The sequence below is a fragment of the Chitinophaga sp. LS1 genome (assembly GCF_034274695.1).
Lineage (GTDB): Bacteria > Bacteroidota > Bacteroidia > Chitinophagales > Chitinophagaceae > Chitinophaga.
The window spans coordinates 8,152,626-8,613,998 of the sequence record NZ_CP128362.1; the positions used below are offsets into that span (position 1 = coordinate 8,152,626).

A 461,373-nucleotide genomic window follows, 5' to 3' on the forward strand; every position below is an offset into this window, starting at 1 on the left:
ACCTGTTTAAACAGGTCCCTAATTACTTTTCAAATATTTAACCGGACTTGCCCCTGCAATACTGCCAATCTGAATAGCCAGCGTGATACCTGTAGTAATTAAAGACAGTACTGTCGTGACAATAAAAGCTCCAAATGGCATATGTATTCTGTAAGCAAAATTATCTAACCAATTATTTGCCCAGAAAAACACAACAGGATACGCCAATAAATTGGCAATGAGCACTAGCCACAGATACTTTCTGCTAATCATGGTAAGTATTGTTGCAGAAGATGCACCTAATGTTTTCCTGATGCTGAATTCCTTTAGTCGTTGCCTGATCATGAAAGTAGTCAAAGCAAACAATCCGATCAGGGCAAGCATCAGTGAAACTGTAGAAAAAATGTAATAAATATTCTTCAATCGCTCATGTTCTGCATTCAGCTGGTTATATTCATCTTCCAGAAAATCATACCTGAGTGGGTATCCAGGATAATAACGTTCCCATATTCCTTTAACTCCCCCTATCACCATCATTTTTGCACGATCATCTATTTTAATAAGCAGATTGCTTGTACCTGATGAACCGATATGAGTATTAATCATGTAAGCAGATGGACCTACTTTTTGTTCAAATCCATGATACTTAAAGTCGTTAATGACACCTACCACAGTAAGCGGAAACCGCTCTCTTCCTCCGTAAATAGTTTTCCCCAGCATATTCTTCCCCAAAAGATCTGCTGCCGCTTTATTTAATACAACTGCATTTTCTGAGTCAAGTCCGTATTCCTTTGAGAATAATCGTCCCTGCTGTACCTGAACATTCAGTGCATGAAGTGTCTGATAACCAACAGAAATAAGAAACATCTTTTTTATTTGACCTTCATAAGACGTCTCAAATAAAAAATCATCTTCCTGATTGCTCTTTTGAGAACTAACACCTACATATTTAACACCTGGCAGTTGTTCTATTTCACTTATCATACGAGGATTGACCGGAGATTCAATATGCAACAACCCCATTGGACTAAAGCCCAGATCGCTTTTTTGCATATACCTGATCTGCAGCGTCATTACGATCAGAGAAACAATAAAGACGACGGTGATAGAAAACTGAAGTACGATAAGCGTATTGCCAACAAACTGTCGCCTATTCATTGATCCATTTTCATCCCTGAAAGCACCCAGAGGGCTAAAATTCGTAAGAAACAGACATGGATAAACAGCGGACAACATACACGTCATGATGAAAATACCGAGAAGCTGTAATACAAAAACAGGTAGATTAATATTTTGCTTCAGCGAAATCGATATCTGAAAAATGTCATTGATAAAAGGCAATAGCAATACGGAGAGTAAACAACTTAAAAGCAAAGCTGTAAGACATTTAACGGCAACCTCTCCTAATATTTCTAACATCAGATGAATTCTGGATGCGCCTAATATCTTTTTGACACTTATGCTTTTTATACGGTAAAATGACGCGGCAACGGAAAGGTTCGTAAAATTCGTAATAGCCAGCAATAATAATAAAACAGAGAGTCCTATTAGTGGGGCTGCAATATTCATGATCCCTTTACCCTGCAAGGGATGGATATGTATATCTTCTAATGATTGTAACCTAAACCCATCCGGCAATATTTTGTTATGTACAGTCAGGTTATGGTTCCGTCGTGAATCGTATAATATGCCCATTTCCCGGGCATATATACCATATGCAAGTGTTTGCAACCGCTCTGTGTTTGCACCGGGATTTAGCCGCATAAAGATCCTGCAGGGCATCGTTTCTCCCAGATCTGTAGGGGGAATATCCAAATTCCCACTACTGGAATGATATATAGCAGTAAAGTGAAGCAGCGATGGTAACGCTGGCAATTCAATTACCCCCTCTATCTGATATGATATTGATTTGTCCTGGTTCCATCGCTTTAAACTGACAGATCTACCCACTACTTCTTTTGTACCAAACCATTTCTTTGCAAGCGATTCTGAAATTACTATTGTGTTAGGATTTTTTAAAGCCGTCTTTCGGTTACCGGCAATAAACTTATAAGGGAATACATCAAAAAAGGAGCTATCGCAATCAAGCATATCCTTTTCAAGAAATGAATTGTTTTCCGTAGTTATCCCAATCTGTCCTCTTCCCCCTGCAAGGCTAATCATGGTAAGGGCCTTTACATCAGGCATGCCGGATTTGAGGGCAAATCCCATTCTTGAATCACAGTAGTAAGTCCATTCTTCCTTATCATAAGCCTCATCCAATACACCTGCACCATATATGTGTTTTAATTCCGGAGACCAGCGATCATAATTCAGTTCATAGTTCAGGTATAAAGTGATCACAATCAGACTGGTCAGACCTAGAGCCAATCCAATAATACTTATAAAGAATGTAGTATTATAGGTTTTCCTGTTTAAAAGAATACTCACCATAAGTGTGGAATAATATTATAACGCAGCTAAATATTCTTCAAAAAGATTCATTCTACCGGATTTAGGCATAAAGACATCATGCAATTGATTATCTTTTCCCAGCACAAAATAATACGCACTTTCACCCGCTTTCTTATCGATATCTATCTTATTTTTTCCGACAATAAAGATAGGGTATCTAACCGAAAATTCCTGCTTAACCGCATTTACTGATTGAAAATCTGCAAATACCGCTACGTTATACTTTAACTCATGGGCTTTCATTTCTAATACTTTCAGACTCTGCGCAATACAAGTGTTACAGTCAGCTGAATGTATTCTTAAAATGAGAAGTGGTTTTGTTAAGTGAAGATTCCCGATAACACTATCAGCAACAGTAAATTTATTGTACCCTATAATCAGGTTATCATTTAAATAGGATGCTTTTGCTGTAACTTCTGCGATCTGACTTTCTTTCGCTGCAAGCACAAAATTTAATTGTCTGATCTGTTCAGAAGAGTTTTTAAGCCGCATTACAAAAAAAACATCCAGTGCGGACAATATTACGATAACAACAATTCCTAGCTTCATATATCATTGTATTATTGGTTAATTTCAGCAGGTAAATCATAACGCACAACTACTGGTTTGCTTTCATTCCTGTATTTAATCGTATATAACTTGTTTTGCTTTTCATCTACAGCAAAAAAACCCAGATACGACTGATCCAGATAATAAATTTTTTTCAGCTGCCCATCCCATGAAAATATATGTAACTCCATATTTGAATTTTCCTGAAAATAATTAGCATACTCCTTATTCAGGCATAACGCGTATAAATAATTATTACCTCCGTAAGTAGTTATATAATAAGTTTTAGTATCTGCATAAGGCATCATCGCATTTCCAGGCTTAATAACCGGTATCGGTCTTGTTGCCGCATTTTCAAATATAGATGTCTGGATCTTATTACTGTCTGGTATAACAAAGTCTACTCTCTTAAACAATGTCATTGCAGAGGCCATAATACCTTTCTTCATATTAAACGCATTCTGCGCATAGTAGTAATACGCTTCCGCGCTGGCAGGGATATCGACACTATCTACTTTACTGAAATTCTTAATCCAGCTTGTTTTTCTCTTTTTTATATCATAAACAAAAAACCGCCCTTTATAACGTGAGCTGATGCTACTACCATAAATCAGACTATCACGCCATCCCAATAAAGATGCATATCCTGAAATTAAATAAGGTGGAAGCCTTACTGTCCACTCCGGTCTTACAATAGTATCCTCCAGCACTTTTCTAAAATTGAATTTAAGGTATAGGTTTTTTCTATAGTCAGTTAGGTAAAAATAGGTCTCATTATCCTTTACATAATACTGATTGTCATACCTTGGGTTCATAAACTGGTAGCTACTATCGCCCCTCGTACCATATTTGCCCAAAAATTTAAGATCCCTGAGTGCATAAAAATTAAGATATGCATTGCTATGTGGAGTCACTACTACTAAAACAGTATCAATGATACCAATGGAAGAAATTTCTGCACTATCGATCCCGACAACAGGGTACCCTTTTAAGGTATCTATTTTTGCTGTCTCTTCTTTTATAACGATTCTGTCATATTTCATTTTATCACTTTTACAAGCCAGCTGAAACAGAAATATACTTAAGCCTAATAAGAGTTTATTCCGACATGACTTTATCATGGATGATTGTATTATAAAATGAATAAATTGTTTCGTTACTAACCGGATCTCCTATCATGACGACTTTATCATTTTCATCCAATAAAAAAGTTCCCTGAACATATCTGTCAAGATGGCGATTTAATAAGTAATAACCACTCGTATCCAGATATATGTAAAATGCGGGTTTTGTACTATCTATGAATTCCCGGAAATACGTATCCGGCTTCCCCTGGGCTACAAAAATGATTTCTTTGACATCCATTTTTTCTTCTGACAGAAACTTGTTCCATTCATCCATTTTCCGGATGCAGGTTCCACAACTGGTATTGATGAATGAAACAATTTTATACGCTCCCTTATGTCCAGCTACGCCATTGGGCGTATAATACAAGGAGAGCGAATCCCGGGTATTTATCCTATGCCCAACTACATCACTGTAGTCATTCAGATAGGACATCAGTGCTTTCTTCTTTTCAATATCATTATTACAGGCACATACCTGTAATAGTAAGACGCATATAATAAATAAGTTTTTCCACATCTCCTGTTTTTTTATAATGAGCCATCCTTAAATAAGGATGGCTCATGTTCATTACTTTTTACAAGTAGATTGATCTGAATAGGTACCGGCGGTTGTCTCAGTGCATCCATTACATTTTGTAATGGTAGTGGACCCTTCGCTATAAGTACTATAGCAATAGATCTTCCCGCCGCTTGTGTCTCCGCTTGTATCTGTTGAGGTAACAGTACCAGAGGTACCTGTAGAAGTAACCGCCAGAATGCCTAAAACGTTTCCGTTTTTGCTTAAAGCGATGTCATAATTCGCGAATGCATACTGGATGTTAAAACCAACTGCAAATACAAAAGTTGCAATACCAATTGCTTTTACTAATTTCTGTTTTGTCATTGTTTGACTTTTAAGGTTAATAATCGGATTTATTTAAAAAGTGAGCTTTCTCTGTATCCAGTAAGTGCCGCAGTTCAGTTTTCAGCGTGTCTGAATCATGCCATACGAATGTGCGTTGATAAGCATAGATACCTAGTCCGGAAAAATACACGATGATCATTGCGGCGTATAACTTTCTTAGTTTTTTCTTTCCTGAAATTAGTTGGTCAAACAACCAGGCAAGTGAGAAAAAGATGCCTGCGGCGGCTAAATAGGCATAACGGTCTGCGACTAATTCAAATCTTTTCAGGGAAAATAAATTCAGCACAATACCGATGTGTATGAGGAAAAACACAAAACCAGCAAGCAGTATCCGCAGCTGTTTATAATAACGATACAGACAATATCCCATTATGAGTATTATAAATGGATATATCCAGAATCTCAGCGGTAATGGTTCTCCAGGGTTATTGGGGAAGACGTATAAATAGGATAATTTAAACGGCAGCAGGCACTTGGTCAGGTATTCGATCAGCGTATAGGATGCCAGTATTATCCTTTGATAAAAGGGGTAAATTTTTTGACCTTCCATATTCGCTGTCCTACCCTGTGATATTATTGAAAGAATACCAAAAAATATGGATAGCAGAAAGAATGGAATTTTCTCAAGCCAGACACTCCATTTATGCACATTCCGTTGTAAGAAATAGTCAAACAGGATGAGACATACAGGCAAGGTAACAGCCTGTTCCTTTGCACCAAAGGAGATAATAAAAAACAGGATGACCAGAAAATAATACCGATATTTCTCTGTAGTGATGTACGTGATGTAAAAATGCAGGGCTATCAAATAGAATAAAGTATAAACAATAATCTTTGATGCCGCCATCCAGGCCACTGCCTGTACGAGGAACGGATGAATGGCAAATAATAACGCCGTTATAAATGGAATGCGCCAGGCACCGGCCTGCTCCTTATTTCCGGTCAGTAGGATTCTGAGTACAAGAAAGTAGAGTAATAGCACGTTGGAGATGTGTACCAACAAACTGGCAGCATGAAACCAAAATGGATCATATCCAAAAAAGGTATACAACAAAATATAAAAAAACTCATTGACAGGTGCATACTGTCCATGGTAAAATTCAGTCAATACATTCCACAGATTATAATGATTCAATCCCTCTTCAGTATAGGAGTTAATGACGACCCACTGGTCGTCCCATTTATACTGAAAATCATTATCAAAAACCTGCTGGTAGGTGATAAGACAACATGCAATCAAAGAGACAATAACAATTAGATTTATCGTCTTTATTTGGATACGGTCGCCTGAAAATACCTGTGGAATAAATTGACTTTTGACTGAATTATTCATTCGATTCAAAAGTGAAAACATAAACAGTAAATGAAATATTAGGTATGTTTTAATGGTAATTAAGCACAGCACCTCTTCTTACGTGTAGCATTGTCTTTCCTCAATGCATACGCACTTCCTGGTCCATTTTTCCTGAACCGGATATGGGTTAAATATGTCGAAACTAATCTGTTATAGAAGCTAACTTAAGGATCTCACTAAGTGAGATTAATTAACAAACCTGATAGCACGACTCATAGGCACAACTGAAGTAAAAGTAAACTTCTAACTTTGGAAAGGATTGGGTTTAAACTGTTATATAATAATAACTTATAGGTTAAACACAGAAATTGATTGATCTAATGGTATACTTTCCTCGCTGGATCAAATATAAATTACATTTTTGGTAATATCAATATTTTAATAATTTTTATTCTATTTTAACATTACCCGGCTTTTGATCAGCTGATTAATTAATTTAACCTGCCAATTATTTCCTCTATGAAAGACATCTCTTATAAATTAATCACCTTCATTGCCATCTTTGTATATGCTATTGCAACAGTTTTTTCGGAAGGGTATTATCATCCTGATGAGCATTTTCAAATTATAGAATTTGCTGCTTATAAATTGGGCAATATTGAGGATTTTCAGTTACCCTGGGAGTTTAACGAGGCCATCCGTTCTTCATTTATGCCATGGATAGCCTTTTGGGTAATGAAAATTGTAGCTAACCCATATACAGTAATGCTTATCTTAAGATTGTTGACCGCTGCGTTTGCTATATTCGCTATCGATCGTTTTTTTAGGGCCACTGCTAAACTATTACCCGTTCATGTAGTGCCGGTTTATCAGTTATTATCTTACCTCTTATGGTTCCTGCCATTTATTAATGTAAGGTTTAGTGCAGAGACATGGAGTGGGCTGTTATTTTTGTGGGCTGTAAGTTATGTATATGAAGACAAACGCACTGCTGCTATTGTAGGTATTTTGTGTGGGTTTGCTTTTCTTGCACGTTTTCAGACTGGAATTATGTTTGCGGGATTATTTTCGTGGTTGTTTTTTATCGGGAAATGGCCGGTGAAAAAATTATTGATCACTGGTATTGCATTTGTAAGTATACTATTGGCAGGTGTTTGGCTGGATTATCTCTTCTATGATACCTTTACGATTACTGCCATCAATTATTTTAACGTAAATATAGTTCGGGATGTAGCATCACAATTTGGGACCATGAGCTGGTATGCATTTTTAGCTGAAACTATCATTGCATGTATATGGCCTATAGGCATCCTTATTTATATTGCAGTGATAATTGTTGGCTACAGGAAACCAGCTTCATTATTACTATGGTGTATTATTCCCTTATCACTCGTGCATTTTGTTATCATGCATAAGGAAGTACGGTTCTTATTTCCAATAACTAACTTCTTACCCTTCCTCATAGTGACTGCATTTTATTCTCTGCAGCGAATAATAATTAGCCGTATATTGTTTTGGGGTTTATCAGTTATCAATGTCATTGCTTTGATAACGGTTATATTTTACAAGCCGTCGGAAGGAAGAATTGCTATGACGAGATATATTCATACGCATATGGCTCGTTCTGCTAAGGTGTATTTTTTAGAGGGAGATAATCCTTTTCAACCGTATAGTTTTTTGACACAGTCTTTTTATGATATCCCGGAATTACGGTTTACATCATTAGCTTCTTATTCAAAGTTGGAAGATGAGGAGTTTGATAGGGCTGATGGTTTGATTATTCGACATAGGGTAATAAAAGATACTGGGGTGATAAGGCAGATAGAAAGGTTACATTTAAAGGTTGTGAAAGTAGGGAATTATAATTGGATAAGTTCAATTAAAGAGGTATATCTTGGGAAACTATTTAACGATGATGATTATGCATTATTGATGAGAGAGTAAAATTTTAATATTCTCTCTTTCATTTTTTTGTAAGTTCAAATGATAATGGAATGAAAAGGACTTCATACCATATATCACTGGACTTCCTCCCCATATATCAGGATCAGGTTGCGTTATAATTCCAATATCATCATATTTCGATACCGGAATACTTAGCTTAATTAAGCCACTTTTAAATGCTTGTTCCGTTTGCTCTGCGATTAATTCTGGAACTGTAGTTATGCTTGAATCTCCTAAAAATCCCGAATATAGTAATGGATTATTATTAAAGCCACTATATTCACTAATCCCAATTTGCGGCTTAGGATCCAGATTCCATCTTCTTCTAATCCTGGTATCAAATTCCCAAAATTGAGCTGTATTATGCTTTCCCTCTCCGGTTAATTCATCACTTCTCTCCTGCCCATTGAACCCATACCTATAACCTCCTAATGAATATATCAAAGTATAAAGATCGCTTCCGAGATGGCACCCAGAGGAGACCACTTTGATATAATCTTCTAAAATGACACCTCTGAAATTTTAAACATGTTCTAATACTCAAGTCATGTCAACATTGCATAAAAATCGAAAAAAGAATCCCCCCCAGCAATATATGTGCATTTCTCTACAACAGCTTTCCTTTTATTTTCATCATTATAGACATCATCATCCAAATAACATTCCCAAAAAAATTTATTACAAACTAATAATGCCTGTAAAAATGCGGAGCTTTCACGAGCACAATCACATAAAGTGTGAGTAGGTTCGTCATACTCCAGAACCTGAACAGTACCAGTATGCTTATTAATTACTAACAAATCAACTTCTACCCTCCCTATATAATAATAATCTTCATCTTCAGTAATCGTCTTATTAAAAACGATCATTCCTATCTCAACTTTTGATAAATCGTACAAATTTAATAATTCAATTATAATGTCCACTTCTTCTGAAGTTTCTTTAAATTGAACATCCAAATCCAGTAAAGGCTTTATATTTCTTTTTATCTCTTCATCTGATATATTATTCTCAACTAAAATATCAACCGAAGGGATTTGGGATTTTAGTTCTTCCAAAAATTCATTTGCTGTCATTTATTTAACTTTTTATAACATCAATGGTTCAGTAATAAATTAAGCGGCCATTGATCCAATATTGAGGCACTTTGAGTATAGTTATTTTATTGCAATTGAGCTCCAGTCCTAAGTTTCAGCATACTTCCCATCGTTAAAAAAGCTTTTTTATTAGCTTCATAAATCCGTTGGTTTGCGTGTTCCGGATCTGTTTTACGCACATTGGCCTCCCATTCCCGATTACTAGATACTGCTCTACCAATAGTAAATGGATCTACCTCTAACCCATCAACGTCCAGACACAAAATAGGACTATTACTTGCAAATTGATAAGGTGTATACCACGGATAATCATTTGTTAATGGATCCACACTCAAAAACCTCCCCACCCTCGGATCATACACCCTCATCCCATAATCCTGCTCATTCCCCTCTCCTTTCACCTCATTATCATTCTCCTTCCCATTAAAACCATAACGATACTTACTGCTATCAAAACTCCTACCCAGTATTTGTGAACCAAAAGGATAGTAATCTGTAATCGGCAGATAACAATGCAGAGTTTTCGGCAGATATAAATACAGAGTTTTCGGCAACAATGGTACATTATTTTCGGCAGCAATGATACCTAAAAAACGGCAGCAATACTGCAGAGTGAGGTAAATGTATTATTTATTTGTTTGTAAGCTCAAAAATTGTTTTCCTATTTTCCAGTCTGAAGCTTTTTCCTGTTAGATTTATTACTTCACACTGGAATAATAATCTGTCCAGTAAGGCGGTTGCCAGTACCTCATCATTGAGCATAGTAGCCCATTCTGCGGGGTTCTTATTGGTAGTGATGATAAAGGCTGTTTTTTCATAGGTACTGTTGAAAAAATTAAAAAATGAGACAGCATGATTTTTTTCAATAGGAAACGACATCAGGTCATCTATAACGATTAAATGGGCTTTGGATAATCTCTTATATTCAATCTTAGCGGAAGCAGAAAAATCTTTCATTTTGAACATGTTGATAAGTCCCTCCATATCCCTGAAGTAGGCTTTGTATCCCTTTTGCACCGCATCTGCACAAAGACCTGCGGCCAGCATGGATTTACCCGTTCCAGAGGGCCCCGTAAGAAGAATATTATAAACCTGATCAAGCCAGTTAAGCTCTCTAAGCTGATTTAAGCGAGCCTTAGACAATCCGCTATCATTCTTGCACTGGAACAGGTTTAAGTCGCTGGATCGGGGTAATTGTGCTGTTTTAAGACGTTTTTGAGTATCATTATAATCGCGGTGTACCGCTTCGGTTTTTAACAGGTTAACGGTGTATTCCAGATAACCAATACCAGCTGCTTCCGCAGCTGATACCAGTTGATCGATTTGGTTATAAATCCCGCCCAACCTAAACTGGTGGCAATACTGTTTAATTGTTTGTTTCTTTTCCATGATTGATTTTTATTTTGTGTATACATAAAATATGCTTGCGTAAGTCGTCCGGACAGAGATTCAAGATTGTTTGCTAAAAAGATCTATGTAATCTTCGATTGAACTTTTAGCAGGTTCTGCTAAAGCTACAGGGGGTAATTCTCCATTTAATGGATTCATCTGGATAGACTGATAATTAAGGATGGATGTTGCTCTTCTTACTTTCAACTGCTGTTCTACGATAGATTTGAAGTCGTTGGCACTTTGAATATTATTGTTCAAACAATATGTCAATGCTTCGCCAACACTCACTTTGTCCGAAATATCAATAGTGTCCCTGAACAACAGCACCTGGTCTCTTATATAACGTGGTTTCACTTCTCGTATGGTCTCTAAAAATTGTCTACCCCGATTTGCATCGTCTTCCAAAAAACCGCAGACTTCATTAATCAACTTGTCAATCTTAACGGTTTTATCTCTTCTGTGGTCAGTATTTAGTACTTTCTGTCCTTTGCCAACAGCGATCATATGTTTGCATAATATATCCCCCTGTAAGTTGGATATAATCAGGTAAATATGCATATCAACACCCACTACTACGGCAGTTCCTTTTCCTTTAAAAGTACCCAGTGGTAACGAATAAAAATTACTTTTATAAGAGATGGTGTTATCCTTACGGACCATGTAAATTTCAGGACTGGTAGTTTGTATAAACTCTGGTAAAGCGCTCAGGTATGGTTGTTCTTTCAGCCATTCTTCATTAGGAAGTAACTTTGTTGTTCCATGAGGCATATTGTTTCCTGTGCGGTTTAGCCACTGTAAAGCCTCTTCATTTAAATTTTCTATATCGATAAAGCATCTGTTATACAGAAAATTTCTTTTAACGTATTTGACAACGCTTTCAATTTTCCCCTTACTTTCCGGGTCGGATTTTCGACAGAAATGTAGCTCAAAAGGTCTTTCTCTGGTATATGCCCGGAATGCATCTGTAAGAAGGATATCTCCTATGTTTTCATCTGCTATGAAGACCTTATCCTGATCGTAGACTAGTTGTTCCGGGATGCCCTTAAAGAAGGAAAATGCCTGTTCATGGCCCATAATAGCCAATTCAGTCGTGAAAGGCCTACCAATAAACCAGATATATTTATAACGGGATCGGGATAGTTGAATGGCGATAAAATATATCTTTACCCTTTTACCAGTTCCATTGCGGAGATTATATTCTCCAAAGTCAGCCTGGGCCTGCTTCCCATAAGGAGACTCTTCCAACATTTCATATTCTCTAAGCGGTTTGATATAAGGCAGATTATATTTGCGACGTACCCACATTACAAAATCAAACATGGTCCTAATGGCTGTCTTAGGAAACTCAGGGAAGTTCTCTTTGAGCCAGTCATGCATTTGAGCGGATGATGTATCCTGGTATTTCTCCAGCTTTTCCCTAACAAAAGATTCGTAAACAGACAATCCTCTTTGACGTTGTGCTCTTTTCTCTATAAACAGGTTGTATTCTTCCAGGGTCATGGACAGATAAGACTTTACCGTCCGCCAGTTAATACCAATAGTACTGCTAATTTTGGCTATTGAAAAGCCTTGTTCGTGTAGTTCTTTAATACTCTGATACATCATAATTTTCTTTAAATAAGCATTCATCATGACAGGAAACTTAAGTTCCCTGCTAATGTGGCATTCTTCTCCGGGAAGGATGAGAAAACCTCTGCATTATTGCTGCCGAAAATTATGTATCGTTGTTGCCGTTTCTTCGGCAGCATTGCTGCCGAAAACTCTGCAGGCTTATTCGCCGAAAATTGTGTAGTTGTAATTGCCGATTACATAATCCTGAGAAGAAATAATATCCGCCTCAGAATTACTTCTGAAACTTATTCCAATAAATAAATTCTCTTGAGTTTGCTTATGCCTTCAATGATTTGATTTTTAACAATATCAATGTCCACACCATTCATTTCTTTGAAATAATGCGATTTTGCATCAAAATATTCATCGACCATATTTATGAATATGTCATTGGCCAATTCATTATCAATAAATGATTCAATTTCAAGCTCTATATCTTTATCTATAAATGATTCAGGAGAATTAACAAAAAAGCCATAATTCTTATCGTCCTCATTTAAGGCTCTTGTCAGTGCCGGTAAATATATACTATAAAAAAATCTTATATCCATTTTTTTTAAATTTTACCATATTCTAATACTATCTTTATCCAATTCCCATGGCCTATGAAAGCGTAAATTATTTCCTTTACCAACATGATAGTGAGGCACGGGAATTTTATTCCTTTTAATAAAGTTTGAAATTGTTAAAGTTCTGCTAGGCTTTGAAGGATATGACAATGGATGTACGTCAAATCTAGGTTTTGCTCCATAACCAGGACGTGAAGAAATAGAAAATCCATTAATTCCACCTCCTTCTCCACGAAGCCAATTAAAATTCAGTCCATTAGGATTTGCCCAAAACTTAAACCTTCTTAAATATTTAGGGCCTGCTGAATAAGTTCCCGATCAATTATATTTCATTTTAACACCACATGACTATTTATCATTCATAATGTCTTATATATCGGGGTATAAATTGTGCATCGGGTCTATTCAATTCACTATTATGGTCAAATAACTTTCCTTTCCGATGAATCTATCAAAATAACTAAACGGTTCCTTTTCCCTAAAAAAAGAAAAAAGGAACCGTTTAATAGTTTTGTTGACTTTCTGGTCAACCCTTCAGCTATTTGGGCTCCCTAATCTTCTTCAAGGCTTTATCTAATAATTTATAATCATCTGGAGAAATTTTTCCATCAACTACCTTGTCTGTCCATTTTCCGTAAACTTCTTTACAAATTGAAAACCTTCTGGCGTCAAATCAGACGCCATTATTTGGGTATCATCAGTAACCTCCTGATTAGCTACAAGAATTGGATTAATTAACAATCCATTTGCAAACATGTAATCAATAATACTTCGGAAATACTTATAAATTATGGTACTATCAAACTCATAATTTCCAGGCTTCTGAGTGTGCCAACTAGCTTTATCAATTGGAAAATCTTTCATTATTTACGTCTACTAAATTGTGTTACAATATCTTGAACCGGATATAATATACCTTTTTTACCAGGTGCTTTAATACCGCTACACTCAGCAGTCCGTCCTTCTCAGCTCTCATTGATGGTCTGCGCCGTACTCACTCCATCTCATACCGAAAAGAATTATTATACTGTTTGTAGAACATCGGTATCATAAATGGGATTCGTGATCGCAATACCTAATTTACGATTTATTAACTATCAAATATTTAGTAACTGTTTATCATACCAAACATCCTCATATTGTTTATCATCAAATAAAAATCGCCAACCAGGAGGTAGGCCCAAATAATGCAATGCTTGAGGGCATAATTCAACTAAATGACTGATATGCATAGGTTTAAAAAAGTCATTCGCCTCAGAATAATTCACTCCGGCCCCAATATACCAATTTGCAGATCTGCCTGATTCAACAGGATGTCTTAAACCATTGACAGGCATGGAATTCCCTCCCTTAAACGTTTCAATAGCAACTCCAATTAATTTTCCAAGAGGAGAAGCCAAATATGCAGTACCGTATCGATTACATACCATCTTTTGCTTAACTATAATTTCTTCCTCTAATTTACGGAGCTTGCTGTCCATTTTGTATATTTTGTTGATTTCTAATTTCATTATTTACTGTCCTTGTAATTGATCGCAATGTTACACCTTGAGCACTAGAACAAGTGTGGCATTGGGACTGAACTGCATCTAGTGATAGCATGTGCCCTCTATCAATTGAGCCCGTGGTCATATATTCTATAGAAATTGGTTGAATATGATCTGCCACAAATGGTCCCTGGGTGGTTCAACAAGTAACACAACTTGCACCTGGTTGATTTACAGACCTACGTGGTGCTACATTCGTTGCGTTAGCAGCTCTTCTATGGAGTAAACGCTACCTATGATAAAGAGATGCTTAAAAGACTCGATGAACTCGAAGAACTTCCCATGGAAGAAAAACAACGCATCTTCCATTACATGGACCTCACTATTCGAGACTATAAAACTAAAAAAACTATACTCCCCATAAGCAGTAAACCCCAGCCATCGGTTGGGGTTTACTGCTTATGGGGAGTATAATTCACTCTAAACTTTCAAGATGATCATTAAATTCTTCCAACATTCCAAAAGGATAATAATCCTTTGCGCTCAACGCCTCCGCCTTGCAATGATTGATCAGCGCATGCTAACTCATGGCTGTTAACCGGTGCAGTTTATGCTGTGAGTTCCGAACTCTTTAATTTTATTATTTTCTTTTCTTGCTTATTAGCTTTTACCTGCTTTAGAAATCCCTCTCGATTATTTACTATTTTTTGTAGCCCTTGAAGCCAGTTGCCGGGTTTGCCAAATTTCCATTCAAATAAATCTGGCCTCCAATTTTGGAATGATTTATTCACTTCTTCCAAAACCTTTTTTATTGAAACCATATCATTAATATACAGTGCTGCAAAAATTTTTGCTTCCAATAGTTTTGCTTGCTGAACAGGGCTTGATTTTATTAGTATATATGAAAATTGGTTATTAATTGCGTCAAACAAATTTGACAAAGACACATCTCTGTCAAATGAAATTGGTATTTGTTTTATAGCACACTCTACTGCTTCTCGATAAAAGACACTATGCTTGATATATGGAATGTTAAACTGAAGCCCTCGCTTATTTTTTATTTCTTGAAGTATAATAGACTCTTCCAGACATTCTTTTTCGTTGGATTTCCATAAAGGATAGCAAACAAAGTATGGTCTATAATCATCGGCTCTTGGAAGTTTAAAAATCTCTACACCAGTTACAAATGGTCCAATCACCTTATACAATTTATTCTGCGCATATGGCGATAACCCCTGAAATTCTTTGGACCAATCATTTAAAATATCTTTCTTTATGCTATTTGATATTGTCATGGTTTTACTATTTGTGTTGGTAATCCAAAATTCCTTTGATATTTAAGCATTTGTTGTGTCATATTTAGCTGAGCGGGGGGCATTCCTGGATAACCAAACTTCCAGTCATAAATAATTCCATTTGCATTATCAAGAACATCTAAAACGCCTCGATTACCAAGGCCATTATTAAATGGTACTTTAAATTGAAGCCCTCTATCGCCAAAGATGTTTTGATATCTTTCCAAAAGAGCTGTAGCATATTCATGTTTTGCTGTTCCTGCAAATCTTCCGGTACCAACAATCGCAGCTTCTGCTTTAGTCGCCGCCTTTTGGACTAAATCAGCATTTGTAAGTGCATTACTCGCTACCCCCTCCAATACTGGCCTAGCTGTAGCCCGAAGGCCAGACACCATCTTAAGTACAGGTGGCAAAGGTACGAAATAAGATTCCAGTGGGAAATATTCGGCTGTACCAGGGTAAGCATTTCAATGATGAGTTTTTCGCTGCATAAATATACATTTCCTTTACTGTCTACTCCATGAACAGCCCAGTAAGCTGCACCGCGATCATAGGAATCATTTCCAATAACAGAACCTGTTTCAGGATTTCCATTCTCTCTAAAGTACTGATTCCTGTTTTGAGCGGTATACTCATCCCGTTCTTTGTAAGCGTAAGTATAGTTAACGTGTATATTCTTCTTAGACCCTAAACTATAGGCTATACCTCCTGTTTCTTCTGCAAATGCTCTTGCACCTTGTCTGGAACAAATACGTAAAAGGAATGAGCAGAGAGGATTAGAAAAGATTCAAAAGGACTCACCTAACTTGTCAATGCAAATTACAAATTAGGCCGGTTGTTTTAAAAACAACCGACCTAACATATTAATGCATTCAAATGATAACTGGTATTCTATCAACGACTTTTAATAACCGCTCTAACTCAACAATATATTGTTCATTCTTCGTCCTTTCTATCCCTTCCCTATGCAGCATAATTAATTCGGAGTTATTGCTTTTCCCCAGCATTTTTGCTATTATTATTCCGCGAATATGCCTCTCTGGATAAAGCCAACAATGAACTGAACTTTTATCTAAATTGGTATTGAAGATCTCATCTAATGACTGCCAATTAGCAAACCATAATATATTGCTCCTTTAATACGCCAATGGCCTTCTTTTTCTTCGTTTTATCTATTAGCACTTTGCTCACATGGAATACAGCATTGTCTTTTATTCGGTTAACGAACCATACTTTTGGGCTAGTCCATTTGGCAAAATGTTGATATATATTGTATGCTTTGTCAAAAACTATCCAACTGCCAGCTTTCAGCTTCAGATGATACAGGAACTTGCGGTCATGTTCCTTAGCGGGTGTTATCCGCAGGAATTCAGTAACCCCACTAAATGCATCCATCATCGCATGTACCTTTATACCTCCTTTTTTCCTCGAACCATCTAATCTGTTACGGCCGACTCCTTGTAGTATCTCACTAAACAAAGAAATCGTTGTACTGTCAATGATCTTCAGGTTCCTAATACTTAGTCCTTTCAGGCGGCTGTCCGATATAAATGAATGATATTTCTTCAGCAAGCTTGTTTTGCAGGTGTGTATCGTATCATGGCTGCATGGGTTTGGAAAAAAACCTTCAATATATAAGCACTTTTATAACAAAAAGTACGCCATATAATATTGATTAACAGTATTTTAATGATTATTCAGCAGACCCTAATTAAACTCTCAAAACTATTAAACGATCCCTTATTATATTTTAGGGAAAAGGGTCCGGTTAATAGTTTTGTTGACTTTCAGGTGAGCCCTTCAGCTATTTGGGCTCCCTAATCTTTTTCAAGGCTTTATCTAATAATTTATAATCATCCGGAGATTTTTTTCCTTCAACCACCATGTCTATCCATTTTGATTTTCCGTAAACAACCTTTATAAATTCGTAACCTTCTTCCGTCAAATCGGAGGCCATTATTTGGGTATCATCTGTAACCTCCTGATCAGCTGCAAGTATTGGATTATTTAACAATCCATTTGCTGTCAAGTAATCAATAAGACTTCGCAAATATTTATAAATTCTGGTCTTATCAAACTCATAATTTCTAGGCCTCTGAGTGTGCCAACTAGCTTTATCGATTATATAATCTTTCATTATTTACGTCTACTAAATTGTGTTACAATATCTTGAACCGGATATAATATACCTTTTTTACCAGGTGCTTTAATATATGTACCGCCTGCTGCTCTAATCCTTTCTTCTTTTGCCGCCTGAAGAGTTTTATCAGCAGTCAGACTGGTTACTTCCACTAAATTACTCACCTTTTTATCCATCACAACACTAAAATCAATTCTCCTTCCTGTTTCCGTAACAGGATCTTTAACAATTTTTCCATTTGCATCACGCAAATATCGTTCCCTCCAAATTTGTGCATCAGGATTTTGTTCTACCAGGCTATCAAATTCAGCTTCTTCTCTTGCTGTACCATCCACCTTATTTTTTATTGCTGCCGCTAATACAATTGTTGAAGAATTAAGTTTAAGGTTTACCGCATTGACAGCAACAGCCTCTCTGCTACTAGCAAAGGCTCCTCGGGGTGCTGCACCTGTACCACCAGATACACCATGTAATAATGTTGTTATTAGGGTCGCATTATCATAATAACCAGCGTAATCATCATTTATTCCAATACTCTCCGCTGATCTATTCAAAAGGCCAAAACTATAATTGCTAAGATTTCCATTTACAGAACCTGCAATTGTGGACATCGTTGCATTATATGCCACGCCTTGCCTATACCTTCCGGCCTCTGTCCAACCAGTAAGTCTACCTTCCTGTACAAATTGACACGCATCGCAAAATGCGGCTTGCATGTATTCCCACATATTCGTAGGAGCATGATCTGGCAAACTAAGCCAACCAGGCCAATCAGGCCACATTCCAAGCGCATCTATAAAAGTAACTGGGTTATTAGCCCCCAAAATATAAGGAGAATTATTTGGATAGTTCTTGGTTAATGGGTCAATAGACCAAAATTTCCCTACTCGAGAATCATATGCCCGAGCTTCAAAGGCAATCTGATTCCCCTCTCCCTTCACCTCATTATCATTCTCCTTCCCATTAAACCCATACCTATACCCTCCTGCATTATAGCTTCTACCAGGCTGTATCATTCCGAAAGGGTAATAATCCTGCGCAGACACTACATCTGCATTGTAATAATCTATCGTTGTACCATTTCCACTTACCTGTATTTTACGATCCGACACTGTAGCCAGAACATTACCCAAATGGTTCGTTAATTCAAAGAACTTCTTACCCCTCCTAAAAATAATATTTTTCCCCGTACCTAGTCCCGTAATATTCGTTGTTGCCTCAGCTGTCGTATCCTGTACATTGACAGTCATCGTGGCCATGCCCAACCGGCTACTTCCATACAAATGTGCCTCCGTCTGGCTTAAATCTCCACTGTTGATTGCTGTATCCCCATAATTGTAAACACTCAGCACATTTCCACCTGCATCACGTACATACCAGGTTTGAAGGCTATCTACCGTCTTGCTGATCCGATTCTAATCAGAACCTATTAAAATTGAAAAACGCTCCCATGTCAATCTTTTTTTTAGGATTATCCAACTTGCATTTTCATTGCAATTCGTGTGCCTCCGAGTATCCTAAAAAACCGTATTGTTTAGTTGCCTAATTTTGCTTTAATCCGTAGTGATGGATTCTGTTTTTTTCCACTTGTGGGGTAATAGTTTCCTGAGTTGGCCGGTAGTCATCTCGTTGATGTTATGACTAAACACTTCGCGGAGCCACTCATAAGGGTTTACATTATTAAGTTTGCAGGTAACCAGCAGCGAGTATAATAGGCCTGCTCTTTTGGCCGCTTCATGCGAGCCACAGAACAGGTAGTTTTTGCGTCCGATATTATGTAAAGCTTCACATAACCTTGGCAGACACAATTTTATGTTTGCTGGTTCTCATAATGGTGCAGAACATGCTGCAATTATTTATAGCTTGCTGGCCACCTGCAGGTTGCAGGGTATCAATCCTATCCATTGGCTCGATGATGTGCTGCGCAGAATAAATGAGCATCCCAAAGATAAACGAATAGAACTGTTACCTCAATATTGGAAGCCGGCCTGTGCCTGATCAGTAGATTAGTCCGCTTTTATCTTTTTCCCAAAATCATTAATCTTGCAATAGGAAATAACTTCTTAAATCCAATAATTACTATGGATAATATATCAGCACAGGAACAAACAGATATAAAAAAGATTGCTGCCATTAAGGCCGAGATAGAAAACGGCATGAATGATTTTGATTATGCAAATAACATAACTGATGAATTATACCGGTATCAGCCATTTATATTATCGACAATAATGGGGTATAAAATGGATGTTGCCATGGAAGACTTACCAGATCTGATTAACTTATATGTACTGATCTGGATTTTTTACAGAGACAGGAAGAATGTCCGTACGATAAAAATCACAGAGCAACAATATAGTAAGCAGGAATCCAGATTTGTAGCGATGCTGAAAAAGTATGAAACAACGATGTCTGCAGCGGCTAAAAATAAAATGATAGATGATGATCTAAATAGTTTTTCTTCTAAATCTCTGTATGCAATGTTAGTATCGGAGTGCCGGGAGAATAAAATACTGCATAGATTAAATCGTCAGTCAGGAGGTGCCGTATATGCAGGATACATTACCCTTTTAAAATGTTTTGACGAGATTATTGCGAAATAGTGTTAGCAAAGCAAAAATCCTCCTATCAAAATATCATCATTTTGATAGGAGGATTTTTTATAATCAATGACTCCCCTCGTTAGAGGTTTACTATCTTTCTAGAGTATTTCAAATAGTCATAATTTTCTCTCTTATATCTGATATTATTCTCAATATGTAATCCGGTATCTCATCGTGATCATATCTGTCCAATCCTACTAACCCTACCCATTTTAAACAAAGTCTTAAATATTCGATGAAAGATACATTTTTCGCAAATCCTAAGAGATTACTGTCTATTCTTTTCGTATGATGTAATTCTAATCCATAACCAATACCGCCACTTACATTTTCTTTTACGAATTCATCTGGAGAAATAAGTACTTTATACCCCTTTGTATTTTCGTTTATTCTATATTCCCAACGGTCTTGATTTACGTCAAAAAAAACGTAAAGTGGGTATATATAGATAGCATCTAAATAATAAGGGTTATCCCAGTTGCTAAAATTTCCTCTAAAATCAATTGTCCTTATATTCTTATAAAAATAGAGTAAAGAGTATGGTAGATATCCTTCCGGAAATATACCCTCTAAATTAAACAAATCGATTTTTTCTGTATTAGGATCAATGATATAATAATCAGGGTTCAGATCTTCTATATTTTCAAAAATATATCCATTTTCTTCCAATTCATTTCTAATAATTATGAAATTTTCTAATACTCTTTTCATACACTCATCTATTACTAACAAAACATCATCTATATAAGGTTTAGTTAGCGCCAAATCTCCTAGTTCTGCAATTTTTTGCCATACAATGTCTTCCTCCCCTTTTTTCATGTATTGTAAATAAAGTATATTCTCCATTATTCTTTGATTTTAGGTTTACGTTTACTCATTTTGGTATCAGTTGGTGTAGAATTTCTTCTCCTTAATTCTTCACAATTAGCGCAAAAAGGTCTACTCGGATCTATTGACGTTATTGTTAGTCCCCATCGCTTTGCATATTCATATACATTTACTTCTGCATGTTCACGCTCCAAATCCATAATTGGCACCAAAATTTCACCTGGTTTTAAACTCGCTCTTAATTCTTCCATAACACTTTTTTGGTCTATCATAGAAGAATTTATACCAATCAATCTAAAGTGCTTACCATCTAAATTCACAGCGTCTGCTACAGCAATAGTGACAATATTACGTTTTATATAATCAGATACATCCATGTTTTTTAAAATATCTTTAGCCCTATCCTTTGTCGATTGAGCACTAATATCTGACGAAAATAAGAGGTCTTGCGCAGTCCCTAAATTTGTCCATAATCTTGCTCTGGCAGATTGCTTATCCTGTTCAGTTAATTTATTTGGATCATTGGTAATACGCTCATATGGAAGGTTATTCTGTGGTACTTCATTTCCATCCTTACTCCCTGGCCCAGCATAATCTCCATTTGCAGGTTGAAATATATATGTTAATACGTTTGCTGCACCGTTAGCGATCTGAATTACAGTAAAAAGGGTGCTAATATTGAATCGACTAGGCTCAACCGGTGGCTCTTGTATTTCAGTAACAGTTCTGATTCTCCTAATAGTATAACTTTGGGTCGGCTTAATTACAGGAGCCGTTTTCGTCGGTGGATCTCCCAAATTTGGACCAGCACCATCCACATCTATTAGAATTATTGGTGAATTAGCCGCGAAACAATAGCTTGACTGATGGGGGTAGGTATTAAATAACGGATCCACACTCAAAAACCTCCCCACCCTTGGATCATACACCCTCATCCCATAATCCTGCTCATTCCCCTCTCCCTTCACCTCATTATCATTCTCCTTCCCATTAAACCCATACCTATACCCTCCAGCATTATAGCTTCTACCAGGCTGTATCATTCCGAAAGGGTAATAATCCTGCGCAGACACTACATCTGCATTGTAATAATCTATCGTTGTACCATTTCCACTTACCTGTATTTTACGATCCGACAACGTAGCCTGCACATTACCCAAATGGTTCGTTAATTCAAAGAACTTCTTACCCCTCCTAAAAATAATATTTTTCCCCGTACCTAGTCCCGTAATATTCGTTGTTGCCTCAGCTGTCGTATCCTGTACATTGACCGACATCGTGGCCATGCCCAAACGGCTGCTTCCATACAAATGTGCCTCCGTCTGGCTTAAATCTCCACTGTTGATTGCTGTATCACCATAATTATAAACACTCAGCACATTTCCGCCTGCATCTCGTACATACCAGGTTTGAAGGCTATCTACCGTCTTGCTGATCCGATTTCCCCCGCATCATAACTATAAGAAATTACCTTTCCATTATGCTTATATATACGCGCAATCTTACCATACAACGTCCATTTAATACTATCAACTCCGGCCCTGACATCGGAGAGTACATTACCTATACTATCATAAGCATAATTCCCGGCATCCTGATTATCTATATCATTCCCATAATAAGAAGAATCTACAGCATCTGTTACATAGCTCAGCTTATTAGTACCCGGACGATAATTATATACAAGGCTATCCATCGCCAATGGTGAACCTGCAAAAGTGTTATTCCCATGCCGTATATACGTCTGGATATTACCATTCCCATCATAGCTGATCGTTTCTTTAAAATCAGAAAGTGTTGCAAACGAATTGTTCCATGCATTCGTTAAACTGTCAAATCCCTTACAAGCCACCATCCCTTTGAGGCGATTAAGCACATCATATGAATATGTATACTCTAAGGGCTTACCTAGTAATGGAATATTCTGACTAATCGCTGCTATATTCCCATTAAACAACACCTTAATGCCGATCCCCGTAGCAAATGGGGTAACAGCAGAATTAATTGGTGTATAATCCCTCTTACCATAGTAATGAATACCAAATCCATACACATCCTTCGCAACCTGGCTACCACTGGATCCGTCACCTCCCATATCAAAAACTGGTGTAACGGCTGTGCTATTCACCCCTTTCAGCCAACCCTGCAATGTATATGCATAGTCAACACCCTGCACCTGCTGCTGCCCTAATACGGTACGTGAAAGTGGTCCATGCTTATAATATTCATAATAGGCTTCATTCTCCCAATAAATACTATCATGACTGGTCTCCACATTCGTCAACCTGTTCTCCGCATCATAACTATAACGATGATAAAATGCATCCTTCTCTCCTGGCTGATAACCTACCCAATTCACTTTTCCACTTATAAGATCATACTTATACTGAATCTTTTTAAATCGGTTATACAACCGCGACATGGTCCCGCCCTTATAATCCTGCAACAGCGTACCCACATTCCCATGTATGTCATAACTATAGAATGTTGCCGTAGCAAAATTCATCGAATCCTGCGCCCCAGATGTATTAAAATACGAGGACCAGGAAACACGGTTTCTCAGGTTCTCCTGCGTCAAATAGGTACCCGATATCGGGGTATACGCTGTATCATAATCCAAGTACAGCTCATCCGTTGATTTGTGTAGACAACCTAAGAATTGTACTTTTAAGACCCAAGTGCTTTAAAGCCGCGGGAGTACCCAAAGAAAGATATAAACATAAAACTAAAATTGAACTGGCGATAGATATTGTAAAGCACCAGATAGAGATAGGCACCCGCTTTGATTTTTTAGGAGCAGATGGGTTATATGGCAACAGTCATCAGTTCAGGAAAGAAATGGATAATATGGAAGTACTGTTTATGCTGTACATTCATAGTGATCAGCATGTATATTCATGCGCCTCCAACCCTTCATCTTCCAGATAAGCAGGGAGTGAGAGGAGAATGCCAACCAGATATAAGGCTGAAGACAAAGCAGAAGACGTGAAAGATTTATGTCCGGCGAAAGGATCAACAAAGTGGAAGAAGATCCGATGGAGAAAAACGGGTAAGGGTGATTTGGTATGTATGAGATATGTGCAGAAAGTATATCTGTGGGATGGCGAATCAGCCGACTATGAGCAACGATTATTAATCATCAGCGCCACCAAAATGAGCAATGGAAATTCTGGAATACAAATATGCCTTAAGTAATGCAACAGATGGGGAGTTTGAAGTGGAAGAATTAGCACGGATGCAATCGCAGGAATATTATACTAACGCTGATTCCGGGATGCTAAACAAGAAGCAGGGATGAGTGACTACCAGGCCAGAGGCTGGCTGGCGTGGCATCACCATATGGGATTAGTGATGATGGCGCTTCATTTTATACTCAGTGAAAAGATCTTGTTCAGAAATGAGTATCCATTATTAAGTGCTTATGACATAAGAGAGATCATGATACGTGCTTATGCAAAGAAAACTATAATGCACAAAACGTAATGGAACAAATACGTAAAAGGCATGAGCAGAGAGGATTAGAAAAGATTCAAAAGGACTCATCTAACTTGTCAATGCACAAATTAGGCCGGTTGTTTTTAAAACAACCGACCTAACATATTAATGCATTCAAATGATAACTGGTATTCTATCTACAATTTTTAATAATCGCTCAAACTCAACAATATATTGTTCATTCGTGACCCTTTCCATCCCTTTCGTATGCAACCTAATTAATTCGGAGGTATTGCTTTTCCCCAACATTTTTGCAATTATTATTCCACGAATATGCCTCTCTGGATAAAGCCAACAATGAACTGAACTTTTATCTAAATTGGTATTAAAGATCTCATCTAATGACTGCCAATTAGCAAACCGTTCAATGTATGGTAAAGCTACTCCTTCAAAATATTTTAATAAAGCATTAGCAGTTGCATCCGGGTTTAATTCATCGAAGAATATTTTCAACTCATTATTTCTACTCAGATATTCGCCTGTAGGGTTGGCTATTATTTCAGCGATACTATTCCCGATTGTATAGAGACTATTTAGCTCAAGACCTCTGCTGGATATTTCCTCACATACTTTTTCGATCTCAATATTTTGTAAACATACATGTGGCTCTATCCTGATGCCAACGTCACGAGTGCCAGGATTGAGTCCATCATAAGCAATCAATCGATAATAACCTTTAAAATATTTGTCCTGCTGTTTAATAAACCAATGACGTCCAAAAGACTTTTTAAACCCAAAACGAGACATCTCTGGTTCCATTTTTGTCATTATAGCTTTAACTACTTCTTTCTTATTCATAAATAATAATTTAATGACTAATAATATATCCACTCCCGTCTGGATTCCATCTATATTCTGACAAGACCACCTTAGAAGGGTCAACCTTTATATCATTCAATTTTGCTCCTTCTGCAACTTCTCCTGTCATCTTACTCATTTGCTTTTCAAGAAAAAACAATTTTTGTCCATTGCTGAGTACTGAAGTATTGAACTTTGATTCCCCTACCTCCAGCACATTACCAATTGCATCAGTAACCACGGCATCGGCACGCATACCACCACCAAACATCTTAAAATACACCTGTTTGGTTATTGTAACATTCTGACCAGCATATTTAGCCGTTAGTGCCTCAAACATCAAATTTTCCCCCGTCACACCTGCTTGACCCGGGGTTAGTCCGCTGAATGGATTAGCCGTTAATTTAATTAAAGATACTCCTCCTTCGATGGTCATCAATACATTTGCCGTAACCTCAGCTCCGGCCTGCGTATATCTTAACCCATTATAACCAGGCAAATCATGCAAAAGCCCCTTATAGCTTTCCTTGTCATATGGAGTAGCTGTATAACCAGTGGCTCTCTTCCTTATTTCGTCCTCAACGACAGGTGATGCAGATGCATATTTCATTAATGTGACATAATCACGATCTTTCCTGGTTATAAGACCAAATAAACTCGTTTCTGTCAAACCACTCCGGCTATCTGGCCTCCATGGAAAAAACTCAACTGATTTTTCAAAAGTAGATGCCCCCCCTTTAGAATAACGGGTTGGCATTCGTACCTCTAACTCATGTGTATGGTGAAAAAACCTGTCAGGACCATTTTCTTTTACAATGACTACCATTGCAGATGACTTACCAGTCCTCACTCCATTGGCTCCCAGATACGAGGTAGTAAAGTAATGAAAATGAATTTCGTCATTACCATCCGGATCGAGATTATTAACAGGATTGTCTCCGGCAAACTGGTAGGTACTTATCCATGGTTTTACTATAGGGTCAGTAGAACCCCAGATACCAATACGCGGATCATAAACTCTATTTTGATAGCTTAACTCATTCCCCTCTCCCTTCACCTCATTATCATTCTCCTTCCCATTAAACCCATACCTATACCCTCCAGCATTATAGCTTCTACCAGGCTGTATCATTCCGAAAGGGTAATAATCCTGCGCAGACACTACATCTGCATTGTAATAATCTATCGTTGTACCATTTCCACTTACCTGTATTTTACGATCCGACAACGTAGCCTGCACATTACCCAAATGGTTCGTTAATTCAAAGAACTTCTTACCCCTCCTAAAAATAATATTTTTCCCCGTACCTAGTCCCGTAATATTCGTTGTTGCCCCTGCTGTCGTATCCTGTACATTGACCGACATCGTGGCCATGCCCAACCGGCTGCTTCCATACAAATGTGCCTCCGTCTGGCTTAAATCTCCACTGTTGATTGCTGTATCACCATAATTGTAAACACTCAGCACATTTCCGCCTGCATCCCGTACATACCAGGTTTGAAGGCTATCTACCGTCTTGCTGATCCGATTACCCCCGCATCATAACTATAAGAAATTACCTTTCCATTATGCTTATATATACGCGCAATCTTACCATACACAGTCCATTTAATACTATCAACTCCGGCCCTGACATCGGAGAGTACATTACCTATACTATCATAAGCATAATTCCCGGCATCCTGATTATCTATATCATTCCCATAATAAGAAGAATCTACCGCATCTGTTACATAGCTCAGCTTATTAGTACCCGGACGATAATTATATACAAGGCTATCCATCGCCAATGGTGAACCTGCAAAAGTGTTATTCCCATGCCGTACATACGTCTGGATATTACCATTCCCATCATAGCTGATCGTTTCTTTAAAATCAGAAAGTGTTGCAAACGAATTGTTCCATGCATTCGTTAAACTGTCAAATCCCTTACAAGCCACCATCCCTTTGAGGCGATTAAGCACATCATATGAATATGTATACTCTAAGGGCTTACCTAGTAATGGAATATTCTGACTAATCGCTGCTATATTCCCATTAAACAACACCTTTATACCGATTCCCGTAGCAAATGGAGTGACAGCAGAATTAATTGGTGTATAATCCCTCCTACCATAGTAATGAATACCAAATCCATACACATCTTTCGCAACCTGGCTACCACTGGATCCGTCACCTCCCATATCAAAAACTGGTGTAACGGCTGTGCTATTAACACCTTTCAGCCAACCCTGCAATGTATATGCATAGTCAATACCCTGCACCTGCTGCTGCCCTAATACGGTACGTGAAAGTGGTCCATGCTTATAATATTCATAATAGGCTTCATTCTCCCAATAAATACTATCATGACTGGTCTCAACATTCGTCAACCTGTTCTCTGCATCATAACTATAACGATGATAAAATGCATCCTTCTCTCCTGGCTGATAGCCTACCCAATTCACTTTTCCACTTATAAGATCATACTTATAATGAATCTTTTTAAATCGGTTATACAACCGCGACATGGTTCCGCCCTTATAATCCTGCAACAGCGTACCCACATTCCCATGTATGTCATAACTATAGAATGTTGCCGTAGCAAAGTTCATCGAATCCTGCGCCCCAGAGGTATTAAAATACGAGGACCAGGAAACACGGTTTCTCAGGTTCTCCTGCGTCAAATAGGTACCCGATATCGGGGTATACAATGTATCATAAGTAGTTTGGACAATCTGGGTACGAGTCCCTCTGGCAGCACTCATCCACGCAGAAAGACCTGCCTCACTCCGACTGACATCATTCGTCATCGCTGTCGAACTCGTAATCTCCCCCACCTCGCTAATACGTCCTAATCCATCATAGCTGGTATAACTATATGCATTTACACCTATCTGCTTTGCATTCTGAGAAATAACCAACCGTCCTAAGCGGTCATACCAGAAATTAGACACTCCTCCATCCGGCGTCTGCTGTGATATCACCTGGTTCAGCGTATTATACCGATACTCCGTCGCCTGCGTATGCGCAGGCACATAAGTGCTACCTGATGCCCGTGCTGCTGCCAACGCAGCCCGCCAGGAAGCGGCCCGGTTGATCACTACACCTGAAGGTGGTACCGTCCTCACCAGGTTACCCGCCTGATCATAATAGTACAAAGTATAATGATACTCACTTGTGGCATAAGACATCGTAAACAACTCACGTTCTCCCCCAGCGAACGCTGTATCCCTGTATAATTTATCAAAACTGTTCTTTAATGAATCTCGATACGAATTGTATTTTTCATATGCTAACGTATATGCAAAGAAAGCCGTGTCTGAACAATTGGTAATGGAATCATTGACCGTACCAAAGATAGCTGTCGACTTACCACACAACAGATCTCCATCGTAAGAAGTATAACTAACATACTCGCATATATCAGTCGTACTACTACAAGCTCTCTGAATAATACTATTCAGCTGCGCCTTTCTATAAGACCAGCCCATCTGCTCATTTACATATGCAGTAAACTCTTCACAACGACTGGCTGTATAGGTGACATTTATATACGGTGGCTCAACATCATAATCTATAGTCGTACTGTTGTTCCAGAATATAATGGACTTCAGGTCCTTACTCTCTGTATCCTCATCACTTAACCTAAGCCGCATGCCATAATTCGTACCGTTCAGATAGGCACTGAACAAATCTTTCACCAGGTTCGTACACTCCTGATCTGTATAATCACTATTACTATATCCTATTGGGAAAGGACCAATGGTAACCCTGTTCACTTCTGTTACCGCTGGCTGATTTGCCCAGGTAGTACTATCCACTGTCACCGGCCCTAATAAACGTTCAAAATATCCATATAATTCACTGGACGTAGAGTTCCTATGTGCACTGTCAGGATTCGAATTATACAATTCTATCTGCTCAGGCTTAGCAAATAAATTCAACGTCGCGTTAGTGATGCTGGCATCCCTTGCCAATACGCTCAAATTAAATATCGCATTGTCACGAAGGTTATAATAAATACTTGATCCATTCCAGGAGGTAGATCCCACCACAGCAGCCAGAGAATATACGGATGTAGACGCAGGCGTGAATGAGTAAATATGCTTTACCGTTGACAATGGTACCTGCTTTGTCAACGTCAGCGTATCTCCGTCTGCCGCCGGATGCGAGGCCAGGAAATCTACTGCCAGGTTCTTTAACGTGGTACAGGTATCTGATGAACCTGAACTCCGTGCCTCGCTGGATGATGCCTTTGCCAGTGTCACCGATGTACAATTGTCAATAAAGTCCAGGTATTCCCACGCCTCTTTTGCAAAGCCCAGCTTTACATTCATGTAGTTAACAAAGAACCGGTTCTTCTGCTGCTGAATGGTATCCCCTTCTTCCCTGGTGGGTACGGATGTTGGATAAGCACGCAGGAACTGGTTGTAAAAGGTATCGACCACTGCACAGGTAACACAAATCTCACCCGTATTACACTGTAATGCAGGTGGAATGGTAACAGCATTCTCCAGGCTTACACAGGTGTTGCTACTATTGCTACAGGAATTTAATAAGGCTGTGAGATCAGCATCCGTCATACTAATACCACGGGTACGGTTCACATAAGTAGCAAAACTAGTATCTGTATCTGTTGCATGGAGCGTGTATTCTGTATACAGTGAATTCAGTTTCGCACACTGACAACTATCAGGTTTGCTGGTGAGCGTGATATCATAATACGCCGGCTGCGCATCGTAGGCCGCCGGGTACGTAATCATGTATTCATTACACTCATACGGATTGGTAATACTATGGGTTGAATTGTATTCTGCCAGTACTGCTTCGAAACTTGCATAGGCATAAGTGCTGCCATCAGATATTGTACTTGACCCAAATGGATGTGCAGTATCAGAACCTTGCTTACATACCTCTACCAGTTTTGGGATGATCACCCCATACAAATCCGCTGAATCATACTTACAGCTTGCCAGGTTTTTCACCCACTCCGCTATATAACTCCGGCAGTTCTGTGCATAAGACGTATCCATCGCTACCCGGACAGCGTCTTCAGCTGCCTGTATACCCGCTGCCGTAGTTGCACTGGCGTAAGACGGCGCACTGGAACTCAGCGCACTGGCTGCTGTATTGAAGATAGGCTGGTAGCCGGAATCTATCAACTGGGAAGCCGTTACTGTACAGGACGATTTATCAATGATGGAATCAAGTATATGATGCTTGGCATTGATGTACATCTCCCTGAAATTGCGCCATTGCATATCCAGGTCCGCTGTACAATTAGTACTGGCAGTATAAGCAGATTTTATTGTGCTATATGAATCATAACAGGAATTGGTTGAATCCACGCATTTCACCATCCCTGCCGCTATGGTATACATCGTGTACCCCGTTTTCTTATAATTGGTCCCTATCTGGTAGCGCAACTGTGTAACAAGCGTGGTATTTGTATAAATTGGATCCTGCTTGTCCTGATGCAGGTTAAACGTGTTAACAGTACCGTCAGCCAACCCCACAGGGTTCATATACCCTTTTGCATTAGCTGAATCATAGGTATCTACTTTTCTGGCTACCTCATCCCAGTCATAACTATCCTTATATATTAAATAAGTGAGGTATTTACAATACTCCGGATGGAATTTCAGCAATGCATCTGCCCATGAAGTTTTGAATTTATTGGCGAATTGCTCCGGTGAAAGGTCCTGAGGAATTACCCATGCCCCAGTCAGCTCATCATACACAGTATCCCGCTTGCCATTCTCATCCAGGTAGATGACAGAATCCCGCTGGTAAGGAGGCAGTACCGTTTCATCCTTATTATAGAAGATGGAAAATATTGCCAGCGAATCATCAGCTACTGCATACTGACCTGAAGGTGGCGTCACGTCTGCCAACATCTGCGTCAATACATCTGTGGCAGGAGATACACTGTCACATAGTGCATTACAGGCATCTACCGCCTCTTCATAGGCGATATAAGCCGCATCTCTGTAGGAAGCAGAATCAGTTGCGGAAATGCTACCTAATGTCATATACTCCGTCCGGAAGGTATCCCAGCTACCAATATTGGCAAAGCAGGCCTGGCAGTCAGGTATACACTCTGTACTACTTTGTACAGTCGCTTCATCACTGATATAACCCGCAAGGGTTTTGCAAAGATTCTTTTGCAGGAAGATGCTGTCCTTGTAATACCCCAGCGCCGCGGTGTTAATACTGAGTGTCTTAGTTATTTCATAGGTACCACGGGGAAGATGTATGGTAAATGAATCAGCGATTTGCTGTGCAGTCGCATTCGCTACAGGATCTGACCCTGTTGTGTAATTATGTAATTCCTTTACGTATGCAGCACCACCCAGCCGTTGATTATTCGCATCGTCTGTGATCGTAATGGTTACATCATACCATATATTGTATTTTACGGAATCATTATTACAATCAGGAATGGTCAGGGTGGGGGTATTTAGCTTGTAGCGGAAAGTATAATCAGCTTCAATGGGTACCAGCTGACTCTTTGTGGTCTGCAGCGAGAGATCCTTCAATACATTGCTGGTCTTACCAGACAAGGTATCGACATAAGTCAGTGAAGTAATGCCTGATAATGCTGAAAGACCGGCACTGTCCGCCCCTCCTGCCAATGCTGTGGCAATGGTACGCCCATGCATATCGACATACGTTACTGACAACTGGCCATTGGCATCCTGTACCGCGTTTTTAAAGTAATGTGATTTATCACCTACATCTGTACCAAACAGGAGATCTAATTCATTCTGTCCGGGCGCACCATAGTAATACCGGGTCTCATGGTTGCTCCCCAATTTATATACCGGACCCACCCCACTCTTTCTGCTTATTCTGCCTGTATTATCAGGTGTATATTCCGTTTGCACAAAGGCATACCCACCACCCACAGGCAGGTACTTGTTCATGCCTTCATTCTTCAGCGGATTATTGGCAGAGTAATACTGATTCGTACCAGTTAATACAGACATACTATCTGCTCCACCCGTCAGGTAATCTTCGGCTGTAGATAAAGAATCGTACATATTCTTATCATACTCCACCCCTCCTGCCGCTGTATTAAATTTCTGAAAATACCTGATGGCCGTATTTAATGTGGGCGAAGGCAAGATAGCTATGGCGGGTCGTCCCTGGTAATCGTACATTGTTTCTGCCACCAGTGCCGTATTGGTACTGTTATCTTTCGTGACAGTCTGCCGGCCCCGCATACTACCATCAAAGTATTGTACCACTACTTTTCGCTTACCATCTTCGGCATATTGGATGGAAGACTGCCAGTTGAGCGAACGCTCATGCCCCCTGTAATAAAACTTTCCTAAACCAGTCAAATAGTTAGAGCTCCACAGGGTTTCCATACGCACATAATTATCCCGCTCCTGTACGGACCTGACACGATAAAACAAATATCCCGGTTCATCGTACATGAGCGGTATATTATAGGTAGTACCTGTAACGGTTACGCGGGTGGCATTATTCGTAAACAAAGACTCCGTATCAAGCGGAGTACCATAACGGTACAATGCAGTAGAATCGATGTATGTCCATTCAAGATCGTAATCATCTGCTCCCTGTACGGCAGACCAGGTTACCGTCAGCTCATCGCTGGTATCTGACAATGCGGCACTGTTATCACTTACACTATCCACGGCATCCGTACAGGCTATTTTATACACCGGGTGTACATCCAGTTCATTTTCCAGCAACAGTGCCGGTAGAATATCCTTACTGGCCGTGGAGGTGATACTAACCACCCTGATAGTGACCTTATGTGCATTGTTGAATGCAAAGCTGCTCCTGCTGGTATATGACGCGCTTGTCTTATTATAATCAAGCGTAAGCGTCTGGGTAAGTGAATCCTCTGTCAGATCAGCCTTGGTGTAAATTATCCGCACATCCACAGCTGCTGTAAATTCTGAAGGAAGGTACAGGGTGGAATATTCATTAATCCTGAGGGTAACAATATTCCTTACACTATAAGGTGTATCCAGTTTTGGTTGTATTTCTTTATCAAAGTATCCTTCATCCTTTACACTCACGTTGGCACCTACCACTATCTGGCCTGAGCTGCCATCCAATACTTCTTTAATAACGGTTACTGTCTGTGCCTGTCCTTTCATGGACATCGCCATTAACAGGAACAGCATACACCATATGCCTTGATATTGCTGCAATAGTTTTTGCATGGGGTTATTGTTTTAACAGGGCGCTCCTGCTTTCGGTGATCGTTTTAATACCTCGTTCCGTTTCCTTTTTAGTACGGATCAGGGTGCCATCATCATCGTATTCATATAGTGTGGCATAGTTATTTTCGTCAAGTTGTGCCATGAGCCTAAGGCTAACAGGGTCATAGACAAAAGACTGCATGTTGGCATTGTAAGGATGAATACGCAGATCATCCAGATATACAACCATACTATTCAATGACTGGAGGTTGACTGACAACTGGGTAGTACCCGCAGGCAGGGTAACCACCTGTTCGTATCGTTGCCAGCCTTCTATGATGGCACCTGAAAGTGTAGCGATCACCGTGGTGGAATCACTGCTGCCTTTTACTACTATACTGAGACGATTATTGGCATAGGTGTTACCGGCGCATTGCATCCCTTCTTTTATCCAGCAGCTCACTACGATCTGCTTACCTTCGATGGGTGAGAATACAGGGATCAACGCATCCTGGGTAGCTTTGACACTTTTGAGCACAGGTGTGGTAGTTGTACAAAGATTCGTACCTGTATTAAAGGTCAGACCTAAGGATGCAGTGTCAGCAGCAACCACTGTCGCACTGATACTGATCACTGAATCAGCAGGTACCTGCAAACTATATTTGCCGGTATGATGCTGACTGGTTGTCATCAAGGTTTTATACCCTGAGAAATCCAGGTTCCTGCCAGCACTACACACCTCATCACAGGCAGGTACGCCATAGAAGTAATCTTCAAATCCTTCATAGGTTGCTTCCCGATAACGCGCATTCTGCGTGGCGGCAATGATCATGGCATCCTGATAACCATACAACCCTGCATTGTACCTGCCAAGGGGATCCTTATTTTCCAGTTCCAACCCTTTACGATTGAACAAGGTTGTCTGACTATTCCATACCCAACGGGTAGTATCCTTTTGTGCCACCCACTTTTTATTACTGACTTTCCAGAAAGGAGCAAATGCTGCAACAGTACCTCCGGAGCGAAGATTCACCTGTGTGCCGGTCTGGGTTTCAGCACGGCTACCATAATAAACATAACTCTTCAACGCCCGCCAGTTGCCCGCCAGTCCATATGTATATGCATTTACACTTGTATCAGTAACAGCGCTGTAACACAGACTGGATGCCACTGTGGTGCAGGTATAACAGCTATCTACAGACAAATTAGCCACAGATGTACTGCTGGTTTTAGTATGATAAGTCACCACATCACCTGTGCCTGAACACGCATCACTGACAAGATTAGCAAACGTAACTGAGCTGGATGATCTGATATTGATCGTACAGTCTCCGATACGTGCTACGTATTTGGTACTGGTGGCATCAGCAGAAGTGGCGTAGAAATAATTATTGATATTCTTATACAGAATTGCACATTGTATATAAGACACGTCATAGCCTGCATTCCGGGCATCAGCCATGAGAGATGCCAGGATAATATGATCTGTCTCTTTTGTAAACAGACGACCGGATGCGATCACATAATCGAACAATGGTTTCAGGCACTCACAGGTACAGGATTGTCCGTACGCGTTGCTGCCAATCAGCATTATTACTATAAGGATATATTTTTTCATGTGTTATATTCAGACAGTTTAGGAAATAATGATTACTACCAGATTTCGATGGTTAACGGCGGCCCACTGATGTGATAGGTCGTTGCGGTAGTAAATGTTTGTGTATCTCCCCCATTGATAGATATATGATAAGTATAAGATGTTGTTTGCGGATTGAATGTAATATTCCACATAGCAGATGATATTGTCGTATATATACTATCCACCATTGCAAAGAGCTGTACCGTATTTGAGAATCCGGCATCTGTTGCATAGGTTACCTCTACCGGTGACGGGCTATACCCATCTTTGGCTTTTACGATCAGGTGTGTAGCATCCAGACAGGTGCCTGAATTATTAGCCTGTGTTTGTAATGAGGAGGTATCGACTGCAGCAGCCGCTTTGTTGTTGGCATCGGCTACAGATACATAAGAATAATACAAGCCTGCTGCTATGGTGACAGATACGGAGGAGCCTACATAACCCGAGTCACAATCATTCTTAGACACACTTACACTAAATGAAGTATTATATTTCCTTTTATTTCTTGACAGCAAAACATTGATCGGTGTACTGGATTGAAAAGTCTGATAGGTATCATCGCTCAGCTCATACTCTGTAGAATCCGCGGAATATGCATAACAGGTTTCCATGGCCGCCATCCTGACGGTATAGGAGCCCTCCGGAATCGCCTTACAGACAGGGAATTGAGTCACCTGTTCTCCGCCACCTACCTGGTAACTCACGCCCGTTTCGTTATTGATCGCAATCACTTCAAAGGATGGGAGGTCTTCAGAATCATCTTTCTTATATGCTGTCAGGTTACAGGTTTCTACGCAGGTACTATTCATTGCCGCGTATATTGGCCCGATGGAATCCAGTGCAGCCTGCGCGAGTGCATTGGCGGCAGCCTGACTCACTGTTGATGAATACTGATCTCTTGGTATACTATAATAAACAGGATCTGCGGAGCCACTTGTACATTCTATGGTGTAATAGCCCCCTATGCTATCATTGCCATATACATGCAGACCACAACCGCTATTATAGTCAGCATAAGTTTGCTGTATACAACTGGTCACTGAATCTACCTTCTTTACATCTGTCACTTTCCAAAACTGGCTATATTCTGTAGCACTGGCTGCTAATACGCGTGAATTTTCATCAATCACCAATGATGTACCACTTGAAATAGGGTTTTCCAACATAGCGACCTCCCCTGCTGATACCGATAAGTTTCTTCTGCCAGACCTTGTCACCTTCATCGTTACCTCTGTGCCAGTGAAAGGAGCTCCATCTTTATCTACAAAATAAATAGCAGGATCTCCTCCGCTAATGGCATTGGCATCAACTGCATATAATCTGCTCAATGCAGGCCAGGTAGCAATTTCAGGTTCACAATCCGTACCACCCGTCTTCTGCCTGGTATAAACCAGTATTTCATCACCTGCAGAGAAATAGCTAACCACCATAGCTGAGTCCAATCCTGATATTATCTTCCCCTCCTTAATAGTTACATTATCTGCTGTAGCCCCGATATTCTTATAGGCCCCACTCATCCCATCATAAATCCAGCCTGCCGGTAAAGAGAAATTGTATATCGGGTCATTAAATTCATTCTGGGTACTGGTCAGTACTACGGAGCCAGACTCCCCATCATACAACATATTCCGTGTCACGACCCTGCTGCCTTTATCAATGGCCACAACACTATCCAATAGTCCATGACGATTGACTACTTTCATGGTACCTGCTACCCTGAAGATGACTTCTTCACGTTGTGCGATATTCAACAGACTCGGAATGATTGCCCAGAAAGTACCCGCCAAAAATCCATCACTATTAATATTCAGATTGAATGACTGTGTTACAGAACGTTGTTCTCTCATACTCATCATTAGCTCCACATCCTTACCTACTGTGGCGGCTGTATCGATCACACCTTCTGCACTGATCACCTTTACCGTATTGTTCAGGTGCTTAAACGTAGCTGTTGCATCATCCGTGTGGTAATGATAATGAGTAGAGGTGATTGCATTCGTTGAATCCGCTTCTCCAAATACTGACTGTGATTTAATCTTCCCATTCATATCATTCAACTCTACTTTAAATCCCTGGCTAACCGCCATGTAATGACGGGCATTGATGCGTAGCAAATTGGCCAGTGTGGGTTTAAACCTTTTCTTATTATCACCCAGCGGGGTCATGTCTGTAATAGTGGGAAAATCATAGCTGGTATAGAAACAGGTTTCTGAATAGCCATTAGCAGAGCGTTTCAGCTTTGTATTGATGGATCGTACCTTGACCCTGCTATATCCCACTGAGGGACCAGGGAAAAAGGTTTCGCCCAATGGTCTTTCTACATAACCCGAACTGACAGGCGCCAAAACAGCTGACTGCTGTTTATACTGAATAGGTAATCGCCATGGATTTTCTTCACCCCCAATGGTAGGTTCCCAGATGGCCACCCCACTACTAATCGTTAAGCTATCTTTAGTGGTCGTATAGGTATATTCCTGGCCATATACAGCTTGTTTCTGGCTGGTCATTGCATCCCAGTTATCATAGATACTGATCCGTTTTACACGAAGTCCACCTCCATATTTCTTATAATAAGGATTGGCCAGTCGTACAAAAGAGCGGGTAGTATCAAAGGTTTTTGCCCAACCTTTAATCCGGGCGCTTTTATCAAAACCCGTGATCATTTCGGTCAGGTTAGTGACCTGCGATAAGAGCATTTTTGCACCATCCAGAGGAGTGAGATCATCACTCGTCTCTGATCCGGGGTATGCTTTGGAAGAAAGGTTCAGGCGCAGGAACTGCATCGCTGCTTTTGCTAACGGACTATACCCCCCGCTGCTGACTTCGCCGGAGCTATTGATAGCCTGTAGTTTGAACCAGATGCTATTACCATCGTTAAAGGTTCCATAGTTGCCCGGATCAAGTGTGGCATAACAGTTTACATACTCACCCCCACTCCCGAATTTATCCGTTGGCATCTTTACAAACATTTTGAAAAACAGCGTATCCATGCCTTCGAGATAACGGGTATATACCTCTTCATCAGTTATGGCCTTTGGTACATTTACACCCACATACAGATGTTCATTACTGGTACTACTACTACTGTAAAGGTTTGTTGTCAGGTTTGCCTGGGAAGGAATACCTGTGTATACACCTGCCACATGAAACATCTGTGCTGCACGCCTGTTCTGTACATAGGCATAATCATCACTTTCATAATCTACTTTCATGGTGGCTCCGGATGGGAGTTTTATCCGATCCAGTGTCCAGGCGGCCATATTCTGAGCTGCCAGTGTACTATCCTGTAATGCGTATGGATATTCAGCATTATTCAGACTACCCGGGTTTTGTGCGGCATCTTTATAATTACCCCATCTGTCATAGTTCTTAGTGGCATATGTAGGATTGTTGCTATTATAGCCAAACACATATGCATTCTTATCTGCACGTTGATTACCATTGTAGGTGAACCAAACCTTTTCAAGTGTCAGTTTGCCTTTTGTTGGCTCACTTGCATTCACACCTTTACATAAAGAGTAACTATATTGAAAGTGAACTGTTTTTATTGCCAATGCTTTTGTACCATAACTCAGGAAATCTGATTTGGAGTACACCTTGATAGAGTCCAGTTTCTTGTGCTGGCCTATTGCCTGCAGGTTTCCATCCTCATCCATGCCCGGCATGTCTTCCCTGTTGCTCACCCAGAAGGTAGCTATCATATTTTTTGACTCTATGGAGTTGAGGTACCACAATTCTTTCTCACCATATACATAACTTCCTTTATCATCCCTGTTGTCGGTCAATAAATAGGGGTTATAGGTCGCCTTATTTGAATAAGGAGTACGCCATCTTTCCGGGTTGTTCTTATCTGCCACCTTCGAATAATTGAACTTGATGGCATCGCCCCTGTCATCGGGTGTAATGCCATCTCCGGTGAGATCTACATAATCCGGGCTCAGGATACCTGTAAGCAGGAAGGAATGAGGATATGCGGGCGTTTCTTCTTTACTGAGGTAGTTATCAATACCATTTCTGTTAGCAGTGGTATTGTCTTTTCCTGGAATGTAACCAACCAGCCCTTCAGCGATACTACCACTATCTGTATTCACAGAAAAAGAAACATCTTTTTGCAAAAAATTATATACTGGGATACCGTATATGTAACGGCGCCCATCAGCATTCAGTACATCGATCTCAGAGAAGTGATTGCTCTTCCTGAAAGTATTGACACGCTTTTCTCTTGCGATAGCACCATCCTCAATTTGGAAAGTATCTTTTGCAGGTGTGAGATATAGATTTGGTTTAGGAACAAACTGATTGGGTAATCCGGCATATTTCCATTGTAATTTCGCTACACCGCGCTCGTCTTTCTGGTAATACTCCATTTTGATAGTATACGTCTCACCAGCTACCAGGTTAAGTACAGCAGAATCCGCCTTACTATCAGGATGATCTGTCCACCTTTGAAACACGAGAGAATCATTTATGTATAACCTGATACCATCATCACTGCGTGTAGAAACAACATATCTACCGGTCACGTCTGTCTTTAATCTCCCGGTCCAGCGCACAGAAAAATTATGCCTGATCGTAGATATGCCTTCAGGCTTATTTACATTGATCTCTGTAAGGTTAGCAAAGTTCACCACAGTATCTGTTCTGCTAAAAAGGAAAGATTTAAAATTGCGTCCACTGTAGTAATCACCTCTTAAGCCCTGCATGCTATCTGTGAGGTCAGAAGGATAAGTAACATCGCAACTTTGCAGTGGGAAAGTATTTACCGCATAGTTGTCTATATATTGTGAAAGTCCTGCAGTCGTTGCTTCTTCAGCGGTGAGATAAGAAATGACCTGTGTACGTTTATCACGTTTCATTCTACCCGCCGTTTCACTGGTCACGGTTACAAAACTATCTTTTGAAAAAGCTTTGTATCTGTCCAGGATATTGAGGGCGTACATTCGTGCACTACTGCTACTAAGGTGTTGCAGACGGGTAGTGACTACTTCATCACCTCCAAGAGCATCATACCAATCTTTATCATTCACGGTTGTTTCTCCCGGGTTACGGAAATAAGCTGCTTCATATAAACCCGTTGAACTTTTAAAAGGAACTTCCAATGCCATATAGTTACGGGCTGTCCATGGATTTACTTCAGTGCTGGCACGTACCAGGTTGAAATCACCACCCCAATGGAAGGATTGCCCAAAACCCAGGTCCACATTTCCACTGGTAGAACCATCTTTGGTTTTCATTTGGTGATCATACACATAACCGATATCTCCCCTGTATGCACGGAACATACCACCTGTTCCTTCACCTGTAATAGAAAATACATCATAGGTATAAGCAGGAATACCAATAGTAGGTATAGCAGGCTTTTCCCTGTAGGGCATTTCCTTTTCTATATTATAATCCAGCAGGGAAGCGGGCTTTTCATTTGCATCCTGGTAATTGAGGTAACCAAATGCGGGCAGAGAGAGCGAAGTATCTTCATCTGCTATATATTGTTTGGAATGGCTATATTCCCCCTTTATAAATGGATGGTATGCAATAGTCGTAGTACCTATCTTCGCAGAAAAACTATAAGCAGAACCTGTATATGGCATCGTGATCGTAGGCATGTAAGCAGGTTTGGCAAATGAAATGCTGGTTCCGAATACACCCGATGATGAAGGGTTTCTATAGTTAGCATCTACTTTACTTTTCTGCATAACCTGGTATAAACGGGTACCTACTGATAGCTGCAGGTCTTTCAAACCAGCGCGCGTATTGTAGGAAGCTGAGACAGATGCCGAGGTGGATGCTGATTTTGACTCTAAATCACCATCCTTCGCGCTGACACTTTCAAAAAGGGAAACCCCGGCAGTGAGACCATCAGTGGAACTATTTGTCAATGACAACCCTCCTGATAACCCGGGGAACGTTTTGGAACCAGCATTCAACCCGGCGGAGAGGGAAGATTCAATACCATATCCCTTATAGTTATTATGTGTGAAACCTAGACCAAATGAAATGGTACCAATGGAACTATCACTTGACTGCGTCGTCTCTGAGGGTTTACCAAAGAGTTCATAACCTACCTCCAGGTTCACTCCCCATGTTTGTGTAGGCTTAATATATTGGACTTTACGAATACTATCTTTGCCATCAAAATCGTCAGGGATACCTCTCAGGTTACGTGTGATCGTACCTGGATTAATATTCCATCCAAGTCCTACCCAGCTGGGTTCCTGATCCATGGAGATACCGCTATTGTAACCAAGGGCAATCGGATATCCGCCTACATCCAGCAGGGGGATTGAATAAGAGAAATCTCCGGAGAACAGGTCGACCATATTGTCGCTGCTCACAGAGGTGAAGGCCTGCATTTCAGGTTGACCCGGTCCGCCTATCCTGGCAGTAGCAGTCGTCGACACATTATTGGTAACAGGCAGGAGGCCATTATTGGTACCTGGAGGGAGGGCCTTATAAGTACCAGGCGTAACAGCCTTATAAATAGCCGGCACTTTATGAATTGAGGGGTTGACAACCACTCCATTTATTCCTTTCATCGGAAAGCTTTTTGCAGCAGCCAATGAATAAGCAGGAATGACTGTTTGAATGTATAGTAGGGCCAGCATCGTAATGGCAAATGCCTTCTTCCCCTTTGCAGCTAAATCCAGTATCATATTTATTTAGATTTATTGCAGGCCTGGTGAGCCAACAAAAATGGTATAATCTTCATAGGCAGATGCTACTTTGAATTCGGCACCTGCTTTAAAAAAATAATTACGCTCATCGAACAGTCGCAGGTTCTTTTTCAATTCCCTGTAACCAGTAAAGGTGGCTTTTACAAAAGCATATTCCTCATATTTATCCGGCACATCTCCCTGTGATTGTTCATCCATCAATAAGGATGTGCGGATAATATATTCCATGGAAATCAGCCTTTGTGCAGCGGTATCCAGAGTGATATTAAGCTGCTTGCAGGTCCCCCCGGAGGGAAAACTGATAAGCACCTTCACCTGACTTTTATTCCTGCTAAATGAGCAGGTATTATTGTGAGCACTGTCCAGAAATGACAGCATCTGTTGCATGGGGTTCGTACCTACTTCACCTGGTGTACTGCTGGCGAGATACATCACCTTATCTTCTTTGAAGAGGACGATATTGTACTTGCTATTGTGGATGGTTTCTGTGCTATCCAATATACTGTGGTAGTTAGTCCCATCTATTTCAACAGTACCCCGCATACTATCCAGCAAGGTTGCTGGTGTATGTTCATTCGCATAGGTATACAGTATATAATAGCTTGTGGGAACTGTAATAATCCTGTCCTGCACCTGTCGTACCAACTGCATGACTTTGGCAATCGCAGCAGTATCCTGTGCACATACGGGGCAGGAACAGATAGCCATTATTATCAATAGAATTATTCGTCTCATTTCTTTACTTTTTTTGATAATAGAATTTCATCTGCCATTTTTCACGACGTCTATTTTGCAGCCGGAACAGGTATGATTGTCCACTGGAAATATTTTTATCACTACCAAAATCAACTTCTAACAGGTTCATACCTGGCTTAACGGAGAGCGTACCTGTTTTTACAATCTTCTGGGAAGCATTGAGGGAAACAATTTCATAAATAACGATGCTATCATTTGCATCATTTGTGTAACCACATTGAAATGCACCCGAACAGTTAATGGCAGAACCATCTATTTCCTTTTTCAATTGCACATATGCATATTTCACAGCCGCTACAGTATCAGTAGTAACAGGTTTGATTTTAAATGTCCAGACATCTGTTTGTGCAGAGAAAGTATTTCCATTGTTTGCCGTCACCGTCCAGGCATATGTTTTAGAAGTATCCAGTGTTACTGCTGATACCGGATAGTTCAGGAACAAATCTTTATAGTACACACTCCGGTATACAGGGATATTTGCTTGTATGGCTTCAGCAGCAGATTGTCCTGTGTGTAGTTCAACGATGGTAAATGTATAATTCAGGTCACTATAGATGGTGATAGGGGTCGGAGGCAACCAGGTAAACTGTGGCAGGTTGCCTTCCACGACACTTTCATCTGCAGGACTATTTAATAATGGTGGACTTACCGGCTCTACCGTGAAGGGTAAACAATCTTCTGCCAGCAGAGTATTCACTTCGCCTGATTCCTGGAATAAACTGTAACAGGCAATATAATTCCCGGCAGTGAGCAGACCATTTGCATTCCTATCTGCCGCAACAGAAAGATATTCATAGGTTACAGGAGAGACATCGCCTGCCTGTAGCTGTTTTGCCCCTTTATTCAGCAAAATGGAACGGGATACTCCTGTTAATACCGGTTGATTCGTTTCTGCATCTGTGATACGTAATTCAACAAACACATTCATGGAAGAAGATGCCGATACCAACAGGATATTCCATAACTGCGCTTTTTGTAGTACGCCTGTCGGGGGTAACTGCACCGTCATACTGACCTGTGCATTGGTTTGAATGGATAGCCATAATAATGCTATAATGATGTAGTTTTTCATTTAAAAGGTTTTTGTATAGGTGAGCCTTCCTGTATTATTTGAAACCAGCTTCTTTTCTGTGCCGGGAATGAATCCTTTGTCTGCCATCATTTCCAGTTGTCCCAGGTAGGGAATCATCACCCTGAAATTGCCTGTATATCCTACTTTACTGAGGTCATACACAGATTGATAACTATACTTCAATCCTCCTCCTATTTCCAGCCATTTAAATGCTTTGAACTGTACACTGCCATTTGCACCGTATAGATCGTATTCCCCATTCATGGCAGCAGAACCGGTGCTTTGTACAGTAAAGCGCCCGAGGAACATCGTATGGTTGAGAAGTATGCTATTTGTATTGTAATAGACATAACTACTGTCATCCATCTTATTATAAAACCTGGTATATGAGAGCAGGGTATTCATCATGATTCTTTTTATTTTGTAGAAGTGGCTGACAGTGCCTACCATGGTATAGAAGGTATTCTCGATATAGGAACCGTCGCTCAGCTTTGTGAGCTGAGAGCTGGGGTAATAACCCAGGCTGAATACAGGGAAATGTTTAATACTCAATGTAGCCTGGATAGTTTTGTAAATAGTGTTACTCTGATAGTTAGCCTGTTGGTAAGAGGTGTTATAATCATTACGACGCACGGATGCAGTGATCATCAACTTCTTTTTAAAGAAAGGCTGATCCACACGTACAGACCAGGCGATTTGTTTAGCGCCTGTGGTATATAAACTAAAAGACTGGAAACCGGCCCCCAATACCTTGTATACACCTGTCAGTTTTGTGTGGGTTTTAGTGATCAAACCATTGGCAGATAATGAATACGCCAGGTTGCGATGTTCACTAAACCTCAGCATGCTTCTGACCTTGGTATCATCGTCAGTGATCTGGTAATAAGGCAGCGACGATTTAGCCACTTCCCCCGTCACGTAAACGTTCTTACTGATCTGCCAACGGCTTTCTACAGCCATCCCCATTATATTATAATCAGGCGTGGTACTGTCAGTACCGGTACGCTGATTATAGAGTTGTTTCTTTCCTCTGAAAAAAGAAACATAAAGGTGATTACCTTCTTTCATTCCATAGCCACCTCTGATCATAGTAAGGTATTGACCAGGCGAGCCATTGTATACCACATAATTCCGGAAACGGTAGTCAATCGTACCTGCTGCAAATGCCACGTAATATCTGGGGTTATACTCAACCTGTATACCCTGGATACTGATGGATTTGGCGGTGAGTTCAGAATAATCAGCAAGGGCACGACCTATTGAAAGCTTACGAATAGCCAGCAATGTTTTATAGCCTTTGGGCAGAACGGAATCCGGAAGATTCATACTATTTAGTTGTGCGGAGAGTTCCGCATTATTCCGGCTAGCTGATATCTTTTGCACCATATCACCTTTTAAATTCCCTACCTGTAACTGATGCGCATGATAACTACTATCCATTTGCTGCCATCTTTTTTGCAGACTGTCAAGCTGTTGTTGCCTGGCAGTATATTGCGATTCAATACTGGTATCGGAGAGTAGTCTATTACTACAAGGCTCTCTGATACCAGCCTTGTAGCGTAAATTAATACTGGGTATAGATGGGATAACAGGAATTCCTGACAAAGAATCATTGTGTTTACCATATAATTCTTTTTCCTTTGCTTCCACCAGTCGTTGTAAAACAGCCGGAGAAGATAACCAGCTTTTCAACTGGCTGAGTTCTTTTTCCTTTGCATCCAGCAGGGCTTTCTCATCCATTAATTCCTTTAATTGTTTGATACGGGATACATCCCAGCTCTTTAATTTTTGAATTAACAGGTTACGAAAGTCGCGGTTGGTATATTGTATACTAAATCCTGTGATGTTACGGAACAGTGATGAGTTACCTTGTGTAGTAGAAAAGGTGACATGAACAGGATATTGATCGCGGATTGTAAGATCCATCCATGTAGACAAGGTATGCTGATACACATCTTTCTGCTGATATGGCGTATCAATTTTCCCCTGGTAGTAATAATCATACATCACATTGCCATGTACTACCAGGAAAGGTTTGTGGGGTGGTTGATGCCATACTCCAGTATCATAAAGTTTGTCGGGGAATACGGGGATCATGCGTATATTATTCCCTGTATCCGCTGCAAGCAGATAAGAGACTTGTCCTGATGATTGTCGTATGCCGCGGGGAAAAACAACAATAGTGCCTTTACCGGGAGCGCCGGGAAGGGTGGTACTGCGTTGCAACTGTGCATAAGTATTCATGCCCCTCATCATGAGGAGAATTAATATAAAACAATGATTCTTCAACCTGTATTAAACAGTTGGTAATAAAATAGGTAAAGGCTCAGTATTATGATCTATAATACAGCTCTATCAGGGTTGGTATTGTCCATTAACAAGTAAAGTAAATTAATTACATAAGGAAACGTTTATCTGTTCGCGTTAAAATATAAGGGAAACAAGTAGTTAACGATAGGCTAAATTGGCAAAAACAAAATTAGTCAAATAATGAGTTATACAAAATAAATTAAAATATGGAAATTGCCAATTGAGCGATAAGAATCAGGGGTTCATAGTCATCAGTATTTTACATCATATATTTGGTGGATGGAAGAAGTTTCAGAGGTGTATGCAGATCAAAAAAAAAATTCGGGGAAAATATACCTATGTGCAAAAATCTGTTGGACCATAATCTATGACATTTAGCATTAAAAAGAACTTCTGACATCCACCTATATTTTTATTGTAATAACGACCCGGTTCCCTCACTTCCGCAGTAAATGAATATTCTTCGATTACACACTCAGTCAAAATTAGAAAGAATGATGAGTTGCCAGCCTTCAATTTTGGCTATTCAATCTTTCCGGCAGGAAGCAGACATGATTGAAGTATCAGCTTATCCAAACCCGGTAAGTGACGTATTGTATTTTGATCTAAAACATAAAATGGGTAATTATACTGATAAAGTTGTCCGGGCTGCTACGCTTACGAATTTGGAGGGACAATTGCTATATCAGAAATTATTTACCAAAGGAGATGAATATCGTATTAATATTCCAGTAGCACTGAGGGGCATGTTTATTTTGAAATTAACAGACAACGATGGTGAAATACATACAAAGAAAATACTGATCAATAAAGAACTATAGAATATGGATGCTTAACCCCTTTTTATTGAAATGCCGGTTCCTTTCGGAACCGGCTTTATAGTTACTTAAAGAGCTGTATCGTTGCGCCTATCTCAAAGGCGCCATCTACATAAGTCTTTATCCCTCCCGTCTGCGTTGTATACATTGCCTGTACCGACACCATTTGCCACGCTTTTACACCTATTCCCGCCGTCACACTTTTGGATGAATGATACATCGCCATTATATTCGCCACATTATTCAGGAAACTGACATTCAAACCCGCATCCAGGATATTATCATATCCCTTTACACCTCTATACACCAGTTTTGGTTCAATAGATGTGACCTCATCACTCTCTGGCAGGAACTTATAAGACACCGCCGTAAAGAAGAGGCCACCGCCGTCGGCACCCAGGTTATTACCTGTAAACAGGTTACGTACATTCGGTAATGCCGCTTGTACATTCAGGTGCTTATCCGTATATCCCATTCCAAACTCCGCTTCAAAATAGTTATCCCTGCGATTAAATCCACTAATGGAAGGGTCATTTGAATCACCGTCTACTGCCTTTACATCCAGACGTTGTACATTCCACACAGCAGATAAACCAAAATGCAACTGCTGCTCCTCTAACCCTAATGGGATACGATAGGCATACGTCATCGCAACACGGGTACGATCTATCAATCCAGCTTTATCGCTCATCACCTGTGCACCTACCCCTACCCTGCTATTCACCTGCCAATCGCCGGAGGCAAAGGCTGTGACCGGGGCACCGGGCATACCGCCCAACTGACGACGATAGGCAGCATTGAGACGCATGCCTTGTTCCAGACCAGCCATGGCCGGGTTGGCCAGGTACTGGTTCTGGAAATATTGTGTGCCGGAGGGTTCCAGCAATGATTGAGAATTCCCTAAGGACTGTGCCTTACTTTCATTGGCCATGCATAGACCTCCAAGTAAGAATAAGCATATATACTTTTGTAAGCTCATCACCTAATTGTTAATGGGATCAATGCTGGTCCCTGATGATTGTAATAAAGCCTTTAGCAGGTGTGTTATAACCGTCTGCTTTCAGGATATAATAATAAGTGCCTTCTGCCAGCGGACTACCATTGTAAGTACCATTCCATTCATTGCTGTAATTCTTTTGATGATATACAACACGACCGGTACGGTCATAGATAGTCAGGTCATTGTTTGGATAACGGCTCAGGTCATTAATGATCCATTTATCATTCTTGCCATCGCCATTTGGCGTAAGCAGGTTGATCGCATCTATTTTAAATTCATTCACTACTGTGATCGTCACCGCTCCTTCATTGATACAACCATTATTATCAGTTACGGTCACTGTGTATACAGTGTTCTCTACAGGCTTGATTTGCAGGGTTGCTGTTTGCTGACCGTCTACAACACCGCCGGCATTTGACCATTCATAACTGACACCGCCAGTAGCAGTGAGATTCATGGCTGTTCCTCTGGAGATCACGGTATCCTGATCGGCTGTGATGATGACTGTTGGCAATGCATTTACCTTGATGGCAAATGTGCTGACCAGCGTATCTACACCACCATAGACAGTACCACCATTATCCTTCACTGTTACGGTTACATTGACTGTACCGCTGATGTTTGGTTGCAGGTGGTATATAATCAGACCATTTGCATTTATTGCCAGAGAAGTAAAGAATGGTTGGTCAGCGCTTACGGTGTAGCTCAGGGTTTGTCCGTCTTCTACAGCAGAAGCGCCGGTTGTCTGAACTGTCTGTACAGTTGTGATATCACATACTTCCTGATCAGCAATAACGTCCAGTGTCGGTGCCTGGTTTACCTGACCTACCTGAATGGTAAAGGATCTTTCAGTGTATAAACCATTTGCCAGTGTGGCACGTATGCTGACATTGTAAGTGTTCCTCATAGCATAATCCAGTATGGCGTTGGTCAACAGCTGGTTTCCTGAAATCGAGAAGAATGCATTGTCAGCGCCGCCTGCAACTAAGGTATAAGTATATACAGGATCTGGTTCCGCTGTTACACCAGATAGGTGACCTACGAGTGTTCCCACAGGTGTGTTTTCAACAATGATCTGGTTATCCAGGCTGATGTCTGTAGGCGGTAATGGTACGTATACCACTGTTACGCCTACTGTGGTAGCATTGCTCACATTCATACCATCACTCACTGTTAGGGTCAGGGTGACGGTTGTATTGTTGTTGGCATTCAATGCAGCTTCATCTTTTACAGAGAGTACTCCGGTAGCAGCATTGATGGCAAAGGCACCGGAGGGATCACTGGTAATGGTCCAGTTTTGCAGCGTACCTGTTGTTTCAACAGCGTTGATCGTACCCACGGTGGTGCCTGCAGCACTGTATTCGTCTATACTGAATATCTGACCGGTGGTGATGACAGGAGCAGTAATATCTGATAATACAGAGATGGTATTAGAAGCAGTATTACCATTTGATCCTTTGTTCATTACTACATCTGCAGGCAGGGTCACTGTTACATTACCATCTGCGGATGGCGTGATGGTTAATGTATAAGTGATGTTATCGCTTGTTTGCAGGTTGCTGGCAGTACCGTTGATAACGGTAAAGCCAGCGGTTGTAAGACCTGTTACAGCTTCGCTAAAGGTAGCAGTCGCAGTAAAAGGCGCATTGACGTTTGTAACGGTGGCTGATAATGTCACAGTCGGATGCACTGTATAAACATATACACCTGTCGTACTACCTGCATTATTCAACGTAAGGTCTGCATTGTTAGTAAACACATCCTGAATAGTGCCTGTAAGAGCAGATAATGAAATACCATCCAGATCATTTTCTCCATCCTGAACGGTGTAGGTGAAGCTAAGGATGTTGGTGCCCGTACCACTTGTGTAAGCAGCACTCACTGTTGCACTACCGATCGTAACCGGTAATACCGGGCTTCCCGTCACATTCACTACTGAGCTGAACTGAACGGAGAAATCAAGTGTTTGTGTAGCATGGTAATAACCATTAGCCGGTACACTCACCTGCGTGATTACTGGTGCTATCGTATTTATTAATACACCAGCCGTAGAAGGTGCATTCAAAGTAAGTATACCATCATTACCAGCGGCATCTTTTATACTACCACCGTTTAATACACCTATCGCTATTCCATCCAGATCCTGATCGCCATTTACAACTGTATAAGAGAATGTTAATTCAGAGGTACCTGTACCACTGACATAATCAGCATATACTGTACTGCTACCCATTGTAATAGCAATATGTGGTGTACCTGTTACATTCACCGTTTCCCCGAAGGTGACGATGAAGTTTAATATACTACCTGATTTATAATAGCCATTCGTTGGTACAGTCACATTTGTTACAGCAGGTGCTGTCAGATCTGCAAGTGTAGTCAGGGTGTTTGAGGCAGTATTGCCATTATCTCCCTTATTCACTGCGGCATCAACAGGCAGGCTTACTGTTACATTGCCATCAGAGGATGGTGTGATTGTCAGTGTATAAGTAATATTATCAGTTGTGGTCAACGCACTTGCAGTACCATTCACTACATTAAAGTCAGCAGCAGCCAGACCTGTTACTGCTTCACTAAAAACAGCAGTAACGGTGTATGCTTCTTTTACTAATGATGCTGTGGTTGACAGTGTTACTGTTGGATGTACGGTATAAACATACACCCCGGCAGTGCTACCTGCATTATGAAGAGTAAGATCAGCATTGTTAGTATACAAATCCTGAATGATACCTGTAAGCGCAGATAATGAAATACCATCCAGGTCATTTTCACCATCCTGAACAGTATAGCTGAATGACAAAGTGTTTGTACCTGTTCCGCCAGTGTAAGCAGCATTCACAGTTGTACCACCAATTGTAACCGGCAATACCGGCGTACCTGTTACATCCACCACGAAGTTAAACTGAACGGAGAAATCAAGTGTCTGACCAGCATGATAATAACCATTCGCGGGCACACTCACCTGTGAAATAACTGGTGGGATCGTATTTACTAACACACCAGTCGTAGAAGGCGCTGTGAAAGTCAGTACCGCATCATTATCAAAACCATCTTTAATACTACCACCGCTTAATACCCCTGTTGCAATACCATCCAGATCCTGATCGCCATCTTTCACCAAATATGTGAAGGACAATATGGTAGTACCTGTACCAATAAGATAATCAGCATATACTGTACTGTTACCGATAGTAAAAGCAATATGTGGAGTACCCCTTACATTCACAGCGTCACTAAATCTTACCTGGTAGAGCAATAAGCGACCTGTAGTATAATACCCATCAGCTGGCGCAGTTACCTGCGTAATAACAGGCGCTATCGTATTCACCAGTACATCGGCAGTAGAAGGTGCATTCAATGTAAGTACCGCATCATTACCAGCCGCATCTTTAATACTACCACCACTTAATGCACCTACACCAATACCATCCAGATCCTGATCGCCATCTACAACTGTATAAGAGAATGTCAACTCGTCAGTACCTGTACCACTGATATAATCAGCATATACCGTACTGCTACCCATTGTAATAGCGATATGTGGCATACCTGTTACATTCACCACTTCACTAAATGTCGCTGTGAAGTTTAAAATGCTACCTGATTTATAATATCCATCAGCTGGCGTAATAACATTGTTAACAATAGGGGCCGTAATATCAGCCAACAGGGTAAGCGTATTGGAAACTTTATTGCCATTACTTCCGATATTCACCGCTACATCCGATGGCAAACTAACTGTTACATTGCCATCGGCAGATGGGGTGATCGTAAAGGTGTAAGTAATATTATCTATTGTAGACAAAGCAATTGCTATCCCATTCACTACTGTAATATCAGTAGCTGTCAACCCTGTTACCGCTTCGCTAAAATTAGCTGTTACTGTAAATGTGCCATTCACCAAAGCAGGCGCCAAAGTGGTCAGTACCACTGTAGGACGAATACCATTTACCTTTACACCAGTTGTAGCAGGAATGATAAAAGTAGTATTCAATACATTCCCGGCGGCATCAGTCAGGGAATTCCCATTCACCTGCAGCGGAGATACCGCTTCTATTCCGTCATTATCCAGATCTCCTTCCTGTACGGTATAATTAAATGTCCATTTGTTGGTTCCTGCACCTGATGCATATACAGCCTTCACAGTGGCACTACCAATGGTCAGATTCACATAAGGTACATCTCCTGCATTGTCAGTATTCACCACTTCACTCATATTCAATGCCAGCGTGATCACCTGCCCGATATGATAAGTAGCATCTGCAGAGAATTGTGCAGACTGAATAGTCGGTGCTGTATGGTCTATCGTCCATGAATAAGTAGCCGCCTGCCCTAAATTACCTGCCACATCTGTTGCTCTCACGCTTACTGAATGAGGGCCATCACTCAACCCATTTATCGTATAAGGAGATGTAGCCGGCAGGAAAGGACTTCCATCTATGCTGGCAGAAAACCCAGTTACATCTTCATTTGCCGTAAATGTAAATGTGGATGAATTACTGTTTGTTGGGTTCGGAGGCCCCGTTACAATAGTCACAACCGGAGCAGTCTGATCGAGATTAATAGCAGCACTTGTACCACTTACATTACCGGCAGCATCTTTCACCTGCATGTACACTTTTTGATTACCATCACCTGTTGCCAGCGTATATGATTTAGTCGCTGCAAATGTCTCATAAGCACTCCAATTACTACTATCTGCCGAGAACCGCATTTGCAGGCCAGCATTTGCATCTGTGGCTGTTTCCGACAATGTTACATTCAAAGAATTTGTAACAGCGGCTCCCCCATTAATAGCCAGTGAAATAACCGGCGCTGTCTTATCGATAATCATCACATCTCCGGTAGTAAAAGGTAAATTTGACATAGCAGGGGTAATACCTGTACCATTTACATCCAACCGGATCGTACCATCATCGGTACCTGTATATACAACTACATTATATGTTGTATTGTTTACCTTTGACACTCCTGCTATTGCGGCCCCTGTTACACCCGTAGTTGTCAGGGTAAAAGCATTTGTTCCCGGGGTCGATACATCCGTGCTAAATGTCACCGTAAAGGTAACTGTGGTTGCATTGGTTGGTGAACCCCCATTTTTCGTCACACTTACTACTGTAGGCATACCCAATCTGATCAAGCGCCCATTTCCACTCGTAAAACCATCTGCAGCATACACCACACCATTATTATTGACAGTTAACCCTGTAGGATAAGTAACCCCAGATATCGTCAAAGATGAATCCAGTATAACACCCATTGCTGTAGGATCAGTATATTTTACTACTGCAGCAACACCTTTTCTCACTGCTTCAATTGTGTACAAATTATTGTCAGCATCTGTGGCCAATGCAGAAAATTCCCTGCCCGTAGCCAGCGTAGATACTGCATAAGAGGGATATGTCAGTTTTATAATACCACCAGCCGGTTGTACTGGACTTTCCATGAAGTCTGTAAAATAAATATTCCCCTGTGTGTCTGTTGTCAGCCCCCAGGGATAAGAAGTACCTGCTGAAGGCACCGAAAGACCATCGAAAAGCCGTGTCCCACTATAGGCTTCTAAGCCGTAAGTATACCTCACAATATCAAATTTGGCCGAAGAGCTATTATACTCCATCGCCAACAGGTTGTTAAAAATATCTACTGTAATAGCTGCAAAATATCTTCCGGATTGTACCACTGTTGGTGTATACAAGCCCGCGGACAGTTTGATAATCTGGCCGGTACCTGTCTCAAAAGAATTGAGCACATACACATCGCCAAAGGCGTTAACAGCTATTCCCCATGGCTTATCACCCTGGATAGCTGTACCATGACTCAAGCCTGAATAGATCACAGTACCAGTGCCGGTGCCGCTTGTAAATTTCACTACATCATATAAATTTGTAGCGCTATTCAGCCTGGTGGTATAAATATTATTACTGGCATCTTTGGCAACAGCTGTGTAAGAACCGCCTGTTTCCAGTGTGGAAAGGATATACTGTGCCTTACCCGACAGCCAGACGGTTACAGCAACAATGATCAGGAGTAATACCCTGATACATCGTGTAAATGTATGCTTCATATAAACCTGTTAAATACAGAGAAAAGGGTTCTGCCAGCCAGAGATATTCTCTTGATGAATGATCTGTAAGCTGGCATCGTCATGACGAATTCCCTCGCCCTGGTCAAGAATAATTTTATTTATCTTTTGGGAAGTGGTATTCAGTTTTATAATGTTGGACACAGGCAATCCTAATCCGGTAGAAGGATGGAAACCTTTCTCTCCCCTGGGGCCACGGATCGTGTTCGTGCGTAGTTGTGCTTTTACTTTGTCCCAGTCGCCTTTCTGTGCATAGGGCAACAATTCTTTCCACACCAACCCTGCTTCATAACCCATCAATCCATATATATTTGCAGGCTGTTGTGCTTTGCGCTCAAATGTCTTTACGAACAGTTTATTTTCTTTTCGCTCATCTTCTTTCAGCCAGGTGAGTGCACTGTAGATTTCCAGTTCCAGGTGCCTTACATCATCCAGAATATCTTCGTAGGCCATCGTCTCCACTACTGTCAATGGAATAGTTTTACTGAAGGGGCTTTCTTTCCATGCAGCCAGAAAACGGGTACCCATATTCCCACCAAAAATAGCATGTACATAAGGAGGAGGATTCCGCTCTATTTCCGCAAAAAAACCAGTGAGGTCCATGGCATTGGTATCTGTAGGACTATTGGGTAATACAGTCACCCTCAGCTCCTGTGCACCTGCATTGAATGCCCCCTGTTGAAATGCATTTGTAAGATGATACCCGGCCTCATAAACTGGCATTACCAGATGCCCTGCATTACCAAAACGCTTTTGTGCCCAGCGACCCAGTGCATATTCTGATTGCCATATCTGATGAGATGCATAAAAGATATCCGGACTAATGGTAGCAGGATCAGGAATGAGCTCACCCATGTCAAAGAAGAAACCCAACTTACGCTGTGCTTCAACTACCGGCATGAGTGAGGACAAAGATTTATAACTGATCAACCCTGACAAGACATCGGTCTGATTAAAAAACAATAATTTCTTAGCTGCCTCAGTGGTCGTAGCCGGGCTACCACTTCTGGTGAACTCCGGCATGATCTGTAAAATTCGCTGACGTGCAGGATCCAGTCCCATTCCCAACATCCACCCGGTAATCAGGTGTGCGGAATAAAAGGGATATACACCGCTATACGGCGTCAGAAAACCAATATTCAATTGCTTCATATCAGGAACGGGAAGGGAATATTCCAGCTGTTGCAATACAGTAGTTCACCGCTAAGTAAGGCTGTATAATAGAAAATGGCTGGCTACCTCCCGCAACCATAACTGTAATCGTTCCTGAAACATCACCAGGTACCAGCGTAGCATCAGGGGAAGCAGTAGTATACCCATTCACATTAAATGTGTTTAACCCTGCACCTAAAGTTGGTAATTTAGCAGGCACCACAGTCGAACCAGGTACATTGGTAGTAGCTACACCTGTACTTGCCTTGGGTGCCGCAGTGAGTGTATGAGTGGTTGTATGTGTATGTGCAGGCATCTGATTGGTCGTAAGGGTTATTAATTCTGTTCCTCCCATTTGTCCAATATCATAATTAGAAAGCCCCTGCCCGGTTCCCATACCTACAGGTATTCTGCCACGCAAATCAGGAACAGCAAAAGTACTCATGCCATCACCTCCATAAAATGTGCCGATAAGGGAGAATAATGCCGTGTTCTGGGCAATTGAAATCAAAGCTCCATTACAAGCTAACCATCCGCCATAGGGGGTGAAGTTAAATGCAAAAGCTACGATAAGTGCCATGTAAGGGTCATTCATTGCAAGAAAAAATTATTAAAGTGTATATTAAATAAGATTACAATCAGGAAATGCAAATACCTTTCCTCCCTGCATTGCAGACTGACGACCCAATAAGCCAATCAGGCTATGAGTTGCCGCTGTATAAACAGGCAGTTGACCCTTCGGATTTTTTAAGGTATTTATCAATTCATTCAATGCCATGGCAACCGGAGAGGCAGCATGTTGTTGCAGGTGCAGTTGGTCAGCTTCCCATTGATTATCACCAACCCGCATAGCTTTTGCAAAATCGATCCAAAATACTTCCGTACCATGAATATGGGTGCCTGTTGAATATCCCTTTTCTGTTTGCAGATACACCCGCTGTCCCTGTGTAGTGGTCAGACAGATGAGTGGAATATTTCCATTCTTAATAATAGTCAATCGTTTACCTGTTTTAGGATCCACCTTATTGACAATATAGTCCCGCTGCTGTGTAGTAGCTGCGATCGTTTCAAATCGGTTGTCCTTTCCTAACAAACTTTGTAAAAATAAGGAGGGATATAACGGATATGTATCTACCTGGGGAGGCATTGCATCGTAAGGCGCACCTGCATATATTTTTTCCAGTGTACCGAAACTGATATTGGAAATTGCCTGCAGATCATGCCGGTAACTTTGCTCATCCAGGGTAAAGTAATGACGGCCAGTTTGTTGACTGGTTCTTACTATATCCCTGTGCTCTTCTACCGTTTCGCCCATCACAGGGCCACAGGCCACATGTTTACCCGCCAGCATCGCTGCTTTGGCAATCATATAATGGGTATGTGCAGGGGTGGCAATGATCACCAGGTCCAACTCATCGCTGGCCAGTAACTTTTCCCAGTCAGTGTAGACTACCGGACGATCAGATCCTTTAAATAATTGAAGACTTTCCTGTAAGGAAACATCCTCGGAATCACATATTGCTGTGATATCCAGATCTTTTTGGGGAAGTGCTGCGGTAAGATATTCTCGTCCCCAGATGCCGGTTCCGATAAACCCTGTGCGCAAACCTTTACTAACATTTTTAGAGAACAGAGACGACGGCATAACGGCCAGTACAGGCAATATATAGGCGACGTTTCTGAAAAATTCTCTCCTTCTTTGATTGTACATTTACAATGTATAGGGATGATTATTCAAATCGTTTACTTAATGGCTTTTTATAGGAATGAGGCTAAAAATCGAATTAAATTTTCCAGTTATGGTAGCACAAATGTATATATAAAATATACAAATATTAAAATATTTTTTCCAGCAAGGCAATAAAAAACCGGGACCTGCTCACGCAAATCCCGGTCAAACTTTAGGTATATGTGTCAGGCTCTCTGTTCTTTCACATTCAACACTGCCACAGCAGCTATAATCATAAATACGCCCCCCATTACCAACGCATATATAGGCTGATCGTGAAAACAATACCTGACGATGAGACCACCGAACAAGCCATTCACAATCTGTGGGAATGTGATAAAGAAATTAAAGATACCCATGTATACCCCCGTCTTATGCGGAGGTATCACACCTGATAGGATAGCATAAGGCGTTGATAAAATGCTTCCCCATGCAAAACCAATACCGATCATAGGCAGTACCAGCAAGTCTGGAGATTGTATAAAAAAGATGGAGATCAGTGATACCCCTCCTGCTATCAAAGAGAAGGCATGTGTAACTCTCCTGTTTGTTTTACGCGCTATTGTAGGCAGGATCAGTGAATACACCGCTGATACCGCGCTATAAATACTGAATAAGAAACCTACTTTATTACCCGCATCTGCATAACCTGATGATGATGTATCACCCGGCATTACTTTATAGATATGCTGGGCCACTGCTGGTGTGGTAAACACCCACATAGAGAACAAGGCAAACCATGAACAAAACTGTACCAATCCTAACTGCCGCATTGCCGATGGCATGGCTGCAAAGTCTTTTGCGATTGTTCCCAATCCGGATGACACAGGTGTTTCCTCCGAAGGAGGATTAAACAGTGCAAACTCCTCCGGACTATACTCCCTGCTCATAAAAACAGACCAGAGGATCGTCGCTATTAACACCACCGCACCTATGTAAAAAGAATAAATCACATTGTTTGGCACCACACCCGGTGCCGCTACTTTTGATACACCAGCATACTCCGCCAGCAAATAAGGCAATGAAGAACCCAATACTGCCCCCGCCCCTATCAGGAAGGTTTGTACTGAAAAGCCCATACTCCGCTGCTCATCTGGTAAATTATCGGAAACAAGCGCACGGAAAGGCTCCATGGCAACATTGATACTTGCATCCATCAATGTGAGCATCCCTGCTCCTATCAGCATAGGAGGCAACAGGTAAGCCAGCATCGACGAATTTGGTAACAGTATCAGCGCCAAAGCCGTCAACAACGCACCTACAAGAAAGTAAGGACGACGGCGCCCCAACCTGTTCCACGTACGATCACTATAATGCCCGATAATAGGCTGTACGATCATTCCGGTCACCGGTGCGGCTAACCAGAATAGGGATAAATGTTCTACCTCTGCGCCATAGGTCTGCAGAATACGGGATGCATTTCCATTCTGTAATGCAAAACCAAACTGTATTCCGAAAAACCCCATGCTCATGTTCCAGATCCTTGCCGCAGATAAGCGTGGCTTTGTCATGCCTTTCATGGAATTCTTTTTTTTCTGAAAACGATTTCATTCCTCTTAGTGAATACCCGCTTTCATAAATGTTTTATTTGACAAGGTCCCTGTTGTTCAGTTGTACAACAGATCCCGCCTTTACTACGAATGTATCTTCATATACTTTTACGGCTACATCGCCGCCCTCTTTATTCTCCAGAACAACACGATTTTTGTTGATCTCCACTTTCAGGATATTACTCCTGAAACGAATACTGAAAGCAAATGACTGCCAGCTTTCCGGCAGGAACGGTGTAAACTGCAACTGCCCATCACGTACCCGCATACCTGCAAATCCTTCTACTACACTCATCCAGGTACCCGCCATTGATGTGATATGCAAACCATCTTCTGTATCATTGTTATAATCATCCAGGTCCAGGCGGGAAGTACGCAGGTAAAACTCATACGCCCGCTCTCCATCTCCCAGTTTCGCAGCCAGGATCGCGTGGATACAAGGTGATAATGAACTTTCATGCACCGTACGTGGTTCGTAGAAATCAAAGTTTCTCCGCAGCGTATCCATATCAAACCTGTCTTCCAGGAAATAAAATCCCTGCAATACATCTGCCTGCTTGATAAAACAACTTCTCAATATTCTATCCCAACTCCACTTCTGGTTCAATGGTCTTTGAGATGGATCCAGGTCTTTTACAAGGATCTGCTCTTTATCCAGGTAGCCATCCTGCTGCAGGAAAACACCCCGCTCCGCATCTTCAGGATAGTACATATTATCTATGATATGTTGCCATTGAGCGACTTCAGTACCAGCATCAAATGAAGTCTTCCGGATAATAGCATCAGTTACCTGCGCCAGTGACTCAATCGTATATTGTAAACACCACGTCGCCATTGTACTGGTATACCAGTTATTGTTGATGTTATTCTCATACTCATTGGGCCCCGTTACGCCCAGCATCACATACTGTTTACGTGCCTCACTCCAATTCACTCTTTGTGCCCAGAAACGTGAAATACCTATCAACACTTCCAGACCGTACTCAGCTAAATACGCCACATCACCGGTATAACGGATGTAGTTGAATATCGCAAATGCAATGGCCGCATTTCTATGAATTTCTTCAAAGGTGATCTCCCACTCATTATGACACTCCTCCCCATTCATCGTCACCATCGGATACAATGCTGCACCCTTGTTAAACCCTAATTTACCCGCATTTTCTATCGCTTTATCCAACTGGTTATAGCGATAGACTAACAGGTTTCTTGCTACCTGCTGATCAGCAGTAGCCAGATAAAAAGGAATACAATATGCTTCCGTATCCCAATAAGTGGATCCACCATATTTTTCACCTGTAAAGCCTTTCGGACCTATATTCAAACGGGCGTCTTCACCTGTATAAGTCTGGTTCAGCTGGAAGATATTGAAACGGATACCCTGCTGTGCAGCAGCATCTCCTGTTATCACGATATCGCTCTCCTGCCATTTACCAGCCCATGCATCCAGCTGTTCTTCTTTTAACTTAGCAAACCCTTTGGCCGCTACTTTATCCACTACCTTCTTACATGCTGCCAGTAATTCTTCAGTAGCATGATTCTCTGAAGTCAGGTTAGCTGCATATTTAAATATCACAGTTTCCTGATTCCGTGTTGCTGCCACCGTCACCTTACCGCCTACAAATTTATCTTTATTCACTGCTGTAACTGCTGACGCAAGTTTGCGCCCCTGCTGATATACATGGAATAACATGCCCGTACAAACTTCAAAACCTGTTTTCTTTGTACGTAATGTAAGATAAGCTGTATTGTCATGTATACTACTTTCTACAAAATCCCAGAATCCCTCGTCATAATTCGCATCCTGGTTCCTCACAGCGCCATCTATAAAAGAGGTAATTTCAATCTCCCCATCAAAATTCAACGGCGTAATACTATAACGCAATGCACCTGCCTCATCATCCACAATACTGCAAAAGCGGGTGGCTTTTACCGCCAACTGTTTACCTGATGATAAGGTCGCTGTAAACGTACGCTCTAAATAACCTTCCTTCATATTCAGCACACGACGAAAGTCACTCACTGCTGCATGATGCAGGTCTAAAACCACCCCGTCAATCCTGATCTCTAATCCAATCCAGTTAGCAGCATTCAGTACTTTGGCAAAATATTCAGGGTAACCATTTTTCCACCAACCCACACGTGTCTTGTCAGGATAATAAATCCCTGCTACATAGCTACCCTGTAAAGTTTCGCCTGAATACGTCTCTTCAAAATTACCACGCTGCCCCATACGGCCATTGCCCAAACTGAAGATACTTTCTGAGATTTTGTTGTAACCCGCTATAAATCCTTCTTCGATGATATTCCACTCATCGACCTTTATATACTGCTTCATAATTATAAATCTTTTAAACGCTGAAGACTCATGTCTCCAAGACCACTGACAATCATATCTGCGTTACCAAGCACTTCTACCGAACCAATACCCACTACTTTCATTCCACCTGCCTTCGCTGCCTGTACACCCGCTATTGCATCTTCGAATACCACGCAGTAAGCAGGATCTGCATGCAAACTATTCGCCCCTTTCAGGAACACTTCAGGATCTGGTTTGGAAGCAGTGACTGAGTTACCATCTACCACCACATCAAACAATGCAGTCAACCCCACCCTTTCCAGAATAGTACCCGCATTCTTACTCGCTGAACCCAGCGCCGTTTTTACACCCGCCTTTTGCAGACTTTCCAAAAACGCTCTTGCACCGGGCAATACCTCATCTGGTTGCATATGACGGATCATATCCACATACCATTCATTCTTGCGGGCTGCCTGTGCAGCCTGTTCTTCAGGGGATAGCTGCACACCACCTATTTCCAGTATGATCTCGAGAGAGCGGGTACGGCTCAGGCCTTTGAGTAATTCATTTTGTTCGGCGGTGAAGTCGAACCCCAGCTCATTTGCCAGCCTTTTCCAGGCTTTGTAATGGTATTTGGCGGTATCTACTATCACGCCATCAAGGTCAAAAATACATGCGTCTATTCTATCCATATCATCCATTTATTAGCTGTCTCAGTGAGCCAATTCCAGTACCAGTGTAGTAGTAGCCGGTACATGCAGACTGTCTGAAAGGCTATAGGTTTTATCAGTTACTATATCGTGCGCGCTGGAAAATCCAGTTGTTCTTTCTTTAAATCTGCTCACATCAATGGTGACAGGATCGCTGTTTGGATTCAGTATGATCATCACTGTCTTGTCAGCATTATACCTGAAGTAGGTGTATACATTATTCTGAGGAATGTATTGCATCAGTTTACCGGTTTGTACCACAGGGTTGTTCTTCCTGTAGTTAGCCAGCTTTTGTACATAATCATGCAGTTCATTTTCTTCTTCATTACGACCCGCTGCTGTGAACTTATTCACTTTATCATTCTTCCAGCCACCTTTAAAATCTTCACGCACTAATCCATCCGGTGCACTGAAATTCTTCATACCAATTTCATTACCGTAATACAACTGTGGAATACCTCGGGTAGTCAGCAACCATGCCAGCGCAGCTTTGTACTTACCTTTGTTTTCACCGATCACGGAATAGAAACGGCTCAGGTCATGGTTATCCAGGAATACGACATTGCGCATCGGATCCTGGTATTGATAGTCTGATGCGAGGGTTGTATACAACTTCACGGCACCATCATCCCACGCTGCTTTATCATTCATTGCGCCGGTGATGGCCCAGAGTGAATTGAAATCTGTGAGACCGGGTAATTGTGTATCCAGATGCTGGTTCACAGTTTTACCCTGTGTAAAGTATACCTGGTCTGCTACACCTTTCACCCATACTTCACCAAAGAAGGTAAAGGTTGGATATGCATCTTTGATCGCTTTGCCCCATGCTGCCATAAACTCGCCGTCATTGTAAGGATAAGTATCGAGGCGGAATGCATCCACACCCGCATACTCTATCCACCAGATATGACTTTGTGTAAAATAGTTGCGTACAAAAGGATTAGACTGATCCAGGTCTGGCATATGATTGTCAAACCAGCCATTGGTCATTATATCCTTATCATACTGAGATGCATAAGGATCAAAGTCAGGTTGTGCCCTGAAACTGGAACGGGTGAACTCTGGCCACTGGTGTACCCAGCTCTTCATCGGCATGTCTTTCATGGTCCAGTGCTGGCTACCGATGTGGTTGTGCACGAGGTCCATGACTAACTTCATCCCACGTTTGTGCAGACTATCTGCCAGTGTTTTGTATAATTCATTGGTACCATAGCGGGGATCAGTACGGAATTGTTCTGTAGCAGCGTACCCATGGTAAGATGCCTGTGGCTGATCATTGGTGATCATAGGCGTCATCCACAGTGAGGTAGCGCCCAGCTCCTGCAGGTAACCAAGATGGTTAATAATACCCTGTATATCCCCCCCATGGCGGTAATACATAGAGTCTCTGTTCAGGGTCGTCTCCTGCATACCTTTGATCACATCGTTCGTAGTATCCCCGTTTGCGAAACGATCCGGCATAATCAGATATATCAGATCGCCCGCATTGAGGCCTTGTGCTTTCGTGCCAGTATTCCTGGCTTTCAGCTCGTAACTAAACACCAGATCTTTGCTGCCTTTCTTCAGGAACCTGATCGGGAATGTACCCGGAGCCGTTGAAGGATCAATATTGAGATCAAGAAACAGGTAGTTCGGGTTTTCCACTTTATTCACCTTCAGGAGTGTTACCCCGGGATATTCCAGTTTGACGTCTCTTTCTGCGATCTTATTACCATGTACTATCAGTTGTAAAAAGGGCTGTTGCATTTTCACCCACCAGTTGGCAGGTTCAATACGCTCCAGGCTGGGAATTTGTGCCATTGACGTACTAGCCATCAACAGCAGCATCGTGATCCACCGAATCTGTTTCATGCTATTATTCTAATTATTGAGCTGTGAGAGAATAAGTATAGTTTCCGGGATTACTTAAGTTCATACTGATTGTATAAGTACCCGCTGCATCTACAGTAATAGCGCCTGTTGTACCTGAAGCCAGAGTACCATTGTTGCTGACATCGCTCAGGGTGATGACATCTGCACTGTTGGCTCTGAAGTAGAAAGTACCTGCACTTAATGTAGTCGTCACCGTCCATGCACCTGTGCCAGCGTTAAAAGTCATAGCAGCATCTGCACTACCAAGGGCACTCCCATAGATGCTCCAGGTGGTATTCGTCATCGTGTATGTGAGTTGATTGATATCTACTGTGAGGCGATAATAACCTGCTGCTGATACGGCGATATTACCACCGCTGGATGACAGAGATCCACTGCCACCATCGCCATAGTTCACATCCCAGCTCTTTGCAGTCGTTACTTTAAACTCTGTTGAACCGGTGAGGTACATATAACCTTCGTAGTTACCATCGTTGTTTACAGAAGCCACGCTATCCAGCCCTGCATTGTCAAATGACCAACCTTCATAAGCACCCGGTAAATACAGGTATGTATATACTTTAGGCACATAGTAAGGTGTCACTGTCAGAGAAATACTGTCTGAATACACCTCATCACCTACTGCATCTACAGCTGCTTTCACACGGATCACGAGATCGTGTTGACGGCCGGCTGCCAGTCCCATATTATTAATTACCTGATTCAGGGCAGCTACAGTATAAGCTTTCGTTAATATGCCAGTACCAATGGTCACATCTGTTGCATTTTTAAAACCATTGCCTTTCTCATCTATCTGCAGGTAATAAGTAACGATAGATTTGTAGCCCCAATCCTCAGAGGCTGTCCAGTTATAAGTTACTGCCGCGCTGGCAGCATCTGCTTCCGTAAATACAAATACGGAATCAGTCGCTGTAAAACCGGGCGTAGTACCGCTTTTCACCTGGGTAAAGCTGCCGTCCTTTTTACAGGAGAACAGGGTCAGCATACTAAAGCTGAGGATGTATATATAATTGAAACGGAACTTCATGATGGAAAATGTTTTGATTAGTAACCACTGTTCTGTTTGAGATTAGGATTAGCCACCAGTTCTGTAGCAGGAATCGGATACAGTGTGCGGAAATCTCCTACAGCTGTACCTGCTGCTACACCGCCTTTCCATGGCCACACATAACTGCTGCCTGTGAAGTATCCATAACGGATCAGATCTGTTCTGCGATAACCTTCCCAGTAGAATTCACGACCTCTTTCATCCAGAATGAATTGAAGGTTGAGCTGACCACTGGTAATATCTCCGCTCGCATCGCCATAAGCTCTTTCACGAATCTTGTTTACATAAGTCAGTGCTTCGGCTGTGCTACCACCGGTACCACCTCTTAATACGGCCTCTGCATAGTTCAGGTAAGCTTCCGGTAAACGGAACAACGGAAAGTCTGTATCTACAAATGTTGTGCTGGAACCAGTACCACCAGTAGATGTTTTGTTGCTCCACTTGGTGACCGCATAACCATCGGTGAAAGTGGTCAGGTCTGTGATTTCCAGGTTTTGTCCGCTCGTATAAAACATCGCACGGCTATCAGTCGCACCTGTTACATCAGGGAATAATTTCACCAATGCACTGGTAGTACGTAAACCAGCCCAGGCACTGCTTACACCAAAGTCAGAAGGTGTCATCGTTCCCCCTAATTGCGCGCAGATCAGGTAAGTAGTACCACCATAAGTCTGGGTTCTGGAACCGTCAAAGTTGGAAGTGAGCAGAAACTCTGATTTGGAAGTAGCGTTGTTATCTGCTTTAAACATGTTTGCATAACTGGCCACCAGTGAATAACCGGAGTTGATCACTTTGGTACTATAGGTAATCGCATCGGTGTAACGATCAGTACCTGTATATATCTGTGCATTCAGGTATAATCTGGATAAGAGCATCCATACACAGGCCTTATCTGCACGACCATATTCATTGGCACCTGGATCTGCCAGCAGTGTTTCCAGTTCTTTCAGCTCTGACTCTATATATGTGAACAGTTCTGTGCTGGAAACCTGGTTAGGATAATAGTAAGATACTTCGTTCGTATCGGTAGAGAAAGGTACATTACCAAACATGTCCAATGCATGATAGTAACTCAGTGCACGCAGGAACCTGGCTTCTGCCCTGAATGTTTTTGCTTCTTCTGCATTCGTACCAGTAATACCATTGCTGCTCAGTTTTGCATCAGACGTCTGACGGATAAACTCATTACACTGGGAGATCTGGTAAAAGAGGCGGGCAAACATGGCAGTGATGAAGTTGTCATCAGCTGTCCAGTTCATTTTGTGGAAGTTTTGAATAGTACCATCATTCCATCCCATCACCGCTTCATCAGTAGGTAATTCCTGCATCTGGTAGTAAGCACGGATGTAGTTAGAGGTACCTTCGTCTATACCACTGATATCAGCACTACCGGTTGGTCCGGTTTGCCCTGTAGTAGCCAGACCTGCATATAGCTTGGCCAGGATACTTTTGTAGTTACTAAAATCTGTATATACACTGGCCGTTGTTTCTTCCGTGATTGGATTGCGGTCCAGGTCTTTGGTACATGCTGCCAGTCCCCAGATCATCACGCCGGCAAGTAATGTATTATATATGAATTGCTTGATCATAACGTTCCTGTTTGTTAATTAGAAATCAAGGTTAACGCCCAGGGAATACACTCTTGGACGTGGATAGAACTTATCATCTATACCGCTGAATACTTCCGGATCCTGACCACTGTATTTAGTGATCACGAATACATTCTGTACGTTCGCATTTACACGCACACCTAATTTCTGATGCCAGATACGACCAAAATCATACGCCAGGTTCAGATAATCCATACGTACGAATGACCCGTTTTCTACATAGTAATCAGACCAGTATTGCGGGTTGGCAAAGTCTGTCTTCAACACACTGGAAGACATATTGGCCAGGAAGGAAGCATTCTGGAAAGACTTATAGTTGCCGAAGTTGGAAGCCTGGTTGTTGTAGATGTAGTTGCCAATGTTACTACGCAGACTAAAACCAAGGGTCCACTCTTTGTAATTGAAATTTGAATTGAAGCTCAGGTATAAAGTCGGATTCGGTGATTTGTAACGGTATTTATCTGCCGCTGTAATAGCACCATCACCATTTCTGTCTTCATATAAACCTTCAATCGGTTTGCCATTCTTATCGTAAATCTGTTTGTATACGTAGAAGGAATTGATAGCATAGCCTGTTGAATTGATCTGGATAGTATTACCAGTACCACCGGAGATATCGCCTGTAGCGAAACCTACCGCTGTATCACTCTTCACTTTGGAAAGAGACAGGATCTTGTTGTGATTGTAGGTGATATTGAAACCTGCATTCCAGGAGAAGTCTTTTGTCATGATAGGTGTAGCATTGATAATGAATTCCACACCCCTGTTTTCCAGGCTACCTACGTTAGTGAACAGTGTATTAGTCAGGTTAGTACCTGCAGGAGCTGTTACGGTCGCCAGCAGATCGCTGGTTTTCTTATAGTAGAAATCTACGCTACCGTTGATCCTGTTATTCAGGAAACCATAATCCAGTGCAACGTTGTAAGTCGCAGTTTGCTCCCACTTAATGTTCTGATCGTAACCTGCAGCACGCAGGGTTTGATAATAAGTATCTCCCAGTTGGTAGGAAGAAGCGGCATCACCCCAGGTATAGCGGGATACAGCGGCATAATCCTGCTTGATATCTTCCTGACCGGTTACACCATAACCCAGTCTCAGTTTCAGGTCAGAGAGTACTTTAGAATTCTTCAGGAAAACTTCGTCTTTAATTCTCCATGCCAGTGCTACAGAAGGGAAGTTACCCCAATGCTTAGCGAAGCGGGAAGTACCGTCACGACGCAGGGTAGCAGTCAGCATATACTTCTCATTGAATGTATAATTCAATCGGCCAAAGAAGGAAACAAGTGTATGTTGTGATTTACTATAGTTACCTGCAGCAGTCGTAGTATCTCCGGAACCATCCAGTGTTGCAAACGCTGGTGTGGTGGTGATGAAATCCTGGTAGGAATAACCGGCAGTCGCATTAACAGCGCTCTTAATTGCCTTTAATGCTTTGCTATAGTTCAGGTAAAAATCAAAGAGTTTGTCCTGTTTTTCCTGTTCGTAGTGATGATAGGAACCGCCACTACCATTGTAATAAGACAATGCAGCATAAGCAGGTATATTTGTATTACCGGTACCTTTAGAGTAGTCATAACCCAGGTTCATATTCGCATGCAGGTCAGGCAGGAAATGGAACTTGTAGTCGAACTGTAAGTTGCCGATACTTCTCTTTACAGTAGATGCATCATTCTTCAGTTTAAGCATACCCAGCGGGTTTCTTGTAGCCAGCGCAAACAAATCACCATTTTGCAGCCACTCATAGTAACCACCAAAGTTGTCATTACCAGAATAAACAGGTTTAGTCGGATCAAACGCAACTGCTGCGTTGATAGCTCCCTGATCAGCAAAACGGTTATCGGCAACAGATCCTTTCAGGTTCAGGTTTATCTTCAGGTGATCGTCGAAGAGGCTTGGAGAGAGGTTGACTGCACCGGAAGTTCTTTTCAGGTTGGATGTTTTAAGTATACCATCCTGGAAGAGGTGACCTACAGAAACGCGGTAAGGTAATTTTTTCCAGGAACCGCTGATGCTCAGGTTATTGTCAGAGCTCAGGGCTGACTGGTAAATTTGTTTTTGCCAATCGGTATTATCAGTACCCAGCATGCCGATCTGTGTATCATTGCCGTGTGCTTTCACTATATCAGTAAATTCTGCAGCAGATAATACAGGAGAATAACTGGTCACTTTAGACACCGCATTGTTGGTGCTGAAAGCCAGTTTTAGTTTATCGCCGGCACGACCTTTCTTGGTGGTGATGATCACTACACCATTGGAAGCCCGGGAACCATAGATAGCGGTGGCAGATGCATCTTTCAATACGCTGAAAGATTCGATATCATTGGGGTTCACCATCGCGAGTGCATTGGAAGAACCGCTTACATTACCGTTTTCAACAGGTACGCCATCTATTACAACCAGCGGATCGTTGGTAGCATTCAGAGAAGCACCGCCACGTACGCGGATGGTACTACCACTACCTGGTGCACCACCATTGGAAGTGATCAGTACACCGGGTACTTTACCAGTGATGAGTTGTTCAGGAGAAGACGCAGGGCCTTTGTTAAAATCTTTCGTAGTTACGAGGGCGATAGAGCCGGTAAGGTCGCTTTTCTTTTGCGTACCATAACCGATCACTACGACTTCGTTTAATCCTTTGGTATCAGTTTTCAGTTGGATGTTCAGTTCCGTATTGTCATTGCCTACAGTGATGGCTTTTTCTACGCCTTCGAAACCGGCCATTCTTGCTACCAGTACATAACTACCGGCACTTATACCTTTGATAGTGTAATGGCCTACACTATCAGCAACTGCATTTTTGCTGGTGCCTTTTATAAAAAGGATGGTTCCCGGAACCGGACTATTCGTGTCGTCCGTAACGGATCCGCTGATACTTCCTGATTGGGCATATACGCCTAAGGTAACCAGGATAAAACACAACAGCAGCGCTAACCGGGTAAAGTGTGTTCGTTTCATTTAACGTTTCATTTTAAAGACAAAGAATTGCTGTTACGCTACTGCCATATGCAGTGCGTTTAATGAAAAGACAAGAAAATGGCTGTAGAATTCCTTATTAGAATTCAGTGCTATTCTTCATTGTTGTAATGGGAAGGGATAAATGATAAGTTCAAAAATAGGTCCCAGTCCCCCTGTTGCTTGTCCGTAAGTTCTAAGTTGAAAGCATATTGTATCAGTGTTGAACATTCCCGGGAACGTTCCCGGAACGTGGAATAAAATAGATTTATGACGCTAAAGTATACAATTTTTTGTTTTTCCTAACATTTTGTTTCATTTTTTTTCTTTTGCTTACACTTTTGCCGAGGAATGGCGGGGGATGAGCCTGGAACCCAATACGATATGATTGTTCTGAGGGGGTGTTCCTTCCAGCACTTTGAAAAGCATTTCTGCAGCATGTGTGCCTAAATCGTAGGCTGGCTGTGTGATGGTGGAGAGCCCGGGATTGAGTAGAGAGGCAATTTCCAGACTCGAAAAGCTCACGACTTTCACATCCTTCGGAATATTGATGCCCAGGTCGTTGCAAACGTAATAACTTGAAATAGCGAGACGTTCTACAGCAGTGAAAAGGCCGTCAGGACGTTCGTGCAGTAAGAAATCGGTCAGGATCTGGTAGTTCTTGTCATAATCATTGCTACAATCTACCACCAGTTGTTCCTGAAATGGGATGCCTGCATGCTGCAAAGCGTCTCTGTAACCCTGCATACGAACATTACCAATCGACAGACTCTTATTAATTACAAGGAAAGCGATCTTCTGACAACCTGCTTCTATAAGGTGACTGGTAGCGGAGAAAGCACTTTCATAGTCATCAGTGGTGACTTTCGGTACGTCTACATCATCATATACCCTATCAAAAAAAACCAGCGGAATACGTTTGTTCCCCATATTATTCAAATACCGGTGATCATTGGCTTCGCCGGAGGCTGACATAATGATACCATCCACACGACCATTGTATAATTTCTCGATGAACATGACTTCTTTTTCATAATCATCGTCGGTGAGGTAGATCAGGGTGTAATAATCTTTTTCACGGGCTACACGCTCTATACCGTGGATGGCCTGAGAGAAGAAGTTATTCGCGATTTCCGGTACGATGATGGCGATGGTATTGCTTCGCTTATCCCGCAGATTACTGGCATGGTGATTTGGCTGGTAATTGAATTCCTTTGCTGCAGACAAGATTCTTGCTTTAGTTTCCGGATTGATATCGCTGTTACCTCTAAATGCCCTTGAAACAGTAGATGTGGATAGGTTGAGCTTTTCTGCCAATCGTTTTATATCAACACGCTCCATAAAAGGTGGTTTTTGACCTTAAGGGGCCAAGGTAGAGAAAATAGTGGAATTGGAAAAATGATCAGTATCCCTTCCCTGACCAAAATCATCCCCCCTCCACAGTGAGCAGGTTTTCTTTTTACGATCATATATATATTTATATTTGTCGGTATATTTACCTATAATGCGACGTTGAAAGGGACTATTATTGTTAACACTAACCCGAACTATATATGGCCATCAATTTACAGAAGGGACAAAGAATAAACATCGGATTAAGCAAAATCACTATCGGACCAGGTTGGGACGCGAGATCACAAAGTACAGCCTGTCAGGCGATGCAACGTTGAACGGAATGTGTGCCATGGTTTTTGCTGAAGTATACAGGAAAGATGATAGCTGGAAGTTCAGGGCTCCCGGCGAACCTCATCAAACAGATAGTTTTGTAGAAATCCTGAAAAAATATATGTAACCCATGAGACGATTACCCGTTTATTTATTGATTGATACCTCCGGCTCTATGGGAGGCGAACCTATCGAAGCTGTAAAGAATGGCGTGCAGGTCATGATCAGTTCTCTGCGGCAAAATCCGCAAGCCATCGAAACCGCTTTTCTCAGTGTCATTACATTTGACACGACTGCACAACAACTCATTCCGCTCACTGACCTCGTGTCATTTCAAATGCCTGATATCAAGGCTGCCGGCGTGACTTCACTGGGTGAAGCCTTAAAGTTGCTCAGCCACTGCATCGATACGGAAGTAAAGAAAACTTCTGCCGAAAGCAAAGGTGACTGGAAACCACTCGTCTTCATCATGACAGACGGTATTCCCACAGACGATAACTGGCAGGACGGACTGAACGAATTCAAAAAACGTAAAGTAGGCAACACGATTGCTTGTGCCGCAGGCCATAGTGCAGACCCAAAAATTCTGAAACAGATCACGGAAAATGTAGTGAGCCTGGATACGGTTGATAGCGCGGGTGTGTCTAAGTTCTTTGCATGGGTGACTGCAAGTATTGGCGTCGCTTCTGTAAAACTGGAAGATGGAGGCAAAGAAGTGAGTGGCATAAATGAACTACCCGCTCCCCCTTCTGAACTGAATATTGTAACCTGATAAATATTTCAACAATACATGAGAAGACTACCCGTTTATCTGTTGCTGGATACATCCGGATCTATGAACGGTGAACCCATACAGGCATTGAACAATGCATTAAGTGGTATGATCAATAACCTGCGATCAGATCCATTAGCTATGGAAACACTTTGGATCAGCATTATCACGTTCGATAAAGTTGTAAAGGAAGTATTGCCCCTGACTGATCTGCCTTCGTACAATGTACGGGAGATCACCTGCCCCGAAAGTGGCCCTACACATACAGGACAAGCCCTTGAGTTTGTCTATGAAAAAGTAAAACAGGACCTCCGGAAAGGAACTGATACCCAAAAAGGAGACTGGCGGCCTTTGCTCTTTATATTTACTGATGGCAACCCCAACGATCTGTACCTGTACCAGGAAATGATTCCGCTGGTCAAGTCGCTGAACTTCGCCTCTATAGTAGGTTGCGCTGCAGGAAGGTTATCGAATGATGAATTCCTGAAAGAACTCTGTGATGTAGTGGTGCACCTTGATATTGCTGATAGTACGACTTTGAAAAGTTTCTTTAAATGGGTGTCAGAGACCATTGAGCATGGAAATAAAAGTATGGGTACTACAGATACCATCGACCTGCCACCACCACCGGATGAGATTCATTTTGTCATTTAAATTGATCGTATGAGAAGACTACCCATATTTTTCCTGATTGATGTATCTGAATCAATGGTAGGAGAACCTATTTCACAAGTGGAAGAAGGGATCTCTACTATCATCCAGGCATTAAAAACGGATCCAACTGCGATCGAAACAGTATGGATCTCTATTATCGCATTTGCAGGCAAAGCGAAAACCATCCTTCCTTTGCAGGATATCATCAGTTTCTATCCACCTAAGTATCCCATTGGCAGCGGTACGTCGTTATGTAATGGCCTGCGACACCTGATGAACGAGCTGGATAGTAATATAAAGAAAACTACCGCTACTTCTAAAGGTGACTGGAAACCCATTATATTCTTATTCACTGATGGCGTTCCTACTGACAATACCGATCCTATCATTGCTGAATGGAAACAAAGATGGCAGCGGCGGGTGAACCTCGTAGCAGTATCTTTTGGTAGTGAAGCGAACGCAGGCATCTTAGCACAATTAACAGCGCATGTATTGTTCTTTAAAAACACGAACATCGATTCTTACAAATACTTCTTTAAGTGGGTCACTGCATCTATTACCACCAGTAGTGTGAATATTGAAAATAATGGATCAGGACTGGAACTGGAAAAAACAGACAACGACTGGCTGTCGAAGATCGACATCTCTAAAAGTGCACCTGTCGCACAAATGGTAGATGATAACTATGTAGTTTTATTAGCAAAGTGCCAGCAATCCAGCCGTCATTATCTTATCAAATACAGGAAAAGTATTGGTAATAATATCTGGGGAGGCATGAACCTCGAAACCCGTTCTTATCTACAGGTAGGAGCTTTCCCACTGAAGGATGATTATTTTGAACTATCTGATTCCTCATCAGATAATCATAAGATCAATACTGCCGAATTGGTAGGCGCACCTACCTGCCCTTGTTGCAGTAACCAGTTTGCACTGGCACAGTGTAGTTGTGGAAAGATCCATTGTATTGGATATGAGGAAACGAATACCTGTCCATGGTGTGGCAAGACATCCAGGTATGTGGTGGCAGAAGAGGGTGGAGGATTTGATGTAAACCGTACACGGGGCTAGCTTATGGAACATACGATTAAAAACAGGATTAACGATATTATAGCAGCACATATCAGTATTCCAAATGGGAGTGTGAATAAACCGTATAAGGCAGAAGTGAGTTTTGAAAAATGGAATATGGCAGATATTGTCTATGCTGAATGGAAAGGATTGGAGGAGATTGGATTGGTGTATCACAAAGAGCAGGCAACAATAGCAGGTACGCCGACTGTAAGCGGGGATCATAAAATTCAGCTTCTATTTAGTCTGGAAGGGGCACCTGTAAATGTCAAGGTGTTTAACCTGATTATAAACCCCGATCCGAGGAGCTTATGGAAAGATATACCGGGTGATGTGAATGATCCTTACTGGAAAGAAGATAATGTGATGGCGGCTGCTCAATTAGGCGATAAGCAAATGGTCGTTTCATCCAAAAGAGGTAGATCGCATAAGAATGTCGGTACTTTCAGAGATGATGATTTTGCTTATTATTCTTCTGATAAAAAAGGTTGGTCTGTAGTCGCTGTAGCCGATGGCGCAGGGAGTAGCCTGTTTTCAAGAAAAGGAGCTCAGATTGCCTGTAATGCAACGATTAATTATTTCCAACAATTTTTTGAAGAAAGCAAAGAAAAAGAAATAGAGGAAACTGATCATTCAGCTATTGAATCGCTCACTGTTGTTGCGAAGAAACATATGTACCAGGCAGTGAAGTATGTATATGAACAAATAAAAGCAGAAGCGGAAAAACATTCAGAACTAAATCCCACCTTATTCAATAACAAGAACAAATCAATACTTGAATACTACCATACCACTTTAATCTTTGTAGTGTTTAAAAAGTTTGATTTTGGCTATTTGATCTTATCTTTTGGTATAGGCGATTGCCCTATCATTTTATTACAGGAAGATAAAGTGCAACTATTGAACCAGCTGGATGTAGGAGAATTTGGTGGAGGTACCAGATTTATTACCCAACCAGAAATATTCCATTCAAAAGAGATCCCCATGGGATCCAGGTTCAACGTCACTATAGCACCCGATTTCTCTTATTTATTCTTAATGACCGATGGCATCTACGATCCTAAATTTGAAGTAGAAGCCAACCTGCAAAACCTTGCTCTCTGGAAGAAATTCATGGAAGATTTAAATGGCGATAATGAAGAAAAAGTAATAGTGGATTTTAAACAACCTGCCATTGAAGTTGCTACTCAATTATCAACATGGATGGACTTTTGGAGCACCGGTAATCATGATGACCGAACATTGGCAATAATATATTAGGCTATGACTGTAAAAGTTGTGAATTCGATAATAAATCCCGGAATGACTTATCAATACATCGATAATGGCGAACCGTTAAGAGGTGGAATGAAAGATGTATATTTCAGTCCGGACAGATCGTATGTAGTCGCTATTTACAGAACGGATCCTGATTATAATTCCAAAGAACGGCTTAGAAAGATCGTTACCCAATACTTCGATAGTTTCTTTAATAAGGAAGGAGGTAGCTATTACAAAGAGCTATACAGTTGGCCGGTAGATGTAGTAGAAGTGGATAAAAAAACCGGCATCATCGTACCTTGTTATAATAGCAACTTCTTTTTCAAAAAAGGATATGCTAATAATGATCTCTTAAAAGGAAAGGAAAAAGAAGGTAAATGGTTTGCCAGTGCCCGATTCCGGTCTCCCAGGTCAAAAACAAAACTGGATGATTCAGAATTAGGTGATTGGTTAAGTTATTTTCAGGTAGGTGTCAATATCGCCAGAGGGGTGAAGCGGTTACATGCCGCAGGACTCGCACACTCTGACTTATCTTACAAAAATGTACTGATAGATCCCGTCAGTAAAACAGCGGCCATTATTGATATTGATGGGCTAGTGGTACCTAACCTCTACCCTCCTGATGTACTGGGTACAGCAGACTTTATCGCCCCTGAGGTAATGGCCACTAAAAACCTTGGCAAAAAAGATCCTGACAAAAAACTCCCGAATCGTTTAACTGATCTCCATGCATTAGCGGTATTGATCTACATGTACCTCTTTTACAGGCATCCTTTACGTGGTGGTAATTACTTTGGCCAGATTGAATCAGAGCAGGAAGAAGAGCTGTTGATGGGCGGGAAAGCCCTGTTTATTGAACACCCTACCGACAGCAGTAACCGGAACTTTACACGGGAGTATGGTGATAACATGGCGATCTACTACCCATGGACAGATCTGAATAAAACACCCTATACCATTGCAGGTCCTTACCTGAAAGAATTATTTGATCAGGCATTCATCAAAGGGCTTCATGATCCTGTACAGCGGCCTACTGCCGATGCATGGGAACAGGCTTTGATCAAGACGAATGACCTGAAGTTAAAATGTGCAAATCCTGCCTGCAATCAGAAATGGTTTATCTATAACAACACCAAACAAACCTATTGCCCTTTTTGCGGCACGCAATACAATGCAAGCATACCAGTACTGGACCTGTATTACCAGTTCAAACCTACTGTATGGAAACCTGATAATTTAAGGCTTGTCATTTACCATCATGCAACCTTACATTACTGGCATGTAAACAGGAACATCCTGAGAAATGAACGGTTGGGCAATAACCTGAAAGAAAGAGTGGGGTATTTTTCTTATCACAATGGCCAATGGCTGTTTGTGAATGAAAAACTGACAAGTGCAAGGGATATAACCAGAGGTGCGGATATTGAAATTGGGGCGCCGGTGGTATTGGAAGATGGGATAAAGTTGCTATTGTCGAAGGAGGAAGGAGGCCGGTTAGTCACCATCATCTTCGCAAATAAAACGGAGTAGCTTTGGCAGCTACTCCGTTTTTAATTTCCTGTAAATGACTCCCCCTCTACTTCACATCCGGACAATTCGTTACCGCCTCCGCATACACCTCCGTACCCCCATACTTTTTCTTCAACACATCCAGGTAAGTAGAATGATACGGCCCCTCCCTCTCATATTTATAAATCGTTCCTGACCAATTTTGTCTTTTTATCACATAGGCATTTCTATCTTTATCACACACACTCATCATCAACAACACTTTTGCACATAGCTCTTTCTGACTCCCTCCATACACCAATGCCTTCCGATACATATTCATCGCCGCCTCACACCTGTAATACGCAGCCTGATACCTTCTGTTCAAAGCACTATGCTCATACTCATCCCACCCTATATTATAATAGTACCCGGTATGCTCGCCCTTTCCATAATTCGCCAGCATCCAGCCACGACCACCGTAAGAAAGATTATACAATACATTGCCCATCTTATAATACAACGCCGCATTCTGCGGGAACTGTTTTAAACTATCGCTCAATGCCACAATATCACGCAGTATGCCCCGTTTATCTGCAAAAGGATACGCATCATTCTTCAGCGTCTCACCCGGTACCAGAAAATCTGCACTACCAATATATTTATCCGGCAGATAGCCACTATATGCATAATTGTCTCTCCAGAAATAAGCATCCATCTCCTCCGCTACGCCCAATGCCTCTTTGAATCGTTGCTGCCTTACGAGCAGAGAGAGTTTTACATCCTTGTAAAAATCATCCGGAGACCACACTCCTGGTGAAATGAATTTTTCGAAAGCAGTTTTATGTTTTGCATGCTTAAACTGTATCAGTCGATCAATATCCGCTGGTGTACCATACTGGTCGAAATAAGCAATTTTATGATAACTGATTTGCGTGGTATCATCCTCATAATTAGATCCATAATATCCATTTACCAAAATATTGGCCTTTTCGAATAAAAGCCCTGCTGTAATAGCATCCTTCTGCTTTTGATATTGCTGACTCATCATCAGCAACAACAAAGGCAGTGATCTATCCTCTGCATTCTCATCATAATTATTAGGGTCAGGAAAAGTAGCTCCCAATGCCATCAGTTCTTTCACCTGCTTACTGAGATCTGCCTTTACTGCACTACTACTGATATCAGCCGCATGCATGATCGCTATCAATTGTTCTGTGATCCACTGACGGCGGTAAAAACTATTTTTACGGGGATGAATATCATTCAGATAGTCTATCGCTTTTGCGTACTCACCATCCATATTATACAGGTGCGCAATCGCCAGCGCATACACCACATGGTTACTATCAGACTTTGACAAAATGCTTTCCAGGTAACTCCGCACTGTACGCATGTAAGCCTGATCTTTCAGCAGGTTCTTCTTTGCATAATAATCATAAGTGGTATCCGGCATATCGCTGTTATAAAATCGCTTTACATCATACTCATTCAACTTCACACTTGAATTAAAACCCAATACTGTCGGACTCATAATCCAGTCTTCCAGCTTATTCACCTCCCTTACCACCAGCATCGGCAAATATTGGTATTGAGGCGCCACCCGGTGGAGTGACTGGATAATAGAAAGCCCTCGCCCGGGTTGCTTCAGTCCCTTAATAAACCAGGCCACCGGTATTTTTGGATACTGCTGCAACAAGGTATCCAGATCCTTGCTGGCAAGCGTATTGTAGATATATGTCTTCTTCTCTTCACTCCTTTCAAAAGTTTCACAGAGCAATTTCGTACTCGTTACTTTATCCTGCTTACATAGCGCATAATATAACAATCCCCAATCTGCCACAATCGTTTTATGCCCTTTCAGATAAGTGTCGTATAAACCGGGTAGCGAATCCCAATTTCCCCCTCCGTAATAATTTAGTTTTACCAGCTGAAATGCATACCGCTCCTTCAGAAAAGGATTCGTTGTTTTGGCAAATGCCAACTTTCCCAGCCTGAGCAGCACCTTTGTTTGCTCCTGCCCTCCATTGTCATTGCCCGTTTGCCACGGATCGTATTCGCCAAACTGGTTAAACTCTACCTGTTTTGCAAAAGCCATATAATCCAGCATTGGCTTATTGGCTGGTTGTAGCAAAGCATGTAAAAAAGAATTGTCTTTTATATGATCCCATTTCGCATGCCGGTAGGCATACAAAAATTCATCGGGCTCCATGCCGTACTGTATATTGTAAATATCAGGAATGGTGCCGCCTACCTGTTGCTGCCACTCCCTGCAATTGCGCTGATAATCCTTTTTCTGCGGGTCGCTGTCCTTCAGCACACTCATGTGAATGTTATACCTGAGATCCGATAACCCGGGAGCGCGGGATAACTCCGGTTGAAAAAGCACAAAGCGGTAATCGTCACTGAAATAATCAGGACCACAACTCCATGTACGCATCCAGGGTAAAAACAACAGTAGCAGGATACTAATAATCTGCAAAAGTCTCTTGTATGATGTTTTCATATGCAGCAATTAAAGTGGGGTCCCAGTGATAAAATGTAACATGCCGGTATTCAGGAACTTTTTTCATAGCCAGGTCAATGGCGGATTTCAAGGTGGCGGAGTCAGGGTATTCACGGCGTACCCGGTCTCCTTCTCTATAAAAACGACCATCCAGCACAGTATCCCTGCTAATTATATTATTTGAATTGATCAAACCGGCACCTGCCAGTTCACTCCCGTCATGAATGATCCCTTTAAATTTGCCTCCCCTAAACCAGGCATACCAGCCAAAAACGGGGAAAGATACATCCAGCGGCAATGGGTAATGGGTGCCAGACAGGTAAGAGTTGAGCACTTTTTCATCAAAGACCGAATTGGCAGTCGCCATTTGGTCAATGCGGTCCATATTATAACACATCAGCATCCCCCTGTCGATGGGCGGAATTCCCATTTTACGGTAGTATTTATAAGGATACAGGCGAATGGTAGCCGATAGCTCCCTGTCCTTATTGAGAGCCTTAAAAGTCCTTAGAAAGTGAAAGTATTTATCCTTTGTAGACGGGGCCCAGTCGCAGTCAATCTGCACTTCTTTGTGCAGAGGGGCACGTTTGGCTTTGATTTTAGCCTTCTCCTCCTGCCAGTTCATCCCTTCTTTGTACTCCAAACCGGCGGCCCTCTCCTCGAACTGATCCGTCATGGCATTGACCTTGTCGGTAATTTTCCCGGCCAGCCATTCACAGCTATCGGCTGCCAGCTGTTCAAATGTGCGGTTGGTAATGAAGACCACCGGGCAATAGGACCCTTTGACCAGGAATGCATTATTTGAATAGTGATAACGGGAACCTTTGGGAATAGGCATGTCCAGCGATTCACTCCAATCCACATCGAAATAGTGGATATAGAAATGATCTACATGTAATTGACTGATGAGTGCAGTATCGACGCCAGAGAAAGACTGGTCATCAAATTTCCAGTAATAAAAAGCATGAGAATGCTGTTTGGGATGATGATGACAACCCAGCAAAAAAGGTAACAACAAAATGAGGTAACGCATGAACAGGAATTGCTCTCTAAAGGTAGAATTCCCTTCGATATCAATGGTGGGTATAATTCAAATTCACACAAAATGGTGACTACTTCATCCTGTTAAGGCCATTCATCACCCCGGCAATGTCCTTCATTACCCTCCTTGTCTTATCTGCATTCCCTTCCGACTCCGCAAAGGAGGTCTTCAGCACCAGCAGACTGTCCATTATGCTTGCGGAACAGTTGCCGTACTTACCGAGGATGGTAAATACCTCCTCCAACTGAGGAGCCGCATAGCTATGAATCTTGAATGTATATGGCGGATCAAGAAAGTATAATTTGATCTCCGCCATCCGCACAGTATCCGTATTATTCATTTTCATACTGCAAAGGTACAAATAAAAAAACTGGCAGGGAATGATCCTGCCAGTTTAGTACAATCCATATTGTATGCACAATATGTCTAATTGTGAAAAGATATCTTTACTGTTCAGTTTTTCATAATTATTTCAGTTGTGGAAGGTAAAAAACTCAGTTTGACAGACTAAATCATCGCATAGGCATTATCCTAATATATCTTTTGCCATACGCCAGGGTAATCAATTACATACCCTTCATCGTCTACAATCAACTCCGAAATATACCCGGAGTGCTCATTCTCATACTTGTAAATCCTACTCCCCTTGTTCAGATAGCGCTGTTTCACCCTTTTCACATCTCCATTTTTAATATCTACCCATACAACGCTGATGTTCTGCCCCTCTCCTTTTGTGAGCTGCAGCCTGTTGATAGGCAATGAATTGGTAAAAGGCGTGAAAGAGATATCTACATCTACACAACCATCAAAGGCTTCCAGGTGCTCTCCTTTTTCATTCAACCACTGTTGTAAATCATTCTTATACAACTCAATGGTATAGTTCTGCTCAGACATTACTTCGATGAATACTGTCTGTGCTTCCCAACGTGGATTGAGTGTGAGCGTATATCTCACCAGCCATGGCTTTCCGAAGCCCTCGCCGGTGATATATCCCTTGACGGTAGTCATTTCTTCCTTTTCAATACTGACAAATTCAGTCGTATTGATCGTACTGTTTTTCCAAACTATTATCTTTTGCATCTCTTAATGTAGGCATTTTAATTCTTGAATTCAAATAGCTACGCAAAAAATTAACTCCAATATAATTGCAGGAGAATAGATTATATTTGAACGCAATATATTTCCTATACATATTTATTACTGTATGTTCGAAACTATCATTTGTTTACTCCTGATTATTATCCTGATCATTATCATCAAATTGAAGAGTGACTTACTCGATCAGCTGAGTTCCCTGCATCGCAGGCTGGATAACCTCACACTGCCACAGGGAGAAAGGGACATTACACCACCACCTGCCTACTCGCCGCCGCCGGTTTATACACCGCCACCGGCTTATACACCGCCGCCGCCACCTAAACCGGAACCACCAACACCGCCGCCTGCCAGAGAACCGGCTCCTGTTCCCGTTAAAGAAACGTATATTCCATACCCACCGATGAGCGTAGTGGAAACACCACCGGAGCCTACTCCTACCTTCTGGGAAAAATACCCTGATCTGGAGAAATTCATCGGTGAAAACCTCTTTAACAAAATTGGTATTGGTGTGTTAGTGATCGGTATTGGTTTCTTCCTGAAATACGCGATCGACCAAAACTGGATCAACGAAACCGGCCGTACTTTCATTGGCATTCTATGTGGCGGCATCCTGCTGGGTATCGCACACCGTATGCGCAAAACCTTTGCTGCATTCAGTTCTGTACTGGTAGGCGGAGGGATCGCTGTATTGTATTTCTCTATCACAATTGCGTTTCAGCAATATCATCTCATTAGTCAGACGCTGGCTTTCATCATGATGATATTGATCACTGCATTCGCCGTTTTTCTATCTATCAGTTACAATCGTGTGGAACTGGCCGTATTAGCAATCTTAGGCGGCTTCACCGCGCCTTTCCTCGTAAGTACAGGCAATGGTAATGCAGGTGTATTATTTACTTATATCCTCATTCTGAATACAGGTATGCTGGTGCTGGCTTACTTTAAAAAGTGGCACCTTGTCAATGTCATTTCGTACATCGCGACGGTGTTGTTATTTGGCACCTGGCTCTCTTATAGCATCGGTACTGAAACGCCGGCCAAACCTGTACCTTATATCACGGCACTGGTATTCGCAACCTTGTTCTATATCGTGTTCTTCCTCATGAATGTGGTGAACAATATTCGTTTGCACAGACCATTCAGGGAACCTGAAATCATCCTGCTGCTGAGTAATACATTCCTGTATTATGCCGCAGGTATGGTGATCCTCGCACATATTCACGGTGGCATGTTCCAGGGATTATTCACGGCGATGATCGCTGTATTCAATTTTGTCTTTGCATATGTATTGCATAGAAATAAATACGCAGACCGGCTGTTGATCTACTTCCTCATAGGATTAGTACTTTCTTTCCTGAGTCTTGCTGCGCCTATTCAATTGAAAGGACATTACATCACCTTGTTCTGGGCGGCAGAAAGTGTATTGCTGTTGTACCTCTACCAGCGATCTGCACTCAAACTGATGAAGATTGCATCGCTCATTGTAATGGTACTCACCGCTGGTAGCCTGATCATGGACTGGTTCAATCTATATGGTTATCACATGGTGCTAATGACACCTGTGCTCAACAGGGGCTTTATTACTAATGCAGCTGTTGTAGCCGCATTATTTATCTACAGGAAATTGCTGGCAAAGGAAAAAGATGAAAGCTTCTTCCCAATACTGCCATTGCCGCACATGCAGCTGCTGTTGAACATCGCTTTTGTTGTGCTCATCTATGCGACCATACAAATGGAAGTGTTCTTCCAGTTCCACTTACGCATACCACCTATAGCCGGTATGATGGCACATCTGGTCAACTATATTGCACTGGCCGTATTGCTGTACATTACCAGCAAAGGACATGCGATGTTCAGGTATCTGATCCTCCTATTCACCCTGATATCACTGATCGTGTTTGTGATTGATAATGACACAGCTGTGATGTTCCGGAATGCATGGCTGGCAGGCGCCGGAACGGGTAGTTATTTCGGCACGTATTTCATCATTCCTCCTGTAGTGATAGTGATGCTATTCATGGTCTGGAAATTTATCAAACCTTTGTTCAAAGACAACCAGGTATTCCTGCTACAGATCCTGAATACATTGGTTGTGCTATACATCCTCAGTGCATTGCTGGATCACGTGGTTGTGCTGATCGCTATGCATCCCCGGGCGGATATTGACAGCATTGTGCATAGTAATCAGAAAACCGGGTACAGTATTCTATGGGGCATCTATGCCTTTGTACTGATGTTCCTTGGTTTAAAATGGGCGGACAAAAATGTGCGCATTATCGCGATCGCACTCTTTGGTATCACCATTTGTAAATTATTCCTGGTAGATATCAGTACCCTCTCAGAAGGTGGAAAGATCGCCGCATTTATATCACTGGGCGTATTATTACTGATTATTTCCTTCATGTATCAACGATTGAAAAAAATCATTCTGGATGACAAACAAGAACAAAAAGCTTAATTTTTTATTGATCATATTCCTCCTTTGCAGTGCTTCACTGACTGCACAGGAGATAGCTGCGAAGGAGTTTTCGTGGCAGGCTGTCATTACCAATGTGCCGCGAAATGGATTTTATAATATCCTGCTCGGACCTGGCCTCATCAGCGGAAGCCAGGCACCGGGTTATACAGACTTTCGTATCTATCAGGATAAAAAAACAGAAGTACCCTACCTGCTGAAGAAAGAGGCCATGCACTATGACATTGCCAGTATCAAATCATTTGCTGTCATAGAAAATAAACAGGTAACTAATGGTACCTCTTCCTTCATTTTCAGTAATGCAACCAGCCAGCCAATCAATTATGTAACACTCATGGTCAAAAACTCATGGGTTTCAAAATCTATGAATGTCACCGGCAGCAATGATCTAAAACAATGGTATGGACTGGTACCGGATTTTTTCTTTGATCCGACCAAACCTCAGATCAATCTGCCAAACACGGATTATAAATATATCCGTCTGCTCATCAATGATTCCAGCAGTGCACCCCTGAATATTACAGGTGCAGGACAGTATTATAATGAGCAAAAGTCTACAAGCCCTTTACCGGTTCCTTCTTCCGGGATAAATATCCGCCATGCAAACAAAACGACTATCATCAAACTTGCATTTCCCAAAAAGTATGTGATCGACAACCTCTCTTTCAACATCACAGCGCCTACCCTATACAAGCGGCAGGCATGGGTAGATGGGGAATCTTTCACACTTACTTCCGGCCAATCGAATGAAGTGGTATTGGCGCACGAGGTCAAAACAGATACCCTTGAAATACGCATTGACAACCAGGATAACCCTCCTTTAAAAATTGAGGATGTAAATGCCTGGCAACTACCACGATACATGGCGGCTTACCTGGAACAGGGAAAATCTTATCTGATATTAACAGGCAATGCTAATCTAACCGCTCCCGAATACGATCTCACCTATTTTGCAGATAGTTTGAATAAGGAGCTGCCTCTGATCAGTATACCTAATGAGCAGATGAAAAATATCAATAATCCAAAACCTACCCCAGCAAAAGGGTTCACCCTTTTTACCAGTCAGGTGTGGATCTGGATTGCCATCGTCGGTATTATCGCCCTATTAGGTTTCATGGCTTTGCGTATGTTAAAAGAAATGCAGGAAAAAAAGTAATACGCAAATCCAGTGCGTAGCGCTCCATGTACTTTTATCGTAACTTCGAAGTCATGGGAACACAAATCACCTGTCCTAACTGCAGGCACCAGTTTGTCATGGAGGATGCATTTGCAGCAGATATTGAAAAAGAGATGCGCGGTAAAATGGAAACTGAATGGCGCAAACGTGTGGATGCATTACAAAATGAGAAAAATCAACTGGCTCAAATCCGCCAGCAGGTAGAACAACAAAAGCAATCACAACAGGAGGAGCTCACTAAGTTACTCGAAACTGAAAAGAGTAAACTACAAGCGACCCTGTCTGAGAATATCCGTAAGAGCATATCCGAAACTTACGAAAACCAGTTACAGCTCCTGCAACAGGCCAATACCGAACAGGAAGAAAAACTGAAGGAGGCCAGACGCCAGGAACTGGACTTCCTGCGTAAGGAACAGGACCTGATGGCCAAGGAGCAGGAAATCGAAATCTCTATACAGAAAAAACTGCTGGAAGAGCGTAACCTGCTCACTGAAAAGATCCGCAGGGAAGAAGCTGACCGCAACCAGCTGAAAGACCACGAGTACCAGTTAAAACTGGCTGAAATGGCCAAACAACTGGAAGACCAGCGCAAGCTGGCCGAAGAAATGCGGCGTAAAGCAGAACAGGGTTCTACACAGTTACAAGGTGAAATACAGGAACTGGTGCTGGAAGAACTGTTGAAAGGCGCCTTCCCCTTCGACGAAATCGCTGAAGTGGGCAAAGGCGTAAGAGGCGCCGACTGTATTCAAATGATCCGAAACCAGTTCGGACAGGAATGTGGAAAGATTATTTACGAAAGCAAACGCACCAAAGACTTTGCAAGAGACTGGCTGGAAAAGCTGAAAGCAGATATGCGCAGCCAGGGAGCAGACATCGCTATCCTCGTGACCCAGGCCATGCCGAAAGACATGGAACGGTTTGGTGAAAAAGAAGGCGTATGGATCTGCACCTTTAACGAAGTTAGGGCACTGGCACATGTACTCAGAGAAGGTATTATCAAAGTAGCCGGTGCACTCAAAACACAGGAAAACAGGGGCGATAAGGTACACATGCTATATGGCTACCTGACCAGTGGCGAATTTGCCGAACAATGGAAAGCGATCCGCGAAGGATTTATGGCCATGAAGATCTCTATCCAGAAGGAAAAGGATGCCATGGAAAAGATCTGGAAGGCAAGAGAAAAGCAACTGGAAAAGGTATTACTCAACGCTGCACATATCAAAGGCTCTATCGAAGGTATTGCAGGAACGGATTCAGTAGATCTGAAACTCCTGGAAGATGCCGCCGATGCAATGCTGGATTAACAAAAAAGCGCTTTTACCACCCCGGTAAAAGCGCTTTTTTCTATTCAAATGGTAATTATTCCACAGCTAATATTAAAAATTGTTGCCTCCGTGCTACATTCCTATTCTCACTCATCTACTCACAATTTTTTTCTTTAGAACCGCAAATATTTAGCAATTCCTACCCTATCAATTTATGATAACCATAAGAAAATCAATTACTTAATCTTAAGGATACATGCTCCCCCCTGCTAACCATACATAAGATTCTGCTTTCAAATACGTTATATGTAAAGTGATAAGCCTGTTTGGCATATTTCATGTTGTAACAATTGTAGACATTAATAGAGGGATATAGACAATTTAAAGGTGTAGATATTAATAGAGGGATACAGACAATTTAGAGGGATATAGACAATTTAACTTTCGTAGAAATTCTGATTGTGTAAAAAGGAATTATTTCATTATATTATTTTCTGAACTGGGAATTTTTTTGGACCTTGGTGACTGATTATTATTGAATTAGTGAAACCGTCCTATATTATTATTTCGTAAGTAAAAATACGTTTGCCTGCTGACTAATTTTGTGAGTTCTTCTTGCCGGCGTTCTTTATTTGAAAAATCACCCATTCAGACGAAAAATGAACTTATTCTTATTACGATTGTAATAAGAAGAGAGGTATATGTGTGGGTGATAGGGAAAAATGGATTTTCGCATATTCTATAAAAAACCAAAGTATGAGAGGGCTGCTATTTTTAGCAGCCCTACATTATTTAGGGGAACCCCGCAGAGAAGCTCTCCTGTATATTACCTTCAGCATCTTTATAAATAAAACCCGCTTCCAGCTGCAATTCCGGATGTAGCCGTATAAAAGCGAAAGCTTTTTCTACACCCATTAAAATAAGAGCATTGTCAAAACCATCGGCAGTGATGGCATCTGTTGCCAGCACTGTGACACTGATAATATTATTGTGAATGGCCTGTCCATTTCGGGGATCGATGGTGTGAGCAAACCGTTTACCCCCTGAGTCAAAAAAACGACGGTAATTACCGCTTGTGGTGACTGCCCGGTTTTGTAACGGAATGACCCGCTGGTTTTCACCTTCTATACCGACCGTCCAATATTGCTGATGACTGTTTTTCCCTTTTGCACACAGTTCTCCGCCTACATCTACGAGGTAGTTATGAATGCCTTTGCTATCAAGGAAACGGCCTATTACATCGGTAGTGTAACCCTGGGCAATACCATTGCAATCGAGTGTTATACCAGCTTTGGTGCGGGAAAGTTCGGAACCTGTTATTTTCAGATATTGATATCCTACGTGAGATAAGATAGATCTTAAAGTATCGGGAGATGGAATTTTTCTTTCTGCCGGAGCATGCACACCAAATCCCCATACATCGACCAATGGTTTGACCGTGATGTCAAATGCACCTTTGGTGATCTTACTGATCAAAAGTGCTTTTTTGATGACGGCCTGCATGTGGGTATCCATTTGCACACGCCCCTTTTCATTGAATTGATTGATCAGGGAATGGGGTTTGTACAAAGACAGGGATTGGTCAATATCCGCGAAAATAGCATCGATCTCCCCCTGCAGTGATGTCGTATCTGCTGAGATGTATTTAATGACATAGTAAGTACCCTGTGCTTTTCCTTCCAATACTGTTTGGGAATGCGCCGTCAAAGGAAGTAATAATAACAATAATAATAGCCGCATATCAATGAAAAGCATCCAGTCCGGTGATGTCCATACCTGTAATGAGTAAGTGAATTTCGTGGGTGCCTTCGTAAGTGATCACGCTTTCGAGGTTCATCATGTGACGCATGACAGGGAACTCGCCTGTGATGCCCATACCACCCAGTATCTGCCTTGCATCGCGGGCTATCTGAGTAGCGATGGCGCAGGAGTTGCGCTTAGCCATAGAAATTTGAGCAGGGGTAGCTTTGCCTTCATTTTTTAGTACCCCTAAGCGCCAGTTCATAAGCTGAGCTTTGGTGATTTCAGTGATCATTTCGGCCAGCTTTTTCTGCGTAAGCTGAAAGCCACCGATAGGACGGCCGAATTGCTCCCTTTCTTTGGCATATCGCAGGGCGGTGTCGTAGCAATCCATGGCAGCACCGATTACACCCCAGGCTATACCGTAACGGGCCGAAGACAGACAGCTTAACGGGCCTTTTAGCCCTTGGGCCAATGGGAGTATATTTTCTTTAGGGACCCTGACATTATCAAAAACAAGTTCACCTGTAGCACTGGCACGCAGGCTCCATTTCCCTTTGGTTTCAGGGGTGGTGAATCCGGGCATACCTCTTTCTACAATGATACCTCTTATTATACCTGCTTCATCTTTTGCCCATACTACAGCAATCTGTGCAAAGGGAGCGTTGGATATCCACATTTTTGCACCATTCAGGATCACATGATCGCCGTCTTCTTTGAAGTGGGTGACCATGCCGGAGGGATTAGAGCCAAAGTCTGGTTCTGTAAGACCAAAGCACCCCATCCATTCACCAGAGGCAAGTTTGGGGAGGTATTTTTTCTTCTGTTCCTCACTGCCGAAAGTAAAGATGGGATACATAACAAGGGAGCCTTGTACAGAGGCAGTAGAGCGTACCCCGCTGTCGCCTCTTTCCAGTTCCTGCATCATGAGCCCATAGGCAATGTAGTCCATACCGCCGCCACCATATTCCGTTGGGATAGTGGGACCCAAACAACCGAGTTCGCCCAGTCCCGGGATGATCTGGGAGGGGAAAGTGGCGGTTTGACAGGCTTCTTCTATAATGGGAGACACGTCTTTCTTTACCCATTGCCTGACAGCATCGCGCACCATGATATGTTCGGAGGAGAGAAGGTCATCTATCCGGAAGTAGTCGGGGGATTGAAACAAGTCTTTCAGCATGTGGAACAGGTTAGATAAGGAATCAATTTAAAGAAAAGGGGCGAATAAAAAAACACCGCGCGGAGGCGGTGTTTTTTATTATCGGTTTTAATTGAATAATTAGCAAGGATTATCTTGTGGCTGGCGCAACGTCTAAATATTCCGCCATTTCCAGTTGCAAAGCCTGCGCGGCAATTCTTGCATCCTGGGCAAAATCTTCTCCGTTTCCGGCATATATGATAGAGCGGCTGGCATTCACCAGTAATCCACAATCTTTATTCATCGCTACGGCTGAGATCTCCTGCAAATTTCCGCCCTGCGCACCTACTCCCGGCACCAGGAAGAAATGATCAGGTACCAGCTGACGAATATAGGCCAGTTGGGAGCTCTGGGTGGCACCAATCACGAACATCATATTGTCCGGCGTACCCCAGCTCATTCCTGCTTTCAGCACTTTTTCATACAGCAGCTCATCTCCACTCTGTGTGAGCTGAAAATCTTTGCTGCCTTCATTAGAAGTCAGGCCCAGCATAATGGTCCATTTCTCATTGAAAGAGAGGAAAGGCTGCACACTGTCGCGACCCATATAAGGGGCTACCGTAACGGCATCAAAGTTATATGTTTCAAAGAATGTTTTGGCATACTGTGTAGAGGTATTTCCTATATCTCCACGTTTAGCATCGGCGATGGTAAAATGAGTGGTCGGGATATACTCTACTGTGCGTTGCAGTGTTTCCCATCCACGGATACCCATACATTCGTAAAAGGCTGTATTGATCTTGTAAGACACGCAAAGATCCTTAGTGGCATCGATAATTGCCTTGTTAAAAGCAAATACCGGGTCTGCATGTGAAAGCAAATGACGGGGAATCTTTGTAATGTCTGTGTCTAAGCCAACACAGAGATAAGATTGCCTCTCCTTGATCAGATTCACCAGTTCGTGTCGGTTCATATAAATACTTATTTGGGGCGCAAAGGTAAGTAAAACTTATTCAATGCGGGCGTAATGAGTGATATTATACTATTTTATTATGACTGCATGGCAGTATACTTCCCTATCGATGATGTTAAAGTTCTGGTAAATTTTTTAAAAAATGGAAAAAACCTTTTGAAAAGATATCGGGAGGTGGATTAATTCTCAGGTACGGCTTCGATCGTTGTTCGATCGTTGTTCGATGCTTGTTCGACGCTTGTTCGATGCTTGTTCGACGCTTGTTCGATGCAACTTCATCACTTCTTCGTCACTAAAAGGGCACCTCAATATCCCCTGGATAATGAAGTACCCTTTTAGTGACCTTTTGGTATCGAAGTAACACTGAAGCTATACCGAAGAGCCACCGACCGCTTATCAAGAAGATTTTTGATTTTTTAAATAATGTTCCTACCTTTTCCTTCCACGCTTTATGGAAAGAAATATGAAAAACTCCCCTATCTGGCTCGTATGCCTTTTTTTATTCACTTGTTTGCAATCGAATGCACAAACCCGGTTGCCCACATTAGGTGTTACTACCACTTATAGAAATGACTCCATTTTACACGCCGCCGGATTTGATTATATTGAGGGCAGTGTAGGCAAACTCCTTTCTCCCGACATCCCGGAAGACACCTTCCAGGTATTTCTCAGAGACAAGCAAAAAATGCACTGTCAATTCAATACCTGCAATGGCTTTATTCCTGCCGAAATACCCATCGTAGGACCCAAAGCCGATGAACAAAAGATCCTGACTTATGTAGATAAAGTGATGCAACGGGCCAAAAAAGCAGGAGTATCTACCATCGTACTCGGTAGCGGCAATGCCCGCAAACTGCCCGAAGGCTGGACACCCGAAAAGGAAAACCCTCACTTCGTACGCATCTGCCGGAAAATAGCCGAAACAGCGGCTAAATACAATGTGGTCATTGCCATCGAAAACCTGAACAGTACCGAAACGAATTATATTAATACACTGGCGGAAGCGAATGCCATCGTGATCGCTGTGAACCATCCGAATTTTAAACTCACGGCAGACATTTACCACATGCTGAAGGAAAATGAGCCTGCTGTGAACATCGAAAAAGCGAAAAAGAACCTGGTCCATTGTCACATTGCTGAGAGAGAAAAACGGACCGCACCTGGTGTAGCCGGTGATGAAGTGAGACCTTATATTGCAGCATTGGCAAACATCCGTTTCCAGGGTGGTATTTCCGTCGAAAGCCGCTGGGATCCTATGGATGTACAAGCTGCACCAGCACACAAATATTTACATCAACTCATCCTTGAACTGTATCATTAAAAATTAAATTCCAATGAAATCACGTCGTGAATTCCTGAAACAATCCCTGCTGGCCGGTGCAGGTGTTTCTATTACCGCTATGGGCATGCCAGCCAGTAGTTATGCCCGCATCATGGGGGCCAATGACAGGGTAAATATAGGATTAGTCGGATTTTCCGATCGTGCACGCCAGACACTCCTGCCCTGCTTCTTCAATAACAACAAGGAACTGAATTTTGATATTATCGCCGTATCAGACATCTGGAAACGGCGCAGAGAAGAAGGTCAGGCCTTTATCTCCAAAAAAGCAGGTCATGATATACAGGCATGTGTCAACAATGATGAGCTGTACAAGATCAAAGATCTGGATGCGGTGATCATTGCTACGGCCGACTTCCAGCACGCTTACCACACTATCGAAGCGGTAGGTCAGCGGAAAGATGTGTACTGCGAAAAACCATTTGCAGAAACGATGGACGATGCCCGCAAAGCACTGAAAGCAGTAAAAGACTCCGGCAAAATTTTCCAGGTAGGTACACAGCGTCGTAGCGGGGATAGTTATCACGCAGCAAACCACTTTATCCAGGAAGGTAAATTCGGCCCCATTACCATGGTTGAAATGACCTGGAATGTGAACCAGCCAGGTCGCTGGCGCCGCCCTGAATTAGTAAAGGAAATCAGGGAACAGGATACTGACTGGACCCGTTTCCTGGCAGGCCGTCCGAAAGATAGCTGGGATCCAAGGAAATACCTCGAATATCGCCTGTTCTGGCCTTATTCTTCCGGTATCTTTGGTCAGTGGATGACTCACCAGATCGATACGGTGCATTGGTTTACAAATCTCAAACATCCACGTAGCGCAGTAGCAAATGGTGGTATTTATATGTGGAAAGATGGTCGTAAAAATGCAGATACGATCACGGCTGTTTTTGAATACGGACCAGACAATGATCCAACCTCCGGTTTCCAGGTACAATATAGCTCCCGCTTCTCCAACTCTGCTGGTGGTGTAAAGGAAATGTACTACTCTAATGGCGGTACTATCGATATCGATAAGAACAGGATCTCACCAACCGGTGGTTTGACTGAACATGAAGCAAAGGAAATGGGATTGCATGCGAACCTGCTGCCTGAAATGACATTGAGCAGTAGCGGTAGTGGCGTAGCTACATCTGCTGATATGGGTGGCGATCCACTAACGAATGCACACGTACGTAACTGGATGGAAAGTGTAAGAAAGAGACAGCAGGGAAATGCACCGATCGAAGCGGCTTATTCACATTCTATTGCGCTGATTATGGCAAATGCAGCGTATAGGACCGGGTTGAAGGCTACTTTTGATGAGAACAAACAAGATGTAATAGTAGGTGGCAAGCCTTTTATTATATAATCATGCGAATAATCCGCAAAAAAAGAGGGTGTATCTGAAATTAGATACACCCTCTTTTTTTGCGGATACCTGATGGAGCCAGATTCCACTGTATGCATTTCTCAGGAGTTTCATTTATAAATGATACACCTTCCTTTTTTCAGCGCCTGTGGCCAGCCTTAATGCCAGCCGTTATGATTTCTTTATACAAATACTTCTACAATTCTGGTAGGCGCTACATTCGCATTCCTCATCGCAATGCTTCTTGCCGCCATACTTGCAAAGCCCATAAACGCCAGCTTGGTCGCATCCTCTCCACCCAGCATAGCCGGTACTCCTTCATCTCCACCTTCACGAATACTCTGAACGATCGGGATCTGACCCAGGAATGGAATTTCCAGGTCTTCCGCCAAACGCTTACCGCCATCTTTACCAAATATGTAATATTTGTTATCAGGCAGCTCAGCAGGTGTGAAATAAGACATGTTCTCCACCAGACCAATGATCGGTACATTGATTTGTGGACCATTGAACATAGCAATACCTTTCTTCGCATCAGCCAGTGCCACATCCTGCGGAGTGGTTACTATCACAGCGCCTGTAACTGGTACGGTCTGTACCAGGGTCAGGTGAATATCGCCAGTGCCCGGAGGCATGTCAATTACCAGGTAATCCAGCTCATCCCAGTATACGTCGGTAATGAACTGCTTGAGGGCGCTGCTGGCCATTGGACCACGCCATACTACTGCCTGTTTCTCATCGATCAGTAAACCGATGGACATCAGTTTGATACCATGCTTCTCCAAAGGAACGATCATGCCTTTTCCATCCACATTCACCATCATAGGACGGTGACCACGAACCCCAAACATAATAGGTACTGAAGGTCCGTAAATATCTGCATCCATCAACCCTACTTTGGCACCGCCTTCAGACAGGGCGAGGGCCAGGTTGGCCGCTACAGTAGACTTACCTACGCCTCCCTTGCCGGAAGCTACTACGATGATGTTTTTCACACCAGGCAGCAGGCTCTTTCCATCCTTACGGTTGGAGTTTACGTTGGCAGTCATATTTACATGCACTTCAGCATCTTTGCTGACCAGGTGATGGACAGCATTGATACAGGCATTTCTGATCAGATCTTTCAATGGACAGGCAGGGGTAGTAAGCACAACAGTGAACGTCACTTTATTCCCATCTATCTCAATGTCTTTCACCATGTTAAGCGTTACCAGGTCCTTCCCCAGATCAGGCTCTTCCACATTGCTCAAAGCCTTTAAAATCTGTTCCGTAGTGATCATAAATAGTTGTTAATTTTAATTCGAGGCTGTAAAGTTAACCTAATTGCTAGTTACTTTGTCAGCGCTGTCATAGTTTTTGTCAATTGGTTCCGTTCATCCATCTATATGTACAGGAAAAACATTCCTATGGCTTATGTTTAATTCAAATCATTTATCTTAGAGGCGGCATGCATAAGAAGATTTCCTACATACTGTTTTCGCTTTTGTTTCTACCTTTTCTGCTGAAAGCACAGTTAACGCAGTTCAAAGATAGTATCATACAGATTTCCGGCATTACAATGACGGCAGATAGTTTAAGAGCCGTTCCAGCAGTGAGTATTCTCATAAAAGGACAAAACAGGGGTACCATCTCCAATCCGCAGGGGGTGTTTTCCATCGTGGCTTTTAAAGGTGATACGCTTATCTTTTCTGCAATTGGTTACAAGAGAAAAGAATTTAGAATTCCTACCACTCTGCCAGGTAATGCATATTCCCTGTTGCAGCTCATGGTAGATGATACGACTTACCTGCCGGTAACGATCATTAAACCTTATCCTTCGAGGGAAGAGTTTGAGAAGGCGTTTGTAAGTATGGATGTGCCGGATGACCAGTACGAACTGGCCAGGAAGAATACGGAAGAGGCGAAGATGAGGGCTATTTCAAGGTATGTGCCACCAGATGCGGCCGAGGCGACGAATATGTACTTTAACAGGCAGGCACAGAACCTCTATTATGCAGGACAGTTACCGCCACAGAATATTATGAACCCACTGGCATGGGCGCAGTTTATACAGGCGTGGAAGCGAGGGGATTTCAAAAGTGGGAGTAATAAACAATACGGATACGGATATTAGTATTTAAAAATATTGACAAAACCGGATCAATCGCAAAGTGGTTGATCCGGTTTTGTATTTGGGGGATGGGAGAACGATTGGGGATTGCTGTGATAGATGAATAGGTTTTGTATTTGGGGGATGGGAGAACACAATTTTCAGTTACTCTAGTTAGCCTTCAAAGTTGGAAGCAATTGAATTTTGAAATTTGAAGTTTCAATTTCATATTCACTTAAATTTGATGAAATTCAATTCCATGTTTTCATCAAAAAATATTGCCGTGATCGGCGCCGGCACCATGGGTAATGGCATCGCACACGTTTTCGCCCAAAACAATTTTACAGTTACCCTGATCGACGTATCCGCACCCGCATTAGAACGCGCCTTGCAAACCATCGAAAAAAACCTTGACAGACAGGTAGCAAAAGCAACCATTACAAATGAAATAAAGTCCGGTACTTTAGGCAATATTACCACCACCACAGACCTCGCCACCGGTGTACAAAACGCCGATCTGGTCGTGGAAGCCGCCACTGAAAACACTACCCTGAAACTGAAAATATTTCAGGACCTGGATCAATATGCAAACCCCAATGCTATACTCGCTACCAACACCTCTTCTATTTCCATCACGAAGATCGCTGCTGCTACCAAACGCCCCGGTAAGGTAATCGGCATGCACTTTATGAACCCCGTTCCTGTCATGAAACTGGTGGAAATTATCAATGGCTATGCAACAGAAAAAAGTGTGACAGACACCATCGTTGCTCTCTCTTCTCAGTTAGGCAAAGTACCGTGTGTAGTCAATGACTATCCGGGTTTTATTGCCAATCGCATCTTAATGCCCATGATCAATGAAGCCATCAGTTCATTATACGAAGGGGTAGCAGGTGTTGCAGAAATTGATACCGTGATGAAACTGGGAATGGCACATCCGATGGGGCCATTGCAGTTGGCTGATTTTATCGGACTGGATGTATGTCTTTCTATTTTACGCGTATTGCAGGATGGATTTGGGAATCCAAAATATGCCCCTTGTCCGCTGCTGGTAAATATGGTGACGGCGGGTTATCTGGGGGTGAAAAGTGGAGAAGGATTTTATAAATATGAGAAAGGGAGTAAAGACCTGGTCGTGAGTGATCGCTTTAAATAAATTGGTTCAGGCATCAGTGGCTTTTAGTGTGCCGGCACCGGGAGCGTTTTTTATAAATCATTGTATGTTTCAAATAATCTCCCTACGTTTTAAATAAATCGCTTTATGTTTTAGATAAATTGTAAGTTCAAATGATAAGCGCAACAAATTAATAAAATCACGGGTTGCACTTATTGCTTGAATACAGTAATCACTTTATGTTTTAGATAAATAAAGAAGGCGCTAAGCCTTCTTTATTTCTAACCCATGAATATCTTTTAGCTTCAACATCGCCAACTCCTGCACGGCTTTCGGGATCCCGATATCCATACTGCAAAACAGCTGTAACTCCTGTCCATATACGGTACAGTTCTGTTGCTTCACCACCATCATAATATCGTTCAGAATAGTGTAGTCAAAACTGAGATGATACTTTACCTCTACATTTTTCTGCACCGCAGGAATCACCTGCAGTACCATTGAAGCAGACATCTTATAAGCATTGATCAGACCCGGTGCACCTAATAATGTACCACCAAAGTAGCGGACCACCACCACCAGTGTATCAGTCAATCCCTTGCTGTCTATCTGCCCCAGAATAGGCTTTCCGGCTGTACCAGAAGGTTCACCGTCATCACTGGCGCGAAACTGTAATCCATCTGTACCCAGCCTGTAAGCAAAACAATGATGCGTCGCTTTGGGGTGTTCTTTTTTCACTTCCTGCAGGCATTCTTTCACCTGCTCCACCGACTTCACCGGCCATGCATAGGCCAGGAACTTACTGCCCCTGTCCTTAAATTCAGCCGTTGCTGATTTTTCTATAGTAAAATAAACTTCCATGCTTAGTTGTTAAGGGGTATAATTGATCACCAGCAGGTTGTTCTGCTTCAGATCCGTTTTTATGCGCACGTATTTCCTGATCTTACCTGCGGTGATCTTCATCACAGCTGTATTGGGAGGAATACTCCCCAAATTGTCTGCCAGTAATATCATCCGGTTCTCGCCGGGTTGGAGTGTAACTGATAATTTTTGTCTGCGTTTTAATACGGGGAACCCACTGACTATAAATTTATCATTCAGGCGAATGGAAATGCTGTCACCATCTTCGGCGGCATCATCCCACAATTCCAGTTCTACATCACCGGTGTTCACCGTGATCTGGTCCAGCAGGTTGTTACGCCTTTCCGTCACCCTGTTATCTACTGTGGGTAAGGGTTGCTGCGGCTTAGGTTTCCTGTATACCTGTGCTACCAGGAAGGTAGAATAGTAATTGGATTTGTCATGAAAATCATAAATAGCATCCACACTATCCGTCTTGATCCTGAAGGAACCTGTGTTTGGGGGGAGTCTGCCGAAATTGTCTGCAAAGAATCCCAATATGTTCATACCTGTATCAAGCTTTACCTGGAAGAGGGAGCCCCCGGGACTTACATACTGCTGGTTCAGCAATGTTTTACCATTGTGTGTAAAGGTCACGGTATCTTTGTCATCTACATCTTCGTCCCTGATAAAGACGGGGATGATGGAATCGTACACGGTCACTTTATCATATACGCCGAAATAAATGGTATCGCCTTCGGGATGAATCATGCGGTTGGTATCCGGACTTTTCCAGGGGATGTTATCTTTCTTTTTTAATAAGATTGGTTTCTTCGATAGCAGTTCCCGCAGGTAATCCTTCATCATGCCATAGATTTCATCGTCATGATAAAACCCCTGCATATACAACTCGAAAGAGTTGATCCACATGCGTTCAATAGAAATGCCATTGGGTTTAAAATCCAGTGTACCATTGAGGTACAGCATCCAGGCGCCGATTTTGAATGGCGTTTCAGAGAAGGGGTATTTATTTCTGCCAATGCCGAGTTCGTGGTCGTTCTTTTTACATAACAACACTTCGTAGGAACCGGAAAAGGAGCCGTAATCAATTTTGAGGAGGGCCGGATACAGCATTTTGTTGGAAGGTTCGCTGATCTGCCATTCCATGCTGATAGTTTTGGAGCTGCCAGTGGGGGTGTAATCCATATGCCAGGTACCGGTCCATTTATCACCCTGGCCTACTGCCTGAAGTGAGTAAAGAATGAATATCCATATGCATATAGGTGCCCTGAATTTGTACATGTTATTGTTCCCTGTGGTAAATAAAAATATGATCGCCCAGTAGCGGGGTTTCAGAAGTTAGCTTTGCATGCTTTAACAGCGGTGCCGGAAGTCCTGCTGGCAATGTGATGGATCCTCTGATTATCCTTGCCTCATCCCACAATCCGGCTTCGATAAAGCTATTCAGAGTGGCGGCGCCGCCTTCTACCAGAACACTGAGCACCCGGCGCTCGTGCAGTTCGTGCATCAGCTGTGGGAGGCTGTCGCCGCTGAAGGCGACGGTCTCCTGACTACCATCGTTCAATTGATCAGCTTCAGGTAACCTGTGGTTTTGACTATCTCCGCTGAAAAAGAAAGTTTCCTGACTACCATCGCACAGATGATGAGTATTAGGTACCCTGTGGTGGGGGTCTATCACAATGCGCAAAGGATCATTGCCTGTCCAGAAACGGTTATTGAGCCGGGGATTATCCATTACGGCAGTACGGCTGCCGACCAGAATACCTGCCTCCTCACTCCGCCAGCGGTGTACCAGTCTGTCGGAGTAGTGATTGGAGATACGAACAGGATGTCCGTCTTCAGTACCCATATACCCTGCCTGGCACTGGGCCCATTTTAATATTATATAGGGGCGTTGTTGCTCATAAAATGTAAAAAAGCGGCTGTTCAGTGCCCTGCATTCTGCTTCCAGGATACCTGTCCGCACGGTGACACCTGCATTTTGGAGGATGCTGATCCCTTTTCCGGCTACGGCGCTGAAGGTATCAATACAGCCAATGACCACTTCCCGGATCTTTTCTGTGACGATCAGGTTGGCACAGGGAGGTGTTTTGCCATAGTGAGCACAGGGTTCCAGGCTCACGTACATGGTGGCTGCAGGAATCAGGTGCCGGTTCCCATCTTTTACAGAATTGACACAATTCACCTCGGCATGCGCCTGCCCGTATACCCTGTGGTATCCCTCTCCTATTATCCTGCCTTCGTGCACCAACACCGCTCCCACCATAGGGTTCGGGGCTACATGCCCTGCTCCAAGGGTAGCCAGCTGAATGCAACGGGACATGAAAAATTCATCTGTAAGGCGGTTCATGACAGTATTTGTATCTTTACTTTTGCCTGCAAAAATATCGTTTACGCAGGGAATTTCCCTTTTTTATACCAGAGCTTATGACCATTCAGGCCGCATTTGTACAGATCATCTCCGCGCTAACCCCCATCCATGGCGATCGGGAAGCTGCCAGTATCGCTCATATTTTAATGGAGCATATTACCGGTCTTGGCAGAATGGATAGGATCGTCTATAAAGATAAAGAACTTACTGAGGATCAGGAGGTTCAATTACCTATTGCACTGGAAGCCATGTTGAGAAATGAACCGGTGCAGTATGTGACGGGAACAGCTTGGTTTTATGGGATGGAATTGAAGGTAACACCGGATGTGTTGATACCAAGACCGGAAACGGAGGAATTGGCAGAGTGGATTATTGAGGATGTGCGAAAGGCGGGCACGCAACCAGGAATATTGGATATTGGTACGGGGAGTGGGGCGATACCGCTGGCGATTAAAAAAAATCTGCCTTTGGCTACTGTTAGTGCTATCGATATAAGTTCGGGGGCATTGAAGATCGCGATAGAAAATGCGAATAAACTATCACTGGCAATTAACTTTTCACTGGTGGACGTATTAGATGCCAATGCAACTGCGGCTTTGCCTTCCTATGATATTATTGTAAGTAATCCTCCTTATATCTGTGAACATGAGAGCGCGGGTATGCAGGAGCAGGTGGTGAGCTATGAGCCGAATATTGCACTGTTTGTACCTGATAATGATCCTCTTCGTTTTTATCGCAGAATAGGTCAGTTGGGGCAGGAGAAGTTATCTGCAGGTGGTGGGTTGTATTTTGAGATTAATGAGGCGTATGGGAAGGAAACGGTGAGTTTGCTGGAGGAGCAGGGGTATGTCAATGTGGTATTGAAACAGGATCTCTATGGAAAGGATAGGATGGTGAAGGCAACTAAATTTTAACATTACAGGGTAATAAACACTGGTATGCCAGGTTACTAAATTTTAACATTACAGGCTATTCAACGATGCTATGCCAGGCAACTAAATTTTAACATTACAAATATTAAACCTGGGTAGCAATGTCGGGTCTTTATAGCAGCAGTCTATAACCTGCATGCGAGCTAACTTCTTTATTATTACTTCTCAATTGGCAAAAAGAACGGCTCCGGAACTTAAGTGGTCCGGAGCCGTTTGAATTTCGTATTGGTATAGTCGTTAGCACTATCTGGCAGAGTTGACCTTTGGACTTACAGTCATCAGATCTGGTTGTAAAAGTAGATCGTAAGACTTGTTTTAGTCGTTAGAGCTATCTGGTATTGATTGATGATCATAAGGATTGCCATAGCCGTCAACCCTATTTAGTTTCAGGCGGTTTAGTAGTTGCCAATACAACCTTGGCACCTATTTCGCGCGCAATCTCCATAATAGACACCACATCCTCTACCGGAACTGACTTTTCTGCATTCACCACGATGGTAGGATCTACTTCCTTGGAATCGCGGGCGATAGATGCGGCAAGCATCTGCTTCAGACTTCCAAAAGCTACCTTGTTGGTACCTACAAAGAATTCTCTTTTATCGTTGATGCTGACAACCACAGTCTGTTTAGACTTGGTATTGCTCTTTGCCTTTGGCAAAGTCAGCTTGATTACATTCGGATTAGCCAGCGTGGATACGATCAGGAAGAAGAGCAGCAGAATGAACAAGATGTCATTCAGCGCCCCGCTGTGCATCTCCACGTGATTTTTATTTCTTCTGTTGCGTAAGTTCATAAGCTTGATTATCTGGTTGGCTCCTGTAAAATATCGATAAACTCAGCAGAAGCAGCTTCCATCTTATTGATAGTCTTGTCTATCTGTGCGTTCAGGAAACTGTAGCCGATATAAGCCACCAGACCGATAATCAGACCAGATGCAGAAGTGATCATCTTCACATAGATACCACCGGCAATGGTGCCCAGTGTGATATCGGAAGTGATAGAGATATTGAAGAAGGTCTGAATCATACCAGCGATGGTACCCAGGAATCCGAACATAGGTGCGATACCGGAAATAATGGAGAGAATCACGAGGTTCTTTTCCATTTTATAAATTTCCAGTTTACCTACATTCTCCATGGATTTCTCGATGCTCTCAATAGGCTTACCTATACGCTGTATGCCTTTGTCGATCATACGGGCAATAGGACTGTTGGTGTTCTTTGACAAAGAACGGGCAGCCTGGATGTTGCCATTGGAGATATGATCACGGATCATTGGCATGAAGTTATCTTCCAGTTTACCTGCTTTGGAGATGGTGAGATACCTTTCTACAAAGGAGAAAACAGCGATAACAGAGAGGATCCCGAGAGGGATCATGAGAATACCACCCTTTGCCAGCAGGTCTAATAAGCTGATATGCTGATCGGCAGCGGCGACGGTACTTGCGCCGGCAGCCACTGTATCGGGCTTAGGCGATAATAAGGAATCCTGGAGTAATGTTACTAATCCTAAGAGCATGAATAAAAATTTAACCTTGCAAAAGTATTACATCAAATGCAACAAGCAGGGAAAGATACCAATATTATGTAAACATTTAACGTATATGTCCCTAAAATATTATCCCCATGCATCATAAGTGGATGATGCACTTCCTCTTGCAGCCATTTCTATGCCAGATGTGAATCAGGTGCTTTTTCGTGCACCTGATGTGGTCAGGTGTTTTACTATAGCTGAATTGAGACACCCCTCTTTTCTCCCACACCTGCATCAGCTCTTCTCCTCCCAAACCTGCGCCAAATGCACGATCGTCTGCACCGCCTTTTGCATATCCTGTATGCTCACATATTCATACTTACTGTGCAGCGCCATCTCACCTGTAAAGATATTAGGACATGGCAAACCCATAAAAGAAAGACGGGAACCATCTGTACCCCCACGGATAATCATTTTCAATGGCTCCACTCCTGCCCTGCGAATCGCTTCTTCCGCATAATCAGTGACCTGCGGATGCAGGTTCAGCACCTCTTTCATATTGCGATACTGCTCTGTAACAGTGAGTTTCGCACTGGCAGTCGGATAATTTGGCATCACGGCATCCAGTATATTCTGCAGGAAAGCCGCATGGTCTTTTAGTTTGGCAGTGACGAAGTCACGAAGAATGAAATCAATTTCTGCATGTTCTACGATACCACTCACTCTCACTGGGTGAATAAACCCCTGACGATCTTCGGTGGTTTCAGGAGAAAGGCTGTCTTTGGGCAGTGCGTCTACGATTTCCGAAGCTATCTTGATGGCGCTCACCAATTTATCCTTTGCTGTGCCCGGGTGTACACTCACCCCTTCGATCACAATTTTGGCCGCATCGGCACTGAAGCTCTCGTCTTCCAGTGAACCCAGTTCGCCGCCATCAAGGGTGTAACCAAAACTGGCGCCGAGCTTAGACATATCCAGTTTTTCTACGCCACGACCTACTTCTTCATCTGGTGTGAAGAGGATGCGGATGGTGCCATGTTTGATTTCAGGGTGCGCCATCAGGTAATGAGCGGCATCCATGATTTCGGCTATACCAGCTTTGTCGTCGGCACCCAACAGGGTATTGCCGGCGGCGGTGATGATGTCGTCGCCTATTTTGGAAGCGAGGTATGGATGAAGGGCGGTTTTGATGATGGTATTATCTTCAGGCAGTTCAATGTCGTCGCCATCGTAATGCATGTGGATGATGGGTTTTACACCTGTACCACTACAGTCACTGCTGGTGTCCATGTGAGAGCAGAAGCAGATCACAGGCACCTCTTTGGTAGTGTTAGAAGGAATGGTGGCGAATACATAACCATGTTCATCCATCTCAGTATCGGTGATGCCTATTTCGTGCAGTTCCTGTATGAGCAGGCGACCAAGGTCCTTTTGTTTTTCTGTGGAAGGAAAACTTTTGCTCAGTGGATCGGACTGTGTGTCTATCTGGACATAGCGCAGGAAGCGCTCAGTAACGGTGTATTTGTAATTAGTGAACATAGTGCAAACGTAAGAAATACTAGTAAAAGTAAAATTTACTATTTATTACTGACAATTATTATAAAAACAGCACATATGAATAGTTTTATTTCATTAAACAGAACAATACACCAAATATTACAACTTAAATAGTTCATTTTATCTTTCTTCATAGGTTTGTGTAGAAATTTGTGCTGCGGTATGGAACCGTGTGCAAATCACGGGCTGACGCGCAACTGTAAATGACGTATGCTGTCATGAAGCCAGATACTTGTCGCAGGCAGATATTTTTTCACCTTATTAAATAATGTAAGTATGCAAACGAATGTTCCCGGCTATCCGCGAATTGGTAGCAACAGAGAATTGAAGAAAGCAAACGAAGCGTATTGGGCAGGCAGGATCTCTTTGGAGAAGTTGCAGATGACTGCCAGACAGCTTCGCCGTCAGAATTGGGAAACCCTGCGTGATGCCGGGATTGATCTGATTCCTTCGAATGACTTTTCTTATTATGACCAGGTGCTGGATATGTGTTTGATGACGAATACGATTCCTGCCAGGTTCCTGGCATTGCAGGCTACACAGGTGTCGGCGAGTAGTCCTGAGTTGTATTTTGGTATGGCGCGTGGGTACCAGAAAAATGGGTTTGACCTGACGGCGTTGGAAATGACGAAGTGGTTTGATACGAACTATCATTATCTCGTACCTGAGTTTGATGGTACACAACAATTTGCTTTAACTTATAATAAAGCGCTGGAAGAATTTGAAGAAGCAAAGGCATTGGGGATACATACCAAACCTGTGCTCATTGGGCCTGTGAGCTTTTTGCTGTTGGGTAAGATCAAAGATGAAAAATTGCAGGCAGCTGATTTACTGGATAAATTATTGCCTGTATATATATCCCTGTTACAGTCTTTGGAAAATGCAGGAGCTACCTGGATCCAGATAGATGAACCTACGCTGGTGCTGGATCTGACACCACAGGAGCAATCAATGTTTTCATATGCTTATAGTAAGATTGCAGCCGTCCTTTCATCCGTTAAATTGTTGTTGACTACATATTTTGGTAGCCTGCAGGATAATACTGCGTTGACTTTGAAACTACCGGTAAATGCATTGCATATTGATCTGGTGCGTGCACCGGAACAATTAGAAGTTATTTTGGAGCATGCGCCCAAACACCTGCAACTGTCATTGGGTGTAGTGAATGGAAGGAATATCTGGAAGAATAATTATGAGAATAGTCTGGCATTAATTAAGAGAGCGATTGCCGTATTGGGTGAAGAGAGAGTAATGATTGGTAGTTCCTGTTCATTGCTGCATTCGCCATATGATCTGGATCTGGAAGAGCTGACACCACAATTGAAAAACTGGATGGCGTTTGCAAAGCAGAAGGTGTATGAGTTGGTGGATATCAGGAAAATTCTGGATGGGGAGGATGCGATTAAGGATGGAGATAAAGCGATTCGGACTGGTGAGCATGTGACCCTGGATGGTGATAACGCGATTCGGAATGATAAGCATACAACCCTGGATGGTGATAACGCGATTCGTAATAGTGATCATACGACCCTGGATGGCATTCATGCGATTCTCGCAGCCAATAAAGCTGCTATGCAGGAAAGAGCCACGGCGAACATCATTCACAAACCAGCTGTAAAAGCCCGTCTGGCAGCATTGACAGCAAACGACGCCAATCGTAAAAGTGAGTTTACCATTCGTCAGCAGGCACAGGAAGCAGTGCTAAAATTGCCGTTATTCCCCACTACAACCATTGGTTCATTTCCACAGACAGAAGATATCCGTAAGCTGCGTGCAGATGTAAAGAAAGGAGCGATCACACAGGATGATTATGATATAGCAATTCGTAAAGCGATTGGTGAATCCGTGCATTTACAGGAACGTTTGCAATTGGATGTATTGGTGCATGGAGAGTTTGAGCGGAATGACATGGTGGAATATTTTGGTGAACAACTGGAAGGATTTGTATTTACAAAGAATGGTTGGGTACAAAGTTATGGTTCACGATGTGTAAAACCACCTATCATTTATGGTGATGTATCCCGTCCTGTACCAATGACAGTAGCATGGAGCAGTTATGCACAATCGCTGACAAAACAACCAATGAAAGGTATGCTGACAGGGCCTGTGACGATATTGCAATGGTCATTTGTGAGAGATGATCAACCACGTGCAGAGACCACTTTACAAATTGCACTTGCCATCAGAGATGAGGTAAATGACCTGGAAAAAGCGGGTATCCGGGTGATACAGGTAGATGAACCTGCTATCCGGGAAGGATTACCACTGCGTCGTGCAGATTGGGGAGCGTATTTGGAGTGGGCTGTAAAAGCCTTTAGGGTAGCAGTTTCTGGCGTGGAAGATGCGACGCAGATACATACACACATGTGCTATTCTGAGTTTAATGATATCATTGATAGTATTGCAGCAATGGATGCAGATGTGATTACGATTGAAACATCCAGATCACAAATGGAATTGTTAGAAGTATTTTCCACATTCAGGTATCCTTATGAAATAGGCCCTGGTGTATATGATATTCATTCGCCAAGAGTACCCACTGTAGCGGAAATGACGGCATTACTTGAAAAAGCGGCGCAGCTGCTACCTGCAAGAAATATATGGGTGAATCCTGATTGCGGATTGAAAACAAGAAAGTGGCAAGAGACGGAACAGGCTTTGAGGAATATGGTGAGTGCTGCGCAACAGATGAGGGTCGCTATTAAACAGCCGATTTGATTGAGTTACTTCTTTGATCGGGTTACTTCACTGAGCAGCATTACGGAACAGCTTCGCTGTTCCGTAATGCTGTTATGCGTTTGTCTGGAATGCTTTCGGAGCAAGCATTCCAGACAAACACTATATTTTTCGTACCTTTAAGCTATGGCAGAACATGAAACCGTCAGCTGTCCACGCTGTAACAAAACATTCGAATGCCGGGTCGGCTCTATTCTTCGCTGCCAATGCCAGGAGGTTACGCTTAATGAAGAAGAACGAATCTTCATCGCTACCCAATATTCAGGTTGCCTTTGCGCCGCTTGCATGGAAGAGATGAAAACGAAATACAAAGAGGAACAATTAAAAAGGAACAATTTTTAAAGCGATAAATCAACATTATGGCCTACGAAGCGCAAATAGCCAATTCCGTCACCCGCATTTTCAAAGCGGTGTTTCCAAACACAGTGAACCACTACGATACGTTATTCGGCGGCACCGCCATGCAACTCATGGACGAAGTCGCCTTCATTACCGCCACCCGCTTCAGCAGAATGCGCATGGTAACCGTTTCCAGTGACAAAATTGATTTTAAAAAAGCCATCCCACATGGCACCATTATAGAACTCGTCGGTGAAGTCGTTCATGTAGGCAAAACAAGCCTGAAAGTGGAGGTGAATATTTACGTGGAACAGATGTACACTACACACAGAGAAAAGGCCATATCCGGCTCCTTTACCTTTGTAGCCATCGACGACGAGAAGCGACCTATACAAATCGAAATAATGGAAGAAGAAAACGTATAAAAAGAAAAAGGGTGTTTGCCATAAAGCAAACACCCTTTTGTCTTATATCCTTGATTATACGATCTCTACAAGTTCAATATCAAAGACCAATGGCTCACCAGCCAGCGGATGATTCGCATCCAAAGTGATAAATTCGCTGCTGATAGCAGTTACCTTCACAGGAAACACCTGACCCTGTGGATTGCTCATCTGCAGTTCCATACCTACCTGAGGATTCAGATCTTCCGGAATATTCTGCTTAGGGAAATCCATGATCAATTCGTCGTTTTTAGGGCCATAAGCCTCTTCAACGGGAATATTTAGGGTTTTCTTATCACCTGGTATCATATCCACCACACCACTGTCGAAGCCTTTAATAACCATACCGGCGCCAACCTGAAATTCCAGCGGGTCTCTGCCTTCGGAGGAATCAAATGTAGTTCCGTCGGTCAGACGGCCATGATAATGCACACGCACCGTATCTCCGTTTTTAACTGCTTGCATAAAATAAATTGTTATGTGTTTAGGAATTTTATTACCTGCAAGGTAAGAAAAATGATTAAAGTGCCAAGTGGTTAGGTGCATTCTGTCTGCATTATAGGAAATTAAGCCTGTAAATTTTACTATTTTTGATCCTATGTATAAATTCCTCCTCTCCTTCATTATTTCGGCCTCTTTCCTGCTGCCGGCAAAGGCACAGGTCATTACCGGGGCAGACCGGACAGCAGAGTATCTTCCGCTGCTCAAAGGCAAAAGAGTCGCTCTCCTGGTCAATCAGACAGCCACGATTGGCAATACGCACCTCGTAGATTCATTGTTAAAACTAAAGGTGAATATCATAAAGATCTTCAGCCCCGAACATGGCTTCCGAGGCAAGGCTGACGCCGGCGAAAAAGTAGGCAACAGCAAAGACGCCGCCACCGGTCTCACCATTGTATCGCTCTATGGCAAACATAGAAAAGCTGATGCCAATGATCTGAAAGATGTAGACATCCTCATCTTTGATATTCAGGATGTAGGCACCCGCTTCTATACTTACATCTCTTCTTTACAGGAACTGATGGAATCTGCTGGTGAAAATAATAAACCACTCATTGTTCTGGACCGGCCAAATCCAAATGGTCATTATGTAGATGGCCCTGTTCTGGATACGGCGCTTCGTTCTTTTGTTGGTATGCAACCCATTCCTATCGTACATGGCCTCACTGTGGGTGAATATGCGAAACTACTGAATGGTGAGAAATGGCTGAAGAACGGCGTGCAATGTAAACTCACTGTGATCACCTGCAAAAAGTATGATCACCATACCTACTACGAACTGCCCGTGAAACCCTCTCCCAATCTGCCTAATATGGCAGCTATCTATCTCTATCCAAGTATGTGCCTCTTTGAAGGTACTGCTCTGAGTCTGGGCAGAGGTACGGACCTGCCTTTCCAGGTGTTTGGTAGTCCTGAGTTTCCTAAGAACCTGTACTCATTTACGCCACATAGCACAGAAGGGGCGAAAGAACCTCCGCTGAAGGATGTAACTTGCTATGGTTACAACCTGACGGGTACATCAGCAGAAAGTAGAGCGAAGATGAACAACCAGGTACAACTGAAATGGCTCATTCAGGCTTATCAATTGTTCCCAAATAAGGATAAATTTTTTATCAGTAGTTTCAACAGGTTAGCAGGGAATACTACCTTGCAGCAGCAAATCAAACAAGGATTGAGCGAGGCTGCTATTCGTCAGAGCTGGGAACCGGCTTTGAGTCATTTTAAAACTATCAGGAAGAAATATTTACTATATGCAGAGTGATTCTCTTAGGATCGTATTTATGGGTACACCAGATTTTGCAGTGGCGTCTCTGGATATACTGGTACAGAACGGATTTAATGTGGTGGGAGTGATTACGGCGCCGGATAAGCCGGCGGGCCGTGGATTACAGCTGCAGGAGAGTGCGGTGAAGAAGTATGCGGTGAGTAAAGGATTGCATGTAATGCAGCCGGAGAAGTTGAAGAATCCGGAATTTCTGGAAGAGTTGAGGGGGTTGAAAGCAGACCTGCAGGTGGTGGTAGCGTTTCGGATGCTGCCGGTAGTAGTGTGGGATATGCCGAAATTAGGGACGATCAATGTGCATGGGTCTTTGTTGCCGAATTATAGAGGGGCGGCGCCGATTAACTGGGCGATTATTAATGGGGAGAAGGAGTCGGGCGTGACAACGTTTAAGTTGCAGCATGAGATTGATACGGGAGATGTGATGTTTAGTCAGGCGGTGGCAATAAGAGAGGATGAAACAGCAGGGGAATTGCATGATGCGTTGATGGCGACAGGGGCTGAGTTGTTGCTGAAAACGGTGACGGCTATTGCGAAAGGGGATGTGCATGAGGTGCCGCAGGCCGATATTAAGGCGGAAGATATTAAGCATGCGCCGAAGATATTTAAGGAGGATTGTCAGGTTAAGTGGGAGGCTTCTATTGATCATATTTATAACCTTGTTAGAGGATTGAGTCCTTATCCTACTGCATGGGCGACTTTGCAGGGGAAGAGTGTGAAGATTTTTAAAGCGACGAAAGAGAAGGCGGTTCCTTCAGTAGCTCCCGGTGAGTTTGTGACGGATGGGAAGAGCTATTTAAAAATAGCAGCGAGTGATGGGTATTTGAATCTGGTGGAGATACAACTGGAGGGGAAAAAGCGGATGGATATAGAGGCGTTCTTACGTGGGTTCAGAGCGAATTGATGAGTGAATTAATAGGCAAATTAATAGGCAAAAAAAGGCCTTCATCTTCGATGAAGGCCTTTTTTTGTGAGTCGAAAGGTTTTGCTTTTGCTGTCGCAAAAGCAAAACCTTTCGGTATAAGTTTGCGGTTCTTTGTGCTTTGTTCTTAGTTACTAACAATTAGTTCTTAGTAACTAATTCTTGGTTTCTAGTTCTTGGTTTTTAATTCTCGTAGCTCAATTCACAGTAGAACTTCGGATCATTTGTACCCAATGCTTCCAGCGCTGAATCACTCAATTTAATTATCAAACCAGCATTCTGCTTGATCTGCGGAATCGTCTCCAACACTTTTGCATAAATATACTTACCATTCAGCGGGTTCGTTACTTTAATGATCGTACCGCGCTGCGCTGTATTGTGCAATGCATAATATTTACCTGCAGCTGCATTACTCTTGAACCATCCACCAGGCCCTTTTTCTGTGGTAGCATTTTTACCATTGCCCGTCTGCTGTACATACAATGATTCAAATGTAGAACCTGCGGTAGTCACTGGTTTGGTTGTTTCTGCAGGTGCTGGAGCCGGTGCTGGCGTAGATGGTGCCGGATTAGACTCTACTGGCGGAGCAGGGTTATTATTACTAACCGGAGCTGTTGGTGTAGGTGCCGGTGTGTTATTTACCGAAGCAGGCGTTGGCGCCGGCGTAGATGGTGTCGGAACTGGTGCTGGTGTAGGGTTGTGTGCAACCGCTCCACCACCGCCACCTTTCAGGTAACCGATAATCACGTAGGTATCCTTCTTCAACCCATCGCCAGACATGTTGTTCCAACGACGAATATTATCCAACGGCACCTTGTTATGATTGAGACTCAGGCGATACAATGTCTCGCTGGCTTCTACTTTATGATACAATGGCGCACCACCACTTGCAGCATCCGCCTTTTGCGAGAAGTTTGTACCATTCAGCGGGATCTTGACATTCTGTCCCAGCTGCAGACCTTTATCGGCAGAAATGTTATTCTCCGCAGCTATATCCTTGATAGGCAGACTGAATGTCCTGCCCAGGCTATATAAAGTTTCACCTTTTTTCACTGTGTGCAGTACGTACAGGTCAGGAGTAGTTCCCTGCACCTGGATGATATCCTGTGCATACGCGCCTGCTACTGATAATACAAGTACCGCTAATGTCATGAACGATTTTACCATACTTCGCTGTTTATACCTTTCGGGCAACTAAATTATAAATATTTTATGGTTTGAAACCTATACAGGATTTCAAGCCTGAATTTCTTTCAGAATACGGAGTTCCTTAGGATAATAATTATTGATACGGTTTGGCAATACCTTGGCCCAGCCCAGCGACATTCCTCCATATTGCATTAATGCCCATCCTTTTATAACTACAGCAATGGCAGGATCCTCTTTTCTCAGGTACTTCAATGCCTGTTCACGGGTCAATGCTACTTTTTGCACATCGCCTGCCACCAAAGGACTCATGGACAGCTGGTGATCTGGTATCAGTTCCTTTGCGGCCAACTGACCTGCTTTGACGCCAGCCTTTCGCAAATATAAGTGCTGCTGCAATACGGCGACAGCTGGTTGCAGCATTTCAGGGAATAATAGTACCTCACCCTGATGCGCCATCATAAAGAAGCCGTCACTGTCCTGTAACCACGGGGTTACCTTATCCCTGTCTTTTTTATCGACTGCTGTGAGTGTATGCCGTTGTTTCTTAGCGCTATATTCCTCTCCTGATTTTCTGCGGAAGCAGGTGATGAAGAACCCCTCTCCCTTTACTCTATCAGGATAAAAACGATATCCTTCTGCTGCGGTTTTTACTATGTGCCAGTCAGGTTGTAAAGGCACCGGTATATTTTCCAGCTCAAAATTAGCCTGTAACCAGTCCATGATCTCCTCATCTTCTTCCCTGCTGTAAGAACAGGTGGCATAGATCAGGATCCCCCCTTCTTTCAGCGCCGGCATGGCATCGGCCAGGATCCTTTGCTGTCGCTGACTACACAACATCACATTTTCTTCTGACCACTCATTGATCGCCTCCGGTTCCCTGCGAAACAACCCTGAACCAGAACAAGGCGCATCGACCACCATCACATCGAAGAAACCCGGCAACCGACCAAAATCACGGGGGTCATTGTTTGTAACCACCACATTGGCAGCTCCCCACCTGGAAAGATTGTCTCCCAGCAGTGCCGCCCGGGTTTTGATCACCTCATTGGATACCAACAGGCTCTCCGGACTGATCAAAGACTGCAACAATGTAGACTTACCTCCCGGTGATGCACAAAGGTCCAGCACTTTGAGAGGAGCAGTCAGGTCACATGCCTGCCGTAATACCTGTTCCAGGAACATGGAAGAAGCCTCCTGTACGTAGTAGGCCCCTGCGTGAAAATATGGATCAAATGTAAAAGACGGCCTTTCAGCCAGATAGTACCCGTCAGTCGTCCATGGGACCCGGCTGTACCCATTGGTAGCCAATTCTCCCAGTATTTTTTCTGTCGCGTCCCTATCCTTTATCTTGTTCGGATTAATACGCAGCGAAGTTACCTTTTCTTCCGCCGCATGTACACGCAAAAAAGCTGCCAAATCCATTTCAGGCAGCGAAATCAGACTATCAGTAAATTTTTTTGGAAGATCCAACCCGCTTTTTGCGGCAAAATACTGAAAATAAAGGTATGATCGGCTCAGATAAATTTAAACGGATCGAACGGGGAGATGCTGAAATCACAGAAGATCATCGGCTCAGATAGTTAAACGGATCGAACAGGGAGATGCTAAAATCACAGAAGATCATCGGCTCAGATAGTTAAACGGATCGAACAGGGAGATGCTGAAATCACAGAAGATCATCGGCTCAGATAGTTAAACGGATCGAACAGGGAGATGCTAAAATCACAGAGATCATCGGCTCAGATAGTTAAACGGATCGAACGCACACGCAGCGAACAGACTGAATGCCAACAGTAATACCAATGTTTTCAAGGGCTAATTAAATATAGTTCAGGCCGTAAGTTATATTTTTTTTTGCCTGTGCTATCTCCGCTATTTACACCTGTACTATCCCCGCTATCTACACCTGCACTATCTCCATTATCTACACCTGCGCTATCTCCGCTATCAATTGCTGCATCACGGCTTTCGCATCTCCAAACAGCATCGCTGTCTTTGGCCTGAAAAACAATTCATTCTCTATGCCTGCGTAACCGGGCTTCATACTTCTTTTATTTACAATCACTGTTTTTGCACTTTCTACTTCTAATATCGGCATGCCGTAAATTGGCGAGGCAGGATCACTTTTGGCAGCCGGATTCACTACATCATTGGCGCCTAATACCAGCACCACATCTGTTGTATTGAACCGTGGATTTGCCTGTTCCATTTCCAGTAATTTCTCATAAGGTACATCTGCCTCTGCCAGCAACACATTCATATGTCCCGGCATTCGTCCTGCTACAGGATGAATGGCATATCTTACCTCTACACCTTTTTCTTCCAGCATTACTTCTAATTCATGACAGGCATGCTGCGCCTGTGCTACCGCCAATCCATAGCCAGGTACGATCATTACCTTATGTGCATAAGCTAATACCACAGCGGCATCTGACAAACTAATCTCCCTGTATGCACCCTGTTCTTTATGACTGCTTGTAGTAGTACCTCCACCAAAACTGCCGATCAATACATTCTTCAGGGAACGGTTCATTGCTTTACACATCAGTATCGTCAAAATAGTTCCCGCAGAACCTACTAATATACCGCCTGTCAACATCACCGGATTATCATACAAAAAACCGCCACAAGCCGCTGCCACACCAGTAAATGAATTCAACAATGAAATCACCACAGGCATATCCGCACCTCCTATCGGCAACACAAAAAACACGCCATATAACAGCGATAATAGTAGCACGACCAACATACACCACAACATTGTAACCGGCTGCACTCCTATTACGAATGCAGCTACGGCTACAATTACCACAAGCAATAATAGGTTGAAAATATGCTGGCCTTTGAAGGCAATGTCTTTGATCTTTCCATTTAGTTTTCCCCATGCAATCACTGATCCCGCAAATGATACGCTTCCGATAATTAATCCAGCAAATATGATCAGTAAATGCAGGCTTTCTGTTGCTGCATTTACATGCTCAAATTCTACTACTGATATCAATGCCGCACACGCACCACCCATACCATTGAATATACTTACCATCTCTGGCATTGCCGTCATCTTCACCTTCTTTGCAGACACCAATCCTATTACCCCTCCTATCAATAATCCGCCAGCGATCCACCAGAAATTATGCAGGTGTTCCCCATTACGCGTATATAAAAATATCGTACCCAATATTGCGATCGTCATCCCTCCCGCGGCTATGAGATTGCCTTTGCGGGCAGTAGCGGGATGACTTAACATTTTCAGGCCAACAATAAATGTAACAGAGCCAATCAGGTATATCAATGATAACATGAACTATTTATTTTTCTTTGACTTGAACATTTCCAGCATACGGTCCGTCACCACAAAACCACCGACTACATTCAGCGTGCCTAAGATGACAGCGAGAAAACCTAAGATCAGTGCGAGGTAATTATCTTTCTCCGCCTCTCCCATCACGATGATAGCCCCAATGATCACGACCCCATGAATGGCATTGGCACCACTCATCAGGGGTGTATGTAATACCGACGGTACACGGGAAATAACTTCTATACCCAGAAAAACGGAGAGTATCACCACATAGGTCATCTCCATATGTTGTTCGAAAAACGAAAAAAGGTCCATTATGCTATTATTTTAATACGGCCTGTAGTCTTTCACTGGTCACTGCACCTTCGTGGGTGATACAGGCACCTTTTACGATATCGTCTTGTAGGTTATTGACTAACTGACCGTCTTTGATCAGTAGTTGCAGGAAGTTGAATACGTTCTTAGCATACAGTTTACTGGCATCAGCAGGCATGCTGGCTGCGAGGTTGGAGTCCCCAATTATTGTAATACCATTGTGCCGGATGGTGGCCTGGTCCCTGGTCAGGGCGGTGTTGCCACCTGTACCTGCGGCAAGGTCTACGATCACACTACCGGCACGCATGCTGTTAATCATATCTTCTGATACCAATATCGGTGCGCGTTTTCCGGGTATCTGTGCGGTAGTGATCACGATGTCTGCTTTGGCGATACTGGCAGCGATCAGGGCTTCCTGTTGTTGTTTGTAATCTGCTGTTTGTTCTACTGCGTAACCACCGGCATGCGAGGCATCGGCAGCGCCTTCTACGGAGATGAATTTGGCGCCGAGACTCATCACTTCTTCTCTTACTACCGGTCGGGTATCAAATACTTCGACCACGCCTCCCAGTCTGCGTACAGTGGCAATGGCCTGTAACCCTGCTACGCCGGCGCCCAGTATCAATACTTTGGCAGGTGCGATAGTTCCTGCTGCCGTCATGAACATGGGGAAATAACGGCCATACGAGACGGCTGCTACCAATACCGCTTTGTAACCGGCAATGTTCGCCTGTGAGCTCAGTATATCCATCGATTGTGCACGCGTAGTTCGGGGTATGTTGTCCAGACTGTAAGTAGTGAGAGAATGCGCAGCCCATTGCTGCATTAATTCGTGGTGATGTAATGGTTGATAAACACCGGCTAAGATAGTGCCAGCCCGGAGTAACTGCCAATCTTCCGGCATCTGTATGCTGCATACCAAATCTGATTGTTGCAGGATCTCCTTCCTGGGCCTGACAGCGGCCCCGGCCTGTATATAGGTATCATCGGCATAAAAAGCGGCTGCGCCCGCATCTGGTTCTACCCAAACAGTTACGCCCTGTTTTCCCAGCTGCTTTACTATGTCCGGTACTAAAGAAACCCTTTTTTCTGGTAGCTGTTCTTTTAGAACCCCTATGATCATTCAGTGGAATTTATGTACTGAATGTACGGTTCTTTTTTGCCATAAACAAAAACGCATTTTATAAAAAAAAGAGGGCGTATCCGAAATTAGAACACCCTCTTTTAATTCGGATACCTGATGAAGCCAGATTCCATTTTATGCGTTTCCCAGGAGTTTCATTTATTTATGATACCCCCCTCGAAAGGATGGCCTGCCGCCGGCTTTAAAAAATCCGCGCTACAATAGCTTTCGCCCCTGTTATGATTCCGGGGATAGATACTCCCGTCACATAATTTCCTGCTATTATTATTCCCGGGTATTTTTCTTCAAATGATTTGATCTGTTGTCTGGTAGCTGCAAAGCCTACATTCAATTGCGGAATGGCTTTGTGCCACTCACTGAATTTTTGTAATTCAGGAGGCGTGGTCAATCCCAGCAATGCCATGAATTCTTTTACCACAGTTTGTTGCAATTGTACAGTTCCCATCTGCTCAAACAGAGATTCCTGCTGTGCACCACCTATGAATACTGTAAACAATACCTTTCCCTCCGGTGCCCTTGATGGGAATACCGCTGAATTACAAATAGCTCCCAGGAAATGTTTCTGCTCCGCATGTGGTACCAGGAAACCAAAGCCTTCAGGAATTTTGTCCTTTGCTTCCTGTCCAAAACCAAGGTGCAGTACACCCATATGTGGATAATGGAGATCTTTTAATGTAGCAGACAAGCCTGCATCGAAACCTGCAATCGCACCCGCTGTGGCATAAGATGGCGTGGTAAAGATCACATGCCCCGCATTCAGCATCTGTGTTTGTCCATTTTCCTCATACTGCACGATGTAATCAGTCGCTCCTTTGGTAATACCGGTTACCCTGCACGCCAGTTTTACTTCTGTTTGTAACAGTGATACCAGTCGCTCAGGCAATACCTGGTTACCTCCTTTGAAAGCAATGATCTTACGCCCCCCCATTTCGCCTTTGCTCTTCATCATACCTTTGGTCACACTACCATAGGTTTTTTCCCACTTTGGCAAAATGGGCAGCACTTCCTGTATAGATAATTTATCAGGATTACCTGCATAAATACCAGACAAAACCGGTTCAAATACATACTCCATGATCTCCGTACCAAAACGACGGGTCACAAAAGAAGTAACCGATTCTTCGGTTGTCGTTTTATCTGCTTTGCGGAAACTCTCCGTGAACAATCGCCACTTAGCGCCACCGCTTACATATTTCGAACTGATAATCTTCGCCGGGTTGGGCGAAATACCATGTAACTGTCCGTTCCTTACAAGAAAACGATTCTTACTGGCAGCCGTCGCTTCCATCACTACATCTTTCAATCCGATCTCTTCAAGAAACGACAATGTATCAGGTGTAGCACCAATAGAATTAGGTCCTGCATCCAGCTCATAGCCATCGATATGCAAAGAGCGGATCACGCCTCCGGCCTTATCTCCTGCCTCCAGTATCTGATAAGGGATTCCTTTTTTCTGTAACTCGTAGGCGATGCTTAGCCCGGCTATACCGGCGCCTACAATGATAACAGGTTGTTGTGTATCCATGATTAATTATTGGCTTGCAACGCCCCCATCCACTTCACGATTGCCTGCACCCACAGTGGGTGTATGTTCAAACAGGGGATCATAGTGAAACTATCTCCACCGCTACTGATAAAAGAATGCTTTCCTTCCACCGCTATTTCTTCCAGCGTTTCAAGGCAATCGGATACGAAAGCCGGACAGGCTACCAGCAGGCGTTTTACACCTTGCTTTGGCAACTCTTCCAGTTTTACAGCCGTGTATGGCTTGAGCCATTCTTCCCTTCCCAGTCTGGACTGGAAGGATACACTCCATTTCTCCCGTGGAATTTTCAGTTTTTCTGCTACCAGTTCTGCAGTAATATGTACCTGATGACGATAACAATAATCATGCGCCGGTGAATCTACATGACAACAATCCGCTACCTGCAGGCAATGTTTACCTGTGATATCGCCTTTGTGTATATGCCTTTCCGGTACGCCATGATAACTGAACAGCAGGTGGTCAAAGTCCTTCGTTACGTAAGGACGCATGCTCTCTGCCAGTGCATTGATGTAATCAGGTTCTTTATAATAAGGAGGTACGACCGTGAGTTTGAACGGGTACTTCTTCTTTTTATGTACGCTCTTCGCATGCTCTACCGCCGTTTCATAAGATGACATGGCATAGTGCGGGTACAGCGGCAGTAATACCACTTCTTTCAGGTTGGGATTCTGCTTCAACAGATTTTCGTAGGCCGCTTCCTGAGAGGGATTACCATAACGCATCGCTATCTCTACGGGCATATCCAGGTCGTGGCGTACAGCATTCTGCAATTGCTTTGTCAACACGATCAGGGGAGAGCCTTCCGGCCACCAGATAGACTGATATGCCTCAGCGGACTTCGGCGCGCGCCGGGGTACTATGATACCTTTGATCAGCAATAAACGGAACAGGTAAGGGTAATCGATCACCCTTTTGTCCATCAGAAATTCATTTAAATATCGCTTCACATCAGGTACTGCGGTAGAATCCGGTGACCCCAGGTTCATCAGAATAATTCCTATATCAGATTTAGCTTCCATAGACTCTTTAAAAATTGATGCAAATGTAATAGGTTTGTTGCCCTGAAAATGTCATACAATTGTTGAAATAACTGATTAAGGCCCATCTGACCAGAATTAACACACAAACTGATAAAAATCATTTTTCTGCTAAACCTGATCACCATCAGTGGAAATGACTAACTAATGACAGCCTGATGCCTGATGTTGCATCGTATGAATGTATTTTTGCACCGGAAGCTTATAATAAACAATGCAGGGTAGTCAATCAAAGGATATAGCCCATTATCATATAGTTGGTATCAACTATAAAAAGACAGATGCAGCTATAAGGGGGTCGTTCGCAATTAATCAGGCACAATACGGGCAATTGCTCGAGCAGGCAAAAACTGCGTACCTCGATGATGTGTTCGTACTCTCCACTTGTAACAGAACAGAGATCTATGGCTTTGCTGAAGATCCACAACAACTGGTAGAAATGGTGTGTCGTCAGACTGATGGCGATTGCAACCTTTTCAGCCAGCTCTCCTATGTTAAATCAGGCGAAGAAGCCATCAAGCACCTGTACCAGGTAGGTACCGGTCTCGATTCTCAGATCCTGGGTGACTATGAAATCATCGGTCAGATCCGTAACGCTACAAGATTTGCAAAAACCAACGGATGCCTTGGCGGTTTCCAGGAGCGACTTGTAAATAGTGTACTGCAGGTATCAAAACTGATTAAGAATGAAACCGCCCTCAGTGCCGGTACCGTATCTGTCGCTTTTGCCGCTGTACGTATGCTGGAATATAAGGTGCCGGACATTCTCAATAAAAAGATTTTACTGGTAGGTGTAGGAAAGATAGGGCGTAATACCATTAAGAATATGATGGATTACCTCGGGGTAACCGATGTGACACTGGTGAACAGAACACTCGCTACTGCCGAAGAATTCGCCAGACAACACGGGCTACGCCACGCTCCCTACGAGCACCTGGCAGAAGAGCTGAACAGAGCCGATATTATTCTGGTAGCCTCCAATGCACCGGAACCCAATATCCTCAAACAACACTTTGAAAGTGCAGGTCCTAAATTAATTATCGACCTCTCTATTCCTTTCAATGTGGCACCGGATGTCAGTGAACTCCCACATATTTCTCTGGTAAACGTAGATGAATTGTCTAAGATACAGGACGAAACATTGCAGATGCGCCAGCAGGAAGTGCCAAAAGCACTCTCTATTATAGAAGAGCATATGAACGAGTTCCTCTACTGGTACAAAATGCGTAAGCATGCAGTCGTACTCAAAGCCGTAAAAGATAAGCTACAGGAAATCCATACCAAAGAGATCCGGGAGCAAAAAAACGGCGCACAATATAAACTGGAAGATATGGAAGCTGTCTCGTCGCGTATCATCCAGAAAATGATCAACCTGATGGCTGGAAAGGTGCGCCGGGAAACAGATAAAAGTGATCAGTACATCGCAATGATCAACGATATATTTGAGGCAGGAGTTAAGTAGGATTAATCATAATGAGTAAAGAAATTAAGATCGGCACAAGGGAAAGCCAGCTCGCACTGTGGCAGGCTAATAAAGTTAAAGACCTTCTGGAAGCACAGGGATACTCCACTGTGCTGGTGCCTATAAAAAGCGAAGGCGATATAGACCTCGTCACTCCACTGTATGAGATAGGCGTACAAGGAATATTCACCAAAAGCCTTGATATCGCATTGCTGAACGGACGAATTGATATCGCCGTACATTCTCTCAAAGACGTTCCCACTCAACTGCCTACAGGTATTATACAGGCCGCTGTTCTTGAAAGAGGCCCTGTAAAGGACCTGCTGGTATATAAAACAGATACCGCTTTCCTGGATCAACCGGAATATGTTGCGAATATCGCTACCAGTAGCGTACGTCGTAAAGCACAATGGTTGCGTAAATATCCACAGCATCAGCTCCATAACCTGCGAGGTAATGTGAATACACGCCTGCAGAAACTGGCTGCTGAATACTGGGATGGCGCCATCTTTGCTACTGCTGGCCTGGAAAGAATTGGTGTACGCCCCCCTACTTCTGTAGAGATAGACTGGATGCTGCCGGCACCTGCACAGGGTGCAGTGGTGTCTGTGTGCCGTGAGAATGATGATTACTGCCGCCAGGCACTGGAAGCACTGAATGATCTGTCGACTGCATTGTGCACACGTATTGAACGCGACTTCTTACGTACGCTGATGGGTGGTTGTACCACTCCGATCAGTGCATATGCATCTATTAAAGATGGAGTGGTGGAATTCAATGGTGAGCTGTGTAGTCTGAATGGGGACACGTTGCTGAGTATTGCTGATCGTGCGCCTTTGGAAGAGGCGGCGGTTATTGGGAAGCGTGCTGCTGAAAAAATTCTCACACAAGGTGGGGATAAAATTGTAGCGCAGATAAAAAATGGCAAATAAGTACAACATATTAAGTACAAAAACGCTACCGGCTATTCTTCATGAATTAGCTGAGGAAAATGATGCCCAGCTTCGCATACATGGTTTTGTAGAGATAGCACCCATTTTCATTTCTCCTGAATTTCGGGAAGAAATCAATCAGCTGATACAAACATGCAATGTCACCGTTTTTACCAGCGCAAATGCTGTGTTAAGTATTAAAGGTGTTACTGCTCCCACACAAGTCTGTTGCCTGTCAGGCAACACGCTCGAAACTGTTCAAAAAATATTTCCAAAGGCTACCATCGTTGCCACCGCCGATCATGCAGCGGAACTGGCCCATCAAATGATCGCCACCCGCAATATCCATTCTGCTGTTTTTTTCTGCGGCAACAAACGTCGTGATACACTGCCGGATCTGCTTCAACAACATCAGATCGATCTGAAGGAAGTCGTAGTCTATGAAACGATTCCTGTCCCGGTTCCCATTGAGGGGCATATTGATGGGGTGCTTTTTTTCAGCCCCAGTGGCGTAGAATCCTATTTTCATTATAATCAACTGGCACCAGATACGGTTTGCTTCGCTATCGGGCAGACTACCGGCGATGCGCTGAAAGCATATACCAGTCAGGTAGTCGTGATGAATGAAGAAAAACCATCGGCAAAGAACCTGCTACAACTTGCAATAACTTATTTTAAAAATCATAACTGAGACTAATGAGTGCATTAAAGAATGACCTTTTACTGAGAGCTTTACGCGGAGAAAAAACGGAACGTACACCTGTATGGATGATGCGCCAGGCCGGCCGTTATCTCCCTGATTATATCAAGCTGCGGGAAAAATATTCCTTCTTTGAACGCTGTATGAAACCTGAACTGGCTACAGAAATCACTGTGATGCCTGTACACCAGGTAGGCGTTGATGCTGCCATTATCTTCTCCGACATTCTCGTGGTACCTCAGGCTATGGGCCTCGAAGTACAACTGATCGAAAAAACCGGCCCGGTTTTACCAGATCCGATCAGAACCGTGGAAGACATGAAAAGGATATGCGTTCCCGATGTAAATGATAAACTCGGTTATGTATTCGATGCCCTGCGCATGACCAAACAGGCACTGGATGGTGCTGTTCCTTTGATCGGTTTTGCAGGTGCACCATGGACCCTGCTCTGCTATATGGTACAAGGCCGTGGTTCCAAAACATTTGATGGTGCAAAGCAATTCTGCTATCAGCAACCAGCAGTGGCACATCAGCTGCTGCAAATGATCACAGATACTACCATCATCTATCTGAAAGAACAGGTGAAAGCCGGTGCTGACCTCGTACAGATCTTTGATTCATGGGGTGGTATGCTGAGCCCTGAAGACTTCGAAATTTTCTCTCTTCAATATATGCGCCAGATCGTAGCTGCGCTGAAAGATGTTTGTCCTACCATTCTCTTTGCAAAAGGAGCCTGGTTCGCACTGGAAGAAATGGCTGCAACCGGTGCCCATGGCCTCGGTATTGACTGGTGCATCAAACCTGAACTGGCAAGACAGTTTGCTGGTCCGAACGTAACTTTGCAGGGCAATTTCGATCCTGCCAAATTACTGGCACCTATTCCGGAAATCGAAAAAGCAGTGAAGAACATGCTGAAAAGCTTTGGTGGCCACAGACATATAGCCAACCTGGGACACGGCATTCTGCCAAACGTTCCGGTAGACCATGCAAAAGCATTTGTTGAGACTGTAAAAGCGTACTAATGAGCGTTAAAGAAAAGTTCATTTCCTTTATACATCAGCTGCAGGATGATATCTGTGCAGCATTGGAAAAGATTGATGGGAAAGCGACCTTCCGCGAAGATCGCTGGGAACGCCCTGGTGGCGGTGGTGGTAAAACCCGCGTGATCGTAGATGGTAATGTGTTTGAGAAAGGTGGTGTAAACACTTCGGTCGTAGAAGGAGAATTGCCGGAAGTAATGGCGAAACAGTTTGGTGTAACCGGCGGTCAGTTTATGGCCTGTGGTATCTCGCTGGTAATCCATCCGCTCAATCCTTATGTACCTACTGTACATGCCAACTGGCGCTACTTTGAGCTGTACGATGCACAGGGTAATATAAAAGATAGCTGGTTTGGTGGTGGGGCGGATCTCACGCCTTATTATATGGATGAAGAAGATGGCAAACACTTCCATCGCACATTCAAAAATGCCTGCGATCCTTTTGGCGCAGCATTGTATCCGCTCTATAAAAAACAATGCGATGAATACTTTGTAAACAAACATCGCAATAATGAAACACGCGGCATAGGCGGTATCTTCTACGATTACCTCCGCCCTGATGCCGGCAGAACTGCGGAAGACTTATATCGTTTTTCCAAAGCTACCGGAGAAGCTTTTATTCCCGCTTACCTGCCCATCGTGGAAAAGACAAAAGATTTACCTTACACCACTGCCAATAAAGACTGGCAGGAATACAGGAGAGGTCGTTATGTAGAGTTCAACCTGATCCATGACAGAGGTACTTTATTTGGTCTTAAAACCAATGGCAGAATTGAATCTATCTTAATGAGCTTACCACCCAGGGCCCGCTGGGAGTACGATTATCACCCGGAACCAGGTAGTGCTGAAGCCAGGATGGTGGAATACCTGCAACCCCGTGAATGGGCATAAATTGCTAACTACAAAAACAGAGATAATATGATTCGCCGTAACAGAATTTTGAGAGCTACTCCCGCCATACGTGCTATGGTTGCGGAAACGATTTTAAGGCCGAGCGATTTCATTGCCCCCTTATTCATTGTAGAGGGGAAAAATGTGAAGGAAGAGATCATTTCCATGCCGGGTTATTTCCGGTATTCATTGGATCTGATCGTAGAAGAGGTAAAAGAATTGTGGAGCCTGGGTATTAAGAGTGTGTTGCTGTTCGTAATGGTTCCTGATAACCTGAAAGATAATAAAGGTACAGAAGCAGTAAATCCGGATGGATTGATGCAGCGTAGCATCAAAGCCATCAAGGAAGCAGTTCCTGGAATCGTTGTGATGACGGATGTGGCATTGGATCCTTATTCCATCTATGGTCATGATGGTATCGTAGAGAATGAGCAGATCGTAAACGATGCGACTGTGGAAGTACTGACCCGCATGAGCCTCAGCCATGCACAGGCAGGTGCTGACTTCGTAGCCCCAAGTGATATGATGGACGGCCGTATTCTGGCTATCCGCAACATCCTGGAAGAAAATAATTTTACCAAGGTAGGTATCATGGCATATAGTGCAAAATACGCTTCCTGTTTCTATGGTCCGTTCCGCGATGCACTGGATTCTGCACCAGGTTTTGGTGACAAGAAAACTTACCAGATGGATTATGCAAACTCCACAGAAGCAATCCTGGAAACACTGCAGGATATAGAACAAGGCGCGGATATTGTAATGGTAAAACCAGCATTGGCTTACCTGGATATTATCCGTATTTTGAAAGATAATGTACATGTACCGATCAGCGCTTACCATGTAAGTGGAGAGTACGCCATGATCAAGGCTGCTGCACAAAAAGGATGGCTGGATGAGAACAAGACCATACTGGAAACACTGACCAGCATCAAGCGTGCAGGAGCCAGCCTGATTGCTACTTATTTTGCGAAAGACGCAGCTAAATTATTACAATAAACAGCTTAACTACTACCATGTACGAGCAAAGCAAGAAATTTTTCGAACACGCTAAAAATGTCATTCCCGGTGGTGTAAACTCCCCGGTACGCGCATTCAAAAGTGTAGGCGGTACGCCTATCTTTATGAAGAGTGCTAAGGGAGCTTACCTCTACGATGTAGATGGCAACCGCTATATTGATTATATCAATTCATGGGGACCAATGATCCTGGGTCATGCGTATGAACCAGTGATAAAAGCCATCCAGGAATATGCGGGCTATTCCACTTCTTTCGGTGCGCCGACAGAACTGGAGACTAAGATTGCGGAGCTGATCGTGCGCATGGTACCGAATATTGAAATGGTACGTATGGTGAACTCAGGTACAGAAGCCTGTATGTCAGCCATGCGTGTAGCCAGGGGTTATACAGGCCGCAATAAGTTCATCAAATTCACCGGTAACTACCATGGCCATGCCGATGCATTTCTTGTAAATGCAGGCAGTGGAGTGGCTACTTTAGGTATACAATCTGTGCCTGGAGTTACGCAATCTGTTGCAGAAGATACGTTGACCGTTCCTTACAATAATTTACCGGCTGTGGAAAATTTAGTGAAGGAATATCCTGATCAGATAGCAGCTATTATCGTAGAACCAGTAGCGGGAAACATGGGCTGTATCCTTCCCCAGCAAGGTTTTTTGGATGGCCTTCGTTACATCTGCGACGAGCACAATATACTGCTCATCTTCGACGAGGTAATGACAGGTTTCCGTTTGGCCAGAGGAGGTGCGCAGGAACTGTTCAATATTAAAGCAGATTTGGTTACCTTTGGCAAGATAATTGGCGCAGGGATGCCTGTAGGTGCTTTCGCCGGACGTAAGGAAATCATGGAAAATGTTGCGCCAGCTGGTAAAGTCTATCAGGCTGGAACATTGAGCGGCAATCCTATAGCCATGATAGCTGGTTATACACTGTTGCAGACGTTAAACGACAATCCTGACATTTACCGGCAATTGGCAGAAAAAACAGCATACCTCTCAGGTGGTTTACAATCAGTATTAAATGCGGCTGGCATCGTTCATCAGGTAAATAGCATTGGTTCAATGCTGAGTGTGCATTTCGCAGAATATCCTATTATTGATTTTGACGCAGCCTCTGGCGCAAACAACGAATTATTTAAGCGTTTCTTCCATACTATGCTGGAAAAAGGTATTTACCTGCCTCCTTCCGCATTCGAAAGCTGGTTCGTAAGTAATGCTTTGACAATCGAAGATCTGGACGAAACAATTGCAGCCGCAAAAAGCGCAATTGCGTCCCTGAAATAGTTAACAATTCAAATCCTGTGCAGAGTGGAAAAACGCCCCGGTCAAGTCGGGGCGTTTATTTTTTTATTTACACTTGTGTCAGCGTTTTTTATTTACGCTTGTGAGTGCGTTTCTTTATTTTCACTAGTAAGAGCGCTTTTTATTTACGCTTGTGTGAGAGTAACCACGGTATTAAATCCGGTTCGGCAAAAGCATTGTCCCAGCTATTGTGACCTACACCCGGGTATTCTGAATATTTTACTTCAGCTTTCAATCCTTTCAGTGCTGCATAATAATCCCTTGAACCTTTCACAGGTACGGCAGGATCTGCATCTCCATGGAATATCCAGACAGGCACCGTTTTGAATTTCTTTGCATTTTCCACATTCCCTGCACCGCAGATGGGGAAGCCAGCCGCCCACTTTTGCGGGTAGCGTGCCAGCAGGTCGAATGTACCCATGCCTCCCAGCGATAATCCGCCGATATAGACTTTCTTAGTATCGATCTTGCCTGTTTTATTTAAACTGTCTACCAACTCTCCTACTAATCTGCCGGATGCGGTAGGGGGTGCATCAGCGGGGAACATACGGCCATTATCTGAGCGTTCGAACGGCCCCCAGGTAGAATCGTTGGGAAGTTGCGGGAAGATGACGAAGGCAGGGTATTTATCACGAATGGAGTCTTTTAAAAAAAGTGCACCACCATGTGTGAGTTGGGCAGCATTGTCACGGCCACGTTCACCTGATCCATGCAGGAATACGATAAGGGGGTATTTTTTATGGATATCGTAGTGTAAAGGTGTGAGCATACGGTAGCGAAGGGTATCACCATTGTGAATGTATTCTTCGTAACTGTATGCGCTGTAATCGGGTGTCTGTGCTTTGGCGAAAGATACTATTATGCATAGCAGCAGGGTACAAATTGTTTTCATCATGGAATAAACGTTATGCACCTAAAGTAATAAAAAAGGGGATCGATTGATCCCCTTTTTCTTAATATTTCAATACAAAGTGTTGTTTTATCTTCATATCCGGCAGGAAAAACACCAAACCGATAAAGAACAAATCGATCGTAAAGGTTACCCGTGGATGATCCTGGATCGTTTTCCATGCTTTCTCCATATCCTCCGTCCAGTGAATATCATCGAAGATAAAAATGGAATGATCATGTGCTTTGGCGAGACACTGTTCAAAGTATTCCAGTGTAGGTACAGAGCGATGGTTCCCATCAATGAATACATAGTCTACCTGTGGCAACTCATCCAGCACACCTGCCAGTACATAGTCAAAATTTCCTACCCGCTGGGTGATATTCTGTAATCCCAGTGACTGAAAATTCTTCCCTGCCTTTGCCGCAATATTCGGACAACCTTCTATCGTATAGACTTTCGCATCCGGTGCGGCTGCCTTTGCCATATAAGAAGTAGACAACCCCATAGAAGTACCCAGTTCCAGTAAATACTTTGGCTGGTAATATTGAATGAGTCTGTAAAATAACTGTCCGAACCTAGGCGGCTTGGCCGCATGCTTTGTAATATCTCTCACTGCCCGCTCATTGCCGGCATTCATAAGCGACCCTGCACCCAGATCGGTGACCTGCAGGGTTTCATTACTCTTTAACAGCTCTTTCCGCAGTTGTTCAACTACTTTAAAATCCGCAGGTTGGCTTTTATCCCTCAGTACATCTTCTATCATAGCGTACACAAACGGAGAGTGCACATCATGCCGGTTACCGGCTGTGAAGTAGTAATTCAGGTATTTTTTAGCAAGTTGCCACTGTACATTCATCTGATTAATAAATTTTCGCCCGGATCAGCCCCATTTTATGGAAGCGGTGTTGCAATGATACGCGCAATACCCCTAATCCGTATATACTGCTTCTTTTAAAGTTGATACTGGATGCCTCATCAAAGTACTTGGTAGGGCAGGTTACCTCCCCTATTTCGTATCCTTTCATAAAGATCTGGGACAACATCTCATTATCAAAGATAAAATCGTCATTGTCAGCCATATAGTTGATATCCCTGAGTACGGTCGCTGAAAATGCACGGTAACCGGTGTGGTATTCACTCAGTTTTTCGTTCATGAGCAGGTTCTGAAACAGGGTCAGGAACCGGTTAAAGAAGTACTTATAACCTGGCATTCCACCTTTTAAGGCCCCTTTTCCAAGGATCCTGGAGCCGAGCACTACCGGGTAAACATCATTGGCAATGATCGAGCTCATGGCAATGATCAGCTTGGGAGTGTACTGGTAATCAGGATGTAACATGATTACAATATCCGCGCCTAATTCCAGGGCTTTGTTGTAACAGGATTTCTGGTTTCCGCCATATCCTTTATTATTATCATGGCGGATGATATGTTGGATACCTAATTTTTTTCCAACGGCGACGGTATCATCCTTACTGGCGTCGTCAACCAGTACTACCTCATCAACTATATCAAATGGTATTTCCTGGTAAGTTTTTTCCAGTGTTAATGCAGCGTTGTAGGCAGGTAATACCACCACTATCTTTTTATTGTTCAGCATGAAAGTGGATAATTTGGTCGCAAAGGTAATAAAGTAGTTGAAAGACTGACAATTTCAACTTAGTATAAATTGTTATCTTTGTGCCAAAATGTATTTTGGCACCATATTTTCTTAACGTTTAGGTTGATATAGTTCCAAAATGCTACTAATAGCATGCTAATTCACTTACAGGTCTCAACTGCCGGTTATTGATTTTATAACCTTAGGAGGAGATTGTACCTGACAGTGAACAATTTGCAAATCAAATCAGGCCAATATCATGCATTTTAATTCTATGAGATATCTGACACTACTATTGATCTGTCTTGCCGGCACTCAAATTGCCATGGCTCAGGAACCTAAGCCTCAACAACCAACGGATCCTAACGCTGAGTTAAAAAATGTGGTGATGCCACAAGTTAGGAGCCAGGACACTACCATTCGCAGAATAATGGAAGAATTGCAAAAGATCCAGGCAAGCGATCAATCAAATTCAAGCGCTATACAGGGATTACTGCAGGGCCGGGAAATTGACAACATTACCAAGTACCAGCTGATCAGGAACAACATTGTTTACGCCAGCGAAACCTACTACCTGTTAAACAAAAAAATCATTGACCTTAAGTCACGTACCACTACCAACAATCTCGATGTATTCATCACATCGCTGAACAACCCTGAAAGTAAAGAACTGGGTTTCTCGCTGAGTGATCGTATCGTAGAACTGGTAGAAAAAGTGGTGCTGAAAGGTAAGAAGGACAAAAACGATGACAAGAGCAACAAGATCGTAGAATCGACTAAGTCTATCATCGCTTCTCCTATTTTCCAGAGCTTTACTTCATTGACGCCTCCTTTGGCGATTGCTAACTCTGTGATGAACTTTCTGCACAGTGTGAGTGTCAATAATAAAGAAATCAATCAGCAGACACTGAAAGAGTTTGAAAAAGAACTGAACAAATATGTAGTGTATTATACAGCGTTGAACGATGCGAACAATAAGTTTGAATATGGTCTGAACTTCAACAAAGACCAGCTCAACCTGTTGCACGATAACCTGTATGATCACATCATGTTCACCGCCAGTGCTCTGAAATTTAACCTGCCACAGCGTGGTAACAAGTCTCTGGGTGAAACACTGAACGACTTCTTCTTTGACTTCAAGAAAGAGAAAGTAGTATTGTTCTTTGATGACCTGGAGAATAAGTATACCAAAGGCAAGAAGGTAGATTACGAAGCGCTGCTGCGTGAAAATCCAAATCTGAAAGAGGTGAATAACCAGCTGGAAGACCTGGTATTGCAGACCAAACGCTTTGAGAACCTATACAATGAATACTTTACACTGTTGGATTCTTACTATGGTAAAGTAGCGAATGCGCTGAAGATTGCACAGGATAATGGTCTGGCTGATAAAGCGACTATTGATGCAAAGCAATCTGAGTTCCGTAACCTGAAGGATGAAGCAGTGAAAGAAATTCAGGCTTCCATCAATATCAAGGAACTGTACAACAATACAGATAAGATCAAGTATCGTTACAGAATATTCTAACATTCGCATATTATGATGCTGACACGCTCCCCGGGAATTATTACCAATAATTTTCGGGGAGTTTTTATTACGTTACTTTTGTGTATGACTACAGTTCAACTAGAATATATCGTCGCCGTGGACACCTACCGCAGTTTTGTCGTCGCCGCCGAGAAATGCTTTGTTACGCAACCTACGTTGAGTATGCAGATTCAGAAGCTGGAAGATGAGTTGGGGGTGAAAATATTCGACAGGAGTAAGCTACCGGTAGTACCTACCGAAATAGGAGTGGAAATAGTCGAGCAATCGCGCATCATACTGAAAGAAAACAGCCGGATCAAAGAGATTGTATCCGGGCATAAAAAAGAAGTACAGGGCAATCTGCGCGTAGGTATTATTCCTACATTGGCGCCTTACCTCCTACCCCGTATCCTCACAGGTTTCATGAAGAAATATCCCAAGGTAAAATTAGAGATATGGGAGTATCCGACAGAACAGATCGTACAGCAATTAAAGCTGGAGCAACTGGATTGTGGGTTACTGGCGACGCCGCTGGAGAATCCGAACCTGGAAGAGCAACCGTTGTTTTATGAATCTTTCGTGGTATATGCGGCGAAGACGAATCCTTTGTTTGAGAAGAAGATTGTGCGGCCGGAGGATATTGATGTGAGGGAGGTGTGGTTGTTGAATGAAGGGCATTGTATGCGGAACCAGGTGTTGAATATATGCAGGGATAAGTTTACGATGGGGGAATATAAGAATCTGGAATATAATACGGGTAGTGTAGAGACATTGAAGAGGATGGTGGATCTGAATGCGGGGTATACGATTTTGCCGGAGCTGTCATTGCAGGATCTGTCTGCAAGGCAGATGAATATGGTGAGGTTTTTTAAGTCGCCGGAGCCGGTGAGAGAGATTAGTTTGGTAATGCATCGGTTCTTTGTAAAACAGGCGTTGATTGCTGCGTTTAAGAAGGAGATACTGGCACATGTGCCGGAGAAGATGAAGGCGCAGAAGAATAAGAAGGTGATGGATATAAATGCATAAAAAATCAATTTCTGAGGACTGCTTTCAGCAGTCCTCAGAAATTGAAAAAACAAAAAATGAGGCGTGCTTTCAGCACGCCTCATTTTTTGGATCCAGTCCAAACGCTTTTGCCTCCGGCAAAAGCGTTTGGACTGGGCTTATCTTATTTAATTACTTAACTGGTTTGTAGTACTTCATCGCCTCTGGCATCAGACTTTGCAACTGTGCAATCCTTCGCTCATCACTCGGGTGTGTACTCATCAACTCCATTGGCTTGCTACCACTCGCACTAGCACTCGCCATCCGCTGCCAAAAAGGAATCGCCTCCTGCGGATTATACCCCGCCATGGCCATAAATATCACCCCTAAATGATCTGCTTCCAGCTCATTCTGTCTTGAAAACGCCAGCAACCCTAAATTACCACCTACACCAAAAGACTGTAAGAAGATATTCTGTGCCTGTGGATTCTTATTCAAAGCCACAGAACCTGCGATCTCAATACCCTGAGAAACTAATTGCTGGCTCATACGCTCATTACCATGCCTTGCAATCGCATGCGCAATTTCGTGGCCCATTACACACGCCAGTGAAGTTTCGTTCTGTGTAACCGGCAGCAGGCCAGTATACACCACTACCTTTCCACCTGGCATACACCATGCATTCACCTCTTTATTATCCACCAGGTTGAATTCCCATTTATAACCAGCTACTTCATTCCCCATATTATTCTGGGTCATGTACTGGGTTACAGCTGCACTGATACGTGCACCTACCCGTTTAACCATGTCAGCATCTTTGTTGCCGGCAGTGGTGACAGTTTTGTTTTCTGTCAGAAATGTCTGATACTCTGTCAGCGCCATGGACTGCATGGTGCTTTCAGGAATGAGGTTCAATTGCTTGCGACCAGTGATAGGCACTTTCGCACAGCTCATCATCATTGCTACACTTACTCCAATAAACAGGAATTTTTTTTGCATCTGATACAAATTTGAATTTTAAAGGGGGCGTCCCTCGAATGCTACAGTATAAAAACAGAATTTGATCATGACTATTACTAAGGTCGTAATAACCATGATCAAAGATTATAATAATTTGTGAAAGTGTGCAAGAGATATGCCAGAATGAACAGGATTATTTCCTGTCTCTGTGCCTGAACAAAGGCACTTTGCTTTCGTTACCATTCAGTAAGCGGAAGATGTTCTTCTGATGGGTGAGCACCACCATCAGTGCGACAGCAATTGCAAATATGCGATAGAATGTCTCAGGCTCATTAAAGATGAAAAGTATGAGTATCGGGAATGCAATACTTGCGATGATTGAGCTAAGGGATACATATCTTGTCAGGAACAGGATCAGCAGGAATACCGCTACGCAGCAGATAGCTACCAGTGGCTGAATGGCCAGTACTAATCCAAACAGGGTAGCAATACCTTTACCCCCACGGAAACTTGCCCAGATAGGGAAGATATGTCCTACTACAGCTGCCAGCCCCAGACCTATCTGTAAGTTGACCAACTGAGTCAGGTGCTCAGGATTCTGATAGTAACCTACTAATAATGCCAGACGTACTGCCAATACTCCTTTTACCATATCCACGAGCATCACAAATGAACCGGCTTTTGGACCCAGGACACGGAAGGTATTTGTAGCACCGGCATTGCCGCTACCATATTCCCGGATGTCCATACCAAATACGCCTTTACTCACCCATACTGCGGTAGGTATGGACCCGATCAGATAAGCACAAAAAAGCAACAATAATTCTGTCATACAATAAGTTAGGTTTTGCTAAGATAGTATTTTTCGCTGTTAAAGTCTGTTAAAGTTAAGAAAATATTAAAATTTACATTAACACGAACATTGGATTATCAGCGCTTATTATATAACCATGTTATAACATATAACTTATTTCCTGGCTAATAATTTCATTGCCAGCCAATTATCCTTATCTAGTACAGTTTCCAGGACTAAACCATTTTTTCTGGCGGCTTCTAAAATGGCCGTTTCATCCTCTTTCAGAATACCACTCAGCAATAAAATACCGTTTCTTTCCAGTAAAGAGCGCATATCGGCCATAAATTCCAGTAAAATATTGCGGTTGATGTTCGCCAACACTATATGATAAGTATTCCTGATATTCTTCAGGGTATCTGATTGCCATACCTTGACTGCGAGCGCATTGTTGTTATCAATGTTCTCTTTCGTGTTTTCTACGGACCATGTATCGATATCGATCGCATCAATTACGGCAGCGCCCATTTTGGCAGCAAGGATAGCAAGAATACCGGTACCGGTACCAAAGTCAAATACCTTTTTGCCACGGAAGTCAATGCCCTGCATCAACTTTATCATAGAAGCTGTGGTTGCATGGTGACCTGTGCCAAAAGACATCTTGGGGGTGATAACGATTTCGTGCAGCGGAGCAGGATCAAATGGCTCGTGGAAAGATGCCCGGATACCACAGAAACTGTCAACCTGTACAGGTTGGAAATTACTTTCCCATACGGCGTTCCAGTTTTCCTGTTCTACCCTTTCGCTCGTATACGTTACGCCGTACGTCGTCGTGAGAGCTTTTACTGCTCCTTCATCAAAATTGTTTTCTGGTATATATGCTACCAGTGTAGCACCTTGTTCTTCAAACCCGTCGAACCCTTTTTCAGATAACTCAGCTATAAGAATATCTTTTATTTCATTGGTACAGGTAATGGTAATAGCTGTATGTGTCATGTAGCAAATATATTAAAATCAGCAAATCCTGTATATGATGGTAACACCTTAAAGCCTCATTTTCATGTTATTGTAATGTTAATGGTAAAATATCCCTGTTTACAGCTATATAACACATAATATGTTAATTTTATATTTGCATTATAGTTAATATAAAATTTGCATCCTATGAAGACCTGTTTACTTGCTATCGCTGCCCTCTTTCTTTCCCTCATGACCCAGGCACAAGACGTTGTGAAGTTGTTCCATGATGATACCATGGTGGATTCAATTACTTATACAAACAAAACCACCACAATTGTGATCAACAAAGTGGACCTGGTGAACTATTTTAAGACACTGGACACCATGCTGTTCAACAACTGTTACGATCCGAAGAGTTTCCGTAACATCCAGTTCGCGCACCTGACCAACCTTGATGTAGAAAACCATTTCAAAGCAGCCAAGGCATGGCTGGACGATTCCACCCATACTGAGTACAATTTTAATACTGATAAATTCACATTGTTCTGGACACAGGGCGAAGGCATTCTGTTACCATATATCGAAGATATGATGTCGCAGTTGCTCGTGGATGGCCGTCTGGCTGTAGTGGAGAATGCTACGAAAGTACGTGTACCTCAGTACTCGATTTTCTACGAATATATTGGTGGAGGAGAGTACAAGATCTATAAATTACCGAATGGCAAGATCATCTTCAGGGAAAGTAATTTCTACCTGGAGCAGCTGTCAAAAAGCTAACTAATCCGTATCTGATAAATATTCATGCTTATTGTAAAATGGCGCCTTACCGGGTGCCATTTTTAGTATTCTGAATAAGGAGTGGCATGACACAAAATAATATCCTGGTGAGATACATTATGGGCATAATAAGTATCCCCTATTAACTTCTTCCATTCTGCATCGGCACCAAATGCTTTCCAATGCGCCTCTCTTTCTGCCCTGCTTTCAAAACTCGTCATATACATCAGGTTCGGCATTTTGCTACCACTCAGTACACTGGCATAAAACACTGCATTAAAGCCTAAGCGCTTAAATATGCCCACTTCGTTCCCTTTATTGAACATCTCTACCTTGTTCTGGTATAAGCGCTCTGTAGGCCCCTCATAACTGCGTAATTCATAGATCCTGGCAGTGTCAGGTCCCTTCAATTCAGGAGCAGATAGCTGAGGCATTTCCGGGAAAGCCTCTAACACGATCGTTTCCATTCTGCTATAAACAGGCTGATCCCAGGCCGTTTCTACATAGTCCTTTCCGTTTTGCAGGTATGCAGCATCTTTCAAGGCATTTTCAGGCCATTTCAGCAGCTTTTCCAGATTTGTTGAAGGTATGAGTATATAAAGAGTAGTATCGTTCGTTACAGGCTTAAATACCCCTATCTTACCAAATCCCTGTTTATGTAAAAATGGGATCAGTGCCTGTTGGCAATAGGTGTCCAGTCTGGCCTCCTGCCCTTTATCTTTCAGATGATATACCAGCAAACTATAAAATTCCTTTTTTGGTGGTACAGGATGTGCCTGTGTCATCCAGGGCAGGAGAAAAAAGAACAGGCAAAGCACATTAAAATTGTTTCCGTTTAAGAAATAGCGGGTGTTTCTCAATGCTTGTGGAATCTTCATAATAAAATTCAATCTGTTATGAAATTATAATAGAATATCTGATAATGGGATATAAATGTTAGGAGCGGTCAATGGGGAGGGATAAGCAAAAAAAAAGGTGTACCAGTTTCCTGATACACCTGTTGATTTATTTGAAAAATATAGACTAAACTATTCGTCAAACATTGGTTCCATTGGCTCATCGGCCTGGGAAGAGATTGGAGGGTCCTGTTGTGGACGCTGACCACGATCACCGCCATCGCGGTCACCACGGAAACCACCACGGTCGCCGCCTCTGCTTCCACCGCGGTCACCACCACGATCGCCACCGCGATCATTGCGGAAACCACCACGGTCGCCACCTCTGCCACCACGATCACCGCCATCACGACGATCGCCACGGTCACCTCTATCACCACGCTCCGGACGGTCACCTTCAGGTCTTTCTACATAACCCTCTGGTTTTGGCATCAGGATACGACGGCTCAGTTTGAATTTGCCGGTCTTAGGATCAGTACCTACCAGTTTCACTTTCACTTTCTCACCTTCGGTCAGCACGCCTTCCATATTTTCCAGGCGTTTCCAGGAAACTTCAGAAATATGCAGCAAGCCTTGTTTACCAGGCAGGAATTCAACGAAAGCACCGTAAGGCATTACTGATTTTACAGTAGACTCATACACTTCACCGATCTCTGGCACCGCAACGATACCTTTAATCCATGTGAGTGCTTTTTCCAGGCCTTCTTTCTGTGCAGAGAAGATGCTCACTTCGCCGGTTTCACCAACTTCTTCGATGTTGATGGTGGTACCGGTTTCACGCTGGATCTCCTGAATCACCTTACCACCTGGTCCTATCACAGCACCAATGAATTCGCGGTCGATGATCAGTTTCTCCATACGAGGAGCGTGTGGTTTTGGTTCAGGACGGGCACCTTCGAGGCAACCGTACATTGCATCGATGATGTGCAGACGACCTTTACGAGCCTGTTCCAATGCTTTACGCATTACGTCCATGCTCAGACCGTCTACCTTGATATCCATCTGGATACCACAGATACCGTCGCGGGTACCAGTTACTTTAAAGTCCATATCACCCAGGTGATCTTCATCTCCGAGGATGTCTGTCAGTACAGCCCATTTGCCATCAGAAGCACGGGAGATCAAACCCATTGCCACACCAGATACGTGTTTAGGCAAAGGTACACCCGCATCCATCAGCGCCAGGGAACCAGCACAAACAGTCGCCATTGAAGAAGAACCGTTTGATTCCAGGATATCGGATACTACACGTACTGTGTAAGCATACTCACTACCTGGCATCATCTGCCTCAGGGAACGCATAGCCAGGTTACCATGACCTACTTCACGACGGCCAGGACCACGCATTGGCTTTACTTCACCTGTAGAGAACGGAGGGAAGTTATAATGGAGGATAAATTTAGAATACTTGGAAGTGGCAGCGCTTTCGATCAGCAGCTCATCATCCGGAGTACCGAGGGTAACAGTAGTCAGAGACTGTGTTTCACCACGTGTAAACAGGGCAGAACCGTGAGGAGAAGGCAGGATATCAACTTCCATGTTCAGCGGACGAACCTGATCGAGGCTACGGCCATCGAGACGAACGCTTTCGTCCAGGATCATGTTACGGATTACCTCTTTTTCGAGGTCATGGAAATATCTGCCTACCAGTGCTGCATCTTCATCAGGCAGTTCGCCGAGAGATTCTTTCAGTTCTTCACTGATCTTCTCAAAAGCATCACCACGCTCATGTTTGCCAGAACCGGACTTAGCTACTGCCAGGATAGGGTCTTTAGCAAATGCAATGATCTTCGCTTTCAGTTCCTCATTTTCATAAGGCAGTACGTAATCACGTTTAGCAGTTACGCCAGCCAGGTCACGCAGTTGTTCCTGCGCTTTCACCTGAACACGGATCGCGTCATGAGCGAATTCAATTGCTTTAATAATATCTTCCTCACTACATTCCTTGCTCTCACCTTCCACCATCATGATGTTCTTTTCAGTAGCACCGATGATGAAGTCCATGTCAGCTTTTTCCAGCTGGGAACGGTTTGGATTTATAACTAATTGCCCTTCAATGCGGGCAACTCTTACTTCAGAAATGATTTCCTGTACAGGTACATCAGATACTGCGAGTGCAGCAGATGCAGCCAGACATGCCAGCGCATCAGGAACTACCTCAGTATCGGAAGATACCAGGGTAACCAATACCTGTACATCGCAAAAATAATTATCCGGGAACAAAGGGCGCAGTGCGCGGTCGATCAAACGTGATATTAAAACTTCGTAGTCAGATAATTTCCCTTCTCTCTTGAAGAAAGAACCTGGGATACGACCAGCAGAAGCAAATTTTTCCTGATAATCAACTGTTAGGGGAAAGAATGACTGTCCGGCTTTGGGTGTTTTGTTGGCTACAACAGTAGCTAAGAGGATACAATTTCCCAGACGAACCGTAACAGCACCATCAGCCTGGCGGGCTAACTTACCAGTCTCAAGAGTGACTATGCGGCCATCTCCTATATCGAAATTAACTGATTTAGGTGTCAGATTCATAATAAAGTGAAGATTAAAATGGTATACCTAAAAAAAAGCTATTCCCAACCTTATAAGTTGGGAATAGCGTTATAAAAAAGTTTCAGTTTTATTTTCTGAGACCTAACTTCTCAATCAGTGCGCGGTACCCTGTGAGGTTTGTTTTAGACAGGTAAGAGAGCAAACGCTTTCTCTGACCTACCATTTTCATTAAACCGCGGTGTGTAGAAAAGTCCTTTTTGTTTTCTTTCAGGTGACTGGAAATGCTGTTGATACGCTCAGTCAGCAGTGCAACTTGTGCTTCTACGGAGCCTGTATTTTTCTCGCTTCCACCAAATTCTTTAAAAATATTGGCTTTCTTTTCAACAGTTAAGTAAGACATCTTGTAATAAATAATAAAATGATAAAGGTTATTAGTCGCTATTTTTCCGGGGCAAAGGTAGAATAAAATTATTAATTAACCATCATAAGTAAAAATATTCCCTCCGGAGTAGAGGCTGTCGCCCCCCGGCTAGGAATTTTACACCCGGATTATAAGCTGTTTCTTTTATACAAAGTTGACGGTGGCATGGTCAGACACACGTCCGTTCTCCGTTCTCAGCACTCTTGACGGAAATTTCTGTAATAATATATAGTCATGCGTAGCCATCACCACTGCTGCCCCCTCTTCCCGGCTGATACGGAATAATAACTGCATAATACCGTCGGAAGTTTCTGGATCCAGGTTGCCCGTAGGCTCATCTGCCAGGATCAGCTTAGGTGAGTTCAGCATAGCACGGGCTATATCCACACGCTGCTGCTCTCCCCCACTCAGTTCGTAGGGCATTTTGAAGCCTTTGGTGGTCAGACCCACCTTTTCCAGCACGTCGTCAATCTTTTCTTCCATCCTCTTTTTGTCTTCCCAGCCAATGGCACGCAGCACAAATTTCAGGTTGTCATGCACATTTCTGTCCGTCAGCAGCTGGAAGTCCTGGAATACCACTCCCAGGTTACGGCGCAGGTAAGGTACCTTTTTCCAGTCCATCTTTTTCAGGTCAAATCCTACTACCTGACCGGAACCCTCTTTCAGGGCCAGGTCGCCGTACAGGGTTTTCAGCAGACTGGACTTGCCTGTTCCCGTCTTTCCTATCAGGTATACAAATTCACCCTTGTTCACCGTAATATTTACATCTGACAAGATCAGGGAACTACCCTGATATATATTGACGTTTGATAACTGTATAATCGGTTGTTCTGCGCTCATGTACTTTTGAAAATGGGTTTAGTATAACAAAAATAGCTAAATCCATGCTAGATTGTTAGAACTAATTTATTAGTTTACATTATAAATTAAGCGACATGTCGGGGATAAAAACATTGACCAAAGCAGAAGAACAGATTATGCAGGCCTTGTGGCAGATAGGACCTGCCTTTGTAAAAGACATTATTGAAACCCTTCCTGAGCCAAAACCGCATTATAATACGATCAGTACGCTGGTGAAGATCCTGATTGATAAAGGATTTGTGGATTTTAAGGCGTATGGGAAGTCACATCAGTATTTTCCATTGATTACCAAAGAAGCGTATAGTCAGACTACGCTGCAGCAGATGGCAAAGGGGTACTTTGCAGGTTCTTTTAAAAATATGGTGTCTTTTTTTGTGAAAAAAAACGATCTCAGCATCTTAGAATTAGAATCTCTGCTGGAACAAATCAAAAAAGCTGAAAAGAAATGATGCTTCCGTATATCATTAAGGTATTGATCTGCTCAGGGGTGTTGTACTGTTATTATGCAATAGCATTGAAGAATAGTACCCTGCATACATGGAATAGAGTCTTTTTGCTGGTGGCGCCGGTAATTGCATTAGTGCTGCCACTGATACAGTTTCCTTTTGTGCAGCAGGGGATGATGATGAAGATGCTGGCGGTGAGGGCGTATGCTTCCGGGCCTGTTTCAGCATCAGGCGATTCTTTTAATGTAGAGACCTTATTATATACCTTATATATATTGGTAGGCATTTTTTTGGGGGGCCGTATAGTGCTGAACTGGAGCAAACTACGGCAACTGGCTTTGCAGGGAGAAGTAAAAGAGGATTCGGGGTACAGGATTATACGGCATGCTGCTGTGGAGTCACCCTTTTCTTTCTTTAACCAGATCTTTTTGAATGATCGTTTGGAGGAACCTGTATTGCGACACGAACTGGCGCATGTACAGGGATATCATACCATAGATAAATTGTGGATGGAGGTGGTTTGTGCGGTGTGCTGGTGCAATCCTTTCTTTTATTTAATGAAGAGAGAGCTGGCGATGGTCCATGAGTTCATAGCAGATAAGGCAGCTGCTTCGGATATGCAGGCCGACTATGCAAAGCTGCTGTTGCAAACAGCCTTGCACACATCTTCCCTCGCAGGGGTGAGTACATTTGGACAATCGCCGGTGAAGAGAAGGATCACGATGTTGCTTGCAGATAAGACGAATTACATATTTATAAAGAAGACTTTTATTATCCCTATAGCTATTGTTTTATTGCTGATTATGGGTAGTCAGCGACCCACCATGGCAGTAACCAGCCCTGCTGCCATGGATGAGGTGTTTACTTTTGTGGAGCATCCGCCGGCGTATATGGGTGGTGAGGAGGAGCTGGTGAAGTACCTGTCGCAGCATATTCATTATCCGAAGGAGGCGCAGAAAGCAGGTGTGAAGGGAACGGTGTTTGTGCAGTTTGTAGTGGGAGCGGATGGGATGATACATGATGTAAAGACGGTGGGTAAACAGCATGGGTATGGGTTGGAGGAGGAAAGTATCAGGGTGGTGAAGGCGATGCCGAAGTGGGAACCGGGGTCACAGGAGGGGAAGAAGGTGAGTGTGATGTTTAATTTGCCGATCAGGTATGAGGTAGAAATATGATTCGTACTTCCTAAGCGTAAAAAATAAATATTTTCTTTAGTTTGCCGCCACTATGCGACACATCATACCTGTATTATTTCTGTACCTGAGCACAATTTCTCTCAACACCTTTGCACAATCCCCCGTCACAGATCCGACCGGAACGATCTATTACAAAACAGACGTCCCGCCGGAATTTCCAGGTGGCGAAACGGCATTGGCCGATTTCTTAACCCATAATATTCATTACCCCCGCTCTGCACAGAAAAACAATGTACAGGGTACGGTATTTATCCAATTTGTTGTAGATGAAAATGGTAACATCATCCATCCAATCAGTAAAAGTCCGAATACGGATACCTCATTACAGAGAGAAAGCTTAAGAGTAGTCAGTATCATGCCCCAATGGAAACCGGGTCTGGTAGATGGTAAACAGGTAGCTGTACAGTTCAATCTTCCTATCAGATACCGCCTGGAAGGATCAGGATCCTATTCCAACTTTTCTTATCTTGGGCCCGTTGTTCCTAAAACAGTAACGCCAAAAGATTCTGCACTCAATAAGATCTATTATACTAACCCGGCTAATAAACCTGAATTTCCAGGTGGCGATAATGGGTTAGTGAAGTACCTGAAAAAGAACTTCCAATACCCACAGGAAGCACTGGAATCTGGTATAGAAGGCACTGTCACAGTTCTATTTACTATTAATGGCGAAGGAGGGATTGAAAATGTAAGTACGATAAGTCCTAAGCTGGGTGGACATTTGGAAATGGAGGCTATCAGGCTGGTCAGGTCTATGCCTAAGTGGAAACCTGCGATGGAAAATGGGAAAGGTGTTCCGGCGCAATGTAATATTCCAATTGAATTCAGCCTGAAGGAATACTATTCTAATAAGAGGAAGAAAGTATACCCGATGTTTTAAATAGAAATAGGCTGATCTGTGATCAGCCTATTTCTATTTAAAAGGAAAAATCTCTTTCAATTTAGTGATAAATAAACTCCCCCTTTTCACTCCTCACCGTCACCTGTTTCTTCTCTGCCGCCTCTACCCTTCCTACTATCTTCGCTTCTATATTAAAGCCCTCACTAATCTTAATAATATCCGCTGCTATCGCCTCAGGTACATACAATTCCATTCTATGACCCATATTAAACACCTGATACATCTCCTTCCATCCTGTACCGGATTGCTCCTGTATCAGACTAAATAACGGTGGAATCGGGAACAGGTTATCCTTAATCACATGCACGTTGTCAACAAAGTGCAACACCTTTGTTTGCGCACCACCACTACAGTGTACCAAACCATGAATCTGTGCACGATATCCTTCCAGCACTTTCTTAATCACCGGAGCATACGTACGGGTTGGAGACAATACCAGTTTACCCGCATCAATACTACCAAAACCCGGTACCTCTACCTTATCTGTCAATGCTTTTTTACCACTGAAGATCAGGTCATAAGGAATACCCGGATCATAGCTCTCCGGATATTTCTCCGCTATCGTTTTATTAAATACATCATGACGGGCAGAAGTCAGACCATTGCTGCCCATACCGCCATTGTAAGAAGTTTCGTAAGAAGCCTGACCATAAGAAGCCAGTCCCACAATCACATCACCCGCCTGAATGGTATGATTGGAAATCACATCTGCTCTCTTCATTCTGCAGGTCACGGTAGAATCGACGATGATAGTACGTACCAGATCTCCTACATCCGCAGTTTCACCACCCGTAGAGAAAATGGAGATACCATGCCCTCTCAGTTCTTCCAGGATCTCTTCCGTACCATTGATAATGGCAGCAATCACCTCTCCTGGTATCAGTCCTTTATTACGTCCAATAGTAGAAGACAGGAGGATGTTTTCAGTTGCACCTACGCACAGCAAGTCATCAATATTCATGATGATAGCATCCTGTGCAATACCTCTCCATACAGAAAGATCACCAGTTTCTTTCCAGTAAGTATAAGCCAGAGAAGATTTGGTACCAGCACCATCGGCATGCATGATATTGCAGTAATCTGCCTGTCCACCGAGAATATCGGGTACAATTTTGCAGAACGCTTTTGGAAACAGGCCCTTGTCAATGTTCTTTATCGCATTGTGCACGTCTTCTTTTCCAGCTGAAACACCGCGCTGGGCGTAGATATTCTGATCCACCAGTTAATTTTAATGTGATTAATCAAAGTGCAAAAGTAACGGATTCCCCCTTCCCGCGCAAACCCTTCACTTTCAAAAAGGCCGCAGGAGCAGGAGGAATAATCAAAACAGACGAGAGGAATAATCAAAATGCACCGTCCCCTTTCAATCATTTATATCGAAATGTTGTAATTTGCATAGATATTTATATCGAAGGCGTATTATGCTCATACACAGGGACCTTACCCAATTGCCAGCTTTTAAGCGGGCAGTTATTACCATCGGAACATTTGACGGCGTTCATACCGGACACCGCCACATCATCCGACAATTACAACAGGCTGCCACTGCCTGCGATGGTGAGACAGTGATCGTCACCTTCGATCCTCACCCAAGGGAAGTGCTGCAACCGGGGAGTAATCTTGTCCGACTCCTGACCACTTTAGATGAAAAGATTGCTTTACTGTCGGCACAGGGAATTGATCACCTGGTGATTGTTCCTTTTACACGCGAGTTTTCTGAGCTCTCGGCCCAGGCTTACCTGGAGGATTTTCTGATAGAAAGATTCAAACCTCATACGATTATCATTGGTTACGACCACCGATTCGGGCATAACCGCGAAGGTGGGCTGGAATTGCTGGAAGCGGAGCAGACGCAGTATGGATTTAGTTTGATCGAGATTCCGCAGCAGATTGTGCATGATCTGACAGTAAGTTCTACCAAAATCAGGAAGAGTTTGCAGGAAGGGAATGTGCATCTGGCAAATGAATTGCTTGGTTATCAGTATTTTCTGGAAGGAACGGTGGTGCATGGAGATAAGATGGGGAGAAAATTAGGATATCCGACGGCAAATATTCAATTGCCAGATCAGCGGAAATTGATACCTGCACAGGGGATTTATGCGATCCGGGTACATGTGAAGGAGCAGGAGCAACCATTGAATGGGGTGATGAGTATTGGAACAAGGCCTACTTTTAATGGAAATGATTTGCGCCTGGAGGCACATATATTTGATTTTAAAGGGGATTTATATGAGCAGGTGATTAAGGTGGAGATGGTGAGCTATATCAGGGCGAATCAGAAGTTTGACAATGTGGACGCGCTGATAGCGCAGATGGATAAAGATAGTACAGAGGCGAAAACCTTGTTAGGATAAAAATTACAAAATCAAAAAGCTTTTACCTTCGGTAAAGGCTTTTTGATTTTGGGCCGGGCCTGCGGCTGGCTTAATGCATAAATGCGTCTTAGTTCATTATTTTATACGCCAGTTCTTTCATTAATTCTCCATCCTCTACCCCACTGTCGTTGATACCGATGCTCCTTAAATTATAATGATGTAAAAGCAATATCGCCTTCTCCGTTCCCTCTACCCCGTACTGCCTTGCTGCCGCCATATAATCCTTTACAAAAAACGGATGCACCCCCAACGCCGCTGCAATCTCCTTCTCCCCACCTTTCACACCAAAGAGCTGACTCATCTTACTAAAGAAATTATACAATGCCGGCAATACCATTTGTATAGGCCCTGCCTTCGGATTGGCGGCAAAATATTGGATAATACGTATCACCTTACCCATATCCTTCTGGCCAATAGCATTCTGTAATTCAAATACATTGTATTCCTTACTGATCCCTACATACTTCTCAATATCATTCTCATCAATCTTCTTTTCAGGCGCCAGGTTCACCAGCAGTTTTTCAATCTCATTCGCCATACGGGACAGGTCATTGCCGATATGATCAACCAGCAAAATACCTGCTTTCTGAGAGATGGCCCTGCCCAATCCATTCACATATGCATCTACCCAGGCCGGCAACTGATTATCATACATCTTCTTGGTACTGAGTAGTACCCCTCTGTCTTTTATCAGTTTTGCTATCTTACTGCGCCCATCGATCTTACCCTGTTTATGTGCCACCACAAAAATGGTGGAATCCAGTGGTTTATCAATATACGTCTCCAGTTTCAGAATATCCTTCATAGCCTGGGCCTCTTTCAACACCACTACCTGCCTTTCGGCAAACATAGGGTATCGTCTGCAGGCATTAACCACCGCACTCCAGGAGGTCTCCTTACCATATAATATAGTAAGGTTGAATCCCTTCTCTGATTCATCCAGCAGATGATGCTCCGCATAGTTGGTCACCTGATCGATAAAGAAGTCTTCATCTCCTTCCAGCCAGTATAACGACTTGAACTTCTTTTGTTTCCAGTCTTTTATTATATCCTGATAATCCATTCCCTAAATTATTTAATATATACGACATCCCCATCTTCCATCAGGGGCACTCCCTTGAACCGCATCAGGAGCTGGCCTACTGCTACCACGTCTTTCTGACAATAGGTAACGATCCTTTCCAGTCCATTGGCTTCTTCATAATATACTTTTGCCACCATACTTCCATCGATATCATCTTTGGGCGTCGGTATACCAAGTATCGCTGTTAATAACTTCAGGGAAGTATAGTTTTTAAAGTCGCCAAACCGCCATAACTGCATCGTATCCAACATAGGTACTTCCCAGGGTTTTAGGTTATGCAGTTGTAAAGCAGGTGGCAAAGATAGCTGATGGATCACAGACCGCCTGCAAATAAAAGGAATATCAAATTCTTTGATGTTGTGACCTGCAAACTGGAATTTGGGATTTTTTATATAGAACTTATTTACCAATTCTAAAAAACTGCTTAATAAAACCTTTTCATCGTCATGATAAATTGATTTGATACGCAATTGATAACGACCATTTTCTACGGTAAAAAATCCAACGGAAATACAAACGATTTTTCCAAATTCGGCATAGATCCCCGCCCGGTCAGCGTATAGGTCTTCCCCTTCGGCTGAATCTGGCGCAGTTTTTGCAATTTTGTCAAGCCAAAGCATTTGCATGTTTTCCGGAAGACAATCAAAAGCCTTAACAGCAGGTGTTGTCTCTATGTCAAGCAGCAGTAATTGATCTAATGCGATATTCGGTAACACAGTTGAAAAACAGTTTATAAATTTTTATAATTAAAGTATTTTTAACACTTACATTTGTATAATCAGTTTTAACCATATAACAATTAAAATTAAATAAATAATAACGACTATGACTGAGAACACATTTAACAAACCTGCTTCGGGCTCTCCCGGATCTGAAAAACCAAGAAGCCGTAATGGACTGATATATGGTATTTTAATTGCAGCACTGGCCGGTACCTGGATCTACATGCTGTATGACAAAAATAAATCCAGCGAAATTCAAACGCAACAAACTGCGCAGATTGATTCCATTTCTTCTTCACGGGACGCACTCCAGCAGGAATATAATGCAGCCAACGCACGTCTCGATGACCTGATCTCCCAGAACACCCGCATGGATAGTCTGGTGAAAACAAAAGATAAGGAAATTGCAGACATGAAATCCAGAATCAATAGCATTTTGACCAACAAAAATGCTACCCAGTCTCAGCTGGCTGAAGCTCGTCGTCTGATCGAACAACTGAAAGGCAACATCAGTTCATATCAGGAAACGATCGAAAAACTGGAAGGCGAAAAACTGGTACTCACCGACGAACGTAATACTGCACGTAAGGAAAGAGACTCTGTAGGTTCTATCAAAGATAGCCTGAACAAGAAAGTAAATCTTGGTTCCGTATTACACGCTTCCAACATTCATTTACAGCCGATTATGCTGAAAAAGAATGGTAAAGAAGTAGAAACAAGCAAGGCAAAACGCGCTGATATGATGCGTGTGACCTTTGACCTGGATGAGAACAGAATTGCTCCAACCGGTAACAAAGAACTGTATGTTGCTATCACCGCTCCTGATGGTACACCACTGGCTGTTGAAGCCCTTGGTTCAGGCAGATTCACACTGGACGATGGTACAGAAAAACTGTATACTGCAAAGAAAACTGTAGCCTATACCTTAGGTCAGAAACAGACCGTGGTAATGGACTGGAAACAAAACTCCGATTTCAAACCTGGTGATTACAGTGTTGAAATCTACCATGATGGTTTCAAAATCGGTCAGGGTAAAGTAACACTGAAGAAAGGCGGATTGTTCTAGTAGTTTTCTTCTATATATTATTAAATGGGTCCCGGTGTCTTATGATGCCGGGACTTTTTATTTAAGAAAAAGATAGCACTCCTTTCAAAAGTTAACACAACAGTCATTTGTTAATGATTAGTTATTTGGAAAAAGACATATATAAAATTCTAATTAATTCCCCCATCTTTGCACTAATCTTTTATGGTATAGATGGAAACCCATGCCCAAAAGGTTGCAATTTCATGTGAAAACCGGGGAATGCATAACCTTGCATCACCATGTGTCCCCCCCTATCTTATATTGTATGTTATTGGGATTGAGTTCAACAAACAGTGTTAAAATACAGGAACCGATTATGCAGGAAAACACGAAGCAGGTGTACGTCGTAGACGATGATGAGATCTTTCATTTCATCCTGAAAAAGATGTTGGAACAACAAGCCGACAATCTGGAAATCACCAGCTTCCTCTGCGCAGAAGATGCGCTGGCTCAGTTACAAGACCAGCCGCAGTATATGCTGCCTTCCTTAATCATCCTGGACATGAACATGCAACGTATGAATGGATGGGACTTCATCGAAGCCTATAAAACGATTAAACCAACCCTCAATCAACATATTCCCATCATCATGTGCTCTTCATCTATGGACATGCGGGATATGCAGAAAGTACAACGCACACCGGAACTAATGGCCTACATAACCAAGCCCTTAGACCCCATGAAGATGAAAGTGATCACCGATGTACTTGCCTGAGGACCTGAATCAGATTATGGAATGGACAATACAATAAAAAAACGCCGGCGTTCTGCCGGCGTTTCTCTTTATAATCTGTTGTGATTAAGCTAATTGTACCTTACCACCATACATCTCTTCTCTCATCGCTTTCACTCTGTCGTCAGCCAGGTATTCATCAAAGCTCATCAACCTGTCAATCACACCCTTCGGCGTAATTTCGATGATACGGTTCGCTACAGACTGCATGAACGTATGGTCATGGGTTGTGAACAACACGATACCTTTAAAGTTGATCATGCTTTCGTTGAATGACTGGATACTTTCCAGGTCCAGGTGGTTGGTAGGCTCATCCAGTACGACTACGTTTGGATCCTGCAGCATCATGCGGCTGGTCATACAACGTACTTTTTCACCACCACTCAGTACACTGGTCTTCTTCATGATCTCATCACCACTGAACAGCATCTTACCCAGGAAACCACGCAGGAACGGCTCATCTACATCTGTTACATGCGGTGGCACGAACTGACGCAGCCAGTCCATCAGGTTGATATTGTTATCAGTAAAGAACTGGGCATTGTCATTTGGCAGGTAAGCAGTGGTTACAGTTGTACCCCACTCAAATTTACCACTATCAGCCTTATCCTCACCATTGATGATTTCGAAGAATGTACTCAGCGCTACGTGATCCTTAGACAGGAAAGCGATCTTATCGCCCTTGTTCACTGTAAAGGTAACATCGCCGAACAGTTTGTTGCCTTCTATAGATTTTTCCAGTTTCTCTACATTCAGGATCTGGTTACCTACCTCACGCTGTTGCTTGAAGATGATACCTGGGTACTTACGGTTAGAAGGCTGAATGTCTTCGATAACCAGTTTTTCCAGGGCTTTCTTACGGGAGGTCGCCTGTTTACTCTTGGAAGCGTTGGCACTGAATCGGGCAATGAAGTCCATCAGGTCTTTACGCTTATCTTCCATTTTCTTGTTCTTATCGGCAATCTGGCGGGCCATCAACTGGGAAGACTCGTACCAGAAAGTATAGTTACCGGAGAAGATCTGAATCTTGGCACGGTCTACGTCCGCCACGTGGGTACATACCGCATCCAGGAAGTGACGGTCATGGGATACCACGATCACGATGTTTTCATAATCAGCCAGGAAGTTTTCCAACCAACCGATGGTTTCCACATCAAGGTGGTTGGTAGGCTCATCCAGCAGCAGGATGTCAGGATTACCAAACAGTGCCTGTGCCAGCAGTACACGAACTTTTAAGCTACCACTCAGGTCTTTCAATAGTACCGAATGCACATCTGCGTTTACACCCAGATCGCCCAGCAGGGTACCTGCATCACTCTCGGCAGTATAACCGCCCATTTCACCGTATTCCGCTTCCAGCTCACCTGCACGCATACCATCCTCCTCGGTAAAGTCTTCCTTGGCATAGATCGTATCTCTCTCATGAGCGATCTCCCAAAGTTTCTTGTTACCCATTAAGACGGTATTCAACACAGTCACCTCGTCAAACTCAAAGTGGTTCTGTTTCAATACGGACATGCGTTCACCAGGGGTGATTTCCACAGTTCCTTTGGTGGGATCGATCTCGCCTGAAAGTATTTTCAGGAAAGTAGACTTACCGGCGCCATTTGCACCGATTACACCATAACAGTTGCCTTTGGTAAAGTTGAGGTTAACTTCATCAAACAACACTCTTTTTCCAAAAGAAAGCGATACGTTTTTAACACTGATCATGCTGGCTAAAGAAATTTAAGGCGCAAAGTTACGAAAAAATATACGGTTTCAATATTTTATCGCATTAATCAAAATTTAAGCCCGCAGCAGGTCAACACCCCAAAACAAAGGGCTTTTGACAAGCGCTCCCCCCTTTACCCAGGGTAATTTTTCTTCTCATGCTAATACCTTAATTTTAACCCCTGCATTGATCCACCTTAATTCACTTTCGCCATGACTAAATACGACGAGATCTTCGAGAACAACAGACGTTGGATAGCCTCCAAAACTGCTACCGACAAGGAATTTTTTGAAAAAATGGCAAACGAGCAGAAACCAGAATACCTCTACATAGGCTGTAGCGATAGCCGGGTACCCACCAATGAGATCATGGGGTTGGATGCCGGTGAAGTCTTCGTTCACAGAAACGTAGCCAATCTGGTCAATAATGTTGACCTGAACGTAATGTCAGTCATCAACTACGCCGTTCGCCACCTGCAGGTAAAACACATCATCATATGTGGCCACTACAACTGCGGAGGTGTAAAAGCAGCCATGCAATCAGCCGACCTCGGTCTGCTCAATCCATGGCTCCGCAATATCCGCGACGTATACCGCCTGCACAAAGAGGAGCTGAACAACATTGAAGACGAGCATGCACGTTACAATCGCCTGGTAGAACTGAATGTACAGGAGCAATGTGTGAATGTTATCAAAACCGCCGCCGTACAGCAATCCTACCTTCTGAACAAGTTCCCTACCGTACACGGCTGGGTGTATGACCTGAAAAACGGACAACTGATAGATCTGAAAATTGATTTCGAAAAAGTCCTCCACGAAATTCAGGAAATCTATGACCTGACTGGTACAGGATTGATGAAAAAATAAAGAAATGAAAACTGGGCCAATTGGCGTATTCGACTCCGGCTATGGAGGACTCACGGTGCTCAAAGAAATCATCACCTCCCTGCCACAATACGATTATATCTACCTGGGCGACAACGCCCGTGCCCCCTATGGCAACAGAGGATTTGAAACCATTCATACCTACACACTGGAATGTGTACAGCACCTTTTTGACATGGGCTGTCCTTTGGTAGTGCTGGCCTGTAATACGGCCTCTGCCAAGGCACTCCGCACCATTCAGCAAAAAGACCTGCCGAACATAGCACCGGATCGCAGGGTCTTAGGGGTGATCAGGCCGACTACCGAAATGGTAGGCACACTCACCCAGACCGGCGAAGTAGGAATATTGGCGACAAAAGGTACGGTGAGCTCGGAATCGTATCCTATTGAAATCAAAAAGTTCTTTCCACACGTGAAAGTACATCAGTTGGCTTGTCCGATGTGGGTGCCTTTGATTGAAAATGGGGAGGCGGATAGCGAAGGGGCTGATTATTTTGTGAAGAAATACCTGGATCAGATATTGACGGATGCACCGGATATTGATACGCTGGTGTTGGCGTGTACTCATTATCCGATTTTGACCAGGAAGATAAGGCAGTTTTTGCCCGCGGGGATTACGCTTTTATCACAGGGAAAGATTGTTGCTCATAGCCTGAAAGATTATCTGGTAAGACATCCTGAAATGGAAACGAGATTGAGTAAGAATGGTAGCAGGAGATTCTTTACAACAGATGATCCGGTTATTTTTGAAAAGCTGACAAACATCTTCTTTGGAGAGACAGTTAAGACTGAATTCTTAGAACACAAGAAATAAAATGAATTAAGCCGGCCGCAGGCCATTGCGCGATTCCAATAAAAAAGAAGGTGTATCATTAATAAATGAAACTCCTGAGAAACGCATACAATGGAATCTGGCTCCATCAGGTATCCGAACTAAAAGAGGGTGTATCTAATTTCAGATACACCCTCTTTTTTATTAGTAGGAATTTAAAGTAGTTTAAAATTATTTCCCTTCTAATCCTAACAGAAACGAATACTGCAATGCCACATCTTCCAAAGGCTTAAACCTTCCTGAAGCCCCGCCATGCCCCGCTTCCATATCTGTCTTGAACAACAATAAATGCTTATCCGTTTTCAACGCTCTCAACTTCGCCACCCACTTAGCCGGCTCCCAATACTGCACCTGTGAATCATGCAGCCCTGTCAACACCAGCATATTTGGATAATCCTGCGCTACCACATTATCATAAGGAGAATAAGATTTCATATAATCATAGTACTCCTTATTCTTTGGATTGCCCCACTCATCAAACTCACCCGTGGTCAATGGAATACTCTCATCCAACATAGTCGTAACCACATCTACAAATGGCACCGCCGCTATCACACCATTCCATAACTTAGGCCGCATATTTACAACAGCACCCATCAGCAAACCACCAGCACTACCACCCATCGCATACAAATGCGCACTATCCGTATACTTTTGTGCCACTAAGAATTCTGCACAATCAATAAAGTCATAAAACGTATTCTTCTTCTTAAACAACTTTCCATCTTCATACCACTGTCTGCCCATCTCTTCTCCTCCACGAATATGCGCTATTGCATATGCAAATCCTCTATCTAATAAACTCAGCCTGTTTGAACTAAAACCCGGATCAATGCTGTGACCATAAGAACCATATCCATACAGCAACAAAGGTCGCTTGCCATCCTTTTCAAATCCTTTTTTATACACGATAGAGATCGGCACTTTCACACCATCTCTCGCTGTTGCATACACACGCTCGGTCACATAATTTTTCGGGTCATAACCACCCAATACTTCCTGTCTTTTCTTCAGCTCATTTGTCTTCGCATCCATGTCATAATCATAGGTGGAAGAAGGCGTCGTCATTGAAGTATATACATAGCGCAATGTCTTCGTATCAAACTCAGGATTGATAGACACACTCGCTACATAAGCAGGTTCATCAAAGTGCAGGTAATGTTCCTGATGTGTATGTGTATTGATCACACGCAGTTGTGTGAGACCATTCTTACGCTCACTCAGTACCATATGCTCTTTGAACAACTCCTGACCTTCCAGCAAAACATCTGTACGATGTGGAATCACCTCTTTCCAATCCCTGATACCCGTCTTGTCCAGCGGGCATTCCATCAGTCTGAAATTCTTCGCCTGGTAGTTTGTTCTGATATAAAAATGCTGATCCTGATGGTCTACATCATACAGCAGATCATGCTGACGTGGATAGAATACTTTCGCATCGCCCATTGGTTTGGATGCATCCAGTATCCGGTATTCAGAAGACAATGTACTTTCACTTGCGATGAAGATGTACTGTCCTGATTTACTTCTGTAAGCAATGGTATTAAAGGTCTCATCTTTCTCATGGAACACCTCTTTATCCTTTGCAGCTTCAGTACCTACCACATGTCTGCCGATCCTGTCTGCCCGCAAAGTAACAGGGTCTTTTCCTGTATAGAAAAAGGTCTTGTTATCGCTGGCCCACGCAGCACCACCGGTGGTATTCAGAATAGCATCAGGAAGTATTTCACCTGTTTGCAGGTTTTTGATACGAATGGTATACTGACGGCGGCTCACGGTATCTACACCAAAAGCTAACCATTGCCCGTCAGGACTTACCGCCATACCACCTACCTGGTAATAATCATGCCCTGCTGCCATTTCATTGACATTGAGGGTGATTTCTTCCTTGGCTTCCAGGCTACCTTTTTTACGGCAGTAGATAGGGTATTCTTTTCCTTCTACATAACGGGTGTAATAGTAATACCCTTCTTTCAGATAAGGCACACTGGCATCCGTTTCCATGATCCTGCCACGCATTTCTTCGTACAGCTTCTTACGCAGCTGTGTTGCAGAAGCCATCATGGTATCCAGGTAAGTATTCTCTGCATTCAGATAAGCGAGGACTTTAGGATCATTACGATCATTCATCCAGTAATAGCTATCTATACGGGTATCACCGTTTATAGTAAGCGCTGTATCTTTCTTTTCCGCTACCGGAGCGGCTATCGTTGTCGTTGATTCTGCTGACATAACTTTCTTTTTTTCCTTACAGGCAAACAGGGCCATAGCTAAGATCACGTAATAAGCAGCGGCTATCCTCATAGGTGGTAATAATTGAGACTACTAAAGTACAAAATTAACCCACCTCCACCATCTTCACGGGGTCCCACTTTATAGGTCGTTGCTGAAAATAACTTTCATTTGTCAGCAACGCAGGCCCTGCAGCCCTTAATCCAAAGGTAGCATCTTCTACTACTTTTTTGCCAGTACGAACAGATTCATAAAAATTAGCCAGGTGATCAATGTGGGAATCATAACCGGGAGGTGCATTAAAAACACTTTCTCCTTCCTGTACAGGTTGCTGCCTTTGTGCAGGGGTATATTTTTCATTGTATTCTTTGACATAAGCCTCCTGTGTGGCTTTGGGCCATGTATTATATGTATCCCAGCCACCATACCCCGGTGCCGCAGCCAGTTTATGTTTTTTGATCTTAAAGCTATCCCAGCCCAGTTCCAGTACACCTTCAGTGCCTATTAGTTTTGTGGCTTCACCACCTCCCCCACCATCGGCAAAGTTCACCCTGAGGTTCACCTGGAAACCTGGGTAATCAAAAAGGGCCATCACCACATCAGGTACATCGCGGCCATCATTCCATTGTTTCAGGTTGCCAGTGGCATATACCCGATGAGGACCTGCTACCCCTGTCATGAAATGTAACCCTGAAATAAGGTGTACAAACAGGTCTCCGGGAATACCTGTGCCATAAGCTTTGTAATTGCGCCAGCGGAAAAAGCGAACAGGATCGAAAGGAATTCTGGCGGTATCTTTCAGCCAGGTATCAAAATCTACTGTAGCGGGCGAAGCATCGGGTGGAATAGAATACTGCCAGGCACCCAGCGCATCATGACGATCCATATGTGCCTCGACCATCACCAGTTCGCCGATATCGCCTGCCAGGTAGCGGTTTCTTGCTTCTGCAAGCCCTATGCTACTTACACGCTGACTACCCACCTGGAAGATGGCTTTTGTTTTTGCCTGTGTGGCAATAACGGCATGTCCTTCGGAGATCTGCTGTACCATGGGCTTTTCGCAATACACCGCCTTACCTTTTTCCATAGCAGCAATAGAGATGGTGTCATGCCAGAAGTCAGGGGTCGCAACAATGATCGCATCGATGTCTTTTCTTTCCAGCAGTTCTCTGTAATCACGGGTGGTAAAGATATCTTTACCATATAGCTCTTTTACTTTTGTGAGATGGCCGGTATAGAGGTCGGCTACGCCAGCCAGCTCTATGCCGGGGAGCGTAAGTGAGTCCCGCACATCAGCAAAACCCATGATCCCCATACCGACACAGCCTATCCGTATCTTATCGTTAGGGGAGATGTTGGCTAAGGAGGAAAGAGGGCGTACGCTTAGGAGGGCAGTGGTGCCACCAAGATTGCGCAGGAATGTTCTTCGGGATTGATGAGTCATAACGGAATTTTTTTGGGAACTACAGGAAATTACGAATTATGACTGCAATAAATAAAATAAAATCGGGGTTGCACTTTTGGCGAAGGCAAAAGTGCAACCCCGAAAGCAGTTTTTTGTTGCTGCTATCGCAGCAACAAAAAACCGGAATAACTAAAAACTCAAATTGCTACATAACCTGTAATATCTAAAAAAAAGGATGTACCAATTCGGTACATCCTTTCACATTCAATTACGACGACATTCAATTACTACGATATTCAATTAGCGACGACATTCAATTACGCCAATATTACTTTTCGTAAGTAAAACCAGCACCGATAAACTCCCTGTTCAGACGGGCGATGTTTGTCAGTGAGATCTCTTTCGGACATTCAGCTTCACATGCACCTGTATTTGTACAGCTACCGAAACCTTCTTTATCCATCTGTGCAAGCATGTTCAGGACACGGCTCTTCTTCTCAGGTTGACCCTGTGGCAGTAATGCCAGCTGAGACACCTTAGCAGATACGAACAGCATAGCAGAAGAGTTTTTACAAGCAGCTACACAAGCACCACAACCAATACATGCAGCAGCAGCAAATGCAGCATCTGCATCATCCTTAGGTACCGGAATGTTATTCGCATCCTGTGCATTACCTGTATTTACAGATACGAAACCACCTGCTTCAATGATACGGTCAAATGCAGCACGGTGTACAGTCAGATCTTTTACTACAGGGAAAGCACCAGCTCTCCATGGCTCTACAGTGATGGTATCACCATCCTTGAAAGCGCGCATGTGCAGCTGACATGTGGTAGTACCCTGCCATGGACCATGTGCACGGCCATTGATATGCATGGAACACATACCACAGATACCTTCACGACAATCGTGGTCGAAAGCTACCGGGTCTTTTCCTTCGTTAATGAGACGCTCATTCAGCACATCAAACATTTCAAGGAATGACATTTCAGAAGAAATCTCACTTACCTGATAATTTTCGAAATTACCCTTCGCCTCTGAATTTTTCTGTCTCCACACTTTAAGTGTGAGATTCATGTTATAATGTTCCATATCTGGTTGGACTATTATTGTTGTAAATAATCTGGCCGTAGCCAGACAAGACCTTATTTATAGTTACGCTGAGTAGGTTTACAAACCTCAAATACCAGCTCCTCTTTATGGAGTTCGTATTGGTTAGGACCTTTGTATTCCCATGCAGAAACGTAGGAGAAGTTTTCGTCGTCACGTTTTGCTTCACCACCATCTTCCTGAGATTCTTCACGGAAGTGACCACCACAGGATTCTCTACGATTCAGCGCATCGCGGCACATCAGTTCACCCAGTTCCAGGAAGTCAGCCACACGGCCAGCTTTTTCCAGTTCAGGGTTGAACTCATTTTGCTCACCAGGGATACGAACGTCACTCCAGAATTCTTTCTGCAGCGCGATGATCTCTTCGATAGCTTCTGTCAGGCCCTTTTCGTTACGCGCCATACCGCATTTTTCCCACATGATCTTACCCAGTTTCTTGTGGAAGTAGTCTACGGATTTAGTACCCTTGATACCCATCAGTTGATTGAGGGTATCCTGTACATGCTTCTCAGCTTCGTCAAAAGCAGGATGCGTAGTAGGTATCGCTTTGGTTCTGATATCGTCTGCCAGGTAGTTACCCAGTGTATAAGGTATTACGAAGTAACCATCAGCCAGGCCCTGCATCAGTGCAGAAGCACCCAGACGGTTTGCACCGTGATCGGAGAAGTTAGCTTCACCCAGTGCATACAAACCTGTTACAGAAGTCATCAGTTCGTAGTCAACCCACAGACCACCCATGGTATAGTGTACTGCAGGGTAGATACGCATTGGCACCTCGTAAGGGTTCTCACCGGTGATCTTAGCGTACATATCGAACAGGTTACCATATTTCTCCTGCACAACTTCTTTACCCAGTTTGGTGATCAGGGCAGGAGCTGCATCGTGCATCTGTCTTTTGTTTGCTTCAATCTTACCATAACGCTCGATTGCAGAAGCGTAATCGAGGTATACAGCTTGTTTGGAGCTACCTACACCATAACCGGCGTCACATCTTTCTTTGGCAGCGCGGCTAGCCACGTCACGAGGCACCAGGTTACCAAATGCAGGATATCTTCTTTCCAGGTAATAATCCCTTTCATCTTCAGGGATATCACCTGGCTTACGGTTGTCGTTTTGTTTTTTAGGCACCCAGATACGACCATCGTTACGCAATGATTCAGACATCAGTGTCAGTTTGGACTGATGATCACCGGAAACAGGGATACAGGTCGGGTGGATCTGTGTGTAACAAGGGTTACCGAAGTAAGCACCTTTCTTAGTTGCCTTCCATGCAGCGGTTACGTTAGAACCCATTGCGTTGGTAGACAGGTAGAACACGTTGCCATAACCACCGGTACACAGTAATACCGCATGACCGAAGTGACGCTCCAGCTTACCACTTACGAGGTCACGGGCAATGATACCACGTGCTTTGCCATCGATCGTTACGATCTCCAGCATTTCGTGACGGGTATACATGGTTACGTTACCCAAAGCCACCTGGCGCTGCAGTGCAGAGTAAGCGCCTAACAGCAGCTGCTGGCCGGTTTGACCTGCTGCGTAGAAAGTACGCTGTACCTGAGTACCACCGAATGAACGGTTGCTCAGCATACCACCATACTCACGTGCAAAGGGTACACCCTGTGCCACGCACTGGTCTATAATATTGCCACTCACCTCTGCCAGACGATGCACATTCGCTTCGCGGGCACGGTAGTCGCCACCTTTTACAGTATCGTAAAACAAACGGTAAACAGAGTCACCGTCGTTCTGGTAATTTTTTGCAGCATTGATACCACCCTGTGCAGCAATACTATGTGCACGGCGGGCGCTATCCTGAAAACAGAAAGCTTTTACTTTATATCCTAACTCGCCCAATGACGCAGCAGCTGATGCCCCTGCGAGACCGGTACCCACAATGATCACTTCCATGTTGCGCTTGTTAGCCGGGTTTACCAGCTTACAATGCCCCTTATATTCTTCCCATTTTTGTTCTAATGGTCCGGCAGGAATTTTTGAGTTCAACATATCTCCTTACTTTACTTAATGTTTAAAATAGATAATCACGGGAATAAGCGCGAAACCAATAGGAATCAGTACTCCAAATACCCATACACCTACAAAATTGATCAGGCCATTGTACTTTACATGGTTCAGACCAAAGGTCTGGAAAGCACTCTTAAAACCATGGATCAGGTGGAAAGACAAACCAACCATACCGATAACGTACAGGATCACCAGCCACAGCTGAGTGGTAAACGCTGTGTACACGGTGCTGTACAGGTCAGTCACTTCTTTACCTCCGAAATTTCCTTTAGGTAAATCACCGTAGTGCATAGCCCACCAGAAATCTTTCAGGTGAATGAGCAGGAATACCAGCAGAATACTTCCCATGATCGCCATCTGACGGCTGAACCAGGAAGAAGTCTGATTACCTGGGTTTACTGCATACTTAACCGGACGGGCTTTTCTGTTACTGAAAGTAAGTTGTAATGCAACCCAGAAGTGGATAATTACCGCGACTTTTAAACCCCATGCCACAAGCTGGATCAGTTCGTTGTGGGCCATGAAATCCGCGTAGGTGTTGAAGCCTTCCCCGTTGTCATTGAGCAGCAGCTGAAGATTACCTACAAGATGCACAATAACAAAACTACAAAGGAACAGGCCGGTAGCACCCACTAATAATTTTTTACCGATAGAGGTATTAAAAAACTGTGACCACTTCATAAGTAAAATTAGCTTCCTTAAAAGATGATATGATAATTATTCGAATATATCGCGCAAAGTTAAAGCGGGAAAAATAAAAACCAAATGATATTTCTCATATTTCGCGTGGATCAAAACCTCATTGGTGCTCATATCCAATGAGGTAGGGAAAAGAGTTTTCTCACCCGACACAAGGTCACGTGGAATTTTTGAATTACCCTGATACGATGACTATTCCAACCTGCGCATCATCAGGTTATCGATCTCATTGAAAATATGCTGGGGCTGATAAGGCCGCCATTTCTCAACATCCAGCAGATGTACATAGTTGTCCAGATGTGCTTTCTCAAACTCCTGCCGGGTCTGTACCGGCATATTCATCGCCACTATCCACCCACCGTCGTCTTTTATATCATCCCACCACTCTTCATAATAACAATCATCAGAGGAGTGAAAGTTCATTACATTCTCAGTAATTAATAGAAATTTTCTGATTCCTGTGGCAATCATCACATCTATAATGTCCCTTTTCAGGGTCATTATATCATTTTCAATGGCGTCATTCCACTCTCCCAATAGCTCTATTATGACGTAATTGAACTGATAATCAGCATATAGGACTTTCATATACAGGTTCCTGGAACCGAATTCATCCCACTGAGGGTGAACATAATAATTATATACTGTGTTCGAAAAGGTGAATTCACTGTACTCTCTTCCATAGAAAGGAGAGCTTTCATCCTCCTCGGCACTATATAAATGTCGCCAGTTGTAAAATGGTTCTATCTCGTGCATGGGCTATTTTCCTGAAATTAGTGTTTTCACAAATTTCAGGAAAAAACTGCAATTATTAACGGTAGTCCTCCATTGCTTTTTTCACACTGCCAGCTTTCAACAATAACGCCTTCGCCTGCTCATAATCACTGAGGTTCAACTGTCCCATCAGCATTCTCACCCCTCTATCCACCAGTTTATCATTCGTCAGCTGCATATTTACCATCTTATTATCCTCTACACGTCCCAGTTGTATCATCACCGCCGTCGAAATCATATTCAACACCAGCTTTTGCGCCGTTCCACTCTTCATACGGGTGCTCCCTGTCACAAATTCAGGCCCTACCACCACCTCGATCGGGTAATCTGCCGCTGCTGATAAGGGTGCACCAGCATTACAACAAATACTCCCTGTCACTATTCCCGCCTCCCGGCATTGATTCAATGCACCTATTACATAAGGGGTGGTGCCGCTCGCCGCAATCCCTACCACCACATCTTTTTCGGAAATATTATGTGCTAAAAGATCTTTCCATCCCTGCTGCGTATCATCCTCTGCAAACTCCACTGCCTTGCGTATGGCCGCATCTCCCCCTGCAATCAACCCGATCACCAACCCAAATGGCACTCCAAATGTAGGTGGGCACTCACTCGCATCTACAATACCCAGTCTGCCGCTGGTACCGGCGCCCATATAAAATAACCGGCCACCAGCCAGCATCTTATCGGCAATCACCGTCACCAGGTTCTCTATCTGAGGAAGCGCTTTTTCAACAGCCTGGGGTACAGTTTTATCCTCTTGGTTTATATTACTCAGGATATCCTGCACACTCATCTTCTCCAGATGTCTATAGTGTGAAGGTTGTTCAGTGGTTCTCTGAAAAGACATTTTCGATTGATAGATTTTAAATTTGATGATACTCCAGCAACCCTTCCATAGGGCTCCGTAATATCCTTCCCAGCTGCAGCTCATACAGCTCGCACAACTCCTGCAGAATATCCCTGAAGTTCCAGGCTATGCTACCAGTGAAGTGCAGCGGATGTGTCCAGCTCTCGCTGTATTTATAGATGTGATTGAAAAAAAACTCGTTTAGCCCATCCTCGAGGATGTTCTCTATGATATAGTGCCCTCTGTTCTCTCCCAAAAAACGCGCAAAACCAGCCAGGTAACGGTTAGGCAATGGTTTACGGTATACATTTTCCAGGATTTCATCGTTCGTCGTATTATACATGTAGTCAAAGCGACTCTTCAGTTCCTCGTCAAATGAGTTGTAGAGGTACATCTGCAACAACTTTTTGCCCAGTACGGCACCACTGCCTTCATCGCCCAGTACATAACCCAGTCCTGGATTATTCTTTACAATGGTTGTGCCATCATAAAAACCAGAATTGGAACCTGTACCCAAAATACTGGCTATACCGGGTTCTCTGCCACACAATGCCCTTGCAGCCCCCATCAGGTCATGTTTTACATCAACAGCAGCATGTGGCCATACAGATTGTAGGGCTGTTTGTACGATCTGTACACTCTTTGGCTGTAAACAGCCGGTTCCATAATAAAAGATTTCTGCAATCTCTACATCTGCTGGTAACTGTGGTAACAGCTCCTTTTCAAGGATTTCCCTGATCTGCTGAGCGCTTAAAAAATAAGGGCTGATGCCCTGTGTAGCAAAATGTCCTGTCTCATTGCCCCCCGTTAAACACCAATCCGCCTTGGTGGACCCACTATCTGCGATTAGCTTTATTTTCATGACACGCCCGTTAAGGTTTGAGGTTTAGGTGATGATTATATGTTATTATACTATTTTTGCCCCACAAGTTAAACAAAACAGGATTATATATACTACTGCTGTAAAAATTACCTAAAAATGGCCACAGCGCAGCGGACATTGCCGCAATCTTAATATCGAAGTTATGTCGAACAGGAAATTGAATGTTTTTTTACCATTACTTTTAGCCGTAGTACTGGCATTGGGAATGTATCTGGGCCATAAAATGCCGGGGTCTAACACCGGAGCGCAAACGCTCCTCTTTAGCCGGGTAGACAAGGGACCTTTACAGGAAGTCATGGACCTTCTCAAAGTGAAATATGTTGATACCCTGCAACTGGGCGATCTGCAACAGGAAGCTATCGAAGGCCTCCTCACCCACCTTGACCCCCACTCTATCTATATCCCCCCTTCCAGTGTGGAAGAGGTGAATGAAGATCTGGATGGCAACTTCCAGGGCATCGGTGTGGAATTCAACATTACCGGAGACACTGTTAATGTTATCTCCGTCATCGCCGGTGGTCCTTCAGAGACGGCTGGTGTACAGACCGGCGATAAGATCATCAAGGTAAATGACAGCCTGGTAGCGGGTAATAATATTACCAGCGACAAGATCCGTCAGCTACTGCGGGGCCCGAAAGGTTCCAAAGTAATGGTGACCATGATGCGTAACCATGAGCTGCGTCCTATCCAGATCACCAGGGGCATCATTCCACTGTATAGCGTGGATGCCAGTTATATGGCCACTCCTGAGATCGGGTATATTAAAATAAGTAAGTTCAGCGGCACTACTTTCGATGAATTCATGGCTGCACTGCGCAACCTGCAAAAGCAAAAGATGACGAAGCTGGTGATCGACCTGCGTCAGAATCCAGGTGGCTACCTCGATGCAGCTACCCGTATTGCAGACGAACTGCTGGATGATAATAAACTGATCCTTTATACAAAAGGTAAGAGCTATCCCCGTACAGATTATAAATGTGAGAAACCTGGTTTGTTTGAACATGGTGCACTCGCTATCCTGACGGACGAAGGTTCTGCAAGTGCCAGCGAAATACTGGCAGGTGCTGTACAGGATTGGGATCGCGGTACCATCATCGGCCGTCGTACATTTGGTAAAGGCCTGGTACAGGAACAGTTCGATCTGAGCAACGGTGGTGCACTGCGTCTTACTGTAGCCCGCTACTACACCCCTTCTGGCAGAAGTATTCAGAAGTCGTACGCCAATGGTCGCGAGGCATATGATGAAGATATCCTAAACCGTTTCAATCATGGTGAATTTGTAAACCAGGATAGCATCAAAGTACTGGATACCGTAAAATACAAGACGGCAAATGGAAGAGTGGTATATGGCGGTGGTGGTATTACACCGGACCTCTTCATACCATTTGATACCAGCCGTTTCTCACCGGTGATTTCAAGTATGTATTCCCGTAGTGCCTTCAGTAATTTTGTATATCAATATTACATTGGTCACAAAGATGAGTTCAAACAATATAAAGATGCATCACAGTTTGTAAACCAGTACCAGGTACCGGCCAGCATAATGAGTGCATTCAAGAGTTATGCAGAACGTGATAGTATAAAAGGTTTGAGTGGATTGAAACCGCATGATGAAATTGAAATACAAAACAGGTTGAAAGCAATATTAGCGAGACAGATTTGGAGTTATGAAGGATATTGGGAGTCGCTGAATCAGAATGATGGCATGATGAAGAAAGCAATAGAAGTGCTGAATAAAGAGAAAAACGATTAATTATCGATTTTAAAGCCGGCCGCAGGCCATCTTTTTCCGCCGTTGATAACTGATGTCGTAAGCATCATTTATCAACGGCGGATTTTTTTTAATACAACATGAATATCCTAAAAACAAAAAAGCCTTCCTGCATGCAGGAAGGCAAATTTCTTGTAAAACGTTAGTCTTACTTAGCAACTGAATCTGCAGCTGGAGCAGCAACTGAATCAACAGCTGGAGTAGCAACTGAATCTGCAGCTGGAGCTGTAGCAACTGAATCAACAACTGGAGCTGTAGCAGTAGAATCTGTAGCAGGAGTAGAACCACCGTTACAAGCTACGAAGAACATACCAGCAGCAGCTGCTAAAAAGAATAATTTTTTCATGCTTTGATAATTTTAAGATGGGCAAAGGTATATAGTTATTTTTAATTATAAAACACTTTTGCCCTAATTTTATTAAAAAACGATCGTTATTTCTTCCGGAAGAACAATTTAAGCGGTACCCCCTGGAAATCAAAGTTTGTACGCAATTGATTTTCAAGGTAGTTACGATACGGCAGTTTCACATCCTCCGGCAGGTTGCAGAAAAATGCAAATGCAGGCGTATACGTAGGTAACTGGGTCACATATTTAATTTTAATAGGTACACCCCTTACTACAGGTGGATGGAATGCCTCTATCGCCTTCAGCATCACATCGTTCAGCTTGGAAGTCTGTACTTTACGCTGACGGTTTTCGTACACACGCAGTGCCTCTTCGATTGCTTTGAATATACGTTGCTTCTCTGCTACTGAAGTAAAGATGATAGGCACATCGTTGAATGGCGCCAGTCTTTCTTTCAGCTGCTTTTCGTAATCACGGGCAGTATTGGTCTTTTTATCATCAATCAGATCCCACTTATTCACCAGGATCACAATCGCTTTCCCCTTACGGGCAGCCAGGCTAAAGATGTTCAGATCCTGCGCAGTGATACCCATTACCGCATCCAGTAATAACAGACATACATCCGCTTCATCCATTGCTTTGATCGCACGGATCACTGAATAGAATTCCAGGTCTTCATGTACCTTCGACTTACGGCGTAAACCCGCTGTATCGATCAGTACAAAATCTTTCTGGAACATTTTGTAATGCGTGTGAATCGTATCTCTGGTTGTCCCCGGAATATCGGAAACGATATTACGCTCTTCACCAATCAATGCATTCAGCAGGGAAGACTTACCTACATTCGGCTGACCGATGATGGCAATCTTTGGGATTTCCTTTGCTTCTGCATCTTCATCTCTCACCTCTTCTTCAGGCATCAGTTCTACTACTGCATCGAGTAACTCACCGCTACCACTACCGCTCATAGAAGACATAAAGAATACCTTTTCGAAGCCCAGACTGTAAAACTCAGCAGCTTCCAACATACGATTGTTGTTATCTACTTTGTTCACCACCAGGAGAACAGGTTTGGAAGAGCGGCGCAATAGTTCCGCCATATTATCATCAAGATCGGTAATGCCTGTAGCAGCATCACACATGAAAAGGAGCACGTTTGCTTCTTCCATGGCAATCACTACCTGCTTGCGGATCTCACGTTCAAATACATCATCACTACCGTGTACAAAACCACCGGTATCAATTACGTTAAAAGATCTGCCATTCCAGTCTGCCACTCCATACTGTCTATCTCTCGTTACGCCAGAGACGTCATCCACAATGGCTTTGCGCTGTTCCAGCAAACGGTTGAACAGGGTAGACTTACCCACATTAGGACGACCGACAATTGCTACTGTAAATCCAGCCATAATATTTTAAAAATTACTAAACTTAAAACCTATATGTTCTGTTAGAGAGCCGTCTCTATTCAGAATTAATAACCGTATTCTTTCAGATAAAGATCATTGTCTCTCCACTTACCTCTCACTTTCACAAACAATTCAAGGAACACTTTCTGACCAATAAACTTTTCAATGTCTTCACGCGCCATGGTACCCAGTCTGCGGATGCCCGTTCCTTTATCGCCCAGGATAATTCCTTTCTGTGTATCTCTCGTCACAATAATCTCCGCAGAGATTTTCGTCAGTGTTGTTTTTTCCTGGTACTGTGTCACCACTACTGCTGTGTGATAAGGGATCTCTTCTTCATACAGATGAAAGATCTTTTCCCTGATTATTTCAGCTACGAAAAAGCGGGTAGATTTATCTGTTAATGTATCTTCAGGATAGAAAGGATCACTTTCCGGAAGCATGCTGACAATCTGTTTCAGCAGCGCATCCACACCTTTTTTCTGCAAGGCAGAGATGGTGATGACAGTTGCTTTGCCCCAGTCTTCACATTGCTTCACGATCTCTTCCAGCTTTTCCTTTTCCATCACGTCCATCTTGTTGATCACAAGCAGACATTTTGCTTTCAGTTTCAGCGAATCGAAGAGTTCGAGGTTTTCAGCCACATTGTCTTTCACATCCATCATCAGCAAAGCGACGTCTGCATCTTCAAGTGCTGACTTCACTGCGCCCATCATCTTTTCGTGTAACCGGTAACGCGGGTCTATAATACCCGGGGTATCGGAGAATACAATCTGGTATTCATCAGTAGTCACAATACCAGTTATACGATGTCTGGTAGTTTGAACCTTCGGGGATACAATAGCGAGCTTTTCGCCAATGAGTGCGTTCATGAGGGTACTTTTCCCTGCATTCGCTTTTCCGAAGATATTTACAAACCCTGCTTTATGCATGTAATTTTTTTCCTAAACTTCCTGAAATAAAAAAATCCCGACCTAGCCGGGACTTCGTTTGTAGCGAGGAGGGGATTCGAACCTCTGACCTTCGGGTTATGAGCCCGACGAGCTACCTCTGCTCTACCTCGCAATGAGAGTGCAAAGATAGACAAAGATTAATCCCTGCCAAATATTTTTTAAAAGAAATCCTGCTATCATTTTAACCCGGCCATAGACTCAAGCTATAAGATATACTACTGTCAAGGCTTTCAAGGCAGTACTTTTGAACAAAAAATAATTGAATATTTCTTTTTCTTCATTTACATGAATCAAAAAACTCACTTCTGCTAACGGCAAAAGTGAGTTTTTAAGATTCAGGAAATTGACAATATCAATGAACTGCCGACATCACACCAGGGATAAAGAACAGACCTATAGACGAAAACTATCCCTTTTAAAAAGGAAATTCATTAAAATGGCAAATCATTTCTTACACCTTCATCATCATCATCTTCTTCATTCTCCCTTTCTAATTCTTCCTCACTTCGCTCCTCCTCTACCCCTGCACTTCCAGTTCCCAATACCCCCCTCGCTCCCGGCAGCAACGCCAGTTCCGCTACTCTCATGTTCACACCTGCCAGCACCTCGCCCTGCTTACCCGCATACCCTTTGAACACAGGCCTGCCTTCCACATACACCAGCGTTCCCTTCTTTAAATACGGTCCCAGATTATCCCGCCCCCAGACAGAACAATTAATCCATGTAGTACGCTCCTGTACTACTCCCATTAAATCTTTAAACTGTTCATTTTGTGCTACACTGAATGACAGCACTGATTTCCCGTTGATGACTTTTTTCAAAGCATCATGCCCCAGATGGCCAATGACCGAAAGTCTGATCATGCAATTACAAATTGATGGTTAACATTAAAAAAATAAAACGTGTGAAAACTTTCCAGGGGGGATAATATATATGCAATTCTAATTTAACAATTTTCTTCCATTTAAAAAATTTTTCTCTATACCTTTGTTTCGGAATCCGGTATGTACTATCGTACATTTTTTCAAAACCACCAGCCGGCTTCACCTCGGGGTGCCTTACTATCAGGCTGAGATCAGACCCGTTGAACCTGATCAGGTAATGCTGATTAGGAAAGGTAAGTGAACCAATTCTTCCTTACCCACATATGGCAAGCTGCACGCACATGCGTAGCAGATAACTTAATGCTACCCTCATACCGTAGCTTTTTAAACTGTTGAGTCCATGAGACAATTCTTACTGCTATGGCTGGTTTTCAGCGCAGTCTCGGTACATGCACAAACCGTGCTCACCGGTATAATCACTGACAAAAAAACCGGCCACCCCCTTGAAGGCGTGTCTGTCAGCATCCTTTCTGCCGATAATACCGGCGCCCATTCCAATGCCAATGGGGTTTACCGCATTTTACTCCCTTCACAGGGCACCTTTACTATCAAAGCAACTTACCTGGGCTTTCAACCCCTCACCACTGCTGTGCATACAAACGGAACTAGTACCAATGCCGATCTGCAACTGGAAGAAACCGGCCTCTTCGTACAGCCTGTTGAAATCACCAGCCTCCGCGTAGGCCAGCATGCGCCATTTACTCAATCTACTATCACCGCCGAAGAGATCAAAAAGCAAAACCTGGGACAAGATCTCCCCATCCTGCTCAATCAAATGCCAGGTGTAGTGACCAACTCCGATGCAGGTACTGGCATTGGTTACACCAGCATGCGCGTAAGAGGTACAGACATCACCCGTATCAATGTTACGAACAACGGTATCCCTGTCAATGATGCGGAATCACAGGGCACTTATTTTGTAGATATTCCAGACCTCGCTTCCAGCGTAAGCAGTATTCAGCTGCAACGGGGTGTAGGGACCTCTACCAACGGTGCCGGGGCTTTCGGCGCCTCTCTCAATATCAGCACCAACGATTACCGGGAGAAAGCTTATGGCGAAATCTATAACAGCTTCGGCTCTTTCAATTCATGGAAGAATACAGTAAAAGCAGGTACCGGGCTTATTAACGGCCACTTCACTGTAGATGCCCGCCTGTCAAGAGTCACCTCCGATGGTTATATTGATCGTGCCAGCTCCAATCTCAAAGCTTTTTATACTTCTGCCGCATATATTTCCAAAAACACCGCCATCCGCCTCAACATTTCCTCTGGCACTGAAAAGACTTACCAGGCATGGAACGGCGTACCACAGGATTCCCTGGCTACCCACCGTACCTATAACTCTGCCGGACAAAAATCGGATGGCTCTTATTATAATAACGAAACAGACAATTACCAGATGGACAACTACCAGTTGTTCCTCAACCAGGCCCTCAGCGATAAACTGAACTTCACCGTTGCGGCTCACTATACCAAAGGCAAAGGGTATTACGAGCAGTACAAAGAAGCACAGGCTTACAGTGCTTATGGCCTTACCAACCCTGTTATCAATGATGCGGAAGTGACCAGCACAGACCTCATCCGCCAGCTATGGCTGGACAATGATTTCTATGGTAGCATCTTCTCTGTCAATTACCAGGGCACTAAATTCAGCTGGAGTGTAGGTGGTGGCTGGAACCGTTACGAAGGCAATCACAACGGACAAATTATCTGGGCACAATACGCCATCGACAAGAATTATAAATACTATAACCTGGATGCGATGAAGCGGGATGCAAACATCTACTGGAAAGGTGAATACAAAGTAACCAAAGCCCTCCGTGTATTTGCAGATCTGCAATACCGCGATGTGAAATACAACATTGATGGTTTTGAAGATAATCCTACACTCATTCAGCATAACAAATACAACTTCTTCAATCCAAAAGCAGGTATCACCTATTCTCTCAATGAGCAACAGGATGTATATGCTTCCTTCGCTATTGGAAATAAAGAACCTAACCGCGATGACTTTGAAGCTGCGAAACTACAAACACCCAAAGCTGAAAGTCTGCGTGATGTAGAAGCAGGTTACACCCTGCATACACATGACCTGGTATTGCAGGCGAACGTGTACTACATGAACTACAAAAATCAACTGGTACAAACCGGTAAACTGAATGAAGTAGGTGCTTATACCCGCACTAACATACCTAAGAGCTACCGCGCCGGTATTGAATTACAGGGCACACAGCGACTGGGCAGATATTTCAGCATTGGTTTGAATGCCGCACTCAGTCAGAATAAAGTGAAAAACTTTGTGAGCTATATCGATAACTACGATACAGGTGGTCAGGATACTGTAGTATCCAGCAGCAGTAATATTGCTTTCTCTCCTGCTTTTGTAGGTGGTTATACATTGACTGCAAAACCAATAAAGAACCTTGAAATAGCCTTGATAGGTAAGTATGTAAGCCGTCAGTACCTGGATAACACCGGCGGGAAAGAACGCAGCCTGGATGGTTATTATACGAATGATCTGCGTATCAATTATATCGTACCACAAAAGCTCTTTAAAGAACTGGGAGTACAGTTCATGCTGAATAATATCTGGAACGCTATGTATAGTCCTAATGGTTATACTTATATGTACAGAGAAGGCGGACAGTTATACTCTTCCAACGGGTATTACCCAATGGCCGGAACGAATTTCTTTGCCGGGGTCAATATCGGATTCTAATTTATAAGGGGCACATATTGAAAGAAGTTGTTTCAAAAATAAAGAACCCTCTTCAGCATTACTAAAATGGTTACCTATCTCCATTAGGTACCAGAATTAAGGGAGGCTGTATCTTATGATACGGCCTCTTATTTTTTTTTCGTCGGGAGCCCTAAATGTTAATCTGTATGTCAATTAAGGAACTGATTAAAACAAGATGGACTGTCGAAAGTGACAGGATCACGATTTACCCGTACGGATGGTACGAAGAAGATTGATAGACTGGTAGAAGAGATAAAAAGTATTATGAGATAAAAACATGCATGAAAGAGGAAATTCTCCAACGGGGAATGAAAACCATTTTCAAAGAAAACATTCATGAAAAATGGAATTCACCAACGAAGATGAAACCCATTTTCAATGAAAAAGGGAGTGGAATAATTCCACCCCCTTTAATAAAATAGGTTAGTAAGTCTACTTAGTCAATGCCGCAATCGCTGCATCTACTTTGACAAAGTTAAACCCTTTCAACACATCTTCCATCATTTTATTTATTTCCGCAGTCCCCGGGTTCCCAATACTTCCTTCATGGGTATGTTGCACTGCTTTTTCAGGTGCAAAATTCCCCTTCTCTATATCCAACCCTACCTGCTTGTAAGCTTCTCTGAAAGGCACACCTTCCAGCACCAGCTTATTCACCACTTCCACACTAAACAGGTACTGATACTTTGCATCATCCAGAATATTCTCCTTAATGCGAATATTAGACAACATCAATCCTGTCATCTGAATGCAATCTTTCAGCACCCCAAATGCAGGAAATAAATTTTCCTTCAGCAACTGCAGATCACGGTGATAACCAAGAGGTAAATTGGTGATCATCATCGCAATCTCATTTGGCAACGCCTGCAATTTATTGCAATGAGAACGGATCAGTTCCCACACATCCGGATTCTTTTTATGCGGCATGATACTACTACCAGTCGTCAGCTCATCAGGGAAGGTGATAAAGCCAAAATTCTGGTTCATAAACAACGTCGCATCCATCGCCATCTTTGCCAGCGAAGCCGCAATCCCTGCCAGTGCAAAAGATACGATCTTCTCTGTCTTACCACGCCCCATCTGTGCATACACCACATTGTAATTCAGGTCGTCAAAACCTAACAACTGTGTGGTGAGTGTACGGTTCAGCGGAAAGGAAGAACCATATCCCGCAGCAGAACCCAACGGGTTTTTGTTCACCACTTTGTAAGCGCCCTGCAGCATCGTCAGGTCATCCACCAGACTTTCTGCATACGCACCAAACCAGAGACCAAATGAAGATGGCATAGCAATCTGCAGGTGTGTATACCCCGGCATCAGGCGATCTTTATATTCTTCACTCTTTTGCTGCAACAGGTCGAACAGGCCCTTTACCTCCTTCACTAATATTTGCAACTCCGAACGCAGGAATAATTTCAGGTCTACTAAAACCTGGTCATTCCTGGATCGTCCGCTATGGATCTTTTTACCAACCTCACCCAAACGGCGGGTCAGCAGCAGCTCTACCTGGGAGTGGATATCTTCTACCCCATCTTCCAGTACAAAGTTGCCTTCCTGTATCTCTTTGTAGATCTGTTTTAATTCTTTTTGCAGCACAGCCAATTCGTCTGCTGTAAGCAGGCCAATCGTCTGCAGCATCGTCGTATGTGCCAGTGACCCAAGCACATCGAAAGGCGCGAGAAAAGCATCCATTTCACGATCTTTACCTACCGTGAATTTATCTACTTCAGCAAGGGCTGCTTTGTCTTTTTGCCAGATTTTCATTTCAAATTAGTTTTTAATAATCTCTTCCAACAATGATATATAACTGTCTATTCCCTGTCTCACTTCATCCACAAAAATGAACTCATCAGCGGTATGTGATCTGGCAGAATCGCCAGGTCCCATCTTGATAGAAGTAGATGGAATTAATGCCTGATCAGAAGTGGTTGGTGAACCATAACAGGTCTTTCCTAACCGCACACCTGCCTGTACAAACGGATGGTCCAGCGGAATACCGGAAGGACGCATACGGATAGAACGCGGCTTTATTTCACACTTCACATTTTCCTGTATGATCTCCAGAATTTCTTCCAGGGAATACTGTTCTGTTACACGCACATCCACCACAAAAGATACATCTGCAGGCACCACATTGTGTGCTTTGTTCGATGTATTGATCACGGTAACACTCATCTTCACAGGACCCAGTGTTTCAGATACTTTTGGATATTGATAGGTACGGAACCATTCAATATCCGGCAGTGCCTTATAAAGGGCATTTTCGCCCTCATTTCTCGCCGCATGACCCGCTTTCCCATACACTGTGCAATCCAGTACCATCAGGCCTTTTTCGGCGATGGCCAGTTGGGTTTGTGTAGGTTCCCCTACGATCGCGAATTCAATAGCTGGCAACTGATCGAGAATGCTCTCGATACCGTTGTGACCACTGATCTCTTCTTCGGCAGTAGCAGTGAGAATAATATTGTATTTCAGATCCTGCCGATCGTAGAAATGCAGAAAGGTAGCGATCAGGCTGACCAGACAACCACCTGCATCATTACTACCCAATCCATACAGTTTGCCATCCTCAATATCAGGCGAGAATGGATTACGTGTATATTGCGGGTTTGGCTTTACAGTATCGTGATGGGAATTGAATACGATCACTGGTTTAGCAGGATCGAAGTATTTATTTTGCGCCCAGATGTTATTCAGATGCTGGTTGAAAGGAATGTTCCTCGCTGATAGAAATTCGCCGATCAGTTTAGCAGTATCCTGCTCTTCCCTGCTCAGGGAAGGAGTTGCGATCAGTGATTTTAACAGTTCAACAGCGTCTGCATACAGTTGTTGGTTCCACATAGGTGTTAGCGTATTAAGGTGCCGGCTACTGTGTCAGAGGTATTGCTCAGCACATCGTCTGCATGGCCGATCAGCACTTCATTTACCCCACTCTCAATCGCAGCAAATGCGTTGTTCAGCTTAGGAAGAATACCGTCTGTCAGCACGCCGTCTGCCAGTAGCTCATTATAGATTTGACGGTCGATCAGGTTAATGACGGCATTATCGTCCTGTGCGTCGTGTAGTACTCCTTTCTTTTCGAAACAGTAAATCAGTCTTACGTTATATATTTTCGACATCGCAATCGCCAGCGCACTGGCGATGGTATCTGCATTTGTATTCAGGATCTGCCCTTTGCCATCGTGGGTCAGGGAGGCGAATACCGGTGTCAGGTCAGCTTCCAGCAATGCTTTCAGCGGTGCTGACTGTACCTGGTCGTTATTGATGTCTCCTACAAATCCGTAGTCGATCTCTTTTACGGGTCTTTTTACAGCTGGGATAATGTTAGCGTCTGCACCTGTCATACCGATGGCGTTGCAACCGTTAGCCTGTAATTTTGCTACCAGTTGTTTGTTCACCAAACCACCATATACCATGGTCACTACGTCAATAGTATCCGCATCTGTAATACGGCGGCCATCTACATATTTTGATTCGATACCCAGTTTATCACCTATTCTTGTCGCTATCTTTCCACCACCGTGTATCAGTATTTTCTTACCCTGAATATTAGAAAACTTTTGTAAAAAAGCATCCAGCAATGCAGGGTTGTCGATGACGTTACCGCCGACTTTAATGACAAAAAGATCGATCATATTTTACTTAAAAATTGGGAGGCATCCCTTGCGGGATGCCTTCATATTATTTATTCTTCAAAATCTCACTTAACACAGCCTGCGCAGCCCATACACGGTTGCCGGCTTCTGGTATGACGATCGAATTCGGACCATCCAGTACCTCATCTGCAATCACCACATTTCGTCTTACTGGCAGGCAGTGCATGATCTTCGCATTGTTCGTACCTATCAGTTTCGCGTTGTCCACCATCCAGCTGGGATCTGTGCAGGTGATCTTACCATAGTCTTTGTAAGAAGACCAGTTCTTCACATACACAAAGTCAGCACCTTCCAGTGCCTTATCCTGGTTGTATTCGATCCGCGCATTACCACTGAATTTTGGATCCAGTTCGTACCCTTCAGGATGTGTGATCACGAAATCAACTTCACCCCATGCATTCATCCATTGTGCAAATGAATTGGGTACTGCCTGTGGCAATGCTTTTACATGCGGCGCCCATGTCAATACTACCTTTGGTTTACGTGGCTGCTGCCAGCGCTCTGCAATGGTAATAACGTCGGTGAGGCTCTGCAGCGGGTGCAGGGTCGCACTTTCCAGGCTCACTACAGGTACACCTGCATATTTGATAAACTGGTTAATATACTTCTCAGTGTAATCCGCTTCCTTGTCTTTCAGACCGGGAAAAGTACGGATCGCCATGATGTCAAAGTATTGCCCCATCACTGCTGCCGCTTCTTTCACGTGCTCTGAGGTGCTGCCATTCATAATCGCACCATCATTCATTTCCAGTTGCCAGCCTTCCTTATCGATGTTGAATACAACCGCTTCCATCCCAAGGTTCTTTGCCGCCACCTGCGTACTCAATCGTGTTCGCAGACTTGGGTTTAAGAATATCATACCCAGGGTCTTGTTCTCACCCAGTTTCTTATCTTTAAAAGGCTGTTTTTTGTAGTCCAGAGCGATATCCACTAACCGTGGGACACTTGGCACATCATCTACTGAAATAAATTGTTTCATTTTTTCTGTATGGCGCTGTAATGATGATAGTATAAAAGTTAGTTCAGTTCTTTGCTGAAAGCAGTCAGGAACTCGTTGGCATGTTCCATGGTCAGTGCCAGTGAAGGCAGCAACCTGATCACATTTGGCTTCGCCTCGCCGGTAAAGATCTTATGCTTAAATAACAGTTCTTTTCTCACATGGTTCAGTGACTCCGGCAGTTCGATACCGATCATGAGACCTCTACCCCTTACTTCAGTTACCTGTGGAAATTTTTGCAGTTCGCTGATCAGGTAGTTACCTACTTTCTCTGCATTCGCAATCAGGTTTTCACTCTCCATTGTTTCCAGTACGGCCAGTGCTGCTGCACAAGCCAGGTGGTTACCACCAAATGTAGTACCCAGCATACCGTAAGCTGGTTTGATATGAGGAGCGATGATGATACCACCGATTGGGAAACCATTACCCATACCCTTTGCCATGGTGTAAATATCTGCATTCACACCCGCATGGTCGTGGGAGTAGAATTTACCGCTTCTGCCATAACCACACTGTACGCTGTCTGCGATGAATACTGCATTATACTGATCGCACAGACTTCTGATCTTTTGCAGGAAAGAAGTGCTGGCTACTTTAATACCACCTACACCCTGTATACCTTCGATGATCACAGAGGAGATTTCGTTGGCTTTGAAAGCTGCTTCCAGTGCTGCTTCATCTTCCCATGGCAGGAAAATTACGTTGTCAGTCTGGTTCACAGGCGCTACGATCTTGGGATTGTCTGTCACCGCAACAGCCAGGCTGGTTCTACCGTGGAAGCTGTTTTTGAAAGCAATTACTTTCTTTTTACCATTGTAGAAAGAGGCCAGTTTCAGTGCATTCTCATTTGCTTCTGCGCCAGAGTTCACGAGGAACAGCTGGTAGTCAGGCTTACCGCTCAGTTGGCCCAGTTTTTCAGCCAGTTGCTGCTGAATAGGGATCTTTACAGAGTTGGAATAGAAACCAACTTTGTTCAGTTGTTCGGTGAGCCGCTTTACATAATGAGGATGTGTATGACCGATAGAGATCACTGCGTGACCGCCATACATGTCAAGGTACTGGTTGCCCTGATCGTCCCAAACGTTGGAACCTAAGGCTTTCTCAATAGTAATATTATTGATGGGATATACGTCGAATAAATTCATTGTTAAGAAGGATCTTAAGATTTAAAATACGATTGATTTCAGCTTCAGTCCTGCAGTTTCATCCAGTCCGTACATGATGTTCATATTCTGAATGGCCTGTCCGGAGGCGCCTTTCACCAGGTTGTCTTCGATAGAGTGGATCACGAGTTTGTTGCCCACTTTCTCTAACTGGATCAGGACCTTGTTGGTGTTTACCACCTGTTTCAGGTCAATCTGTTTATCACTCACGTGTGTGAACGGTGCATCTGCATAATAGTCCTTATACAGCTGCTGTGCTTCTTCGAGTGACAGATCGCTGTTCAGGTACGAAGTGATCCAGATTCCTCTTGGAAAGTCACCTCTTACAGGTACAAAATTGATCTCACCTCCGAAAGAAGGTTGCAACAGCTGTAAGCTTCGTCGTATTTCCTTCAGGTGCTGATGGCTCAGCACTTTGTATGTGCTTACATTGTTGGCTCTCCATGTAAAATGGGAAGTTGCCTGCAGACTTTGTCCGGCACCGGTAGACCCAGTGATACCGGTAGTATGTACTTCCTGCAGTTTACCGGCCTTAGCCAGTGGCAATAGGCCAAGTTGTATAGCTGTGGCAAAGCAGCCCGGGTTGGCGATGTTCTTTGCGCTGGCAATTTTTTCTTTGTTCAGCTCTACGAGACCATAAACGAATTCACGGCCTTTGGCTGTTTCACCGAGTCTGAAATCCTGGCTCAGGTCGATGATATTGATGTGTGCAGGGATGTCGTTGTCTTCCACAAATTTCTTTGCTTCGCCATGTCCCAGGCAGAGGAAGATCACATCCACATCATTGCTGAGTTCACCTGTAAAGGTGAGCTCAGTTTCGCCCAGCAGGTCAGCATGCACGGCATACAAAGGATTGCCGGCATTACTGCGACTGTGTACGAATGATATATTTACGTTGGGATGATTGAGTAAAAGACGGATCATTTCACCGCCACCATAACCTGCGCCGCCTACGATCCCTGCATTTATTTTTTTCTCAGTTGCCATTCTTAATTATTTGCCGCCGTTGGCGCTCTCAGTTACCTGATGCCAGATCATAGTCTGGTTACCGAAGATCTTGCTGAAACCTCTTACATCTTCGCCACTCCAGCCATTATTCATCTCACCGTATTTACCGAATTTGCTGCTCATCAGATCGTAAGCAGATTCGATACCAGTTACCTGGAAGCGGTAAGGCTGTAACGTTACAAATACTTCGCCGGTCACATTTTCCTGGCTGTGCTGTAAGAACGCTTCGATGTCGCGCATTACAGGGTCCATGATCTGACCTTCATGCATCCAGTTGCCGTAGAATGCAGCCAGTTGGTCTTTCCAGCTCAGCTGCCATTTTGTAAGCACGTGTTTTTCCAGTGCATGGTGCGCTTTAATAATAATAACAGGCGCGGCAGCTTCAAAGCCTACACGGCCTTTGATACCGATGATGGTATCACCTACGTGAATATCGCGGCCAATGGCAAATGGGCCTGCTATGGTTTGTAAGTATTGGATGGCTTCGGAAGGATGTGCAAAAGTCTTGTCGTTTACACCAGTCAGTTCACCTTTCACAAATTTCAGTTTCACCTGCTCAGTACCTTCTTTGGTAAGTTGTGTAGGCCATGCTTCTTCAGGCAGGAAACCGTTGGAAGTCAGGGTCTCTTTACCACCTACGGATGTACCCCACATCCCTTTGTTGATGGAGTATGCAGCCTTTTCAAAGTTCATTTCCACACCTTTTTCTTTCAGGTAAGAAATTTCTGCTTCACGGCTCAGTTTCATGTCACGGATCGGGGTGATGATTTCAACCCCTGGGATCATGATATTAAAGATCATATCAAAACGAACCTGGTCGTTACCGGCACCGGTACTACCGTGTGCTACAGCATCTGCACCAACTTCTCTCACGTATTCGCCGATAGCGAGTGCCTGGCTCATACGCTCAGCACTTACGCTCAGTGGGTAAGTGTTGTTCTTCAGTACATTTCCGAAGATGAGGTATTTGATTACACTATCATAATAAGAGCGTACTGCATTTACCGTCTTGTGGCTCTTCACACCTAAATTGTAAGCGCGCTTTTCAATTTCCACCAGTTCTTCTTCAGAAAAACCGCCGGTATTCACGATTACAGAATGCACTTCATATCCTTTTTCTTCTGTCAGATATTTAACGCAATAGGAAGTATCGAGTCCTCCGCTAAATCCCAGTACTACTTTTTTCATTTACTTATAGTGATAATGATTGTTGATAATAATATTGTCTATCTATAAAAAATTAAACAGGAAGAATCTTTTCTTGCTCGCAGCAGCAGCGCCGCCGCCGCCGCTTCCTCCCTCTTTTTCTTTACCGCTCTTGAGCAGTACGAATCTTTTATACCGCAGCCAGCGTTCGAACAGTTTGAAGTTGTCAGAGAACTTACGCTTGCGCTGTGAATGCTGGATAGTGCCGTTTGCGGCGACCATCACCTGTGGCTGTATCACTACATTATAATGTTCTGCTGCCGCTGCACGTTTTGCTGCTTCCTCTTTTGCTTTCTCTACAGGATCGTAGAGCATAGCAGTACACAGGCAGTTCTTACGATTCTTGCTGGTCAGCACGTCAAAGTTAACACAACTCCGGCATCCTTTCCAGAACTCTTCGTCGTCAGTCAGTTCAGAGTACGTTACCGGCTCATAGCCCAGCTCGGAATTGATCTTCATCACAGCGAGACCTGTAGTCAGACCAAAGATCTTGGCATCAGGATATTTCTCGCGGGAGAGTTCGAACACTTTATGTTTAATGGCTTTTGCCACACCATGTCCACGGAATGCGGGGTTTACAATCAAACCAGAGTTAGCTACAAACTTCTCATGGCCCCAGGCTTCTACATAGCAAAAACCTACCCATTCACCTTTGTCAGTAACTGCGATCACGGCCTTGCCTTCTTCCATTTTATGCTGTACATATTCTGGAGAACGCTTAGCGATGCCTGTCCCTCTGGCCTTGGCGGAAGCTTCCATCTCGTCGGTAATTGTCTTACCATAATGCTGATCGTCAACGGAGGCTACCCGTACGATAATATTCGGATTTTCCAATCTTGTCAATTGAAAACGTTACAATAAATAAATTGAATCTACTACCCATTTTGAGTGGGGGAAAATACCTTAATGAATTTGTGAGGAGGCATTAAGGTTGCGATAGCGGGCTGGCTAGGCGACACTATCAAATACGAGGTCGTCGGGATAGGTATCTAAAGACATTGAACCCAATGGAGTACTCACCTCCCATTAGGGAAGGGTGAAAAGGAGAAAGGTTATGGGCCGCAAAGTTTTCCAACTTCAGTTCAGCATTAAATTGTTAAAAACTGTCTTTAATTAATCAACCGCAAAGTTATAATATTATTTATTCAATGTGGTCAAAAAATTTTCCGACTTACTGTTAAATTTCCAATGCAAGATTAACAAAAGCCGCGCCAAACAGAGATTTATAGAAAATATATTTTCTCAATCTATATTTCAGCTGATCTACAATGGGTTATGAAAAAGGAGCCCTAAAAAGAGCTCCCTGTGTTCGTAGTTGTGTTAAATTTAATTATTTGCAGCTAGAGGTATAAATCAGCTTTTGGGCGCATTGAACAATTGGACCTCACTCAATACAGGACAGGCTTTGGCTGCTGTGATGGTGATACGGAGGCCCTTCGTCTCCGTGTCTGGTAATAATAATATACGTTTATGACCAATTGTCGTTTCGTTCGCTATTTCTTTAAATTGACCGTGATCCAGCACTTCTACCCTGAAACTCTTTACACGCTGGCCCAGCGCAATGTACTCCTGCAATAATAAACGGTTGAAAGTCAAGGCTTTCTTGAAGTTCAGCGTGATCACCGGCGTCAGTGCGGAGTCGGTACTTGCCCAGTAAGTGCCGGCATCGCCATCCACCAGACTGGCAGGTTTTACCTGGGTTCTGGAGCTGGAAGCTGTTACTTTGGCATGCAGGGCCAGGTTCTTTTTAAATACCACCTCACGCATACGACGGGTCTTCAGTGCCATCGCCCCATTCCTTGCCTGTAAAGGTGTTTGGGCCAAAGCTGATAAACATGTAGTTTTCGAGGTCCTGCCACTCCAGCTGTGCTTTCGTAGGCAGAGGGCCGTAAGGGGCAATCTTCTGCGCGTTTGTAGCAGCCAGACAGGTTAACAGCCCGGCTGTAATCAATAATTTTTTCATCGTATTATATCATGGTTTCCGGAGTTAATACCATTGAGAGGAGGATTTCTACTATTAGTAGAGAAAATAAAGGAAGTCAAAGTTAAAATAGTAGAATTCAACTGTTCCGCCATAAATGAAAAAAATTGCAATTGCAATTCATTTACATTACATTTAACGACCAGCTACACAATACAATACACCATTCAATCATGTTATCGGCAAGAGCAAAACCAAAATGAAACATGAAAAAGCAGCATTTACACCGGAGAACATTTCTCAAAAACACAATGGCCGCCGGAGTCGGCCTTACCTTGCTGGATACTCCTTCCAGGTTATTCGCTAACGTAAAAAAAGAAAAAGTCAGAATGGGCCTCATTGGCGTTGGTGCCAGGGGACAAGGCCACTTAGAGTTATGCTTAAACCGTACAGACGTAGAAGTAGTCGCTATTGCCGATCCTGACACTAACTGGGCAATTCCGGGAGCAAGAAAACTGATTGACAAGATCTACGGCAGTAAAAGGAAAGTAGCAGAGTACACAAACGGACCTGAAGATTTTCACAACTTACTTAAGAGAGATGACATCGATGCAGTGATCATCGCCACTCCATGGGAATGGCATACACCACAGGCAGTAGCTGCTATGAAAGCGGGTAAAACACCTGCAGTAGAAGTATGTGGCGCGACTGATGTTGGAGAATGTTGGCAACTCGTGAATGTGAGCGAAGAAACAGGCGTGCCTGTATTCGCCATGGAAAATGTAAGCTATCGTCGCGATATCATGGCGGTGCTGAACATGGTGAGACAAGGTCTCTTTGGAGAACTGACTCACCTGCAGGGAGGCTACCAACATGATCTGCGGAAAGTAAAGTTCAATGATGGGAAGCAGATTTATGGCGGTGGTGTCGAGTTTGGTGAGAAAGGACTTTCCGAAGCACACTGGCGTACTAATCACAGCGTACATCGTAATGGCGACCTCTATCCTACGCATGGTCTGTGGCCGGTAGCGAATATGATCAATGTGAACAGAGGAAATCGTCTGCTCTCTCTCACATCGGTAGCTACCAAATCACGTGGTCTGCATAAATATATTGTTGACAATAGCAGCGAGAGCCATCCAAATGCAAAGGTGCAATTCAATCTTGGTGATATTGTTACTACTTTGATCCGCACCAGCAATGGAGAAACCATCATGTTGTCTCATGATACGAATTCACCTCGTCCTTATTCACTGAACTTCCGTGTACAGGGTACAAATGGTTTGTGGATGGATGATAAAGCAAGTGTGTATGTGGAAGGCAAGAGCCCTTATGATGAGTGGGAAAAAGCAGGTGAGCCGGAAGATGGAGGCAGCTATATGGGTAAATATGATCACCCGCTGTGGAAGAGATATACCAAGAGTTCTGCAGGTGCAGGACATGGAGGAATGGATTGGTATGTGATTAATAGTTTTGTAGAAAGTATAAAGAGAGGGGCGCCTTATGCACAGGATGTGTATGACCTGGCTACGATGTATGCGATAACGCCATTGAGCGAAGCATCGGTAGCAGAGGGAGGGAGTGTACAGTACATACCTGATTTCACGAGAGGGCAATGGATCAATCGAAAACCGATCTTTGCGCTGGATGATCAGTATTAAAACCGGATGATGAATATTTAAAAAGAATGATCAATATTTAAAAAGAAAGCCGCTCAGTGAGCGGCTTTCTTTTTAAAATATATTTCGTAATTGCATAATGGCTTTACCACTCTTGCATACGCAAGTTTGTCTATTAAATCTCTTGTTTACGCTTTCTTCAATCCAACCTTATGACCACTCAGACCATAATACAAAATATACAAATAGCAAGGCAGCATTACCACATAAGCAATATGCCTGTCAGAACCCTTTGCAATCGCACCATAGATCAATGGCAGGATCGCACCACCACAAATCGCCATCACCATGAAAGCCGCACCGATCTTGGTATATTTACCTGCTTTGTTCATTGCCAGCGGCCAGATACCAGGCCACATAAGTGCATGTGATAAGCTAAGCAGAATGATGCAGATAATAGAAGTCCAGCCATGTGTAGCCAACGCACCTATGGAGAGGATCAGCGCCAGTGATGCACAAATGATCAGACCAGTTTTTTGAGAAATTACTTTTGGAATCAGCACGATACCGGAGAGGTAACCAATCGTCAGCGCAATCAGGCTATAAATACCCAGGTTCGTCGCTACCATCTTTTCCAGGCCGCTATATTCACCATACAATGCCAGTGAGTCGATCGCTAATACTTCCACACCCACATAAGCAAAGATACATACTACACCAAGCAGCAAATGCGGAGGAATACCTTTCTTAACACCCGCTTCGTCAGCAGCAGTATCCTCTTCTTCCGTATTGATTTCAGGCAGCTCTGATTTTCTTACCATGAAAGCAAGTGCCAGCAATACCACCGTCATCACCAGGTAAGGTACAACCACACGCTGTGCCAGCGCCTGCAGTTCTGCTTCTCTTGCAGCACCAGTCAGGGTGTTGATCTTTGCAGACAATTCAGTCGCATCACTGAATAACAACTGTACCAGTACGAAAATGCCGATCATACCCGCTACCTTGTTACAGATACCCATAATACTGATACGCTGTGCCGCTTTTTCAATTGGTCCAAGGATCGTCACATACGGGTTAGAAGCCGCCTGCAGCAGCGTCAGACCAGTACCTTGTGCAAATAATCCTAACAGGAATAATGGAAAACTACGTGCGTAAGCAGCAGGAATAAAGATCAGGGAACCTACAGCCATGATGAGCAGACCGAGAGACATCCCTTTTGTAAAACCGATCTTCTTCAGGATGGCAGATGACGGAATTGCCATCACCAGGTAACTAATGTAGAAGGCAAAGGTGACGAAAAACACCTCGAAGTCTGATATTTCACAGGCCTGCTTCAAAAAAGGGATCAGCACGCTGTTCAACCAGGTCACAAATCCAAAAATGAAAAATAAAGTGCCGATGATCCCCATAGCTTTGCCATAGTTGGCCTGCTGTTGTGGTTGCATAGGTAAAGGCTCTTTAATAGATGTAGCGGAGTTCCCCATACTGCTGTTTTATATATTATTTAAACACTTTGATTGATATTTGCGAACATACTTAACAATTTCCGCATTTCATAATGAACAACGATAGATTGGCTATTGTTAATAGATGAATGCTAAATTTCCACGCTAAAAGGGTTAAAAAGTATGTTAATTCACCCCTTATTTTGGTTTTTGTCAACTATTAAATGAAATAGATAGATATTTTATACCATATTAGCTAAAACGTTTTTGCATCAGAAAAATCGGGATTTTTTTGATAAAATTTTAGGAATTGTCAAAAAATAATTTATACATTTATCGCTGCAAAGATTACAGTAATTTAACACGTTAACACGTTAGCACGTTTATGGTTCAACAAACAAAGCAAAGTACACATCCCTCTTTCTTTGTACTGATACTTGTATTTTTTTTCTGGGGTTTTGTTGCTGCTTCGAACAGCATATTCATCCCCTTCTGTAAGTCACATTTCCACTTGAATCAGCTGGAATCTCAGCTGATTGACTTCTCGTTCTATGGTGCTTACTTTATCGGCTCCCTGCTGCTGTACTTCCTGTCAGCACTCAGAGGCGTTGATATTCTCAACAAGATCGGTTATCAGAAAGGTATCATCTACGGCCTCCTCATTTCTGTCGTAGGTGCTGTGGCGCTCATTGCCGCAGTTAACATTGGTAGCGGTATGGCTAACACCACCTATGCCTTTTATCTCATTCTGGGCGCATTCTTCATCGTTGCCCTCGGATTCTCGTTACAGCAAACCGCTGCAAACCCTTTTGCCTTCCTCCTGGGAGATCCTGCAAAAGGCGCTCACCGCCTGAACCTGGCTGGTGGTATCAATTCACTTGGTACAACCATCGGTCCACTCATCGTGAGTATTTTGCTCTTCGGTACTGCCAAAGGTTCGGCAAGCGCTGATACTGACATCAGTAAGATCAACACTCTTTACATCCTGCTGATTGTTTTGTTCCTCGTTGCAGCAGTTATCTTCTGGTTCTCGAAAATGCCAAAAGAAACTTCGGACGAGCCTTTTGAGCAATCACCTAAAGCAAGTAAAACACTGGCCGCCATCACCGCATTGTTCGTGCTCATCATGGTGGGTCTGGGCCAGGAGAATAAACTGCCATTCTTCGTGATCGGTATCGTGGGTATCCTCGCAGTCCTCTTCTATGCGAAGATCTCTTCGCAGAAAGGTGCAGATCTCACCTTACAGAAAGGTGGAGAAGGCTGGGGTGCTATGAAATACCCACAGCTGGTACTGGGCATGATCGCCATCTTCGTATATGTAGGCGTGGAAGTTACCATCGCCAGCAATATGGGTGGCCTGCTCGAAACCAAAGGCTTCCTCACTGAAAACGGGCTGACCACCGCCGAAATCGATCCTTATGTATCCCTCTTCTGGGGTAGTATGATGATCGGTCGCTGGACAGGCGCCATCTCCGTATTCAATGTGTCTGAAAGAATGCGCAAAATTCTCTGCGTAATCGTGCCATTTTTCGCTTATGGCCTCGTTTTGGGTGCCAACTATCTGAAAGGTACTGACGTAAGCGTATTGTACCCGTATGCAGGCATTCTGGTGATCCAGATCATAGGTTTCTTTGCTGGTCAGGACAAACCTGCACAAACACTTATGATCTTCGCCATACTCGGTATCGCTGCCAATGCAATTGGTCTGATGACTACCGGTTATGTTTCTCTCTTCAGTTTCATCAGCGGCGGTTTATTCTGCTCCGTTATGTGGCCTTGTATCTTCGCACTTTCCATCGCTGGTCTGGGCAAGTACACTGCACAGGGATCTTCTTTCCTGATCCTGATGATCCTCGGCGGTTCACTCATACCTCCTGTACAGGGTGGTCTTGGAGATGATCCAAACATAGGAACGCATTATTCTTATATAATCCCAGTTATATGCTTTGCATATCTGGCATTCTTTGCATTCAGAGTTAAAACTATTTTAAAATCACAGGGAATAGATTATGAGTCAGCAATTAGCGGTGGGCATTGATATTGGAGGAACCAATACTAAGTTTGGCATAGTAGATCGCAGAGGTAATATTCTGTGTGATGGTCGTATGCTAACGAACCAACACGAAGACGTAGACGCTTTCCTGGACGAATTGCACGGACATCTGTCCGTACTGATCGAACAGGTTGGAGGCATGGACAACATCAGAGGAATTGGCGTAGGAGCTCCTAACGGAAACTTTTATACCGGAAATATTGAATACGCTCCAAACCTTCGCTGGAAGGGAGTAGTTCCATTATCGAAATTGCTGGAAGCTAAATTTGGTGTCCCTGCTGTTTTAACAAATGACGCAAATGCAGCTGCACTGGGTGAATTCATGTACGGTGCTGCCAGGAGTATGAGAGACTTTATCGTTATTACCCTGGGTACAGGTGTAGGTAGCGGTATCGTGGCAAATGGTCAGCTGATCTATGGTCACGACGGTTTTGCTGGCGAACTGGGTCACTGTATCGTGATTCCTGGTGGTCGTTTCCACCCCGGAACCAAGGCACATGGCTCACTCGAAGCATACGCTTCTGCTACTGGTGTGACCAATACTGCACTGGAATTCCTGGAAACACGTCCGAATACACAAAGTCTGTTGCGTGAATTCAAAAAAGAAGAAGTAAATTCAAAAGTAATTTATGAAGCTGCCATGAAGGGCGATCCCCTGGCCATGGAAGTGTATGAGTTCACCGGTAAAGTGCTGGGTGAGGCATTAGCGAACTTCGTCATGTTCTCCAGCCCTGAAGCCATCGTACTGTTCGGTGGTCTGACCAAAGCCGGCGATCTGTTAATGAAACCAGTTCGTGAGCATATGGAAAAGAACCTGCTGCCTATCTTCCAGAATAAGGTAAAGCTGGTATTCTCCGAACTGAAAGAAAGCGATGCTGCTATATTAGGTGCGAGCGCACTGGCATGGGAGATGAAAGATTAATACCAACATAAAGCACTTGTAATTTAAACATTATGCAAGATCGCAGACATTTTTTAAAAGCAGCGGCCCTCGGTGCCGCTGCTTTGTCTTTAGACGGAGTAAAGAGTGCACATGCCGCGCCGTTTGTAAAAAAAGACAGAACGACTAAGCCTATCGTATTATCTACGTGGGATTTTGGCCGTGCCGCTAACCTGGCCGCATGGGAGATTTTGAAGAATGGTGGTCGCGCACTGGATGCAGTGGAAGCCGGTGTAAAAATACCGGAAGCTGATCCTAATAACCACACCGTAGGTTTCAGCGGTTACCCTGACCGTGATGGCCGCGTAACACTGGATGCCTGTATCATGGATGAGAAAGGCAATTGTGGCTCCGTAGCTTCCCTGGAGCACATTGTACATGCTATTTCTGTAGCACGTGCCGTGATGGAAAAAACACCGCATGTGATGCTGGTGGGTGATGGTGCCCTGCAATTCGCACTATCACAGGGTTTTAAAAAGGAAAACCTGCTCACACCCGAGTCTGAAAAGGCATGGAAAGAGTGGCTGAAAAAATCCGAGTATAAGCCCCTCATGAACATTGAAAATTCTTCTTACGGCCAGGGTAATAACCCAACTACCTTTAGCCCGCGGATGCTGCCTGGTAACCAGTATAACCACGATACCATCGGGTTAGTGGCGATCGATACAAACGGTGATCTATCCGGTGCATGTACCACCAGTGGTATGGCATACAAACTGCATGGCCGTGTGGGCGACTCCCCTATCATCGGTGCTGGTTTGTATGTAGACAATGAAATCGGCGCGGCGACTTCTACAGGTGTAGGTGAAGAAGTGATCCGCATCGTTGGTAGTCACCTGGTAGTAGAACTCATGCGTCAGGGTTATCCACCTGAAAAGGCTTGTAAAGAAGCCGTAGAGCGAATTGTGAAGAAAGGTCCTGAAAGGTCTAAAGGCCTGCAGGTAGGTTTCCTAGCAGTGAACAAAAAAGGAGAACACGGCGCTTATTGCCTGCAGAAAGGCTTCAACTATGCAGTACTTTCTGAGAAAGAAAATAACGTGCTGATTGACGGCAAAAGCTACTATAAATAAGACATGATTACACTTGAAATATGTGCGGGTTCAGTAGCATCCTGTATCGCGGCGCAGGAAGGTGGGGCAAAACGGATAGAACTGTGTGATAACCTGCTGGAAGGCGGTACTACACCCAGCTATGCCACCATCGCACTGGCACGTGAAAAGGTGAATATTGACCTGTATCCTATTATACGCCCACGTGGTGGTGATTTCCTGTACGATGAACTGGAATTTGCCACTATGCAGAAAGATATTCAGCTCTGTAAAGAACTGGGTTGTAATGGCGTGGTAATAGGTTTGCTCACAGCTGATGGCAAGGTAGATGTACCCCGTACAAAAGCACTGGTAGAACTGGCATGGCCCATGGGCGTGACTTTTCACAGAGCTTTCGATATGACGGAAGATCCTTTGCAGGCACTGGAAGATGTGATCAGTACGGGATGTGAGCGTATACTTACTTCCGGCCAACGGAATACTGCGATTGAAGGCGTAGACCTGCTGAAGACATTGGTCGAAAAAGCAGCGGGGCGTATTGCGATTATGGTGGGTTCCGGGGTGAGAGCGAATAATATTGCTACGCTGATTAAAGAGACGAGGGCTACAGAGTTTCATACATCTGCTAAAAGATATAATGAGAGTAGAATGGTGTACAGAAATCCAAATGTGAGTATGGGAGGTATACCGGGAGTACCGGAATATGGTATCTCTCAGACGCAGGTGGATGAGGTGAAAAAAATATTGGAATTAGCTAAATAATAAAAAAGGCTTTTGCAGTTGCAAAAGCCTTTTTTGTTTGAAATTCCGCCCCAATAATATCTTTTTCTCACATTGTAATACAATTCTTTTAAGCGTACCCGGTACATTTATGATTTTTGTCGTTTCTTCTTAAACAAACACAAAAGTTCTATTAGAATAAAGAGATTTTTTTTAATTTTCGGTCTCGTTTTTAAACCGCATCTAATCCAAATTAACAATCATGACGCTAAATCATCAGGAAATTGAACTGATTGACAGTTTCGAACAAATAGCTGTGGATATATATCCTACCGCTAAAGACGGTTCCAAAGCAGTGGCACAGGAAATAGCAGCATTGATCAAAGCAAGACAGGCCGCTAACCAAAAGGTAGTACTAGGCCTGGCTACCGGCTCTACTCCAAAGTATCTTTATGCTGAACTTGTCCGCCTTCACAAAGAGGAGGGCCTGAGTTTCAAAAACGTGATCACTTTCAATCTGGATGAGTACTATCCAATTGAACCAGATGCTCTGCAGAGCTACAACAGGTTCATGAAGGAACAGCTGTTTAACCACATTGACATTCCTGCAGAAAACACACACGTACCAGATGGTACCATTCCAAAGGAAAAAGTGAAAGAATTCGCAGCTCAATATGAAGCAAAAATTGAAGCTGCCGGTGGTATTGACCTGCAAATTCTCGGTATTGGTACAAATGGCCATATCGGGTTCAATGAACCAGGTTCTGCTATCAACTCTCACACCCGCCTCGTAACCCTGGACAACTCAACCAGAATGGCTAACGCATTCGAGTTTTCTAATATGAGCCTGGTACCCCGTCTCGCTGTAACCATGGGCTTAAGTACCATTTTCAAAGCGAAACGTGTAGTACTGCTGGCATGGGGTTCTCATAAATCAAAAATCGTTCAGCGCTCTGTAGAAGGTCATAGCTCTGACCAGGTGCCAGCTTCCCTGCTGCAACAGCACCCTGACTGCAAATTCGTAATCGATGAGCAGGCAGCAGAAGACCTGACCCGCAACAAAGAACCATGGCTGACAGGTGACTGCGAATGGACGCCAAAACTGCGTCGTAAAGCGGTAACCAACCTCGCCCTGAAGCTGAACAAGCCAATCCTGATGTTGACTGACAGGGATTACAATGAAAACGGCTTAAACGACCTGATCGTACAATACGGTTCTGCATATGAATTGAATATCGAAGAGTTCAACGGTCTCCGTGATACCATCACCGGATGGCCAGGCGGTAAGCCAGGTGCACAATTGCCTAGCCACCCTGAACGCTCCGAGCCACTGAAAAAACGTGTGCTGATCTTCTCTCCACACCCTGATGATGACATCATCTCTATGGGTGGTACCTTCATCCGCCTGCACGAACAGGGTCATGATGTACACGTAGGTTACCAGACTTCCGGTAACATCGCTGTTACTGACGAGTTCGTACTGCGTTACATCGACTTCGCAGTAGGCTTTGAAGATATGTTCGGCATCGACCGTAGCAAGAGCTCCCAGGTACTGGCAGATGCGAAAGCATTCCTCGGTAGCAAGAAGCCTTCTCAGAAGGATACTCCTGAAATCCGTGCTATCAAAGGCCTGATCCGCCGTGGTGAAGCAAAAGCTACCTGCCGTTACGTAGGTATTCCTGAAGAAAATATCCACTACAATAACCTGCCTTTCTACGAAACAGGTCTGATTGAGAAAGCACCTGCCAGCCAGGCTGATATCGATATCACCAAAGAACTGATCCGTAAAATTAAACCACACCAGATCTACTGTGCCGGTGACCTCGCGGATCCACATGGTACACACAAGGTATGTCTGGAAATCATCTTCGCTGCGCTGGATCAGCTGAAACACGAAGAGTGGATGAAAGATTGCTGGGTATGGTTGTATAAAGGCGCATGGCAGGAATGGAAGATCAATGAGATCGAAATGGCTGTACCAATGAGCCCTGACCAGGTAAGACAAAAACGCCTGGGTATCTTTATCCACCAGAGCCAGAAGGACGTAGTGCCATTCCAGGGTACTGACAGCCGTGAGTTCTGGGAAAGAGCGGAAGATCGTAATGCGGACACAGCGAACCTGTATGATCAGTTAGGTTTACAGAAGTATGCAGCGATGGAAGCTTTTGTAAGATATCATTTTATGTAAGTATTTGCTTGTTATACGAAAAGGGTGACTGGTTCTCCAGTCACCCTTTTTTATTGGGGTGGGTGGTCGCATGACATTCCCAATTTAATTTTGCACAATTAAATATCAGAATGAAAATATTCTTTACATTTATAAATCAAAAATTTCAGCCAGATCTTGATTCACCCGAATACTAGTATTCCACGATTGTCATTATCCTAAATTGTTATTTATATGAGACTGGTCCTTGCCAGCAGATCCGCCGCTTTCCTGGCCCTATTCCGTGCCATCGCATCTAACAGATTACCCAGCCAACGGCGTTATCTTTTCCATGACCCGTATGCCAAATATTTTCTGCCACCCGCCCTCCGCATGGTGGCTAACTTTTCTGCTCTCCCTGGCCTCAACTACGTCATCAGCAAAATCCTCGATACCCGTTTCGCCGGCGCCCTCACCTCCTGCCTGGCCCGAACGCGGCTCATAGATGTCATGGTACTCGAAACTATCCATAACTACGGTATCAATCAACTCATTATCTTCGGCGCAGGCTACGATTGCCGCATTCACCGCCTCGATTTCAACCCCAAAGACCAGAAACCCAAAGTACAGTTTGTCGAAATCGATCATCCCTACCTTCAGGATGCCAAAAGAGAGGTACTCGAACACCTGAAAAACAAACCCAAAGAATTTATTGACTATATCCCTGTAGATTTCAGCAATCAACAGCTGGAAACCACCATCCCTCACCACCTGTTCAAAGAACATTACAAGACATTACTGATCTGGGAAGGTGTGACAAATTCACTCACAATTCCAATTGCTGATAAGCTCTTCCAATATTTCAGTAAATTTACAAGCGGCACCAGGATCATATTCATCTACATCGATGAAAAAGTCCTTACCCATACCCAATCTTTCTTAGGCACAGCGATTTCGCCCAAAGAGTTACGCCAGCAACAGGAATTCTGGAATTTTGGAATGGACCCCTCCAAAATGAAACAATTCCTTGCAGGTTATAATATGGAACTGTTGTACGACGTTGATGCTGATACCTACAGGCATACGTCCTTTGGCAAAAGCGCTGACAAAATGAATGGATTGGAATACTATCGGGTAGTAATGGCCGTTGTAAAATAACGTTATGCATATACAAATCTTCATGCACGTGCCCTTTGAAGGCCCGGGATGTATTATTGACTGGATTAACTCCAATACTCACGAAGTTACCTACACACACTGGTACAACCACCCTAACCCACCGGCTGTAACTGATTTTGATTTTTTGATTGTAATGGGAGGGCCTATGGGCATTCATGATGAAAGCGAATATCCGTGGCTGGCAGCAGAAAAAGCTATTATCAGACAAGCGATTCTGGACAATAAACCTGTATTGGGTATCTGCCTGGGAGCACAGCTGATTGCACATGTATTAGGCGCAAAAGTGTATGCCAATGAACAGCGCGAAATCGGTTGGTACCCTGTGCAATTCAGCCCGTATTCTCCGGTCAAAGTTCTGCCGCAGGAAGCAATGGTGTTTCACTGGCATGGGGATACTTTTGATTTGCCAGCAGGCGCCGGTGGGTTTGCGGCTTCCGCAGCGACACCGAATCAGGCATTTGTGTATAAGGAGAAGGTGATAGCGTTGCAGTTTCATTTTGAAGTAACGCAGAAGAGCCTGGAAAGTATGTTGCAGCATGGAGAGGAGGAATTGGTGGCGGCGCCTTATGTGCAGGAGCGATCATTGATACTGGATCTGGCAGAGTTTATTCCGGAAAATAATGAGTTGATGTATGGGGTCCTGGATTATTTGGCGGGAGTTAAGTATTGAATGAATAAATTACCCAAAAGGACATTTTCGTAGATGCCGATTATATTTGAAAGATCGCTGACGGAGTAATTTAGGGAAATGGCGATTGAATCTGAGGGATTTCTTTTCTGTAAGTAGCTATTGAATTAAATGACTATTGCCTGAATAACCTACCACCATTGTTAATTTTGTACCTTTGCAATCATGGAAAAGTACGATATCCTGATTGTTGGTGCTGGTCCTATTGGACTGGCATGTGGACTCGCAGCAGAAAAGGCCGGATTAACCTACCTCATCGTGGAAAAAGGCTGCCTAACCAACTCGCTCTACAACTACCCGCTATACATGACTTTCTTCTCTACTTCTGAGAAGCTGGAAATCGGAGGCATTCCGTGGGTGTCTATCAGTGCAAAGCCAATACGCCCGGAGGCCCTGGAATATTACCGCAGGGTAGCTGTGTCAAATAAACTAAATGTACACCTGTTCGAACAGGTGGAAAGTATCACACCAGGTTATACGATCAAAACTACTAAGGAGACTTATTCAGCAGATAATGTCATTATCGCTACGGGTTTTTATGACATACCGAATTTGCTGCATATTCCGGGGGAAGACCTGCCGAAAGTATCCCACTATTATAAGGATCCTCATTTTTATGCTACGCAGAAGGTATTGGTAGTAGGAGCGAATAACTCCTCTGTGGATGCTGCGCTGGAAACGTATCGTAAAGGGGCGGATGTGACGATGGTGATCAGGGATGGTGAGATTGGGAAACGTGTGAAATACTGGGTAAAACCGGATATAGAGAACCGTATCACCGAAGGGGCTATCAAGGTGTATTATCATTCTAATCTGAAAGCTGTGAGGGAAAGGGAAGTTGATATTCTTACGCCGGAGGGGATGGTGACGATTCAGAATGATTATGTGTTGGCATTGACGGGGTATCAGCCGAATTTCAGTTTTCTGGAAAAAGCAGGGATACAGTTGTCGGATGATGAATGGAGACGTCCGAAATATAATCCGGATACAATGGAGACGAATGTGCCCGGAGTATATCTAGCAGGAGTAGTTTGTGGTGGAATGGATACTGGCGTGTGGTTTATTGAGAATTCAAGGGATCATGCGGATAAGATCATTGCGAATATATTACGCAAAAAATAAGGTCTCGCTTCCCGAGACCTTATTTTTTGCGGGCGGCGATGTTTGCTGCGGCTGGCGCCGTAGCAAACATCGTTGAGTAGTTAATGCCATAGCAAACATCGCCCATTAGCTTAATACCGCAGCAATCACGCCGATTAGTTTCGGTTATATAATATTTACTTCTCTTTCCAGTAATACGCCAAACTTTTCCTCCACACTATCCAACACCTTCTGAGATAAATTATAAATCTCCCCTCCTTTCGCCCCTCCATAATTCACTAACACCAGCGCCTGCTTGGCATGCACACCTGCATCCCCTTCTCTATACCCCTTCCAACCACACTGCTCTATCAACCACCCTGCAGCCAGCTTAAACTGTCCGCCATCTACCGGATACGCCACCACATTTGGAAACGCTCCTTTAATACGCTCGTATACTGCTTCTGAAACGGTCGGGTTCTTAAAGAAACTCCCCGCATTCCCAATCTTAGCCGGATCGGGCAACTTAGAAGACCGGATATTTATCACGGCCTGACTAATCGCCTGTATACTCAGCTCCTGCACCCCCATTTCCTTCAATTCCGTCTCTATCGCCCCGTAACTGGTATTAAAATGAGGCTGCTTACTCAATCTATATGTCACAGACAGTATCGCAAACTGCCCCTTATACTTATGCTTAAACACACTTTCGCGGTACCCAAACGCACAATCTTCTTTAGAGAATGTCACCACCGCCTGCTCTTCCAGGTGCAACGCTTCCAGCGAATAGAAGGTATCCTTGATCTCCACCCCATATGCCCCGATGTTCTGCATCGGACTCGCGCCTACATTACCAGGAATCAAAGACAGGTTCTCTAACCCCGCCCTGTTCTGCTTAATATTCTCCATTACAAACCCATGCCAGCTCTCCCCTGCCCCTGATTTCACATATACATACTGGTCATCTTCCTTCACTACCTCAATCCCCTTCATCTCATTCTTCAATATCACCCCATCAAAATCCTTTGTAAAGAGCACATTACTCCCTCCCCCCAATATCATATGGGGCAACGCTTTGAACTGAGCAGCACTCAACAGTTCCCGCAACTCATCAGCAGAAGAAAAAGCAGCAAAGTACCTGGATTGAGCAGCTATGCCAAACGTATTATAAGGCCGGAGCAAAACATTTTCAGAAATCAGCATATGGTCGTAAATTTATAAACATACATTACTGACAAAGATAACAAAAGCATGTCTCAAACAGCCGTAGTAATAGGAGGTACCGGATTGACGGGTAGTCACCTGGTCACCAGACTCCTGCACGATGATCGCTTCAGCAAGGTAAAAGTGCTGCTGCGTACGCCCAGTCTGAAACTGCGCCCAGGTCTGGAACCCATTATCGTTGACTTCAACGACGAAGAAGGGCTGGCACAGGCACTTACAGGCGATGTCCTGTTTTGCTGTATCGGCACCACCATTCGTCAGGCAGGGAGCCAGGAAAAGTTCAGGGCAGTGGATCACGATATCCCTGTTCGTTGTGCTACCATTGCCCGCAGGCAAGGGATGAAGCAATTCCTGCTCATGTCCAGTATCGGTGCCTCCGCCATCTCACGTAATTTTTATTTGCGTACCAAAGGTGAGACTGAAAATGGGGTGATGGCACTCGCATTTCCCGGTTATCACATTTTCCGTCCTTCTATTTTAGTGGGACTCAGGAGAGATTTCAGGTTAGGTGAATGGTTTGGGTATATCCTTACGGGGTTATTTTATTTCTTCCTTTTGGGAAGATGGAAGAAGTACCGGCCTATCAAAGCCAGCAATGTAGCACTCGCAATGGTTTATGCAGCGGTCAATAAGCCGGATGGCGCGCATATTTATGAGTCAGATAAAATCAGGGAAATGGCGGAAAGGGAGAAAGAAAGAACCTATAAAGCGAATCGATAACACACTCCTGGAATGGTTGAATAGGCAATCACTCAAAAGAGCTTATACATAATCCACATCAGGCACAATAAACACACTCCTGAATTGTTTCTCCGCCAGTAACTTTATAAAATGCTCTCTGAGCAACTGCTTTGTTTGCGCAATTATTTTCGTATCCCGGGGCAGCTTGATCATCATCTCCTGCAAATAATAATTCCTCACCCTGCCTACCAAAGGTGCCGCCGGGCCTACCAGATGTGGGCCTATATGTGGTCTGAGCCAGTTCGCCAATACCAGCGCCGCCTGCTCCACCACCTTCTGATCTTTATGTTTCAATGTCAGCTTCAGCAAACGGAAAAACGGCGGATACCCAAAGTTCTGCCGCTCTGCAATCTCCGATGCATACATCGCCTTATAATCATGTGCCGTTACAAAATGTAAAATAGGATGCTGCGTCCGGTAAGCCTGTATCAACACTTTCCCTTTTCCATGCTTACGTCCTGCACGCCCACTCACCTGCTCCATGAGCTGAAACGCCCTTTCATTCACCCTGAAATCAGGGAAATTCAACAGGTTATCCGCACTCAGTATCCCCACCAGCGTCACATTATCAAAATCCAATCCCTTCACCACCATCTGTGTACCCACGAGAATATCAATCTCCTGATTTTCCAGCAACTGGATCATCTTATTATGACTATCCTTATTCCTCACGGCATCCATATCCATACGGGCAATGCGCGCTTTCGGAAACAATTCCTGCAAATCAGTTTCTATCTTCTCCGTTCCAAAACTCTTTGGTATCAGCGATTGACTACCACAGGCAGCACAGGTATGTACATAAGGATAACGGGTGCCACAATAGTGACAATGTAACAGATCCTGATGTTTGTGATACGTGAGCGACACATCACAATTCTTACATGTCGGAATCCAGCCACAGGTGGTACACATCAGGAAAGGCGCATACCCTCTCCTGTTCTGGAACAGGATCACCTGTTTGCCTTGTGCGATGGTCGCAAAAACCGCCTGTATCAGTTGTGGTGAGAAATTTTCCTGCATCTGCTTCTCCGCCTGCACTTTCTTCACATCCACAATCTCAATCTCCGGCATTTCCAATCCACCAAAACGTTCATTCAGTTCTACTAATCCATACTTGCCCTGCGTAGCATTAAAGTAAGATTCCAGTGAAGGCGTGGCTGAACCTAACAATACTTTAGCCTTAAAGAGACCGGCATAATAAATAGCCGCATCCCGGGCATGATAGCGTGGCGCCGGATCCTGTTGTTTATAGGAAGGGTCATGCTCTTCATCCAGTATGATTAATCCCAGCTCGCGGAAAGGCAACAACAGGCTGGAACGTGCGCCCAGCAAGATACGCAGCTCACCGCTCTTCACCTTATGCCATATTTCTACCCGCTCGTTGTTACTAAAACGGGAGTGATAAATACCAATCTTATTACCAAAATGCTTTTGCAAACGGCGTACAATCTGCGTAGTTAATGCAATCTCCGGCAAAAGGTACAGCACCTGATTGCCGCTGGCAATATATTCTTCAATCAGCTTGATGTACAACTGGGTCTTACCGCTGGAAGTGACACCATGCAATAAGGTGACCGGTTTCTGTTCAAAGCTGTTTCTTACTTCCTGCAGGGCTTTATCCTGGGCAGGACTGAGCGTAAAGTCAATCTGCACATCTACCTTGCCACCACCGGGTACGCGGTCTACCACTCTTTTTTCAATCCACACGATCTCCTTATCGACAAGACCTTTCAGCTGTGCAGCGGAGGCGCCTGATTTTTTGAGCAGTTCACTTTGCAATACACTCCCCTGTGTTTTTATCAGGTGCAGGTAAGCCAGCAACAATTCCATTTGTTTGGGTGCTTTGCCCAAAGTATTGAAAAGGTTGGACAGTTCTTCCTCTGCTTCGTAGCGGGCATGGAGTTGTACGTAGTTTTCCTTCTTCTCTTTATATACTTCTTTCAGCTCTTCGTATACCAGCAGTACTTTCTTTTCGATCAGTTTTTTGATCACAGAATATACTTCTGACTTGTCGAGAATGAGCTGTACTTCTTCAATACGGAGTTCTTTTCGGATGTGCAGTGCTTCTGCAATCATGTACTCATCATCATCCAGGGCGGTGAAATCATCGCCATAGTCATCGTTGAACAACAATACTGTTTCGCTGGAAAGTTTGAGGTGTGCAGGCAGGGCGGCATTGAGCACTTCTCCTTCACTACACATATAGTAAGCCGCCAGCCATTCCCAAAAGGTAAGCTGGGTAGGATACACTACCGGATCTTTGTCCAGTACGTCCAGCAGCAGTTTTGTTTTATAATCAGGTGGTGCGAGTTCGTGAATAGCCTTTACAATACCGGCATACTTCTTTTGCCGGCCTAACTGTACAGCAATGCGGCTGCCCACTTTTACGCTATCCAGCATATGATCGGGCACAGCATAAGTGTAGTTCTTAGGCAGTGCTAATGGAAGTATGACGTCTGCAAATTTCATCGGTAATTTAATAATTCTTTTTCCATGATATCAAACACCTGTTGTTTCAGCACTGGCAAATCGTCCATGGTCATACCTGCTACTTTTACAGGGGGCAGGTAAACGATGCGGCAACGGCCAGGGTTCAGTCGCTGTAATTTAGAACGAGGCATACGATCCTTACAATCCAGGTACAATATGGGTTGCAGGGGTGTTTGTGTCTCGATTGCTATTCGGAAAGCCCCGTTGTGAAATTGAGTGAGGGGCTTATCAGTATCGTTGGTGGTACCTTCCGGGAAGATGAGGATGGATACTCCTTCCCTGATGGTAGCAATGAGTTCGCGCACGCTTCTGGAGCGGGCTTGGGCATCAGAACGGTCTACAGGAACAACAGCATGTTTGTAAATAAAACCGAAGAGCGGAATTTTCTGCATTTCGATTTTGCCCAGGGGGCGAAAAGGGAGGCGCATGACACCTACGGCCAGTGCGGCATCGAGGTAGGTGCTATGATTTACAACATAAATAAATGGCGTTTTATCAGTACGATCGTATTTATAAATTCTTTTAACGATGATGCCCACAGCAGGGAACCAGGTGCGTGACCAGAACCACAGGAAATAATAAATAATATTACCACCTCTGATTCTACCTGAAAAGCTGGCAAGGAAGATAAATGGAAGTATGAGCAACATTATACCGATAAACATAATGGAGGCATATATAGTATACATCCATTGAATTGGTCTTAGCAAAAGCTTCATGATAAATGCCTGTCTGTTTTTAGTCACATGCAAGCCTGAAAATTACATTAATTGTGTAAAGATGGCGAATTTTTATTTTATGATAATTCCTGCGGATGGCCGGTGGAATGCCTCCGTAAAATATACAACCAAATGATAATCAATGGCAATCACATTGCCATTCTTTATCCAGGTCTATACAGGTCACTACTTTGGTTTCGCCGCTGCAGGGAGCGAATACGATCCGAAGGTGTTGACCATCGTCGGAATATCCTTCCAGTGCGTAGGTAGGACAAGGTAAATCGTGTGGATTTGACTTTTCAGTATTGATTTGCCCTGTTTCCAGGATCTCCGCCACTTCCCTTTCGGTGATCTGCCTGCAATCCATGCGGCAAAGGGCGTGTTTGGTGTAAGTAAGGCGTGCATGCCTGTCAAGATTCGATGGGTCATTGACCGGGTTGGGTAATGATCGCTCCACAGTGCCATTATCCTTTACCTGCGGGCGGTGCAATGGACCTCTCCACCATTGTTGCTGCCATGCCAAAACAAGTAGCAGCGCCAACAACAACACTGGAATGTACTTACCTTTTGATCTCATAGTGTCTCACAGATTGCTGAAAGATTGCATCTTGGAGAGGCAAGCTATACATTTTTAACAAAATATCCTTAAAAATTCCCCCTTTTCAACTCTCATAAAAAGGAATTACCTTTGCGGGTTCGGTAGCAGGCCATTCCGGCTCATACCCTTAGTGGACAAAGTAATTGAAACGATGACAACAGCGAAAACAGTAGCTTTCCATACACTCGGCTGTAAGCTGAACTTCTCCGAAACTTCCTCTTTGAGCAGGTTGCTGGAGCAGGATGGCTTTGTGCAAACAGATTTTGAAGGGCAGGCAGATGTGTATGTGATTAATACCTGCTCTGTGACAGACAATGCCGACAAGGAATGCCGTTACCTGGTGCGCCGCATCCAGCGCCGGGCCCCGGAAAGCAGGGTGGTGATCACCGGGTGTTATGCCCAGCTCAAGCCAAAAGAAATTGCTGAGATCGAAGGGGTAGACCTCGTACTTGGTGCTGCTGAAAAGTTCAACCTGGTGGAACACCTGAAGAACCTGACCAAGGGAGACAGTGCAAAAATATGCAGCTGTGATATTGAGCAGGTGAATACTTTCCATGCATCTTATTCTATGAACGACCGTACCCGTACTTTCCTGAAGGTACAGGATGGTTGCGATTATACCTGTACATTCTGTACCATTCCCATGGCAAGGGGCAAGAGTCGTAGTGATTCAATTACCAACGTGATGGAACAGGTGCAGCAGATTGCTGAGAGCGATGTGCGCGAAATTGTACTGACCGGGATCAACCTGGGAGATTTCGGGAAAGGGTTGCAGGGTGGTAAGAAAAGAGAAGAGACATTTTATGAACTGATACAGGAACTGGATAAGGTAGAAGGTATAGATCGTTATCGTATTTCATCTATCGAACCGAACCTCCTGAGTAATGAGATCATTGAGTTCGTAGCGAACAGTCAGCGGTTTATGCCGCACTTCCATATCCCTTTACAGAGTGGTAGTAATGAGGTTCTGGGAGCCATGCGTCGTCGTTATCGCAGGGAACTGTATGCGGAAAAGGTAGGACTGATCAAACAGTTTATGCCGCATTGTAGTATAGGGGTTGACGTGATAGTAGGTTTTCCGGGAGAAACGGATGCACATTTCCAGGAAACGTATGACTTTTTACATGCGCTGGATGTGAGCTATTTACACGTATTTACTTACTCGGAGAGAGCGAATACGGCAGCGCTGGAAATCCAGCCAGTAGTGCCTGTGCACGTGCGGAACGAGCGGAATAAGGTACTGCGTAACCTGAGTCATAAGAAGGCGCAATACTTTGCGGAACAGTATGTGGGTGAGACAAGAAAAGTGTTGTTTGAAAAATTCCACAAAGAGGGTATGATGGAAGGGTATACAGACAATTATATCAAGGTAACAACGCCGGTAAGACAAGAATGGGCGAATAATATTATCGACTGGAAACTCAGATAGACAAAGGGGTTCAGAGGAATGAAGAAAATATTTTTGAAAGATTTCTAAAAAAAAATTTGGCGAAATAAAACAATTTTCTACCTTTGCAATCCTCTCAGACGAGAGGGCAACAAACGAAAAAGGGAGTTTAGCTCAGCTGGTTCAGAGCATCTGCCTTACAAGCAGAGGGTCGATGGTTCGAATCCGTCAACTCCCACCTCTTCAAAAGTTCTTTCACATTACCATTAATTGGGAGTTTAGCTCAGCTGGTTCAGAGCATCTGCCTTACAAGCAGAGGGTCGATGGTTCGAATCCGTCAACTCCCACATTTTTTGAAACGTTCTTCTTAATGGTAATTTAAGTAATGGGAGTTTAGCTCAGCTGGTTCAGAGCATCTGCCTTACAAGCAGAGGGTCGATGGTTCGAATCCGTCAACTCCCACAAAAAGCCTTAGCGATTGCTAAGGCTTTTTTGTTTTAGGGAATGAGGAACTTCTTTGCTGCCACAGGCCAATTAATCGCCCTTTTCTACCGGCGTCACCCTCACCTCCTTCATCTCACTCCCTCTTATCACTTTCAAAAACTGCCACTGCCCGATCTTCTCCTCCGTCATCATTTTAAAAAACTGGTCCGCCGTCTCCACCATCATATCTGCAAATCCCACAATGATATCCCCACTCAACACACCTGCTTTTGCCGCCGGACTATTTCTCTCTACCTGCGTTACAAACAATCCCTGTCGGTTCTTCACTTCATGAATGGCTCTCAACCTCGGCACCAGATCTACCTGCTGCATCGCCACACCGATATACGCACGCTTCACCTTTCCAAAACGGATTAACTGATTTGCGATCGATTTAGCCGTGTTTATACTAATGGCGAAACACAATCCCTGTGCACCATTTATAATCGCTGTATTGACCCCAATTACGGCCCCATCGCCATTTATGAGCGGACCTCCTGAATTACCAGGATTCAATGCGGCATCTGTTTGTATCAATGCATCCATCATCATTCCATCAGCACCTCTCAACGATCGGCCTAATGCACTGATCACACCTGTCGTTACCGTATGCTGAAAGCCTAATGGATTGCCGATGGCAATGGCGAGTTGTCCCACCTTTAATTCATCCGAATCTCCAAAGGGTACTGTCGTCATTACCCCTGCTTCTATCTTCAATACAGCTAAGTCTGTTGCTGCATCCTGCCCTGCAAGATACGCGGGGTAAGTCCTCCCGTCCTGCAACATTACCCTCAGATGGTTGGCGCCTTTTACGACATGACTGTTCGTAAACAGGTATCCATCTGAGGAAAAAATAAACCCGGAACCAGATCCTCCCACGACATCACCGCGTGGGCTGCGTTCCAGGCGTTCTATTTTAACCACCGCCGGACTTACTTTTTCTACGGCGGAAATAATTACCTGGGAATATGTGTCCATGTCAGGAGGACATCAAATATCTTACCCTGAAGAAATAGGGGACAAGGTGACAGGGAGATGAGGGGCTGGGCTGACAATAAGGCTAGCGGGGGTAAATAATGGCTTTAAAACAGGTACAAAGAGTTTGATATCTTTTCAGTTCTGTACTACTATATTTCAACCAGGGTTTTTGAATAGGTATAACAGGGTTTCCATCATCCTCCCCTTCGGTACTACCATATTTTCCACCATGGCTTTTTACTCCCCACAGCTGCTTTTTCCTCTTCCTGCTCCAGCCATATCGCTTTTCCAGTTTCGAGGTATCTATCATCATAAATCTCGCCATCATCCCCTTGTACTTTCCCCTGCAATACATTCGCCATCCGAATCATCTTATGGATCGTCACCTCATTCGGATTCTTTGTTCCAATACATCCCATTCCATAATCAAACCAAACATGATCGTTCGTGTCTTCATACACCTCTGTAAGCCAGCGACAAAATCCCGCAGCTAAATTGTCATCTTCCGGCTGTAGTTCCAATTCCTCATCCAATTCAATATAAGCCAGCCATTCCTCCATTGAGATATTGCTATCCTCCTCCCAGTCAGCATAATTTTTCTTCCTTATAATGTTCAGGTAGTATCCCATATAACTTCGGTATAGATTCGTCACTAATAGGTCACCAAAAGGGCACTTCAATATCCCAGGGATAATGAAGTGCCCTTTTGGTGACCTTAAGATAACCAAGTTATGACGAAGTTGTACTGAATCTTTGCCGAAGAAATACTGAACTTTCCCCCAATTGTACCATACCTTTTTCCCACTCAACCACTCATTATCGCTTCGCCAAAAAGTTTTATCGCTTCGTCAACGACTTTTTTCGCACAGCCTCCCCCTATCCCCTAATATTGCCCAAAACAATTGTATGGCAATAGTCAAAGACAACATCCTCCTTCAGCTCGTCAACGGCAGCCTGGGGGACATTATCACCATCTACGTCCGGAACGGACAAATCATCATGGCAAAGAAAAGAGGGGCATCTACCCTACCTCCTACCTCCAAACAATTATTAGCGCGCCTGAGAATGAAAATTGCCGCAGCACTGGCATTAGAAATGATCAAAGACCCGGATGTAAAAGCAGCCTTCGCTGCCAAAGCCGGCCCGGGACAAAATGCGTTTAATATGGCGGTAAGAGAGGCGTACAAAATGCCCATCGTGCAGGAAACGGAGCTGCCTCCTGCTAAAAAAAATATCCCGCCTCAAAAGAAAAGAGACGGGATAAAAAATCTATTGATTCCTGAACATCTGCTGCATCCGGAGAAATTGCTTTCTGGGAAATTATTTCCTGAAAAGATACTTCCTGGGAAATTGCTGCCAGAGAAAATATTTTCTGAGAAATTGCGCCCTTAGAACTTATTTCTTCCTGAGAAATTGCGTCCTTAGAACTTATTTCCCCCTGGAAATTGCACACTTAGAACTTACTTCTTCCTGAGAAATTGCGTCCTTAGAACTTATTTCCCCCTGGCAATTGCACACTTAGAACTTACTTCTTCCTGAGAAATTGCGTCCTTAGAACTTATTTTCCCCTGGGAAATTGCGCCCTTAGAACTTACTTCTTCCTGAAAATCTTTTTCATGAACCTACCCAGTTTCGAGAGATTGGCTAGCTGTTCCTGGATAGGCCGTAGCGTCAGATCTTCTGGTTGGATACCTGCTTCGATATACTCAATTTCTGTCTGTTCAGGATAGATCAGAATCACATTGTTATGCGTAAAATACTTGCTGATACGGGAAGGCAACCCTTCCAGCGAAGGCCTGTAAGACAACGTACCTTTGCGGGCAGAAACAATAATGATCAGATCATTCTTCGTGGTATCATACGCCAGTGCCGGCAGATCTACCAGGTCATGCCAGAGTTTAAAACCAATATCAACCGTCTGCTTCAGATTTTGGATCAGGTCTTCCAGGAACCGCTGCGTGGCGCCTTCACAATACACCATCAGCTTACCACCTACCTGCTTACTAAGCAAAAACAGTTTTTGCATGTAATGAGCAAAACCTATTTCCAGTTCAGCATTACGTGGCAAAACCAGCATAATACGGCGTGTTGTATTTAGTGGAAAAGAAAAATCGCATACATACAGATTCTCCCATACACTCTGCAACACATTGTCCAGGGTTGTACCGAAGATAGAGCCAAAGAGTCTGTCTGTAGTACTCGTTTTGTCCGTCCAGCCGATGATCACATCTGTAATACCCAGCTCTTTAGAAGCGCGGGCAATACCATCAGATACGTTCAGATCGATGCGCGTCACTACCTGCACTTTGCTTTCAGTAGCGGCAGCGTGTGCGATCACCGCTTCCATCATTCTGTTTGTCTGGGTCATACGGGCTTTTGCCTCTTCATCGTCCTGCACCACTGCCAGAGGGTATACCGGTGTCTTGGCATTGGGATCTTTGATCATCACGGCAAAGTCCAGCATTGCCTCCATCTTTCCTGGATTCGCAATAGGAATGAGCATGCGCTCTGTCACTTCTTCAGCTTCTGGTTGTTTATCCGATTCTATGATAGCCAGTTTACGCCCGGCGCTTTCCGTCACGAAACTACCCACCAGGCAGGTGATCAGAATAAGGATAACTGTACCATTGAGTACATTTTCATTGATAATCCCCATATTGAAACCGATGAGGATGATGGCGATCGTGGCCGCAGCATGTGCACTACTCAAACCAAAAATCACATTCCGCTGTGGTACGCTATATTTAAATACAAGCTGTGTAAAAATCGCCGCCAGGTACTTACTTACCAACGCCATTACTGTGAGTACACCTGCAATCAGCAAGGCTTCCGGCCCTCTGAGCAATACCCGCAGATCTACTAACATCCCCACACTGATCAGGAAAAAAGGTATGAACAATGCGTTCCCGGTAAACTCAATCCTGTTCATCAATGGTGAAGTATGCGGGATGAGCTGGTTCAATGCCAGTCCGGCGAGGAAGGCGCCAATAATACCTTCTACCCCGGCCATCTCAGCCAGGAAGGCAGCCAGGAATACCATGCCCAGTACAAAGATGAAATGGGAAGTCTTGTCGTCTTTGATTTTCTTAAAGAACCACCTGCCTATCATGGGGAAGATCCACAGCACCAGCCCAGCAAATACGGTAAGGCTCACACTGAGTCTGATCCAGAAGTGCTGATTCAGGTTACCTGCAGCAGCCCCGGTAATGATGGCCAGGATCACGAGTACGGCGGTATCCGTAATGATCGTACCTCCGACCGCGACCGTCACCGCTTCATTTCTGGTAATGCCCAACCGGCTTGCCAGGGGGTAGGCCACCAGCGTATGTGTAGAGAACATACTGGAAACCAGCAGTGTAGCCATAAAGTTGAAATGCAGCAGGTAGTGACAGATCACAAACCCTAAAATCAGCGGGATAAAAAACGTAAATGCCCCAAATACAAGGCTCCTATGCTGGTTTTTACGAAACTCCGTCATATCGAGTTCCAGGCCAGCAAGGAACATAATGTATAGTAGTCCGGCCTTGCCGAACAGGTCTATACTTCCCTTCTCAATGATTTTAAATCCGTGATCACCAATGAACATCCCCGCAATGATCAATCCTACGATGCTTGGGATCCTGAACTTACGCAGGATAATTGGCGCCAGGAGGATAATGAACAGTACCAGGGCAAAAATTGGTACCGGATCTTTGAGTGGTAAACTGATATCAATCAATAATTTAGTGCCATTCAATCCTATCATAGTTCCAGTTTTCAATGTTCACAATAATAATGATAATCAGTGAGATTGTCACCCCGGATAAAATGGTGGGAGTTTAATTTAAAATCACGATTGTAAGCTGTATTTTTGTGCAAATTATACATTTTCGGATATGAGCCAGCGTCAGCAAACAGGCACACACACCAAAGAGTGGGAAGATGTGTTGGTAGCAGAGGATGAACAATTTCCATACAGCCTCATCGTGTGGAACGATGAAGTAAATACATTTGACTGGGTCATTCAGTCCCTGATGGAAGTATGCGGCCATTCGCAGGAACAGGCTGAGCAATGTGCTTTGATCATTCATCATAATGGCAAGTATGCTGTGAAGCAGGGTGAGTTTACCGACCTGCGTCCTATGTGCGAAGCGTTGTTGGATAGAGGAATCAGTGCAACTTTAGAAGAAGCTGTTGAAAGATAATGCCTGTCTTTTATCTCACAGATGAGCTAATTTTCCCTCCTGTTAATTTAGCAGATGAAGACGGTCTCCTTGCTTATGGAGGGGATCTATCTGCCGAACGATTATTATTAGCTTACCAGGAAGGGATTTTCCCCTGGTATAATGAACCGCCTATCTTATGGTGGAGTCCGGATCCCCGTTTTGTATTATTTCCTGAAGAGTTGAAGCTCAGCGCCAGTATGAAACAGGTACTGAAGAAGAGTGTGTTTGAGATCACCTTTGATGAAGATTTTGAAGGGGTGATAGCGGGGTGTAAACAATCGCTGCGTAAGGGGCAGGATGGTACGTGGATTACTACGGAGGTGGAGGAAGCGTATGTAACATTGCATAAGATGGGGTATGCGCATTCGGTGGAGTGCTGGCAGGATGGAGAGTTGGTGGGTGGATTTTATGGGGTGATGATAGGGGCGTGTTTTTTTGGGGAGTCGATGTTTGCGAAGGTGAGTAATGCGTCGAAGGCGGCGTTTATAACGTTTGTGCAGAAGGCGAAGGGGATGGGGTTGAGTATCATAGATTGTCAGGTGTATACGGAGCATTTGGCGTCGTTGGGGGCAAGGTTTATTGGAAGGGATGAGTTTTTGGAGATAATACAATCCTGATTGAATATAACACTAACGACTGTTTGAAATTTAATCCCAATAAATACATTCATGAAAGCGGAAATTCACAAACGGAACAAAAACCCATTTTCAATAATACATTCATGAAAAAAGAATTCACCCACACACATGAAACCCATTTCCAATAAACACATTCATGAATGAGGAAATTCACAAACGGAATAAAAACCCATTTCCAATAAAAACCTTCATGAATGAGGAAATTCACCAATGGGGGATGAAAACCATTTTCAGAAAAAACCCTCATGAACCGGGTTCACAAACGACTATGAAAATGGTGGTACCTTCGACAAAAGTACTACCATGGAACAATCACATATCAGTTTTGAACAGGTTGTGAGTCGCGGCTGTGGCCTCGATGTTCACCAGGAGAATGTAGTAGCCACCATCAGAGGAAATGGGTTGGAAGAACAAACCCGCACTTTTAGCACTTTCACAAGTTCACTTAGGGACCTGGTAGCTTGGCTTGAAGAATCCGGCATTACACATGTCGCAATGGAGAGCACGGGGTTTACTGGAAGCCTGTTTTTAATATACTGGAACCTCACTTTGAACTTATTCTGGTCAATGCCCGGCATATTAAATATGTGCCGGGGCATAAGACCGATCGCAATGACAGTGCCTGGATTGCAAAATTATTGCTAAGCGGGCTACTAAAGGGAAGTTTTATTCCACCGCAATACACTCGCGAATTACGGGAATTGTACCGATACAAACGTAAAGTAATAGGACAGCGGTCCAGTGAATATAACCGGTTACAGAACATTTTAGAGACAGCCAATATCAAATTGAGCACTGTAGTCAGTGATGTATTCGGTGTAAGTGGCTGGTCAATGATCACTGCCATTATTGAAGGAGAACAGGATCCTATGATATTGGCCAATTTGGCAAAAGGTAGGCTCAAAATCAAAAAACAAGAGCTTATTCTTGCATTAGAAGGCCATCTTAATGAGCATCACCGTTTTATGCTCAGCCTGTCTAAAACTGTTATTTTACAGCTAAATGACCTACTTGGTCAGGTGGATAACCGTATAGATCAGTACTTAAAAAAATGGGAGGAAGAAGTAAAATTACTTCAGACTATTCCCGGAGTACAAAAACAAACAGCTACCGCCATCTTAGCCGAAATAGGTACAGATATGCATGCGTTCCTAATCAGCATCATTTGGCTAGTTGGTGTGGTTTATGTCCTGGTAATAATGAAAGTGCCGGAAAAAGAAAAGTGAAAGAATCAATCATGGCAACAGATCCCTTAAAACCGCACTCGTGGAAGCAGCATGGGCTGCAGCACATACGAAAGATACTTATCTGAAAAGAAAATATTATACTTTGAGTATACGAAGAGGCAAAAAACGAGCACTTATTGCAATTTCACACAAAATCCTAATTGCCGCTTATTTTATACTCAAAAATAGAGTGCCATATATGGAACCTGATAATCAGGAGTGGCTAAAAAAAGAAAGCAGGCGCAGATAAATAATTATCTCAGACGCCTGCGCGAGCTTGAGGCATTACCCCCATCTCAATAAGATTACTAAGTTACAAAAATCGACCTTTTATTGGTGCTTTTTCAGCCTGTAGAAAAAACTGATTTAAGACTCTAAGTACAAACGATTGTTGCTATAAGCACGAAAAGAAAATTTTAATCCTATAGAGTCATATCAAATTATGGCCTGGACGAACTATTTTCAAAGAAAAAGGGTCGGAAATAAATTCCAACCCTATTATTCCAATCTATTTTAATTCCAAAAACTATTTCTTTTTCGTAAACCCTCCTTCAAACAAACACCTGATCCCTCTATACGCTCCACAACCACCAATCTCCTTTATCGTCAGCTTGCTTGCAGAAAACTGAAACGCTATCCCACATTCCGTATCCTTATCCGTAAACTCTCCTTTATTCGCACCTGCAAAATGCCCCGTACCAGATATCTCTCCTTTACACCCACTCTCCTTCGCAAATGATATAAAGAACAAAAATGACTTCGCATCTTTCCCATCACGAATTGATACTATACTATTCTCACCCGCCGCATAATCACCACTAAATTTATTCTTCTTTGGCAGCGTATCAATCGGATTAAATAACTGACCAGGTGCCGCTTCACCAGTAGAGTTAGTCATGATCAGCGCAGTGCTGCCATTCGCTTCTACTGAATAGAAATTTTCAGTTGTACCCGTATGACCAGGCGTTACTTCTGTCTCTGTCGTAATCTTCACCATCTCCTTACTATCGATAGAGAAGTATTCCTTTTTATTACTCTTACTATTTAACCAAGCTACCTGCACACGACTCAGGTAATGATCCTTCTTATCAAACACACACAGGTATGCAGCTGTCGTATTCTTGTCCTCAGCTTTGATCACAAGATAGTTGATCTGTTTGCCCGTCAGTGATACTAATGGATAATAACTCACCTTGCCGGTTGGGAAGTCAACCTTCGCCAGCGTATCGACCAAAAACCGGCTGATAAGGGCGGTGTCGATAGCAGTGGAATCACCAGTCTTGCTGGTAAGCAGCTCCGGAGTCAGCTTGTAAGGCAGTTTGCTGTCAGCAAATGACTGACGGAATTCTTTAAAAGTTATTGCATCAGCGCCTGATTTTTTACCGCCCGACTTGCAGGAGGCGAAAAGTCCAAGTGCTAATGCTGCTATCAACAGCTTATTCATGCGTATTTGCTTGTTTATTATGGCCGAAAAGTTAAAGAAAAAATTGATATGAACAAAAGCGAAGCGCAAAATTGGGATTTTTTCTCGATTATTTAGGTAAATTTCGGACATCCTTATGTAATATCCGGCACCAGTGGGCGATTTGAGGGAACCAGTTGCATTTCTCCAATATATTATTTAGATTTACCTAAATTTTATTTTTAGCAATATGAATTTGTCGATCTCAGAGGAGAACTATATCAAATCAATCTATAAATTAGAAGAAGGACAGGAACCAGTCAGTACCAATGCGCTGGCCTATGAGCTGGATACCAAACCCGCATCGGTGACCGACATGGCAAAGAAGCTAAAAGAAAAGAAGCTCATTGCATATGAGAAATACCAGGGCATCAACCTGACCAGCGAAGGGAAAAAAGCCGCCCTGCAAATCATACGCCGACACCGCCTCTGGGAATGTTTCCTGGTGGATAAACTCAGTTTCAGCTGGGAAGAAGTACACGAACTGGCCGAAGAACTGGAACATGTTCGCAGCGAAAAACTGACCAACCGCCTCAGCGAATTCCTGGGTAACCCGCAGATTGATCCTCACGGTGACCCCATCCCTGATGCACAAGGCAAAATGGGTAAACCCAGGGTACATACCAGCCTCCATAAATCAAAAGCCAACCGGCTCGAAGTCATGGCAGTATCCGATAAATCGGCCGCCCTGCTGGAATTTCTGAATACTAAAGGCGTGCGGTTAGGGACACAACTGGACGTCATTGAACGATATGAATTTGACAACTCTATTGAGATAAAAATAAAGAACCAACCTGCCTTTACCATCAGTGAACAGGTAGCGAAAAATATCATGGTAAAGCAGATTTAAGCTAATTTTATGAACCATCAGCACACATCCCTTGGCGAAGTACATCAAAGTGTAGACACGACTGCAGACAACCCAAACCGCTGGAAAAAAATGTTTGCCTTCTTTGGACCTGCTTACCTCGTGAGCGTAGGTTATATGGACCCCGGCAACTGGGCCACAGACCTCGCCGGCGGCAGCCAATACGGGTATACCCTCCTATGGGTACTGCTCATGAGTAACCTCATGGCACTACTACTACAATCACTCAGCGCAAGACTAGGCATTGTTCGCGGACGTGACCTCGCTCAGGCAAACAGAGAGACATACCCCCCAGGTGTTAATTTCGTTTTGTATATACTGGCAGAAATCGCCATTGCAGCCACCGACCTGGCAGAAGTGCTGGGCATGGCCATCGGTATCCAGTTACTAACAGGATTACCTTTGCAATGGGGTGTGAGCATTACCGTTTTCGATACCTTTCTATTACTGGTATTGCAGAAATATGGTATCCGGAAAATGGAGGCTTTCATCATCATGTTAGTGGCAATTGTAGGCGTATCATTCCTGGTTGAACTGATTATGGCTAAGCCTGTGATGAGTGAAGTGATCACTGGTTTTGTACCCCGCATTCCCGATAATACGGCGCTCTATATTGCCATCGGTATCATTGGTGCCACCGTGATGCCTCATAATCTATACCTGCACTCTGCATTGGTGCAAACGCGGAAAATAAGGCAGGATGAAGCAGGCATCAGACAAGCATTGAAATTAAATTTTATTGATAGTGCGATTGCATTAAATTTAGCGTTCTTTGTAAATGCAGCAATATTGATCCTGGCTGCTGCGGTGTTCTTTAAATCAGGGAAAACCAGTGTGGCAGAAATACAGGATGCACATAAGTTACTGGAAGGATTGTTAAGCAATAAATGGGCACCGATCCTGTTCGCTGTCGCATTGATTGCAGCAGGACAAAGTTCTACGGTGACCGGCACCTTAGCCGGACAAATTGTGATGGAAGGATACCTGAAACTACGTATCAATCCATGGTTGAGAAGATTACTGACAAGGTTGCTGGCCATTGTACCCGCGCTGTTGGTGATACAGATTGCAGGTGTTGATAAGGTGGGAGACCTCCTGGTATTCAGTCAGGTGTTGCTGAGTTTACAGCTGGGTTTTGCAGTGATCCCGCTGATACATTTTGTGAGTGATAAAAAGACGATGGGGAAATTTGCGGTGAACGTACCTGTGAAGATCCTCAGCTGGGTGATTACAGCAGTGCTGGTGTATCTGAATACACGCATGGTGTTTACAGAAGCCATGCATTATATGGAAGGAGGCGGTTCTATCTGGGTAGATATTCTTATTTCAATACTCGCTATTGGATTTGTAGTGTTGCTGTTTATTACTGTGCTTTATCCACTGGCTACAAAGTATGCTTTAAAGAGTTCGACAAATATACATCCTGCTACAGCTGTGTCTTTGGAGAATATTACCATACCTCAGTATAACAGAATTGCACTGGCGCTTGATTTTAGTAAGGATGATGAGGCGATCATTGCAAATGCGATTGCACATGGCAATGCCAATACAAGTTACCTGCTGATCCATATTGTGGAGAGTGCATCGGCGAAGTATTTAGGAAGAGAATCGGATGATCTTGAAACGAGGAAAGACAAGGAGCAGATGGATACGTATGTGAGTTTGCTGAAGAGTAAAAATCTGCAGGCGGAAGGGTTCCTGGGATATAGACACAGAGCGGAAGAGATCGTGCGGATCGTGAAGTCGGAAAAGGCGGATTTTTTAGTGTTGGGTGGACATGGACATACAGGGATTAAGGATTGGATTTACGGAGAAACGACTAATCAGGTGAGACATAAGGTGAAGATACCTGTGTTGGTAGTGCAGTAATTATTAAACGGATTGCGAACTACGTACTACGATGAAAAAAGGCAATCGTAATACATAATTCGCAATCCGATTAATATTTTTATAGCTTAATATGGTTCAGGGCCTGTGGCCGGCTTTTAATGCAGGCAAATGTAAATGTGGGCGAATTTAAAAGCTAACAGATTTTAATACTACCCGATTTTAATGCCATTATTGGGGCTATAACCCCAGCGCTAATTTCAGTTTTGGATACCCCGTCTTACTCACCGGCACCTTCGCCCCACTCTTCAACATCGCCAGGTGATTTTCCTTTTCATAAGGCTCTATCCTCGTCACCTGATTTACATTCAGAATATAAGAACGATGCACTCTCGCAAACTGCTGCATATCTAAAGTCTTCTCAAAGAATGCCATTGTTTTATTTTTCAAAAACGCACCTTCCTGTGTCACTACCTTCACATAATCATCCGCTGCTTCGAGGTAATGAATATCCTGTACGGGTATTATCTTAATTTTCCCATTGATCTTCACCACTACCCTGTTACTCTGCAATGGACTCGCTGCCGCCGTTTCTAATAAAGCATCTGCCTGCAAAGGCACCGGCACCGTTTCCTGTCGCTTCTCCAGCCATTTCTGCAAGGCTTTGTCAAATCGTTCTTTAGAGAATGGCTTTAATAAATAATCAGTCGCATTCACTTCAAACGCCCTGATCGCATGTTCTTCAAAAGCAGTCGTAAAGATCACTGCAGGCAGCTCTTCTACCAGTTCCAACATCTCAAATCCATTGATCTTTGGCATCTGTACATCCAGGAAAATGATGTCCGGCTGGTGTTGCTGTATTGCCTTTAATCCTTCAAACCCATCATTGCATTCCTGCAGGATCTGGATCTGTGTGAAAGTTCCGAGGTATTCTTTTACGATTTCCCTGGCCAGTGGTTCATCATCAATTATTACTGCTTTTATCATAGCGTTGCGGCACTTTAATCAGTGTTGTGTAAATGTTGTCTTTTGCTTCCGTTTCCAGTAGATCCTGTCTTGCAAAGAGCAGGTACAACCGTCTACGAATTGAGTTTAATCCAAAGCCTGTACCGGTTGGCTTTTGTGACAGATCGGCGTCGTATGGATTCTGTACCAGTATGTATAGCAGATCGTCTACTGACCATGCCTGTATGGTGATCGTGATCGCATCCGTGGTATCATACAATCCATACTTGATCGCGTTTTCTACTACAGGTTGCAATAGCATGGGTGGTATCATCATCTTTTCTACGTCTCCGTCTGCTTTGACTGCTGTTGTTAAACGATGACCAAAGCGGACTTTTTCTATATCCAGGTACAATTGAAGGTATTGTAGTTCATCTGGGAGCAAGATCCATTGCTGGTCTTCCCGTTTCAATGTACCTCTCAGAAAATCACTGAGCTTGAGTACCATCTCTCTTGCCTGCTGTGGACGCAATGCAATCAATGCATTGATAGAGTTCAGACTGTTGAATAAAAAATGCGGTTGCAGTTGTTGTCTGAGTTTGTACAATTCTGCTTCGCGCGCTAATCTTTCTGTCGCCTGCTTTCTGCTCAACTCCTGCCGCTGTTCTTCCAGGTCATACCAGTAAAGGCTTTTGAACGCTATGCCTGTAATCAGTAACCATCCGAAGAGGAACCTGACCGGCATTGCCTGGTGAATCCATTCCAGGTAAGGCTGATTATTCTGAAACGTATATTGCAGCGCCCATGTGCTCAGTGAAATCCAGATCAGGGCCTGAGATGTTGAAAAACAGAGCACGAAAAAAGTCTTCCCTTTCTGCGGCCGGTAATAGGCCAGGCTGTAACTGATAGTCAATGCTGCCAGCGCCAGAAAACCAATGTGGATACCACTATCTACCCAGGCGATGGAATCAGGAAAATGAAACCAGAACTGTAGCAGTACTGCCTGTACGATCAGCGATACATACCCCGTGGCAGCGAATGACCAGCGAAACGATTTATCTGTAATGAGTTGACTTGCCAAATTATTTTGTTTGTTAGTAGGTACATCCTTATTGTGAAATGTTACATTCAGTTAGCATGTACATCTGCTCCATTCAACTGCGCTGCTCTTACCTGCAACCATGAGATATAAGCGTTTGGGTCTCCGGGTTCTTCTATACGTGAGTACAGTTCCATACCATCATCCAGGGAGTTCAGGCTATTCAATTCGGGTACGTTGATAAAGCGCCATTCTACCAGTTCCTGTTTTTGGTTCCTAAAAGAATATTGCTCCTGTTTACCTAGTTCACAAGCTCTTTTCCAGGCTTCCTGTTTGCTGCCGGCACTGATCAGACGTAGCTGTTCATCGAACTGCGGTGTGTGTGAACCGGTGCCAGTGATGATCTGATATACGATCTTGGCTACAAACCATGTCATAATTGTAATATTTAAAATCAGCTATAACTTTTAATTTCAATGCCGCCAAATACGCAGCTACCTTTGATGATGAGCACCTTGTTGGGGTTGGCGCCGATCAGTTCTATCGGGCGTTTATCTTCTACGCCACCAAATACACTGCTGGTCATGATCTTCACTTCCCAGTTTGCAGGCACCACCAGTTCTACTCCACCAAATACACAATCACAATTCAGTACGATCGTACCATCAAAATCGGCTTGTAAAAGGTTGACATCACAACCACCAAAGACTGCCGATATACGGCCACCTTTGAATTTTTTGGATACAATGAGCCGGTTTTCGCCACTGAATACTACATCTGCATTGATATAATCTTCATCTTCAGGATAAAGATCCGGGACTACTTTGGGTTCGTCATCTTCATCCAGGTATTTTTTGTGGGAGCCGGGCCGGAAAACGATAAAGAGTAAACCAATTATGATTAATAACCCTGGCCAGAGGAAACGATCTACATCAAATGGCAGGTAGAAATATTCTCTTATCAGAAAAATACTACCTATTAACATCATAATCAACCCTCCAACGTTCCTGCACTCACTTTTAATCCAGATCATAAGACCTATACCCATTATCAGCATCTGCCAGGATACTATCCACTCCGGAATATCGAGATCGAGGTTATGTAATAAGAGGAAAACGCCTACCAGTAGGATGATAACACCTCTCAAAGCTCCGTTCTTCTCGTGTTTTCTTCGTCCGTAAAAGTCTCTATTTCGCATTGTTTGTTCTCATTTAACGATACAAACTTAGGAAGGGGGCGCGGGTTATGGAAGGGGGTTTAGGTTAAAATTGGGAGGAGGGCGGTAAGCGGCATGAAAAGGTCGGTGAAATTTCCAGGGTTTAATAATTAACGAAAAAAAGCGCTTTCACCTTCGGCGAAAGCACTTTTTTTCGGGTGGCGGGGCCTGCGGCCGGCTTTAAAGAGGTTTCTTTAATAAGACAGCGGGGTACGTGGCCAGCTAGCTTTTAAGAGGTTTCTTTAATAAGACGACGGGGTACGTGGCCGGCATTAAAAACGTTCCTTTTTTAAGACGGCGGGGCCTGCGGCCGGCTTTAAATTTAATACGCTGGTGGCGGTGCTACCATAGCTTTAAGGATAATAGACAGCCTGGCCGCCCACATACCCATTTCCTGCCCGGAATAATGTAACCCATCACTGGTTATTAAGCCCTTAGGGTCCTGCATAACATCGCGGGTATCAGGCGTAATATCCAGGTACTTCACTTTATGCTTCTTCGCAATCGCCTTATTCGCTTCGTTATACTGATCTATCTGCCCTGCTATATCATCACGATCACGGCCTTCAGCATACGGGGTCACACCCCAGTCAGGAATGGAAATCACCACTACATGGCTGGCCTTTCCACCAGCATAACCAATAGCTCTTTCCAGCAGCTGTGTAAACCATGGCTTATAACTATCTACCGGAAAGCCCCTATACTGATCGTTCACTCCAATCAGGAGGGTGACGATATCATACGTTTCGTTAATAGGGTTTGCATTCAGGGCATCGTTCAGTTCGATAGTGGTCCAGCCGGTTTTGGCCACTATTTTTGGGTCTGCTACTTCTATCCCACTGTTTTTCAGAATTTTAACGGTCTGAACAGGAAAACGGTCGTTTTCTCCTACTCCTTCGCCAATGGTATAACTATCGCCCAGGGCTAAGTAAGTAAATACGGTCGTATCATTTGGAGTCGTCATGGAATTTGCTTTAATCTGTAAGGTGAGGAACAAAAAGCAAATTAAAAATAATTTGTACATAGGAATAGTTTTTAAACTGTTAGGCAGGTTACATTGAAGAATCCCTGCTTTAACATTACGTTTCGGTCATTAATTAGTACCTTTGCGCTCGAATAATTTATCAAAATTACGAACACGTAAAGAAACTAGTTTTATGCCGGCAGAAAAAATATCAATGACCAATGGCCAGTTATCGGTACCTAACCATCCCATTATTCCTTTTATTGAAGGTGATGGTATCGGACCGGATATCTGGGCTGCCAGCGTGCGTGTATTTGACGCCGCTGTCGAAAAGGCCTATGGTGGAAAAAGAAAGATAGAATGGAAAGAGGTACTGGCAGGTGAAAAAGCCTTCCAGCAGACAGGTGAATGGCTGCCAAAAGCAACGCTGGACGCCTTCAAAGAATATCTGGTTTCTATCAAAGGTCCGCTGTCTACCCCTGTTGGTGGTGGTATCCGTTCCCTGAACGTAGCCATGCGCCAGGAACTGGACCTGTATGCCTGCGTACGCCCTGTACGTTGGTTCGACAAGGTGCCTTCTCCTGTTAAGCACCCTGAGAAAGTAGACATGGTCATTTTCCGCGAAAACACGGAAGATATCTATGCCGGTATCGAATATATGTATGGTACTCCGGAAGCAAAAAAACTGCTGAAGTTCCTGCAGGAAGAATTGGGTGTTAAAAAAATCCGTTTCCCTGAAACTTCTTCCCTGGGTATCAAGCCTGTTTCTAAAGAAGGCACTGAGCGCCTGGTACGTGCAGCCCTCAAGTATGCACTGGAAAAGAAACTGCCTTCACTGACACTGGTTCACAAAGGTAATATCATGAAATTCACCGAAGGTGGTTTCAAAACCTGGGGTTATGAACTGGCTGTGCGCGAGTTCGGCGATCAGGTGTATACCTGGGAACAGTGGGAAGCTACCAAGAAAGAAAAAGGTGAAGAGGAAGCAAACAAAGAACTGGCCGTAGCTACTGCTCTTAAAAAACTAATCGTGAAGGATGTGATCGCTGACAACTTCCTGCAGCAGATACTGCTGGCTCCACAGGATTACTCAGTTGTAGCGACCCTGAACCTGAACGGTGACTATATTTCTGACGCCCTGGCTGCTGCTGTAGGTGGCATCGGTATCGCACCAGGTGCGAATATCAACTACCTGACTGGTCATGCGGTGTTCGAAGCTACACACGGTACTGCTCCGCGCTTTGCCAATACCAATTCTATGAACCCAAGCTCCGTGATCCTGAGTGGTGTAATGATGCTGGAATATATGGGTTGGACAGAGGCTGCAGACATGATCGTTCATGGTCTGAGCACAGCGATTGCACGTAAGCGTGTAACGATCGACTTCTACAAGTTGATGGACGATGCAACCCTGGTAAAAACCAGTGAGTTTGCTGATGAAGTAATTAAGCACCTGTAACAAAGGTCTGTTTATAAGTTTTTAAGGGGGCTGGTTAAAAAGCAATATGCTTTTTTAACCGGCCCTTGGTGACTAGATCAGCCGGTGGCCCCGATTTAAAACCGAAAAACTTGTAAATTTTGCCCCATTATTGTATATTTCGCGATTACTCGTAACTAATTAAAAATCAAACCCGAAAATGGCAGAAAAAATTAAAGTCGCAAATCCTGTCGTAGAACTGGACGGAGATGAGATGACCAGGATCATCTGGAAATTTATTAAAGACAAACTGATACTTCCTTATCTTGACGTTGATATCCAATACTTCGACCTTGGCATGGAGCACCGTGATGCTACCAACGACCAGGTTACTATAGATGCCGCGAACGCGATCAGAGCTGTTGGTGTAGGTATTAAATGTGCTACCATCACTCCTGACGAGGCGCGTGTTAAAGAGTTCAATCTGAAACAGATGTGGAAGTCACCAAACGGTACTATCCGTAACATCCTGGATGGTACAGTTTTCCGTGAGCCAATCGTTACTTCTAATGTACCTCGCCTGGTTCCTAACTGGACCGCTCCTATCTGCATAGGCCGTCACGCTTTCGGTGACCAATACCGCGCTACTGACTTCGTAGTAAAAGGTAAAGGTAAACTGACTATCAAGTTTGAAGGTGAAAATGGTGAAGTGATCGAGCATGAAGTATACAACTTCAAAGGCGATGGCGTAGCACTGGCTATGTACAACACCGACGAATCTATCATGGGCTTTGCACGTGCTTGTTTCAACCAGGCGCTGATCAAAAAATGGCCTTTGTACCTGAGTACCAAGAACACCATCCTGAAGAAATATGATGGTCGTTTCAAAGATATCTTTGAAGACATCTATCAGGAAGAATTCAAAGCGAAATTCGATGCCGCTGGCCTGACTTATGAGCACCGTCTGATCGATGACATGGTGGCAAGCGCACTGAAATGGAATGGTAACTTTGTATGGGCTTGTAAGAACTATGATGGTGATGTACAGTCTGATACTGTTGCTCAAGGTTTTGGTTCACTGGGTCTGATGACTTCTACCCTGGTTACACCAGATGGTAAAGTAATGGAAGCAGAAGCTGCACATGGTACTGTAACCCGTCACTATCGCGATCATCAGGCTGGTAAGCCAACATCTACTAACCCGATTGCATCTATCTTTGCATGGACAAGAGGTCTGGAATTCAGAGGTCGTCTTGATTCTAATCAGGCGCTGATTGATTTCTGTCATGCACTGGAGCAGGTTTGCGTAGAGGTTGTGGAGAGTGGAAAGATGACGAAAGATTTGGCTGTTTGTATTCACGGTAATAAAGTTGAACACGGAAAGCATTATCTTTACACTGAGGAATTCCTGACGGCATTGGATGATGCACTGAAGGTGAAACTCAGTAAATAATTAGCCACACGTTTGCAATACTGATATGAGACGACGTCCTTCCTTTTGGAGGGACGTTGTTACTTTAGGAAAGTAGAGTGCTAAATGGCAAAAAAATGAGGCTTTTTCCTTCGGGAAAAGCCTCATTTTTTTGAGAACCAATCTGCCCCAGCGTTTGCTGGGGCAGATTGGTAATGCGAAAGAAGGTTATAGATTATAACAACTATTGTTTTATAATGCCATTAGTTTTTTCATGATCTTGTCTTCGCCATAAATATCTTCGTAGAACATCATCTGGCCATCCCTGCCCTCGGCTGTGTAGTAACGTAAATAAATAGGAATGCCTTTTGACAAATCAATCTGCTTCTTCTGCCCTTTATCTAACCAGGCACGTACACTGTCACGCTTGAAACGTTTATCATCCTTAATTAAATACATCGCAAGACTATCCCATTGCTGTATACGTACACAACCATGACTCATAGCCCGGTAGGCATTTCTGAATAAACCACGGTTATTAGTATCGTGCAGATATACAGCATATTTATTGAAGAAATTAAACTTCATAATCCCCAATGAGTTTTCCAGACCATCCATTTGCCTGAGTACATAAGGGAAATAATTTTTACTGAACTTCTTCCACGGTACACTATCCGGGTTCACAGCATTACCATCTCTATCTATTACTTCTAAGTTTTTCTTTGCTAAGTAATGCGGATCTTTCTGGATAGCAGGCAGCATTTCTTTGATAGAAATACTGAACGGTACACGCCAGTAAGGATACATTACAAAGTTCGACAACCTTGAATTCAGGAGTGGTGTACGGGTACGGGGCGCACCTACGATCACACGGGAGTCGAGGATCACCTGACCACTATCCCACACCATCATATGGTAACCCGGTATATTTACAAAGATGTAACGGTGCGGTAATGAATCCGGCCATTTGCGCCAGCGATCCAGGTTTACAGCAGCCTGTATCATCCAGTCATGAAATGATTTATTCATAACCTGGACGGTTTTCTTACCTGCCTGTCCATCTTCAAATAAATTAAACTCATGTTGGAAAGCTTTCACCCCTTCTCTCAGTAAAGCAGTATCTGCACCATGTCCATTGGCAGTATCCACATGTCCTGTCTGTACCAGCCGGTTCAACACCAGTTGTTTGAACGCCGGTGTATCTACGTAGGCAGTAGGCAGTGAATCCCAATGTAAGGACTGATACTTTGCTTTGAAATTCAGCAAAGCGGCTTTCAAAGAATGATAACCTGCGTAAGCTGGTTCCAGCTGATGAAAGGTGCCGGAAATGTTGTTGTCTTTTAACGCAGTGGTGAGCAGCTGTACCAGTGTGGTATCTGTCATTACTGAATCAGGACGAAGCGTGATGCTGTCACGCGGAGCAATACCATAACGGAGATGGGTAGCCATTTTCATAAATGCATCCGTCATCATGACGTCTACTTCTGCGAGCAACGCGGCGTCCCTGTCTGAACCGGTGGCAGCATGGAGTTGCTGCATAGCAGAATCCAGTGCACTACGGTGATAGATACCTGCAGGTAAACCGACTTCGTCAGCGTGGTCGATGAAATACAACATGGAATCTGCAGCCGGCAGCAATTGTCCGTCTACAGACCATTTGGCCTGATTGGCTGCGAGCTCATAAAAGTACTGTAACGCAGGTACGCTGTGTACCGGTACTTTATCCTCAAGGGCTTTGTTATCAGCCGTGTAGCTAAGTCGCTCACCTATTTGTTCCGGAATCACCTCACCCAGTTGTTTTACGTCCCTCACTATTTCTCTTTTCCGGAGTTCCCGTTTCTGATGACAGGAGAACAATGCAAACGATGCTACAAGACATAGCACGATGTCCCTTACAAACTTATACTTCATTGGCGTTTGAAACGATTAATTAAAGGTACGTATTTGAAAATATTTTCATAGAAGATATTGCCGGGGTCGTAATAATACTACAAAATTAATGCTAACATATTTCAGGGTTAATTTAAAAAATGCTGATTTATTTACAACAGTTCTTCTTCACGAACAAAGACTGTATGAATTTCAATATTGATACGACTATTTTCATCCTTTCTTCTTTTTTGCACTCAAAAAATGAATTCGAACTTCGTTGCAAAGGTATTACTTTAAAATAAAATCCTTGTTTGATATTGGACTAAAAATCAAACAAGGATCTAAAAGCAAATAGTGTAGCGACAAACCTTGTACAAATGACAAGGTTATCACATTACTGCTTTTAAAAAAAGTCAATAACAAGTTTACGCGGAAATCAAGGATCAATTATTTCACTGGAGATGGTATGGGGCAAAAGGGTCAGGATTCATCTTCTAATGGTGGCAATACCTATTTCTCTTCGTGGTTCTCTTCGATCTGATCGGCGATAGCTAATAACAGAGACATACTGGCTACTTTAGTAGCTTCTGCACGTACATGGCCATCGAGATCGTGTTCAAAATATACATCACTACCATTCAGATTCACCTTAAAGCGTGGAGAATGACCATTAATGGGCTGAACGGAATATCTGTTTCTGTTGTAAACTACGGTAAATGCCTTCATAATCTCTTCATTTTACTATTAAGGTAAACAAAGTTTACGCCAGATGATCACAGTCATACAAAAAAAAAGGGCCTAAACACGCTAAAACGGTTTAGGCCCTTATCCTAGTAATATATTAATTATCAATTCATTACATTACTACTGATTTTAGTTAACGAACCACCAACGTAATCCCAGTCTGAATTGGAAGTTATTGTAAGGATAATGCGGCCCGGCGAAATTATTTGTTGCAAAAAACGTATTCAGGTTCTCTGTTCTGACAAATGCATTGAATGATTTAATCCGGAAATGCAGGAAAGCAGCCAGGTCCGGTGCATGATATTGAACTTTTTGGGTAGTCTGATACACAAATTGACCGACTACCGGAGAATAATCGTCTGCATAGTAAGATGTCATGTATTTCGCTTCCACCCCTACCATCAGGTTCAGGTTGTTAAACAGCCGGTTTTCGTAGGCAATACGGTGACGGGTCCAAAATGTTGGAATATTCACCGGTGCCGTACCATGCACCTGCTGGAAGGTGAAATCTGCATACCAGTTCCAGTGTTTCCAGGTGAACTTTTTGCTGAACATGATTTCCAGCATATTGAATATCGCCTCTGCCTGTGCACTCGTATAGTAATTACTCATATAGGTGTAGTTGCCTATGATGTAGTAATTCACGGTCAGGTTATACTTCAGCTTCGGATTGTCCGCAGTGAACTGTATTTTGGAAATATTCTCCTTTGCCAGCGAATTGTTATACCAGCTATCGTAGTTACTTGCAAAGTACTTGTACACATACGACGGTTCTCTGTTCACATTCGAAAACGCTACTCTTACATTTCCTAAGGTAGGATTCAGGTACCTGCTCAGCATACCACTCACACTATAATCCCCGCTGTTCTGACCCGCCATATACAATTCACCTATGGCCTGGAAGTCCCATTTCTGGTTCCGGGTCTTATTGCGGTATTCCCCGTGCAGGGCCAGGTTGCTAAACTTGATATCCGCATCCAGGAAGGTACCAGTGGTATTTTCAATCCTCGCTCCTGCTGTGATAAAGTGTGCCTGGTTACCCCTGATAGGGAACTGCACCAGCGAAATGTCGTTGGAGACCGTTTTAAAATTGTGCTGTGCCTTGATAGTATCGCCGGAATATGCCCAGTTATAATGCGTGGTATAGAAGAACGTATCCGGTGTTGGATCCAGGTATGCTATCTGGTCTGTATTCAGTTTGAATGTGTATTGCACCCTGAATACCGGATCGAATTTATATACATCCGTCGTATCGTTCACATGGATCGTATCCCCTTTTCCCCAGTCGTAGGACTGCATGAAGAGGAAGCCTGCCTGGTCGATCGAACTCTTTACCGGGATGGTGGAGTTAAAAAGACTGCTGGTAGTGCTGGCATCGTTACCCAGGTTTACGTCGATGGTTTTACGCTGGCTATAGCGGGGATTATCCAGGTCGTCATCGTTCCTGATACCACCGTTCTCACCATTCGCATATTTGTTGTAGAAGTAGCTAAGGGTGGCATTGTACCGCTTATCCTTAGAGTTGTATCGTCCAGTCAGGCGGTAAATGTTATGATTCGTGGTCTGAGCGCGGAAGAAGCCAGGGGCATAGACCTTCTGGTACTCAAATCCGAAATTGAACTTGTCGGTCCGGTTCTGGGTATGCAGTACGCCCAGCTGTTGTTCCTGCTGACTACCAATCATATAATTCAGTTCCGTATACGGACGGTTCGAATAGTAGATCCTGGCGTTATCGTGATTGAACCCGTAGGCATCAAAGCTATGAAAACCTGCGTCGAAACCTGCCGTCATACGGGGAGTGAAAGCTACCGGGCGTGCCGGAGAGCCATTGTTACCCAGGTAGATGTAGTTCGCGGGCACTCTCAGAAAAGGGCCATTGAAATCGGAAATCGAGGAGTCTATTTTATAATCAGTAGGTTCTCCCAATCTCCGGTAAGTGATGGTCAGTGTGTCCGGTACCTGATGAGTAGAGCCGGAATCCTTTGTCGTCTTGGAGGAACTACCACCGCTGCCCAGGTTACTGAAACGGCTGGAGGACTGCGCCTTTACCTGCGACATTATGACCAACAATAAAAACGTAATAATTAATGACCGCATTCTATGTTTTGTTTCCTGCTTCTTTTTGTGCTAGCTGAAAGTGTGCAATTTATGTAAAACCTTATAACACGCTGATCAGTTCCCTGAAAATAAGTGTTAATTTCGGCTCTGCTGCATTCGCTGCTTCCAGCACTTCTTCGTGAGTGATCACATTTTCCTCTTCCCGGATACCAATATCAGTGATCACGCTCATGGCAAATACCTTCATACCACTGTGCATGGCCACGATCACTTCGGGTACGGTACTCATACCTACAGCATCGCCTCCGATTTTGTGCATATATTGATATTCAGCCCTGGTTTCAAAGGTAGGGCCTTGTACACCAACGTATACACCTGTGTGAACAGGAATGTTATTGTTTGCAGCAATTTCCTTTGCCTTGGCGATCAACGCTTTGGAATATGGCTCGCTCATATCAGGGAACCTTGGACCTAATTCAGCAATATTTGGGCCACGCAGGGGATGTTCCGGCTGCAGGTTGATATGATCACGGATAATCATGAGGTCACCTACTTTGAAAGCATGGTTCATACCACCAGCGGCATTGGATACCAGCAGGGTATGCACCCCCAGTGCCTTGAAAACCCTTACCGGAAAGGTCACCTGCTGCATCGAAAAACCTTCGTAATAATGAAAACGACCTGCCATAGCTACCACGGGACGACCATTCATTTTGCCTAAAACCAGGCGGCCACGATGCCCTTCGACTGTCGAAACAGGGAAATGTGGAATCGATTCGTAAGGAATTTCGATGGCTTCCGAAATTTCGCCTGCCAGGTTACCCAATCCACTTCCCAAAATAATACCTACCTCAGGTGTCAGGGACCATATTTTCTTAATATAGTCCGAAGCAGCAGCTATTTGTTGTAACAGATCACTCATTTTTTGAAAATAATTATAGTTTTATGGTGCTGATCCCTGTCATGTTTTTTAAAAGGTTACGATCATTTTGAAACCGGGCCACATAGTGATTAACTGTATGATATCCAATGATTCGCACACAATCGGCTGACGGTAGTCAGAAACGGCTGTCAGGCCCTCTGTGGTGTTTTATGCTGATGGTTACCTTTTCGACAGGGTTGCGCAAAGTTATTTTTAAATTCACAAAACGCTAGGGTTTTATATTTAAATCATAATGCCCTATTTTAGCGGCAAATTTTTATCAGATGAACTTACATGAATACCAGGCTAAAGAACTGTTGAAGAAATACAATGTTCCGGTACAGGAAGGGATTCCGGTTGATACTCCGGAAGCGGCGGCTGAAGCGTACAAACAATTGAAGGTACAGTATGGTAATGAGTTTGCAGTGGTGAAGGCACAGATACATGCCGGTGGACGCGGTAAAGGAACCATTCGTGGTAAAGACCAGCGTGGTGTTGCTGTTGGTAAAAATGCGGAAGACGTAAAAACAATTGCCGGAAATATCCTTGGCGGCACCCTGGTAACCATCCAGACCGGAGAGGCCGGCAAACTGGTAAATAAAGTATTGGTGGCGCAGGACGTTTATTATCCTGGTCCTAACCCAATTAAAGAATTATACCTCTCTATCCTGCTGGATCGTGCAAAAGGTAAGAACGTGATCATGTACTCCACAGAAGGTGGTATGGACATCGAAGAGGTTGCTCACAAAACTCCTGAGAAGATCTTTAAGGAACTGGTTGAGCCAAACACTACCCTGCAGCCTTTCCAGGCTAGAAAAATCGCTTTCAACTTCGGTCTGAGCGGTGAAGCTTTCAAAAATATGGTGAAGTTTGTAACCAACCTGTACAATGCGTACGTAGGTCTGGATGCAGCTATGCTGGAAATCAACCCACTGTTCAAAACCAGCGATGAAAAGATCATTGCTGTTGACTGTAAATTAGGCCTGGATGACAACGCACTGATGCGTCATGCTGATCTGGAAGCACTGCGTGATATTTCTGAAGAAGATCCTACAGAAGTTGAAGCAGGTAAGTACAACCTGAACTTCGTGAAACTGGATGGTAACGTAGGTTGTATGGTGAATGGTGCTGGTCTGGCTATGGCGACTATGGATATGATCAAGCTGAGTGGTGGTGAGCCTGCAAACTTCCTGGACGTAGGGGGTACTGCAAATGCAACAACTGTAGAAGCTGGTTTCCGTATCATTCTGAAAGATCCTAAGGTAAAAGCAATCCTGATCAATATCTTCGGTGGTATCGTTCGTTGTGATCGTGTTGCACAGGGTGTAATCGATGCGTACAAATCAATTGGTAACATCACAGTTCCTATCATTGTACGTTTACAGGGTACTAACGCTGAAGAAGCGAAGAAACTGATTGAAGAAAGTGGTTTGACTGTACAGTCAGCTATTTTGCTGAGCGAAGCTGCTGCGCTGGTGAATAAGGCGGTGAGTTAATAATAATGACTAAATAGCAATAGCAAAGAAAGCCCCGGGTGAAAACCTGGGGCTTTCTTCGCTATAGACTATTGCTATTTGGTCATGCCAAATTTAAAGCTCGTCCCTTCAGGACGAGCTTTAAATTTGATAGCATGGTCGCGTGGGGAGCCTAACACTCCCGGTAATCACTCTCCTTACTCCACCTGATCACATTTTTGCCAACCCCCATCACATTTCCAATTTACCTTCCCAAAAATTCCCTACCTTCATTATCCATCCTCATACTACCTGAAAACCCGCAGGTGTACATCTTTTATTACCTATTAAATTCAGTCAAAACAATGAAACGCATTGGCGATTTCTTCCTGTTCTGCTCCGGTGCACACGTGCCCTTACTTCGGCGTGCACCTACGGAAACCAACAAATACGGAGGCATTGGGGCAACTATTTTCTTTACGGGTTTGCTGGCGGCCTTCTCCGGAGGCTATGCACTATGGAGTGTATTCGGTCAGCTTTGGTCTACCCTATTGTTCGGACTGATCTGGGGCCTGATGATCTTTAACTTAGACAGGTACATCGTATCGGGTATGAAAAAGCGTAACAAATTCAGCAGTGAGTTTTTAATGGCATTACCCCGTATCGTATTGGCTATCTTAATCGCGATCGTGATTTCAAAACCACTGGAACTACAGGTCTTTGGCAAGGAAATCAGGCAGGAACTCATCGTCATGGAACAACAGGTGTTCAAAACCCAGGAGGACAATGTGCTTGCCCGCTACAAACAACGCATGACTGAGCTGAATGGGGAAATCGCTCTTCTGGAACACGGCATTCAAACACAGGCGCTCCGCAGAGATACCCTGCAAAAAATTGCCCAGGAAGAAGCAGATGGTACCGGTGGCTCACGTGTTAAAAACCTTGGTCCTATCTACAAAGCCAAGAAAGCAGATGCTGACAGCGCAGGCATGGCACTGCAAAAGATCACCGCAGAAAACGGCGCGCTCATTGCCAGCAAAAGACAGGAACTGGCAGGTATCGATTCTACTTTCAAAGCAACAGTAGCACAACTGGACCGCACACACATCGATGGTCTCGCTTCTCAGCTGGATGCACTTGGTCATCTCACAGAAAGGAGTATCCCTGTCAGGTGGGCGAACTGGTTTATCACCTTATTGTTCATCACCATCGAAACAGCACCGGTATTTGTAAAACTCATCTCTCCCCGCGGACCATACGATGATCTGCTGGAGGCACATGAACATGCGTTCATCATTCACAGAAAAGAGACAATTGAAAAAAGAGAAAGAGAGTATGAAAACAGGATGATGGTGGTACGCTAAGCAGCGATGATCTCCACCTCGTAAACAGGGCTGAACAAATACATTCTTTTAGTCGCTACTTCTTCACAACGATAGCGCTTTCTGACTTTTTCACCTTTTCGGAATATCCTTCCATCCTTTGTTTTGAACAATTGATCCAGCGGCAACTGCTCCACCAGGTAATGATTCTCCTTCCGGCGATCATACCTGGTCAGCACCCGCATTAAGTCATCATCCGCACACGAGCTGGCAGCAGGATTCTGTATACTCTGCCTCAGGGCTCCCTCCACATCAGGTGGCAGATACCCTTTTCCCACAAACTGTCTGAGAATATTTGAAAACTGGTGCTTCCACTCCTTTCCATGCGAAGACACCCGGTTACCGTACAAATTGAAGGTAGTCAGGTGTGCCATTTCATGCAATAAAGTAATAAGAAATGCGTACTTATTCAGGTTGCCGTTGATACTGATGCGGTGCCCGCCCCGGGAATCGGGATGCCGGTAGTCACCCAGTATACTGGCCCTTTCGCGGGTAATAGTCAGGTGTACCTTAAATTCCTGGATATAAGTCAGCACCTGCTCAAAGGTTCCCTCGGGCAGGTAAGCCGATAATGCTTGCAGGGGATGTTCGTGCTTCACGACCGCTTACTTTTTCCTTTTCGTCAGCTGTTGCAGGCTTAAGGTCTCTATGACCGTATACACCACATACAGGAACATGAGTATGAAAATAGTCTCTTTGCTGGTATGAGCACGGTTTAGTACTACATAAACTGTAATACCCACCAGGCATAGCATCATTTTGCTAAGAGTAGAAGCATACACCCTGCGCACGAATGCATTGTTGTCGGCAGATGTAATGCCTTTGCGATTCATGCTGTAAGAAAGTCCGGTAATAGCGGCTAACGCCAGGTTGCCAATGAGTAGTACATTTATATGTAACCCTATTTCCAGCAACCGGGCATTTAAATAAATAAGCGCGCCATTCAATATGATAAAGAGGCCTATGAGCCTATAATAAAACCTGTCAGTCATTCCTGCGGGTATCTTTGATGATTTGCCACAAAATTACCGCTAATGCCAGTAAAGAAAAAATGATCATGAAAACAGGAATACGCCATCCCGTTCGCTGGTCAAGTTTATAACCGGCAAATACGGCCAATCCAAGGGAGGCCATCATCTGAAATGCAAGTCCAGCATACCGATAGAGTTGATTAGGCTTTTTCGGGAGCTTTTTCGGAAGCTTTTTCTGTGACAACGGATTTTCCATGCTTTTCTTTCTGGTTAGCTACTGCTGCTACGTCTTCTGGCTCCATATAGCAACGGCCATTGAACTTAGCAGTTGGTTCCATTTCAAAATGGGCAGTGTATAAATCTCCTTTTACAAGTGCATTACCTTTCAGGAACAGCAGGTCTTCTACCTTGACGATACCTGTTACCTTTCCGAGAATGTCTGCACTGTTACAAATGAGATCACCGGTGATTTCACCTTCTGGTCCTACGACAATCTTAGCTTTTGTAGAAACCAGACCGTTTACCTGGCCGTCAATACGAATGTCCCCTTCGCATACGATATCTCCCTGAATAGAAGTACCACTACCAATAATGTTTACATTGGAAGTAGGCATTACTGTTTTGCTCTCGCTTCTTGTGTTGCGGTTGTTGTTGCTAAACATAGGATTTAAGGTTTGTCAGCTTTTAACTGATTGTAAGATAGTTTTATTTATTTACGTATTATTAGTGCCTGCAAATCACCTCATATAAGAAGTTATTCACATTTTCTCCTAACGGTTGTTGTGTCCCATAGCGTATAAGGATGCTCTAATTTTTTAGTCTTCTACTTTAATAAGTACTGTTATCTACTTTTGGCACTTTCAAGGTGGTGGTGTCCAGCTTGCTGGTTGAAAAATCGCCACCGATTACCTGTTTGATATCGTCCAGATATTTGTCACGCGCGTTGATAGCGGTTTCCAGAGAGTCTGTGCGCATCTTGAGCCGAATAAACTCACGACGTTGTTTCAAATCTCCATAACCTGGAATATAGTAACGTAAAGGTGTAAATACAACGGTGGCTACGGTAATGGTTACCAGTAATACGAACAATGTGCTTAACGCAACGTATACACTCATCCTGGAGAGTTTGAAAGAGGTTACCTCTTCATAGGTATTGTCGTTCATGATCACCAGGCGGTATTTGTTGCCGACCTGTCCCACATTCCTGCCTTTTTTATCGCGCTTGTTAGCCATATCCGCAATAGAACTTGATATAATTTCTGATAATCAACCGGCTAAAGTTAAACATTTATATTATTTACTATGCAAAAAATTGCAATTTGCCTGAAAACAGGGAGAAAAGGTAATTGAGGTGGACGGGAGGAAATCGTTTGTATTCCGAACTATTACCAATTCGGGTTTCCAGTGAAAATCCTTATGAAAAATAATTATCCTATCTTTAAAAATAAAATTCCTAACATCTTAGTTATATATAGTTCAGCCTATACACCCTGGCATCCATGAATATTTGCAGATCATTTTATAAACATATATCATACACCGGCCTGGTATTATTTCTCTTATGCGTATCCAGCGTGCAAAAGGCACAGGCCCAGCGTAAGGACAGCACGAATGTGAATTCGCGCGGTACCACCCGGAATCCTCAGTCCCAGGCCCAGACAAAAACTATTCAAAGGCCCATAGGCCCTAAGCCAGATGACAGGCATCCACCCTCAGAAGACCTGGCTAAGAAGAAATGGACCATTAAGCGGAAACTGGTGCAAAATACCGTTTCGCGTTACAACTACTATTTCAATGCGAAGAAGAAACTGCGCCTGGTCACGCACAATGTAAGCCGTACCGGCCAGGACAACTATAACTACCTCCTCCCCTTTTACCCTTACAGTGCAGCAAATCAGGGCATCAGCAAAGGAGACCTCGACTCTGTCATTGAAAAGGCTTCTATCAATATCCAGATCCATGACCCACGCAGTAAATGGATGGATGATAGTTACCTGCTGATCGGTAAAGCCTACTTCTTCCAGGGAGAATGGGATAAGGCCAACCGTACTTTCAACTTTATCAATACCAATTACCTTCCTAAAAAGAAGAATGAATATAAATCAGTCGTAGGCTCTGTCGAAAAAGATCAGATTTCCATCGCCAGCCGTGAAAAGCGGAAACCTCCTATCGGTTGGTTCAAACACACCTTTGCCAGAAACGATGCCTTTGTATGGAATGCGAAAACCAAGATCGAAGAAAATAATTATGACGAAGCCCGCTCTATCATCAACGTGCTCGATCAGGATCCTTACTTCCCAAAACGACTGGATGGTGAACTGGCAGAAGTAAAAGCCTACAGCCTGTACAAACAGGGAAAATTCCAGGAAGCCATCGAACCCATGCAAATTGCAGAACATAAGAAGGTAAACAGGGATGAAAAGGCACGCATGGCCTACATCCTGGGTCAGTTGTACACCAACTACAACAAGCCGGATTCTGCCATCGCCATGTATTATCATGTGATCAAAACCAAGCCTGACCAGATGATGGAATTCCAGGCAAGAATTGCGATCAACAAACTGAAAGCCACCATGCCAGGCGGTTCGCTGGAACAAAGCCTTGCTACCCTGGCCAAGATGGCGAAGAAAGAAAAATACCAGAACTTCCGCGACGCAATTTATTATACCATGGCACAGCTGGTGCTGCCTACCGACAAGGAAGCAGCCCTCGGTTACCTGCGTGAGTCACTGAAAGCAAGCGCTCAAAGTCTGACGCCCAACCCCATGCAAAAGGCACTCACTTACAAACTGATTGCCGACATCTATTATGATCAGCGTACATATCGCTCAGCCAAGAGCTTCTACGACAGCACCGCTTCGGTGATGCCACTGGAATTCCAGGACTCGGCAGTAGTGAATAAACGTAAGAAAGTACTGACAGATGTAGCGGTGAGAATTGAGGCAATTCAGTTGCAGGACAGCTTACAACGCATTGCTGCCATGCCGGAAAGTGACCGGAAAATATTCTTAACGAAACTGTCGGTACAAATCCGTAAAGACGCCGAAGAGAACGCAAAGAAAGCGAGAGCTGATTCCGCTGCCGCCCTTGCCGAAGCCATGGCCAGCGCCAATACCAACAATCCGTTCAGCAACAACGGCATGAATACTAAAGCCGGGCAGAAAGCAGAAGCGGGTGACTGGTACTTCTATAATACTGCCAGCAAATCATCAGGTTTCCAGGAGTTTAAACGTAAATGGGGCAACCGTGGCAATAACGATAACTGGCGTCGTAGCCAGAACGGTGTCGTTGCCGTAAAAGAAAACCTGGAACCAGTGGATGAAAATGGCAATCCTATCAGCACCGATGGTCAGGCGAAAAAGAAAGCGACACCAGCGGACAGCACCACTGCCGAAACCCTGGCCGCCAACCTGCCACTGACACCAGACGAATTATTGAAATCCAACATCATCGCAGAAGAAGCCTTCTATGACCTGGGTAAACTATACAGCGACGGCCTGGATAATTTAGACCTGGGTATTGAAACATACGATACATTATTGAACAGATATCCACATCACCCGAACAAAACTGAGGTGATCTACTCCCTGTATATCTGGCATAATAAACTGAACCATACTGCTTTGGCCAACAGCTTCCGCCAGCAGATCATGAGCAACTACGGAGATTCCAAGTTTGCCAGCATTATCCGTTTCGGTGGCCTGAAGGATGAGAATATCGGTAAGAAAAAAGAGATCTCGTCTGCCTACGAGCATGTATATGGCGCATACCTGGATTGTAACTACGAAACAGCGTTGCGGATGAAGAAGGAAGCAGATTCCACTTTCGGTCTCAACTTTATGCAGCCGAAATTTGACCTGCTGGAAGCCATGATCATTGCGAAAATGGATACCTGTGAGTTTGGTAAACAACCACTTACAGCGGTAATGAACAAATACCAGAATGACGATCAGGTCTATGCAAGGTCCAAAGAACTGCTGGATGCGCTGGACAACCGCTCTGCGCTGGTTGTATACCTCTCCATGCTGGAAATAGAAAGGAAACCGGAAGCACCATTGCTGGATGAGGATGTAACCATGATCTATCCATGGCAGCGACCTCACCCGGAACTGAACAATGCTGAGTTAAAAACAGCCACGGCAGATTCAATCAAACTGGCAGCAGACAATGCAAAACTGAAAATTGCACCACTGCCACCACCCATGAAACCGAAGGTGATCTACAAACTGGTGGCAGACGCTCCTCACTTCGTCGTGATGTCATTTAATAAACTGACGAAGAAAGCAGTGGATGAATCAGTAGAAATCTTTACCAAATACAACAAGGAACATCATCCTGACATGAAGATCCAGGTGGGTAGTTATGTAATGAGTCAAACAGAAGTATTGTTGATATTCAGGCTGTTCGACAATGAAGACCGGGCGCTGGACTATTTTGATGAGATCAGGCTGGGTGCCGGAAAGCTCCTTCCGCAGATGCGACCTTCCGATTATACCATGTTCATCATTTCCAGGGACAACTTCATCCTGATGAATACCAGGAGAGATCTGGATGGATATAAAAAGTTCTTCGGAGACAACTATATAATAGAACAATAAGGGACATAAACTCAATGACGCTGGAAATCGCTTTTGCCGCTGGCAAAGGCGATTTTGCTAATGGGGAGGTAATAAAATTTTTTTTAATAGTTTTGTCTTGCTGTTACACCTGATTCCGGCAAAAAAGGCCCGTAAATTGCTATTACAGACGAGCTATGCGGGCTGACGCATTTATAATTCAAAATCTTGTATGAAAAAATCAGTTAAAATATTGTGGTTGACTGTGTTATCGCTGACGGGAGTGTTCATTTTGCTTTTATTGCTGATCAATTTCCGTATCATCGGCAACATGCCATCCATGGAGACCCTGGAAAACCCCAGGGCAGCCCTTGCCTCTGAAGTAATTGGGGATGACGGTACTATACTTGGTAAATATTACCAGGTAGACAGGTCCAGCTCTGATTATGATGAAATTTCCAGGAATGTGCTCAATGCACTGGTAGCTACCGAAGATGTACGCTTTTATGATCACTCTGGCATCGACCCATATGGTACGATGGCCATCCCTTTTTACCTCGCAATCGGTAAAAAGAGAGGTTCGAGTACGATCACCCAGCAGTTAGCGCTGAACCTGCAGGCGGATAATTCCGGTGTGCAGCGTTCTAAAAATATAATTGAAAGAGGTTTCCAGAAAATGCAGGAATGGCTGATTGCCGTAAAGCTGGAAAGAAACTTCACGAAAGAGGAAATCATTACCCTGTACCTGAACACCGTACCTTTCGGTGATAACGTATATGGTATTGAAAATGGCGCCCGCACATTCTTTAGTAAAGATGCCGGTCACCTTTCCATCGAAGAAGCTGCCACCCTGATCGGTATGCTGAAGGGTACCAATTTGTACAATCCCCGCAGAAATCCGAAAACAGCGCTGGATCGCCGTAACACGGTGATTGAGCTGATGGCGAAAAATAAATTCATTTCCAGCGCAGAAGAAGCGGCGGCGAAGAGCACGCCAATCGTACTGCGCTACAATAAGATAGACCATAACAAAGGTCTCGCTCCATACTTCCGCGAAGTACTGAGAGATGAACTGAAACAATGGTGTAAAGAGCATAAGAAATCTGACGGTTCTGAATATAACCTGTACCGTGATGGTCTGAGGATTTATACAACCATCAACCCACGTATGCAGTTATATGCTGAAGAAGCGGTAGATCATCACCTGAAAGACCTGCAAAAAGTATTTGCACAACAGGCAAATATTAAATCTGGTGCTGCATGGAAAGGTCATGAAAACTTCCTGGAGCGGTATATGAAAGAATCTGACCGCTATCAGAGTATGGTGGCTTCAGACATTCCAGAAGACGAAATTAAGAAGTCATTCAATACCCCTACCAAAATGAAAGTATTCTCCTGGAGGAGCTATACTGAGCCTGAGCTGAATGAGATCGATACGGTGATGACACCAATGGATTCTATCCGCTACATGCGTGCTATATTGCAGGCAGGTTTCATGGCGATGGACCCTGAGAGTGGAGAGGTGAAAGCATGGGTAGGCGGACCTGATTTCCGTTATTTCAAGAATGATCACGTATTAAAGAGCAAGCGCCAGGTAGGTTCTACATTCAAACCCTTCCTGTATTGCTATGCGATCATGAACGGCATGTCGCCGGCTACTTCATTACCGAATGAGCCAGTGACCTTCCCTAAATATAACTATACCCTGAGTCGTAACTCAGAAGGTAGCGTGGGTGGTATGATCTCTATGGCAGGGGCGCTGGCCAAGTCACTGAACCTGGTGTCAGCATACCTGATCAAGCAGTTAGGCCCTGCGGCAGTAGCGGACTTTGCGAATGAAAAGATCGGGTTCTCTGTGAAGATCCCTCCTTATCCTTCTATTTGTCTGGGTACACCGGAGATTCCGCTGTATGATATGTTGCAGGCGTATACCATGTTTGCAGCACGTGGTATCATCACCAAACCGATTTACATTACCCGTATAGAAGATAGAAATGGTAACATCCTGGAAACGACCGCACCGGTAAAACGTGAGGTGATCAGTGAGAATGAGTCTTATGTGATGACCAAGATGATGGAAGGAGTGACTGGTCCGGGTGGTACATCGGCACGTTTACGTTTCCGTTATGGTATTAAAGGACAGGTAGCTGGTAAGACAGGTACTACGAATGATAATACCGATGGTTGGTTTATGGGCTTTACACCACAGCTGCTGGCAGGTGCATGGGTAGGTTGTGAGAACAACTTCCTGCATTTCAGCACGACGGCTAATGGTCAGGGTGCGAATACAGGATTACCGATCTGGGCATATTTCTTCCAGAAATTATATGCAGATCCTACCTTGAAGATAGATCCGAATGCAACATTTGCGATTCCGGCATCAATAGATAGCCAGGATTACACGAATACGGACAAGAGCATGCCTCCGGGTGCAGAAGCGGTGGATCAGGGCAATGGTTCAGCAAGTGATTATGGTGGTGATGAACCTGCTATTGATGTGAGTAAATATGGAGAAAAGCCGGCAGAGAAACCTGCGGAAAAACCGAAGGAAGAGCCGAAGAAAGAGAATAATCAACCGGCACCGAAAGCGGTGTTTCCGAAAAATAATTAAATAAAACATTCATGAAAGAGGGAATTCACCAACAGGCATGAAACCTATTTTCAAAAAAAATAAAAACGCTTTTGTCTTTCGGCAAAAGCGTTTTTATTTGAGATTGTTATTATCTGAACTTGATCTAATTTGACTTTGCTATTATCTGAGCTTGCTATTAACTGAGCTTGTTCCAATTTGACTTTGCTATTATTTAAGCTTGTTATTAACTGAGCTTGTTCCAATTTGACTTTGCTATTATTTGAGCTTGTTATTAACTGAGCTTGTTCCAATTTGACTTTGCTATTATTTAAGCTTGTTATTAACTGAGCTTGTTCCAATTTGACTTTGCTGCTATTTGAGCTTGTTATTATCTGAGCTTGCTATTATTTAGGCTTCGTTTTTATTTGTCCGCTACGTAATGCAGCTCTTTGTACTTCATGGCATTATTGATCAACTGAATGGCCAGTTTAAGCACATCTGACTCCTCTTTTGCCTCTACCTTCTCTGCGGTATCAGTGGGCTTGTGATAGTCGTCATGGGGCCCTGTATGGAGGAAAATAACCGGTACTCCACTGATATAGAAATTATGGTGATCAGAAGGCCCTTTGCCTGCCCCATCAGTGAAGAACTTGATACCTGGCTGCGCTACACCTTTGAATACATCCGGCCACTCTTCCGCACTTGCATAACCGCCGATACCTAAACCGCGTTCTGCATTGTAACGGCCAATCATATCCATATTCAGCATAAAATGTACTTTCTCCAATGGAAATACAGGATGAGCTACATAGTACTTAGAACCCTGCAATCCCATCTCTTCACCACCAAAAGCGATGAACAGGAAATTGAATTGTTCCTTCTGTCCGTTCTTTACGAAATACCGGATAAATTCCAGTAAGCCGGCGATGCCGGAGGCATTGTCATCAGCTCCATAATGGATCTGTCCTTCCGGGTACTTTCCATCAAACAAATGTGCAGTACCGATATGGTCATAGTGAGCGCCGATGATAATCGTACGGGGGGCGCCGTTATCCAGGTATCCAATCACATTTCTGCTGGGAATATCATGATGTTCCTTGCGATCAAACGTAAAATCCTGGAAATAACTACTACCGTTTGCTGGTTGCAGGCCCAACTTTTTAAACTGTTTCTCCACCCATGCAGCCGCTTTTCTACCACCTTTTTCATCGGTACCACGGCCTTTTAACTTATCGGATGCCAGGTAGTTGACAGTGCTACGGATACGCGCTTCAGAAGGCATGTAATCCTGCGCAAAAGCATTCACAAAACAAGAGGTGCAGAACACCAACAATAACAATCGCTTCATTTAGGACATGATATATGATGAGACCAAAAAAAACAGCCCTTACTTTTGCATGCGAAGGGCTGTTTCCAATAATATAAGGTCAAAACTACGTGATAACATTTAAATGGGCATATCACAAATGTGCCATTTATAAAGTTAAATATGTATCACTATGAGGTTAATAAAAGCCCCCTCGCGCAGGAGGGGGCGATTGTACATTGTACAGCATATAGGGGTTAAAAATCAGGTGGAGAGGGATCCAGGTACAGCATAATGCCATATTCGCCGTCCTGTGTCCATCCTCTCAGAAAATCTAATTTGTCTAATGTGATCAGCCCAGCCGTAGGGTCGGAAATATAAACTTTGTCCCCCCTTATTTTATACACGACAATAAAACGGCGCTGATACCAGTACCCGATACAGGGTAACAGGTCAAGTGATAAAAGGTCAGCCAGAGAAACTTTTGCCCCCAAAGTACCAAAACCAATTTTCCCGGCGGCATCTCCGAGGTCCTGCAGCGGGCTGCCACTTTCAGCAGTCGCCCACAGTGACCTTACATATTCATGCGTAAGATTCTTTCCAAAGTGCGTACTTAATATATGCAAACAGGCAGGACCATCGTCCGTTTTGCCCTGCTGTTTACAGTGGGGAAATGGATGCTTTTTGCTCTGCGGAATCAGACTTTTGATCATATCCAGGAGTCTTTTTGCAGGTGATTGGGTTATTATCTCACAACGATGAAAGGCCGGCTATTTGTTTGGGTGTTCAGGTGCATGCACCTGAGGTCGAAAATAGTCTCCATTCGGTTTTTGTTTTAACTATTATAGAAGTAACAGATCGGTCCATGGAAGTTCTTCATTGATCAGGTGCCCCAACAAGACCAGTGCTACGCCTGGCAGGCCTTCCAGCATGAGGCTTTCGCGGCCTTTGAAGCTTTCTTCGTTCAGCACAACTTCCAATCTTTTCATTGTTTCATTGATCCAGTAATGCCATCCTTCCAGGTAACCTTCCTCATTACTATAACGGTATAACGAATAATAATACTGTGCTAACCCTGCGGTGCCATTCAGAAAGTAAATATCATCGATCTGCGTAGCTTCGCAGGTTCTGCGCATCAGTGAGCTACCGCCCACGAGATCCGCCATCTGCTTGAGGTTTTCGTCTTGTAAAGCAAAGGATGCCTTGTAAAAAAGAGATACCTGATTCAGATCTCCATAACACCATCCAAGACGGTTGTTATAGTTTTTTTGATCTTCTGCTTCACTGGTAGTGAGTGGGAAAAATGACCAGTCCTGTCCGATCAAGTCCACTTCGCGCAGGTGATGGCGTACAAAGCGGATGCCTTGTTGTAGCAGGTATCCAGTCTTTAGTGCGTCTATCTCTGCTTCATGCAATGCAGTCAGAACAGAGAAAAATCCTGCCTGTCCCTGCGATAAACTAAAGTTGATCTGCCCATTACCAAATAAGAAGATATTCCTGAACCAGACGCCATGTTTTGTCACTACACATTTATCGTACAACACACGGATGATCTCCCTGAGGTATATCGCTATTTTAGGCTGTGGCAGCCTATCTGTAAAGTACTTGATGATGCCAAACGCACCGTGCAGATAATCCTGTTTATCATCTTTGATCAGTTGTAAAGCCTGATGGTAGAGATAGTCGTCATATCCGGCCAGTTCCTCATCTATGTCTATATTCAAAAGGCCGTCTTTGTACAGGAGGTTGATCACACTGGTAAGGCCGCAGATACCGGTTGCCAGCGAAGGCCCATCCAGTTCAAGGGTTCCTTTATTCATATGATCCAATACCTCGTCGAGCAGCGCATATGTCTTATCTAAATAAGTATTGTCTCTGTACCCCTGCCATAAGGAATGATAGTACACGATCAGGCCCAGCTTACCTCCGCTCATCAGGGTGTCATTATCAACGGTCTGCTGATCTATGAGCTGATGAAGCTGTGAGATGAGGCTCTCCACTTTTACCGGTTCCTGTACCATTCCTGAATGCTTTTAACAAACTTATAAAGTATGCGGGGGGTAAGGAAAAAAGATACACGGATGTAGGTTTTAGAAGGACGGATTATTTATAGAATAAATGATTTAAAGTTTGTATCTTTCAACAAGAAGATAGAGGCATTCGTAAATACATATATTAAATGCCTGCCATTAACCTACCATTTGTACCACGGCATAAGCAGATAAGTAAGGAAACCCACAAACCCCTTATCCAGAAAAAATTATAGCTTTTAAATAATATCCATTAATACTTAAATCCGTTTTTATGAAGAATGCAAAAAACATTGAACAGAAAAAGAAAGCAACTCTAAACAAGGTAGTTATTTCCTCATTTATTAAATCTCAGGCAAGCAGAAAAAGGATTAATGAGAATTTTAGTGTCATAGATACATTGACTTCCATTAATTGCCAATCTGCATTAACTCAATAATAGTATAGAAATCTATTGCTTATACTTGGGGATAACGCTTCGTTATTGCGCTATCCATATACCTTTATTGTTTTCAATCATCTTCTATTAATACTTAAATCCGTTTTTATGAAGAATGCAAAAAACATTGAACAGAAAAAGAAAGTAACTCTAAACAAGGTGATTATTTCCTTATTTACTAAATCTCCGGTAGGAAAGAATGCAATGAACGCGGCTTCAACAATTGATACAATGACATCTAGTAATTGTAATACTACAATAACTAAGTAATAGCTTAGGTATTTATTGTTTATGCTTTGGGGTAGCGCTTTTATGAGGCGCTACCTTTTTTATAAAAAAATGCGAATAACATAGTATAATATCCCATCCTTCTTCCCATATTCCAATAAAACGCCCCTATCATTATTTCTTATTTTCCCCTTGAATTTTTTCAAAAATATTACACCGATTTGCATTTTCCATATACAGATTTACCCATTTCTGGGAGTTACCCTTTCTTCTTTTCCGTATACACGATAACGATAGAAAAAATCTTTGTAAATCCACGTCCTGCGTAGATTCCCTGCGCAGTTACCCTCTAATTTTGTCACTGTAATCCCTAATAATTGTGAAATATGAAACAGACCCAAAAGAACACCCCAAAGAAAACGTTGACCCTAAACAAAGTAAAGATATCCATGTTTACTAACAACGTTGTTAACACCAAGAATGGCAACAAAAATCCATTCTTTTCCGTTGTAGACACAACCGGTTCATTAAACTGCTTCCCTTCTGTAACAAAATAATTACACGGGGGGACAAGCACAATAAAAAAAACGGTTTTGTAATTCCAGATTTTGTTTAATTTTCAAGGCTGAACTAAAAAACCTTCTGGTCGAAGGTCTCTTTTAGGACAGCCTTTTTTATTTTTGTACCTGTGCTCTATTAAAACCCTTAAAAATTACATGTTTAATTATCCAGCGATCATCCGCTTGTTTGCTCTATATCTTTTATTGAACCTGTTTTACCTGCCGCTAACCCACGGACAAACGAAGTCCTGTAATTGCAGGAATAATTTTGACGAAGTAGTTGCCAAAGTAGAACATAACTATCCGGGATATCCTATTAAAATTACTGCCGCAAATGCAGCTGCTTTTGAACAATATACAGACAGCATCAGAAATATTGCTGATACGGCCAATGCCGTTACCTGTTTTTCTATTTTGCAATCATGGACAGGCTATTTTAAAGATAGGCACCTTACACTCGTTTTTAAAGATATTCCTGAAAATAAGGACCTGATCAATCAGATATTTTCCAATGGCGAGAGCTTCCCGCTTTCGAAAGATTCTTTGGTAAAAAAATGGGCTACCGCTCCAGACTATCCTCTGGAAGGCATATGGACCTTAAGCGGAATGTATGATGTGGCAGTTATAAAAAAGGATTATGGCTACAAGGGGATCATTTTAAAAGGTGATAATAAGTACTGGAAACCGGGACAGGTTAAATTTGAGCTTCAACCTGATGGAAACAGGACATGGAAGGCTACCCAGTACAATCAGTACCATATAAAGGATACATTCACCGCTTATGTGGATGAAGCGGCTTTCATCATGGATCTCAAAAGCTATAAGTGGGAGAAAATCTTCCCCGGTCAACCCGGTCAGAAATCAATTCCTGCCGATAGTTTCTATTTTTCAAAAACAGATAGTAACAACGCTATATTAAGATTACCAAGCTTTGAGCTACCTTATAAACCTCTCATTGATAGCCTGATTACAAACAATTTCCATACGATTACTCATACCCCGCACCTCATTGTGGACATAAGGGGGAACTATGGAGGATATAACCTCTGCTTCGAAAAATTAATCCCCCTGCTTTATACAAATCCTATTATTACACAGGGCCCTGTAGTCAGGGCAACGGCCGAAAACATCCGGTTGTATGAGGTTATGTTAAAAAGTCCACTATTCCCTGATGATAAAAAGGCTCCTTTTATCAGGATGCTAAAAAATTTAAAGAAAAATAAAAATGGTTATTACCAACCTCCGGCAGACACAACCACTTTCCCCCAGGTGTATGCGCAACCTGAAAAAGTAGGATTTCTAATGGATGAAGGCTGTGCCAGCGCGACAGAATTATTAATTTTGGACGCAAAACAAAGTAAAAAAGTAACTTTGTTTGGAAAGCGGTCAGCTGGAATAGTGGATTATTTAAATCTGGTAGCACCAAGGTCTTTGTCCTGCTCCCGTTTTTTACTCTGGATACCCACTGCCAGATTAGCCACCGTGCCACAACATCCTATTGATAACACCGGTATTTTGCCAGACGTTGAAATTCCTCATCATGAGAATTGGGTCAACTATGTGCAGCAATACCTGGAAAACCTGGATATAAAAATTGCCAATTCTTCAAAATAAAAAGGTTTCGATCCAAAAAGCAATCTCTAAAATGCTACTGCATGTGGGGATATGGATTTTGTATGCAGCCCTGCAGGTTGTAGCAACTGGTATGCCGCTGTCTAACATGTTGCCAGTCTTTATAGTAACCTCTGCATTATTTGCCTTGCTATCTGTCGTTTTTTATGGGAATGCAGAATTGCTATTACCACGAACATTGGAAAAAAGTAAAAAGACACTTTGGATCATTGGCATAACATGCTTCTTTGTCTATGTTATGCTAACCCGGTACGTTCTTCTATATAAGCTTTATCCTGCCGCATATCATATTCCGGCTCCTTCTTTTGAATTTCTCACACTTGTTACTGCTTCACTTTGGTGGTGGTTTCAAGCCATTGCCCTTTCTACCGCATACTGGTTTTTTAAAGTATCCATTAATAGAGAAAGAAAAATTAACTTACAAAAAGAAGAAATCAACCGTAAGGAAAGAGAACAACTGCAACTCAAACAGGAAAAACTGGAACTCGAAGTCGCCTACCTCCGCGCCCAGATCAATCCACACTTCCTCTTCAACACCCTCGGATATTTCTACAATAAAACCGCCAACTCCCACCCGGACGTAGCCGAAGGCATCGCCGCCCTTACCAATATCATGCGCTCTTCGCTAAAGAAAAAAGGCCCCGACGGCATGGTCTCCTTAGAAGAAGAAATCGAACACATCGAAAGCCTGATCAGTATCTACTATATGCGTTTCAATAACAATATCCATATTGAATACAGCAGACCTGACAACCTGCATGGCCAACGAATACTGCCACACATCCTCATCACACTGGTAGAAAACGCTTTCAAACACGGGGAACTGCACAACGCCGCTTACCCGCTGAAAATAAAGCTCACTTTAGATGACAATGGCATCTATTTCTGTATCAACAACAAAAAACGAATAGGTCCAAAAGAAATCTCCAATGGCATCGGCATGGAATACGTGCAGCGCCAGCTGGACAACACCTATCCTAAAAAATATTCCTTTGATATAAAAGATACGGACCTGTTTTATAGCCTGTCCTTGCATATTGCTACCACCGAAATTACCCTACATGATCAACTGTTATATAATTGACGACGAACAACACGCCATAGACCTGCTAACGGGTTATGTACAACGTACCCCCTTCCTGAAACTGGTAGGTAGTACCACCGAAGCCCTCGATGCGATCAAAGTGATCAGTAATGAAAAAGTAGACCTGGTATTCCTGGATATTCACATGCCCAGCATATCCGGTATCGACCTGCTGAAAATCTTTAACAACCAGACCAAAGTCGTTCTCACCACCGCCTATAGCGAATACGCCATGGACGGTTATGAACACGACGTAGTCGACTACCTCCTCAAACCCATCACCTACCAGCGCTTTCTGAAAGCCGCACAGAAAACACTGAACATGTTCCAAACCATGTATGTGACCAAAGGTGAAAGCAATGAAAAGGTAGAACCCGAAGTAGACTACCTGTTTGTAAAATCAGAACATAAGGGTAAACAGATCAAAGTCAATTTCAACGATATCGATTATATAGAAGGACTGAAAAACTATGTCGCTTTTCATTGTGATAAGGAAAAGATTCTGGCCTTGCTGAAGATGAAAGACCTGGAGCAAACCCTGCCCCCACGGCAGTTCGCCCGAATTCACAACTCCTTCATCATCTCCCTGAACAGGATCGTTTCTGTAGATGGTAACCAGGTCATCCTGCGCAAACCAGATCAGCAAACGGTAGCCCTGCCAATCGGCATTACGTTCAAGCAACCTTTCTTTGATATGATCAAATTAAATAAGTAAGCGGGTATTTTACTTCAAAACGCCCCTTCTCTAAAAATGATACGGTGGCAAAGTAAAATCACTCAAAAAGCATAAATGGAATCTACTTCCAACAGATATCCAAAATGAAAAAGGTGTATCAAAAGTTTGATACACCCTTTTCGGTACTTAATTGACGACCTCCTCAAAACGGATCGTCCCCCATTAATTTGATTGAATCCGTTTCTTTTCTTTTTCAATACCCGTTTGTCTTTCCGTTCTTGGCTTTATCTTACTATTACCGAACCGGTATGTAAAACTCAGCATCGCAAAGCGGGAGTCAAATAAAAAATGCTGGCGGATATTTACCTGCTGGTAATCCGACGCTAATGTAAATTGCTGTCCCCTGAAAATATCGTTCACACTCAGCTTGAGCGTTCCTTTGTTCTTCAATACATTTCTTTGTACCCCTGTATTCAACACAAAATAACTGGTCAGCGCACCCAGGCCCGTATTAGATCTGGATGAATAAATCGCATTCAGCTCCAGCGTAAAAAGACGGGGAATACTAAAGGTATTATTTGAAATCACATATGCTCCGGGTTTTGACTTTGGCAATGTGATGTCGTCGTAATCGTAGTGCATGTAGTAGAGCTGAACGGAGTTCATCGTATTCCACCACTTCGTCAAAGCAGTCGAATATGTAACGCTCAGATTGTAGTTATCAAAACGAGTCACGTTTTGATAAGTGGTAATCAGCACCTTGTTGGGCCCCGCTTTGTACACACCGGCAATCACATCGTTGGTACGGGAGATGCTGAGTGTCGTAAATAACCGCTGTTTCCAGGAATGTGATAACTCTACAGAAGTGCTATTCTGTGGATTCAGGGCCGGGTTGCCCTGGAAGTAATAATACTTGCTCCGGAAGAACAGGAACGGATTTACATATTCATACTGGGGCCGGTCAATACTCCTTCTTACAGACAGACCAAACCGCTGCGATGCAGAAGCTTTGTATTGCAGGGTAAAACCGGGGTAAACCCCGGTATAGTCCTTTGTGAACAAACTTGAATTCGTAATACTGTTTCCCTTTACATGGGTGTTCTCTACCCGCACACCTGCCTGCAACACCCATTTCTTAAACTGGTTATGATAATTGATGTACCCTGCATTGACATTTTCATCATAGATGAAATGGTTAGTCTTTGTGGCATCGTTCACCCAGGTATCATTATCCAGCACTTCCCAACGGATGTCGCTGTCTGTTTTTACAAAGACGGTCTTCAAACCGGCATCAAAGACGCCTATCTTAGTAGGTCGGGTAAAATCAGCCGATACGGAACGGATGGCCACAGATACGGGAGAGCTGTTGCGAATCACATAAGGCATCTGGTACACCTTCATCTGGGTATCCAGGTAAGCGGTGTTGAAATTGTCTTTCCAGCGCTGATCGTAATAAGCATAGTCACCATTGATGGAGAGCTGGGTGCCGGTACTGTCAAAGTTATGCTGGTAAAACAGGTTGGCTGAATAGTTATTGATATTGGCATGCCCGAGGGTATGCATATTCAGCAGGGAATCAAAAGGGGCTGACTGACTGGCGTGGAACATGGTCTGGTCTATGCCATCTCTGTCACGACCCAGGAAGTTCCCTTTCAGATCCAGGCCTATGTTGTTTTTTTTATTGATTGTATAGCTGATGCCCGCATTGACATTATGGACATCCTTTTTGCGTACTTCGTAATTTCCCTCATCTATATATTCTGCATCCAGGATACGGGCTGTATGAACGTCGTAGAACTGTTCGTTTCGCTGGTAATTGTAGTTTCCGTAAATGTTCACATTATCATTGCGGTAGTTCAGGTCTCCACCGGCGGTGTAACGACCGTAACGACCTCCGCCTCCTCCTACATTCAGGCTACCGTTGGTACCGGATTTACCTGACTTTTTCAACTTAATGTTGATAATAGCCGAAGCGGCGGCATCGTATTTTACAGACGGGTTAGCGATCAGTTCTATTTTGTCAACCGCGTTGGAAGCAGTGGAAAGCAATAGATTTTTGAGCATAGCGGCGGTAAAATAAGACGGACGATCGTTGACGTAAACCATGACCTTCTTTCCGTTGAGGGTAATGGAACCATCATCGTCCAGTCTCACACCTGGCGATCGGCGGAGGAGTTCCTCCAATGTATTGCCGGTAGCGAGTGGACTCTCGGCTACATGAATGATCATTTTGTCGGCAGTTTGCTCAATGAGTGGCTTCAGGGCCGTCACCTGGTGGGTGTTCAGATCGTAAGAGACCGATAGCATGCCAATAGCAGGCAGCACCAGGGATTGGGTACTCAGTTGAAACGGGCCGGTCGTTTTGTCGCGATAGCCAAGGTATTTCACCTGGAGGCTATAGCTACCCGGTTTCAGGTTTTCGAAATTGAAATTACCCTCTTTGTCAGTCTGGGTAACTTGCCTGATGGTATCTGAGAGTAATAATACCATGGCAAATGGCAGATTTTGGTTGCTGAGGGTATCGGTTATTTTGCCTGAAACGGATAGTCTGAGTGACTGTGCAGGCAAACGGACAGTGCTGCACAGACAAAAGAATAGTACACTCAGTTGTATCTGCTTCATATAGGGTTATTTATCACTTTACAAACATAAGGTTCAGGTTTGATGATTAAAAAATTATTACATCGATTCTTTGATTCTGGGGACAGATTATATGAAAAAAACATGTAACCTGGATGGGTAGAAAGCATAAAAAAAGGACCTTCCAAATGGAAGGCCCCTTTTTTATATCAATTTTCTTATTTTCCTTTTCTGCCTTGCTGCTGCTTCTGCATATCCTCCAGCCGCTCCTGCCACTTACTCTTCGAAGCCGGCTTCTTCTTATTCTCCTGGATCTGTGCGTGAATCTTATCATGATTGATGATAAACTTCTGTATCACCCACTGCAGGAGGATACTGATCACGTTTGACAGGAAATAATAGAATGTCAGTGCGGATGCCAGTTTGTTAAAGATACCCAACAGCATGATCGGGAAGATGTATGGCATATACTTCATCACCGGATTGCTTTGATCAGCCATACCACGGTTATTGAACGCCAGCATCAAACTCGTAGCCGTCATCAGCAGGGTGAACAAGCTGATATGGTTACCATAGAACGGAACATTGAACGGCAGATTCAGAATAGAATCGTAGGTTGACAAGTCTTTCGCCCACAGGAAACTCTCCTGTCTCAATTCGATGGAAGACGGGAAGAAGCTATACATCGCAACCAGGATCGGCAACTGCATCACTGCTGGTAAACAACCTCCTAAAGGATTCACACCTGCACTCTTGAACAGTTTCATCTGATCCATACCGAATGCCTGCTGGTCGTCGCCATGCTTTTTACGCAGTTCGTCGATCTCAGGCTTCAGCACCTTCATCTTCGCCGAAGATACATAGCTCTGGTAAGTAAACGGTGCTATCAGCAAACGAATGAAGAGGGTGAGCAGAATGATGATCACACCATAGTTATGAATAAATCCGCTCAGGAAGTTGAACACAGGGATGATCACCCACTTGTTCACATATTTTACGAAAGCGAAGATACCTGTACCCAATGGGATGATATTTTCCAGACCGATATCATACGATTTTAAGGTCTTATAATGGTTAGGACCGTAATAGATTTCAATCGGGAAGCTAAAGTCATGTGCTCTGTCGTAAGGGATCTGCAAAGTAGCGAAAGTCTGGCCTACGATATTGCCGCTTTCAGGTACTTTGGTATTTACATCCACATTCTCGAAGCTCTTATCCTTCTTAGCAATGAAAGTCGTGTTGAAGAACTGTTGCTTTACGCTCAACCACTGGATTTTGCTTTCCAGGTCTTTATGAGCAGTACGCTGCAGGGTGAAGTAATCATGCTTACCATCAGCCGTTTTGTAGTGTACCTGGTTGTTCATACGCTCGTTCGTCATATCCTGCTCCTGCTTGTCATTTTCATTATCCCACTGGAGGGCCAATGTTTTCTGACCAGCTGGAATCACACTTTCCAGGCCTACTGCGTGAATATCGAAATCTACTGCGTAGCTATCATGCTTCAGGGTGTACACAAACTCCAGGTACTGACCAGGGTTGCTGGTCGCCAGGCGGTATACCACTGACTGGCTACCATCTGCCAGCTGCTGTACATTGCCACCGGTGAAGAAAAGGTCCGCAGTATTCAATAATGTATTGTTATTAGCCGGCACCTGCATTGAGATGCGGTTAAAAGAACTGTTTGCCAGTAATAAAGGAGTGCCCTCAAATGTTTTGAAAGCTTTCAGTTCTACAGTTTCAGGTTGTCCACCCTGACTGGAGAATGTGATTTTCAGCACTTTGTTTTCCAGAACGGCTTTCTGTGCAGTACCGGTAGCAGCACCTGCAAAGGCGCCGTATTGGCCTGCCAGCCTGGTGGAATCAGGCGCACCTGCGTTGGTGGCATAGGAGGCAGTGGTATCTGTGTTTACCTTAGGTTTGTTCGCTTCAGCGATAGAATCCTGACGAGCTTTCTCTAACTCTGCTGCATGCTGTTGTCTGGTATTGAAAAAGATGTACCCTACCAGCAACAAACCCAGTAAGCTAAAACCAATGACCGAATTTCTGTCCATTGAAATTACAATTAAAATTTAGGCAGCGAAGGTAAGCAAAATAAGGGGGTATAAATGCCAAAAGGACTATTTTTTAGGTCATTGTGGTGCAATGACCTAAAAAATAGTCCTTTTGGTGGGCCTTTGCCCTTAATATTATTATTGTGCTACTTCTTCAGCCACCTTTGTTTTGTTTGTCTTATCTTCTGCATACTGCTTGGCAGCGCCGATGAAGTGAACAAACAGCGGTGCCGGTCTTTCCACTGTGCTTTTCAGCTCAGGGTGGAACTGACAGCCCACAAAGAACGGATGGTTTGGCAATTCTACCATTTCCACCAGTCCGCTTTCAGGATTACGGCCGGAAGCAATCATACCCGCTTTTTCGAAATCGCCCATGTACTGACTATTGAACTCGTAACGGTGACGGTGACGTTCGCTGATCTTGATGCTGTCATAGATGCTGGCAGCCCTGGAACCTGGAAGCAGGTCACAGGTATAAGCCCCCAGACGCATTGTACCACCTTTCGCCGTGATTTTCTTCTGCTCTTCCATGAGACCGATCACCGGGTGACCAGTTTCAGGGTCCATTTCGGTAGAGTGTGCATCTTTCCAGCCGATTACGTTACGGGCATATTCCACAACGCTCATCTGCATACCCAGGCAAATACCAAAGAATGGCAGGTTGTTTTCACGGGCATACTGAATAGCGGTGATCTTACCTTCGATACCACGGTGGCCAAAACCTGGTGCTACCAGCAGACCATCCAGGTTACGCAGTTTTTCAGCTACGTTCTCAGATGTAAGGAATTCAGAATGAATATTTTGAACGACTACTTTACACTCGTTCATCGCGCCTGCGTGGATGAAGGATTCCAGGATGGATTTGTAAGCATCCTGCAATTCTACATATTTACCAATCAGACCGATGGTTACTTTTGATTTAGGATATTTCAGTTTGTCGAGGAAACCACGCCATTTGGTCATGTCTGGTTCTTTCTCGATAGGAATACCCAGTTTCTTCATACAGATGATGTCCAGTTTCTCCTTCAGCATTTCCAGCGGCACTTCGTAGATGGTGCTCATGTCGGTTGCTTCGATCACGGCGTCTACGGTTACGTTACAGAACAGGGCGATCTTCTTTTTCAGATCGTTGTACATCGGCTCTTCGGTACGGCACACGATCACGTCAGGATGTACACCGTTCTCGCTCATCATCTTCACAGAGTGCTGAGTTGGCTTGGTTTTCAACTCTTTAGCAGCACGCAGGTAAGGAATGAGGGTCAGGTGAACCACCAGACAATCCTGTTCGTCCAGTTCCCACTGTAACTGACGAACCGCCTCTATATAAGGAAGAGATTCGATGTCGCCAACGGTACCACCCAACTCAGTGATCACGATATCATATTTACCGTCTTTGCCTAGCAGGAGAATACGACGTTTGATTTCGTCGGTGATGTGCGGAACTACCTGAACGGTTTTACCCAGGTAGGCGCCTTCACGTTCTTTATTAATAACGGTTTGATAAATGCGGCCTGTGGTCACATTGTTGGCCTGAGATGTTGGAGTGTTCAGAAAACGCTCGTAGTGTCCCAGATCCAGATCTGTTTCTGCGCCATCTTCAGTTACAAAACATTCCCCATGCTCATATGGGTTTAATGTTCCCGGATCCACATTGATATATGGATCGAACTTTTGAATAGTCACTCTAAAGCCGCGTGCCTGCAATAATTTTGCAAGTGAAGCTGCTATAATTCCTTTACCCAATGAGGATGTAACACCTCCCGTAACGAAGATATATTTTGCCATAAAATCTAAAAATTCTGTAGAAATACTTGACCTAAAAGGGAAGTGCCGGACGACGTATGGTGTAACCAGTCAAGTAAATGTAACTTCCGAAGGTCATGCAAAGTTACACAAATTTAATGCGCACCCAAAACGGATTTTCACATTTTACTGAGCGTATACATGTAATACTATGTTTATAAATCAATTAAGCCATATAAAAGGCTTATAAATTTAATCACTGCGGCAGGCCACTGATTTATTTGTAAATTTGCGATCCGAAATAATTATCAAACATGACTCTAACGCCAAAGCGCGCACAGGAATCCCTGATCCAGATGACTGAACTGGTATTGCCCAATGATACCAACGTATATACCAACCTTATGGGAGGTCGCCTGATGTACTGGATGGATATCGCTGCTGCCCTTGCCAGCATGAAGCATTGCGCTGCCCCCACTGTTACAGCCTCGGTAGACAACATTTCATTTGAAAATCCCATCCGTCTTGGCAATGCTGTTCACATCGAAGCAAAGGTAAGCCGCGCATTCAACTCCAGTATGGAAGTGCACCTGAAAGTATGGGGTGAAGACCCTGTACAGCAGTACCGTTACAAATCCAACGAAGCTTTTATGACATTCGTTGCCCTGGATCCAAACGGTAATCCCCGCCCGGTGCCTCCTATTATTGCTGAAACTGAAGAGGAAAAAACTTTGTACGAGGGTGCATTGCGCCGCAGACAGCTCCGTCTGATCCTGGGTGGAAAAATGAAGCCACAGGATGCTGAAGAGCTGAAAGCGTTATTCGTTTAATGCCATTCTTTATAGAATTGTTCGAGGAAAGTCTCCATAAAAGCATGCCGTTCGGCTGCCAGTTCCCTTCCGGTAGTGGTGTTCATCTTATCCTTTAATAAGAGCAGTTTTTCATAAAAATGATTGATAGTAGGGGCAGTGCTGTTCTTGTACTGTTCCCTGCTCATTTGCAGGTCCGGTGGTATAGCCGGATCGTATAACGGCCTGTTTTTAAATCCACCATAGTTAAAGGCGCGGGCTATGCCAATGGCCCCGATAGCGTCCAGTCTGTCTGCATCCTGTACCACTGCCAGCTCCGGCGAGGTGAATTTTCCTTCGTTATGCCCTCCTTTGAAAGAAATATTATCGATAATGGCGATCACATGTGTGATCACGTCCTCCCCCACTCCCTGAGATTCCAGGAACTGACGGGCTTTGGCCGGTCCAATCGTCTCATCGCCGCCATGGAACTTGGCGTCGGCAATATCGTGGAGCAAGGCTCCCAGTGATACGATTAATGAATTGACAGGTTCTTTGGCAGCAATTTCGCCGGCAGTATGCCAAACCCGGTGAATATGCCACCAGTCATGGCCTCCTTCGGCATGGGTTAATTCCTGTTTTACATAAGTAACGGTATTGGCTATCAGTTGATCTTGCGTCATAAGATCAAATATAAGCAGGGGAATGGGGCTAAAAAAATAGGAAAAACGAAGAAAAAGAGAAACGGAAAAGGCATCTCAAAAGTGTAAAATGGGTTTAGAGAAGAATGCTTGTGTAACCTTCTTTCCATTTTCCATCTCTCCTCCCTGGTATTCAGGCATGCAATTAGAATAGTCAACAGGGATCTTGCTTCACTAAGATATTCTTCGTTTTTCCTTTTTCCTTTTAATGTTTGAATCTTCGACAGACTAGTTGGTGTTCCGGCCTTAGGTGTTGTGTCTAATGGTTAAATGCAGGTATGCCGGCCGGGCGATCTTAATTTTGGTTGATAAAATGTACATCTCTTAGCTACATCCGGATTGATACCTTAGTGAGGCCCCTTTTGGGCCTCTCTGATAAGGTATATACTTCAGGGAAGCGGGAAAATATCTTCAAAAAATTGGCGCGGCTGAAGGCGGGAAAACCTTGATACCGGACTTCGAGGTCAATAGCTTTGCTGACCTTTGCTGACCCTAGCCTCGGCAGCCCCCCCGCCTTTTACCGCTACTGATTTTTAGGTGGCAAACATGCCCTTTCGGCATATTGGCAATATCTTACAACGCAGAACCGGCTACTATTTTTCTGTCATAGACAGATACGGTTCCTTTGGTTGGTGTTTGATTTTTTGACTGGTCTATTCTTGAAGTGGAAGTGTCTATCTTTAATATGGTACCCAGGTTAGCAAAAGGCGCCTTCCTGATGATAACTCTACTAAATCTGTTCTTTGACGTGATTCTCATACTTAGGGAATGATCACATTATAAATAACTGCATTTTCACAAACCATCTGTCTAACTGACTATATCTCCTTATCAATTTCGATTTCCGACATAAAAATAATAATCATTATCTAATTTTCAGCTACTATTCATTCCAAACACACATATATTTATATTCACAATATAATATAGAAAGTAAACAAGTATAATGATATCTAATTAGTTAGATAAAAATCACCATCTAAAAGGACGAATTGCCCTCTTAAATAAGATCATATATAAAAAATATTAATTAGTCTTTTTTAACCAAAACATCTGTTATCTCGTTAAGTTGTTTTACTTTTTCCGAGAAATCACCCTTGATCCTTTCACGGATCAACTGGAGTTTATCTAAAATTTCATTCAACGACCCCGGTAATGCTTCCTGCAATACCTCTTTGAGTCTTTTGGCAATGGTGGGAGATTTGCCGTTGGTGGAGATGGCTATCTTGAGGTTGCCTTTCTGAACTACTGAACCCAGGTAAAAATCACACAGTGCCGGGGTATCAGCCACATTAATTAATATTTTGCTGCACTTTGCCTTTTCCCAGACAAAATAATTCAACTCATGGTCGCTCGTAGCGGCTATGGCCAGGTCTTTTCCAAACATATCGCCACAGGAAAATTCCTTTTGCACCAACGTTACATTGGGCGCTTTTTTGACTAACGCTTCCAGCTCCGGTAAAAACCAGGTGGCTACTACTGTCAGATTAGCCTCCGGACAATTATCCAGGAGGGCACTTACCTTTTCAAGTCCGATACCGCCACCGCCTACCACTAAAATCTGGAGACGATGCACTTTGAAGAATACGGGAAACAAATGATTCTCTTCCATACGAACCGCTTTAATATAAATTTACACAGCTATTTTCAATTCTTCTGCTATTCTGTCCTGCACTGCTATGAACGTTTCATGGAAGCGTACTACCTCCCCCACTATTATGATGGCCGGGTTTTTCAGCTCCTCCCGACGAGCAATGTTTACAAGATCGGAAACAGTGCCAATTCCTACCTTCTGTGAGGGCAATGTACCATTTTGAATGATAGCCGCGGGTACATTTCCTTTCCCCTGAGCAACATAGGCTGCAGATATTTCTTCTAATTTACTCATTCCCATCAGAATTACCACTGTTGTATCTGCATGAATGGCATGTACCAGGTCGCGTGACAGATCACCATCCTGTGTGGTACCCGCTACTACCCAAAAGCCTTCGCTTACATTGCGTGCTGTAACCGGAATATTGTTGAAACCAGGTACGGAGATGGCACTGGTCACTCCAGGTACTACTTCTGTATCGATATTAAACTGACGGGCAAAAGTCAATTCCTCCTGCCCACGGCCGAATACAAATGAATCGCCGCCCTTCAGTCTTACCACACTGCCATAAGTAAGGGCATACTTCACGATCATGCGATTGATCTCATCCTGTGAGTACACGTGCATACCCGCTCTCTTGCCTACGAAACGTTTCAGGCAGTTGCAGGGTGCATGTTCCAGCAGTTCATTGTTTGACAATGCATCGTAGAGGATGACCCTTGCCTGCTGTATGGCCTTCAGACCTTTTACAGTAATCAGCTCAGGATCTCCGGGGCCTGCGCCCACCAGGGTTAATTTTGGAGTAATCTGCTGCATAGTGTACTAATTTAAAATGTGATCGTTGTCGCACAACCGTAATATCAACAGGTCCCTTTTGCACAGGGACCTGTCGATATCCTTTACTCAGCAGCGATAGCTCCAGCTTCTTGTTGCCTTAAAGCCTGTGCCTGCTGATAGAATTCAGTTGCCTGTTTATAATATGCTTTTGCAAATGCTTCAGATGGCTCGTTCTTGTTGATCTGTAATACCAGCTCATTGAAAGTGCCTTCCAGCGCCCATTTACCTGTTTGTACGAAATGTTTGTCGAAGTCGTTGATCACCCCTGTCTGTGTGTTACAAGCCACACCCTCTCCCAGCAGCAACGCTTTGGCTGTCTGCACAAAAGTGGAATAAGAATGGTAAATGCTGTCAGCATACTGGTTTGCATCCAGTGCTACTTTACCCCATTCCAGTTTCTCTTCACCTTCGAACAGCAGGGTTTGTACCAGGTCAATCACTACGCTCGCACACTCACCTACACCGATGGCAGTTGCGAACTTGTCGCCCTGTCCCCAGTCAATGAAGTCTTCATCAACCAGAGAAGCCAGGTCTGTCAATGGTTTCAGCAGGTCGTAGAAGTAACGTTCTCCCTGACGATCGTAATAATCATTGAACTTTTCGTTCTCCTGTGCATTCTCTGCATAGTTCTGGAGCAGGGTACGCAGTACTTCAGGACCACGCTTACTTGGCACCTTGATCACCTTGTCTGCCACCCGACCTACACCATTACCTACAATACCACCACCCAACAATACCTGGAGGGCAGGGAGTACTTTACCACCGTTCTTCATAGAACTACCATGGAAACCAATACTCGCAATACCGTGCTGACCACAGCTGTTCATACAACCGCTGATCTTGATCTTGATATCTTTATTATATACCAGCGCAGGAAATTCTTCCTGGATCACCAGTTCCAGTGCGGTAGAGATACCGGTACTGCTGGAGATCGCCAGGTTACAGGTATCTGTACCAGGGCAGGCAGTGATATCTGCGATGCTGTTGAAACCTGGTTCTCCAAATCCTGCTGCTTCCAGTGCACTGAATACATATGGCAGGTGAGCTGGCTGAATATATTTGAGCAGTAAACCCTGGTTCGCCGTCACACGTACATCGTTGGCTATTACCGGGCGCAGTGCTTCCACCAGCTGGCGGGAAACCACTGAACTGATATTACCCAATGGTACACGTACATAAGCACCATAGTAACCAGCCTGCTTCTGTTCGAAGGTGTTAGTTGCTTTCCAGGCTTCGTATTTCTGAGGATCTTTGATGGTGAAAGCAGGTACGACTGCATCGGCAGGAGCCGGTGCTGTTTCAGGCCATACTGCTGCATCCACTTCATAGACCTTGTTCCCGATCGCTGTAAATTCTTCTGTGACCAGGCGGGTGAATTCTTCAAAACCAAGCTTGGCAATGAGGAACTTCATACGTGCCTTATGACGGCTGGATCTTTCACCATGCCGGTCAAATACGCGCAGTACCGCTTCTATATATGGTATAAGCTTTTCAGCTTCCAGGAATTCATATGCTACCTGTGCAAGGATGGGCTGTGCACCAAGGCCGCCACCTACCAACACCTTAAAACCACGCACTTCTTTGCCATCTACAATACGCACTTTAGGAATTGCCCCCATATCGTGCATGAAAGACCAGGCAGTGTCTTTGTCGCTGCTGGAAAAAGACATTTTGATCTTACGACCCATATCCTGACAGATAGGATTACGCAGGAAGTAGCGGAAAGCTGCATCTGCATAAGGCGTTACATCAAATGGTTCATCCGGATCAATACCCGCTATATCAGAAGCGGTGATATTTCTTACCGTATTACCACAGGCTTCACGAATGGTGATGTCATCAGCATCCAGTTTGGCCCACAGTTCAGGGGTTTTTTCAAGACTTACAAAGTGGATCTGAACATCCTGGCGGGTAGTCAGGTGCAGGTTACCAGTAGAATACTCGTCTGAAACATCGGAAATTCTCTTCCATTGTTCCAGCGTCATTTTACCATAAGGCAATTTGATACGAATCATCTGTACACCAGCCTGACGTTGTCCGTAAATGCCCCTTGCCAGACGGAGACTACGGAATTTCTCTTCCGGAATCTGTCCTTCGCGGAACAGACGGATCTTTTTCTCCAGTTCTATTATATCCTTCTCTACGACGGGATTTTCAAGTTCTGTTCTAAATCCTTGCATATAATGAATTTTCTTGGTGGTAAATTATTAAGTGAATATTTCCTTATCAGATCAGCGTTAAAAAGGCGAGCTCCATTAATTGGCGCAATATTTAGCTTCTTTCTCTATATTTCCTACAACTTTAGTAGACTATTACAAAGTTATCCATTCACAGCAGAAAACCAAAAGATTTTGGCATAAAATAAAGTTATGGGTCATAATGAAAAGTTATAATGAGGGGTGTTTTGCACAGAGAAATTAGAAAAGAACTCACTCCCTGTATTATCTTTGCGGCGGCAATCTGACAAAAATAAGGATATGATCGATACGGTAATATTTGACATGGATGGGTTATTAATTGACTCAGAGCCACTATGGGGACAGGCAATGCGAGAGGTATTTGCAAGTGTCGGAGTGGAATTGTCTATGGAATTAGCCAGCCACACTACAGGGCTGCGTACGGCAGAGGTGGTTGATTACTGGCATAACTACTTCAAATGGAAGGGAAAATCGACCGAACAGGTAACGAACGAGATTATTGATTCGGTGACTGAAAAGATTATTAAAAGAGGTAAGCCCATGAAAGGGCTGGAATATATTCTGGATTTCTTTGAAAAGCGGAAATTCAAGATGGGGCTGGCATCATCTTCCCCCTTACGGTTGATTGACGCAGCTACTACCCATTTTGGGATCAAAAATCGTTTCCTGGCAATCTCTTCTGCAGAGTTTGAATCACATGGCAAACCGCACCCGGCTGTATACCTGGCCTGCGCCAAAGCACTGGATAGTAATGCATTGGACTGTATTGCATTTGAAGACTCTGTAACGGGTATGACTGCGGCAAAAGCAGCCAGAATGAAGGTGGTAGCAGTACCTGAAGGGCATAACAGGCATAACAAGCGTTATGCACTGGCAGATGTAACGCTGAACAGCCTGAAGGATTTCAACGATGATATCTTAGGAAAGTTATAATAAAAACTGCGACAGCAAGACAAAACCCGGTTTGCCCTGATGGCAAAACCGGGTTTTCCTGTTTTACTTTTCTTTTGCCTGTTCCAGCTTTGCCTGGACCAATAAAGCATGTAGTACTTCTGTCGAAAACCCATGTAGCAATAACCTGAAGGCAGCCCCCGCCATAGGCAAGGGTATCATGGGGTGCTTATTATTCAATGCTGTCAGCTTCTCCGGACAATCCATAATGGTAGCTGCATAAATCCCGATCACCTCATCCAGCTGTAATGAATTTGTAGCCCGCCAGAAATCTGCATCTGTCAGGAAAAACTGATAGACCGGCGTAAATATTTCTATCGCCGTACCCAGGTCTATAAAATTCGTCCACTTGTCCCTGAAGGTGGCAAACGGAATCGGATTGGCTGAAATTGCACTGAAGTCGGGTTGCTCCTGCTTCACAACCCTCACTCCTTTTTCATCGATCGCCTTGTTCAGGTTAATGATAAAGTTGTACAGGTTCAGGTCATGCTCCAGGAACAGGTTATCCCTCACATCACTTACTGCCAGCGGCTTCAGCGGATTCATCGGAATATTCTCTGCTCCCCTCACATTGTCTTTGATAAAGCGTAATACTTCTGATCCCAGGTAAAAATGCCGGAGTATCAGGAAGTTCGCCTCTGGTGTAATCCAATATTTCATTCCCCAGAAGAGGCTCTTGTGCAGCATCTTCGGAGCATTGATCAGGTTGGGTATAAAGATCTTGAACACCTGCATCAGTACGATACTCAACCTGGCAAAGGCTTTTATCACGGGGTAAAGAAATTGCCTGCTCTTCGTAGAAGAGTCGTACAAAAATGCCGCTTTCGCATCGGGGTCAAAGGGGATGCTCTTGTCGAGGAACAATGCATGCCAATGACTGGGATTGCGGGTGTCATTCTGCATCTTCTCGTAATGTTCTCTGGTGTGTATCATATTAAATATTGTCCAGTTCTTCTAATTGCATTCTGTATAATCTGGCCACGACCTTCGCCGTTTTTACAATTCTGGCCGCCATTTCCTGGGTAAGTAGGTCGGATTGAATGGCATTCTCGAAACGCTCAAAATGGTTGTCGTTGCTATCACTGGTTTCATGATAGATAAAAAACGATACCTGGTCGGCATTGAGGTGCAGCTGTTGCTGAATCGCTCTACCCCATTTTCCGGATACGCGATTGCCCAACCCTTCGATGATGAACATACCACCTAACAGATCAAACGGATCCGGCTGACTCGCACGCTGGAACATGTAAGCACTCAGCGCTTCGCTACCGATGTTCTTCTCACCTGTGTACAGGTCTTTCTCTTCTCCCCCACAATTAATATAGTTCTTTTCCAGGATCTGGTAATCTCTGTGTTCATCTGCACTGTGACGAATAAAGGAAGAACGTACATGGAAGTATTGCATACTTACATTCGAAGCTGCACGCGCAATCCACTGAGAACCATCTATTACCTGCTGTCTTAAATTCAGCAACAGGCGTTTGTACTCTGCCATCGTAAGCTGACCATTGAAGATCTTTTTCACGATCGGAACCTGTTGCAGGGAACGTTCAAAGTCGAACCACACCCCGGTGAGTTGTCTTACCAGCCACTCCTGCACAGGTTTTTCCTGTATCCTGATCTCAGGGGCTTTGATGGTAGCAATATCTTCGGTGATGAATCTTTTACCACCGGGAGCCACTACTTTCAATAACATATAACCGGTAATGAAGCGACCACTTTCAGGTACCATGCAAAGGAGTTGTTGTCCTTCTTCCAGTTTGCCACTACGCAGCAGGTCATCCAGCATCGCGAAGATGGAGGCTGCACCGATATTACCGGTAGTATAAAGGTTGGTGAACCATTTATGTGCAGGAATGACTACGCCCCCTTTCTCCAACAGATCTGTGATTTGCTTTTTGAAATGATGGGAAGAGTAATGGCATACTAACCAGTCGATGGCGTCCGGTGCTACTTTGCCATCGTCTATCAATTCAAAGAAGCGCTGAATACCCAGTTTGACAATGTTATCCACCAGCCCCATGTCCTGTTTCAGGTTGATCGCACCATCTTTATCGGCAGCACTCATGCTTTCATAATCCAGCCATGTTTTAGTGATGCTGCCATTCGGGGCTTTGTTGGTACCTGTATACATGCATACGTCAAACTGATTGGCGTAAGAGCGCAGGTCTACCCATTCTATTTCCAGAGACAACTGAGTGGGAGATGGTGTATGTTGTAAGAGCATTGCTCCTGCCCCATCACTGAGCATCCAGCGAAGGAAATCAATTTCCGTGGGCAGTTCATTGTCCTTAATAATATCCTGGTGTTGAAAGCGGGAGGCTTTGAACATACGGCTGGGGAGTTCCGCGGCACAACAAAGGGCATTGCCGGCGTGACCGGCTTTCACATGCATAAATGCATTCTGGATCGCCATAATGCTGGATGCACATACGCTTTGGTGAGAGGCGATAGTGCAGGCCCCGATACCACTTTCGCCCTGTACCATACTGGCGAAGCCGGGGATGGGCATATCGCTTTGGGTAGTGGCGGTACTAAGGAAATCAATATCCTGTTTGTCAGCAGGGGCGCCGTCGAGGCAATTGTCAATGGCTTTGGCGGCCATTTCCCAGGCCTGGTGGGTGGTTTGTTGTAGGGTGTTGAGCGCGTAGTAGCGGGATTTGATTCCATTTTTGCGGAGAAAAATGTCTTTCATCCGGGATGGGGTGTTGTTGATGCTACCGAGGTACAATTCCATTTCATCGTTGGCTACCGGGGTGTTGGGAAGGTATTGTCCCGTGGCAGTGATATAAACTTTATTCATAGGTGAAAAATAAAAAAAAAGAGGCTGTTTCCTTCGAAACAGCCTCCTATTATTTCAACAACCTAAAAAATGATTATTCACCATCTTTCTTGTCGCCTTCGTCTTTCTTCAGCTTCTCACGCAGTTCAGCCAGTGCACCCAGATCACCAAGTGTAGCTTTTTCTACCTTGCTCTGGATATTTTTCACAGCCTTGCGGGTTTTGTCAGCATCAGCTCTCTTCTCTTTAGCGACAGCTTCTTTCTCTTCGTTCTTAGCTTGTTCCCAAACTCTGGTGTGAGATACCAGGATACGTTTTTCGCTACGATCGAATTCAATAATCATGAATTCTTTCACATCTTCAACGCTGATTGGTTTCTCATCTTCAGTGCGCAGGTGACGGGCAGGAGCGTAAGCTTCCAGACCGTATTGCAGCTGAACGGTAGCACCTTTGTCATCTTTCTTCACTACAGTACCTTCGTGTACGGAACCAATTGGGAAGATAGTTTCGAAAGTATTCCAAGGATCTTCTTCGATCTGTTTGTGGCCAAGGCTCAGTTTACGGTTTTCTTTATCGATACCCAGTATAACTACCTCGATTTCGCTACCTACCTTAGTGTACTCACTTGGGTGGTTGAAACGTTTGATCCAGGACAGGTCGGAGATGTGGATCATACCACCGATACCAGTTTCCAGCTCAACGAATACGCCATAAGGAGTGATGTTCTTCACAATACCTTTGTGACGGCTGTCCAGCGGGAATTTAGTTTCGATAGTAGCCCAAGGATCTTCAGTCAGTTGCTTGATAGACAGAGACATTTTACGCTCATCCTTACTCAGGGTAACTACCACTGCTTCGTATTCTTCACCTAATTTGAAGAATTCCTTAGCGTTGATTGGAGTAGAAGCCCATGAGATTTCAGATACGTGTACCAGACCTTCTACACCAGGCAGAATTTCCAGGAATGCACCGTAATCTTCAATGTTCACTACTTTACCTTTCACGCGCGCACCTTCAGTGATGTGAGCTGGTAAGGTATCCCATGGATGGGGAGTGAGTTGTTTGTAACCGAGGCTGATACGTTTTTTCTCGTCGTCGAAGTCCAGTACAACCACATTGATCTTCTGATCCATCTGGAGTACTTCGCTTGGATGAGAGATACGGCCCCAGCTGATGTCGGTGATGTACAGCAGACCATCCAGACCACCCAGGTCGATGAATGCGCCGAAATCGGTGATATTTTTGATGGTACCTTCCAGCACCTGGCCTTTTTCCAGTTTGCTGATGATATCCACTCTCTGCTGCTCGATATCGCTTTCGATAAGTGCTTTGTGAGAAACAACTGCGTTTCTGATGGCTTCGTTAACCTTAACCACTTTGAACTCCATTGTTTTGCTAACAAACTGATCGTAATCGGTAACTGGTTTCACATCGATCTGTGAACCTGGCAGGAACGTTTCCATACCATATACGTCTACGATCAAGCCGCCTTTGGTCTTGCTGGTAACAGTACCAGTAACAACTTCGCCGGTTTTGTACACTTCCACGATCTTTTCCCATGCACGTTGTTGACGAGCTTGTTTACGGCTCAGGTGCAGGTTACCATCGCGGTCTTCTTTTTCTACTACTAATACTTCAACATCATCACCCACTTTCAGACCCTGAATATCACGGAATTCGTTCAGAGAAATCAGACCGTCAGATTTGAAGCCAATGTTGATCACAACATCGGTCTTGGTTAAACCAACCACGGTACCAGTGAGCAGACCATTTTCTTCGATCACCTTGAAGGTGTTTTCGTAAGTCTGGTCGTACTTAGCTTTTTCTTCTTTGCTGTAAGAAGAAACGTTACGTTTGTCTACGCTCCAGTCAAAATCGTCGTGAGCGGTTTCTACAACAGGTGCATTTGGTGTCGCTGTTTCTTCTACAGCCTGTGCTGCCGGAGCCTGTTGTTCAGCGTTTTGTTCGTTAGGAATGTTGTTTTCTGTCAAAACTTTAATTCCACCTAAGTTTTTTGCCCGGAATTCCACACCCCGAGGTTTAAGTGGACGGCAAAGATACTACAATCTTCAAAAAAAAAGCGTTAAAATTCAATTCTTAGCAGCCTGGAGCATATTTTATGGTGCACCTACCTACGGAAACTATGACAGTACAAGCTTATAACCCCACAGACTGCTAATTCCAGCACAATTTTTTGGAGCAAAATTTGTAACTAACGAATGAGGATTTTGTACTAATTTTCATGTATGAACGGAACTTCTTTCAGATCAGATATACGATATTGGCTTAGACAGGGAAACACGATTAACCATTTACTTTTCTGGAACATTGTTGTTTTCCTTGTACTGAATATACCCCGGTTGATTGCTAACTTTTCACCCGCTGCAGCCGGCGTCTACAATATGATATGTGACGAAGCATCTCTACACTCCTTTCTCCCTGTGTTCATTACCAAACCGTGGGGCCTGGTGACCTATATGTTTTCACATGTTGAAATATTCCATATATTCTTCAACATGCTGAACCTGTATTACTTTGGCAACTTATTCCGCTCCTTCATGGGCAATCACCGGGTTTTTCCACTTTATCTGCTGGGGGGCCTGATGGGTGGTCTTGCTTACCTGCTGGTATTCAATATTATTAAGACGACTGACTATCCCCTGATGGGTGCCTCCGCCTCTGTCATGGCCTTACTGATCGCCTGTGCTACCAAGATACCCAACTATGAGGTAGGCCTCATGTTCCTCGGCGCCGTTCGCCTTAAATGGCTGGCACTTGCCGTACTCGTACTGGATATTCTCGCTATCGGCCAGGGTAATACCGGCGGCATCGTAGCTCACCTGGGTGGTGCGCTCATTGGATTCCTCTATATCAAACTGCTGGATAACGGAACTGACCTTTGCCAGCCTCTCATCTGGATGTTTAACCGCCGGGTCAGGGTCGAAGCCATGCAAAGCCGCAACCGCCGCTCCTTCAAACCGAAGAAGTCTCCACTCAAGGTAGTAAAGAATTACCCGGAGGAAAATAAACAGCTCAGACTCGACCAACTCCTTGACAAAATCAATGACAATGGCCTTGAAAGCCTGAGTCCTGAAGAGAAAGCCTGGCTGAAAAAAATGAGTCAGGAATAAAACGGAAACTACCCGCATGTAAACACATTTTGGCCGCTCCACATCAAAATGTGTAACTTTGTCGACAACATGAAAACGTTCAACGTACCTATCATCTACCGGAGTCCACTCATTACAGCTATTAAAAACAGCCGTAAGAAACAGGATCGCATGAAAAAAGATTTCACGCCTACTGTTCTTGACTTTGGTCCATTAAAGATATTACTGGCCCGTCACTTTGGCTTTTGCTACGGTGTGGAAAATGCTATTGAGATAGCATTCAAAACTGTGGAAGAAAATCCAGGTAAACGGATTTTCCTGCTCAGTGAAATGATCCATAACCCACATGTTAACAACGATCTGCTGGCCAAAGGCGTACAGTTCATGATGGATACCGCCGGCCGTCAGCTGGTGCCATGGGAAACGCTCACTCCCGAAGACATTGTTATCATTCCTGCCTTTGGTACTACGCTTGAAATTGAAGCAAAACTGAGTTCCCTGGGTATTGCACCTTTACAATATAATACCACCTGCCCGTTTGTGGAAAGGGTGTGGAACAAAGCCGAGCAGATTGGCCAACAATCATATACCGTGATCGTACATGGTAAACCAGGTCATGAAGAAACCCGTGCCACCTTCTCCCACAGCCGGAGCAATACCCCGACTGTAGTGGTAAAAGATATGCAGGAAGCCCAGGTACTCGCTACCTTCATTACCAGCGAACGACCTGCTGCTGAATTCTATGAGCGATTCAAAGGACAATACTCTGAAGGATTTGATGTGGTAAAAGACCTGCAGCGCGTAGGCGTGGTCAACCAAACGACCATGCTGGCTACAGAAACCCAGGGAATCGCCGATTATATTAAGAACGTGATCATGGACAGGTACGCCCTGACACCTGAAACTGTAGGAGAACGCTTTGCTGATACAAGAGATACCCTCTGCTATGCAACCAACGATAACCAGAGTGCCGTAACCGGGTTACTGGAAGAACAGGCAGACCTGGCAATCGTAGTAGGTGGCTATAACAGTTCAAATACCTCTCACCTGGTAGAATTGTGCGAGGAAAAACTGCCAACTTACTTCATAGCTGCTGACGATCAGATGATTTCGAGGAATAAAATCAGGCATTATGACTTCCATCATAAACAGGAATTAAACAGTGATGTATTTTTGCCTGAGAAAGATGTGGTGACAGTGATGATGACAAGTGGAGCAAGTTGTCCCGATGCCCTGGTCGAAGCGGTAATAAGGAGGTTGTTATCGTTTTACGGACTGGAGCAGCAAATAGAACAAGTCATTGAAAATTACAAATAATAAAAAAGACACCTGATGGTGTCTTTTTTCTTTGGGGCTAATAAATGCTAGTAATGCAGAGAAAAAAAGTTTTATATCGTAATTAGTTTAAACCTGAATCAAAAGTAATCTCTTCCCCCCCTGCTGACAAATCACATTTATTATCCGGTATGCTATTCAGGGTAAATGGCGTAAAACGCATTAAATCTGGTTTAGAATTGCATCGCTTTTTTCAAAAAATCTGCTTTTCGCCTTCTTGAAACTTCCACTTGTGTACCGTCACTCATCAACGCAAAACCGCCTTCACCCTGTATATAAGATTGCATCTGTTGCAAATTGATCAGGTGAGAATTATGTACCCTGAAAAAGTCCACATCCGTCAGTAATTCTTCAAACTCCTTCAGCGGTCTGGACACCATCAGGTTCTTTTTGTCTGTAAAAAAGATCCTTGTATAATTTCCGGTAGACTCACACCGTACGATGTTTTGCACCGGCATAAAAACCAATCCGTTAATAGTGGGAAGAGCGATTTTTTTATGCGTCTGGTGTAAAGTTTTCATGTTCTGCAGGAACACATCCAGCGGGGAATTGCCGGGTTCCGGTTGCTGCACGCCTCTCCTGCTTATACATTTCTGAACGGCGTCCTGCAGCTCCTTCACACTAAATGGTTTGAGCAGGTAATCGAGTGCATTGAACTTGATCGCCTTCAGGGCATACTGCTCGTAAGCGGTGGTGAATATGATGTCGAAATTGATTCTGTCAAAGAGTTTTAGTAGTTCAAACCCGTTCTGGTGAGGCATCTCTACATCCAGGAACACAACATCGGGATGTACTTCGTCAATCAGTTCCTTCGCCGCTTTTACGCTATTCACACCACCCAGCACTGTTACTTCCGGGCATTTTTTGGCCAGCATGGTATGCAGGGCATCTATACAATGCTGTTCATCGTCTACGATAATCGCTTTAATTTCGCTCATGCTTTAAAAATCCAGGGTTTAAAATATAAATTCTACAGGCAGCACAAGTGTGACCATTGTTCCTGTTGCTTTGCCTTCGTGGTCTGCAAGGTCTGTAACCCTTACAGTGGCTTCTTTGGTATTATTGATTTTACGGATCAGGTCTATCCTGCCGGCTGTTACTTTCATTCCCATACTACGGTGTGTCTGTCCTTTCTTTTCCTTGATCTCCATTGCTTTTTTACGGCCTATCCCATTGTCGGTGACCAGGCAGGTCAGGGTACGTTCATTTACGGATACAGCTATTTCAAGTAAGCCTTTCCCGGATTTATGCACCAATCCATGCCAGATCGCATTTTCGACATAAGGCTGAATGATCATAGGAGGAATCATTACCTCTTCTTCATTAATGTCGTCTGACACTGTGATTCTGTACTCAAAGATATTATTACAACGTAATTGTTCAAGGTCCAGGTATAACCGCAGTGACTCCAGTTCCTTGTTGAGTGAAATAAAGGTGTACTGCGTATTGTCAAGGATCATGCGCATCAACCTGGAGAACTTGGTCAGGTAGTCGGATGCCTCTTCCTGGTTATTGCTCCAGATGAAACGGTGAATGGAACTGAGGGAGTTAAAGATAAAGTGAGGGTTCATCTGGGCACGCAGGGAACGGAGTTCCAGTTGTAAGGTCTGTTTCTTTGTTTCCAGGTTACGGTGCCGGATATAAAAGAACCCGCCAATGGCCAGCATAATCAGGAAACCGCCGATGGACAACATGTACACGACATTGCGACGGGTACGGAGTTCATTCAGTTGCTTATCATGTTCCAGCATTTTGATCTGGTTATCCTTGCGGTCTACTTCGTAAATAGCCTGCATCTGGGCAAGTTGCAGGGCTGCCTTTTCGTCCAGGATACTGTCTTTGTATACCAGTGATTTATCAGCGCATTCAAGGGAGCGACGAAAATCGCCACTGGCTTTATAGTCTGCCGCCAGGGCTTTGTAAGCTTCCTGCAGCATGTAATTGAAGCGCCAGTGCTGGCTCAGCTCTATACATTCCTGGAAGTATTTACGGGCATCGTCATGTTTGCCCATGAGGCTAAAACACTTACCAATATGTAAGTAACTCTCAGCAATATGTATTTTATCGTCCACCCCCACTTCTACTTCCAGGGCTTTGTTCAGGGCATCAAGCGCCTGTGCGTATTCTTTCTTTTCCTTGTAGGCATCACCCAGGGCATTGTAGCAAATGGCTTTGCCCATAGCATTGTCCAGCTGCATGTTCACCGCGAGCGACTTTTTATAATAGTCGATGGCGAGGTCCAGTTTACCAAGGTATTGGTAAGCGTATCCCAGGTTGCCCAGGTTAATGGCGACCCCGAGGTCATTTTTGTTTTCCTTTTCCAGTACGAGGGCTTTATCAAAATGACTGATGGCATCTTCGTATTTGCCGGTGGAGAGGTTGATATTACCAATACTATTAATTGCAACACAAATGTTACGTACATCATTCACTTTTTCAGCCAGTTGGAGAGCCTTAAAGTGATATTCAAATGCTTTCAGGGGTTTTTCCATGCGCCGGTAATCCACGCCGGTATTGTTGCGGGCGATGGCGCGCAGATGATCATCTTTGGTATCATCTGCATATTTGATAGCCTTCTCGTGGTAATCCGCAGCCAGGATATATTCAGAGATATTCCTCTTTGCGGTACCAATTTCATTATAGACATTAAATAGTGCCCTTGCAAATTTCAGGTGTTGAGCAAGGGTAACAGCTTCCTGGAAAAAGGGGTTTTCGATTTTGCGTTTGTCAAAAAAACGACTGAAGGTTTTCCCTTTATCTAACAGCCAGTTGACCTTAGTGGTATCTCCTCGGAGATTCCGGGCAGAATCAAGTGTTCTGTAAATGAGGGAAGAATCCTGTGCAAATGAAATGTCCACTTTAAACCCCAGGAACAAAAAGAGTAAAACGTAAGGTATTTGTTTCGCCATGCGACAGCCAGGGTAATAGGCACAAGTTAAATACAAAAAGCGAAAGGGCGAAAGAATTCGCCCCTTCTTCCTATTAACCGAATACACCTACTGAAAACATGGGACCTGACAGGCAATGCTGCCCGTCCCACATTAAGTTTTTAATAATACCGGCGCACCAAAATGCCCGGGGGTATTAATATATATAGTATTGAGTGTTCTATACGGCTAATAGTAACAGGTCCCTGGATATAGTTATAGAAAGATCGTCCAAAAGATCTCTTATGACTTCTCTTGACCATGTATGGAAATATCGTTCGACGGCATATGTTTAAATAACCGGGTACAACATTATAACAACAATAAAATGCAGGAAATTCTAAAGGATGTGGAAAAACTATTGAAGGATTAACCGGAATTACTCACCGGAGTAGGACAAATTTAACAAAGGTTTTTCTAATATTAAAATAAATTCAGGAAGAATATTCTATTTGGCAGTGGGGCCTCTCTGGCAGCAGGTATCAGGATGTCAGGATGATCACCTGCTGTCAGGACGCATGGTACTCATTATTTTTCGCTTAGAACGTTGCTGTTAAAGCATTTGAGGCTTTTTGCTCATGACTTCACCATCACGGCATCGTCTACCCATTGTAATACCAACTTCAGTTGCTCGTTTGGCGATAACTGACTGTTATCCAATATAATAGCATCTTCTGCTTTACGGAGTGGGCTGATTTCGCGGTTGGTGTCGATGTAATCGCGCAGTTCCAGGTTCTCTTTTACTTCGTGGAGGGTGATGCCTTTGTTTTTAGCATAGAGTTCCTTAAAGCGGCGTTCTACCCGGATAGCTGCTTCAGCAGTCATAAAGATCTTGAGTTCTGCATGGGGAAATACGGTGGTACCGATGTCGCGACCATCCATGACGATGCCTTTCTGCTTACCCATTTCCTGTTGCTGAGCAACGGCGAACTCCCTGACAGCACCTACGGCGGCGACTTCACTTACTTTTTCAGCTACCAGCATTTCGCGGATCAGTTGTTCTACATTCTCACCGTTCAGGTTCATTTCAGAGAACCCGGTGAGTGGGTTGTAGACGAATTCCAGCTGGATGTTTTTCAATGCCTGGGCTACCTCTTCAGGGTTGTTCCAGTCTATACGGTTCTGAATAAAATACAACGTGATAGCACGATACATGGCGCCGCTGTCGATGTATACATAATCCAGCTCCGCAGCTAACTGTTTGGCTAGCGTACTCTTCCCGCAGGAAGAATATCCATCTAAGGTGATGATAATCTTTTTCAAAACTGTATGAATTAAACGGTGTAAAGGTAAGTTTGAATTCAGTGCAAAAAAAAACATTTCCTTTTGGGGAAATGTTTTTACGATCTGATGAATTATATATTGTTACAACCCTCCTATTATGTACCAGTTCGATCCGTCTGACTGGAAGGTATAAGCCATCTTTGCAGTAGTAGGTATTGTTACAGTAGTAGCTCCATCTATCTGGTAACTTCCGGTCGTTTTCACTGTAAAAGTACCTGTGGTGGTAGCTCTTTTTAATACATATATTCTGCCCTCACAGGTGGTTGGATCAGGTAAAGTAATAGTATGTGTACCGGTTCCTGATTTAATATAAGTATAGTCATCCGCAGTCATCGTGTAAGTCTGCGTACCTGTTGAAGAATTATTAGTGATAGGCAATGCCATACTACCATTTACTTCCAGTCTTGATGCAGGAGTACTTGTATTAATCCCTACATTACCACCTTTCATCAAAAAGAGCCTGTAATCTGCCACATTGGATTCTACGAAGTTCAGACCTGTTCCTAACATATTCCAGTGCCAGGTAATTACACCGGTAGAATCTTCAAATGCCAATACATCCGCACCGTTAGCTTTGATTACCAACGGGTGCGCATTGTAGGCGGTTGCTCCATTGAACAGGGATACTACTTTGCTTGCGTAGGTACCTGTACCCTTTGTACCACGGAACAACTCCTTGCTGTTATATTTTAACACCATCGGCTGATCAGCTGTGGTACCCAGAAAACTGTTGGCATCCGTATTACTGTTACCTGTAAATAACCAGTTGGATGCAGCCGTTTCTGCTTCAGGTCCCCAGCTGGTAGTCGCAGCATCATATTTCAAAATATAATTGTCAGTAGGCGCTGTTGCAGCCACTCTTACACCTTGTAGTTTGCTGGCATTCCATACTGCCAGCGAACTATCAGCATACAATGTACCGGCAGTCGTCAGCTTGATGGTATTATCCAAAGTTACTTCCTGTGCTGCACCTGTACCGGTTGAATAACGGCCTAACAATTTTTGTGTTGTTACAGTCTGAATATCTGCTGGTATCAGTGTACGGAAAGAAGGTGTTCCATTTGCTGTGGTTGGCGCAGCCAAAACAGTGTACTGTGTTTGAGACGCCAGTGTAGCAGTAATTGTTCCATTTGCAGTAAGCGGAGAATTCGTCACTGTAAAAATGGAAGGTAATGAAAGGCCTACAGATGTTAAACCTGTAGATGTGGGTGTAGCCCATGACAACGTCGTACCATTAGATGTCAATACCTGTCCGGATGTACCTACCGTTGTCAATCCTGTACCACCCTGAGATACAGGCACTGTACCTGTAATCTGGGAGAATGGTAAGGAAGGAATATCTGCTGCTACCAGTGTACGGAACGAGGGCGTACCTGCAGCTCCGTTGGGTGCGCCTAAAAATGTATTTGCTGTCTGTGAGCTCAGTGAACCTGTCAATGTACCATTCGCTGTCAGCGGAGAATTCGAAAATGTATACAGTGGTAATGTTATTCCGACTGAAGTCAGACCCGCATTATCATCAGCAGCCGGTGTCCAGCTCGTACCATTATATTTTAATACCTGTCCGGTAGTCGGTGCTGTAAGTGATACTGCTATACTCTGGATTTTGCTCGCATTGTAAACCGCCAGCGTAGTATCTACGTATATATAACCACCGGTAGTCATTTTCAATGTTCTGTCCATTGACACAGACTGCCCAGTACCTGTACCATTGGAATAACGACCTACAAGGCGCTGTGTACCCAATGTCATATCAGTAGGAACCAGTGAGCGGAATGTAGGTGTACCTGCACTTGCATCAGGAGCAGCAAACACCGTATTCGCAGTCTGACTGCTTGTACCGATTGTAAATGTTCCATTAGCAGTTAAAGTGGCCGGAGATACTGTCAGAAAAGAAGGCACTACTAAACCAATAGAGGAAATAGAACCACTGTTATCATCAGCAGCCGGTGCCCAGGTGGTACCATTCCATTTCAGTACCTCGCCGGAAGTCGCCCCTGCCTGTGCTATCTTGGTACCTGTTACAGCGCCGGCAGCAATAGTAGGATTAGGATATGTACCTGTGAGGTCACCACCCGCTGTACCTACCGGAGGTAATCCGGTCAGTTGTTTCTTCAGCAGTTTGCCTCCATCGATCAGGAGCACACTATCCTTGGTATTATCTATACTGATACCCGTCAGGAACACATCCTGATTAGCAGTCAATGTATTTGTAAATGTCTTGGCGCCTGCCAGTGTTTGTGCATTGGTATTCAAAAAACCACTATTGGTAGCTGTCGCATCCGGTATATTTAAAGTATGCGCTCCTGCCACTGACGTAAAGCCAAATGTACCGGCTGTATTTGTAGTAGCCAGTGACTGCACGGCAATTGTCTGTCCATTCAGGCTGGTAATCGCATACCCTTCAGGCAGCAATGGATGCCAATGCCCATTACTACGAATACACAGACTATTGTTGAGCGTGAGGTAAATGATCATACCATCAGGAGCAGTAGCAATAGCACCAGATGTAGTATCAGCAATCCGGGGCAGTAGTAGCCCCTGAGATTTACTTTCAAGTTCCAGTAACGCTGACTTTTGCAGGGAACTGGGATTATCACCCAGTTTTAACTGTTGAGCAAATGTCAATGTGGACCAAAACAGGAACACTGGAAATAGTTGAACGGCTCGGACAAGGAATTTAGTCTTCATAAAAATTACCCGGATTTAAACAAAAACTTATAAATATGACTAAGAAAGCAGGCAGGGTCTTATTCGCCCACTTGCTTTCTTCGCCATTCAATTATGTGTCCTTGTTTAGTTTCAATTCATTTTCGGTTGTCTTATCAATGATCTATCACTATTACTTTGCAGGTATACACTTCTTTCATTGTGTCTTTTTGTTTCAGCACGAGGAAGTAAGTACCAGCTGGCAAGTTGTGTACTTCCACATCTCCGGTTCCTGTAATCTCCTGCCTACGCATCACCTGACCCCATACATCGTACAATTGCATTATCAACGTAGTCTTGATACCTCTTACTTTGATCTTGAAATCGCCCCAGTTCGGGTTCGGGTAAACGGTTACATCCACCAGCGGTCCGACTTCTCTTACATCAGAGTAGACGTACTTGCCGGTTTTTGATACTGCCTTAATGCGATAATAGCTCCATCCATCGTAGTCATTTGTATCCTGGTAATAGTAACTCAATTTAGTTGTGCTGTTTCCATTAGGCGCTTTCGTGGCGACGGTGCCTACCTTAGTAAAGGTTTCTTCGTTATCCAGTCTGCGCTCTACTTCAAACACATTCATGTTAGTCTCTCTGCTGGTGATCCAAACCAGATCTACCAATGAGATACTTACACGGTAAGCGTTGAAGTCAATAATTGTAGCTGGTGAATAGCTATTGGAAAAGTTGGTCTTTTTAGCAAAATAAGCATTCAGGCCAATGCCCCCGAAACCGCGGGAATGCATGGTAGCTGATGATACCATGGTCTGAGAAGTCAACGTACCAGTGCTCATGTTGTCATTCACACTGTAACGATGTTCCCACTCACTGTCCTTGAATAAAGAGATATAACTCTCATCCCTGTTTATATTATATTCATCGCCCTCATTACTATCCATATGCTGCAGGGTTACAGCTGTTTTGCCGGTACCACCCAACTCCTCTCCTATGTTCCATGTTTTGTACACAACAGTGTCATAGATGGAAGTTCCGGAACTGGCATATTGATATACACTGTCAAATACACGTGCATGAAAATCTTCTGCATCTCCTTCATACTGCACAGCAGCTGGTGCATAATTGCTGGCAGAGCTACCTATCGGGAATACCACCTGTCCGGCACTGCTGGCTAGTTTGGAACGATACAGGAATCCACCGCTGGAGGAAGTACCTGTTACCACAAAACGCCGGTCTGAATAACCAGTGATAGATCCCGCAGAGGTATCGCCGACCATGAGGTTCTGTCCGTTCAGGAATACGAGCCCGTTAGATAAGCTAAGGGTATTTCTGATCTTCAGGTCATTGAGGGTATAAAAGATAACACCATCCGGGTTATTGATATCTACGTTGGGAAAACTCGCACCAATCTTTGCAGCCACATTGAATCCGCCGGAAATAGTCTGCTGTCCGCTACTACCTGCAAAACTAAAAATGCCCCCGGTGCCTTTGAGGCCGGAGGTACTTTCGTCTTTGAGAGAAGCGTTAAAGCCATTCGTCCATACTTTACCATAAAAATAAAGGTTAGCATTGGGGCTCGATCCTAATGCCCCCTCATTCGTTATGTTACCAAATACCCCGACGTTACCAAAATTCCATACCTGCGCACCGGTAGAGATGTAAGTCTCCTGCCCATAGCTGAGATGGAACGTAACGCAAAAAAGTATTATGGAGAATAAGAACTTCATTATTAACTTTTGTTTGTTAGTAGCCTTGGTTTGAACCTTTATACAACACTACCCAATAAGAACCTGTACTTTGTATCGCGGCTGAAATACGTTCGTCCAGTGTCATCGTTGTATTATTGCCCAAACTGCCAATAAATTCACTGCTGCTTGGTTTTACATATAACTTACCGGAACCGGAACTGGTGACAGTATTGGAAAATACATATATTCTGCCCGGGCAGGTAGCTGCTGATGGCAGGTTGGCTGTTACCGAAGCTATATTCCCATAATTGGAGCTTAACCTTGCTACCATATAATAAGTCTCATCCAGGTTCACCGTAACTGCTGTAGAAGGGTTATCATAACTGGCAACGGCTGTAGCAAAGGAACCATTCACGTGCAGTGTACTGGTAGGTGTGGTTGTTTTGATCCCCACATGGCTACTGGCATCCACACGCATTACTTCGGTACTATTCGTCTTTACCACCAGTGCTTTACTATCAGTAGTACCAATGAAGTTAGTCCCTGCTGTAGTGCCGCTGTTACCAGTCGTAGACCAGGTACCGCTACCACCTGAACTTCCGGAAACTGTCGTAGGCGTCCAACTGGTACCATCATATACAAGGTACTGTCCGGAAGTAGGTGCAGTAGCTGCTACTGCTGTACTTTGCAATTGGTTTGCATTCCAGATAGAAGAAGTATTATTTGCTTTGATAGCTCCGCTGGTGAGACTGAGTGTAGTTGCGTCATAACCCAGGGTAGCAATGTCACCGCTGGTGCTGTTACGCCCTAATATATTATCAGGAGTACCGGTGCTACCAGTCAGGCGCATCGTTCCTCTTACATCCAAAGTTTGTGCAGGAGTTACACCAGCCATGTTGATACCTACTTTCTTTGACTGCATGCGCATCATCTCAGTATAAGATGAATCTGCATAGTAGTAACTTCTGAACAGAATAGGCTCATCCCCATCATCACCGATGATGAATTCAAAACCCCCACCATTGTTACTGCCGGTAGAACCCAATTCAAAGAAATCAGTACCGGCAGCAGATCCTTTAAGGCGGAAGTTGCCGTCAGTGGTAGTATAGAATTTAGGTTTATAAAACTGAACAGAGGAAGGTACATCGAACTGCAGGGCAGATTTCATCAAGGTGACACTTTCATCACTATCTGTATAGCTAGGGTAATTCTGTACCAGTCCTAAAGTAGCACGGCGGCCAAACTCAAGGAAAGAGGTGTTGTTAGATTTGATCACCATCTTCACATCATTGGTTGTACCAAGGAAATGAGTACTGGAATTTACATTGGAGTTACCGGTAATTAACCAGTTATTGGCAGCTGCATTTTGAGTGACTACCACATCACCGTTGGCATTCACCGCAAGGGTATTGGCCATTGAACTTTGTAAAGTGGCAGCTCCCAGACCAGTCAGTCTTAATCCTGACAAACCAGAAGCAGCGGTCGTACCACCTACTTCCAAAGTATTGGCAGGCGTTGTGCTGATGCCTACTCCCAGGTTAGTACCAATCAAACCATTGCCACTGATAGAGAAACTGGCAGTCTGTGTGCCGGTAGATATATTTTGAATATAGTTACCAGATCCTGAAGGAATATCTGCAGCTACCAGTGCACGGAAAGAAGGTGTACCTGCCGTGCCGTTTGGAGCAGCAAATACAGTGTTAGCTGCCTGTGAATTAAATGTGCCAGACAATGTACCGGTAGATGTAACAGGGCTACCACTAACTGTAAATATTGAAGAAGGTAATGACAAGGCAACAGAAGTAACAGAGCCAACTGCTTTAGGTAGCCATGTGCTGGTAGCAGCACTCCATGTCAGCACATCCTGATCGGCTGGTGCAGTAGTGGCAATGTTGCGGCCCTGTAACTGGGACGCATTCCATAAATTAGAAGTATTCAAAGCTGAGATAACTCCTGCACCAGATAAACTGATACCCGTGCCAGCACTGAACGCCGCTCTTGCTCTCGCGTCAGTATAATAAAGATTGACAGATTCTGAAATATTGGCGGTGGTTAAGCTAACAACTGGACCAGTTTGTCCATTTACAGATGAAATTGCAGATGTTTCGTCTATGAGTTTATTCCATACTCCGTTTTTACGGATGTATAATAATTTATCAGGAACATAGTATATAATCATACCATCAGGAGCAGTATTCAGCGGAGCGATGGTATAGTCGGAAATTCTTGGGAGTAATAAGCCTTGTTTGTCACTATTCAGATCCAGCAGCGCAGACTTCTCAATTGAAGTGGGATTTTTCCCCAACTTCAATTGCTGGGCACCTACATATGCTGATGGTAGAATAAGCAGGCACAAAAGCACAAGCCGGTTTGGGAAAGTTATCATAGGTATTAATTGGTTTCACGAATACAGGCACACAAAAGGAATAAACAGGAGCAGCAGATACTGCTCCTGTTATAAAATCTTATCCCTTATTTCTTGATGATATACCAGTTAGTACCGTCAGTTTGTACGGTAATGAATGTCCAGTCGTTGTAAATAACATAGCTGGAGCCACCTTCGATACTGTTAGCTCCTGGCATGATAGTAACTGCTTTGTCGATATCACCACCAATCTTCTTGATAGTGTAGATACGACCTACGATAGTAGCAGCAGGCGCAGGCAGCGTAATAGTGAAAGCACCCGCACTGGCATCTGCCAGGATGGTGTTGTCACTACCTGTTACAGTGTAAGTAGCAGTAACAGGCTTGATAGCCATTGATACGGAACCATTTACTGTCAGTGTAGAGTTAGCAACAGTATTCTGACCGATTGCTACGCTATCAGTGTAAGATTTGCTACCAGCGAAAGACTGTCTGCCTGTAGAAACCACACCTCGTTGAACTGCAGTGTGACTAGCATCAACGGCACTTGCATCAGGCAGGTTGAAAGTAACTGTCTTGGCAGTACCGTCAGCTACGATATTGAAGTCTGTACCAGCAACATCTGATTTCAGTTCTACATCACTACCAGCGGTAGAAGTAGCACCGGTTTTGATCAGTGTGATGGCATTTGCGATAGCGTCGAAGGAGAAGGATTTTGCTTCAACTGCTTTAGTAGTGGCATTTTGTACCAATACATTCAGTGAATTAGTCTCAGTGTTTGCAGCAACAGTGTTCATCGTTACAGTACCACCTAATGTAGTAGTACCACCTACAGATGCATTACCGGAGGTCAATGTTAAGTTGCCGGTAGTCACAGCTACGTTACCGCTGGTTACGTCTACACCATTATTCAGCGTAGCTTTACCAGTTACATCCAGTGTATTACCCAGGGTAGTCGCACCAGTTACACCCAAAGTGTTGCCCAGAGTAGTCGCACCGGTTACACCTAAAGTGCTGTTCAGGGTAGTTGCACCATTTACAGTGACAGTACCAGTGAAGGTTTTAGCACCTGCAAAAGACTGCGCGCCTGTGGTCACGATACCATTTCTGTCAGTAGATGCTTCGATCAGAGATAGTTCGTATTGTTTGTTGGTAGAATTATAAGTGATCATGGCACCTTTGGTAGCATCAAAAGTAGTAGCTGCTGCAGTGATCAGATTCGCTACAGTAAGGCTGTTACCAGCTGCCAGGTTGTTCAGGGTAGTCCAGTCTGCCAGGGTCATGAAACCATAAGACTTAGTGGAGGTACCATCCATGATAGGCGCATTGATAGTCACCTGGCCATCGGTTGCCTGGGTGGTGTTCATAGTAAGAACAGATGCATCAACATTTGTCAGCAGACTTTTGAAAGCATAAGCTGGCAAAGATTTTTTCACGATTGTACCATCTGCCTGAATGATCAATACATCCAGTGCAGCATCGGTAGTAGTAGCGGCAACCTGTTTCAATTGTACATTACCGTTGGTTTGTACACTGATTGCTTCAGTTGCATTTGCACGGATGGAGAGCGGCTGTGCATCGGAAGTTCCGAGGTAGTTAGTAGTTGGATTGGTACCTGCGTTACCAGTCAGACCCCAGTTTGCAAGTGCATCAGCGGCGCTGGCGATTTTCACCCATGCACCTGCTTTACGCATATACACACCGTTATCAGCTGCAACAGTGCTGTTCAGGTATACGATCATACCGTCTACAGCATCAGAACCGATCGCTGTATTGATGGTAGTAAAATCGCTCAGCCTTGGCAGTAACAGACCTTGTTTGGTACTGCTAAGCTCCAGGATCGCAGACTTGGTAATCTGTGAAGGATTATCACCAATTTTCATCTGTGCGTTTGCCGCAGTAGCTGCCAGGGTGATACCACCAGCCAATAAGAGTTTGCGTGAAACGTTGTGTAAAACTGTTTTCATATTAGTATAGGGATAGATAGATTTTAAATTTTTTATTTATCCGTTTTCCTTTTTATTAAATAATGTGTGTGTGTGTACCTGGCATACCACTGTACTGTTGCACAGATTGGAACTCTGCAAGGCATATGTTAAGGCTTTCAAATAAAAAACGGTTAAAAGAGGCAAAATGTAATGTCCACTGTCTTTGTGCTGTTCACGAACCTGAATGAATAGAAAAGTCTCTACGATTCCTATAGCGCAAATATCTAATATTAGTAATATTATTAAAATGACATGAACGTATCATTTTAATTTTAAATAGGTATCATATAAACAATTGATTATCATTATTAAAAATGAACATGTAAATATATCTTGCAAAAACCAGCACATGGAAGAGCCCGAATGGGGGGAAATGGGGGCAACTAGTGGGAAGATTATAACACCTACGTGTTATACTAATTCAGTTTTTAGTTCATTTTAGCTATTTTTAAGGCTATTTTAAGGCAAAATAATATCAATATCCGATTCGGCATACCACTTTTGTAGAAATGCAACTACAGGATAATTCATAAAAAAAGCGGGGGTATTATTAAAAAGATATTCACTTTTTATTTTCGGGGTGGATGGCCTTTTTTTCCCAGGTTCTCTGGATTAGGATAGTATTCGCCATTTTGGTAGCTACATTTCACTGGATGAGGAGGCGAACAGCGAACAATATGTGGGAAAAGGCGGTTTTACGGCGAATATGGTCCATTAATTTGTTAAGGCGACTAATTATTAATTATTCCACCACAGCAGCATGAAAATAAGAAGGGATGTATAATAAGTAACAGGAAGGCCATAAGAATTTCATGTACGAAAATTCTCTAGATTGCACAGTCGAAATGGTTGATCGTATCTACTGCCCATCTGAGCGCAAGGTCTTCATCTTCATCCAATATATATTGCTTTGCCACAAGGTCTTTCTCTCTATACGATGGATCTTCGGTTCTATTCTTCAGTTGATTGCTCCTTTCTTCATCTTCTTCTATCTCTTCTTCACCGGGTCTTTCGTTTACCTCCCGGGTGCTGGTATCAACAGCTACCCGATCTCCCGGTAAAATAAGGGCTGTATCATTTACAGTCGCAGTGGTAGTGTTTTTTTTCTCCCGGGATGGCATGCCATCATCCCCAAAAAACCTGATAAAAAAACTAGTTTCCTCATTTCACAAACATATGTTAAAATATAAAATTAGTCCTTTTATTCACACAAAAGGGGTAGAAAATCACCCATATACGCATAAAAAAACTCCCGGGAAATAATCCCGGGAGCCTTTATTGGAAAACATTTCTATCAACTATGGCTTTGTAATTAAGCCTCTGATTTTTCAGATTTGATATTTCTTGAGTTCTTTAAAGTAAAGATCAGTTTCTGATTTTCCTTATCAAGATCAGCAATCAATACATCTCCGTTGTGAATATTCATATTCAGGATCTCTTCTGCTAAAGGATCTTCCAGGTATTTCTGGATCGCCCTGTGTAGCGGACGGGCACCAAACTGTTGGTCGTAGCCTTTTTCCGCCAGGAATCCTTTCGCTTCTTCCGTCAGTTCCAGGCTAAAGCCAAGGTTTTCCAGACGTTTCAGCACACTCTGCATAGTAATATCTATGATTGTATAGATATGCTCTTTGCTCAGTGAATTGAATATGATCACATCATCAATACGGTTGAGGAACTCAGGAGAGAAGGTACGTTTCAGTGCTTTTTCAATTACTGATTTTGTATTCTCTTCTTCGCTGTTGGATTTCGCATTTGTAGAGAAACCTACACCTGCTCCGAAATCTTTCAGCTGACGAACCCCAATGTTGGAGGTCATAATGATCAATGTATTCTTGAAGTCTACCTTACGGCCAAGGCCATCGGTGAGGATACCATCGTCCAGCACCTGCAGCAGGATATTGTAAATATCCGGATGTGCCTTTTCGATTTCGTCCAGCAGGATTACAGAGTATGGTTTACGGCGAACTTTTTCAGTCAGCTGACCACCTTCTTCATAACCTACATATCCCGGAGGCGCACCAATCAGGCGGCTTACAGAGAATTTCTCCATGTATTCACTCATATCTATACGGATCAGAGAATCTTCTGAATCGAACATATAGCGTGCGAGTGACTTAGCCAGCTCAGTTTTACCAACCCCTGTAGGACCGAGGAAGATGAAAGTACCAATTGGTTTCTTTGGATCTTTCAGACCTACGCGGTTACGCTGAATAGCTTTTGTTACTTTGGAAATGGCTTCGTCCTGACCAACTACTGCACCTTTCAGGTCTTCACCCATCCGACGCAGTTTTTCAGTTTCGGCCTGTACCATACGTTTAACAGGGATACCTGTCATCATGCTCACCACTTCGGCGATCGCTTCTTCATCGATTGGGTAGCGTTTGTGTTTCACTTCTTCTTCCCAAACGGCTTTCGCTTTCTCAAGGTCCTCGCCTAGTTTCTTTTCCGTATCGCGTAGTGCTGCTGCTTCTTCAAAGCGTTGACTCTTCACGACTTTATTCTTTTCCTGCTTGATATCTTCGATCTGTTTTTCCAGATCCAGGATGTTCTGCGGAACGTTGATGTTCTTGAGGTGTACACGGGCGCCTACTTCATCCAGTACATCGATCGCCTTATCTGGCAATAAACGGTCTGTCATGTAGCGATCGCTCAGTTTTACGCACGCCTGAATTGCATCATCAGAATAGCTTACGTTGTGATACTCTTCATATCTTGGTTTGATATTGTTGAGGATCTGTATTGTTTCCTCCACGGTTGGAGGGTCTACCATTACTTTCTGGAAACGGCGGTCGAGTGCACCATCTTTCTCGATGTACATGCGATACTCATCCAGGGTGGATGCACCGATGCACTGGAGTTCTCCACGGGCGAGGGCTGGTTTGAAGATATTGGAAGCATCCAGGGAACCTGAAGCACCACCTGCACCAACGATCGTGTGAATTTCATCAATGAACAGGATCACATCTCTGTTTTTCTCCAGTTCATTCATGATGGCTTTCATCCTTTCTTCAAACTGGCCACGGTATTTTGTACCGGCTACCAGTGCGGCGAGATCGAGGCTTACAACACGTTTGTCAAACAATACGCGTGATACCTTACGCTGCACGATGCGCAGTGCCAGGCCCTCTACGATAGCGGTTTTACCCACTCCCGGTTCACCGATCAGGATCGGATTATTCTTTTTACGGCGGGATAATATCTGCGATACACGCTCAATTTCCGCTTCGCGACCTACAATCGGGTCAAGGCTGCCACTCTCGGCCAGCTTGGTAATATCCCGGCCGAAATTATCCAGCACAGGCGTTTTAGACTTCGTATTTGTCTGTTTGGCCTTAGAGGCAAAACTCTTGCGTTCATCTTCAAATTCTTCCTCTCCTGGATCGTCAAATTCTGCTTTAGGGTCAGAAGACTTTACGAAGCCCAGCTCGTTTTTAAAAGTGTCGTAATCCACGTCAAACTGTTGTAAGATTTGTGTACAAACGTTTTCTTTATTCTTGAGGATAGAAAGCATTAAGTGTTCCGTTTCTACGGTAGGACTTTTCAGTGCCTTTGCTTCTAGCACCGTAACACGGATTACTTTCTCTGCCTGCCTTGTAAGCGGGAGGCTATTGATATTGGCTATATTCTTTCCTGTCTTGTCTTTTACGGCCAATTCAACCTCCTTACGTAGTTCATAAAGGTCTACATTCAAGGCCTGCAGAATTTTAACAGCTGTCCCTTCCCCCTCTCGGATAATGCCAAGCAGCAGGTGTTCTGTGCCGATGAAATCATTCCCCAAGCGTAGAGCTTCCTCTCTGCTAAACGAAATGATCTCCTTTACTTGCGGTGAAAAATTCTGGTCCATTGTGAGAATATTAAATTATTAAAACCCTTACCGGGACTTGCTTATACAATATTAGCAAATAATTTTGATTTACCTTTACCCTAACACTTTAATAGTATAAAGATCATTGAGAAGGGCAGAGCAGTAAGAAGAAGGCTGTTATTGGGCAGGATTCCGATTACTATTTACTAAACTTATAAAACAAAAATCTTACCGAATGGAATTCAAAATTGATACCAAAGAAAAAATTCTTATTATACAACCGCAAATAAGTTTGCTGGATGCTAATTTGGCAGACGCTTTTGTAAAAGAAGTATCAGATCTACCAGGTTTGGAAGGCCGCAATCTTATACTGGATATGGCATTGGTGTCAAATATGGAGGAAGCTGGGTTGAAAGCCATTTTAACAGTCTACTACCAGCAGTATGACAGCGGTCTGTCCTGCGCCCTCACCGGACTAAACAGTAGTCTTTTAGCACAAATTAAAGCTGCCGATGAAAATGTTGTAAACCTTGCCCCTACTATGTTAGAAGCCATCGACCTCGTCATGATGGAAGACCTGGAAAGGGAATTATTGGGTGAAGATGAATAATTTTTTGTGTGCCGCCCTCAGTGCACGCATATAGTTCCGGAATGTGGAAAATGGTTCCATATTCCGGAATTTTTCATTTTATAAATACGTATTTTCGGGCATGTTTGCGGTAACCATACTAGGTAATAATTCGGCTCTTCCCACGTTAGACAGGCATCCAACGGCACAGGTAGTCACATGTAACGATATTTTGCTACTCGTAGACTGTGGCGAAGGCACACAAGTGCAGATTGCACGCTATAAAATCCGGCGTAGCCGGCTCAAGTACATCTTTATCAGTCACTTACACGGCGATCACTATTTTGGTCTCATTGGCCTCATCAATACCCTGAGTCTGCTGGGACGCCAGGATCCACTTTACCTATTCGGCCCTCCTGAATTGGAACAAATCCTCAAACTCCAGATGGAGTGTGCGGCTACGACTTTGCAGTTTCAAATGCATTTCACCCCCTTAACAGAAGAAAATCAAGGCGTTATCGTAAACGATAAGGACCTGCAGGTAAGCTATTTTGCGACCAGGCACCGGATTCCCTGCTATGGTTTTGTGTTTGATATGCAAAAACGGAAACGGCGGATTATACCCGAACAGGCAAGGGCATATGAAATTCCTGCAGCCTTTTTCTCTCAGTTGGCCGAAGGAGCTGATTATCAGCGAAAAGATGGCTTGCTGGTAAAAAATGACTGGGTCACCCTCCCTCCTGCCCCGGGCAAAAAGTACGTCTATTGTGCAGATACAAAGTATACGGAGGAATTATTGCCATATATCTATCAGGCAGATCTCGTGTATCACGAAACTACTTATTTACATAACCTGGCAGAAAGAGCGATAGAAAGATATCACAGCACAAGTGTGCAGGCAGCGACATTAGCGGCGAAAGGTGAGGCTAAAAGATTGATTATCGGGCATTTTTCATCTAAGTATACAGAATTGACTCCTTTTCTGGAGGAATGTAAACCAGTGTTTCCGAATACAGATCTGTCGCTGGAAGGGGCTACATACATTATTTAGAAAATTCCTGGTGGCGCTGAAAAGGCCCGCTACAAATTATATCCAGTTATATCCAGAAAAAAAGCTTTTGCCTGAGGCAAAAGCTTTTTTCTTTATTTTTTATTTGAATGTCTTTGCAAAAGCAGCAATTCTCGCCTGCAATCCATCGCTTACACGTATTACCGGCAAACGGAACACATTTTCAATCAAACCACCCTCATGTAAAAACGCTTTCACGCCCGCAGGGTTGTTTTCTTCAAACATGAGATCAAAGGCTTCCTGCAATTTATAATGCAACGTTCTTGCTGTAGGGAAATCGTTCCGGAGGGCAGCACGTACCATATCAGCGGTATCTTTTGCAAAATAATTGGCTGCTACAGAGATCAAACCGTCCATACCAGTTGCGATCTGTGGCATAGCCAGGGCATCATCCCCGCTCATCACGATGAAATCTTTCGGTTTGTCCCGGATAATCTGCATACACTGTACCATATCACCGCTGGCTTCCTTCATGGCCACGATGTTTTCCACCTCATGTGCCAGGCGCAGGGTGGTCTGAGCGGTCATATTACGGCCGGTACGACCAGGTACATTGTAGAGAATAACTGGCTTTGGCGCAGCTGCCGCTACGGCCTTATAGTGCTGGAAGATACCTTCCTGACTTGGTTTGCTGTAATAAGGAGCTACGCTGAGTATGGCAAGGGCTTCATCGAGCGGACAGGTTTCGAGACGCTTGACTACATCACGGGTGTTATAGTCTCCAATACCCACCACCACAGGTACGCGCTTCGCTACTTTTTCGAAGGTGAACTTCATAATGTCCAACTTCTCTTCTGCACTCAGTGTAGGTGTTTCACCGGTTGTCCCCAGGGATACTACATAGTCAACCCCGCCGGCAATCACATGATCGATGACTCTCTCTAAAGCATTCCAGTCGATGCTTTCGTCTTTTTTAAAGGGCGTAACCAGCGCAACGCCGGTGCCTCTTAATTGTTCCATATTACGTAAAAATTCCGGATAAGAAATTCCAAATTGCCCTCTCTGGATCACCCTTCAAGAGGTGAAAATCCTGAAAGGAGGTGCAAAGATGACAATTTGAAATGGTTTATATCAAATTATTTTTAGTGTTCGTCAAAAAAGCCCATGTTGCTGTACTTGTCAATACGCTGCTCGATTCTGGTGTCAGCATCGAACTTCTTCAGTTCGGCCAAAGTTTCTTTGATCTTTTGTTTCAGGATCACCGCCATTTCATCAGGGTTTACGTGCGCGCCACCCAGCGGTTCATTGATAACACCATCAACGAGACCAAAGTTCTTCATATGATCAGAGGTCAGTTTCAGCTCTTCGGCAGCTTTTTCCTTGAAGTTCCAGCTACGCCAGAGGATGGTAGAGCAGTTTTCAGGAGAAATTACGGTATACCAGCTGTTTTCCAGCATCAGCACACGATCTCCGATACCGATGCCAAGGGCACCACCGGAAGCACCTTCCCCGATAATGATACAGATAACTGGTACACGCAGCTTCACCATTTCAAATATATTGCGGGCAATTGCCTCACCCTGACCACGTTCTTCGGCTTCCAGACCTGGGTAAGCACCCGGGGTATCTATGAGCGTTACGATAGGCTTGTTGAACTTTTCTGCCAGTTTCATGAGACGCAATGCCTTGCGATAGCCTTCAGGATTAGCCATACCAAAGTTGCGGATCTGGCGCATTTTGGTATTTACCCCCTTCTGCTGACCGATAAACATCACTGTTTCGCCATCCAGGTTGGCGAAACCGCCTACCATCGCCTTATCGTCCTTTACATTCCTGTCGCCATGCAGCTCCACAAAGTTGGTACACATCTTCTCAATGTACGCCAGGGTATAGGGCCTATCCGGGTGCCTGCTAAGCAGTACCTTTTGGTAACTGGTCAGATGATCATAGATTTCCTGACGGGTATGAGCGATCTTAGACTCATATTCCACCACGGTAGCTGTCACGTCAACACCAGACTTGGCGCCATTCTCTTTCAGTTTTTCCAGCTGATCATACAAGTCCGCAATAGGTTTTTCGAATTCCAGGAATTGCATATTTATGTTATAAATTGGTTAAAGTACGGTGTAAAGATAACGGCTTAAATATTTTTTAAAAAAGATTTGCAAAATTGGTTGGTTTGTCGCTATCTTTGCAATCCCAAAACGGGAAACACAACAGTGTTAAACGAAGGGAAAAGGATCAGTTTCCTTCGAACTAAAAAGGGAGAAGGATCAGTAGTTCAGTTGGTTAGAATGCCGCCCTGTCACGGCGGAGGTCGCGGGTTCGAGTCCCGTCTGGTCCGCTAAGAGGGACTGATTATCGAAAAGATGATCGGTCCCTTTTTCGTTTTTACTCGTATTACCCACCTGTTGGGCAATACGGATAAAAATATAGTTAACTTTGGGAGTTCGAAATGTCTCATTTTGTCGGTCATAGATAATTCCGTCGGGGAATATGAGAGTTTGAAGCTTTTCCTTTGCACCTGTGTTACTGGAACGCCATACCATAGCGAGATTGGAAGAAAGAGATATGGCTTGGTTGATTACTTCTTCCGGGTTCGAAATACTTCCGGTGCATTTTTCCAGGTTGGTGGAAATAAGATTCCGCTACTTACTATACCGGGAATAAAACTTATCGAACGTCTCCTGCCCTATTTCTTTTAATACATACCTACTTTCCTCCAAGCCGTCGATCTTGTTATCAACCTCCTTTAATTGAGCGGTTAATATTTTCTGTTGTTCTATGTTTTCCCTGTTCATTTCATAATACTCCTCTAGAAGTACCTTTCTAAGGAATTCTATCTGATTATCATCAAAACAGAATTGACTTAATAACTGCTCAAATAGTTCATGCATCCTTTTGGCGCTTTTATTGCACTTACAGCCATCTTTTCGGCATTTATAATACCACAGTGATTTTGCTTTGACTACATAACCTGTAAATGGCTGGTTGCAGGTATCACATTTAATGAGACACTGTACACTGTCCGTTACCGACTACAACATAACCTCGTAAAAATATTTACCCTATGATAAAGTGAATATGCTCTTAAATAGCATGTCAAATAATGACTGTTTCTGAATTGCTATTTCTAAAGTCCCTATCATCCCCACTTTTACATCAACTAAATTGTGTCGTTTTCTAAATAAGATAAGAGGAACATTAAATTCAGTAAAGGTAACACCTGCCACATCTCCATTAATAGTCTGTTTTGATTCCATATTTAAACTGAGCCTTGCAGGCTGTCCAGCTTTTATATTTTTTGATATGGCAGTATTCAATGATAATATCATAAATGAAGTGTCAGATGGAAATGGTAAAATAGTAATAGGTATATTGGCAGTCTCATGCACTTTAAGGGTGTTTAGTAAAATAAACAATCCAAAAATAAGTCCTCCAATGCCCAAACCGCCCCAGACCAATAATCCTTTAGGAGGATTATGGATAATTTCCTGTGCTTCTTCAGATCTTACTTTATATTTATTGGGTTCCATATTTAACTACCTAATTCAAGTTGGTTTTTTACCAGTTCAAAATACTTATACTTGTTCTTCACAAGCCGATCATGATTCCCTGTTTCTACAATATGACCATTTTCCAATACAATGATCTGATCTGCATTTCTTACCGTACTCAAGCGATGAGCAATGATTACCACAGTTTTACCTTTTAGAAATTCATTCAAATTTTCCATGATCACTCGTTCATTGTTAGTATCAAGATTGCTGGTAGCTTCATCAAAGAAAATGTAATGAGGGTTTTTATATACAGCTCGTGCAATCAGGATTCGTTGCTTTTGCCCTCCGCTAATCCCGAGACCAGAGGCTCCTATCTTCGTAGTATAGGCTAGTGGCAGCCCCTCAATAAACGGCATTAGATTGGCAGTTACCACTGCTTTTTCCATTAATTGATCATCGATCTCTTCACCATTCATTGCTATATTTCCAGCTATAGTATCATAAAAGATATATCCTTCCTGCATCACGGTACCACACTGTCCTCGCCAGAGACCAGGCGATAATGTATGAAGAGGGCTTTCTCCAATCATAATTTCGCCCTTCACTGGTTTATAAAATCCTAAAAGCAATTTTAACAGTGTTGTTTTTCCACTGCCACTCGTACCTACAATAGCTGTTATTCTCCCTTTTGGAATGACCATTGAAATATCTTTAAGTACAAATGGAGAATTAGGACCTTCATATTGAAAGGACAGATGGTCAATAATGATATCCCTGTGAAGATCACGCTCTCGTTGGAATTGATCAGAATGGCTTTCCTCATCTTCTTTATTAAAAATCTCCTGCAATCTATCTATACTGAGTCGTGCATCCTGTGAGGCTTTAATAAAGCTAACCAATTGTTCTATAGGTCCGTTAATCTGTCCGGTGATATATGAAATACTAAGCAGCACCCCCAGACTGATATCTCCTTTTATGACATAGCTGGCAGCAAGGAAGGATACAACAATATTTTTAATTGTATTGATGAAGATAAAGCCCGATTGTTGATACTGTTCTAGTGCGAGAGCCTTTATACCCAGGTTAAAATTTTTCACCTGCAACTGCTCCCACTCATTACGTTTATTGGCTTCGCTTCCAAACAATTTTATTTCCTGCATGCCAATAATTGTTTCATAAAGCTTATCCTGATTTTCTCTACTGGTAGCAAACCGCTTATAGTCCAACTGTTCTCTTTTTTTCTGAAAAAGAAATATCCACCCTACACTAATTACACTTAGGATCGCAAAGATGGAAAAGATCAGGCAACTGAAATAAGCAAGAATAGCGGTAAAGAGGAGCATATTTATCAAAGAAAATATGGACGTTAATACCGTTCCTGTTAAGAAGTTTTCTATTCTATGATGGTCGTTTATCCTTTGAGATAGATCTCCAACAGCCTTCGTTTCAAAAAACTTTAACGGCAGCCTAAGTAACTTTGATAGGAAATCGGATATGATATGCAGGCTGATCCTCGCGTTAATATGTAATAATAACCAACTTCGGATAAAGTCAATGACAGTACTCCCAATAAACAAAAATAATTGAGAGAGCAATACAAGGTAAACTAATGAGATGTTCTTTCTGCTTACTCCTTCATCAATCAATAACCGGGTTAGGAAAGGAAAAGAAAGAGAAATAAGACTAGCCCCCAGCATTGCTCCTATTAACAATACAATATGCTTCTTAAAAGGAGATAAATAATTTAGTAAAAAACCATATCCCAATCTTTTTTCTCTGACTTCACGGGCCAATCTAAATTCAGAGGATGGTTCTAATAAAAGAATGGTTCCTTTATTGTCAAATGTTGATATCCAGGATCTATGTATTTTTTCTTCATCGAGCGCTACTATTCCAAATGCAGGATCAGCGACGATAAAATAAATTTTCTTTGTTAATAAAGCCTTTTTAATACCATACAAAACAACAAAATGGTTTTGATCCCAATGCAGTATGGCCGGAAATGGACAATCGTTTACAAGCAGATCCATATCTACATATGCCATCTGCGTACGAAATCCGATACTTTCAGCAGCCTCACTGATACTTAAAAGACTAACTCCTTCTCTACTAATAAAACATCTCTCACGCAAATAGTCAAGGGGGTACAACTTCCCATAAAAACGCGCGATCATTTTTAAACAGGTAGGCCCACAATCTATTGAGTCATGCTGGCGGTAAAAGAATCTTTTTCTCCCCATGTTAAACATAGTGTTATTTTATGCGTAAACTATTGCTTCCAGGAACCTTTCAATGACCATCTGTTTCTTTTTATCTTCATCAAAATCATATACACAATAATCAATCCCCTCATGCTCAATTGCTTGTTGTGAACACCCTCCATTACATATAGGCATGATCTTACATTCAAGACATGGCTTATTCTTAAATTTACTACTCATGCGTTTTTCATATTTGGGGTTCCAGAGGATCTTACCATCATCAGATAAAATACCTTCACTATTATTAGTTGTAAAATCCCTTGCAGTGCATTTAAATACCTCCCCATTATAATTGATAGTAGCATGGTTTCTATGATCACCATAGCAGGATCCCAAAACGGTATCATGTGACGCAGTATCTACCTTAAATCCTTTTTCCCGATAATACCAGCGGGCATCTCTTAAATCCTGGTCGTCTATGTTTTCCAGCTCCTGCCAAACTTTATGTATATCAAAGGAAAGATAACTTCTGTCGGTTTCATTTAATTCTTCAAAGTCCGTTAAAATATCATTTAAGCCAGGCAGCGTTTCTGGTGAGCAGTTAATCCTTACCAGTACTGTCAATTGATTTTTCAATAAGAGTTTGATGTTTGATACTATTGCATCATAAGATCCCTTGCCTTCAGATATAAACCTAACTTTATCATGTCTTTCCCGATGTCCGTCAAGCGTGATCTGAAAAAAGGAAAGATTGTTACTTTTAGCCTGATCGGCTATCTCCTGGTTGATAAGTAAAGCATTAGTAGTCATGGATGAAGTGAACATAACACCTTTATCTGTGCACAGTGTTTTGACCTTTTCCAAAAGCGGGGCTACTACTTTTTTAAAATATAGCAAAGGTTCACCTCCAAACCATGAAATGGATAGTTCTTTAAGGTTAGGCATTTGTTCTAGTATGGCCGACACAAACCGAAGTGTATTAAGCTTTGTATCTTCATCCATCTTTGAATCTTTGATATGGGTTTCATAACAATACCAACACTTAAAATTACAGTTCATGGTAGGATTAATATGGAGCTCAAACAGGGTATCATTATTATCAACCTGGTTAACTATATTTTTCACCTGTTCTATCTCATCCAAATCGTCATTGACAATAAACCCCTTTTCAATTAGAAAGTTATAGAATGTTGGATGTACTTCGTCTAGCTCCGTGAAATCAGCTTTTTTGACAGAAGCCTCATACATCGCTACTAACATTGGATCAAGTATTATATATTCTCTGGTGAATGAATTGAATCCAATGGTCTGTTGATCATACTCAAAAAAAAAATTATAACGACTAACTTTCATAATTTCATCATTAATGGCATAAAGAGATATCTGTCCGCATTGTGAGTGCAGATAGAAAATTTTATTTTTTATGGAATATATTAATACAGGAGGCTGGTAGTAGTTTGGGTTTTACGAACTATGCTAAACGATCAGATTAGCAGCTCTTAGAGTTGTTACAACCTTGTTTGTTCGTGGTATCTGTACAATCAGTGCCGTTTGTGCAAGTATAGTTAGTACCTGTGCAAGTACCCGTATTATTGCAGGTATTGGACGCTTCAAATGTGCTGAACCCACCTCTGATAGAACCGAATCCACCGGTGATAGTACCCTCTGAATTGGTATTGATGCTTTTGATAAATGATGAAATGCTCTTTTTCATTTTTAGTAGTTTAATTAATTAAATAATCATGAACAGGTAACTTTGTTTGTGCAAACAGATACTCCACTACCCACATTTGTAGAGGAACAAGTGTTGGAATTAGTACATGCACTATTTACGCCCTCAGTGCAGGAAGTTGAGTTGGTACATGATACATTACTTGATGCAGCCAGGCTTGCACCACCTTTGATAGCCCCAAAACCACCAGAGATCCTTCCATCAGTAGCGGCGTTTAATTGAGACATTAGGGATTTGATGCTTTTCTTCATATTTTTTTCAATTAACTAACAATCACCTAAATTTGTACAAGTTTGAAAATTGCTTGTGTCTTCACATCCCAAATAATTTGTGCAATCGGAATTAGTATTTGAACAGAATGTTGCTTCGTTTGAACAACTATAATTAGTGTTTATATAGGCAGCATTTACACTAAATGCCACCTCTAATAGTTCCGAATCCACCCGAAATTTTACCGTCTTCGCTGGTATTAATGTGTTTAATAAATAAAGAAATACTCTTTTTCATTTTTAATGGTTTTTAAGTGAATAAAATAATCAGGAACAAGTACCCTTATTAGCACAAACGTAAGTCCCATTACCTGTATTTGTAGCAGAACAGGTACCTGTATTAACACATACAGAATTTGATCCTTCAGTACAAGAAGTTGAATTTGTACATGACGAATTACTTGATGCAATCAGGCTTGCACCGCCTTTAATAGCCCCAAAACCACCTGTGAGCTTTCCATCACCAGAGGCGTTTAGTTGGGTCATTAGGGATTGGATACTTTTCATCTTACATTTTTTTAAATTGATTTACAATTAAAATCACCGGCATAGCCACACTCTGTAGCATTTGGCGAGACGTTAAAAGTACTATATTTAGACAATAATAGTTGATGACCTCTCCACATATACTGTTAGTACAAGAAACATTGGATACGGTCTATCTGCTATTACGTTAAACTCGTCTCTTATAGCTATGAGTTTAACAGCATGCCTCAATGGGTGGATGCATTAATTGCTGTCTTAAACATTTGATTTTTTCATTTCTATTATTTTTTTTGTTAAAAAATCACCCCTCAACTACCAGCTCTTCCTGTATTGGTTTCTGAAGAATGTGCATTACCTGTCTTTAATTTTTTATTCCCGAAATTATATCTCATGGTTAGACCTACCTTCCTGGCATCATTATAACCACTGTTGGTAATCAAGATCCCATTTGCTATATAGCTGGAAGAAAACTTCCTTGTCCTGAAAATATCATTTACGTTCAATCCTATTTGTAGTTTGCCATTCGGGAATCTATAACGTCCTGTAATATTGAAGTAGTAATATCCCGCATTCTGCTCTATATCGCTTACATCTTTAGATTGATAATTAAACTCTACACCTCCTGCCAGGGTTTTATCTTTATTAAAATAGAAGGTATTGTTACTCCTGAAAATCGCCCCCCAACCATCAGTAACAGCAGCCGTTGAAGAAAGAGAAGATCTTGCACTGTTATAATAAACATATACCTCGTTCACACTTTCTAACCACTTAATATTTGCCTGATAATAGGAGACCCCTGCCTGAACAAATTGAGAAGAAAGGAAGTTAGCATACTTTGTAGCCGTGATTTTGGTATCTTCATCCGGGATACCTATAACACCGATCTTGTCATCGCTAAAGCTATACGAAAGAGAAAAATTCAGATTATTACAGGTTTCTGAAATAGAAAAATTATTAGTGATAGAAGGGGTTAGATAAGGATCTCCCTCTAGATATTGGTACTGACTCAGATAACGGCGAAAAGGATTCAGAAATGTAAAGGATGGTCTATTGATCCTTCTTCCATAATCAATGGTCAGCTGATTTTTATCATTGAGCTTGTATTGCAGGTAAACTGTTGGAAACAGATTGAAATAATTGTTATGATTGATCGTGTCTGAACCATTATATGAATGTCCTTTCGTTTGGGTATATTCTCCTCTCAATCCTGACTGAAAGGTCAGCCGCTTTCCAATAGTAGTGCTATAGTTAAGGAACAGTGCCTGCGTATTTTCATTCAATTTAAAAACATTCCTGCTGTAAAAATCATCGATCCCTATTTGATGCGTATTCAAATCCACATCATTATCATTCTTAATAAAATTAACTTTAGCACCAAATGACAGATCATGTTTTTTAGCTGGCAACTTTACAATTGCATTAAGTGAATAAAATTTAGAAGATTGAAAATTATTGGACGTTAGCTGAGAATATCTATCTGTTAATTCATGTCTTTCTCCATCATACAAATTATTGTCTATACTCCTTGGTAAGGCAGAATGATCTATCGTCCAGTCAGCATCAACGGTTAATTGTTTTTTATGAAGAGAGTCCAGGAATTTTTCATAATGTACATTCGCGCTGGCTGTCTTATAGGTGATATTATTTTTTATATATTGATCCGATATAGAGTCAATCCCCTTATTTTTATTTAAGAAAGTAGTATAATTATTACCTGTCTGATAAGGATAAGAATAGAGGATATTAATAGAAGCACCTACCAGGCTATTTTTACCCAGATCAGCATCAAAACCAAACTGTCCACTCGCAAATTGAGAAAGCTCTTTCACATCATTCTTTGTAACCTGAGTTTGATCGCTATAATAAATGGAACCGGAATAAGAATCTAACCTGCTGCCTTTGGCGACGCCAGCAATTGCAAAATATCTTATATTCTTTTTGTTATAGTTCAGAGAAATATTGCTTCGGGCTAATTGTTCCCGGGTCTTCTGCGCATAAAGGGTCAATGTTCCATTGTATCCCAATTCTTTTTTTCTTTTTAGAATGATATTAATGATCCCACTACTACCCTGTGCATTGTACATCGCTGGCGGAGTAGTCATAATTTCTATGCTTTCTACTGATTCAGCAGGAAGGGATTTCAAATAATTAGCCAGCGCATCCGCTGAAAATTGCAATGGACGATTATTAATCATGATTGAGACTTCCTCCTTTCCGATTATACGAATCGCATTCCCATCCACTTTAACCTGAGGAGTTTTTGATAATAACTCCATAACATCGGCGCCATTAGTATTAATATTATTACTTACATTAAATATTAATCTGTCGATTTTCCTTTCTATAATTGGTTTCTTTCCTTTTATATCTACCGAATTAAGTAGTTGGGTGTTTCTTTTCATTGCAATATTAATAGTGGTATCACCATCTACCCAAAGTGATAATTCCTTACCTCCATAATTCAAAAAGGAGAATTTCAACCGATAACTATTTCGTTCATTAATATTTAACTTATAATATCCAGTACTGTCGCTGAATGCTATCTGCTGTTCCCCTTTTCCAGCCTCTAATGTTATGGTAACCAGCTCTAAAGCAGAATTGGTAAGACTATCTGAGATCTTTCCCTGAAGAATATATTGTGCATATAACCTAGCATTGAAAAATAATATTACGAGCGTAAAAAAAACAATCAGGCGCTTCATGGTTAATTATAAATGCTTTATTTCGAAATCTTAATATTAATATGGACAGATTTTGGCAATAAGATCCTCCTTCGCAACATTGTAGCGAATATGCAATTAGTACTCCCAATTGAGTAACAGGTATTTTAGTAGAAATAAATATAACTTGCCATTAGCACAAAGCCGATGTGAACACTTATGACATGACTGGTTGATTAAATGATCATGCCGGGTATAACACGATAAATTTTAATAATTATGATTTAAATTAAGCTATAGGTAAATGGTTGGGTAAATAATAATCAGATTCGCGCTTCTCACATTGTATAGTATATCCCGAGTAGTTTAACAACAAGACAAGTATAGGTAAAAAAAATTAAAGAAGGAAATTTAATTAATAAAAACATTGTTGTACAGAAAATACTGAAATAAAAACTTTAAAAAAATTTAACATCTAGTGATTGGTCATTGACTATAATTACAGAAATACTTATATCAAATTGGTTTACAATACTTAATAAATAAATTACTATTTTTCAACAGGTTTCCTTCCGCTCGGCAAGCTTAAATGCCTTCAATTCGAAAGATTTAAACGCTTTGTTGATATAAAAAAAACAGGGCAAGGAGTTACTAGAGACAAATCACTTTTTCTTAAGTGCTCTTCTAAAAGCACATTCCAAATTCCTTCCTTCGATAAAAGCTATAAATACTTAATCAAAAAACGAATAAAGGAGTTATAAGGGGAATAACTCAGCAATGAATATTGCATCCTATCCCTCCAATAATATCGATGAAACATTGTAATAAAATTTATAACGGCACTAGGTGGTAATTCTGATGCAACTGGGAACACTTATGTTTCCATATCAAACCAGGTATCACCCCAGGATATAAATGATATATGATCGTTAACTGGCTTTCAATAGATTTTTAATTTCATTTTACCAATAAAGTTGTGAATCTCAGATAAATCTTCCATAAACTGGTTCGAAACTTGTCCCCTCCACCCCGCAAGTTAAATTGAAACCTCGCGCTTAGCGCGGGGTTTTGTTTTTTAGTCGCATGGATAGTCGAGTTCCGGCAGGTTCAACTTAATATTCTTACCCTATTTGATGAGGATTGACAGTTTTTTATAAATAAAGTTAATTAATTGGTTCGAATCCCAGCGGGATCACAGCCAACTTATAAAACCTGCGCTGGTCACAGGTTTTACTTTTTTAGTTGAGCGTTTAGTTGAGTTCCTTTTGTATAACCCCGATTTCTTTCCCGTACTTTATACAGGTTAATCAGCTTTTACTAAGTTACGAAATGTAAATCTTGAATTGCCTAACTTCTGATTATCTTGTCTTGGTCAAGACGTGGATAATTGTGCTTACGTGTTCTTTGACATTGTCTCTGCCTATTTGCATGAGTGTGTAATATTGGGATTTATGACATTTCCTCATTTTTTCTCTACTTCCACAAAAACACTGAGAGGTTCTGCCAAGATCTCCATTCTTTAGGAACTTTATAAGTAAGCCTAACACCTTTTCAGAATTGAGATTCATAAATAACTCTGTGTAATATTGAAGAATACCTGCTAGTCCGTGTTCATATTCTCCATTAACATAGTAGCCTTCAACCATACGATGCGTTTGATTGAAAAAATATGGTATTACGGCTTCTTCATAGAAATCGAGTAACATAATCCCATTTTTGCATCGAATAATTTCTTCTGGTACAATTCCAATACAGCATGCTAAAGTGTCCTCATACATATGCCAGTCTGCAATTTTAGGTATTTTATTACTTACTTCATAAACAGAAGGAAAGCGGTTGGGATAACTGTTCGTACAGTGAATCTCTATTTCAAAGGTTTGCCAGTATTTTCCATTCTGATCTACAATGTCTAACATGCCTTTAACTATGGGAAGTCCATCTAAAGACGATTTACTCAGTTGTGGATATTTGAGAATCAAACTATTTGATTGACTCTCAAATATCTCTCTGCTTTTATTCATATTTTCAAGCCCCCTGGACGATTAGTTGATGCACCTGTAAAAAGACCAACAGTAGCAGTGTTATTGCCTGTTTCATTTTTTGCTAAGTGGCATGGAAATCTATCGCCAAAATTTTTTTGCCAATGAGCACACGCATTAACTCCATTGCTCTCCTTTAGGGCCTCTTTTGCATTGGAGATAAAATCTGATAAACATTTCATAAAATAATCCTTGTTGGTATAGCTAGATAAAAGGTTTTCACCCTGTTCCGGAGTCGGTCTACCACAACTGAAGTTTTTGGATAGAGTATATTCCATATTTACCATTGTTTCTTTCAAAGCAATATCATCTCGATCATGAGAATAGAAATTATTTACAACCAAAATAGTCAACACCAAACCACTTGGCATTTTTTTGTCAACCCGCGCAAATTCTCGATAATCACACCACGCCTTTGTATATCTAACTAATCGTCTTATTTGTGGATTAGCGTCAGCTATTTCATTGAACCAATTTACGGTAGCAATAATAATCCTCCTATCAGATGTTGACATTTTGATAGGAGTTTTTTTTTATTATCAATGACTCCCAACGTTAGAAGTTTACGGGGGCGAAGCCCTAAATTCTATCTTTTTCTCTCAAACGATGTCTTAACTACAGTAGAACACAAAGCCAAACCATATTTTGACAGCATCTGTGATTTACCCAACCACTTGCCTTACTTACTAAATTGTAGCAATTTGAATCATTAACCTCGCATTAACCTTGTTCAATTGGTTAATTCCTTTATTCCGCTCCCGTTTTACATCATCGACCAAAAGAATAACCCCTATTTGAAAGGTTGCCATCGTCAAAGACTGATTTAATGATAAATGCAGGCAGTTTGAACCCGGAAAAAAACGCCACGCTGGAAGCCTGATCACTTCCCCCTTACGAAAAGGTCTGCTACCTTAATTAGGAGCAGACCTTTTTTTATAACTATCAGGACCTAAACTATTTTTTGATTATGAGGTGAGCCAGTTCTGAATCATTCATGATGTGTATATATTCGGCATTAACCACTTTCTGAATATCGGCGCGGATATGTAGAAAATTCCGTTCTACCATATCCTGTGTTACATACCGAATTTTGGGAATATTTTTGCAAGCTGCTTCCTCTGCTTGCAGAAGACACCTTCTTTTCATTTTCACTCACCTGCATGAAGAATAAAGTATTTATCAAATGATTTGTCTTTAGGTATAAAAAAGTATGATGTATCTTTTGAAGTTAGTTCCAGCCAAGATCCTGCATTAACTTCAAGTAGAAACGACTTGCCACTTACCTTTATATGTGAATATAACTTACATTCCAGATGACTGTAGGCTAAATCCCAACCAATCCCATCCAGCGGCTTGCTATTTCTTAAGAGTTTAACAATGGTAGCTGAATCAAGATTCCATTTCTTACACCTAGAAAGATATTGCTTATCCGAGTCCTCATCAACACCATACTTCTTAATTTGTCCTATCTCAATAGTGGTTGTATCAGTAATGATTACAGCAGTATCACTATAGGTTTTAGGTTCATTTTTCACACTAACAGGATCAAGTGCTGTATCATGGTGGGTTTGTTCGGGTACGGGTGCTGGTATGGAAACATTTTGTTCAATTACACTAGAATCGATAGTTTTATGACTTTCTGAAGAACTGCCGTTTTTACATTTAAGACTGGTAAACATCAATATAAAAAATAAGGGAAATTTTTTCATAGTTAAAAGTTTGATTAAAATCTTTTCAGAATTACCTCTGTTTAGTCAAATTATAGTTCTTTACATATTATAGTCGAAACTTTGCACGGAAGCGGGTTTTGCATACATTTGCAATATCCCAAAAGAAAAGCCCAAACAGTAGAAACCGAACGGGCTTTATTAATAAACAAAAATATGAGTCGAAAATAAACAATTTCCGGCTCGTAGAGAGTCGGTTGTTACAATTTCTTCTCAGCTTTACATTTTACTTTAAGAGCAAGACAAAAGACGGAACATCAAATGCAGCTTCTTATTTGAAGGGGTTAATGGTTAGTCGACAACGTAATTGCCAGGTGATGGCAGAGGAGCTTCAAAATACCAGTCAGCAATGCTTACATCACTTTATAACCATTGGCAAGTGGTGTTATTCAAAGTTGATGGATAGGATAACATTAGATTTCTGGCATCTTTTACAACAGAGTGGACTGGAAGACGATACCTGTTTGATAATAGATGAAAGTGGCAATCCTAAAAAAGGAAGGCTCTCTGCAGGTGTGAAAAGACAATACTGCGGGCAAATTAGTAAAACAGAGAACTGTCAGGTCGGTGTCTTTGGCGCTCTATGTGGAGGCAGTTTGGTTAGCCTTGTACAAGCCAGATTGTCTTTGGGATCGGAGTCGACCAAGATTGATCTTGCAAAGGAAATCATAGATCACGTCGTGTTGTGTTTAAAGATAAAGGTAAAATGGGTTTGCTTTAAATGCCTGCTCACCAATGGTTTTAAGCAATTGTACACCTCCTTTGCCTGCAAAATATGGTTAATCCTTATAGAAATATAAGGATATTGTCTTACAAATATTCTTACCTCCTCCGGTTTATAGTATATTTCAATTAAATTAGGCGAGGTCAGAATTATATTCAGGAGTTTTCTTTGGAGATTATTATTTCCTAATTTTGAAGGCTAATAACCTACATACGAATTTATAACAGCACTCGCGTTAATTATGGCAAATTTATTATCAAAGTTAATAGGGGGATCGTTTTTTAAATCCAAAAAGAATTTTACCATTTTTGATTTTCAAAAAGAAGAAGAACAATTGTTATTAAGATCTCAGGATGGGAATAAAAATGTAGATATTATCTTTCAAGGTGTACAGCAGATACAATTGCCAGTTTCATTCTCCGGCCTGAGTATCCGAATAGCAGATGCCAATAAGGTGAAGCTGCCCTATACGCAAAATGAGCATTCTTACAATAACACCTTATTTGAAATTATATCCTCCGGAGAAAAATTTTATTTGCTCGCTAAATTTTGTAAGATATACGAAAATGATCTCCCATTTAATGAAAGTAGCCTGAATGGGGCCAGGGGTAAGGAAATAGCAGGTTCTGATAATTAGCATTTATTTTGTGATTAATAAATTTATCAGAAAAAAAATGCATCCTTCAATTTATTTATTAATTTGCCGCCCTTGAAATCAACTTATATGCTGTAGCAAAATTGATCCCTTATAACCGAGGAATACTTCTACGAGTTTATACAATTGTAATTTATGTTCATTTCTATTAACCTATTAGGTGGGACAAGCGATTATAGCGCTTAGATTGTTCGCGTTTTTCATTGTGCCTTATTGAAGTATTCCATATTGTATAACCTATATCGATAATTGTAGTTTTATGTTTCCCTTTCCGAAAGAGTTCCTGAAGAAAATTCAGGTAATGTTGCTATGCCTATTGCCTATGCTACCGCGGGCGCAAACGATCAATACATCGTTGCCTGTTGGTTCGCCTAAGGGGGCTAGCGGGGTAAGTAGTGCTGGTGGCAGTACTTACTCGATTCCTATCAAAGTGCTGTCGGGTACGAACAGCATGACACCTACTGTTAATTTAATGTACAATTCCCAATCCGGAGATGGTGTAGCTGGTTGGGGATGGAATCTATCCTGTATGTCTGTGATCAGCAGAGCAGGAAAGTCGAATTTTTACAATGGCATTAATACGCCGGTAAAGTATACCAATACAAATGATGCCTTTGTATTGGACGGACAACGTATGTTCGCTACGTCAGGTACGAATGGAGCGAACGGAGCAGTATATGGTCTGGAGAATGAGCAGTTCACCAAAATAGAGTCATTCGGTGGCAGCGAAACACTGGGCCCTGCTTATTTTAAGGTCACTACCAAAGATGGTACAGTTTTGGAATATGGCAATGCTACCAATGCAAAAATGACCACTGATGATGGTACTGGTAGTACAATGATGTGGTTTTTGAACAAGGTGACGGACATCAGTGGTAATTATCAGGTATATGTGTATACAATTAATACTACGGATCGTACCTATGTATTATCAGAGATACAATATACAGGTAATGCTACGGCTGGTATTACAACTTATAACAAGATTATCTTTACTTACACTACCCGCACCGGTTGGCAGAATAGCACTGTCTATGATGGGGGAGCTTCTTTACGCAGGGCATACAATCTGAGTAATATCAGTATAAAGAATGCTTCAGCACAAACCGTGCGTTCTTATGATCTGGCATACACCCTGATTAAAAATCAATATTTCCTGCAGTCCTTTACAGAAAAGGGCTCCAATGGATCAGCCTTTAATCCGCTGGTGTTTAGTTATGGTGCTAATACTACAGCTCCCGATGTAACTACGTCCGTCCAGTATTCCGGAATGAATCAGGGGAATGTGTATGCAGGAGACTTTGATGGGGATAGTCAGCAGGATGTACTGGAATCCTCTTATTACCTGGATAACAACAGTGTTCCCCATTATACATCTTACGATGTAATGAGCCATTTTTCTACCTATGCGGGGCAGCCAGCTATCTCCTATTTTTACCAGTTTAAAATTCCCGAGTCAGGTGTTACTGAACTGAAAGGAACTAGTAATGGCTACTACAATTTCCAAACCTTTGATTATGATGGAGATGGAAAGGATGATGTCGTAATGTTAAATACGATTATAAGTGGAAGTGACAGGATTTACAATGGCATCCGTATTAATTATTCCAGGAAATTCAATGTCTACTCGGGAGCATATTATGACTCTGTCAATTATACGGCACTACCTCATTCCAGTTTTTATACACAGGATTTTAAATATGTATACCGTAACGGTACTACATATGGTAACTACTTCGTGGCTGGTGATTTTGATGGGGATGGTGCGCAGGATTATATCCTTATTCTCGGAATCAATTATAGTAATGCTTTTAAAGGATTTTTCTCCAGTCCGAAGAAAGGCATTTACAACCAGGAGATTGCACTATTTGGTGTGGAAGGGACTTCAAGTGATCCTTTTTATGCGAATTCTATAGCAAGTGCAAAGCAGTTGCTGCCCATAGATTTTGATGGGGATGGCAAGCGGGAGATCCTTGTGGTAAAAGACAATCAGAGTTATGTATTATCTGTATATCCTGTATCAGCATCGTCTGGGTATAGTTATGCAGCGCAGGTACTTTATACCTTTTCAGATATAAAAGGCAATTATCCAACATTGCCCGGTGACTTTAACGGAGATGGGAAAACGGACCTGCTGTATAGAAATACGCCCAGTACTTCTACTGGCAGCTGGTTTCAGCTGACAAGTACAGGAAAGGCGTATACTTCGCAGGCATTTGGATTTTATAATCGTCCTTACCTGGCAGGTGATGAAGCTGGTACTGCCCATCATCTGGTAGTAGCTGATTTCAATGGAGATGGAAAATCAGATGTATGGCATTCGCTCGATCTTACTACTTCCTCTTCCCGGCATACGATTTATTATAGTAATGGGCTCACTTTTAACATTGAGCACTACAATCAGGCTGTGAGTACCAATGGAGGCAAAAAGTCCAATACAGTAGTAGGTGATTTTAACGGAGATGGAAAACCTGATATCCTGTCTATCAACAGTAGCAATTCAGGACGTTTCATCTATCCCAAGCCCATGAAGGAAGAACGCTTTCTTACAAAGATAACAGATGGTCTTGGGGCACAGGAAGGGTTTAATTATGTAATGCCAATTCAAAGCGGTTATTATAGCCGTTCGGCTGAATATGAATATGATAAGAAAGGAGTAGCGATTGGAGCAGGTGCCAATGGCAATCCTTACAATGTGTTGTTCTCCCCATTGTACCTTGTAAAGGAGACTTATAAGTCTAATGGTGTGGGCACTGGATTACGTTATACTTCATATGAATATACGGATGCCTGTTATTCTCCCATCAGGGGCTTCCTGGGTTTTAAAAAGGTGAAAGCGTCGGATGAAAGTTCTGGAATTGTAACCACTACTGAAAATGATATTCATCCCGATTACCTGATCCCTTACCGGACAAGACAAACGATGGTATATGGAGCAGAGACACTGAGTGATACGAAATTTACAACCAACCTGCTGAAGCCTTCCAGTAATTACCTGGATAAACGGGTGGTTGTACAGGTGCCGAAAACACTTACCATCAACGGTATTACAGGAGAAGCGGCTGAAACTACCAGTACTTTTGATAATTATGGAAATACGACCCAATCTGTTACCAAAGTAGGTAGTGTAAGTGGAGATGTAGTTACTCCTATTGAGACCAGCACGATCACGTCGGTATACGGTACGCATGGAACACCATTCCCTGCCTCTCCGGAATCCATCACTACTAAGAATGTGAGAAATGGACAGGCAGAAGTGAGCAAGGTGACTACCTATGCTTATAATACTGCCAATCTGGTTTCATCAATAGTAGAGTTTTCCGGGAAGGCCAAGGCATATACTACCAATTTTACCTATGATGCATTTGGGAATGTGAAGCAGAGAGATCTGGTAGCGACAGGATTGCCTACCCGCTCTGAGAAGTCAACTTATGATAATACCGGGCGTTTCCTGTTACAATCTGAAACAGTAGGGGCGGATGTTACTAAAAAGCAGGTATTCACTTATGAAACTTCATTTGGGTTACCGGCTACAGTGAAATCTGCTGATGGGCTGACCACTGGTTACCAGTATGATGTATTTGGCAGATTAAACCTGACCACCCTGCCGGAAGGATATAGTATCACGCAAACTATGGCATGGGAAAGTACCTCTGGCCGGTATTCAGTGAGTGCTACCAGACCTGGTGGTGGTAATAATCAAAAGATTTTCTATGATCTGTTGGGCAGGGAAGTGAGAATGGAAATGTCTGGTTATAATGGAGGAACACTTGTATCTTCAAAAAGCTATAATGCAAAAGGTGAACTGGTTTCTTTAACTGCTCCATATTATAGCACTGAGACGCCTCTTACTACCACTTATCAATACGATAATTACGGTCGTACCAGCCAGGTGTCCAATGGTACAGTCACCACTAATTATTCTTATAGCAAGCTGGCAGGAGGTCAATATAAGACTACCGTTACCAGTAGCTCCGGACAGTCCAGTAGCCAGACAGAGGATGCCAGTGGTATGATTATCGCTGCTACAGACAATGCCGGTTCGGTTGGATTTGTTTATGATAGCCGTGGCAATAAGACAGAGACGTCTGTGAACGGTGTAGTGATGACTGCCAATAGTTATGATGAGTATGGTAATGAGACCGGTGTGACTGATAAGCATGCGGGTACTTATAGTTATCAGTACGACGCTTTCCGGCAACTGGTAGCTGAAACAAATCCCCAGGGGCAAACAAGAACCCTAACCTATGATCCATTTGGCAGGGTAACCCAACACGCCGGCCCGGAGGGAACAACTACCTATGAATACTGGAAAGAAGCCAGCACCGGATATTGTAACGATAACCTGACCAAAGTAACAGGCTTTGACGGAGATGTGACGGAGTATACTTATGATAACCTCAGACGTTCTCTATCAGAAAAAATTACAACAGATGGTAATGCATTTAATACACAATATGGTTATGATGCTTATAATAACCTGACAAAGATTACCTATCCATCCGGAGTTACTGTAAGTCGTACCTATGACAGAAATGGAACCGTCACAGGGGTACAAATGGGTGAAGGTACTGGTGCTACTACCCTATTCACGGCTTCTGGTATGAACAGCCTTGGATATTATACAGGTTATTCTTATGGTAATGGTAAATCTACGACTGAAAGCTATAATCTGGCATTGGGGGCAATGACTCAAACCTCAACCCCGGGGGTGTTCCAGATGAACTATTCCTTTGACCCCCTGACCGGCAACCTGAATAGCAGGAAAGACATGATTAGGAATCTGGATGAGGTGTTTACTTATGATAATACTAACCGTCTCCTGACATCAAAAATTAATAATGTTCAACAGTTGAATATTACCTATGATGGTGCAGGCAGCAGTTTTGGGAATATCAAGACAAAGACGGATGCTGGTAATTATACTTATAATGATCAGAAGGTCAATGCGCTGGCTTTTATAACAAATCCTGCGGGTAGCCAGGTACCACCATCGGTGATATCACAGCTGCAACAGGATGTGACTTATACCGCTTTCAACCGTACATCGACAATAACCGAAGGGTCCAATCAGCTGACATATGCTTATGGTGCAGACTACGGGCGAATAAAGGGTACCTTTAAACAAAACGGGGCCTTAGCTGAGACGAGATATTACCTGGGAGGGTATGAAAGGCAGATTAAAGGCAGTGTAACCAGGGATATTCATTATATAGAAGCTAGTAATGGTATTGGTGCTATCCTTACCAAGGAAGGAAGTGCTGTCACAGTATATTACGTTTACCATGATTATCTGGGTAGCATCCTGACCGTAACAGATGCATCCGGTAATGTGATAGCTTCCCAGAACTTTGATGCATGGGGGCGTTACAGGAATCCTTCGGACTGGAGTTATAATAATGTTCCCAATCAACCGGAATGGTTGTATAGGGGCTTTACCGGTCACGAGCACCTGAAGGACTTTTCCCTGATCAATATGAATGGGCGAATGTATGATCCTGTATTGGGTCGTATGATGAGCCTTGATAACTTTGTATCTGTACCCGGAAGTAGTCAGGGATATAACAGATATGCCTATGGATTAAATAATCCACTGGTTGTTCGGGATCCTAACGGAGAGTGGATTCATATTGTGGTAGGTGCTGCAATAGGAGGTGTCCTGAATCTGACTGTAAAAGCGGTACAGGGAAAGATCCATAATGTGGGAGATGGATTTGCTGCATTTGGCATTGGAGCAGCAGCGGGGGCTGTTGGGGCGGCTACAGGAGGTGCGGCGCTGTCCATGTTTGGATTGCAGGCAACTACGGTTGCAGGAGGTGCCGTGGCGGGTTTTGCAGGTGCAGTAACATCGAGTCCGGTACAGGGAATAGGGAATGCTGTTTATTTTGGCGACAAGTATACCTTGAAGGATTTTGGAATGGACGTGGTGATAGGTACTGTAGTAGGAGGTGCTTCAGGGTATATTGCTGGCCGGTTAAAAGCAAGTACTGCCGGTGCAAAAACGGATCTGAACAAAGGACGGACGGGTGCAGGGGGTGCTGGCAATGGTGGAGGAGTAACAGGCAAGGTGAAAGCGAGTGTATCATTCGGTCAATTAACCGGAGAAATGCCGGAGGCTATAAAGCCCAATGGAGGACCATTACGTACACCAGTTGTTTTAAATTTAGCAAAAAAGACGAAAGACATTTCGTTGGGAATAGGTGAATTATTAGCCGATTTTTCAGCAAGCGTGAAGGCTTCTCCCTGGTGGGAATGGGGTGCAGATGAATTCGAGTTTGCTTTTCAGAATATGATCCGGGATCCGGAAGTAAAGATTCATTTCAACCTGACGATGAAGGATGGAAAAATGATGAATGTATGGGAAGCGCTTAAGGAAGGTGCAAATGGTTATTCCGGTAGCCGTGTTACTTCCTGGGAGCTGTTTGAAATAAAGCACACAGGGGATGCTTTGTCAAGGACTATATTCTATTACCAGGGAAGGGTTATCGCCAACCCATTTTTAGGACTATAAATACTAGCGGATATGCAGGATATTATTTTCAGCTCAGACAAGCATTTTACGATGCATGATTTTCATATTAGTCATAGTCAGCTGTTGATCAGAGCAGCTGAAGATACAGGCAACGGCTTTAGGAATGTTGATATCATTTTTATGGGGGTTCATTATGTACAGTTACCTCCATCATTTGCCGGCCTTACAATCCGGGAATCTTCTTATGAAGAAAGTACTATCCTGTATCCGTCAGTAAGGAAATTTTTAAGCTATCCCTCCAGTCATCTGTTTGAGGTTATTACTGAAGGTACCAGCTACTATGTAGCCGCAGGTGTCTGTATGGTATATGAAAACGAATTATCGTTGAATGAGTCCAGTGTGGGCCCGGCTAATGAGAAAAAAAGAGGCAGGCTCATTCACAGCTCGGCAAAAATGGGATGATATAGATTAATTAAAAATGAAATTAAATGAAGTATTCTTTTTTATTATTAGCAATATGTCTGAGCATAAAGTTGTATGCTCAACCAGCAATCAGTTCAGAAAGAAGGGTAAATATAGACGGGGTGGGTAAATATACAGGTGCAATTATTTCTGCAAAAATTGCGGGGATAAGGACCATAACGGTCGGTAATGATACTCTGATTGGATATGCACCTGTGCAATATGGGAATGAAACGTGTAAGCTGATGGTTGAATGTAGCTATGATAAATGGCTGGAGACCTTTGTGGAGAATAGATTCGGAGGAACGTATGCATCTCAGGGAAAGCAGTTATTATGGGCAATTAAGCACATTTCGATCACCTCCGACCTGAGCGCACAATATTTTTTTACCAGGTTACAGGCTACGGTGTATGTAAATGGGGATGGAACTGCTTATCGGCAACTATTTACCACTGATACCGTATTTACAGGAATTATGAACAGTGATAGCAATTATGTGGCCGGGCTGGTCAATGCAATGGATGGTCTGTATCAGCAATCTGTGGCACGACTGGCTAAAGCAGAAAGATTAACAATAAATGCAGCCCGTCAAAAGGTATTCACTGTTTCAGATGTTATTAATACAGCATCTGCAGAGGTTGTGTTGCCTGTAATGAAAGATGCAAATGTAAATGAAGGAATTTTCACCTCCTATGATGCTTTTACTGTTAATAAGCCGGAATCTTCTATGGGCGTTTGGGCAGTTCCTGATACGACGAAGGGTGCTGGCTATGTAAAAGTATATACAATGGGTGCTGATAGTAGTGTGCAGCAGGTTACAAAGATCTGGGGTATCTGTTTAGGTGATAACGAGCTGTATAAGTATGAAGACGGAAAATTGATCTCAATAGAGCGTGATGGAGAAGGTATTATTCTATCCCGCTACCAGGAACCAAAAAAGCGGAAGAACCAGGCCTTTTACTGGCGTCGTCTGGCAGCGAATGGCTGGCCGAATGATACAAATCCTTTTTGCAGGGAGCAATCTGTATTTGTAAAACATGGTCAGGGAGATCAGAGACCGGTAGCGACCCGCATTGATATGGCTACAGGAGAGCTTTCATTTTAATTTTACAAAGCATATATATGCCAAGAATATTGTTTATTTTATCATTTTTACTTTTTTATACAATGGTGGGCAAATCCCAGAACCTACCAGTTAATACCTGTGGTGTAGTATATAGTTACGATGCTACGGGCAACCGTACCCAGCGCATGTATGTTTGCAACAATGCAGTAACAGGGGGCAGACTGGCCGCCGTAAAGGATTCGACAGCAGAACTGCCTCAGGTGACAGCCTTATATCCCAATCCTACCACAGGAAGTTTTAAGATCACCTTTGTGAAGTCATTGAACAATGCAAGGATTGTGATAATGAATATGAATGGAAGGGTATTGCAACAGCGTACCGAAAGTGGAAATGTAGTCATGTTTGATCTTTCTGTTTATCCGGCAGGGATGTATTGGGTGCAGGTACAGGATGCAGGACATCCTTATGTGTTCAAAGTGATCAAACAATGATAATAAGGAGCTGTAATAATAATTCAGAACGGCTGGCGATGGCCAGTCGTTCTTTTTTTAATGATAGACTTCTTTTTAGGCATGGCGGTAATAGTTAATCCAGACGTGAGGATGGTAAAATTGAAAAACCTTGCAATTGTAAATGAGGTATTGTTTAAATATTACAAATTTTGCTCCACGGATGATGACAGCACAGCATCCGGCACTCAGGTCATTTTTGTGAAATAATTATTAAATTGCTTTTACTGAAATATTTACCCCTTCGGTTTGTCCCCTATCCAAAAAATGCGTCGTAATCAAGCATATTCAAAGTCTCATCAGCAGAGGCATTTGATGAAGCCACAAGTTGTTCAAAGGTTACATTATGTGAGCCAGCGATCATTACTGCCATTTCCGCTGAAGACATTTTAACTGTTTGAGCAGCGGATCTTCTATAACTATCATATATTGTTCTCCTCTTAAATGTACATGTTTAGCAATTGATTTATTTATCTAAACAACCCAAATACAAATAGTACATCCTTTATAGGAAACAGTTATATGATCAATTGTAACAGGGTGGGTAAGATTATTCCTCGCAATATACCTGGCTTTTGTACAGTACTATTTATCTCATCGGATCAACTGATTTGATTGAACCATCATCGTAGACACCAAAAATTAAAAAAACTCCACCAGGCAAATTAGAAAATGCAGACAAATGTTGAGCTAGACGATCGCTTTTATCCGACAAAGTGGATTTCCAATCAAGTTCATTTATTTCAGTAGGCACTGGATTCAATGTACGTTCTAGTAAACCCAATGCTCTAGTTTCCCAGCTTTTTTTGTAGTTACATAAAAAGTGTAATGATTTTCAATGATTTATTATTAACATTGATAAGTTTAAAGTTATTCAAGTTACATAATGGATACTTCGCGGAAACTGTGCCATTTATTTCGCGTGTACAAGCCAAATCTTTCGCTGCAAACTGTGCCAGTGCTTCGTTAAAAATTTAACAACTATCCTTTTGATTCCGCGTCAAATTGTGAATTTTAGATATTTAAACAGTGCCGCCTTACCCTCCCAAACGGGATGATAGGGCAAATTGTACTGTATGAAGAAAAAAATATGTAGGGGCACAATTCAAAATAAAAAGATTAAAAATTTCGCTTAATAAAGGTCCACACCAAAGCATGGGCCTATTTAATTTTTACTTCACTGATATCTTTCCAACCGCGATCTTTGTCTTACCAAATATCCTGTCTGAACAACCTACAAGGTAAAGATCATTACCAATGATCGCACATTTCCTTGGCATAGCCGTAGGAATGAAAGCAAACAATGTAAAACTGTGATAAACCTCTTTTTGTAATGGTAAGGTTAAACTTATTGGTTCAGCCGATTCATCAACCAAATAATCTTCATGGTATAAAAGCTTATAGCCGCCATCATATTCTATTAGTGAACCAGCAAGTATGTTATTATAATATACTCTTGCAGTCTTACTCATGATATGCTGTTTTAGTTGCTGGTATAAGTTCCATCCCAAATAAATTGAGTAATTGATTCACCTTATCCATACGCATGGATGTTTTACCCTGTTCAATTTCCCGGATGAGCCGTAATCCCAATCCAGATTTTAAGGATCGCTCTTCTTATGTTAATCCGTTTTCTTTACGCTTAGCTTTAATTTTTTGGGCCAAAAGAGTCATTTTATACCTTAAAAGGTATAAAAAACTGAATATTAATCGATTTATACCTTTTAGGGTATAATTGTTAAAGATGAGTGAAAAATTTCTTGAGATTTGTGAATTGCCTATAATAGTTTTTTATCTAAGAAAACATAATAACTAAAGATATAATCATTAATAATAGCATGTTTGGCAATTATTTTTACTTATAAACGTATGAATTCTAGATAGATCCTCTGCGAACAAGTTCGAAAGTTCTCCCATCCTGGAGGTTTATTGAGGGTATGATTAGAAAATTAAGTGGGAAGTTCAGCTTGGGTTACTACTATTTGGTACATGGAAAGGTAAAAGCAAAGCCACAAACTACTTAACGTATTCTGCGGCTTTGCTCTTCTGCTCTCTTAACAGATAAAGGTAATCGACGTTTTAAAACATCCAACTATTAGTATCTGGATCTAAATCCAGGTCTTGGACCGGATCTGGAGAAACGATTATCTTCTGGTCTTTCAGGTCTTGGACGAGCCTCATACACTACTATTGTCTGGCCAGCAACTACTGAATTATTCAATTCCTTAATTGCCTGTACTGCATTGGAATCGTCTGGCATTTCAACGAATGCAAAGCCTTTGGAACGGCCACTGTACTTATCATAAGCCACATTAATAGTATATACAACTCCAAATGGGTCAAATAAAGACCATATTTCATCTTCAGTTGTTCTGTCACTTATATTACCTACAAAAATATTCACAATTATAATTTTAATTAAACATAAATACTGCTAAAAAACAGCAACTTAGGAAGAAAAAGAAACCCAAAATAAATCAGAAGGGGGCAAATGCAACCTTGCTAAAGTTAGAGCAATAAATTGGGTATTACAGGATTAATTTATAGAGATATTACATTATTATTAAAATCTCTAATAAGGATTGCTATATTAGTACTAACAGATCAGATCTACTGAATGCACTGTTACATAGTGTCTAAAACGGAGGTCATTGGACCACCCGTAATACTCCACTGGGATTAGATGTATCTGCTGGTTGCGTAACGGCAAATACGTTAATACCGTATTTATCTCTTAGCTCTTCCGCGAGTTTAATCGCTCCACCACCTGTTCGGGAAAAACGGTCGAGAGTATAGACCAACACGTGGCTTACTTTGGATACCTGCCTTTTCTGAAACATCCCATTAATTACCTTTCTCAACTCAGGTAATGCAGCAATATCCCTGGTTCCCAAATGGGAACTTATATCTTGTGGCTTATTAAGGGAAATTTGTTGCAGGAACTCCAGATATTCCCCCGAAAGCGGCTCCCATTTACCTGGAATATGCAGCCAGCCATATCTCAACAGGTCTTCAGCTGCCCAATAACGGATATATTGTGTCATCGCTTCACGAAAAGCCTGGCTGGTATGCTGTTGCCGGTTATAAGTATTAAGGGTATCTAACATGCTCCGCATCAATGTAAGCCGGTGTGACTGATAGCCTGTTTGTTCCAGGGAATTTATTTTCTTCTTTTCATTGTCATACGGTAACATCGCCAACTGCTTTGGCAGGAAAATGCGCAGGTGTTTATTTATAAACCAACATTGGTGAGCATGTTTACATTGCTGGTTTCAAATGATTAAAGCTCGCCCCTCCTGAAATTTATTTAATATTTACCAGGATGAGAATAATTAGTCTATTTTCCGCTTCATTACCTCTTTTCTATGTTGCATCCCCCATTCAACCATTGCGTCCAGCACATATTTAATGGATCTCCCCGATGAAGTGAACTCATATTCAATTACAACCGGAATCGAATCATGAACCATCCTTTGTACAATTCCATTCAATTCAAGATCCCGGAGTTCTTTAGATAACATCCTGGGAGTGATTTTTGGAATTTCACGTTCAATCTCCTTGAATCTCTTCTTACCAAAAACCAACGTAGCCATGATAGGCAATTTCCACTTACCCGTCAACACGTTCATGGCATCATTCACTGCTACCACAAATGAATGCGGACATTCTTTAATGACATTCAGGTCAATATCTATTTCCATTTCCATATAATAAAAATCTCACTATACTAAAGTATATCGGTATAAAAAGTATAGCAAATATAAAATAATTTTGATCCTAATTAAATCAGTCAATGTGAAAAAAACAAAAGTTATCTACTGGATCACCACCTTACTTGCCATGTTAACAGGCGCTTCATCAGCATTTATGTACTTCACAAGTCCCAAATTTATTGAAGGATACAGGCATCTGGGCTTTCCCGATTACTTCAGGATAGAACTGGGTATTGCGAAGATTATCGGTATGCTTATACTACTGCTTCCATTTATCCCTTCCCGCATTAAAGAATGGGCATATGTAGGGTTTGGTATCACCTTTATTTCCGGCATCATTGCGCACAGCATAGTAGACGGACCCGGATTAGGCTTTGTCCCCATGGTCCCACTGGTATTTTTGGTGATATCCTACATTTATTTTCATAAACTGAGAAATGCCTGATTAATAATTTCAGCCCTTATTCACCAGCATGTCTTGTGCCGTTTCTACGGATTATAAAACTATCGCCACATATGAACAGGAGACAATACCTTAAAAAATCATTTACTATGGCAACAGGCATATTAGCAACAGATTTAATGTCGGTAGCAATGTCCACACAAAAGAAGGTACCACGCAGCTTGTATAAAGTCATCAAATCATCCGGTTCAAATATGGGTAAGATGACATTGAAAAATGTTATTCAAGGGAATGATCAAAACCATGTTTCCCCATTTTTCCTGATCGATGAATTTGGCCCTATGCAACTGCCCAAAGGAGCTCAATTCCGGGTAGATGCGCATCCACATGCGGGTATCATTCCCACAACTTACCTTTTGAAAGGTAACGCTCATCATCGTGATAGTATGGGCAATGATTTCCAATATTATGAGGGTGATTTTATTCAGTTTACTTCTGGCAGGGGTGCTTTGCATATGGAGGAGACCGGGGATGATTTATATAAAAATGGCGGTGTTTTTCAAGGTATACAGTGCTGGTTGAACATACCATCCCACTTGAAAAAATCGAATCCTTCCGCCAGTTACCTGAAGAAAGATGATATCGAACTGGTTATTTCAGAAAATGTCACCATTAGAGTCATACTGGGGGAAGTATACGGGGTTAAATCCCCTATCAAACTTTTAATGCCGGTCATTTACTGGCATATTTCTTTAAAAGAAAATACTTACCTGGATCTCCCTGTTGATCCGACCCAAAATGTATTTATATACCTGTTGACCGGGAAGTTGAAAGTAAACGATCATCAGGAGGTAAATGCCGGCGACGCAGCGCTTTTTGAGCGGGATGGCGATTTTATTAAGATCAGGGCGAAGAAGGATGCAAACTTTCTAGTGCTGGGCGGAGAAGTCAATAATGAACCTTTTGTTGCGAATGGCCCTTTTGTATTGAACAACGAGCAGGAACTAAGACAAGCATACGAAGATTTTAAGAATGGAAAATTTGGCAATATCGCCGAAACAAATGGTATTAGAAGACCATAATAATTAAACTGATCTATTTACAATGAAAGTTGCTGTAATTGGTGCTACCGGCTTTACTGGTCACCATATCTCCAAAGAATTAGCAAATAGGAATATCAAAGTATTAGGTATATCAAGAAAGGGCTCAATAACAGACACTCCTCTTATTAATTATATCAGTATGGACGTGATGAATGTTGCCGGACTTGCTGAAACAATAAAGGGTTGTGATGTTGTCGTCAATGCATTTAACCCGGGATGGAATAACCCGGAGATCTATGATCAATTTCTAAAAGGTGCTCAGGCTATTCAGGCGGCCGTAAAACTTTCAGGCGTAAAACGTTTGATTGCCATTGGAGGCGCAGGAAGCTTGTATGTTTCACCAGGTGGTCCTCAGGTCATAGATACTGTTTCGAATGATCATCCATTTTATGCCGGCGCAAAAGCTGCTAAAGATTATCTGGAAATTATTAAACAGGAAACTGATCTTGATTGGGCGTTTTTCAGTCCGGCATTGGAAATGCACCAGGGTATTACTACTGGCAGAACAGGTCGATACAGGCTGGGTACAGACTATCCTGTAACAGATGAAAATGGTAAAAATGTCCTGTCAGGCGAAGATCTTGCAGTGGTGATAGCTGATGAGATTGAACATCCGAAACATCACCAGGTAAGATTTACGGCGGCCTACTAGAAGAATATATGCATCATATTTTAATACTTTAAAACAACAGAAAATGATATTAGTTACAGGAGCAACTGGCCAGTTAGGTGGAGCTGCAGTAGCACAGCTATTGAAAACAATCGCACCTGATGAATTGGCAGTTTTGGCAAGAGATGGAAATAAAGCACAACGTTATATTGATAAAGGTGTGAATGTTCGCATAGGGGACTTCGATGATGAGGAATCATTGGAACAGGCGATGAAAGGTATCAGCAAAGTTTTATTAATTCCTACTATCGCACCTCATCGCCTGGAGCAACACAAAAAAGTGATTGATGCTGCTGTAAAAAATGGTGTAAAGCACATTGTTTATCCTGGCGTATCGTGCAAAAATATAGAGACATCAGCTACAGCAGGACTGGATGCGCATTTTAAAACAGAGGATTATATCCGTGATACCGGATTAACATACACTTTCCTTAGAAACACACTTTATATGGAGGCCATTCCCCTTTTTGGTGGTGAAAAATTGTCTGAGAGTGGCTTTTTCCTTCCGGCAGGAAATGGTAAGGTGCCTTTTGCGTTAAGACGGGAAATGGGTGAAGCAGCTGCAAATGTGTTATTGCAGGAGGGTCATGAGAATAAAATATATGATATAACAGGCAGTGAATTGTATGGATATGCGGAAGTTGCAGATGAGTTAGCAAAGCTTACCGGGAAATCTATTAGCTATACATCAGCAGATCCTGCTCTATTTGCAGAACAATTGAAAAGTGCCGGAGTGGATGAGTTTTTCGTCTTTGTAGTAACCGGTTTTAATCTTGATATAAAGAACAGGCAGTTTGAAATTGTAACTAATGATCTGGAAAACTTGCTGGGCAGGAAACCTGTTGGACTGAAGGATGGCCTTATCGAAGTATTTGGTCTTTAAGATTAGTTCCTGGTTGCAGATAAATTTTTTATTAAATAATACCTGTTTTTAAAACATTCAAAATAAAAAGATGAGTTTAATTACATCTTTAAAATGGCGTTATGCTGTTAAGAAATTTAGCAATAAAAAAGTTAACAATGTTGATCTGCAAACAATTTTAGATGCTATTAACCTTTCAGCATCTTCAGCTGGCTTGCAACCGTATCGTGTCATTGTAGTTGAAAATGAGGAAATACGTGCGCAACTAGGTAAGGGCGAATTTAATCCTCAAATAACGGAAGCTTCACATTTACTTGTATTTGCGGCAAAGGAAGAGCTTTCTACATCTGACATTGACGAATACATGCAACGCATGGCTGATACCAGAGGACTTCCGATTGAATCTTTATCAGGTTTCAGGGAAATTTTGACGGCGCACATTACCGGGAGATCTAAAGAAGAGAATTTTGTATGGGCTACCAAACAGGCATATATTGGTTTGGGTACTGGTTTGGCTGTAGCAGCGGAATTGCGCATAGATACTACGCCAATGGAAGGGTTTAATCCAGCAAAATTTGATGAAATCCTTGAACTAAAGAAAAAGGGATTAAAAAGCGTTGTATTATTAGCTGTGGGGTACAGAGATACTGAAAAAGATCCCTATGTAAATGCCGCGAAGGTAAGATTGGATGTCGAAGATTTTACAATATTTGTAAAATAGAAGCTGAATTTATCCTAAGTGTCTCTTTTAAGTATTATTATAAGTTTTGTGTTTTTCAGGGATTAAGTGTGCAAATAATAATGTCGGGGTTTGGGGTATATTTTTTTTGATCTTGTGGTTAAGATTTTTAATAAGATTAGTAAAAGTCGATTGAAAATAAAATTTAGTATCAAATTGATAGATTACTTGTCCTAACCAGCGAATATTTTATATCGGGCCATAACTATATAAAGTTACACAGTTATGGCCGGATATAAAAACAATACGGGCCATCATTATCAAATGATGGCACTTATGGCCCGATATAATTAAAATCAAATATGGAAAATTAATCTTTAGGCAGTAATTGCTTTAACTCTTTGAAAATATTACTTTTAGATATTATACTGTTAATAATATGCTTAACAGTAAATTTTACCACTGAGAATATTAATGTTATATAAATCCGCCATAAATTGGTGCGAGGTGCGAACCTCCTGGCCCGAATGATGATATCTTTTAACAAATTCCCCTTTTAGCCTATACTGCTCCACATCTTTATAAACCCTATTTAACCGCTCCTTTATACTTACTAGGAGCAATACCAGTATGCTTTTTAAAAAATTTACTAAAGAAAAACTGATCACTAAACTGCAGCTGCGCCGCCACCGTGGCCACTGAGAGACCAAGATCATTCAGCATTATTTTTGCTTCTAAAATCACAATTTCATCAATCATTTCACCACAAGTCTTATTAGTAACTTCTTTTACCATTTTAGTGAGGTGCTTAGGTGTTATATAGAGCGCATCTGCGTAGAATTGAACCCCGCGCTCTTCCCTGAAGTGTTGAAAAAGCAGCTTTAAAAAAGATGTTAATATCTCTTCTTTCCTGGTTAATTTCACTTCTTCATTAGGTCGGTACTTTTTAAATAAAGCAGCTACTTCATAAATAAAAATATTAAACCCATGTTGAACTATCTCCGCCTTAAACGGATGCTCATATGCCGGATCATTCGCTTTATGCAACATTTTTATAACTCCATGCAATGCGTCAGCATCCTCATCGTCCAATATTAAATAAGGATTATTTTGTGGAGAGAAGAAACCATAGGATGATAGATGCTTTTCGCTAACCCGGGACTGTCCAATAAAATCATGTGAAAAGCAAACAACTATTACTATGGATTTATCATCATGATTTTGAATCTGGTGTATAGTATTAAAAGGAATGACGACAAGGCTGTTCTTTTTTACACAGTAATTAACCAGGTTGATTTGAACATCTATTTCCCCCTCAATAACCAACGCAATTGAAAAATGATCTGAACGTATAGGGTTCCCTAATATCTCCTCTTTAGGTTTTACTTCATCACTCCTGAAAGTGAGAAAATCTTTAGCCGGGCACTTATGCCCAATGTCAGTACTGACTTCATTTATCGTATAATTATGAATGGAGGAAATATTATTGGTTTTCATAAACTTAACATGACAATTGACATGAGTGAAAGACCAAATTAATTAAATTAAACCAGATTCTATATTCCTTAACCCTGTTTATGAAACATGATACAAATTAAGTATATCTCAATAAATTAATTACTACTAAAGCGATAATAATGACCTATGCTCTTGAAGATGGCCTGATGATCATACGTAATACCTGGTCTTTTGTAAAATAGGCCAGCATCCAGTTATAAAAAGTTTTAACACGGTTACGATGATTGGTTAAATAGGTTAAATGTATAAACAACCACATCACCCAGGCTATAAATCCATTAAAATGTATTCTCTGCTTTGGCATATCTGCCACCGCTTTTTTACTTCCAATAATAGCCATTGATCCCTTGTCAAAATAGGTAAATGGTTTAAGGGGCTTATTACTATTAATTGCCATTAAATTATAAGCGAGACTTTTACCTTGCTGTATTGCTACCTGCGCTACCTGGGGGTGACCATTGCTATAGTTCGGATCACTGGTTTGCAAAGCGATATCACCAATAGCAAAAATGTTTGAAAAACCATTTACAGTATTGTGCGCATCCACTCTTAAACGGTTTCCATTGCCATAGGAACTTTGGGGAATACCTGGAAATACCTCGCCTGTAACACCTGCTGCCCATATTAAAATTTTAGCTGGAATAATTTCACCCGTAGATAACATTAACATATCATCTACATAATCCGTTACGCGTGCACCTAGCATAATCCTCACCCCCATATCCTGTAATTTATTATAAGTATAGGCTTGTGAACGCTCACTCATTGAAGATAGTAAGGAGTGATGACTATCTACTAAATAGATACCACCTGCATGATCATTCAATTCAGGGTAATCTTTAGGCAAAATACTTTTTGTCATTTCAGCAAGCATACCAGCTATTTCTATTCCTGTTGGACCGCCCCCTACAATAACAATAGTAGTTAACTTTTTCTTTGCAGCAATATCCGTTACCCTGGAAGCTGTTTCAATTTGCTGTAGCAAATAATTACGCATATTTATAGCGTCATCTAATGTCTTCATGGGTAATGCATTTGCTTCAATGTTTTTCAGATTTAAATAATTGCTCTTAGTACCAGTTGCCAAAACCAGGTAATCATATTCCATCTCCCCTACATCCAGCAATACCTTATTCTCTGCAGGTAAAATTTCAACCAGCCGGCCTAAACAGAAGTGAATGTTCTTTTTACCCTGCAACAATTTCCGGTAAGGATAGCTTATACTGGAAACCTCTAAAAAACCCGTAGCTACCTGGTATAACAACGGTTGAAAAAAGTTATAATTATTCCTGTCAATCAATGTAATATGATAACCAGGGGTTTTTACCAGATTTTTAGCCAGGTTTAACCCTGCAAAACCACCGCCTATTATTACCACCTTCTTATGAGTATGTTCCATATTTAACTATTGATTAATGATTATTCTGCATCCATTGAAACAGCGTTCCTTTGTCTTTTGTATTGCCGTCATACAAATCCAGTATTAATGCTCCCAACTCATCCGGATGGATATAATTATTTTTAGCCTTGTTCTTCTTCTTAGGATCTACATATAAATGATAATATTCCATATTTGTGTCCTTTATTTCTTCGAAGAACATTTTTGCCATTTCTTTTTGCATGCATAGTGATAAGCGGGTAAGTTTAGCCAGCTTCCTTTTTAAAGTATGGTCCGTAAAATCGATACTGATGAACATACCTTGCCGGGATTTTTTTATACCCATGATGGATAGCCTTGCAGCAACAAAAAAAGCTGTTATGTTTTGTTCAATAGTACGCTCCCATTCCGTAATTTCTACCTCATTAAGAGGCTTATTGAGTGTAGCACTTTCAAAACAGGCAATACTCAAATCTATTTGACCAAAACGTTCAATAATATCATCCGCCAATTGTTCCGCCTTATAATAATCAGGATAATCAGCCAGCATAGTGATGATTGAACCCCCGTTCGAAATTGTCTCCATTTGTTTGATCCATAACAGATCCTTGGCGCTTTGCGCGAGTACTATAATAATGGCATTTTCTTTCAATAACATTTTTACAATGTTTATCGCTATTACACCAGTACTACCCGCTAAAATCGCGACTTTATTTTTCAATGACATCTTATAAAGATTAACTGCTTGTGAAAACAATACAAATATTGGTATTAAAAAGGGATGTATCCATGTCTGTATGTGGTAACAATATGTCTAAATGGCTCATTCAAATGCAGGCAAATAGTTAAATGCGATATATACACATGCTTTCACTCCTTACAGACATTTTTTAATGATGGTCTAACACTCAACTTTGTGCCATCAATAAAAAAATACGCTGTAAATAATCACATCAATTAATGCATATAAGTATGAAAATGCCAATAAAAATAAACCAGGTACTACTAATCATTCAATTGTCGACAACATTGCTAGTATTAGCTTCATGCGGGAGTAAACCTGCAGCCGCAGGACATGGAGCAGCAGGACCCGGAGCAGGTGGCCCCGCAGGACCTCCCCCTTATAAATCCGCAGCAGTATACTCAGGAGATGCTACCATGTTTTACAGCTATCCTGCTACTATACAAGGTGAACAGAATGTTGAAATACGCCCTAAAGTTGATGGTTTTATTCAAAACATATTTGTAGACGAAGGTGCAACCGTACATAAAGGTGAGCCACTCTTTGAATTACGGAATCCACAATACGAAGCCGCTGTAAGAAGCGCTATTGCTGCTGTTAAGATAGCAGAGGCAGACGTTCAGACTGCAGAAATGGATGTAGAAAAGGTAAAGCCCCTGGTGGAAAGAAAGATCATCAGCGATTACGAGTTAAAATCAAAACAATATGCCTTAAATTCCAAAAAAGCCTCTCTGGCATCAGCCCAGGCCGACCTGGTTAACGCTAAAGTAAATGTAGGTTATACCTATTTAACCAGTCCTTCTAACGGCGTTATAGGAACAATACCCTATAAGGTTGGTAGTTTGGTAAGCAGCACATCGGCAAGTCCACTTACCACGGTTTACAACACAAATAACATTTACGTATACTTTTCTTTAAATGAAAAACAACTACTTGAATTTTCAAGAACGGTAAAAGGCGCAACGCTTAAAGAAAAACTGGCAACCATGGAAGATGTGTCATTAATACTTGCTGATGGCACAGAGTATCCGGAAAAAGGAAGAATCGTTACAGCCAGTGGGCTAATCAGTACAGAAACAGGATCAGTAAGTTTCAGGGCCAATTTCCCCAACAAGCTTGGCCTGATACGCAGCGGAAGTAGTGCGACCATCAAAATACCTGTTAAAATGGAGAACGCTTTGTTGATTCCTCAAAATGCTACATATGATATGCAGGGACAAAAATTTGTTTACACAGTAAACGATAAAGATAATACTGTAAATGTCAGTGTAAGTGTATCCGAAAATCCTATTGGAAATCTATATGTGGTGGAAAGCGGTTTGAAAAAAGGTGATAAGCTGATAGTAGAAGGTGTAGGTAACTTAAAACCGGGTATGGCTGTCAAACCACTACCGACCAATACCGATAGCTTATATGCTGATGCAGGTAAACATAAGTAGGTCAATTCACTGTAATGGTTCACACAAAACTTTAAAATATTATGCTTAAGATATTCATAAAAAGACCGGTCTTATCTACTGTAATATCGGTAATAATAGTAATACTGGGAGTATTAGCTTATTTAGGGCTCCCCGTTACACAATACCCTGAAATCGCCCCCCCTACAGTTAAGGTATCGGCTACTTATACTGGTGCCGGCGCAGACGTAATCCAAAGAAACGTTATTATACCACTGGAAGAGCAGATAAATGGTGTAGAAGGAATGACTTACATGACATCCACCGCCACTAATGATGGTGATGCTACCATCACTGTATACTTTAAACTTGGTACAAACTCAGATATAAACGCTGTAAACGTACAGAACAGGGTGCAAAGGGCCACTAATTTACTGCCTGCCGAAGTAACCAAAGCAGGAGTAACTGTAGATAAGCAGCAAAGTAGTAACCTGCTCATCTTTGCGCTTAAAAGTAATAATCCGTCTTATGACCAGACATTTTTAAGCAATTATGCCAACATCAATCTTATACCGGAAATTAAGCGGATAAACGGCGTGGGCAGTGTAGTTTCATTTGGTACAAAGGACTATTCCATGCGTGTTTGGCTGAAGCCGGATATAATGGCTACCTATGGCATAACCCCTGCAGATGTGAACAACGCGCTTGCAGAACAAAATTTTGATGCTGCGCCCGGTAAATTTGGAGAAAACAGCGACCAGGTTTTTCAGTACACCATTAAATATACCGGCCGGTTGATCGATACCACGCAGTTTGGTAACATCATTATGCGTTCTAAAACTGATGGCCAGTTATTACGATTAAAGGATATCGCCAGGCTGGAATTGGGTTCCCTCACCTATTCTTCTACTATGAATACTGACGATCAGCCCGCAACAGTTATTGCTATAAGCCAAACGGCAGGATCCAATGCCCAGGCCATTATTAAGGATGCCATAGCTACACTTGATAAAGCTTCCGCTTCTTTTCCCGAAGGTGTTAGTTATATACCCTTGTTGAACGCGAATGACTTTTTAGGTGCATCTATAGAAAAAGTAGTACACACTTTAATAGAAGCCTATATTTTGGTTTTCCTTGTTGTTTTTATTTTTCTCCAGGATTTTCGCTCCACCCTTATTCCGGGTATATCGGTTTTGGTGTCTATCATCGGTACGTTTGCCTGTCTCAGCTTGTTTGGCTTTACAATTAACCTGCTAACGCTTTTTGCTTTGGTCCTGGCCATCGGTATTGTGGTAGATGATGCTATAGTAGTCGTAGAGGCGGTACATGCCAAGCTTGATGAAGGTTATAAATCAGCATACAATGCATCTGTTGATGCTATGTCTGAATTGGGCGGAACTATCGTAGCAATTACATTGGTCATGGCCGCCGTGTTTGTTCCGGTTTCTTTTATCAGCGGTAGCTCAGGGGTATTTTTTAAACAGTTTGGTTTAACGTTGGCTTCAGCAATTGTAATTTCAGCGATCAATGCCTTAACGCTAAGCCCCGCATTATGCGCCCTGTTTTTGAAACCACATGAAGAACATAATGGAACCAGAAAAAACCTGCTGCAAAGGTTTTATATGGCTTTTAATACCGGTTTTGATGCCTTAAAGGGCAAATACCAAAAGTCAATAGGCTTCTTAACCCGCAAAAAATGGATCATTCCGTCTGCAGTAGTTCTATTTACCGCATTACTCGTTTTCTTCATGAAAACATCGCCAGGCGGTTTTGTGCCCAATGAAGATCAGGGAACCATCTTCGCTGATATCAGCTTACCGCCGGGTAGCTCTCTTGAAAAAACCATGCAGGTTGCCAATATGGTAGACAATATGGCGAAGAATATACCTGAAGTTGCTAACCGGGCAAAAATAACCGGGCAAAGCATTATCAATGGTACCGGTAGCAATTTTGGATTGCTCATATTTAAGTTAAAGCCGTGGGATAAAAGAGAGGGGGTAAAAGTAGATGATGTGATTGGCAGGTTATTTGGAATGACCGCCGGAATAAAAGATGCAAAAATCATCTTCTTTGCACCACCAACTGTACCAGGCTTTGGTAACTCAAGCGGGTTTACCATTGAACTGCAGGATAAAACAGGAGGCAGCGTTGAAAATTTCAGCAAAGTAGCCGGTGGCTTCCTGGGAGCAATTAACCAACGTCCGGAAATCTTATACGGCGCTACTGGGTTCAATCCTAACTACCCTCAATATTTAATGAATATAAACGTAGCCAAAACAAAAGAAGCCGGCATTTTACCCAGCGATCTGATGTCAACTATGCAGGGGTATTACGGTGGTATATATGCTTCTAACTTTAACCAGTTTGGTAAACAATACCGGGTTATGATACAGGCTGATGCTAAATACCGGAGCAATTCACAGAGCCTCAATAATGTATATGTTAAAAATGCATCTGGTAACATGGCGCCTGTGTCCGAATTTGTTACCCTCACTTCTGTTAATGGACCACAAAGTTTGTCAAGGTTCAACCTGTATAATAATATATCTGTTATCGGCAGTCCCAAACCCGGGTTTAGCAGCGGCGATGCACTTAATGCTGTGAGAGAAACTGCGGCCCAAACCCTGCCTGCCGGTTATACTTTTGACTACTCAGGATTATCACGTGAAGAGGTAAATTCTGGTGGACAAACAGTTTTCATCTATATACTTTGTATAGTGTTTGTATTCTTTTTACTGAGCGCTCTTTATGAAAGTTATATTATACCGTTTGCTGTTCTATTATCCCTTCCTGTAGGCTTGTTTGGCACTTACCTTTTTGCAAGGATCATGGGGATAGATAACAACATATATATGCAAATATCTGTAGTGATGCTCATTGGTTTACTCGCTAAAAATGCTATCCTGATAGTTGAGTATGCAGTTGCAAGGCGAGAGAAAGGTATGACAATTGTAAACGCCGCCATTGAAGCTGCCACAGCACGTTTGCGGCCTATATTAATGACGTCACTTGCGTTTATTGTGGGCCTGATGCCGCTGATGTTCTCATCTGGTGTTGGTGCTGCCGGCAATCGCTCTATTGGCACCGGTGCTGTAGGCGGAATGCTAGTAGGAACAATATTCGGTGTATTCATTATTCCTGTCCTTTACATCATTTTTCAAACATTACAGGAAAAATTCAGCGGAAAAAAGAAGCCAGGTGAGGTGGTAATTCCTGCATTAGATTAATGATCATTAATTAAATTAAACAACATGAACTTAAAATATCTTACACGTACAGCTGCTGTAATTGCAGTGGCTGTACTAATATTGCCTGGATGCAAAATAAGGCAGGCCTACATACGCCCTGCTGTTGAAACAGATAGCCTGTACCGCGCCGCATACACTACAGATACAGCTACCATCGCAAATTTATCCTGGAGACAGATGTTTAAGGATGACAAATTGCAGGCTTTGATACAGGAAGGCATTGCCAATAATTACGATTTAATAATTGCCGTGGCCCGGATCAAACAAGCCGAAGCCAACTTGCGTCAGGCCAAAGCAGCATTTTTACCCACACTAAGCGTTGAACCACAGTACACGAAGCAAAAAGTTGCTGCTACACAAGGCGGGAACCTGGGTTTTACACCAGCAAACGTTTACGCGGTTCAAGGCAACGCCAGTTGGGAAATAGACTTGTGGGGAAAATTAAGTAGTGCCAAAAAGGCTTCACTCGCATTACTTTTACAAACTTATGCCTACCAACGGTCTGTTCAGACGAAACTGATTGCCGACATTGCTACCAACTATTATAACCTGTTGGCTTACGATAAGCAACTGGCTATAACTGTGGAAACTGTGGATAACCGTAAAGAAGATGTAGAAACTAATAAAGCATTAAAGATAGCTAATCGTGTAAATGAAGCATCAGTTGCACAAAGTGAGGCCAACCTTTATGCGGCCGAGGTTACCATACCCGATCTGCAAAACAGTATTCGCGAGACTGAAAATGCATTGTGCGTTTTGACTGGAAGACATCCTGGTACAATTCAAAGAAACATGCTTGATGGGCAAGAGGTAGACACTACATTACAAACCGGTGTGCCTGCACAATTGCTAAGCAACCGCCCTGATGTACAACAGGCGGAGTATAATGTCAGGTACTATTTTGAGCAGATCAATGTAGCCCGCGCTTACTTTTATCCCACTCTTAATATTACAGCCCAGGGTGGTTGGCAATCGGCAACCGTTGGCGATCTGTTTAAAAGCGCTACCATTTTTGGTAATGTTGTAGGAGGTTTAACACAGCCAGTATTTAACAAAGGACAGAACAAACAACGGTTGCAACTTGCGAAAGCACAATACGAAGAGAATGTGGCAACGTTTCAGCAAACAGTACTTGATGCCGGTCGCGAAGTTTCTGACGCGTTATACAACTACAAAGCAGTTCAGGATAAAGCCTTAACACGTAAGCTGCAACTTGATGCCTGGTTCAGATCTGTAGATTACAACCGCGAACTACTTAAAAACGGTTACGTCACCTATACCGATGTTTTAACATCTGAACAGTCCTATTTATCTGCACAATTAAGCGGCGTAAACGACCGGTTGCAACAATTGACATCATTAGTAACGTTGTACAAAAGTTTAGGAGGGGGATGGAAATAAGCTTGTACAGATAGGTAATGTCCAATTTACACGCCCGGACTAAATCCTGACATCTATTTATACTACCCTCGAACTTTAACCAAACTATATTTACTCAATTTAGTCTAACAACCCCCTAAATAAACCCGATCCTGCATAATCTGGTTCGAGGTTATGATACCTGGGACCGCAAGGAAATTAAACGAGGCTGTATTTCTTAAGTAAGATACGGCCTCGTTTTATTCAGATACCTAATGGAGATAGGTAGTCCTTTAAGCACTTCTGAGGAGGTTTATTTATTTTTATTACCGATGCTTTAAGCTAGATACAATGACCGTAATAGCTTTTTCAAAGAGAATACACCACATAAAAAATTTATCATATATAATGATACCACTCTATCAACTCAAAAGGAATGGTGGTCTGGACAAAAGCGGTATTCCAGAAAATAATCCATCCTGGCGAGAATAGTCTTTCATTCACTGAAACCCAATTTATTGATTTGTAAACCTGAAATTCAATTAAATTCAGGGATTATAAACCTGGAATTTATTGCAAATTCAGGTTTATGAGATCTACATTTGCTATATAATTCAGCCCGAAAATGATTAAAAGATATATATATGATCAGATTATCAGCAATCTCTTCAAAGGGAAAGCCATTATCATTACCGGACCCAGGCAGGTAGGAAAAACCACTTTGCTTCAGGCAATTATGGAACAGGCTAAAGGAAAAGTACTTTATCTCAACTGCGATGAGCCGGATATCCGACCAATGCTGACAGGTACCCATTAAGGTCGACGAAAATGGAACACTGCAAAAACACAAACTGACGGGTAAGTAAAATGATAAAGAAAAGTACCACTAGCAGGAGTAGTTTAATGATAAAATTGTTATTTATCTTTTGCAAAAGGTTTATACTGCCCTCCGTGCTGTTCACAATAGTATGCTGTTTAGTTATCTGGAGATTTCAGTTAACGAATACAATAGGGGCTATTATATGGATGAAAGCCCTGAGTAACCTTGTATTCTATTTCCTGTTAAAGACGTATAGAAGTAATGAATATTATTTCTTTTACAATCTAAACGTGAATCCAAACAAACTTTATATTTACACGTATCTATTAGACTTCTTATTATTTGGCATACTGGCTTTCCTTACCTCACAAAATTCAATAGCCCGATGAATATATTAGAAGTTGATAGTGTAACATATAGCGTCATGGGGAGACAGATACTTTCGGATGTATATATAAAAACACAAACGGGTCGTATAACGACGCTGATAGGAAGAAATGGCCAAGGTAAATCGTCTTTATTTAAGGTGATCTATGGTACTGTAAATGCGGAAAACAAATCAGTAAGACTGAATAATACCTACTTGCGGAATGATCTGTATAAGGTGAAAGGTCTGATAAACTTCCTGCCACAATCTTCCTTTTTACCTAAAGCGCTTAAAGTAAAAGAAGCTTTTGATTTTTTCTCCATGGAGACAAGTGATTTTTTTGAATACTTCCCAGAGCTGAAATTTTCAACAGCGGACAGGTTAGGCCAATTATCAGGTGGTGAAACCAAGCTGATAGAAGCCTTCCTGGTTATTCGCTCAAATACGCTGTTCACCATATTGGACGAACCGTTTGTTTATCTGATGCCAATTTATATAGAACGATTAAAAGAAATAATCAGTCACGAAAAGAAGAATAAAGGGTTCCTGGTCACAGACCATTTAGTACGTGAAATATGTGATATCAGCGATGATATCTATTATATAAACACAGGAAATGTTTGTTTGACTAATGTGGAGAGGCTAAACAGACTCGGGTTTTTCCTATAAATACATTGTCAGGTTCAATTCAATTGAAATGTTATAGCTACAACATAGCTATATCCGGACAACTATTACTATAACTATTGTAGGATCAATATAAACTTTTGGATCCATCGCGTCAAGTCTGAAATTCGTATTAGAGTAAGGTACAATCTCTAAAAAGAATCATGAAAAAGAAAATTAAACTCAACAAGAAGAAAATCGCTGAACTGGACAAACAAACTGCTTCTCAGGTTAAAGGTGGTGGTACTACTTCAGACTGCACAGTAACGATGAAAGAACCTGAATGATTTGATTGTGTATCAGTTTCTATTTTCTTAAAAATTCACCTACCTTCGCAGCTTGAAACTGACTACCACACTCACAGAAATCGCACGCGCTGCGGAAGAAAAGGAAGCTGAAAATCTCGCATTCAGATCATACCTGCAATCACAAAACTCAGATGACATAGATGAACTTGTACAGGAACTGGATACCCTCATCACCCCACAAATAGACTGCACCTCCTGTGGTAATTGCTGCCGTAACCTCATGATCAATGTTACGGAAGATGAAGTCACTGCATTAGCTACACATCTCAACACCACCAATACCGAACTCAAGGAAAAATATATCGAAACCGGCTCCAGCAATGACATGATGATCATCAACACCATCCCCTGTCATTTCCTGCACGAAAGCCGCTGCACCATCTACGAACACCGCTTTGCCGGCTGTCGGGAATTTCCGGCACTGCACCTGCCAAAGTTTAATAAACGACTATTTACCACTTTCACTCATTACAGCACCTGTCTCATCATTTACAATGTAGTAGAAGAAATGAAGAAAAGAGTATCATTTCATGTGTAATGTAGTAGAAGAAATGAAAAAAAGACTGGCATTCTAAACCGCTTTATGCAAACCAAATCCCTTCCAACTAAAACGCCTCATTCAACCCCAAAAAGAACCCCTTCGCTCCAAACTTACCCCAGGCATAATCCAGGCACAAATTCGTCCTCGTCAGCTTATTAAACAACACCCGCAAACCCGCACCACCACCCGGCTGCCACACCTGAAACAACTTTGTCCCTGATGCATCATTCGCCGTCTGCATATGAAAGAACGCCACCCCACTCAGGAACTTATTCCTTAATATCGGAAACCGATACTCTACCTCCGAATAGTTATACTGCGTCCCCTTAAAATACCCTACCGTATACCCCCTCCCACTTCTAAACGACGGATCCTTGCTCGTACCCGGCAATTCCAGGTAAGGAATATTCCCCGCTATCAAATAAGATCCCCAGTTCCAGAACGCGACCACATGCTCCGGATTCCGCTGCGACAAACTAAAGTATTTTCTAAAATCAGATGTAAACTGCAACGCATTCCGCGTACTCGCCAGCCAGGTTTGATTCAACCTGAAACCCGCATCTATATACATCCCTTTATATGCCCGGTTCTGATTATCCCTCGTGGTATACTGTACATTGAACAACAACCCGTTTGCCATATAGTGATCCCTGTGAAACCCATGCCTGTCACTATAAATATCATAAGGCGTATTCCCTGAAGTATCTGTTTCTGTGAGTTTTCTCCTGATATCAAATGATACCCCTGCTCCTAAAAACAAATGCGGCACCACCTCCTTATACACCTTCTCCCTGAAGTTATAAAACTGCGCATGCAGTCCCCGTGCCTTACGGTCAGGATTTGCCAGCTGTTTATCCGTTTCACTACCCGCAGGATCTATCCCTATCCCCAAACCATAATCAGGTGTCACCGTTTTTGCAGCTACCAGGTTCCCCTGAAAATTCCATTTATTCCCCGGTGTGTAGATATTATGACTGATGTAGAAATAGATGATCCCCTTTGTAGTGATAGATGCTGAAGTGGCTCCTACCGATAATAAAGTATTCGGATCATTACCCAGCTTCCTCCCGGCTACCGCCTTGATACCAATCTGTGACCCAATACTGGGATTGGATGCGATATTCGGAACAATGATGATACCTGAAGGTTTCTTATCCGGATCCCTGTGCACATGAAAAATATCCCTGACGAGATCGGTAAAGTCAAATTGCGTTTCCAGCCTTTCAACGACTACAGGGTTATTCAAATGAACACGCGAAGAATCACCCTTCAGCGTATCGGCAGCCGGTACAGGTACCTGGCCAAATGCACTGGTACAACAGCCTGCCAAAATGAACAGAAACAGGCCCTTCAATAAAGCGGTTTTGTAAAGAGGTAACATTAAATTAGCGGAAACAAATTTTAAACCAACATGATAACCAACATGACTGTCACCGAATATATCTCTTCGTTTCCCACTCACATCCAGGCCCTGCTACAACAGGTACGACAAACCATACAACAGGCTGCCCCTGATGCTACAGAAACTATAAAATATGCTATACCTACCTTTGTACTAAATGGCAATCTGGTGCATTATGCGGCATTTAAGCACCATATTGGGTTCTACCCTGCCCCTACAGGCATCAGGGCGTTTGAAAAGGAATTAGCGCCTTATAAACAGGGAAAGGGGTCGATCCAGTTTCCCCTGGATCAACCCCTTCCCCTGGATCTTATTACTAAAATCGTTATTTACCGTGTAAAACAAAATGCCGAAAAAAAGAAGAAATAACTTCCCCTCTAAAGTAGATGCCCCCTCTAAAGTAGCCTCTCCTCTAAAATTATCCCTTACCCCTTTTTAAGTTCAGCTACAGGTATGGAAATTATCCTGCCTACCGGCCTGCCCTTTTTAAAACTGACAACCCTTAGCATTACCGCATCTTCTGGCAGCACAAAAGGCCCCTTGTATAATAAAGACTTTATATCCGGGAATGAATTATCCACACTATAATGCATTTCCAATCCATCTATTTCAGGAATAAACGTACACACACCTGACTGCAGGGTTACATCCGGCTCATACATACAAGGTGCATAATTAACGGTATCTCTGTCTAATAACTTCATATGCTGCTCTACCTTCTCTACAAAACGCGGCCAGTCTTTCTTTGATGCCGGACTCCACAAACTCTCCGCCACCGCCAATCCACGTGGCCAGGTCATATATTCTACCTTGCTGAAATCGAAGATCTGCTCTGTCCACAAATTCGCCTGCCCACCTAAAACATAGGCTGGATCTACACCAGCAGGTACCGGGTTGAATGCATACACCTTCTTCAATCGCAGGTTTTCATACACCTTTGATTCCATATACTTATTTCCCTGCACATAGTCAATGTATACATAGTTGTTCGGGGTCATCACCACCTGGTGTTTCAAACGGGCGGCCTCTATTCCCCCCTTCTCGCCCCTCCAGCTCATAATGGTAGCATTTGGTGCCACCCCACCTTCCAGGATCTCATCCCACCCTATCAGTTTCTTACCTTTGGATGCAACAATCGCTTCTACTTTCTTTTCAAAATAAGCCTGCACCTCTTCATAGTTTTTCAGTTTTTCCTTCTGCATCAACGCAGTCACATTCGGATCTTTCTGCCAGTAATTCTTCGCACATTCATCACCACCTACATGTATATAACCAAAAGGAAATAAACCCGCTACCTCTCCAAAAACCTTATCCAAAAACTTATACACCTCTGGTTTGGCAGGATTGAGGGTATTATCATACCGGGCTACTATACCATGATCCGTCCAATCCATGAAACCCTTTTCACCTGAATACACCTTGTAATTCACTGCATCCTTTGTACCTGACAACTCCGGATAGGCCACTACCGCCGCCATAGAGTGACCAGGAATATCTATTTCAGGAAGGATATCGACATACTGCGCCTTTGCATATTGTACAATGTCTTTTATATCCTGCTGGGTATAAAATCCACCATAGTTATACTTTGCATCTTTTCCAGGTGCTGAAAACTCACCGTAATAACCATACTTTTCCACACACCATGCACCTACTTCTGTCAACTTAGGATAACTCTTTATTTCTATACGCCACCCACCATCATCTGTCAGGTGCCAATGCAGCACATTAAATTTGTAAGCAGCTATTTCATCAACATACCGCATCACTTCTGCTTTGGTAAAGAAGTGCCTGGATACATCCAGCATCATGCCTCTCCACCCTACCACAGGATAATCCCTGATTGTCAGGTAAGGCACATCCGGCGTTACCAGCAACTGCCGCACTGTCTGTAACCCATAAAACAATCCATTCTCTTTATTCGCAGAAATATGAATACCATCCTTATCAATTTCAAGCAGGTAGCCCTCTGCACCAATTCCACTATCTTCTTTTTTCAACAGGGTCAGGGAAATATTAGTTGTATTCAAACCCGTTATATTCTTCCTGCAATCCGCTTCCAGCTGTGCCTTCGCTAATGATAAGGAAGCACTCTTAACATCTGTCGTCCAGCTAATGTCCTGCCCCAGTGCCAAAGTGCCACTATGAACTTGCATAGATACAGGCTCAGGAATAATATTCAGTTGTTGTGCATGACTATTCATGTTGCAAAACATTGCCAACATCATAGAGGTAAGTAATCTCATACGTGAACTCTTTATTCCCGATAAAATAAGAAACTATTTCCTATTATCTTATATTTGTTTCGGACGATACATACATTATTCCAATGGACACAAGACCACTACCAGATGACTCCGCTTCGTACGAGCGCCTGCTACAGCTTGCTGAACAAAAAAACGCAACCCTCCTTCGCAATGAGGAGCGATACCACAAAATGGTGGAAGAAATGGAAGACTATGCCATCCTCCTCCTCGACACAGATGGGTGTATCATTAACTGGAATAAAGGCGGCGAAAAGATCAAAGGTTACAAAGCCGCCGAAGTCATAGGTTGTAACTCCATCAATATTTCCTGATCTTCCCTGTCGTCATCTGCTAACAGGAATTTAAACATTCTTTCGTTCATAGCGCGATAACTAATATACTACTTATCGCTTAAAAATCAAACTTCAACATCGCCCTTATTCCCCATGATGGCACATCCGGATGATCCAGGTAAGTGAACCGCTTTACCACATCGACCCTGATGATCTTAAAGATATTGCCAACACCAACACTTCCCTCTATATAAGGCCCGTTACTCAACGAATAGGTGCCGGAAGGGAACAACATCAGTTTTCCTGCATTCTCACTCCTCAACCCACCCCACAGGAACTTCGCATTCACCACTTCTCTCCATTTCAACCTGCGTAACAATGGCACCTTGTTAAAGAAAAATCCATTGAAGTGATGATCTATATTCACACCTGCATAATGATCGCTCACAAACTCCAAAAAGTTCATCAGGTTGTAAGACTGCAACTGAAAGGAATACGTCTGGTTCGCCCTGTGAATATCCAGCAATGGAAACGGTACCTGTCCAAACAAATATGAACCTTCTGCACTCACATCCGTATACCCCAGCTGTGACAAATAAAACCGCTTTGATATATTCAATCCTACATGCTGGTAATTGTATTCACTATTCAGCAATCCTTTAATACCCTGGTTGTACCGCAATGTAAATACAGGATACTTATCTGTAATCGGTGTACGGTATAATTTACTCTGGTAAAACTGTTCATGTGGTGCATAACGCAATGTCATATTCACTTCGCTGGTCTTCACACCTGCTACATTGACCGCCTCTTCATTCACCAGTTTCTGGAAAGACAATCCTCCTGCCGGATGCTGGTCCCAGTATTTAAATCCAAAGGAATAAGAGAAATGATTCTGTAACTCACGCATGTACTCTACCTTGAAAAAATCATTGTACAGCATCTGATTGCTGGTACCGCGCTTGAATGATAACAACACGTTGTTCTCCTGCACAAATTGCAGTTCCTGCCCCGGAATCTTGGTATCGTGTTGAAAACTGGCCCGGATATAATGTTGAGGGAAAGTATAAATTGATTTATTGTTCAATGAATAAGTGGCACTCGCGAAATACTTAAAGCGTTCATCTTTTACCCCATACGCCACGTACCCTTCAAAGTAAATCCGCTTGCTCAGTTTCTCCGTCGTTCTGCCCCCAAAGCGTGGCCGGAAACCTTCCACCGAATTAAAACTGTAGAAAGTATTCACCGGTCCTATTTCAAAAGGCCCGAAGTTTTTAAACCCGATCAATAAAAATGTAGCCCAGTTCACCGCTCTCTTAAAAGAAGGCGTATGCTGCAGGCTATCCATATTTTTGTATACCCCCGACGCTGGCCCTGACAATGCAAAAGGACGATTCGAGGTCCAGTAACCGGTATCCTTTTTCTCCGCATCTGCAAGCGTTTCTACCGCAGGTCCTGCATAATCTGCAGCAGGTCTTTTTTTATCCAGGAAGAAGCTATCTATCTGCACAATACGCTCTCCATACATCCCTTTTCCTTTCTCTTTGCTGAGACCAAAATCCATCTTCAGCGTACTTTCTTTCAACTGGTTTCGCTCATCAAAAGTAAGGTTGGCTTCCATACGCCGTACAAAGTTCAGGTTGATACGCTTATCCACCGTCAGTTCTGCCCGCGATATGGCATATGTACTATCCAGCCTGATATACAACCGCCCTTCAAAGAGCAGGTCTGTTTTACTCCGGGGACTGAAATCCAGTACCACCTGATTATCTACCGTATCTGTGATGAAATATTTATAAAACCCTGGTGCACCACCAGCCACAGGACTCAATAACTGGTTCGTCATCACCATGATATTATTCTGGTAAATATCTATATCCTGGTAAAAGAAATTGAGTGTGGAAGACCAGCCTTTATTATCAATCAGATTTTCATCGTACTTCACCTGCTTGCTGGCACGGATAATCTGCTTTTTGGTATAAGGATTGCGACGATAATAATTGTCAGACATCTTTTCTTCCATATACACAGGCAGCATCAACCTGCCACCAATGGCATTGGAATCCTGCTCTGTAAAAAGGAACTGGTAATTTTTAAAGAGACGCCGGTTACGAAAGGTATCTGTCAGATGACTGAGTGAGAGTAACATCCTTTCATATTTATGATACTCTACATAGTCATAATTTTCCGGACGGTTCTTTGATTTATGTGCAATCACTTCCCTGATCAGGTCGACAGCAGGATTATTCTTATTCGAATATTTCTGCCTTTTCCCCGATTTGACCACAACTTCATTGAGACCATAGGTATCCTGCACCAGCTTTACGTTGATCACCTGCTGCTTGTCGGGTACTACGGCAAATTTCACCGTTTTGTATCCCATTGCATAAACGGAGATCTGTGTAAATGGTTCGTTAGCCGTCAACGTAAAATGACCTTTTTCGTCAGAATGTGTACCGATTGTTTTGCCAGCAATCACAATACTCACCATCTGCAGGGGAGCACGGGTGCCGGCGTCGGTCACTGTTCCTGACACAATAGTCTGGGCAACAAGAGAAATGGGAAAGGCAATCAATAAAAAATACGATAGTATCGTACACTTCATAAAGGTCTATGTTCGTTCGCGTACAGGTAGCCTGCGGGGTCAATACTACAACTGAATCCGATAAATCAGGCAGGCTTATAGGCATATGCCGGAATTGTCGCGACCAGCACTCAGATTCCTGCGATATGACCCGAAAAGCGAACACAGCTATGCAAAAACGGTATATCGACAAACTTTCGACCCTCGTCGCTAATATTAAATGATTATGAACAAAAAGTGGACATTTGAATAAATAATTAACTTACAGTCTGAATAGATTGAATAGGATACCTACAACTTAAAAAAACGATTGATAGAAGCTGCCGCCAGTGACAAGACCTACATTGTCAAGCCCGGCATTGCCAATTGAAATTCAGTGTAAACGACTTTATTTATGGACATATTACATTCGTTCAGGGAACTGGACAAGGTCCTTTTTATGCTTATTAATCATGATACAGATGTTAAATTTCTGGATCCCATCATGATAGCCATAAGAGAACCACTCACATGGATTCCCCTCTATGCGTTTATGTTATGGTTTAGCATCCGTAAGCTGAAACACAATGCAGTGTTGTTTATCGTTATGACCCTGGTGGCCTTTGCATTTACAGATGCAATGTGTGCACAGTTTGTTAAACCATTCATAGGCAGACTACGCCCCTGCTATGATCCGGAACTGAACGGTATGGTAAGAAGCCTGGTGGATTGTGGCGGCCAATACTCCTTCCCATCCAATCACGCTGCCAATCACTTTGCATTGGCAACTTATTGGTTCTTTGCAATCAGACATTACTTAGATAAAAAATGGAACTGGTTGTGGATATGGGCAGCAGCAATTTGTTATGCACAGGTGTACGTCGGTAAACATTTCCCTTCTGACGTGTTAGGTGGGGCAATCATCGGTTCACTGGTGGGTGGTGCAGCTTTTCAACTTTCACTAAGATGGCAATTCGTCTATAATATTAAAAAGGATTTATATCAAAAATAATGATTTGAAAAGGGGGTGGATCATAAATAAATGAAACTCCTGAGAATCACAAAAAATGGAATCTGGCTCCATCAGGTATCCTGATTAAAGGGGGTGTATCATACATTTGATACACCCCCTTTTTAATTCGCTTAGATGGACTCAGTGTACTTCTTAAAATTATCAAGAATCGCCTGCCATCCCGCTCTTTGCATTTCTTCGGGGTTTTGATTTTCAGGTTCGAAAGTCTCGTTAATATCAGTTGAGTCTCCATGACTGTGGAAATAGATATCTACTTTGCGGCCATCGCCGAGGGTATAGCCGATTTTCTCGTGCGGCTTTACCACATCGTAGGTACCCCAAAAATCAAAGCCCATACTGCCATCTTTCGCTTCCATCCTGGAAGAAAACCGACCTCCCGGACGCAGGTCATTTGTTGCCTTGGGAGTGTGCCAGTCTTCAGAAGCTGTGCTCCATTTAACAATGTGTTCGGGATTACTCCAGATTTTCCACACCTTGTCTACAGGTGCATTAACCGTGGTTTTGATGGTGATCGCGCTCATGGTGTTTGATTTTTATACTACGAATTTAAGTTAAGTCATTTATTCCAATTATGGGCAATTCCGACAATTGCCGGGTACGATACGCCACGTATCTGTTTACTACAGGAAAGGGTGCAATGCGCAAGCATGCCGGCGTAGCACCGGGCGAAATCCGTAACGCAGCAGTATTTGTTTGAAAATTGTAAGTTTCCGTTTGAATCCCTTAATAGCCGCCTGCTATGCGGCTCCTACCTTTGTATCTACAAAAAACACGCACGATATGAAGTACAGAACCCTTGGCAATACCGGCGAAACGCTCTCCGCTACAGGATTGGGCTGCATGGGTATGAGCTTTGCATATGGCCCTGACAATGATACTGAAAGCATTGCCACCCTGCACAGAGCATTAGAACTGGGCATCAATTTCTGGGACACGGCAGATATGTATGGCGCTGGTGATTAAGTATCCGAATTTAGGAGAAAGATACCTGCATGGTGCCATGAAATTAATCAATAACTAAATAAAAAATGCGGGTTGTATAACCCGCATTTTTTATAAGATCAACTCCATTTGAATATTACATCTTTCATAAGGCGTAGCACGTCCGGCTACTTTTTTAAATCCTAATTTCTGGTATAATCCAATAGCTGGTTTGAGGATCGTATTGCTTTCGAGGTAGAGGTTTTTAGCACCCAATGATCGTGCTTTCTCTACAATCGCATTACCTAGTTTATAGCCCACGCTTTTGCCTTGTGCTTTTGGAGACACAGCCATTTTAGCGAGTTCATATTCATACACAGGATCTGCCATTTTGATGAGTGCACATACCCCTACAGGTGTCTCTCCATCTAAAGCCACTAAAATATATCCTCCACTATCAAGGATGTATTCATTGGGATGATCTAAGGCTTTATAATCTGCCTCTTCCATTTTGAAATATGTGGTGATCCATTCTTCATTCAGATCGCGAAAAGCCTTTTGATATTCAGACGTGTATTCCACGATACGAATGGCATTACCTTCTCTTAGTTTCCTGGTTTCCATTACACGGCGCAGCAGACTTTTTTCTTCCAACAGGTATTCCCATTCTTCAATCGCTGTCCAAAGGTCATTTCTTGTCTGGGAAGAGATCTCGTCGATGGCCTGTTCTACATCTTTATATTGATCCACAATCTGAAGGGCGGTGTCTTTTCCTTTTTTAGATAACTGCACCACATTCCGGCGGCCATCGGTTTTATCCTTTTTCTCAAGGAGGTAACCGGCTTTTGCCATTTCGGTGGTGATCTTACTTACGGATGGGTGGGTATGACCTATCTCTTTGGCGATAGCGGTGATGGTTTTGCCTTCACCTTTTGAGAGCACGTAGAAAACCGGAAACCACTTCGGTTGCATGTCGATACCATAGAGGCTGTAAATCTGTCCTGCGTCCTCAGTGATCTTTTCAGTGAGTAGCCGGAGTCGGCTGCCAAGTGCCATTTTGCCTGCTTCTTTGAAGAATTCCATTGTTGACATAATTTACGTAACTAGTTACGTAAATGTAATAAGTATCTCCGGAATTACCATCATATATGAAAAATCTCAATAAGTTAGGGTATCTTTGTCCTATTCCAAATGACCAATACCTATGAAAAAATCTATCCTATCCCTGCTTCTATGCCTGCTATTTGCCGGCACCAGTCATGCAGGCTGGTATGTTTGCTATAATTTCAAAGGGAAGATCGGAGACCGACCCATTCATCTCTCTGTGCAGTTGTTGCGCGGGTATGGAGATGATCCGGAAGCCATTACAGTGAAAGGGGTGTATATGTATGATAACCTCAACGAACCTATTGCGCTCAATGGTATACTCAACGAACGTACCCACATGGTTTTGAAAGAGACCATCAATAACCAGCCGAATGCGATGATGGACTTCCTTTTTTACGGGACTAAAATGAAAGGTACCTGGATGTCTTTGAAAAACAACATGACACCTGAGGTACTAGAACTGGAAAAGATCGGTGAACTGATTGATACAGTGGCTACTTCGAAGATCGCTCCCATCGATATTATACAGAGTGCCAGTCTGAAAGATAAATACCTGGTAGGGGTATATAGCAAGAAAGTCATTGGCAAACAAGCGATTATGCGGAAGCTGAAGATTGTGGATAAAGTGACCAACAAGGTGACCCAGGAAATTGACTTTGAAAAAGTAAAAACTGCCAGTGGAAATGTGTGGACCATTATTTATGGCAATGCGATCGTAGATGATATTAACAATGATGGGAACAAGGATATTACTGTGTGGAATGATGTTGGAAAGAGGGGTGGGTATCTGTACATCATTTACGATCCGAAGAAAAAGGAATATGTGTTGAATCCGACGCCTGAGGCAGATGAGATAACTCCTGCAAAGAATTAAATCCTATAAAAAAACGCTTTTGCCTCCGGCAAAAGCGTTTTTTTACATACCACGGATTGCCTGCGGCAGACAAATTTTATTATTTATAAGTCACATTCAAAGTGATTGGCGTAGCTGCCAGCGCTTTTGAAATCGGGCAATTCTCCTTTGCTCCTTTCGCAATCGCATTAAACTGCTCTTCGCTTACTCCTGGAATCACGGCAGCAACCAGGTCCAGTGTAATTCCTGTAATACCAGGAATAGAAGGATCCAGTTCTACAGTTGCTTTTGTATCCAGGTCACCAGCTGTAAAACCAGCCTGTGTGAGAGCTGCACTCAGTGCCATGGTAAAACAACCTGCATGGGAAGCACCCAGCAGTTCTTCGGGGTTAGTACCTACTCCATCAGCAAAACGGGCGTTAAAAGAATACTGTGTGTTGGTCAACACGGTGCTCTGGGTAGAGATATTGCCCTGACCTTCTTTTAAATTACCATTCCAATGTGCATTTGCTGTTCTTTTCATAATATCTGGTTTTTAGGTTTTTTGTGTATTTGTTTGTTGATGTAAAATTGAATCTTTCTCAGCACAATAATTTTAACCTGGGTTAAAATGTCAATACTGATCCTCTCAGATATTTCAGTTTCTCAAACGCATCCAGCTCTTTAAAACCTGCATCCAACCAAAGTTGTTTACATTGGGGGTTGGCGTATAAGATCTTTAGCGGCCGGGGGTTTCGGATCAAGCTCTCCATGACCTGGCTGATAAAATCATCCATGATCACCTCGTCAAATGGATTGAAAAGGAAGATCACACCTACCTGGTCGGGAATATCATATTTTCGGGCGTCTGCACATATAATATCAACTTTACAACCGGCATACCTGGTCTCCAGGGAGGTAGCGGTTTCAAGTGCATCACTATATAACTTCGGAGAAAAATCGATGCCGGTGATCTGTTTGAATCCATATGCAGCAGCGATGGCCAGCACTCTCCCTTTACCACAACCTACATCCAGGAATGCAGTATCCAGCTCATGTTTTTCTACATGATCAAATAACCAGCTACCTGTGTAATAGTTCACTGGTTCATACATAGATGCATGCTCCAGCTCAGCTGCCGGTAAATGTTTTACCAGGTCATCTGTGCCGATTGTCTTTACACCGAACTGCTTTTCGCCGCGAATCTCATACCAGATGATAAAAAATGCCATGCTGATGCCCCAGTGCCAACCGATATAAAAAAAGTAGGAAAGATATCTCATTAGGGGATTTACAAGGTTTAAAAATGGGGTGATCCATTGGGTCTTATAAACGTGGTATTGTTACAATTCCGGTGTTGAATATAGGAATTTTTCGACAAACCCATCCGGGTCATATCTCCAAAGAAGATATTATCTTTCCATTAACAGCGATGACCCGGACAATGTATAACGGTCATGTATATATAATTGTACTAAGGATTTACCCATACCTTTAACAATCGGGTACCATATAACACGTTTGTAGTAGGATAAAATCTTCCTCTCTGATAATCAATTCACTTGTTCAGAAATCACCCGCAGCCATGTAGCAGTTCCTTTAAAAAGCAGTCCGGCATCACACCCACATCCCTTACCAGATAAGGGTTTCAGCAGATTGTTAAAGTTTGGCATTCTATTTGGCTATTGATAAGTATAAAACAACTTGTTATGAAAAAGATAGTTCTTATTACCTGTTTAGTAGCCATTGGTTCAATATACGGTTATAAGGCAGACGCACAGGTTAGGTTTAATGTGAACGTGAATATTGGTAGCCAGCCAGCGTGGGGACCTGAGGGTTATGATTATGCTGAATATTACTATATGCCAGATATCGACGCATATTATTACGTACCTGAACGCCAGTTTATATACCTGGAAGGAAGCAGATGGGTGTTTGCACCGGCTTTACCTCCACGCTTTCATTATGACCTTTATCGCGGTTATAAAGTAGTGGTAAATGATCCCCGTCCTTACCTGAACCCTGGTATTTACAGGAACAGATATGCAGGATATAGAGGAGCATGGGGCCGTCAGACGATCATCAGAGATTCACGTAATCCACGTTACTTCGCAGCACAACCTCATGGAGGTGGCGGATATTATGGCGGACGTGGTCATGAAGGTGGTGGTCCCGGTTGGAACGGTGGCGGTCGCGGTCATGAAGGCGGTGGTCCCGGTTGGAATGGTGGCGGACGTGGTCATGAAGGCGGTGGTCCAGGTTGGAACGGTGGCGGACGTGGTCATGAAGGCGGTGGTCCAGGTTGGAACGGTGGCGGACGTGGTCATGAAGGCGGTGGTCCAGGTTGGAACGGTGGCGGACGTGGTCACGAAGGAAATGGTGGTGGACGTGGTCATGAAGGTGGCCAGGGTCGTGGCAATGAAGGCGGACGTGGTGGAGACCATGGCAGACATGACCGTTAAATTTTGAACAAGTAATTCTCACTATAAATCACTAGTAATAAAAAGGCCCCGACTTCTGCCGGGGCCTTCCTTATTAAATTTCTTGTAGTTCCTCCTGCTTTCGAAGATAGATACGCGTGTATCGCAGGTTCATCCATTGAACACTATCTACTTCCAGAGGTGACACTTCTTCCAGTTTCTCTTCCAGTTGTCTGATGGAAATTTTGCTTGCTTCCATTTCTTTCAGAGAAACATCTAATAAAGCTTCAACTGCGCCGTCGTCTTTTGCATTTTTTAGTTGGACGATTATCTTCGACGCTAATTCTGCTGTTTTCATGTCATTAATCAATTTTTCCGTTAACGTTTTATCCACATTTTCAGAAGCATATCATCCGAAGCGTCTACTAGCTGATAACTATCCGGAACTTCATCGCCCATACTATAATAGGTGACTAGTCGGGTGCCCGAAACCCTTTGATCCATTATATCCTGCATATAGAGGGTATAATAATCGTAAAGACTTGTTGAATAGTTGATCTGCTGGTCGATACCATCTTCTGGACTCAGATGTTCAAAAAATGAATTGTAAAAGTAAAAACCATCGTACTGGTCTGCGTTAAAACGGGTGAAGTTACCTAAAATAAAATCGGCATTGTCCACCTTCAATACTTCCTTTGCAGTTCTGGCGTACAGGTACAGCTCTTTTCGTTGTTCGATTCCGTAAAAATAAGATTTTGGGTGAAAACATGCCCCTATCAGGCAGAATTTACCAACTCCACTACCTATATCCAGGATTCTGGAACCCGGCTTTTCAGCCAGGAACGCTGCAGACGCCGTAGCGATCTGAAGCGGAGTCCAGTGCCTCTTTGACAATTGTTGAATCCCTTGCGGATAGACCAGGTCAAAGGCATCATCAGAAGCAAACATTTGCGTATTTACACGCGAATCACTCATAAGCATTCCAAGGTCAAAGTTAACCTGATTCTGTCAGGAAATATTGTAAATATTAAGCAAAATATTGTCAGCATTAGGGTAATATTCTACTTGAATTTATTAAGTAAAATAGAGAGTTGAGTATAAACCTGTTCTGGTAAGGGTTTGAGAATGTATAAGATAATTCCTTATTAGTACCATGCTCATAGTCAATGTCATTATGCCCCATGTTTACATAGACCATTTTATACCGTTTATTGGTCCATGCTACCGGGTAATAGCCACCATGCCAGATTTCACTGGGTTTAGGTCCGGTACCCAGGGGGAAACTGGCAGGATCGATGGACAATAAGATGGTAATATCTTCATTCTTCCGGAGGTCGTTGGACCACCGATACCATTCATTTGGTGCTGACCGGAAGGTATCCGGCAGGTCATGAACGATTTTATGTTGTTTGTTTTCTACTCTTAATACGGCGGAAGTCGGTCGCCAGGTATTGCTACCATAAGATCCGGAGCCCAGGAAGGTGTTGTGATACCAGTTCCAATCCTGGTTGTATGCCGAAGGGGTGAGGGCGAAGGCGGAAAAGTGAAATCCCATCCAGGCGCCGCCCTGTTCCATATATTTTTGAAAGGCTGCTCTTTGAGCAGGAGCTTCCGGACGGGTGTCCAGGAAGAGAATGACGTTGTATCTGGCCAGGGTGTCGGGGTTGCATTTGCTCCAGTCGTTGGTGGAGTCGTAGGTCCAGTGGTATTGGGCGAGGGCGGTGGGGAACCATTTGTTGGCTTCGTGGACAAAGCTGATGTGGGCGGCGTCTTCTTTGGCAGTGTAGAAGGCGAGGATTTTCTGGGAGAATCCGGGGGAGAGGTAGAGGAGTGATGCTAAGAAGAAGGTAAGTGGTTTCATAGGTCAAGTATACTACAAGTTCAGTATAACTCGGGTATAAGTTCGGTATGATTCCGGTATTACTTCGGTACCAAAAGGGCATTAAAAGGTCACTTCATTATCCAGGGGATATTGAGGTGACCTTTTAGTGACGAAGAAGCATCGAAGGCCTGATATAGAGCTGTCGAAAAAGACTGGAATTCCAATAAAATGTCTTATAAAAAGTTTTTTATCTAATAAAAATATCATTAGATTTGTAGTAACACAGTCTGCCACCCCTCTGCTTGCAAGGGCAAATTTGGCAGGCTATTTTATTTTAAGACCACGTTGTAGCCAGCCTATTTTGACTCCAAAAAATACAGGCCGGCAAATTTCATCACATTTATGAATTTGTTTACTACACCACCTCTTTCTATTGAAGAGCAAATTGAGCTGCTTCAACAGAAAGGTCTAAACATCCTACCTGAAGATGATTTAGCTCGAAATTCAAATCTAATCTTCTACAGCTTATCAATAGTAATCCGGATATTGACTATGTACATATGGGATTTACTGAAAATTGGAAAGAGGAAGCTATCTGGCAGTAATGGCTAATCGGGGGAATTGCTTTTCTGGCATTTTTTTATTATCTTCCAATAAACCCATTTCCCCATTGCTACGCTTCATTCTAAATAATGACGACATTGGTACCGCTCTTCCCCCAGGTATGCTGTTGCTGGATTTTATCCGGTACCATCAGCATCTGCCCGGTACAAAGATCGGCTGCAATGAGGGTGACTGCGGAGCATGCACCGTTTTAATAGGGGAATTACAAAACTGGGCCATGCATTACCGTTCCTTTACCTCCTGCCTAACCCCGCTGGGTAATGTAAGAGGTAAACACGTGGTGACCATTGAGGGGATTAACCTGCCAGGCTCACTTACCGCAGTCCAATATGCCATGCAGGAATGTGCCGCTACCCAATGTGGCTTCTGCACACCGGGTTTTGTCATGTCCCTCACGGGATTTTGCCTCAGCCACCAGGCACCGACATTGACAAATGCCATTGCCGCCATAGATGGAAACATCTGTCGCTGCACCGGTTATAAATCCATAGAAAGAGCTGCCGCCAGGGTAGCAGAAATATTACAACCCCGGAATGGTACGACGCCGGCACAATACGCTGCCGGTGCACAGATATTGCCTGATTATTTTGTACAAATTCCAGCCCGGTTACGCACACTCCATAGCACACTGGAATCTGCCGATGATGTAAAAGCGCAGCCTATTGGCGGAGGGACCGACCTGTATGTACAACAACACGACGCCCTTGGAAAAAAAGCGCTGCGATTCCTGTATGATCAACCTGCACTGAAAGGCATCCGGCAGGAAGGAAACAAATGCATACTGGGCGGCGCTACCACCGTCTCGGACCTGTTAGCATCCCCCTTATTACAGGCTTACTTTCCTTATTTAAATAATTACCTGAAAAAGGTGAGCTCTACCCAGATCCGGAACATGGCCACTATCGCTGGTAATTTTATCAACGCCTCCCCCATTGGCGATTTCTCTATTTTTTTCCTGGCACTGGATGCCACCCTCGTACTTAGCGACGGACGAAAAGAAAGAGAACTCCCCCTCAGACATTTATTCAAAGGCTATAAACAACTGAACAAATCAGGTGATGAATACATCACCCGTATCTGGTTCAATCTGCCTTCCCAACATACTTTGTTCAACTTTGAAAAAGTGAGCAAGCGCACCCACCTCGATATTGCCAGCGTGAATACTGCTATCAGCATCACCATGCAATACGATATCATTAACGACATCCGCATTTCTGCAGGTGGGGTCGGACCTGTACCACAATTGCTGAAGGAAACTGCCCGGTTCATGACAGGCAAATTATTGACTGAATCACTGATCAGGGAAGCCAGCTTTCTGTTGCAAACGGAAGTCACCCCCATCTCTGATGCCAGAGGCACGGAAGATTACAAACGATTATTACTGGCACAATTGTTCAAGGCTCATTTTATTACCCTGTTTCCACAACTGGAAACAGCCATCCTGATCCGATGAAAAACATAGACTCCGATACCCACGTCACAGGTACCTCGGTGTACCTGGATGATTTGCCACTACTACAGGGCACGCTCTTTGCCGCGGCCTATGGCTCTCCTGTGGCACATGGTATACTGCGCCGGCTGGAAATTGCCGAGGCATTACAGATACCGGGGGTGGTACGCATTTTCACTGCAAGCGATATTCCCGGGGAAAACCAGATCGGTGGAATTATTCAGGATGAACCCCTGTTTGCCGATCATCATATTCATTTTGCAGGGATGCCGCTGGCACTGGTAGTAGCAAAAAGCAGAGATGCTGCAAGAGCGGCAGTAAAGAAAATTCAGGCCATTATCGATCCATTGGAAGTGATCACGAATCCAAGAGTGGCACAGGCAAAAGGAGAACTGATCATGCCACCAAAATCAGTGATACAGGGAGATACGAATAGTGCATGGTCACAGTGCACACATATCTTTGAAGGTGCTATTGACATCAACGGACAGGAACATCTTTATATTGAAACGCAGGGTGCATACGCTATCCCGCAGGAACATGGATCATTGAAAGTATATTCTTCTACCCAGGGACCTACTGCGGTACAAAGAACCATTACCCGGGTATTGGGTATTCCCATGCACCGGTTAGAGGTAGTCGTATCCCGCCTTGGCGGAGGGTTTGGCGGGAAAGAGGATCAGGCGAATACCTGGGCAGCGTTGTGCGCACTGGCAGCACATCTGCTGAATAAACCTGTGAAATATTCATTGCATAGAATGGAAGATATGGCCATGACGGGAAAGCGTCATCCTTATATGGCTGACTTTAAAATTGGGTTGGATAGCCGGTTAAAAATACTGGCGTATGAGGTGACTTTTTTCCAGAATGCCGGCGCCAGTGCAGACCTTTCTCCCGCTGTGCTGCAAAGAACTTTATTTCATTGTACCAACGCGTATTATATACCAAATGTAACTGCGACCGCGTATAGTTGTAAAACACATTTGCCCCCCAATACAGCATTCCGGGGTTTTGGAGGCCCACAGGGCATGTATGTGATTGAGGCGGCGATAGCTGCTGCTGCTGCAGGTTTGCAGATTGATAAAGCCCTGATTCAAAGAGCGAATTTAATTCAGACAGGCGATCCATTTCCCTATGGACAGTTAGCGGAAAGCGAAGCCATCGCCTGCTGGGATAAAGCCGTCGCATTGTATGAGCTGGAGAATGTACGTGCTGCTATCAATACCTTTAATGAAGCACATTTATTAGTTAAAAAAGGCATAGCGCTGATGCCGATCTGTTTTGGTATCTCGTTTACAAATACCCTGATGAATAATGCACGCTCACTGGTACATATATATAGTGATGGGAGTGTAGGGATCAGTACCGGTGCTGTGGAGATGGGACAGGGTGTGAATACAAAAATATTGCAGGTGGCCGCACAGACGTTGGGCATTGCTTATGAGAGAGTGAAGATCAATGTGACCAGTACTTATACTATTGCGAACACCTCTCCTTCTGCGGCAAGTGCTACAGCGGACCTGAATGGCAAAGCGACCTGGATAGCCTGCAATGCATTGTTAGAAAGATTATTGGCATTAGCAGCAGCGGATTTAAAAGTCACTCCCGGGCAGCTGACTATTCAAAATGAAATTGTATTATTGAATGGTACGCCTACGGAATGGAACTGGCTCCGCCTTGTGAATACTGCTTTTGTGCAAAGAGTATCCCTCTCTGAACATGGTCATTATGCCACTCCCACTATTCATTATAATAATGAAACAGGCAAAGGACATCCTTTTGCCTATCATGTATACGGTACAGCTATTATTGAAGTCACCATCGATTGTTTGCGCGGCACCTATGAAACCGACAGCGTGAAAGTCGTGCATGACTTTGGTCTAAGCATGAACCCTGATATCGACAGGGGACAAATTGAAGGAGGTATTGTACAGGGAATAGGCTGGATGACACTGGAAGAAGTGATCTATAACCAACATGGTAAACTGGTATCGAATGCACTGTCCACTTACAAAGTGCCCGACATCTATGCGGTACCAAAAGATATTCTCATTGACCATTTACATACTGATAATGATAATCTGGCCATCTTCAGATCAAAAGCTGTGGGAGAGCCGCCACTGATGTATGGCATAGGTGCATGGTTTGCGCTAAGGGATGCGATATTGGCTTTCCATCCGAAGGCCCTGATTCCGTTTGTAGCACCCATGACACCTGAAAAAGTATTGATGGCATTGTACTCGAAACAACCCGTTCCTGCCCATGAAGAAAAAGTTAGTCATCTGGGAATTGATCAGTGAGAGTCTGCGGCAACATATTCCCGTCATGCTGCTGTATGTATTGCAGAGTGATGGGAGTAGTCCCGGCAGACAAGGATTTTTCATGGCAGTGAATGCTGTGGGGAATCTGGTGGGGTCTATCGGAGGGGGGATTATGGAGCATAAATTTGTGGAGATGGCCAGAGAGCGGTTAATGCAGGGAGAAGAAGTGGCAGCGGTACGTAGACAGGTGCATGATAAAAGTAGTCCGGGAGATCAGAGTGGTATGATCTGTTCCGGGGAACAGACAATCTTATTGTATCGTGTTACTAACAAAGAAGCTGCTGTGATTCAACAGATTATTCACTGTCTTTCTCAGTATAAAAATGGGTTACTGCATTTATCGCCTGCGGGATTACAGTTCAGGGAAGGGCCGGGTAGTTCGGAATTTATGATGCATTCACCTGATAACTGGGTCTATACAGAACAACTGGGCCATAGAGATCATTTATACCTGGTTGGGGGCGGACATTGTTCTTTAGCTTTTTCGAAAATCATGTTTATGCTGGATTTTTATATTCACGTGTATGATAACAGGCCTGGGCTGAATACGTTTTTGCAGAATGAATGTGCGCATGAGAAGGTGATCGTAGAAGATTACAGTCAACTGAAGGGAATGATACCTGAAGGACAGCATAATTATGTAGTGGTCATGACCATGGGGTACCGCAGTGATGATGTGGTGATCAGGGCTTTGCTCCACAAACAGTTCAGGTATTTAGGGATGTTGGGGAGTCAGGCTAAGATCACACAGTTGTTTGAAGGATATAAAGCGGAAGGAATCTCTTCTCAGGTATTGCAAAGGATTCACGCTCCTGTGGGTATGCAGATTAAGAGTCAGACCCCGGAAGAAATTGCGGTTAGTATTGCAGCGGAAATAATCAGGGAGAGGAATACACCTGCTTCTGGATAAGCGGGCATATGATATAGTCAGATGCCTTGGCGGAATAAACCTACTTCCGGATAATAGAGCATATGATATAGCCAGATGCCTGCTACTCCCGGATGACAGTGCCTACAATATACCCATAAGGTTCATCTGTAGCTATAAAAACTTCATTCTGATTGCTCATACCAAACTGCTCTAAATTAAAGAGAATATGGTGTTTATTAGGCATTTTCAGGGTGATCTCCTGTACTTCAGGATAAGCTTCCAGCACAGCTTCTCCCATGGCATACAGGGTTTGCTGTACAGACAGACTATTATGGCCGGCAAAGGTACCCAGCAAGGTAGCGCGGATATTATCAAAAATAACAGCATAATCCTTTAGCTGCCCTTTGTATATCCAGCTCGCTTCACATTGGGTAGCGAAAATGCGGTCGCTGGTTGCCTTTAATGTGGTGTACGGATCTTTGATAAAATGCTCAAACCCAGAATCGGTGGTTTTGAGAATAAGCAGGTCAGTGATGCCACTGGTAATAGTTGTCGAAGCAGCATTATAGACGATTTTAGTCGTATGTTTTTCACTGCCGCCACTGATGTAAGCATGAGGCGTAAGCCTTGACCACGCTGCCTCTGCGATTTCGACGGTAGCAGTAGATACCTGTTGCTGGGTATGCACAAAATGTTCTGCCAGATGGAGGGCAAAAGCTTCGATGCTGGTAGTGAAATGCTCTTTGGCAAGTGCATACACTGTGTTCTTTTGTGTGTCCGTTGGCAGGATCTTCGTGTTGTCACCAAGTGTATGGGCGGTTTCAAAATCGCCTTTCAGAGATACACTGACAGTAATTTGTCTGAATTCATGGTAATCTGCGTGACGGATGATTTTGGATAATTGAACGGCGTTTTTGCCGTATGAATTTTCGCCTAGTTTGATCATGATGGTTAACATTTACTTCTCTAATTTAAAAAATTAAATGCCTATTTTTAAATAAGATCTCATTTATGTTTGACCTGGCGATAAAAGGGAGTCGCATTATTACTCCAGAAGGTATTCAACCGGCCGTGGTACTGATTAAAGATGGATTGATTGCAGATGTTGCAACTGTTATACCCGGCGATGCTGTTAAAAAAATAATAGATATTCAGGATTATGTATTGATGCCTGGCATCACGGATCCGCATGTACATATCAATGAACCCGGCCGAACCGACTGGGAAGGGTTTACTACGGCCACCCGGGCCGCACTGGCCAGTGGCATTACGACTTTAGTAGATATGCCATTGAATGCACACCCGGTCACGACGACAGTGGCGGCACTGGAAGAGAAGATCAGGGCGGCGAACCTATTTACCAATTGTGGTTATTGGGGAGGGGTCGTACCCGGGAATGTGAATGAGCTGGAACCATTGATTGAACACGGCGTATTAGGGTTCAAAGCATTTTTAACCCATTCGGGTATTGACGATTTTCCCAATGTGACAGCCGAGGATCTGAGAAAGGCAATGCCGGTAATTGCAAAACATGGGTTGCCGTTGTTAGTACATTGTGAGTTATCCACACCGGTACCATCATCGATAGTGGGTACTTATTCAGCCTATCTGGCCTCCCGCCCTGCTGCATGGGAAGAAAATGCGATTGCAATGATGATTCGCTTATGTGAGGAGTTCAATTGCAGGGTGCATATCGTACATCTCTCCGCTGCCTCCGCATTGCCACAGATTATAAAAGCAAAGGCGGAAGGATTGCCGTTGACAGTTGAAACCGCACAACACTATTTATACTTCAACGCAGAAGATATTCCGGATGGCAATATGGCGTTTAAATGTGCGCCGCCGATAAGAGATCGGGAAAACAACGAACTGCTCTGGCTGGCCCTGAAATCGGGCATTATTGACATGGTGGCAACTGACCACTCTCCTAGTCCGTCCGATCTGAAACAAGGTGATTATTTGCAGTCATGGGGTGGCATCTCGTCTTTACAACTGGCTTTGCCTGCTTTGTGGACGGCTGCTAAAAAAAGGAATGTTTCACTGATACAGTTAGCGCAATGGCTATGTACCGCACCTGCTGTGCTGGCAGGTACCCAACATTACAAGGGGAAAATAGCGAAAGGATATGATGCGGATCTGGTCATCTGGAACCCGGATCAGTCTTTTACAGTCATTCCTGAAAACTTACAACATAAACACCCTATTACGCCTTATGCACACGAAACGCTGGATGGTGTAGTGCTCCAAACCTACCTCAAAGGTGTAAAAGTATATGACGAAGGTGTATATACAGCTGCACCACAGGGGGAAAACATCTTTCGATTATGAGTACAGCCACCATACTTGCACGCATAGAGGAATTAGCAGCTATCAGTGAAGATAGTAGCTGCCTGACCCGCACCTTTGGTTCTATTGCTTTTATTAAAGCCAGTCAGGTGATAATGGGATGGATGCAGGAAGCAGGGTTATCCACACGCATCGACAATATTGGCAATGTACGGGGCCGGTTAGTATCTAAAGATCCGGAGGCACGTACACTGGTATTTGCTTCGCACTTTGATACGGTGGCCAATGCAGGAAGATGGGATGGGCCACTGGGTGTACTGATGGCACTCGATGTAGTGAGTGCTATTGAAACCGATCTACCCTTTCATATTGAGGTAGTCGCTTTTTGTGATGAAGAGGGCGTACGTTTTCATACCACTTACCTGGGCAGTAAGGTATTGACAGGGGCTTTTGACCCACAGCAACTGGAAATCACGGATGCTGCCGGCATTACACTGGGTGATGCCATTCGTTTGATTGGAGGTTGCCCGGATCAGTTAGCCGACGATCAGCTCCCTCCTGATCAGTGGCTGGGGTATTTTGAGATACATATTGAACAGGGACCTGTATTATATGAAAAACATATTCCGGCGGCGATTGTTACTGCTATAGCGGGTCAGCAACGTAGTCAACTGGTTTTTACAGGAATGGCGGGGCATGCAGGTACGGTGCCGATGGCTATGCGGCAGGATGCCCTTTGTTGTGCAGCGGAGTGTATTGTGATGATTGAACAATGGGCCATGCATCATAGAGAGAAGGTGGTAGCTACGGTTGGTACTTTGCAGGTGGTACACGGCGCTTCTAATGTAATTCCGGGAGAAGTGGTGTGTAGTCTTGATGTAAGAAGTGCAGATCCTGAAATGATTAAAGTATCGCATTCCGAATTATTGCAAATGCTCGGGACGATCTGTGGAAAAAGGAATATCAGTTTTGAATGGAATATTGTGCAGGAAACACTACCCGTCACTTGTGATGCCGAACTATCTGGTTTGCTGGAACACGCCATTCAATCCACGCATATGGAAATAGTAAAACTAGTCAGTGGGGCAGGTCATGATGCAGTAGCTGTAGCTTCCGTAGCCCCTGTTTGCATGCTCTTTGTACGTTGTTTCAAAGGTATCAGTCATCATCCGCTGGAAGATGTGGAGCCGAAGGATATTGAAGCAGCCCTACAGGTCGCCCACGCATTTATTCAACAACTTATCAGATAAACATATGGAGATTTCAGCACTCACCCGTTCGGTCGTAAAACGTAATCATGCATTGATATGCCCGGATGGACATGTAAATAGCGTGGTACCCGGATGGACGAATTGTACCATTCATGTGCTCATCAATGAACAGATGGGCGCACGGTTATGTCAGACACTCATCACCCTGAATCCGGAGAGTATTGTCAGTGGTAAAACCGCTGCTTCACAGATCTTCTTTTATGTGATAGAAGGGCATTGTACTGCAAATGGCACCGTACTCTTCGCTGGTCAGTACATTTACTTTCCTCCCGGAGAGGAGTACCAGATTGTGCAAGCAAGTACCGGAGCGCAGTTGCTTACTTTCCACAAGGTGTACGAGCCATTGGATGGATATAGCACACCGGGTATCCTGTTTGGCGATAGTGCCAAAATACCCGGGCCTGCTTTTTTAGGTGATCCTGCACTAAGACTACAAGTATTGTTGCCGGAAGATCTTTCTTTTGATATGGCCGTGAATATCTTTACTTATGACCCCGGTGGGCACCTGCCATTTGTGGAAACCCATATTATGGAACATGGATTGCTATACTTACAGGGGCAAGGGGTGTATATGCTGGATCACCAATGGTATCCTGTCAAAAAAGGAGATGCCATCTGGATGGCGCCGTACTGCCAGCAATGGTTTACGGCGATGGGCAAGGAACCCGCAGTGTATATTTATTACAAAAATGTAAACAGGTTTCCAACTGCCATATGACACTGGATGTACTCAATCACCTACCCCAATCTGAGTTGTATACCACCCTGCAGCAATGCTGTGGATCACATGTATGGGTGGAAAAGATGATAGCGGATTTTCCTATGAGGGATAAAGCTACCCTTTTGGAAGCAGCCAGCAGGCACTGGTTGGCATGTACGCCTGCCGATGGTTTGGAGGCATTCAGTCATCATCCCCGCATCGGTGATCGTCCGGCTTTGCATAAAGAACAGGCTGGTGTAGTTAATGCATCAACAGATGTATTAGCCGATTTAGCCACCGGTAATCAAATCTATGCAGAACGATTCGGCTATATCTTCATCGTATGTGCTACCGGAAAATCTGCTTCGGAAATGTTGTCATTGCTCAATGCCAGGATAAACAATACCCCATCAGCAGAAATTAAGATCGCCATGGCAGAGCAAGGCAGGATCACACAACTACGTCTTGAAAAATTACTTTCATGAGCCAGTTAACTTCCCATATATTAGATACTTCCCTGGGCATACCCGCCCGGGAAGTATCTGTTACGTTATTTGTAATGCACGACAAGGAGTGGAAACAAATAGCTGCCGGCATCACTAACAATGATGGCAGAGTCACCAACCTTTTGGATGCGGCCTCCCTCCTGCCTCATGGACTGTATAAATTACATTTCAATACACAGGAATATTTTGAGCGCAATTTTACCACTTCCTTTTTCCCTTTTGTAGAAATTGCTTTTTATATCAACAGCCATGAACACTATCATGTGCCCCTTTTGTTATCACCCTTTGGTTATTCCACTTACCGTGGTTCTTAAACTGATCAAACTATGCAACTCTCCATCCCCGATTCGGACAAACTGGCCCTGCTGGGTACTTTAAAAATAGCAAACCTCGCTTTTCAGAAAACTTACCCCGGCGATAAACCTGACCGGCAACCAGTACATACTGTTTATGGCGGTGCGAACCTGTTCAAGGCAGATACCTGTTTCAGAATGGGGGAAATCGCCCTGCAACATTTTCATACCTACGCGCCTGATAGCAATATACTGGCAGCCGCCTTATGTTGGGAAAGTACAACACCATCCGAAATCATTTATCATAAGATCATTTATAAATTACAGACCGAACCTGTTGAGGATTTTAGAATCGATTTTGAAGATGGTTTTGGCAACAGACCTGATGACGAAGAAGATGCGACTGCCATTGCAGCGGCTATTGAACTGGCAAAGGGTATGGCCGCATCAACGATCTCTCCTTTTATTGGTATCCGGATCAAACCATTTACTGAAGATCTGAAACAGCGAAGTGTGCGTACATTGGATCTGTTTCTAACGACCTTACTGCAACATACGAATGGCGAATTGCCGGCCAACTTTGTGGTCATGCTGCCAAAGGTGACTATTCCTGAACAGGTCAGTACTTTAGTGCGTTTCTTTGAAGTGCTGGAAAAAGTTCATCAGCTGGAACCGGGTACTTTGAAAATGGAAACGATGGTAGAAGCGACGCAGATCATTATGGATGATGAAGGACGTAATCCGCTGATGCGTATTATAAGGGCGAGTGAAGGACGTTGTATTGCGGCACATTTTGGTACGTATGATTATACTGCTTCCTGTGGTATTACAGCGAAGTACCAGACGATGGCACATCAGGTTTGTGATTTTGCACATCATATGACGAAGGTGGCATTGGGTGGTACGGGGATATTTTTATCTGATGGGGCTACGAATGTGATACCGGTAGCTTTGCATAAAGGGGATTACCTGAATTATGCACAACTGGAAGAGAATAGGGAACATGTACACCAGGCATGGCGTACGGGTTATAATCATACGATGCATTCGCTGATCAATGGGTTTTACCAGGGATGGGACCTGAATCCGGCACAGTTACCTATGCGGTATGCGGCGACTTATCATTTCTTTTTGAGTAATTATGAGGAGGCGTTGTTTAGGTTGAAAACATTTGTGGAGAGAGCGGCTATTTCGACTTTGACGAAAGATATTTTTGATGATGCTGCTACGGGTCAGGGGTTGTTGAATTTCTTTTTGAAGGCGATTAATTGTGGAGCGGTTACTGAGGAGGAGGTGGTGGCGACAGGGTTGACGATGGAGGAGATCAGGACGAGGTCGTTTTTCAGGATATTGGAAGGGAGGAGGAAAAGGGCCAACATTGAGATGTAAGAATTTCACCGAAGGCGAAATTCTTACATCTCAATGTTGGGAGCCGGCTGGAATTTTTTAAATTAAATAGTTTAAATCTTTATCCCTGCTGTAATATAAAAGGTTCTGCCATCAGCTGGTAAGATACCCGGCCCCGGATACATGGTAATTCTGCGGTTGAAATATTTTTCGTTCGTGAAGTTATTCACACCCGCGGAGAAGTGATAGCCTTTGGTCAGCTGCCAGTCAAAACTCCAGTCAAATACATGCCAGTCAGGGATTACACCTGTTACACCGGCTGCACTATGTGCTGTATTAAGTGCATCATTGTAACTCCTGCTGTTGTAACTAAATAAGAAACCGGTGGAGAGCCCTTGGTGCTGGAAGGTAATACCTGTCTTGTTGATCCAGTCAGGTGTATTCTCTATCATGTTTCCTTTAACATCCGTATTCACACCTGCGTTATTGATAGTCGTGCTATTGTAACGACCATGCTGCCAGGCGAGTGAATTGAAGATACGCAGGTCATTGGCGCTACGTGCCGCATGGAAAACCCTGAACAATGAAAGCTCTACATAGGCTTCTACTCCTTTATTTACAGCGTTACCCACATTGGTAGTTAATAAGTGATTTGCCCCATCGTCTCCTTTGAAGGTGAGAAGGCCAATCCTGTTACCATAATACACATAGAATACATTCACATCAAAACGGATCATATCACTAAAATGCCCTCTGTAACCAAAATCCACATCATAGCCTTTAGTATCTTTCAGGCTGGGATCTATCTGATCCAGTCTGTCAGCAGGTGTAACACTGGCATAGAGATAAGGACGGTATGCCTGTGATACATTGCCATACAACTGGCTAAAGCTATTCACCTTGTATTCCAGTCCTGTGCCGAACAGCGGGAAATGCCGGTTGCCTTTATAGTTGGCTGCACTACTGGCATTGTTGATCACACCTGTGAGATCGGTATTGATGATTTCATACCTTACACCCGGTGTGATGGAAAAACGATCTGTCAGCTGGAAGATATTCTCTGCGAAGGCTGCATAGTTCTTTGTATTGAAATGCAGATCGATGCCATAGGCTTTTGTGAGACTCAGGTCAAAGTCACTGCCGGTGGTACCTGTACCTTTTTGTTCTCTTTTGGTTTTACTGGTGGAAAAGCGAAGCCCGGTTGCCAGCGTGCTTTTGACTGATCCAATATGATAACTATGTAATAAGCGGGCTTCTGCAGCAAAACTGGTGTAGTAATCCCTGTCTACCTGCCTTGGATTGTATGTACCTAAGCTGGTATTGATGGTATCCATTACATTTGGCGCATTGATAAATTGTACACTGTTCCTTTCTCCGAACAAGGCATTGGAGGTAATATCCAGTTTTGTATTTTCAGAGAATTTATACTTGAATGTAAGGGCAGGGATATTTATTTTAGGTTGGAAGAAATTTCTCTTTCGGAACGATTGTTTTCCACTTACTGCAAACTGTGCATCTGTCAATCCACCTGCTATCTGCTGTACATAATCCATTCGTGAGAACTGAAAACTCAGGCTACCTTTATCATTGAAGTTATATTGAAGATTAGCATGGTAAGCGTGGTAATCAAAGCGGGCATTGTCTCTCCACCCATCGCCATGTCTGTAGTCGTAGTAAGCGTAGTAGGTGAGTTTACCTTTGGTGCCTCCTGCTGCGTTGTAAGAATTAAACAGGTTATTACCACCTATGGTCTGTTCACTTTCAAATACAAACGGGCGGGTACTGTCACCTTGTTTCAACACATAGTTCATCATCCCGCCGAATTGCGGACCGAATTGTAATGCTGCTGAACCACGTACCAGCTGTATTGTTTGCACTGCCTGTAGCGGCAATGAATAATGGTTTTCAGGATAGCCAAAGAGATCACTGTTGGTATTGTACCCATTCTGACGCATGTTCATTTCTATAGAGCGATGTGCATCCGTACCTCTTACACCGATATTCACCTGTGTACCGGCACCATCCATTTCCCATGTTATTAAACCGGGGATCTGTGCGAATAACTGGCGGGCGAGGTTCTGTGCAAGATTACCTTTGCTGCCATCCAGGAGTAACTGATTGGTATGCTTACCAGCGTAGATGAGCGTGCCTGATACATCCGGAAGGCTGGTGCCCGCACTGTTCTTTTTGTAGGTGCTGACAGTAATACTATCCAGGTTCTTTAGAATAGTAGTGTCATGCTGCTGCGTGTGGGAATAAATAGAGAGTAAGAGCAGTAACTTCATTGTTCGATTTTGGTATTGTGATGAAGTTAACAAATTCCCTTTTATAAAGAATAACACAAACGATCAGGATGTATCAAAATAAATGAAATTCCTTAGAACTGCATAAATGCATACCTGGTTTCATCAGCTATCCGAATTGAAAGAGCGTGTATCTTATTTTGATACACGCTCTTCGTTTGTGAAAAAGAGATTGGCGGGCGGCCGCCAAAAATTATATTACTTTATATGCGTTCTGTGATCCACACGGTTGCTGCTATTCCTGCCAGTACGGCACCAGCTACACGTACATATTTATACGCGGGTATCCGGCTCAGCCATATCAACCAGGGCATCACGAAGAGTATTACTATCAGCTGCATCAGTTCTATGCCCACATTAAACCCTAATATGCTCAATCCCATTCTCGTGGCATCCAGTTGTAAATTGGCCAATGTACTGGCAAATGCCAATCCGTGTATCAAGCCGAAACCTGCTGCCACCAAGGCTTCTCTACCGGGGAAGATGGGACGTAATGCATGTACTGCCGATACCAGGATTGACACTGCAATCAGTACTTCTACTGGTTGTGATGGTAACCGTAACCATCCCAATGCACCAGCCAGCAATGTAATGGAATGACCAATCGTAAAAGCTGTCACGATCTGTAGTAAGCGCCTGAGGGAGTACTTTGTACCACCATAACCATCCCAGCGTTGTTGTCTGACCAACAGTGGTGCAGGTAATAACAACACTAAGAGAAACAACAGGTGGTCCGTACCTTCTGCGATATGCTGCATACCCAATGACACCATGCTCTGGAATCCTTTCCACAAACTACCTTGTTCCTGGCTTACAATCAACGGTTCTATGGTGCCACTCTTTACATCCAGTTTGATTACGCCGACCTCTGAAGTGTGTTCTCCATATTTACCTCTCTCCCAGTCCTGACGAACGGAGACGAGTGCTTTGTGAGAACTGACTTCTGCAATGATCGCATCGTAATGCAGACTGAAATTACGCACAGCCGTACCATTCACAGGTTCCATCCATAACGTAGCGGTAACTTCATTATAAGGACCTGTTGCCGTTTGCTCCGCAGGTTTTATATGCAGGTCTTTTACCTGCACCGTCCATGGTTGGCCTTCCAGGCTTTGTGGGCGTACATGTGCCAAAAGGTATGCACGCAGCGCCGGGCCTAATTCTACTTTGTGCCCTAAGGCCAGTTCAAGTTCGCTTAGTGGCAACTGCACTTCTGCAGCAACACCTTTGGATTTAATATCCAGTAGTATCACTGAGTTCGGCATGGGATGTGCCTTTGCACCCAGCGCACATACACAACAAATCAGCAGCAAAAAGTAATATCGCATACAATAAGATTAGAAAGTAAAGCTATTGCCGTAATCCCGGGTATGATCCCTGTATACACTATGGTAGTGTATCTGGGAAGGATATACCACCCCTGTCTGACAAACGAATTCAATCCATACACTTGGTCCATCGATACGTACATAGTCAGCATTCGTATCCAGTGTGGCGTTGCCAGAATAAGCAATGTAAGTGCTGCTCAACTCATTACTATAGATAGTGAGCAGCGCTGCAGCGGTGGCACTGTCTGCATCATTTACCCATGGTTTCATAGCAGCTAATACCAATGCCTGTTGTGCACTTGTGAGTGAACTAACGGCGATGCCTGATTTGGTGGAGGGGAACTGTCCGTCTTCGTTAGGGCCTAAGAGTACATCGCTGAACTTGGCGGTCAGTTTGGCGCTTGCCAGTTCTGATGTGCTAAGTGAAGACAGCATTGCTAACATAGCAGCCTGTTCCTGTGCCAGTGGAGCATACGTAGTACCACTGGATGTCCAGCTCTTGGGCTCGATACCTTCAAACCTTGGCGTAGCACCGGTTACAGCGCCACCACTGAAAGTAATGTTTACAGCCAGGTGGTGACCACCGAATTGCAATTGCCAGGTACCTGTAGTAGAAGGCGTACCTACGAAGGCAATGAAGTAGATACCGGAGCCATAGCTACTGCTACCGCTAGTGGTATTCAATACATCATCTGCAGCTATGATCTGGGTGATTTCGTCATACCCTTCGTTGGCGGCAGTGCCGGAAGCAGCCACTACAATTGCCTTGGCAGCGGCCAGCTGGGTGCTGCTCAGGGAAGAGTACTGCAGACCATTGCGGCAACTACTACCACATGGGAGGTTGGACCACTTGATGGCATACGTACTGGAATAAGTGGTGATGAGTGATGAAAGCTGTGTGCTGGTTAGCGTAGCTTCAAAAGCTTCGGCCAGACAAACTACCTTGGCAGTAGTATTGGCGGCGGAACTACAATCTGATGTCGCAGTAGAGGTAGTAGTATCAGTTGTCGTGGTAGTGTCTGTAGTGGTAGAAGTGGTTGTCGCATCCTTCTTACTACATGAAAGTATCAGCATAGCCGGAATGATGGCAAGTAAACTGAAATAGATTGTGCGCATTTTCATGTTCTAGTTTTTGGTGAAAGGGAAAAGGTCCACACTGGTTTGTATATAAGACTTGCAATTAAAGACAAGGTTTAGCTATTCAGGGAGGGATTGGGGTAAATGGAGGATTTGTTGTGGTGAAAGTCAGGATTTGAAAACTTCAAAAAACGCCGATTCGTAGCTGTTGCCTAAAGGGATGTCGGATCCTGCGATGAGGATTTGTTTGTTACGTACAATTTCAATGGCGGAGAGGGCGACGATGTAGGAGCGGTGTACGCGAATGAAATCTTTCTGAGGGAGCTTTTCCATGATGGCTTTCATGGTCATGCGGACCAGAAGTGGTTTTTGGGATTTGAGGTAGATCTTGAGGTAGTTGTCCCAGCCTTCGATGTACTGGATATCAGAGATGAAGACTTTGACTAATCCGTAGTCTACTCTGAGTACGAGTTGAGGGACCTGAGCGGCTTCCTGGCGGCGGCAAACGGCTTTTTCGACGGCTTGCTGGAAACGGGTGAAGGTGAAGGGTTTGAGGAGGTAGTCAACGGCGTTGACTTCGTAACTTTCTACGGCGTAGTCGCGGTAGGAAGTGGTGAAGATGACGAGGGAGGGTTGGGGGATAGATTTGTAAAAGTCGATTCCCGAGACGGAGGGCATGTTGATGTCGAGGAAGAGGAGGTCGATGGGGTATTGGCGGAGGAAGGACATAGCTTCGGTAGTGCCGGTGAAGGTTTTCTCCAGGCGGATGTAGTCGATTTTTTGACAGAAAGTGTCAATTACGGCTAAGGCAGGTGGCTCGTCATCTAATGCGATGGCTGTCATCATGAAGGCAAATATATATTTTTTTTTGAGGGCAGGCCTACGGCCTGCCCTCAAAAAATATTAATTCTTTGTTACCGGGTTGATACCTGCTTTCTTTATTTTCTCCACTACAAATGTACCTACCCGTGTTCCCTGATCCACTCCATTGTCCACTGAATCGCGGTAATGGATTCCACCATAAATGCGGGACACCGCTGCTTCCTTTGCTGCATTCCAGAAGGAGGTAAAATGCCGTGGTGTCAATTCCCAGAACTCTTCTGAATTATCTGTGTATTCAAAGTTATCTCCAAACAGATAAGTCAGCATGGTAGCAACGGCAGATGATACTACACTATGTCCGCTGGTATATTCAGGAAATGGCGGGGTTTGTAAATTCGGCTTCCATTTTACATCTATATATTTATTAATAAATGCTTCCGGACGGATACGGTTAGTGCTGTATTTCGCATCCCAACAACTGATAAACGCATCCATCATCACATTGGCAGCCAGCATGTGTACCTGTAAGGTATGATCAAAATCCAGTTTTGCTTTGCGGCTGGCAATACCTGTGATATTCATCCAGTGGCCACCAGGAGTGATTTTCTTAAAACCAATGGCCATGTGTCCATAAGTGCTTACCGCAAATGGATTACAATCCCAGAATCCCGCGATCGTCATCTCTTCCTTAGTTGGATGCACTCCATAGTTATACACCTCCATATTCAGCTTGTAAAAGTCGCTGGTAGTGTCTTTACTAAAGGCTGTCATCGGTTTAGATTTGAATTGTGTACAGCTATCGATCACCATCGGACGAATGGTACGCCAGTTGGGTTCTACCGCATCCATGTATGCAGGAGGTGTAGGATACCAATACCCCTCCCCTTTCAATGGTGTATACCTGCGTAAGGTGCTGAGCTTGCCATACCCATCTGTTTTAGACCATGCCACTATCTGCTTTACCACACCCTCTGCGACCATTACAGAATTCTTTATAATACTATCAGGTACCTGGTCTTTCTTAAACAGGTCTATCAGCTTCTCCTCATCATCTGCCAGCATAAATCCGGAAGGTAATAACTGCTTGCCTGCTTCTAAGATCGCATACACAGCCGCTACCTTATAATCGTACGTTCTGCCACTATCGGGTACGGTGACTGCCGGATAAGATCTTATAAAAGTTGCTGCACCGGGAATGGATGGATCATGCTTTGCCACAATCTGGTAAGCCGCCAGTGTTGCATAACTATAAAAACGAGTCGCCGCAGGCGGATTTACTACATCGTGCATCATTACCATAGAAAGAGAAAACACTGCCGGCTGTATATAATCAGTAAAGGGAGCCTTGTCATACTGCTGTTGTGCATGCCCAAGCTGACTAACGAGTAACAATCCAAAGATGAGTTGCTTCATACTTATTGTTCTTTATAGAGTGAGATTCCTTATTAGTTCTTTATAGAGTGAGATACCCTTCATTGTTCCTTATAGAGTGGTATTCCCTCATTGTTCCTTATAGAGTGAGACACCTTCATTGTTCACACCAACTACCACAAAGTTTTTACCATTGATAGCGATTTCGCCGGCAGACTTTACATCGCCTTTGATACAGATACCTGCTGCTGACTGATCTACATAGGTAAACCCTCCTTTGCCATCACCTTTGAGCAGACAACCATAGCCAGCGTCAAAACTACCCAGCTTCAGGCGATTGTCACAATGGTTACCAAGCAACAATAAATCTGGTTTACCATCTTCATTGAAATCACCAGTCAGGATTTTGGTGACTACGGAGAATTGTGCTTCTACAGGTAATGGTGATACAACAAATTTGCCATTCTTATTCAGCAGACATAAGCTGCGGGTTTCAGTCACCGTGAGTTTGCCAGCCTTCGCCAGATCATCAGGCGAAACAATATCTTTCATGGTTGCATCTGAATAATTTTTATAGGATGTGAACTTCTTTCGCATCGGATAAATCTGGTCATTCAGCTCATCCCTGCTCACGTATGGATAACTTACACCCTGTATATAGAAGTTCAGGAATGGATCGATGTTACCATTTTTATCAAAGTCAGCATAATACAATTCAACAGGTTCTTTGGCAGAAGCTTTGATCTGTGTATTCAGACCCAGGTTACCAGCTATGAGATCATCATTGCCATCACCATCTACATCTTTCACTGCCAGACTAAACCAAAAACCATTTTGTGGCTGATCAAAGTAGTCCGCTGTCTTATCTTTAAAGCCATCCGCTTTGTTAATATATACAGACAGTGGCATCATCTCTCCACATACTACCAGATCCTTCCGACCATCTTTATCCAGGTCTATCCACTGTGCATCTGTGATCATACCTGTTTTTGCAAAAGGTACATCTGCTACTGTGAATTTTCCCTTACCATTATTTATTAACAGGTAAGATATTGGTGATACAGGGTACTGACCGGGAACAACACGCCCCCCTACAAAGAGGTCCATGTCTCCATCATTATCAAAATCACATGGGCGTACACAGGATTTACTGTTGGCACTCACATCAGGCAAGTTCTCACTGGCTTTTACAAGTATGCCCTTTCCATTATTGATAAACAGTTCATCCTGCAACATGGCTGTATTTGGATCACAATTAAAGTAACCGCCCATTGCCAGGTACAGATCAGGATAACCATCTCCGTTAGCATCAAAGAAGATGGCATCGGATACACAGTTTTCGGTGGGGTCTTCCAGCTTCATGCTCTTATTCATTTCAAAGCTACCACTCCCTGATTGTGTATAGATACGGCCGGGCAATTCCCTATTGCCACTTACATACAGGTCTTCTTTTCCATCTTTATTCACATCTGCTTTTGCAATGACAGGGCCTGTTTTGGAATACATAAACAACATGAGCAACTGACGTTTGAAATCATTCGCCGGCATTTCTTCATGTTTGTAATCAATGAGGCCATCTGCTTTTGTAAAGACGGGTTTGGTGAGGGTAGCAGATGGTAAAGGTGCATTTGGTGCGAAGTCTATTTTCAGTAACTGATTGGCGGCTACATCCGTCATGCGTTGTTCTTTATTACCGGGCCATACGATCAATACGGAATCAGCTTTGGCAGCATTACCCAGGCCAAATAACAACTGGGTAGATACTGCACCCAGATAGCCTTTGCCGGGATTAACTTCCTGGTATTGCTGCATGCCATTTGTATACACATATACTTTGGCACCGATGGCCTGTGTATTCTTACCTTCTCCTTTCAATTTAAAGGAGAGATACGCCGTTTTGCTCTGTTCTCTCGTCATGTTCTGGTAAACACCCGCCGGATCATTGATACGGTTGATGACCAGATCGAGATCGCCGTCATTATCCAGGTCTGCATACACTGCTCCACTGGATACGCCGGGTTGATCTACGCCCCATTCCTGTTGCTTATTGGCAAAGGTGAGGTCATGATTATTGCGGAAGATATAATTCTTTAACGGTGTGACAGGCATAGCGGTAACGAGATCCATAAACTTGATGGGTTCGCGCTCCATGGCCTTCTTTATTTTGTAATCGCCCCAATAGCGCAGGAAGTCTTTGTTGGTATAATCGCGCAGGTAACCATTTGTAACAAAGAGGTCTTTATAGCCATCGTTGTCAAAGTCAGCAAAGAGTGGGCACCAGCTCCAGTCAGTATTTGATACACCGGCCAGCTGACCGATTTCACTGAAGGTGCCATCGCCATTGTTCAGTTGCAGCATATTGCGCATATACTGCTCATAGAGGTCCTGTGACTTCATGAGGTCATGCATTTCGTAGCTCTCTTCCATCTGCAGCAGTTTCTGACGCTTGTTATCTTCAGGGAGCATATCGAGTGTGAGCACATCCGGTAATCCATCGTTGTTGTAGTCAGCAATATCTACACCCATAGAGAAGTGAGACAGATGTTTAAAAGTTTCTTTAGTACGTTCACTGAAAGTACCGTTGTGATTGTTGATGTATAGATAATCAGGTTCGTTGTAGTCGTTGGTCACATAGATATCTTCCCAGCCATCTTTGTTGATGTCTGCTACGGCTACACCCAGCCCAAAGGTAAGCGGGTTCTGAATAATGCCGGAATTGAGGGTGATATCAGTGAAGTGGTTGTTATCATTACGATAGAGTTTGTTACCCGCCAGAGAGTCGGTCAGGGTTTTGTATCTGGCAAACTCCATGTTGTCAATCTTGTTTGTGCTGTGGTTGAGGAGGAACATATCGAGGTCGCCGTCGTTGTCGAAATCGAAGAAGACAGCATTTGTGCTATATCCCGGATCGTCGAGACCATATTCCTTTGCCTTTTCCACAAATTTCATATTGCCCTGGTTGATAAATAGCTGATTGCGGCGGGTAGCATCATCGCGTTTACCGGAGTAACATATGTAGATATCGAGGAGTCCGTCACCGTTTACGTCAGCCATGGTTACGCCTGTTTTCCAGCTATCTGATTTCCCGCCGATGCCTTTGCCGGCATCTTTAGTAATTTCTTTGAACTGCATGTTGCCCATGTTCTGGTAGAGTGCACCCGGCTGCATGTTCGCAGTGAAGTACAGGTCCTGTAATCCATCGTTGTTCAGATCTCCAACGGCCACACCGGCACCGTTATAGAAGTATTCGTATTGCAGTACGTTCAATCCTTCTGTTTCGTTCAAAGGATTTGAGAACTTAATGCCGGTTGTTTTGGAAGGTAGCTGTTGGAAAAGTTTCTGTTGTGCCTGGATAGCGAAAGGGATGGAGGATGCTATCACGAGGACCAGCAAGAAGGTGGAATAACGCATGGATAAATAGTTTTTCAGTGTTCCCATTCTTAAAGATGAAAAGTTAATGCGGCAAATTGCCGCATTAACTTTTCTTTATTTAGCTAGTCATGAACAAAAAGTCATTATTGAGCTACATCCCACCAGATGCGTGAGGTATAAGTATCTCCATTAGAGAGACTGCTCACACCAGAAGCATAACCTGAAGGGTTTGTAGAATTCTCAGTAGACTGATAAGGAATTCTTCTTGGAATAGTGCCACCTGTGAAGTTGCCGGTATAGACTACAGGCGTCAGTACAGGATAACCAGATCTTCTCCAGTTGTTCCATGCCTCGATGAAGTTCATCAGGGTACCTTCTGTTACCCATAACTGCTCGTTGATCTGCTTGATAGAAGCGGTAGCTGAAGTAACATCCAGCGGATTGGCAGCTATGAAGAGCGTTGCAGTTGCAGTAGAGATAGAAGCATCTGAAGAGAAGGTAGCCAGCGATTGCATAGAAGCAGTTACACCAGCAGCGTAGTGAGAAGTAGCAGTTCCACCTACACTCCATCCACGTGCAGCGGCTTCGGCCAGCAGCAGTTCTGTTTCAGCATAAGTTAAAACGAACTCAGGACCGCTGTAGTTTCTGTACAGCGAATTGGTAGGACGGGAATATTTACCCAAAGGAGCCGGAGAGTCATCGGTAGTTGCAGCAGCGGTAGCACCTGGATAATCACTTCTAGTAGTGATATCGGTAGTACCACCATTCAGGTCATAACCGTTTGGCATACCTAACTGAATGCTGGAATCAGTAGAACCAGCCAGTGCGGTGTTGTTATTTGCAGCCAGACCGTTTGGTGCAATTTCAGCGATGTATTCCAGGCGGGGGTCATTCATTTTCCTCATGTAATCGATGAAGGTTTTAGACCATTTTACTTCCCTGTAGTCATCCTGTACCATCAGCGCGTTGGTAGTAGCATTGCTAAAACCACCAGAGTTGTCACAAATTACCACAGCATCGTCAGCTGTACTGGTAAACACGCCACCTGTAACAGCTTTCTCAGCCCATGTCTGTGCCAGGGTTGGATTTACTTTCGAAAGGCGCATAGCTGTACGCAGCATCAGGGAGTAGCCGAATTTCTTCCATTTAGCGATATCACCACTATAGAACAGGTCTGCTGTTGGTTTGGTACCGCTTTCATCCAGTGCAGAGATGGCAGTTTGCAATTCTGTCAGCATGGAAGTATAGATAGATTCCTGTGAATCGTAAGCAGGGGTAAAAGTACCTGATTTACCTTTTAGAGCTTCGGAGTAAGGTACATCACCATAGCAATCAGTAATGTGTTGCATAATCAGCACATTCATGATTTTACCGATATTCGAAAGGTTTGGCAGACTTTTCTGCTGCGCCAATGTATCCATTTCGTATGCATAGCTGGCAGCCTGGTAGTCTTCGTTCCAGATCCTGTCCTGGTAACCGATCTGACCGGAAGAAGCTACATATTTATCACCATTGCTGTAGTAGTTGAAGGTAGAAGACAACAACTGTACCCACATACTCTGGAATAACAACTGGCTATAACCAGTGTTTGCATAAGAATATTGTGCCCTTGACAGCAGGTAGTTAGGATCATATTGAGAACCGGATACCGCGGTAGGGTTACTATTTATATCGTCAAAGTTTCTGGTACAACTCGTAGCGAACAGTGTTGAAGCCAGACCTAAGCAGAGCAATCCTTTTTTCATAATCATCATTTTTTAAATTTGAAGTTTACGTTCACACCATAAGAACGGGTACTTGGTAAACTTGTACCTTCAATACCTGCGTAGTTAATCAGAGAAGAGAAACCTGCTTCAGGATCCACGTTATCAGTATGTTTCATTAATGTCAGGAGGTTACGGGCCACCAGAGACACACCGATTGAAGAGAATGGTGATTTACCCAGCATTTTACTATCGAATACATAACCAAAAGTGATCTGGCGCAGTTTGATGAAGCTTGCATCCAGTACATCGATGGTAGAAACCTGGTTAGCCAGTGTCTGGTAGTAAGTCTGCGCTGCTACAGAAGTAGTGTTTGTAGTACCATCAGATTTAACACCTTTTGCCACCACACCATCTCTACCTTCGAGGGTCATTTTGTTCAGACCGCGGTATATTGAGTAGTAGTTAGTAGCAGACAGCATTTTGTTTCCAAATTTACCATCTACCAGGAAGGAGAGTGTGAAGGATTTATAAGAGAAGTCGTTATTGATACCACCGAACCATTTAGGCAGTACGCTACCTTTTGGTAACAGGTTACCACGCTGTGGCAATCCGTCGTCAGTCAGCAGGACTTCACCTTTAGCATTACGTTTCCAGTCGTACGCCATTACCTGTGGACCTGACATACCTTTTACCAGTGCGGTGTTCGCATTCAGCGGACGATATGTACCTAAGGTGAGGGTAGTGCTGGAGCTGTTGCTACCGTAGATATCCAGGATCTTGTTGTTGATGTTGGTTGCATTCACACTAACGTTCCAGGTGAATGTACCATTAGATACCGGTGTACCTGAAATCTGCATTTCCAGACCTTTGTTCTGGGTAGAACCAGTACCGAAGTAAGCGTTGGTATAACCAGTTGCAGGAGAGATGGTACCTTTGATGATTTCATTTTGTGTTTTACGCTGGAAGTAAGCCAGGTCAACACCTAAACGATTATTCAGGAATTTCAGTTCCAGACCAACCTCTGCTTCATTCAATGTGAATGGTTTCAGATTCAGGTTTGGAAGAGAAGATGGGAAGCTACCTACGCTCTTGCTGTTGAGTGCACCATCAATCGTGTAATAAGACTGGGTGATATAATAATCATCCGGCTCACCGCTGGCTTTTGCATAAGAAGCACGGAACTTACCATAAGTCAGAGATGGAATATCCCACAGTTCAGAGAAGATGAAGCTGGCGTTTACAGATGGAACAAAGATACCTCTGTTACTTGCTGGCAGTGTAGAGTAAGTATCATAACGACCGGTAGTACCGACAGTCAGGAAACCTTTATAAGAGAAGTCAGCAGTGTAGTAAGCGGAGTTTGCCTGCTTGCGGTACACTGTATTCTGCCTGTTATAAGTTTTAACGTTGTTGTAGCTATATACATAAGGCAGGATGAAGTTGCTACCGGTAATCTGTATCAGCTCATCGTTTCTCTTTCTTACGTTCGCACCTACAGCGATGTCGACGTTGAAATCTTTAGCGATATCTTTCTTGAAACCGAGGAGACCATCTGCGTTCATTTCGCTGATCTGTTCATTGCTCAGTGTCATATTACCACTCACGATAGTACCATCCTGAGAAGTGAAGGAATAAGCAGTACCCCAGGGAGTGATATTGAAACGTCTGTCGTTGATCAGGTCATAACCCACACGAGCCTGGCCATACAGGTATTCAGTCAGATCATAGCGCGCAGTAACGGAAGAAATCATACGTTTTCTACCAATATTGTTTTGCATCTGGCTGGTTACGAAATATGGGTTGGTTACATAGATATCATCGGTGAAGGTTACTTCTTTACCGTTGTTGTTAACGTCGTAACCAGGAGCGAGGATTTTCTCATCGATGTTAGTAGCGAGGAACAGACCGTTGTTAGGGTTCAGCGGACCATCACTCAGGTAAGGTTTGTTTCTCTGATAGTCATCAATGTAATCTACCATGGCAGATATTTTGAATTTATCAGTTACTTTCTGATCGATATTCAGGTTGAAAGTTTTACGTTTCAGACCGCTGTTTTCAACGATTGATTTATTATCCAGGGCAGATGCAGACAGGCGGAAAGTACCTCTGTCGCCACCACCGGAAACAGATACAGTGTTTGTCCAGGTAGGACCTGTTCTGTAGAAGTTAGTCAGGTTATTTTTTACTGCAGAATAAGCGTAAGAATTACCATCATATTGGATAGTAGAAGCACCATCCAGTTTTTCACCCCAGCTGAGGCGGGTGCTATTCAGTGCAGCGTTTGCAGTAGTAGGTCTTGCACCTAACTGACCCTGACCATAAGTATACTGGAAGTCAGTGAAGTCGATCGCTTTATCCACAGTGAAGTTACCATTGTATTCCACCTGCATGTTACCTTTCTTACCAGTTTTGGTAGTGATCAGGATTACGCCGTTAGAAGCGCGGGAACCGTACAGAGCAGCAGCAGAAGCGCCTTTCAGTACAGTCATTGTTTCGATATCATCAGGGTTGATGTTCTGGATACCATCACCGTTATCAGAACCGCCCCACTCACCGGCGCTACCTCTCTGGGAGTTATCCATTGGTACACCATTGATTACATACAGTGGGCTGGCGGCACCAAAGCTGGCCATACCGCGCAACAATACGCGGGCAGAAGAACCAGGGCCACCACTTGTACCACTTACACTCAGACCTGCTACGCGGCCACCTAATGAATAAGCAACGTTTGTTTCCCTTGCCTGGGTCATAACGTTACCATCTACTTTAGTTACAGCATAACCTATTTTCTTTGATTCTTTGGAGATACCCAAAGCTGTTACCGTTACTTCACCGAGTTGTGATGAAGATTCTTCGAGCGTGAAATCTACTGAAGTTTGACCTGCAGTTACTTTCACACCTTTAGAAGTATAACCGATGAGGGATATTTCGAGCAGTAGTTCCCCATCAGGAGCATTTTTCAGTACAAAGGCGCCATCAGCTCCAGTTACAGCAAAAACATTTTTACCCTGAACCTTAACGCTAACAGATCCAAGCGGCGCGCCGGACTTGGAATCTTTTACAGTCCCTTTCAACTGCCTTGTTTGTGCAAATGCTACCGTTGAAAGCAGCATCGCGATGACCAGCAAACGAAGTTGTCTCATTATCGATTTAGTTTTTGGTTAGGTAATAAATGAGTGATGTGCACTCCTTTCTCAAATTGACGGCGGGATAAATCCGCTTTGATTCTACATTTCATTTGGTTCTGTTTCTGTATAAAATTTTCGTTTTAGAAAATAAGTGGTAGGCTCGCCTTCTTTCAAGGCAAGAGAAATACATCAACCACATGTGGATGGAAATTGAAGATGACAGTATGTATAGTTGTAACTACCCGTTAATGTGCATAACAGTACATTTTGCTACACGCACGTGCACAGCAGAGCTGGTAGTTTAAAACCACAGAAGAAATTTTTGATTAAGAATGATTGTTCATTGTTACGATGCCAGATCGGTTCAGCTACAAGTTCACCCCATTGAATACTTCATGTAATTGGCCCTCGTTCAATAGTCTTATACAGTCAATAGTTAAAGAGGACAATTTTTGGTTGTTGTTACGTTTTTCCCGAAATTTTAAGTTTCACTGTTATTGTATTGTTCTACATTCTAAAATGACAAGTCTTAAAATGACAACACTGATTTTTTACTTACCATTATTATATGATTACCGTTTTTTCACTATTCAAATAGTTATTGCTTTTTGAAACGGTAGTTTTTCATTTTCACGTTGTAGATTTCATTTACTTACGACGCTGATTTCAAGGTCTAAAGTACATAAATTTTAACATTTCGTACATCACCAAGAAGTTGTACATAATTATTACCATTTACGCGGTTAAACAAATACTATTTTAACAAGTATTGGTTTTATGTAAACCGTTTTAGCAAAACAGGGGGTATAAATGTATTTCGAACGCTTGAAAACCCCTGTTTTATTCCAAAAAATGGAATGCCGGGTAACGAAAAGGGGATACAAAAAGTACCCCCTTTTTATAAGCGTAACTCTTTGTAAACGTTTACCTTAATTTTATAACAATAAAACATGGGCAATGTTTACTGAGTATTGCAGTTCCTTTCGGATTGTTTTATTTTAACTTATCGGACCTTACACCTTCTTTCGTCATTTTTACAGGAAGAATTTTCCCATCTGAATCAAAATGCATTTCGTCGATGCAGGTTACGCGGTTATTGGCAGCAGTTTCTGTAAGGGGGCGCCGGTGGTATACGATGTACCATCTATCTGTACCAGGTACGTTGATTACAGAGTGATGACCGGCACCGGTTGCTATAGCTGTGTCCTGTTGTAAGATCTTGCCAATGCGCTGCCATGGTCCCATTGGACTATCGGCGATAGCATATGCCACACTATAGTCGGGGCCGGTCCAGCCACCTTCAGACCACATAAAATAGTACTTACCATTGCGGATAAACATGAATGGACCTTCTACGTAGCCTTTTGGTGTGATCTCTTTGAAGGTCTGACCATCGGCAAAAGGTTCGATACCTGTGAAATCGGATTTTAAGCGGGCAATATTGCAGTGTTGCCAGCCGCCGTAAATAATGTAATACTGACCATCTTTGTCGTGAAATACGAACTGATCGATAGGTTGTGCGCCATTGTAGAACTTATCAATGAGCGGTTTGCCAAGGTAGTCTTTGTAAGGACCGCCTGGTTTATCGGCGACGGCTATGCCGATACCACCTTTCTCTTTGTCGTTCTGGATGTCGTTGGCACCGAAAAAGAAGAAATATTTTCCGTCTTTCCGGATGATAGCAGGCGCCCACATGGCACGGTTAGCCCATTTTACATTTGCAGAGTCGAGGACTTTCGGGTGTTTCTTCCAGGTGACGAGGTCAGTGGAGGAGTAAGCGTCGAAGAAAACCTGCTTTTCGTATTTGTCAGAATAGGTGGGGAAGATCCAGTATTCTTTTCCGAATACGGCGGCTTCCGGATCGGCGTACCAACCCTGAATGATTGGGTTGCCGGAGGTTTGCTTTTTCTTTTGAGCAGAAAGCGGGTTTGTTAGAGCAATAGCCCCGAGTAATAACGTGATAGCCTTTCTCATAGTGAGTTGATTCCTGTTTAATAGATAACACAAGATAGTAGTTTTATCTTTCCCTGAAGATTGAAAGGCATCAGTGAAAGCTCATTCCCAATTAGTGTTTTAATTAATACTTAAAAAATAAATATTTGGGCATATCCGGGGTAAGTTCCTAATTTTAGCGAGGAATTTCAGCATTCAAACGATTGACTTTTGCAAGGTTCATTCATACAGGAAGAACAGGAACTATTGCAGCAGATAGGAGAAGGAAGCCAGTCTGCTTATACACTTGTCTTTAATAAGTACAGTAAACAGGTGTTTGATGTGGCCATGCTTTATCTTAAAGACAACCTGGCGGCACGGGAAATTGTGCAGGAGGTTTTTTTGAAAATCTGGCTGAAGAGGGAGGTATTGCCAGAGGTACAAGACTTTTCTGACTATTTATTTATCCTGACCCGGAATCATGTATTTGATGGGTTTAAGAAGCAGGCAGTGAGGGAGAAGGCATATGAGCAATTGTATCGCCAGCAGGTGGAGGTGGTGAATGATACGGATTACAGGGTGAAGGACAGGGAGTATGCGGGGATTGTGGAAAGGGCGATTGCAGCGTTGCCGCCGGAGCGGAAGAAAGTGTATATAGCTAGAAAAGAAGGATTTAGTAACGAAGAAATATCTAATAAGTTCAATATATCAATCCATACCGTGAAGAAACAGATGCAGATTGCGGTGCAGACGGTGAGGAATTTTGTTAAGAAAAGTATGTAGGATTTATAAGAAAAAGCGCTTCCGCCTAAGGCCGGAAGCGCTTTTTTCTTTCCGGAAAGGGCCTGCAGCCGGCTTTTTGTTTTTTTTAACTTTTTTTTATTTCGGATACTCCTTTTATTCTCCACCATCGTCTTTACAATTATGACAGCACAGGAATTAAAACTCTTGCTTGATAAGTATAAGCAAAACAACATCTCTCCCGATGAGAAAGCGCGCCTTATGGACGCTATTAACAACGGGGAGCAGGATGATTTGCTCCGGGAAGATATTCTTCACTCATTACAGGGGATCGTTCCTTCTGCCGGATGGGAAGAAGAAGATCATTCTGCTATACTTCATGCCATTTTTCAGGCGGATCAGCCTGAGAATCTGACTGTTGTCAAAAACAAACGCCGTTTCTACCTGTATGCCGCAGCCGCTGTAACTGCTGGTATTATATTGACCACGAGTCTTTTACACAAGAAAGACATTGAAAAGGCCCCTACCCTTGCAAAAACTCAGGTGTTGGCCCCCGGCTCTAACAAAGCCATGCTGACCCTCGCTGATGGTACTCAGATTCCACTTGACAGTGCAGCCAATGGCGCCCTGGCCCAACAAGGTAACACCCAGATCAAAAATACCAACGGTAACCTGAGTTATCAGGCAAACGGAGGCAATGAGGTGATGTACAACACCGTCACCACTCCTCATGGAGGCCAATACCAGCTTACGCTGGCCGATGGCAGCAAGGTATGGCTCAATGCCGCCAGCAGTATCCGTTTCCCAACTGCCTTTGTCGGAAAGGAAAGGTTGGTCAGCATTACAGGAGAAGCATATTTCGAAATCGCCCAGCAGTCTAACCATCCGTTTTCTGTACAGGTAAAGGCTGCTGATAAGGATATGACCGTAAAAGTACTGGGCACCAGTTTCAATATCATGGCCTATGCCGATGAAAAAGCTGTAAAAACCGCCCTGGTAGACGGCGCTGTACAAGTAGTGTACGGCAACCAGAAGAATGTACTGAAACCCGGATTGGAAGCTAGTCTGACAGACAACACCTTTGCCATTGCTCCCGCAGATCTGGAACAAACCCTTGCCTGGAAAGACGGCAAGTTCCGGTTCAGGAGCACCAATATCAAAACCATCATGCGCCAGCTATCCAGGTGGTATGATATGGATGTGGCTTACAATGGTGATGTATCGGACATTGACCTGACAGGTGTGATCTCCCGCAGGGAAGATGCCAATAACCTGTTCAAGGCCCTGGAGGCTACCCAAAGGGTTCATTTTGAGGTGAATGGCCACAATGTGACCGTTTCACCTGCCACGTTGCACTAATCAATCCCGGCTAAAGGGGGGATATATATTTTGTAATTTTTAAAAACAATTCCGTTATGACCACGTAGAGACTATTGTTGTATGTGAACAATAAAGAAAGGTACCCACACTTGTAAATGACGCTGCCACGTCTGAACATAAAAAAACCGGGCCCGACTGCCATCGGAACCCGGCAACATGGCTACCAATTTCTCTTTGACTCAAGAAAAATTTGATTTACTAAAAAAGCCAGGAAACAAAAGTATGGAACTATGCGCTTCATGCAAAACTACTTCACATGGTGGAGTAAGTCTTTTGCACAGAAAATTGTTGTTAGTTATGAAATTAACTGCCATTTTAACGCTGGTATTTACACTCCAGCTATCTGCTAAAACCTATTCCCAAACCGTTAGCATCTCCGGAAAGCACCTTTCACTGTATGAGGTGTTCAATTCCATCAGCAAGCAGACGGGTTATGAATTTGTGTACGACGCCAAATTGCTGGAAGGCAAAGGCGCCATTAATATCAATGCTCAGGGACAAGCCCTTACCGCTGTACTGAACAACTGTCTGAACGACAAAGCATTGACTTATTCTATTGTGGACAAGATCATCGTGATCAGTCCTAAAAAAGCTCCCCGGGAAGTCGCTCCCGCTCCCATTCCTACAGCTGCTGTCACTGGTACTGTTACTGACTCTGCTGGCCATCCGCTTCAGAATGTAAGTATCCAGGTAAAAGGTACAACCAGAGGTGCGATGACGGATGCAGGCGGTCACTTTACCCTGGAGGCACAACCTACAGACGTACTGGTTATCAGCTACATCGGATTTGACAAGCAGGAAATTATTGTAGGTAGCAACACCTCCCTGACGATCAAACTCGCTGAAACCAATAAACAGCTGGGTACTGTAGTCGTTACGGCACTGGGTATCAAACGCTCTGAGAAATCCATCACTTATGCCACCCAACAGGTTAGCGGTGTGGAACTGACCAAGGCAAAAGATCCCAACCTGATGAACACCCTGAATGGTAAAGTAGCTGGTCTGACTATTTCCAGCAGCGCTTCAGGTGTGGGTGGTTCTGCAAAAGTAATACTGCGTGGTAGCAAATCTGGTCTGGGTAATAACCAGGCACTCTATGTAATTGATGGTGTGCCTATGAACAACACCCTCACCAACCAGCCAAACAGTGCGTATGGTGGTAGCACCGCTTATGATGGTGGTGACCCTATCTCCAACATGAACCCTGAAGATATCGAGAGCATCTCTATTCTGAAAGGTGCTTCTGCAGCTGCGCTGTATGGTAGCCAGGGTGCAAACGGTGTGGTACTGATCACGACCAAAAGTGGTAAAGCAGGTCGTACTACCATCAACTACTCTTCAGGTCTTACCCTGAGTCAGGCTGCTTACAAACCAGAATTCCAGAACACTTATGGCCAGACTACAGATGGGAGTACCCAGAGCTGGGGCAGTAAACTGACTACCAAAGCGCATGATAATGTAAGTGACTTTTTCCAGACTGGTAACAATGTCACCAACGCGATCAGCCTTGCAGGTGGTACTGATAAGACACAGACTTATTTCTCTTATGCTAATACCAGCGCAAAAGGTATTCAGCCTACCAATAAACTGGGTCGTAACAACATCAGCTTTAAAGAAACAGGTAAATTCCTGAATGATAAGCTGACTGCTGAAGCGGATGTAAACTACGTCACCCAGAAGATTGACAATACACCGCTCTCCGGTTTTTATTTCAATCCGCTGACAGGTTTATACCTCTACCCACGTGGCAGCAACCTGTCTCAGTACAAAAATAATTTTGAAGTAGCCGATCCGGCCAGAAACGGTCTGATGGTGCAGAACTGGGCTTTCAATGAAGATGTACAGCAAAATCCATGGTGGATCCTGTACCGTGATCCTAACCAGCTGGACAGAAACCGTATCCTGCTGAACGCCAGTCTGAAATATGAAATCAACAAATACCTGAGCGTACAGGCAAGAGGAAGTATTGACAGGATCAATGACATATACGATCAGAAAGTATATGCTGACAATGCTACTTATGTATCTGATTCCAGTGGTGTATATGTGTACCAGAACCTGACTACCAATCAGCAGTATGGCGACCTGTTGCTGAACTTCAATGTTCCTATCGGAAAAGATTGGCGTGTAACAGGTGTCGTAGGTGGTGCGCTGCGCGATGTGAAGACTACCGGTGAGAAATTCAACTCCGGTAAAGATGGTCTGCATATTCCAAACATTTTCACCCTGCAGAACTTTGTAACAATGAACGGAGCGAACTCCGGTACATTGCCTAACAACCATAGCCAGTTCCAGTCTGTATTCGGAAGTGCAAACATCTCTTTCAAAGACTGGTTCTACCTGGATCTGACTGCTCGTAACGACTGGTCATCCAACCTGGCCTTTACTTCTACTTATTCTTATTTCTATCCTTCAGTCGGGCTTAATGTCATCCTGAGTTCTGTAACCAGGTTACCTGAGTGGGTGAGCTTCGCCAAAGTGCGTGGTTCCTATGCCCAGGTGGGTAACGCTCCTTTAGCCTACCAATCCTATCCTGCCCTGAATACCCTTGGTGCAGGTGGTTCCATCGTTGGTAATACGGTCGCTCCTTTCACGGATCTGAAACCAGAGAAAACAAATTCACTGGAATTTGGTACTGAGTGGCGCTTCTTCAAAAACAGGCTGAGTGTGGATGCGACTTATTATAAAACGAATACCAGGAACCAGACTTTGCAGATATCTGCCAGCCAGGCTTCTTACTATGATTCTTATTATATCAATGCCGGGAACATCCAGAACCAGGGTGTGGAAGCAGTGGTGCGTTACGACGTATTCCGTGATTCCAAATTTACATGGAACACCGGTGTGAACTTCGCTACCAACAAAAACAAGATCATAGAACTGGCTGATGGTGTAGATTACTTCACCCTGACCGGTGCTTCTGGTTCCAACTATGCGTCTAAATTCAAAGTAGGTGGTTCGTTTGGTGACATCTATGGTACTGTACTGAAGAAAGATGAACAAGGCAGGATCATGGTAGATGCAAATGGTACGCCTATCAAACAGACTGGCGATATGGTGTATATCGGTAACTCCAACACCAAATTCCAACTGGGATGGAACAACAACTTCGGTTATAAGAACTTCACCCTGTCTATGCTGATTGATGGTAAGTTCGGAGGTAAGGTAATGTCTGTAACTCAGTCTATGATGGACCTGTACGGTGTGTCTAAAGCATCTGGTGATGCAAGAGATGCAGGCGGCGTAAAAATAAACGGTGTTGATCCAAGTGGTAATGCTGTAACTTCTGTCGATGCACATACCTGGTATTCTACTGTAGGTGGTCGTGAAGCGGTGTCTGGCGAGTACATGTACAATGCGACGACTGTTCGTCTGCGTGAAATGGCACTGGGTTATACCGTTCCACTGAAAGATGTATTTATCAAGGCGCTGAAATTCTCTCTGACCGGACGTAACCTGCTCTATTTCTATAAGAAAGCACCGTTTGATCCTGAGTTGACGATGTCTACTGCAAATGGTTTGTCTGGTGTAGATATTTTCATGCAGCCTGCATTACGCAGTTATGGTCTGAGTCTGAATGCTACTTTCTAACTGTAAAACTGATCGAAAAAATGAAACGCTACTATATAATTATTGCAGTACTACTCCTGGGTGCTACTGCATGTACGAAGAACTTTGAGGATTATAATACGGATAATACAGGTGTTTCCACTGGTCAGCTGAAACCTGACTTTAATGATGTGGGTATTTACCTGTTGCAGGCAGAGCGTTCCATCATCAACTTTTCCGGTGGTGGCGACCCTAACTCCTACCAGGTGCAGCAGAACCTGAATGCGGATATGTTTTCAGGTTACTTTATGTCTCCCAACCCATTCAATGGTGGTCTGAATAATACCAACTACTTTATGATGACAGGATGGAATGGTGAGGCATTTAAAGTAGGTTATCTGAACATCATGTCTCCTATCTCCAAACTACGTACTAACCGTATCGATACTGCATATCCTGCAGTATGGGCGGTAGCACAGATTATACGGGTAGCAGGTATGAGCCGTGTGACTGACATCTATGGTCCTATTCCATACAGCCAGGCGGGAAGTTCAAAGACGGATCTGCCTTATGACAGCCAGGAAGATATTTACAAACGTTTTTTCCTGGAGCTGGATACTGCTACTGCCAACCTGCAGAGCTATATCAACAATGCTGATTCACTGCCTTTCACCTTTGCGAACTTCGACCTGGTGTATAGCGGTAACTTCACGAAGTGGTTACAGTTTGCCAACTCTCTTCGTCTGCGCTTAGCGATGCACATTGTGAAAGCGGATGTAACTACTGCACAGGCGCAGGCAGAGAAAGCACTGAATCCTTCCAATGGTGGTGTGATCACTGCTAACAGTGGTAACATGAATGTACAATTGGGTGGCAGCTTTACGAACCCGCTGGTGTATATCGACAGGAACTGGGGCGATACCCGTATAGGTGCTGATATTGCCTGTTATCTGAATGGGTACAATGACCCAAGGATCAGCAAGTACCTGGGTATGTCTACAGATTCCAAAATTACTTCACAATATATTGGTATCCGTTTGGGTGCGGTGACCAGTTCTAATACCAAAGATGATTATCTCGGGTATTCTGCACTGGGTTCTTCATTTTCACTGGCTACACCTGTGCAGATTATGACGGCTGCGGAAGTATACTTTCTGAGAGCAGAAGCTGCGTTACGTGGTTGGGCGAATGCAGGTGGGAGTGCACAGGAGCTGTACAATGAAGGTATTACTACTTCTATGAACCAGTGGAGTGCAACGATTGGTAGTTATCTGAGTGATGCTACAAGTACGCCTGCGGCTTATGTAGATCCGAAGAATAGTGCTAATGATAAGGAGGCACAGTCTACTATTACTATTCAGTGGGATGATGCTGCAAGTACGGATGTGAAAATGGAAAGGATTATTACACAGAAATGGATTGCGATGTTCCCTGAGGGTCAGGAAGCGTGGACAGAGCATAGGAGAACAGGGTATCCTAAATTGTTCCCTGTGGCGCATAACCAGAGTTCAGGTGTGGTGAGTGATGCGGAAGGTGTGAGAAGGTTGCCTTATCCACAGCAGGAGTATAATACGAATGCGACGGAGTTGAATAAGGGGATTTCATTGTTAGGTGGGGCTGATAATGCGGCTACGCATATGTGGTGGGATAAGAATTAAGTCGTGTGGTGTATAAAACTAAAAGCCCCGCCTCGGTTGAGGCGGGGCTTTTAGTTTTTAGCCGTTTGATTTTGTTGAGCCGATCGAACCGTTCGCTTCGCGAACAGTTCGATCGGCTCGCGTGCTTTATGGTGCTTGCCCTCAGGCAAGCACCATAAAGCACGAAGTATTAATTAGCGAAGTATAAATTACTAGTTGATCACTAAGGTTTCAATTGAGTGTGGTAAACTCTTTACATCTGTACTATTCCCTTTTATCCACAGCTTATAAGCGAATTCTTTATCACTTGTATTCAGCACCACTACTACCGTCTTACCATCTTTATTTACAAAAGCAGTCGTTTGGAGATCACTTCTGTTTGAAGATGCGACGATACGCTTTGCACCAGGACGAATGAATTTAGAAAAATGCCCCATGTAGTAATAAGCATTCGTATAAATCAGATCACCCGTCTTTGTATCTGCATGCACAGGTGCAAAACAGAAATTACCTACGTGATTAGGACCACCTTTCTCATCCAGTAGGATATTCCAGTCAGTCCAGGCGACTGTACCACTATTGAAATCATTCAATAAAGAGGTGCCATAACGCTCACCCAGTGCCCAATCATTGACTTTATCCAGTTTGAACGCTTCTACACAACCTTCTGTGAAGATGAGGTTCTTATCAGGAAATGCTTCTTTTACTTTGCGTACATTATCGAATTCCATGGTGCTACCAGTCCATGTTTCATACCAGTGGTAACCAATACCCCAAACAAACTTTGCAGCTGCAGGGTCTTCGAGAATTGTGCTGGCACGGTGATAGATCAGGTCACGGTTATGATCCCATGCGATGAGTTTCTTCGTGCTCATACCGGCACGTTGTAAGGTGGGACCTAAATAATACCTGATGAAATCTCTTTCTTCTTCAGCAGTAAAGTTGCAGGATTCCCATATCTGTTTTGCCATCGGCTCATTCTGCACACTTAAACCCCATACCGGAATACCGAGAGATTCGTATGCCTTAATGAACTTCACATAGTAATTTGCCCATGCCTGATAGTAACGAGGCAGGAGTTTACCACCATGCAGCATACTACCATTATCTTTCATGAATGCCGGAGGGCTCCATGGACTTGCAAAGAGAGTGAGCTTACCGCCTGCAGCTGCAATGGCAGCTTTGATAAACGGAACGCGGTAAGTCATATCATGCTTTACATTGAATGTCTTCAACGTACTATCCCCTTCCTCAATATATGTATAGCTATCGCTGGAAAAATCGCAGCTATGAATATTGGTACGGGCCAATGTATAGCCAATGCCATTTACGGGATCAAAATAAGCTTTCAGGAGTTCTGCCTGCTTGTCCTTCGGGAGTTTTGCAAACACTTGTGCAGAAGCATCTGTCAGTGCACCACCAATACCGGTCATGGTCTGAAAGGTCTTTGCAGGATCTACGAAAATACAGGCATCCGTTTCAAACGGTTGCTTTGCCGAGGTAAATGATAACTTATCCGTTGCTGACATTCTTAACTGTGTACTCGCGGCTGTAGTGTAAACGGTCACTGTTTTGCGGGAAAGGGTATCTCCCGGTTGAGGACCTTTTGCGTAACCGGCGTAAGTCGCCAGCAACAGCCCAGCCAAAATTGCTCTCTTCATTGTTTTAATTATTACCAGTTTAAACGTGTTCATCTTACCAGATATAAGTACCTACGGCACCATTTGTCAACGTGGACGTAACGACTTTGCCATTGAACTGGATGTTGAATGATTGGGGAGCGCTGGCATTATTGATCACAATTAATACTCTTTTCCCATCAGGCGTTTTGAACGCCACATTGTCCAGCTGGCTGGTGACATTGGTAGCAATCCTCGTGGAACCGGGCCTTACGAACTTTGATGCATGTGCTATAATATAATAAGATACATTCCTCGTAACGTCGGCACTGATAGTGAGTGCACCCATACAGGTACTGCAACCTCCATCAGTATGTGGATTATAGTTAGGGTCGGAAGCCAGATTCCATTCCAGCACATTCCGGCTCCAGTTGCGGGTGGCACCGACGATGAGATTTGTTATATGCCATTGCAGATTAGAAGCAAAATCACCAGGGGCACCTACCCATTGCTCTGTAAAGTAGACATTTTTATCTGGAAATGCATTATGGACCTGTGTCAATGCACTGATATCACCGCCATACAAGTGAAATGCGGAGCCATCTACATATTGTTTGGCATCTGCATCCTGTAGTACTGTGGCAGGATAATCAGGTCTGTCAGCGTTGTGATCGTAGGCGATGATCTTCGTCGTGATACCTGCTGATTTAAATGCGGGACCTAAAGCAGACTTAATAAATGTTGCCTGTTCAGTAGCCTGCATGACCATGCTGGGGTTGTTGCCCCCATGCAAAGGTTCATTTTGCGGAGTGATCGCGTCGATAGTGATGCCTTCCGCTTTCATAGCCTGGATGTATTTTACAAAGTATTGCGCATAGGTGTCGTAGTATTCAGGTTTGAGACTACCACCTACAAAGCCACCGTTATCTTTCATCCATACTGGTGCAGACCATGGAGAGCCGAGTATTTTGATATTCGGTGCGATGGCGATGATCTTTTTCAGTACTGGTATCAGGTCGGTTTGTTCTTTGCTGATGCTGAACTGGGCAAGGTTTACATCCGTCTGACCGGTAGGCATGTCATCGTATGTAAAAGGTGCTGCACTCAGGTCAGAGGCACCGATGCTGATGCGGAGATAACTAACGCCGATGCATCCACTATCGGTAGCGAATAATTCTTTGAGCAGGGCATCCTGGGTGGTAGATGGCAACTTATTAATGAGTGTAGCGCTACCACCGGTGAGGCAATAACCGAAACCATCGATAGATTGATAAGTGGTGCCGTCTTCTACCTTAATAGTAGGATACACATTGACGGTATCTTTAAATAGCAGACTGACGTTTTGCTTTGACAGCAGTACACTTTTATCTGCTTTGGTGAGCCAGAAAGTGACGTCAGTAGTTAATTCACCTACGGGAGGTGGAACTATGATGGTAGTCGTATCATTGCTACCTCCCTTACAACTGGCAAAGCAGAAGAGCAGGGAGCAAAATATATGGTTTAGTCTCATTTACTTTTCATTTTATATACCCTTACATAATCGACTTCCATCGCTACGGGAAAGATGCTGTCATCTACGCCCTGAATCCCACCCCAGTCACCGCCTACAGCGAGGTTCAGGAGGATGTGGAAGCGTTTGTCGAATGGCCATACAGTGTACCCTTTCCCTTCATTTACAAACTGGAATACCAGCATGTCATCGATATACCCCCTAAGGGCATATGGTGTCCAGTCTAATCGGTAGAGGTGGAAGGCGGAGGTGACGTTGTCTACCTTTTTCGTACTTGTTTTCTGGGTGTTTAGTTTGAAATAATAAGCTTCTGTGTGGGCACTGATATGGACATTTCCGGGGTCGTAACCTACATGTTCCATGATGTCGATTTCGCCTGATTTAGGCCAGTCGCCATATGCCCAGTCCGTAGGTAGCATCCAGATGGCAGGCCAGGTGCCTTTGCCGGCGGGGAGTTTTGCTTTGATTTCAAAACGGCCGTAGAGCCAGTCACCTTTGTTGGTGGTGACCATCCTGGAAGATGTGTAATTTCTGTTTTCTTTTGTTTCTTTTCTGGCAGTGATGCTCAGTACACCGTTTGCCACGCTGGCATTGTCGGTGGAGTTGGTGTAATATTCCAGCTCGTTGTTACCCCAGCCACTGCCACCCAGGTCGTAGCCCCATTTGTTGGGGTCGGGAGCGCCGGAGTAGTCGAATTCATCTGCCCAGGAGGGAGTGGATTCGAAGGTCCAGCCACTATCGACGGGGGATGTGGGGGTGACAGGCCCGGTGGAGGTAGTATCGGTACTTCCTTTGCCGGAGCAGGAGGTGAAGAAGAGAAGGAGAAGAGGGAGATATCTTGCGAGCATAAGCGTGGATTGAATTTCCCGATTTTGATTGCCACCTTCGGCAGCAATCAAAATCGGGTTTGGCTGTTTTTTTGGAGCTGTTTTCGGCAGCTCCAAAAAACAGCTGATAAGAGTTAAAATTATTGTTCTTCGAGGAATTGAATATTAGAAAGCGTCATCCCGCCAGTACCCAATGTACCACCGGAGCTACCGCCTTTTATCACTACCCAGGCTGTATCAGCTTTGGAAAATTCCATATAGCCATTCTTTCCTTTTCCACCGCCATCACAGCCTATTTCAGCGATGTTACCATCGAATGGAATGGAGCCGCAACCGGACCATGTATTCATGGCTATGTATTTTGTTCCACCATAATCTTTGCCCTGAACTGGCGCGATGGTGTCACAATATACTTCCAACCAGCTGTTGGTAGCACCGGCACCTTTGATATTAGCAGCAACGGTATAAGGAGTGTGTGCTTTTACCATTACCATCTGGTAGATTGCACCATTGGTATTGCCGGTGTTAGAGAAATTCAATGTACCATTTGTATTGGTGATAGTAGTTTGTGTACCCCCAGTATTCAGGATCGTCCAGTCTGTTGCATTCAGCAAATCTTTTGTGGGTGCATCATTGGCAATCGTGAGTTTCTGTGCAGTAGTGGCATAACCACCATTTGTGAATACGGTGAGTTGAACCGTATACTCTCCTGCTTTAGAGAAATGCAGTGTGTCAAATTCCCCTGTGGCAGTCGTACCATCGCTAATCGTCCAGTTCCAGATAAAGCCTCCTTTGGTAGTAGAAGTGACCACTACCCTATTCGGATTGGACGATATGGGTGTAGCGGTGAAAGAGGCAGTAGGCAAAGCGCCCAGCTCCTTTGTGGATGATTCCGGCGTACAAGCCGGCATAGCGCAGGACAACATCGCTGCCACTGCCAAAGTACCTATATAGCGTTTCATGTAAATCGGTTTGATGTGTTATTTAGTTCCTCCCCATTCTTTGCTTTGTTCCAGCTTTGTATTTTCCAACTCTAACAGTGGAATTGGCAATATCTCATGCTTACCAGCAATAAAGCCACGACTACCGAGTACGGAAGGTGCTCTGCCAGTACGTACCAGGTCGAACCAGCGATGGCCTTCGCCAGCCAGTTCCAGTCTTCTTTCATTGAAGATGTTGTCATCTGTCGCTTCGATAGCAGTAAGACCTACGCGGGCGCGTACTGCATTCAGCAACTGATAAGCACGGGTACCGGCGCCACCACCTTGTCCTGCTTTCACGAGTGCTTCTGCTTCCATGAGGTACGTATCAGCTAAGCGGATTTCGTACAGATCCTGTGGAAAGTTCAACTCAATATTACCACCACCGGTAGTTTTATTGTAGTTAAAACCAATGAGCTTTTGCAGGAAGTAACCGGTATTTTTATAACCAGGTTCATAGCTGGCAATGCCATTGGCCTGTAAGCTATCCAGGTTGGCAACGGTTGCATTATAACGGGGATCGTAGTGAATGGCATCAAACAGTTCTTTGGTCACTACGAGGAAACTCCATCCGGATACGTAATCAGGGGCACCTGCTTTCAATGCTTTGTAACCTCTTGGGCCCACCATAATGTTCAGCACATTACCTTCTGTACAAGACACGCAATCCCATGAGCCTGCGGAACTAGCTGTAAATGCTACTTCGAAAATAGACTCGCTGTTATACTTGGAACCATTGTCTGACTTCCAGAGATCGGCAAAGTTAGCCAGCAGGTTATAACCATATTTTGAATTGGTGCTACCTGGCACTGTACCATTTACTTCGGCCAGTTCTGTTGCAGCAGCGCTATATTTTTGTTCATAGAGATATACTTTACCTAACAGCGCGTGTGCAGCACCTTTGGTAGCACGACCACCTTCGGTAGCAATAGGTACCTGATCAGGCAGATTGGTTTCTGCAATGGCATCCTGCAGGTCTGTTTCAATTTGTTTGTACACATCTTCAGGAGTCGCCTGCAACACGTTGTACATGTCGCTGGTAGAAACAGGTTTGGTGAAGAGTGGTATATTTTTGAATAAACGTACCAGGTCGAAGTAGAAAAATGCACGGAGGTATTTTGCTTCCGCAGTATAACGGGCTTTGGTCGCTTCGTCCATGGGTACACCCGGGAGCTTTTCCAGCAGTGTGTTTGCACGGAAGATACCAGAGAAACCTTTCTTCCAGAGTTCATCCTGTGGTCCCTGATCAGGTGTGAGAGTATAGTTGGCGAATACCTGGAAAGCGGTTACGTCATTGGCACCACCACCACCTGCATAGTGGTCGTCAGAACCGGCGTTCATGGCACCAACTTTGGTTACATAGTTACCACCCTGCCAGCCTACTACATCATAACAAGCTACCAGCCCGTTGAAGGCCTCAGTCTGATCTTTGTAATAGTTCGCTTCGAGGTCAGTGCCTTTTGGTTTTACTTCAAGGAAACTATTGCTACAGCCGCTCATTATTTGCAGGCCAATAGCGAATGTCAATATATGTGGAATGTATTTTTTCTTCATTGTAATTTGCTTTTATCAGTTTATCAGAAAGTAGCGTTAACACCCAGCATGAAGGATCTTGCCTGAGGGTAGATACCTCTGTCGATGCTGAATACGCCACCTCCGATTTCAGGATCATAACCGGTGTACTTAGTGAATGTGAGCAGGTTTTCGCTCATTACATAAATTCTGAATTTCTCGATGCCCACTCTTTTGGTGATCGTGTTAGGAATGGAGTAACCCAGTTGTAAAGATTTGATTCTGCAATAGCTACCATTTTCCAGATAGAAATCGGAAGGATTGGTAAAGTTTCTGTTAGGATCAGTAGATATCAGCCTTGGATAATCGTTTGTAGAACCTTCGCCAGTCCAGCGACCCAGGGCTTTTGTCTGCCAGTTTGCATTCAGGATATCCAGGCGACGAAGGCCCTGGAAGATCTTGTTGCCAGCGGAACCCTGAATGAATACTACGATGTCGATGCCTTTGTAAGCAGCATTGATGGTACCACCGTAAGTCCAGGTAGGTGTAGGATTACCGAGGAACTGACGGTCAGCTTCTGTGATCGTACCATCACCATCAGTATCTACCCAACGGAAATCACCGGGTTTTGCATCAGGTTGAATTTTACCACCTGCTTTGCTGGTGTAATTATCAACTTCGGACTGGTTCTGGAAGATGCCATTTGTCTTGAAACCATAGAAGCTATTCAGTGGCTGACCAAGGGCGGTACGGGTGATAGGATAGCTGGAAGACTGGAATGTCTGACCACCGGAGAGGTATTTGATACCAGTACCCAGGTTGGTTACTTTGTTAGTTGTATAAGAAACGTTCGCATTTACATTCAGGTCTACTTCGCCTACCTTTTTGTGATAACCCAGTTCCAGTTCCACACCGGTGTTCTCCATATCAGCTACGTTCGCAGCAGGGTTAGAGATTGCACCAACGTATGAAGGAATGCGTGGGTTCTGCAAGATGTCTTTAGTCACCTTTTTATACCAGTCGAAAGCGACTCTGAAGTCGTTGTAAACAGTGGCTTCAAAACCAACGTTTGTCTGACTGGTAGATTCCCATTTCAGGTCAGGGTTAGAAGGGGCATTCGGACTGTAACCGATCTGGTAACTACCGGAATTACCGAAGGCATAGTTTCTGCCGCTACCGATGGTAGACAGGTAGGCAAAGTCACCGATGTTATCATTACCTACTACACCATAACCACCTCTCAGTTTGAGGAAGTTTACGAGGTTCTGTTGGGGCCAGAAGCCTTCTTTAGAGATATTCCACCCCAGTGAGAAGGATGGGAAAGTACCATACTTGTTATTGGCACCGAAGCGGGAAGAACCATCACGACGTACGATACCTTCAATGAGGTACTTTTCATCGTAAGCGTAATTGACACGGGCGAAGAGTGAAGAGATCCTGTGGTCAGCACCTTCACTACCGTCAGAAGTACGGTTGTCGGAAGCTACTTTGAAGTTCATGCTTGCTTCTTCAAAAGTGTTAGCAGGCACGTCGTAGAAAGTAACGGTGGTCGCTCTTGTACGGTTGTCCATATAAGCGCCCTGACCTAAGAGGATGGTGAAGGAGTTCTTACGGATATCTTTAGTATAAGAAGCGGTATTTTCTATATTCCATGCAAATCCTGAATTCTGATTACGTGAAAAAGAAGTACGGGAAGAGATGGTAGATGAGTTCAGGTAAGAGATGGGTGTGAAAGTCTCAGATCCCCAGAAGGCGATTTTAGTACCGAGGGTAGAGCGGAGTTTCAAACCTTTAACAGGCACTATTTCCAGGTAGGTATTACCTACGATGTTGTGTGACCAGTTATAGTTACCCAGACGTGTGGAAATATAGGCGAGTGGGTTCGTGATCTCCTGTCCTACAGCGCTGGAAATACCATAAGGATTACCATTCTTATCGCGGCGAATACCGGTATTGGTATAAGGTGCGGCAGCGGCTACAGCAGGATCCGTAATTACGGCAGGCGTAGTTGGATCCAGGTTGATAGCGGAACTGAGCGGGCCACCGAATTCGCTGTTGGTATTACCTACACCCAGGGCTTTGTCGTAAGCATAGCCAACGTTTTCGCCGAGGGTTACGTATTTGGACAGTTTGTGTGTAGAGTTCAGACGCAGGTTGATGCGTTCATATTTAGAGATGTCGGTAGCAACGATACCATCCTGTTTCAGGTAACCGAAAGAGGAATAGAAAGTTGACTTATCATTACCGCCGCTTACACTCACTTCATGGTTTTGGCGCGCAGCGCTGTTGTTGAAGATGAGGGATTGCCAGTCGGTGCCTTTACCTAAAGAAGCAGGATCAGCGTAGACGATGCCATTGCCGGCAGCTACAGAAGCTTCATTACGCAGGGTAGCATATTCCGTAGCATTGAGGAGCTTCAGTTTGCGGGCAGGTTCAGAGTTACCATAGTAACCATTGTAGTTGACCTGCAGGGTACCGGCTTTACCTTTTTTGGTAGTCACGAGGATTACACCCGCAGCAGCACGTGCACCATAAATAGCCTGGGAAGCAGCATCTTTCAATACTTCGATAGATTCGATATCGTATTGGTTTAAGTAACCGATACCGCCATTATCGACCACCACTCCATCAATCACCCAGAGAGGATCGTTGTTATTAAAAGTAGTGAGACCTCTCACACGTACAGTAGCGCTGGAACCTGGCTGACCAGAACCGGCAGCGATGGTAACACCTGAAGTACGGCCCTGGAGGGCACCTTCGAGGCGGGTAACAGGCTGGCTTTCCAGGTCAGCAGCTCTTACACTGGAGATGGCGCCGGTGACAACACTTTTCTTTTGTACACCATAACCAACTACCACAGTTTCGGTGAGGGCAGTCTGTGATATTTTCAGGATAAAGTTCATAGATGACTTAGTCACTGCCCAGTTGACAGGTTCAAAGCCCACAGCGCTTACGATCAGGGTAGAGCCGGGAGGTACCTTGATAGAATAGGAACCTGTACCATCTGTCACAGCACCACTTTTGCTATCTTTTATACGGATGCTGGTGCCGGGTAAAGGGTCACCTTTTTCATCCGTGATACGGCCGGTAACGGTGATAATAGTATCAACATCAGCAGGTTTTGTTTCGGGCAGACTTTTGACAATGATGCGGGAGCCATCCACCACATAGGAGAAGGGCTGATCTGCGAGTGCCATATCCAGAACTTGTCGTACTGGTACGTTTTTAACCTCTATAGTAACAGGATGAGCGGAAGCCAGCAAATCTTCATCATAAATGATGGAAATACCCGCCTGACGTGCTACTGATTTTAACACCTTTTTGAGGGGTGCTTTAGTTTCAGACAGGGATATTTGCTGAGATAATCCTTTTGCGCTGATCTGCAGGCAGGCCACTAGCAACAAAAAGGTAGTCAGTTTCATAACGAGTAAAATTTGACTTCGGAAAACGTGGATTCCGAAATAATTTTTGGTTGATGAGAGCTTCCGGGAATAGGAAGCCCTACCACATAAGTTTAAATCCATACTTTTGTAGTGTTTGGGAAATTTGAAATCAATAATTCGTAACGGGATGTTGTTTTCTTTTTGGGCCCAGACATTATTTACCGGGAGTGTTGCAAGCGCTTCCGGTTTTTTTATGTACGGCCCCACATGATTAATTTGTTTCTGCTACTTCCATAACGTTGTTTTAGGTTTATGAATGACTGGCGTATTATACGTGGAATACCAGCCTTATTTGACAGTTAATTTTCTTCCAACAAGTTCGAATACGGGTCCATTTGCTTCCAGCATATGGAGGATGTCAGTGAGGGGAAGGCTTCGGCTGATACGGCCGCCGAGAAGCTTTTCGTTTCCTTTCTGATCGTAATTAATATCTATGTCGTACCACCTGGAGAGCTGTCTTAAGATGTCTGACAGGCGGGCGTTGTCGAATTCAAAGAAGCCGGTTTTCCATGCGATGACTTGTTCTACGTCTGCCTCGCGGATGGTGATCTGGCCGGTGGATGGGTCCATTACGGCTTGCTGACCGGGGAAGAGGCGTTTGTCGTTCACTTTTACGGCTCCCTGTACAAGCGTTGTGTTTACGCTTTTTTCATCTGAATAGGCCATGATGTCGAAGGCGGTACCGAGTACCTGTACTTCCATGTTATTGACCTGGACGATGAAGGGTTGTTTGGCGTTGGGACTGACTTCGAAGTATCCCTGGCCGGAGATGTCCACTCTTCTTTCTTTTCCATTGAAGGAGGTAGGATAGCGGAGGCTGCTGGCGGCATTGAGCCATACATGGCTGCCGTCGGGCAGAATTATGTTGAACTGACCGCCACGGGGAACGGTCAGGGTGTTGTATACGATGGCATCGTCGGTAGCTTTAGCAGCGTATTGCAACTGACCATTTTTTTGGAGTACGGTGGTAGCGCCCTGAAGGATGGTTTGGTTACCGGCAGAGTCGAGGATGACGGTGGAGCCATTGGAGAGGGTGAGGATGGCTTTGTTGGTGCCGGGGGCGACGGAGGTTGTTGCGATTTGAGTGTTCGCGGGTTGGGTGGCAGGTTGTTTAAATATTATTAAGAGGAGTACGGCGGCGGCGATGGAGGCAGCGCCTGCAACGTAATACCAGAGGGTGCGGACTTTCTTTGTAGTAATGGATTGCAGCAGTTTGGTTTCAATGCGATCGGAGATTTCAGCGGGAATTTCCGGCTGAGTGTCGAGGGCTTTTTGAAATTCCTGTTGCATGGTTTTCAACAGCGCACGGTGTGAGCCGGAGGCTTGTAGCCAGGAGTAAAGCTCGGCAGTTTCAGCTGCATTACATTGACCGTCAAGGTATTTTGCTAACAGTTTTTCGTAATGTTCCGTGGTTGTTGACATAAGTTTATATAGGTGTCTATATATATTATCCGGAAATGATAGTTTAGGGTACCTCGGGGGGAAAATATTTTTTAAGATTTTTGGAGGGAGGGTGAGAGGGGATTTTAGGGAGGGGATTTTAGGGAGGAGATTTTGGAGGGGTTAGTGGGGGATTTTTCAGGATGGGGTTGATAGTCTTTTTAGGAGAGGATTTAGGGGGCTGCTTTTTAGAGGAGTATTTTAAGAGTGTATTTTAAGAGAGCATTTTTGGGGAGGTGTTTGGGGGAGCTGTTTTTAAGAGTGCTTTTTTAGGAGAGGAGGTTTTGGGCTACGTAAATAGCGACCATGATATCGCCATAGCGATGAACATATTCATAAATAAAGCGCATACCCAGCACCATGTGTTTTTTTACAGCATTGCGGGAGATGCCGAGTAGTTCAGCAGTTTCGTCATAGCTTTTCCCTTCCTGCCGGCAGAGTTGGAATACCCGTAACCGTTGTGGTGGCATTTGGGCCAATGCTTCCTGAAAAAGCCTGTCATATTCTTTGGCTCTGACCATTTGTTCTGGTGTGGAGGAAACGGGTTCATTAAGCTGAGCGAACAGTTGTTCCCGCATAGCCTGGTCGGTGGCCAGTTTGTCAATTGTTTTAATGACGTGGTTACGGGCAATACGATACAGGTATCCCGAAAAAGACAATTGAGGATTTATACGGTCCCTGATTTCCCAGATTTTCAGAAATACGTCGTGGACGAGGTCTTCTGCCAGGGAAGGTATTTTGCAAAACCGTAAGAGGTATATGTAAAGAGAAGCGTGATAATGACGGTAGATAGTTGAGAATGCAGCTTCATCTCCCTGCTTCATTTTGATCAGTACTTCTTCTTCTGATGGCATACGATCCATAGTTAAAAATCAAATCGTTTTGGCTCCTGCCCCCGGAGGGTGTAAAGCTAAAGAAAAGATGGGATTGCGGGTAGGGAAAGATTTTTATATAAATTATTTGCACATTTGAAATAAAAGTGCATATATTTGCACCCCCGACACAGAGAAAACGGGGTGTAAGGATCAGTAGTTCAGTTGGTTAGAATGCCGCCCTGTCACGGCGGAGGTCGCGGGTTCGAGTCCCGTCTGGTCCGCTGATAAATGGAAACGCCTTCAAGTCGTTGGATTTGAAGGCGTTTTCTTGTTCGAAATATTTCCACGAGATTAACTACTCATTATACTAAACTATGATTATCAAGTAATTGGTGGGTTCGAAGTATTATAAGGATTAGATTTCTACTTTCCGGCATTTGCGCATTATGATGTTGCAATTCATCGTTCACCAAGTGTTGCTGTTTCTTTGTCGCCCACTTTTAACGAGGCTTTGGATTGTGTTGGGTGGAAGCGAGAAAACAGGCCGCCTAATGCCTTTTAAATTCTAAATACCAGCAATGGTTAAGGTAAAATAATAGTAACCGAACGCTTTTTAGAAAATAACCAGTTTATCGGGAACTATTTTCTGCCAAAGCCTGATAAGGCATCTTTACTTCCGATTCAATCCCCATAATTAATAGCCCAACTACCGAAAGTTCTCCCGCTGTTGGAGGGGAAGGCTGTGCAACAGCTAGGCTTCATCGTTGGTGTTGCACACCCGACGAAGCCTAGCTGTTAGTGGCTGCCGTGCTTTTCCGTCCGAAGGACTTTCTTCCAAAGTTTGCGGGAATGTTTGTTAGAAGTGCAGTCATCATCGTTATCAGTTAACCGAAGTAAGAACCAGGAACAGGGCTTTCAATCATAAAATTGTAACGCTTGTCGCCTGATGAATTTCCAATACCTTTCAAATATTGTTTGTGTTCCAAGTAAAACTCTAAATGTTTATCAATATCTTCTGGCTCTTGCTTGATGTTGAAAATGTCCATTGCGATTTCCTCTGCTGAACGGTTGTCTGGTGGGATTTTTTCAATTTTTCCACTTTCTACATCCGTTACTCTCATTCCACCGCCACTCCAAGGAAAACTATATGTTTGTGTCATAAAACCAATGATGTCAGGGCTAACAATAGCGTTGTCAAGCCAACTGTGATTAGCTGAAAAAACAACTTGATTGTTATTAATTCCGTTTAGTTGCTCATAATCTTGAAAATATGAACTGTCGGCCGAAACAATTAAGCAATCCTGATTTAGCTTTTGGGGATCATACAGCCCAAAACCAATTCCGAGCTCTTTTGCTAAAACCCGTCCGACAATTTCAGAATCTCTATCAGGAAGTGAAACAACGGATAGAAATGAAATTGAAAGTTTTATTGGCAAATTGTTTTACTTTATTAGCAAGTGTTTTGATAGATTCATTAGAGCCCCAACTTGCAACATATCGTCCACCTGCTACATAATCTTCATTGTTCTCAAAGTAGTCAAGCACAACACCACCGTATTGAATGAACTGCCAATCACGGATATGGGTTTGGATGTCTTTAACTGAATTGAAGCGCTGCAAAGTTTCTTGAAGCTCCGCAATTTTCATTCTTGGAATTATAACATCTTCTTGATTTGGTTGTTGGTCAAGAAAGACTTGAAGATCATTTAAAGACTGTTGAACACCGCCTGTTTTCTTGTCAAGTATTTTGCACTTGTTTAAGAAATACAAATTCCAAAAGTCGTTTGAATTAGAGTTAACTAAAACGTCTATAGCTTTGTTTATTTGAAATCGTCTTGCATAACAAATCGCAAGGTCGTGAGGTGCTTCTGCATTATTAGGATTAAGTTGGATTGTTTTTTCATAAAACACCTGAGCTAAATCATAATGTCCAACGCTGAAATAAAAATTACCCAAGTTGTTGTAAGCTCTTGAGTCATTTTGCTTTTTACAAACTGCTGCAAAAAGTTTTTGTTCGTCACTTGCGTTGAGTTTACCTAAGGTGTCAGAGGCAAGCTGATAAAGTAGTTTGTAGTTTACATCTTTTCTAAAGCCCCAAGTCAAAACTCGCAAACATTCTTGAAACTCACCTTTGTCAAAATGTTCCTTGGCCTTTTGTAAATCCTCTTTTGCTAGAGAGTTGTCGTCCTGCTTTTTAAAAAGGTCAAATAGCCCCATACCTATTTGTTTTTTGTCTGTCGGTTGATGTTAGCACTGCCGCCAAACGGTTGTGGTGTTTAACCATTCCAATTACATTGAGCGTGCCTTTGGACACTTCTGTTCTTCTTTCCTCTTATAATTATCGAACTGGCTGTACACGTTCAACTCGTCCTTATTTTCTTTTAATTGGCTCAATTGCCAATTATCGGCCAGGGCAAAAATTTATTTTTAATAATTCTACGGGCGATACTTTTCTCTTAAGGGCTCCGTTGATCATGTCTTCTGCCTTTCGGAACTTGGTAGTAATAAGTTGAGAATATATTTGTCCCCCAACCATATTGCCAAATCGCCTGTGTAGGCATTTTCAGTCTTGGTCAAACTGTTTTAAAAAGTCTTGATGGTCTTTGTCCACCTGTATGTCAACCAATTTTAAATAGGTTTTGAAATAGTTTGTTGCTATGCTTTCAAATTCATTCTTATCAATGATATTTTTTCCTCTTGAATTGTAGAGCTCGGAAATATGGTTTTCAAAACCAAATAACCGGTTGGAAATTTCTTCTCTTGTGCCAACCAAAGTTTGGCTGGGTGCAATAAAACTTAAAAGCTCTTTGTCTGTCAGTAATTGATTGAATTTTGAATTATCGCTCCTTGTTTCCCAATAATAGAGCAATACTAATTTTGATGTTTTGAACTGTCAAATTCAAGCTTTGATAAATAGTGGACAGTTTTTTTTGAGTTTAGCCAACTTAATTCATTTAGGCAACGATATGAAAGCATTGGATTTGTCAAGCTAAAACTTGTCTCATATGCCTTTTCTAAATAATCTGCATTTTCACTATTTGAAAATTTCCCAATTGTATAAATTGTCCAACTGTAAATAGAAAAATTATCAGAATATAGAAAAGTATTTAGTTGCTTAAAAAAGTCCCTTGATTTAAGTTCATTATAAAAATACTTTTTTTGCTCTTGTGTCAAGAAAGCAGCAAGGTAGATGTCCTTAGCGAAACCAGTTACGTCAAAATAGTTTTCTATGTCAGCATTTAGAAAGTCAAGAATGTCGCTGGCAATTTTTTCAAATGGATACTGCTCTTCATGTTTGGTGATGTATTTGTCTTCTAAAAATTCACGTAAATTGTCCATAATAAACGGTCTGTGAAAGTTGACTATAGCAATAATGTTTTTCAGTCTGCCCCACTATTGTCAATACCAATGTTAGCAGCCATATTGTCTATCAAAATAAATGCTCATTCATTTTGTTTAAGGTTTCTGTTTTTACATTGTCATTTTGAAACGTAACTATTTCACGTTTCCACATTGTAAAATTTCCAGTTGTAGAATCCTTTATAGGGTTCGTTTTTCTATAAATCAAAACTATATATTTCTTTTCATTCATTTTATAAGATGATTGCCTGTCATTAAATGAAATTCTATACATTGTGTCTTTTAATAAAAAAACATCCTTGTTGTCAATATATATAGTATCTGTCAATTGAATATTGTCAAGAAATGTTGTGTCACTTGTATAATAATCAGAGATTGCCTTAACTAATTTATAATTTTCAACGGGTGAAAACCCATCTATGACATGCACTCTGTCGTAAGCCTTCCGATTGTCATTATATTGCCCAACCACAAAAGTATTTGGGTAATTATAACTTCCATCTATTGTTTCTTGTTTTTGTTTTAACAAGTCAAACTCATTCAGTTTATCTAAAGTGAAAATATTTGATGGAATATCTCGTGCTTCAAATGCGTTGAGTGTATAAACTAGGCTCTCCTTTTTGTCATTGTTAGAACAAGAACAAAATGTCAAAGTCACAATAATAACAAATTTCAATTTTGAGGTCGTCATAGTATGGCTGCTAAAAATATGTTTCCGCTATTATACGCTATTTTTAACAAATAACAATTTTTGCAAAGCTGTTATTTTTGACCTACTTAACAAAAATACGTGGTTATTACCGGGTAGCGCAAATACGACTCAAGTTAGGGTTAGAGCATTCAGCGGATTTATAATCTTTAGTAAATCTTATTTGAAATAACCTTTTGTTCGAACCTTATCCCCATCACCGACATATATATCTATTTCACGTTGATGATTGAATCTTTACAAAATACTCATTATAGAAATCTGCAATGTTTTTGAGTTCCTCCCCAAACCGGTTCGAAAGTTGTAACCTACAGCCCGCTGAAAAAATTAAAGCCTTCAAGTCATTGGATTTGAAGGCTTTAATTTTTTATCTAAACCATATAACGCTTAATAGTTAAAATACTGGTTTAATTCAAAATACCCCTTTGCTATCGGGATTTTAAAAATATCAGTGGAATATGTTCCATTCCATACTCCCATCAATTCATGATTTTTTTCATCCTGATCATCAAGAATATCTTTAAGCCTCTTCAATAAATCTTTTTCCCCGAAACATTATAGAAATCTGTTTTAGATACTCCCCATTTATTAGACAGCAATAGGTGGGTTATTAATTAAAGAATCAAATCTATTACTACTATTATAAACTTTCTCTTTTTTTGTTACTTTTTTTCTCTTTGTGAATTGCTGTGAATATGTGGATAACTTATCAGCAGCGCCATAAACATCAGCAGGAGTAACATATCCAAGGCTTTGATGTTTTCGTTCCCAATTATAGAATTCCACATACCTGTGAATTCCTTTGTATAATTCCAGCGTGCTGTCGTAAGCATTGAGATAGATGTTCTCGTATTTGATGCTACGCCAAAACCTTTCAATACAAATATTATCTGTAGCTCTTCCAACACCGTCCATGCTGAATTTGATCTCAGCATTTAATACCGCTGAGGTGAATTCCTCACTGGTAAACTGGCTTCCCTGATCTGTGTTTAGGATCTCAGGAGTGCCATAGATGGAAACGGCCTTTTGAAGGGCTTCCAGGCAGAAATCAACAGTCATGGTATTACTTAGCGTCCAGGATAGCAAATACCGGCTATGCCAGTCTATAATCGCACACAGATACATAAAACCTTTCGCCATCGGAATGTAAGTGATATCCATGCTCCAAACCTGGTTGTTCCTGTCAATATTAAGCCCCTTTAGCAGGTATGGATACTTTTGGTGGTATTTATATGCCTCGCTCGTATTGGGAACCGGATATATGGCCGAAATATCCATTTTTCGCATCAGGCGCCTAATCCGCTTCACATTGACAACCAGATCATCTGTACTCAAATGTTTGGCCATCCGAACAGCCCCGAAATAAGGATGTTCAAGGTGGAGACGATCAATCTGAGCCATCAGCTCCAGATTTTGTTTGCTCTCTCCTTTAGGCTCATGATAATGACTGCTACGGGATACTTCAAGCAATTGACATTGACGTACAATGCTAAGCTCCGTATCATCCTTGCTTACTATAGCCATCCTTCCAGTTCTTCCCATAGACCTGTTCAGATTTTTTTTTCAACCAGTCATTCTCTACCTTGAGTTGACCGATTTGCTTATATAGTTCATCCTTTTCTTCCTGGTGATCTGTTGCTTCAGAATCAGCTTTCTTACCCTGATCAAATACCTGTTCAGAGCCTGATAACAGCTGTTTCTTCCACTCCGTTATCTGAGTGGGATGTAAATCATACTTCTCAGCCAGCTCTGCAAGTGTGAGTTGTTCTTTTAAGGCTTCTACTGCTACCTTCGCTTTAAATGCTGCATTGAACTTTCTTCTTCCCTTGTTCATATCGTAAATTTAAGATGTTTTTCCACTTAAACTTACTGTCCGATTTTTGGGGAGTATTATAGTTTGAGTCTGATTTTTCCAATCTATCAGATAATACCAGACAGCTTTATCCTTGCTGTGAAATGGAAAGTCTTCAGAAATATTTCTAAATGGCATTAGATATACAGTTTAATATATAATTAATGAATAAAAAACTATCTCCTTAAATACTTAAATTCTTTGTTCATTTAAATAGATCTTCCAGGATAATATCATTTTGAACCAAACCCGGTTTATACACATTATTTTTGGTTCCAAATGTAGTCACCATCACAAGAAATAATGTCTTCCTTGATTTTGTTTTCTGCTGAAATATATTCAATTTATTTTTTAGCTCTATTGAGTAAGTTTTATCTATTGAAAATTCCGAAGTTGAAAACTTCATCTCACAGATACTTATACAAAAATCATTTCTATCAAGTAATAAATCTATCTGAGTTCCTGTCCCTTCATCATCTTTTCCTGATACATATCTCCAGATTGATTCTTCAGTATAAACACCTGAAATACCTAAAGCAACTTTTATTTCCTTTGTATGCTTCAGACAGATGCTTTCAAATGCAAGTCCACTCCAGCTCTTCCATGTAGGTTGAGTCGATAATTTTATCCATGTTCCTTCGCCAGATGCCCGACCATTTTCAATATACTTTAGATAAAATCGGGAATACTCATCACTCAGTTTATATATATTATCCCTGACATTTTTCTCATAAGGAATATAATTTGTGATAAATCCAGATTCCATCAATTCATCAAGGAGTAAGGTCGCCCTTCCTCCACTGGATAAGCTACAGGCTGCAATAATTTCTTTACGGGTGAGTCCAGCTGGAGCATTATTTAATGCTTTAACCACCGCAACATGCTTATCAGCTTCTGCAAATAGTGATTGATACAAATTATCAAATTCATTTTTTAATATCCCATCCTTAGTAAAACAAAGTCTATCAATAGACTGCGCAGCGCTAAACCCGGCTTCCACCTCTTTCAGATAATGAGGAATTCCTCCCATCACCATATAAAGCTGAACAATCTGATAAAGTTCCAGTTTAACATTTCTGCTCTCCAAATATTCTTTTGTTTCAGCAAGAGTAAAAGGTAACAAACGGATTTTTTTTGTAATTCTATTATGAAGCCCACCTTTGTTATTGACAACTTTTTGTATCATCCACGAAGCTGCTGATCCGCAAATTATTAATATGAGATTATCTTGCTTAGTACCCCATGAGTTCCAGAAATATTCAAATGCAGATAAAAAACCGGATTTAGGTGTATTTAACCAGGGAAATTCATCCAGGAAAATAACACATTTTCCCTTCTTCAACAGTGGCTCACTATACTTTTTTAGCATCCCAAAAGCTTCCGTCCAACCAGGAGGCACTTCTGGTAATCTCTCCTGTTTCAGAACTTCGGCTAATTTATTTCTGAAATTTCCCAATTGCTCCTTTAATGTAGCATTGTGAACTCCCGAAAACTCCAAAATCATTTTACTATTAAAGAATTCCCTTATTAGAAAAGTCTTACCTACACGTCGCCGTCCAAAAACTGCAATTAACTCAGCTTCATCAGATGCTAAAGCCTTTTCCAGAATTTTTTTCTCTTCTTTACGACCTATAAGTGGTTTCATTTTTATAAATGTTATTTTTATCACTAACGGCTGAAATTTTATATCCGGCCATAACTATGTAAAAATACATAGTTATGGCCGGATATAGAAATAAGATGGGCCATAACTATTAAAAAAATGACACTTATGGCCGGATATAATCTGTCCTTAGAATAGCATTTATATAATTCTAAGAAATATGAAGACTGAACGTTACACTGCTAACAGTAGGCTTTGCAATTAATTTAACTAATAAATGTCTTAATATGAGATAAATCTTCTGCGAACCGGTTCGAAAGTTGTTCTCTGTAGCCCGCAGATAACAAAAAGCGCTGATTTCTCAGCGCTTTTTGTTATTAGTGAGAATCACTATCGAACTCCGGCTTTTTGAAAAGCTTAATTCCCCCTCTTTTATTCTATTTGCTACACAAAGGCTCTTGCTTCGTCTGACTATACTTTGTAGTTATCACATTTGCTTCTAACCCATTTCCTGATATACAGGACGATGCTCAACAACGAACATTATTTCCCGACAATTTTCTTTCGGTGTACTATCCCCCAATCTGCAAGATTACTGATGGTGGTTTGTAGCGTATTGCCGTGTTCCGTAAGTTCATATTGAACCATTATGGGTTGTGTGTTAAAAATGGTTCGTTTTACCAACTCGTTTATTTCTAATTCCTTTAATTCTTTGCTCAACATTCTGTTGGAAATTCCGTCCACATCATTCAAAATATCGGAAAATCGTCTTTTCTTATCGCGTCAAATGCAGCGCATCGGGCATATCCGTCTTTTACGCTTTATGGTGCTGCAAAAGCGGCTGTGATCCATTTTGCAAAGGGATTTTCAAACGACCTTTTAGGTAGAAAGATTAGGGCAAATGTAATATCACCAGGCACAACAAATACACCAGTATTTGACAGGTTTGTTCCTGCAGAACAACTTGAAGCTGTAAAAAAATACTGGGCAGATGTAATGCCGATAGGCAGAATTGGGCAACCATCTGACATTGGTAAAACAGCTGTTTTCCTGGCTTCTGATGATTCTTCATTTATGCTTGGTGCTGAGCTCCTTGTTGATGGTGGTCTAAGCTATTTGTCTAAATAATTACCCCCACGCTGGCGCCAGTTTGTAACTCGTGCCATTAAAACAATTTTCAAAATGAGTAAATCAGAAAACAAAGTTGCGGGATACGCAATTATCGGCTTCGGCAATATCGGCAAGGCATTGGCTAAGGCGTTTGCCCGCAACGGCATCGAAGTATCCGTTGCAACCACTCGTGACCCGGAAAGCTTTGTATCCGCCGCGGCCGCGATCGGCCCCGTAGTCATTCCCACTACACTGACGGAAGCCGTCAAGGCGGACATCATCTTTTTGGCTGTTCGTTTTGAATCGCTCCCGGATGTCGCAAAGGCACTGCCCACCTGGCAGGGGAAGATCATCGTTGATGTGACCAATGCCTACGGTGTGCCGCCTGAGAAGCTGGGAGGACAGCCTTCTTCCAGCTTCGTCGCACAGGCATTCACTGGTGGAAAACTGGTTAAGGGCTTCAACCATTTGATCGCTGCCATTCTTGACCAGGATCCGGCCGTACATGGTGGCAGAAGAGTCGTGTTCCTTGCGAGCGATGATGACGGCGCAGTAGCGGAGATTGCTGCGCTTGCAGAAAATATCGGTTTTTCACCAATCAAACCTGGCGGGCTATCAGAAGGCGGACTGCTTGTGCAAGCACGCGGAAATAGCTGGGGTCGACTCATCTTTCAGGACCTGATCAAGTTCGACTGATAAATCTTGATGCAAATTTCGATGTAATCATGCCTCGTGGATGGGCATACGATTGCGTTGTTTAGTCCCGGATAGAGAGATGGGTTTTATGCGAGTTATATTCGGTTTGTTAATGATGGGAAGATAGGTAGGTTGGTGACGGATTTTGGAGTGATTGGTGAGGAGGCATAAAATGATTGAAAGAGATTGAAAGCCTGCGCTGTGCGCGGGCTTTTTTTTGGAGTATCAATGCTCAATTGGATTTTTTATATGGTACAGGTTTAGAAAAAAAGTAATACAGTTGTAGTAAATTAATTCAACCAAATATCATGGGTAGATACGCAAGATTACTCTTAGATATTAATCAGGTGGATCATTTTCTTACTACTGTGTTGGAGTTTGAACCGGAAGAAGATGAAAGAGATATTGCTTTTAAAATTGTGAGCAGTGAGAAGGCATTGATTGACTATGATAATCCAGGGGTACATACATTGATGTACGATAATTATCGTGATCGGAATTATAAAACGGAGGCTGCAAGGTGGGCGCTAAGGAAACAAATTATTGATGAATTGATAACGATGGTAAGGCTGGATGATGATGATGAGATATGTTTGGGGAAAGGTGGCGCTTTGCCTACTACGGGGGTATGGGCGGAAAAGAAGGCGTTTCTAATCATTGGGCTGCCGGCTTCAGGGAAATCAGGCATTAGTAATATGATTGCGGATAAAAATCATGCGATCATTATTGATTCGGATTATGCGAAGAGGAAGTTGCCTGAGTTTCATAAATTACCATGGGGGGCGTCGCTGGTGCATCTTGAATCCAGACAAATCACATCCGGGTTTCGGGATAATCCTAAGAAAATTAAACCATTGCAAACCTTATCAATTGAGAAAGGTTATAATATCGTTATACCCTCAATAGGTAATAATGCAGAAAAACTCATCAGAACAGCCGAAGACCTAAAAAGGGTAGGTTATGAGGTGCATCTTACACTAGCCGCTCTTCCTAAACGCCAGGCTACAATTCGGGCGCTCAGGAGATATAACCAGTCAGGACGTTATGTACCGTTAGGCATGATCTTCGACGATTTAGGAAATGATCCGAGTTTGACATATTATTTTCTAAGATGCCAGAGGAGTGATCTATTTAAAAGTTTCGGAGCTATTTCCACAGATGTCGAATTGGGACAACCATATGTTACCGTTAATCTGGAAGGAGATAATCCAGCAGCCATGTTCAGATTCGAAACAATAAACTTAAATTAATAATATGTCAAAAGTAGAAAATCATAGAGGAAAGTTAGGTAATACAAGTAAAAACCGTCCCAAAAGCAAAGAATTTTCTCGTAAAATCTCACAAGTTGCAGCAAAACGTGCTGTTCATAATAATCAATTGAGTACGCTTGCATACAAGGAATTAGTGAGAAAGCATTCAGCAGCGATTGCTTTACTTTGCGAGCAAGAGGAAGATACACTCGATTACGTGATTTTAGGTCTTCAACAAATGAAAGCCGATAAACTTTAGTAAGTTGATTCCATATTTTTTTGAGCCTGCGCTGTGCGCGGGCTTTTTTTGTCGCATCATTGGAACTTCCAGCTTATGAATATCGTAACTCATCCATATATAGCATAATATTGGTAGCATTCACCCCATAAAATCCAACAGCCATGACATTCAAATACGCTTTAGAAAAGCAGCCCCCCAGAACATCCCCTGGTGGCATCACCCGTGGCGCCTCTGTAAAGGAATTCCCAGCCTCTGTAAATTTAGCAGGTGTGAGCATGCATTTACACCCCGGCGCTATGCGGGAATTACACTGGCATGCCAATGCCGCAGAGTGGGCATATGTGATTAAAGGAAATGTACGAACTACGACAATTGATCCCAGCGGTCAAACATACATCGATCTGTTCGGACCCGGTGATGTATGGTATTTTCCACGAGGTTATGGGCATGTATTGCAGTGTATTAGTCAGGAGCCATGTCACTTTATTTTAATCTTTGATAATGGAGACTTTTCTGAAGATCATACTTTCAGTATCACAGATTTTGTATCCAGCGTACCTCCTGAAATTGCCGCACAGAATCTTGGATTGACGCTGGAAGAAGTAGCTACCCTACCTCAGAAAGAAGTATACTTCGCACCAGGGAAGTTGCCGGATGTGGGCTCTGGACTGGCCGTAGCAAGAGAGCATGTAAGTCTGACCTCTCCACATCGATATCCTTTAGGTGCACAGATGCCTAAATTAGTGCCAGGAGCAGGTACACAGCGAGTCGTGACACAGCAGGAATTTCCGATTTCCAGAACGATTACAGGATCTGTTTTTGAAATAGAACCAGGTGGATTAAGAGAGTTACACTGGCACCCGAATGCTGATGAGTGGCAGTATTTTATTCAGGGAAGTGCGGAGATGGGCGTGTTTCTTGCAGAAGGACAGTTTGTAAAAGATCAGTTTGAGGCAGGAGATATAGGATATGTACCAATGGGCGCAGGGCATTATATTAAGAATACAGGGGAGGAAAAATTGATCGTACTATTAGGTTTTAATAGTGGGAATTATGAAGCCATAGATTTGAGTATGTGGTTGAGCGGAAATCCAAAAGATATATTGGAAGCCAACTTTGCCACATCAAAAAGTATTATTGAGAAGTTTCCGAATAAGGAGGAATTTATTATTAAGAAATAATTTACGGTCTGATCGCTTTAGCAATACTAAAATACAACCGCTGTGGCAAACGCATATTGCGGGTAATGACTACTGCTTTGGCTTTCAGACCGGTTTTATATTGCATCCTGATATGATGATTGGTTTCCAATCCGTTATTCAGGCGAATGGTGGCGATGAAACCACTATCTGTAGCGACTTTGGAAACATAATTCAGCGTGCCAGGTACAAACCCAAACTCCTGATAAGGATAGGCATAAAACCTCAATTGTACCTGCAGACCTGTATCGATTTCACCGAAGTTATTTTGGGGTAAGTTTAATTGTGCATAGTATTGTGTACCTGTTGGATTGACATAACCCAATAGTTTCCCTGCCTGTAAAAACTGTTTATCCTGCAAAGGGACTACAAATGAAAGCACGCCATCAATAGGAGATTTAATCACATACTTCATTTCCCAATCTTCAATTGTGCTTCTAAATGTCTGTAATGATTGCTGAAATATAATGTTTTGTTGTGTCAGGTCATGTTCCAGCATATCTATTTCATTCTGCTTTTCCCGCTGCTGAATTTCATTGGCCAGCATAGTGGTTTTTAACTGAGGGAGCAATAATCTTTTATTTACCAGTTTACTTTTTGCCTGACGTAAGTCTTCACGGGATAATACCTTCTCATTTAATAAAGAGTTATTCATATTAAATGATTCCTCTGCCAATTGTATATCCTCATTTGTCATCTTCTCCTGATTCAATAAGGAAGTATTAATTTGTTGAAGAGAGGAAATATCATTTTTCAGTAATTGCTTCTTGTGGTTATAAAAGCCGTTTACAAGGTAATCATTGTAAACCTGTAATGCGGTAATGAAGGTTTGATAGGCAGTCTGTAACTCGCCGAGATGATTATAATGCTTTTCGAATAACTTCGATACCTTGTTGGTACGGCCATCAGCCAATAAACGTAAGCTGCTATCGAGGCGAATAGAGAGATCAGCTACCGATGCATGATCAGCCGTGCTTTCAATCCAACCGATGACCTGGCCGGCGGCAACGATATCGTCGTTATGTCCCCATAAGCGAATGAGCCGGCCTTCCTGTCGGGAAAAGATCTCCTTGGGGGCATCACTGGCTGTCAGGTAGGCACTCGCCTCTACCGTGTTAGGTGAATGAATAAACCAGGTAGATGCAAATAACAGGCATAGACCCGTTAAAAATATGATGACAGCCCATTTGTCCATGAAGTCCAGCTTCCTGTCTATGATCTCCTGCATAGCCTCTGAACGGATCACTACCTCCTTTTTAGGTACGTGTCCATTTAATTGTGGCGGAGGTGTTGGTTGCGTTATTGTAGGCATGCTGTTTTGATTAATTGCCAAGTTCAAGCTGGTTCTTTACCAGCTCATAATATCTCCCTTTTATTGCAGACAGGTATTCATGTGAACCCTCTTCTACTATTCTTCCTTCATGTAGTACGATGATCTTATCTGCGTTCTTCACGGTGCTTAAACGGTGAGCGACGACCACTACGGTACGCCCGCGAAAAAACCTGTCCAGACTTGCTGTGATAATCTTTTCATTATGCGCATCCAGTGCATTGGTAGCCTCGTCGAAGAAAAGATATTTCGGATCTTTGTAGAGTGCTCTCGCTATCAGTAATCTTTGTTTTTGACCCTGGCTCAGTCCAACGCCTTCCGCACCTAGTTGCGTATGGAAACCATTAGGGAGCGATTCTATGAAGGATAAGATGTTGGCTATTTTACAACATTGTACCAGTTTTTCGTAGACCATGAGCTCCTCTCCCACTGCTATATTGCCAGCGATCGTATCGTTGAAAATGAAACCGTCTTGCAGTACCGCCCCACATTGACTTCGCCAGAAACCAGGACTGATGAATTTAAAGTTGCTATCCCCAATTTTGATATCACCATCGAACTGATGATAGAATTTCAGCAATAGTTTTAATAAAGTCGTTTTGCCACTACCACTGGTACCTACGATGGCAGTGACCCTGCCTTCAGGGATCTCTAATGTGATATCTTTTAAGACGGGGAGATTGCCCGGTCCAGGGTAGGCAAAGGAGAGATCCTTAATATCTATCGTTTTGTTTTCCGGAAGATTGGCAATAAACATACTGTCAACAGGTTCCTCATCTTTCAGCTGGTGCACTTCCTGCAATCTTTCAAGGCTCATTTTGGCATCCTGTGCGTTTTGGACAAGACTAATGAATTGTTCCAGCGGACTATTGAGCTGACCTACTATGTACTGTACCGCCAGCATAGTACCCAACGTAAGATTGCCTTCGATGACCATTTTTGCCACTAAAAAGGTGATCAAAATGTCTTTGGATTGGTTGATGAACATGGCCCCTGTCTGTTGCCATTGTTGATAACTAAGGCTTTTGAGATTCAATTTGAATATGAGCGCCTGAATATTCTCCCACCCCCAACGCTTTTGTTGTTCTGCATTGTTTAGTTTAATCTCATGCATGCCCAGCACCAACTGAAGTGTCGTATTGTTTTCCTTTGCTGATAACTGAAAAGTTTCAAAGTTGAGTTTGCGGCGGATAGGCAGAAAGATACTGATCCAGAGAAAATACAATACACTGCCGGTAAGAAACACTTCGAATAACAACATGCTGAATGTAGCAAGGATGAATGCATATACAAAGAAATTAATCAACGAGAACAAGGTATTGAGTGCCTGCCCGGTGAGGAAATTTTGTATCTGTTTATGATCTCCAATTCGCTGCAAGGTATCTCCCGTCTGGTGCGCATCAAAATAGGAAATGGGCAACCGGCTTAATTTTATCCAAAAATCAGAGAGAATAGACAGGTTCAGGATGTTAGATACTTTCAACAACAACCGGCTACGAATAAAGTCGACTACTGTTTTGCTAAAGGTCAACATCAGTTGTGCTACCAATATCACCACGATGAATTCCATGTTCTGTGTGGTAATACCCGTATCTACAATGCTCTGTGTCAGAAAAGGGAAGACCAGTTGTAGCAATGCACCTACCAAGAGTGTGAGCATCACCTGCGTGATCTGCCAGCGATTCTGACGTAAATAGGGAAAAAGCGCCTTCCAGGTAAACTTCTTCTGCTCTTCTCCCGCATGTTCATAAAACGCAGGAGAAGGTTCTAATAGCAATGCGATCCCCGTCGTTTCTCCATCGCCATTTTTATGAGAGATCCAATGTTGCAGAAATTCCTGTTGTGTGAGCGTTTCAATACCACGGCCAGGATTCGCTATTTTTATACGCTTAGCCACACTTAATAAAACAATGTAGTGGTTCTGATCCCAGTGCAATATACAAGGTAGGGTGACATGCTGTAAACGCTCATATGTCAATTGTACGCCACGGGTTCGAAACCCAATCTTCTCTGCTGCATCACTGATTCCAAAGAGCGTCACGCCTTGTCTGCCAAAGCCCGTCATCTGCCTGAGCGTATCCGCATTGTAATGGCGGCCATAGAACCTCGCTATCATGCGCAGACACGTAGGGCCACAATCCATTGCGTTTAGTTGCTTATAAAATACGAACGATTTCAAATGCTGATGCTTGTTTGAGATAACTCATAATTACCCACCCATTCTGCCAGGAATGGATCATATCCACATTTTGCAGGCTTACTATATATGTCTGCCTCATCTTGCCTGTAAGCCCTGCAATCTGTACAGATATATCGGAACTCACAGCTTTTGCAGGTGGTTACCTGATCTTTTGTAATAGACCAGATATCTTTGAATGTTTTGTCAGCCAGTGCCTGTGCCAATGTGGTGTCAGCGATATTTCCATATGACTGCTGCATGGAAGGACAGTTTTTAATATCCCCATTTGTATCAATGGAGATCTTCCTGTTCAGACAGCTATTAAAAGATAATGCTTCCAGGAATTTTTTCTGGTTGCAGGAGAAGTTGAGTTTGTTGATCGTACCACAGCAGGTACTATTGGGAATAACCTTGTCCGTACCCATTACCAATGGCGGGAATGCGGAAACATCCAGATCCGAAGGACAGGAATGCAGCACTATGGTGACCACACGCTTGTAGGTGTCTTGTATATGTTGCAGGGTTGCGGCGTTACAATATTGTTCATCGTAGGTTAATAACAAGTCGATGGATCTCACCATTGTGTTATTCACGCTTTCCAATATAGTAATGAGTTGCGCACAAGGAATGGTATCAAAGCATCTTATCTCTACTGCTATACAACCCAGCTCATCGAGCTGAGAAAAAATCTTTTCGTAATCATGCCCGGATGTACTGTCGATATCAACTATACAATTGGTGATCTCGTAAGGCATCTCCCATTGCTTGCTGATAGGTGGATAATATTCAGGATACTTTGTAAAGAAAGCAAACTCCTTATTGATCAGAAAGGAGATGTATTCATCAATGGTCTCATGTGCATCTACGGGGAAGTCTGCTTTGATCTCTTCTACTGAATGACCATCATAGCGGGTAATGAAGTCATACAATGAGTTGGGAATAAATTCATAATTATTGCGCTGTACATCGCATATCACACTACGGCGTGCCCCTTTTACAGGCATACAACATTCAAAGAGTTTAATCTTCATAGTCAGTTATTTTTTCAGGAGATCATTTTCCCAATCTACTATCTGAGAGATGGGTTTAAAAAACGCCATGCAGGGATATTTTTCAGAATTATGCTTCCTGCTTTTTTCAAATCTTATGTGGTAAGAGTTGGACTGGCTCACAAAATATACGGATACGGGAATCCTTGTTCTCTCTGCCGGGTTAAGTGCATTGAGGTAAGCGGTTACATTTTTTTCTTCTGCCATTGGTTAATTTTTTAAAGGAATCAGGTCACTTTCTATCAGACTGGTGGCAACTATTTTCTCGAGTTGGTAATTGCAGGGTTCAGAGACCATTCCAAATTGTCCGCCATGGTTGACTTCGAGGAAGACAAACTTGCCATCTGTCGTGAGGATGATATCCAGGGAACCGGTATTTAAACCCAGGTCATTCATCAGCACAACAATCCTGGCAGCGAGATCATCGGGGATTTTGAACGGCACATTGCGGTTAGGTGTTTGGATGTTGTATTTACGGAAATCAATACTGGTTTGTTTATCCAAAGTTGAAAAGATGGCCATGGGATAACATTTACCTTCGAGATAATACACGCGTAATTCCACATCCTTTTCCACCATTTCCTGGAAAGAGGAAGGATAAAAATGATCAGGCAAATTGTTGATGACTTCTTCTGATACTATTTCAGTAAATCCGGCCAGCAGCTCTCCGCTAAAATTAAATAGTCCGGCTTCGCTCATGGCTTTTACAATTATTCTTTTATGATGGCTGAGGTAAAAATTGTACAATTCCTCTCTTGAGCTGGTAATAATAGTATCAGGAATATCTATACCTGCCTTCTTTGCAGCTAGTAATTGTTGATATTTAGATGGGTTCTTTTTCAGGTGGTTGGGAGAACCAATGATCTTCTTGTTTTTAATCTGGCTGAAGAATATCTCGCTGATGATCTTAAACTCTTCCGTTCTGAATTCATTAATATCCTCTTCAAACTTCTTTTCTTCAAGTGGAGAAATCTTTGGAAAAGTAGCATGAAACGACCAGCGCCGATACCAAATTGCATTGATATCGGCGAGGTTCAACTGTCTGCCGTTATAAGTGATTAAAGGTTGTTCAGCAGGATGATGTTCATTCCCGATTTCAATATTTATGCGATGCAGGCTGTTTTCTACCAGGTCATTCCCATTGATGCGGATGAAATTTGCTTTTAAATAGAAAAGCCAGTCCATTACAATTTCCGTGGTAAACTCAAAACTAGCATGGCTTATAACCAATATCATCTGATAAGTTATTAGTGGTTATTCAATAGTTTCATCATTTGGAGGTATTCTTCTATTGGTACCAGACCTACTTCTTTTCTGCGCTGGTTCAGGTTGGCTTCATCTTCGACGGGCCATATTCCTGATTCTACTTTTATTTTTCCGGTACTATCTCTCGTGGTGATATAATTCATTTGCGTACCGTACAACTGTTTTTCGCCAGTGTTCTTTCTTACACGATCTGTGAGGTAAGCATAGTCTTTGGCACTGGCTTCATTCATGTCAACGGCTACCTTCATTTTCCGGAGGTATTCTTTTTGAAATGCGGTGTCGAAGTCAGCATGTTGAGCTATGATCCAGGAGATGTGTGCGGCTTCTTTGCCGATATCGCTTTTCCACAGATATCCGTCTTTGGCAAACAATTGCTTCAGGTAATCCACATTTTTCCGGAAGGTATTATCCTGTAAAGAGTCTATTGCTTTATCAGTATACTGTGGATAAGCACCTGCATATCTTCTTTTGAAAGTACCTATACGCTGGTACTTTTGGTCGATATAAAAAAGGTAGTCCAACTGCTTTGCTACTTTTTCATTCGTGATGCTATTTGTTTTGCAATAATCCGTGAATCGGGCGTCAAGTTCTTTTATTAAGGTTTTCCATTTAGCGCTACCATGGAGTTTTTCAAACTCTGCTGTATAACGGATAAAGTCCGCCTGTCTATAGCCGGAGTCTATGATAGCAAAGAGTAAATGGAAGGTACTGTCCGTCTTGCCATTCGCCATAAAACCAATTGCCAGGTTAAAGAGGACTTCCGGATCATGATGTTTTATCTCAGCGAGTTGCTGATAGGATTGAATACTCTTTTTAAAATCTCCCCTGAAATAGGCTGCATCCCCTTCTTTGATAAGGTTTTGAGCCTGCAGATCATTATCCAATAAAATTAATCGCTGTCCTGATAATAACTGTGACATAAGCATGCCTGTAAAAAGCAATATTGCCTTCATTATAAGATATTTGGAAGGGCAGGTCATAGTAACCCACCCTTCTGTTTAAAGATATCAATCACCATCAGCGTCATCATAATCCTGAGCAGTAGATGCACCGAGATCTGTAGAGTGTGGCAATGTGCCTGTTAAAGTTGGGGCAGCACTGCCACCATGCAAACAAAGCATTTCTTCTCTTGTGAGACACTTCTCCTGTGGAGTGAGTTTTTCGAGTTTCATGGAAATTGGGATTAAAAGTTATTAATTGTCTGCATCATCATAGTCCTGGACTGTCGATGCGCCGACGTTAGTGAAGTGGGCTTTCGTACCCGTTAATGATGGTGCGAGGATACCTCCATACAGGGAAAGCATTTCCTCTCTTTTGAAGGATTTCTCCTGAGGAGTGAGTTTTCCAGTTGCATGCGAGGTTGACTAATTATTGTGATCAATCACCATCAGCGTCATCGTAATCATCAGCTGTAGATGTGCCGAGGTCTGTGCTATGCCAGTTTGTACCTGTTAAGGTTGGATTGACGTTACCACCGTGCAAACAAAGCATTTCTTCTCTTGTGAGTGATTTCTCCTGTGGAGTGAGTTTTTCGAGTTTCATAAAAACTGGTTTAAATGGTTAATAAAAAAAGACTAAGATTGTTGATCATTGTCTGCATCATCATTAGATGCGCCGAGATCTGTTGTGTGCCCTTGTGTGCCGGTAAAGAATGCAGAAAGGCCACCGCTCAGTGTGAGCAGCTGTTCGCGAGAAAGGGTTTTCTCCTGGGAAGTGATTTTTAGAGACTCATAATAATTGGGTTAAGTGATTAAAAAAAGATTAGTCAGCATCGTCGTAATCTATTGCTTCCTCCGTTCCGGTAAGATGTGCGGCACGGGTGAAGGTCTGCGAAGGCGTATTGCCACCTGCTAATGCAAGCATTTGTTCCCTGCTAAGAGTTTCATCAGAAGGGTTGAGTTTTTCCAGTTTCATACTTTTTGTTATTTAAATGATGAAGATCCAGGCATGACCGTTCTGTTCTCAATAATTATTGAGAATAAAGCAAAGCATAAATGTCCACTCCCAATATTCGTTATAGAGAAAGTAAAAGTAGATGATCACTATTTATCAGTCTGCGTACTGATCATCCCTACTAATGGCTGTAAATGATCCGAGATCCTTGTTATACGCGCCTTTGGTGGTAAAGTATTAAACATTCTTTGGTGGGGGGAAGTTTCTCACGTTGCATGGACATTGGATTAGCTAAAGTTAACTAAAATAGAACATTCTTAAAAGCGACCTTATATTAATGGCATCAATCTGAATCGTTGTCCTCATAATCTGTTGATGCAGATGCTCCGGGATCTATGCCGGTAGGGCCTGATAATGTTGATGAAGGAGCATTTCCTCCCTGCACAGTTAATAATTGGTCTCTAGTAAGGTTATTTCCCTGAGCTACGATTTTTTCGAGTTGCATAGAACAGTGGGTTAAGGTTACCGAATTTAAAAAAAATTCCTGTAGAAATAACATCAATTTTTATGAAAATAATATTTTAAGGACTTTTTAATGACGTCGGCCGACTCTGCCATTTTTTCGATTTTGACTGATGAAGATTTTAACAACCCTGCTATTGGCGTTGCAAATTCATTTATTGAAATTATTCCAGGGCACTTTTTCCTGAATAATGTAGCGGAAATCATTAAGGATGAAATTCTGGCGAATGGCTGCGTGCCGTTTGAATTCAACACGATCGGTGTTGACGACGGTATTGCGATGGGGCATGAAGGTATGTTGTATTCATTGCTGAGTAGAAAACTGATTGCGAGTTCGGTGGAGAGTGTGATGAATGCACATAAAACGGATGCAATGATCGCGATTCCTAATTGTGATGAAATTGTGCCAGGCATGATCATGGATTCACTCAGGGTGACTATACCTACTATGTTTGTGAGCAGTGGACCTATGGCGAAAGGGTATAAAAAAGATGGTACTCCTATCGATATGGCTACTGCTTTTGAAGCGGAGGAAAACATACAGCAGGGATACTGTGTGTAATGCCTGTCCCAGTGGTGGTAGTTGTTCCGGTATGTTTACAGCGAACTCTATGAATACGCTGATGGAAGTGATGGGTATTGCGCTGCCAGGGAATGGAACGATACTCACGCAAACACCTGAACGGGAAGCATTGTTAGAAGAGCAGCGAAGAGAATTTGTGAGATAGTAAAAGATGATGTAGCAAGAGAACGATTCAGGCTGGCGGGGGTGAATGCGATGAATAAAAGAGGCAATGGGGTGTTAATTGATCACCTGACGGTGAGTGGGGAGACGATCTTTGAAAAGATTGAGGATGCGGAGATTAAGGACGAGCGGATCATTCACCAGATTGATCATTCTTATAATCAGGTAGGTGGATTGGCGATTTTGTATGGGAACCTGGCGGAACATGGAGCGGTGATTAAGACGGCGGGTATTACGGGTGCCAGGGTGTATACGCGGGAAAGCGGTGTGTTTTGATGGGCAGCCGAAGGTGATTGAAGGGATATTGATGGGGAAAGTGAAGGCCGGAGATGTGGTGGTGATCAGGTATGAGGGGCAGAAAGGCGGGCCTGGGATGCAGGAGATGCTGACACCGACGAGTTTGATTATGGGGGGGGATGGGATTGGGTAGTTCTGTGGCGTTAATTACTGATGGAAGGTTTAGTAGGGCGACGAGGGGAGCGTCTATTGGACATGTGTCACCGGAGGCGCTGAAGGGGGGTGATAGGATTGTAGAGATGAGATTCATATTGATATGGATAGGCATACTTTGGAGGTGAGATTGGGGAATGAGGAGATAGAAAAGAGGAAAAAGGAGTTTATGGTGGTAAAAAAGGTGTTGACTTCAAGATGGCTGAGGTAGTATAGGGCGTTAGTGACGAATGCTAGTAGTGGCGCGGTTTTGAGGAGTGATTTGTAGGTGTTTTTGGGCGGGTTGGTGAGATATATTTGAAAAATGTTTTACACATTTTGAAAAAATATTTGGAGATTTTCATTCAGTTTTTCACATTTGCAGCGGAGAAATGGCAGAGCGGTCGAATGCGGCGGTCTTGAAAACCGTTGACTGTAACAGGTCCGGGGGTTCGAATCCCTCTTTCTCCGCTAAAGGGGACTGATTATCGAAAAGATGATCGGTCCCTTTTTCGTTTTGGGGTGGATTGCCCGATAGGTGGGCAATCCGTGAGAAAATGTAGTTCACTTTTGGGGTTCGAAATGCCTCATTTTGGCGGTCGTAGATGATTCCGTTGGGGAATACTAGGGTTTGCAGCTTCTCCTTTGCGCCTGTATCACTGGAACGCCATATCATAGCGAGTTTGGAAGAAAGAGATATGGCTTGGTTTATTACTTCTTCCGGGTTCGAAATACTTCCGGTGCATTTTTCAAGTTTGGTGGAAATAAGATTCCGCTCCTTACTATACCGGGAATAAAACTTATCGAACGTCTCCTGCCCTATTTCTTTTAATACATACCTACTTTCCTCCAAGCCGTCGATCTTGTTATCGATCTCTTTTAATTGGGCGGTTAATATTTTCTGTTGTTCGATGTTTTCCCTGTTCATTTCATAATACTCCTCAAGAAGTACCTTTCTAAGGCAATCTATCTGATTATCATCGAAATAGAATTGACTTAACAACTGCTCAAATAGTTCATGCATCCTTTTGGCGCTTTTATTACATTTACAGCCATCCTTCCGGCACTTGTAATACCACAGTGATTTTGCTTTGACTACATAACCTGTAAATGGCTGGTTACAGGTATCACATTTAATGAAGATTTTAAGAGGCACAGCGTCTTGTTCCTTTTTGTGTGGCACACCGTAACCTCCTGAGCCCTGATGAATGTTATTGACCTTTAAAAAGATTTCAGGGCTGATCATCTTCTCATGGTCACCTTCCACTATTTTACCTTCCAATAACCCGTGGTTAATCATACCACAATAGAAAGGACGTTTAAATATCTTAGTTAACTGCTGTTTATACATCTTAACTCCCATAGCCTTCAGCCTGGAAATAATTTCCTCATTCTTCATACCCTCGGCCTTCCAGATAAATGCCTTCTTTATCTTTTTACCTACTTCGTTTACAACAATTTTACGTTGACCGTTAATCTTCACAATATCATATCCCTGTGGTGGCTTAGTTACCCAAATACCTTTGTCAAACTTTTCTATCATGCCTGCCACCGCTTTTTGCTTACGAAGTTGGTTATCGTACTGACTAAACAAAAACGTGATATTCTGATGCAATACACCACTAGGATTGGAAGTATCTGTTGGCTGAGTAACTGCAAATATGGTAACACCATAATTCTCCCTTAATTCCTCGGCTAATTTAATAGCAGCACCTCCTGTTCGGGAGAAACGATCAAGTGTATAAACTAATATGTGACTCACTTTTCCCTTACGGGTTTTAATAAAGTCCAACATCCGGTTAAACTCTTTACGACCATCGGTTTTCGCGCTTTCATAAGTGCCCCCGAAGTAACCAATGATACCCAGGTTGTTCTTACGGGCAGATTCTTCGATTGATTTACGCTGAACATCCAGGCTTAAATTATGGTCTGATCGAGTAAGGCAGGGACTTTCACCCTACCTTCTCACAGAACCGTACGTGAGACTCTCATCTCATACGGCTCTTCTCATTGGTCAATCTCTTTCTCATGGTAAGATGCCATGTTCCCAATGTACAAAGAGTTTAGGATTGGCTTTCGCCAGTGCTTTATTGCGTAACACTGCACGCCTGATATTAAGCTTGTACTTATCCTTAATCCAGTTAGTCAACCGTTTGTTTAACTGATGAAACACTCGCCTCAGTTCTGATTTCCTGAACTTCCCATAGTAGGTAATCCAGCCACGGATTTGTGGGTTTAGTTCTTTGGCAAATATTTCAAAATTGTCGGTGATTCTGCTGCGGAGGTTTCGTGCCTTTATAGCATTACCTATCTTCACTTTTGATCTTGTGCTGATGGCCGGTGTGAAGCTATAAAATATATGGTTGTTTGCCTTCTTACGACATTGCCTTGCTTTAAATGTAAATCCTAAAAAGTCGAAGCTTACAACAGGATGATCACTTTTGTTACGTTTCTTATCTCTGCAATAAACAACTTTTGTCTTTTCTGGATGAACCTTCAACTTACAAGTTCCAAACCTCTCCTGAATACGATTAAGGATAAATAAAGCCTCTTTCTGTGTACGGAAATGTAACACGATATCATCCGCGTACCTTTCAAAGCGTACTTCCGGGTAACGTAACTGCATCCATTTGTCGAAACAATAATGTAGGAACAAATTCGCAAGTAAAGGACTAAATAGAGTAGGAACAGGACGCACCTTTGTAGTTCACACCACCTGTGTTTCCCCATTCCTCTCTCCAAACCCATCGTGACACTTTTGCGTCAATAGGCTTTCCAGATTGCAACATTATTTCTTTTGTCTACCGTACGTGGGCGTTTTAATATGACACGATTCACAGAGTAGTTGCGCGTTTTCTTTTGTATCCTTGCCTCCTGTTTTCTTCGCCTTTATATGATGCAAATCAAGATTACTCAGGCTGCCACATATTTCACAACGCGCACCTCTTGCTGCTTTTAATTCAGCTTTGATCACTCTCCATGATTCATTATCTGCATTTCCGAACCATACTTTATCTGGTATTGATACTTCTCGTACTGTCACTGCTTCCGTTCTTATTATGGCATCCTTATTCAAATAAAGGTTTGCCGGCTTACGTGATTTGTACTTCGTAAGGGGTTGGTCAAACATCTTGAACAGATATTTTATCCTATTCCCGTCTTGAATACCTAAATTATTTCTGGTACCATTCTGCCGTTTCTTATACATTTTCAGTATTCTTCTTACAGGTAAACGATGACGCTTTTTCAACCAGGACACTAAACGGCGATTTACCCATAGGTCAAGTTGCTTGGCTATAGTCTTGACGTTACTATGTCGATAATAAGCAATCCAACCTCTGAGCAGTGCATTCAGGGCAGAGAACTTTAAAAGGGGAACATCTTTAAATCTTTTCCTTGCTGTCATTTCCTTAACCTTCATCTTTAACTTCTCTATTGACCTTTTAGTGGGCGTAATAAACATTTTGGGCTTGTCATTATTTCTAACATGCCGACGAATATTAAACCCCAGAAAATCAAATCCTTTATTCACATGAGTTATGTGCGTCTTTTCCACTGATAATTCCAGATGTAATTTCTCCTTCAGGAACTTCTCAAATTCATTTCTCAATCTATATGCTTCCTGTTTGGTGCCATTGGTTAATAACAGCCAATCGTCAGCATATTTTATCAATGAACAATTCCCTTTCTTCTCTGTTCTTCTTTTCTCTTTTGCCTTTCGATGTAATCCGCCATAATGTTCCCACCAATATTTATCCATTTCATGCAGATAAATATTGGCCAGTAAAGGCGAGCAAATACCACCCTGAGGTGAGCCAGATTCGCTCTTATGGAATAATCCATTTTCCATGACGCCTGCCTTCAGAAATTGATTAATCAGATTTAAGATTCTCTGATCACCAATCCTTTTGGATAAAATACTCATCAGTGTTTCATGATGAATATTATCAAATGCTCCCCTAATATCTCCTTCAATGATCCAATAGTATTTATTTCGCTTATTGATATAGCTATCCAGTAACGCAATACAATCCATTGTCCTGCGTTTTGGGCGGAACCCGTTGGAACAGTTCATAAATAAACTCTCCCATATAGGCTCTAGCAACATTTTGATAAGCATTTGTACTACACGATCCTTGACAATAAGTATCCCAATCGGCCGTTTCTGATCTCTCCCTTTAGGTATGTATACTCTTCTTACTGGTTTGGGATTAAACTTCTTCTCCCGAAGTTCCATTTCCAATTCTGTTACCAGCGCTCTTTTTGCGTCATCCGATTGAAGTGTCTTTTTGGTTACGCCGTCAATACCGGCTGTTTTGGCTCCTTTGTTCTGTAATACAGCTTCAAGAGCCTCTGTAATCCATTCTCTGTTGCAAATAATACGATAGAGATGACCGAACTGATGGTTCGTATCACTATGCGCCTTTCTGGCGAGACTATGTTGAACTTTGATAATATCGGACATACATTTTATTCCTCTCTATTTTCAAACATAAATCTTTACAATCCTGCGGTCCTTCGCCATGTGCAGGACTCTTTTCCTGCTCGGACTACTACGACCACTCTGCCAGGTAGATACCACGTCAATCGCAGCTGATCCATTCTTACGCATCTTTAAATACATAAGACCAGTATCTAACCTTCCTACGTTCATGTACAAGTACATCTGCGCAAACCTTAGGTTCTCTCTTTACGCCCATGAGATATACACTAATATCCCCGACATGGCTGATGGTTTATACCCCTATAACCAGAGCAGTTTGACATCGCAGCAAAAATGCCTTTTCATAGAATCGAACAGATATTCTATTACCCAATGTCTCGTACCATCTCCGTTGTTTGACAGTACGTTCAAGGTGAGGAACGCTTCTAACAAGAGTTTCTTTCGTAACCATAGTTTGCATCAGGCTCGGGATCTCATAACGTAACGGAGTGCCGTCATTTTATCCCTTGTTCTCCGGGCTCCAGACAATCTAATGCTCATTATCCATTGCCTGCCGGATCAGCCTTAGTGCTTTGGGGAAAGCACTATCTTGTACAGGAGGATTAATCCTGCCAAGCATTACTTGTACACGCTTCGCAGCGCACTTACACCACCTTGTGGCGTACCCTTTGTTCTTGCTTCTGATTGCTGTTCTTTATGAATGGGAGCTGTTAGCCACCTTCTGATATAAAGCAGTACCCACTTTTCAGAAGTATGCCGCTCTATTGCCTTTAGTAGTAGCTCATGATCTATGTCATCAAAGAATGACTGAATATCCAAATCCACCGCCCAATCCAGATCCCAACAATTCCGCCTTGCCTGTTCCACTGCCTGTAAAGCATTCTTTCCAGGTCGATAGCCGAACGAGTTTGGATGAAAGATCGGTTCAATAATCGGCTCCAGGTAATCCTTGACGACCATCTGTGCAATACGGTCACTGACAGTTGGAATACCCAACTTTCTGACCTTGCCATCTCCTTTCGGAATGGCAACTTCCTTAACAGCAGGCGGAAAATAGCTACCGGAACGGAGGCGATTCCATAACTTATACAGGTTGCCAGATAAATTCTGATCGAACATTGAGATCGTCTCTTCATCTACACCTGCACTGCCATTGCTACGCTTAACCTTTCCGTAAGCATGCCATACCATCTCTTTGGTTATAGGTAAAGACCTTGACGCCATCATATTAATCCTCCCTTTTTAAGGTTGTTAATACAATATTGTCCAATGAGCTGTGGCCTTCGCTCCATCCCCATTACAGGAACTTCTTCACTACTATGCCACAGTCTGCCACAGTATTGTCCATTGGTACTTTCAGCCTCAGATTGCGTCCTTGTGCCTTTCCCTTTACATGACAATACTGTTTCTCCTGTTCCGTAACAAAGCCTATGTAAAAGTCTTGCCACCTCTACACCGGACACCATGCAGCCAGTAAACAAGTCGTCTGCTGCACTTATCCCGCTGGTAACAAGAACACCTGCGGTTTTGATGTCGACTCCTATTTGCAAATTTCGATGCTTCATCAGTGGTTTACTTTCGTTCAACTCTTTTACATGTACCTGATAGAACTTCTGTCCTACCTTTTGCCCTAATGCTCACCACACAAGCTTTTGACTTATGCAGCTTAGGGTGGTTTGATAGCTGCTCTTGCCAGCCGCTACCGGAGGGCCTACCTCCATCTGTGTTACAGCACCCTTCAGCTACTTACGCAGCCTCAGGTTTCAGGACGCACCCTGTTCCTTGCTGGATACCCTGGTATATACCACAGCTGCCTGTGCGGCCACTTTAACAGGTTGTTTTTTGGAATAGTTTCCAAATTTTTTAAAAGCGTTAATAATACTCATGCGGCTAATTTTTCAGGTGGATTAAGATTTACAAATGGTGTCTCAATGTGTTCAGAGTGGTTAACAGATAGTAGAATCCTCGCGAATATTTTAAGTGTTATTAAAAGCTCAGGGTCTGATATATTATGGCTTTCAGTATTCTCTGATGGTTCAGTTAACTCAGTGTTGCACATAGGAAGAAATTAAAATGAAAAAATAATACTCATAATGTAATAGGGAATATAAAATTAATTACACTCCCTATTACGGATACAACTATTCATTCTGGTCATCATCATCTTCTTCGTCCTCGTCATCTTCTTCATCACTGTTATCAACTATCATATCCTCTATCCTATGAATTACATTCCTGTCTTGTTTACTATACTGTAATTCAAGACTGATTGTATCTTCATCCTCATCTACTTCCATTATGGTATGCTCAAGTTCGTGTTCGCAAATTAAATTGCATACGTCCAGCATAATATTGGCCGGTATATCAAATACCTGTCTTGTGAGTTTAGTCATAGTTTTTTTCTACAAAATTACCACCGTCGAAAAAGGCAATGTCCGGATTATGTAGATTTGTGTAGTTTTATGTCGAATTTTACCTGATTATGTCGAATTATGTCTAATTAGTTAGACCAGCCATAAAAACAAGGGAGCAGTAATGCCTAGTCCAGGATTATCTCACGAGACATTGCCATTTGAAAACCGATTGAAAACATAATGAAAACCGATTGAAAATGATTGAACACAATTTGATTTCAGTTGAAAGTATGTTTAAATAGTGTTGTTCCGGTCTTTATCCTCTGCACGACCTAACATTTCCACCATGTCAACCTTATAATACTTACAAAGTCGCAGTAATCTTGAGACATAGAAGTTTTTGTACAGTCCTCTTTCTATCTGACTTATTATGCTGGATGACATTTTTGTATCCTTTGCAACGACCTTTATACTTTTCTTTTGACTTTTCCTCAATGAATACAATTCTACCCCAAGACAATATATAAAGACCTTCAATCTTTGTTCTGTATTATGCCTCTTACTACTAGGCTGCCTCATTGGCTATCTAAATTTAAAGGAAAGCTAATTGGTTGAATGGCTTCTATGCAAAGCTTTTTCTTCTCATATAGTTTTTCTACTAAGCCAATTAAGGTTGCAACTCTTTCCATTATTATTTGGGCTACTTCAATAGATACTGTGAATTTCTCGTTATAACGAGCGTCTGAATATGCCCTATTTAGTGTATTAAAAAGGTATGTTTCTTCCTTTGTAAGTCGTGGGAAAACAACATGTAATTCCTGGGAGAAATTACATGTCAGGTCTAACAACCGGGAAAGGTTACGGGTTGTAGGTCGATAGCCTGTACAAACCTTTAATATAGCAATACAGGCATGTTCTACTGAATGGTGTAAATCAATAATGGTCTGTTCATACCAGCCATTCTCAAAAGAATAGTTAGCCGTCTTGAAAAAACGATGCGCCAAACCAAAATATCTTTGCCAGTTATCATCTATCAATTTATTCAATACAGTGCTTTCCAGTTTTTTTGCTTGAACGGGTATATCGGTGTCATTATTATATAGGATCGCGCCATAACGAAATACAGTAGAAACAAACCGCTTACCATTCTCTAATCCCTTGTTAACAGCTTTCTGATGCTCCACAATCGTAGTAGCATCACACTCTACCGCAGCTGCATGTTTCTCTACAATTTCAATTATTTCATGATTGGGTCTTTTCTCATTATCATTGGTTATGAGCAATAAATCAAAAGTTGGATACATTGTCCTAACATTGGTTTCGCTATCGAAGAAGCAACTCCAATCACTCATGGTAGTGGTACGATAGCCATAACATATAATTTTTATAGGAGAAACAGTTTCTACAATTTTTTGAATTAATTGTACCAGTATCGCTAATTGTGGTTTAGAAAGCTGTTGGATATTCATTGTGTTCATATTAATGAATTAAATTTTTAACAATTGGGTTGGCCTGACATTGTGTATCAATAAGAAATAAAAAGGTCGTTCCTTTCTTATCGCTTTTAGCCAACATTAGATCACCGCCTAAAGAAGAAGCATAGAGTTTACTGATATATAAACCTAATCCCATTCCCCCTAAACCTTTATCAATTGGCTGAAACGGCTGAAATAAGAAAGGAATTTTATCAGCAGGAATTCCCTCCCAATGATCAGATATTTGAAATAACAAACGGGTTTCTCCCAAAGAACTGATACATATTAAGACATCTGTATCAGAGGGGGCAAATTTCAAAGCGTTGTCTATTAAGTTCTTTAAAATCTGCTCCAGCTTTATTTCATCCGTCACAATGAACTCTGGCACCGCACGGCGAAGACTGATTCTGATTTTGACCGAACGGGTGGAAGTGAGTAACTTATACTGCTGAATCTGTTCTTTTAACCATTGGCGGATCTGGATACGTTTCGATACTATATTTGTAGATAGTCTCCCATCTCCAATAGTGGTTGTTGCCATCATGTTATTTAAAACATGCAGCACATTCACACTCATACAATTAATGTGAGAAAGGTAAAAGTTCGCATTCTTCCTGCAATCCTTTTCATTTAGGAGCATTTTACTTGCAGTACAGATACCCGCTATTTGTGTTCTCATTTCATGGGCTAACATTCCCATGAATCGCTGCATAGCTTCTATATCTGCGGGATATGTTCCGCCCGAATTATTAGGTGATAATTTCATAACAGAATTTTGAGAGTGATGGCGTAAAGAACCTATTCATTAATTACCTAAATCAATGGAAAATTGGTTCTCCTTTACGAATGAAACAGAAATGGGTGGCAATTCTAAACAGACATTTTCTATCAACTCTTTTATATCATCGAAAGACTGGGGAGAATTTTCAGGAACTACGACGAGATAATCATATTTAGGCTCATGTTGGCTGTCTGCATCAATATTACACAGCGTGTAAATGCGTTTTGGCTTAACCGAATCTGTAATAATTTGGATAATTTTTTCTTCATGTTGCTTTTTCCAAAGTTGGACAGATGTTGAATGTCTGTCACTTCACTTACCTGCAACTCTTTCTTCTTTTTGTATTCCTCATTGATTAAATGTGCAGCCTCTATGAGTTTCTGTATTTTTTCGTATAGTTCGACAATTGAAACCCTAACATACTTATAGCTTTCCTTATTGAACTTTCCCGTTACGGCAGCTTTAAAAAATTCCCAGAATGTTCTTCTTACTTCTGGCAATCCACAATAATCAAAAAACTCATAAAGTACCAGGTAAGGGTCTTTAATGTGTTCAGTTCTGAGATTCTGGGGGAAATATGCTGAATCTGGGTAGTCATTGTAACTCATACCAGGCTAGGTTTAAGGGTTAACAAATAAGCATCCGACCGAAATAGACAAGAAGTAATTACAGTTAAAAAATAAGGGTGATAGCTGTTATTAGCCTTACAATTCATAGCAAAAGTTAAAAGGTGAGAAATAGGAATTGAATTGCTTGTAAGGACTAACCAGCCTGGGTAGGAATAAAAGAGACGTGGGTTAGTCCTTACCGTCCCCATGGGCTACGACACCCTGAACCGAATAAGAACGCCCACGCCTATGACGTGAGCGATTTACCTTATTTCTCGGGTTCTTAGAAGGTCGTAGTTTCAGGGGACCGAGAATTAAAGCAAACGCGCTTAATATTTTAAGTGTTTGCAATTTAGATTATTGTCATGAAGTATTGAAACACATTGTTATATAATTTTTTAATAGTACAGAAAGTCTTTAAATAAGTATCGATTTTCGGCACTATTTTAGTGAAAATCTATCATAATTTCAAATATGATGACAGAATTTCTATAATTTTTTATTTTCCCTCTATAAATATTTATAGAAAACCTTTACAATCAATAACTAAGCTAGGGGAATATCTTATACTCAAATCTGTTAATAAGTCAGAAGTGGCACGTAAAACAGGGTTAAGTAAAGCACGATTAAGTGAATTAACCTTAAAGGAGAAAGCCTGGTTGAGAGCAGAGGAATTATATATCATTGCTTTAGCGATTGGGGTAGAGCCATGTGAAATATTAGAATTTACATGTGGACATTTACGAAAAAAAAAGGATTTATGAGATACCGGTATTATTAAACTTGGTTAATTTACCGTACCAACATACGTTGATTCTTTTACATATTTTTATGTAACAAAAAGGCTGTACAAGTATTAAATTAATCCTCTCTCGGAATTTATCTACATAATTCTATCATATATTATTATCCAAATATCAAGTTTGATTTTATTGATCTAAATTCCTTTTTTAAAAACCCCAATATCGTCTTCAAACTTAACTTTCGAAGTTATAAATTGAGGGGAAAATTCTTAAGCCCAATTCTATATCGAAATAAAATATATTTTACTACGCAAAAAGACTTCGCACTTGTAACATATTTTGACCACCGTATATATCGTAGCTAATAATAACGTTAATCACATGTCTTTTCATCATTCAAAAATCAATCTTACCCTAGGTTTAATAAACAATGCATATAGTGATTATATAGCAGCCAGAGTTTTATTAAATAAAGATCTTATAATACAAGGAGCAATTCTAGCAAGTACCGCTATTGAAAAATATCTCAAAGTTTTAATTTGTGCTTGCACGGGTAAAATAGTACAAATTCATTTAACTAAACTAGAAGAAATCAAGGCCCAGATTGAAAAAATCGGATATTCAGTATTGTTTGAAAAAATTGATCTGAAATTTCTTGAAATTTTATCTAAAGTATATAAGCTCAGATATTACGATACGATCAAAAAACCTACAACAGTAGGCTTTTTTAAAAATCAATTTTTAGGGGAATTGGACGGTACTGAAGCATTATTTAAAAAGATTATTAATCCCTATAATAGTGAGACTAATGAAGTTATTCTTACTCCATTTAAGCGGGAGTTAAAAAACAGTAATCCTGATTTACTTACTAACAATTGGGTAGCCACAGGTGATAAGAACAAAAAGAATTTTATGGAAACTGATGCCGTTGGATTTGCTATTCATATATTACCTTACAATCTATTGGAAGAAATTCATATACATTCCAGGCCTATGAATTTATTATATGAAGGATCAATGGACGATAGATGTTAAATCTGATAAGGGATCGACTCAATAAGTGATAATAGTATCGAGTGAGCTTCCTCATTACCTTTTTTTCATTTTAGTTCGGTTATAAGACTTTTTTAATTATGAACATCGCTTTTCCATATAGTCTCCTAATTAAAAGTTACCGGACCATTGGTTGTGAAAAATTAATAGAATTACTATTTCCAGAGCTACAGGTAAAACATTGATAAATTCCCTTTGATCCATTAAATTTAATCTTAAAAAAAGCCCCATTAAATGCAACCAGAAGAATCTACACCACATGAATACTCAAGGGAGCAAATTGGTAATTTCCATGAAGAAATGCTTGGATCTCTTCCGGACAAGATTAAGCAAAACTATCAAGTGCTTCAAGAGAGATCCAAGCCTTTCAACAGTTTTCAGCTGATTGCCAATATAAGCCATTACAACCATCAGCACGATGCAAATGAGTATAGTGATTACCGGGATGGCAGGATGTTTATAATCTCGGAAATCGTGGCTATTCATTGCCTAAAAAGTAGCTTCAAAGAAACATGTGAGGTTCCTGCTCTTGAGTTTTATGAGGCGGTCCAGGAAATTCAGGAGAGTACTTCAAGCTATTTTGGATTAAGTTCTGCTTTGGAAATGGACCAGCAGTATAACCAAAATGCCTCAACCCTAGAGCAGATTACCCATAAGCTTCACAGAGATGAAGTTGTAGTCAGAAATCCAGGGCACCCTGACTATCATTTACTTTTCAATTCTGAACTTTACGAACCTCTTAAACAAGAATTGACTAATTATTTTGGTTTCAGCCTCGAGGAATCAATCATTATACGCCAGCAGGTGTTTAAAATGATTAATGAGAGGTTCCAGGTGCAGATAAAAAATGTAAAGCTCCAAGCAAGCAAGCTTGTTGAGCAGGTTGAAAACTATAAAAGAAATGGAAAGTTTCCCGAGGAATCTCCTTTGATAAAGGAGCAATTTAAAGAACTTAAAAACACGCCCGCTAAGCGGTTATATAAGTTGTTCCTAGGACATTATACTAATGAAATATTATTTAATCTTCAGAATGTTTACGCCTTCACTGCGGAGGAACTTGCAGTATATTGTAAGCTTTCGGTTGACTCCGTCAAAAAATTCCTCACACAATTATCGGTAAGATTCGGAGAAGTGGATCCTAATCAGGATTTAATAATAGCAAATAGTATCCTAAAAAGTAAACCCATCATTAATCATGGCGAGTACTACATTATTCCATCTTTTTCATTACTCACTTGGAGCGTAGAACCATTATATGAAAACTTTATTAAAACAAGCCCTAAATTATCTGCCAAATTTAAAGATAATAAGCACGATTTCCTTCTAACCAAAGGTATGGAGTACTTCTCTAGATTGTTTAGCCACGGTACCATGCATCCTCAAAATCTTTTCTATGAAAAAGATGGGAATGTCTGCGAAACTGATGGACTAATCGCATACGACACTATATTATTTGTGATTGAGGCTAAAGGAAATCGAATCACGAGCAAGGCTAAAGAAGGTAATTTTCAACGCACCGAATCGCATTTAAAAGACCTAATAAAAGATGCCACGCTTCAGGGTAAACGAACTGTAGATTTTATTAGGGAGTCAGGGGAAGCAGTGTTTTTCACCAAAGGAAAAAAAGAAATTATCATAATTGACTCCAAAAAATATGACGAAATATTTATTGTCAGCCTCACCCTTGAGCCTGTAGGTCATTTGACACCGTTGATTAAGGTAGCTAACGACCTAAATTTCTTTCCAGAACATGTATTCCCTTGGATTATCAGCTTGTACGACCTAGTAGTTATAGCTGATCACATAGAACTAGACATACTGTTTCTACATTATTTAAGGAGACGCCAGCGCTTTCTTCAGTTCGAATATTTTCAGATATACGAAGAAATCGATATGCTTGCCTACTACCTTAACAATGGATTGTATGTTGAGCATATATTGAATGAGATTCAAGAAAATAGTATTACTGGGATGAGCTTTGATAATAACACAGATGCCATTAATGACTATTATAACTACATGTTTGGACACAAAAAAAAGTTTACTCCGAAGGTGAAAAGCCATTTGCCAGAAGACTTTATTAAACTTTTGATAGCAATAGAAAATTCTAGTATCTCGCATCGAACCAAGATCATGCTGGAAATGTTGTCTGCCAATACAGAATCTATTAAAAAGCTCATGGCATACATCAAAAAGGTCAGAAATCAATATCGTAAAGATAGAAAACTACATGACTGTTCGATTTGTTTTGGAAGTGGTGACAATCAAACAGGTATTACTTATATGATAGCCAAGGATCATCAGGAATTGGATTTTATGCTTTATCATTTCTGTTTGAATAAATTCAACAGTTTAAAGCCTGTTGCCTGGGTAGGCATCGGCGATGTTGATCCAGATAATAATTATAATATTCGTTGTAGTTTTATCGCTATGGTGCAATTCGAGGAGCAATAGCAATGATATACCACCTTACATTTTCAGCGTGTAAACATTTAAAATAAAGATTAAAATATCATTATATGGTAAGTAAGCATGAAACTGGAAAATATATGTAACTACGCATCACATATATTTTATTATACTTTTTACTTTAAAGTAGAATCTAAGCTAAATAAATGGTTATTAAAAATCCCCCATCAATCTACCAATATGAATGAAATTGTGCGCAATAAACTCATAGCAACTGCACGGGCAAAAGGAGAGCAGACTATAACCTATCAGGAATTATCAGACCAATGTGAACTAGGTTTGGTTATGCGAGATTCCGAATATGCACGGTCGGAGATAGGTAGAATATTAGGTGAGATATCGGCTTATGAGCATAGGCATGAACGCCCCCTATTGAGCGCACTTGTATTGACTAAAGGAAGTAATTATGAAGGTGATGGCTTTTTTAAGATTTGCGAAGAACTAGGCTTTGGCCCATGGCGAAAACTTCAGAAGGATATAACGTTTCCTATAATTCAAATGAAGCGCTGTTACGCTTTCTGGAAAGATGAAGAAAATTTTGGACGCTATTACTGATAGAAAGACAAAAAACATTAAATGGCATGTATACTTGGGAACAAATCAATGAAGAAAAGGATAAAATTTCCGTAGAAAGTCATAGCGAGGCTGTTTTTACGGGTATTAATGAAACTATTCTTGAAGGAGATAACCAGGCACGCTGGTTTTGGGAACTTTTGCAAAATGCTAAAGATGCTGTTGAAGATAACCAAACAGTCAGTGTACGGTTAATTATTACAGAGAATGAAGTTGTATTCAAACATGACGGCAATACTTTTGAACTGGCTGAAATACTTAAGCTGATCACACAGGGCTCCAGTAAAAAAGGCAAAGCCGGTAAAACAGGGCGCTTCGGGACCGGTTTCATTGCTACTTATATTTTATCAAGAAAAGTTCGGATCCGGGGTACATTAGACGATAGTACAACATTTAATTTTATACTGGACCGGGAAGCAGATAAAGCGCCTGATTTCCTGATAAAACAGCAGCAGTCCACAATGGATTTTTATACATCTTTCAATAGGGAGAACCAAGCTGACCTCGGACCTTTTACAACCAGCTTTACTTACCAACTGAGCGATATTGGTAAAACCGCATCAACTTCAGGGCTTGAAGAGATTGCCGAATACTTGCCCTATGTACTTGCCTTCAACCCGAAATTTAAAAATATAAGCGTTAATGTCAAAGGGGTGGAAATGCTTTATGAAAAATTGAAGTCCATAATATACCAAGGCTATTCTCACTTGTTGGAAGAAGTTGGCATTACATATAGCATTGAAGGAGAACCTGCCCAACAATCGGTTATTAAAGTAATTGGAGATAATTGGCAATCAGGTTTCAAAATTGAGATCACAGGGGATAGCCGCACGTTTACATCACCGAATACACACACGCCGAATTTATTTGCGTCTTTTCCGCTTTTGGGCACCGAAGTCCTCGGCTTGCCATTCGTTATACACTCCGCAACGTTTGGCCTTAAGCATGAACGGAACGGGGTATTTCTTGGTACGGGCACCAACGAAGTCATATTGCAGAATAAAAAAAGCATTGAGGAAGCAGTTGCGACGCTGCCATCGATCTTAGAATGGTCTTTGGCGCAAAATGTTGAACATCGGTTTAATATCATCACATTTTACGACCGGCAGGGACCTAAATGGCTGGATGAACAGTGGCTAAAGTCCGTTAAACTTTCAGCGATTACTAATATTATTTCGATTCCATTAGTTACGACCCAGGGAAGTGATAATACACCTATAACAATCGCTGATCTCATTATTCCTGGAGAAGGTGATACAGCCACACGCAATACAATGCTTACGCTGCTTAAAGATTTTGCACCAGCAAAAATCCCACTTGAAGATGAAGCGGATAAGTGGCATCAATTTGTTGTGAATGCTGCATCTTTTCCTGATGAAAACCAGACAATTCAGAAGAAAAAATTTATGCTTCCCGATTTCTGCTCTCTGATAGAGAACGAGGATAATCTGCCCAGCTTGCAGAAGAAATTGGGCACAAGGGCCGCCATTCCATGGTTGAATGAGTTGTATATATTGCTTGGCGGTGGAGATATCAGCCTATTTTATAAATCAGCGCTAGTACCCGTGCAAAGCAAGCAATTGGTTAAAGTAGATGTAAGTATCAAAATTGACGAAATAAAAGATGAAACTTTATACGCCGTTTCAGAGTTATTGGGTACAAATTTGTTCCCTACATTAGTTGAACCTGGTATCGAGCTTCCGATTGATCTTTGCGGATCATATAAGAAGGAAGATCTCGTCAATAAACTGATCGCTGAAAATGCACTTCAGCCTGTTACCGCTTTTTTGGATCCGAAACTGATGAAGGCGAATGCCCTAATGTTAAAATGGTTGATTGTAAACAAGAGGGGAAATTTTATTAATGCTTTCTTAGTTATTACCGCAGGTGAAGATCAAAGTAGGAACATTATTTTCTTTAAGCACCCTCTTGGCGCTTATTCGGATAAAAAGCAAAAATTACTGGCACCAAAATCTATCTGGCGCAATACGTTTAAGTTGTTTGAAAAGCTGGTTAGAGACCGTGATTGCCTGCATCATGTCTATGCAGAAATTCTAAGTAAAGACGAATTGGAATGGTTGGCGGATAACTGGTTTATTCATTTGTCGCCATTGATCAAATGGACAACTCCCCTAAACAAAAGTGTAGCTACCCAACTGTTGAAAGACCCAGAAAAGGAGAATTTATTGTTTGATGAAAATGAGTTTAGCAAAATTGAGGAAATAACTTACAGTGATTTCGCGTTTTTTACAGCCACTGACAACCATATTTTATCTAATAGTTCGACTGCGCAATCGTCTATAGAAATTTTGCAATTTGCGCTTGAGGAAGCGGTAATGGTGGATGACGACTATAATCAATTTCATATGGTAACACTGAAGTCAGGACAGCAGGTAGAATTTAGAAAGGCTTTATGGGTAGGCCGTCTGAAAAACAATCAGTGGATCAACGTTAAAAACATTTCCGGCGAAGCAGCCCAGCATTATTCGGCAGAGCGTCCATCATCTCAAAATCTATCAGGCTTGATCAACTCAGCGCCATATCTTAAAACACTCATCAGGAATGAAAAGGCAACTGAGTTACTAAATCTACTTGGAGTTAGCGTCTCTGACCTACTTAAAAACACTTTAAGTACTGACGCTGAAAAAGTTGCCTGGGAACGTGCTTTTACCGCTTTATTGACCGCAAATTTAGACCCTGTACTAGCTGAGGTTATGTTGAAAGACAGAAGTCTTCAAAACGAGTATCGAAAGCGCCAGCAAAATATGGAGTTAATCAACCGTAATCAACAAATTGGTGGACTATTAGAAAAGGAATTCAAGAAGCTATTTTTAAGACCCGAACTCCTTCATCTTGACATTGAGCGAAGGCCATTTGGAAGTGACTATATTATCTCACCGGAGAGTTCTGATTTGGTTGATGAAAATGGAGAGAAAATTGTCTTCCGGGTCGGTTCGTGGTATCTCGAGCTCAAGGCTACTGGAAAAGATTATGCAGCGATGACAAGATTGCAGGCCCAACGTGCGGTCGAAAACCCATCCAGCTATGCGCTAGTAGTATTACCATTGAACAATTATGAAATTAATGCAGATAACATTCTAAAGTACATCAGGTTTGTAAGGAATATTGGCGAAATACTAACCGCAAAATACAATGAGGTCAACTTGCTGAAGACACAACAGAGCCTAGTTGCTATTCCGACTGATAAGATAGAAGTGGCAATGGAAGAAGAAGATATTAGATACAATGTTAAAGCATCTGTGTGGACACACGGCGAAATAATGATGGACTTTGTCAATAGCTTAAAATAATATAAGAGGATTTGTTTATAGCATGTTGGAGAAGCAACCGGAATGAATCATTAAAAAGGATCACTAAATAAGTCATAGCATTCCAAATCTGCATGCATGTGTTATCAGGGATGAATAGCCATATTCCGCAACAGAAAGGACGTGTGTGGAATCTACTGATTTAACCCAAATAATATCAATCAACATACAAAAATTATTCTGTTACTATGGTCATATATATTTCAGCTGAAGAAATTTTCATTACTTACGAACAGCGTTCTGCCACGAAATATCATACGCAAATAACGAACCATATCATTCAAAAGTTTAATCTTAAGGAAATTGGCGATCCTTCAAATCTTGGGGCCATCTTAGAAGAATGTTACGATTGGTGCGCACAAGAATTTACCAAGGTTATATCGGTGATTGACGATAAACTATTTGTAAACTACTTGTTTGCATTCCATGAATCTTCAATAAAACTTTGGACCCGTTTGTTAAGTGGGGAGAATATTTACCAAACGATTGCCATAAAGGAAGATGACTTAGCAATAAACAGGAGGATATTAAAACTTGCATTGGAACAGACTTGTGACGTAACCTATACTCGTATTTCCCAAACAACTGCAGCCATACTCCGTCAATATGATGAAATAATAGAAGACCTATTGTTTCTTGGATCAGAACTAATCGGTTTTGCTCAATACCTAGCCGAAATGCGAATGATCCGTGGAACGCTGCTACTGGACATTGATACAGATGGATATTTGAAATTGGTAAGACCTCCGGCAATTGAGGCGATATTCTCAAAATTGATAGAGGTTATGAACGAGGACTTCAAGTATGGCATATTTGACGAAAAGGGAGTTGATGAGATGAAAGACGCGTTAAAAAATTGTTTGGGTATAGATTATGACTTTGCTGGCCATCAAATAGTTCACATAAAAAAGCACCACAGTCCTCAAGGCTGGGAATTTCAAACAATAGAACCTGGCATCCTTATTCAAAACCAAGTGAGCCAGGGAACCAGCCGGGAGAACGCTACGAACTTTTATAATGGTCTTACTTTCAACCGTCAGAATAAGTTGCCTATCAAAGAATCCGTATATAAAGTTAATTCCATGGAAAGACATCTATTTCGTCCAATTCTTGTAGTTAACGAAAATGGAAACGACCGCCATCTCATTGGTGTGCAAAAATGGGCAGAAAGCATTACTGTTCTTGCGACTAATGGTTTTCAATGGAACAAGGCCGCCAGCGAATGGAAAAATAATCCCTGTTTTGTAAAGTACTTGGATAAAAAAAGTGAGGAACATGATAGTCTTTTGGAAGATGAAGTTGTAAAAATATTAGAACATCTACATCTACCCTATGATAGAAATATACTTTCTTTTTCGGACGGAAGGAAGTATTCTGTTAAGGTTGACGTACAAGGTATCGGTGAGATGGATTTTGTCTGGGTTGATCCGAAGAGAAATGTAATCGTAGTCGCTGATTGTAAATATAATCGTGCCAGATATGATATGCTTTCCTTTTCAGCCGATTACTCCAATTTCAAGCAAACTTATGAACTCAAAATTGCCAATAAAGTCAGTTGGGTTCAGGTAAATAGGGAACTTGTTTGTAATCATCTCACCCACAAATATCCTGGTCTTTCCATTAAACCGGCAGCTTTCAGGGTGGAAGGGATGTTCATAATCAATACACCTACATTTTATATGGTTAATGGAGCTGTTAAAACTGTTTGCTTTTTCCGTCTTGCGGATTTTATAAATAATAATTATATGCCTCCTCGTCTTGCAGTCTCCGAAAGGTCATCAAGAGGCTGGCGCATAAAAGTAATCGACTATCCATATTTTAAGTAGCCTACTTTATGAAATAGTGTTTGCAATTGCTGTCAATTGCAACAGCATTTGCCAAAAAAATTTAACGAAATGAATTCTTTTCCTTTTTCTCCGGCACCGTGATTTGTACATTCACTATGGTTGTATCCTTCTTTTTGCCTAACTGCTTAAGCTCTCCGTTAATGCTTCTTAAGTCCTTAATGACTACTGGGCCCTCGATGCTAACAGAATTTTTTTCAGGTTTGTAAAAAACCATTGCAATAGCGAAACACGCAATCAATAGACCAGTAAGCACGTTTGCATATTTGAACGCAACGTATGCATGCAAAAGATTAGTTCCCTTTTTATTGTTATTATGGACATTTCTTGTCTTACCAGACAAATAATCTCTTATCTCCTCTGCGAGAAACTCAGCCTCACTTTTATCTTTAAAATCAATTACGTTTTGGGCACTTGGACGAACATACTGGAAATCACTAAGTCTGTAGTTTTTGAGGGCGTTGTGTATACTTAACACATAAAATAGCGCAGAGAATATCAGCAGGATAATCAGTAATACTTTATATGTGACATGGAACGATGCTGTCTTATCCATGATAAATGGGATAAAAAGACTGAGCAGCGCAAATATAATCCCTACCTGGGAAATAAGCTGTGAGCCCTTTGTATCAATCGAATCAAGTCGATTTTGTTCCTCTTCCTCCAAGCCTTTTAAGAAATCTCTGTGTGTTTTTAGTTTTTCTACCTGATCATTTTGGTTTTGATATGTGCCAGAAGGCAAATCCGCACCAGCGTCCGGGTGCTTATACCCCAGTCCAAGCGACTGGAAAAAATCTTTTAACTTCTCACTCATTGCTAGACTTATTTATCAATTCTTTGATAATTGCATCGCTGATTTGCAGGCCAGTTTCATTTTCAATCCATGCCCACTGTCCATTGGGGTTAATCTCCAAGAACGTATAGGATCCATCAGGTGACAATATCAGATCGATAGCACCGAACAAAAGCCCTAAATTGCTCACCAAGGAGATGCATTTTGAGGCGATTTCCGCTGGGAGTGAAAATGTTTCAAATTTAAGTGCCTTACGCCGCCAGTCGACCTTACTCTCTTCGTTCTGTTGTGAATCGACGGATGCTGCAAAAACATCCTTGCCTACAACAGTGACCCTTAGCTCAACATGTTTACTGATCTCTTCCTGAAAGATACAAGGGGTTAGATCAAACTTGGAGATATTTTCAAGATGTTGTTTCTCAACACGATTGGTATAGATGAACATCGGCTCCTTTGTACTGCTACTTCGGGTGGCAGAAATTGGTTTAACAATCATTTCCCCCACTTGGTTGGAAAATGAGATCAACTTTTTATGATCCGTTGTCACTAATGTTTTAGGAATCTTAAACCCAACTTCCATTGCAGTCCTCAGCTGAAACAGCTTATTTTCTGCCCGATAAACATGCCATGGGCTGCTTAACCATTTCGCCTCAATGACTGTGAAAATATTTTTTAGCAGGCTATCGTACTCCGCCTGTAGATAAGTAACCTCGTCCTCAACCAACCCTTGTATGAACGGTATCTTTGTTCTTCGAAACCATACTGAGGTAAAGTTCTTCACACCAAAAATTTCTGATTGAAAATTTCCATCATATAACAGGCTAACTCCCGAGGTCATAACATCCTCACAGTTGAACCTTTTGTAGGGAATACTTCTTTGGTTTAAGATATTGATGAGGTAATCTGCCGTATAGTCTTGCTTGTGGGTAATAATCAGGATCATTAAAAATCGTTGTCTGGTTGTTCCTGGATCACTCTCGTTTGGGTGGATGTGGCCATCAACATATGAAGGTTGTGGCGATCCTTGTCACTCTCCGTAACCTCATTACTCACCAAGGTCACTAACTCTGTGCCCATCATCGCCTGAAAACTGGTTGGATCGGAATCAGATGACTCACTTAATACTTTTGTACCAGTAACGGTTCCCATCTTTAAAATATCAATGGCGGGCTTACCCGTTGATAGATCAATGTTCAAATTGAGATTACTATCGTATGAAATTTTTGAATAGTCCACGTCCGCTGATTCAGCTGTTTCCCTGAATTGAAAGATAAATGGCTTCATAAAGCGTCAAATTGATATTAATATCAAATATATGGAAAACTTAATCGTATTCACAATGATTCTAAACCCGCAAACCTGTCAAAAATGTGTTGAGTTAAGGCTTGGCTGTATTATTCTTGAGGGCACTAATCACTGTGCTAAATTCGTTAGCTCCCCTATGCGCATTTAGACACTCCTGCTCAATCGTCTCAATTCTGTATTGCAAAGTGGTAAGTCTGGGAAATGACTCCATGTGATCAACTTGGAACTGACGTAACTCCTGACATACGGCCTTTCCATTGGCAATAGATTGCTTTGCTATGTTGGTCAGCCCACTAATGACCGTATTTTCCAAATCATTGAAAACATCACCTTTATTGACCGGCTCCTGTGCCAGCTTTAATAGCGTCAATAATTGCGGTAAGAAATCAATTTTCGTTAATTTGGTAAAATCCGCGTAATGGACATCATAATATCTACCCGCGGTCAAATCCTCAACCAATAAATTTAAGCCTATTCCCAGATCTTGTTCGATTAGGATATTTACGAGCCGCTGTCTCTCATGTTCATGCAAATTACCTTGGGCCAATAGCGCTTGTGCCCTCTCCTGTACAAAGTCTAGATATTGCTCTGCCTTTGAAATCACCCTTAGCACCCCTATCTTTAAGGTTATTGATTTCGTTTGATCGACAAACCATTTAAGCGATTGATAATTATTGGTAACCTTAATCCAAAAATGGATCAGCTCATCTTGTTGATGCCGATCTCCCTGTTCTGCGAGTTTGCTCATAATTAGATCATAGGCCGCTATGATTTGCTTTCTTAACGCATATGCAGCATTATTGATCCAGACAGAAAAACGACTATCGTCCTCAAGATTGGTTAATACCCTTGCTTGCAGCTCATCTTTTCCAATATACTGTTCGAGGATCTCCAATTGGCTCTCCGCGTTAATCTGGTTATTTGCGGGTAAGGCGAACTGGCTTGACATATCTAGTAATCTAGGTTGGTCAACTTCCAAAATACCCTTTCGCGTCAACGACCAAAACAGTCTGTCATGTCCTGGGAATTGGCCCATTGCCTTTCTAATGTATTCCAACTGGGTATCGTTGAGCATCTGAGGCGTTAAATCGGCAACTTGATCTAACCGCTCCAATTGAAAGAAAAGCAATTTTTTTTCGTTCGATAGCCAATTTAACACCAGATCAAGGGAAAGGTCACGCTTCAGTTCCTTTCTGATATGGTAAAGTAGATTAAACGCAAATTCATGAACGTAGTCCTGGCTTGACTTAAAGGACGTGTTACTTAGTTCTCCAATCTTTCTTAGATCAAGCACATTTTTGCCCGCTATTTGAAAAACACCTTTCACTTCCCCCTTGATAAGTTCTGGATCGGTTAATAATATCCTACCATAGTCTTTCCGCTCTGCTCGAATTCTTTCCCAATCAATTTCTGCTGGCATATCACCCCTAAAGTCATGCCTTTTGATTGATGTCGTTTCAAATGAGCTTAAATATTCCGGGCTATTTCTTCGTTGATCATATAGCATTCGATGAAAGTACCTCGTTCGATCAACACTAATCTCTGATGCGACAAACGATTCTGCAATCTGCTGGCATCCATTTGGCGACAGCAGCGGATAGCTCAATTGTTCCAAGTCATAAGGATCCAGATCACCCTTAATCCAAATATCCATTAATACAGAGACATCGTTGCCTGTTGAGATAAATACATTTGCACAGTCTCGCCGCAGGTCGTAGTGATATCCCTTATAGATTCCGATGTACAGGTCGATAAGAGTTGGCAAAAGGTTTTGGTCAGTATTTAGGGCATTTTTGAAATTATCCAATATTTTCACGAAGCCCTCTCTGTGATGATAGGATAGCACGCCGACCAGCTCTGCATCGTCCTTGAGTAGATTGCCTATTAAATCTCCTATGCCAGCTGAAGAGGTAATTGTCAGTAGAGCATCGAAAAGTCCGCTTTCCTCATCACCCAAGTTGGTACAATCACGACCTGTACTTGATATACCCCCAGATAACATTTGGAGCCCATTCAATAAGTAGGACACCTGTGCTTCCGCATCTTCAATGTCCTTAATGAGGTTATAAATCATAGCGCGGTTGTAGGCATTATCATTTGATTTATAGGTGGTCAAGACCTTATCATAAAATTCCCTAGCGGCCATTTTTTTACGAATCATCAGCTTAACCACCCCTAACCGATCGGAGGGGTCTAAACGCATATCGAAAACAAGTCTAGCCAAATAGAGTTTAAATTCCTCCCATTGTTCTTCCTTGCCGCTTAAGTCAACATAGTTCAGGATATAGACCAGATTCATCAATCCAATTCGAGTAGTTTGTCTATTCCTGAGCTGGTCGATGATAAAAGATATAGTTGAGTCGTTATTGGCAAGGTGGCCTAAATCAATTACGGTATAGCGGTTCGACATCATCCAAAGGTCTTTTTCCACGTAACTGTTATAAAGCTGTTGGAATAATGTAGCCCGTAAATCTTCGTTTAGCCTTTCCTGCTCGAACTTTAAAATGCTGACGGGGTCATTTTCTTTTAGCCAGCCCACTAACTCACTTCGCAATTCCTCATTGCACATACTGAATAGAAAAGTTAGGATGTTAACCCATAAGGGGTTTATACCCCTCCCGACTAAGCGTTCCTCGCTCACTAGCTTGATTAGTGCCTCAAAACTCAACTCCGATAAGTGCTTAGCGCATAGGAATTCTTGAAGGTTCTTATGTGTAAAAGACCATTTACCGGTATCGTTGTCCCTTACCAAAATAGATTGTTGGTCCAAGATGGGCAATTCATAGCCCAGTTCCTCAAGCTCTTGTTGCGTAATGAAAACTCCTCCGCTATATGAGAGTGCAAATGCAACTCCCTTTACAAGGCGCTCTATCGGTGTTCCTACTAACACCCCACCTTCTACTAACGTCTGTTCATTCAACAGCCAGCGTGCAACATTCAGGTTATGGTGTTTTTTGTAGTTTGCGATCAACTGAAATAGACTATAGGGTTTTCCGATCAAGTCTGTAAAATGATTGATCTGAACTTGCTGAAAGAACTCATCTGCATTAATTCCCTCAGCCCCCAAAAGGGCGATGATTCCCTCGTATTCAAGATTATCTACTTCAAGGGTCAGAAACCCAGGTAGTAGGTCAATGCTTTCCCTTTCAACATCCCTGAGATAGATATTTTTCCGACAGCTAACAATAATCTTTGCCATAGGGTAGCGCTTGGTCAAATCAAGGATCGTGATTACCGTTGCTTCAAAATTCTCTGGCGAAACCTCATCTAGGCTATCTAGGAAAAATATACTTCTTTGCTCTCCATCTATACCTATCCTATGTTCAATTTGAGCCATAAGCAAACCTGGTGAGAGGCTTGCCAAACTTTGGAAAGTTGGTACTAGATAAGAATGATAGTCCTCCATGTACCTGGCAGTCTCGATCAGCTCTCTACTCTTTCCACTTCCCGCCTCTCCAATAACAACGATGTGATTATGCGATTCGATTGCCTCATTGAGTGAGTACCCCTGAAAACCAATGCCCTGAGAGGTAAATTCACCGACAACGGTCCTACGGGCTAGTGTTCTTGCTATGTATCCACTTTGGACTAGGTGGGTAGGAATAGCCAAGGGGCCTGAAGCTCTTGGGGCACTGTTTCGGTCAAGCTCAAATAAAAACTCTCCATGTTCATTCCCAAAGGAATCAATCTCTGTTGCCAGGGGTGTTTGATAGCTTCTGCTTGGCGTAATTTTTTTGATTTGGCCAATTACCTGGTAAATCGATACAGCGGGTTTTGTGTTGGCTTCAAGGTATGAGCAAAGAGTCTTGCTAAAGGGGCTGTTAAATCCGGGAGCGCCGTCTCCTACAGGTTCTAAGCGTCCGGCGGAGATAGCGATACGTGAGGAAAGCTTTTTGGGGTTTCCCATGTTGGGCCGAAGCGGAAAATGCTCATCAGTCAGTGATCCGGAGAAACAACTATCGGATATAACGATAATGTGCTTTGCCCATTGGTTCATTCTGACATAGTTCAATATCGCCTCATGGGATATCGTATCAGATAGTTTCCCCGTACTGTCATAGGGTACCCAGTGTCCCTTTCCCCTGGGCTGCTCAATTCCGTGCCCGGCAAAGTAAATGAGCAGTGTTGCGTCCTCATCATCATGCCATTCCCAACTTTCCTCAAGCGCCCGGTGGATATTTGCATAGGTGGCATCCTCATCGAGCAATGGACTTCTCAATTGCTTAAATCCATATCTCTTCTCCAAGACTTGCGTCAGCCTTTTAATATCAGCCTTCGAGTTTTTTAAATCCCCTATCTTATTTTCCGGAAGGTATTGATCAATCCCGATCCCCAAAAAATATCTGCTCCCAGTCTTCATGATCGTGTTATCATTAATTTAGTTCGGCTTAAAATATAGCCGCTCTAAATTTAGTGTTTAAGACGGATTTTGCAAATGGGGCTTTCATTGTGGGAGAACATTTTTTGCAGGTTACAAAATCTTCGTCCTTTTCGACATTAAGTGGAGATTTCGCTGAAATTGACCACTCCGTTTCGGTTTAAAGCAGAATGCTGGTAAACTTTGGTCGGAATAAGCATTCAGCTGGTTCTAGCCGCCGATCCTTTACAGCATTTGTATTATATGTATTTCCAAAGAGATTGTCCACTCGATCTTTATTTTACTAGATTTCTGATAGGGTGTATGTTCATTTTGTTAAATGAACTCACCATTGTTTTCCCCCCCCGCCCGCCCGGAGGAAAAGGAATTCTGGGGGAAGGATGGCTCCGCGGCAGCAGCCTCCTTTCCCCAGAATTAGTAAGCGTATGCCCAGGAAATTTTTCCTGATTACCTTGCAGCTAAGTATATTACTGCTATTATTTTTACTACTAATTTAAATCTCACTCATGGATAGCTGCCGCCGATAATATAAATAAGTACTCCTTTGATCGGAATTTTGTTCTTGGTTATTTGCGGGGAATGCAACCCATGTGAGTTATTAAAATTTTCATTTCCATCAATCATTAGCTGTAATAGATCCACTGAGCTATATGTATTTATAAATCCTTGGATTGATAATTAATTTCACTAATAAAAATAACAATCTTAGATAAATCTTCCAAAAATCGGTTCGAAAGTTGTCTCCTCGTAGCCCGCTAAGTTTTGAAGCTTTTAGATGGATCATCTGAAGGCTGTTTTGCGTTTAGAATATTGGAGATCAGATTTTGCCAGGCATGGCTTAAATGATTTTGACTATAACAGGTCTAGGGGCGAATGCCTTTTCTCCGCTAAATAAACGGAGACGTTTGGCAAAAGATTGAGAGCCTTCGGATGTGAAATCTGGAGGTTTTTTGTATTTGGTAAGGTCACATCTTTAGATTGCATAAAAAATGCTTGCATGAATACAATTCACTATGCGTATCTTTAAATAAACCATATTTATAGTTATCATGGAATCAGTAACAAAAGCCAAGCCCCTAACCTCAGTTATTCGAACAATCCTTAAATGGCTTGCTTGGCCATTCATTCGACTTTGGAAATTGCTCCAGCGGGGTTATTGGATGGCAGAGTACCGACTCAAACATCAAATTCGTATCAAGGAATTTGTTGTCATTGATTTCCGGGTAGTTATCATTATAGGATTTGCCATCACTGCCGCCTATTTTCTTTGGTATCAGAAACCGCTGTACCTCACGATTCCATCATTGGCTACGGAGCTTTACATCGTTGAAAACACCCTACGCACCGTAAGCATCTTTGTCGGTATTGTATTTTCTTTTATTGTCTTGTCTTTTAATGTTTTTTATAAATATTTTGGCAGGTTAACTTTTCTCAGGTTTTTCACCAGTAGACAGATAAAATATATCTTCACTTTATTCATCTGCGATATGGTGTTGCTACTGTATACCAGCGGGTACTTGAAAGAGGGTTCAGCTAGAAATAGCTATGGAGACAGCCTGTTCATCATTTCACTTTTGGTGTCGGTCGTGCTGGTATTATCGATCATTCCCACGTTGATATTATTGCTCCGTTCTTCGCAAAACCGCAATAACATTAAGGAGCTGATCAGGGATTTCAATGTGGACTGGTCTTTGAGTTATCACATGAATGTATTGTGGGAGCATGGGGATAAAAACAGCCACTACCAGCGGGACCCTATTACTTTACTCATTGAGATTGGCACAGCTGCGATCAAAGATTTTGATAGAACGAGTTTATGGGCGATTAAGGATGGCTGTTTGGCGCATTTAAATAGAATACATGAGGATTATAAAAAGGAGAAAAAATTTCATCCGAATGCATTTTACGAAAAATTAGATGATCTCCTGCGGCCGCTTTTCAATGTAGCGATTAAAGAGCGTAACGAGACGGCCGCTTTAATGATCGTCAATATGTACTATGAAGTAGAGAATTTTTATGTCAAAAATTTTGCAGACTTTAATATTTACCAGAGCACCGAACATCATTATGATGGCATCCGGTTTATAGTCGTTATGTCGCAATTCCTAGCGAAATCATTACAGTTTAATGAAGATACCGTGAGCGAACGTGTCATCAACGTATTGAGGGAATGGTGGGATGACATCGTTATCAAGGTGTATTTGCCAGCAATTCAATATGACTACCCTAAAGATGAACGCTTTCCGACGGATAAAACTTCATTCTTTCTCAGCTCGACTTATTATCAGTTAGCGATCACTTTTGACCTGGTGTTCACTTATAAGAAAATGTCTCTTTATAAAGAGATATCAAAATTTTATTCAGTCACCAACCTTTCAATATTGTCTTCGGAAAATACCCGGAACACCAAGGTTTATCTTCTGCAAATAAACGGCAATAACGCGCAGACACAATTCGAGAAATTTTTGCCGAAACTGGATTTGGATATTGCCTCAGAAATCTATCCATTTGGCTCACTTGCCATTGACCAGGAAATGGATTATATCAGAAGTCTGGTTCCCTTCCACTATGAAATGCGGGGGGTTGACTTCTTATTTCGGAACAATAAATTGAACGCTTATATCATCAACGATATAAAAGCAATCGCATATCATGCGATGCATAAATTTAATGAGCATACGGTCTATAAAAATGCATTAAAAGCGATCATTGAGAAATTTGACTATTTACGTTCTTTGATAAGCCAGTCGGCGACAGACTATCAAAAAGAAATTTATATCTTATTAGAACGCTACCTCAGTTATATTCAAGAATGGCTGCCAGAATATAAAGTAAGAGACAAGGAAATAGTACAGCTAATCGCAGATACACTTAAGAAATTTTCCTTTAAAGGACAATTTACCGAGGAGTTGGAAGGAAAAGGATATTTGGTCAGAGATGTACGATAAGCTGGTATAGGAGTTTTAATTGACGAAGAAGGTAAATATCCGAATATGATTTGAAATAGCTCTGATTTAATCTGACAGTTAGGGTTAACTTTAAGTTACCACACTTTCATTAACTCTTTAAACTGCTAGAAATGAATACAGCCTTAAAGTTCATTAAAAACAAGATAGGCCTGTTAAAACTAGCCGAGAAATTAGCAAATGCCTGAAAAATATAGTTTGCTCTTGGAACCCTGGCCATAAAAAACCTCATCTCTGGAATGACGGATAAGATAGTCAATAATGAGTTTAGTACTGCATCTCACTAATATATTCATGAATTTTAGATAAATTCTCTATAAATCGGTTCGAACTTCGTCCCCGATAGCCCGCAAAACTACAAGACCCGCTCTATGAGCGGGTCTTGTAGTTTTATCCAATTTTCTCTTTTTGCCCAAAAGAATTAGAATTCAAACTGGTAAAGGATTCTGTTGGTTCGAAATCACTAAACTTCATTTGGTTTAGTGAAAATAAGAGGTGAAAGAGCTTCTAAACACCTTCGTCTATTATTGATAATCCTCTGAGTGAATTACTTTTTCAAGGCCATACAACTACAATGCTATGTATGCTCCCGTAGATTCGACTTGGAAATTTAGAGATTGACAAATGATTTGAAATATTATATCGGCCCAACTGCACTATAAGTTACGAGATTTAATTTCTAATAGGTACTGTAAGACCGTCAATCATTCAATTATACAACCTACATGTTATAACATTTATCCCCAACTATAAATACTTTTACTATCAAACCCAACCTATAACCCGGGTTTCCCTGTATCTTTTCCTGCTATATTGTCATGAGCATCAAAATGATATACCCTTATTCGCAAACCGTTGGTTCTCTGATGATATTATTTACCATCCCAGACCCATTCCCTATACCATTAGTATTTATAATGAAAAAAATTGTATTCTCCTTATTCCTATCTGTCATTGCTATGAACTTCGTCACGGCACAGGTCAATCCTGTCGTTCCTCTTCCCGCGGATCAGGCAGAATTATTTAAATATACCAGTACTCCTGTCAGCATGTATACTGGTGTTCCACAAATCTCTTATCCGATCTACGAGATTAATACAGGGAAGATTAGAGTTCCCATTACACTCAGTTACCATGCGTCAGGTATAAAAGTCGGACAAAAAGCAACCTGGGTAGGCCTCGGATGGACTTGCATGCCCGGCGGAAACATTTCCAGATCCATCCGTGGCTTAGAGGATGAAACCACAGCTAAAGGCTGGTTTAACCATTACATCAATATTGACACGGTTGAACTGATCAATGATTATTACCTGATGCGTTCCTGGGGAGAAAGCGGCGGCCTTGATTTACAACCAGATTTCTTCAACCTAAGTATACCTGGTAAATCCTGCCGGTTCTATTACTCCAGGCGAGATAAGAAATTTGTAACCGCCCCTTATCAGCCTGTCATCATCACCAGAACAAGCGACAATAATTATCAGGTTACTGACGATGACGGTACGCGCTATAAATTTGAACAAAAGCTCTATTCGTTTTCCGATGACCAAGGCGTAAAACGACATATTGTTGGCTGGAACCTGACAAGTATCATTTCCAACGACTCAAAAGATACTGTGACATTCACCTATGTGGCAGATACTAATTCTGCGGACAGGGGACTAGATGAAACACATTCTTATAGCAAGTTGTATCATTATAATCAAAAACAGGATGAACAAGGCGGCTATGTGCCCGATGATGCAATAAAATCCTATTCCTACTCCTATAGCAATACGCCCAAAATATCAGAAATCACTTTCCGTCAGGGAAAAGTCAGGTTCTACGCGGGTACAGTCCGTTTAGATTACGGTGGTAATGCGCTGGACAGCATTGTGGTATATAGCAATGATAATGGTAGCTATCAACGTATTAAAAAAGCAACCATGGCATATGACTACTTCTATGATGGGAACAGCTATCCAACATTTGGTGATTACAGGTTAAAACTTCTTTCTTTTTCAAAGGAGGATATGGAAGGACAACAACCAGAACGTTATAGTTTTGAATATGACAATACTACACTACCAAATACCGCCTCCAATGGTGTAGACTGGTGGGGTTTCTATAACGGGAATGCTAATCAGTTTACGTTGTTACCACAGGCACTTCCGGAAAAAGAATTTCTTCAAAATTTTGGGAATCTTGGTATTGCAAACAGGGAACCTTCTGCAACCGCAATTCTTGCAGGAACACTCAACAAGGTTATTTATCCTACTGGAGGTTATACAAAGTATAATTTTGGCATTTCCAGGTATTACGATGTCTCCACATATACCAGCTTACAGAACCTGGTAGATGTCACGTTTACAGGATTATCTGCATCCAGGCAATCAATTCATGATACAAGTATTATCTTTCAGGTAAAGCCTCCCTTCAATAAGAGTCTCACAAACTCAATTGTTATCAATCTTACTTACTCCACACACTCACCGAATTCAAAGACGAATGCTCAATTAGTGGAATTATATGACCTGGACATCAGCACCACCAGCCAATTGCCATTGTCTTTAGATGCAAAAGGAAATGGCACATCGCCTGAAATAATTACCGCTTCATACAATTGCGATTCCAGTCATACCTACAAATTGCGCCTTTATATTGATGATTATAGCACTACTAGTATAAAAGCGACCATAAGTATGTCCATCCTTAACCAGGTAGGAACAAGTTCAATGGGCGGGGGTATTAGAATCGAATCTATCGAATCATATAATTTAGACAATATCCTCCAGAAAAAAGAAGTATATAAATACGGACCATCACAAAATGAAGGAGGTGCCTTGTTGATACCAGCAGATGAGATCCGTAGCAAAAACTATACTGGCATTGAAACTTACAGAAATATGGTTCATGGCACTGCATCATGTATTTCTACATTAGGTTACCGGTATACCTTCTATGGCCAGTCATATTATCCGGCTGTTACATTCCAGGGAGCAAATGTTGTATACAACTATGTGTATAAATATGAGTATAACAACGACAAGCCCAATGGTTTGACAATGTATCAGTATGCACTGCCAACAGATTATACAACGATTGCAAATCCCAGTACCTTTGGAGGCAAGGAAAGAGTGGATAATTCATTGGCAGATGAGCTGCTGCTGGATGAAAAAGTATTCAGGTTTAATATCGCTGACAGTACTTTCAGTCTTATTAAATGGACCAATAACTCATATGGGGTTAATAATCTCTCAATTGATACGGCTATCCTCATTTATCCAAAACGGATATACCTGGACGACCTATGTGGAGACGAAACCGCCCAAAATAGCTTTGGATTTAGCTATATACCCTTAAAAAGCGGGGCTCGTAATATAGCCGCAACCACCGTTCGTGAATATGATGACAATGGAACCATGTTTGAAAATGTAGTCAACTACACCTATAATAATAAAAACTATCCCAGATCAATTACAAGGATCAATAGCAAGCGTGATACGATCGTTAACAAAATATATTATCCAGGAGAACATGCAGCTACTGACGGTAATGCATCCGTTCTCAATAGCATGGTATATAGAAATATGATTCGCCAACCTTACTGGCAGGGTAATTATACCAATAGCAATTTATTGAGCTATAAACACACCTTGTTCGGTAATAGCTGGGGAACCAACGATAGTCTGATCGCTCCAAAAATGGATAGTGCATGGCAGTTAGGAAACGACAACAGTTTACCAGCTACTACCATTGCTTATCAGAGCTATGGTCCCTATGGTAATATCCGTCAACTAAGAGATGACAAAGGCATCACCTCTGCTTACACCTGGACAGCTGATGGCACCTATCCTGTCTCTCAAACCGCGGGGGCACCTATCAATCAGGTATTATATGATGGCTTTGAAGATGCCGGTTCCTGGACAGGCATAACCAGAGACGCTACTGTTGCCCACACCGGTAAATACGCTGGTTTGATCAACGGTTCAGGCACCTATATAAATTCTACCTGGCTGAATGTGTCTCTGCCAAATACTACTTCCTTCCGTTTTTCTGGATGGGTGTATAGTAATGGAGCTGGTGCTACTATCAATCTCCTGACAAAAAATACGGCAACCAGCACCTCCTATACCAATGTAGCCAACATCACTACCTCCGAAACAGGTAAATGGGCATATGTTGAAAAAGAAATATCAATACCCTCTGGAATAGCTGGTATCGGTATCAGTCTTGCAAACAATGGTAGCGGTAAGGTTTGGTTTGATGATATCAAAGTACGCCCATCTGCTGCACAGATGAGCACTTATACTTATAATCCGCTCATTGGCATGAGTAGCAAGTCTGACGAAGGAAATCATACTTTGTACTACGAGTTTGATGGCATGAACCGACTGAGGCTGATTCGCAATAAGGACAGGAATATTCTGAAAATGTACTGTTACAATTACGCCGGTGAAATTGACCAATGTGATGGAGCTGTCTATTACAATAATTATCAAAGTAAAAACTTTAACAAAGCCTGCTCATGGGGTGGTAGTGCTGTTGTAACTTATGTCGTAGAAGCAGGTAGATATTCTTCCAGAGTAAGTGTAGCTGATGCTAATGCCAAAGCACTGGCTGACATTAATCAAAATGGACAGACCTATGCGAATGCAATGGGTGATTGTAGCTATTACCTGAGTGAGCAGATGGAAGATACCTTCTACAACCAGAATTGTTCAAGTTCAACGAAGCTACCCATTATATATAGACTACCAGCTGGTACAGACACGTCTACTATCAGTCAATCTGATGCAAATGCAAAAGCGGAGGCTAAGTTTACAGCCTTGGGTCAGGCCTACGCCAATCAGAATGGGCAATGTTTATACTATAATACCGCTCAAACCGGCACTTACAAAAAATCAAATTGTAGTGATTCAAAGGCAGAAGGTACTGCAGTCACCACAACGATACCAGCCAATACCTATTCCTCATTAGTCAGTTTGGATAGTGCCAATGCAACAGCATTAGCTGCATTAAAGGATAGTGGAACCGCCAGGGCAAATAGACTGGGATTATGCTATTACTACAACGATGCCCAACAGTACAGCAGGACCAAACAATGTGATACCCAATATGTTGGTACCGTTGTAACCTACACCGTACCCGCCAGACATGACTCCTCCACCATCAATAAAGACACTGCAAATACTATGGCGTTCAGATACGCTGTCGCCAATTCCCAGGCCTATGCAAATGCAAATGGGCAGTGTCTTAGTTGTGTATTGTTGTTCAGTAGCCCTGATCCTACAGCATTAGACAACTTCACTATTACGGTCACAAATTCAGCCAATGAAACAGTATATAATAAAACATTCAAGATTGTTACCGAAACAACACTGAATGCCTGCGCGAAAATCCCCTCAGGTGTACCATATACTGTTAAAATTGTGTCATTGAATGCCATGTCTGTTACTGTCAATGGTACGACTAAAACTGTTGCAGCTAACGGCACACAATATTGGTATCCAACAGCACTTCCTACTGTGAGCATAGTGTTGAAAAAACAGTAGTGCATGTTAATCTGGAAAAATCAACAAATGAAAAAGCCTAAATTATTACCTCTATTATATTACTGCCTGCTGGGAACAATTGTTCCCGGCATGGCACAGGTGCCATCAACAGCACCACGCACACTGGCCATACCCGTGGCAAAGCCTGGACCTTTGAAAACATTAAAAGCAAGTTCGGTGCGTGTTTGGACACCTGCTATGATTACAACCGATCCAAATGCAGTATTTGATACAAGCCGATCCACTGCTGATGTAAAACTGACCACTCAGTACCTGGATGGTTTAGGCCGCCCTTTCCAAACAGTCGTCAGAAGAATAAGTCCCAAAGGGAATGACATGGTGACGACTGTTGCATACGATTCCCTGGGTAGAGAACAATATAAATACCTGCCATATGTACAACAAAAAGACAGTGCGCACAATGGGAAAATAAAATCAGACCCATTTGCGGCACAGGCATCTTTCTACCAGGATGTTAATCTTAACCCAGGTATAGCAGATGAACATGTATACTATAGCCAGACTGAATACGAAAACTCTCCTTTAAACCGGGTACTCAAAACCTGGGCACCAGGCGATAGCTGGGCGAAAACTGGCGGGAATCATCCGATAGAAATGAAGTATTACTATAATAGTAATGATGATGCTGTTCGGATATGGAATATAGGTATTACCAGAAAAACATGCTCTGGGGATGTTAGCTATGGTGCAAGCAATACTATAATTCCTACCAGTTCAACAACCTATAACCCAGGTCAGCTCATAAAAAACGTCGTCATTGATGAAGCTGGTCATCAGTCAATAGAGTATAAGGATAAAAATGGGCAGTTAATATTGAAAAAAATGCAGCTGGCAGATTCTCCTGGTCCTGCACACGACGGATGGCTATGCACTTATTATGTATATGACGATATGAACAACCTACGGTTTGTCATCTCTCCTCTGGCTGTTCAAAAAATTTCATCGTCAAATTGGGTCATTTCTCAAACTATAGCAGATGAGCTGTGTTATCAATACCAATATGATGCACGTGGGCGATTGATTGATAAAAAAATCCCAGGTGCTGGCGCAGTTTATATGGCATATGATAGCAGGGATAGATTAGTATTCACACAAGATGCTGTGCAAAGACAAAAGTCCAGTCCTGAATGGTTCACTACTTTTTACGATGGGTTAAATCGGCCATACGAAACAGCAATCTACACTTCAACCGCTACGAGAGATGCTTTACAATGCAGTATAACTACTAACTTAGACGACACTGCTACAATAAATCTAAATTTATCATCCATACCTGCTGACTTAGTTGTAACTGCTTATAAAAGCACAGACAATCCATATAGGGCTACCAATTCAATTACATTTGATGCTGGATATTCTAGTCCCGATGCAGCTGAAATAGAAGCATATATTGTGAATGGAGGTGGAATTACTAACCTGGTAGCAACTAATCCAATTCCGAATATTTCAACGTCAGCACTTACACCACTTACTTATACTTTTTACGATAATTATAATTATAGCGGTGTCCAAACATTTGTAAGTGGCGACTTACCAAAACTTCAGGCAGGTAACAACCCATATAGTCAGCCGGCCACGTCACAGAGCGCAAGAATTAATACCCTCACTACTGGTAGCAAAGTTAGGGTGATTGGAACTGACAATTGGTTGACTACGACTACATATTACGATGACGAGGGCCGCACTATTCAAGCTATTGCTGATAACAATGTCGGGGGTAAAAACATACAAAGCTCCCTGTATGACTTTAATAACAAGTTACTAAGTACTAATATAACACATACCAATCCTTCGGGCAAAGCAACACCTCAAACTAATGTATTGACGATGCTGACGTACGATGATGCCGGGCATCTCATTAGTAACAAAACCAGATTAAATGACAATGCGAATACAGATCAAACAATATTCGCTACAGCTTATAATGAACTCGGATTTATCCAACAAAAAAGATTGGGGGTAACCGGCACTTCGACACAGCTCGATACCCTCACATACACCTATAATATCCGTGGCTGGTTACTTGGTATCAATAAAGCATTTGTCAATTCGTCAAACACAGGTAACTGGTTTGGAGAAGAACTTAATTATGATAATGGTTTTGACTTCATGCAATTTAACGGAAACATTGCTGGCACTAAATGGAAATCCCTTTCAAATGGTATTGCAAGAGCATATGGTTACAATTATGACGCCATCAACAGACTCACAAAAGCTACTTTCAATGAACAAAAAACTGCCGGTGCTGCATGGGCTGTTGACAAAGTGGACTTTACCGTTAATGGAATTTCTTATGATGAAAATGGTAATATCTCTGCATTAAAAGAACAAGGTCTGGTGGGCACTGCAAGCACGACCATAGATGATCTGACATACACGTACCAGGATAATAGTAATAAACTATTATCAGTGAAGGATCCAAGCAATACGGCTACTGCCAAATTAGGTGACTTTATAGATAAGAACCTGTCAGGAAATGATTATGATTATAATGGAAACGGCAATCTTATAAAAGACCTGAATAAGAATATTAGCGCCATTACCTATAATTATCTCAACCTCCCTGAACAAATCACTATACTGGAAAATAATCAAGCCAAAGGTACAATCACCTATCAGTATAGTGCCACTGGTGTCAAACTTTGTAAAACAGTCGTTGACAATTCTGTCTCCCCTGCCATTACAACCGTTTCCGACTATGACGGAATTTTCATGTATAAAAAAGATACCTTACAATACATCGCTCACGAAGAGGGTCGTATTCGTCCGGTATACGATTCCGGCAAAGCAGTAAAATATGCATACGATTACTTCGAAAAGGACCACCTGGGAAATACCCGTATTGTCTTAGGCGCTCAGACAGATACAAGTGTGTATGCAGCCACTATGGAAACTGCAAAAAGTGGGTATGAAAATGCTTTGTTTGCCAACATCGATAATACCCGTGAGGCTATACCCGCTGGTTATCCTGCAGATGCTACGACCAATCCCAATACATACGTAGCAAAACTCAATGCGGTGAGTGGACAGAAAGTAGGTCCATCTATTGTATTACGCGTGATGGCTGGAGACACTATTCAACTAGGAGTGAAGGCATTTTATAAGAGTACCGGTACTAATACATCCAGTGCTACAAGCGAGAATATTCTGTCTGCACTGGTTCAGGCACTCAGTGGATCTACTATTTCAGATGGTACCCATGGTGTAGTAGATGCCAGTTCAGCATTCAATGCTTCCATTACTCCGGCTAACTATGATCAGCTAAAAAGCAAAGACCCTGCTGAAAACCTCTCAAATAAACCAAAAGCCTATCTAAATTATGTCCTCTTCGATGACATGTTCAATATGGTAGATGAAAACAGTGGGGTAAAACAGGTACAAGGCAGCCCGGATGAATTGCAAACACTGGCTGTTGGAAAAACAGCGATAAAGAAAACAGGTTTTCTTTATATTTATACAAGCAATGAGAGTGCGGAGAATGTTTATTTTGATAATTTAATCATATCTCATAATAGTGGACCTTTGTTGGAAGAAACGCATTATTATCCTTTTGGTTTGACAATGGCGGGGATTAGTTCAGCGGCTATTAAGGGCGCAAAATATGCCGAGAACAGGATGAAATATAATGGGAAGGAATTGCAGAGTGGAGAGTTTAGTGATAAGTCTGGCCTTGAATGGTATGATTATGGCGCGAGGATGCAAGACCCGCAAATTGGTAGATGGATGGTTTTAGATCCTTTGTCAGAAAAAATGAGAAGATGGTCGCCCTATAATTATGCTTTTGATAATCCGATTAGGTTTATTGATCCGGATGGAATGCAGGCAAATGACATAAGGATTATTGGTGATGCAACATTCAGGCAAAAATCTTTTGAGGCTTTGCAAAAAGCAACAAATGACAAATTAGTGTTGCTTACTAATGGGCAAGTGGTTAAAGCTGGCAGCAAGGAAATATCTTTATCTAATACTGAGATTATCGGACAGCCATCTAAAATAAACTCTGTATCAACCATCAATATTACGGCAAGTAAAAGTACCAAAATTGTTTCTGACTTAATCTCGTCTAATAAAACTACTTGGATCTCAGAAACAATGGACGGCAATGCAACAAGCGCTGCGGATGATAATGCTGCAAGTTTAAAAGATGATGGTAGTAAAGGAACTGGTTCTGATGTATACATTTATTTCAATGCATACAATACTGAAGCATCTACCGATGTACATGGAGGTCATCAAAGGCCAACGTTCCTTGGACTAATACATGAAATGATTCATGCAACTCATATGGTAAATGGGCAAGTTGATAATAAATCATCAGGTAAACAAGATCCTGAAATCACCAACAAAGTCCATCTTTTAGATAATGATGAATTAAATACAAGAAAGGAGGAAAATATTATTCGAGCGGAACATAACTTACCAAATAGAATTTTACCGAAATAAAAATTCGCTACAAATAAAAAAATGAAGAATATAAAATTAATTGGATTACTATTTTTACTTTCATGCAACCAATCTCCAAAAGAATGCATCAATCCCTATACAATTGATCTATGGAATATTAATGGGTCACTCGCATATAATAGGTCTTACCATATACATGAGGATACATTAAGAATTTCTTTTAATGATAAGCTTGAAAATGGAAAAGATTCCGTTTTGTACGAAAAGGTTTTAGATAAAAATCAATTGAATGAATTTTGTAACTATATCTCTTCTTTTAATATTGACACTTTAAAATCGGAATATATTAACCATTCCATTACTGATGGAGATCAAAAAATTTTAGATATTACTATAGGGGTAAAAAGAAAATCTGTATATATATCCAACGTTTATATCACAAACATAGCAGACTTGATTAATCACATTAATGAATTAATAGATTCGTCAAAATTGAAAATAAAATATGCTAATTATAATTTCAAGCCACCTGAGGTGTATTGAATTATCCGGACAGAGTATTTGTATGCCTCCGGGCAGTTTAAACTTGAATACAATTTTTCATACTAGCTTTGCGTAGTCCTTCTATTCGCTGAAGATTATTGGCCTTTCCAGTTATATGGTAGCAAGGTTTTGATCCGATTGATAGGCATTTCATTAATATCTTGGCTTAGAACATCCTTCAGCCAATTATATGGATTGACATTGTTCAGTTTGCAGGTAACTAATAACGAGTAAAGTAATCCTGCTCTTTGTGCAGCATCATGAGAACCACAGAAGAGATAGTTTTTTCGGCCCACTTTAATCGGGTAGCTAAGAGCATTGCTGCTCTTTTGCCCCCTAAGAACCGGATATGATAGTTTCCCATCATCCGGCTCAAGCCTGTTTTAAGCCATCTTTTTTGTTGGTGGCCGGTTTCACATATGCAATGTTTTCGTTTGCCACTTTTCATAACACTTTTTGTGAATGACATTCATATTCTCTGATTTGTATTCTCCACCTTTAGAGGCTTTCCTTCTCAGACTTATACACCAGTTTTGATTAACCTTTAATTCTTCCAAACAGCAGGGGCATTTACCTTTTTGAAAGTTACCAATGTGCTTTTCGATGTTTAATCTTTGGCTGTTGTACTTCCATTTCTCAGATGTTCGCATTTCAAAATATTCATCGTACTTTATGTCAAAAGGGTGTGCTGATTTAAGGATCTTAACATGTCTACGAATAGATGTGTAAGACATCAAAAAGAGAGGTACTTCTTGTAGTATTCCATTCTTTTGTAAATCATTGCCGCTGAACCTGTGGTTTACCCCTTTAATACGTTTATAGTATTTCGATAGTATCCACTTTACGCTCTTATTTGAATGACGGCGTTTGGCCCATCGAAGACTCAAGTGCCAAATTTCATTGTCAATTCTGGAAAAGGTCTTTTTTGATACAACACCTCGATGGAAGTTGGCCCATCCTCTGATTTTGGGATTTAGTTTTTGGATGAGTTGGGCTTGTGTGGTGCTCCGCGCCAGATGGAATAATTCCCTGATATTTTCGAGAAAGGAATGAATATTCTTCTCCGAGGGTTTAATCAGGAGTTTGAGCTTTCCCCGAGAGGGGTATTTGCGCACGTTTTGTCCGAGGAAGTCAAAGCCTTCTGTTATATGGGTGACTTTGGTCTTTTCTTCTGATAGTTCCAGTCCCCTTTCTTTCAAAAAGGCTGTAATAGCCGGTTTGACCTCCTTTTCCAGTGTTTCTTTAGAATGTCCTGTTACGATGAAGTCGTCTGCATATCTGATGAAGGTGATGCCCTTGTGTTGCTTAAAGTTGTTTGCTAACATTTGCGCGATCCCGTCCAGTGTCATGTTACACATGACGGGCGAAACCATCCCACCCTGGGGAATACCATCTAGTGAAGGAAATAGCTTGCCGGTTTCGATAAATCCAGCTTTTAACCATTTGTTCATAATCACTTTGTCTAGGCAAATATTGTTGTCCATCCATTCGTGACTGATATGGTCGAAGCATCCCTTTATGTCACCCTCCAGTATCCATGTAGGAGACCCCCTTCTTGCCAATGTAATAAAAGATTGGGCTATAGCATCAGCGCAGCTTCTTTGGGGACGAAAGCCATAACTGTTCAGATCTGCGGTGACTTCGGATACTGGTATCAGAGCCAACGTGTATAGTGCTTGCTGGCACCTGTCAGTAATGGTAGGAATTCCTAACGGCCTGAGCTTTTTCATATTGCCGGCTTTTGGAATATAGATGCGTCTGAGCGGTGAAGGTTGGTATCCCCTACGCTTCATGTTCTTTGCTAATGTTAGCTTTTCTTCTGGTGTTTTGATAATGATGCCATCCACTCCTGGTGTTTTACTCCCTTTGTTTTGCATAACATTCCTTACTGCCAGCAATTTGGCAGAAAAGGAATGTGTAAGGAGCCATTGGAGGGTTTTAACCTTCCTGAACTTCTTTAACTGTGTAGCCTTCGCAATCCTCAACTGAAGCTTCTTGACGATTGTGCGGTGGTAACTCCATTTGATGGAATCCCAATTTTCCGCAGACCTGAGGACCGCATTCGCAGACTTTTTATTTACCAGTTTTGCCGGCTTTTTATTGGTTGCAATCATTTGCTTGCCTTCCTGATTTGAAGTTCTTCTGTTTTAATTACGATAAACAGACCTTAGGCACGTTAGCCGGTTTTCACCGTAGGATTATGTTTCAACCCTTATGGCAACCATTACAGCCACCCCTTCGCTTTTTGCCCATTCTTACTCCCACTTCCCAACAGTTCCCTTTACAGGAAACCTGCCCTATTCACAGGGCGGTACATGGGGTTCCCCTGTTGCCACTTTTGGACACGGATGGGTTAGCGTCGAACTTTTCACCGAACATGTTGGTTGTCCACGTAAACTGATTTACAAGCAGTTTAACCCATGTCGTTGCCTTTTGGCTGAAGCTTTTCAAACTCTTAAGCTTCTTGTAAATTACGATGATTCAAGTGTTCGTTCAATTACTTTACGCATACCACCCAACCTAGCCCTACACCGATTGAGTTTATCGGTTCTTTCAAGTTCCTCACGGACTTCAAAAGCCAGTCACAAGACTGCTCGGTACATTGTCCCGGGGGCTTCCTACCCCTCAGTTACCTAAGACGCAGGCCCCGGTAGGTTACTACCCGTGGAAGGGTAGGTTTAACTTATGGTTTCCCATAAAAACAATCCAAAAGTGACCTTTGCAGGTCGCACTGTAAAGCTTTACATAACTTAGGTTATGCATAGCTGAGTATTATGTAAAGTATGTAACAATTTATTGCTTGTATTTCCAACCGAGCAACGATTTTTCTGTCACATAACTTTACATAATAAACTGGGTTAAAATTGCTTAAGCCAGTCAAGTAGGTGCTCATTCGACAGCCAAACAGGTGCTTTTTCAGGCACAACGGATATATAAGCCTTTTGAATAGCTTCTCGTTTGGCACGAGAATCGGCCCGGGCGTAGATCTCTGTCGTTTGAACAGATACATGACCTAGAATATCCCTTATGTATACAAGATTAACACCAGCCTGCAACAAATGAATTGCTTTTGAATGCCGCAGCACGTGACAACTGATCTTACCTGACAAATGAACATCGCTGTTTATCTTGGCCATTGTCACATATTTGAACAGAATATAATTCACTCCAGCACGGGTAAGTTTATCACCTCGGTTATTAAAGAACAAGGGATGCTCATTATTGCAAGCCTGGCCAAGTTCGTGCTCTGCCAGGTAAGGTTTTAACAACTTTACCTGCTCGTCAAGCATTGGGACGATTCGGGTCTTATTACCTTTACCGGAGATTCGGATAGTACTCAGTTTATCAAGTCTCAGACTGGATGGCTTCAAATCAATGATCTCCTGTACCCGTGCACCTGTATCGTACATCAGGGAAAGCAAAGCCAGGTCGCGTCTGCCTTTGATGGTGCGTATATCTGGTTGTTGTAAAAGTACCTTTATTGCATCGACAGACAGATAGTTCATTGGAACACTGACCTTTCGTTTCATCGGTATGTTCAGTATCTTCTGGCATTCATGCAAATGCTCCGGATGTTGATACTGGATGTAGCTAAAAAAAGCATGGATAGCAGCTAGTCTTGCATTTCGTGTCGCATTGCCGTTCTTGCGTTCTACTTGCAGCCAATCGAGGAAGCCAACGACAGTTGCCTGAGTGATCGTTTGCAATGTCAGCCGAGATACCATAATGTTTTGCGTCTCCATGTAGGCGATGAACAGGACGAAAGTGTCCCGGTAAGCACAGATCGTGTTTTTACTGGCACCGCGTTCGTGCGACAAATATCCCATCAGAAAACCGGACAGATATTTTGAAAAGTCAGTAGGTTTCATAAGCTGTCTTATTTGGGAAAACGTTAATACATATCCTGTCCACGTCTTTTAGCAAGCCAGGGTACATCGCAGAAACCAACCTGACGTAGTGGTTTGTCGATTCGATCGCTTTATGTCCAAGGTAGGTAGATAACACCGGTAACGAACAATAAATATCTGTTCCCCGCTCTGCCATCATTGCCAAAGAGTGCACGCTGAATGAATGACGCAATGCATGCGGTGTCACACCTCGTCCTCTCGGGATACCTGCAATGGTCAACAAACGACCGAACCAGTGACTGAAGCAATCGTGTTTGATCCTCCTTCCATCAGGTGCAATGAAAAAGTGATCATCTTTCACCAGGCTCGCAGGTAGTTGGTTTCTATAGGAGACATATTGTCTCAGTACAACTGCCAGAGAATCTGAGAAAGGGATAGCACGCTCCTGACCATTCTTACTATCACATACAATAATGAATTGATCATCCAGGTTCACATTGCTTATGGTTAGTTCTAAAGCTTCTCCACCTCTTAGCCCTGTCGCATAAAGTAATCTTAGAAGTGCAGGCATAGTAAACATGACTTGTCGAAGACCCTTTTTTACCCGGAAGTTATCTGCCGCATCAAAAAGTCGTCGAAGCTCATCCTGTGAATAGATATATGGCGTAAACTCCATTTTGCATAATGGTAAACGCATCACGTATGAAGGAATACCCTTTTCATTAAGGAAAGTTGCCAACTGATTGAGGAGTATAGCTCTATGGAATTTGTACGATGACGACAGGTTATTGGCGGCTTGCATCCACGCTTTTGAAAGATCAGGAGTAATACCTAACCGATCTTCCCCTCGCTCAATCGTAAAACGATCAAAGATGGCAAGTATAGTTTCTTCTGTTACCTGTTTGAAACCTAACTGCCTTTTATAAGCCAGGTATTGTTCAATATATGGTGCATAAATGCCCATGAAATGCTTACGCATAAAAGTATCCTCCTTTCTGACTGTAAAAGTCGTTGGGGACAGCTGGCACATCAAGCATGCATTGTTTCATTGAGTTCAAGTCTACCCGCAAGTAATACTTTGTTGAACAGGAGCTCTCATGCCCTAATACTTCGGTGATCACGGGCAATACTGTACTTTGCTCCAGCAGTAGGCCGGCAAGACTGTGACGAAGCGCATGAGGACCATAATGGCGATGCATGATGTTAACACCTGATGCGACAAATGCAGTATTAACAAGATTTGTTACACTGGAACTGTGTATTCGTCCGAACGGAGATCGGGCCAGCAAGAATACATAAGGTTCTTCAGATACAGGTCGACCATACTTAAGGTAATCAATGATCGCTTCGCCAACTTCTGCAAGCAATGGAAGCTGTAGTTCCCGACCTGTCTTGTACTGGTTGAACAGGATCGTACTTTGCTCCCAATGCAGGTTCTCAAATCTCATCCCAGCGATGTCGGAAGCTCTGAGGCCAAGCCTGGCAGCAAGCAGGACAATCGCATAATTGCGTTTGCCACAGGCATTAGACCTGTCAATTGAACCGATCATTTGCTGGATCTCATCCGTTTTGAAGACAGAGGGTAGTTTTGCTTGCTTCTTATAATTGTCCTTGGGTACAGAAAGTGAAGTATCCGTTTTTAGTATTCCTTGTTCAAAAAGATACCTTAAAAAGGTCTTTATCGCTCTTAAGGTCATATGAGCAACGGTCGGCCGGCGTACATCCAAGGTTTTAAGATAATCAAGAATAACGAACTTGTCTAATTGATCCATGGATATCAAACCCTTCTCGTTAAGAGAAATACAAAACCGGCTTAGGTAGTGCTTGCGCTCATTTATCGTTGATGGCTTCAACCGAAGTGATACCAGGTGAGCGACGAACTGATTTACCAGTTGGCCGATTGGACCGTCCAGAACGATCCGTTCTTTATAACTCACGAGGGTTCCGGTATCGTAGAACTCACAGAGCACATTGATGATCTTCATCAAGTCTTTGTCGCGCTTGGAAAGGGTGGCATAGTCTAACTCACCAAACTGATTGACTAGATATTGTCTACCAACAGCGGAAGTAAACTCGCTGATGCCCTGGGCAAGTAACTGACGATACATTCGTCGCCAGTAAACACGATACCAAATGACGGTGTTCCTGGTCCTTAGTAATTTGTTTAATAACACTTCGCCTGCGTCAAAAATGAGCTGATCGAAGGTCGTCCGAATTTTTCTCATAACTGATTGCTTTAATGATCGCTGGATTGCGGTCACTATAACAACAGATATGATTATGTAAAGTGTTTTGGTTCAAAACAAATTTCTGATGCAGTTTTTTTCACTGTACTTTACATAATACTCAGCTATGCATAACCCACTGCCACATTTCTCATGCACCTCTCGATCGCATTATTATCGGGCATAAGATTACCTGTATGAGCATAAAGACTTAGTTTCTCCCATCTCTTTATACTATAAGCAAACGCTTGTGCAATAAGGGATTTCGGTCTGAGTTGCTGATACTCTTTTTTCATCCAGTCACCTAATGCTTTCAGTATAGGTAGACTTTCTTTATTACGGCGATCCTTTATTTGTTCTTCATTCAACTGTTCTTCCTTGCACGCCTCTTCAATCGCATACAGTTTCGCGATCTCCTTTAAAGCATATGATGCCAGTTTTTCATTATTACTCTGCGCATCATAAATCTTACGGCGCGCATGAGCCATACAGTAGAAGACTGTAATATTCTCTAATGGCAACTCGTCGTACACGGCGTAACCATCGGCCTGTAGATGACCCTTAAAATCCTTTAAAATATTGAGTGGCCTTTCACCTCCACGGCCAGGTTGGTAATCATAATAAATCATTTTTCCATCACCTGTCAGAAAGGTCCAAAAGTAGCCTTTATGAGTTTCTTTTTGCTTAGCTCTATCCAACACTGCTATGCCGGTCTCGTCTGCATGCCAGTAGTCATATTTGTACATCTCCTTCAGATGGATAGTGCCAAGTGGTATTAATGCCTTTGCGACCAGCCCTACCCAATCAGCCATTGTGGAGTAAGGTATTTCAACACCATTGCGTTTAAAAGCTTCAATCTGCCGATTTAACGGCTTATGATCAACCAGCTTATCAACCGTTATCTGAGCAAGTAATGCAGGATCTGCCAGGCATTTTTTTATTGCCCGAACCGGCAAAGACGCTTTGATAATAACCTCCTTTCCCCTCTTTGAAGCTGTTTTCCTGCGATAAACATTTACTACAGTACGGTTTATAAAGATCTCTCCAGGCTTCCAGCTTAAGGTTTCTCTTACCTCTTCTCCAACCTTCTCACAATCACTAATATCTTCTGTGGGCTCCAGTATTGTTGTTTCCCGCCTCAGGTGATCAGGAAGTCTGGTTCCATTATCTGATATTTCTATATCAGCACTGGATTTCTTAGTTTTGGTATAGCTTACCTTTTTTACATCAGAAAGATTTGTCGCAGGAGGTGCTACATCCGCACTAAACCCTAATTCTGGCTGTAAATTGGATATAGCTGAAGGTAAAAAACGTTCGGATTTAAATCCCTTCAATAATTTCGTTAATTGTTGTAGCTGATACTGAAGCTGGGTAACCTGGTCCTGCAAACTTTGATTGCTTTTCTGCTGCTGCTCAAGGCTTTTATTTAACTGCTGAACCATCATTATTGATGCTTCATACAGCTCTTTGTAATTAATATTTGCAGCAGATTCCGACATTACCCAAAGATAACATTGATATGCTTTGGTGCAAGTCCATCGCATCATTTTTTATACACTATGGGAGTGGATAAACCATAATGGATTATTGATTTTATAAAGAACGGTCCGTTCCTTAAAACAAAAAAGCTAACACCCTAATGATGTTAGCCAACAATTACTGTCAGAAAATCTATTTAACCCTCAGTAGCTGTATACCGCTTTCGATAGAATGCTTTTTTCAGAGAGACCCCCTGCAATATCAGAGAAAGCTGCTTACTGGATATCTCGCTATGCGTCCCTTCCATAAATCCGGAAGGTAATTCGAATGTACCCTCTTCCAATCGCTTGTAATACATACCAAAACCATCCCCTTCCCAATAGCTTGATGTGAGTTTGCCGGCGATTGAGAAATATAAAAACATCACCGGACTCAATCGGTATTTTGAGTTCGTTGGTGATAAGGCCACTCAATCCATCAAAGCTTTTTCTTACGTCTGCCCATTTGGAATACAGCAGATATCTTGTCCCTGGATGAATCTGCAACATAACTACCCAATTAATTCCTTTAGAAAAGAAGCCGGTACCGGACGATAGATTTTCATGCCTTTGTATTCAGCAAAGATGGCAGAGTCAATAGAGGAGACAACATCCGGTGATATTTGAAGCAAAGTAAAACTCCCATTTTCACTATGAGCTTCTAAATTTCTTTGCTGGTACCTTTTCTGCCAGTAAAACCATTTGCCAGAAGGAATTCCATGTCTGGCACAAAAGGATTTAATAGATTGACCACTGGTGGCTTGCTCTGCAATGAGGGAAAACATGTATTCCTCCTTATTGACTTGTGATTTTTTAGTTCTCATTATGATCTATTATTGATCATGAAAGTTAGAGAACTTACGCGTTTCCAAATTTAAACTGCCCGGAGGCATACGAGTATTTTGTCTAAGTTGTGGCGAAATATAAAAATTAAATTTTCAATAATTAAATTGACTATCAATTACTTATGAAATAATGTAAGCGAATTATTACTTTGCAAATAAGAGTATCAATTTTGAATTGATCCACTAAATCCAAAGGACGATTTAAGATATAATTGCGGGATTAACGCTGTTTCAATTTAATAATGCACAAACCTTGGTAGATAAAAATTTTACTATTTTAAGAATTTCATTTGTTTCATTTCAATAAACTCCCTGATGATAGACAAATCATTCTGGAATAGGTTCGAAGATTGTCCCTCGTAGCCCGCGAAAAAAGTAAGACCCGCTCATAGAGCGGGTCTTGCTTTTTAATAAATATTGATAAATTCATAAGCTGTTTGTTCTGAACTCTTTGGATGTTCGAAATCTAAATTTGTTATATCATTCTTCCATAAACTTTTTCATTGATGCCCAATTGAAGTTAGTCTCAATTATGTAACGTCCGATTTTCAAAATTTCCCTTTTTCATTACTCACTAAACCCAAAATCAACAGCAGCCATCTCAAAATACTTCATCGGGTTACCGGTTGGATAAGCCTGTTCCATGAAACGCATAAAAGAAAACTGGGCATACAAATAGGTCCAGGAGTTATTTTGTCTGAAGGCTTCTTTTAATTCTTTCTTTTTGCGATGATGATATTCTGTAATTCTGTCGCGCAGGAAATAGCGTTCAGCCTTCAATTGCGGATAATATTTAATAAAGAAATTGAGATTAATCAGTGTAAGTGGATTTATTTTTATGAACGAATTTTGAACTTCTGAAATAATGGCCTCGAATTGTTCATCAAGAAGGGTATTCACCCCAGAAATATCCAGAGACGGTTCTGTGTAAACAATTATTGGATAAATCCTGAATTTGCTTCCGAGTGACTGGAGATACCGGATTTGACTTTTTAGCTGATAAATCCCCTTGTTCTTTCCTCCAATGGATTTCTTCTCATTGGCAAACTGATCCTGAAGGAATTGCTGGAATCCTTGCGTGTCAGCTCTATCTACTACTGTTCCATGTACTCTTGTTGATTTGACTTCAATGACAAATACATCTTTATTATTCTGTATGATTAGAATGTCGGGATATTGAGGGTCATCTTTGTCTGTTTTAATACTGTCGTACTGGTGCGTAAATATTTTCCTGATTAACTGCAGCGTGATGTATTCTTCAAAAAAATACTTTCCGATTATGCCCAGATATACGTTATAATCTTTTATTCCATGATTTTTATTTAGCGAGGTAACTTTATAAAAATAATAGATGAGACTTACATCTGTTAGATGCGAGACGAAATCAAAATCGAGGACAGCTATGCCTTCCGAAAAACGGTAAAATGGTTGGTTGATGAGTGCGAAGAATTCGCCGGAAAAAACATTGTTGGATGCAGAATTTGGATCATAGATAAAAGATTTGAACACGCGTTGTAATGTTCTATCAGTTATGCAGAACCGGGGCTTCTTGTCATATTCAAAGCCATTATAAGAATTGACTATTGTTTCCAGGAATGTGAAATAGAAATTATAGGGAGATGCTACATTAAATGCGTCGGAAAATTCCTTTAAAGGCTGCGGGCCGTATCGCTCTTCCATAAAACGAAAGAATAAAAATGCTTTCAATGCATTAACTCCATACATATTATTTTTTTTCCTGGCGAACTCCTGCTGAAATAATTCGAGCTTCCAAAGAAATTCTAATGACAACACATTTTTATTATCGGCGCGTTTGTAATACTCATCATTAATGGCAAGGATTGCGTCGAACAGTGCCATTTGCAAAAGGTCTTCATTTTCTTCATTGATATTGTCCATATCTTTTATAGGCCTGTAGCGGGCAATTAGTTTTGCCATCAGGTTCACGATAGCCTGGGAAGTAAAGACCACTGTGTACTTTCCTTGATGAGTTGAGAATATTTGAGTTAAACGTTCATAAGCCGATTTGTGTATTTTATTAAATACAAGTCGAAATATTTCGGTATCAATTTGATTGGGACTGCCCTGGCATTCAAAAATGATAGCATTTATTCTTGAGAGTATGATTATCAATACATCGGTAGGATATTCGGAAAGCTGATCGATCGAATCTCTGGGAGCGGACTTGCCATAAAATTCGCTATAATCGACCACTCCAAAAACTGAGAAGGTATAGTTTTTTGATTTGGAAAAAGAGCTGGGTTTTTTCATGTGATGTAATTCGAAATGCAATAATCAAAGAAATTCTTTAGTTTTTAATATATCCTTAAAACATGTACTTGAAAAAACACGAATTAGTCTTAATCTTCTTCAAAAGAGCGGCTATGACAATCCAACTTAATGAAATAATATAGTTAGGGTTTTTTGACTTCTGCGTTTAGCAGGAAGCAGGGAAGCTAATTGATACTTTTAACGAAGAACTTAAGAAAGAAAAACCAAATTTCTCAATGCTTCAAAATCTATGAAATGGGATTTTATTAGCAATTCCTGAAATGTTCAAAATTATCAACTCAAGGTATTTCAGGCAATTTGCTTTCTTGTCTTTTTACGTAAACGTTGGCTTGAAATATGGATAATTGGTTCACCGAGTTCAGCTTCTAATTTTGCTAATGTCATTAAAGTGAAATTATGATTCCCTTTTAACCATTTATTAATCTCAGAGGATTTCTTCCCCATTCTTCCCGCGAGGTCTTTCTGTGTATATCCTCTTGCCTGCAAAATCTGTTCAATCCTTATAACAATATCTGTATATTGTCTTACAAATATTCTTACCTCCGCGGGTGTTTCTTCCTGAATTTGTTTTGCTACTTTACTTCGCATACCAATAGTTTTTATAAAATGATTTCCTCTCCTCCATCATTAGCTCTTATTTCCCTCTTCTTTTGATCAATGCAGATTTCCTTGTGTAGTAACGCTTCTTCTATCCTTCTTGCAAATTGGCAAGCTTCCCGCCATTTCAAATTCAGATCTCTGCTTGCTTGGTTTGTTAATGCTGATTTCACTCCCCCATTAAATAATACTACTAGATCGGAGCGATTATTTACTCTTAAAGAGTATAATCTTAAGGGAAAATTGGGATAAAAAAATGTAATCTCGCCTAGTTTTGCTTTCCCTTGGTTGGGTAAGCCAATTACTTCATTTTCAAATCGATTGAACAACAAGTCAATTGCTCCGTAATCATCCCCTATACTATCCAAAATAAAACTTAATAGTATTTGTGTAGGCTTTTTAAGCTCGGGAATGGCGGAATATTTCTTAAAGAATTTATCCGTTTCAGAATTCCTAGCGTCTTCCTTGCGTACCGTATAAAATGTACATTTATCTGATTCATCGTCCCAGGTTTCTAGTACAAAGTTATTCACTTATAAGTTAATTTGCAAGTTTAATTTTAAATCAAAATTTCAATATAAAATATTGATTGTTAAAAATTAATATATTTATATTTAAATTTTTCATTTTCATGACAAATCAGATTCATTTCTACTTCATAAGAACATTTATATTCTTCAGCAGTTTTGATCTACATTATAATTGCATAAGTGGCTCCATAATAATAAGGTCGTTGAATAATCAGTACTTAAGAATAGGCTGTTTAATAGTCGCCTCAGAACATAGCTGATTGAAATAGAAGGGTTAGAATTGGGAATATAGACATCATTTATATATAGGGGAATAAAAATATTTACTGAATTTCTATAATTAACAATAGCAAATCAGTGATAAATTTCACCAACCAATTGGCAAATTTTAGATAAATCCTCCGAAAACCGGTTCGAAAGTTTATAATACTCCCCAAAAATCGGACAGTAAGTTTAAGTGGAAAAACATCTTAAATTTACGATATGAACAAGGGAAGAAGAAAGTTCAATGCAGCATTTAAAGCGAAGGTAGCAGTAGAAGCCTTAAAAGAACAACTCACACTTGCAGAGCTGGCTGAGAAGTATGATTTACATCCCACTCAGATAACGGAGTGGAAGAAACAGCTGTTATCAGGCTCTGAACAGGTATTTGATCAGGGTAAGAAAGCTGATTCTGAAGCAACAGATCACCAGGAAGAAAAGGATGAACTATATAAGCAAATCGGTCAACTCAAGGTAGAGAATGACTGGTTGAAAAAAAAATCTGAACAGGTCTATGGGAAGAACTGGAAGGATGGCTATAGTAAGCAAGGATGATACGGAGCTTAGCATTGTACGTCAATGTCAATTGCTTGAAGTATCCCGTAGCAGTCATTATCATGAGCCTAAAGGAGAGAGCAAACAAAATCTGGAGCTGATGGCTCAGATTGATCGTCTCCACCTTGAACATCCTTATTTCGGGGCTGTTCGGATGGCCAAACATTTGAGTACAGATGATCTGGTTGTCAATGTGAAGCGGATTAGGCGCCTGATGCGAAAAATGGATATTTCGGCCATATATCCGGTTCCCAATACGAGCGAGGCATATAAATACCACCAAAAGTATCCATACCTGCTAAAGGGGCTTAATATTGACAGGAACAACCAGGTTTGGAGCATGGATATCACTTACATTCCGATGGCGAAAGGTTTTATGTATCTGTGTGCGATTATAGACTGGCATAGCCGGTATTTGCTATCCTGGACGCTAAGTAATACCATGACTGTTGATTTCTGCCTGGAAGCCCTTCAAAAGGCCGTTTCCATCTATGGCACTCCTGAGATCCTAAACACAGATCAGGGAAGCCAGTTTACCAGTGAGGAATTCACCTCAGCGGTATTAAATGCTGAGATCAAATTCAGCATGGACGGTGTTGGAAGAGCTACAGATAATATTTGTATTGAAAGGTTTTGGCGTAGCATCAAATACGAGAACATCTATCTCAATGCTTACGACAGCACGCTGGAATTATACAAAGGAATTCACAGGTATGTGGAATTCTATAATTGGGAACG

At 42.6% G+C, this 461,373-nt stretch carries 377 protein-coding genes, 7 tRNA genes, 5 pseudogenes and 2 riboswitches (1 of these 391 cut by a window edge); of the genes and pseudogenes, 144 read left to right on the plus strand and 245 right to left on the minus strand.

Annotated features, from left to right (window positions below; genetic code table 11):
- Positions 1-18: 18 nt before the first annotated feature.
- Genes QQL36_RS33395 through QQL36_RS33420 form a run of 6 tightly spaced genes read right to left on the minus strand, consistent with a single transcriptional unit; the run spans position 19 to position 6,346 of the window.
- On the minus strand, positions 19-2,412 hold the full coding sequence (locus QQL36_RS33395; RefSeq protein WP_321568235.1) for an ABC transporter permease: 2,394 nt from the start codon (positions 2,410-2,412) through the stop codon (positions 19-21).
- Between the two features lie 15 nt (positions 2,413-2,427).
- Positions 2,428-2,982 carry a hypothetical protein gene (locus QQL36_RS33400; RefSeq protein ID WP_083722164.1) on the minus strand — a complete coding sequence of 185 codons (555 nt, stop codon included), beginning with the start codon at positions 2,980-2,982 and terminating at the stop codon, positions 2,428-2,430.
- Positions 2,983-2,993: 11 nt separating this feature from the next.
- A complete protein-coding gene (locus tag QQL36_RS33405; RefSeq protein WP_321568236.1) occupies positions 2,994-4,025 on the minus strand; it encodes a hypothetical protein in 1,032 nt (343 codons plus the stop codon).
- A 55-nt stretch (positions 4,026-4,080) separates the two neighbouring features.
- On the minus strand, positions 4,081-4,626 hold the full coding sequence (locus QQL36_RS33410; protein ID WP_321568237.1) for a TlpA family protein disulfide reductase: 546 nt from the start codon (positions 4,624-4,626) through the stop codon (positions 4,081-4,083).
- Positions 4,627-4,677: 51 nt separating this feature from the next.
- Complete coding sequence (locus QQL36_RS33415; RefSeq protein WP_321568238.1) at positions 4,678-4,992, minus strand: hypothetical protein; 315 nt, start codon at positions 4,990-4,992, stop codon at positions 4,678-4,680.
- 16 nt (positions 4,993-5,008) lie between these two features.
- Positions 5,009-6,346 (minus strand): hypothetical protein, encoded by a 1,338-nt coding sequence (locus tag QQL36_RS33420; RefSeq protein WP_321568239.1) that lies wholly within the window; start codon positions 6,344-6,346, stop codon positions 5,009-5,011.
- Between the two features lie 480 nt (positions 6,347-6,826).
- On the opposite strand from QQL36_RS33420, the gene QQL36_RS33425 reads away from it, so the two are divergent.
- Complete coding sequence (locus tag QQL36_RS33425; protein WP_321568240.1) at positions 6,827-8,251, plus strand: hypothetical protein; 1,425 nt, start codon at positions 6,827-6,829, stop codon at positions 8,249-8,251.
- On the opposite strand, the gene QQL36_RS33430 is transcribed toward QQL36_RS33425, so the two are convergent.
- The 14 genes from QQL36_RS33430 to QQL36_RS35855 form a co-directional block, all read right to left on the minus strand.
- A complete protein-coding gene (locus QQL36_RS33430) occupies positions 8,234-8,695 on the minus strand; it encodes a hypothetical protein (RefSeq protein WP_321568241.1) in 462 nt (153 codons plus the stop codon). The genes QQL36_RS33425 and QQL36_RS33430 overlap by 18 nt on opposite strands.
- Positions 8,696-8,796: 101 nt before the next feature.
- Entirely contained in the window at positions 8,797-9,327 is a 531-nt protein-coding gene (locus tag QQL36_RS33435) for a hypothetical protein (protein WP_321568242.1), read from the minus strand.
- 86 nt (positions 9,328-9,413) lie between these two features.
- Complete coding sequence (locus tag QQL36_RS33440) at positions 9,414-9,905, minus strand: RHS repeat-associated core domain-containing protein (protein ID WP_321568243.1); 492 nt, start codon at positions 9,903-9,905, stop codon at positions 9,414-9,416.
- Between the two features lie 73 nt (positions 9,906-9,978).
- Positions 9,979-10,737 carry an IS21-like element helper ATPase IstB gene (gene istB / locus QQL36_RS33445; RefSeq protein WP_321566677.1) on the minus strand — a complete coding sequence of 253 codons (759 nt, stop codon included), beginning with the start codon at positions 10,735-10,737 and terminating at the stop codon, positions 9,979-9,981.
- Positions 10,738-10,797: 60 nt separating this feature from the next.
- Entirely contained in the window at positions 10,798-12,372 is a 1,575-nt protein-coding gene (gene istA, locus QQL36_RS33450; protein WP_321566678.1) for an IS21 family transposase, read from the minus strand.
- A gap of 224 nt (positions 12,373-12,596) precedes the next feature.
- The gene (locus tag QQL36_RS33455) at positions 12,597-12,902 is read right to left on the minus strand and encodes a hypothetical protein (protein ID WP_321568244.1); all 306 of its coding nucleotides are present in this window, start codon (positions 12,900-12,902) and stop codon (positions 12,597-12,599) included.
- 630 nt (positions 12,903-13,532) lie between these two features.
- Entirely contained in the window at positions 13,533-13,784 is a 252-nt protein-coding gene (locus QQL36_RS33460; protein ID WP_321568245.1) for a hypothetical protein, read from the minus strand.
- Between the two features lie 233 nt (positions 13,785-14,017).
- Positions 14,018-14,431, minus strand: a complete 414-nt coding sequence (locus QQL36_RS33465; protein WP_321568246.1) for a hypothetical protein — start codon at positions 14,429-14,431, stop codon at positions 14,018-14,020.
- 584 nt (positions 14,432-15,015) lie between these two features.
- Positions 15,016-15,702: a hypothetical protein gene (locus QQL36_RS33470; protein WP_321568247.1), complete on the minus strand. Its 687-nt coding sequence runs from the start codon at positions 15,700-15,702 to the stop codon at positions 15,016-15,018.
- On the minus strand, positions 15,699-16,115 hold the full coding sequence (locus QQL36_RS33475; protein ID WP_321568248.1) for a hypothetical protein: 417 nt from the start codon (positions 16,113-16,115) through the stop codon (positions 15,699-15,701). The genes QQL36_RS33470 and QQL36_RS33475 overlap by 4 nt, the downstream gene beginning before the upstream one ends.
- Positions 16,116-16,812: 697 nt before the next feature.
- Positions 16,813-17,274 (minus strand): transposase, encoded by a 462-nt coding sequence (locus QQL36_RS33480; RefSeq protein WP_321568249.1) that lies wholly within the window; start codon positions 17,272-17,274, stop codon positions 16,813-16,815.
- Positions 17,275-17,506: 232 nt separating this feature from the next.
- Positions 17,507-17,839, minus strand: a complete 333-nt coding sequence (locus QQL36_RS33485; RefSeq protein ID WP_321568250.1) for a hypothetical protein — start codon at positions 17,837-17,839, stop codon at positions 17,507-17,509.
- Entirely contained in the window at positions 17,839-19,101 is a 1,263-nt protein-coding gene (locus tag QQL36_RS33490; protein WP_321568251.1) for an RHS repeat-associated core domain-containing protein, read from the minus strand. The genes QQL36_RS33485 and QQL36_RS33490 overlap by 1 nt, the downstream gene beginning before the upstream one ends.
- 294 nt (positions 19,102-19,395) lie before the next feature.
- Positions 19,396-19,650: a transposase domain-containing protein gene (locus QQL36_RS35855; RefSeq protein WP_415751044.1), complete on the minus strand. Its 255-nt coding sequence runs from the start codon at positions 19,648-19,650 to the stop codon at positions 19,396-19,398.
- Between QQL36_RS35855 and QQL36_RS33495 the strand changes: the two genes are divergently transcribed.
- A complete protein-coding gene (locus QQL36_RS33495) occupies positions 19,604-19,840 on the plus strand; it encodes a transposase domain-containing protein (protein ID WP_321568252.1) in 237 nt (78 codons plus the stop codon). The two genes, QQL36_RS35855 and QQL36_RS33495, sit on opposite strands and share 47 nt — an antisense overlap.
- Before the next feature lie 83 nt (positions 19,841-19,923).
- On the plus strand, positions 19,924-20,445 hold the full coding sequence (locus tag QQL36_RS33500; protein WP_321568253.1) for a hypothetical protein: 522 nt from the start codon (positions 19,924-19,926) through the stop codon (positions 20,443-20,445).
- A 108-nt stretch (positions 20,446-20,553) separates the two neighbouring features.
- Here QQL36_RS33500 and QQL36_RS33505 read toward each other — a convergent pair whose 3' ends face one another.
- Genes QQL36_RS33505 through QQL36_RS33515 form a run of 3 tightly spaced genes read right to left on the minus strand, consistent with a single transcriptional unit; the run spans position 20,554 to position 23,893 of the window.
- Complete coding sequence (locus QQL36_RS33505; protein WP_321568254.1) at positions 20,554-21,291, minus strand: hypothetical protein; 738 nt, start codon at positions 21,289-21,291, stop codon at positions 20,554-20,556.
- Positions 21,291-22,652, minus strand: a complete 1,362-nt coding sequence (locus QQL36_RS33510) for an RHS repeat-associated core domain-containing protein (RefSeq protein ID WP_321568255.1) — start codon at positions 22,650-22,652, stop codon at positions 21,291-21,293. The genes QQL36_RS33505 and QQL36_RS33510 overlap by 1 nt, the downstream gene beginning before the upstream one ends.
- A gap of 41 nt (positions 22,653-22,693) precedes the next feature.
- Positions 22,694-23,893, minus strand: coding sequence for a hypothetical protein (locus tag QQL36_RS33515; RefSeq protein WP_321568256.1), 1,200 nt, complete (start codon positions 23,891-23,893; stop codon positions 22,694-22,696).
- A 14-nt stretch (positions 23,894-23,907) separates the two neighbouring features.
- Here QQL36_RS33515 and QQL36_RS33520 point away from each other — a divergent pair, with 14 nt between their 5' ends.
- From QQL36_RS33520 to QQL36_RS33530, 3 genes are all read left to right on the plus strand, one after another.
- Positions 23,908-24,201 carry a transposase gene (locus QQL36_RS33520; protein ID WP_179091410.1) on the plus strand — a complete coding sequence of 98 codons (294 nt, stop codon included), beginning with the start codon at positions 23,908-23,910 and terminating at the stop codon, positions 24,199-24,201.
- Between the two features lie 232 nt (positions 24,202-24,433).
- A complete protein-coding gene (locus tag QQL36_RS33525; protein ID WP_321568257.1) occupies positions 24,434-24,571 on the plus strand; it encodes a hypothetical protein in 138 nt (45 codons plus the stop codon).
- Positions 24,568-24,756 (plus strand): hypothetical protein, encoded by a 189-nt coding sequence (locus QQL36_RS33530; RefSeq protein WP_143709220.1) that lies wholly within the window; start codon positions 24,568-24,570, stop codon positions 24,754-24,756. Before QQL36_RS33525 ends, QQL36_RS33530 begins: the two co-directional genes overlap by 4 nt.
- 126 nt (positions 24,757-24,882) lie before the next feature.
- Here the strand turns inward: QQL36_RS33530 and QQL36_RS33535 are convergent, their stop codons facing one another.
- The 8 genes from QQL36_RS33535 to QQL36_RS33570 are packed head-to-tail and all read right to left on the minus strand — an operon-like array spanning position 24,883 to position 46,123.
- Positions 24,883-25,566 (minus strand): hypothetical protein, encoded by a 684-nt coding sequence (locus tag QQL36_RS33535; RefSeq protein WP_083730585.1) that lies wholly within the window; start codon positions 25,564-25,566, stop codon positions 24,883-24,885.
- Positions 25,567-25,576: 10 nt separating this feature from the next.
- Entirely contained in the window at positions 25,577-27,034 is a 1,458-nt protein-coding gene (locus tag QQL36_RS33540) for an RHS repeat-associated core domain-containing protein (RefSeq protein WP_321568258.1), read from the minus strand.
- 41 nt (positions 27,035-27,075) lie between these two features.
- Complete coding sequence (locus QQL36_RS33545; protein ID WP_321568259.1) at positions 27,076-33,750, minus strand: hypothetical protein; 6,675 nt, start codon at positions 33,748-33,750, stop codon at positions 27,076-27,078.
- 4 nt (positions 33,751-33,754) lie between these two features.
- Positions 33,755-35,347 (minus strand): hypothetical protein, encoded by a 1,593-nt coding sequence (locus QQL36_RS33550; protein ID WP_321568260.1) that lies wholly within the window; start codon positions 35,345-35,347, stop codon positions 33,755-33,757.
- 35 nt (positions 35,348-35,382) lie between these two features.
- On the minus strand, positions 35,383-42,018 hold the full coding sequence (locus QQL36_RS33555; protein ID WP_321568261.1) for a DUF5977 domain-containing protein: 6,636 nt from the start codon (positions 42,016-42,018) through the stop codon (positions 35,383-35,385).
- A 12-nt stretch (positions 42,019-42,030) separates the two neighbouring features.
- Positions 42,031-42,774: a hypothetical protein gene (locus tag QQL36_RS33560; RefSeq protein WP_321568262.1), complete on the minus strand. Its 744-nt coding sequence runs from the start codon at positions 42,772-42,774 to the stop codon at positions 42,031-42,033.
- 4 nt (positions 42,775-42,778) lie between these two features.
- Complete coding sequence (locus QQL36_RS33565) at positions 42,779-43,867, minus strand: hypothetical protein (protein ID WP_321568263.1); 1,089 nt, start codon at positions 43,865-43,867, stop codon at positions 42,779-42,781.
- A complete protein-coding gene (locus tag QQL36_RS33570; RefSeq protein ID WP_321568264.1) occupies positions 43,868-46,123 on the minus strand; it encodes a hypothetical protein in 2,256 nt (751 codons plus the stop codon).
- Between the two features lie 548 nt (positions 46,124-46,671).
- Between QQL36_RS33570 and QQL36_RS33575 the strand changes: the two genes are divergently transcribed.
- The gene (locus QQL36_RS33575; protein WP_179090998.1) at positions 46,672-46,998 is read left to right on the plus strand and encodes a T9SS type A sorting domain-containing protein; all 327 of its coding nucleotides are present in this window, start codon (positions 46,672-46,674) and stop codon (positions 46,996-46,998) included.
- 61 nt (positions 46,999-47,059) lie between these two features.
- On the opposite strand, the gene QQL36_RS33580 is transcribed toward QQL36_RS33575, so the two are convergent.
- The 13 genes from QQL36_RS33580 to QQL36_RS33640 all read right to left on the minus strand — a co-directional run bounded on the left by QQL36_RS33580 (position 47,060) and on the right by QQL36_RS33640 (position 70,340).
- Positions 47,060-47,926, minus strand: coding sequence for a PorP/SprF family type IX secretion system membrane protein (locus tag QQL36_RS33580; protein WP_321568265.1), 867 nt, complete (start codon positions 47,924-47,926; stop codon positions 47,060-47,062).
- Positions 47,927-47,993: 67 nt separating this feature from the next.
- A complete protein-coding gene (locus QQL36_RS33585) occupies positions 47,994-54,059 on the minus strand; it encodes an Ig-like domain-containing protein (RefSeq protein WP_321568266.1) in 6,066 nt (2,021 codons plus the stop codon).
- 9 nt (positions 54,060-54,068) lie between these two features.
- Positions 54,069-55,229 carry an ABC transporter substrate-binding protein gene (locus QQL36_RS33590; protein WP_083721435.1) on the minus strand — a complete coding sequence of 387 codons (1,161 nt, stop codon included), beginning with the start codon at positions 55,227-55,229 and terminating at the stop codon, positions 54,069-54,071.
- A gap of 1 nt (position 55,230) precedes the next feature.
- Positions 55,231-55,824, minus strand: coding sequence for a phage tail protein (locus QQL36_RS33595; protein ID WP_083721436.1), 594 nt, complete (start codon positions 55,822-55,824; stop codon positions 55,231-55,233).
- Positions 55,825-55,851: 27 nt separating this feature from the next.
- Complete coding sequence (locus QQL36_RS33600) at positions 55,852-56,940, minus strand: Gfo/Idh/MocA family oxidoreductase (protein ID WP_321568267.1); 1,089 nt, start codon at positions 56,938-56,940, stop codon at positions 55,852-55,854.
- A gap of 203 nt (positions 56,941-57,143) precedes the next feature.
- Positions 57,144-58,478, minus strand: coding sequence for an MFS transporter (locus QQL36_RS33605; protein ID WP_321568268.1), 1,335 nt, complete (start codon positions 58,476-58,478; stop codon positions 57,144-57,146).
- Between the two features lie 64 nt (positions 58,479-58,542).
- Complete coding sequence (locus QQL36_RS33610; RefSeq protein WP_321568269.1) at positions 58,543-60,846, minus strand: glycoside hydrolase family 65 protein; 2,304 nt, start codon at positions 60,844-60,846, stop codon at positions 58,543-58,545.
- Positions 60,847-60,848: 2 nt separating this feature from the next.
- The gene (gene pgmB / locus QQL36_RS33615) at positions 60,849-61,499 is read right to left on the minus strand and encodes a beta-phosphoglucomutase (RefSeq protein ID WP_321568270.1); all 651 of its coding nucleotides are present in this window, start codon (positions 61,497-61,499) and stop codon (positions 60,849-60,851) included.
- A gap of 21 nt (positions 61,500-61,520) precedes the next feature.
- Complete coding sequence (locus QQL36_RS33620) at positions 61,521-63,368, minus strand: glycoside hydrolase family 13 protein (protein ID WP_321568271.1); 1,848 nt, start codon at positions 63,366-63,368, stop codon at positions 61,521-61,523.
- A gap of 13 nt (positions 63,369-63,381) precedes the next feature.
- Complete coding sequence (locus QQL36_RS33625; protein WP_321568272.1) at positions 63,382-64,416, minus strand: SusE domain-containing protein; 1,035 nt, start codon at positions 64,414-64,416, stop codon at positions 63,382-63,384.
- A gap of 17 nt (positions 64,417-64,433) precedes the next feature.
- Positions 64,434-66,026, minus strand: coding sequence for a RagB/SusD family nutrient uptake outer membrane protein (locus QQL36_RS33630; protein ID WP_321568273.1), 1,593 nt, complete (start codon positions 66,024-66,026; stop codon positions 64,434-64,436).
- An 18-nt stretch (positions 66,027-66,044) separates the two neighbouring features.
- Complete coding sequence (locus QQL36_RS33635) at positions 66,045-69,002, minus strand: SusC/RagA family TonB-linked outer membrane protein (RefSeq protein WP_321568274.1); 2,958 nt, start codon at positions 69,000-69,002, stop codon at positions 66,045-66,047.
- A 330-nt stretch (positions 69,003-69,332) separates the two neighbouring features.
- Positions 69,333-70,340, minus strand: coding sequence for a LacI family DNA-binding transcriptional regulator (locus tag QQL36_RS33640; RefSeq protein WP_321568275.1), 1,008 nt, complete (start codon positions 70,338-70,340; stop codon positions 69,333-69,335).
- A gap of 280 nt (positions 70,341-70,620) precedes the next feature.
- Between QQL36_RS33640 and QQL36_RS33645 the strand changes: the two genes are divergently transcribed.
- The 6 genes from QQL36_RS33645 to QQL36_RS33670 are packed head-to-tail and all read left to right on the plus strand — an operon-like array spanning position 70,621 to position 75,948.
- Positions 70,621-70,791 carry a TerD family protein gene (locus QQL36_RS33645; RefSeq protein WP_321568276.1) on the plus strand — a complete coding sequence of 57 codons (171 nt, stop codon included), beginning with the start codon at positions 70,621-70,623 and terminating at the stop codon, positions 70,789-70,791.
- A 3-nt stretch (positions 70,792-70,794) separates the two neighbouring features.
- The gene (locus QQL36_RS33650) at positions 70,795-71,436 is read left to right on the plus strand and encodes a vWA domain-containing protein (protein WP_083721446.1); all 642 of its coding nucleotides are present in this window, start codon (positions 70,795-70,797) and stop codon (positions 71,434-71,436) included.
- Positions 71,437-71,454: 18 nt separating this feature from the next.
- Entirely contained in the window at positions 71,455-72,090 is a 636-nt protein-coding gene (locus QQL36_RS33655) for a vWA domain-containing protein (protein WP_083721447.1), read from the plus strand.
- Between the two features lie 9 nt (positions 72,091-72,099).
- Complete coding sequence (locus QQL36_RS33660; RefSeq protein WP_321568277.1) at positions 72,100-73,158, plus strand: TerY-C metal binding domain-containing protein; 1,059 nt, start codon at positions 72,100-72,102, stop codon at positions 73,156-73,158.
- A gap of 3 nt (positions 73,159-73,161) precedes the next feature.
- Entirely contained in the window at positions 73,162-74,418 is a 1,257-nt protein-coding gene (locus tag QQL36_RS33665; protein ID WP_321568278.1) for a PP2C family serine/threonine-protein phosphatase, read from the plus strand.
- 42 nt (positions 74,419-74,460) lie between these two features.
- The gene (locus tag QQL36_RS33670; protein WP_321568279.1) at positions 74,461-75,948 is read left to right on the plus strand and encodes a protein kinase domain-containing protein; all 1,488 of its coding nucleotides are present in this window, start codon (positions 74,461-74,463) and stop codon (positions 75,946-75,948) included.
- 46 nt (positions 75,949-75,994) lie between these two features.
- Here the strand turns inward: QQL36_RS33670 and QQL36_RS33675 are convergent, their stop codons facing one another.
- The 4 genes from QQL36_RS33675 to QQL36_RS33690 all read right to left on the minus strand — a co-directional run bounded on the left by QQL36_RS33675 (position 75,995) and on the right by QQL36_RS33690 (position 80,534).
- A complete protein-coding gene (locus QQL36_RS33675; RefSeq protein WP_321568280.1) occupies positions 75,995-78,412 on the minus strand; it encodes a hypothetical protein in 2,418 nt (805 codons plus the stop codon).
- Positions 78,375-79,445, minus strand: coding sequence for a hypothetical protein (locus tag QQL36_RS33680; RefSeq protein ID WP_321568281.1), 1,071 nt, complete (start codon positions 79,443-79,445; stop codon positions 78,375-78,377). The genes QQL36_RS33675 and QQL36_RS33680 overlap by 38 nt, the downstream gene beginning before the upstream one ends.
- Before the next feature lie 79 nt (positions 79,446-79,524).
- Positions 79,525-79,800 carry a hypothetical protein gene (locus QQL36_RS33685; RefSeq protein ID WP_083721454.1) on the minus strand — a complete coding sequence of 92 codons (276 nt, stop codon included), beginning with the start codon at positions 79,798-79,800 and terminating at the stop codon, positions 79,525-79,527.
- Positions 79,801-79,985: 185 nt separating this feature from the next.
- On the minus strand, positions 79,986-80,534 hold the full coding sequence (locus QQL36_RS33690; RefSeq protein WP_083721455.1) for a putative glycolipid-binding domain-containing protein: 549 nt from the start codon (positions 80,532-80,534) through the stop codon (positions 79,986-79,988).
- A gap of 124 nt (positions 80,535-80,658) precedes the next feature.
- Here QQL36_RS33690 and QQL36_RS33695 point away from each other — a divergent pair, with 124 nt between their 5' ends.
- Genes QQL36_RS33695 through QQL36_RS33705 form a run of 3 tightly spaced genes read left to right on the plus strand, consistent with a single transcriptional unit; the run spans position 80,659 to position 85,509 of the window.
- The gene (locus tag QQL36_RS33695) at positions 80,659-83,010 is read left to right on the plus strand and encodes a DUF2339 domain-containing protein (RefSeq protein ID WP_321568282.1); all 2,352 of its coding nucleotides are present in this window, start codon (positions 80,659-80,661) and stop codon (positions 83,008-83,010) included.
- A complete protein-coding gene (locus QQL36_RS33700; RefSeq protein ID WP_321568283.1) occupies positions 82,985-84,184 on the plus strand; it encodes a hypothetical protein in 1,200 nt (399 codons plus the stop codon). The genes QQL36_RS33695 and QQL36_RS33700 overlap by 26 nt, the downstream gene beginning before the upstream one ends.
- A 53-nt stretch (positions 84,185-84,237) precedes the next feature.
- Positions 84,238-85,509 carry a DUF2130 domain-containing protein gene (locus QQL36_RS33705; protein ID WP_321568284.1) on the plus strand — a complete coding sequence of 424 codons (1,272 nt, stop codon included), beginning with the start codon at positions 84,238-84,240 and terminating at the stop codon, positions 85,507-85,509.
- 753 nt (positions 85,510-86,262) lie between these two features.
- On the opposite strand, the gene QQL36_RS33710 is transcribed toward QQL36_RS33705, so the two are convergent.
- The 3 genes from QQL36_RS33710 to pyrF all read right to left on the minus strand — a co-directional run bounded on the left by QQL36_RS33710 (position 86,263) and on the right by pyrF (position 89,321).
- On the minus strand, positions 86,263-87,225 hold the full coding sequence (locus tag QQL36_RS33710; protein WP_321568285.1) for an FAD:protein FMN transferase: 963 nt from the start codon (positions 87,223-87,225) through the stop codon (positions 86,263-86,265).
- Positions 87,212-88,390, minus strand: a complete 1,179-nt coding sequence (locus tag QQL36_RS33715) for an acyl-CoA dehydrogenase family protein (protein ID WP_321568286.1) — start codon at positions 88,388-88,390, stop codon at positions 87,212-87,214. Before QQL36_RS33715 ends, QQL36_RS33710 begins: the two co-directional genes overlap by 14 nt.
- Positions 88,391-88,499: 109 nt before the next feature.
- Positions 88,500-89,321 (minus strand): orotidine-5'-phosphate decarboxylase, encoded by an 822-nt coding sequence (gene pyrF / locus QQL36_RS33720; protein ID WP_083721461.1) that lies wholly within the window; start codon positions 89,319-89,321, stop codon positions 88,500-88,502.
- Positions 89,322-89,784: 463 nt separating this feature from the next.
- Here pyrF and QQL36_RS33725 point away from each other — a divergent pair, with 463 nt between their 5' ends.
- Complete coding sequence (locus QQL36_RS33725; RefSeq protein ID WP_321568287.1) at positions 89,785-90,642, plus strand: sugar phosphate isomerase/epimerase family protein; 858 nt, start codon at positions 89,785-89,787, stop codon at positions 90,640-90,642.
- Positions 90,643-90,655: 13 nt separating this feature from the next.
- Positions 90,656-92,011, plus strand: coding sequence for a Gfo/Idh/MocA family oxidoreductase (locus QQL36_RS33730; RefSeq protein ID WP_321568288.1), 1,356 nt, complete (start codon positions 90,656-90,658; stop codon positions 92,009-92,011).
- A 182-nt stretch (positions 92,012-92,193) separates the two neighbouring features.
- Here the strand turns inward: QQL36_RS33730 and QQL36_RS33735 are convergent, their stop codons facing one another.
- The gene (locus QQL36_RS33735) at positions 92,194-93,291 is read right to left on the minus strand and encodes an Mrp/NBP35 family ATP-binding protein (RefSeq protein WP_083721464.1); all 1,098 of its coding nucleotides are present in this window, start codon (positions 93,289-93,291) and stop codon (positions 92,194-92,196) included.
- Positions 93,292-93,458: 167 nt separating this feature from the next.
- On the opposite strand from QQL36_RS33735, the gene QQL36_RS33740 reads away from it, so the two are divergent.
- On the plus strand, positions 93,459-94,124 hold the full coding sequence (locus QQL36_RS33740) for a carboxypeptidase-like regulatory domain-containing protein (protein ID WP_083721465.1): 666 nt from the start codon (positions 93,459-93,461) through the stop codon (positions 94,122-94,124).
- Between the two features lie 235 nt (positions 94,125-94,359).
- Positions 94,360-95,256 (plus strand): 3-hydroxybutyryl-CoA dehydrogenase, encoded by an 897-nt coding sequence (locus QQL36_RS33745; protein WP_321568289.1) that lies wholly within the window; start codon positions 94,360-94,362, stop codon positions 95,254-95,256.
- 222 nt (positions 95,257-95,478) lie between these two features.
- On the opposite strand, the gene QQL36_RS33750 is transcribed toward QQL36_RS33745, so the two are convergent.
- Genes QQL36_RS33750 through ribD form a run of 3 tightly spaced genes read right to left on the minus strand, consistent with a single transcriptional unit; the run spans position 95,479 to position 98,425 of the window.
- Positions 95,479-96,075 (minus strand): IMPACT family protein, encoded by a 597-nt coding sequence (locus QQL36_RS33750; RefSeq protein ID WP_083721466.1) that lies wholly within the window; start codon positions 96,073-96,075, stop codon positions 95,479-95,481.
- Positions 96,076-96,084: 9 nt separating this feature from the next.
- The gene (locus tag QQL36_RS33755; protein WP_321568290.1) at positions 96,085-97,356 is read right to left on the minus strand and encodes a hypothetical protein; all 1,272 of its coding nucleotides are present in this window, start codon (positions 97,354-97,356) and stop codon (positions 96,085-96,087) included.
- 1 nt (position 97,357) lies between these two features.
- Positions 97,358-98,425, minus strand: coding sequence for a bifunctional diaminohydroxyphosphoribosylaminopyrimidine deaminase/5-amino-6-(5-phosphoribosylamino)uracil reductase RibD (ribD, locus tag QQL36_RS33760; protein ID WP_321568291.1), 1,068 nt, complete (start codon positions 98,423-98,425; stop codon positions 97,358-97,360).
- 77 nt (positions 98,426-98,502) lie between these two features.
- Between ribD and prmC the strand changes: the two genes are divergently transcribed.
- A complete protein-coding gene (prmC, locus tag QQL36_RS33765; protein ID WP_179091001.1) occupies positions 98,503-99,360 on the plus strand; it encodes a peptide chain release factor N(5)-glutamine methyltransferase in 858 nt (285 codons plus the stop codon).
- Between the two features lie 394 nt (positions 99,361-99,754).
- On the opposite strand, the gene QQL36_RS33770 is transcribed toward prmC, so the two are convergent.
- The 3 genes from QQL36_RS33770 to pepT form a co-directional block, all read right to left on the minus strand.
- On the minus strand, positions 99,755-100,171 hold the full coding sequence (locus QQL36_RS33770) for an ExbD/TolR family protein (RefSeq protein ID WP_083721470.1): 417 nt from the start codon (positions 100,169-100,171) through the stop codon (positions 99,755-99,757).
- Between the two features lie 8 nt (positions 100,172-100,179).
- Entirely contained in the window at positions 100,180-100,896 is a 717-nt protein-coding gene (locus tag QQL36_RS33775) for a MotA/TolQ/ExbB proton channel family protein (RefSeq protein WP_083721471.1), read from the minus strand.
- Between the two features lie 249 nt (positions 100,897-101,145).
- Positions 101,146-102,390, minus strand: coding sequence for a peptidase T (gene pepT / locus QQL36_RS33780; RefSeq protein ID WP_321568292.1), 1,245 nt, complete (start codon positions 102,388-102,390; stop codon positions 101,146-101,148).
- A 135-nt stretch (positions 102,391-102,525) separates the two neighbouring features.
- Positions 102,526-102,663: riboswitch (cobalamin riboswitch) on the plus strand.
- A 21-nt stretch (positions 102,664-102,684) separates the two neighbouring features.
- Between pepT and metE the strand changes: the two genes are divergently transcribed.
- From metE to QQL36_RS33795, 3 genes are all read left to right on the plus strand, one after another.
- Positions 102,685-105,126, plus strand: coding sequence for a 5-methyltetrahydropteroyltriglutamate--homocysteine S-methyltransferase (gene metE, locus QQL36_RS33785; protein WP_321568293.1), 2,442 nt, complete (start codon positions 102,685-102,687; stop codon positions 105,124-105,126).
- Between the two features lie 144 nt (positions 105,127-105,270).
- Positions 105,271-105,486, plus strand: a complete 216-nt coding sequence (locus QQL36_RS33790; protein WP_083721474.1) for a cysteine-rich CWC family protein — start codon at positions 105,271-105,273, stop codon at positions 105,484-105,486.
- 17 nt (positions 105,487-105,503) lie between these two features.
- On the plus strand, positions 105,504-105,908 hold the full coding sequence (locus QQL36_RS33795; protein WP_083721475.1) for an acyl-CoA thioesterase: 405 nt from the start codon (positions 105,504-105,506) through the stop codon (positions 105,906-105,908).
- A 54-nt stretch (positions 105,909-105,962) separates the two neighbouring features.
- On the opposite strand, the gene QQL36_RS33800 is transcribed toward QQL36_RS33795, so the two are convergent.
- Entirely contained in the window at positions 105,963-106,391 is a 429-nt protein-coding gene (locus tag QQL36_RS33800; RefSeq protein ID WP_083721592.1) for an FKBP-type peptidyl-prolyl cis-trans isomerase, read from the minus strand.
- Between the two features lie 133 nt (positions 106,392-106,524).
- Between QQL36_RS33800 and QQL36_RS33805 the strand changes: the two genes are divergently transcribed.
- Together QQL36_RS33805 and fmt are read left to right on the plus strand one after the other, a co-directional pair.
- A complete protein-coding gene (locus QQL36_RS33805) occupies positions 106,525-107,688 on the plus strand; it encodes an exo-beta-N-acetylmuramidase NamZ domain-containing protein (RefSeq protein ID WP_083721476.1) in 1,164 nt (387 codons plus the stop codon).
- Complete coding sequence (gene fmt, locus QQL36_RS33810) at positions 107,678-108,610, plus strand: methionyl-tRNA formyltransferase (protein WP_083721477.1); 933 nt, start codon at positions 107,678-107,680, stop codon at positions 108,608-108,610. The genes QQL36_RS33805 and fmt overlap by 11 nt, the downstream gene beginning before the upstream one ends.
- A gap of 201 nt (positions 108,611-108,811) precedes the next feature.
- Here the strand turns inward: fmt and QQL36_RS33815 are convergent, their stop codons facing one another.
- The 7 genes from QQL36_RS33815 to hemH all read right to left on the minus strand — a co-directional run bounded on the left by QQL36_RS33815 (position 108,812) and on the right by hemH (position 117,102).
- Positions 108,812-109,795 carry a LysM peptidoglycan-binding domain-containing protein gene (locus QQL36_RS33815; RefSeq protein WP_321568294.1) on the minus strand — a complete coding sequence of 328 codons (984 nt, stop codon included), beginning with the start codon at positions 109,793-109,795 and terminating at the stop codon, positions 108,812-108,814.
- A 69-nt stretch (positions 109,796-109,864) separates the two neighbouring features.
- Positions 109,865-111,247, minus strand: coding sequence for a methyltransferase RsmF C-terminal domain-like protein (locus QQL36_RS33820; protein WP_321568295.1), 1,383 nt, complete (start codon positions 111,245-111,247; stop codon positions 109,865-109,867).
- Between the two features lie 454 nt (positions 111,248-111,701).
- A complete protein-coding gene (locus QQL36_RS33825) occupies positions 111,702-113,078 on the minus strand; it encodes an NAD(P)(+) transhydrogenase (Re/Si-specific) subunit beta (protein ID WP_083721480.1) in 1,377 nt (458 codons plus the stop codon).
- A gap of 3 nt (positions 113,079-113,081) precedes the next feature.
- Complete coding sequence (locus QQL36_RS33830; protein WP_083721481.1) at positions 113,082-113,393, minus strand: NAD(P) transhydrogenase subunit alpha; 312 nt, start codon at positions 113,391-113,393, stop codon at positions 113,082-113,084.
- 7 nt (positions 113,394-113,400) lie between these two features.
- Positions 113,401-114,516 carry a Re/Si-specific NAD(P)(+) transhydrogenase subunit alpha gene (locus QQL36_RS33835; protein ID WP_321568296.1) on the minus strand — a complete coding sequence of 372 codons (1,116 nt, stop codon included), beginning with the start codon at positions 114,514-114,516 and terminating at the stop codon, positions 113,401-113,403.
- Positions 114,517-114,718: 202 nt separating this feature from the next.
- Complete coding sequence (gene hemG / locus QQL36_RS33840) at positions 114,719-116,062, minus strand: protoporphyrinogen oxidase (RefSeq protein ID WP_083721483.1); 1,344 nt, start codon at positions 116,060-116,062, stop codon at positions 114,719-114,721.
- 2 nt (positions 116,063-116,064) lie between these two features.
- Positions 116,065-117,102, minus strand: coding sequence for a ferrochelatase (gene hemH, locus QQL36_RS33845; RefSeq protein ID WP_083721484.1), 1,038 nt, complete (start codon positions 117,100-117,102; stop codon positions 116,065-116,067).
- A gap of 232 nt (positions 117,103-117,334) precedes the next feature.
- On the opposite strand from hemH, the gene hemA reads away from it, so the two are divergent.
- From hemA to hemL, 7 genes are read left to right on the plus strand one after another with little or no spacing between them, the layout of a single operon-like run.
- The gene (gene hemA, locus QQL36_RS33850) at positions 117,335-118,582 is read left to right on the plus strand and encodes a glutamyl-tRNA reductase (RefSeq protein WP_321568297.1); all 1,248 of its coding nucleotides are present in this window, start codon (positions 117,335-117,337) and stop codon (positions 118,580-118,582) included.
- Positions 118,583-118,593: 11 nt separating this feature from the next.
- Positions 118,594-119,514 (plus strand): hydroxymethylbilane synthase, encoded by a 921-nt coding sequence (gene hemC, locus QQL36_RS33855; protein ID WP_321568298.1) that lies wholly within the window; start codon positions 118,594-118,596, stop codon positions 119,512-119,514.
- Positions 119,504-120,205, plus strand: coding sequence for a uroporphyrinogen-III synthase (locus QQL36_RS33860; protein WP_083721487.1), 702 nt, complete (start codon positions 119,504-119,506; stop codon positions 120,203-120,205). Before hemC ends, QQL36_RS33860 begins: the two co-directional genes overlap by 11 nt.
- A gap of 5 nt (positions 120,206-120,210) precedes the next feature.
- Positions 120,211-121,236, plus strand: a complete 1,026-nt coding sequence (hemE, locus tag QQL36_RS33865) for a uroporphyrinogen decarboxylase (RefSeq protein ID WP_083721488.1) — start codon at positions 120,211-120,213, stop codon at positions 121,234-121,236.
- Positions 121,236-122,144: an oxygen-dependent coproporphyrinogen oxidase gene (gene hemF / locus QQL36_RS33870; RefSeq protein ID WP_083721489.1), complete on the plus strand. Its 909-nt coding sequence runs from the start codon at positions 121,236-121,238 to the stop codon at positions 122,142-122,144. Before hemE ends, hemF begins: the two co-directional genes overlap by 1 nt.
- Positions 122,145-122,171: 27 nt before the next feature.
- A complete protein-coding gene (gene hemB, locus QQL36_RS33875) occupies positions 122,172-123,140 on the plus strand; it encodes a porphobilinogen synthase (protein ID WP_083721490.1) in 969 nt (322 codons plus the stop codon).
- 17 nt (positions 123,141-123,157) lie between these two features.
- Complete coding sequence (gene hemL, locus QQL36_RS33880; RefSeq protein WP_083721491.1) at positions 123,158-124,444, plus strand: glutamate-1-semialdehyde 2,1-aminomutase; 1,287 nt, start codon at positions 123,158-123,160, stop codon at positions 124,442-124,444.
- A 139-nt stretch (positions 124,445-124,583) separates the two neighbouring features.
- Here the strand turns inward: hemL and QQL36_RS33885 are convergent, their stop codons facing one another.
- From QQL36_RS33885 to QQL36_RS33895, 3 genes are read right to left on the minus strand one after another with little or no spacing between them, the layout of a single operon-like run.
- Entirely contained in the window at positions 124,584-125,357 is a 774-nt protein-coding gene (locus QQL36_RS33885; protein ID WP_321568299.1) for a dienelactone hydrolase family protein, read from the minus strand.
- Between the two features lie 58 nt (positions 125,358-125,415).
- Entirely contained in the window at positions 125,416-126,210 is a 795-nt protein-coding gene (locus QQL36_RS33890) for an O-methyltransferase (RefSeq protein ID WP_321568300.1), read from the minus strand.
- A gap of 4 nt (positions 126,211-126,214) precedes the next feature.
- The gene (locus QQL36_RS33895; protein ID WP_083721494.1) at positions 126,215-126,952 is read right to left on the minus strand and encodes a glycosyltransferase family 2 protein; all 738 of its coding nucleotides are present in this window, start codon (positions 126,950-126,952) and stop codon (positions 126,215-126,217) included.
- A gap of 274 nt (positions 126,953-127,226) precedes the next feature.
- On the opposite strand from QQL36_RS33895, the gene QQL36_RS33900 reads away from it, so the two are divergent.
- A complete protein-coding gene (locus tag QQL36_RS33900; RefSeq protein WP_143708725.1) occupies positions 127,227-128,477 on the plus strand; it encodes a hypothetical protein in 1,251 nt (416 codons plus the stop codon).
- Positions 128,478-128,561: 84 nt separating this feature from the next.
- A complete protein-coding gene (locus QQL36_RS33905; protein WP_083721496.1) occupies positions 128,562-129,503 on the plus strand; it encodes a hydrogen peroxide-inducible genes activator in 942 nt (313 codons plus the stop codon).
- Positions 129,504-129,653: 150 nt separating this feature from the next.
- Here QQL36_RS33905 and QQL36_RS33910 read toward each other — a convergent pair whose 3' ends face one another.
- The 3 genes from QQL36_RS33910 to prmA form a co-directional block, all read right to left on the minus strand.
- Positions 129,654-130,460 (minus strand): M48 family metallopeptidase, encoded by an 807-nt coding sequence (locus tag QQL36_RS33910; RefSeq protein ID WP_083721497.1) that lies wholly within the window; start codon positions 130,458-130,460, stop codon positions 129,654-129,656.
- Between the two features lie 154 nt (positions 130,461-130,614).
- The gene (plsY, locus tag QQL36_RS33915) at positions 130,615-131,253 is read right to left on the minus strand and encodes a glycerol-3-phosphate 1-O-acyltransferase PlsY (RefSeq protein ID WP_083721498.1); all 639 of its coding nucleotides are present in this window, start codon (positions 131,251-131,253) and stop codon (positions 130,615-130,617) included.
- A gap of 135 nt (positions 131,254-131,388) precedes the next feature.
- Complete coding sequence (gene prmA / locus QQL36_RS33920; RefSeq protein WP_321568301.1) at positions 131,389-132,210, minus strand: 50S ribosomal protein L11 methyltransferase; 822 nt, start codon at positions 132,208-132,210, stop codon at positions 131,389-131,391.
- 168 nt (positions 132,211-132,378) lie between these two features.
- Between prmA and QQL36_RS33925 the strand changes: the two genes are divergently transcribed.
- Complete coding sequence (locus QQL36_RS33925; protein ID WP_083721500.1) at positions 132,379-132,951, plus strand: hypothetical protein; 573 nt, start codon at positions 132,379-132,381, stop codon at positions 132,949-132,951.
- A gap of 62 nt (positions 132,952-133,013) precedes the next feature.
- Here the strand turns inward: QQL36_RS33925 and QQL36_RS33930 are convergent, their stop codons facing one another.
- The 4 genes from QQL36_RS33930 to QQL36_RS33945 form a co-directional block, all read right to left on the minus strand.
- Positions 133,014-133,829: an NIPSNAP family protein gene (locus QQL36_RS33930; protein ID WP_321568302.1), complete on the minus strand. Its 816-nt coding sequence runs from the start codon at positions 133,827-133,829 to the stop codon at positions 133,014-133,016.
- Between the two features lie 150 nt (positions 133,830-133,979).
- The gene (locus QQL36_RS33935; RefSeq protein ID WP_321568303.1) at positions 133,980-136,379 is read right to left on the minus strand and encodes a polyribonucleotide nucleotidyltransferase; all 2,400 of its coding nucleotides are present in this window, start codon (positions 136,377-136,379) and stop codon (positions 133,980-133,982) included.
- Positions 136,380-136,467: 88 nt separating this feature from the next.
- On the minus strand, positions 136,468-136,740 hold the full coding sequence (gene rpsO / locus QQL36_RS33940; RefSeq protein WP_072361215.1) for a 30S ribosomal protein S15: 273 nt from the start codon (positions 136,738-136,740) through the stop codon (positions 136,468-136,470).
- Between the two features lie 165 nt (positions 136,741-136,905).
- Positions 136,906-137,601 carry a cell division ATP-binding protein FtsE gene (locus QQL36_RS33945; RefSeq protein WP_083721503.1) on the minus strand — a complete coding sequence of 232 codons (696 nt, stop codon included), beginning with the start codon at positions 137,599-137,601 and terminating at the stop codon, positions 136,906-136,908.
- Between the two features lie 95 nt (positions 137,602-137,696).
- Here QQL36_RS33945 and QQL36_RS33950 point away from each other — a divergent pair, with 95 nt between their 5' ends.
- The 3 genes from QQL36_RS33950 to QQL36_RS33960 are packed head-to-tail and all read left to right on the plus strand — an operon-like array spanning position 137,697 to position 140,144.
- Positions 137,697-138,071: a BlaI/MecI/CopY family transcriptional regulator gene (locus tag QQL36_RS33950; RefSeq protein WP_321568304.1), complete on the plus strand. Its 375-nt coding sequence runs from the start codon at positions 137,697-137,699 to the stop codon at positions 138,069-138,071.
- The gene (locus QQL36_RS33955; protein WP_321568305.1) at positions 138,068-139,243 is read left to right on the plus strand and encodes a M56 family metallopeptidase; all 1,176 of its coding nucleotides are present in this window, start codon (positions 138,068-138,070) and stop codon (positions 139,241-139,243) included. The genes QQL36_RS33950 and QQL36_RS33955 overlap by 4 nt, the downstream gene beginning before the upstream one ends.
- A 52-nt stretch (positions 139,244-139,295) precedes the next feature.
- On the plus strand, positions 139,296-140,144 hold the full coding sequence (locus tag QQL36_RS33960; protein WP_321568306.1) for an energy transducer TonB: 849 nt from the start codon (positions 139,296-139,298) through the stop codon (positions 140,142-140,144).
- Positions 140,145-140,205: 61 nt separating this feature from the next.
- On the opposite strand, the gene QQL36_RS33965 is transcribed toward QQL36_RS33960, so the two are convergent.
- Positions 140,206-141,384, minus strand: coding sequence for an AIR synthase related protein (locus QQL36_RS33965; RefSeq protein WP_321568307.1), 1,179 nt, complete (start codon positions 141,382-141,384; stop codon positions 140,206-140,208).
- 202 nt (positions 141,385-141,586) lie between these two features.
- Here QQL36_RS33965 and QQL36_RS33970 point away from each other — a divergent pair, with 202 nt between their 5' ends.
- Positions 141,587-142,519: a bifunctional riboflavin kinase/FAD synthetase gene (locus QQL36_RS33970; protein ID WP_083721508.1), complete on the plus strand. Its 933-nt coding sequence runs from the start codon at positions 141,587-141,589 to the stop codon at positions 142,517-142,519.
- Between the two features lie 88 nt (positions 142,520-142,607).
- Here QQL36_RS33970 and holA read toward each other — a convergent pair whose 3' ends face one another.
- Both holA and QQL36_RS33980 read right to left on the minus strand, forming a co-directional pair.
- The gene (gene holA / locus QQL36_RS33975; protein ID WP_083721509.1) at positions 142,608-143,603 is read right to left on the minus strand and encodes a DNA polymerase III subunit delta; all 996 of its coding nucleotides are present in this window, start codon (positions 143,601-143,603) and stop codon (positions 142,608-142,610) included.
- 8 nt (positions 143,604-143,611) lie between these two features.
- Complete coding sequence (locus QQL36_RS33980; protein WP_321568308.1) at positions 143,612-144,340, minus strand: ribonuclease H-like domain-containing protein; 729 nt, start codon at positions 144,338-144,340, stop codon at positions 143,612-143,614.
- A gap of 109 nt (positions 144,341-144,449) precedes the next feature.
- Here QQL36_RS33980 and QQL36_RS33985 point away from each other — a divergent pair, with 109 nt between their 5' ends.
- Both QQL36_RS33985 and QQL36_RS33990 read left to right on the plus strand, forming a co-directional pair.
- Positions 144,450-145,412, plus strand: coding sequence for a hypothetical protein (locus QQL36_RS33985; protein WP_321568309.1), 963 nt, complete (start codon positions 144,450-144,452; stop codon positions 145,410-145,412).
- 286 nt (positions 145,413-145,698) lie between these two features.
- On the plus strand, positions 145,699-146,148 hold the full coding sequence (locus QQL36_RS33990) for a response regulator (protein WP_321568310.1): 450 nt from the start codon (positions 145,699-145,701) through the stop codon (positions 146,146-146,148).
- A gap of 84 nt (positions 146,149-146,232) precedes the next feature.
- Here QQL36_RS33990 and QQL36_RS33995 read toward each other — a convergent pair whose 3' ends face one another.
- Positions 146,233-147,879, minus strand: a complete 1,647-nt coding sequence (locus tag QQL36_RS33995) for an ABC-F family ATP-binding cassette domain-containing protein (RefSeq protein WP_321568311.1) — start codon at positions 147,877-147,879, stop codon at positions 146,233-146,235.
- A 213-nt stretch (positions 147,880-148,092) separates the two neighbouring features.
- Between QQL36_RS33995 and QQL36_RS34000 the strand changes: the two genes are divergently transcribed.
- Both QQL36_RS34000 and murI read left to right on the plus strand, forming a co-directional pair.
- The gene (locus tag QQL36_RS34000; protein ID WP_321568312.1) at positions 148,093-148,746 is read left to right on the plus strand and encodes a carbonic anhydrase; all 654 of its coding nucleotides are present in this window, start codon (positions 148,093-148,095) and stop codon (positions 148,744-148,746) included.
- A gap of 4 nt (positions 148,747-148,750) precedes the next feature.
- Positions 148,751-149,578, plus strand: a complete 828-nt coding sequence (gene murI, locus QQL36_RS34005; protein WP_321568313.1) for a glutamate racemase — start codon at positions 148,751-148,753, stop codon at positions 149,576-149,578.
- Between the two features lie 189 nt (positions 149,579-149,767).
- Here the strand turns inward: murI and QQL36_RS34010 are convergent, their stop codons facing one another.
- The 8 genes from QQL36_RS34010 to QQL36_RS34045 form a co-directional block, all read right to left on the minus strand.
- Positions 149,768-151,828 (minus strand): S9 family peptidase, encoded by a 2,061-nt coding sequence (locus QQL36_RS34010; RefSeq protein ID WP_321568314.1) that lies wholly within the window; start codon positions 151,826-151,828, stop codon positions 149,768-149,770.
- 106 nt (positions 151,829-151,934) lie between these two features.
- Positions 151,935-153,272 (minus strand): Gfo/Idh/MocA family protein, encoded by a 1,338-nt coding sequence (locus QQL36_RS34015; RefSeq protein WP_083721518.1) that lies wholly within the window; start codon positions 153,270-153,272, stop codon positions 151,935-151,937.
- Between the two features lie 289 nt (positions 153,273-153,561).
- A complete protein-coding gene (locus QQL36_RS34020) occupies positions 153,562-154,326 on the minus strand; it encodes a succinate dehydrogenase/fumarate reductase iron-sulfur subunit (protein WP_083721519.1) in 765 nt (254 codons plus the stop codon).
- Between the two features lie 53 nt (positions 154,327-154,379).
- The gene (locus QQL36_RS34025) at positions 154,380-156,353 is read right to left on the minus strand and encodes a fumarate reductase/succinate dehydrogenase flavoprotein subunit (RefSeq protein WP_083721520.1); all 1,974 of its coding nucleotides are present in this window, start codon (positions 156,351-156,353) and stop codon (positions 154,380-154,382) included.
- Positions 156,354-156,368: 15 nt separating this feature from the next.
- Complete coding sequence (locus QQL36_RS34030; RefSeq protein WP_083721521.1) at positions 156,369-157,052, minus strand: succinate dehydrogenase cytochrome b subunit; 684 nt, start codon at positions 157,050-157,052, stop codon at positions 156,369-156,371.
- 210 nt (positions 157,053-157,262) lie between these two features.
- Complete coding sequence (locus QQL36_RS34035; protein WP_321568315.1) at positions 157,263-157,826, minus strand: hypothetical protein; 564 nt, start codon at positions 157,824-157,826, stop codon at positions 157,263-157,265.
- A 55-nt stretch (positions 157,827-157,881) separates the two neighbouring features.
- On the minus strand, positions 157,882-158,694 hold the full coding sequence (gene murQ / locus QQL36_RS34040) for an N-acetylmuramic acid 6-phosphate etherase (RefSeq protein ID WP_321568316.1): 813 nt from the start codon (positions 158,692-158,694) through the stop codon (positions 157,882-157,884).
- Between the two features lie 16 nt (positions 158,695-158,710).
- Positions 158,711-159,556: an N-acetylglucosamine kinase gene (locus QQL36_RS34045; RefSeq protein WP_083721524.1), complete on the minus strand. Its 846-nt coding sequence runs from the start codon at positions 159,554-159,556 to the stop codon at positions 158,711-158,713.
- A gap of 163 nt (positions 159,557-159,719) precedes the next feature.
- On the opposite strand from QQL36_RS34045, the gene QQL36_RS34050 reads away from it, so the two are divergent.
- On the plus strand, positions 159,720-161,330 hold the full coding sequence (locus QQL36_RS34050) for a S41 family peptidase (RefSeq protein ID WP_321568317.1): 1,611 nt from the start codon (positions 159,720-159,722) through the stop codon (positions 161,328-161,330).
- A gap of 166 nt (positions 161,331-161,496) precedes the next feature.
- Here the strand turns inward: QQL36_RS34050 and QQL36_RS34055 are convergent, their stop codons facing one another.
- The 5 genes from QQL36_RS34055 to QQL36_RS34075 form a co-directional block, all read right to left on the minus strand.
- On the minus strand, positions 161,497-161,694 hold the full coding sequence (locus QQL36_RS34055) for a hypothetical protein (RefSeq protein WP_321568318.1): 198 nt from the start codon (positions 161,692-161,694) through the stop codon (positions 161,497-161,499).
- An 86-nt stretch (positions 161,695-161,780) separates the two neighbouring features.
- Positions 161,781-163,103, minus strand: a complete 1,323-nt coding sequence (gene der / locus QQL36_RS34060) for a ribosome biogenesis GTPase Der (RefSeq protein ID WP_083721527.1) — start codon at positions 163,101-163,103, stop codon at positions 161,781-161,783.
- A 65-nt stretch (positions 163,104-163,168) separates the two neighbouring features.
- Positions 163,169-164,035 carry a GTPase Era gene (era, locus tag QQL36_RS34065; protein ID WP_083721528.1) on the minus strand — a complete coding sequence of 289 codons (867 nt, stop codon included), beginning with the start codon at positions 164,033-164,035 and terminating at the stop codon, positions 163,169-163,171.
- Between the two features lie 61 nt (positions 164,036-164,096).
- Positions 164,097-164,168: transfer RNA gene (locus QQL36_RS34070), tRNA-Met, on the minus strand.
- Between the two features lie 319 nt (positions 164,169-164,487).
- Positions 164,488-164,919 carry a single-stranded DNA-binding protein gene (locus QQL36_RS34075; RefSeq protein ID WP_321568319.1) on the minus strand — a complete coding sequence of 144 codons (432 nt, stop codon included), beginning with the start codon at positions 164,917-164,919 and terminating at the stop codon, positions 164,488-164,490.
- A 176-nt stretch (positions 164,920-165,095) separates the two neighbouring features.
- Positions 165,096-165,188: riboswitch (TPP riboswitch) on the plus strand.
- 92 nt (positions 165,189-165,280) lie between these two features.
- On the opposite strand from QQL36_RS34075, the gene QQL36_RS34080 reads away from it, so the two are divergent.
- Complete coding sequence (locus tag QQL36_RS34080) at positions 165,281-167,659, plus strand: TonB-dependent receptor (protein ID WP_321568320.1); 2,379 nt, start codon at positions 165,281-165,283, stop codon at positions 167,657-167,659.
- A gap of 453 nt (positions 167,660-168,112) precedes the next feature.
- Here the strand turns inward: QQL36_RS34080 and argH are convergent, their stop codons facing one another.
- The 10 genes from argH to QQL36_RS34130 all read right to left on the minus strand — a co-directional run bounded on the left by argH (position 168,113) and on the right by QQL36_RS34130 (position 177,673).
- On the minus strand, positions 168,113-169,444 hold the full coding sequence (gene argH, locus QQL36_RS34085) for an argininosuccinate lyase (RefSeq protein WP_083721531.1): 1,332 nt from the start codon (positions 169,442-169,444) through the stop codon (positions 168,113-168,115).
- 6 nt (positions 169,445-169,450) lie between these two features.
- Complete coding sequence (locus QQL36_RS34090) at positions 169,451-170,521, minus strand: M20 family metallo-hydrolase (RefSeq protein ID WP_083721532.1); 1,071 nt, start codon at positions 170,519-170,521, stop codon at positions 169,451-169,453.
- A 5-nt stretch (positions 170,522-170,526) separates the two neighbouring features.
- Positions 170,527-171,315 carry an acetylglutamate kinase gene (gene argB / locus QQL36_RS34095; RefSeq protein WP_083721533.1) on the minus strand — a complete coding sequence of 263 codons (789 nt, stop codon included), beginning with the start codon at positions 171,313-171,315 and terminating at the stop codon, positions 170,527-170,529.
- A gap of 46 nt (positions 171,316-171,361) precedes the next feature.
- Positions 171,362-172,315 carry an N-acetylornithine carbamoyltransferase gene (locus QQL36_RS34100; RefSeq protein ID WP_083721534.1) on the minus strand — a complete coding sequence of 318 codons (954 nt, stop codon included), beginning with the start codon at positions 172,313-172,315 and terminating at the stop codon, positions 171,362-171,364.
- A 38-nt stretch (positions 172,316-172,353) separates the two neighbouring features.
- The gene (locus tag QQL36_RS34105; RefSeq protein WP_083721535.1) at positions 172,354-173,478 is read right to left on the minus strand and encodes an aspartate aminotransferase family protein; all 1,125 of its coding nucleotides are present in this window, start codon (positions 173,476-173,478) and stop codon (positions 172,354-172,356) included.
- A 21-nt stretch (positions 173,479-173,499) separates the two neighbouring features.
- Positions 173,500-174,483: an N-acetyl-gamma-glutamyl-phosphate reductase gene (argC, locus tag QQL36_RS34110; protein WP_083721536.1), complete on the minus strand. Its 984-nt coding sequence runs from the start codon at positions 174,481-174,483 to the stop codon at positions 173,500-173,502.
- A 6-nt stretch (positions 174,484-174,489) separates the two neighbouring features.
- Positions 174,490-175,692: an argininosuccinate synthase gene (locus QQL36_RS34115; protein ID WP_083721537.1), complete on the minus strand. Its 1,203-nt coding sequence runs from the start codon at positions 175,690-175,692 to the stop codon at positions 174,490-174,492.
- Positions 175,693-175,734: 42 nt separating this feature from the next.
- Positions 175,735-176,553, minus strand: coding sequence for a GNAT family N-acetyltransferase (locus QQL36_RS34120; RefSeq protein WP_321568321.1), 819 nt, complete (start codon positions 176,551-176,553; stop codon positions 175,735-175,737).
- A gap of 510 nt (positions 176,554-177,063) precedes the next feature.
- Positions 177,064-177,498, minus strand: coding sequence for a discoidin domain-containing protein (locus QQL36_RS34125; protein WP_321568322.1), 435 nt, complete (start codon positions 177,496-177,498; stop codon positions 177,064-177,066).
- Complete coding sequence (locus QQL36_RS34130) at positions 177,470-177,673, minus strand: hypothetical protein (protein WP_321568323.1); 204 nt, start codon at positions 177,671-177,673, stop codon at positions 177,470-177,472. The genes QQL36_RS34125 and QQL36_RS34130 overlap by 29 nt, the downstream gene beginning before the upstream one ends.
- A gap of 224 nt (positions 177,674-177,897) precedes the next feature.
- On the opposite strand from QQL36_RS34130, the gene QQL36_RS34135 reads away from it, so the two are divergent.
- Positions 177,898-179,292 carry a Gfo/Idh/MocA family protein gene (locus QQL36_RS34135; RefSeq protein ID WP_083721542.1) on the plus strand — a complete coding sequence of 465 codons (1,395 nt, stop codon included), beginning with the start codon at positions 177,898-177,900 and terminating at the stop codon, positions 179,290-179,292.
- 146 nt (positions 179,293-179,438) lie between these two features.
- On the opposite strand, the gene QQL36_RS34140 is transcribed toward QQL36_RS34135, so the two are convergent.
- Complete coding sequence (locus QQL36_RS34140) at positions 179,439-180,734, minus strand: sugar MFS transporter (RefSeq protein ID WP_143708726.1); 1,296 nt, start codon at positions 180,732-180,734, stop codon at positions 179,439-179,441.
- A gap of 346 nt (positions 180,735-181,080) precedes the next feature.
- On the opposite strand from QQL36_RS34140, the gene QQL36_RS34145 reads away from it, so the two are divergent.
- From QQL36_RS34145 to QQL36_RS34180, 8 genes are all read left to right on the plus strand, one after another.
- Positions 181,081-182,733, plus strand: coding sequence for an MFS transporter (locus QQL36_RS34145; RefSeq protein ID WP_083721544.1), 1,653 nt, complete (start codon positions 181,081-181,083; stop codon positions 182,731-182,733).
- A complete protein-coding gene (locus QQL36_RS34150; RefSeq protein ID WP_083721545.1) occupies positions 182,705-183,670 on the plus strand; it encodes an ROK family protein in 966 nt (321 codons plus the stop codon). Before QQL36_RS34145 ends, QQL36_RS34150 begins: the two co-directional genes overlap by 29 nt.
- 32 nt (positions 183,671-183,702) lie before the next feature.
- Positions 183,703-184,758, plus strand: a complete 1,056-nt coding sequence (locus QQL36_RS34155) for a N(4)-(beta-N-acetylglucosaminyl)-L-asparaginase (RefSeq protein WP_321568324.1) — start codon at positions 183,703-183,705, stop codon at positions 184,756-184,758.
- 3 nt (positions 184,759-184,761) lie between these two features.
- Positions 184,762-185,499 carry a copper homeostasis protein CutC gene (locus QQL36_RS34160; RefSeq protein ID WP_321568325.1) on the plus strand — a complete coding sequence of 246 codons (738 nt, stop codon included), beginning with the start codon at positions 184,762-184,764 and terminating at the stop codon, positions 185,497-185,499.
- Between the two features lie 220 nt (positions 185,500-185,719).
- On the plus strand, positions 185,720-187,645 hold the full coding sequence (nagB, locus tag QQL36_RS34165) for a glucosamine-6-phosphate deaminase (protein WP_083721548.1): 1,926 nt from the start codon (positions 185,720-185,722) through the stop codon (positions 187,643-187,645).
- 213 nt (positions 187,646-187,858) lie between these two features.
- Positions 187,859-188,761, plus strand: coding sequence for an SAM-dependent methyltransferase (locus tag QQL36_RS34170; protein WP_321568326.1), 903 nt, complete (start codon positions 187,859-187,861; stop codon positions 188,759-188,761).
- 4 nt (positions 188,762-188,765) lie between these two features.
- Entirely contained in the window at positions 188,766-189,452 is a 687-nt protein-coding gene (locus tag QQL36_RS34175) for a type 1 glutamine amidotransferase (RefSeq protein ID WP_321568327.1), read from the plus strand.
- Between the two features lie 183 nt (positions 189,453-189,635).
- On the plus strand, positions 189,636-190,592 hold the full coding sequence (locus QQL36_RS34180) for a YpdA family putative bacillithiol disulfide reductase (RefSeq protein ID WP_321568328.1): 957 nt from the start codon (positions 189,636-189,638) through the stop codon (positions 190,590-190,592).
- Between the two features lie 144 nt (positions 190,593-190,736).
- On the opposite strand, the gene murB is transcribed toward QQL36_RS34180, so the two are convergent.
- On the minus strand, positions 190,737-191,753 hold the full coding sequence (gene murB / locus QQL36_RS34185) for a UDP-N-acetylmuramate dehydrogenase (protein ID WP_083721552.1): 1,017 nt from the start codon (positions 191,751-191,753) through the stop codon (positions 190,737-190,739).
- Between the two features lie 48 nt (positions 191,754-191,801).
- Between murB and QQL36_RS34190 the strand changes: the two genes are divergently transcribed.
- Positions 191,802-192,494 carry an NAD(P)H-binding protein gene (locus tag QQL36_RS34190; RefSeq protein WP_321568329.1) on the plus strand — a complete coding sequence of 231 codons (693 nt, stop codon included), beginning with the start codon at positions 191,802-191,804 and terminating at the stop codon, positions 192,492-192,494.
- Between the two features lie 42 nt (positions 192,495-192,536).
- Here QQL36_RS34190 and priA read toward each other — a convergent pair whose 3' ends face one another.
- The 3 genes from priA to QQL36_RS34205 form a co-directional block, all read right to left on the minus strand.
- A complete protein-coding gene (gene priA, locus QQL36_RS34195; RefSeq protein ID WP_321568330.1) occupies positions 192,537-194,984 on the minus strand; it encodes a primosomal protein N' in 2,448 nt (815 codons plus the stop codon).
- Positions 194,981-195,670: a lysophospholipid acyltransferase family protein gene (locus QQL36_RS34200; protein WP_235643499.1), complete on the minus strand. Its 690-nt coding sequence runs from the start codon at positions 195,668-195,670 to the stop codon at positions 194,981-194,983. The genes priA and QQL36_RS34200 overlap by 4 nt, the downstream gene beginning before the upstream one ends.
- 193 nt (positions 195,671-195,863) lie before the next feature.
- Complete coding sequence (locus tag QQL36_RS34205) at positions 195,864-196,301, minus strand: DUF4258 domain-containing protein (protein WP_321568331.1); 438 nt, start codon at positions 196,299-196,301, stop codon at positions 195,864-195,866.
- A 172-nt stretch (positions 196,302-196,473) separates the two neighbouring features.
- Between QQL36_RS34205 and mtaB the strand changes: the two genes are divergently transcribed.
- The 4 genes from mtaB (at position 196,474) to QQL36_RS34225 (ending at position 198,171) form a co-directional block, all read left to right on the plus strand.
- Positions 196,474-197,751 carry a tRNA (N(6)-L-threonylcarbamoyladenosine(37)-C(2))-methylthiotransferase MtaB gene (gene mtaB, locus QQL36_RS34210; protein ID WP_083721557.1) on the plus strand — a complete coding sequence of 426 codons (1,278 nt, stop codon included), beginning with the start codon at positions 196,474-196,476 and terminating at the stop codon, positions 197,749-197,751.
- A gap of 121 nt (positions 197,752-197,872) precedes the next feature.
- A tRNA-Val gene (locus QQL36_RS34215) sits at positions 197,873-197,947 on the plus strand.
- A gap of 34 nt (positions 197,948-197,981) precedes the next feature.
- Positions 197,982-198,056: transfer RNA gene (locus QQL36_RS34220), tRNA-Val, on the plus strand.
- A 40-nt stretch (positions 198,057-198,096) separates the two neighbouring features.
- Positions 198,097-198,171, plus strand: a tRNA-Val gene (locus QQL36_RS34225).
- Positions 198,172-198,243: 72 nt separating this feature from the next.
- Here QQL36_RS34225 and QQL36_RS34230 read toward each other — a convergent pair.
- The 4 genes from QQL36_RS34230 to QQL36_RS34245 form a co-directional block, all read right to left on the minus strand.
- Positions 198,244-199,170 carry a S1C family serine protease gene (locus QQL36_RS34230; protein ID WP_321568332.1) on the minus strand — a complete coding sequence of 309 codons (927 nt, stop codon included), beginning with the start codon at positions 199,168-199,170 and terminating at the stop codon, positions 198,244-198,246.
- 212 nt (positions 199,171-199,382) lie between these two features.
- A complete protein-coding gene (locus QQL36_RS34235) occupies positions 199,383-199,799 on the minus strand; it encodes a hypothetical protein (RefSeq protein WP_143708727.1) in 417 nt (138 codons plus the stop codon).
- Between the two features lie 612 nt (positions 199,800-200,411).
- Complete coding sequence (locus tag QQL36_RS35860; RefSeq protein WP_415751089.1) at positions 200,412-200,537, minus strand: pentapeptide repeat-containing protein; 126 nt, start codon at positions 200,535-200,537, stop codon at positions 200,412-200,414.
- A gap of 224 nt (positions 200,538-200,761) precedes the next feature.
- Entirely contained in the window at positions 200,762-202,915 is a 2,154-nt protein-coding gene (locus QQL36_RS34245; RefSeq protein ID WP_321568334.1) for a cation:proton antiporter, read from the minus strand.
- Between the two features lie 130 nt (positions 202,916-203,045).
- Here QQL36_RS34245 and QQL36_RS34250 point away from each other — a divergent pair, with 130 nt between their 5' ends.
- The 5 genes and pseudogenes from QQL36_RS34250 (at position 203,046) to QQL36_RS34270 (ending at position 205,489) form a co-directional block, all read left to right on the plus strand.
- Positions 203,046-203,354 (plus strand): ATP-dependent Clp protease adaptor ClpS, encoded by a 309-nt coding sequence (locus tag QQL36_RS34250; RefSeq protein WP_083721561.1) that lies wholly within the window; start codon positions 203,046-203,048, stop codon positions 203,352-203,354.
- On the plus strand, positions 203,354-203,992 hold the full coding sequence (gene aat, locus QQL36_RS34255; protein ID WP_321568335.1) for a leucyl/phenylalanyl-tRNA--protein transferase: 639 nt from the start codon (positions 203,354-203,356) through the stop codon (positions 203,990-203,992). Before QQL36_RS34250 ends, aat begins: the two co-directional genes overlap by 1 nt.
- A 581-nt stretch (positions 203,993-204,573) precedes the next feature.
- Positions 204,574-204,732: pseudogene (locus QQL36_RS35865) on the plus strand (IS110 family transposase); the annotation flags it as partial.
- A gap of 332 nt (positions 204,733-205,064) precedes the next feature.
- Positions 205,065-205,279 (plus strand): annotated as a pseudogene (locus QQL36_RS35870) (transposase); the annotation flags it as partial.
- Positions 205,280-205,489 carry a hypothetical protein gene (locus tag QQL36_RS34270; RefSeq protein ID WP_321568094.1) on the plus strand — a complete coding sequence of 70 codons (210 nt, stop codon included), beginning with the start codon at positions 205,280-205,282 and terminating at the stop codon, positions 205,487-205,489.
- 276 nt (positions 205,490-205,765) lie between these two features.
- Here QQL36_RS34270 and QQL36_RS34275 read toward each other — a convergent pair whose 3' ends face one another.
- Complete coding sequence (locus QQL36_RS34275; RefSeq protein WP_321568337.1) at positions 205,766-206,683, minus strand: hypothetical protein; 918 nt, start codon at positions 206,681-206,683, stop codon at positions 205,766-205,768.
- Positions 206,684-206,891: 208 nt separating this feature from the next.
- On the opposite strand from QQL36_RS34275, the gene QQL36_RS34280 reads away from it, so the two are divergent.
- On the plus strand, positions 206,892-207,551 hold the full coding sequence (locus QQL36_RS34280) for a metal-dependent transcriptional regulator (RefSeq protein WP_083721564.1): 660 nt from the start codon (positions 206,892-206,894) through the stop codon (positions 207,549-207,551).
- 9 nt (positions 207,552-207,560) lie between these two features.
- Positions 207,561-209,438 (plus strand): Nramp family divalent metal transporter, encoded by a 1,878-nt coding sequence (locus QQL36_RS34285; RefSeq protein ID WP_083721565.1) that lies wholly within the window; start codon positions 207,561-207,563, stop codon positions 209,436-209,438.
- Between the two features lie 198 nt (positions 209,439-209,636).
- Here the strand turns inward: QQL36_RS34285 and QQL36_RS34290 are convergent, their stop codons facing one another.
- The 5 genes from QQL36_RS34290 to QQL36_RS34310 all read right to left on the minus strand — a co-directional run bounded on the left by QQL36_RS34290 (position 209,637) and on the right by QQL36_RS34310 (position 213,620).
- Entirely contained in the window at positions 209,637-210,383 is a 747-nt protein-coding gene (locus tag QQL36_RS34290) for a LytR/AlgR family response regulator transcription factor (protein ID WP_083721566.1), read from the minus strand.
- On the minus strand, positions 210,361-211,422 hold the full coding sequence (locus QQL36_RS34295; protein ID WP_321568338.1) for a sensor histidine kinase: 1,062 nt from the start codon (positions 211,420-211,422) through the stop codon (positions 210,361-210,363). The genes QQL36_RS34290 and QQL36_RS34295 overlap by 23 nt, the downstream gene beginning before the upstream one ends.
- A 47-nt stretch (positions 211,423-211,469) precedes the next feature.
- Entirely contained in the window at positions 211,470-211,817 is a 348-nt protein-coding gene (locus QQL36_RS34300; protein WP_083721567.1) for a DUF4288 domain-containing protein, read from the minus strand.
- A 17-nt stretch (positions 211,818-211,834) separates the two neighbouring features.
- The gene (locus tag QQL36_RS34305; protein ID WP_321568339.1) at positions 211,835-212,578 is read right to left on the minus strand and encodes a LiaF transmembrane domain-containing protein; all 744 of its coding nucleotides are present in this window, start codon (positions 212,576-212,578) and stop codon (positions 211,835-211,837) included.
- 340 nt (positions 212,579-212,918) lie between these two features.
- Complete coding sequence (locus tag QQL36_RS34310; RefSeq protein ID WP_321568340.1) at positions 212,919-213,620, minus strand: SGNH/GDSL hydrolase family protein; 702 nt, start codon at positions 213,618-213,620, stop codon at positions 212,919-212,921.
- Positions 213,621-213,753: 133 nt separating this feature from the next.
- On the opposite strand from QQL36_RS34310, the gene icd reads away from it, so the two are divergent.
- Positions 213,754-215,019, plus strand: coding sequence for an NADP-dependent isocitrate dehydrogenase (gene icd / locus QQL36_RS34315; RefSeq protein ID WP_321568341.1), 1,266 nt, complete (start codon positions 213,754-213,756; stop codon positions 215,017-215,019).
- 178 nt (positions 215,020-215,197) lie between these two features.
- On the plus strand, positions 215,198-216,430 hold the full coding sequence (locus tag QQL36_RS34320) for an NADP-dependent isocitrate dehydrogenase (RefSeq protein WP_321568342.1): 1,233 nt from the start codon (positions 215,198-215,200) through the stop codon (positions 216,428-216,430).
- 210 nt (positions 216,431-216,640) lie between these two features.
- On the opposite strand, the gene QQL36_RS34325 is transcribed toward QQL36_RS34320, so the two are convergent.
- The 4 genes from QQL36_RS34325 to QQL36_RS34340 form a co-directional block, all read right to left on the minus strand.
- On the minus strand, positions 216,641-218,299 hold the full coding sequence (locus QQL36_RS34325) for a L,D-transpeptidase family protein (RefSeq protein ID WP_321568343.1): 1,659 nt from the start codon (positions 218,297-218,299) through the stop codon (positions 216,641-216,643).
- A 471-nt stretch (positions 218,300-218,770) separates the two neighbouring features.
- A complete protein-coding gene (locus QQL36_RS34330) occupies positions 218,771-218,986 on the minus strand; it encodes a hypothetical protein (RefSeq protein WP_083721573.1) in 216 nt (71 codons plus the stop codon).
- Positions 218,987-219,133: 147 nt separating this feature from the next.
- Positions 219,134-221,101: a putative porin gene (locus QQL36_RS34335; RefSeq protein ID WP_321568344.1), complete on the minus strand. Its 1,968-nt coding sequence runs from the start codon at positions 221,099-221,101 to the stop codon at positions 219,134-219,136.
- Between the two features lie 61 nt (positions 221,102-221,162).
- Positions 221,163-221,984: a purine-nucleoside phosphorylase gene (locus tag QQL36_RS34340; protein ID WP_143708730.1), complete on the minus strand. Its 822-nt coding sequence runs from the start codon at positions 221,982-221,984 to the stop codon at positions 221,163-221,165.
- Between the two features lie 284 nt (positions 221,985-222,268).
- On the opposite strand from QQL36_RS34340, the gene sucC reads away from it, so the two are divergent.
- Complete coding sequence (gene sucC / locus QQL36_RS34345; RefSeq protein WP_083721575.1) at positions 222,269-223,480, plus strand: ADP-forming succinate--CoA ligase subunit beta; 1,212 nt, start codon at positions 222,269-222,271, stop codon at positions 223,478-223,480.
- 323 nt (positions 223,481-223,803) lie between these two features.
- Positions 223,804-224,802: a DUF4407 domain-containing protein gene (locus tag QQL36_RS34350; protein WP_083721576.1), complete on the plus strand. Its 999-nt coding sequence runs from the start codon at positions 223,804-223,806 to the stop codon at positions 224,800-224,802.
- Here QQL36_RS34350 and QQL36_RS34355 read toward each other — a convergent pair.
- The 5 genes from QQL36_RS34355 to QQL36_RS34370 form a co-directional block, all read right to left on the minus strand.
- Entirely contained in the window at positions 224,799-225,419 is a 621-nt protein-coding gene (locus tag QQL36_RS34355) for a SprT-like domain-containing protein (protein WP_083721577.1), read from the minus strand. The genes QQL36_RS34350 and QQL36_RS34355 overlap by 4 nt on opposite strands.
- Positions 225,420-225,425: 6 nt before the next feature.
- Positions 225,426-225,812: a hypothetical protein gene (locus QQL36_RS34360; RefSeq protein ID WP_083721578.1), complete on the minus strand. Its 387-nt coding sequence runs from the start codon at positions 225,810-225,812 to the stop codon at positions 225,426-225,428.
- On the minus strand, positions 225,805-226,047 hold the full coding sequence (locus QQL36_RS35875; RefSeq protein ID WP_083721579.1) for an AtpZ/AtpI family protein: 243 nt from the start codon (positions 226,045-226,047) through the stop codon (positions 225,805-225,807). The genes QQL36_RS34360 and QQL36_RS35875 overlap by 8 nt, the downstream gene beginning before the upstream one ends.
- Positions 225,992-226,453 (minus strand): bactofilin family protein, encoded by a 462-nt coding sequence (locus QQL36_RS34365; protein WP_083721580.1) that lies wholly within the window; start codon positions 226,451-226,453, stop codon positions 225,992-225,994. The genes QQL36_RS35875 and QQL36_RS34365 overlap by 56 nt, the downstream gene beginning before the upstream one ends.
- Before the next feature lie 166 nt (positions 226,454-226,619).
- Entirely contained in the window at positions 226,620-227,024 is a 405-nt protein-coding gene (locus QQL36_RS34370) for a hypothetical protein (protein WP_072361003.1), read from the minus strand.
- 266 nt (positions 227,025-227,290) lie between these two features.
- Between QQL36_RS34370 and QQL36_RS34375 the strand changes: the two genes are divergently transcribed.
- Entirely contained in the window at positions 227,291-230,389 is a 3,099-nt protein-coding gene (locus tag QQL36_RS34375) for a tetratricopeptide repeat protein (RefSeq protein WP_083721581.1), read from the plus strand.
- A 190-nt stretch (positions 230,390-230,579) separates the two neighbouring features.
- Positions 230,580-232,958, plus strand: coding sequence for a transglycosylase domain-containing protein (locus QQL36_RS34380; RefSeq protein WP_083721582.1), 2,379 nt, complete (start codon positions 230,580-230,582; stop codon positions 232,956-232,958).
- Between the two features lie 50 nt (positions 232,959-233,008).
- Here QQL36_RS34380 and QQL36_RS34385 read toward each other — a convergent pair whose 3' ends face one another.
- From QQL36_RS34385 to QQL36_RS34400, 4 genes are all read right to left on the minus strand, one after another.
- Positions 233,009-233,278 carry a hypothetical protein gene (locus QQL36_RS34385; protein WP_321568345.1) on the minus strand — a complete coding sequence of 90 codons (270 nt, stop codon included), beginning with the start codon at positions 233,276-233,278 and terminating at the stop codon, positions 233,009-233,011.
- A 62-nt stretch (positions 233,279-233,340) separates the two neighbouring features.
- On the minus strand, positions 233,341-234,267 hold the full coding sequence (locus tag QQL36_RS34390; RefSeq protein ID WP_321568346.1) for a M20/M25/M40 family metallo-hydrolase: 927 nt from the start codon (positions 234,265-234,267) through the stop codon (positions 233,341-233,343).
- Positions 234,268-234,482: 215 nt separating this feature from the next.
- A complete protein-coding gene (locus tag QQL36_RS34395; RefSeq protein WP_321568347.1) occupies positions 234,483-234,938 on the minus strand; it encodes a cysteine peptidase family C39 domain-containing protein in 456 nt (151 codons plus the stop codon).
- A gap of 129 nt (positions 234,939-235,067) precedes the next feature.
- Positions 235,068-236,246, minus strand: coding sequence for a lanthionine synthetase LanC family protein (locus QQL36_RS34400; RefSeq protein ID WP_321568348.1), 1,179 nt, complete (start codon positions 236,244-236,246; stop codon positions 235,068-235,070).
- A 1,392-nt stretch (positions 236,247-237,638) separates the two neighbouring features.
- Between QQL36_RS34400 and QQL36_RS34405 the strand changes: the two genes are divergently transcribed.
- Genes QQL36_RS34405 through QQL36_RS34415 form a run of 3 tightly spaced genes read left to right on the plus strand, consistent with a single transcriptional unit; the run spans position 237,639 to position 240,913 of the window.
- The gene (locus tag QQL36_RS34405; RefSeq protein ID WP_321568349.1) at positions 237,639-239,096 is read left to right on the plus strand and encodes a S41 family peptidase; all 1,458 of its coding nucleotides are present in this window, start codon (positions 237,639-237,641) and stop codon (positions 239,094-239,096) included.
- Positions 239,097-239,139: 43 nt separating this feature from the next.
- Positions 239,140-240,198 carry a sensor histidine kinase gene (locus tag QQL36_RS34410; RefSeq protein WP_321568350.1) on the plus strand — a complete coding sequence of 353 codons (1,059 nt, stop codon included), beginning with the start codon at positions 239,140-239,142 and terminating at the stop codon, positions 240,196-240,198.
- On the plus strand, positions 240,176-240,913 hold the full coding sequence (locus QQL36_RS34415) for a LytR/AlgR family response regulator transcription factor (protein ID WP_083721588.1): 738 nt from the start codon (positions 240,176-240,178) through the stop codon (positions 240,911-240,913). Before QQL36_RS34410 ends, QQL36_RS34415 begins: the two co-directional genes overlap by 23 nt.
- A 183-nt stretch (positions 240,914-241,096) precedes the next feature.
- Here the strand turns inward: QQL36_RS34415 and QQL36_RS34420 are convergent, their stop codons facing one another.
- The 3 genes from QQL36_RS34420 to QQL36_RS34430 form a co-directional block, all read right to left on the minus strand.
- Complete coding sequence (locus tag QQL36_RS34420; RefSeq protein ID WP_321568351.1) at positions 241,097-243,496, minus strand: outer membrane beta-barrel protein; 2,400 nt, start codon at positions 243,494-243,496, stop codon at positions 241,097-241,099.
- Positions 243,497-243,672: 176 nt separating this feature from the next.
- Positions 243,673-245,505 carry a membrane protein insertase YidC gene (gene yidC / locus QQL36_RS34425; RefSeq protein ID WP_179091335.1) on the minus strand — a complete coding sequence of 611 codons (1,833 nt, stop codon included), beginning with the start codon at positions 245,503-245,505 and terminating at the stop codon, positions 243,673-243,675.
- Positions 245,506-245,643: 138 nt separating this feature from the next.
- Positions 245,644-247,290, minus strand: coding sequence for a CTP synthase (locus tag QQL36_RS34430; protein WP_083729773.1), 1,647 nt, complete (start codon positions 247,288-247,290; stop codon positions 245,644-245,646).
- A gap of 272 nt (positions 247,291-247,562) precedes the next feature.
- On the opposite strand from QQL36_RS34430, the gene QQL36_RS34435 reads away from it, so the two are divergent.
- Positions 247,563-248,078, plus strand: coding sequence for an acyl-CoA thioesterase (locus tag QQL36_RS34435; protein WP_083729774.1), 516 nt, complete (start codon positions 247,563-247,565; stop codon positions 248,076-248,078).
- Here the strand turns inward: QQL36_RS34435 and QQL36_RS34440 are convergent.
- The 5 genes from QQL36_RS34440 to QQL36_RS34460 form a co-directional block, all read right to left on the minus strand.
- Positions 248,075-248,719 (minus strand): HD domain-containing protein, encoded by a 645-nt coding sequence (locus QQL36_RS34440; RefSeq protein WP_321568352.1) that lies wholly within the window; start codon positions 248,717-248,719, stop codon positions 248,075-248,077. The two genes, QQL36_RS34435 and QQL36_RS34440, sit on opposite strands and share 4 nt — an antisense overlap.
- A gap of 591 nt (positions 248,720-249,310) precedes the next feature.
- On the minus strand, positions 249,311-249,496 hold the full coding sequence (locus QQL36_RS34445; RefSeq protein ID WP_143709121.1) for a hypothetical protein: 186 nt from the start codon (positions 249,494-249,496) through the stop codon (positions 249,311-249,313).
- A 271-nt stretch (positions 249,497-249,767) separates the two neighbouring features.
- Positions 249,768-250,349 carry a bifunctional precorrin-2 dehydrogenase/sirohydrochlorin ferrochelatase gene (locus QQL36_RS34450; RefSeq protein WP_083729776.1) on the minus strand — a complete coding sequence of 194 codons (582 nt, stop codon included), beginning with the start codon at positions 250,347-250,349 and terminating at the stop codon, positions 249,768-249,770.
- A gap of 21 nt (positions 250,350-250,370) precedes the next feature.
- On the minus strand, positions 250,371-251,147 hold the full coding sequence (gene cobA / locus QQL36_RS34455) for a uroporphyrinogen-III C-methyltransferase (RefSeq protein ID WP_083729777.1): 777 nt from the start codon (positions 251,145-251,147) through the stop codon (positions 250,371-250,373).
- A gap of 83 nt (positions 251,148-251,230) precedes the next feature.
- Positions 251,231-253,348 (minus strand): nitrite reductase, encoded by a 2,118-nt coding sequence (locus tag QQL36_RS34460; protein ID WP_321568353.1) that lies wholly within the window; start codon positions 253,346-253,348, stop codon positions 251,231-251,233.
- Positions 253,349-253,645: 297 nt separating this feature from the next.
- On the opposite strand from QQL36_RS34460, the gene hxpB reads away from it, so the two are divergent.
- Entirely contained in the window at positions 253,646-254,299 is a 654-nt protein-coding gene (gene hxpB / locus QQL36_RS34465) for a hexitol phosphatase HxpB (RefSeq protein ID WP_321568354.1), read from the plus strand.
- Between the two features lie 63 nt (positions 254,300-254,362).
- Here the strand turns inward: hxpB and QQL36_RS34470 are convergent, their stop codons facing one another.
- The 3 genes from QQL36_RS34470 to rpsA all read right to left on the minus strand — a co-directional run bounded on the left by QQL36_RS34470 (position 254,363) and on the right by rpsA (position 259,128).
- Positions 254,363-255,250, minus strand: a complete 888-nt coding sequence (locus QQL36_RS34470; protein WP_321568355.1) for a DUF6999 family protein — start codon at positions 255,248-255,250, stop codon at positions 254,363-254,365.
- Position 255,251: 1 nt separating this feature from the next.
- Positions 255,252-257,120, minus strand: a complete 1,869-nt coding sequence (locus QQL36_RS34475; protein ID WP_321568356.1) for a beta-ketoacyl-ACP synthase III — start codon at positions 257,118-257,120, stop codon at positions 255,252-255,254.
- A 73-nt stretch (positions 257,121-257,193) separates the two neighbouring features.
- Entirely contained in the window at positions 257,194-259,128 is a 1,935-nt protein-coding gene (gene rpsA, locus QQL36_RS34480; RefSeq protein WP_321568357.1) for a 30S ribosomal protein S1, read from the minus strand.
- Positions 259,129-259,344: 216 nt separating this feature from the next.
- Between rpsA and QQL36_RS34485 the strand changes: the two genes are divergently transcribed.
- Together QQL36_RS34485 and QQL36_RS34490 are read left to right on the plus strand one after the other, a co-directional pair.
- On the plus strand, positions 259,345-260,229 hold the full coding sequence (locus QQL36_RS34485; protein WP_083729780.1) for a rhomboid family intramembrane serine protease: 885 nt from the start codon (positions 259,345-259,347) through the stop codon (positions 260,227-260,229).
- 69 nt (positions 260,230-260,298) lie between these two features.
- On the plus strand, positions 260,299-261,525 hold the full coding sequence (locus QQL36_RS34490) for a 4-hydroxy-3-methylbut-2-enyl diphosphate reductase (protein ID WP_083729781.1): 1,227 nt from the start codon (positions 260,299-260,301) through the stop codon (positions 261,523-261,525).
- Between the two features lie 191 nt (positions 261,526-261,716).
- On the opposite strand, the gene QQL36_RS34495 is transcribed toward QQL36_RS34490, so the two are convergent.
- The 9 genes from QQL36_RS34495 to QQL36_RS34535 all read right to left on the minus strand — a co-directional run bounded on the left by QQL36_RS34495 (position 261,717) and on the right by QQL36_RS34535 (position 278,303).
- A complete protein-coding gene (locus QQL36_RS34495) occupies positions 261,717-262,481 on the minus strand; it encodes a LytR/AlgR family response regulator transcription factor (RefSeq protein ID WP_083729782.1) in 765 nt (254 codons plus the stop codon).
- An 18-nt stretch (positions 262,482-262,499) separates the two neighbouring features.
- Entirely contained in the window at positions 262,500-264,452 is a 1,953-nt protein-coding gene (locus QQL36_RS34500; RefSeq protein ID WP_321568358.1) for a tetratricopeptide repeat protein, read from the minus strand.
- Positions 264,453-265,046: 594 nt separating this feature from the next.
- The gene (gene cmk, locus QQL36_RS34505) at positions 265,047-265,733 is read right to left on the minus strand and encodes a (d)CMP kinase (protein ID WP_321568359.1); all 687 of its coding nucleotides are present in this window, start codon (positions 265,731-265,733) and stop codon (positions 265,047-265,049) included.
- A gap of 102 nt (positions 265,734-265,835) precedes the next feature.
- Positions 265,836-268,445, minus strand: a complete 2,610-nt coding sequence (locus tag QQL36_RS34510; RefSeq protein WP_321568360.1) for a hypothetical protein — start codon at positions 268,443-268,445, stop codon at positions 265,836-265,838.
- Positions 268,446-268,579: 134 nt separating this feature from the next.
- Positions 268,580-270,145, minus strand: a complete 1,566-nt coding sequence (locus tag QQL36_RS34515; protein WP_321568361.1) for a T9SS type A sorting domain-containing protein — start codon at positions 270,143-270,145, stop codon at positions 268,580-268,582.
- A 16-nt stretch (positions 270,146-270,161) separates the two neighbouring features.
- A complete protein-coding gene (locus tag QQL36_RS34520; protein WP_321568362.1) occupies positions 270,162-272,492 on the minus strand; it encodes a hypothetical protein in 2,331 nt (776 codons plus the stop codon).
- Positions 272,493-272,578: 86 nt separating this feature from the next.
- Entirely contained in the window at positions 272,579-274,438 is a 1,860-nt protein-coding gene (locus tag QQL36_RS34525) for a hypothetical protein (protein ID WP_321568363.1), read from the minus strand.
- A gap of 848 nt (positions 274,439-275,286) precedes the next feature.
- The gene (locus QQL36_RS34530) at positions 275,287-275,580 is read right to left on the minus strand and encodes a hypothetical protein (protein ID WP_083729788.1); all 294 of its coding nucleotides are present in this window, start codon (positions 275,578-275,580) and stop codon (positions 275,287-275,289) included.
- A gap of 191 nt (positions 275,581-275,771) precedes the next feature.
- The gene (locus QQL36_RS34535) at positions 275,772-278,303 is read right to left on the minus strand and encodes an ATP-dependent Clp protease ATP-binding subunit (RefSeq protein WP_083729789.1); all 2,532 of its coding nucleotides are present in this window, start codon (positions 278,301-278,303) and stop codon (positions 275,772-275,774) included.
- Positions 278,304-278,499: 196 nt separating this feature from the next.
- On the opposite strand from QQL36_RS34535, the gene QQL36_RS34540 reads away from it, so the two are divergent.
- Complete coding sequence (locus QQL36_RS34540; protein WP_321568364.1) at positions 278,500-278,874, plus strand: STAS domain-containing protein; 375 nt, start codon at positions 278,500-278,502, stop codon at positions 278,872-278,874.
- Positions 278,875-278,974: 100 nt separating this feature from the next.
- Positions 278,975-279,883, plus strand: a complete 909-nt coding sequence (locus tag QQL36_RS34545) for a ribonuclease Z (RefSeq protein ID WP_321568365.1) — start codon at positions 278,975-278,977, stop codon at positions 279,881-279,883.
- 99 nt (positions 279,884-279,982) lie between these two features.
- Here QQL36_RS34545 and dapA read toward each other — a convergent pair whose 3' ends face one another.
- The gene (gene dapA, locus QQL36_RS34550; RefSeq protein WP_321568366.1) at positions 279,983-280,861 is read right to left on the minus strand and encodes a 4-hydroxy-tetrahydrodipicolinate synthase; all 879 of its coding nucleotides are present in this window, start codon (positions 280,859-280,861) and stop codon (positions 279,983-279,985) included.
- A 122-nt stretch (positions 280,862-280,983) separates the two neighbouring features.
- Positions 280,984-281,937 (minus strand): acetyl-CoA carboxylase carboxyltransferase subunit alpha, encoded by a 954-nt coding sequence (locus QQL36_RS34555; protein WP_083729792.1) that lies wholly within the window; start codon positions 281,935-281,937, stop codon positions 280,984-280,986.
- A 174-nt stretch (positions 281,938-282,111) separates the two neighbouring features.
- Here QQL36_RS34555 and QQL36_RS34560 point away from each other — a divergent pair.
- A tRNA-Asp gene (locus QQL36_RS34560) sits at positions 282,112-282,185 on the plus strand.
- A gap of 304 nt (positions 282,186-282,489) precedes the next feature.
- Here QQL36_RS34560 and QQL36_RS34565 read toward each other — a convergent pair.
- From QQL36_RS34565 to QQL36_RS34610, 10 genes are all read right to left on the minus strand, one after another.
- Positions 282,490-282,738, minus strand: a complete 249-nt coding sequence (locus QQL36_RS34565; RefSeq protein WP_083730065.1) for a hypothetical protein — start codon at positions 282,736-282,738, stop codon at positions 282,490-282,492.
- A 171-nt stretch (positions 282,739-282,909) separates the two neighbouring features.
- Positions 282,910-283,377 (minus strand): hypothetical protein, encoded by a 468-nt coding sequence (locus QQL36_RS34570; protein ID WP_083730064.1) that lies wholly within the window; start codon positions 283,375-283,377, stop codon positions 282,910-282,912.
- A 2-nt stretch (positions 283,378-283,379) separates the two neighbouring features.
- Positions 283,380-285,581, minus strand: a complete 2,202-nt coding sequence (locus QQL36_RS34575; RefSeq protein WP_083730074.1) for a peptidase domain-containing ABC transporter — start codon at positions 285,579-285,581, stop codon at positions 283,380-283,382.
- Positions 285,582-285,599: 18 nt separating this feature from the next.
- On the minus strand, positions 285,600-286,895 hold the full coding sequence (locus QQL36_RS34580; protein WP_321568367.1) for a radical SAM/SPASM domain-containing protein: 1,296 nt from the start codon (positions 286,893-286,895) through the stop codon (positions 285,600-285,602).
- 136 nt (positions 286,896-287,031) lie between these two features.
- Positions 287,032-287,256, minus strand: coding sequence for a hypothetical protein (locus QQL36_RS34585; protein WP_083730062.1), 225 nt, complete (start codon positions 287,254-287,256; stop codon positions 287,032-287,034).
- A 26-nt stretch (positions 287,257-287,282) separates the two neighbouring features.
- Positions 287,283-287,525: a hypothetical protein gene (locus QQL36_RS34590; RefSeq protein WP_143709148.1), complete on the minus strand. Its 243-nt coding sequence runs from the start codon at positions 287,523-287,525 to the stop codon at positions 287,283-287,285.
- An 812-nt stretch (positions 287,526-288,337) separates the two neighbouring features.
- Positions 288,338-290,731: a TonB-dependent receptor domain-containing protein gene (locus QQL36_RS34595; protein ID WP_321568368.1), complete on the minus strand. Its 2,394-nt coding sequence runs from the start codon at positions 290,729-290,731 to the stop codon at positions 288,338-288,340.
- A gap of 1,316 nt (positions 290,732-292,047) precedes the next feature.
- Complete coding sequence (locus tag QQL36_RS34600; protein WP_321568369.1) at positions 292,048-292,710, minus strand: hypothetical protein; 663 nt, start codon at positions 292,708-292,710, stop codon at positions 292,048-292,050.
- On the minus strand, positions 292,707-293,243 hold the full coding sequence (locus QQL36_RS34605; protein ID WP_321568370.1) for a hypothetical protein: 537 nt from the start codon (positions 293,241-293,243) through the stop codon (positions 292,707-292,709). Before QQL36_RS34605 ends, QQL36_RS34600 begins: the two co-directional genes overlap by 4 nt.
- Before the next feature lie 633 nt (positions 293,244-293,876).
- The gene (locus QQL36_RS34610) at positions 293,877-294,437 is read right to left on the minus strand and encodes a hypothetical protein (protein WP_083726929.1); all 561 of its coding nucleotides are present in this window, start codon (positions 294,435-294,437) and stop codon (positions 293,877-293,879) included.
- A 215-nt stretch (positions 294,438-294,652) separates the two neighbouring features.
- Here QQL36_RS34610 and QQL36_RS34615 point away from each other — a divergent pair, with 215 nt between their 5' ends.
- From QQL36_RS34615 to QQL36_RS34640, 6 genes are all read left to right on the plus strand, one after another.
- Positions 294,653-295,255, plus strand: a complete 603-nt coding sequence (locus tag QQL36_RS34615; RefSeq protein WP_321568371.1) for a transposase — start codon at positions 294,653-294,655, stop codon at positions 295,253-295,255.
- Positions 295,256-295,420: 165 nt separating this feature from the next.
- Complete coding sequence (locus QQL36_RS34620; protein WP_083726925.1) at positions 295,421-295,816, plus strand: hypothetical protein; 396 nt, start codon at positions 295,421-295,423, stop codon at positions 295,814-295,816.
- A 277-nt stretch (positions 295,817-296,093) separates the two neighbouring features.
- A complete protein-coding gene (locus QQL36_RS34625; protein ID WP_321568372.1) occupies positions 296,094-302,345 on the plus strand; it encodes an FG-GAP-like repeat-containing protein in 6,252 nt (2,083 codons plus the stop codon).
- Positions 302,346-302,357: 12 nt separating this feature from the next.
- The gene (locus QQL36_RS34630) at positions 302,358-302,768 is read left to right on the plus strand and encodes a hypothetical protein (RefSeq protein ID WP_083726921.1); all 411 of its coding nucleotides are present in this window, start codon (positions 302,358-302,360) and stop codon (positions 302,766-302,768) included.
- A gap of 26 nt (positions 302,769-302,794) precedes the next feature.
- On the plus strand, positions 302,795-303,874 hold the full coding sequence (locus QQL36_RS34635; RefSeq protein WP_321568373.1) for a hypothetical protein: 1,080 nt from the start codon (positions 302,795-302,797) through the stop codon (positions 303,872-303,874).
- A gap of 17 nt (positions 303,875-303,891) precedes the next feature.
- Entirely contained in the window at positions 303,892-304,326 is a 435-nt protein-coding gene (locus tag QQL36_RS34640; protein WP_083726917.1) for a T9SS type A sorting domain-containing protein, read from the plus strand.
- Between the two features lie 607 nt (positions 304,327-304,933).
- On the opposite strand, the gene QQL36_RS35880 is transcribed toward QQL36_RS34640, so the two are convergent.
- From QQL36_RS35880 to QQL36_RS34660, 5 genes are all read right to left on the minus strand, one after another.
- Positions 304,934-305,098: an ATP-binding protein gene (locus QQL36_RS35880; protein ID WP_368677838.1), complete on the minus strand. Its 165-nt coding sequence runs from the start codon at positions 305,096-305,098 to the stop codon at positions 304,934-304,936.
- A gap of 418 nt (positions 305,099-305,516) precedes the next feature.
- Positions 305,517-305,816: a HipA N-terminal domain-containing protein gene (locus tag QQL36_RS34645; RefSeq protein WP_321568374.1), complete on the minus strand. Its 300-nt coding sequence runs from the start codon at positions 305,814-305,816 to the stop codon at positions 305,517-305,519.
- A 623-nt stretch (positions 305,817-306,439) separates the two neighbouring features.
- Entirely contained in the window at positions 306,440-306,748 is a 309-nt protein-coding gene (locus QQL36_RS34650) for an RNA recognition motif domain-containing protein (protein WP_083726913.1), read from the minus strand.
- 244 nt (positions 306,749-306,992) lie between these two features.
- The gene (locus tag QQL36_RS34655) at positions 306,993-307,538 is read right to left on the minus strand and encodes a recombinase family protein (protein ID WP_321568375.1); all 546 of its coding nucleotides are present in this window, start codon (positions 307,536-307,538) and stop codon (positions 306,993-306,995) included.
- Positions 307,539-307,676: 138 nt separating this feature from the next.
- Positions 307,677-308,045, minus strand: a complete 369-nt coding sequence (locus QQL36_RS34660; RefSeq protein WP_083726951.1) for a winged helix-turn-helix transcriptional regulator — start codon at positions 308,043-308,045, stop codon at positions 307,677-307,679.
- A 94-nt stretch (positions 308,046-308,139) separates the two neighbouring features.
- On the opposite strand from QQL36_RS34660, the gene QQL36_RS34665 reads away from it, so the two are divergent.
- The 5 genes from QQL36_RS34665 (at position 308,140) to QQL36_RS34685 (ending at position 311,816) form a co-directional block, all read left to right on the plus strand.
- On the plus strand, positions 308,140-308,502 hold the full coding sequence (locus QQL36_RS34665; RefSeq protein WP_321568376.1) for a DoxX family protein: 363 nt from the start codon (positions 308,140-308,142) through the stop codon (positions 308,500-308,502).
- A gap of 107 nt (positions 308,503-308,609) precedes the next feature.
- The gene (locus QQL36_RS34670; protein WP_179091250.1) at positions 308,610-309,542 is read left to right on the plus strand and encodes a pirin family protein; all 933 of its coding nucleotides are present in this window, start codon (positions 308,610-308,612) and stop codon (positions 309,540-309,542) included.
- A gap of 22 nt (positions 309,543-309,564) precedes the next feature.
- Positions 309,565-310,215 carry an NAD(P)-dependent oxidoreductase gene (locus tag QQL36_RS34675; protein ID WP_083726905.1) on the plus strand — a complete coding sequence of 217 codons (651 nt, stop codon included), beginning with the start codon at positions 309,565-309,567 and terminating at the stop codon, positions 310,213-310,215.
- A gap of 43 nt (positions 310,216-310,258) precedes the next feature.
- A complete protein-coding gene (locus QQL36_RS34680) occupies positions 310,259-311,116 on the plus strand; it encodes an SDR family oxidoreductase (protein WP_083726903.1) in 858 nt (285 codons plus the stop codon).
- A gap of 70 nt (positions 311,117-311,186) precedes the next feature.
- Positions 311,187-311,816: an NAD(P)H-dependent oxidoreductase gene (locus QQL36_RS34685; protein ID WP_083726901.1), complete on the plus strand. Its 630-nt coding sequence runs from the start codon at positions 311,187-311,189 to the stop codon at positions 311,814-311,816.
- Positions 311,817-312,362: 546 nt separating this feature from the next.
- Here the strand turns inward: QQL36_RS34685 and QQL36_RS34690 are convergent.
- The 3 genes from QQL36_RS34690 to QQL36_RS34700 form a co-directional block, all read right to left on the minus strand.
- Positions 312,363-313,271 carry a helix-turn-helix domain-containing protein gene (locus tag QQL36_RS34690; RefSeq protein WP_083726899.1) on the minus strand — a complete coding sequence of 303 codons (909 nt, stop codon included), beginning with the start codon at positions 313,269-313,271 and terminating at the stop codon, positions 312,363-312,365.
- 145 nt (positions 313,272-313,416) lie between these two features.
- Entirely contained in the window at positions 313,417-314,691 is a 1,275-nt protein-coding gene (locus QQL36_RS34695; protein WP_321568377.1) for an NAD(P)/FAD-dependent oxidoreductase, read from the minus strand.
- Between the two features lie 13 nt (positions 314,692-314,704).
- Positions 314,705-315,397 carry an SDR family NAD(P)-dependent oxidoreductase gene (locus QQL36_RS34700; protein ID WP_321568378.1) on the minus strand — a complete coding sequence of 231 codons (693 nt, stop codon included), beginning with the start codon at positions 315,395-315,397 and terminating at the stop codon, positions 314,705-314,707.
- A 251-nt stretch (positions 315,398-315,648) separates the two neighbouring features.
- Between QQL36_RS34700 and QQL36_RS34705 the strand changes: the two genes are divergently transcribed.
- The 7 genes from QQL36_RS34705 (at position 315,649) to QQL36_RS34735 (ending at position 324,115) form a co-directional block, all read left to right on the plus strand.
- Positions 315,649-316,851, plus strand: coding sequence for an efflux RND transporter periplasmic adaptor subunit (locus QQL36_RS34705; RefSeq protein ID WP_321568379.1), 1,203 nt, complete (start codon positions 315,649-315,651; stop codon positions 316,849-316,851).
- A 41-nt stretch (positions 316,852-316,892) separates the two neighbouring features.
- The gene (locus QQL36_RS34710; RefSeq protein WP_321568380.1) at positions 316,893-320,036 is read left to right on the plus strand and encodes an efflux RND transporter permease subunit; all 3,144 of its coding nucleotides are present in this window, start codon (positions 316,893-316,895) and stop codon (positions 320,034-320,036) included.
- A 24-nt stretch (positions 320,037-320,060) separates the two neighbouring features.
- A complete protein-coding gene (locus QQL36_RS34715) occupies positions 320,061-321,458 on the plus strand; it encodes an efflux transporter outer membrane subunit (RefSeq protein ID WP_083726891.1) in 1,398 nt (465 codons plus the stop codon).
- Positions 321,459-322,041: 583 nt separating this feature from the next.
- Positions 322,042-322,233 (plus strand): AAA family ATPase, encoded by a 192-nt coding sequence (locus QQL36_RS34720; RefSeq protein WP_321568381.1) that lies wholly within the window; start codon positions 322,042-322,044, stop codon positions 322,231-322,233.
- Between the two features lie 388 nt (positions 322,234-322,621).
- Positions 322,622-323,272, plus strand: a complete 651-nt coding sequence (locus QQL36_RS34725; protein WP_083726887.1) for an ATP-binding cassette domain-containing protein — start codon at positions 322,622-322,624, stop codon at positions 323,270-323,272.
- A 161-nt stretch (positions 323,273-323,433) separates the two neighbouring features.
- Positions 323,434-323,556, plus strand: a complete 123-nt coding sequence (locus QQL36_RS34730) for a class I lanthipeptide (protein ID WP_321568382.1) — start codon at positions 323,434-323,436, stop codon at positions 323,554-323,556.
- Between the two features lie 52 nt (positions 323,557-323,608).
- Entirely contained in the window at positions 323,609-324,115 is a 507-nt protein-coding gene (locus QQL36_RS34735; RefSeq protein ID WP_320577076.1) for a YkgJ family cysteine cluster protein, read from the plus strand.
- A 67-nt stretch (positions 324,116-324,182) separates the two neighbouring features.
- On the opposite strand, the gene QQL36_RS34740 is transcribed toward QQL36_RS34735, so the two are convergent.
- Positions 324,183-325,472, minus strand: coding sequence for a hypothetical protein (locus QQL36_RS34740; RefSeq protein WP_083726947.1), 1,290 nt, complete (start codon positions 325,470-325,472; stop codon positions 324,183-324,185).
- A gap of 57 nt (positions 325,473-325,529) precedes the next feature.
- On the opposite strand from QQL36_RS34740, the gene QQL36_RS34745 reads away from it, so the two are divergent.
- Positions 325,530-325,889, plus strand: coding sequence for an iron chaperone (locus QQL36_RS34745; RefSeq protein WP_083726883.1), 360 nt, complete (start codon positions 325,530-325,532; stop codon positions 325,887-325,889).
- A 56-nt stretch (positions 325,890-325,945) separates the two neighbouring features.
- Here the strand turns inward: QQL36_RS34745 and QQL36_RS34750 are convergent, their stop codons facing one another.
- Positions 325,946-327,766, minus strand: coding sequence for a beta-N-acetylhexosaminidase (locus tag QQL36_RS34750; RefSeq protein ID WP_321568383.1), 1,821 nt, complete (start codon positions 327,764-327,766; stop codon positions 325,946-325,948).
- An 83-nt stretch (positions 327,767-327,849) separates the two neighbouring features.
- Between QQL36_RS34750 and QQL36_RS34755 the strand changes: the two genes are divergently transcribed.
- Positions 327,850-328,098 carry a PAS domain S-box protein gene (locus QQL36_RS34755; protein WP_321568384.1) on the plus strand — a complete coding sequence of 83 codons (249 nt, stop codon included), beginning with the start codon at positions 327,850-327,852 and terminating at the stop codon, positions 328,096-328,098.
- A gap of 79 nt (positions 328,099-328,177) precedes the next feature.
- Here QQL36_RS34755 and QQL36_RS34760 read toward each other — a convergent pair whose 3' ends face one another.
- On the minus strand, positions 328,178-330,664 hold the full coding sequence (locus tag QQL36_RS34760; protein ID WP_321568385.1) for a DUF5686 and carboxypeptidase-like regulatory domain-containing protein: 2,487 nt from the start codon (positions 330,662-330,664) through the stop codon (positions 328,178-328,180).
- 373 nt (positions 330,665-331,037) lie between these two features.
- Between QQL36_RS34760 and QQL36_RS34765 the strand changes: the two genes are divergently transcribed.
- Positions 331,038-331,634 (plus strand): phosphatase PAP2 family protein, encoded by a 597-nt coding sequence (locus QQL36_RS34765; protein WP_321568386.1) that lies wholly within the window; start codon positions 331,038-331,040, stop codon positions 331,632-331,634.
- 131 nt (positions 331,635-331,765) lie between these two features.
- On the opposite strand, the gene QQL36_RS34770 is transcribed toward QQL36_RS34765, so the two are convergent.
- Positions 331,766-332,176, minus strand: a complete 411-nt coding sequence (locus QQL36_RS34770; protein ID WP_321568387.1) for an SRPBCC family protein — start codon at positions 332,174-332,176, stop codon at positions 331,766-331,768.
- Between the two features lie 259 nt (positions 332,177-332,435).
- On the opposite strand from QQL36_RS34770, the gene QQL36_RS34775 reads away from it, so the two are divergent.
- A complete protein-coding gene (locus QQL36_RS34775; protein WP_321568388.1) occupies positions 332,436-332,618 on the plus strand; it encodes an aldo/keto reductase in 183 nt (60 codons plus the stop codon).
- 90 nt (positions 332,619-332,708) lie between these two features.
- Here QQL36_RS34775 and QQL36_RS34780 read toward each other — a convergent pair whose 3' ends face one another.
- Positions 332,709-333,659 carry a bifunctional helix-turn-helix transcriptional regulator/GNAT family N-acetyltransferase gene (locus QQL36_RS34780; protein ID WP_321568389.1) on the minus strand — a complete coding sequence of 317 codons (951 nt, stop codon included), beginning with the start codon at positions 333,657-333,659 and terminating at the stop codon, positions 332,709-332,711.
- A gap of 121 nt (positions 333,660-333,780) precedes the next feature.
- Here QQL36_RS34780 and QQL36_RS34785 point away from each other — a divergent pair, with 121 nt between their 5' ends.
- The gene (locus QQL36_RS34785) at positions 333,781-334,557 is read left to right on the plus strand and encodes a hypothetical protein (protein WP_083726869.1); all 777 of its coding nucleotides are present in this window, start codon (positions 333,781-333,783) and stop codon (positions 334,555-334,557) included.
- A gap of 79 nt (positions 334,558-334,636) precedes the next feature.
- Here the strand turns inward: QQL36_RS34785 and QQL36_RS34790 are convergent, their stop codons facing one another.
- Positions 334,637-335,059, minus strand: coding sequence for an OsmC family protein (locus QQL36_RS34790; RefSeq protein ID WP_083726867.1), 423 nt, complete (start codon positions 335,057-335,059; stop codon positions 334,637-334,639).
- A gap of 82 nt (positions 335,060-335,141) precedes the next feature.
- Positions 335,142-335,798 carry a class I SAM-dependent methyltransferase gene (locus QQL36_RS34795; protein WP_083726865.1) on the minus strand — a complete coding sequence of 219 codons (657 nt, stop codon included), beginning with the start codon at positions 335,796-335,798 and terminating at the stop codon, positions 335,142-335,144.
- Between the two features lie 426 nt (positions 335,799-336,224).
- Here QQL36_RS34795 and QQL36_RS34800 point away from each other — a divergent pair, with 426 nt between their 5' ends.
- The gene (locus QQL36_RS34800; protein WP_321568390.1) at positions 336,225-336,977 is read left to right on the plus strand and encodes a hypothetical protein; all 753 of its coding nucleotides are present in this window, start codon (positions 336,225-336,227) and stop codon (positions 336,975-336,977) included.
- A 73-nt stretch (positions 336,978-337,050) separates the two neighbouring features.
- Here the strand turns inward: QQL36_RS34800 and QQL36_RS34805 are convergent, their stop codons facing one another.
- The 3 genes from QQL36_RS34805 to QQL36_RS34815 form a co-directional block, all read right to left on the minus strand.
- Positions 337,051-337,293 (minus strand): hypothetical protein, encoded by a 243-nt coding sequence (locus tag QQL36_RS34805; RefSeq protein WP_083726861.1) that lies wholly within the window; start codon positions 337,291-337,293, stop codon positions 337,051-337,053.
- A gap of 20 nt (positions 337,294-337,313) precedes the next feature.
- Positions 337,314-337,910 (minus strand): class I SAM-dependent methyltransferase, encoded by a 597-nt coding sequence (locus QQL36_RS34810; protein WP_083726859.1) that lies wholly within the window; start codon positions 337,908-337,910, stop codon positions 337,314-337,316.
- A 73-nt stretch (positions 337,911-337,983) separates the two neighbouring features.
- The gene (locus QQL36_RS34815; protein ID WP_321568391.1) at positions 337,984-338,796 is read right to left on the minus strand and encodes a ThuA domain-containing protein; all 813 of its coding nucleotides are present in this window, start codon (positions 338,794-338,796) and stop codon (positions 337,984-337,986) included.
- Between the two features lie 631 nt (positions 338,797-339,427).
- On the opposite strand from QQL36_RS34815, the gene QQL36_RS34820 reads away from it, so the two are divergent.
- Genes QQL36_RS34820 through QQL36_RS34830 form a run of 3 tightly spaced genes read left to right on the plus strand, consistent with a single transcriptional unit; the run spans position 339,428 to position 344,062 of the window.
- Positions 339,428-340,834, plus strand: a complete 1,407-nt coding sequence (locus QQL36_RS34820) for an FAD binding domain-containing protein (RefSeq protein ID WP_321568392.1) — start codon at positions 339,428-339,430, stop codon at positions 340,832-340,834.
- Positions 340,831-343,131, plus strand: coding sequence for a molybdopterin cofactor-binding domain-containing protein (locus tag QQL36_RS34825; RefSeq protein WP_321568393.1), 2,301 nt, complete (start codon positions 340,831-340,833; stop codon positions 343,129-343,131). Before QQL36_RS34820 ends, QQL36_RS34825 begins: the two co-directional genes overlap by 4 nt.
- Complete coding sequence (locus QQL36_RS34830; RefSeq protein ID WP_321568394.1) at positions 343,094-344,062, plus strand: XdhC family protein; 969 nt, start codon at positions 343,094-343,096, stop codon at positions 344,060-344,062. Before QQL36_RS34825 ends, QQL36_RS34830 begins: the two co-directional genes overlap by 38 nt.
- An 82-nt stretch (positions 344,063-344,144) precedes the next feature.
- Here the strand turns inward: QQL36_RS34830 and pucL are convergent, their stop codons facing one another.
- Positions 344,145-344,969, minus strand: a complete 825-nt coding sequence (gene pucL, locus QQL36_RS34835; protein ID WP_235643936.1) for a factor-independent urate hydroxylase — start codon at positions 344,967-344,969, stop codon at positions 344,145-344,147.
- A 65-nt stretch (positions 344,970-345,034) separates the two neighbouring features.
- Here pucL and allB point away from each other — a divergent pair, with 65 nt between their 5' ends.
- From allB to QQL36_RS34865, 6 genes are read left to right on the plus strand one after another with little or no spacing between them, the layout of a single operon-like run.
- Positions 345,035-346,351 carry an allantoinase AllB gene (allB, locus tag QQL36_RS34840; protein ID WP_321568395.1) on the plus strand — a complete coding sequence of 439 codons (1,317 nt, stop codon included), beginning with the start codon at positions 345,035-345,037 and terminating at the stop codon, positions 346,349-346,351.
- Entirely contained in the window at positions 346,348-347,559 is a 1,212-nt protein-coding gene (locus QQL36_RS34845; protein ID WP_321568396.1) for an allantoate amidohydrolase, read from the plus strand. Before allB ends, QQL36_RS34845 begins: the two co-directional genes overlap by 4 nt.
- Before the next feature lie 4 nt (positions 347,560-347,563).
- The gene (gene allE, locus QQL36_RS34850) at positions 347,564-348,298 is read left to right on the plus strand and encodes a (S)-ureidoglycine aminohydrolase (protein WP_083726843.1); all 735 of its coding nucleotides are present in this window, start codon (positions 347,564-347,566) and stop codon (positions 348,296-348,298) included.
- Positions 348,295-348,765: a 2-oxo-4-hydroxy-4-carboxy-5-ureidoimidazoline decarboxylase gene (gene uraD / locus QQL36_RS34855; protein WP_083726841.1), complete on the plus strand. Its 471-nt coding sequence runs from the start codon at positions 348,295-348,297 to the stop codon at positions 348,763-348,765. Before allE ends, uraD begins: the two co-directional genes overlap by 4 nt.
- On the plus strand, positions 348,762-349,100 hold the full coding sequence (gene uraH / locus QQL36_RS34860; protein ID WP_083726839.1) for a hydroxyisourate hydrolase: 339 nt from the start codon (positions 348,762-348,764) through the stop codon (positions 349,098-349,100). Before uraD ends, uraH begins: the two co-directional genes overlap by 4 nt.
- 12 nt (positions 349,101-349,112) lie before the next feature.
- On the plus strand, positions 349,113-350,468 hold the full coding sequence (locus QQL36_RS34865; RefSeq protein WP_321568397.1) for a DUF6986 family protein: 1,356 nt from the start codon (positions 349,113-349,115) through the stop codon (positions 350,466-350,468).
- 71 nt (positions 350,469-350,539) lie between these two features.
- Here QQL36_RS34865 and QQL36_RS34870 read toward each other — a convergent pair whose 3' ends face one another.
- The 9 genes from QQL36_RS34870 to QQL36_RS34910 form a co-directional block, all read right to left on the minus strand.
- Positions 350,540-352,711: a TonB-dependent receptor family protein gene (locus QQL36_RS34870; protein WP_321568398.1), complete on the minus strand. Its 2,172-nt coding sequence runs from the start codon at positions 352,709-352,711 to the stop codon at positions 350,540-350,542.
- 221 nt (positions 352,712-352,932) lie between these two features.
- Complete coding sequence (locus tag QQL36_RS34875) at positions 352,933-354,057, minus strand: HupE/UreJ family protein (protein WP_220388866.1); 1,125 nt, start codon at positions 354,055-354,057, stop codon at positions 352,933-352,935.
- A 9-nt stretch (positions 354,058-354,066) separates the two neighbouring features.
- Entirely contained in the window at positions 354,067-355,179 is a 1,113-nt protein-coding gene (locus QQL36_RS34880) for a DUF3500 domain-containing protein (protein ID WP_321568399.1), read from the minus strand.
- Positions 355,180-355,302: 123 nt separating this feature from the next.
- Complete coding sequence (locus QQL36_RS34885) at positions 355,303-355,980, minus strand: LytTR family DNA-binding domain-containing protein (protein WP_321568400.1); 678 nt, start codon at positions 355,978-355,980, stop codon at positions 355,303-355,305.
- Between the two features lie 57 nt (positions 355,981-356,037).
- On the minus strand, positions 356,038-357,369 hold the full coding sequence (locus QQL36_RS34890; RefSeq protein ID WP_321568401.1) for a vanadium-dependent haloperoxidase: 1,332 nt from the start codon (positions 357,367-357,369) through the stop codon (positions 356,038-356,040).
- An 87-nt stretch (positions 357,370-357,456) separates the two neighbouring features.
- A complete protein-coding gene (locus QQL36_RS34895; RefSeq protein ID WP_321568402.1) occupies positions 357,457-360,765 on the minus strand; it encodes a VCBS repeat-containing protein in 3,309 nt (1,102 codons plus the stop codon).
- Between the two features lie 77 nt (positions 360,766-360,842).
- Positions 360,843-362,444: a SusD/RagB family nutrient-binding outer membrane lipoprotein gene (locus QQL36_RS34900; protein WP_321568403.1), complete on the minus strand. Its 1,602-nt coding sequence runs from the start codon at positions 362,442-362,444 to the stop codon at positions 360,843-360,845.
- Positions 362,445-362,449: 5 nt separating this feature from the next.
- Positions 362,450-365,548: a SusC/RagA family TonB-linked outer membrane protein gene (locus tag QQL36_RS34905; protein ID WP_321568404.1), complete on the minus strand. Its 3,099-nt coding sequence runs from the start codon at positions 365,546-365,548 to the stop codon at positions 362,450-362,452.
- Positions 365,549-366,526: 978 nt separating this feature from the next.
- Positions 366,527-367,507 carry a glycoside hydrolase family 43 protein gene (locus tag QQL36_RS34910; protein ID WP_321568405.1) on the minus strand — a complete coding sequence of 327 codons (981 nt, stop codon included), beginning with the start codon at positions 367,505-367,507 and terminating at the stop codon, positions 366,527-366,529.
- Positions 367,508-367,696: 189 nt separating this feature from the next.
- Here QQL36_RS34910 and QQL36_RS34915 point away from each other — a divergent pair, with 189 nt between their 5' ends.
- From QQL36_RS34915 to QQL36_RS34930, 4 genes are all read left to right on the plus strand, one after another.
- Positions 367,697-368,248 carry an RNA polymerase sigma factor gene (locus QQL36_RS34915; protein ID WP_083729761.1) on the plus strand — a complete coding sequence of 184 codons (552 nt, stop codon included), beginning with the start codon at positions 367,697-367,699 and terminating at the stop codon, positions 368,246-368,248.
- A gap of 141 nt (positions 368,249-368,389) precedes the next feature.
- On the plus strand, positions 368,390-369,565 hold the full coding sequence (locus QQL36_RS34920; protein WP_083729760.1) for a FecR family protein: 1,176 nt from the start codon (positions 368,390-368,392) through the stop codon (positions 369,563-369,565).
- A gap of 318 nt (positions 369,566-369,883) precedes the next feature.
- Entirely contained in the window at positions 369,884-373,177 is a 3,294-nt protein-coding gene (locus QQL36_RS34925) for a SusC/RagA family TonB-linked outer membrane protein (protein ID WP_083729759.1), read from the plus strand.
- Between the two features lie 20 nt (positions 373,178-373,197).
- Positions 373,198-374,793, plus strand: a complete 1,596-nt coding sequence (locus tag QQL36_RS34930) for a RagB/SusD family nutrient uptake outer membrane protein (protein ID WP_321568406.1) — start codon at positions 373,198-373,200, stop codon at positions 374,791-374,793.
- Between the two features lie 191 nt (positions 374,794-374,984).
- Here QQL36_RS34930 and QQL36_RS34935 read toward each other — a convergent pair whose 3' ends face one another.
- From QQL36_RS34935 to QQL36_RS34970, 8 genes are all read right to left on the minus strand, one after another.
- Positions 374,985-376,433 (minus strand): glycoside hydrolase family 30 protein, encoded by a 1,449-nt coding sequence (locus QQL36_RS34935; RefSeq protein ID WP_321568407.1) that lies wholly within the window; start codon positions 376,431-376,433, stop codon positions 374,985-374,987.
- A 34-nt stretch (positions 376,434-376,467) separates the two neighbouring features.
- Positions 376,468-377,901, minus strand: coding sequence for a glycoside hydrolase family 30 protein (locus tag QQL36_RS34940; RefSeq protein ID WP_321568408.1), 1,434 nt, complete (start codon positions 377,899-377,901; stop codon positions 376,468-376,470).
- Entirely contained in the window at positions 377,898-378,749 is an 852-nt protein-coding gene (locus QQL36_RS34945; RefSeq protein ID WP_321568409.1) for a glycoside hydrolase family 16 protein, read from the minus strand. Before QQL36_RS34945 ends, QQL36_RS34940 begins: the two co-directional genes overlap by 4 nt.
- A gap of 119 nt (positions 378,750-378,868) precedes the next feature.
- Entirely contained in the window at positions 378,869-379,690 is an 822-nt protein-coding gene (locus QQL36_RS34950; protein WP_083729756.1) for a PKD domain-containing protein, read from the minus strand.
- An 18-nt stretch (positions 379,691-379,708) separates the two neighbouring features.
- The gene (locus tag QQL36_RS34955; RefSeq protein ID WP_083729755.1) at positions 379,709-381,262 is read right to left on the minus strand and encodes a RagB/SusD family nutrient uptake outer membrane protein; all 1,554 of its coding nucleotides are present in this window, start codon (positions 381,260-381,262) and stop codon (positions 379,709-379,711) included.
- 23 nt (positions 381,263-381,285) lie between these two features.
- On the minus strand, positions 381,286-384,642 hold the full coding sequence (locus QQL36_RS34960) for a TonB-dependent receptor (RefSeq protein ID WP_321568410.1): 3,357 nt from the start codon (positions 384,640-384,642) through the stop codon (positions 381,286-381,288).
- Between the two features lie 309 nt (positions 384,643-384,951).
- Positions 384,952-386,085, minus strand: a complete 1,134-nt coding sequence (locus QQL36_RS34965; RefSeq protein WP_083729753.1) for a FecR domain-containing protein — start codon at positions 386,083-386,085, stop codon at positions 384,952-384,954.
- A gap of 287 nt (positions 386,086-386,372) precedes the next feature.
- Positions 386,373-386,957 (minus strand): RNA polymerase sigma factor, encoded by a 585-nt coding sequence (locus QQL36_RS34970; protein WP_179091333.1) that lies wholly within the window; start codon positions 386,955-386,957, stop codon positions 386,373-386,375.
- Positions 386,958-387,125: 168 nt separating this feature from the next.
- Here QQL36_RS34970 and QQL36_RS34975 point away from each other — a divergent pair.
- A tRNA-Asp gene (locus QQL36_RS34975) sits at positions 387,126-387,199 on the plus strand.
- Between the two features lie 603 nt (positions 387,200-387,802).
- Here QQL36_RS34975 and QQL36_RS34980 read toward each other — a convergent pair.
- From QQL36_RS34980 to QQL36_RS35020, 9 genes are all read right to left on the minus strand, one after another.
- On the minus strand, positions 387,803-388,354 hold the full coding sequence (locus tag QQL36_RS34980; protein WP_321568411.1) for a hypothetical protein: 552 nt from the start codon (positions 388,352-388,354) through the stop codon (positions 387,803-387,805).
- The gene (locus tag QQL36_RS34985; RefSeq protein WP_321568412.1) at positions 388,305-389,135 is read right to left on the minus strand and encodes a tetratricopeptide repeat protein; all 831 of its coding nucleotides are present in this window, start codon (positions 389,133-389,135) and stop codon (positions 388,305-388,307) included. Before QQL36_RS34985 ends, QQL36_RS34980 begins: the two co-directional genes overlap by 50 nt.
- A gap of 346 nt (positions 389,136-389,481) precedes the next feature.
- Positions 389,482-389,787, minus strand: a complete 306-nt coding sequence (locus tag QQL36_RS34990; protein ID WP_321568413.1) for a hypothetical protein — start codon at positions 389,785-389,787, stop codon at positions 389,482-389,484.
- Between the two features lie 2 nt (positions 389,788-389,789).
- Positions 389,790-390,257 (minus strand): hypothetical protein, encoded by a 468-nt coding sequence (locus QQL36_RS34995; protein WP_321568414.1) that lies wholly within the window; start codon positions 390,255-390,257, stop codon positions 389,790-389,792.
- Between the two features lie 91 nt (positions 390,258-390,348).
- Complete coding sequence (locus tag QQL36_RS35000) at positions 390,349-390,936, minus strand: hypothetical protein (protein ID WP_321568415.1); 588 nt, start codon at positions 390,934-390,936, stop codon at positions 390,349-390,351.
- A 639-nt stretch (positions 390,937-391,575) separates the two neighbouring features.
- Complete coding sequence (locus QQL36_RS35005) at positions 391,576-392,529, minus strand: IS3 family transposase (RefSeq protein ID WP_321568416.1); 954 nt, start codon at positions 392,527-392,529, stop codon at positions 391,576-391,578.
- The gene (locus tag QQL36_RS35010) at positions 392,489-392,821 is read right to left on the minus strand and encodes a transposase (protein ID WP_321566443.1); all 333 of its coding nucleotides are present in this window, start codon (positions 392,819-392,821) and stop codon (positions 392,489-392,491) included. The genes QQL36_RS35005 and QQL36_RS35010 overlap by 41 nt, the downstream gene beginning before the upstream one ends.
- Before the next feature lie 223 nt (positions 392,822-393,044).
- Positions 393,045-394,484, minus strand: coding sequence for an AAA family ATPase (locus QQL36_RS35015; protein ID WP_321568417.1), 1,440 nt, complete (start codon positions 394,482-394,484; stop codon positions 393,045-393,047).
- Positions 394,485-394,985: 501 nt separating this feature from the next.
- Entirely contained in the window at positions 394,986-395,165 is a 180-nt protein-coding gene (locus QQL36_RS35020; RefSeq protein WP_235643983.1) for a winged helix-turn-helix transcriptional regulator, read from the minus strand.
- A gap of 54 nt (positions 395,166-395,219) precedes the next feature.
- Between QQL36_RS35020 and QQL36_RS35025 the strand changes: the two genes are divergently transcribed.
- The 5 genes from QQL36_RS35025 (at position 395,220) to QQL36_RS35045 (ending at position 398,920) form a co-directional block, all read left to right on the plus strand.
- Complete coding sequence (locus QQL36_RS35025; protein WP_321570573.1) at positions 395,220-395,570, plus strand: SDR family oxidoreductase; 351 nt, start codon at positions 395,220-395,222, stop codon at positions 395,568-395,570.
- 54 nt (positions 395,571-395,624) lie between these two features.
- Positions 395,625-396,248, plus strand: coding sequence for an NADPH-dependent F420 reductase (locus QQL36_RS35030; RefSeq protein WP_321568418.1), 624 nt, complete (start codon positions 395,625-395,627; stop codon positions 396,246-396,248).
- Between the two features lie 308 nt (positions 396,249-396,556).
- Complete coding sequence (locus tag QQL36_RS35035; RefSeq protein ID WP_083729924.1) at positions 396,557-397,498, plus strand: zeta toxin family protein; 942 nt, start codon at positions 396,557-396,559, stop codon at positions 397,496-397,498.
- 4 nt (positions 397,499-397,502) lie between these two features.
- Positions 397,503-397,757, plus strand: a complete 255-nt coding sequence (locus QQL36_RS35040; RefSeq protein WP_083729923.1) for a hypothetical protein — start codon at positions 397,503-397,505, stop codon at positions 397,755-397,757.
- 143 nt (positions 397,758-397,900) lie between these two features.
- Positions 397,901-398,920 (plus strand): cupin domain-containing protein, encoded by a 1,020-nt coding sequence (locus QQL36_RS35045; protein ID WP_321568419.1) that lies wholly within the window; start codon positions 397,901-397,903, stop codon positions 398,918-398,920.
- A 1-nt stretch (position 398,921) separates the two neighbouring features.
- Here QQL36_RS35045 and QQL36_RS35050 read toward each other — a convergent pair whose 3' ends face one another.
- The 10 genes from QQL36_RS35050 to QQL36_RS35095 form a co-directional block, all read right to left on the minus strand.
- Positions 398,922-400,250, minus strand: a complete 1,329-nt coding sequence (locus QQL36_RS35050) for an HlyD family secretion protein (protein WP_321568420.1) — start codon at positions 400,248-400,250, stop codon at positions 398,922-398,924.
- A gap of 10 nt (positions 400,251-400,260) precedes the next feature.
- Positions 400,261-402,447: a peptidase domain-containing ABC transporter gene (locus tag QQL36_RS35055; RefSeq protein WP_321568421.1), complete on the minus strand. Its 2,187-nt coding sequence runs from the start codon at positions 402,445-402,447 to the stop codon at positions 400,261-400,263.
- Complete coding sequence (gene gwsS / locus QQL36_RS35060; protein ID WP_321568422.1) at positions 402,444-403,478, minus strand: grasp-with-spasm system SPASM domain peptide maturase; 1,035 nt, start codon at positions 403,476-403,478, stop codon at positions 402,444-402,446. Before gwsS ends, QQL36_RS35055 begins: the two co-directional genes overlap by 4 nt.
- A gap of 6 nt (positions 403,479-403,484) precedes the next feature.
- Positions 403,485-403,703, minus strand: coding sequence for a hypothetical protein (locus tag QQL36_RS35065; protein WP_083729918.1), 219 nt, complete (start codon positions 403,701-403,703; stop codon positions 403,485-403,487).
- A gap of 3 nt (positions 403,704-403,706) precedes the next feature.
- On the minus strand, positions 403,707-404,732 hold the full coding sequence (gene gwsG / locus QQL36_RS35070) for a grasp-with-spasm system ATP-grasp peptide maturase (protein ID WP_321568423.1): 1,026 nt from the start codon (positions 404,730-404,732) through the stop codon (positions 403,707-403,709).
- 11 nt (positions 404,733-404,743) lie between these two features.
- Entirely contained in the window at positions 404,744-405,715 is a 972-nt protein-coding gene (locus tag QQL36_RS35075) for a DUF6624 domain-containing protein (protein ID WP_321568424.1), read from the minus strand.
- A gap of 54 nt (positions 405,716-405,769) precedes the next feature.
- Entirely contained in the window at positions 405,770-405,934 is a 165-nt protein-coding gene (locus QQL36_RS35080; RefSeq protein WP_179091352.1) for a hypothetical protein, read from the minus strand.
- A gap of 205 nt (positions 405,935-406,139) precedes the next feature.
- Positions 406,140-406,304, minus strand: coding sequence for a hypothetical protein (locus QQL36_RS35085; RefSeq protein ID WP_321568425.1), 165 nt, complete (start codon positions 406,302-406,304; stop codon positions 406,140-406,142).
- A gap of 219 nt (positions 406,305-406,523) precedes the next feature.
- Entirely contained in the window at positions 406,524-406,676 is a 153-nt protein-coding gene (locus QQL36_RS35090) for a hypothetical protein (protein WP_179091350.1), read from the minus strand.
- Between the two features lie 322 nt (positions 406,677-406,998).
- Positions 406,999-407,160, minus strand: a complete 162-nt coding sequence (locus QQL36_RS35095; RefSeq protein ID WP_179091349.1) for a hypothetical protein — start codon at positions 407,158-407,160, stop codon at positions 406,999-407,001.
- A gap of 90 nt (positions 407,161-407,250) precedes the next feature.
- Here QQL36_RS35095 and QQL36_RS35100 point away from each other — a divergent pair.
- From QQL36_RS35100 to QQL36_RS35115, 5 genes and pseudogenes are all read left to right on the plus strand, one after another.
- Positions 407,251-407,905 (plus strand): annotated as a pseudogene (locus tag QQL36_RS35100) (dihydroxy-acid dehydratase).
- 50 nt (positions 407,906-407,955) lie between these two features.
- A complete protein-coding gene (locus QQL36_RS35105; RefSeq protein ID WP_179091346.1) occupies positions 407,956-408,198 on the plus strand; it encodes a dihydroxy-acid dehydratase in 243 nt (80 codons plus the stop codon).
- A 31-nt stretch (positions 408,199-408,229) separates the two neighbouring features.
- Positions 408,230-408,352, plus strand: a complete 123-nt coding sequence (locus QQL36_RS35110; protein ID WP_321568426.1) for a dihydroxy-acid dehydratase — start codon at positions 408,230-408,232, stop codon at positions 408,350-408,352.
- Positions 408,339-408,500 carry a dihydroxy-acid dehydratase gene (locus tag QQL36_RS35885; RefSeq protein ID WP_415751045.1) on the plus strand — a complete coding sequence of 54 codons (162 nt, stop codon included), beginning with the start codon at positions 408,339-408,341 and terminating at the stop codon, positions 408,498-408,500. Before QQL36_RS35110 ends, QQL36_RS35885 begins: the two co-directional genes overlap by 14 nt.
- A gap of 237 nt (positions 408,501-408,737) precedes the next feature.
- Positions 408,738-408,822: transfer RNA gene (locus QQL36_RS35115), tRNA-Ser, on the plus strand.
- Between the two features lie 748 nt (positions 408,823-409,570).
- On the opposite strand, the pseudogene QQL36_RS35890 reads toward QQL36_RS35115, so the two are convergent.
- The 11 genes and pseudogenes from QQL36_RS35890 to QQL36_RS35160 form a co-directional block, all read right to left on the minus strand.
- Positions 409,571-410,269: pseudogene (locus QQL36_RS35890) on the minus strand (recombinase family protein); the annotation flags it as partial.
- A 108-nt stretch (positions 410,270-410,377) separates the two neighbouring features.
- Entirely contained in the window at positions 410,378-411,049 is a 672-nt protein-coding gene (locus QQL36_RS35120; protein WP_321568427.1) for a reverse transcriptase domain-containing protein, read from the minus strand.
- Positions 411,050-411,139: 90 nt separating this feature from the next.
- Positions 411,140-412,816: a group II intron reverse transcriptase/maturase gene (ltrA, locus tag QQL36_RS35125; RefSeq protein ID WP_321568428.1), complete on the minus strand. Its 1,677-nt coding sequence runs from the start codon at positions 412,814-412,816 to the stop codon at positions 411,140-411,142.
- Positions 412,817-412,837: 21 nt separating this feature from the next.
- Entirely contained in the window at positions 412,838-412,963 is a 126-nt protein-coding gene (locus QQL36_RS35130; protein ID WP_321567739.1) for a hypothetical protein, read from the minus strand.
- A gap of 450 nt (positions 412,964-413,413) precedes the next feature.
- Positions 413,414-414,022 carry a reverse transcriptase domain-containing protein gene (locus QQL36_RS35135; RefSeq protein ID WP_321568429.1) on the minus strand — a complete coding sequence of 203 codons (609 nt, stop codon included), beginning with the start codon at positions 414,020-414,022 and terminating at the stop codon, positions 413,414-413,416.
- Positions 414,019-414,360, minus strand: coding sequence for a hypothetical protein (locus tag QQL36_RS35140; RefSeq protein WP_321568430.1), 342 nt, complete (start codon positions 414,358-414,360; stop codon positions 414,019-414,021). The genes QQL36_RS35135 and QQL36_RS35140 overlap by 4 nt, the downstream gene beginning before the upstream one ends.
- Before the next feature lie 198 nt (positions 414,361-414,558).
- Positions 414,559-414,681 carry a hypothetical protein gene (locus tag QQL36_RS35145; protein WP_321568431.1) on the minus strand — a complete coding sequence of 41 codons (123 nt, stop codon included), beginning with the start codon at positions 414,679-414,681 and terminating at the stop codon, positions 414,559-414,561.
- Positions 414,682-414,936: 255 nt separating this feature from the next.
- Positions 414,937-415,188: a hypothetical protein gene (locus QQL36_RS35150; protein ID WP_321568432.1), complete on the minus strand. Its 252-nt coding sequence runs from the start codon at positions 415,186-415,188 to the stop codon at positions 414,937-414,939.
- Positions 415,189-415,443: 255 nt separating this feature from the next.
- The gene (locus QQL36_RS35895; protein WP_415751046.1) at positions 415,444-415,728 is read right to left on the minus strand and encodes a helix-turn-helix domain-containing protein; all 285 of its coding nucleotides are present in this window, start codon (positions 415,726-415,728) and stop codon (positions 415,444-415,446) included.
- Positions 415,725-416,627 carry a HEPN domain-containing protein gene (locus QQL36_RS35155; protein WP_321568433.1) on the minus strand — a complete coding sequence of 301 codons (903 nt, stop codon included), beginning with the start codon at positions 416,625-416,627 and terminating at the stop codon, positions 415,725-415,727. The genes QQL36_RS35895 and QQL36_RS35155 overlap by 4 nt, the downstream gene beginning before the upstream one ends.
- A 1-nt stretch (position 416,628) precedes the next feature.
- A complete protein-coding gene (locus QQL36_RS35160) occupies positions 416,629-417,390 on the minus strand; it encodes a HAMP domain-containing sensor histidine kinase (protein ID WP_321568434.1) in 762 nt (253 codons plus the stop codon).
- A 55-nt stretch (positions 417,391-417,445) separates the two neighbouring features.
- Between QQL36_RS35160 and QQL36_RS35165 the strand changes: the two genes are divergently transcribed.
- Positions 417,446-417,571, plus strand: coding sequence for a hypothetical protein (locus tag QQL36_RS35165; protein ID WP_321568435.1), 126 nt, complete (start codon positions 417,446-417,448; stop codon positions 417,569-417,571).
- Here the strand turns inward: QQL36_RS35165 and QQL36_RS35170 are convergent.
- Positions 417,558-418,013: a hypothetical protein gene (locus tag QQL36_RS35170; protein ID WP_321568436.1), complete on the minus strand. Its 456-nt coding sequence runs from the start codon at positions 418,011-418,013 to the stop codon at positions 417,558-417,560. The genes QQL36_RS35165 and QQL36_RS35170 overlap by 14 nt on opposite strands.
- 449 nt (positions 418,014-418,462) lie before the next feature.
- On the opposite strand from QQL36_RS35170, the gene QQL36_RS35175 reads away from it, so the two are divergent.
- The 6 genes from QQL36_RS35175 to QQL36_RS35200 all read left to right on the plus strand — a co-directional run bounded on the left by QQL36_RS35175 (position 418,463) and on the right by QQL36_RS35200 (position 428,006).
- Positions 418,463-418,777: a helix-turn-helix transcriptional regulator gene (locus QQL36_RS35175; protein ID WP_321568437.1), complete on the plus strand. Its 315-nt coding sequence runs from the start codon at positions 418,463-418,465 to the stop codon at positions 418,775-418,777.
- A 360-nt stretch (positions 418,778-419,137) separates the two neighbouring features.
- Positions 419,138-419,791, plus strand: a complete 654-nt coding sequence (locus QQL36_RS35180; RefSeq protein WP_321568438.1) for a hypothetical protein — start codon at positions 419,138-419,140, stop codon at positions 419,789-419,791.
- A 252-nt stretch (positions 419,792-420,043) separates the two neighbouring features.
- Positions 420,044-422,263 carry a hypothetical protein gene (locus tag QQL36_RS35185; protein ID WP_321568439.1) on the plus strand — a complete coding sequence of 740 codons (2,220 nt, stop codon included), beginning with the start codon at positions 420,044-420,046 and terminating at the stop codon, positions 422,261-422,263.
- Between the two features lie 78 nt (positions 422,264-422,341).
- Positions 422,342-422,833, plus strand: coding sequence for a hypothetical protein (locus QQL36_RS35190; protein ID WP_321568440.1), 492 nt, complete (start codon positions 422,342-422,344; stop codon positions 422,831-422,833).
- Between the two features lie 26 nt (positions 422,834-422,859).
- Positions 422,860-426,162, plus strand: a complete 3,303-nt coding sequence (locus QQL36_RS35195) for an ATP-binding protein (protein WP_321568441.1) — start codon at positions 422,860-422,862, stop codon at positions 426,160-426,162.
- Between the two features lie 206 nt (positions 426,163-426,368).
- Positions 426,369-428,006 (plus strand): hypothetical protein, encoded by a 1,638-nt coding sequence (locus tag QQL36_RS35200; protein WP_321568442.1) that lies wholly within the window; start codon positions 426,369-426,371, stop codon positions 428,004-428,006.
- A gap of 61 nt (positions 428,007-428,067) precedes the next feature.
- Here QQL36_RS35200 and QQL36_RS35205 read toward each other — a convergent pair whose 3' ends face one another.
- From QQL36_RS35205 to QQL36_RS35220, 4 genes are all read right to left on the minus strand, one after another.
- The gene (locus tag QQL36_RS35205; RefSeq protein ID WP_321568443.1) at positions 428,068-428,838 is read right to left on the minus strand and encodes a hypothetical protein; all 771 of its coding nucleotides are present in this window, start codon (positions 428,836-428,838) and stop codon (positions 428,068-428,070) included.
- Positions 428,831-429,760, minus strand: coding sequence for a hypothetical protein (locus QQL36_RS35210; RefSeq protein ID WP_321568444.1), 930 nt, complete (start codon positions 429,758-429,760; stop codon positions 428,831-428,833). The genes QQL36_RS35205 and QQL36_RS35210 overlap by 8 nt, the downstream gene beginning before the upstream one ends.
- Positions 429,760-430,101, minus strand: a complete 342-nt coding sequence (locus QQL36_RS35215) for a hypothetical protein (protein ID WP_321568445.1) — start codon at positions 430,099-430,101, stop codon at positions 429,760-429,762. Before QQL36_RS35215 ends, QQL36_RS35210 begins: the two co-directional genes overlap by 1 nt.
- Before the next feature lie 94 nt (positions 430,102-430,195).
- Positions 430,196-434,482, minus strand: a complete 4,287-nt coding sequence (locus QQL36_RS35220; RefSeq protein WP_321568446.1) for a caspase family protein — start codon at positions 434,480-434,482, stop codon at positions 430,196-430,198.
- 1,067 nt (positions 434,483-435,549) lie between these two features.
- Between QQL36_RS35220 and QQL36_RS35225 the strand changes: the two genes are divergently transcribed.
- From QQL36_RS35225 to QQL36_RS35240, 4 genes are all read left to right on the plus strand, one after another.
- Positions 435,550-437,448, plus strand: coding sequence for a hypothetical protein (locus QQL36_RS35225; RefSeq protein WP_321568447.1), 1,899 nt, complete (start codon positions 435,550-435,552; stop codon positions 437,446-437,448).
- Positions 437,449-438,383: 935 nt separating this feature from the next.
- Positions 438,384-442,997, plus strand: a complete 4,614-nt coding sequence (locus QQL36_RS35230; protein ID WP_321568448.1) for a DUF5977 domain-containing protein — start codon at positions 438,384-438,386, stop codon at positions 442,995-442,997.
- A 27-nt stretch (positions 442,998-443,024) separates the two neighbouring features.
- A complete protein-coding gene (locus QQL36_RS35235; protein WP_321568449.1) occupies positions 443,025-447,461 on the plus strand; it encodes a DUF6443 domain-containing protein in 4,437 nt (1,478 codons plus the stop codon).
- Positions 447,462-447,482: 21 nt separating this feature from the next.
- Positions 447,483-447,965 carry a hypothetical protein gene (locus QQL36_RS35240; RefSeq protein ID WP_321568450.1) on the plus strand — a complete coding sequence of 161 codons (483 nt, stop codon included), beginning with the start codon at positions 447,483-447,485 and terminating at the stop codon, positions 447,963-447,965.
- Between the two features lie 95 nt (positions 447,966-448,060).
- Here the strand turns inward: QQL36_RS35240 and QQL36_RS35900 are convergent, their stop codons facing one another.
- The 11 genes and pseudogenes from QQL36_RS35900 to QQL36_RS35290 form a co-directional block, all read right to left on the minus strand.
- On the minus strand, positions 448,061-448,261 hold the full coding sequence (locus QQL36_RS35900; RefSeq protein WP_415751047.1) for a transposase domain-containing protein: 201 nt from the start codon (positions 448,259-448,261) through the stop codon (positions 448,061-448,063).
- Positions 448,262-448,378: 117 nt separating this feature from the next.
- Positions 448,379-450,079, minus strand: coding sequence for a group II intron reverse transcriptase/maturase (ltrA, locus tag QQL36_RS35245; protein ID WP_321568451.1), 1,701 nt, complete (start codon positions 450,077-450,079; stop codon positions 448,379-448,381).
- A 744-nt stretch (positions 450,080-450,823) separates the two neighbouring features.
- Entirely contained in the window at positions 450,824-451,834 is a 1,011-nt protein-coding gene (locus QQL36_RS35250; protein ID WP_321568452.1) for a site-specific integrase, read from the minus strand.
- Positions 451,821-452,792, minus strand: a complete 972-nt coding sequence (locus QQL36_RS35255) for a tyrosine-type recombinase/integrase (RefSeq protein ID WP_321568453.1) — start codon at positions 452,790-452,792, stop codon at positions 451,821-451,823. Before QQL36_RS35255 ends, QQL36_RS35250 begins: the two co-directional genes overlap by 14 nt.
- Positions 452,785-454,038, minus strand: coding sequence for a site-specific integrase (locus QQL36_RS35260; protein ID WP_321568454.1), 1,254 nt, complete (start codon positions 454,036-454,038; stop codon positions 452,785-452,787). The genes QQL36_RS35255 and QQL36_RS35260 overlap by 8 nt, the downstream gene beginning before the upstream one ends.
- 125 nt (positions 454,039-454,163) lie before the next feature.
- Positions 454,164-455,537, minus strand: coding sequence for an IS66 family transposase (tnpC, locus tag QQL36_RS35265; protein ID WP_321568455.1), 1,374 nt, complete (start codon positions 455,535-455,537; stop codon positions 454,164-454,166).
- Positions 455,538-455,713: 176 nt separating this feature from the next.
- Positions 455,714-456,065 (minus strand): annotated as a pseudogene (tnpB, locus tag QQL36_RS35905) (IS66 family insertion sequence element accessory protein TnpB).
- 2 nt (positions 456,066-456,067) lie between these two features.
- Positions 456,068-456,379, minus strand: coding sequence for an IS66 family insertion sequence element accessory protein TnpA (gene tnpA / locus QQL36_RS35275; RefSeq protein ID WP_321568456.1), 312 nt, complete (start codon positions 456,377-456,379; stop codon positions 456,068-456,070).
- A gap of 588 nt (positions 456,380-456,967) precedes the next feature.
- A complete protein-coding gene (locus tag QQL36_RS35280) occupies positions 456,968-458,671 on the minus strand; it encodes an NERD domain-containing protein (protein ID WP_321568457.1) in 1,704 nt (567 codons plus the stop codon).
- A gap of 309 nt (positions 458,672-458,980) precedes the next feature.
- On the minus strand, positions 458,981-459,280 hold the full coding sequence (locus QQL36_RS35285) for a helix-turn-helix domain-containing protein (protein ID WP_083729558.1): 300 nt from the start codon (positions 459,278-459,280) through the stop codon (positions 458,981-458,983).
- A gap of 11 nt (positions 459,281-459,291) precedes the next feature.
- Positions 459,292-459,822, minus strand: a complete 531-nt coding sequence (locus tag QQL36_RS35290) for a hypothetical protein (protein WP_321568458.1) — start codon at positions 459,820-459,822, stop codon at positions 459,292-459,294.
- A gap of 480 nt (positions 459,823-460,302) precedes the next feature.
- On the opposite strand from QQL36_RS35290, the gene QQL36_RS35295 reads away from it, so the two are divergent.
- Positions 460,303-460,635, plus strand: coding sequence for a transposase (locus QQL36_RS35295; protein ID WP_321566443.1), 333 nt, complete (start codon positions 460,303-460,305; stop codon positions 460,633-460,635).
- Positions 460,595-461,373, plus strand: partial view of an IS3 family transposase gene (locus QQL36_RS35300; protein WP_321568416.1) — the 5' portion only. It continues 175 nt past the right edge of the window; the window shows 779 of its 954 coding nt (coding positions 1-779); its start codon is at positions 460,595-460,597; its stop codon lies off the right edge, out of view. The genes QQL36_RS35295 and QQL36_RS35300 overlap by 41 nt, the downstream gene beginning before the upstream one ends.

Excerpts from the sequence above, each read along its gene's own strand:
- cobA (WP_083729777.1), bottom strand. The coding sequence starts at position 251,147 with ATGCAGCAGATTACTCCAAAATTAACCCTGGTGGGCGCAGGCCCCGGA.
- QQL36_RS34640 (WP_083726917.1), top strand. The coding sequence starts at position 303,892 with ATGCCAAGAATATTGTTTATTTTATCATTTTTACTTTTTTATACAATG.
- QQL36_RS34145 (WP_083721544.1), top strand. The coding sequence starts at position 181,081 with ATGGTTCAACAAACAAAGCAAAGTACACATCCCTCTTTCTTTGTACTG.
- QQL36_RS33860 (WP_083721487.1), top strand. The coding sequence starts at position 119,504 with ATGGCAAATAAGTACAACATATTAAGTACAAAAACGCTACCGGCTATT.
- nagB (WP_083721548.1), top strand. The coding sequence starts at position 185,720 with ATGACGCTAAATCATCAGGAAATTGAACTGATTGACAGTTTCGAACAA.
- QQL36_RS35090 (WP_179091350.1), bottom strand. The coding sequence starts at position 406,676 with ATGAAACTGGAAAAACTCAACCCTTCTGATGAAACTCTTAGCAGGGAA.
- hemH (WP_083721484.1), bottom strand. The coding sequence starts at position 117,102 with ATGGAAGCTAAATCTGATATAGGAATTATTCTGATGAACCTGGGGTCA.
- QQL36_RS34175 (WP_321568327.1), top strand. The coding sequence starts at position 188,766 with ATGCATATACAAATCTTCATGCACGTGCCCTTTGAAGGCCCGGGATGT.
- QQL36_RS34705 (WP_321568379.1), top strand. The coding sequence starts at position 315,649 with ATGCCAATAAAAATAAACCAGGTACTACTAATCATTCAATTGTCGACA.
- QQL36_RS34620 (WP_083726925.1), top strand. The coding sequence starts at position 295,421 with ATGGCAAATTTATTATCAAAGTTAATAGGGGGATCGTTTTTTAAATCC.
- QQL36_RS33950 (WP_321568304.1), top strand. The coding sequence starts at position 137,697 with ATGTCGGGGATAAAAACATTGACCAAAGCAGAAGAACAGATTATGCAG.
- QQL36_RS33900 (WP_143708725.1), top strand. The coding sequence starts at position 127,227 with ATGAGATATCTGACACTACTATTGATCTGTCTTGCCGGCACTCAAATT.
- QQL36_RS33665 (WP_321568278.1), top strand. The coding sequence starts at position 73,162 with ATGGAACATACGATTAAAAACAGGATTAACGATATTATAGCAGCACAT.
- QQL36_RS35875 (WP_083721579.1), bottom strand. The coding sequence starts at position 226,047 with ATGGAAAATCCGTTGTCACAGAAAAAGCTTCCGAAAAAGCTCCCGAAA.
- QQL36_RS35065 (WP_083729918.1), bottom strand. The coding sequence starts at position 403,703 with ATGGCAGAAGAAAAAAATGTAACCGCTTACCTCAATGCACTTAACCCG.
- QQL36_RS35260 (WP_321568454.1), bottom strand. The coding sequence starts at position 454,038 with ATGAGAAAAATTCGGACGACCTTCGATCAGCTCATTTTTGACGCAGGC.
- QQL36_RS34445 (WP_143709121.1), bottom strand. The coding sequence starts at position 249,496 with ATGAGAATCACGTCAAAGAACAGATTTAGTAGAGTTATCATCAGGAAG.
- QQL36_RS33805 (WP_083721476.1), top strand. The coding sequence starts at position 106,525 with ATGTATAAATTCCTCCTCTCCTTCATTATTTCGGCCTCTTTCCTGCTG.
- QQL36_RS34585 (WP_083730062.1), bottom strand. The coding sequence starts at position 287,256 with ATGAAAAAGAGCATTTCATCATTTATCAAAAGCATCAATACCAATTCA.
- QQL36_RS34520 (WP_321568362.1), bottom strand. The coding sequence starts at position 272,492 with ATGATAACTTTCCCAAACCGGCTTGTGCTTTTGTGCCTGCTTATTCTA.
- QQL36_RS33465 (WP_321568246.1), bottom strand. The coding sequence starts at position 14,431 with ATGAAATTAGAAATCAACAAAATATACAAAATGGACAGCAAGCTCCGT.
- QQL36_RS35045 (WP_321568419.1), top strand. The coding sequence starts at position 397,901 with ATGACATTCAAATACGCTTTAGAAAAGCAGCCCCCCAGAACATCCCCT.
- der (WP_083721527.1), bottom strand. The coding sequence starts at position 163,103 with ATGGCTGGATTTACAGTAGCAATTGTCGGTCGTCCTAATGTGGGTAAG.
- QQL36_RS34180 (WP_321568328.1), top strand. The coding sequence starts at position 189,636 with ATGGAAAAGTACGATATCCTGATTGTTGGTGCTGGTCCTATTGGACTG.
- QQL36_RS34875 (WP_220388866.1), bottom strand. The coding sequence starts at position 354,057 with ATGCGATATTACTTTTTGCTGCTGATTTGTTGTGTATGTGCGCTGGGT.
- QQL36_RS35110 (WP_321568426.1), top strand. The coding sequence starts at position 408,230 with ATGGGGAAAGTGAAGGCCGGAGATGTGGTGGTGATCAGGTATGAGGGG.
- QQL36_RS35895 (WP_415751046.1), bottom strand. The coding sequence starts at position 415,728 with ATGAGGCAGCCTAGTAGTAAGAGGCATAATACAGAACAAAGATTGAAG.
- QQL36_RS33545 (WP_321568259.1), bottom strand. The coding sequence starts at position 33,750 with ATGCAAAAACTATTGCAGCAATATCAAGGCATATGGTGTATGCTGTTC.
- QQL36_RS33570 (WP_321568264.1), bottom strand. The coding sequence starts at position 46,123 with ATGATGAGGGGCATGAATACTTATGCACAGTTGCAACGCAGTACCACC.
- QQL36_RS35080 (WP_179091352.1), bottom strand. The coding sequence starts at position 405,934 with ATGAAACTCGAAAAACTCACTCCACAGGAGAAGTGTCTCACAAGAGAA.
- QQL36_RS34485 (WP_083729780.1), top strand. The coding sequence starts at position 259,345 with ATGAACGGAACTTCTTTCAGATCAGATATACGATATTGGCTTAGACAG.
- QQL36_RS34420 (WP_321568351.1), bottom strand. The coding sequence starts at position 243,496 with ATGAAGCAGATACAACTGAGTGTACTATTCTTTTGTCTGTGCAGCACT.
- QQL36_RS33485 (WP_321568250.1), bottom strand. The coding sequence starts at position 17,839 with ATGAAAGATTATATAATCGATAAAGCTAGTTGGCACACTCAGAGGCCT.
- QQL36_RS35195 (WP_321568441.1), top strand. The coding sequence starts at position 422,860 with ATGTATACTTGGGAACAAATCAATGAAGAAAAGGATAAAATTTCCGTA.
- QQL36_RS34280 (WP_083721564.1), top strand. The coding sequence starts at position 206,892 with ATGAATTTGTCGATCTCAGAGGAGAACTATATCAAATCAATCTATAAA.
- QQL36_RS33990 (WP_321568310.1), top strand. The coding sequence starts at position 145,699 with ATGTTATTGGGATTGAGTTCAACAAACAGTGTTAAAATACAGGAACCG.
- QQL36_RS34605 (WP_321568370.1), bottom strand. The coding sequence starts at position 293,243 with ATGTCAACATCTGATAGGAGGATTATTATTGCTACCGTAAATTGGTTC.
- ltrA (WP_321568428.1), bottom strand. The coding sequence starts at position 412,816 with ATGTCCGATATTATCAAAGTTCAACATAGTCTCGCCAGAAAGGCGCAT.
- QQL36_RS33985 (WP_321568309.1), top strand. The coding sequence starts at position 144,450 with ATGACTGAGAACACATTTAACAAACCTGCTTCGGGCTCTCCCGGATCT.
- yidC (WP_179091335.1), bottom strand. The coding sequence starts at position 245,505 with ATGGACAGAAATTCGGTCATTGGTTTTAGCTTACTGGGTTTGTTGCTG.
- QQL36_RS34635 (WP_321568373.1), top strand. The coding sequence starts at position 302,795 with ATGAAGTATTCTTTTTTATTATTAGCAATATGTCTGAGCATAAAGTTG.
- QQL36_RS34020 (WP_083721519.1), bottom strand. The coding sequence starts at position 154,326 with ATGGAACATTATAACATGAATCTCACACTTAAAGTGTGGAGACAGAAA.
- QQL36_RS33890 (WP_321568300.1), bottom strand. The coding sequence starts at position 126,210 with ATGAATGTACAGTGGCAACTTGCTAAAAAATACCTGAATTACTACTTC.
- QQL36_RS35140 (WP_321568430.1), bottom strand. The coding sequence starts at position 414,360 with ATGAAGCATCGAAATTTGCAAATAGGAGTCGACATCAAAACCGCAGGT.
- QQL36_RS34695 (WP_321568377.1), bottom strand. The coding sequence starts at position 314,691 with ATGGAACATACTCATAAGAAGGTGGTAATAATAGGCGGTGGTTTTGCA.
- QQL36_RS33655 (WP_083721447.1), top strand. The coding sequence starts at position 71,455 with ATGAGAAGACTACCCGTTTATCTGTTGCTGGATACATCCGGATCTATG.
- holA (WP_083721509.1), bottom strand. The coding sequence starts at position 143,603 with ATGGATTATCAGGATATAATAAAAGACTGGAAACAAAAGAAGTTCAAG.
- QQL36_RS34435 (WP_083729774.1), top strand. The coding sequence starts at position 247,563 with ATGACTCTAACGCCAAAGCGCGCACAGGAATCCCTGATCCAGATGACT.
- QQL36_RS33905 (WP_083721496.1), top strand. The coding sequence starts at position 128,562 with ATGACTACAGTTCAACTAGAATATATCGTCGCCGTGGACACCTACCGC.
- QQL36_RS34755 (WP_321568384.1), top strand. The coding sequence starts at position 327,850 with ATGGACACAAGACCACTACCAGATGACTCCGCTTCGTACGAGCGCCTG.
- QQL36_RS33795 (WP_083721475.1), top strand. The coding sequence starts at position 105,504 with ATGGCCTACGAAGCGCAAATAGCCAATTCCGTCACCCGCATTTTCAAA.
- QQL36_RS34150 (WP_083721545.1), top strand. The coding sequence starts at position 182,705 with ATGAGTCAGCAATTAGCGGTGGGCATTGATATTGGAGGAACCAATACT.
- QQL36_RS34375 (WP_083721581.1), top strand. The coding sequence starts at position 227,291 with ATGAATATTTGCAGATCATTTTATAAACATATATCATACACCGGCCTG.
- plsY (WP_083721498.1), bottom strand. The coding sequence starts at position 131,253 with ATGACAGAATTATTGTTGCTTTTTTGTGCTTATCTGATCGGGTCCATA.
- QQL36_RS33790 (WP_083721474.1), top strand. The coding sequence starts at position 105,271 with ATGGCAGAACATGAAACCGTCAGCTGTCCACGCTGTAACAAAACATTC.
- QQL36_RS34580 (WP_321568367.1), bottom strand. The coding sequence starts at position 286,895 with ATGAAAGTTAGTCGTTATAATTTTTTTTTTGAGTATGATCAACAGACC.
- QQL36_RS34600 (WP_321568369.1), bottom strand. The coding sequence starts at position 292,710 with ATGAATAAAAGCAGAGAGATATTTGAGAGTCAATCAAATAGTTTGATT.
- QQL36_RS33705 (WP_321568284.1), top strand. The coding sequence starts at position 84,238 with ATGGGAACACAAATCACCTGTCCTAACTGCAGGCACCAGTTTGTCATG.
- QQL36_RS35250 (WP_321568452.1), bottom strand. The coding sequence starts at position 451,834 with ATGAAACCTACTGACTTTTCAAAATATCTGTCCGGTTTTCTGATGGGA.
- QQL36_RS34290 (WP_083721566.1), bottom strand. The coding sequence starts at position 210,383 with ATGATAAAAGCAGTAATAATTGATGATGAACCACTGGCCAGGGAAATC.
- QQL36_RS34655 (WP_321568375.1), bottom strand. The coding sequence starts at position 307,538 with ATGTTACCGTATGACAATGAAAAGAAGAAAATAAATTCCCTGGAACAA.
- QQL36_RS33395 (WP_321568235.1), bottom strand. The coding sequence starts at position 2,412 with ATGGTGAGTATTCTTTTAAACAGGAAAACCTATAATACTACATTCTTT.
- prmA (WP_321568301.1), bottom strand. The coding sequence starts at position 132,210 with ATGACACATACAGCTATTACCATTACCTGTACCAATGAAATAAAAGAT.
- QQL36_RS33640 (WP_321568275.1), bottom strand. The coding sequence starts at position 70,340 with ATGGAGCGTGTTGATATAAAACGATTGGCAGAAAAGCTCAACCTATCC.
- murB (WP_083721552.1), bottom strand. The coding sequence starts at position 191,753 with ATGCTGATTTCTGAAAATGTTTTGCTCCGGCCTTATAATACGTTTGGC.
- QQL36_RS34890 (WP_321568401.1), bottom strand. The coding sequence starts at position 357,369 with ATGAAGCAACTCATCTTTGGATTGTTACTCGTTAGTCAGCTTGGGCAT.
- QQL36_RS33600 (WP_321568267.1), bottom strand. The coding sequence starts at position 56,940 with ATGTACAATCAAAGAAGGAGAGAATTTTTCAGAAACGTCGCCTATATA.
- QQL36_RS34405 (WP_321568349.1), top strand. The coding sequence starts at position 237,639 with ATGTTTAATTATCCAGCGATCATCCGCTTGTTTGCTCTATATCTTTTA.
- argH (WP_083721531.1), bottom strand. The coding sequence starts at position 169,444 with ATGAAAATCTGGCAAAAAGACAAAGCAGCCCTTGCTGAAGTAGATAAA.
- QQL36_RS33995 (WP_321568311.1), bottom strand. The coding sequence starts at position 147,879 with ATGATCAGTGTTAAAAACGTATCGCTTTCTTTTGGAAAAAGAGTGTTG.
- QQL36_RS34055 (WP_321568318.1), bottom strand. The coding sequence starts at position 161,694 with ATGAAAAAATTATTCTTTTTAGCAGCTGCTGCTGGTATGTTCTTCGTA.
- allE (WP_083726843.1), top strand. The coding sequence starts at position 347,564 with ATGGAGATTTCAGCACTCACCCGTTCGGTCGTAAAACGTAATCATGCA.
- gwsS (WP_321568422.1), bottom strand. The coding sequence starts at position 403,478 with ATGAAGATTAAACTCTTTGAATGTTGTATGCCTGTAAAAGGGGCACGC.
- allB (WP_321568395.1), top strand. The coding sequence starts at position 345,035 with ATGTTTGACCTGGCGATAAAAGGGAGTCGCATTATTACTCCAGAAGGT.
- QQL36_RS33575 (WP_179090998.1), top strand. The coding sequence starts at position 46,672 with ATGATGAGTTGCCAGCCTTCAATTTTGGCTATTCAATCTTTCCGGCAG.
- QQL36_RS34035 (WP_321568315.1), bottom strand. The coding sequence starts at position 157,826 with ATGCACGAGATAGAACCATTTTACAACTGGCGACATTTATATAGTGCC.
- QQL36_RS33710 (WP_321568285.1), bottom strand. The coding sequence starts at position 87,225 with ATGCTTTTCATTGATATGCGGCTATTATTATTGTTATTATTACTTCCT.
- QQL36_RS33945 (WP_083721503.1), bottom strand. The coding sequence starts at position 137,601 with ATGAGCGCAGAACAACCGATTATACAGTTATCAAACGTCAATATATAT.
- QQL36_RS33470 (WP_321568247.1), bottom strand. The coding sequence starts at position 15,702 with ATGACAATATCAAATAGCATAAAGAAAGATATTTTAAATGATTGGTCC.
- QQL36_RS34115 (WP_083721537.1), bottom strand. The coding sequence starts at position 175,692 with ATGAAAAAAGTAGTACTGGGATTTAGCGGAGGACTCGATACTTCCTAT.
- QQL36_RS34760 (WP_321568385.1), bottom strand. The coding sequence starts at position 330,664 with ATGAAGTGTACGATACTATCGTATTTTTTATTGATTGCCTTTCCCATT.
- QQL36_RS34925 (WP_083729759.1), top strand. The coding sequence starts at position 369,884 with ATGAAATTAACTGCCATTTTAACGCTGGTATTTACACTCCAGCTATCT.
- QQL36_RS34900 (WP_321568403.1), bottom strand. The coding sequence starts at position 362,444 with ATGAAAAAAGGATTGCTCTGCTTAGGTCTGGCTTCAACACTGTTCGCT.
- QQL36_RS33830 (WP_083721481.1), bottom strand. The coding sequence starts at position 113,393 with ATGGACCTTTTTTCGTTTTTCGAACAACATATGGAGATGACCTATGTG.
- QQL36_RS33605 (WP_321568268.1), bottom strand. The coding sequence starts at position 58,478 with ATGAAAGGCATGACAAAGCCACGCTTATCTGCGGCAAGGATCTGGAAC.
- hemG (WP_083721483.1), bottom strand. The coding sequence starts at position 116,062 with ATGGATACACAACAACCTGTTATCATTGTAGGCGCCGGTATAGCCGGG.
- mtaB (WP_083721557.1), top strand. The coding sequence starts at position 196,474 with ATGACAACAGCGAAAACAGTAGCTTTCCATACACTCGGCTGTAAGCTG.
- hemF (WP_083721489.1), top strand. The coding sequence starts at position 121,236 with ATGAGCGTTAAAGAAAAGTTCATTTCCTTTATACATCAGCTGCAGGAT.
- QQL36_RS34100 (WP_083721534.1), bottom strand. The coding sequence starts at position 172,315 with ATGAAACAATTTATTTCAGTAGATGATGTGCCAAGTGTCCCACGGTTA.
- QQL36_RS34540 (WP_321568364.1), top strand. The coding sequence starts at position 278,500 with ATGGAATTCAAAATTGATACCAAAGAAAAAATTCTTATTATACAACCG.
- QQL36_RS33955 (WP_321568305.1), top strand. The coding sequence starts at position 138,068 with ATGATGCTTCCGTATATCATTAAGGTATTGATCTGCTCAGGGGTGTTG.
- QQL36_RS33725 (WP_321568287.1), top strand. The coding sequence starts at position 89,785 with ATGAAAAACTCCCCTATCTGGCTCGTATGCCTTTTTTTATTCACTTGT.
- QQL36_RS35005 (WP_321568416.1), bottom strand. The coding sequence starts at position 392,529 with ATGGGAAGAACTGGAAGGATGGCTATAGTAAGCAAGGATGATACGGAG.
- QQL36_RS34330 (WP_083721573.1), bottom strand. The coding sequence starts at position 218,986 with ATGAAGGCATTTACCGTAGTTTACAACAGAAACAGATATTCCGTTCAG.
- QQL36_RS35230 (WP_321568448.1), top strand. The coding sequence starts at position 438,384 with ATGAAAAAAATTGTATTCTCCTTATTCCTATCTGTCATTGCTATGAAC.
- QQL36_RS34795 (WP_083726865.1), bottom strand. The coding sequence starts at position 335,798 with ATGAGATATCTTTCCTACTTTTTTTATATCGGTTGGCACTGGGGCATC.
- QQL36_RS34380 (WP_083721582.1), top strand. The coding sequence starts at position 230,580 with ATGAAAAAATCAGTTAAAATATTGTGGTTGACTGTGTTATCGCTGACG.
- QQL36_RS34565 (WP_083730065.1), bottom strand. The coding sequence starts at position 282,738 with ATGCATGAACTATTTGAGCAGTTATTAAGTCAATTCTGTTTTGATGAT.
- QQL36_RS34785 (WP_083726869.1), top strand. The coding sequence starts at position 333,781 with ATGAAAAAATCTATCCTATCCCTGCTTCTATGCCTGCTATTTGCCGGC.
- QQL36_RS35885 (WP_415751045.1), top strand. The coding sequence starts at position 408,339 with ATGGGATTGGGTAGTTCTGTGGCGTTAATTACTGATGGAAGGTTTAGT.
- QQL36_RS34715 (WP_083726891.1), top strand. The coding sequence starts at position 320,061 with ATGAACTTAAAATATCTTACACGTACAGCTGCTGTAATTGCAGTGGCT.
- QQL36_RS35210 (WP_321568444.1), bottom strand. The coding sequence starts at position 429,760 with ATGATCCTGATTATTACCCACAAGCAAGACTATACGGCAGATTACCTC.
- QQL36_RS33595 (WP_083721436.1), bottom strand. The coding sequence starts at position 55,824 with ATGAATGACCCTTACATGGCACTTATCGTAGCTTTTGCATTTAACTTC.
- QQL36_RS33755 (WP_321568290.1), bottom strand. The coding sequence starts at position 97,356 with ATGTACAAATTCAGGGCACCTATATGCATATGGATATTCATTCTTTAC.
- QQL36_RS33535 (WP_083730585.1), bottom strand. The coding sequence starts at position 25,566 with ATGAATAAGAAAGAAGTAGTTAAAGCTATAATGACAAAAATGGAACCA.
- QQL36_RS34775 (WP_321568388.1), top strand. The coding sequence starts at position 332,436 with ATGAAGTACAGAACCCTTGGCAATACCGGCGAAACGCTCTCCGCTACA.
- QQL36_RS34965 (WP_083729753.1), bottom strand. The coding sequence starts at position 386,085 with ATGTCAACAACCACGGAACATTACGAAAAACTGTTAGCAAAATACCTT.
- metE (WP_321568293.1), top strand. The coding sequence starts at position 102,685 with ATGCAAACGAATGTTCCCGGCTATCCGCGAATTGGTAGCAACAGAGAA.
- QQL36_RS33730 (WP_321568288.1), top strand. The coding sequence starts at position 90,656 with ATGAAATCACGTCGTGAATTCCTGAAACAATCCCTGCTGGCCGGTGCA.
- QQL36_RS34895 (WP_321568402.1), bottom strand. The coding sequence starts at position 360,765 with ATGGGAACACTGAAAAACTATTTATCCATGCGTTATTCCACCTTCTTG.
- QQL36_RS33935 (WP_321568303.1), bottom strand. The coding sequence starts at position 136,379 with ATGAATCTGACACCTAAATCAGTTAATTTCGATATAGGAGATGGCCGC.
- QQL36_RS33750 (WP_083721466.1), bottom strand. The coding sequence starts at position 96,075 with ATGGAAGTTTATTTTACTATAGAAAAATCAGCAACGGCTGAATTTAAG.
- ribD (WP_321568291.1), bottom strand. The coding sequence starts at position 98,425 with ATGAACCGCCTTACAGATGAATTTTTCATGTCCCGTTGCATTCAGCTG.
- QQL36_RS34955 (WP_083729755.1), bottom strand. The coding sequence starts at position 381,262 with ATGAAGAAAAAATACATTCCACATATATTGACATTCGCTATTGGCCTG.
- QQL36_RS34245 (WP_321568334.1), bottom strand. The coding sequence starts at position 202,915 with ATGATAGGATTGAATGGCACTAAATTATTGATTGATATCAGTTTACCA.
- QQL36_RS34660 (WP_083726951.1), bottom strand. The coding sequence starts at position 308,045 with ATGGAAATAGATATTGACCTGAATGTCATTAAAGAATGTCCGCATTCA.
- QQL36_RS34415 (WP_083721588.1), top strand. The coding sequence starts at position 240,176 with ATGATCAACTGTTATATAATTGACGACGAACAACACGCCATAGACCTG.
- QQL36_RS34395 (WP_321568347.1), bottom strand. The coding sequence starts at position 234,938 with ATGATCAAAAGTCTGATTCCGCAGAGCAAAAAGCATCCATTTCCCCAC.
- QQL36_RS35200 (WP_321568442.1), top strand. The coding sequence starts at position 426,369 with ATGGTCATATATATTTCAGCTGAAGAAATTTTCATTACTTACGAACAG.
- QQL36_RS33770 (WP_083721470.1), bottom strand. The coding sequence starts at position 100,171 with ATGAACTTACGCAACAGAAGAAATAAAAATCACGTGGAGATGCACAGC.
- QQL36_RS34135 (WP_083721542.1), top strand. The coding sequence starts at position 177,898 with ATGAAAAAGCAGCATTTACACCGGAGAACATTTCTCAAAAACACAATG.
- QQL36_RS34730 (WP_321568382.1), top strand. The coding sequence starts at position 323,434 with ATGAAAAAGAAAATTAAACTCAACAAGAAGAAAATCGCTGAACTGGAC.
- QQL36_RS34970 (WP_179091333.1), bottom strand. The coding sequence starts at position 386,957 with ATGCCATCAGAAGAAGAAGTACTGATCAAAATGAAGCAGGGAGATGAA.
- QQL36_RS34460 (WP_321568353.1), bottom strand. The coding sequence starts at position 253,348 with ATGCAAGGATTTAGAACAGAACTTGAAAATCCCGTCGTAGAGAAGGAT.
- QQL36_RS34690 (WP_083726899.1), bottom strand. The coding sequence starts at position 313,271 with ATGAAAACCAATAATATTTCCTCCATTCATAATTATACGATAAATGAA.
- QQL36_RS35020 (WP_235643983.1), bottom strand. The coding sequence starts at position 395,165 with ATGTTGAGCAAAGAATTAAAGGAATTAGAAATAAACGAGTTGGTAAAA.
- QQL36_RS34945 (WP_321568409.1), bottom strand. The coding sequence starts at position 378,749 with ATGCTCGCAAGATATCTCCCTCTTCTCCTTCTCTTCTTCACCTCCTGC.
- QQL36_RS33590 (WP_083721435.1), bottom strand. The coding sequence starts at position 55,229 with ATGAAGCAATTGAATATTGGTTTTCTGACGCCGTATAGCGGTGTATAT.
- QQL36_RS33555 (WP_321568261.1), bottom strand. The coding sequence starts at position 42,018 with ATGATACTGGATTTAGCTGCAAAGGGGAAGAAGGCATTTGCCATTACG.
- QQL36_RS33415 (WP_321568238.1), bottom strand. The coding sequence starts at position 4,992 with ATGACAAAACAGAAATTAGTAAAAGCAATTGGTATTGCAACTTTTGTA.
- tnpA (WP_321568456.1), bottom strand. The coding sequence starts at position 456,379 with ATGAGAACTAAAAAATCACAAGTCAATAAGGAGGAATACATGTTTTCC.
- QQL36_RS34765 (WP_321568386.1), top strand. The coding sequence starts at position 331,038 with ATGGACATATTACATTCGTTCAGGGAACTGGACAAGGTCCTTTTTATG.
- QQL36_RS34905 (WP_321568404.1), bottom strand. The coding sequence starts at position 365,548 with ATGAGACAACTTCGTTTGCTGGTCATCGCGATGCTGCTTTCAACGGTA.
- pgmB (WP_321568270.1), bottom strand. The coding sequence starts at position 61,499 with ATGGATAGAATAGACGCATGTATTTTTGACCTTGATGGCGTGATAGTA.
- istA (WP_321566678.1), bottom strand. The coding sequence starts at position 12,372 with ATGATGAATGCTTATTTAAAGAAAATTATGATGTATCAGAGTATTAAA.
- fmt (WP_083721477.1), top strand. The coding sequence starts at position 107,678 with ATGCAGAGTGATTCTCTTAGGATCGTATTTATGGGTACACCAGATTTT.
- QQL36_RS33505 (WP_321568254.1), bottom strand. The coding sequence starts at position 21,291 with ATGGAGAATATACTTTATTTACAATACATGAAAAAAGGGGAGGAAGAC.
- priA (WP_321568330.1), bottom strand. The coding sequence starts at position 194,984 with ATGAAATTTGCAGACGTCATACTTCCATTAGCACTGCCTAAGAACTAC.
- QQL36_RS34025 (WP_083721520.1), bottom strand. The coding sequence starts at position 156,353 with ATGTTGAACTCAAAAATTCCTGCCGGACCATTAGAACAAAAATGGGAA.
- QQL36_RS34685 (WP_083726901.1), top strand. The coding sequence starts at position 311,187 with ATGAGTTTAATTACATCTTTAAAATGGCGTTATGCTGTTAAGAAATTT.
- QQL36_RS34940 (WP_321568408.1), bottom strand. The coding sequence starts at position 377,901 with ATGAGACTAAACCATATATTTTGCTCCCTGCTCTTCTGCTTTGCCAGT.
- QQL36_RS33660 (WP_321568277.1), top strand. The coding sequence starts at position 72,100 with ATGAGAAGACTACCCATATTTTTCCTGATTGATGTATCTGAATCAATG.
- QQL36_RS34750 (WP_321568383.1), bottom strand. The coding sequence starts at position 327,766 with ATGAGATTACTTACCTCTATGATGTTGGCAATGTTTTGCAACATGAAT.
- QQL36_RS34525 (WP_321568363.1), bottom strand. The coding sequence starts at position 274,438 with ATGAAAACAGTTTTACACAACGTTTCACGCAAACTCTTATTGGCTGGT.
- QQL36_RS34825 (WP_321568393.1), top strand. The coding sequence starts at position 340,831 with ATGAAAAACATAGACTCCGATACCCACGTCACAGGTACCTCGGTGTAC.
- QQL36_RS34200 (WP_235643499.1), bottom strand. The coding sequence starts at position 195,670 with ATGTTTATCGGTATAATGTTGCTCATACTTCCATTTATCTTCCTTGCC.
- QQL36_RS34190 (WP_321568329.1), top strand. The coding sequence starts at position 191,802 with ATGTCTCAAACAGCCGTAGTAATAGGAGGTACCGGATTGACGGGTAGT.
- QQL36_RS34725 (WP_083726887.1), top strand. The coding sequence starts at position 322,622 with ATGAATATATTAGAAGTTGATAGTGTAACATATAGCGTCATGGGGAGA.
- hemA (WP_321568297.1), top strand. The coding sequence starts at position 117,335 with ATGCAGGGTAGTCAATCAAAGGATATAGCCCATTATCATATAGTTGGT.
- QQL36_RS34205 (WP_321568331.1), bottom strand. The coding sequence starts at position 196,301 with ATGAGATCAAAAGGTAAGTACATTCCAGTGTTGTTGTTGGCGCTGCTA.
- QQL36_RS34810 (WP_083726859.1), bottom strand. The coding sequence starts at position 337,910 with ATGAGTGATTCGCGTGTAAATACGCAAATGTTTGCTTCTGATGATGCC.
- QQL36_RS34995 (WP_321568414.1), bottom strand. The coding sequence starts at position 390,257 with ATGGACAATTTACGTGAATTTTTAGAAGACAAATACATCACCAAACAT.
- murI (WP_321568313.1), top strand. The coding sequence starts at position 148,751 with ATGAAAACTGGGCCAATTGGCGTATTCGACTCCGGCTATGGAGGACTC.
- QQL36_RS35165 (WP_321568435.1), top strand. The coding sequence starts at position 417,446 with ATGGAAAATTGGTTCTCCTTTACGAATGAAACAGAAATGGGTGGCAAT.
- QQL36_RS34010 (WP_321568314.1), bottom strand. The coding sequence starts at position 151,828 with ATGTCAGCAGAATCAACGACAACGATAGCCGCTCCGGTAGCGGAAAAG.
- QQL36_RS34670 (WP_179091250.1), top strand. The coding sequence starts at position 308,610 with ATGGCAACAGGCATATTAGCAACAGATTTAATGTCGGTAGCAATGTCC.
- QQL36_RS34320 (WP_321568342.1), top strand. The coding sequence starts at position 215,198 with ATGGCAGAAAAAATTAAAGTCGCAAATCCTGTCGTAGAACTGGACGGA.
- QQL36_RS34595 (WP_321568368.1), bottom strand. The coding sequence starts at position 290,731 with ATGAAGCGCCTGATTGTTTTTTTTACGCTCGTAATATTATTTTTCAAT.
- QQL36_RS33895 (WP_083721494.1), bottom strand. The coding sequence starts at position 126,952 with ATGCTGAACAATAAAAAGATAGTGGTGGTATTACCTGCCTACAACGCT.
- hemB (WP_083721490.1), top strand. The coding sequence starts at position 122,172 with ATGATTCGCCGTAACAGAATTTTGAGAGCTACTCCCGCCATACGTGCT.
- QQL36_RS33885 (WP_321568299.1), bottom strand. The coding sequence starts at position 125,357 with ATGATGAAAACAATTTGTACCCTGCTGCTATGCATAATAGTATCTTTC.
- QQL36_RS34470 (WP_321568355.1), bottom strand. The coding sequence starts at position 255,250 with ATGATACACACCAGAGAACATTACGAGAAGATGCAGAATGACACCCGC.
- QQL36_RS34570 (WP_083730064.1), bottom strand. The coding sequence starts at position 283,377 with ATGGAACCCAATAAATATAAAGTAAGATCTGAAGAAGCACAGGAAATT.
- QQL36_RS34680 (WP_083726903.1), top strand. The coding sequence starts at position 310,259 with ATGATATTAGTTACAGGAGCAACTGGCCAGTTAGGTGGAGCTGCAGTA.
- QQL36_RS34430 (WP_083729773.1), bottom strand. The coding sequence starts at position 247,290 with ATGGCAAAATATATCTTCGTTACGGGAGGTGTTACATCCTCATTGGGT.
- QQL36_RS34985 (WP_321568412.1), bottom strand. The coding sequence starts at position 389,135 with ATGGGGCTATTTGACCTTTTTAAAAAGCAGGACGACAACTCTCTAGCA.
- QQL36_RS35130 (WP_321567739.1), bottom strand. The coding sequence starts at position 412,963 with ATGCGTAAGAATGGATCAGCTGCGATTGACGTGGTATCTACCTGGCAG.
- sucC (WP_083721575.1), top strand. The coding sequence starts at position 222,269 with ATGAACTTACATGAATACCAGGCTAAAGAACTGTTGAAGAAATACAAT.
- QQL36_RS33625 (WP_321568272.1), bottom strand. The coding sequence starts at position 64,416 with ATGAAGTTCCGTTTCAATTATATATACATCCTCAGCTTTAGTATGCTG.
- QQL36_RS34770 (WP_321568387.1), bottom strand. The coding sequence starts at position 332,176 with ATGAGCGCGATCACCATCAAAACCACGGTTAATGCACCTGTAGACAAG.
- QQL36_RS33745 (WP_321568289.1), top strand. The coding sequence starts at position 94,360 with ATGTTTTCATCAAAAAATATTGCCGTGATCGGCGCCGGCACCATGGGT.
- QQL36_RS34285 (WP_083721565.1), top strand. The coding sequence starts at position 207,561 with ATGAACCATCAGCACACATCCCTTGGCGAAGTACATCAAAGTGTAGAC.
- QQL36_RS33775 (WP_083721471.1), bottom strand. The coding sequence starts at position 100,896 with ATGCTCTTAGGATTAGTAACATTACTCCAGGATTCCTTATTATCGCCT.
- QQL36_RS35105 (WP_179091346.1), top strand. The coding sequence starts at position 407,956 with ATGAATAAAAGAGGCAATGGGGTGTTAATTGATCACCTGACGGTGAGT.
- QQL36_RS34530 (WP_083729788.1), bottom strand. The coding sequence starts at position 275,580 with ATGCCATCCCGGGAGAAAAAAAACACTACCACTGCGACTGTAAATGAT.
- QQL36_RS33960 (WP_321568306.1), top strand. The coding sequence starts at position 139,296 with ATGCGACACATCATACCTGTATTATTTCTGTACCTGAGCACAATTTCT.
- QQL36_RS34250 (WP_083721561.1), top strand. The coding sequence starts at position 203,046 with ATGAGCCAGCGTCAGCAAACAGGCACACACACCAAAGAGTGGGAAGAT.
- QQL36_RS35220 (WP_321568446.1), bottom strand. The coding sequence starts at position 434,482 with ATGAAGACTGGGAGCAGATATTTTTTGGGGATCGGGATTGATCAATAC.
- gwsG (WP_321568423.1), bottom strand. The coding sequence starts at position 404,732 with ATGATATTGGTTATAAGCCATGCTAGTTTTGAGTTTACCACGGAAATT.
- QQL36_RS33735 (WP_083721464.1), bottom strand. The coding sequence starts at position 93,291 with ATGATCACTACGGAACAGATTTTAAAGGCTTTGAGCAATGTGGAAGAG.
- QQL36_RS34450 (WP_083729776.1), bottom strand. The coding sequence starts at position 250,349 with ATGGAAGAGAATCATTTGTTTCCCGTATTCTTCAAAGTGCATCGTCTC.
- QQL36_RS33970 (WP_083721508.1), top strand. The coding sequence starts at position 141,587 with ATGCTCATACACAGGGACCTTACCCAATTGCCAGCTTTTAAGCGGGCA.
- QQL36_RS34495 (WP_083729782.1), bottom strand. The coding sequence starts at position 262,481 with ATGAGCGAAATTAAAGCGATTATCGTAGACGATGAACAGCATTGTATA.
- QQL36_RS35185 (WP_321568439.1), top strand. The coding sequence starts at position 420,044 with ATGCAACCAGAAGAATCTACACCACATGAATACTCAAGGGAGCAAATT.
- QQL36_RS34510 (WP_321568360.1), bottom strand. The coding sequence starts at position 268,445 with ATGAAGACTAAATTCCTTGTCCGAGCCGTTCAACTATTTCCAGTGTTC.
- QQL36_RS34340 (WP_143708730.1), bottom strand. The coding sequence starts at position 221,984 with ATGAGTGATCTGTTACAACAAATAGCTGCTGCTTCGGACTATATTAAG.
- QQL36_RS35285 (WP_083729558.1), bottom strand. The coding sequence starts at position 459,280 with ATGCGAAGTAAAGTAGCAAAACAAATTCAGGAAGAAACACCCGCGGAG.
- QQL36_RS34125 (WP_321568322.1), bottom strand. The coding sequence starts at position 177,498 with ATGGCACTGAAGACCCGTCGTATGCGTGAGGTGGTATTTAAAAAGAAC.
- QQL36_RS33835 (WP_321568296.1), bottom strand. The coding sequence starts at position 114,516 with ATGATCATAGGGGTTCTAAAAGAACAGCTACCAGAAAAAAGGGTTTCT.
- QQL36_RS33800 (WP_083721592.1), bottom strand. The coding sequence starts at position 106,391 with ATGCAAGCAGTTAAAAACGGAGATACGGTGCGTGTGCATTATCATGGC.
- QQL36_RS34645 (WP_321568374.1), bottom strand. The coding sequence starts at position 305,816 with ATGAGTAAGACTGCAAGAGTATATTATAATAACATACTTGCTGGTTCA.
- QQL36_RS34475 (WP_321568356.1), bottom strand. The coding sequence starts at position 257,120 with ATGAATAAAGTTTATATCACTGCCACGGGACAATACCTTCCCAACACC.
- QQL36_RS34790 (WP_083726867.1), bottom strand. The coding sequence starts at position 335,059 with ATGAAAAGAACAGCAAATGCACATTGGAATGGTAATTTAAAAGAAGGT.
- QQL36_RS33565 (WP_321568263.1), bottom strand. The coding sequence starts at position 43,867 with ATGAAAAACTACATCATTATAGCATTATTATGGCTATCCATTCAAACC.
- QQL36_RS34935 (WP_321568407.1), bottom strand. The coding sequence starts at position 376,433 with ATGAAGAGAGCAATTTTGGCTGGGCTGTTGCTGGCGACTTACGCCGGT.
- QQL36_RS34305 (WP_321568339.1), bottom strand. The coding sequence starts at position 212,578 with ATGCGAAATAGAGACTTTTACGGACGAAGAAAACACGAGAAGAACGGA.
- QQL36_RS34015 (WP_083721518.1), bottom strand. The coding sequence starts at position 153,272 with ATGACTCATCAATCCCGAAGAACATTCCTGCGCAATCTTGGTGGCACC.
- aat (WP_321568335.1), top strand. The coding sequence starts at position 203,354 with ATGCCTGTCTTTTATCTCACAGATGAGCTAATTTTCCCTCCTGTTAAT.
- QQL36_RS34235 (WP_143708727.1), bottom strand. The coding sequence starts at position 199,799 with ATGGGATACTACCTGAACATTATAAGGAAGAAAAATTATGCTGACTGG.
- QQL36_RS34390 (WP_321568346.1), bottom strand. The coding sequence starts at position 234,267 with ATGAAGCGATTGTTATTGTTGGTGTTCTGCACCTCTTGTTTTGTGAAT.
- QQL36_RS34555 (WP_083729792.1), bottom strand. The coding sequence starts at position 281,937 with ATGCAATTCCTGGAATTCGAAAAACCTATTGCGGACTTGTATGATCAG.
- era (WP_083721528.1), bottom strand. The coding sequence starts at position 164,035 with ATGCATAAAGCAGGGTTTGTAAATATCTTCGGAAAAGCGAATGCAGGG.
- QQL36_RS34930 (WP_321568406.1), top strand. The coding sequence starts at position 373,198 with ATGAAACGCTACTATATAATTATTGCAGTACTACTCCTGGGTGCTACT.
- QQL36_RS33560 (WP_321568262.1), bottom strand. The coding sequence starts at position 42,774 with ATGAGACGAATAATTCTATTGATAATAATGGCTATCTGTTCCTGCCCC.
- QQL36_RS33715 (WP_321568286.1), bottom strand. The coding sequence starts at position 88,390 with ATGCTGAAAGACTTGTTTCAATCCCCCGACTACTTCCGGATAGATGAC.
- QQL36_RS33420 (WP_321568239.1), bottom strand. The coding sequence starts at position 6,346 with ATGAATAATTCAGTCAAAAGTCAATTTATTCCACAGGTATTTTCAGGC.
- QQL36_RS34140 (WP_143708726.1), bottom strand. The coding sequence starts at position 180,734 with ATGGGGAACTCCGCTACATCTATTAAAGAGCCTTTACCTATGCAACCA.
- QQL36_RS33690 (WP_083721455.1), bottom strand. The coding sequence starts at position 80,534 with ATGCAAAAGATAATAGTTTGGAAAAACAGTACGATCAATACGACTGAA.
- QQL36_RS33740 (WP_083721465.1), top strand. The coding sequence starts at position 93,459 with ATGCATAAGAAGATTTCCTACATACTGTTTTCGCTTTTGTTTCTACCT.
- QQL36_RS35030 (WP_321568418.1), top strand. The coding sequence starts at position 395,625 with ATGAGTAAATCAGAAAACAAAGTTGCGGGATACGCAATTATCGGCTTC.
- uraH (WP_083726839.1), top strand. The coding sequence starts at position 348,762 with ATGAGCCAGTTAACTTCCCATATATTAGATACTTCCCTGGGCATACCC.
- argC (WP_083721536.1), bottom strand. The coding sequence starts at position 174,483 with ATGGCAACTGAGAAAAAAATAAATGCAGGGATCGTAGGCGGCGCAGGT.
- QQL36_RS35095 (WP_179091349.1), bottom strand. The coding sequence starts at position 407,160 with ATGCAACTCGAAAAAATCGTAGCTCAGGGAAATAACCTTACTAGAGAC.
- QQL36_RS35215 (WP_321568445.1), bottom strand. The coding sequence starts at position 430,101 with ATGAAGCCATTTATCTTTCAATTCAGGGAAACAGCTGAATCAGCGGAC.
- QQL36_RS34490 (WP_083729781.1), top strand. The coding sequence starts at position 260,299 with ATGAAAACGTTCAACGTACCTATCATCTACCGGAGTCCACTCATTACA.
- QQL36_RS34160 (WP_321568325.1), top strand. The coding sequence starts at position 184,762 with ATGATTACACTTGAAATATGTGCGGGTTCAGTAGCATCCTGTATCGCG.
- QQL36_RS34815 (WP_321568391.1), bottom strand. The coding sequence starts at position 338,796 with ATGAAACCACTTACCTTCTTCTTAGCATCACTCCTCTACCTCTCCCCC.
- QQL36_RS34500 (WP_321568358.1), bottom strand. The coding sequence starts at position 264,452 with ATGGCGAAACAAATACCTTACGTTTTACTCTTTTTGTTCCTGGGGTTT.
- QQL36_RS35235 (WP_321568449.1), top strand. The coding sequence starts at position 443,025 with ATGAAAAAGCCTAAATTATTACCTCTATTATATTACTGCCTGCTGGGA.
- QQL36_RS35190 (WP_321568440.1), top strand. The coding sequence starts at position 422,342 with ATGAAACTGGAAAATATATGTAACTACGCATCACATATATTTTATTAT.
- istB (WP_321566677.1), bottom strand. The coding sequence starts at position 10,737 with ATGGAAAAGAAACAAACAATTAAACAGTATTGCCACCAGTTTAGGTTG.
- QQL36_RS34365 (WP_083721580.1), bottom strand. The coding sequence starts at position 226,453 with ATGTTTAGCAACAACAACCGCAACACAAGAAGCGAGAGCAAAACAGTA.
- QQL36_RS34105 (WP_083721535.1), bottom strand. The coding sequence starts at position 173,478 with ATGAATTTATTCGACGTATATCCCATCAATAATATTACTATTGAGAAA.
- QQL36_RS34950 (WP_083729756.1), bottom strand. The coding sequence starts at position 379,690 with ATGAAACGCTATATAGGTACTTTGGCAGTGGCAGCGATGTTGTCCTGC.
- QQL36_RS34960 (WP_321568410.1), bottom strand. The coding sequence starts at position 384,642 with ATGAAACTGACTACCTTTTTGTTGCTAGTGGCCTGCCTGCAGATCAGC.
- uraD (WP_083726841.1), top strand. The coding sequence starts at position 348,295 with ATGACACTGGATGTACTCAATCACCTACCCCAATCTGAGTTGTATACC.
- QQL36_RS33620 (WP_321568271.1), bottom strand. The coding sequence starts at position 63,368 with ATGAAACAGATTCGGTGGATCACGATGCTGCTGTTGATGGCTAGTACG.
- QQL36_RS34350 (WP_083721576.1), top strand. The coding sequence starts at position 223,804 with ATGAAACGCATTGGCGATTTCTTCCTGTTCTGCTCCGGTGCACACGTG.
- icd (WP_321568341.1), top strand. The coding sequence starts at position 213,754 with ATGCCGGCAGAAAAAATATCAATGACCAATGGCCAGTTATCGGTACCT.
- hxpB (WP_321568354.1), top strand. The coding sequence starts at position 253,646 with ATGATCGATACGGTAATATTTGACATGGATGGGTTATTAATTGACTCA.
- QQL36_RS33580 (WP_321568265.1), bottom strand. The coding sequence starts at position 47,926 with ATGGCCAATGAAAGTAAGGCACAGTCCTTAGGGAATTCTCAATCATTG.
- QQL36_RS34845 (WP_321568396.1), top strand. The coding sequence starts at position 346,348 with ATGAGTACAGCCACCATACTTGCACGCATAGAGGAATTAGCAGCTATC.
- prmC (WP_179091001.1), top strand. The coding sequence starts at position 98,503 with ATGACCATTCAGGCCGCATTTGTACAGATCATCTCCGCGCTAACCCCC.
- ltrA (WP_321568451.1), bottom strand. The coding sequence starts at position 450,079 with ATGATTGCAACCAATAAAAAGCCGGCAAAACTGGTAAATAAAAAGTCT.
- QQL36_RS34130 (WP_321568323.1), bottom strand. The coding sequence starts at position 177,673 with ATGAAAAAATTATTGATTACAGCCGGGCTGTTAACCTGTCTGGCTGCT.
- QQL36_RS33610 (WP_321568269.1), bottom strand. The coding sequence starts at position 60,846 with ATGAAGCAGTATATAAAGGTCGATGAGTGGAATATCATCGAAGAAGGA.
- QQL36_RS34745 (WP_083726883.1), top strand. The coding sequence starts at position 325,530 with ATGATAACCAACATGACTGTCACCGAATATATCTCTTCGTTTCCCACT.
- QQL36_RS33670 (WP_321568279.1), top strand. The coding sequence starts at position 74,461 with ATGACTTATCAATACATCGATAATGGCGAACCGTTAAGAGGTGGAATG.
- QQL36_RS34625 (WP_321568372.1), top strand. The coding sequence starts at position 296,094 with ATGTTTCCCTTTCCGAAAGAGTTCCTGAAGAAAATTCAGGTAATGTTG.
- QQL36_RS34800 (WP_321568390.1), top strand. The coding sequence starts at position 336,225 with ATGAAAAAGATAGTTCTTATTACCTGTTTAGTAGCCATTGGTTCAATA.
- QQL36_RS34075 (WP_321568319.1), bottom strand. The coding sequence starts at position 164,919 with ATGATCAGACTTTCGGTCATTGGCCATCTGGGGCATGATGCTTTGAAA.
- QQL36_RS34675 (WP_083726905.1), top strand. The coding sequence starts at position 309,565 with ATGAAAGTTGCTGTAATTGGTGCTACCGGCTTTACTGGTCACCATATC.
- QQL36_RS33585 (WP_321568266.1), bottom strand. The coding sequence starts at position 54,059 with ATGAAGCATACATTTACACGATGTATCAGGGTATTACTCCTGATCATT.
- dapA (WP_321568366.1), bottom strand. The coding sequence starts at position 280,861 with ATGGAACAATTAAGAGGCACCGGCGTTGCGCTGGTTACGCCCTTTAAA.
- QQL36_RS34370 (WP_072361003.1), bottom strand. The coding sequence starts at position 227,024 with ATGGCTAACAAGCGCGATAAAAAAGGCAGGAATGTGGGACAGGTCGGC.
- QQL36_RS34050 (WP_321568317.1), top strand. The coding sequence starts at position 159,720 with ATGTCGAACAGGAAATTGAATGTTTTTTTACCATTACTTTTAGCCGTA.
- tnpC (WP_321568455.1), bottom strand. The coding sequence starts at position 455,537 with ATGTCGGAATCTGCTGCAAATATTAATTACAAAGAGCTGTATGAAGCA.
- QQL36_RS33550 (WP_321568260.1), bottom strand. The coding sequence starts at position 35,347 with ATGAAAAAATATATCCTTATAGTAATAATGCTGATTGGCAGCAACGCG.
- QQL36_RS35155 (WP_321568433.1), bottom strand. The coding sequence starts at position 416,627 with ATGAACACAATGAATATCCAACAGCTTTCTAAACCACAATTAGCGATA.
- QQL36_RS33455 (WP_321568244.1), bottom strand. The coding sequence starts at position 12,902 with ATGGATATAAGATTTTTTTATAGTATATATTTACCGGCACTGACAAGA.
- QQL36_RS35040 (WP_083729923.1), top strand. The coding sequence starts at position 397,503 with ATGTCAAAAGTAGAAAATCATAGAGGAAAGTTAGGTAATACAAGTAAA.
- QQL36_RS35085 (WP_321568425.1), bottom strand. The coding sequence starts at position 406,304 with ATGAAACTCGAAAAACTCACTCCACAGGAGAAATCACTCACAAGAGAA.
- QQL36_RS34400 (WP_321568348.1), bottom strand. The coding sequence starts at position 236,246 with ATGGTACAGGAACCGGTAAAAGTGGAGAGCCTCATCTCACAGCTTCAT.
- pepT (WP_321568292.1), bottom strand. The coding sequence starts at position 102,390 with ATGTTCACTAATTACAAATACACCGTTACTGAGCGCTTCCTGCGCTAT.
- argB (WP_083721533.1), bottom strand. The coding sequence starts at position 171,315 with ATGATCGATCTTTTTGTCATTAAAGTCGGCGGTAACGTCATCGACAAC.
- QQL36_RS34080 (WP_321568320.1), top strand. The coding sequence starts at position 165,281 with ATGAGACAATTCTTACTGCTATGGCTGGTTTTCAGCGCAGTCTCGGTA.
- QQL36_RS34045 (WP_083721524.1), bottom strand. The coding sequence starts at position 159,556 with ATGAAAATAAAGCTAATCGCAGATAGTGGGTCCACCAAGGCGGATTGG.
- QQL36_RS33435 (WP_321568242.1), bottom strand. The coding sequence starts at position 9,327 with ATGACAGCAAATGAATTTTTGGAAGAACTAAAATCCCAAATCCCTTCG.
- QQL36_RS34920 (WP_083729760.1), top strand. The coding sequence starts at position 368,390 with ATGACAGCACAGGAATTAAAACTCTTGCTTGATAAGTATAAGCAAAAC.
- QQL36_RS35015 (WP_321568417.1), bottom strand. The coding sequence starts at position 394,484 with ATGAAACCACTTATAGGTCGTAAAGAAGAGAAAAAAATTCTGGAAAAG.
- QQL36_RS34515 (WP_321568361.1), bottom strand. The coding sequence starts at position 270,145 with ATGAAGTTCTTATTCTCCATAATACTTTTTTGCGTTACGTTCCATCTC.
- QQL36_RS34700 (WP_321568378.1), bottom strand. The coding sequence starts at position 315,397 with ATGTCATTGAAAAATAAAGTCGCGATTTTAGCGGGTAGTACTGGTGTA.
- QQL36_RS34170 (WP_321568326.1), top strand. The coding sequence starts at position 187,859 with ATGAGACTGGTCCTTGCCAGCAGATCCGCCGCTTTCCTGGCCCTATTC.
- murQ (WP_321568316.1), bottom strand. The coding sequence starts at position 158,694 with ATGTCTTTTCAGAGAACCACTGAACAACCTTCACACTATAGACATCTG.
- QQL36_RS35010 (WP_321566443.1), bottom strand. The coding sequence starts at position 392,821 with ATGAACAAGGGAAGAAGAAAGTTCAATGCAGCATTTAAAGCGAAGGTA.
- QQL36_RS34865 (WP_321568397.1), top strand. The coding sequence starts at position 349,113 with ATGCAACTCTCCATCCCCGATTCGGACAAACTGGCCCTGCTGGGTACT.
- QQL36_RS33700 (WP_321568283.1), top strand. The coding sequence starts at position 82,985 with ATGACAAACAAGAACAAAAAGCTTAATTTTTTATTGATCATATTCCTC.
- pucL (WP_235643936.1), bottom strand. The coding sequence starts at position 344,969 with ATGATCAAACTAGGCGAAAATTCATACGGCAAAAACGCCGTTCAATTA.
- QQL36_RS34545 (WP_321568365.1), top strand. The coding sequence starts at position 278,975 with ATGTTTGCGGTAACCATACTAGGTAATAATTCGGCTCTTCCCACGTTA.
- QQL36_RS35075 (WP_321568424.1), bottom strand. The coding sequence starts at position 405,715 with ATGAAGGCAATATTGCTTTTTACAGGCATGCTTATGTCACAGTTATTA.
- QQL36_RS35255 (WP_321568453.1), bottom strand. The coding sequence starts at position 452,792 with ATGCGTAAGCATTTCATGGGCATTTATGCACCATATATTGAACAATAC.
- QQL36_RS33525 (WP_321568257.1), top strand. The coding sequence starts at position 24,434 with ATGGAAATTCTGGAATACAAATATGCCTTAAGTAATGCAACAGATGGG.
- QQL36_RS34610 (WP_083726929.1), bottom strand. The coding sequence starts at position 294,437 with ATGAAAAAATTTCCCTTATTTTTTATATTGATGTTTACCAGTCTTAAA.
- QQL36_RS34230 (WP_321568332.1), bottom strand. The coding sequence starts at position 199,170 with ATGGACACATATTCCCAGGTAATTATTTCCGCCGTAGAAAAAGTAAGT.
- QQL36_RS34590 (WP_143709148.1), bottom strand. The coding sequence starts at position 287,525 with ATGAAGAAAAGCATCAAATCCCTAATGTCTCAATTAAACGCCGCTACT.
- hemE (WP_083721488.1), top strand. The coding sequence starts at position 120,211 with ATGAGTGCATTAAAGAATGACCTTTTACTGAGAGCTTTACGCGGAGAA.
- QQL36_RS35280 (WP_321568457.1), bottom strand. The coding sequence starts at position 458,671 with ATGAAAAAACCCAGCTCTTTTTCCAAATCAAAAAACTATACCTTCTCA.
- QQL36_RS34335 (WP_321568344.1), bottom strand. The coding sequence starts at position 221,101 with ATGCGGTCATTAATTATTACGTTTTTATTGTTGGTCATAATGTCGCAG.
- QQL36_RS33630 (WP_321568273.1), bottom strand. The coding sequence starts at position 66,026 with ATGATCAAGCAATTCATATATAATACATTACTTGCCGGCGTGATGATC.
- QQL36_RS33410 (WP_321568237.1), bottom strand. The coding sequence starts at position 4,626 with ATGTGGAAAAACTTATTTATTATATGCGTCTTACTATTACAGGTATGT.
- QQL36_RS33675 (WP_321568280.1), bottom strand. The coding sequence starts at position 78,412 with ATGAAAACATCATACAAGAGACTTTTGCAGATTATTAGTATCCTGCTA.
- QQL36_RS33695 (WP_321568282.1), top strand. The coding sequence starts at position 80,659 with ATGTTCGAAACTATCATTTGTTTACTCCTGATTATTATCCTGATCATT.
- QQL36_RS34360 (WP_083721578.1), bottom strand. The coding sequence starts at position 225,812 with ATGACTGACAGGTTTTATTATAGGCTCATAGGCCTCTTTATCATATTG.
- QQL36_RS33930 (WP_321568302.1), bottom strand. The coding sequence starts at position 133,829 with ATGAAGATTCCACAAGCATTGAGAAACACCCGCTATTTCTTAAACGGA.
- QQL36_RS34440 (WP_321568352.1), bottom strand. The coding sequence starts at position 248,719 with ATGACGCAAGATCAACTGATAGCCAATACCGTTACTTATGTAAAACAG.
- QQL36_RS35170 (WP_321568436.1), bottom strand. The coding sequence starts at position 418,013 with ATGAGTTACAATGACTACCCAGATTCAGCATATTTCCCCCAGAATCTC.
- QQL36_RS35295 (WP_321566443.1), top strand. The coding sequence starts at position 460,303 with ATGAACAAGGGAAGAAGAAAGTTCAATGCAGCATTTAAAGCGAAGGTA.
- QQL36_RS34000 (WP_321568312.1), top strand. The coding sequence starts at position 148,093 with ATGACTAAATACGACGAGATCTTCGAGAACAACAGACGTTGGATAGCC.
- QQL36_RS33825 (WP_083721480.1), bottom strand. The coding sequence starts at position 113,078 with ATGTTATCATTGATATACCTGATTGGCTCTGTTACATTTATTGTTGGC.
- QQL36_RS33680 (WP_321568281.1), bottom strand. The coding sequence starts at position 79,445 with ATGCGTTACCTCATTTTGTTGTTACCTTTTTTGCTGGGTTGTCATCAT.
- QQL36_RS33530 (WP_143709220.1), top strand. The coding sequence starts at position 24,568 with ATGAGTGACTACCAGGCCAGAGGCTGGCTGGCGTGGCATCACCATATG.
- QQL36_RS34310 (WP_321568340.1), bottom strand. The coding sequence starts at position 213,620 with ATGTACAAATTATTTTTAATTTGCTTTTTGTTCCTCACCTTACAGATT.
- QQL36_RS33405 (WP_321568236.1), bottom strand. The coding sequence starts at position 4,025 with ATGAAATATGACAGAATCGTTATAAAAGAAGAGACAGCAAAAATAGAT.
- QQL36_RS33910 (WP_083721497.1), bottom strand. The coding sequence starts at position 130,460 with ATGCAAAAAAAATTCCTGTTTATTGGAGTAAGTGTAGCAATGATGATG.
- rpsO (WP_072361215.1), bottom strand. The coding sequence starts at position 136,740 with ATGTCTTACTTAACTGTTGAAAAGAAAGCCAATATTTTTAAAGAATTT.
- QQL36_RS33460 (WP_321568245.1), bottom strand. The coding sequence starts at position 13,784 with ATGAAAGATTTTCCAATTGATAAAGCTAGTTGGCACACTCAGAAGCCT.
- QQL36_RS34910 (WP_321568405.1), bottom strand. The coding sequence starts at position 367,507 with ATGAGAAAGGCTATCACGTTATTACTCGGGGCTATTGCTCTAACAAAC.
- QQL36_RS33635 (WP_321568274.1), bottom strand. The coding sequence starts at position 69,002 with ATGAAACGAACACACTTTACCCGGTTAGCGCTGCTGTTGTGTTTTATC.
- QQL36_RS34535 (WP_083729789.1), bottom strand. The coding sequence starts at position 278,303 with ATGGACCAGAATTTTTCACCGCAAGTAAAGGAGATCATTTCGTTTAGC.
- QQL36_RS33650 (WP_083721446.1), top strand. The coding sequence starts at position 70,795 with ATGAGACGATTACCCGTTTATTTATTGATTGATACCTCCGGCTCTATG.
- QQL36_RS34155 (WP_321568324.1), top strand. The coding sequence starts at position 183,703 with ATGCAAGATCGCAGACATTTTTTAAAAGCAGCGGCCCTCGGTGCCGCT.
- QQL36_RS33500 (WP_321568253.1), top strand. The coding sequence starts at position 19,924 with ATGGATAATATATCAGCACAGGAACAAACAGATATAAAAAAGATTGCT.
- hemL (WP_083721491.1), top strand. The coding sequence starts at position 123,158 with ATGTACGAGCAAAGCAAGAAATTTTTCGAACACGCTAAAAATGTCATT.
- QQL36_RS34710 (WP_321568380.1), top strand. The coding sequence starts at position 316,893 with ATGCTTAAGATATTCATAAAAAGACCGGTCTTATCTACTGTAATATCG.
- QQL36_RS33925 (WP_083721500.1), top strand. The coding sequence starts at position 132,379 with ATGAAGACCTGTTTACTTGCTATCGCTGCCCTCTTTCTTTCCCTCATG.
- QQL36_RS33815 (WP_321568294.1), bottom strand. The coding sequence starts at position 109,795 with ATGGTAAAATCGTTCATGACATTAGCGGTACTTGTATTATCAGTAGCA.
- QQL36_RS34090 (WP_083721532.1), bottom strand. The coding sequence starts at position 170,521 with ATGTGGAACCAACAACTGTATGCAGACGCTGTTGAACTGTTAAAATCA.
- hemC (WP_321568298.1), top strand. The coding sequence starts at position 118,594 with ATGAGTAAAGAAATTAAGATCGGCACAAGGGAAAGCCAGCTCGCACTG.
- QQL36_RS34870 (WP_321568398.1), bottom strand. The coding sequence starts at position 352,711 with ATGAAGTTACTGCTCTTACTCTCTATTTATTCCCACACGCAGCAGCAT.
- QQL36_RS35160 (WP_321568434.1), bottom strand. The coding sequence starts at position 417,390 with ATGAAATTATCACCTAATAATTCGGGCGGAACATATCCCGCAGATATA.
- QQL36_RS33685 (WP_083721454.1), bottom strand. The coding sequence starts at position 79,800 with ATGAAAATGAATAATACGGATACTGTGCGGATGGCGGAGATCAAATTA.
- QQL36_RS35035 (WP_083729924.1), top strand. The coding sequence starts at position 396,557 with ATGGGTAGATACGCAAGATTACTCTTAGATATTAATCAGGTGGATCAT.
- QQL36_RS35225 (WP_321568447.1), top strand. The coding sequence starts at position 435,550 with ATGGAATCAGTAACAAAAGCCAAGCCCCTAACCTCAGTTATTCGAACA.
- QQL36_RS35205 (WP_321568443.1), bottom strand. The coding sequence starts at position 428,838 with ATGAGTGAGAAGTTAAAAGATTTTTTCCAGTCGCTTGGACTGGGGTAT.
- QQL36_RS34780 (WP_321568389.1), bottom strand. The coding sequence starts at position 333,659 with ATGGAATTCTTCAAAGAAGCAGGCAAAATGGCACTTGGCAGCCGACTC.
- QQL36_RS35180 (WP_321568438.1), top strand. The coding sequence starts at position 419,138 with ATGTCTTTTCATCATTCAAAAATCAATCTTACCCTAGGTTTAATAAAC.
- QQL36_RS34885 (WP_321568400.1), bottom strand. The coding sequence starts at position 355,980 with ATGATGACAGCCATCGCATTAGATGACGAGCCACCTGCCTTAGCCGTA.
- QQL36_RS34805 (WP_083726861.1), bottom strand. The coding sequence starts at position 337,293 with ATGAAAACAGCAGAATTAGCGTCGAAGATAATCGTCCAACTAAAAAAT.
- QQL36_RS34325 (WP_321568343.1), bottom strand. The coding sequence starts at position 218,299 with ATGAAGTATAAGTTTGTAAGGGACATCGTGCTATGTCTTGTAGCATCG.
- QQL36_RS35150 (WP_321568432.1), bottom strand. The coding sequence starts at position 415,188 with ATGACTAAACTCACAAGACAGGTATTTGATATACCGGCCAATATTATG.
- QQL36_RS33400 (WP_083722164.1), bottom strand. The coding sequence starts at position 2,982 with ATGAAGCTAGGAATTGTTGTTATCGTAATATTGTCCGCACTGGATGTT.
- QQL36_RS33490 (WP_321568251.1), bottom strand. The coding sequence starts at position 19,101 with ATGGCCACGATGACTGTCAATGTACAGGATACGACAGCTGAGGCAACA.
- QQL36_RS34575 (WP_083730074.1), bottom strand. The coding sequence starts at position 285,581 with ATGGGGAGAAAAAGATTCTTTTACCGCCAGCATGACTCAATAGATTGT.
- QQL36_RS35050 (WP_321568420.1), bottom strand. The coding sequence starts at position 400,250 with ATGCCTACAATAACGCAACCAACACCTCCGCCACAATTAAATGGACAC.
- pyrF (WP_083721461.1), bottom strand. The coding sequence starts at position 89,321 with ATGAACCGACACGAACTGGTGAATCTGATCAAGGAGAGGCAATCTTAT.
- QQL36_RS34630 (WP_083726921.1), top strand. The coding sequence starts at position 302,358 with ATGCAGGATATTATTTTCAGCTCAGACAAGCATTTTACGATGCATGAT.
- QQL36_RS34275 (WP_321568337.1), bottom strand. The coding sequence starts at position 206,683 with ATGAATAAGCTGTTGATAGCAGCATTAGCACTTGGACTTTTCGCCTCC.
- QQL36_RS34300 (WP_083721567.1), bottom strand. The coding sequence starts at position 211,817 with ATGACATGGTTTGTAGCCAAGATCGTATATCAGATCATCACTGGCACC.
- QQL36_RS35145 (WP_321568431.1), bottom strand. The coding sequence starts at position 414,681 with ATGAGTATTATTAACGCTTTTAAAAAATTTGGAAACTATTCCAAAAAA.
- QQL36_RS35135 (WP_321568429.1), bottom strand. The coding sequence starts at position 414,022 with ATGATGGCGTCAAGGTCTTTACCTATAACCAAAGAGATGGTATGGCAT.
- QQL36_RS34830 (WP_321568394.1), top strand. The coding sequence starts at position 343,094 with ATGAAGAAAAAGTTAGTCATCTGGGAATTGATCAGTGAGAGTCTGCGG.
- QQL36_RS34880 (WP_321568399.1), bottom strand. The coding sequence starts at position 355,179 with ATGAAAATGCGCACAATCTATTTCAGTTTACTTGCCATCATTCCGGCT.
- QQL36_RS34720 (WP_321568381.1), top strand. The coding sequence starts at position 322,042 with ATGATTAAAAGATATATATATGATCAGATTATCAGCAATCTCTTCAAA.
- QQL36_RS33425 (WP_321568240.1), top strand. The coding sequence starts at position 6,827 with ATGAAAGACATCTCTTATAAATTAATCACCTTCATTGCCATCTTTGTA.
- QQL36_RS34030 (WP_083721521.1), bottom strand. The coding sequence starts at position 157,052 with ATGAAGTGGTCACAGTTTTTTAATACCTCTATCGGTAAAAAATTATTA.
- QQL36_RS35240 (WP_321568450.1), top strand. The coding sequence starts at position 447,483 with ATGAAGAATATAAAATTAATTGGATTACTATTTTTACTTTCATGCAAC.